Origin of the sequence: Streptomyces sp. S063 (assembly GCF_002832675.1) — a bacterium.
Classification (GTDB): Bacteria; Actinomycetota; Actinomycetes; order Streptomycetales; family Streptomycetaceae; genus Streptomyces; species Streptomyces sindenensis.
Map to the genome: position 1 here is coordinate 3,469,343 of NZ_CP021707.1, position 452,761 is coordinate 3,922,103.

General features: G+C 70.6%; 416 protein-coding genes, 12 tRNA genes, 1 other RNA gene, 17 pseudogenes and 1 riboswitch (2 of these 447 cut by a window edge). Of the genes and pseudogenes, 251 read left to right on the plus strand and 195 right to left on the minus strand.

All coding sequences use genetic code 11. From position 1 onward, the window contains the following. The 3 genes from hrpA to CCZ36_RS15810 all read left to right on the plus strand — a co-directional run. Positions 1–784, plus strand: partial view of an ATP-dependent RNA helicase HrpA gene (hrpA, locus tag CCZ36_RS15800; RefSeq protein ID WP_128817907.1) — the 3' end only. 3,149 nt of this gene lie to the left of the window's left edge; 784 of the gene's 3,933 nt are visible here — the last part of the coding sequence; its start codon lies off the left edge, out of view; it ends in the stop codon at positions 782–784. A gap of 127 nt (positions 785–911) precedes the next feature. Continuing rightward, positions 912–986 (plus strand) — tRNA-Asp (locus CCZ36_RS15805). A gap of 154 nt (positions 987–1,140) precedes the next feature. After that, positions 1,141–1,434 carry a DUF6274 family protein gene (locus tag CCZ36_RS15810; RefSeq protein ID WP_128817908.1) on the plus strand — a complete coding sequence of 98 codons (294 nt, stop codon included), beginning with the start codon at positions 1,141–1,143 and terminating at the stop codon, positions 1,432–1,434. Between the two features lie 582 nt (positions 1,435–2,016). Here the strand turns inward: CCZ36_RS15810 and bldC are convergent. Both bldC and CCZ36_RS15820 read right to left on the minus strand, forming a co-directional pair. Further along, the gene (gene bldC, locus CCZ36_RS15815; protein WP_003949541.1) at positions 2,017–2,223 is read right to left on the minus strand and encodes a developmental transcriptional regulator BldC; all 207 of its coding nucleotides are present in this window, start codon (positions 2,221–2,223) and stop codon (positions 2,017–2,019) included. Positions 2,224–2,879: 656 nt separating this feature from the next. Next, positions 2,880–3,725: a hypothetical protein gene (locus CCZ36_RS15820; protein WP_128817909.1), complete on the minus strand. Its 846-nt coding sequence runs from the start codon at positions 3,723–3,725 to the stop codon at positions 2,880–2,882. A gap of 176 nt (positions 3,726–3,901) precedes the next feature. On the opposite strand from CCZ36_RS15820, the gene CCZ36_RS15825 reads away from it, so the two are divergent. Together CCZ36_RS15825 and CCZ36_RS15830 are read left to right on the plus strand one after the other, a co-directional pair. Beyond that, entirely contained in the window at positions 3,902–4,993 is a 1,092-nt protein-coding gene (locus CCZ36_RS15825) for a Leu/Phe/Val dehydrogenase (protein WP_128817910.1), read from the plus strand. A 282-nt stretch (positions 4,994–5,275) separates the two neighbouring features. Then, complete coding sequence (locus CCZ36_RS15830) at positions 5,276–5,533, plus strand: DUF3073 domain-containing protein (protein WP_006125824.1); 258 nt, start codon at positions 5,276–5,278, stop codon at positions 5,531–5,533. Between the two features lie 149 nt (positions 5,534–5,682). On the opposite strand, the gene purM is transcribed toward CCZ36_RS15830, so the two are convergent. From purM to purS, 9 genes are all read right to left on the minus strand, one after another. Next, positions 5,683–6,756 carry a phosphoribosylformylglycinamidine cyclo-ligase gene (purM, locus tag CCZ36_RS15835; RefSeq protein ID WP_069740110.1) on the minus strand — a complete coding sequence of 358 codons (1,074 nt, stop codon included), beginning with the start codon at positions 6,754–6,756 and terminating at the stop codon, positions 5,683–5,685. A 60-nt stretch (positions 6,757–6,816) separates the two neighbouring features. Continuing rightward, positions 6,817–8,343 (minus strand): amidophosphoribosyltransferase, encoded by a 1,527-nt coding sequence (gene purF / locus CCZ36_RS15840; RefSeq protein ID WP_128817911.1) that lies wholly within the window; start codon positions 8,341–8,343, stop codon positions 6,817–6,819. A gap of 330 nt (positions 8,344–8,673) precedes the next feature. Beyond that, entirely contained in the window at positions 8,674–9,513 is an 840-nt protein-coding gene (locus CCZ36_RS15845; RefSeq protein WP_079149749.1) for an META domain-containing protein, read from the minus strand. 122 nt (positions 9,514–9,635) lie between these two features. Then, positions 9,636–10,433 (minus strand): maleylpyruvate isomerase family mycothiol-dependent enzyme, encoded by a 798-nt coding sequence (locus CCZ36_RS15850; protein ID WP_128817912.1) that lies wholly within the window; start codon positions 10,431–10,433, stop codon positions 9,636–9,638. Positions 10,434–10,442: 9 nt separating this feature from the next. Continuing rightward, complete coding sequence (locus tag CCZ36_RS15855; RefSeq protein ID WP_128817913.1) at positions 10,443–11,330, minus strand: M23 family metallopeptidase; 888 nt, start codon at positions 11,328–11,330, stop codon at positions 10,443–10,445. 28 nt (positions 11,331–11,358) lie between these two features. Beyond that, positions 11,359–11,865 (minus strand): ArsR/SmtB family transcription factor, encoded by a 507-nt coding sequence (locus CCZ36_RS15860; RefSeq protein ID WP_069740115.1) that lies wholly within the window; start codon positions 11,863–11,865, stop codon positions 11,359–11,361. A gap of 114 nt (positions 11,866–11,979) precedes the next feature. Next, on the minus strand, positions 11,980–14,229 hold the full coding sequence (gene purL, locus CCZ36_RS15865; RefSeq protein WP_128817914.1) for a phosphoribosylformylglycinamidine synthase subunit PurL: 2,250 nt from the start codon (positions 14,227–14,229) through the stop codon (positions 11,980–11,982). Further along, complete coding sequence (gene purQ, locus CCZ36_RS15870; RefSeq protein WP_069744403.1) at positions 14,226–14,906, minus strand: phosphoribosylformylglycinamidine synthase subunit PurQ; 681 nt, start codon at positions 14,904–14,906, stop codon at positions 14,226–14,228. Before purQ ends, purL begins: the two co-directional genes overlap by 4 nt. Continuing rightward, a complete protein-coding gene (gene purS, locus CCZ36_RS15875) occupies positions 14,903–15,151 on the minus strand; it encodes a phosphoribosylformylglycinamidine synthase subunit PurS (RefSeq protein WP_069744404.1) in 249 nt (82 codons plus the stop codon). The genes purQ and purS overlap by 4 nt, the downstream gene beginning before the upstream one ends. Positions 15,152–15,570: 419 nt before the next feature. Between purS and CCZ36_RS15880 the strand changes: the two genes are divergently transcribed. From CCZ36_RS15880 to CCZ36_RS15915, 8 genes are all read left to right on the plus strand, one after another. Then, positions 15,571–15,906, plus strand: a complete 336-nt coding sequence (locus CCZ36_RS15880) for a histone-like nucleoid-structuring protein Lsr2 (RefSeq protein WP_069740118.1) — start codon at positions 15,571–15,573, stop codon at positions 15,904–15,906. A gap of 183 nt (positions 15,907–16,089) precedes the next feature. Further along, positions 16,090–16,161 (plus strand) — tRNA-Gly (locus CCZ36_RS15885). 79 nt (positions 16,162–16,240) lie between these two features. After that, positions 16,241–16,313 (plus strand) — tRNA-Gly (locus CCZ36_RS15890). A gap of 129 nt (positions 16,314–16,442) precedes the next feature. Next, on the plus strand, positions 16,443–17,450 hold the full coding sequence (locus CCZ36_RS15895) for an ABC transporter ATP-binding protein (RefSeq protein ID WP_069740119.1): 1,008 nt from the start codon (positions 16,443–16,445) through the stop codon (positions 17,448–17,450). Continuing rightward, positions 17,447–18,268: an ABC transporter permease gene (locus CCZ36_RS15900; protein WP_069740120.1), complete on the plus strand. Its 822-nt coding sequence runs from the start codon at positions 17,447–17,449 to the stop codon at positions 18,266–18,268. The genes CCZ36_RS15895 and CCZ36_RS15900 overlap by 4 nt, the downstream gene beginning before the upstream one ends. 1 nt (position 18,269) lies before the next feature. Then, positions 18,270–19,748 (plus strand): sensor histidine kinase, encoded by a 1,479-nt coding sequence (locus CCZ36_RS15905; RefSeq protein WP_234427902.1) that lies wholly within the window; start codon positions 18,270–18,272, stop codon positions 19,746–19,748. Further along, positions 19,745–20,365 carry a response regulator transcription factor gene (locus CCZ36_RS15910; protein WP_069740121.1) on the plus strand — a complete coding sequence of 207 codons (621 nt, stop codon included), beginning with the start codon at positions 19,745–19,747 and terminating at the stop codon, positions 20,363–20,365. The genes CCZ36_RS15905 and CCZ36_RS15910 overlap by 4 nt, the downstream gene beginning before the upstream one ends. A gap of 23 nt (positions 20,366–20,388) precedes the next feature. Next, positions 20,389–20,461 (plus strand) — tRNA-Gly (locus CCZ36_RS15915). A 58-nt stretch (positions 20,462–20,519) separates the two neighbouring features. Here the strand turns inward: CCZ36_RS15915 and CCZ36_RS15920 are convergent. From CCZ36_RS15920 to ffs, 6 genes and pseudogenes are all read right to left on the minus strand, one after another. Next, positions 20,520–21,434 (minus strand): phosphoribosylaminoimidazolesuccinocarboxamide synthase, encoded by a 915-nt coding sequence (locus tag CCZ36_RS15920; RefSeq protein ID WP_069740122.1) that lies wholly within the window; start codon positions 21,432–21,434, stop codon positions 20,520–20,522. A 97-nt stretch (positions 21,435–21,531) separates the two neighbouring features. Then, positions 21,532–22,986, minus strand: a complete 1,455-nt coding sequence (locus CCZ36_RS15925) for a N,N-dimethylformamidase beta subunit family domain-containing protein (RefSeq protein ID WP_069740123.1) — start codon at positions 22,984–22,986, stop codon at positions 21,532–21,534. A 239-nt stretch (positions 22,987–23,225) separates the two neighbouring features. Beyond that, the gene (locus CCZ36_RS15930) at positions 23,226–24,953 is read right to left on the minus strand and encodes a hypothetical protein (protein WP_128817916.1); all 1,728 of its coding nucleotides are present in this window, start codon (positions 24,951–24,953) and stop codon (positions 23,226–23,228) included. 351 nt (positions 24,954–25,304) lie between these two features. Then, a complete protein-coding gene (purD, locus tag CCZ36_RS15935) occupies positions 25,305–26,555 on the minus strand; it encodes a phosphoribosylamine--glycine ligase (RefSeq protein ID WP_128817917.1) in 1,251 nt (416 codons plus the stop codon). A 113-nt stretch (positions 26,556–26,668) separates the two neighbouring features. Beyond that, a pseudogene (locus CCZ36_RS15940) lies at positions 26,669–28,959 on the minus strand (DNA polymerase III subunit gamma and tau). 57 nt (positions 28,960–29,016) lie between these two features. Then, positions 29,017–29,113: signal recognition particle sRNA small type (gene ffs, locus CCZ36_RS15945), an RNA gene on the minus strand. Positions 29,114–29,256: 143 nt separating this feature from the next. On the opposite strand from ffs, the gene CCZ36_RS15950 reads away from it, so the two are divergent. The 6 genes from CCZ36_RS15950 (at position 29,257) to CCZ36_RS15975 (ending at position 33,577) form a co-directional block, all read left to right on the plus strand. Then, positions 29,257–29,344, plus strand: a tRNA-Ser gene (locus tag CCZ36_RS15950). A 217-nt stretch (positions 29,345–29,561) separates the two neighbouring features. Continuing rightward, entirely contained in the window at positions 29,562–30,467 is a 906-nt protein-coding gene (locus CCZ36_RS15955; RefSeq protein ID WP_128817918.1) for a phosphorothioated DNA-binding restriction endonuclease, read from the plus strand. 66 nt (positions 30,468–30,533) lie between these two features. After that, a complete protein-coding gene (locus tag CCZ36_RS15960) occupies positions 30,534–30,812 on the plus strand; it encodes a CopG family transcriptional regulator (protein WP_069735808.1) in 279 nt (92 codons plus the stop codon). Continuing rightward, positions 30,809–31,234 (plus strand): type II toxin-antitoxin system VapC family toxin, encoded by a 426-nt coding sequence (locus CCZ36_RS15965; protein WP_128817919.1) that lies wholly within the window; start codon positions 30,809–30,811, stop codon positions 31,232–31,234. Before CCZ36_RS15960 ends, CCZ36_RS15965 begins: the two co-directional genes overlap by 4 nt. A 367-nt stretch (positions 31,235–31,601) precedes the next feature. Continuing rightward, positions 31,602–32,828 (plus strand): serine hydrolase domain-containing protein, encoded by a 1,227-nt coding sequence (locus CCZ36_RS15970; RefSeq protein WP_128817920.1) that lies wholly within the window; start codon positions 31,602–31,604, stop codon positions 32,826–32,828. Between the two features lie 41 nt (positions 32,829–32,869). After that, positions 32,870–33,577, plus strand: coding sequence for a TetR/AcrR family transcriptional regulator (locus CCZ36_RS15975; protein ID WP_069743668.1), 708 nt, complete (start codon positions 32,870–32,872; stop codon positions 33,575–33,577). Between the two features lie 132 nt (positions 33,578–33,709). Here CCZ36_RS15975 and CCZ36_RS15980 read toward each other — a convergent pair whose 3' ends face one another. Together CCZ36_RS15980 and CCZ36_RS15985 are read right to left on the minus strand one after the other, a co-directional pair. Next, positions 33,710–34,936 carry a damage-control phosphatase ARMT1 family protein gene (locus CCZ36_RS15980; protein WP_128819527.1) on the minus strand — a complete coding sequence of 409 codons (1,227 nt, stop codon included), beginning with the start codon at positions 34,934–34,936 and terminating at the stop codon, positions 33,710–33,712. A 23-nt stretch (positions 34,937–34,959) separates the two neighbouring features. Then, positions 34,960–35,226, minus strand: coding sequence for a hypothetical protein (locus CCZ36_RS15985; RefSeq protein WP_069735805.1), 267 nt, complete (start codon positions 35,224–35,226; stop codon positions 34,960–34,962). A 347-nt stretch (positions 35,227–35,573) separates the two neighbouring features. On the opposite strand from CCZ36_RS15985, the gene CCZ36_RS15990 reads away from it, so the two are divergent. Next, positions 35,574–37,379 (plus strand): lysyl oxidase family protein, encoded by a 1,806-nt coding sequence (locus tag CCZ36_RS15990; RefSeq protein ID WP_206515735.1) that lies wholly within the window; start codon positions 35,574–35,576, stop codon positions 37,377–37,379. A gap of 101 nt (positions 37,380–37,480) precedes the next feature. Here the strand turns inward: CCZ36_RS15990 and cobN are convergent, their stop codons facing one another. Then, on the minus strand, positions 37,481–41,086 hold the full coding sequence (gene cobN, locus CCZ36_RS15995) for a cobaltochelatase subunit CobN (RefSeq protein WP_128817921.1): 3,606 nt from the start codon (positions 41,084–41,086) through the stop codon (positions 37,481–37,483). A gap of 75 nt (positions 41,087–41,161) precedes the next feature. Next, positions 41,162–41,311, minus strand: a riboswitch (cobalamin riboswitch). A gap of 199 nt (positions 41,312–41,510) precedes the next feature. On the opposite strand from cobN, the gene CCZ36_RS16000 reads away from it, so the two are divergent. The 3 genes from CCZ36_RS16000 to CCZ36_RS16010 are packed head-to-tail and all read left to right on the plus strand — an operon-like array spanning position 41,511 to position 44,987. Then, entirely contained in the window at positions 41,511–42,791 is a 1,281-nt protein-coding gene (locus tag CCZ36_RS16000; protein WP_128819531.1) for a cobalamin biosynthesis protein CobG, read from the plus strand. A 58-nt stretch (positions 42,792–42,849) separates the two neighbouring features. Next, on the plus strand, positions 42,850–43,476 hold the full coding sequence (locus CCZ36_RS16005) for a precorrin-8X methylmutase (protein ID WP_069735802.1): 627 nt from the start codon (positions 42,850–42,852) through the stop codon (positions 43,474–43,476). After that, on the plus strand, positions 43,476–44,987 hold the full coding sequence (locus tag CCZ36_RS16010) for a precorrin-2 C(20)-methyltransferase (protein ID WP_256094637.1): 1,512 nt from the start codon (positions 43,476–43,478) through the stop codon (positions 44,985–44,987). The genes CCZ36_RS16005 and CCZ36_RS16010 overlap by 1 nt, the downstream gene beginning before the upstream one ends. A gap of 112 nt (positions 44,988–45,099) precedes the next feature. Here CCZ36_RS16010 and CCZ36_RS16015 read toward each other — a convergent pair whose 3' ends face one another. Further along, positions 45,100–45,870 carry a cobalt-precorrin-6A reductase gene (locus tag CCZ36_RS16015; protein WP_079149451.1) on the minus strand — a complete coding sequence of 257 codons (771 nt, stop codon included), beginning with the start codon at positions 45,868–45,870 and terminating at the stop codon, positions 45,100–45,102. Between the two features lie 17 nt (positions 45,871–45,887). Here CCZ36_RS16015 and CCZ36_RS16020 point away from each other — a divergent pair, with 17 nt between their 5' ends. Next, positions 45,888–46,997 (plus strand): cobalt-precorrin-5B (C(1))-methyltransferase, encoded by a 1,110-nt coding sequence (locus tag CCZ36_RS16020; protein ID WP_128817922.1) that lies wholly within the window; start codon positions 45,888–45,890, stop codon positions 46,995–46,997. Between the two features lie 67 nt (positions 46,998–47,064). Here CCZ36_RS16020 and CCZ36_RS16025 read toward each other — a convergent pair whose 3' ends face one another. After that, the gene (locus tag CCZ36_RS16025; protein ID WP_128819533.1) at positions 47,065–47,550 is read right to left on the minus strand and encodes a hypothetical protein; all 486 of its coding nucleotides are present in this window, start codon (positions 47,548–47,550) and stop codon (positions 47,065–47,067) included. Between the two features lie 416 nt (positions 47,551–47,966). On the opposite strand from CCZ36_RS16025, the gene CCZ36_RS16030 reads away from it, so the two are divergent. Continuing rightward, positions 47,967–48,344, plus strand: a complete 378-nt coding sequence (locus CCZ36_RS16030) for a peptidase inhibitor family I36 protein (protein ID WP_237302674.1) — start codon at positions 47,967–47,969, stop codon at positions 48,342–48,344. Between the two features lie 4 nt (positions 48,345–48,348). Continuing rightward, entirely contained in the window at positions 48,349–49,254 is a 906-nt protein-coding gene (locus CCZ36_RS16035; RefSeq protein ID WP_128817923.1) for a hypothetical protein, read from the plus strand. Between the two features lie 58 nt (positions 49,255–49,312). Here CCZ36_RS16035 and CCZ36_RS16040 read toward each other — a convergent pair whose 3' ends face one another. Further along, positions 49,313–49,957 carry a dihydrofolate reductase family protein gene (locus CCZ36_RS16040; protein ID WP_128817924.1) on the minus strand — a complete coding sequence of 215 codons (645 nt, stop codon included), beginning with the start codon at positions 49,955–49,957 and terminating at the stop codon, positions 49,313–49,315. A gap of 187 nt (positions 49,958–50,144) precedes the next feature. Between CCZ36_RS16040 and CCZ36_RS16045 the strand changes: the two genes are divergently transcribed. The 4 genes from CCZ36_RS16045 to CCZ36_RS16060 all read left to right on the plus strand — a co-directional run bounded on the left by CCZ36_RS16045 (position 50,145) and on the right by CCZ36_RS16060 (position 53,134). Beyond that, positions 50,145–50,702, plus strand: coding sequence for a flavoprotein (locus CCZ36_RS16045; protein WP_128817925.1), 558 nt, complete (start codon positions 50,145–50,147; stop codon positions 50,700–50,702). A gap of 61 nt (positions 50,703–50,763) precedes the next feature. Continuing rightward, complete coding sequence (locus CCZ36_RS16050) at positions 50,764–51,234, plus strand: cation:proton antiporter regulatory subunit (RefSeq protein WP_069735794.1); 471 nt, start codon at positions 50,764–50,766, stop codon at positions 51,232–51,234. A 2-nt stretch (positions 51,235–51,236) separates the two neighbouring features. Beyond that, positions 51,237–52,526, plus strand: a complete 1,290-nt coding sequence (locus tag CCZ36_RS16055) for a cation:proton antiporter (protein ID WP_069735793.1) — start codon at positions 51,237–51,239, stop codon at positions 52,524–52,526. A 152-nt stretch (positions 52,527–52,678) separates the two neighbouring features. Next, positions 52,679–53,134, plus strand: a complete 456-nt coding sequence (locus CCZ36_RS16060; RefSeq protein WP_128817926.1) for a tellurite resistance TerB family protein — start codon at positions 52,679–52,681, stop codon at positions 53,132–53,134. 35 nt (positions 53,135–53,169) lie between these two features. Here the strand turns inward: CCZ36_RS16060 and CCZ36_RS16065 are convergent, their stop codons facing one another. Next, positions 53,170–54,243, minus strand: a complete 1,074-nt coding sequence (locus CCZ36_RS16065) for a PucR family transcriptional regulator (RefSeq protein ID WP_069735791.1) — start codon at positions 54,241–54,243, stop codon at positions 53,170–53,172. 343 nt (positions 54,244–54,586) lie between these two features. Here CCZ36_RS16065 and CCZ36_RS16070 point away from each other — a divergent pair, with 343 nt between their 5' ends. The 4 genes from CCZ36_RS16070 (at position 54,587) to CCZ36_RS16085 (ending at position 64,862) form a co-directional block, all read left to right on the plus strand. Continuing rightward, complete coding sequence (locus CCZ36_RS16070; protein ID WP_069735790.1) at positions 54,587–55,246, plus strand: hypothetical protein; 660 nt, start codon at positions 54,587–54,589, stop codon at positions 55,244–55,246. 87 nt (positions 55,247–55,333) lie between these two features. Beyond that, the gene (locus CCZ36_RS16075; protein WP_069735789.1) at positions 55,334–57,448 is read left to right on the plus strand and encodes a hypothetical protein; all 2,115 of its coding nucleotides are present in this window, start codon (positions 55,334–55,336) and stop codon (positions 57,446–57,448) included. Positions 57,449–57,754: 306 nt separating this feature from the next. Then, positions 57,755–62,836 carry a DNA repair ATPase gene (locus CCZ36_RS16080; protein ID WP_128817927.1) on the plus strand — a complete coding sequence of 1,694 codons (5,082 nt, stop codon included), beginning with the start codon at positions 57,755–57,757 and terminating at the stop codon, positions 62,834–62,836. A gap of 40 nt (positions 62,837–62,876) precedes the next feature. Next, positions 62,877–64,862 carry an NAD-binding protein gene (locus CCZ36_RS16085; RefSeq protein WP_069735787.1) on the plus strand — a complete coding sequence of 662 codons (1,986 nt, stop codon included), beginning with the start codon at positions 62,877–62,879 and terminating at the stop codon, positions 64,860–64,862. 104 nt (positions 64,863–64,966) lie between these two features. Here CCZ36_RS16085 and trpS read toward each other — a convergent pair whose 3' ends face one another. Next, on the minus strand, positions 64,967–66,034 hold the full coding sequence (gene trpS / locus CCZ36_RS16090) for a tryptophan--tRNA ligase (RefSeq protein ID WP_128817928.1): 1,068 nt from the start codon (positions 66,032–66,034) through the stop codon (positions 64,967–64,969). Positions 66,035–66,307: 273 nt separating this feature from the next. Then, positions 66,308–66,448, minus strand: a complete 141-nt coding sequence (locus CCZ36_RS34775) for a DUF6126 family protein (protein WP_164873509.1) — start codon at positions 66,446–66,448, stop codon at positions 66,308–66,310. A gap of 167 nt (positions 66,449–66,615) precedes the next feature. Between CCZ36_RS34775 and CCZ36_RS16095 the strand changes: the two genes are divergently transcribed. The 4 genes from CCZ36_RS16095 (at position 66,616) to CCZ36_RS16110 (ending at position 72,620) form a co-directional block, all read left to right on the plus strand. Further along, positions 66,616–67,731 carry an LLM class flavin-dependent oxidoreductase gene (locus tag CCZ36_RS16095; RefSeq protein WP_069743655.1) on the plus strand — a complete coding sequence of 372 codons (1,116 nt, stop codon included), beginning with the start codon at positions 66,616–66,618 and terminating at the stop codon, positions 67,729–67,731. Between the two features lie 5 nt (positions 67,732–67,736). Continuing rightward, the gene (locus tag CCZ36_RS16100; RefSeq protein ID WP_128817929.1) at positions 67,737–68,396 is read left to right on the plus strand and encodes an FMN reductase; all 660 of its coding nucleotides are present in this window, start codon (positions 67,737–67,739) and stop codon (positions 68,394–68,396) included. A 126-nt stretch (positions 68,397–68,522) separates the two neighbouring features. Next, the gene (locus CCZ36_RS16105) at positions 68,523–68,945 is read left to right on the plus strand and encodes a universal stress protein (protein WP_069743653.1); all 423 of its coding nucleotides are present in this window, start codon (positions 68,523–68,525) and stop codon (positions 68,943–68,945) included. Positions 68,946–69,077: 132 nt separating this feature from the next. Next, a complete protein-coding gene (locus CCZ36_RS16110; protein WP_128817930.1) occupies positions 69,078–72,620 on the plus strand; it encodes an ATP-binding protein in 3,543 nt (1,180 codons plus the stop codon). Between the two features lie 150 nt (positions 72,621–72,770). Here CCZ36_RS16110 and CCZ36_RS16115 read toward each other — a convergent pair. The 5 genes and pseudogenes from CCZ36_RS16115 to CCZ36_RS16135 all read right to left on the minus strand — a co-directional run. Next, positions 72,771–73,007: pseudogene (locus tag CCZ36_RS16115) on the minus strand (MerR family DNA-binding transcriptional regulator); the annotation flags it as partial. Between the two features lie 105 nt (positions 73,008–73,112). Then, on the minus strand, positions 73,113–73,970 hold the full coding sequence (locus CCZ36_RS16120) for an ABC transporter permease (protein ID WP_069735782.1): 858 nt from the start codon (positions 73,968–73,970) through the stop codon (positions 73,113–73,115). Next, the gene (locus tag CCZ36_RS16125) at positions 73,967–74,938 is read right to left on the minus strand and encodes an ATP-binding cassette domain-containing protein (RefSeq protein ID WP_069735781.1); all 972 of its coding nucleotides are present in this window, start codon (positions 74,936–74,938) and stop codon (positions 73,967–73,969) included. The genes CCZ36_RS16120 and CCZ36_RS16125 overlap by 4 nt, the downstream gene beginning before the upstream one ends. A 133-nt stretch (positions 74,939–75,071) precedes the next feature. Continuing rightward, on the minus strand, positions 75,072–75,641 hold the full coding sequence (locus tag CCZ36_RS16130) for an NADPH-dependent FMN reductase (RefSeq protein ID WP_128817931.1): 570 nt from the start codon (positions 75,639–75,641) through the stop codon (positions 75,072–75,074). 134 nt (positions 75,642–75,775) lie between these two features. Next, on the minus strand, positions 75,776–76,183 hold the full coding sequence (locus tag CCZ36_RS16135) for a hypothetical protein (RefSeq protein WP_069735779.1): 408 nt from the start codon (positions 76,181–76,183) through the stop codon (positions 75,776–75,778). A gap of 216 nt (positions 76,184–76,399) precedes the next feature. Between CCZ36_RS16135 and CCZ36_RS16140 the strand changes: the two genes are divergently transcribed. Together CCZ36_RS16140 and CCZ36_RS16145 are read left to right on the plus strand one after the other, a co-directional pair. Beyond that, on the plus strand, positions 76,400–77,239 hold the full coding sequence (locus CCZ36_RS16140) for a hypothetical protein (RefSeq protein WP_128819535.1): 840 nt from the start codon (positions 76,400–76,402) through the stop codon (positions 77,237–77,239). A gap of 78 nt (positions 77,240–77,317) precedes the next feature. Continuing rightward, on the plus strand, positions 77,318–77,563 hold the full coding sequence (locus tag CCZ36_RS16145; RefSeq protein WP_069735778.1) for a DUF2630 family protein: 246 nt from the start codon (positions 77,318–77,320) through the stop codon (positions 77,561–77,563). A 112-nt stretch (positions 77,564–77,675) separates the two neighbouring features. Here CCZ36_RS16145 and CCZ36_RS16150 read toward each other — a convergent pair whose 3' ends face one another. Next, positions 77,676–78,077, minus strand: a complete 402-nt coding sequence (locus CCZ36_RS16150; protein WP_069743649.1) for an RNA-binding S4 domain-containing protein — start codon at positions 78,075–78,077, stop codon at positions 77,676–77,678. A gap of 128 nt (positions 78,078–78,205) precedes the next feature. Beyond that, positions 78,206–80,275 carry a PhoX family protein gene (locus tag CCZ36_RS16155; RefSeq protein WP_128817932.1) on the minus strand — a complete coding sequence of 690 codons (2,070 nt, stop codon included), beginning with the start codon at positions 80,273–80,275 and terminating at the stop codon, positions 78,206–78,208. Between the two features lie 306 nt (positions 80,276–80,581). On the opposite strand from CCZ36_RS16155, the gene CCZ36_RS16160 reads away from it, so the two are divergent. After that, entirely contained in the window at positions 80,582–82,210 is a 1,629-nt protein-coding gene (locus CCZ36_RS16160) for a VWA domain-containing protein (protein WP_128817933.1), read from the plus strand. Here the strand turns inward: CCZ36_RS16160 and CCZ36_RS16165 are convergent. Continuing rightward, entirely contained in the window at positions 82,144–83,415 is a 1,272-nt protein-coding gene (locus tag CCZ36_RS16165; protein ID WP_128817934.1) for a sensor histidine kinase, read from the minus strand. The two genes, CCZ36_RS16160 and CCZ36_RS16165, sit on opposite strands and share 67 nt — an antisense overlap. Next, positions 83,412–84,104 (minus strand): response regulator transcription factor, encoded by a 693-nt coding sequence (locus tag CCZ36_RS16170; protein ID WP_164873620.1) that lies wholly within the window; start codon positions 84,102–84,104, stop codon positions 83,412–83,414. Before CCZ36_RS16170 ends, CCZ36_RS16165 begins: the two co-directional genes overlap by 4 nt. Before the next feature lie 182 nt (positions 84,105–84,286). Between CCZ36_RS16170 and metG the strand changes: the two genes are divergently transcribed. Continuing rightward, entirely contained in the window at positions 84,287–85,900 is a 1,614-nt protein-coding gene (gene metG / locus CCZ36_RS16175) for a methionine--tRNA ligase (protein WP_069735773.1), read from the plus strand. 84 nt (positions 85,901–85,984) lie between these two features. Here the strand turns inward: metG and CCZ36_RS16180 are convergent, their stop codons facing one another. Both CCZ36_RS16180 and aspS read right to left on the minus strand, forming a co-directional pair. After that, positions 85,985–86,776 carry a L,D-transpeptidase family protein gene (locus CCZ36_RS16180; RefSeq protein WP_128817936.1) on the minus strand — a complete coding sequence of 264 codons (792 nt, stop codon included), beginning with the start codon at positions 86,774–86,776 and terminating at the stop codon, positions 85,985–85,987. A 237-nt stretch (positions 86,777–87,013) separates the two neighbouring features. Beyond that, positions 87,014–88,807, minus strand: coding sequence for an aspartate--tRNA ligase (gene aspS, locus CCZ36_RS16185; protein ID WP_065482488.1), 1,794 nt, complete (start codon positions 88,805–88,807; stop codon positions 87,014–87,016). A 165-nt stretch (positions 88,808–88,972) separates the two neighbouring features. On the opposite strand from aspS, the gene CCZ36_RS16190 reads away from it, so the two are divergent. Further along, on the plus strand, positions 88,973–91,090 hold the full coding sequence (locus CCZ36_RS16190; RefSeq protein ID WP_128817937.1) for an ATP-binding SpoIIE family protein phosphatase: 2,118 nt from the start codon (positions 88,973–88,975) through the stop codon (positions 91,088–91,090). A 56-nt stretch (positions 91,091–91,146) separates the two neighbouring features. Here the strand turns inward: CCZ36_RS16190 and CCZ36_RS16195 are convergent. The 3 genes and pseudogenes from CCZ36_RS16195 to CCZ36_RS16205 form a co-directional block, all read right to left on the minus strand. Beyond that, a pseudogene (locus CCZ36_RS16195) lies at positions 91,147–91,775 on the minus strand (AI-2E family transporter). Between the two features lie 65 nt (positions 91,776–91,840). Next, positions 91,841–92,797, minus strand: coding sequence for a pirin family protein (locus CCZ36_RS16200; protein ID WP_069735770.1), 957 nt, complete (start codon positions 92,795–92,797; stop codon positions 91,841–91,843). Between the two features lie 177 nt (positions 92,798–92,974). Next, entirely contained in the window at positions 92,975–93,442 is a 468-nt protein-coding gene (locus CCZ36_RS16205; RefSeq protein WP_006125898.1) for an SseB family protein, read from the minus strand. A 167-nt stretch (positions 93,443–93,609) separates the two neighbouring features. Here CCZ36_RS16205 and CCZ36_RS16210 point away from each other — a divergent pair, with 167 nt between their 5' ends. From CCZ36_RS16210 to CCZ36_RS16230, 5 genes are all read left to right on the plus strand, one after another. After that, positions 93,610–95,436 carry an acyl-CoA dehydrogenase gene (locus CCZ36_RS16210; RefSeq protein ID WP_065482470.1) on the plus strand — a complete coding sequence of 609 codons (1,827 nt, stop codon included), beginning with the start codon at positions 93,610–93,612 and terminating at the stop codon, positions 95,434–95,436. A 152-nt stretch (positions 95,437–95,588) separates the two neighbouring features. After that, positions 95,589–96,887: a M18 family aminopeptidase gene (locus tag CCZ36_RS16215; RefSeq protein ID WP_069735826.1), complete on the plus strand. Its 1,299-nt coding sequence runs from the start codon at positions 95,589–95,591 to the stop codon at positions 96,885–96,887. A gap of 103 nt (positions 96,888–96,990) precedes the next feature. Continuing rightward, positions 96,991–97,212 (plus strand): DUF6458 family protein, encoded by a 222-nt coding sequence (locus tag CCZ36_RS16220; protein WP_006125902.1) that lies wholly within the window; start codon positions 96,991–96,993, stop codon positions 97,210–97,212. A 133-nt stretch (positions 97,213–97,345) separates the two neighbouring features. After that, positions 97,346–100,216, plus strand: a complete 2,871-nt coding sequence (locus tag CCZ36_RS16225; RefSeq protein WP_128819537.1) for an AfsR/SARP family transcriptional regulator — start codon at positions 97,346–97,348, stop codon at positions 100,214–100,216. A gap of 178 nt (positions 100,217–100,394) precedes the next feature. After that, positions 100,395–101,129, plus strand: coding sequence for a DUF4232 domain-containing protein (locus tag CCZ36_RS16230; RefSeq protein WP_128817938.1), 735 nt, complete (start codon positions 100,395–100,397; stop codon positions 101,127–101,129). Between the two features lie 80 nt (positions 101,130–101,209). On the opposite strand, the gene CCZ36_RS16235 is transcribed toward CCZ36_RS16230, so the two are convergent. Further along, on the minus strand, positions 101,210–103,027 hold the full coding sequence (locus tag CCZ36_RS16235; protein ID WP_128817939.1) for an NHL domain-containing thioredoxin family protein: 1,818 nt from the start codon (positions 103,025–103,027) through the stop codon (positions 101,210–101,212). A 64-nt stretch (positions 103,028–103,091) separates the two neighbouring features. Between CCZ36_RS16235 and CCZ36_RS16240 the strand changes: the two genes are divergently transcribed. Beyond that, positions 103,092–103,583 (plus strand): LURP-one-related/scramblase family protein, encoded by a 492-nt coding sequence (locus CCZ36_RS16240; RefSeq protein WP_069743641.1) that lies wholly within the window; start codon positions 103,092–103,094, stop codon positions 103,581–103,583. Positions 103,584–103,645: 62 nt separating this feature from the next. Here the strand turns inward: CCZ36_RS16240 and CCZ36_RS16245 are convergent, their stop codons facing one another. Next, positions 103,646–104,452 carry a carbon-nitrogen family hydrolase gene (locus CCZ36_RS16245; RefSeq protein ID WP_128817940.1) on the minus strand — a complete coding sequence of 269 codons (807 nt, stop codon included), beginning with the start codon at positions 104,450–104,452 and terminating at the stop codon, positions 103,646–103,648. A 201-nt stretch (positions 104,453–104,653) separates the two neighbouring features. Here CCZ36_RS16245 and CCZ36_RS16250 point away from each other — a divergent pair, with 201 nt between their 5' ends. Next, positions 104,654–105,478 (plus strand): maleylpyruvate isomerase family mycothiol-dependent enzyme, encoded by an 825-nt coding sequence (locus tag CCZ36_RS16250; RefSeq protein WP_128817941.1) that lies wholly within the window; start codon positions 104,654–104,656, stop codon positions 105,476–105,478. Between the two features lie 54 nt (positions 105,479–105,532). Here the strand turns inward: CCZ36_RS16250 and CCZ36_RS16255 are convergent, their stop codons facing one another. Further along, the gene (locus tag CCZ36_RS16255; protein WP_069735764.1) at positions 105,533–106,840 is read right to left on the minus strand and encodes an MFS transporter; all 1,308 of its coding nucleotides are present in this window, start codon (positions 106,838–106,840) and stop codon (positions 105,533–105,535) included. After that, positions 106,837–107,523 carry a GntR family transcriptional regulator gene (locus CCZ36_RS16260; RefSeq protein WP_069735824.1) on the minus strand — a complete coding sequence of 229 codons (687 nt, stop codon included), beginning with the start codon at positions 107,521–107,523 and terminating at the stop codon, positions 106,837–106,839. Before CCZ36_RS16260 ends, CCZ36_RS16255 begins: the two co-directional genes overlap by 4 nt. A gap of 140 nt (positions 107,524–107,663) precedes the next feature. Here CCZ36_RS16260 and CCZ36_RS16265 point away from each other — a divergent pair, with 140 nt between their 5' ends. The 4 genes from CCZ36_RS16265 (at position 107,664) to CCZ36_RS16280 (ending at position 110,823) form a co-directional block, all read left to right on the plus strand. Beyond that, positions 107,664–107,999 (plus strand): ArsR/SmtB family transcription factor, encoded by a 336-nt coding sequence (locus tag CCZ36_RS16265; protein WP_069735763.1) that lies wholly within the window; start codon positions 107,664–107,666, stop codon positions 107,997–107,999. Continuing rightward, positions 107,999–108,673: a cation transporter gene (locus tag CCZ36_RS16270; protein WP_128817942.1), complete on the plus strand. Its 675-nt coding sequence runs from the start codon at positions 107,999–108,001 to the stop codon at positions 108,671–108,673. The genes CCZ36_RS16265 and CCZ36_RS16270 overlap by 1 nt, the downstream gene beginning before the upstream one ends. Positions 108,674–108,759: 86 nt before the next feature. Beyond that, positions 108,760–109,659 (plus strand): D-alanyl-D-alanine carboxypeptidase family protein, encoded by a 900-nt coding sequence (locus CCZ36_RS16275; protein ID WP_069735762.1) that lies wholly within the window; start codon positions 108,760–108,762, stop codon positions 109,657–109,659. 300 nt (positions 109,660–109,959) lie between these two features. Then, positions 109,960–110,823: a D-alanyl-D-alanine carboxypeptidase family protein gene (locus CCZ36_RS16280; RefSeq protein ID WP_237302675.1), complete on the plus strand. Its 864-nt coding sequence runs from the start codon at positions 109,960–109,962 to the stop codon at positions 110,821–110,823. A 79-nt stretch (positions 110,824–110,902) separates the two neighbouring features. Here the strand turns inward: CCZ36_RS16280 and CCZ36_RS16285 are convergent, their stop codons facing one another. Genes CCZ36_RS16285 through pdhA (CCZ36_RS16295) form a run of 3 tightly spaced genes read right to left on the minus strand, consistent with a single transcriptional unit; the run spans position 110,903 to position 114,509 of the window. Continuing rightward, on the minus strand, positions 110,903–112,354 hold the full coding sequence (locus CCZ36_RS16285) for a dihydrolipoamide acetyltransferase family protein (protein ID WP_128817943.1): 1,452 nt from the start codon (positions 112,352–112,354) through the stop codon (positions 110,903–110,905). A gap of 11 nt (positions 112,355–112,365) precedes the next feature. Beyond that, on the minus strand, positions 112,366–113,346 hold the full coding sequence (locus CCZ36_RS16290; RefSeq protein WP_069735760.1) for an alpha-ketoacid dehydrogenase subunit beta: 981 nt from the start codon (positions 113,344–113,346) through the stop codon (positions 112,366–112,368). A gap of 2 nt (positions 113,347–113,348) precedes the next feature. Next, entirely contained in the window at positions 113,349–114,509 is a 1,161-nt protein-coding gene (gene pdhA, locus CCZ36_RS16295) for a pyruvate dehydrogenase (acetyl-transferring) E1 component subunit alpha (RefSeq protein ID WP_069743635.1), read from the minus strand. A gap of 348 nt (positions 114,510–114,857) precedes the next feature. Here pdhA (CCZ36_RS16295) and CCZ36_RS16300 point away from each other — a divergent pair, with 348 nt between their 5' ends. The 3 genes from CCZ36_RS16300 to CCZ36_RS16310 all read left to right on the plus strand — a co-directional run bounded on the left by CCZ36_RS16300 (position 114,858) and on the right by CCZ36_RS16310 (position 117,238). Then, complete coding sequence (locus CCZ36_RS16300) at positions 114,858–115,517, plus strand: response regulator (RefSeq protein WP_069735758.1); 660 nt, start codon at positions 114,858–114,860, stop codon at positions 115,515–115,517. Between the two features lie 100 nt (positions 115,518–115,617). After that, positions 115,618–116,070: a pyridoxamine 5'-phosphate oxidase family protein gene (locus CCZ36_RS16305; RefSeq protein ID WP_128817944.1), complete on the plus strand. Its 453-nt coding sequence runs from the start codon at positions 115,618–115,620 to the stop codon at positions 116,068–116,070. A 136-nt stretch (positions 116,071–116,206) separates the two neighbouring features. Continuing rightward, entirely contained in the window at positions 116,207–117,238 is a 1,032-nt protein-coding gene (locus tag CCZ36_RS16310) for a phosphotransferase (RefSeq protein WP_128819541.1), read from the plus strand. 1 nt (position 117,239) lies between these two features. Here the strand turns inward: CCZ36_RS16310 and CCZ36_RS16315 are convergent, their stop codons facing one another. Then, a complete protein-coding gene (locus CCZ36_RS16315; RefSeq protein ID WP_128817945.1) occupies positions 117,240–118,832 on the minus strand; it encodes a protein kinase domain-containing protein in 1,593 nt (530 codons plus the stop codon). 354 nt (positions 118,833–119,186) lie between these two features. Between CCZ36_RS16315 and CCZ36_RS16320 the strand changes: the two genes are divergently transcribed. The 6 genes from CCZ36_RS16320 (at position 119,187) to CCZ36_RS16345 (ending at position 126,881) form a co-directional block, all read left to right on the plus strand. Further along, the gene (locus CCZ36_RS16320) at positions 119,187–120,827 is read left to right on the plus strand and encodes a protein kinase domain-containing protein (RefSeq protein ID WP_069735754.1); all 1,641 of its coding nucleotides are present in this window, start codon (positions 119,187–119,189) and stop codon (positions 120,825–120,827) included. Positions 120,828–121,015: 188 nt separating this feature from the next. Continuing rightward, the gene (locus tag CCZ36_RS16325) at positions 121,016–121,750 is read left to right on the plus strand and encodes a hypothetical protein (RefSeq protein ID WP_128817946.1); all 735 of its coding nucleotides are present in this window, start codon (positions 121,016–121,018) and stop codon (positions 121,748–121,750) included. A gap of 135 nt (positions 121,751–121,885) precedes the next feature. Beyond that, entirely contained in the window at positions 121,886–122,509 is a 624-nt protein-coding gene (locus CCZ36_RS16330) for a PadR family transcriptional regulator (protein WP_128817947.1), read from the plus strand. Positions 122,510–122,588: 79 nt separating this feature from the next. Continuing rightward, positions 122,589–123,371, plus strand: coding sequence for an ABC transporter ATP-binding protein (locus CCZ36_RS16335; protein WP_069735751.1), 783 nt, complete (start codon positions 122,589–122,591; stop codon positions 123,369–123,371). Further along, positions 123,368–126,223 carry an FtsX-like permease family protein gene (locus tag CCZ36_RS16340; protein ID WP_128817948.1) on the plus strand — a complete coding sequence of 952 codons (2,856 nt, stop codon included), beginning with the start codon at positions 123,368–123,370 and terminating at the stop codon, positions 126,221–126,223. Before CCZ36_RS16335 ends, CCZ36_RS16340 begins: the two co-directional genes overlap by 4 nt. A 109-nt stretch (positions 126,224–126,332) precedes the next feature. Then, the gene (locus CCZ36_RS16345) at positions 126,333–126,881 is read left to right on the plus strand and encodes a bacterial proteasome activator family protein (RefSeq protein WP_006125928.1); all 549 of its coding nucleotides are present in this window, start codon (positions 126,333–126,335) and stop codon (positions 126,879–126,881) included. Between the two features lie 51 nt (positions 126,882–126,932). Here CCZ36_RS16345 and CCZ36_RS16350 read toward each other — a convergent pair whose 3' ends face one another. The 7 genes from CCZ36_RS16350 to pdhA (CCZ36_RS16380) form a co-directional block, all read right to left on the minus strand. Continuing rightward, a complete protein-coding gene (locus tag CCZ36_RS16350; RefSeq protein WP_069735749.1) occupies positions 126,933–127,922 on the minus strand; it encodes an NAD(P)H-quinone oxidoreductase in 990 nt (329 codons plus the stop codon). A gap of 49 nt (positions 127,923–127,971) precedes the next feature. After that, positions 127,972–129,114: a potassium channel family protein gene (locus CCZ36_RS16355; RefSeq protein ID WP_069735748.1), complete on the minus strand. Its 1,143-nt coding sequence runs from the start codon at positions 129,112–129,114 to the stop codon at positions 127,972–127,974. After that, a complete protein-coding gene (locus CCZ36_RS16360) occupies positions 129,072–130,751 on the minus strand; it encodes a molybdopterin molybdotransferase MoeA (RefSeq protein ID WP_128817949.1) in 1,680 nt (559 codons plus the stop codon). Before CCZ36_RS16360 ends, CCZ36_RS16355 begins: the two co-directional genes overlap by 43 nt. After that, entirely contained in the window at positions 130,748–131,701 is a 954-nt protein-coding gene (locus tag CCZ36_RS16365; protein WP_128817950.1) for an NTP transferase domain-containing protein, read from the minus strand. Before CCZ36_RS16365 ends, CCZ36_RS16360 begins: the two co-directional genes overlap by 4 nt. Before the next feature lie 107 nt (positions 131,702–131,808). Further along, positions 131,809–133,281 (minus strand): dihydrolipoamide acetyltransferase family protein, encoded by a 1,473-nt coding sequence (locus tag CCZ36_RS36520; RefSeq protein ID WP_128817951.1) that lies wholly within the window; start codon positions 133,279–133,281, stop codon positions 131,809–131,811. Continuing rightward, positions 133,281–134,312 carry an alpha-ketoacid dehydrogenase subunit beta gene (locus tag CCZ36_RS16375; protein WP_069735745.1) on the minus strand — a complete coding sequence of 344 codons (1,032 nt, stop codon included), beginning with the start codon at positions 134,310–134,312 and terminating at the stop codon, positions 133,281–133,283. Before CCZ36_RS16375 ends, CCZ36_RS36520 begins: the two co-directional genes overlap by 1 nt. Next, positions 134,309–135,469, minus strand: a complete 1,161-nt coding sequence (gene pdhA / locus CCZ36_RS16380; protein ID WP_069743626.1) for a pyruvate dehydrogenase (acetyl-transferring) E1 component subunit alpha — start codon at positions 135,467–135,469, stop codon at positions 134,309–134,311. The genes CCZ36_RS16375 and pdhA (CCZ36_RS16380) overlap by 4 nt, the downstream gene beginning before the upstream one ends. 275 nt (positions 135,470–135,744) lie before the next feature. Here pdhA (CCZ36_RS16380) and CCZ36_RS16385 point away from each other — a divergent pair, with 275 nt between their 5' ends. Beyond that, positions 135,745–136,308: an Lrp/AsnC family transcriptional regulator gene (locus CCZ36_RS16385; RefSeq protein WP_176735192.1), complete on the plus strand. Its 564-nt coding sequence runs from the start codon at positions 135,745–135,747 to the stop codon at positions 136,306–136,308. A 122-nt stretch (positions 136,309–136,430) separates the two neighbouring features. Here CCZ36_RS16385 and CCZ36_RS16390 read toward each other — a convergent pair whose 3' ends face one another. Then, positions 136,431–137,030 (minus strand): TetR/AcrR family transcriptional regulator, encoded by a 600-nt coding sequence (locus CCZ36_RS16390; protein ID WP_069735743.1) that lies wholly within the window; start codon positions 137,028–137,030, stop codon positions 136,431–136,433. A 156-nt stretch (positions 137,031–137,186) separates the two neighbouring features. On the opposite strand from CCZ36_RS16390, the gene paaN reads away from it, so the two are divergent. Continuing rightward, the gene (paaN, locus tag CCZ36_RS16395) at positions 137,187–138,887 is read left to right on the plus strand and encodes a phenylacetic acid degradation protein PaaN (RefSeq protein WP_128817952.1); all 1,701 of its coding nucleotides are present in this window, start codon (positions 137,187–137,189) and stop codon (positions 138,885–138,887) included. Here the strand turns inward: paaN and CCZ36_RS16400 are convergent, their stop codons facing one another. Genes CCZ36_RS16400 through CCZ36_RS16410 form a run of 3 tightly spaced genes read right to left on the minus strand, consistent with a single transcriptional unit; the run spans position 138,888 to position 141,879 of the window. Next, a complete protein-coding gene (locus tag CCZ36_RS16400) occupies positions 138,888–139,577 on the minus strand; it encodes a TrmH family RNA methyltransferase (RefSeq protein ID WP_069735741.1) in 690 nt (229 codons plus the stop codon). After that, complete coding sequence (locus tag CCZ36_RS16405) at positions 139,574–141,031, minus strand: HTTM domain-containing protein (RefSeq protein ID WP_128817953.1); 1,458 nt, start codon at positions 141,029–141,031, stop codon at positions 139,574–139,576. The genes CCZ36_RS16400 and CCZ36_RS16405 overlap by 4 nt, the downstream gene beginning before the upstream one ends. Continuing rightward, positions 141,028–141,879 carry a DUF5819 family protein gene (locus tag CCZ36_RS16410; protein WP_164873510.1) on the minus strand — a complete coding sequence of 284 codons (852 nt, stop codon included), beginning with the start codon at positions 141,877–141,879 and terminating at the stop codon, positions 141,028–141,030. The genes CCZ36_RS16405 and CCZ36_RS16410 overlap by 4 nt, the downstream gene beginning before the upstream one ends. A 115-nt stretch (positions 141,880–141,994) precedes the next feature. On the opposite strand from CCZ36_RS16410, the gene paaA reads away from it, so the two are divergent. The 6 genes and pseudogenes from paaA to CCZ36_RS35750 form a co-directional block, all read left to right on the plus strand. After that, the gene (gene paaA, locus CCZ36_RS16415) at positions 141,995–143,110 is read left to right on the plus strand and encodes a 1,2-phenylacetyl-CoA epoxidase subunit PaaA (protein WP_069735738.1); all 1,116 of its coding nucleotides are present in this window, start codon (positions 141,995–141,997) and stop codon (positions 143,108–143,110) included. After that, entirely contained in the window at positions 143,107–143,397 is a 291-nt protein-coding gene (gene paaB / locus CCZ36_RS16420; protein ID WP_010071371.1) for a 1,2-phenylacetyl-CoA epoxidase subunit PaaB, read from the plus strand. Before paaA ends, paaB begins: the two co-directional genes overlap by 4 nt. Then, on the plus strand, positions 143,394–144,110 hold the full coding sequence (gene paaC, locus CCZ36_RS16425) for a 1,2-phenylacetyl-CoA epoxidase subunit PaaC (RefSeq protein WP_069743623.1): 717 nt from the start codon (positions 143,394–143,396) through the stop codon (positions 144,108–144,110). Before paaB ends, paaC begins: the two co-directional genes overlap by 4 nt. Further along, positions 144,104–144,601: a 1,2-phenylacetyl-CoA epoxidase subunit PaaD gene (gene paaD, locus CCZ36_RS16430; protein WP_128817955.1), complete on the plus strand. Its 498-nt coding sequence runs from the start codon at positions 144,104–144,106 to the stop codon at positions 144,599–144,601. The genes paaC and paaD overlap by 7 nt, the downstream gene beginning before the upstream one ends. After that, on the plus strand, positions 144,602–145,660 hold the full coding sequence (locus CCZ36_RS16435) for a 2Fe-2S iron-sulfur cluster-binding protein (protein WP_128817956.1): 1,059 nt from the start codon (positions 144,602–144,604) through the stop codon (positions 145,658–145,660). Between the two features lie 100 nt (positions 145,661–145,760). After that, positions 145,761–145,946: pseudogene (locus tag CCZ36_RS35750) on the plus strand (acyl-CoA dehydrogenase family protein); the annotation flags it as partial. 135 nt (positions 145,947–146,081) lie between these two features. Here the strand turns inward: CCZ36_RS35750 and CCZ36_RS16445 are convergent. The 4 genes from CCZ36_RS16445 to CCZ36_RS16460 form a co-directional block, all read right to left on the minus strand. Further along, positions 146,082–146,426 (minus strand): rhodanese-like domain-containing protein, encoded by a 345-nt coding sequence (locus CCZ36_RS16445; protein ID WP_069735733.1) that lies wholly within the window; start codon positions 146,424–146,426, stop codon positions 146,082–146,084. Positions 146,427–146,518: 92 nt separating this feature from the next. Beyond that, on the minus strand, positions 146,519–147,430 hold the full coding sequence (locus CCZ36_RS16450; protein ID WP_128817957.1) for a hypothetical protein: 912 nt from the start codon (positions 147,428–147,430) through the stop codon (positions 146,519–146,521). Positions 147,431–147,523: 93 nt separating this feature from the next. After that, a complete protein-coding gene (locus CCZ36_RS16455) occupies positions 147,524–148,957 on the minus strand; it encodes a DUF2252 domain-containing protein (RefSeq protein WP_443069810.1) in 1,434 nt (477 codons plus the stop codon). 119 nt (positions 148,958–149,076) lie between these two features. Beyond that, positions 149,077–149,427 carry a winged helix-turn-helix transcriptional regulator gene (locus CCZ36_RS16460; protein WP_069735731.1) on the minus strand — a complete coding sequence of 117 codons (351 nt, stop codon included), beginning with the start codon at positions 149,425–149,427 and terminating at the stop codon, positions 149,077–149,079. 148 nt (positions 149,428–149,575) lie between these two features. Between CCZ36_RS16460 and CCZ36_RS16465 the strand changes: the two genes are divergently transcribed. Next, the gene (locus CCZ36_RS16465) at positions 149,576–150,187 is read left to right on the plus strand and encodes an FMN-dependent NADH-azoreductase (protein ID WP_128817958.1); all 612 of its coding nucleotides are present in this window, start codon (positions 149,576–149,578) and stop codon (positions 150,185–150,187) included. Positions 150,188–150,393: 206 nt separating this feature from the next. On the opposite strand, the gene CCZ36_RS16470 is transcribed toward CCZ36_RS16465, so the two are convergent. Both CCZ36_RS16470 and CCZ36_RS16475 read right to left on the minus strand, forming a co-directional pair. Then, positions 150,394–151,224 (minus strand): ScbR family autoregulator-binding transcription factor, encoded by an 831-nt coding sequence (locus tag CCZ36_RS16470; RefSeq protein WP_069743620.1) that lies wholly within the window; start codon positions 151,222–151,224, stop codon positions 150,394–150,396. A gap of 284 nt (positions 151,225–151,508) precedes the next feature. Next, a tRNA-Leu gene (locus CCZ36_RS16475) sits at positions 151,509–151,591 on the minus strand. Between the two features lie 314 nt (positions 151,592–151,905). Here CCZ36_RS16475 and CCZ36_RS16480 point away from each other — a divergent pair. The 6 genes from CCZ36_RS16480 to pknB all read left to right on the plus strand — a co-directional run bounded on the left by CCZ36_RS16480 (position 151,906) and on the right by pknB (position 159,952). Further along, entirely contained in the window at positions 151,906–152,760 is an 855-nt protein-coding gene (locus CCZ36_RS16480; RefSeq protein ID WP_069735728.1) for an FhaA domain-containing protein, read from the plus strand. Between the two features lie 10 nt (positions 152,761–152,770). Next, positions 152,771–153,289 (plus strand): FHA domain-containing protein FhaB/FipA, encoded by a 519-nt coding sequence (locus tag CCZ36_RS16485; RefSeq protein ID WP_006125955.1) that lies wholly within the window; start codon positions 152,771–152,773, stop codon positions 153,287–153,289. 129 nt (positions 153,290–153,418) lie between these two features. Further along, positions 153,419–154,918, plus strand: coding sequence for a PP2C family protein-serine/threonine phosphatase (locus CCZ36_RS16490; RefSeq protein WP_069735727.1), 1,500 nt, complete (start codon positions 153,419–153,421; stop codon positions 154,916–154,918). Positions 154,919–154,940: 22 nt separating this feature from the next. After that, positions 154,941–156,350: an FtsW/RodA/SpoVE family cell cycle protein gene (locus CCZ36_RS16495; protein ID WP_128817959.1), complete on the plus strand. Its 1,410-nt coding sequence runs from the start codon at positions 154,941–154,943 to the stop codon at positions 156,348–156,350. After that, a complete protein-coding gene (locus CCZ36_RS16500) occupies positions 156,347–157,804 on the plus strand; it encodes a peptidoglycan D,D-transpeptidase FtsI family protein (RefSeq protein ID WP_069735725.1) in 1,458 nt (485 codons plus the stop codon). The genes CCZ36_RS16495 and CCZ36_RS16500 overlap by 4 nt, the downstream gene beginning before the upstream one ends. Before the next feature lie 171 nt (positions 157,805–157,975). Beyond that, positions 157,976–159,952: a Stk1 family PASTA domain-containing Ser/Thr kinase gene (gene pknB, locus CCZ36_RS16505; protein ID WP_069735724.1), complete on the plus strand. Its 1,977-nt coding sequence runs from the start codon at positions 157,976–157,978 to the stop codon at positions 159,950–159,952. Positions 159,953–160,046: 94 nt separating this feature from the next. Here pknB and CCZ36_RS16510 read toward each other — a convergent pair whose 3' ends face one another. The 6 genes and pseudogenes from CCZ36_RS16510 to CCZ36_RS16535 all read right to left on the minus strand — a co-directional run bounded on the left by CCZ36_RS16510 (position 160,047) and on the right by CCZ36_RS16535 (position 164,291). Continuing rightward, positions 160,047–160,787 (minus strand): class E sortase, encoded by a 741-nt coding sequence (locus tag CCZ36_RS16510; protein WP_069735723.1) that lies wholly within the window; start codon positions 160,785–160,787, stop codon positions 160,047–160,049. 25 nt (positions 160,788–160,812) lie between these two features. After that, positions 160,813–162,201, minus strand: a complete 1,389-nt coding sequence (locus tag CCZ36_RS16515; protein ID WP_128817960.1) for a class E sortase — start codon at positions 162,199–162,201, stop codon at positions 160,813–160,815. Continuing rightward, on the minus strand, positions 162,198–162,836 hold the full coding sequence (locus CCZ36_RS16520; RefSeq protein WP_069735721.1) for an aminodeoxychorismate/anthranilate synthase component II: 639 nt from the start codon (positions 162,834–162,836) through the stop codon (positions 162,198–162,200). The genes CCZ36_RS16515 and CCZ36_RS16520 overlap by 4 nt, the downstream gene beginning before the upstream one ends. After that, on the minus strand, positions 162,833–163,021 hold the full coding sequence (locus CCZ36_RS16525) for a hypothetical protein (RefSeq protein WP_069735720.1): 189 nt from the start codon (positions 163,019–163,021) through the stop codon (positions 162,833–162,835). The genes CCZ36_RS16520 and CCZ36_RS16525 overlap by 4 nt, the downstream gene beginning before the upstream one ends. 91 nt (positions 163,022–163,112) lie before the next feature. Continuing rightward, a pseudogene (locus tag CCZ36_RS16530) lies at positions 163,113–163,425 on the minus strand (sortase domain-containing protein); the annotation flags it as partial. A gap of 98 nt (positions 163,426–163,523) precedes the next feature. After that, positions 163,524–164,291, minus strand: coding sequence for a DUF881 domain-containing protein (locus tag CCZ36_RS16535; RefSeq protein ID WP_206515736.1), 768 nt, complete (start codon positions 164,289–164,291; stop codon positions 163,524–163,526). Positions 164,292–164,442: 151 nt separating this feature from the next. Between CCZ36_RS16535 and crgA the strand changes: the two genes are divergently transcribed. Further along, positions 164,443–164,697 carry a cell division protein CrgA gene (gene crgA / locus CCZ36_RS16540; RefSeq protein WP_032790282.1) on the plus strand — a complete coding sequence of 85 codons (255 nt, stop codon included), beginning with the start codon at positions 164,443–164,445 and terminating at the stop codon, positions 164,695–164,697. Positions 164,698–165,032: 335 nt separating this feature from the next. On the opposite strand, the gene CCZ36_RS16545 is transcribed toward crgA, so the two are convergent. Together CCZ36_RS16545 and CCZ36_RS16550 are read right to left on the minus strand one after the other, a co-directional pair. Beyond that, a complete protein-coding gene (locus CCZ36_RS16545) occupies positions 165,033–165,935 on the minus strand; it encodes a rhomboid family intramembrane serine protease (protein WP_128817961.1) in 903 nt (300 codons plus the stop codon). 165 nt (positions 165,936–166,100) lie between these two features. After that, a complete protein-coding gene (locus CCZ36_RS16550) occupies positions 166,101–166,628 on the minus strand; it encodes a peptidylprolyl isomerase (RefSeq protein WP_069735716.1) in 528 nt (175 codons plus the stop codon). A 280-nt stretch (positions 166,629–166,908) separates the two neighbouring features. On the opposite strand from CCZ36_RS16550, the gene CCZ36_RS16555 reads away from it, so the two are divergent. Beyond that, on the plus strand, positions 166,909–167,628 hold the full coding sequence (locus CCZ36_RS16555; protein WP_069743616.1) for a DUF5324 family protein: 720 nt from the start codon (positions 166,909–166,911) through the stop codon (positions 167,626–167,628). 175 nt (positions 167,629–167,803) lie between these two features. Here the strand turns inward: CCZ36_RS16555 and CCZ36_RS16560 are convergent, their stop codons facing one another. Beyond that, on the minus strand, positions 167,804–168,388 hold the full coding sequence (locus tag CCZ36_RS16560) for a TerD family protein (RefSeq protein WP_069735714.1): 585 nt from the start codon (positions 168,386–168,388) through the stop codon (positions 167,804–167,806). Between the two features lie 1,149 nt (positions 168,389–169,537). Here CCZ36_RS16560 and CCZ36_RS16565 point away from each other — a divergent pair. The 3 genes from CCZ36_RS16565 to CCZ36_RS16575 are packed head-to-tail and all read left to right on the plus strand — an operon-like array spanning position 169,538 to position 171,529. Next, complete coding sequence (locus CCZ36_RS16565) at positions 169,538–170,008, plus strand: cation:proton antiporter regulatory subunit (RefSeq protein WP_128819547.1); 471 nt, start codon at positions 169,538–169,540, stop codon at positions 170,006–170,008. Between the two features lie 4 nt (positions 170,009–170,012). After that, positions 170,013–171,263, plus strand: a complete 1,251-nt coding sequence (locus CCZ36_RS16570; protein WP_128817962.1) for a cation:proton antiporter — start codon at positions 170,013–170,015, stop codon at positions 171,261–171,263. Then, complete coding sequence (locus tag CCZ36_RS16575; protein WP_128817963.1) at positions 171,260–171,529, plus strand: hypothetical protein; 270 nt, start codon at positions 171,260–171,262, stop codon at positions 171,527–171,529. The genes CCZ36_RS16570 and CCZ36_RS16575 overlap by 4 nt, the downstream gene beginning before the upstream one ends. A gap of 58 nt (positions 171,530–171,587) precedes the next feature. Here CCZ36_RS16575 and CCZ36_RS16580 read toward each other — a convergent pair whose 3' ends face one another. Together CCZ36_RS16580 and CCZ36_RS16585 are read right to left on the minus strand one after the other, a co-directional pair. Next, a complete protein-coding gene (locus tag CCZ36_RS16580) occupies positions 171,588–173,111 on the minus strand; it encodes a potassium/proton antiporter (RefSeq protein WP_128817964.1) in 1,524 nt (507 codons plus the stop codon). A gap of 42 nt (positions 173,112–173,153) precedes the next feature. Continuing rightward, positions 173,154–173,423, minus strand: coding sequence for a DUF3040 domain-containing protein (locus CCZ36_RS16585; RefSeq protein ID WP_128817965.1), 270 nt, complete (start codon positions 173,421–173,423; stop codon positions 173,154–173,156). Positions 173,424–173,753: 330 nt separating this feature from the next. Here CCZ36_RS16585 and CCZ36_RS16590 point away from each other — a divergent pair, with 330 nt between their 5' ends. The 5 genes from CCZ36_RS16590 to CCZ36_RS16610 all read left to right on the plus strand — a co-directional run bounded on the left by CCZ36_RS16590 (position 173,754) and on the right by CCZ36_RS16610 (position 178,714). After that, complete coding sequence (locus CCZ36_RS16590; RefSeq protein ID WP_128817966.1) at positions 173,754–174,710, plus strand: sensor histidine kinase; 957 nt, start codon at positions 173,754–173,756, stop codon at positions 174,708–174,710. After that, positions 174,707–175,360, plus strand: a complete 654-nt coding sequence (locus tag CCZ36_RS16595) for a response regulator (protein ID WP_128817967.1) — start codon at positions 174,707–174,709, stop codon at positions 175,358–175,360. The genes CCZ36_RS16590 and CCZ36_RS16595 overlap by 4 nt, the downstream gene beginning before the upstream one ends. 342 nt (positions 175,361–175,702) lie before the next feature. Next, on the plus strand, positions 175,703–176,410 hold the full coding sequence (locus CCZ36_RS16600; protein ID WP_128817968.1) for a DedA family protein: 708 nt from the start codon (positions 175,703–175,705) through the stop codon (positions 176,408–176,410). 888 nt (positions 176,411–177,298) lie between these two features. Next, positions 177,299–177,721, plus strand: a complete 423-nt coding sequence (locus CCZ36_RS36410; protein ID WP_257791367.1) for a DUF6082 family protein — start codon at positions 177,299–177,301, stop codon at positions 177,719–177,721. An 87-nt stretch (positions 177,722–177,808) separates the two neighbouring features. Next, a complete protein-coding gene (locus CCZ36_RS16610; protein ID WP_237302677.1) occupies positions 177,809–178,714 on the plus strand; it encodes a TauD/TfdA family dioxygenase in 906 nt (301 codons plus the stop codon). Positions 178,715–178,853: 139 nt separating this feature from the next. On the opposite strand, the gene CCZ36_RS16615 is transcribed toward CCZ36_RS16610, so the two are convergent. Further along, positions 178,854–179,627 carry a glycosyltransferase family 2 protein gene (locus CCZ36_RS16615; protein ID WP_128817971.1) on the minus strand — a complete coding sequence of 258 codons (774 nt, stop codon included), beginning with the start codon at positions 179,625–179,627 and terminating at the stop codon, positions 178,854–178,856. Positions 179,628–179,693: 66 nt separating this feature from the next. On the opposite strand from CCZ36_RS16615, the gene CCZ36_RS16620 reads away from it, so the two are divergent. The 3 genes from CCZ36_RS16620 to CCZ36_RS16630 are packed head-to-tail and all read left to right on the plus strand — an operon-like array spanning position 179,694 to position 183,492. Continuing rightward, on the plus strand, positions 179,694–180,950 hold the full coding sequence (locus CCZ36_RS16620) for a nucleotide sugar dehydrogenase (protein WP_128817972.1): 1,257 nt from the start codon (positions 179,694–179,696) through the stop codon (positions 180,948–180,950). A gap of 50 nt (positions 180,951–181,000) precedes the next feature. Continuing rightward, entirely contained in the window at positions 181,001–182,389 is a 1,389-nt protein-coding gene (locus tag CCZ36_RS16625; protein ID WP_128817973.1) for a hypothetical protein, read from the plus strand. Further along, positions 182,386–183,492 (plus strand): glycosyltransferase family 4 protein, encoded by a 1,107-nt coding sequence (locus CCZ36_RS16630; RefSeq protein WP_128817974.1) that lies wholly within the window; start codon positions 182,386–182,388, stop codon positions 183,490–183,492. Before CCZ36_RS16625 ends, CCZ36_RS16630 begins: the two co-directional genes overlap by 4 nt. Before the next feature lie 60 nt (positions 183,493–183,552). Here CCZ36_RS16630 and CCZ36_RS35755 read toward each other — a convergent pair whose 3' ends face one another. The 3 genes from CCZ36_RS35755 to CCZ36_RS16640 all read right to left on the minus strand — a co-directional run bounded on the left by CCZ36_RS35755 (position 183,553) and on the right by CCZ36_RS16640 (position 185,938). Further along, on the minus strand, positions 183,553–184,809 hold the full coding sequence (locus CCZ36_RS35755; protein ID WP_335755845.1) for a tyrosine-type recombinase/integrase: 1,257 nt from the start codon (positions 184,807–184,809) through the stop codon (positions 183,553–183,555). Then, complete coding sequence (locus tag CCZ36_RS16635; protein WP_237302678.1) at positions 184,710–185,759, minus strand: site-specific integrase; 1,050 nt, start codon at positions 185,757–185,759, stop codon at positions 184,710–184,712. The genes CCZ36_RS35755 and CCZ36_RS16635 overlap by 100 nt, the downstream gene beginning before the upstream one ends. A gap of 106 nt (positions 185,760–185,865) precedes the next feature. Next, positions 185,866–185,938, minus strand: a tRNA-Ala gene (locus tag CCZ36_RS16640). Positions 185,939–186,074: 136 nt separating this feature from the next. On the opposite strand from CCZ36_RS16640, the gene CCZ36_RS16645 reads away from it, so the two are divergent. Next, positions 186,075–186,623, plus strand: coding sequence for a helix-turn-helix domain-containing protein (locus CCZ36_RS16645; protein ID WP_069735713.1), 549 nt, complete (start codon positions 186,075–186,077; stop codon positions 186,621–186,623). A gap of 120 nt (positions 186,624–186,743) precedes the next feature. Beyond that, a pseudogene (locus CCZ36_RS16650) lies at positions 186,744–188,101 on the plus strand (serine/threonine protein kinase). A gap of 3 nt (positions 188,102–188,104) precedes the next feature. On the opposite strand, the gene CCZ36_RS16655 reads toward CCZ36_RS16650, so the two are convergent. From CCZ36_RS16655 to CCZ36_RS16665, 3 genes are all read right to left on the minus strand, one after another. After that, positions 188,105–189,442: a hypothetical protein gene (locus CCZ36_RS16655; RefSeq protein ID WP_128819549.1), complete on the minus strand. Its 1,338-nt coding sequence runs from the start codon at positions 189,440–189,442 to the stop codon at positions 188,105–188,107. A gap of 19 nt (positions 189,443–189,461) precedes the next feature. Then, entirely contained in the window at positions 189,462–190,067 is a 606-nt protein-coding gene (locus CCZ36_RS16660) for a hypothetical protein (protein WP_128817975.1), read from the minus strand. A 248-nt stretch (positions 190,068–190,315) separates the two neighbouring features. Next, on the minus strand, positions 190,316–190,450 hold the full coding sequence (locus CCZ36_RS16665) for a DLW-39 family protein (RefSeq protein ID WP_003958712.1): 135 nt from the start codon (positions 190,448–190,450) through the stop codon (positions 190,316–190,318). Positions 190,451–190,741: 291 nt separating this feature from the next. On the opposite strand from CCZ36_RS16665, the gene CCZ36_RS16670 reads away from it, so the two are divergent. Then, positions 190,742–191,119, plus strand: a complete 378-nt coding sequence (locus tag CCZ36_RS16670) for a DUF6344 domain-containing protein (protein WP_069743614.1) — start codon at positions 190,742–190,744, stop codon at positions 191,117–191,119. 166 nt (positions 191,120–191,285) lie between these two features. Then, positions 191,286–191,984, plus strand: a complete 699-nt coding sequence (locus CCZ36_RS16675) for a hypothetical protein (RefSeq protein ID WP_128817976.1) — start codon at positions 191,286–191,288, stop codon at positions 191,982–191,984. A gap of 269 nt (positions 191,985–192,253) precedes the next feature. Here the strand turns inward: CCZ36_RS16675 and CCZ36_RS16680 are convergent, their stop codons facing one another. The 4 genes from CCZ36_RS16680 to CCZ36_RS16695 form a co-directional block, all read right to left on the minus strand. Next, positions 192,254–193,231, minus strand: coding sequence for a hypothetical protein (locus CCZ36_RS16680; RefSeq protein ID WP_206515737.1), 978 nt, complete (start codon positions 193,229–193,231; stop codon positions 192,254–192,256). 51 nt (positions 193,232–193,282) lie between these two features. Next, positions 193,283–194,656: a tyrosine-type recombinase/integrase gene (locus CCZ36_RS16685; protein ID WP_128817977.1), complete on the minus strand. Its 1,374-nt coding sequence runs from the start codon at positions 194,654–194,656 to the stop codon at positions 193,283–193,285. Between the two features lie 13 nt (positions 194,657–194,669). Beyond that, a complete protein-coding gene (locus CCZ36_RS16690; protein WP_237302679.1) occupies positions 194,670–194,903 on the minus strand; it encodes a hypothetical protein in 234 nt (77 codons plus the stop codon). Between the two features lie 150 nt (positions 194,904–195,053). Then, positions 195,054–195,482, minus strand: coding sequence for a helix-turn-helix domain-containing protein (locus CCZ36_RS16695; protein WP_128817978.1), 429 nt, complete (start codon positions 195,480–195,482; stop codon positions 195,054–195,056). Positions 195,483–195,712: 230 nt separating this feature from the next. Between CCZ36_RS16695 and CCZ36_RS35080 the strand changes: the two genes are divergently transcribed. The 25 genes from CCZ36_RS35080 to CCZ36_RS16815 all read left to right on the plus strand — a co-directional run bounded on the left by CCZ36_RS35080 (position 195,713) and on the right by CCZ36_RS16815 (position 211,785). Then, entirely contained in the window at positions 195,713–196,237 is a 525-nt protein-coding gene (locus tag CCZ36_RS35080) for a hypothetical protein (RefSeq protein WP_206515738.1), read from the plus strand. 80 nt (positions 196,238–196,317) lie between these two features. Beyond that, positions 196,318–196,911 carry a sigma-70 family RNA polymerase sigma factor gene (locus CCZ36_RS16705; RefSeq protein WP_237302680.1) on the plus strand — a complete coding sequence of 198 codons (594 nt, stop codon included), beginning with the start codon at positions 196,318–196,320 and terminating at the stop codon, positions 196,909–196,911. Beyond that, on the plus strand, positions 196,908–197,660 hold the full coding sequence (locus CCZ36_RS16710) for a BN159_2729 family protein (RefSeq protein ID WP_128817979.1): 753 nt from the start codon (positions 196,908–196,910) through the stop codon (positions 197,658–197,660). The genes CCZ36_RS16705 and CCZ36_RS16710 overlap by 4 nt, the downstream gene beginning before the upstream one ends. After that, positions 197,657–198,277, plus strand: coding sequence for a hypothetical protein (locus CCZ36_RS16715; protein WP_128817980.1), 621 nt, complete (start codon positions 197,657–197,659; stop codon positions 198,275–198,277). The genes CCZ36_RS16710 and CCZ36_RS16715 overlap by 4 nt, the downstream gene beginning before the upstream one ends. Next, the gene (locus tag CCZ36_RS16720; RefSeq protein WP_128817981.1) at positions 198,277–198,531 is read left to right on the plus strand and encodes a hypothetical protein; all 255 of its coding nucleotides are present in this window, start codon (positions 198,277–198,279) and stop codon (positions 198,529–198,531) included. Before CCZ36_RS16715 ends, CCZ36_RS16720 begins: the two co-directional genes overlap by 1 nt. Next, a complete protein-coding gene (locus CCZ36_RS16725; protein ID WP_128817982.1) occupies positions 198,528–198,779 on the plus strand; it encodes a hypothetical protein in 252 nt (83 codons plus the stop codon). Before CCZ36_RS16720 ends, CCZ36_RS16725 begins: the two co-directional genes overlap by 4 nt. Then, positions 198,776–199,075, plus strand: a complete 300-nt coding sequence (locus CCZ36_RS16730; protein ID WP_128817983.1) for a hypothetical protein — start codon at positions 198,776–198,778, stop codon at positions 199,073–199,075. Before CCZ36_RS16725 ends, CCZ36_RS16730 begins: the two co-directional genes overlap by 4 nt. Beyond that, complete coding sequence (locus CCZ36_RS16735; RefSeq protein ID WP_164873511.1) at positions 199,072–200,472, plus strand: AAA family ATPase; 1,401 nt, start codon at positions 199,072–199,074, stop codon at positions 200,470–200,472. Before CCZ36_RS16730 ends, CCZ36_RS16735 begins: the two co-directional genes overlap by 4 nt. Positions 200,473–200,545: 73 nt before the next feature. Next, a complete protein-coding gene (locus tag CCZ36_RS16740) occupies positions 200,546–202,021 on the plus strand; it encodes a UvrD-helicase domain-containing protein (RefSeq protein WP_335755804.1) in 1,476 nt (491 codons plus the stop codon). Further along, entirely contained in the window at positions 202,018–202,278 is a 261-nt protein-coding gene (locus CCZ36_RS16745) for a hypothetical protein (protein ID WP_128817985.1), read from the plus strand. The genes CCZ36_RS16740 and CCZ36_RS16745 overlap by 4 nt, the downstream gene beginning before the upstream one ends. Continuing rightward, positions 202,275–202,562: a WhiB family transcriptional regulator gene (locus CCZ36_RS16750; RefSeq protein ID WP_128817986.1), complete on the plus strand. Its 288-nt coding sequence runs from the start codon at positions 202,275–202,277 to the stop codon at positions 202,560–202,562. Before CCZ36_RS16745 ends, CCZ36_RS16750 begins: the two co-directional genes overlap by 4 nt. An 85-nt stretch (positions 202,563–202,647) precedes the next feature. After that, entirely contained in the window at positions 202,648–203,037 is a 390-nt protein-coding gene (locus CCZ36_RS16755) for a hypothetical protein (protein WP_128817987.1), read from the plus strand. Then, positions 203,034–203,888 (plus strand): DUF2303 family protein, encoded by an 855-nt coding sequence (locus tag CCZ36_RS16760; protein WP_237302681.1) that lies wholly within the window; start codon positions 203,034–203,036, stop codon positions 203,886–203,888. Before CCZ36_RS16755 ends, CCZ36_RS16760 begins: the two co-directional genes overlap by 4 nt. A gap of 63 nt (positions 203,889–203,951) precedes the next feature. After that, complete coding sequence (locus CCZ36_RS16765; RefSeq protein WP_128817988.1) at positions 203,952–204,938, plus strand: hypothetical protein; 987 nt, start codon at positions 203,952–203,954, stop codon at positions 204,936–204,938. Continuing rightward, the gene (locus CCZ36_RS16770) at positions 204,935–205,630 is read left to right on the plus strand and encodes a hypothetical protein (RefSeq protein WP_128817989.1); all 696 of its coding nucleotides are present in this window, start codon (positions 204,935–204,937) and stop codon (positions 205,628–205,630) included. Before CCZ36_RS16765 ends, CCZ36_RS16770 begins: the two co-directional genes overlap by 4 nt. 295 nt (positions 205,631–205,925) lie before the next feature. Next, positions 205,926–206,483 (plus strand): hypothetical protein, encoded by a 558-nt coding sequence (locus CCZ36_RS35760; RefSeq protein ID WP_128817990.1) that lies wholly within the window; start codon positions 205,926–205,928, stop codon positions 206,481–206,483. After that, entirely contained in the window at positions 206,480–206,935 is a 456-nt protein-coding gene (locus CCZ36_RS16780; protein WP_128817991.1) for a hypothetical protein, read from the plus strand. The genes CCZ36_RS35760 and CCZ36_RS16780 overlap by 4 nt, the downstream gene beginning before the upstream one ends. A 155-nt stretch (positions 206,936–207,090) precedes the next feature. Further along, positions 207,091–207,594 (plus strand): single-stranded DNA-binding protein, encoded by a 504-nt coding sequence (gene ssb / locus CCZ36_RS16785; RefSeq protein ID WP_128817992.1) that lies wholly within the window; start codon positions 207,091–207,093, stop codon positions 207,592–207,594. Beyond that, a complete protein-coding gene (locus CCZ36_RS16790; protein ID WP_128817993.1) occupies positions 207,594–207,785 on the plus strand; it encodes a hypothetical protein in 192 nt (63 codons plus the stop codon). Before ssb ends, CCZ36_RS16790 begins: the two co-directional genes overlap by 1 nt. Further along, positions 207,785–208,324 carry a 3'-5' exoribonuclease gene (locus CCZ36_RS16795; RefSeq protein WP_128817994.1) on the plus strand — a complete coding sequence of 180 codons (540 nt, stop codon included), beginning with the start codon at positions 207,785–207,787 and terminating at the stop codon, positions 208,322–208,324. The genes CCZ36_RS16790 and CCZ36_RS16795 overlap by 1 nt, the downstream gene beginning before the upstream one ends. A gap of 75 nt (positions 208,325–208,399) precedes the next feature. After that, the gene (locus CCZ36_RS16800) at positions 208,400–209,176 is read left to right on the plus strand and encodes a hypothetical protein (RefSeq protein WP_128817995.1); all 777 of its coding nucleotides are present in this window, start codon (positions 208,400–208,402) and stop codon (positions 209,174–209,176) included. Beyond that, positions 209,169–209,345, plus strand: a complete 177-nt coding sequence (locus CCZ36_RS34780; RefSeq protein ID WP_164873512.1) for a hypothetical protein — start codon at positions 209,169–209,171, stop codon at positions 209,343–209,345. Before CCZ36_RS16800 ends, CCZ36_RS34780 begins: the two co-directional genes overlap by 8 nt. Beyond that, positions 209,342–209,764, plus strand: coding sequence for a DUF6011 domain-containing protein (locus CCZ36_RS16805; RefSeq protein WP_128817996.1), 423 nt, complete (start codon positions 209,342–209,344; stop codon positions 209,762–209,764). Before CCZ36_RS34780 ends, CCZ36_RS16805 begins: the two co-directional genes overlap by 4 nt. 92 nt (positions 209,765–209,856) lie before the next feature. Then, positions 209,857–210,618, plus strand: coding sequence for a hypothetical protein (locus CCZ36_RS16810; protein WP_128817997.1), 762 nt, complete (start codon positions 209,857–209,859; stop codon positions 210,616–210,618). A gap of 414 nt (positions 210,619–211,032) precedes the next feature. Then, positions 211,033–211,785, plus strand: coding sequence for a phage antirepressor KilAC domain-containing protein (locus CCZ36_RS16815; protein ID WP_164873513.1), 753 nt, complete (start codon positions 211,033–211,035; stop codon positions 211,783–211,785). A 154-nt stretch (positions 211,786–211,939) separates the two neighbouring features. Here CCZ36_RS16815 and CCZ36_RS16820 read toward each other — a convergent pair whose 3' ends face one another. Next, positions 211,940–212,518 (minus strand): hypothetical protein, encoded by a 579-nt coding sequence (locus tag CCZ36_RS16820; protein WP_237302682.1) that lies wholly within the window; start codon positions 212,516–212,518, stop codon positions 211,940–211,942. Positions 212,519–212,618: 100 nt separating this feature from the next. On the opposite strand from CCZ36_RS16820, the gene CCZ36_RS16825 reads away from it, so the two are divergent. After that, positions 212,619–213,173, plus strand: a complete 555-nt coding sequence (locus CCZ36_RS16825; protein ID WP_128817999.1) for a hypothetical protein — start codon at positions 212,619–212,621, stop codon at positions 213,171–213,173. A gap of 11 nt (positions 213,174–213,184) precedes the next feature. Here CCZ36_RS16825 and CCZ36_RS16830 read toward each other — a convergent pair. From CCZ36_RS16830 to CCZ36_RS16840, 3 genes and pseudogenes are all read right to left on the minus strand, one after another. After that, a pseudogene (locus CCZ36_RS16830) lies at positions 213,185–213,395 on the minus strand (hypothetical protein). Between the two features lie 26 nt (positions 213,396–213,421). Beyond that, positions 213,422–213,742 (minus strand): DUF6233 domain-containing protein, encoded by a 321-nt coding sequence (locus tag CCZ36_RS16835; RefSeq protein ID WP_128818000.1) that lies wholly within the window; start codon positions 213,740–213,742, stop codon positions 213,422–213,424. Between the two features lie 17 nt (positions 213,743–213,759). Continuing rightward, positions 213,760–214,050: a hypothetical protein gene (locus CCZ36_RS16840; RefSeq protein ID WP_128818001.1), complete on the minus strand. Its 291-nt coding sequence runs from the start codon at positions 214,048–214,050 to the stop codon at positions 213,760–213,762. A gap of 162 nt (positions 214,051–214,212) precedes the next feature. Between CCZ36_RS16840 and CCZ36_RS16845 the strand changes: the two genes are divergently transcribed. From CCZ36_RS16845 to CCZ36_RS16895, 13 genes are all read left to right on the plus strand, one after another. Then, complete coding sequence (locus CCZ36_RS16845) at positions 214,213–214,656, plus strand: hypothetical protein (protein WP_128818002.1); 444 nt, start codon at positions 214,213–214,215, stop codon at positions 214,654–214,656. A 56-nt stretch (positions 214,657–214,712) separates the two neighbouring features. Continuing rightward, positions 214,713–215,579 (plus strand): protein transporter Sec31, encoded by an 867-nt coding sequence (locus tag CCZ36_RS16850; RefSeq protein WP_128818003.1) that lies wholly within the window; start codon positions 214,713–214,715, stop codon positions 215,577–215,579. Further along, positions 215,576–216,226, plus strand: a complete 651-nt coding sequence (locus CCZ36_RS16855) for a hypothetical protein (RefSeq protein ID WP_128818004.1) — start codon at positions 215,576–215,578, stop codon at positions 216,224–216,226. Before CCZ36_RS16850 ends, CCZ36_RS16855 begins: the two co-directional genes overlap by 4 nt. A gap of 12 nt (positions 216,227–216,238) precedes the next feature. Further along, positions 216,239–216,691, plus strand: a complete 453-nt coding sequence (locus CCZ36_RS16860; protein WP_128818005.1) for a hypothetical protein — start codon at positions 216,239–216,241, stop codon at positions 216,689–216,691. A 3-nt stretch (positions 216,692–216,694) separates the two neighbouring features. Next, positions 216,695–217,546: a hypothetical protein gene (locus CCZ36_RS16865; protein ID WP_128818006.1), complete on the plus strand. Its 852-nt coding sequence runs from the start codon at positions 216,695–216,697 to the stop codon at positions 217,544–217,546. Between the two features lie 3 nt (positions 217,547–217,549). Continuing rightward, positions 217,550–217,699: a hypothetical protein gene (locus CCZ36_RS34785; RefSeq protein WP_164873515.1), complete on the plus strand. Its 150-nt coding sequence runs from the start codon at positions 217,550–217,552 to the stop codon at positions 217,697–217,699. Positions 217,700–217,776: 77 nt separating this feature from the next. After that, complete coding sequence (locus CCZ36_RS36415) at positions 217,777–217,899, plus strand: hypothetical protein (protein ID WP_257791368.1); 123 nt, start codon at positions 217,777–217,779, stop codon at positions 217,897–217,899. A gap of 4 nt (positions 217,900–217,903) precedes the next feature. Next, positions 217,904–218,200 (plus strand): hypothetical protein, encoded by a 297-nt coding sequence (locus CCZ36_RS16870; protein WP_128818007.1) that lies wholly within the window; start codon positions 217,904–217,906, stop codon positions 218,198–218,200. A gap of 31 nt (positions 218,201–218,231) precedes the next feature. Then, positions 218,232–218,441 carry a hypothetical protein gene (locus tag CCZ36_RS16875; RefSeq protein ID WP_128818008.1) on the plus strand — a complete coding sequence of 70 codons (210 nt, stop codon included), beginning with the start codon at positions 218,232–218,234 and terminating at the stop codon, positions 218,439–218,441. Between the two features lie 149 nt (positions 218,442–218,590). Then, the gene (locus tag CCZ36_RS16880; protein ID WP_128818009.1) at positions 218,591–218,962 is read left to right on the plus strand and encodes a hypothetical protein; all 372 of its coding nucleotides are present in this window, start codon (positions 218,591–218,593) and stop codon (positions 218,960–218,962) included. Positions 218,963–219,109: 147 nt separating this feature from the next. Continuing rightward, positions 219,110–219,505 (plus strand): hypothetical protein, encoded by a 396-nt coding sequence (locus CCZ36_RS16885; protein ID WP_128818010.1) that lies wholly within the window; start codon positions 219,110–219,112, stop codon positions 219,503–219,505. A gap of 146 nt (positions 219,506–219,651) precedes the next feature. Then, on the plus strand, positions 219,652–220,044 hold the full coding sequence (locus CCZ36_RS16890; RefSeq protein WP_128818011.1) for a hypothetical protein: 393 nt from the start codon (positions 219,652–219,654) through the stop codon (positions 220,042–220,044). A gap of 151 nt (positions 220,045–220,195) precedes the next feature. Next, complete coding sequence (locus tag CCZ36_RS16895) at positions 220,196–220,588, plus strand: helix-turn-helix domain-containing protein (protein WP_128818012.1); 393 nt, start codon at positions 220,196–220,198, stop codon at positions 220,586–220,588. Positions 220,589–220,825: 237 nt separating this feature from the next. Here the strand turns inward: CCZ36_RS16895 and CCZ36_RS36420 are convergent, their stop codons facing one another. Then, positions 220,826–220,960, minus strand: a complete 135-nt coding sequence (locus tag CCZ36_RS36420; protein WP_257791369.1) for a hypothetical protein — start codon at positions 220,958–220,960, stop codon at positions 220,826–220,828. 454 nt (positions 220,961–221,414) lie between these two features. Between CCZ36_RS36420 and CCZ36_RS16900 the strand changes: the two genes are divergently transcribed. The 25 genes from CCZ36_RS16900 to CCZ36_RS17025 all read left to right on the plus strand — a co-directional run bounded on the left by CCZ36_RS16900 (position 221,415) and on the right by CCZ36_RS17025 (position 242,557). Next, positions 221,415–221,888: a hypothetical protein gene (locus CCZ36_RS16900; protein WP_128818013.1), complete on the plus strand. Its 474-nt coding sequence runs from the start codon at positions 221,415–221,417 to the stop codon at positions 221,886–221,888. Between the two features lie 63 nt (positions 221,889–221,951). Continuing rightward, positions 221,952–222,494 (plus strand): helix-turn-helix domain-containing protein, encoded by a 543-nt coding sequence (locus tag CCZ36_RS16905; RefSeq protein WP_128818014.1) that lies wholly within the window; start codon positions 221,952–221,954, stop codon positions 222,492–222,494. Beyond that, complete coding sequence (locus CCZ36_RS16910; protein WP_128818015.1) at positions 222,494–223,771, plus strand: PBSX family phage terminase large subunit; 1,278 nt, start codon at positions 222,494–222,496, stop codon at positions 223,769–223,771. The genes CCZ36_RS16905 and CCZ36_RS16910 overlap by 1 nt, the downstream gene beginning before the upstream one ends. Next, positions 223,768–223,974 (plus strand): hypothetical protein, encoded by a 207-nt coding sequence (locus CCZ36_RS16915; RefSeq protein ID WP_128818016.1) that lies wholly within the window; start codon positions 223,768–223,770, stop codon positions 223,972–223,974. Before CCZ36_RS16910 ends, CCZ36_RS16915 begins: the two co-directional genes overlap by 4 nt. Beyond that, the gene (locus tag CCZ36_RS16920; RefSeq protein WP_128818017.1) at positions 223,955–225,469 is read left to right on the plus strand and encodes a phage portal protein; all 1,515 of its coding nucleotides are present in this window, start codon (positions 223,955–223,957) and stop codon (positions 225,467–225,469) included. The genes CCZ36_RS16915 and CCZ36_RS16920 overlap by 20 nt, the downstream gene beginning before the upstream one ends. A 9-nt stretch (positions 225,470–225,478) precedes the next feature. Next, positions 225,479–226,594 carry a phage minor capsid protein gene (locus CCZ36_RS16925; protein WP_128818018.1) on the plus strand — a complete coding sequence of 372 codons (1,116 nt, stop codon included), beginning with the start codon at positions 225,479–225,481 and terminating at the stop codon, positions 226,592–226,594. Positions 226,595–226,908: 314 nt separating this feature from the next. After that, a complete protein-coding gene (locus CCZ36_RS16930) occupies positions 226,909–227,709 on the plus strand; it encodes a hypothetical protein (protein WP_128818019.1) in 801 nt (266 codons plus the stop codon). 15 nt (positions 227,710–227,724) lie between these two features. Next, the gene (locus CCZ36_RS16935; protein WP_128818020.1) at positions 227,725–228,675 is read left to right on the plus strand and encodes a P22 phage major capsid protein family protein; all 951 of its coding nucleotides are present in this window, start codon (positions 227,725–227,727) and stop codon (positions 228,673–228,675) included. A 77-nt stretch (positions 228,676–228,752) separates the two neighbouring features. Further along, positions 228,753–229,178 carry a hypothetical protein gene (locus tag CCZ36_RS16940; RefSeq protein WP_128818021.1) on the plus strand — a complete coding sequence of 142 codons (426 nt, stop codon included), beginning with the start codon at positions 228,753–228,755 and terminating at the stop codon, positions 229,176–229,178. Between the two features lie 17 nt (positions 229,179–229,195). Beyond that, positions 229,196–229,690, plus strand: a complete 495-nt coding sequence (locus CCZ36_RS16945; RefSeq protein ID WP_128818022.1) for a hypothetical protein — start codon at positions 229,196–229,198, stop codon at positions 229,688–229,690. Between the two features lie 137 nt (positions 229,691–229,827). Beyond that, on the plus strand, positions 229,828–230,493 hold the full coding sequence (locus CCZ36_RS16950; protein ID WP_128818023.1) for a hypothetical protein: 666 nt from the start codon (positions 229,828–229,830) through the stop codon (positions 230,491–230,493). Then, positions 230,493–230,810 carry a hypothetical protein gene (locus CCZ36_RS16955; protein ID WP_128818024.1) on the plus strand — a complete coding sequence of 106 codons (318 nt, stop codon included), beginning with the start codon at positions 230,493–230,495 and terminating at the stop codon, positions 230,808–230,810. Before CCZ36_RS16950 ends, CCZ36_RS16955 begins: the two co-directional genes overlap by 1 nt. Before the next feature lie 11 nt (positions 230,811–230,821). Then, positions 230,822–231,172: a hypothetical protein gene (locus CCZ36_RS16960; RefSeq protein ID WP_128818025.1), complete on the plus strand. Its 351-nt coding sequence runs from the start codon at positions 230,822–230,824 to the stop codon at positions 231,170–231,172. After that, complete coding sequence (locus CCZ36_RS16965; RefSeq protein ID WP_128818026.1) at positions 231,169–231,600, plus strand: minor capsid protein; 432 nt, start codon at positions 231,169–231,171, stop codon at positions 231,598–231,600. The genes CCZ36_RS16960 and CCZ36_RS16965 overlap by 4 nt, the downstream gene beginning before the upstream one ends. A 9-nt stretch (positions 231,601–231,609) precedes the next feature. Next, positions 231,610–232,083, plus strand: coding sequence for a phage tail tube protein (locus CCZ36_RS16970; RefSeq protein ID WP_128818027.1), 474 nt, complete (start codon positions 231,610–231,612; stop codon positions 232,081–232,083). Further along, the gene (locus CCZ36_RS16975) at positions 232,083–232,601 is read left to right on the plus strand and encodes a DUF7426 family protein (protein ID WP_128818028.1); all 519 of its coding nucleotides are present in this window, start codon (positions 232,083–232,085) and stop codon (positions 232,599–232,601) included. Before CCZ36_RS16970 ends, CCZ36_RS16975 begins: the two co-directional genes overlap by 1 nt. A gap of 202 nt (positions 232,602–232,803) precedes the next feature. Next, complete coding sequence (locus CCZ36_RS16985) at positions 232,804–236,001, plus strand: phage tail tape measure protein (RefSeq protein WP_128818029.1); 3,198 nt, start codon at positions 232,804–232,806, stop codon at positions 235,999–236,001. 3 nt (positions 236,002–236,004) lie between these two features. Continuing rightward, positions 236,005–238,737: a hypothetical protein gene (locus tag CCZ36_RS16990; RefSeq protein WP_128818030.1), complete on the plus strand. Its 2,733-nt coding sequence runs from the start codon at positions 236,005–236,007 to the stop codon at positions 238,735–238,737. 3 nt (positions 238,738–238,740) lie between these two features. After that, positions 238,741–239,967: a poly-gamma-glutamate hydrolase family protein gene (locus tag CCZ36_RS16995; RefSeq protein WP_128818031.1), complete on the plus strand. Its 1,227-nt coding sequence runs from the start codon at positions 238,741–238,743 to the stop codon at positions 239,965–239,967. A gap of 9 nt (positions 239,968–239,976) precedes the next feature. Then, complete coding sequence (locus tag CCZ36_RS17000; protein ID WP_128818032.1) at positions 239,977–240,312, plus strand: hypothetical protein; 336 nt, start codon at positions 239,977–239,979, stop codon at positions 240,310–240,312. A 68-nt stretch (positions 240,313–240,380) separates the two neighbouring features. Further along, positions 240,381–240,617: a hypothetical protein gene (locus CCZ36_RS17005; protein WP_128818033.1), complete on the plus strand. Its 237-nt coding sequence runs from the start codon at positions 240,381–240,383 to the stop codon at positions 240,615–240,617. Beyond that, the gene (locus tag CCZ36_RS17010; protein ID WP_128819561.1) at positions 240,617–241,507 is read left to right on the plus strand and encodes a peptidoglycan-binding protein; all 891 of its coding nucleotides are present in this window, start codon (positions 240,617–240,619) and stop codon (positions 241,505–241,507) included. The genes CCZ36_RS17005 and CCZ36_RS17010 overlap by 1 nt, the downstream gene beginning before the upstream one ends. Positions 241,508–241,519: 12 nt before the next feature. Next, positions 241,520–241,747, plus strand: coding sequence for a holin (locus tag CCZ36_RS17015; protein WP_128818034.1), 228 nt, complete (start codon positions 241,520–241,522; stop codon positions 241,745–241,747). Next, the gene (locus tag CCZ36_RS17020) at positions 241,747–242,184 is read left to right on the plus strand and encodes a hypothetical protein (protein WP_128818035.1); all 438 of its coding nucleotides are present in this window, start codon (positions 241,747–241,749) and stop codon (positions 242,182–242,184) included. Before CCZ36_RS17015 ends, CCZ36_RS17020 begins: the two co-directional genes overlap by 1 nt. Beyond that, positions 242,171–242,557, plus strand: a complete 387-nt coding sequence (locus CCZ36_RS17025; protein ID WP_128818036.1) for a hypothetical protein — start codon at positions 242,171–242,173, stop codon at positions 242,555–242,557. The genes CCZ36_RS17020 and CCZ36_RS17025 overlap by 14 nt, the downstream gene beginning before the upstream one ends. Positions 242,558–242,611: 54 nt before the next feature. Here the strand turns inward: CCZ36_RS17025 and CCZ36_RS17030 are convergent, their stop codons facing one another. Beyond that, entirely contained in the window at positions 242,612–242,821 is a 210-nt protein-coding gene (locus tag CCZ36_RS17030; RefSeq protein ID WP_128818037.1) for a hypothetical protein, read from the minus strand. Between the two features lie 123 nt (positions 242,822–242,944). Here CCZ36_RS17030 and CCZ36_RS17035 point away from each other — a divergent pair, with 123 nt between their 5' ends. The 4 genes from CCZ36_RS17035 (at position 242,945) to CCZ36_RS35765 (ending at position 245,437) form a co-directional block, all read left to right on the plus strand. Further along, entirely contained in the window at positions 242,945–243,187 is a 243-nt protein-coding gene (locus CCZ36_RS17035; RefSeq protein ID WP_128818038.1) for a hypothetical protein, read from the plus strand. Then, positions 243,159–243,686, plus strand: coding sequence for a DUF6879 family protein (locus tag CCZ36_RS17040; RefSeq protein WP_128818039.1), 528 nt, complete (start codon positions 243,159–243,161; stop codon positions 243,684–243,686). The genes CCZ36_RS17035 and CCZ36_RS17040 overlap by 29 nt, the downstream gene beginning before the upstream one ends. Continuing rightward, positions 243,686–244,531, plus strand: a complete 846-nt coding sequence (locus CCZ36_RS17045; protein WP_128818040.1) for a helix-turn-helix domain-containing protein — start codon at positions 243,686–243,688, stop codon at positions 244,529–244,531. Before CCZ36_RS17040 ends, CCZ36_RS17045 begins: the two co-directional genes overlap by 1 nt. Before the next feature lie 606 nt (positions 244,532–245,137). Continuing rightward, positions 245,138–245,437: a hypothetical protein gene (locus CCZ36_RS35765; RefSeq protein ID WP_128818041.1), complete on the plus strand. Its 300-nt coding sequence runs from the start codon at positions 245,138–245,140 to the stop codon at positions 245,435–245,437. On the opposite strand, the gene CCZ36_RS17055 is transcribed toward CCZ36_RS35765, so the two are convergent. Next, positions 245,434–245,667, minus strand: a complete 234-nt coding sequence (locus CCZ36_RS17055) for a helix-turn-helix domain-containing protein (RefSeq protein ID WP_128818042.1) — start codon at positions 245,665–245,667, stop codon at positions 245,434–245,436. The two genes, CCZ36_RS35765 and CCZ36_RS17055, sit on opposite strands and share 4 nt — an antisense overlap. A 390-nt stretch (positions 245,668–246,057) precedes the next feature. Beyond that, positions 246,058–247,029: a LuxR C-terminal-related transcriptional regulator gene (locus CCZ36_RS17060; RefSeq protein WP_164873516.1), complete on the minus strand. Its 972-nt coding sequence runs from the start codon at positions 247,027–247,029 to the stop codon at positions 246,058–246,060. 137 nt (positions 247,030–247,166) lie between these two features. Between CCZ36_RS17060 and CCZ36_RS34790 the strand changes: the two genes are divergently transcribed. Next, on the plus strand, positions 247,167–247,373 hold the full coding sequence (locus CCZ36_RS34790; RefSeq protein WP_164873517.1) for a hypothetical protein: 207 nt from the start codon (positions 247,167–247,169) through the stop codon (positions 247,371–247,373). A 244-nt stretch (positions 247,374–247,617) separates the two neighbouring features. On the opposite strand, the gene CCZ36_RS17065 is transcribed toward CCZ36_RS34790, so the two are convergent. The 9 genes from CCZ36_RS17065 to dnaA all read right to left on the minus strand — a co-directional run bounded on the left by CCZ36_RS17065 (position 247,618) and on the right by dnaA (position 260,677). Next, a tRNA-Ile gene (locus tag CCZ36_RS17065) sits at positions 247,618–247,691 on the minus strand. A 78-nt stretch (positions 247,692–247,769) separates the two neighbouring features. After that, on the minus strand, positions 247,770–248,390 hold the full coding sequence (locus tag CCZ36_RS17070) for a DUF3566 domain-containing protein (protein ID WP_069735709.1): 621 nt from the start codon (positions 248,388–248,390) through the stop codon (positions 247,770–247,772). Positions 248,391–248,484: 94 nt separating this feature from the next. Beyond that, the gene (gene gyrA, locus CCZ36_RS17075; RefSeq protein WP_128818044.1) at positions 248,485–251,127 is read right to left on the minus strand and encodes a DNA gyrase subunit A; all 2,643 of its coding nucleotides are present in this window, start codon (positions 251,125–251,127) and stop codon (positions 248,485–248,487) included. Positions 251,128–251,174: 47 nt separating this feature from the next. After that, entirely contained in the window at positions 251,175–253,256 is a 2,082-nt protein-coding gene (gyrB, locus tag CCZ36_RS17080) for a DNA topoisomerase (ATP-hydrolyzing) subunit B (protein WP_069735707.1), read from the minus strand. Between the two features lie 479 nt (positions 253,257–253,735). Beyond that, the gene (locus CCZ36_RS17085; protein ID WP_030707447.1) at positions 253,736–254,239 is read right to left on the minus strand and encodes a DUF721 domain-containing protein; all 504 of its coding nucleotides are present in this window, start codon (positions 254,237–254,239) and stop codon (positions 253,736–253,738) included. Between the two features lie 77 nt (positions 254,240–254,316). Further along, complete coding sequence (gene recF / locus CCZ36_RS17090) at positions 254,317–255,447, minus strand: DNA replication/repair protein RecF (RefSeq protein WP_069743613.1); 1,131 nt, start codon at positions 255,445–255,447, stop codon at positions 254,317–254,319. Positions 255,448–255,513: 66 nt separating this feature from the next. After that, positions 255,514–256,398, minus strand: coding sequence for a phosphogluconate dehydrogenase (NAD(+)-dependent, decarboxylating) (gene gnd / locus CCZ36_RS17095; RefSeq protein WP_069735705.1), 885 nt, complete (start codon positions 256,396–256,398; stop codon positions 255,514–255,516). A 161-nt stretch (positions 256,399–256,559) separates the two neighbouring features. After that, positions 256,560–257,690, minus strand: a complete 1,131-nt coding sequence (gene dnaN / locus CCZ36_RS17100; RefSeq protein ID WP_032764581.1) for a DNA polymerase III subunit beta — start codon at positions 257,688–257,690, stop codon at positions 256,560–256,562. Between the two features lie 968 nt (positions 257,691–258,658). Further along, positions 258,659–260,677, minus strand: coding sequence for a chromosomal replication initiator protein DnaA (gene dnaA / locus CCZ36_RS17110; protein ID WP_443069811.1), 2,019 nt, complete (start codon positions 260,675–260,677; stop codon positions 258,659–258,661). Positions 260,678–260,950: 273 nt separating this feature from the next. Here dnaA and rpmH point away from each other — a divergent pair, with 273 nt between their 5' ends. The 9 genes and pseudogenes from rpmH (at position 260,951) to CCZ36_RS17155 (ending at position 267,797) form a co-directional block, all read left to right on the plus strand. Further along, positions 260,951–261,088: a 50S ribosomal protein L34 gene (gene rpmH / locus CCZ36_RS17115; protein WP_003967884.1), complete on the plus strand. Its 138-nt coding sequence runs from the start codon at positions 260,951–260,953 to the stop codon at positions 261,086–261,088. Positions 261,089–261,107: 19 nt separating this feature from the next. Continuing rightward, positions 261,108–261,478: pseudogene (gene rnpA / locus CCZ36_RS17120) on the plus strand (ribonuclease P protein component). Next, on the plus strand, positions 261,475–261,834 hold the full coding sequence (gene yidD, locus CCZ36_RS17125) for a membrane protein insertion efficiency factor YidD (protein WP_079134237.1): 360 nt from the start codon (positions 261,475–261,477) through the stop codon (positions 261,832–261,834). The pseudogene rnpA and the gene yidD overlap by 4 nt, the downstream one beginning before the upstream one ends. A gap of 3 nt (positions 261,835–261,837) precedes the next feature. Beyond that, positions 261,838–263,100, plus strand: a complete 1,263-nt coding sequence (gene yidC, locus CCZ36_RS17130) for a membrane protein insertase YidC (RefSeq protein ID WP_069735703.1) — start codon at positions 261,838–261,840, stop codon at positions 263,098–263,100. A 14-nt stretch (positions 263,101–263,114) separates the two neighbouring features. Then, the gene (locus CCZ36_RS17135; protein WP_069735702.1) at positions 263,115–263,630 is read left to right on the plus strand and encodes a Jag family protein; all 516 of its coding nucleotides are present in this window, start codon (positions 263,115–263,117) and stop codon (positions 263,628–263,630) included. Positions 263,631–263,739: 109 nt separating this feature from the next. Then, on the plus strand, positions 263,740–264,456 hold the full coding sequence (rsmG, locus tag CCZ36_RS17140; protein ID WP_069735701.1) for a 16S rRNA (guanine(527)-N(7))-methyltransferase RsmG: 717 nt from the start codon (positions 263,740–263,742) through the stop codon (positions 264,454–264,456). A 256-nt stretch (positions 264,457–264,712) separates the two neighbouring features. Next, positions 264,713–265,789 (plus strand): ParA family protein, encoded by a 1,077-nt coding sequence (locus CCZ36_RS17145; RefSeq protein ID WP_079134236.1) that lies wholly within the window; start codon positions 264,713–264,715, stop codon positions 265,787–265,789. Beyond that, positions 265,786–266,877: a ParB/RepB/Spo0J family partition protein gene (locus CCZ36_RS17150; RefSeq protein ID WP_128818047.1), complete on the plus strand. Its 1,092-nt coding sequence runs from the start codon at positions 265,786–265,788 to the stop codon at positions 266,875–266,877. The genes CCZ36_RS17145 and CCZ36_RS17150 overlap by 4 nt, the downstream gene beginning before the upstream one ends. Positions 266,878–267,179: 302 nt before the next feature. After that, the gene (locus CCZ36_RS17155; protein WP_069743610.1) at positions 267,180–267,797 is read left to right on the plus strand and encodes a GNAT family N-acetyltransferase; all 618 of its coding nucleotides are present in this window, start codon (positions 267,180–267,182) and stop codon (positions 267,795–267,797) included. Between the two features lie 97 nt (positions 267,798–267,894). Here CCZ36_RS17155 and trxA read toward each other — a convergent pair whose 3' ends face one another. The 7 genes from trxA to CCZ36_RS17190 form a co-directional block, all read right to left on the minus strand. After that, on the minus strand, positions 267,895–268,227 hold the full coding sequence (trxA, locus tag CCZ36_RS17160; RefSeq protein ID WP_069735699.1) for a thioredoxin: 333 nt from the start codon (positions 268,225–268,227) through the stop codon (positions 267,895–267,897). A gap of 46 nt (positions 268,228–268,273) precedes the next feature. Next, a complete protein-coding gene (gene trxB / locus CCZ36_RS17165; RefSeq protein WP_069735698.1) occupies positions 268,274–269,245 on the minus strand; it encodes a thioredoxin-disulfide reductase in 972 nt (323 codons plus the stop codon). Between the two features lie 125 nt (positions 269,246–269,370). Further along, entirely contained in the window at positions 269,371–270,339 is a 969-nt protein-coding gene (locus tag CCZ36_RS17170) for an anti-sigma factor family protein (RefSeq protein WP_069743608.1), read from the minus strand. Next, positions 270,336–271,052 (minus strand): RNA polymerase sigma factor SigM, encoded by a 717-nt coding sequence (gene sigM / locus CCZ36_RS17175; RefSeq protein ID WP_069735696.1) that lies wholly within the window; start codon positions 271,050–271,052, stop codon positions 270,336–270,338. The genes CCZ36_RS17170 and sigM overlap by 4 nt, the downstream gene beginning before the upstream one ends. Positions 271,053–271,262: 210 nt before the next feature. Then, complete coding sequence (locus tag CCZ36_RS17180) at positions 271,263–272,993, minus strand: protein kinase family protein (protein ID WP_069735695.1); 1,731 nt, start codon at positions 272,991–272,993, stop codon at positions 271,263–271,265. 129 nt (positions 272,994–273,122) lie between these two features. Then, a complete protein-coding gene (murJ, locus tag CCZ36_RS17185; protein WP_069735694.1) occupies positions 273,123–275,279 on the minus strand; it encodes a murein biosynthesis integral membrane protein MurJ in 2,157 nt (718 codons plus the stop codon). Positions 275,280–275,329: 50 nt separating this feature from the next. Further along, a complete protein-coding gene (locus CCZ36_RS17190; protein WP_128818048.1) occupies positions 275,330–277,624 on the minus strand; it encodes a DUF6049 family protein in 2,295 nt (764 codons plus the stop codon). A 180-nt stretch (positions 277,625–277,804) separates the two neighbouring features. Here CCZ36_RS17190 and CCZ36_RS17195 point away from each other — a divergent pair, with 180 nt between their 5' ends. Next, positions 277,805–279,247, plus strand: coding sequence for a CCA tRNA nucleotidyltransferase (locus CCZ36_RS17195; protein WP_069743604.1), 1,443 nt, complete (start codon positions 277,805–277,807; stop codon positions 279,245–279,247). 99 nt (positions 279,248–279,346) lie between these two features. On the opposite strand, the gene CCZ36_RS17200 is transcribed toward CCZ36_RS17195, so the two are convergent. The 3 genes from CCZ36_RS17200 to CCZ36_RS17210 form a co-directional block, all read right to left on the minus strand. Beyond that, positions 279,347–280,615, minus strand: coding sequence for an MFS transporter (locus tag CCZ36_RS17200; RefSeq protein ID WP_128818049.1), 1,269 nt, complete (start codon positions 280,613–280,615; stop codon positions 279,347–279,349). Positions 280,616–280,760: 145 nt separating this feature from the next. After that, positions 280,761–281,843 (minus strand): inositol-3-phosphate synthase, encoded by a 1,083-nt coding sequence (locus CCZ36_RS17205; protein WP_010060441.1) that lies wholly within the window; start codon positions 281,841–281,843, stop codon positions 280,761–280,763. A gap of 59 nt (positions 281,844–281,902) precedes the next feature. Next, positions 281,903–282,610 carry a PadR family transcriptional regulator gene (locus CCZ36_RS17210; protein WP_069735690.1) on the minus strand — a complete coding sequence of 236 codons (708 nt, stop codon included), beginning with the start codon at positions 282,608–282,610 and terminating at the stop codon, positions 281,903–281,905. Between the two features lie 400 nt (positions 282,611–283,010). Between CCZ36_RS17210 and CCZ36_RS17215 the strand changes: the two genes are divergently transcribed. Both CCZ36_RS17215 and CCZ36_RS17220 read left to right on the plus strand, forming a co-directional pair. Beyond that, entirely contained in the window at positions 283,011–285,710 is a 2,700-nt protein-coding gene (locus tag CCZ36_RS17215) for a transglycosylase domain-containing protein (protein ID WP_237302683.1), read from the plus strand. Between the two features lie 171 nt (positions 285,711–285,881). Next, complete coding sequence (locus CCZ36_RS17220) at positions 285,882–287,393, plus strand: glycosyltransferase family 87 protein (RefSeq protein WP_164873518.1); 1,512 nt, start codon at positions 285,882–285,884, stop codon at positions 287,391–287,393. 33 nt (positions 287,394–287,426) lie between these two features. On the opposite strand, the gene CCZ36_RS17225 is transcribed toward CCZ36_RS17220, so the two are convergent. From CCZ36_RS17225 to CCZ36_RS17235, 3 genes are all read right to left on the minus strand, one after another. Further along, on the minus strand, positions 287,427–288,458 hold the full coding sequence (locus CCZ36_RS17225) for an alanine racemase (RefSeq protein WP_003967862.1): 1,032 nt from the start codon (positions 288,456–288,458) through the stop codon (positions 287,427–287,429). Positions 288,459–288,536: 78 nt separating this feature from the next. Continuing rightward, positions 288,537–289,655: a lipid II:glycine glycyltransferase FemX gene (locus CCZ36_RS17230; RefSeq protein ID WP_006126009.1), complete on the minus strand. Its 1,119-nt coding sequence runs from the start codon at positions 289,653–289,655 to the stop codon at positions 288,537–288,539. A gap of 171 nt (positions 289,656–289,826) precedes the next feature. After that, positions 289,827–290,138: a hypothetical protein gene (locus CCZ36_RS17235; protein ID WP_006126010.1), complete on the minus strand. Its 312-nt coding sequence runs from the start codon at positions 290,136–290,138 to the stop codon at positions 289,827–289,829. Positions 290,139–290,471: 333 nt separating this feature from the next. Between CCZ36_RS17235 and rpsF the strand changes: the two genes are divergently transcribed. From rpsF to rplI, 4 genes are all read left to right on the plus strand, one after another. Beyond that, positions 290,472–290,762, plus strand: a complete 291-nt coding sequence (gene rpsF / locus CCZ36_RS17240; RefSeq protein WP_006126011.1) for a 30S ribosomal protein S6 — start codon at positions 290,472–290,474, stop codon at positions 290,760–290,762. Between the two features lie 74 nt (positions 290,763–290,836). After that, a complete protein-coding gene (locus CCZ36_RS17245; RefSeq protein ID WP_006126012.1) occupies positions 290,837–291,451 on the plus strand; it encodes a single-stranded DNA-binding protein in 615 nt (204 codons plus the stop codon). Positions 291,452–291,494: 43 nt separating this feature from the next. Then, positions 291,495–291,731: a 30S ribosomal protein S18 gene (gene rpsR, locus CCZ36_RS17250; protein WP_003967857.1), complete on the plus strand. Its 237-nt coding sequence runs from the start codon at positions 291,495–291,497 to the stop codon at positions 291,729–291,731. An 18-nt stretch (positions 291,732–291,749) separates the two neighbouring features. Further along, positions 291,750–292,196: a 50S ribosomal protein L9 gene (rplI, locus tag CCZ36_RS17255; protein ID WP_030576021.1), complete on the plus strand. Its 447-nt coding sequence runs from the start codon at positions 291,750–291,752 to the stop codon at positions 292,194–292,196. A 199-nt stretch (positions 292,197–292,395) separates the two neighbouring features. Here rplI and CCZ36_RS17260 read toward each other — a convergent pair whose 3' ends face one another. Then, entirely contained in the window at positions 292,396–293,733 is a 1,338-nt protein-coding gene (locus CCZ36_RS17260; protein WP_069735687.1) for an MATE family efflux transporter, read from the minus strand. Positions 293,734–294,192: 459 nt separating this feature from the next. On the opposite strand from CCZ36_RS17260, the gene dnaB reads away from it, so the two are divergent. Then, a complete protein-coding gene (gene dnaB, locus CCZ36_RS17265) occupies positions 294,193–295,668 on the plus strand; it encodes a replicative DNA helicase (protein ID WP_006126016.1) in 1,476 nt (491 codons plus the stop codon). Positions 295,669–295,759: 91 nt separating this feature from the next. On the opposite strand, the pseudogene CCZ36_RS17270 reads toward dnaB, so the two are convergent. Next, positions 295,760–295,867, minus strand: a pseudogene (locus tag CCZ36_RS17270) (dienelactone hydrolase family protein); the annotation flags it as partial. A 129-nt stretch (positions 295,868–295,996) separates the two neighbouring features. On the opposite strand from CCZ36_RS17270, the gene CCZ36_RS17275 reads away from it, so the two are divergent. Next, the gene (locus CCZ36_RS17275) at positions 295,997–297,373 is read left to right on the plus strand and encodes a serine hydrolase domain-containing protein (protein WP_128818051.1); all 1,377 of its coding nucleotides are present in this window, start codon (positions 295,997–295,999) and stop codon (positions 297,371–297,373) included. A 58-nt stretch (positions 297,374–297,431) separates the two neighbouring features. On the opposite strand, the gene CCZ36_RS17280 is transcribed toward CCZ36_RS17275, so the two are convergent. After that, positions 297,432–297,884, minus strand: coding sequence for a GNAT family N-acetyltransferase (locus CCZ36_RS17280; RefSeq protein WP_128818052.1), 453 nt, complete (start codon positions 297,882–297,884; stop codon positions 297,432–297,434). Positions 297,885–297,914: 30 nt separating this feature from the next. Further along, the gene (locus tag CCZ36_RS17285) at positions 297,915–298,373 is read right to left on the minus strand and encodes a MarR family winged helix-turn-helix transcriptional regulator (RefSeq protein WP_069735685.1); all 459 of its coding nucleotides are present in this window, start codon (positions 298,371–298,373) and stop codon (positions 297,915–297,917) included. Between the two features lie 140 nt (positions 298,374–298,513). On the opposite strand from CCZ36_RS17285, the gene CCZ36_RS17290 reads away from it, so the two are divergent. Further along, positions 298,514–299,725, plus strand: a complete 1,212-nt coding sequence (locus CCZ36_RS17290; RefSeq protein ID WP_069735684.1) for an MFS transporter — start codon at positions 298,514–298,516, stop codon at positions 299,723–299,725. 116 nt (positions 299,726–299,841) lie between these two features. On the opposite strand, the gene CCZ36_RS17295 is transcribed toward CCZ36_RS17290, so the two are convergent. The 5 genes and pseudogenes from CCZ36_RS17295 to CCZ36_RS17315 all read right to left on the minus strand — a co-directional run bounded on the left by CCZ36_RS17295 (position 299,842) and on the right by CCZ36_RS17315 (position 303,392). After that, positions 299,842–300,756 carry a GNAT family N-acetyltransferase gene (locus tag CCZ36_RS17295; RefSeq protein ID WP_128818053.1) on the minus strand — a complete coding sequence of 305 codons (915 nt, stop codon included), beginning with the start codon at positions 300,754–300,756 and terminating at the stop codon, positions 299,842–299,844. 4 nt (positions 300,757–300,760) lie between these two features. Then, positions 300,761–301,039: pseudogene (locus tag CCZ36_RS17300) on the minus strand (DUF2269 domain-containing protein); the annotation flags it as partial. Positions 301,040–301,205: 166 nt separating this feature from the next. After that, positions 301,206–301,685, minus strand: coding sequence for an NUDIX domain-containing protein (locus tag CCZ36_RS17305; protein WP_069735682.1), 480 nt, complete (start codon positions 301,683–301,685; stop codon positions 301,206–301,208). Between the two features lie 57 nt (positions 301,686–301,742). After that, a complete protein-coding gene (locus tag CCZ36_RS17310; protein ID WP_128818055.1) occupies positions 301,743–302,876 on the minus strand; it encodes a cystathionine gamma-lyase in 1,134 nt (377 codons plus the stop codon). A gap of 138 nt (positions 302,877–303,014) precedes the next feature. Beyond that, positions 303,015–303,392 (minus strand): phage holin family protein, encoded by a 378-nt coding sequence (locus CCZ36_RS17315; protein ID WP_128818056.1) that lies wholly within the window; start codon positions 303,390–303,392, stop codon positions 303,015–303,017. Positions 303,393–303,479: 87 nt separating this feature from the next. Here CCZ36_RS17315 and CCZ36_RS17320 point away from each other — a divergent pair, with 87 nt between their 5' ends. The 4 genes from CCZ36_RS17320 to CCZ36_RS17335 all read left to right on the plus strand — a co-directional run bounded on the left by CCZ36_RS17320 (position 303,480) and on the right by CCZ36_RS17335 (position 305,834). Then, positions 303,480–303,797 carry a cupin domain-containing protein gene (locus CCZ36_RS17320; RefSeq protein ID WP_006126030.1) on the plus strand — a complete coding sequence of 106 codons (318 nt, stop codon included), beginning with the start codon at positions 303,480–303,482 and terminating at the stop codon, positions 303,795–303,797. A 156-nt stretch (positions 303,798–303,953) separates the two neighbouring features. Continuing rightward, on the plus strand, positions 303,954–304,166 hold the full coding sequence (locus CCZ36_RS17325; protein ID WP_006126031.1) for a DUF5326 family protein: 213 nt from the start codon (positions 303,954–303,956) through the stop codon (positions 304,164–304,166). Positions 304,167–304,518: 352 nt separating this feature from the next. After that, complete coding sequence (locus CCZ36_RS17330; protein ID WP_305144074.1) at positions 304,519–305,295, plus strand: IclR family transcriptional regulator; 777 nt, start codon at positions 304,519–304,521, stop codon at positions 305,293–305,295. 101 nt (positions 305,296–305,396) lie between these two features. Next, positions 305,397–305,834 carry an SsgA family sporulation/cell division regulator gene (locus CCZ36_RS17335; RefSeq protein ID WP_069735679.1) on the plus strand — a complete coding sequence of 146 codons (438 nt, stop codon included), beginning with the start codon at positions 305,397–305,399 and terminating at the stop codon, positions 305,832–305,834. A 66-nt stretch (positions 305,835–305,900) separates the two neighbouring features. On the opposite strand, the gene CCZ36_RS17340 is transcribed toward CCZ36_RS17335, so the two are convergent. Then, entirely contained in the window at positions 305,901–307,253 is a 1,353-nt protein-coding gene (locus tag CCZ36_RS17340) for a YibE/F family protein (RefSeq protein WP_069735678.1), read from the minus strand. Between the two features lie 198 nt (positions 307,254–307,451). Between CCZ36_RS17340 and thiC the strand changes: the two genes are divergently transcribed. Together thiC and CCZ36_RS17355 are read left to right on the plus strand one after the other, a co-directional pair. After that, complete coding sequence (thiC, locus tag CCZ36_RS17345) at positions 307,452–309,242, plus strand: phosphomethylpyrimidine synthase ThiC (RefSeq protein ID WP_069735677.1); 1,791 nt, start codon at positions 307,452–307,454, stop codon at positions 309,240–309,242. 443 nt (positions 309,243–309,685) lie between these two features. Continuing rightward, positions 309,686–310,042 carry a DUF805 domain-containing protein gene (locus CCZ36_RS17355; RefSeq protein ID WP_069735676.1) on the plus strand — a complete coding sequence of 119 codons (357 nt, stop codon included), beginning with the start codon at positions 309,686–309,688 and terminating at the stop codon, positions 310,040–310,042. A gap of 91 nt (positions 310,043–310,133) precedes the next feature. Here CCZ36_RS17355 and CCZ36_RS17360 read toward each other — a convergent pair whose 3' ends face one another. From CCZ36_RS17360 to CCZ36_RS17370, 3 genes are all read right to left on the minus strand, one after another. Further along, complete coding sequence (locus CCZ36_RS17360; RefSeq protein ID WP_069735675.1) at positions 310,134–310,964, minus strand: hypothetical protein; 831 nt, start codon at positions 310,962–310,964, stop codon at positions 310,134–310,136. A 204-nt stretch (positions 310,965–311,168) separates the two neighbouring features. After that, a complete protein-coding gene (locus tag CCZ36_RS17365) occupies positions 311,169–312,365 on the minus strand; it encodes a metallophosphoesterase (protein WP_249030715.1) in 1,197 nt (398 codons plus the stop codon). 159 nt (positions 312,366–312,524) lie between these two features. Next, entirely contained in the window at positions 312,525–313,637 is a 1,113-nt protein-coding gene (locus CCZ36_RS17370; RefSeq protein ID WP_006126041.1) for a LacI family DNA-binding transcriptional regulator, read from the minus strand. 405 nt (positions 313,638–314,042) lie between these two features. Here CCZ36_RS17370 and hisC point away from each other — a divergent pair, with 405 nt between their 5' ends. The 5 genes from hisC (at position 314,043) to CCZ36_RS17395 (ending at position 323,403) form a co-directional block, all read left to right on the plus strand. Then, positions 314,043–315,122 (plus strand): histidinol-phosphate transaminase, encoded by a 1,080-nt coding sequence (gene hisC, locus CCZ36_RS17375; protein WP_128818057.1) that lies wholly within the window; start codon positions 314,043–314,045, stop codon positions 315,120–315,122. A 283-nt stretch (positions 315,123–315,405) separates the two neighbouring features. Next, positions 315,406–316,917: a cytochrome ubiquinol oxidase subunit I gene (locus tag CCZ36_RS17380; protein ID WP_128818058.1), complete on the plus strand. Its 1,512-nt coding sequence runs from the start codon at positions 315,406–315,408 to the stop codon at positions 316,915–316,917. Positions 316,918–316,935: 18 nt separating this feature from the next. Continuing rightward, positions 316,936–317,937 carry a cytochrome d ubiquinol oxidase subunit II gene (cydB, locus tag CCZ36_RS17385; RefSeq protein ID WP_069735671.1) on the plus strand — a complete coding sequence of 334 codons (1,002 nt, stop codon included), beginning with the start codon at positions 316,936–316,938 and terminating at the stop codon, positions 317,935–317,937. 86 nt (positions 317,938–318,023) lie between these two features. Further along, positions 318,024–321,548, plus strand: coding sequence for a thiol reductant ABC exporter subunit CydD (gene cydD / locus CCZ36_RS17390; RefSeq protein ID WP_128818059.1), 3,525 nt, complete (start codon positions 318,024–318,026; stop codon positions 321,546–321,548). Between the two features lie 148 nt (positions 321,549–321,696). Next, entirely contained in the window at positions 321,697–323,403 is a 1,707-nt protein-coding gene (locus CCZ36_RS17395) for a sensor histidine kinase (RefSeq protein ID WP_128818060.1), read from the plus strand. A 30-nt stretch (positions 323,404–323,433) separates the two neighbouring features. Here the strand turns inward: CCZ36_RS17395 and CCZ36_RS17400 are convergent, their stop codons facing one another. Further along, positions 323,434–324,318, minus strand: coding sequence for a Cof-type HAD-IIB family hydrolase (locus tag CCZ36_RS17400; RefSeq protein WP_128818061.1), 885 nt, complete (start codon positions 324,316–324,318; stop codon positions 323,434–323,436). 149 nt (positions 324,319–324,467) lie between these two features. Here CCZ36_RS17400 and CCZ36_RS17405 point away from each other — a divergent pair, with 149 nt between their 5' ends. Further along, on the plus strand, positions 324,468–325,370 hold the full coding sequence (locus CCZ36_RS17405) for an LLM class flavin-dependent oxidoreductase (RefSeq protein WP_069735667.1): 903 nt from the start codon (positions 324,468–324,470) through the stop codon (positions 325,368–325,370). Between the two features lie 27 nt (positions 325,371–325,397). Here CCZ36_RS17405 and CCZ36_RS17410 read toward each other — a convergent pair whose 3' ends face one another. The 4 genes from CCZ36_RS17410 to CCZ36_RS17425 form a co-directional block, all read right to left on the minus strand. Beyond that, positions 325,398–325,940, minus strand: a complete 543-nt coding sequence (locus CCZ36_RS17410) for an RNA 2'-phosphotransferase (RefSeq protein ID WP_069735666.1) — start codon at positions 325,938–325,940, stop codon at positions 325,398–325,400. Positions 325,941–326,088: 148 nt separating this feature from the next. Further along, complete coding sequence (locus CCZ36_RS17415) at positions 326,089–327,048, minus strand: MerR family transcriptional regulator (protein ID WP_128818062.1); 960 nt, start codon at positions 327,046–327,048, stop codon at positions 326,089–326,091. Further along, positions 327,045–328,817 (minus strand): SDR family oxidoreductase, encoded by a 1,773-nt coding sequence (locus CCZ36_RS17420; RefSeq protein WP_128818063.1) that lies wholly within the window; start codon positions 328,815–328,817, stop codon positions 327,045–327,047. The genes CCZ36_RS17415 and CCZ36_RS17420 overlap by 4 nt, the downstream gene beginning before the upstream one ends. Beyond that, positions 328,814–329,674 carry a M24 family metallopeptidase gene (locus CCZ36_RS17425; RefSeq protein WP_069735663.1) on the minus strand — a complete coding sequence of 287 codons (861 nt, stop codon included), beginning with the start codon at positions 329,672–329,674 and terminating at the stop codon, positions 328,814–328,816. Before CCZ36_RS17425 ends, CCZ36_RS17420 begins: the two co-directional genes overlap by 4 nt. 259 nt (positions 329,675–329,933) lie before the next feature. Between CCZ36_RS17425 and CCZ36_RS17430 the strand changes: the two genes are divergently transcribed. From CCZ36_RS17430 to CCZ36_RS17450, 5 genes are all read left to right on the plus strand, one after another. Continuing rightward, positions 329,934–330,938 (plus strand): ABC transporter ATP-binding protein, encoded by a 1,005-nt coding sequence (locus CCZ36_RS17430; protein WP_079134251.1) that lies wholly within the window; start codon positions 329,934–329,936, stop codon positions 330,936–330,938. Beyond that, positions 330,928–331,836, plus strand: coding sequence for an ABC transporter permease (locus CCZ36_RS17435; RefSeq protein WP_128818064.1), 909 nt, complete (start codon positions 330,928–330,930; stop codon positions 331,834–331,836). The genes CCZ36_RS17430 and CCZ36_RS17435 overlap by 11 nt, the downstream gene beginning before the upstream one ends. After that, positions 331,833–332,744 carry an ABC transporter ATP-binding protein gene (locus tag CCZ36_RS17440; protein WP_128818065.1) on the plus strand — a complete coding sequence of 304 codons (912 nt, stop codon included), beginning with the start codon at positions 331,833–331,835 and terminating at the stop codon, positions 332,742–332,744. Before CCZ36_RS17435 ends, CCZ36_RS17440 begins: the two co-directional genes overlap by 4 nt. A 30-nt stretch (positions 332,745–332,774) precedes the next feature. Beyond that, positions 332,775–333,494: an ABC transporter permease gene (locus CCZ36_RS17445; protein ID WP_069735660.1), complete on the plus strand. Its 720-nt coding sequence runs from the start codon at positions 332,775–332,777 to the stop codon at positions 333,492–333,494. Between the two features lie 309 nt (positions 333,495–333,803). Beyond that, positions 333,804–334,496, plus strand: coding sequence for a hypothetical protein (locus CCZ36_RS17450; RefSeq protein ID WP_128818066.1), 693 nt, complete (start codon positions 333,804–333,806; stop codon positions 334,494–334,496). An 88-nt stretch (positions 334,497–334,584) separates the two neighbouring features. Here CCZ36_RS17450 and CCZ36_RS17455 read toward each other — a convergent pair whose 3' ends face one another. The 9 genes from CCZ36_RS17455 to CCZ36_RS17495 form a co-directional block, all read right to left on the minus strand. Next, positions 334,585–335,409: an HAD family hydrolase gene (locus CCZ36_RS17455; RefSeq protein ID WP_069735659.1), complete on the minus strand. Its 825-nt coding sequence runs from the start codon at positions 335,407–335,409 to the stop codon at positions 334,585–334,587. Further along, complete coding sequence (serS, locus tag CCZ36_RS17460; protein ID WP_010060511.1) at positions 335,406–336,683, minus strand: serine--tRNA ligase; 1,278 nt, start codon at positions 336,681–336,683, stop codon at positions 335,406–335,408. The genes CCZ36_RS17455 and serS overlap by 4 nt, the downstream gene beginning before the upstream one ends. 642 nt (positions 336,684–337,325) lie before the next feature. After that, positions 337,326–338,261 carry a prephenate dehydratase gene (gene pheA, locus CCZ36_RS17465; protein WP_069735657.1) on the minus strand — a complete coding sequence of 312 codons (936 nt, stop codon included), beginning with the start codon at positions 338,259–338,261 and terminating at the stop codon, positions 337,326–337,328. A gap of 81 nt (positions 338,262–338,342) precedes the next feature. Beyond that, complete coding sequence (gene efeB, locus CCZ36_RS17470) at positions 338,343–339,698, minus strand: iron uptake transporter deferrochelatase/peroxidase subunit (protein ID WP_069735656.1); 1,356 nt, start codon at positions 339,696–339,698, stop codon at positions 338,343–338,345. A 4-nt stretch (positions 339,699–339,702) separates the two neighbouring features. Further along, the gene (locus tag CCZ36_RS17475; protein ID WP_128818067.1) at positions 339,703–341,628 is read right to left on the minus strand and encodes a copper resistance CopC/CopD family protein; all 1,926 of its coding nucleotides are present in this window, start codon (positions 341,626–341,628) and stop codon (positions 339,703–339,705) included. 14 nt (positions 341,629–341,642) lie between these two features. After that, positions 341,643–342,104 carry a copper chaperone PCu(A)C gene (locus tag CCZ36_RS17480; RefSeq protein WP_069735654.1) on the minus strand — a complete coding sequence of 154 codons (462 nt, stop codon included), beginning with the start codon at positions 342,102–342,104 and terminating at the stop codon, positions 341,643–341,645. Beyond that, positions 342,101–342,760 (minus strand): SCO family protein, encoded by a 660-nt coding sequence (locus CCZ36_RS17485; RefSeq protein WP_069743718.1) that lies wholly within the window; start codon positions 342,758–342,760, stop codon positions 342,101–342,103. Before CCZ36_RS17485 ends, CCZ36_RS17480 begins: the two co-directional genes overlap by 4 nt. A 44-nt stretch (positions 342,761–342,804) precedes the next feature. After that, positions 342,805–343,572 carry a YcnI family copper-binding membrane protein gene (locus tag CCZ36_RS17490; protein ID WP_069743719.1) on the minus strand — a complete coding sequence of 256 codons (768 nt, stop codon included), beginning with the start codon at positions 343,570–343,572 and terminating at the stop codon, positions 342,805–342,807. A gap of 151 nt (positions 343,573–343,723) precedes the next feature. Next, positions 343,724–344,593 carry a hypothetical protein gene (locus tag CCZ36_RS17495; RefSeq protein ID WP_128818068.1) on the minus strand — a complete coding sequence of 290 codons (870 nt, stop codon included), beginning with the start codon at positions 344,591–344,593 and terminating at the stop codon, positions 343,724–343,726. 317 nt (positions 344,594–344,910) lie between these two features. Here CCZ36_RS17495 and CCZ36_RS17500 point away from each other — a divergent pair, with 317 nt between their 5' ends. After that, complete coding sequence (locus tag CCZ36_RS17500; RefSeq protein WP_128818069.1) at positions 344,911–345,423, plus strand: ATP-binding protein; 513 nt, start codon at positions 344,911–344,913, stop codon at positions 345,421–345,423. Between the two features lie 46 nt (positions 345,424–345,469). On the opposite strand, the gene CCZ36_RS17505 is transcribed toward CCZ36_RS17500, so the two are convergent. Beyond that, positions 345,470–346,951: an aminopeptidase P family protein gene (locus tag CCZ36_RS17505; protein ID WP_069735649.1), complete on the minus strand. Its 1,482-nt coding sequence runs from the start codon at positions 346,949–346,951 to the stop codon at positions 345,470–345,472. 115 nt (positions 346,952–347,066) lie between these two features. Beyond that, complete coding sequence (locus CCZ36_RS17510; RefSeq protein ID WP_176735190.1) at positions 347,067–348,554, minus strand: PP2C family protein-serine/threonine phosphatase; 1,488 nt, start codon at positions 348,552–348,554, stop codon at positions 347,067–347,069. Positions 348,555–349,147: 593 nt separating this feature from the next. Here CCZ36_RS17510 and CCZ36_RS17515 point away from each other — a divergent pair. Together CCZ36_RS17515 and CCZ36_RS17520 are read left to right on the plus strand one after the other, a co-directional pair. Further along, complete coding sequence (locus tag CCZ36_RS17515; RefSeq protein ID WP_128818070.1) at positions 349,148–349,900, plus strand: bifunctional DNA primase/polymerase; 753 nt, start codon at positions 349,148–349,150, stop codon at positions 349,898–349,900. 407 nt (positions 349,901–350,307) lie between these two features. Further along, on the plus strand, positions 350,308–350,757 hold the full coding sequence (locus tag CCZ36_RS17520) for a hypothetical protein (protein ID WP_079149442.1): 450 nt from the start codon (positions 350,308–350,310) through the stop codon (positions 350,755–350,757). Between the two features lie 213 nt (positions 350,758–350,970). On the opposite strand, the gene CCZ36_RS17525 is transcribed toward CCZ36_RS17520, so the two are convergent. From CCZ36_RS17525 to CCZ36_RS17535, 3 genes are all read right to left on the minus strand, one after another. Then, the gene (locus CCZ36_RS17525; RefSeq protein WP_030707304.1) at positions 350,971–351,936 is read right to left on the minus strand and encodes a DUF5926 family protein; all 966 of its coding nucleotides are present in this window, start codon (positions 351,934–351,936) and stop codon (positions 350,971–350,973) included. Between the two features lie 104 nt (positions 351,937–352,040). Then, positions 352,041–352,553: an ATP-binding protein gene (locus CCZ36_RS17530; RefSeq protein ID WP_069735645.1), complete on the minus strand. Its 513-nt coding sequence runs from the start codon at positions 352,551–352,553 to the stop codon at positions 352,041–352,043. Between the two features lie 270 nt (positions 352,554–352,823). Further along, positions 352,824–353,660, minus strand: coding sequence for a glycerophosphodiester phosphodiesterase (locus CCZ36_RS17535; RefSeq protein ID WP_128819565.1), 837 nt, complete (start codon positions 353,658–353,660; stop codon positions 352,824–352,826). 201 nt (positions 353,661–353,861) lie between these two features. Between CCZ36_RS17535 and CCZ36_RS17540 the strand changes: the two genes are divergently transcribed. Both CCZ36_RS17540 and CCZ36_RS17545 read left to right on the plus strand, forming a co-directional pair. Beyond that, the gene (locus CCZ36_RS17540) at positions 353,862–355,565 is read left to right on the plus strand and encodes a S1C family serine protease (RefSeq protein ID WP_128818071.1); all 1,704 of its coding nucleotides are present in this window, start codon (positions 353,862–353,864) and stop codon (positions 355,563–355,565) included. Between the two features lie 85 nt (positions 355,566–355,650). After that, positions 355,651–355,737 (plus strand) — tRNA-Ser (locus CCZ36_RS17545). A gap of 163 nt (positions 355,738–355,900) precedes the next feature. On the opposite strand, the gene CCZ36_RS17550 is transcribed toward CCZ36_RS17545, so the two are convergent. Further along, a complete protein-coding gene (locus tag CCZ36_RS17550; protein ID WP_128818072.1) occupies positions 355,901–356,656 on the minus strand; it encodes a GntR family transcriptional regulator in 756 nt (251 codons plus the stop codon). Positions 356,657–356,734: 78 nt separating this feature from the next. Between CCZ36_RS17550 and CCZ36_RS35770 the strand changes: the two are divergent. Both CCZ36_RS35770 and CCZ36_RS17560 read left to right on the plus strand, forming a co-directional pair. Then, positions 356,735–356,956 (plus strand): annotated as a pseudogene (locus CCZ36_RS35770) (hypothetical protein); the annotation flags it as partial. 416 nt (positions 356,957–357,372) lie between these two features. Further along, the gene (locus tag CCZ36_RS17560) at positions 357,373–358,263 is read left to right on the plus strand and encodes a hypothetical protein (protein WP_128818073.1); all 891 of its coding nucleotides are present in this window, start codon (positions 357,373–357,375) and stop codon (positions 358,261–358,263) included. 253 nt (positions 358,264–358,516) lie between these two features. Here the strand turns inward: CCZ36_RS17560 and CCZ36_RS17565 are convergent, their stop codons facing one another. The 4 genes from CCZ36_RS17565 to CCZ36_RS17580 all read right to left on the minus strand — a co-directional run bounded on the left by CCZ36_RS17565 (position 358,517) and on the right by CCZ36_RS17580 (position 367,906). After that, positions 358,517–365,752 (minus strand): LamG domain-containing protein, encoded by a 7,236-nt coding sequence (locus CCZ36_RS17565; protein WP_128818074.1) that lies wholly within the window; start codon positions 365,750–365,752, stop codon positions 358,517–358,519. Positions 365,753–366,540: 788 nt separating this feature from the next. Next, positions 366,541–366,828 carry a hypothetical protein gene (locus CCZ36_RS17570; RefSeq protein ID WP_128818075.1) on the minus strand — a complete coding sequence of 96 codons (288 nt, stop codon included), beginning with the start codon at positions 366,826–366,828 and terminating at the stop codon, positions 366,541–366,543. Positions 366,829–366,932: 104 nt separating this feature from the next. After that, complete coding sequence (locus CCZ36_RS17575; RefSeq protein ID WP_128818076.1) at positions 366,933–367,193, minus strand: hypothetical protein; 261 nt, start codon at positions 367,191–367,193, stop codon at positions 366,933–366,935. Next, complete coding sequence (locus tag CCZ36_RS17580; protein ID WP_128818077.1) at positions 367,193–367,906, minus strand: hypothetical protein; 714 nt, start codon at positions 367,904–367,906, stop codon at positions 367,193–367,195. The genes CCZ36_RS17575 and CCZ36_RS17580 overlap by 1 nt, the downstream gene beginning before the upstream one ends. A gap of 751 nt (positions 367,907–368,657) precedes the next feature. On the opposite strand from CCZ36_RS17580, the gene CCZ36_RS17590 reads away from it, so the two are divergent. Beyond that, entirely contained in the window at positions 368,658–369,005 is a 348-nt protein-coding gene (locus CCZ36_RS17590; RefSeq protein WP_069735639.1) for a hypothetical protein, read from the plus strand. Positions 369,006–369,078: 73 nt separating this feature from the next. On the opposite strand, the gene CCZ36_RS17595 is transcribed toward CCZ36_RS17590, so the two are convergent. Both CCZ36_RS17595 and CCZ36_RS17600 read right to left on the minus strand, forming a co-directional pair. After that, entirely contained in the window at positions 369,079–372,051 is a 2,973-nt protein-coding gene (locus tag CCZ36_RS17595) for a family 16 glycoside hydrolase (protein ID WP_128818078.1), read from the minus strand. Between the two features lie 266 nt (positions 372,052–372,317). Further along, positions 372,318–373,271, minus strand: coding sequence for a bifunctional DNA primase/polymerase (locus CCZ36_RS17600; protein ID WP_069735637.1), 954 nt, complete (start codon positions 373,269–373,271; stop codon positions 372,318–372,320). A gap of 334 nt (positions 373,272–373,605) precedes the next feature. Here CCZ36_RS17600 and CCZ36_RS17605 point away from each other — a divergent pair, with 334 nt between their 5' ends. The 5 genes and pseudogenes from CCZ36_RS17605 (at position 373,606) to CCZ36_RS17620 (ending at position 377,715) form a co-directional block, all read left to right on the plus strand. Next, on the plus strand, positions 373,606–373,920 hold the full coding sequence (locus tag CCZ36_RS17605; protein WP_006126089.1) for a hypothetical protein: 315 nt from the start codon (positions 373,606–373,608) through the stop codon (positions 373,918–373,920). A 249-nt stretch (positions 373,921–374,169) separates the two neighbouring features. After that, a pseudogene (locus tag CCZ36_RS35780) lies at positions 374,170–374,376 on the plus strand (hypothetical protein); the annotation flags it as partial. Continuing rightward, a pseudogene (locus CCZ36_RS17610) lies at positions 374,355–375,153 on the plus strand (thiolase C-terminal domain-containing protein); the annotation flags it as partial. The pseudogenes CCZ36_RS35780 and CCZ36_RS17610, both read left to right, overlap by 22 nt. A gap of 189 nt (positions 375,154–375,342) precedes the next feature. Next, on the plus strand, positions 375,343–375,906 hold the full coding sequence (locus CCZ36_RS17615) for a SigE family RNA polymerase sigma factor (protein ID WP_069735634.1): 564 nt from the start codon (positions 375,343–375,345) through the stop codon (positions 375,904–375,906). A 156-nt stretch (positions 375,907–376,062) separates the two neighbouring features. Next, positions 376,063–377,715, plus strand: coding sequence for a long-chain fatty acid--CoA ligase (locus CCZ36_RS17620; protein WP_069735633.1), 1,653 nt, complete (start codon positions 376,063–376,065; stop codon positions 377,713–377,715). 92 nt (positions 377,716–377,807) lie between these two features. Here the strand turns inward: CCZ36_RS17620 and CCZ36_RS17625 are convergent, their stop codons facing one another. Further along, positions 377,808–382,037, minus strand: a complete 4,230-nt coding sequence (locus CCZ36_RS17625) for a response regulator (RefSeq protein ID WP_128818079.1) — start codon at positions 382,035–382,037, stop codon at positions 377,808–377,810. Between the two features lie 331 nt (positions 382,038–382,368). Next, positions 382,369–382,944, minus strand: coding sequence for an SSI family serine proteinase inhibitor (locus CCZ36_RS17630; protein ID WP_128818080.1), 576 nt, complete (start codon positions 382,942–382,944; stop codon positions 382,369–382,371). 304 nt (positions 382,945–383,248) lie between these two features. Between CCZ36_RS17630 and CCZ36_RS17635 the strand changes: the two genes are divergently transcribed. Beyond that, positions 383,249–383,339 (plus strand) — tRNA-Ser (locus tag CCZ36_RS17635). Between the two features lie 218 nt (positions 383,340–383,557). Beyond that, positions 383,558–383,630: transfer RNA gene (locus CCZ36_RS17640), tRNA-Arg, on the plus strand. 107 nt (positions 383,631–383,737) lie between these two features. Here CCZ36_RS17640 and CCZ36_RS35785 read toward each other — a convergent pair. Further along, positions 383,738–384,048 (minus strand): annotated as a pseudogene (locus CCZ36_RS35785) (hypothetical protein); the annotation flags it as partial. Between the two features lie 133 nt (positions 384,049–384,181). Between CCZ36_RS35785 and CCZ36_RS17650 the strand changes: the two are divergent. Both CCZ36_RS17650 and CCZ36_RS17655 read left to right on the plus strand, forming a co-directional pair. Next, positions 384,182–384,802, plus strand: a complete 621-nt coding sequence (locus CCZ36_RS17650; protein ID WP_128818081.1) for a hypothetical protein — start codon at positions 384,182–384,184, stop codon at positions 384,800–384,802. 197 nt (positions 384,803–384,999) lie between these two features. Next, a complete protein-coding gene (locus CCZ36_RS17655) occupies positions 385,000–385,557 on the plus strand; it encodes a GNAT family N-acetyltransferase (RefSeq protein WP_069737707.1) in 558 nt (185 codons plus the stop codon). Between the two features lie 15 nt (positions 385,558–385,572). Here the strand turns inward: CCZ36_RS17655 and CCZ36_RS17660 are convergent, their stop codons facing one another. The 3 genes from CCZ36_RS17660 to sigJ all read right to left on the minus strand — a co-directional run bounded on the left by CCZ36_RS17660 (position 385,573) and on the right by sigJ (position 388,545). Next, positions 385,573–386,124, minus strand: coding sequence for a DUF4760 domain-containing protein (locus CCZ36_RS17660; protein WP_128818082.1), 552 nt, complete (start codon positions 386,122–386,124; stop codon positions 385,573–385,575). A gap of 174 nt (positions 386,125–386,298) precedes the next feature. Next, positions 386,299–387,498, minus strand: a complete 1,200-nt coding sequence (locus CCZ36_RS17665) for an NAD(P)/FAD-dependent oxidoreductase (protein WP_128819567.1) — start codon at positions 387,496–387,498, stop codon at positions 386,299–386,301. 93 nt (positions 387,499–387,591) lie between these two features. After that, positions 387,592–388,545, minus strand: a complete 954-nt coding sequence (sigJ, locus tag CCZ36_RS17670) for an RNA polymerase sigma factor SigJ (protein ID WP_069737705.1) — start codon at positions 388,543–388,545, stop codon at positions 387,592–387,594. A 185-nt stretch (positions 388,546–388,730) separates the two neighbouring features. Between sigJ and CCZ36_RS17675 the strand changes: the two genes are divergently transcribed. From CCZ36_RS17675 to CCZ36_RS17700, 6 genes are all read left to right on the plus strand, one after another. Beyond that, a complete protein-coding gene (locus CCZ36_RS17675; protein ID WP_237302684.1) occupies positions 388,731–389,255 on the plus strand; it encodes a hypothetical protein in 525 nt (174 codons plus the stop codon). Between the two features lie 9 nt (positions 389,256–389,264). Then, positions 389,265–390,302 carry a DUF2797 domain-containing protein gene (locus CCZ36_RS17680; protein WP_128818083.1) on the plus strand — a complete coding sequence of 346 codons (1,038 nt, stop codon included), beginning with the start codon at positions 389,265–389,267 and terminating at the stop codon, positions 390,300–390,302. A 44-nt stretch (positions 390,303–390,346) separates the two neighbouring features. Next, positions 390,347–391,231 (plus strand): amidohydrolase family protein, encoded by an 885-nt coding sequence (locus CCZ36_RS17685; RefSeq protein ID WP_128818084.1) that lies wholly within the window; start codon positions 390,347–390,349, stop codon positions 391,229–391,231. Between the two features lie 514 nt (positions 391,232–391,745). Then, a complete protein-coding gene (locus tag CCZ36_RS17690) occupies positions 391,746–392,402 on the plus strand; it encodes a fasciclin domain-containing protein (RefSeq protein WP_069744299.1) in 657 nt (218 codons plus the stop codon). Between the two features lie 149 nt (positions 392,403–392,551). Further along, a complete protein-coding gene (locus CCZ36_RS17695; RefSeq protein WP_128818085.1) occupies positions 392,552–393,298 on the plus strand; it encodes a response regulator transcription factor in 747 nt (248 codons plus the stop codon). 36 nt (positions 393,299–393,334) lie between these two features. Continuing rightward, positions 393,335–395,107 carry a sensor histidine kinase gene (locus tag CCZ36_RS17700; protein WP_237302839.1) on the plus strand — a complete coding sequence of 591 codons (1,773 nt, stop codon included), beginning with the start codon at positions 393,335–393,337 and terminating at the stop codon, positions 395,105–395,107. Here the strand turns inward: CCZ36_RS17700 and CCZ36_RS17705 are convergent. Continuing rightward, positions 395,031–396,233 carry a serine hydrolase domain-containing protein gene (locus CCZ36_RS17705; protein WP_128818086.1) on the minus strand — a complete coding sequence of 401 codons (1,203 nt, stop codon included), beginning with the start codon at positions 396,231–396,233 and terminating at the stop codon, positions 395,031–395,033. The two genes, CCZ36_RS17700 and CCZ36_RS17705, sit on opposite strands and share 77 nt — an antisense overlap. Before the next feature lie 136 nt (positions 396,234–396,369). Next, positions 396,370–397,257, minus strand: a complete 888-nt coding sequence (locus tag CCZ36_RS17710) for an endonuclease/exonuclease/phosphatase family protein (protein WP_069737700.1) — start codon at positions 397,255–397,257, stop codon at positions 396,370–396,372. Positions 397,258–397,541: 284 nt separating this feature from the next. Here CCZ36_RS17710 and CCZ36_RS17715 point away from each other — a divergent pair, with 284 nt between their 5' ends. Both CCZ36_RS17715 and CCZ36_RS17725 read left to right on the plus strand, forming a co-directional pair. Continuing rightward, positions 397,542–399,110 carry a DHA2 family efflux MFS transporter permease subunit gene (locus CCZ36_RS17715; protein WP_128818087.1) on the plus strand — a complete coding sequence of 523 codons (1,569 nt, stop codon included), beginning with the start codon at positions 397,542–397,544 and terminating at the stop codon, positions 399,108–399,110. Between the two features lie 318 nt (positions 399,111–399,428). Continuing rightward, positions 399,429–400,175 (plus strand): TetR/AcrR family transcriptional regulator, encoded by a 747-nt coding sequence (locus CCZ36_RS17725; protein ID WP_069737698.1) that lies wholly within the window; start codon positions 399,429–399,431, stop codon positions 400,173–400,175. Here the strand turns inward: CCZ36_RS17725 and CCZ36_RS17730 are convergent. From CCZ36_RS17730 to CCZ36_RS17750, 5 genes are all read right to left on the minus strand, one after another. Beyond that, complete coding sequence (locus tag CCZ36_RS17730) at positions 400,169–401,158, minus strand: NAD(P)-dependent oxidoreductase (RefSeq protein ID WP_128819571.1); 990 nt, start codon at positions 401,156–401,158, stop codon at positions 400,169–400,171. The two genes, CCZ36_RS17725 and CCZ36_RS17730, sit on opposite strands and share 7 nt — an antisense overlap. A 109-nt stretch (positions 401,159–401,267) precedes the next feature. Further along, positions 401,268–401,738 carry a PPOX class F420-dependent oxidoreductase gene (locus CCZ36_RS17735; protein WP_069737697.1) on the minus strand — a complete coding sequence of 157 codons (471 nt, stop codon included), beginning with the start codon at positions 401,736–401,738 and terminating at the stop codon, positions 401,268–401,270. A 126-nt stretch (positions 401,739–401,864) separates the two neighbouring features. After that, positions 401,865–402,683, minus strand: coding sequence for a YceI family protein (locus CCZ36_RS17740; RefSeq protein ID WP_069737696.1), 819 nt, complete (start codon positions 402,681–402,683; stop codon positions 401,865–401,867). 298 nt (positions 402,684–402,981) lie between these two features. Continuing rightward, positions 402,982–405,549: an MFS transporter gene (locus tag CCZ36_RS17745; protein WP_128818088.1), complete on the minus strand. Its 2,568-nt coding sequence runs from the start codon at positions 405,547–405,549 to the stop codon at positions 402,982–402,984. A gap of 31 nt (positions 405,550–405,580) precedes the next feature. Next, complete coding sequence (locus tag CCZ36_RS17750; RefSeq protein WP_069737694.1) at positions 405,581–406,093, minus strand: MarR family winged helix-turn-helix transcriptional regulator; 513 nt, start codon at positions 406,091–406,093, stop codon at positions 405,581–405,583. Positions 406,094–406,442: 349 nt separating this feature from the next. Between CCZ36_RS17750 and CCZ36_RS17755 the strand changes: the two genes are divergently transcribed. Further along, positions 406,443–406,658: a hypothetical protein gene (locus tag CCZ36_RS17755; RefSeq protein ID WP_069737693.1), complete on the plus strand. Its 216-nt coding sequence runs from the start codon at positions 406,443–406,445 to the stop codon at positions 406,656–406,658. Positions 406,659–406,747: 89 nt separating this feature from the next. After that, on the plus strand, positions 406,748–407,365 hold the full coding sequence (locus tag CCZ36_RS17760; protein ID WP_128818089.1) for a hypothetical protein: 618 nt from the start codon (positions 406,748–406,750) through the stop codon (positions 407,363–407,365). A gap of 211 nt (positions 407,366–407,576) precedes the next feature. Here the strand turns inward: CCZ36_RS17760 and CCZ36_RS17765 are convergent, their stop codons facing one another. From CCZ36_RS17765 to CCZ36_RS17785, 6 genes are all read right to left on the minus strand, one after another. After that, entirely contained in the window at positions 407,577–408,443 is an 867-nt protein-coding gene (locus tag CCZ36_RS17765; RefSeq protein WP_030579030.1) for an RNA polymerase sigma factor SigF, read from the minus strand. Positions 408,444–408,677: 234 nt separating this feature from the next. Next, a complete protein-coding gene (locus tag CCZ36_RS17770; protein ID WP_128818090.1) occupies positions 408,678–409,559 on the minus strand; it encodes an RNA polymerase sigma factor SigF in 882 nt (293 codons plus the stop codon). Positions 409,560–409,759: 200 nt separating this feature from the next. Continuing rightward, positions 409,760–410,053: a Dabb family protein gene (locus CCZ36_RS17775; RefSeq protein WP_006126122.1), complete on the minus strand. Its 294-nt coding sequence runs from the start codon at positions 410,051–410,053 to the stop codon at positions 409,760–409,762. Between the two features lie 10 nt (positions 410,054–410,063). Next, positions 410,064–410,228, minus strand: coding sequence for a hypothetical protein (locus CCZ36_RS34795; protein ID WP_164873519.1), 165 nt, complete (start codon positions 410,226–410,228; stop codon positions 410,064–410,066). A gap of 346 nt (positions 410,229–410,574) precedes the next feature. After that, the gene (locus CCZ36_RS17780) at positions 410,575–411,132 is read right to left on the minus strand and encodes a Uma2 family endonuclease (RefSeq protein WP_069737691.1); all 558 of its coding nucleotides are present in this window, start codon (positions 411,130–411,132) and stop codon (positions 410,575–410,577) included. A gap of 321 nt (positions 411,133–411,453) precedes the next feature. Continuing rightward, positions 411,454–412,518 (minus strand): MarR family transcriptional regulator, encoded by a 1,065-nt coding sequence (locus CCZ36_RS17785; RefSeq protein WP_237302685.1) that lies wholly within the window; start codon positions 412,516–412,518, stop codon positions 411,454–411,456. A gap of 654 nt (positions 412,519–413,172) precedes the next feature. Here CCZ36_RS17785 and CCZ36_RS36425 point away from each other — a divergent pair. Further along, positions 413,173–413,301: a hypothetical protein gene (locus CCZ36_RS36425; RefSeq protein WP_257791370.1), complete on the plus strand. Its 129-nt coding sequence runs from the start codon at positions 413,173–413,175 to the stop codon at positions 413,299–413,301. A gap of 337 nt (positions 413,302–413,638) precedes the next feature. Here CCZ36_RS36425 and CCZ36_RS36700 read toward each other — a convergent pair whose 3' ends face one another. The 3 genes from CCZ36_RS36700 to CCZ36_RS17805 form a co-directional block, all read right to left on the minus strand. After that, a complete protein-coding gene (locus CCZ36_RS36700) occupies positions 413,639–414,400 on the minus strand; it encodes a DUF6009 family protein (protein WP_335755805.1) in 762 nt (253 codons plus the stop codon). A gap of 223 nt (positions 414,401–414,623) precedes the next feature. Beyond that, complete coding sequence (locus tag CCZ36_RS17800) at positions 414,624–415,547, minus strand: hypothetical protein (RefSeq protein WP_128818092.1); 924 nt, start codon at positions 415,545–415,547, stop codon at positions 414,624–414,626. 569 nt (positions 415,548–416,116) lie between these two features. Next, positions 416,117–419,113 (minus strand): NACHT domain-containing protein, encoded by a 2,997-nt coding sequence (locus CCZ36_RS17805; RefSeq protein ID WP_128818093.1) that lies wholly within the window; start codon positions 419,111–419,113, stop codon positions 416,117–416,119. 440 nt (positions 419,114–419,553) lie between these two features. Between CCZ36_RS17805 and CCZ36_RS17810 the strand changes: the two genes are divergently transcribed. Both CCZ36_RS17810 and CCZ36_RS17815 read left to right on the plus strand, forming a co-directional pair. Next, on the plus strand, positions 419,554–419,910 hold the full coding sequence (locus CCZ36_RS17810; RefSeq protein WP_335755846.1) for a GntR family transcriptional regulator: 357 nt from the start codon (positions 419,554–419,556) through the stop codon (positions 419,908–419,910). Then, positions 419,910–420,479: an HD domain-containing protein gene (locus CCZ36_RS17815; protein ID WP_206515740.1), complete on the plus strand. Its 570-nt coding sequence runs from the start codon at positions 419,910–419,912 to the stop codon at positions 420,477–420,479. The genes CCZ36_RS17810 and CCZ36_RS17815 overlap by 1 nt, the downstream gene beginning before the upstream one ends. Here CCZ36_RS17815 and CCZ36_RS17820 read toward each other — a convergent pair. Both CCZ36_RS17820 and CCZ36_RS17825 read right to left on the minus strand, forming a co-directional pair. Next, the gene (locus CCZ36_RS17820) at positions 420,467–420,940 is read right to left on the minus strand and encodes an NUDIX domain-containing protein (RefSeq protein ID WP_128818095.1); all 474 of its coding nucleotides are present in this window, start codon (positions 420,938–420,940) and stop codon (positions 420,467–420,469) included. The genes CCZ36_RS17815 and CCZ36_RS17820 overlap by 13 nt on opposite strands. A gap of 2 nt (positions 420,941–420,942) precedes the next feature. Continuing rightward, positions 420,943–421,701: a helix-turn-helix domain-containing protein gene (locus CCZ36_RS17825; RefSeq protein WP_128818096.1), complete on the minus strand. Its 759-nt coding sequence runs from the start codon at positions 421,699–421,701 to the stop codon at positions 420,943–420,945. 550 nt (positions 421,702–422,251) lie between these two features. Between CCZ36_RS17825 and CCZ36_RS17830 the strand changes: the two genes are divergently transcribed. The 14 genes and pseudogenes from CCZ36_RS17830 (at position 422,252) to CCZ36_RS17895 (ending at position 434,156) form a co-directional block, all read left to right on the plus strand. Further along, positions 422,252–422,950, plus strand: a complete 699-nt coding sequence (locus CCZ36_RS17830) for a DUF4097 family beta strand repeat-containing protein (RefSeq protein WP_237302686.1) — start codon at positions 422,252–422,254, stop codon at positions 422,948–422,950. Between the two features lie 129 nt (positions 422,951–423,079). After that, entirely contained in the window at positions 423,080–423,397 is a 318-nt protein-coding gene (locus tag CCZ36_RS17835; protein WP_128818097.1) for a hypothetical protein, read from the plus strand. After that, positions 423,394–424,065 (plus strand): GGDEF domain-containing protein, encoded by a 672-nt coding sequence (locus tag CCZ36_RS17840; protein WP_206515741.1) that lies wholly within the window; start codon positions 423,394–423,396, stop codon positions 424,063–424,065. Before CCZ36_RS17835 ends, CCZ36_RS17840 begins: the two co-directional genes overlap by 4 nt. Further along, entirely contained in the window at positions 424,062–424,958 is an 897-nt protein-coding gene (locus tag CCZ36_RS17845) for a DUF2637 domain-containing protein (protein WP_128818098.1), read from the plus strand. Before CCZ36_RS17840 ends, CCZ36_RS17845 begins: the two co-directional genes overlap by 4 nt. After that, positions 424,958–425,347 (plus strand): RRQRL motif-containing zinc-binding protein, encoded by a 390-nt coding sequence (locus CCZ36_RS17850; RefSeq protein ID WP_128818099.1) that lies wholly within the window; start codon positions 424,958–424,960, stop codon positions 425,345–425,347. Before CCZ36_RS17845 ends, CCZ36_RS17850 begins: the two co-directional genes overlap by 1 nt. Before the next feature lie 85 nt (positions 425,348–425,432). After that, positions 425,433–427,604: a cell division protein FtsK gene (locus CCZ36_RS17855; protein ID WP_128818100.1), complete on the plus strand. Its 2,172-nt coding sequence runs from the start codon at positions 425,433–425,435 to the stop codon at positions 427,602–427,604. Positions 427,605–427,744: 140 nt separating this feature from the next. After that, complete coding sequence (locus CCZ36_RS17860; RefSeq protein WP_128818101.1) at positions 427,745–428,044, plus strand: hypothetical protein; 300 nt, start codon at positions 427,745–427,747, stop codon at positions 428,042–428,044. Next, positions 428,041–428,229: a hypothetical protein gene (locus CCZ36_RS17865; RefSeq protein WP_128818102.1), complete on the plus strand. Its 189-nt coding sequence runs from the start codon at positions 428,041–428,043 to the stop codon at positions 428,227–428,229. Before CCZ36_RS17860 ends, CCZ36_RS17865 begins: the two co-directional genes overlap by 4 nt. Before the next feature lie 11 nt (positions 428,230–428,240). After that, positions 428,241–428,846: a hypothetical protein gene (locus CCZ36_RS17870; RefSeq protein WP_128818103.1), complete on the plus strand. Its 606-nt coding sequence runs from the start codon at positions 428,241–428,243 to the stop codon at positions 428,844–428,846. A gap of 86 nt (positions 428,847–428,932) precedes the next feature. After that, positions 428,933–429,858, plus strand: a pseudogene (locus tag CCZ36_RS17875) (bifunctional DNA primase/polymerase). After that, positions 429,855–431,405: a YfjI family protein gene (locus CCZ36_RS17880; protein ID WP_206515742.1), complete on the plus strand. Its 1,551-nt coding sequence runs from the start codon at positions 429,855–429,857 to the stop codon at positions 431,403–431,405. The pseudogene CCZ36_RS17875 and the gene CCZ36_RS17880 overlap by 4 nt, the downstream one beginning before the upstream one ends. Before the next feature lie 272 nt (positions 431,406–431,677). Next, entirely contained in the window at positions 431,678–431,899 is a 222-nt protein-coding gene (locus CCZ36_RS17885; protein ID WP_128818104.1) for an excisionase family DNA-binding protein, read from the plus strand. 75 nt (positions 431,900–431,974) lie between these two features. Beyond that, positions 431,975–433,222 (plus strand): tyrosine-type recombinase/integrase, encoded by a 1,248-nt coding sequence (locus tag CCZ36_RS17890; RefSeq protein WP_128818105.1) that lies wholly within the window; start codon positions 431,975–431,977, stop codon positions 433,220–433,222. Positions 433,223–433,275: 53 nt separating this feature from the next. Further along, a protein-coding gene (locus CCZ36_RS17895) for an IS5 family transposase (protein ID WP_128818106.1) occupies positions 433,276–434,156 on the plus strand; the annotation gives its coding sequence in 2 pieces (ribosomal slippage) (positions 433,276–433,636 and positions 433,636–434,156; 882 coding nt in all). Between the two features lie 937 nt (positions 434,157–435,093). Here CCZ36_RS17895 and CCZ36_RS17900 read toward each other — a convergent pair. From CCZ36_RS17900 to CCZ36_RS17915, 4 genes are all read right to left on the minus strand, one after another. Continuing rightward, a tRNA-Ser gene (locus tag CCZ36_RS17900) sits at positions 435,094–435,181 on the minus strand. Positions 435,182–435,248: 67 nt separating this feature from the next. Then, positions 435,249–435,677 carry a tRNA adenosine(34) deaminase TadA gene (gene tadA / locus CCZ36_RS17905; protein ID WP_069737687.1) on the minus strand — a complete coding sequence of 143 codons (429 nt, stop codon included), beginning with the start codon at positions 435,675–435,677 and terminating at the stop codon, positions 435,249–435,251. Positions 435,678–435,861: 184 nt separating this feature from the next. Further along, entirely contained in the window at positions 435,862–436,413 is a 552-nt protein-coding gene (locus CCZ36_RS17910) for a tRNA adenosine deaminase-associated protein (RefSeq protein ID WP_069737686.1), read from the minus strand. Positions 436,414–436,722: 309 nt separating this feature from the next. Beyond that, entirely contained in the window at positions 436,723–436,974 is a 252-nt protein-coding gene (locus CCZ36_RS17915) for a hypothetical protein (RefSeq protein ID WP_128818107.1), read from the minus strand. A 102-nt stretch (positions 436,975–437,076) separates the two neighbouring features. Between CCZ36_RS17915 and upp the strand changes: the two genes are divergently transcribed. Beyond that, positions 437,077–437,712, plus strand: a complete 636-nt coding sequence (upp, locus tag CCZ36_RS17920; protein ID WP_010063062.1) for a uracil phosphoribosyltransferase — start codon at positions 437,077–437,079, stop codon at positions 437,710–437,712. Positions 437,713–437,832: 120 nt separating this feature from the next. Here the strand turns inward: upp and CCZ36_RS17925 are convergent, their stop codons facing one another. The 6 genes from CCZ36_RS17925 to CCZ36_RS17950 form a co-directional block, all read right to left on the minus strand. Then, positions 437,833–438,435 carry a LytR C-terminal domain-containing protein gene (locus tag CCZ36_RS17925; protein ID WP_079149578.1) on the minus strand — a complete coding sequence of 201 codons (603 nt, stop codon included), beginning with the start codon at positions 438,433–438,435 and terminating at the stop codon, positions 437,833–437,835. A 202-nt stretch (positions 438,436–438,637) separates the two neighbouring features. Beyond that, positions 438,638–438,934: a type II toxin-antitoxin system VapB family antitoxin gene (locus CCZ36_RS17930; RefSeq protein WP_003967677.1), complete on the minus strand. Its 297-nt coding sequence runs from the start codon at positions 438,932–438,934 to the stop codon at positions 438,638–438,640. 248 nt (positions 438,935–439,182) lie between these two features. Then, complete coding sequence (locus tag CCZ36_RS17935; protein WP_069737684.1) at positions 439,183–440,715, minus strand: M28 family metallopeptidase; 1,533 nt, start codon at positions 440,713–440,715, stop codon at positions 439,183–439,185. 310 nt (positions 440,716–441,025) lie between these two features. Next, positions 441,026–441,715 carry an HhH-GPD-type base excision DNA repair protein gene (locus tag CCZ36_RS17940; protein WP_069737683.1) on the minus strand — a complete coding sequence of 230 codons (690 nt, stop codon included), beginning with the start codon at positions 441,713–441,715 and terminating at the stop codon, positions 441,026–441,028. Between the two features lie 96 nt (positions 441,716–441,811). Further along, positions 441,812–443,104: an RNA polymerase sigma factor gene (locus CCZ36_RS17945; protein ID WP_069737682.1), complete on the minus strand. Its 1,293-nt coding sequence runs from the start codon at positions 443,102–443,104 to the stop codon at positions 441,812–441,814. A gap of 18 nt (positions 443,105–443,122) precedes the next feature. Continuing rightward, a complete protein-coding gene (locus tag CCZ36_RS17950) occupies positions 443,123–443,533 on the minus strand; it encodes a YciI family protein (RefSeq protein WP_069737726.1) in 411 nt (136 codons plus the stop codon). 209 nt (positions 443,534–443,742) lie between these two features. Between CCZ36_RS17950 and CCZ36_RS17955 the strand changes: the two genes are divergently transcribed. The 3 genes and pseudogenes from CCZ36_RS17955 (at position 443,743) to CCZ36_RS17965 (ending at position 446,055) form a co-directional block, all read left to right on the plus strand. Continuing rightward, positions 443,743–445,038 carry a bifunctional cobalt-precorrin-7 (C(5))-methyltransferase/cobalt-precorrin-6B (C(15))-methyltransferase gene (locus CCZ36_RS17955; protein WP_069737681.1) on the plus strand — a complete coding sequence of 432 codons (1,296 nt, stop codon included), beginning with the start codon at positions 443,743–443,745 and terminating at the stop codon, positions 445,036–445,038. Beyond that, a pseudogene (gene cobM / locus CCZ36_RS17960) lies at positions 445,035–445,783 on the plus strand (precorrin-4 C(11)-methyltransferase). The gene CCZ36_RS17955 and the pseudogene cobM overlap by 4 nt, the downstream one beginning before the upstream one ends. Before the next feature lie 20 nt (positions 445,784–445,803). Further along, positions 445,804–446,055 (plus strand): bacteriocin immunity protein, encoded by a 252-nt coding sequence (locus CCZ36_RS17965; protein WP_141746003.1) that lies wholly within the window; start codon positions 445,804–445,806, stop codon positions 446,053–446,055. A gap of 272 nt (positions 446,056–446,327) precedes the next feature. Here CCZ36_RS17965 and CCZ36_RS17975 read toward each other — a convergent pair whose 3' ends face one another. The 3 genes from CCZ36_RS17975 to CCZ36_RS17985 all read right to left on the minus strand — a co-directional run bounded on the left by CCZ36_RS17975 (position 446,328) and on the right by CCZ36_RS17985 (position 449,019). Further along, the gene (locus CCZ36_RS17975) at positions 446,328–447,773 is read right to left on the minus strand and encodes an SPFH domain-containing protein (RefSeq protein WP_069740733.1); all 1,446 of its coding nucleotides are present in this window, start codon (positions 447,771–447,773) and stop codon (positions 446,328–446,330) included. A gap of 139 nt (positions 447,774–447,912) precedes the next feature. Further along, positions 447,913–448,422, minus strand: a complete 510-nt coding sequence (locus CCZ36_RS17980; protein ID WP_128818108.1) for a hypothetical protein — start codon at positions 448,420–448,422, stop codon at positions 447,913–447,915. A 105-nt stretch (positions 448,423–448,527) separates the two neighbouring features. Beyond that, the gene (locus CCZ36_RS17985; protein WP_128818109.1) at positions 448,528–449,019 is read right to left on the minus strand and encodes a peroxiredoxin; all 492 of its coding nucleotides are present in this window, start codon (positions 449,017–449,019) and stop codon (positions 448,528–448,530) included. 162 nt (positions 449,020–449,181) lie between these two features. On the opposite strand from CCZ36_RS17985, the gene CCZ36_RS17990 reads away from it, so the two are divergent. Together CCZ36_RS17990 and CCZ36_RS17995 are read left to right on the plus strand one after the other, a co-directional pair. After that, positions 449,182–449,940, plus strand: coding sequence for an alpha/beta fold hydrolase (locus tag CCZ36_RS17990; protein WP_128818110.1), 759 nt, complete (start codon positions 449,182–449,184; stop codon positions 449,938–449,940). A gap of 90 nt (positions 449,941–450,030) precedes the next feature. Further along, complete coding sequence (locus tag CCZ36_RS17995; protein WP_206515743.1) at positions 450,031–451,761, plus strand: SpoIIE family protein phosphatase; 1,731 nt, start codon at positions 450,031–450,033, stop codon at positions 451,759–451,761. Between the two features lie 48 nt (positions 451,762–451,809). Here the strand turns inward: CCZ36_RS17995 and CCZ36_RS18000 are convergent. Continuing rightward, positions 451,810–452,106, minus strand: a pseudogene (locus tag CCZ36_RS18000) (GNAT family N-acetyltransferase); the annotation flags it as partial. Positions 452,107–452,219: 113 nt separating this feature from the next. Then, the gene (locus tag CCZ36_RS18005; RefSeq protein WP_069737675.1) at positions 452,220–452,468 is read right to left on the minus strand and encodes a hypothetical protein; all 249 of its coding nucleotides are present in this window, start codon (positions 452,466–452,468) and stop codon (positions 452,220–452,222) included. Positions 452,469–452,704: 236 nt separating this feature from the next. Between CCZ36_RS18005 and CCZ36_RS18010 the strand changes: the two genes are divergently transcribed. After that, positions 452,705–452,761, plus strand: partial view of a ParB/Srx family N-terminal domain-containing protein gene (locus tag CCZ36_RS18010; RefSeq protein ID WP_128818111.1) — the 5' portion only. Its footprint extends 1,296 nt past the window's final position; the window shows 57 of its 1,353 coding nt (coding positions 1–57); the start codon lies at positions 452,705–452,707; its stop codon lies beyond the right edge, outside the window.

The following is a 452,761-nucleotide window of genomic DNA, read 5'->3' on the forward strand; positions in this document are numbered from 1 at the left end:
CCCGGCCCTGGTCGACCAGGGCGACACCGTCGCCGTACGGCTCTTCGACACCGAGGCCGAGCAGCAGCAGGCGATGTGGCGCGGCACCCGGCGGCTGATCATGCTGAACATCCCGGTGAACCCGGCGAAGTTCGCGTCGGACCGGCTGAGCAACCAGCAGAAGCTGGCGCTGTCCCGTAATCCGCACGGTTCGGTGCAGGCCCTCTTCGAGGACTGCGCGACCGCCGCGGCCGACCGGCTGATCGCCGCGCACGGCGGGCCCGCGTGGGACGAGAAGGCGTTCCGGACGCTGTACGACAAGGTGCGCGCGGACCTGGTGGACCTGACCGTCCGCACGATCGACCAGGTGCAGCAGATCCTGGCCGCGTGGCAGGCCTGCGAGCGCCGGCTGAAGTCGACGAACAGCCTGGCGCTGGTGGCCAATGTCGCGGACGTGCGGGCGCAGCTGGCCCGTCTCGTACCGTCCGGTTTCGTTACGGCCACGGGGCTGCGCCGGCTGCCGGACCTGATGCGCTATCTCGTGGCGGCGGACCGGCGGCTCCAGCAGATGCCGACGGCCGTCCAGCGGGACACCACGCGGATGGAGAAGGTCCACGAGATGCAGGACGAGTACGCCTGGCTGCTCGAACAGTTCCCGCAGGGCAGGCCGGTGCCGCAGGAAGCGCTGGACGTCCGCTGGATGATCGAGGAGCTGCGGGTGAGCTACTTCGCCCACGCGCTGGGGACCGCGTTCCCCGTGTCGGACAAGCGGATCGTGAAGGCGATCGACGCGCTCGCGCCCTGACGCGGGGCGCCGGAGGGGCCCGGGAGGCGGGTGACGGAGTCACCACCAGGAGTGAAGTCGACCTGGGCCTCCCACCTCCTGTACAGTCTGGTTTCGCAGCAAGCCGCAAGGCAAGCGGCGAAAACCTGGTCCTGTGGAGCAGTTTGGAGTGCTCGCCACCCTGTCAAGGTGGAGGCCGCGGGTTCAAATCCCGTCAGGACCGCAGTAGAGGAAAGCCCGGATCGTTTCGATCCGGGCTTTCTCGCGTCTTGACGGCTCCGTCCGCCGCGGGTACCCCGGAGGAGCAGAGGCCGTATCCGTACCCCCGGCGCTGCTCGCGGGCGGGGGACGGCCGGGACCACCGGGAGGTGGCTCGTATGTCCGCGTCCACAGCACGACACGAGACCCGCGCGCTGTTGCGCGCCCATCTGGCGGCCGCTTCCGCCTACGGCCATCTCACCCGCCACTGCGCGGTCTGCCATCGCCTCCTGCGGCTCGCCATGGAGCCTGGGGCGGCCTCGGAGCCCGAAGGAGCGGCCGAGGCCGCCACGGCCCCCGCCGGCGCCCCCGCCGCTCCGGAGAACGCCCCCGGGCGGACGGTCGAGAACACCGGGCGTCCGGTCGGGAACGAGGACGAAAGACCCCCCGCGACACGACCATCGGCCGGGTGACTCCGCGTTCGCACAGTGGCACGCTCGTAGTTGGCAAGCATCAGGCGATGTGACGGTAGTCACCGAAAGAGTTTTCAGACCGGGGGATTTTACGCCTCCCCTACAACTGGTGAATTTAATATGTGCAATTGCACGGGGTTCGTGGAGTTGCGGAGACCGTTCCGTCCGGGGCTGTCCCACCGCGTCCGGGACGCTCACCCACACTCCCGCACAGACCCGCTCACAGACTCACGAACGCCCCCGTCGCCCCCCTGAAGCCGACCGACCGCCCGGTTCTGACCCCGGGTCGGTCCGGGCGCGGGAGCGGCCGGGAGAGCGCTGCCCAGGGGCCGTCCGGGCGGCCCGGGGGCCGGCCGGAGAGGCCTCGTCCGGGCACAAAAAGATCGCGCTGGACCCGGCGGAGTCCAGCGCGATCGATACGACGAAACCCGTGGAACACAGGTATGACGCCCGTTGGGGCAGGCGTCCGTCGAGTGGAGCTATGGGTGGGCGACTGGGGTTGGGGGACCTGGCAGCTGCCCGGATGTTGTGCTGTGCTGCGGTACTGCTGTGCTGCTGTTATTGCTGGTCGGCAGGGGTGTGTCAGGCCTCGCTGCGCTGCTGCGGAATACCCGCAAGCAGTGCGCGGACCTCTGCCTCGCGGTACCGGCGATGTCCACCGAGCGTGCGGATGGACGTGAGCTTGCCAGCCTTGGCCCAACGGGTGACCGTCTTCGGGTCCACGCGGAACATCGTGGCAACCTCAGCCGGGGTCAGCAGCGGCTCGGCATCAGGGGTGCGAGCGGTCATGAGCGGCCTCCTCGGGAGAACCGAACCTTCTCGGTTCTTTCCTCTAAATTCTGCACCTTGACCCGCGTTGCCCGAAATGGCGGACGCGGGCCGAGTCGGTTATAGGACGAACGGCTTGTCCTCGGCACTACAACTACACCATCCGTCCAGCCACGTCGGCCAAACCGATGGAATTGCCCTCCCAGGTGTTCATCAGCGACGGAAGCCGATGGACCATGCCATAGCGGACAGTCACGCACCAGTGACGATCAGTCACAGAGTGAGCAGGAGTCGTCAGACCCCCCATAGAGTGCAATGTCGAGCATCCTGCCCTTACTTGGACAGAAGGAGCCCTCCCCGGACTCCTTGTCCTATTTTGGCATGAGGGTTAGGGATAGACGCAAGGGCCCCGTTAGTGCTGTCCATCACGCTTGAGGCAAAGGCCCGGTTCGGGACGTAGGTCCCGAGCCCCGTGACGTGCACCTCTGCCTCACCCGTCCCATGAGACCTCACGTGTCACACGGAACACCGGTTCACAGAACACCGGTTCACGGATCACCCGTCGGTTCACGGTCCGTCCGTGCCGCCTCCTCCCTCCTTTTCGCGTCCCGGCCCTTCGTCCTGGATGAAGGATGCCCCGGTTCCGTCGCGTTGATGCCGCTGTGGGCCTTTTCACGTCAATTGGTGAATTGGCGGTCCCGGACCGCCCGCCAGCGCTCGGCGAGCCGCGCGTACGCCTCCCCCGCGCCCTCGCTGTCGCCGTCCCGCAGCGCGGCGAGCCCCTCCGCCACATCCGCCGCCGACCGGTCCCCGGCGAGCCGGTCCGCCGGCAGCGCGTGGACGAGCCCCCCGTAGTCCAGCTCGACCAGCGAGCGCGGATGGAACTCCTCCAGCCACCGCCCCACGTCCACCAGGCCTTCGGTGAGCGGCCCTTGCGGAGCGCTCTCCCGCAGCGTCCGCAGCGCCCGGGCCAGGCGGCGCCGTGCCTCGACCATCGGGGTCCGGTACCGCAGGACGGGTCCCGCTCCCGCACCGTCGGCCGCCGTGTACTCCCGCTCCTCGTCGTGGAAGAGGACGAACCAGCGCACCGGGACCTGCCACACCGTGGTCCGGATCCACGGCCGCGCGTCCGGGTGGAGCCGCCGCCAGCGCTCGTGGTCCGCCGCCGCCTGGCCGCGCACCACCGCGGGCAGCACGGCGTCGAGCACGTTGGCCGGAAACATGCCCCCCAGCTCCTCCAGGGCCAGCCAGCCCCGCAGCCGGGTCCGCCACGGGCAGACGCACACCACCCCGTCCAGCTCCGTCACGAACGCGTCGCCGCTCTCGTGCACGGGCACCGCGACCGGCGGCGTCGACGCCAGGTCGGCCAGCGAGCGGCGCAGTTCGTCCTGGGCCGTGGGGAGCTCCTCGCGCTGGGCGTACCGCGCCCAGTGGCTGCGCTCCGGCTCGGCGAAGGCGGCGAGCGGCTCGTAGATCCGGAGGTAGGACGTGTAAGGGACGCGCACCGAAGACACCACCGACATGGAGCGCATCGTGCCACGGCCGCGCAGGCCCTGGAGGGTGATCCTTCGCGCGGGGGCAGATACGCGGCGGCGGAGGACTTACGCTCTTGCCCATCGGACCGGCCGTGCCGGTCGGTCCGGGGCCCTCCCCACCCCTAGGAGGGCCTCCGCCGCTTCGTTCTTTGGGAGTCACCACAGTGACCGATGTGACTAGCGGGCACGTTGACGTACTGCAGACCCTGTTCCACTCGGATCAGGGGGGCCACGAGCAAGTCGTGATCTGCCAGGACCGTGCCAGCGGCCTCAAGGCCGTCATCGCCCTCCACTCCACCGCCCTGGGCCCCGCCCTCGGCGGCACCCGCTTCTACCCGTACGCCTCCGAGGCGGACGCCGTCGCCGACGCGCTGAACCTGTCGCGCGGGATGTCGTACAAGAACGCCCTCGCCGGCCTCGACCACGGGGGCGGCAAGGCCGTCATCATCGGCGACCCGGAGACGGTCAAGAGCGAGGAACTCCTCCTCGCCTACGGCCGGTTCGTCGCCTCGCTCGGCGGCCGCTACGTCACCGCCTGCGACGTCGGCACCTATGTCGCCGACATGGACGTCGTCGCGCGGGAGTGCCGCTGGACCACCGGCCGCTCCCCCGAGAACGGCGGCGCGGGCGACTCCTCGGTGCTCACCGCCTTCGGCGTCTTCCAGGGCATGCGGGCCTCGGCCCAGCACCTGTGGGGCGACCCGACGCTGCGCGGCCGCAAGGTCGGCGTCGCCGGCGTCGGCAAGGTCGGCCGCCACCTCGTCGAGCACCTGCTCTCCGACGGGGCCGAGGTCGTGATCACCGACGTCCGCGAGGAGTCGCTGCGCGCGATCACCGACCTGCACCCCGAGGTCACCGTGGCGGCGGACACCGACGCCCTGATCCGTACCGAGGGGCTGGACGTCTACGCGCCGTGCGCGCTCGGCGGCGCACTGAACGACGACACGGTCCCCGTGCTCACCGCGAAGGTGGTGTGCGGCGCGGCCAACAACCAGCTGGCACACCCGGGCGTGGAGAAGGACCTGGCCGACCGGTCGGTTCTCTACGCACCGGACTACGTGGTCAACGCCGGTGGCGTGATCCAGGTGGCCGACGAGCTGCACGGGTTCGACTTCGACCGGTGCAAGGCGAAGGCGACGAAGATCTTCGACACCACGCTGGAAATATTCGCACGTGCGAAGACGGACGGGATTCCGCCGGCCGCGGCGGCCGACCGGCTCGCCGAGCAGCGGATGGCGGAGGCGCGCTCGCGCTGACCCGGTGGCCGCCCACGACCGGCCGACCGGCGAGACAAGACTCACGCCGGTCGGCGGGTCGTACCTCCACAAGAGGTTAAAATCGCAGTTGACCAGCGAGGACGGGGCTCCTCACTGGCCCTGTGCCGGGGACCGGGATGCGGGCGGCGTACCGTATGGCCACGGAAGCAGGTACCGTTAAAGCCCTACGGGCGCGGTCTCTCTGCCGAGAGTCCGTCCTGAAACATGAACGCGTGTCAAGACTCTGGGGCCGTCGAGCCCCGTCACCGAGGGGGTCGAGCCATGGGGCGCGGCCGGGCAAAGGCCAAGCAGACCAAGGTCGCCCGCCAGCTGAAGTACAGCAGCGGCGGGACGGACCTGTCGCGTCTGGCCAATGAGCTGGGCGCATCGCCTTCGAGTCAGCCACCGAACGCTGAGCCGTTCGAGGACGACGACGAGGAAGATGACCCGTACGCACAGTACGCGGATCGCTACAATCAGGACGATGACGACGATCAGGACGACCAGTCCGGCCCGTCGTCACAGCGCCGCGGCGCTTGACCTCGCGCTGACACTTCAACCCGGCCCGGGCTTGCCCCGGGCCGGGTTCTGTGTGTCCCGGTCCGGGTTGCCCGGAGTGCGATCCGGTCTCCGTTCCGTGCCCGGTGCGCCGGGCACGGAACGCCCGGCGCACCACCGTGTGAGCGCGCTCAGCGTGCGTAGGTCCCGGTCAGCTCGGCGCCCGTCGCGTGGTCTCCGCGGCCGGTGATCTCACCGGCGACCCAGGAGTCGACCCCGCGGTCGGCCAGTGTCGTCAGGGCCGCGTCCACCGAATCGGCCGGGACGATCGCGATCATGCCGACGCCCATGTTGAGCGTCTTTTCCAGCTCCAGCTGCTCGACCTGACCTGCCTTGCCGACCAGGTCGAAGACCGCGCCGGGCGTCCACGTGGAGCGGTCCACGGTGGCGTGCAGCCCGTCCGGGATGACCCGGGCGAGGTTGTTGGCCAGGCCGCCGCCGGTGACGTGGCTGAAGCCGTGCACCTCGGTCGTACGGGTGAGGGCCAGGCAGTCCAGGGAGTAGATCCGGGTGGGCTCCAGGAGCTCCTCGCCCAGCGTGCGGCCGAACTCCTCGACCTCGCGGTCCAGGGACCAGCCGGCCCGGTCGAACACCACGTGGCGGACGAGCGAGTACCCGTTGGAGTGAAGACCGGAGGACGCCATGGCGATGACGGCGTCACCCTCGCGGATACGGTCCGGGCCGAGCAGGCGGTCGGCCTCGACCACGCCCGTACCGGCTCCGGCGACGTCGAAGTCGTCCGGGCCCAGCAGACCCGGGTGCTCGGCCGTCTCGCCGCCGACCAGGGCGCAGCCCGCCAGGACGCAGCCTTCGGCGATGCCCTTCACGATGGCCGCGACACGCTCGGGGTGCACCTTGCCGACGCAGATGTAGTCGGTCATGAACAGCGGCTCGGCGCCGCACACGACGAGGTCGTCCACGACCATGCCGACCAGGTCGTGGCCGATGGTGTCGTACACGCCCATCTGGCGGGCCAGGTCCACCTTGGTGCCCACACCGTCGGTGGCGGAGGCGAGGAGCGGACGCTCGTAGCGCTTCAGCGCCGAGGCGTCGAAGAGACCGGCGAAGCCGCCGAGCCCGCCGAGGCCGGCGACCTCGGGGCGCTGGGTCTTCTTCACCCACTCCTTCATCAGCTCGACGGCGCGGTCACCGGCTTCGATGTCGACGCCGGCCGCCGCGTAGGAAGCACCTGTTGTCTCAGACATGGCCTGGGATCTTTCGTGTGGAGATACGGGGCTGGTGGGGGATGCGGCGGCGCGTCCGGGTCACGGACGGCGCAGCGCGTCGGCCGCGGCGGTCGCCGCGGGGCCCGCCGCCAGCTCGGTCTCCAGCAGCTGCTTGCCGAGCAGCTCCGGGTCCGGGAGGTCCATGGGGTACTCACCGTCGAAGCAGGCACGGCAGAGGTTCGGCTTGTCGATCGTCGTCGCCTCGATCATCGAGTCGATCGAGATGTACGCCAGCGAGTCGGCGCCCATGGAGGTGCAGATCTCGTCGACGGTCATGCCGTTGGCGATCAGCTCGGCGCGGGTGGCGAAGTCGATCCCGAAGAAGCAGGGCCACTTCACCGGCGGCGAGGAGATCCGGATGTGGATCTCGGCGGCGCCGGCCTCGCGGAGCATCCGGACCAGGGCGCGCTGGGTGTTGCCGCGGACGATCGAGTCGTCGACGACCACCAGGCGCTTGCCCTTGATGACTTCCTTGAGCGGGTTGAGCTTGAGCCGGATGCCGAGCTGGCGGATGGTCTGCGAGGGCTGGATGAAGGTCCGGCCGACGTAGGCGTTCTTGACCAGTCCGGCGCCGAAGGGGATGCCGCTGGCTTCCGCGTACCCGATCGCGGCGGGGGTGCCGGATTCCGGGGTCGCTATGACGAGATCCGCCTCGACGGGGGATTCGGCGGCCAGTTTGCGGCCCATCTCCACGCGGGAGAGGTAGACGTTCCGCCCGGCGATGTCGGTGTCGGGGCGGGCCAGGTAGACGTATTCGAAGACACAGCCCTTGGGCTTCGCTTCTGCGAATCGAGAGGTGCGGAGACCGTTCTCGTCGATGGCGACGAGCTCGCCCGGCTCGATCTCGCGCACGTAGCTGGCGCCGCAGATGTCGAGCGCGGCGGACTCGGAGGCGACGACCCAGCCGCGCTCCAGGCGGCCCAGGACCAGCGGGCGGATGCCCTGCGGGTCACGGGCGGCGTAGAGCGTGTGCTCGTCCATGAAGACGAGCGAGAAAGCGCCCTTGACGTCGGGGAGCACCGTGGCGGCGGCCTCCTCGATGGTCAGCGGCTTGTCGTTCTCGTCGCGCTGTCCGGCGAGCAGCGCGGTCACCAGGTCGGTGTCGTTGGTCGCGGCGACCTGGGTCGCCCGGCCGTCCTTGCGCGGGAGGTCGGCGACCATCTCCGCGAGCTGGGCGGTGTTGACCAGGTTCCCGTTGTGGCCGAGGGCGATCGAGCCGTGCGCGGTGGCACGGAACGTCGGCTGCGCGTTCTCCCACACCGAGGCACCGGTGGTGGAGTAGCGGGCATGACCGACCGCGATATGGCCCTGGAGGGAACCCAGAGACGTTTCGTCGAAGACCTGCGAGACCAGTCCCATGTCCTTGAAGACCAGGATCTGGGACCCGTTGCTCACTGCGATGCCCGCGGATTCCTGTCCGCGGTGCTGCAGGGCATACAGTCCGAAATAGGTGAGCTTGGCGACCTCTTCACCCGGAGCCCAGACACCGAAGACGCCACAAGCGTCCTGGGGGCCTTTCTCTCCGGGGAGCAGGTCGTGGTTGAGTCGTCCATCACCACGGGGCACGGCACCGAGTGTAGGCGAGATCGACCACTGGTCCGAATTGGGGACCGGGGGGCAAACGCGCGGTGGAGCACGGGGAACGGGCCCGCCCGCCGCCCGGGGCGGGCGATTCGCGGGACTTCGCCCGGTGACCCTGTGTGACGCCCGCCCGGAGGGCGCGAAGCGTCCGGGACGGACGCGGCGCTCACTTCCGGGCCGAGCGGCTGGTTACCGACGGGTAGCCGGGGTGGGCGGTGGACGGCGGCCGTGGCGCTCGGTGAGCCCGGCCGATCTTCGCCCGGACTGCTGGCCGAACGCTCGTTTCGTGGTGAGCCTCACACCGAGGAGCCGGGTTCAGCCGTGCTGGGAGCTGTTTTCGGCCCCGGCGGGAGCGGCTGTGGCCCCGATCCCCTTGCCGTCGTCGGCGGCCAGGGTCAGTGTGCTGCCCTTGATCGTGTACGTCTTCGTGCCCTTGAGGGCGGCGAGCACGGCGCGCTCGGTCTCCATCTGGGCCTCCGGGCACATCTTGCGGGTGCTGACCGTGGGCCCGAAGACGATCGTGGAGCCCTTGACCGTGGCCTTGCCGCTGAAGGAGTTGCAGCCGGCGTTGCCGCGTACGGTGCCGTCCTCGGCGAAGGTCAGGTGCGGCGTGCGCTCCTTCGGCAGATCCGCGGGCACGGTGGTGGCGGTCTGCCCGTCGAGCAGCGTGTCGACCGTCCACCTGGTACCCACCAGGTCGGCCGGCTTCTCCTCGCTGAGCGCCATGGTGTCGCCGCTTTCCGTGGTGAGGGTCAGCTTGTCGCCGGAGAGCTTCGCGGTGTGCTCGCCGCCCATCGCGTCGATGGCGGCCTTCTCGAACCTCTCGATCTTCACGTCGCACGCCATCTGGGTGGTGACGGGCTTGCCCAGGGTGATCCGGTCGCCCTTGACCTGCGCGTCCACGCTGATGTGGTTGCAGCCGAAGTCCGCGGTGGCCCGCCCCTTCGGGTCGATCTCCAGGCGGGCCCCCTCCGGGGCCTCGGTCTTCTTCCCGCCGACGGTCACCGAGTCGACGCTCCACGCCACGCCGGTGACGGGGACATCGCTCCGCACGGTGTCACCGCCGTCGCCGGATCCCTTGCCGGAGCCGGAACCCGACTCCGTACCGCAGGCGGCGAGGGCGAGGAGGGCCAGGACGCTGACGCTGAGAGTCATCCGTTGTGTGTGCATGGCGATGGGACGGTACGAGGGTCCGATCCGGTTCCGCCCGCTCCGCTTGGGCGTACGGAACCGGGGTGCCGCCTCCTGGAAATGCCCTGGCCGCCGGGCGGCCCTGCTCAGCGCAGCAGCGGGAGCAGGGCGGCCAGATCGGCCCGCTCACCACTGGCGCTGACCTCGGCGTCCTCCAGGGCCCGCGCCCACTCCGTACGCCCGGTGGCGAGCCGGATCCAGGTCAGCGGGGAGGTCTCCACGACGTTGGGCGGGGTGCCCCGGGTGTGCTTGGGCCCGCCGATGCACTGGACCACCGCGAACGGCGGGACGCGCACCTCGACCGAGCCGCCCGGCGCCCGGTCCGCGAGGGTGTCCGCCAGCAGCCGGGTGCAGGCGGCCAGCGCCTGCCGGTCGTACGGGACCTCCAGCCCGAGCGCGTCGTTGAGGTCGTCCGTGTGGACGACCAGTTCGACGGTCCGGGTGACCAGGTAGTCGCTCAGCCGCATGGAGCCGACCCGGGTGGGCAGCAGCCGGTCCCCCGTGCCGGCGGCGGGGACGTCCGCGAGGAAGGCCGCCTCGACCTCCCCGTACAGCGCGAGGAGATCGGGGAGGCCGGCCGCCGGGGCCGGGGCCTCGGGGTCCCGGACGACCGCGGCGACGGCCGGCGGCCACTCCAGGAGGGTGGTCGCGGGCTTGGGTCCGGGCGGCTCCGGCAGGGCCAGGTCCCGGCTGACCGAGCCGAGCCCCTGCGCGATGTGCGCGACCAGATCACGCACCGCCCAGTCACCGAGCCGGGTCGGCCGGGCGAGCTGCTGCGGCGTCAGCGCGGCGACGGCGTCGCGCACATGGGCGTACTGGGCGAGGACCGCCGTCCGGGTCCTGCGGTGGTCGTAGACGCGCGGGCGCTTCTTGGCCGGGGGCATGGGCCGAGACTAACCGGCACCGCCGACATCGCCCGGCCGGGCTTCCGCGATCCGCGCCTCGGCTTCGTCGACCGTGAACGTCTCGCCGTTCGCCGGAACCCCGATGCCCCGCCAGGTGAACGGGATGCCCCGGGCGTCGTCGAGGTCCGGGCTGTCCATGAGGTGGAGGTGGAGGTGCGGTTCGGAGCTGTTGCCGGAGTTCCCGCACCGCGCGATCCACTGCCCGGCCCGGACCGTGTCCCCGGCCTTCACCCGGAGCGAGCCGCGCTGGGCGTGGGCGTAGACGGCGTACGTGCCGTCGCCGAGGTCGAGGACGACGTGGTTGCCGACGACCCGGTGCACTCCGAGGATCGAGCGGACGTTGCCCTCGACGAACATCAGGTAGAGGAGGCCCAGGAGTGAGTTCCGGCTCAGGTGGTCGCGCCGGCCGTCCCTCGCGGTCACGACCGTGGCATCGGCCACCGCGAGCAGCGGGGCGCCGAAGGCCGGGAAGGCGCTGTTGCGGCGGAAGAGCGGCCAGAGCCAGCGGAACGCCGGCCGGGCGGGGGCCTCGCCCTCCGCCGTCTCCGGGTCGGCCACGATGTCGATCGCGTACGTCTGCCCGTACACATGCGTCCCGTGGCTCGGCACCTTGTCCGCCGGGCTGTTCAGGGCGCTCCAGCGGCCGGTGACCGGCGGTTCGACCTCGACCGGGGGCCTCGGCTCGCCCCGGGGCGCGGCGGCCCGGGCCTGCAGGGTGGTCGTGGCCACCATGAGGGCGAGCACGACCATCGCGGGCAGGAAGGTGGTCGTCCAGCCCGGTCCGGGCAGATCCGTGACGAACTCACCGGCTATCAGCGCGAGCAGGACCAGCCAGGACAGCCGCATGGCGGCCGGAACGGCTTTGCGGACGGACATGATCGTTTCCCCCTGCTGTCTGCGGTTCTCAAGGCCGCGCCGCCGTCAGCACCACCAGGAGCGGTACGACCCGGGCGGGCGGTACCTCGTACCGGCCGCGCCCCGCCGCGTGCAGCCAGCCCGCGCCCGTCAGTTGGCGCAGGTGGTGGTAGATCTGGCCGGTGGTGCCGGCGCCGTCGAGCGCGGCCAGCTCGGCGGCCGTCCTGAGGCCGCCGAGGATCTCGCGGAGCAGGCGCAGCCGGACCGGGTGGCCCAGGGCGGCGAACGACTCGGCGGCGTCCGTCCAGTCCCCGTCGAACAGGGCCTCGGTGAAGGCGCCGTACTGCCATCCGTACTGCTCGCCGGTGGGCAGCCGGACCGAGCCCGTGTAGAGCACTCCCCCGTCGGCCCCGGCCTCCCCGACATCGGCGAGCTGCTGTTTCAGCCCTTCCAGCGCCCAGAAGTCGCCGTCGCCCAGGCGGGGGGACTCGGGGTCCCGTCGCTCCAGCGCCGTGAGCCGCCTCTCCAGCTCGGCGACCCGCTGCTCCAGCTCCATGACACCAACCTTACGTAATTACGTAATTTCCATCAAGAGGGTTCGGGGGAAGGCCGAAGCCCCTGCCCGGGCGGCCCGGGCAGGGGCTTCGTGAGACGCCGGTCGGCGCGCGGCTCAGGCGAGCAGCGCGGGGATCGTCGCCTCGTGCGCCGTACGGAGCTCGCTCAGCGGGAGGGAGAACTCGCCCTGGAGCTCGATCTCCTCGCCGTCCACGACACCGATGCGGGCGACGGGCAGACCGCGCGCCCCGCACATGTCGGTGAAGCGGAGCTCCTCGCTGCGCGGGACCGCGACGACCGCGCGGCCGGCCGACTCCGAGAAGAGGAACGTGAACGCGTCCAGGCCGTCCGGCACGACCAGCCGGGCGCCCTTCCCGCCGCGCAGGCAGGACTCGGTGACCGCCTGGATCAGGCCGCCGTCGGACAGGTCGTGCGCGGCGTCGATCATGCCGTCGCGCGAGGCCGAGATGAGGATCTCCGCGAGCAGCTTCTCGCGGCCGAGGTCCACCTTGGGCGGCAGGCCGCCGAGGTGGTTGTGGACGACCTCGGACCAGGCCGAGCCGCCGAACTCCTCGGCCGTGTCGCCCAGCAGGTAGAGGAGCTGGCCCTCTTCCGCGAAGGCGACGGGCGTACGCCGGTTCACGTCGTCGATCACACCGAGCACGGCCACGACCGGCGTCGGGTGGATCGCCGTCTCACCGGTCTGGTTGTAGAGCGAGACGTTGCCGCCGGTGACCGGGGTGCCCAGCTCCAGGCAGCCGTCCGCGAGACCGCGCGTGGCCTCGGCGAACTGCCACATGACGTCCGGGTCCTCGGGCGAACCGAAGTTCAGGCAGTCCGAGATGGCGAGCGGCTTGGCGCCGGAGGCGGCGACGTTGCGGTACGACTCCGCCAGCGCGAGCTGCGCGCCGGTGTACGGGTCGAGCTTGGCGTACCGGCCGTTGCCGTCGGTCGCCAGCGCCACACCCAGGTTCGACTCGGCGTCGATGCGGACCATGCCCGCGTCCTCCGGCATCGCGAGGACGGTGTTGCCCTGCACGAAGCGGTCGTACTGGTCGGTGATCCACGCCTTGGAGGCCTGGTTCGGGGAAGCGACCAGCTTCAGGACCTGGTCCTTCAGCTCGGCGCCTGTCCGCGGCCGGGGCAGCTTGCCCGCGTCGTCCGCCTGGAGCGCGTCCTGCCAGGACGGGCGGGCGAACGGGCGCTGGTAGACCGGGCCTTCGTGGGCGACCGTGCGCGGGGGCACGTCGACGATCTGCTCGCCGTGCCAGAAGATCTCCAGCTGGGAGCCGTCGGTCACCTCACCGATGACGGTGGCGATGACGTCCCACTTCTCGCAGATCTCCAGGAAGCGGTCCACGTGCTGCGGCTCGACGATCGCGCACATGCGCTCCTGCGACTCGCTCATGAGGATTTCCTCGGGCGAGAGGGAGGAGTCGCGCAGCGGCACGGTGTCCAGCTCGACGCGCATGCCGCCCGAGCCGGCGGAGGCCAGCTCGCTGGTGGCGCAGGAGAGCCCGGCGCCGCCGAGGTCCTGGATGCCCGCGACGAGCTTCTCCTTGAAGATCTCCAGGGTGCACTCGATGAGGAGCTTCTCCTGGAACGGGTCGCCGACCTGGACGGCGGGCCGCTTGGCCGGACCCGTCGACTCGAAGGTCTCCGAGGCCAGCACGGAGACGCCGCCGATGCCGTCGCCGCCGGTGCGGGCGCCGTACAGGATGACCTTGTTGCCGGGGCCCGACGCCTGCGCAAGGTGGATGTCCTCGTGCTTCATGACGCCGATGCAGCCGGCGTTGACCAGCGGGTTGCCCTGGTAGCAGGAGTCGAAGACGACCTCGCCGCCGATGTTGGGCAGGCCCAGGCAGTTGCCGTAGCCGCCGATGCCCGCGACGACGCCCGGCAGGACGCGCTTGGTGTCGGGGTGGTCGGCCGCGCCGAAGCGCAGCGGGTCCACGACCGCGACCGGGCGGGCGCCCATGGCGAGGATGTCGCGGACGATGCCGCCGATACCGGTGGCCGCGCCCTGGTAGGGCTCGATGTACGAGGGGTGGTTGTGCGACTCGACCTTGAAGGTGACCGCGTACCCCTGGCCGACGTCGACGACGCCCGCGTTCTCGCCGATGCCGACGAGCATCGCGTCGTTCTCGGGGACCTTCTCGCCGAACTGCTTGAGGTGGACCTTGCTGCTCTTGTACGAGCAGTGCTCGGACCACATCACGGAGTACATGGCGAGCTCGGCGCCGGTGGGACGGCGGCCCAGGATCTCGCGGATCCGGGCGTACTCGTCCTCCTTGAGGCCGAGCTCCTTCCAGGGCTGCGCGGCGTCCGGGGTCTCGGCCGCGTGCTTGACCGTATCCAGGCTCATGCGTTGACCAGCTTCTTGATGATCGAGGTGAAGAAACCCAGGCCGTCGGTGCGGCCGGTGCCGATCAGCGGCTCCACGGCGTGCTCCGGGTGCGGCATCAGGCCGACGATGTTGCCCGCGGCGTTGGTGATGCCCGCGATGTCACGGAGCGAGCCGTTGGGGTTGCCGTCCAGGTAGCGGAAGGCGACGCGGCCCTCGGCCTCCAGCTCGTCGAGCGTGCGCTCGTCGGCGGTGTACCGGCCGTCCATGTTCTTGAGCGGGACGCTGATCTCCTGGCCGGCGCTGTAGTCCGACGTCCAGGCGGTCCCCGCGTTCTCCACCCGCAGCTTCTGGTCGCGGCAGATGAAGTGGAGGTGGTTGTTGCGCAGCATCGCGCCGGGCAGCAGATGCGCCTCGGTCAGGATCTGGAAGCCGTTGCAGATGCCGAGGACCGGCATCCCGGCCTTCGCCTGCTCGATGAGGGGTTCCATCACCGGCGAGAAGCGGGAGATGGCACCGGCGCGGAGGTAGTCCCCGTAGGAGAAACCACCGGCCAGGACGACCGCGTCGACCTGGTGCAGGTCCTTGTCGCGGTGCCACAGGGACACGGGCTCGGCGCCCGCGATACGGACGGCGCGCAGGGCGTCCTGATCGTCGAGGGTGCCGGGAAAAGTGACGACGCCGATACGGGTGGTCACTTCTCCTCCACCTTCACGACGAAGTCCTCGATGACGGTGTTGGCGAGGAACGTCTCGGCCATCTCGTTAATACGGGCGAGGGCGGCGTCGTCGACCGGCCCCTCGACCTCCAGCTCGAAACGCTTTCCCTGACGAACGTCCGCGATTCCCTCGAAGCCGAGACGGGGCAGTGCGCGCTGCACCGCCTGTCCCTGCGGGTCGAGGATCTCGGGCTTGAGCATGACGTCGACTACGACGCGTGCCACTGGCACTCCCGGTGTGGTGGTGTGGTGCGGCTGTCTCTCCGGGGGGTTCCCCAGACCCCCGCGGGTCCACTCAGCGTACCTGGCCAAAATTTCTACGCGGGTAGATATCGGGCGGGGCCCGCCCGGCGAGGGCACCCCGTAGATCACGTCCGTATATCGGCCGCGACACCGCCCGGAAAAGGTCTGGAAAAAACCCACCCGGATTGCACACGGATTGCACACGGACACGCGCACCTAATTGGTGGGGCTTCACAATGCGGCACCCGCCGCTGTACAAATGATTACCGGGGAAAGCACCATTGCCCCGGGGACAACGGAACAGTCGACACCTCGTCGATCCGCTTCCGCCCGCCGGCAGCCGGAAGGCCGGCATCCGCGCACGCAGAACGCGCCGGTGCCGCAGGAAAGGACCGATATCCGTGGCTCAGCGCGTAGTGGTGACACTCTCCGACGACATCGACGGGGGAGCGGCGGCGGAAACGGTGACCTTCGCCCTGGACGGGAAGACGTACGAGATCGACCTCAATCCCGCCAACGCGAAGAAACTGCGGAAGACGCTCGCGCCTTACGTGGCCGCCGGCCGTAAGCAGACAAACGCCGGCAAGCACGGCAGGACGCCCACGGCCTACCGTCACACCTCCCTCGCCCCGGACCCGGCGGCCGTCCGCGCCTGGGCCCGCTCGCACCGGATGGACGTGCCGGCCCGCGGCCGCATCCCGAAGAAGGTCTACGAGGCGTTCGCCGCGGCGGGTTGATCCGACGGTCGCGCGACGCCCCGTCAGGCCGCCCCGGGCGGACCGCCGGAGGGCCGGCCGGCCCTCCGGCGGGTGCGCTCCGCGAGCCCGGCGGGGAGCCGACTTGCGCGACACCCCCGCAGGTCGGCTAGAGTCTGGAGCACGCCGAGGGGCGAGGCCGCAAAGCCGAATCCCACGCAGCGTGCGGGTGTAGTTCAGTAGTAGAACAGCCCCCTTCCAGGGGGAAGGCGCAGTGTGCAATTCCTGTCACCCGCTCTGCACGACTCTCCGGACCACTTCGATGGATCAGGTAGAGTAGTGCTCGCTCCACCGGTGAAAGCCGAGTGGCTGCACTGCGGACGTAGCTCAGTTGGTAGAGCGCAACCTTGCCAAGGTTGAGGTCGCCAGTTCGAACCTGGTCGTCCGCTCAGAGGCAAAGGCCCCGATCGTTTTCGATCGGGGCCTTTGGCGTTCTTCCGTCACCGTATGACGTTTGTCATGAGCGGTGATGACAGCGCGCACTGCTCTCGGGCCCGATCCGGCGGAAGCCTGGAGGCATGACCAGCGACGACATTCTCAGCGACCGCGCGAACGGTCCCGTGATCGAGGCGAACGGGGTCCGCCGCCGTTACGCCGACGGCTTCGAGGCCGTGTCCGGGATCTCCTTCTCCGTGGCCCGCGGCGAACTGTTCGCCCTGCTCGGGACGAACGGCGCGGGCAAGACCTCCACCGTGGAACTCCTGGAGGGCCTGGCGGCACCGTCCGACGGCACGGTCCGGGTCCTCGGCCACGACCCGTACCGCGAACGCGCCGCCGTCCGCCCCCGTACCGGCGTCATGCTCCAGGAAGGCGGCTTCCCCTCGGACCTCACGGTCCTGGAGACCGCACGCATGTGGTCGGCCTGCACCACCGGCGCCCGCCCCGCCGCCGAGGCCCTGGAGATGGTCGGCCTGACCGCCCGGTCGGGCGTCCGGGTCAAGCAGCTGTCCGGCGGCGAGAAGCGCCGCCTCGACCTGGCGCTCGCCCTGACCTCCCGGCCCGAGGTGCTCTTCCTCGACGAGCCGACGACCGGTCTGGACGCCGAGGGCCGGCAGGAGACCTGGGAGCTCGTACGGGCCCTGCGGGACAACGGTACGACCGTGCTGCTCACCACGCACTACCTGGAGGAGGCCGAGGCGCTCGCCGACCGCCTGGCGATCATGCATCAGGGGAGGGTCGTCACGACCGGGACGATCGCCGAAGTGACAGCGCGGCAGCCGGCCCGGATCCGGTTCGTCCTCCCCGACGCGGTCCCCGCGGCCCGGCTCCCGCTCTCGCTGCGGGCGGCGGCCGAGGGGCCCCGGGTCGAGATCCGTACCCCCTCCCTCCAGGAGTCGCTGCACGAACTCCTGGAATGGGCCCGGGAGTCCGGCGTACGGCTGCACGGCCTCGACGCCCGCTCCGCATCGCTGGAAGAGGCGTTCCTCGACATCGCGAAGACCCAGCACGCCCCCCGGGACCAGGACCCCCGCCAGGTCCCGGGCCGCCCCGCCCGCTCCGGCTCCACGACGAAGGTGACGGCATGACGACCACCACGACCCCCGTCCGCGACCGGACGCCCGCCGCCTCCCCCACGGGTGCGGCGGCCGTGGCCCGGCGGCTGACCGCTCTCGGCCGCGCCGAGATGCTCCTTCTGCTGCGCAACCGGACCGCGATCGCCGTGGCCCTGCTGCTGCCGCTGGTGATGATCTTCGCCATCCGGTCCTCGCTCGAACAGGTCGACCTCGGCGGCACCGGGATGACCGTCGCGGGCGCCACCCTGACCGGCGGCATCGGCATGGTGCTCGTCCAGGTCGTCTACATGAACCTCGTCTCCGCCTACGTGGCCCGGCGCGAGGAACTCGTCCTGAAGCGGCTGCGCACCGGCGAGATCTCCGACCGCGAGATCCTCATCGGCACCGCGCTGCCGTCCGTCGCCCTGGCGCTCGCCCAGTGCGTGCTGCTGGTGGCGGCCGGGGCCATCGCCTTCGACCTGAGCGCGCCGCACCGCCCCGACCTGCTGGTGGCCGGGCTGGTGCTGGGCTTCGTCCTGATGTCCGCGCTGGCGGCGGCGACCGCCGTGATCACCCGGACCGTGCAGACCTCGCAGCTCACCACCCTGCCGCTGTACTTCGTCTCGCTCTTCGGCTCCGGACTGTTCGTGCCGCTGGCGGTCTTCCCGGACAGGCTGGCCTCCGTACTGGAGCTGCTGCCGATGACGGGCGTGATGACCCTCGTCCGGCACGGCTGGCTCGGCGGCGTGGAGAGCGGCGATCTGTTCACGGCCGGGGCGACCGCTTTGGCCTGGACCGCTTTCGGCGTGTTTGCTGTGCGACGGTGGTTCCGCTGGGATCCGCGCGGCTGACATGAAGGGGCTGAAGGGCGTGATCGGTCGGGTACGGGGCTGGCGGCGCAGCTGGCACGAGCGCAGCAAACTCCAGCGCATCGACCTCTACACCCGGGTGACGCTCTCCTCGATCACCTGGCTCTTCGCGGTGTCCTGGGGTCTGCTGCCGCTCTCCGAGGCCCTGGACGAGGGAGCGGTGGCCATCGCCCTGGGAGCAGCGTTCCTCGTCGCCAACATCGCCCAGTCCGTGCTGAGCAGCCGCAACCTGACGCCCGCCTTCGACGCCTATCGGGGTCTGGCTCCGTTCCCTCCCGGGCGGCTGCGGCTGCCCGCCGCCCTCCAGGTGGCGATGACCGGCCTCGTGGTGGCCCTCGCGGCGGTGGGAGGCGTCCGGGACGAGGGGCTCGTCCTGCTGGTTCTGGACCTGCCGGTGGCGTTCTCCATCCCGTACGTCCTGATCGTCCCGGTCCGGACGTTCCTGCTCCACGCCGCCGCCTTCTCGGTGGCCGGCACGGCCCTCCTGGCGGCCGTGGGCGTACCGGGCGGGCAGTTGTTCGGCGCGGTCGTCTCCCTGGTCGTCGTCACCCTGCTGGTGCTCGTCTCGGCCCGTCCGAGCGCCTGGAGCCTGTCCGTGATGTGGCAGGCGGAGGAGGCGCGGGACATGCAGGCCCGCCTGGCGGTGGCGGAGGAGCGGCTGCGGTTCGGCCGGGACATGCACGACGTGCTGGGCCGGAACCTGTCGGTGATCGCCCTGAAGAGCGAGCTGGCCGTGGAGCTGGCCCAGCGCGGCAACCCGGCGGCGGTGGACCAGATGGTCGAGGTGCAGCGGATCGCCCGGGCCTCGCAGCAGGAGGTCCGCGATGTCGTACGCGGCTACCGGGAGGCCGATCTGCCCACCGAACTCATGGGGGCGCGGGGCGTGTTGCAGGCCGCCGGGATCTCGGTCACCGTCGAGGGCGCGGACGGCCCGGCCGGTATCGGTGCTCCGGCCGCCGTGCAGGCGGCGCTCGGCTGGGTGGTGCGCGAGACCGCGACGAACGTCCTGCGCCACGGCGACCCGCGCCACTGCTCGATCCGGCTCGCCCGGACGCGGGACGCGGTGGTCCTGGAGGTCGAGAACGACGGGGCCGGCGCCGCCGACCCGCTCGGCGGCGGGGGCGACGGCGGCGGTTCGGGCCTGGCGGGGCTGCGCGAACGGCTCGGGGCGCTCGGCGGAACCCTCACCGCGGGACCGGTCGGGGACGATCTGTTCCGGGTGACGGCAACGGTGCCACTGACGGCCTCCGGCCGGGGGGCGGGCGGGCGTACTGTTCCGGCCCGGGCCGGGCGCGCCCCCGGGGCCCCGGACGGGCTGCCGGGCTCGGGCGGGCCCCTGCCCTCGGAGGGACAGCCCGCCTCCTCGGGCTCGGGCGAACAGCCCGGCCCGGACGACGGCCCCCCGGCCCCCTCCACCCCCTCTCCCTCTCCCGCCCCTTCCGCCCTCCCGGAGGAACGATGACCACCGCGCGGCCCCTGCGCGTCCTGCTGGCCGACGACGAGCATCTGATCCGGGGCGCGCTGGCCGCGCTGCTCGCCCTGGAGGAGGACCTCGTCGTGGTCGCGGAGGCGGCGAGCGGGCCCGAGGCCCTGGCGATGGCTCTGGCGCACCGGCCCGACATCGCCGTCCTGGATCTTCAGATGCCGGGCGCGGACGGTGTGAAGGTCGCCACATCGCTGCGGGCCGAACTGCCCGACTGCCGCACCATGATCGTGACCAGTCACGGCCGTCCCGGGCACCTCAAGCGGGCCCTGGCCGCCGGCGTACGCGGCTTCGTGCCCAAGACCGTCAGCGCCCGGCGGCTGGCCGAGATCATCCGTACCGTCCACGCCGGAAACCGTTATGTGGATCCGGAGTTGGCCGCCGACGCGATCTCCGCGGGGGACTCCCCGCTGACCGCCCGGGAGGCCGAGGTGCTCGAACTGGCGGCGGACGGGGCGCCGGTCGCGGAGATCGCCGAGCGGGCCTCGCTGTCCCAGGGGACCGTACGCAACTACCTCTCCTCGGCCGCCTCCAAGATCGGTGCGGAGAACCGGCATACGGCAGTGCGTCTCGCACGCGAGCGAGGATGGGTATAGTAGGCATCGCGCTTCGGCGCACTGCGGACGTAGCTCAGTTGGTAGAGCGCAACCTTGCCAAGGTTGAGGTCGCCAGTTCGAACCTGGTCGTCCGCTCCGCAGGAAGAAGGCCCCGGACCTTTCGGTCCGGGGCCTTCTCCGTGTCCGCCGTTCGTTACGCCCAGCTGGTGCCGGTGAGCACCTCGAACGCCTCGATGTACTTGGCGCGGGTCGCGTCCACGATCTCCTGCGGCAGCGCCGGCGGCGGCTGCTCGCTCCCGCGGTCCCAGCCGGAGGCCGGCGAGGTCAGCCAGTCGCGCACGAACTGCTTGTCGTAGCTGGGCTGCGCGCGGCCGGGCTCCCAGGTGGCGGCGGGCCAGAAGCGGGAGGAGTCCGGGGTCAGCACCTCATCGGCGATGATCAGCCGCTCGGTTCCGTCCTCGGTGGTCTCGAAGCCGAACTCGAACTTCGTGTCGGCCAGGATGATCCCGCGCTCGTGCGCGATGTCCCGGGCCCGGGCGTAGACGTCGAGCGTGGTGCGCCGCAGCTCGGCGGCGGTCTCCACACCGACCTCGCGGGCGACGTCCTCGTAGCTGACGTTCTCGTCGTGATCGCCGACGGCCGCCTTGGTGGCCGGGGTGAAGATCGCGCCGGGCAGCTCGGACCCGTTGACCAGACCCTCGGGAAGGCCGATGCCGCACACCGTACGGGTGGCGTCGTACTCCACCAGACCGGAGCCGGTCAGATAGCCGCGCGCCACGCACTCGACCTCCACCATCCGCAGCGACTTGCAGATGAGGGTGCGGCCCGCCCAGTCGGCCGGGGCGCCCGGGGGCAGCTCGGTGGAGATGACGTGGTTGGGGACGAGGTCGGCGAGCTGGTCGAACCACCAGAGCGAGAGCCGGGTGAGGACGCGGCCCTTGTCGGGGATCTCGGTCGGCAGGACCCAGTCGTACGCGGAGATACGGTCGCTGGCGACCATCACGAGGTCGCCCGCCTCGTTCCGGTACAGGTCACGCACCTTGCCGGTGTGCAGGTGGGTGAGGCCCGGAACCTGTACGGGCTCGGGCTTTTCTACAAAACCGGACACGGTGCCTCCGCGTAGATTGATCCAGGAGCGGTTCCGATTGTCCCGTACGGAGGACGTGGAGCGCGCGCCGGGCCCGGTGCCGATGCGGTGGCGCCCGTCAGTCGCGCTTGCAGATCCGGTCGAGGAGGTTGGCGGTGGCCCGCTGGATCCGGGGGTCGGTGTGGCCGGGGCGGTCCAGGGCCGGGGACCAGGCGAAGGTGCCGGAGGCGAAGACGAGGGCGCCGGAGGGGGCCTGGTAGAGCGAGGTCTCCTGGTGGCGGGTGGCTCCCTCGGAGTCCTCGTACGGGGAGTGGGCGAGCAGGATCCGGTTGTCGTGCTCGGGCAGGCTGGTGCGCGGGAAGTAGCGGTCGGCCTCTCCGGCGACCAGTCCCGGGATCTCGTCGCCCTCGACCGCGCCCGTGGCGTCCCAGAGCCAGTGCTCGGCGTTGCGCACGACCATCGGGCGGGGATCGGGGACCCGGCCCGCGTACTGGATGCCCAGGAGCTGCTGCTCGGGGCGGTCCACCTCGCGCCACAGGGCGGACTTCCCCGGCCCCCGGCGTTTGCGGCAGGTGAGCAGCCGGTCGGGCTCGCCGGACGCGGAGGGGGCGAGGCCCACCTGCCAGTACATGGTGTTGGCGGAGAGGAAGACGAGCGAGGTGCCGGAGTCCCGGGCTCGCTCGGCGGCCCGGCGCATCGGCAGCGACCAGTACTCGTCGTGGCCGGGGAAGACCAGGCCCCGGTAGCGGCTGGGGTCGACGCGGCCCGCGTGCAGGTCGCGGGCGTCGGCGTAGGCGAGGTCGTAGCCGTACCGCTCGGCCCAGCGGATGAAGTCGTACGCGTGCCCCACGTGCAGCGGCAGGCCCGATCCGGCGTACGGGCGGTCGAAGGAGATCGTGACGGCGGCGTCCTCCTCGCCGAGCAGCCGGCCCCGCTCGTCCCACGCGTGGTAGAGGCTGGCGCCCGTGCGGCCGTCCTCCGGGTAGAGGTTGTACGCCTGCCAGGTGATGTCGGGCAGCAGGAGCAGCAGGTCGGCGGGGTGGTCGTGGCGCACGGTGAAGGGGATGTGCGAGCGGTAGCCGTCGGCGGTCGTCAGGACGGCCACATACGCGCCGACCGACCAGTAGCTCGGGATCTGGAGCCGCCAGGACATCCACCAGTGGTGGCAGGAGACGGTCCGGTCGGCGGCGAGCGGCGGGGGCTGGACGATGCCGGAGAGCCGCGGGCTCGTGGTGATCTTGGCCGCGCCGTCGCCGCCGTAGTGACCGATCCGGTAGACGTCGACCGAGAACTGCTGGGGCGGGTCCACGGTGATGTGGAAGTCGATGGCCTCGCCCGGGGCCGCCGCACCGGGCGAGACGAAGCCCTTGATCTGGCGGTGCACGTCGTCGGCGGTGCGGGTGCCACCGCCGGTGGAGCGGGCGAGGTCGGCGTACCAGGGGACGACCTGGCCGGTGTCGTCGAAGTAGTTCTCACTGCCGCGCAGCCAGGGCAGCGGGCCCTGGCCGAAGGGGTCGCTCACCGCGTGCGCGAGGGCACCCGACTCCCACCGGCGAATCTGCTCCGCCCCCATGCCGCGCCCCTCCCTCGGATCCCCCGGACAGCTCGGGCGATCCCCCGGACAACTCTGGTGCGCCGAATGTCAGCGCCGATCCCCAGCACATCACATAACGCACGCGGCCCGTCACCCTTCGTCGTGAATTGACGGGAACGGAACCATTCCTTCCGAACCTTCGGACCGTGGGCTCCGCACTCCGGACGGGGCGGCCCGCGGCACGGCTCCGGGTCGCCCCGGTCGGCCGGCATTCGCGGTCACACCAGCCGGACCGGCTTGTCGGAGCGCACCCCCACCTCGGCCAGCCAGTTCAGCAGCGGGTCCGGATCGCCGTCCTCCACCAGGCTGAGCACCGGAGCCGCGAGGTCCGCCCGCCGCTCACCGCCGACGAGCAGCGCGGGACCGTCCAGCCAGTCCAGGCCCGGGGCCGCGCCCGCCGTGTCCACGGCGGCACAGCAGACCATGGCCGCGACGTGGTCGGCGAGCAGCTCGGTGCCCGTACGCGGCGGCTGGAGCGGGAAGAGGGGCAGCGGGCCCGGCCCCCAGAGGTCGAGGGGATCGTCGGCCGCACCGCCGTATGCGGGACCGCCCTGCTCCGGACCGCCCGGGACCGGGGCCTCGACCTCCTCGCGGGCGACCGCGGCGCCGATGCCCGCCGCGAGCGCCTCGCCGGGTCCGCCGGGTCCGCCCGGTCCCGACAGGTGCTCCATCACCCGGGCCAGCGTGGGGACGGCCGGGTCGGCGGCGGAGGCCCGGGGGACGCCCAGGGTGTCCAGGACGCGGTGCAGCCGCGCCGCCTCGCTGCGCCACTTCCGGTCGACGACCTCGTCGGGATACTGCTGCCAGTCCACCGGTGCCCAGCCCGGACCGCTCTCGGCGGGCCCGCCGTGGAAGAGCCGGGCGGCGAGCAGCGACGCGGCCTCGTCGGCCACCCCGGGCTCCTCCAGCAGGTCGCACGCGGGCCGCTCGCCCAGCCGCAGGGCGAAACCGTCCGCCAGCCGGTCCCGGCGGGAGAGCTCGGTGAGCGCCGAGACGACCCCGGCGTCCAGTCGGGAGGGCCAGCGGCCCATCCGCCAGGCGGGCAGCGCCACCCGGGTCAGCAGCCGGTCCCAGCCGGCGTAGGCGAGGCCGACCTGCTCCTGGGCGGCGATGCGCAGCCCGTAGTCGACCGTCTGGGCCCGCATGGACGCGGCGGCCGCCACACAGCGCTCCATCTCGGCGGCATGGCTCCGGCAGGCCCGCAGCAGCAGCCGGGAGACCCGGCCGGCGAAGGCGAGCGGCGCCCCGCGCACCAGGCCCCGGCCGGGGGCGGCCGCGTCGGCGATCGCGGCGTCCAGCCCGCGGACGAAGCGGCGGGCGGCGGCTATGTCGGGATGCGCGGACGGGCCGGTGCCCGCCACGACGGGGGCGAGGACCGCGCGGAGCTCGGCGACCCGCATCCACCACAGGAACGGCGAGCCGATGACCAGGACGGGGGCGGTGTCCGCGGCCTCCACCGAGGCTTCCGGTCCCTTCCGGGGCGACGCTCCCGGGCCCTTCCGGAGTGCTGCTCCCGGGCCCCTCCGGAGCGCGCGGTGGGTGCGGTCCTCCAGCCAGCTGTCGCAGTCCGGGGTGAGCGCCACGGCCGAGGGCGCGGGCACGTCGAGCCGGTCCGCCAGCTCGCGCACCAGGCGGTAGAGATCGGGGGCGCCCTCCTCCGGCACGGGGACGGTCGGGCTCATGGCGGGCCGCGCGCGGGCCACCGAGACGGCGACCAGGACGGTCACCAGCAGCACGACGACCGCCACGCCGAGGACCGTCCAGCGCACGGCGTCCCAGGCCGGACCGGCCAGATGCCCCTGCGCGTCCGCCGCGAACAGCACGACGGCGACGGCCGCGGGCAGGATCGCCACGGCCAGGGCCCTGCTGCGGATCCGCAGCAGGGCGAGCGCCCGGGCCTGCGCGGCCCGCGCACCCAGCTCCTCACCCACGTCGGTACCGGACACGGCCGGACGTCACCCCCTCTGCCCTCATCGCGGACCTCTTGGCCCTCGCGGCGGTGTTGCTCACTCCCCCACTGTGGCACCCGTCACCGACATCGCAATGCCGGTGGGCCAAGTGCCGGAACGCTTGCGCCGCACCCTAGTTGGGGGTCCGGCGGCCGTCATCCGGATAGCCCAGTCGTCACCCGATGGAATGGCTTTGGGCAAAGCTGCTGACGTGTTCGCGCCCATGAGGCAGGCCCCCCGGGAGGAGAGGAGCGGTCCGGTGGCATGCGGCAGCCCCTCGCGCCCGCCGCGTACGCCGGTGGCGCACGGGGCGGGCGGAGGGGCTGCGAAACCCTCGTATGCCGGCGGTCAGCCCTGGGAGGCCTTCAGAGCGATGTCCGTACGGTGCTGGGAACCGTCCAGGCGGATCCGCCCGAGCGCGGTGTAGGCGCGCTCGCGGGCCGCCGTGAGGTCCTTGCCGGTCGCGGTCACCGAGAGCACCCGGCCGCCCGCGCTGAGCACCGTGCCGCCCTCGGCGCGGGTCCCGGCGTGCAGGACGTACGCGTCGGGCGCATCCTTGGCGGCGACGTCCGCGAGCCCGTCGATCGGGTCGCCGGTGCGCGGGGTGTCCGGGTAGTTGTGGGAGGCGATGACCACGGTGACGGCGGCGTCGTCGCGCCAGTTCAGCGGCGGGAGGACGTCCAGGGTGCCGTTGGCGGAGGCGAGCAGGACGCCGGCCAGCGGGGTCTTCAGCCGGGCCAGGACGACCTGGGTCTCCGGGTCACCGAAGCGGGCGTTGAACTCGATGACCCGGACGCCGCGCGAGGTGATCGCGAGGCCCGCGTAGAGCAGTCCGGAGAAGGGGGTGCCGCGGCGGCGCAGTTCGTCGACGGTGGGCTGGAGGACGGTGTCGAGGACCTCGTCGACCAGCTTGGGGTCGGCCCACGGGAGCGGGGAGTAGGCGCCCATGCCGCCGGTGTTCGGGCCCTCGTCGCCGTCCAGGGCGCGCTTGAAGTCCTGAGCGGGCTGGAGCGGCACGACGGTGGTGCCGTCGGTGATCGCGAAGAGGCTGACCTCGGGGCCGTCGAGGAACTCCTCGATGACCACGCGGTCGCAGGAGAGCGCGTGGGCGCGGGCCACGTCCACGTCCTCGGTGACGACGACGCCCTTGCCGGCCGCGAGGCCGTCGTCCTTGACGACGTACGGGGCGCCGAAGGCGTCGAGGGCCTCGTCGATCTCGGCGGGGGTGGTGCAGACGTAGCTGCGGGCGGTGGGAACTCCGGCGCCTGCCATGACGTCCTTGGCGAACGCCTTGGAGCCTTCCAGCCGGGCCGCTTCGCCGGAGGGACCGAAGCAGGGGATGCCGGCCGCCCGCACGGCGTCGGCGACCCCGGCGACGAGCGGCGCCTCCGGGCCGACGACCACCAGCCCGGCGCCCAGCTCGGTCGCGAGGCGCGCGACGGCGTCACCGTCGAGCGCGTCGACCGGGTGCAGTTCGGCCACCTCTGCGATGCCGGCGTTGCCGGGGGCGCAGTACAGAGCGGTGACATCGGGGTCGAGGGACAGAGAGCGGCACAGGGCGTGTTCGCGGGCGCCGCCGCCGATGACGAGGACCTTCACGGGGTGCAGCCTAGCCGCCGGACGCGCGGAGCCCCGACGGCCGCCGGTCCGCGGACGGGCGGGAGGCCCGCTCGACCGGGAAGCCTACGCGGGGTGGGCGTCGGGAGCCCGCCTCACTGCTCGTTGGCGAACTCGTCGATCACGGTGGCGCCGAGCTCGCGGACGATGAGGTCGTGGCCGGAGAGCGCGGAGTCGACGAGATCCGGATCGTCGTCCTCCGGGACGTCGTCCTCGGGGGCGACGGAGCGCGGCGGCTCCGCCCCGTACGAACCGTGGGAGGCCTGGGGGGCGGGCGCGGCATCCCGGCCCTGCGGCGGCGCGGCGGCAGGCGGCTGCTGCTGGACCGGCGGGGCGGACTGCCCCTGCGGCGCGGGCGCGGACTGCTGCGGGGGCGCGTGCTGGGGCCGGGGCTCGTACGCGACCGGGGCGGCGGGGGCCGGGGGGCGGGCTGGTACTGCGGGGCGGGACGTCCGCCGCCGCCGGACTGCGGGGGCATGCCGCCGCCACCGGAGGTGTCGATGACGGCTTCGATGCGCCACTGGGCGTTGAAGCGCTCGGCGAGGGCCTGCTTGAGGACCTCCTCGCTGCCGCTGCTGGCGAAGTTGTCGCGGGCGCCCGCGTTGAGGAAGCCGAGCTGGAGCGTCGTCCCGTCGAACCCGGCGACCTGGGCGTTCTGGCTGAGCAGGATCCAGGTGAAGCGGCGGCGGTTCTTGACCGCCTCCAGGATGTCGGGCCACATGTTCCGCACCTGGACGGCGCCCTGGGCCATGCTCTGCCCGCCCTCGGAGGCGGCCTGCGGCGCGGCGGGGGCCGCCGGGACGGCAGGGGTCGCGGCGGGCGGCGGGGTGGCGGCGGGGGCGGGCCCGCTGCCGGGGGCGGACGCGGTGGGCCAGCCACCGGGGCGACGGGCCTGCTCCCCGGCCCCGGAACCTGCCCCGGATCCGGCTCCCGCGGCGGCGGGCCAGGAACCGGGCCGCTGGCCGGGCTCGGGGGCGGGCGCCGGGGAAGCCTGCGGGGCGGGCTCGGCGGCGGGCGGGGCGTAAGCGGCCGGGGCGTGGGCGGCCGGAGCAGCGGGCGGGGCCTCGCCCCGTACGGCGGCACGAGCGGCGTCCGGACCGGCGGGCCCCCCGAGCACAGGGCCCTGAGCAGCATGGGCCTGGGAAGCATGGACGTCCGGCCCCGGTGCGTACCCCATGGGGGCGGCGCCGGCGGGCGGGGCGGCGAACGTGGCGCCGGCGGCGGCCGAGGCCCCGCGCTCCAGCCGGTCGAGCCGGGCCTGCAGCGACCGCTCGTCGTCGTAGGCGGCGGGCAGCAGGACCCGGGCGCAGATCAGCTCCACCTGGAGGCGCGGCGAAGTGGCACCGCGCATCTCGGTGAGCCCGTCGTTGACGAGGTCGGCGGCGCGGCTCAGCTCGGCGGCGCCGAAGACGGAGGCCTGGGCCTGCATGCGCTCGACGACGTCGGCGGGCGCGTCGATGAGCCCCTTCTCCCCCGCATCCGGCACGGCGGCGAGGATCACCAGGTCCCGCAGCCGCTCCAGGAGATCGGCCACGAACCGACGCGGATCGTTGCCGCCCTCGATGACCCGGTCCACGACCTCGAAGGCGGCGGCCCCGTCGCCGGCGGCGAAGGCGTCGACGATCGAGTCGAGCAGCGAGCCGTCGGTGTAGCCGAGAAGCGAGGTGGCCATGGCATACGTCACACCGTCGTCGCCCGCGCCGGCGAGCAGCTGGTCCATGACGGACATCGAGTCACGCACGGACCCGGCCCCGGCGCGCACGACGAGCGGAAGGACGCCGTCCTCGACCGGGCTGTTCTCCCGCCCGCACACCTCGGCGAGATAGCTGCGCAGGGTGCCGGGGGGCACGAGCCGGAACGGATAGTGGTGCGTACGCGACCGGATCGTCCCGATGACCTTCTCGGGCTCGGTCGTCGCGAAGATGAACTTGAGGTGCTCCGGCGGCTCCTCGACCACCTTCAGCAGGGCGTTGAAGCCCGCCGGGGTGACCATGTGAGCCTCGTCGATGATGTAGATCTTGTAACGACTCGAGGCGGGCCCGAAGAAGGCCTTCTCGCGCAGATCACGGGCGTCGTCCACACCACCGTGGGACGCGGCGTCGATCTCGATGACATCGATGGACCCCGGCCCGTTCCTCGCGAGGTCCCGACAGGACTGGCACTCCCCGCACGGGGTCGGCGTGGGCCCCTGCTCGCAGTTCAGGCAGCGGGCGAGGATGCGCGCGCTGGTCGTCTTTCCACAGCCGCGCGGCCCGCTGAACAGGTACGCGTGATTGACCCGGTTGTTCCGCAGGGCCTGCTGGAGCGGGTCAGTGACATGCTCCTGACCGATGACCTCGGCGAACGACTCGGGGCGGTAGCGGCGGTACAGCGCAAGGGACGACACATCTACGAGGTTATCGGGACCGACTGACACCCGGCCCCACAGCACCGCACGGCAAACGCAAAGGGCCCCCCACGCACCCGCCAGAGCCAACCTACCCTTGCTGCCTTCCGGCCCTGGGGGAGTTCAGTCAGATAGCGCCACGTGAGGGGCTGACGCCCACCTTAGCGGATCCCCACCCCCCGCGGTCCACCCGCCCTCCCCCGACGAACGGCCTGCGACGCCCCCGAACCCCGCTGGCGGACGATCTCCGGGGAACGTGTTCGCGAGCACCCTCAAACGTCTTGTATTGTTTGCGGCGGAGGATTCGCCTAGTGGCCTAGGGCGCACGCTTGGAAAGCGTGTTGGGGGCAACCCCTCACGAGTTCGAATCTCGTATCCTCCGCCATTGCTCTCACCGGGCAATACGTCGAAGGCCCCCGCAGTTCGCTGCGGGGGCCTTCGGCGTTGATGGTCTCAGTCCTGATCTCATTATATTTCCGTGGATGTGACCGGAACGGAGAGCGCTCGCGGGCTGGGCGCGGCCTTGGAGGCGCCGGCCGACCGCGCACTCGTCTGGCCGGACGGCGAAGGGCTGCTACGAGCCGCCACTACGATCGCCGACCATGGACTGGGTCGAGCGCACCGCGCAGTTGAGGCAGTGGACGAGGGGCGGGACGCGGGCTCCGCACAAGCCATTGCTGTTCCTGTACGCGCTCAGCCGGTTCCAGCAGGACGCCGATGACGAGCTGCGGTACAGCGCCGTGGAGGAGGACCTGCGGGGACTGCTCGCCGAATACGGTCCTGGTAACCGGACGACGCCCGCCTATCCCTTCCATCACTTGGTGAGTGACGGCGTGTGGGAGGTGCGCACCGAGCGCGGGCCGGGCAGCCCCGGGACCGGGGTCAGGGAACTGCGCGCAACCGGCGCCGCTGGGCGGCTGACGCCGGAGCTAAGGGCGGCGCTGCGGCGGGAGCCGTCTCTTCTCGGCCGGATGACACGGGTGCTGCTCGATCTGAACTTCCCGCCCTCCCTCCACGGCGAGCTGTGCGAAGCCGTCGGCCTGGAGCTGGAGGAGGCCGAGACCGCACCGCTCTCGGTCACACGCAGGCAGCGGGACCGGCGGATGCGGGAGATGGTCCTGACGGCGTACGAGTACCAGTGCGCCTTCTGCGGGTATGACGGCAGGATCGGCGCGGTGCCGGTCGGGCTTGAGGCCGCCCATGTGCGCTGGTGGGCGTTCGACGGACCGGACGACGTCGAGAACGGGCTGTGCCTGTGCTCGCTGCACCACAAGCTGTTCGACAAAGGCGTACTCGGTCTCGGCGAAGGCCATGGCAAGGGCCACCGCATCCTGGTCTCGCAGAGCTTCGTCGGCCACAGCACCGCCGCCCGCGAGCACGTCATCACGCTCGCCGGCCGTCCGCTCATCGGCCCTCAGCCGGGCGTCCGCCCCATCGCCGCCGCCCACCGTTCCTGGCACACCAGCCAGGTCTTCCATGGCAGCCCACGTCCCGCCACGACCGCATGACCGCCGACCTGGCGGCCACGAGACTGCGCTGGCAAGGGGCGTGACGCCACGAGTATGGTCTCTTGTATGGCGACGAAGAAGGTAACGGTGACGATTCCCGAGGATCTCCTGGACGAGATCCGTGCGGAGGCGGCAGAACGGGGGATGTCGGCGTACGTCGCCGAGGCGCTGCGCTTCAAGCGCGACCGGGACCGACTGGGGGAGCTGTCGGACTGGCTGCAGGAGGAGCACGGCCCTCTCACCGAGGAAGAGCGCACCACAGCGTTCGAGGAGTTGGAGGGCCTCGACGCCGAGCACGAGCGCCGGCGCGCCACCGGAACGCACGGCACCGGAGAAGCCGCGTGAGAAAGCGGTCCGGTGAACCCGGGCAGCGGCCGCTGCGCGTCTTCGTACTGGACCGCCAAGCTCTGTCCCAGGCCGTGCGCGGCGACCGGAAGATGATCGCGTGGCTCGACCTCGCAGCCCGGGGTGAAGCCGAGGTGGTCACGTCTCCTATAACGCTGGTCGAGGCGTACGACGGCAGAACCACCGAGCAGCGCTGGGACTGGGTACTCTCCCGGCTCAAAGTCGCCGACATCGGGAAGGACGAGGCCCGCCGGGCCCGCCGCCTACTGTCGGATGCAGGGCTGCACGGCCACAAGTACGCGATCGACGCGATACTCGCCGTCATCGCGCGCCAGCAGAAGGGGCAGGTCACCGTCTTCACCTCGGACGTGGACGACCTTGAGAGGCTGGTTCCGGAGTCGATCGTCGTCAAGAAGGTGTGACCCGGCGCTCCGGTCTCAGTCCTGCTCCCATTCGCCCCCGCCCAGTGCCGTTCACCATCCCTCCGACGCGCGGCTCCGTCCCAGGTCAGAACAGTCCCGCCTCTCTCCGAACCCTCGGACGAACATGTGGAAAGCGTGTGGGGGGCAGCCCCTCGCGAGTTCGCGTCTCGTGTCCTCCGCCATTGCTCTCACCGGCAATACGTCGAAGGCTCCCGCAGGAAGCTGCGGGAGCCTTCGACGTGTTCCGGCACAGGTCTCCGCCGTCACAGGGGAACAGCACCCCCTCACTCCGATCCTTGCCTCGACGAACCAACGGTGTCACCATTGGTTCAAAATAAGCGGGCGAGCCTTTGCGAGGTGCGGTGACATGGTGGGCGACCGGAAGTGGGCGGCCCGGGCGGGGATGATCGCGACGGCAACGGCTGTTGCGGCGGGTGCCGCGGGGGTGCGGTGGGTGTGGCGGCATCAGGACGAGCTGATGCTCCGCCCGCCGTTGAACGAGTGGACGTTCGCGCACATGTCGCTGCTGCTGCCGACGGAGACCGTCCCGCGCGCCGACCGGCTGAGCGTCCTGCCGCGGGCTCCCCGGCCGCTGGAGTTCACGTACGAGTGGGACGGGGCGACACGGACGCTGTCCGACCTGCACACCCGGACGCATACGACGGGGTTCGCGGTCGTGCACCGGGGGCGTCTGGTGCACGAGGCCTACCCGGGCCGGTTCGCCGGGCCGCACCGTCGGTTCCAGTTGTTCTCGCTGACGAAGTCGGTGACGTCGATGCTGGTGGGGATCGCCCTGGCGGAGGGCGCGATCGGGTCGACGGACGACAAGGCCGTCACGTACTGCCCGCAACTGGCCGGTTCGGCGTTCGACGGCCCGACGGTCGAGGACCTGCTGCAGATGAGCAGCGGGGCGGGCGGCGAGGAGGACTACGAGGATCCGGACGCCCCCGTCAACCGGCTGATGCGCGCGGTGGCCGGGCAGGGGGGCACCGTGCTGGAAGCCGTACGGTCGGTGCGGCCGCACAGCACTCCGGGCACCTGGTTCAACTACTCGACGCTCGACACCCAGGTGCTGGGCTGGGTCCTGGAGGCGGCGACCGGCCGGACGCTGGCGCAGTACGCCGCCGAGCGACTGTGGGGGCCGATCGGAGCGGAGTCCGACGCCTACTACGCGCTGTCGCGGAGAGCGCCGCGTACGGCCGTCGGCGGCGGTTCGTTCAACGCCACGGTGCGGGACATGGCCCGGCTCGGGTTGTTGATGGCCCGTGGCGGCCGGTGGGGCGGGGAGCAGATCGTCCCCCAGCAGTGGGTCGAGCGCAGCCGCGGGGCGGGCCTGCCGCACCTGGAGGGCGGTGCGCTCGGTGAGGGGTACCCGGCCCATTACGGGTACTCCAACCAGTGGTGGACCCTGGGCGGGGCGCACCGTGCATTCACCGGCCTCGGGATATACGGGCAGCATCTCTGGGTCGACCCGGAGGCCGACGTGGTGGTGGTGAAGACCAGTGCCTGGCCGGTGGCTGACGACCCCGCGCTGGACGGCGAGACCGTGACGGCGTTCACCGCGCTGGTGGCCCACCTCTCGGCGGACGGGTAGTCGTCCCCGGGGCCCGGTGGTCACGCGCCTAGGATGGGAGCATGACGGATCCTGACAGCACGGCCCCCAGATCCGTCGGCTCCAGGCGAGGGCGACCGCCCTCGAACGCGCTCAGCCGGGAACGCATTCTGGACGCGGCGCTGGCGGTGCTGGAGCAGGAGGGCCCGGAGGCCCTGACGCTGCGCAGGCTCGGGGCGGATCTGGGGTCCAACCACACGGCGGTGCTGCGCTACTTCTCCGGCAAGGACGACATCCTGCTCGGCCTCGCCGAACAGCTGATCGCCGAGGCCGTGGACGGCTTCGAGCCCGGTCCGACCTGGCGGACGACCCTGACCGAGCTGGCCCGCCGGGTGCGCCGGGCCTGCCAGGCGCACCCGGCCCTGGCCGTGCTGGTCGCCTCCCGGGTGTCCCGGCGGGACGCGGAGTTCCGGGGAGCGGACCTGGTGATCGGCGCGCTGCTGGAGGCGGGTTTCGGCGCGCGGGAGTCCGCCCGCTACTACCGGGCGCTGGTCGACGTCACGCTCGCGATGAGTTCTTTCGAGGCCGCGGCGGCGGTACCGGACGGGCCCGAGCGGGAGGGCGACCGGATGGCCTGGCAGCGCGAGTACCTGATGGCTTCGCCGCGGCGTTTCCCGCATCTCGCCTCCGTGGCACCGTATTTGGCGGAGGCCGACGAGGACGATCAGTTCGAGTTCGTGATGGGGCTGCTGCTGGACGCGGTGGAGGCACGCTCCGGTCGCCCCGCGTGACACGGTCCCACCGCCGCTTCCGCCGCCGGCGGACCAAGCCGCCACGAGGGCCCCTCGTAAGGCAATCCCACACGAGAAGGGGAGGTCCTCAACCCTGGGGGCCGACCCGGGGGCTTGGGAGGAAGGCCCTACCTACCCGCGGACCTGGATCAGGGCATGCGTACCGCTCGTTCGCCAAGCGGCACCGGACCGTTCCAGAGCGTCCAGCGTCTCCTGCTCCAACCCCACCATCACGTCGGACTTCAGTGTGCGCAGCGCCGCGACGGCCCCGGGGAAGTACGCCGTGCGGTCCGCGAACGACGTCGTCCCGGCCCACATCCGGTCGCCGACCAGCCGGCGGTAGTTGAGGTCACCCTTCAGGATCGTCAAGGTGGCCGCCGCGAACTCCGCCCGCAGGTCCCGCGGCATCTCCTCGTACGGCAGCGGCGCGCAGAAGAACGGATGGGCCCGGACCTCCAGGCGCCCCGTCGCCATGGCGTCCCAGAGGCGGCTTCCGGCGCGGCCCGCCTCACCGGGCGCCGCCACCAGCCGGCGCAGGCATTCGACGACGTCGGCCGTCATCGCGTCGGAGACGTAGTACGGGTAGGGCTTCACGTGGAGCACGATCCGCTCGGCATGACGGTGCAGGAGGAGGTGGTCGATGAGGATGAGGTCCGGGATCAGCTCCCGCCCCGCGTTGTCCGCCACCACGGCGACCGTGGAGCCGGTTTTGGCGGCCAGGAGCCGCCAGAGCTGGGCGCTGTCGTCAGCGACCAGGTCATCGGCCGCGGCACCGGGCGCGGCGGCCCCCTCCGTGACGCGGAAGCCCAGGTCCGCGCGGTTGCCCCAGACCGAGGCGCGGAGCAGGGCCGTGGCCCGCTCGTCGGCCGGTACGTCGGCGAGCGCGTCCAGGGCGCGGAGTTCCTCGTCCACCGCCGTGCCGCGAAGCTCGGCCTGCTTGAAGGGGGCGAAGGGGTCGACGCCCTGCCACGGGCCCGTACCGAAATATCCGACGGCGCCGAGGAGCCTGCGGTAGAAGTAGCTCTCCGCCCACAGGAACGGGGCATCGAACCACGATCGCCCGAAGAGCTCCCGCCCCCAGACCGACCACTGCTCGTGGCCGGGCTCCGAGGGGGCGAGGGGTTCGATCACCCCGTTGTTGTTCGCCTCCAGCAGGGCATCGAGAGCCTGGTGCCGGCGGGGACCGTACGGAAAGGCGCCCCGTACCTGCCGGATCAGGGCCGGATGGCGCTCGGCCAGGACGCTCCGGGCGAACGAGCCGGGCACGTTGCCGAGGATGACCCGTGCGTCCCGTCCGGGGGCCCGCCGGGGGCCGTGGTCAGTGCCGCCCTCCGGTCCGTGGGCCGTCCCCTCCGCCATGCTCCACGCCTTCCGCTTGCCGCTCACGCGCCTTCGGCCTTCAGGGCCATCAAACGGGTGGCCACCGCCTCGGGCTCCGACGGCGAGGGGGTGAGGCCGAAGTGCTCCACCAGTTCGGTCCGCAGGAAGGCTGCGATCTCCGCTTGGTCCGCGCCACGGCCGATCCTTCCCAGGAGGGGCGCGAGCATGCAGTCGTACTCGTCCGGCGCCTCGTCGGCGACGCCGATCGGATCCCACTCGTTGAGGAGCTGCCGCAGGTTCTTCTCGGTCAGGCCGGTCCCGGTTCGCATGGTTGCAGGATGCCATCCGGAGCGGGCAGCACGCCGCTCGCCGGCTTCCGGCCTCGCCGGGCGGGTCAGCAGGGGCTGCCGCCCGTGCTCATCGCCTCGCCCTCGTCAGCGGGTGAACCGGCTCGCCCTGAGGCGGTGTTCGCGCGCTACGCCCTCGGCGGGCGGGTGCCGGGGGCAACTACCACCCTTTTCGGACAACCCTGCGCCACTCGGGGGACACCAGACAACCCGACCCGCCTGATGCCGCATCTCATAGACCGGACACAGCGTCGCCACAGGTGAGTTGAGTGGGGGCCGTGCTGATCGTCCACGTTCCATCGCGCACTCGGAAGCCGGAAGTACGAGGAATGATGACCAGATCCCCGCAGGCCCGCACCAACCGCCTCACCCGCCCCTCGATCGCCGTTGCCGCGGCCGTCGCCGTGACGGCGGGCGTCGTCGCCGCCGCGCCCGACGCCAAGACGGCCGAGCCGACGCCGAAGCTCAGTCTGATCGCTGCCACCACCTCGGTGACGCTCGACTCGTGGAAGGAGGATCCCGGTGTCTATCTCGATCTCGGGACCTATCTGACCTCGGAGAACGGCGCCTTCGAGCTCAAGGTGACCCGTAAGTCGTACAAGGATCCGGTCGTCGCGACGCAGGTGTTGCGGAACGGGAAGAAGACCACCACCAAGGCGCTTCCCGCCGGTCTCGTGAAGGACTTCTCCGGGCTGCCGGACTTCGCGCAGATCTCCGTCACCGACGCGGCCGGCAAGACCGTGCTGAAGCAGACCGAGGCCTTCTGCCCCAACAACGCCTCGGGGCGGATCCGGCCCGACGCGCCCGCCAAATCGAAGTATCCGCAGAGCTGTCCGGTGAACCCCTTCACCCTCGGCTCGGTGTGGGGCGTGGAGAACGGCTGGGCGTCCAACACCTACGCCGGGTACTACGCCAAGCCGGTCCAGCTGGCCGCCGGGACCTACACCGCCAAGATCTCCGTGACGAAGAAGTACCGCGATCTCTTCGGCATCGCGAACAAGCCGCGGTCGGTCAAGGTGACCGTTCGTGAGCGCAGTTGGGAAGAGGAGGAGAGTCAGGGCGCAGACGCCTCAGCCCGCAGCGCGGCTCCCCAGTCCTCCAAGTCCGCCGCCGGACACCAGGGGCACCAGGGGCATGACGGGCACGGGCAGGGCGCCGACGCGCCCGCCGCCTCCGCCCATGCCGCGCACGGTGCTCCCGCCCGCCCCGAGGCCCCCGCCGCCCGGACGGCCGGCGCCACCCCCACGTTCAACGTCGGTCACGGGCCCTACCCGCCCGCGCCGCCCGCCCTGCCCTGGGCGCTGAAGAAGGAGTCCCTCCAGCGGCAGGCCTTCTCGGCCGCCACGGTCGGCGACCGGCCCGGGCAGACCGACGGGTCGCGGCAGGCGCCCGCGGCCAAGCCCAACGCCAAGCGGCCCACCGGCAAGGCGACCGTTCCCGACGTGCCCAAGCCGGACCTGCGCTCGCTGCCCGCGTACGGCATCACCGTCAGCGACGGTTACGAGAACGTCCCCGGCAAGGACTACCTCGCCTTCAGCGCCAACGTGTGGAACGCGGGCCCGGCCAAACTCGTCGTGGACGGCTTCCGCTCCCCGGGCAAGGAGCTGATGGACGCCTACCAGTACTTCTACGACGCCAAGGGCAAGCAGGTCGGCTACACCCCGACCGGCACCATGGAGTGGGACCCGCGCCCCGGCCACGAGCACTGGCACTTCACGGACTTCGCCAGCTACCGGCTGTTGAAGGCCGACAAGAAGGAGTCCGTGCGCAGCGGCAAGGAGGCGTTCTGCCTGGCCAACACCGACGCCGTCGACTACACGGTGAAGAACGCCAACTGGCACCCGGACAACACCGATCTGTCCACCGCGTGCGGCCAGGAGAACTCGATCTCCGTCCGCGAGGTGCTCGACGTCGGCTCCGGTGACACCTACACCCAGGACCTGCCGGGCCAGTCCTTCGACATCACGGGGCTGCCGAACGGCACCTACTACATCCAGGTCCTCGCCAACCCGGAGAACCGGCTCAAGGAGACCAACTACAAGAACAACAGCGCCCTGCGCAAGGTCGTCCTCGGCGGCAAGAAGGGCGCCCGGACCGTGAAGGTCCCGGCCCACCACCTGGTGAACGCCAACTAATCGCGCTCAGCGGGGCGTCGACACGCTCCGTGCCACACGATCCGTCGGCCCCGGGAGAGTTGACTCTCCCGGGGCCGACCGGTCTCCGCGGACCGGGCGCGTCAGTCCTCGCCCTCCAGGTTCCCTTCCGTCTCCAGGTACACCTGGCGCAGCGCTTCCAGCACCGCCGGGTCCGGCTCGGCCCACATGCCGCGGGACTCGGCCTCCAGCAGGCGTTCCGCGATGCCGTGCAGGGCCCAGGGGTTGGCCTCCTGGAGGAACTGCTTGTTCTCCGGGTCCAGGACGTACGTCTGGGTGAGCTTGTCGTACATCCAGTCCGCGACCACGCCGGTCGTGGCGTCGTAACCGAAGAGGTAGTCGACCGTGGCAGCCAGCTCGAACGCGCCCTTGTAGCCGTGGCGGCGCATCGCCTCGATCCACTTGGGGTTGACCACACGGGCGCGGAAGACGCGGGACGTCTCCTCGACGAGCGTGCGCGTGCGGACCGTTTCGGGGCGGGTGGAGTCCCCGATGTACGCCTCCGGGGCCGTGCCCTTCAGCGCCCGTACGGTGGCCACCATGCCGCCGTGGTACTGGAAGTAGTCGTCGGAGTCCGCGATGTCGTGCTCGCGGGTGTCGGTGTTCTTCGCGGCGACCTCGATGCGCTTGTAGGCGCTCTCCATCTCCTCGCGGGCCGGGCGGCCGTCGAGTTCGCGGCCGTAGGCGTAGCCGCCCCAGACCGTGTAGACCTCGGCGAGGTCGGCGTCGGTGCGCCAGTCGCGGGAGTCGATGAGCTGGAGGAGGCCCGCGCCGTACGTGCCGGGGCGGGAGCCGAAGATGCGGGTGGTGGCCCGGCGTTCGTCGCCGTGTTCGGCCAAATCGGCCTGGGTGTGCGCCCGTACGTAGTTGCGCTCGGCCGGCTCGTCCAGCGAGGCGGCCAGGCGTACGGCGTCGTCGAGGAGGCCCACCGTGTGCGGGAACGCGTCGCGGAAGAAGCCCGAGATGCGGAGCGTGACGTCGATGCGGGGGCGGCCCAACTCCTCGTACGGGATGGGCTCCAGGCCCGTCACCCGGCGCGAGGCGTCGTCCCAGACGGGGCGGATGCCGAGCAGCGCGAACGCCTCCGCGATGTCGTCGCCCGCGGTGCGCATCGCGCTGGTGCCCCAGAGGGAGAGACCGACCGAGGTGGGCCAGTCGCCGTTGTCGGTGCGGTAGCGGGTCAGGAGGGAGTCGGCCAGGGCCTGGCCCGTCTCCCAAGCGAGCTTGGAGGGGACCGCCTTGGGGTCGACCGAGTAGAAGTTGCGGCCCGTCGGGAGCACGTTGACCAGGCCGCGGAGCGGCGAGCCGGACGGGCCCGCCGGAACGAAGCCGCCGTTCAGCGCGTGGACGGCGTGGGTCAGCTCGTCGGTCGTCGCAGCCATGCGCGGGACCACCTCGGTGGCCGCGAAGGTCAGGATGTCGGCCACGGCGCCCGGCAGCCCCGCGGCGACCCCGGCCACTGCCTCCGGCTTCCAGTCCGCGTCGTCCATCGCCTGGACCAGGGCGCGCGCCTGCTCCTCGATCGCGTCCGCGTCGGTGCGGGTGGCCGCCGACTCGTCGAGGCCCAGCGCCTCGCGGAGGCCGGGGAGGGATGCCGTGCCGCCCCAGATCTGGCGGGCGCGGAGGACGGCGAGGACCAGGTTGACCCGGTCGTTCCCGGCGGGCGGGTTGCCCAGGACGTGCAGGCCGTCGCGGATCTGGACGTCCTTGATCTCGCAGAGCCAGCCGTCCAGATGCATGATGAAGTCGTCGAAGCCCTCGTCCTCCGGGCGGTCCTCCACCCCGAGGTCGTGGTCGAGCTTCGCCGCCTGGATCAGCGTCCAGATCTGGGCGCGGATCGCCGGAAGCTTCGCCGGGTCCATCGCCGCGATCTGGGCGTGCTCGTCGAGGAGTTGCTCCAGACGCGCGATGTCGCCGTAGCTGTCGGCGCGGGCCATCGGCGGTACGAGGTGGTCGATCAGGGTGGCGTGGACGCGGCGCTTCGCCTGCGTGCCCTCGCCCGGGTCGTTCACCAGGAACGGGTAGACCAGGGGAAGATCGCCCAGGGCCGCGTCGGGGCCGCAGGCGGCGGAGAGGCCCGCGTTCTTGCCGGGCAGCCACTCCAGGTTGCCGTGCTTGCCCAGATGGATCATCGCGTCCGCGCCGAAACCGTTGTCCTCGGCCGAGGCGGCGATCCAGCGGTACGCGGCCAAGTAGTGGTGGGACGGCGGGAGATCGGGGTCGTGGTAGATCGCGATCGGGTTCTCGCCGAAGCCGCGCGGCGGCTGGATGAGGATGAGGAGGTTCCCGCGCCGCAGGGCCGCGAGGACGATGTCGCCCTCCGGGTTGGCCGAGCGGTCCACGAACATCTCGCCGGGGGCCGGGCCCCAGTGCCGCTCGACCGCGAGCCGCAGCTCCTGCGGAAGTTCGGCGAACCAGCGGCGGTAGTCGGCGGCCGGGATGCGGACCGGGTTCTTCGCCAACTGCTCCTCGGTGAGCCACTCCTGGTCGTGACCGCCCGCTTCGATCAGCGCGTAGATCAGCTCGTCGCCGTCGCCGGAGACCAGGCCCGGGATCTCCTCCTCGGGGCCGAAGTCGTACCCCTCGGCGCGCAGGCGGCGCAGCAGGGCCACGGCGCTGGCGGGGGTGTCGAGGCCGACCGCGTTGCCGATGCGGGAGTGCTTCGTCGGGTAGGCCGACAGCACGAGTGCGATCTTCTTGTCGGCGTTCGGGATGGTGCGGAGCTTCGCGTGGCGTACGGCGATCCCGGCGACCCGGGCGGCGCGCTCGGCGTCGGGGACGTACGCCGGGAGCCCGTCCTCGTCGATCTCCTTGAAGGAGAAGGGGACCGTGATCAGGCGGCCGTCGAACTCCGGCACCGCGATCTGGGTGGCCGCGTCCAGCGGGGAGACGCCCTCGTCGTTCTCCTCCCAGGCGGTACGCGGGCTGGTGAGGCAGAGCGCCTGGAGGATCGGTACGTCGAGCTGGGTCACCGCGCCCGCGTCCCACGACTCGTCGTCGCCGCCGGCCGACGCCTCGGCGGGCTTGGTGCCGCCCGCCGCGAGGACCGTGGTCACGATGGCGTCGGCGGAGCGGAGCCGGTCGATGAGGTCGGCCTCCGGGGTGCGCAGAGACGCGACGTACAGCGGGAGCGGGCGGCCCCCGGCGTCCTCGACCGCCGTGCACAGCGCGTCCACGAACGCGGTGTTCCCGCTCATGTGGTGGGCGCGGTAGTAGAGGACGGCGACGGTCGGCGCACCCTCGGGCACCGCCCGGGCCTCCCGCTCCAGCGGGCCCCACGCGGGGGCCGGGGCGGGCGGCTCGAAGCCGTGGCCGGTCAGCAGCACGGTGTCGGAGAGGAACCGGGCCAGCTGCTCCAGGTTGGCGGGCCCGCCGTGCGCGAGGTAGGCGTGCGCCTCGGCCGCGATGCCGATCGGCACGGTGGAGGCGGCCATCAGCTGGGCGTCGGGGGCCTGCTCACCGGTCAGCACGACGACCGGGCGGCCGGTGGCCAGCACCGCGTCGAGCCCCTCCTGCCATGCCCGTACGCCACCGAGGAGCCGTACGACGACGAGGTCGACGCCGTCCAGCAGCTCCGGCAGTCCGTCGAGGTCCACGCGGGAGGGGTTGGCGTACCGGTAGCTGACGGGTCCCTCGGAAGCGCGGGCGCTCAGGAGGTCGGTGTCGGACGTCGACAGGAGCAGGATCATGCTGCGTCAGGCCTTCCTCGGGGTGTCCACGCCCCGGGCGGGTGTCGGAGGGTCTCCCCGGGCGGCCCGGTGGCTACCGGGTGCTCGGAGAAGGGAGTTCCTGACTCGTCCGGCAGCCGGTGGTGGCGGCGACCGGACTCACAGTGGCGGGACCGCGCCGGAATCTCACCGGGCTTCCTCCCCTGTCGCCGTCTGGCGATGGCGGCCTGAACGGACCACCGCCTGCATCCTAAGCGGCCGGGGTGGGGGCGGGGCAGGGGGCGGGGGTGCGGTGGTGATCACTGTTTGCGGGGACGGTGGCGCGGGGCGTGGCGGCCGCTGCCCGGTGTGCCGCGGTTCCCGGTGCGAGGCGGGCCGCTCCCCCGTGACCCGCTGTCCCGCAGGTCACAGCCGCGGGCCCATCGCCGGCACCGGCCCGGTCGGTATGCTCGCCGCCATGCCCGATTCCGCCCCCTCGCCCCTTTCCGCGGGCGGCCCAGCCCTCCGCGGCGGCGGCGACGCCTGCCCGGGGACGCTGCGGCTGCACCGGGCCGACGACGGTGCGCTGGCCCGGGTCCGGGTGCCCGGCGGGGTGCTGAGCGCGGACCGGGCGGACGCGCTGCTCGCGGCGGCCGAACGGTTCGGGGACGGTGAACTGCACCTCACCTCGCGGGGCAACGTCCAGCTGCGCGGCCTCGGCGCGGAGTGCGGGGGCGCCCTCGCCGAGCTGCTCACCGCCGCCGGGCTGCTGCCGTCCGCCGCGCACGAGCGGGCCCGCAACATCGTGGCCTCTCCGCTCGCCGGGCTGGACGGATCGACCCCGGTCAGCGGCTGGTTGTCCGAACTGGACCGTCTGGTCTGCGGATCGGCCGCCGCCGCCTCGCTCTCCGGCCGCTTCCTGTTCGCCCTGGACGACGGCCGCGGTGACGTGGACGCGCTGGGCGCCGACGTGACCCTGATCGCGGCGGGCGACAGCTGCCTCCTGCGGATCGGGACTGCGGACGAGGTGTTCCGGGTGCCGAGCGGGGAAGGCCCGCGCGCCGCGCTCCTGGCCGCCGAGGCGTTCCTCCGCGCCGCCCGGGACTCCGGCGCGTGGCGCGTGAAGGACCTGCCCGACGACGTACGGGCCGCACTGGTTCGCGCGGTCAAGGCGGCGGCCGGTCCGGCGGTGGACCGGCCCCGTCCGTCTACGGCGACTCCCCCCGCCCCGGGCCCGCACGGCTCCTCGAACGCGATCAGCGTCGACGTACCCCTCGGACGGCTCACCTCCGCGCAGTGGCGGCCGCTCACCGAAACGGCCCGCCGGCACGGCGGCGAGCTGCGGCTCACCCCGTGGCGCGGGATCGTCGTCCCCGGGCCGTTCGGGCGGCCGGAGGACGCGGCGGCGGCGCTCGACGCCCTGGCGGCGGCCGGGCTGATCACCGCCCCCGACTCCCCGTGGGCCGGCGTCGGCGCGTGCATCGGCCGCCCCGGCTGCGCGAAGTCCCTGTCCGACGTGCGGGCCGAAGCGGGGGCCGCCGTCGGGCCGGTCGGGCGGCTCCCTGTGTACTGGTCCGGGTGCGAACGCCGCTGCGGCCACCCCCACGGGGAGTGGATCGACGTGGTGGTCACCCCCGACGGGCACCGGATCTCGCACGTACGGGGAGAGCGGCGGGACCCCCCGCGGGCGGTCCGGGACGACCCGGCCGCGCTGGCGGCGGCGGTGGCCGCGGCCCGCGCCCTCTGACGCAACACCCGACACACCCGATGCCCCTGCCGTATCAGCGGAAGAAAGCGACAGCACTGTGCACCAGTACGAGAAGGACGGACCGGCGATCTACCGCCAGTCCTTCGCCACCATCCGCGCGGAGGCGGATCTCGCCGGGCTGCCCGCCGACGTCAGCCAGGTCGCCGTGCGGATGATCCACGCCTGCGGCATGGTCGACCTCGTCAAGGACCTCGCCTTCTCGCCGAACGCCGTGGCCGACGCCCGCGCCGCCCTGCGCGCCGGCGCACCGATCCTCTGCGACGTGGCGATGGTCGCCAGTGGGGTCACCCGCAAGCGGCTGCCCGCCGACAACGACGTGGTGTGCACGCTGTCCGACCCGTCCGTGCCCGAGCTGGCCGCCCGGATGGGGACCACGCGGAGCGCGGCGGCCCTGGAGCTGTGGCGGGACCGGATGGAGGGAGCGGTGGTCGCGGTCGGCAACGCCCCGACGGCCCTGTTCCGGCTGCTGGAGATGATCGAGGAGGGCGCCCCGCGCCCGGCCGCCGTGATCGGCGTCCCGGTCGGCTTCGTCGGCGCGATGGAGTCCAAGGAGGCCCTGGCCGAGCACCCGTCGGGCCTGGAGCACCTGATCATCCGCGGCCGGCGCGGCGGCAGCGCGATAGCGGCGGCGGCGCTCAACGCCATCGCGAGCGAGGAAGAATAGTGACTTCTCCCTTGAAGGACGCCGGCCGCCTCTACGGTGTCGGGCTCGGCCCCGGCGACCCGAACCTGATGACTCTGCGGGCCGTTCAGGCCATCGGCGAGGCCGACGTCGTCGCGTACCACAGCGCCCGGCACGGCCGCTCGATCGCGCGCTCGATCGCCGCCGCGCACCTGCGGCCGGACCACATCGAGGAGGCCCTGGTCTACCCCGTCACGACGGAGACCACGGACCATCCCGGCGGCTACCGGGGCGCGTTGGAGGAGTTCTACGAGGAGGCCGCGGCCCGTCTCGCGGCGCATCTGGACGCGGGGCGCACGGTCGCGGTGCTCGCCGAGGGCGACCCGATGTTCTACGGCTCGTACATGCACATGCACAAGCGCCTGGCGGACCGGTACGCCACCGAGGTCATCCCGGGGGTCACCTCCGTCAGCGCGGCGGCCGCCCGGCTCGGCACCCCCCTCGTCGAGGGCGAGGAGATCCTGACGATCCTGCCCGGCACGCTGCCGGAGGAGGAGCTGACGGCCCGCCTCGCCGCGACGGACACGGCGGTCGTGATGAAGCTGGGACGGACGTTCCCGGCGGTGCGCGGGGCGTTCGAGGCGTCGGGCCGGCTGCCGGAGGCACGGTACGTCGAGCGGGCCACGATGGCCGGGGAGCGTACGGGCGAACTGGCGGACGTCGACCCGGAGTCGGTCCCGTACTTCTCGGTGGCGGTGCTGCCGAGCCGCGTCGACGCGCCGCGTCCTTCCGGAAGAGCCGGCGGCGAGGTCGTGGTCGTCGGCACCGGCCCGGCGGGCCCGCTGTGGCTGACGCCCCAGACGCGGGGCGCGCTGGCGGCGGCGGACGACGTGGTCGGCTACACCACCTATCTGGACCGGGTGCCGGTACGGCCCGGCCAGGCGCGGCACGGCTCGGACAACAAGGTGGAGTCGGAGCGGGCGGAGTTCGCACTGGACCTGGCCCGGCGGGGCCACCGGGTCGCGGTGGTCTCGGGCGGCGACCCCGGGGTCTTCGCGATGGCGACGGCGGTGCTGGAGGTGGCCTCGCAGGACGCGTACGCGGACATTCCGGTCCGTGTGCTGCCCGGCGTCACCGCGGCGAACGCCGCCGCCGCCCGCGCGGGTGCGCCGCTCGGCCACGACTACGCCACGATCTCCCTCTCGGACCGGCTCAAGCCGTGGGAGGTCATCGCGGAGCGGCTCCGCGCGGCGGCCTCGGCGGACCTGGTGCTGGCTCTGTACAACCCGGGCTCCACGTCCCGTACGTGGCAGGTCGGCCGGGCCCGCGACCTGCTCCTGGAGCACCGGTCGCCGGACACCCCGGTGGTGCTGGCGCGGGATGTGGGCGGGCCGACGGAGTCCGTCCGTACGGTGCGGCTGGCCGATGTCGATCCGGCGGAGGTGGACATGCGGACGCTGCTGATCGTGGGCTCGTCGCAGACGCGGTGGGTGAAGCGGGGCGAGGACGGCCGGGGCATCGTCTGGACGCCGCGCCGTTACCCGGAGGCGTAGAACCGATGCCCGCCGGGCCGCTGCCGAGAGGCGTAAAGCCGATGCCCGGCGGACCGGTTCCCGGGAGAGGGGAGCCGGCCCCGGCGGGCCGGTTCCCGCGGGCCGGGGTCCGCTACCCGGAGGCGTGGAGCCGCGCCACCCAGCGGGCGGCCTCGTCGGGCGTACGGGCCACCGGCACCCCTTCCGGTACCGGTGGCCGCCGGACGACCACGACCGGAATCCCGGCCTCACGGGCGGCGGTGAGCTTGGGGGCGGTGGCGTCCCCACCGCTGTCCTTGGTGACGAGAACGTCGATGCGGTGGCGCCGGAGGAGTTCCCGCTCGCCGTCGAGGTCGAACGGCCCCCGGTCGAGGAGCACCTCCATCCGGGCCGGGCAGGGCGGCTCCGGCGCGTCGACGGACCGCACGAGGAACCACAGCGCGTCGAGGCCCGCCCCCGCGAAGGCGGCGAGCCCCATCCGTCCGGTGGTGAGGAAGACCCGCTCGCCGAGTGCGGGCAGCAGCCCGGCGGCCTCGGCCAGCGATCCGGCGGAGTGCCAGCGGTCACCGTCCTGGGCGACCCAGCCGGGCCGGCAGAGGGCGAGGAGGGGAACATGGGCCAGGGCGGCGGCCTCGGCGGCGTTCCGGCTCATGGCGGCGGCGAAGGGGTGGGTGGCGTCGATGAGGGCGTCCACGCCGTGCTCACGTACCCAGGCGGCGAGCCCCTCGGGTCCTCCGAACCCGCCGACGCGGACATCGCCCGGCGGCAGCCGGGGGGCGGCGACGCGACCGGCGAGCGAGGTGGTGACCCGGACGCCGCGGTCGCCGGCCAGGCTCTCGGCCAGCCGGCGCGCCTCGGTCGTACCCCCCAGGACAAGAACATGCACGGCAGCAGGCACAGGCATCGGAACGGACTCTTCTCGTGAACGCTGAGACGCAGGGCGGTCGCAGTGCCCAACTCAAGCACACCGGTCTGCGCCCGGGCTGGACGACCGGCGCCTGCGCGACGGCGGCGACCACGGCCGCGTACACGGCGCTGCTGACCGGCGACTTCCCGGACCCGGTGTCCATCACGCTGCCGAAGGGCCAGTCACCGTCGTTCGCGCTGGCGGTGGAGGAACTGACGCCGCAGGGGGCGTGCGCCGGGGTGGTGAAGGACGCGGGCGACGACCCGGACGTGACGCACGGCGCGCTGGTGCGGTCGACCGTACGGAAGCTGCCGCCCGGCTCCGGCGTGGTGTTCCGGGCGGGCCCGGGTGTGGGTACGGTGACGCTCCCCGGCCTGCCGCTGGAGGTGGGGGAGCCCGCGGTGAACCCGGTGCCGCGCCGGCTGATGCGGGAGCACGTGGAGCGGGTGGCGGCGGAGCACGGTGCGGCGGGCGACGTGGAGATCACGGTGTCGGTCGACCACGGCGAGGAGATCGCCCGCTCGACGTGGAACGGGCGCCTGGGCATCGTGGGCGGCCTGTCGATCCTCGGTACGACGGGCGTGGTCGTCCCCTACTCGTGCTCGGCCTGGATCGACTCGATCCGCCGGGGCGTGGACGTGGCGCGGGCGGCGGGCCTGACGCATGTGGCGGGCTGCACGGGCTCGACGTCGGAACGGACGGTGCGCGCGGAGTACGACCTGCCGGACATCGCGCTGCTGGACATGGGGGATTTCGCGGGGGCGGTGCTGAAGTACGTGCGCCGTCACCCGGTCGACCGCCTCACGATCTGCGGCGGCTTCGCCAAGCTCTCCAAGCTCGCGGCGGGCCACCTGGACCTCCACTCGGCCCGCTCCCAGGTGGACAAGGCCTTCCTGGCCGGACTGGCCCGCCTGGGCGGTGCGGACGAGGAGCTCGCTTCCCGGATCGCCACCGCCAACACGGGCCTGGAGGCGCTGCGCCTGTGCGAGGCGGCGGGCGTCCCCCTGGGCGACCTGGTGGCGGCCCGCGCCCGGGACGAGGCCCTGTCCGTGCTCCGGGGCGCGCCGGTCGCGGTGGACGTGCTCTGCGTCGACCGGGCGGGGGCGGTGGTGGGGCGGGGGTAGGGGCAGAACCCGTCGCTACGGCCCGTGGGCCAATCACGGGGGAGACGAGCGCCAGCCCGCTCCGCTCCTACTCCGCCCCCGCCTCCACCTGCGTCAGCGCCTCCGTGATCATGCGGGTCGCGAAGTCGTGGTCGTCCGTCATGCGGTTGATGTGTTCCGCGAGCAGGAACGCCGTCGCCTCCAGCGGGGCCAGTTCCGCTTCCGTCCAGTCGCCGTACTGGTTGCGCCACAGGGTGGGGCTCAGGCCGATGGCGGCCGCGATGGCCAGGCCGGCCATGGTGGGGACGACCTGGGGCGGGACGCTCCTCGGCATCATCTTCAGGGAGGTGACGAGGGTCGGCACCACGTATTCGACGACGTCCTTCTCGTGCGCCTCGTGGGCCTCCCGGAGCCACTTCATGTACAGGTAGATGAGCGTGCACGTTCCGTCCAGCACGTCGTCGACGCCCTCCGGGCCGAGCGACGAGAGGAGGTGCTGGACCAGCTGCTCCTGTTCGGGGTCGGTCCCGCTCTTTCCCGCGTGAACGGTCCTGATCCGGGAGTCGACCAGCATGAGCGCCGCGCCCACATCGCCGGCGGGAGCGTGTCGAGGTTCGAAGGGCGACAAGGCGAAGGTCCTTTTCGGGGTGGCTGCGGGTGGGCAGCGTGCGGTGCCCGAGCGCGCTTCGTACCTCTGCGCACTCGGACGACTACACAATCGACTCTCCACGATTGCCGGCGTCGTCGTCGGGCACTTCACGGATTTGCCCCCGAATCGCGCTTCGTGAGCCGGGCTCGCACCTTTGACACCGCGGTCACCTCGGCCTTTTCGGTCAGCTGCAACAGCGTGGCCGAGCGGGCCGGAAGAGCGCCACAGTGGCTCACACCGGAACACGGGGGCACGGGGACCCGAAGGCGCCTTCGAGCCCGACCGTGAACGATCCCGAGAACCCTGAAGGGGGAGGAAACCGCATGAGGAAATTCCAGGGCGTGAGAATCAAGGCGGCCATCGCGTCGGGGGCTGTACTGCTGGCAGGACTGGGGATGGCCGCGACGGCCTCACCGGCCCAGGCGGCGAAGTCGGACTGTTCTTCCGGGGCGCTGTGCGCCTGGCTCGCCACCTCCTACGCCGGGACCCCGGGCCAGGTGTGGGGCAACAACACGGACCTGCGGCAGTACAGCAAGTTCAACAGCGCCGCCTCGGTCTACAACAACGGCAACTCCTGCGACGTCCGGCTCTACACGCTGAAGGACTACGACGGCCGGACCTACCTCCTCAAGCGTGGTTCCAGCATCGCCGCGCTGAAGACCTACTTCGATGACGGCCGGTTCAAGCACGGCATCGCCTCGAACAAGTGGGTGTGCTGATCTGATGCGGCGGCTGTTGTGGCTTGCCGCCGCGGCATGCTTCCTCGTGGCCGGATGCACCGCGTCCGGCCACGAGGGCCGTGCCGGCGGAGAGCTCCCCCGGCCGTTGTCGGGCGCCGTCCACTTCTCGGCCGGCCAGGCCGACGCGTTGCGCGGGATGGAGGAGAAGGAGATCCGGTCCTGCATGCGGGAGCGGGGTCACGTCTACCGCACGGCCCCCGTCTCCGATCCGCGCAGGCTCGCCGCGGAGAACCCCTACGGACTGCTGGACGCCGACTGGGCCGAGGACGACGGCTACGGCATCACCGCCGGGCACCTGGCCGGTCGGCCGCAGGACCCGAACGCCTCGTACGTCTCCTCACTGCCGAAGGCCGAGCGCGCCGCCTGGGAGAAGGCGCTGCTGGGGGAGGAGGAGAACCACCGCACGCTCGCCCTCCCGGACGGCATGGAGATCGGATACGACCCCCGATCCTGTGTCGAGGTCGCGAGCAGCACGGTCTACGGGAAGCGCTGGACGGAGCTGCGCTACCTCATGGAGAGCCTCACCAACGACATCGTCACCGCCGTACGGGACACCCCCCGCTTCCGGGACGCGGAGCGGGCCTGGGCAGACTGCATGGCGGAGCGGGGACACGGGTACCGGAAGCTGTCGGAACCGCGGTCCGAGACAGAACGGCGGCTGGAGAAGACCGGCCAGGACCCGGTCGCGCAGCGGTCCGTCGGCCGCGACGAGCTGGCGCTCGCCCACGACGACCTGGCGTGCCAGCGTGACACGGACCTGGCTCGGGCGGTGGCCGAGGCCCAGGCGAAGGTGGAGGCGAAGAGCCGCGGGCCATGGCGGCGGGAGATCGAGGAGTACCGGACGCTGAAGGCTTCCGCACTCGTCACAGCGGAGCGCGCAGCGGCGTGAACCGCCCGCTCCCGCGCCTCCCGGGGCTCCGCCACGCTCTCCACCCCACCCGTGGACGTCACTTCCGCCAGAACAGGTGGTGTGTCATGCCGCTCGGGCTCGGAACGACGTCCACGTGGTAGCGGTCGCGCAGGTCGTCCGGTGAGTCCCACAGGCGCAGGCCGCTGCCCAGTTTCACCGGGGCGACCGCCACGTGCAGGGTGTCGACCAGGCCGGCGTCGAGGAACTCGCGGATCGTGGTGACTCCGCCGCCGAGCCGGACGTCCTTGCCGCCCGCCGCTTCCCGCGCCCGGTCCAGGACCGTCGCCGGGTCGGCGTCGACGAAGTGGAACGTGGTGTCGGAGAGCGTGAACGAGGGGCGCGTGTGGTGGGTCATCACGAACACCGGTGTGTGGAAGGGAGGTTCGTCGCCCCACCAGCCCTGCCACTCGTGGTTCTCCCACGGGCCCCGCTGCGGGCCGAACTTGTTGCGGCCCATGATCTCGGCCCCGATGTTGTGCGTGACGTCCCGTGTGAAGTAGTCGTCCAGGCCGCGACTCCCGCCGGGTTCCGAGCGGTTCGGCCAGCTCGCCGTGGCGCCCGCCCAGGAGAAGAGCTCCCCGGGGTCGACGTGGCCGAACGGCCGCTCCAGCGTCTGGTTCTCGCCGGCGGCGATGCCGTCGCTCGACACCGTGAAGTTCTGAACTCGCAGCAGCTGAGCCATGCCGTCCTCCTGTGCTCCGTGGTCCGGTGATCCCGGTGGTCCCGGTCGTCTGCGTGGGTAGACCGGGGGCGCCGCCTCAACTCATCGGTGCGGTCGCGTCCGCAGGCCTCTCCCCCACTATCGCTGTCCGCCCCCCGTACGCTGCTGAGCCGCACCGCCTCAGCCGTCAACAGGGGGACCCACACCCATGAGCGATCAGCCGGACCGGCCGGACCGGAAACCGTTCCTGTACGTCGTCGTCTGCGCGGCCGGCGTCGCCCGTGACGTCGACCGGCTCCTCGTCGCGGCGCGGGACGCCGGCTGGGACGTCGGCGTGGTCGCCACCCCGCAGGGGCTCGGCTTCCTCGACGCGGCGGCCGTCGAGGCGCGGACCGGGTACCCGATCCGCTCCGGCTGGCGCGCCCCCGGCGACCCCCGGCCGTTTCCGGACCCGGACGCCATCGTCGTCGCGCCCGCCACCTTCAACACCATCAACAAATGGGCGGCCGGGATCGCGGACACCCTGGCCCTCGGCATCCTCTGCGAGGCGTACGGACTCGGCGTCCCCACCGCCGTACTCCCGGCCGTGAACGCCTCCCTCGCCCAGCACCCCGCGTACGCCGAGAGCCTGGCCAGGCTGCGCAGCATGGGTGTCCGGGTCAGCGCCGGCGTACCGCACACCCCCAAGTCCGGTGAGACCGCGCAGTTCCCCTGGGGAGAGGCCCTGGAGCTGCTCGCCCATGGACCGGATTCGGCCGCCCGATAAGGTCATGGCCGGATAAAGAGATCATCAAGTGCGCGCACCGCCGCACGTTTCGGAGGAAGCCATGGGAACCCGCCGTACAGCGCTGCCCGGAGTGGGTGCCCAGTACGACTTCACGACCGAGACGGGACAGCACATCTCGGTCGTCGTCCACCATGACGGACGCCGGTTCATCGGGTTCTACGAACAGGACGATCCTGATGCGTGCCGACTCTCCGTCCCCCTGACGACGACCGAGGCCACCGCGCTCGCTCACCTCATCGATCCGGCGCCCATCGACGCCGTACGGACCGAGGGCATCGACCTCGTCACCGAGCACATCCCGCTCGGGTCCCGCTCCCCGTACGGCGGGCGGCTGCTGGGGGAGACGCGGGCGCGGACCCGGACCGGGGCGTCCATCGTGGCGGTGCTGCGCACCCACAGCGCGCACCCGTCGCCCGACCCGGGTTTCCGACTGGCCATCGGGGACACGCTCGTCGCCGTCGGCACGCGTGAGGGTGTCGACGCGCTCTCCGAGATCATCGCGGAGGGCTGACCGTGCACGACACGACTGCGTTGCTGGTGGAGCTGGGTGCCGTCATCCTCGGGCTGGGGCTCCTGGGGCGGTTCGCCGGGCGGATAGGGCTCTCCCCCATCCCGCTGTACCTGCTCGCCGGGCTGGCGTTCGGGCACGGCGGGCTGATTCCGCTCAAGGCCAGCGAAGAGTTCACCATGGTGGGCGCCGAGATCGGCGTCATCCTGCTGCTCCTGCTGCTGGGTCTGGAGTACAGCGCTTCCGAGCTGGTCACCAGTCTCAAGACGCAATATCCGTCCGGCGCGGTGGACTTCGTGCTCAACGCGACGCCCGGCGCCGTCGCGGCCCTGATCCTCGGCTGGGGGCCCGTGGGCGCCGTCGCACTCGCCGGTGTCACCTGGATCTCCTCGTCCGGGGTGATCGCCAAGATCATGACTGACCTCGGCCGGCTCGGTAACCGCGAGACCCCCGTCATCCTCGGCGTCCTCGTCATGGAGGACCTGGCGATGGCGGTGTACCTGCCGCTGCTCACCGCCATGCTCGCCGGGGTCGGCCTGGCGGGCGGCAGCCTCGCGCTCGTCATCGCGCTGGGGGCCGTCGGACTCGTCCTCTACCTGGCGCTCCGCCACGGCCGCCTGATCAGCCGTGCGGTCTCCTCCGACAACCCGGAGATGCTGCTCCTGGTCGTCCTCGGCCTCACCGTCCTGGTCGCCGGTGTCGCCCAGCAGCTCCAGGTGTCCGCCGCCGTCGGCGCGTTCCTCGTCGGCATCGCGCTCTCCGGTGAGGTCGCCGAGGGCGCCCGCAAGCTGCTCACCCCGCTGCGGGACCTCTTCGCCGCCGTGTTCTTCGTCTTCTTCGGACTCTCCACGAACCCGGCCGACATTCCGCCGGTGCTGCTGCCCGCGGCCCTGCTGGCCGTCGTCACTGCCTTCACCAAGATCGGCACCGGCTACTACGCGGCCCGCCGCGCGGGGATCGGCCCGCGCGGCCGCTGGCGCGCGGGCGGCACGCTCGTGGCGCGCGGTGAGTTCTCCATCGTCATCGCCGGTCTGGCCGTCGCCACCGAGCCGCGCATCGGCCCCATCGCCACCGCCTACGTCCTGATCCTCGTCATCGTCGGCCCGCTCACCGCCCGGTGGACGCAGCCCATCGCCGCGAAGATCGAGGCCCGTCGCGGCGGGGGCGGAGGCGGGAAGAGCACGGGCACGGGTGCGGTGGTCGAGAAGGAGCCCGTCGCGAAGGCCGCACCCGAGCGCCGGCTGCCCGCGCACGACGGCCTCGCCCCGGAACCGGTGGGCGAGAAGCACGAGTAGCCCGAGCCACAGGCACCGCGGCCGGAGCCCCCGGACGCCCTGACGGGCGCGCCGGGGGCTTCGGCGTACCCCGGCATACCCGGCACATCCGTCTCTACACTTCTGTAGAGTTGACCGCGTTCCGGCAGTGCACCGCAACGTAGGGAGATGTCATGGCTCTGTGGGATCGCATCAAGGAATCCGCATCATCGATGCAGGCTCAGCTGGAGGCGAAGAAGAACGAGCTCACGTCGGGGTCGTTCCGCGACGCGAGCATGGCCATGTGCGCCCTGGTGGCCGCCGCCGACGGTTCCGTCGACCCGTCCGAGCGCCAGCGCGTCGCGGCGCTCATCGCGTCCAACGACGTCCTGCGGAACTTCCCCGCCGACGACCTCCAGCGGCGCTTCAACACGTACGTCGACCAGCTCACCGCCGACTTCGCCCTCGGCAAGGTCGGTGTGGTCCAGGAGATCGCCAAGGCGAAGAAGAAGCCGGCGGAGGCCCGTGCCGTCATCCAGATCGGCATCGTCATCGGCGGCGCCGACGGGGACTTCGACGCGACCGAGCAGGCCGTGGTGCGTGAGGCGTGCTTCGCGCTCGACCTGCCGCCGCACGAATTCGACCTGTAGCGGTCCCTCGGCGCGGCATCGGCCGGCCGGGCGCGTCACAGCTCCTTGGCCGGCCAGTCCAGCAGCCGGGCGCCGATGACCGCCGTCTGCAGGCTGTAGCGGTGCATCGGATCCGAGGGGTCCGCGCCGGTCAACTGGTGGATCCGCTCCAGGCGGTACGTCAGCGCCCGCACGCTGAGCGCCAGCCGGCGGGCGGTCTCGGCGGCGACGCAGCCCGCGTCGAAGTAGACCGCCAGCGTGTTCAGCAGCGGCTCCGCGCCGCCCCTCGCCTTCTGGAGCGGTCCCAGCTCGCTGCGCACCAGGTCGGCCATCGCCTGCCGGTCCCGGGTCAGCACCGGGTAGACCAAGAGGTCCGAGGCGTACAGCACGGGGTCCTCCATCCCCATCCGGTTCGCCAGGTCGAGGGCTTCGAGCGCCTCGTCGTACGAGTGGACCACCCCGCCCGGGCCCTTGTGCGGGCGGCCGACCGCCACCTGCCCGCCGTCCGTCGCCGCGTGGGCCTGCTTGGCGAAGTAGCGCAGGACGTCCGGCTGGCTGCCCGGCGCGATGCAGACGATCCGGCCGTCCTTCGTCGTCAGCAGGATCTTGCGCCCGCTGAACCGCGTCAGCAGCGCCGCCTCCACACTGCGCGGCACCGCGTCCGTCTCCGTGTACGCCTCCGGGCCCGACGCCACCGCGACCGCGTGCGCCCGGGAAAGCCGCAGGCCGAAGCGGGTCGCCCGCTCCGCGAGCCGGACCAGGTCGCTGCGACCGTAGAGCAGGTCGTCGATGAACTCGCGGCGCGCCGCCTCCTCCCGCCGTACGGTGAGGCGCTGGGCCCGCTCGAAACCTTCGGCGAACGCGTCGACCGCCTGCTCCACGGCGGCCAGGACGGCATCGGTCACGGCAGGGGAGTTTCCGGCAGCCGCCCGGGGCCAGGCTTCACGGGTCCGCACCAGATGCATCGTCACCAGGGCACGCAACTGATGCCCCCCGTCCGCCGCCGCGCGACCCAACGCGCGGCGTTCCTCCAGTTCGTCACGTGTCAGGCGGCGGCCGGTGAGGGCGACTTCGCCCAGAATGCGGGTGTAATCGCCCAGCACCTCCTCGGGAATCCTCGGCTCGTCCACGCACTCTCCTTCAGCCTTGCAACGGTTCTGCCGTTTCCCCGACGCACACGGGGCGGTGCCGGTGTCCGGCATGAGCACAGCGTAAAGATTGCCGGGATCCGGCAATGCATCGGGCAGGCCCTGGATGACAGGATCAGGTCAGCAACAACACGGGGGAAGCACGGGGGAGCAGGGGGAACAACCCGGCCGCTGCGGCAGGTCACGACCACGCCGCAGCAGCCGGGCCCTGTCAGCCGCGGGCAGGCCGCCGGCCACCCGCCGGCCGCCCGATCGCCTTCCCCGTACCGGATGACGGAAGCGCGCGCCGCAGGGCAGCCGCGCCGGGCCACAGGGGGTGGGATCGATGGACGAGTTCCTGAGCGCGGCAATCGGATTCCCCGCCGTCATCTTCGGCGCCGCTCTGGTCGTCATCGTCTGCTTCTGGCTGCTGGTACTCGCCGGGGCCGTCGGCCACGACTCCTTCGACGCCGACGTCGACACCGCACCGGTCGGCCTCGGCGGTGTCCCGGTCTCCGTCTCCATCTCCCTGCTGATCGTCTTCGCCTGGTTCGGGAGCCTGACCGGTACGCTCCTGCTCCGCCACAGCGGCACCGACAGCGCCACCCGGGCCGTGCTCGCGGTCGCCGTGCTCGCCGGGTCGCTGCTGCTGGCCTGGGCGGCCGTCCGCCTCCTCGTCGACCGCTTCCGCCGGTTGTTCCCGGCCGAACCTCCGCCGTCCCGGCTGGACTTCGTCGGGAGCGTCTGCACGATCCGCACCGGCACCGTCACCACGACGTTCGGCCAGGCCGAGGTCGTGTCGCGCGACGGGTCGACGGCCGTCGTGCAGGTCCGCCGGGCCGAGTCCTTCCCGTCCGCCGCCCGCTCCCCGGTCTCCGGGCCGGAGGCCGAGGACGCGCCGCTCGTCATGGGCGGCTCCGGGCTCCTCTACGCGTACGACGACGACGGCGAGTTCTTCTGGGTCGCGCCCTACGACTCGGCGCTCGATCCGGGCCCCAACACCTGACGTCCGTCCGGCCGTCTCCCTGAACCGCTGGTCACCCGCTACCGCGCTGTGGCCCTTCCGCACCAACCTGCCGCCAAGGACTCTTCTATGGATGCCATCTCCCTGAGCATCGGCGTTCTCGTCGCCGTCGTCCTGCTCATCGTCATCGCCATCGCCTTCGTCGTCACCCGGCTGTTCCGCAAGGTCGAGCAGGGCAAGGCACTGATCATCTCCAAGACCAAGAAGGTCGACGTCACCTTCACCGGAGCCGTCGTCCTGCCCGTGCTCCACAAGGCCGAGACGATGGACATCTCGGTGAAGAAGATCGAGATCCACCGTGCCGGGCGCGAGGGGCTGATCTGCCAGGACAACATCCGCGCCGACATCCAGATCACCTTCTTCGTCCGCGTCAACAAGACCGTCGAGGACGTCATCAAGGTCGCTCAGGCCATCGGCACCGAGCGGGCCAGCGACCGGGTCGCCATCCAGGAGTTCTTCGCCGCGAAGTTCTCCGAGGCCCTCAAGACCGTCGGCAAGCAGCTCGACTTCGTCGACCTGTACACCAAGCGCGAGGAGTTCCGGGACCGGATCATCCGGGTCATCGGCACCGACCTGAACGGCTACCACCTCGACGACGCGGCGATCGACTTCCTCGAGCAGACCCCGATGGCCCAGCTCGACGGCTCCAACATCCTGGACGCGCAGGGCATCCGGAAGATCACCGAACTGACCGCGATCGAGCACGTGCGCACCAACGAGTTCCAGCGCACCGAGCAGAAGGAGATCACCCGGCAGGACGTCGACGCCCGCGAGACGATCCTGGAGCTGGAGCGCCGGCAGGCCGAGGCCGAGATCAAGCAGCGCCGCGAGGTCGACACCCTGCGGGCCCGCGAGGAGGCGGCCACCGCCCGGGTGCAGGAGGAGGAGCGGCTCGGCGCGCAGACCGCGTTCATCAAGACCGAGGAGCAGCTCGGCATCCAGCGCGAGAACCAGGCGCGGGAGATCGCCGTCGCACAGAAGAACCGCGAGCGGGTCATCGCCGTCGAGAGCGAGCGGATCGAGAAGGACCGGATGCTGGAGGTCATCGGGCGCGAGCGCGAGACCGAGCTCAACCGGATCGCCGCCACGAAGGAGGTCGAGGCCGAGCGGCGCGAGGTCGCCGACGTCATCCGGGAGCGGATCGCGGTGGACCGTACGGTCGCCGAGCAGGAGGAGTCGATCCTCACCCTGCGCGCCGTCGAGGACGCCGAGCGGGCCCGCAGGTCGGTCATCATCGCGGCCGAGGCGGAGGCGCAGGAGAAGCTGGTCAAGGACATCAAGGCGGCCGAGGCGGCGGAGGCGGCCTCCACGCACCTGGCGGCCGAGCAGCTCACCCTCGCCGAGGCGCGGCTGAAGACGGCCGACCTGGACGCGCAGGCCAAGCTGCGGCTGGCGGAAGGCATCCAGGCCGAGACGGCCGCGCCCGGGCTCGCCGCCGTACAGGTCCGTGACGCGGAGGCGGACGTCACCGAGAAGGCCGGCCTCGCGGAGGCCGAGGCGACGGCGGCCCGGCTCAAGGCCGAGGCGGAGGGCGCGCGGCTCAAGGCCCTCGCCGACGCCGAGGGCACCCAGGCGCAGGCGACCGCCGACGCGGCGGTCATCGGCGAGAAGCTGAAGGCGGAGGCCGCGGGGCTCACGGAGAAGGCGGCCGCGATGGCGGCGCTGGACGAGGCCTCGCGTACGCACGAGGAGTACCGCCTGCGGCTCGACGCGGAGAAGGAGATCCGGCTGGCCGGTCTCGAGGTGCAGCGGCAGGTCGCCGAGGCGCAGGCGACGGTGCTGGCGACGGGCCTGGAGAACGCCGACATCGACATCATCGGCGGGGAGTCCGTCTTCTTCGACCGGCTCGTCTCGTCGGTCTCGCTCGGCAAGGCGGTCGACGGGTTCGTCGACAACTCGCGGACCGCGCAGGCGCTGGCGGGGCCGTGGCTGGACGGTTCGTCCTCCTTCACGGACGACCTGAGCCGGGTGCTGGGGTCGGTCTCCACGGGTGATGTGCAAAACCTGACGGTGTCGGCGCTGCTGATGCGGCTGATGGGGTCGTCGGGTGCGGCATCGGGCCAGGTGGAGCAGTTGCTGGCGGCGGCGAAGGAGCTCGGGCTCGCGGATCTGCCGGTGTCCTCGGTGGCCGGTACGGAGGCGGCTCCCGCGGTGTCGTTGAACGGGGCCGGGGCGAAGGCGTAGGCCCGGGGCAGCGGGGCGGGCCGCCATTTCAAGCCCGTCCGGCGTTTGAGGACGGACCCTTGGCCCGGGGGCCGGAAGGTCGGGGTGTGCGTCCCACGGGGGTGGGCGCACCAGGGCCTGGTCTGCCGGGCAGGCGGGCCCTCCGGATCAGGGGTTCCGTCCTCAAACGCCGGACAGGCTGGATTACCGGGCCCGCGCCCGCACGCCGGCAGCGGGCCCAACAGCCTCGGGGTTCCGTCCTCAAACGCCGGACGGACTGGAGTTCGGGCCCACGGCACATGACGAAGCACAGAGGGAGCCGTACGCATGGACAGCGACATCACCGACACCGAGCCCCAGGGCCCCCGGGCCGGCCAGGGCGATGTGGACGCCGGTGCCTACGAGGTGCTGCGGCGACGGCTCTCGGCGCAGGCCGGGGAGCTCGTGCGGCGCGCCGAGGCGCTCAACGCCCGGCGGACCGAGGAGTTCGGCTCGACCGGACTGCGGCTCCTGGCCACCGAGCAGGTGCGCACCGAGCACCCCTCCGTGCCGCGTGACCTCGTCGCCGTCGGCGGCAAGCTCCTCTTCGGGTTCGAGCGGGGGCCGGGGGCCCGGGGCGAGGCGGGGGTCGACGACGTACTCCTCGTACGGGATGCCGAAGAGGACGACGGCACCGCCCCGCCGCCCCGCAACACCCTCCTCGACGACGACGGGTTCCGGCGCGAGTTCGCCTCCCTCCACCGCTACTTCCGCGACGCCCGCCTCCTCCGCCTGCGCCGAACCGGCGGCAAGCTCCTCGCCGTCTTCCGTACGGGCGAGAACGCCGAGGACATCCGCGTGCTGCGCTGGGCCCTGGGCGCGGACGGGTCGCCCGGGGCGTTCCTGGACGCGCAGGGCGAGCGTGACCACGTGTTCCCCGCGTCCCACGACTTCGACTGGACCGTCGCCGGGCGCGAGGCCCACCGCACCGGCCGCCACCCGCACATCGCCATCGGCAAGGGCGGCGGCCTCTTCGTCGACACGCTCGGCGGCACCCTCACGGTCAAGGTCACCGACGACACCGAGTCGCCGGACGGGATCTACGAGGAGCCCGTCGACGAGCTGTTGCAGTCGCTGGCCGACGCCGACGTCGAGTACGCGGAGGTCGGGCCGCTGACGCTGCTGCGCGTGCGGCCGTACAAGGAGACCGACTGGCGGTATCTGGTCTTCAACTCGCTGCTGGGAAGCGTCCAGCGGCTCGACTCCATCGGGCCCGCCTGCCACCGGCTCCCCGAGGACCAGGGGATCATCTTCCCCGGCGGCTACTACCTCACCACCGGCACCGCGAAGACCTTCGACACCGCCGAGGAACTGACCGAGCCGGTCTTCGAGGGCGCGGTCCGCTCGCCCAACGGGGAGGACGTGCTCTACGTCTTCCGCTCCCGCGACGGTCTGCGCAGTCTCCTCCTCCCCTACAACCTGATCCGCCAGGAGGTCGCCACCCCGCTCACCGGGCGCGGGCACGCGCTGCTGGACGACGGGACGCTGGTCCTGCTGCGGGACAACCCGGACGGGCCGGCCCGCGTGCACCCGTTGCAGCGCTGGCAGACGCCGTACGTCTCCGACACCTACGCCGCCGCCCGGCCCGCCGGGACCGGGCCGCTCGCCCGGACCGGCAACGCCGACCTGGTCCGCGGGATCTCGGACTGCCTCGCGCTCGCGCACGGCGTTCAGGACATGACGCCGACCACCGCCGTGTACGGGCAGCTCGCCTCCGACTGCGCCCGCGCCCAGGACCGCTACCACTGGCTGTCCGACCCGGAACTGGGCGCGCTCGGAGAGCCGTTGGCCGAACTGCGGGCGACCGCCCAGCAGGTGCTGGCCGAGTTCACGGCCGTACAGGACCTGACCCGGCGGGCCGCCGACGCGCTGGAGGAGACCGCCGGACGCATCACCGCGCTCGTGCGGCGGGTACGCGGCGAGGTGCCCGGGTCGGCGTCCGCGTGGGTCGAGCGGCTGACCGAACTGCGGCAGGCGCACGGCCACTTGGCGACGGTCGGCGAGATGCGGTACGCCGATGCCGAGCGGATCGCGGAGCTGTCGGCCCGGACCGAGGACGACATCGCGTCCGCCGCCCAGCGGGCCGTGTCCTTCCTCGCCCGGGAGGACGCGTTCGACGGGTACCACGCGGACATCGCGGGGCTCGTGGCCGACGCGGGGGCGCTGGAGACCGTCCGGGACGCCTCCGCCGTGACGGACCGGCTGGCGGCGATGACGGAGGGGCTGGCCACCGTCACGGACGTCGTCGCCGGTCTCGACATCGGCGACGCCACCGTGCGCACCTCGATCCTGGAGCGGATCGCGGAGGTCCTGGGCGGGGCGAACCGGGCCCGCGCCACCCTGGACGCGCGCCGCCGGGAGCTGCTGTCGAAGGAAGGCCGGGCCGAGTTCGCCGCCGAGTTCGCGCTGCTCGGGCAGGCGGTGACGGGCGCACTGGCCGCCGCGGACTCGCCGGAGTCCTGCGACGACCAACTGGCACGGCTGCTCCTCCAGCTGGAGAACCTGGAGTCGCGGTTCGCGGAGTTCGACGACTTCCTCGCGGAGCTGGCCGAGCGTCGCACCGAGGTGTACGAGGCGTTCTCGGCGCGCAAGCAGACCCTCCAGGACGAACGGGCGCGGCGTGCCGAGCGGCTGGCCGGGTCGGCCGACCGGGTGCTGGAGACCATCGCCCGGCGGGTGGCCGCGCTGGGCGACCTCGACGCCGTCCACACCTACTTCGCCTCCGACCCGATGGTCGCCAAGATCCGGCGGACCGCCGACGAGCTGCGCGAACTCGGCGACCCGGTACGGGCGGAGGAGCTGGACGGGCGGCTGAAGGCGGCCCGCCAGGAGGCGGGCCGCGCCCTGCGCGACCGCACCGAGCTGTACGCCGACGGCGGGTCCGTGATCAAGCTGGGCCGTCACCGCTTCGCGGTGAACACCCAGCCGTTCGACCTGACGCTCGTGCCCTCCGGGGAGAGCCTCGTCTTCGCGCTGACCGGGACGGACTACCGGGCCCCGGTCACCGACCCGGCGTTCTCGGCGGCCCGGCCGTACTGGGAGCAGCTGCTCCCCTCGGAGAACGCCGCCGTCTACCGCGCCGAGCACCTCGCCGCCCGGCTCCTCGACGAGCACGGGGCGAGCCGTCTGACCGCGTTGTCGGAGGCCGAACTGGCCGGGCTGGTGCGGGAGTCGGCGGCCGAGGCGTACGACGAGGGGTACGCCCGGGGGGTCCACGACGAGGACGCCACCGCGATCCTGACCGCCCTGCTGCGCCTGCACGCGGGCGCCGGACTGCTGCGCCACGAGCCGGGGGCCCGGGCGGCCGCCCAGCTGTTCTGGGCGTACGGCGTGGACGCGGCGCAGCGCACGGCCTGGGCCCGGCGGGCGGTGTCGCTGGCCCGCGCCCGCGACACCTTCGGCCTGGCCCCGGCCATCGCCGTGCTCCAGGAGGAGTGGGCGACGGCGATCGGGTGCGGTCCGGCGGCAGCGGACGGGGTGCGGCCCGAGGCCGTCGCCGCGTACCTCTTCGAGGAGCTGACGAGCGGGCCGGCCGGGTTCGTCCGGTCCGCCGCGGTCCGAACGTTCCTCGACGGGTTCCACCGGGCCGCCGGGCCCGATGCGTACGCGGAGGACCTGGCGGCCCTGGGCGACGACCTGGCCGCCCGCAAGCAGCTCGTGGAGGGCTGGCTCGTCCCGTACGCCGAGTCCACGGGGGCCGCCGGAGCCACGGGAGCCGCCGGAGCGACGGGCGCGGCCATCGGCGGTGGCGATCTGGCGGAGGCCGTCGCGGTGGAGCTCTGCCCGGAGCTGGAGCGGTACGCGTGCGACGCGCCGCTCACCGAGCGTCTTGAGGGCCTCCTCGGCGACCACCCGCGCATCGCGGGCGGCGGGGCCCTCACCGTACGGCTCGACGAACTCCTCGCCCGTACCGCCGAGTTCCGCAACGACATCGTGCCCGGGTTCCGCGCCTACCAGCGGCTGCGCACCTCCCTGGTGGACGCCGAGCGCGGCCGGCTGCGGCTGGAGGACCACCGGCCGCGCGTGATGTCGGCGTTCGTCCGCAACCGGCTGCTCGACGAGGTGTACCTGCCGCTGATCGGCGACAGCCTGGCCAAGCAGCTCGGCACCGCCGACGCGGACCGGCGCACCGACTCGCAGGGTCTGCTCCTGCTCGTCTCGCCGCCCGGCTACGGCAAGACGACGCTGATGGAGTACGTCGCGGACCGGCTCGGCATGGTCCTCGTCAAGATCAGCGGCCCGAACCTGGGCCACGACGTGACCTCCCTCGACCCGGACCAGGCCCCGAGCGCCACCGCCCGGCAGGAGATCGAGAAGATCAACTTCGCACTGGAGGCGGGCAACAACACGCTCCTCTACCTCGACGACATCCAGCACACCTCGCCCGAACTCCTCCAGAAGTTCATTCCGCTGTGCGATGCCACGCGCCGCATCGAGGGCGTGCGGGACGGCGAGCCGCGCAGCTACGACCTGCGGGGCAAGCGGTTCGCGGTGTGCATGGCGGGCAACCCGTACACCGAGTCCGGCGAGCAGTTCCGGATCCCCGACATGCTCGCCAACCGGGCAGACGTGTGGAACCTCGGCGAGGTGCTGAGCGGCCGCGAGGACGTCTTCGCGCTGAGCTTCGTGGAGAACGCGCTGACCGCGAACCCGGTCCTCGCCCCGCTCGCCGGGCGCTCGCGCGACGACCTGACGCTCTTGGTGCGGCTGGCGGGCGGCAGCGACCCGGCGGCCCGCGCCGAGCACCTGGAACACCCGTACAGCGCTGCCGAGTTGGACCGCATCCTGGCGGTGCTGCGCCATCTCCTCACGGCCCGGGACACCGTGCTCGCGGTGAACGCCGCGTACATCGCGTCGGCCGCGCAGACGGACGCCACCCGCACCGAACCGCCGTTCCGGCTCCAGGGCTCCTACCGCAACATGAACAAGATCGCCGAGCGGATCGTGCCGGTGATGAACGACGACGAACTGTCCGCCGTCATCGACGACCACTACGCGGGCGAGGCCCAGACGCTCACCACCGGGGCCGAGGCGAACCTGCTGAAGCTGGCCGCCCTGCGCGGCACGCTCACCGCCGAACAGGCGGAGCGGTGGGCGGCGATCAGCGGTTCCTACGTCCGTACGCAGGCGCTCGGCGGGCCGGAGGGCGACCCGATGACCCGGGCCGTGGCCGCGCTCGGGCTGCTCGCGGACCGGATCGCGGCGGTCGAGACGGCGATCCAGCGGGCGGCGGACCCCCGGCACCTGCTCGCGGGCGCCCAGGGAGGCGCCAACGGCGCGGCGGTCAACGGCGCGGCGGTCGACAGCGCGTCGGTCAACGACCGGCCCACCCCCGGCCGTCATGCGAAGATCACCAACGCTCCACACTGATCGGCACTGATCGGGAAGACCGAGCCGGAAGGATCACGGCATGCTGGGTTTCGTGCCTCCACTTCCTCAGCAGCCGGGACGGCCGCCGTCCTCCGGCCACATGATCGTCTGCGGTGACGACGCCCTGGCGCGCCGGCTCGCCGTGGAGCTGCGCTTCATCTACGGGGAACGGGTCACGCTGCTCCTGCCGCCGGGCCGGGACGCGAGCGGACCGCAGACCCCGATGACCCAACGGGGCCGGGCGGCCGCCCTGTTCGGCCGGATGTCGGCGGCGATGAACCGCGCGGGCAACGGCAGCGGCGACACCAACGCCGGGGTCGAGGCCGTCCGCATCATGGAGGCCCCCGAGCCCTCCGACGACGTCCTGGAGGAGGCGGGCATCGACCGGGCCGCCGCCCTCGCCCTCGTCTACGACGACGACGAGCGCAACATCCGCGCCGCCCTGACCGCCCGCCGCTTCAACCCCCGTCTGCGACTGGTGATCCGGCTCTACAACCGCAAGCTCGGCCAGCACCTGGAGGAGCTGCTCGACCAGGCGGCGGCCGTCGCCATGCCCGGGATCGACCCGGCGCTGCTGGACGCCTCCACCACCGTCCTGTCCGACGCCGACACCGCCGCCCCGGCCCTCGCCGCCACCGCCCTCACCGGCAGCAGCAAGGTCATCCAGGCCGAAGGGCTGCTCCTCCGTGCCGCCGAGCGCCCGCCACCCGGCCCCGGCGAGAGCGCCGACCCCGGCCTGTGCACCCTCGCCCTGCTCTCCTCCACCACCAACGACCCGGCGGGCGCCGAGGGTTCGGACAGCAGCGGCGACGAGGCCCCGCAGCTCCTGCCCGACGAACGCGCCGTCGCCGAGACGACCGGCCGGGGCACAGTGGTCCTCGAAGCGATCAGCCGGGCCGACCCGGACCGGCCGGCGACCCGCATGGGAGGCAGGGGCGCGCCGCTCTCGCAGGTCTTCTCCCGCAGGCTGCGCTGGTCGGCCCTCGGGATCGCGCTCGCGGCACTCGCCCTGGTGGCCGCCTCGCTCCTCACCACCCGGGACGGCCTGGTCCACTCCACCTATCTGACCCTGCTCGACCTGCTGGGCATGAACGACCCGTCGGAGGACGGCACGACCGCCCGGAAGATCATCCAGCTGCTCTCCGGCGTCGCCGGGCTGCTCCTGCTGCCGCTGCTGATCGCCGCCGTCCTCGAAGCGTTCGGCACCCTGCGCACCGCCTCCTCGCTGCGCCGCCCGCCCCGTGGCCTCTCGGGACACGTGGTGCTGCTGGGGCTCGGCAAGATCGGCACGCGCGTCCTCATGCGCCTGAGGGAACTCGACATCCCCGTGGTCGTCGTCGAGGAGGACCCCGAGGCGCGCGGCATCCCGCTGGCCCGCTCCCTGCACGTGCCGACCGTCATCGGCGACGTCACCCAGGAGGGCGTCCTCGAAGCGGCCAAGATCTATCGCGCCCGCGCCCTCCTCGCACTCACCAGCATCGACACGACGAACCTGGAAGCCACGCTGTACGCCCGCTCGGTGAAGCCGGACCTGAGGGTCGCGCTGCGGCTGTACGACGACGAGTTCGCGACCGCCGTCTACCGCACCCTGCGCACCGCGCACCCCCAGGCCCTGACCCGCTCGCGCTCGGTCTCCCATCTCGCCGCGCCGGCGTTCGCGGGCGCCATGATGGGCCGCCAGGTCCTCGGCGCGATCCCGGTCGAGCGCAAGGTGATGCTGTTCGCCGCCCTGGAGGTCGCGGGGCACCCGCAGTTGGAGGGCCGCACGGTCGAGCAGGCGTTCCGGGCGGGCGCCTGGCGGGTCCTGGCCATCGACGCCACCCCGCCCGGCGACCGCAACCCGGACCTCGCCGCCCCGCCCCCGTTCGACCCGGAGGGCGCCCCGCCCCCGCCGCCCTCCGGCCTGGTCTGGGACCTGCACCCCGGCTACGTCCTGCGCGCCCAGGACCGGGTGGTGATCGCCGCCACCCGCCGGGGCCTCGCGGAGCTGCTGCGCCGGCAGCGGTCGGCGGTGCCGGGGCGGTAAGCCGGTTCACGGGCAGGCGGATCGCGGGCGGGCGGTTTGCGCGGACGGGCGGCACAGCTCGGGCGGGCGGATCGCGCGGGCGGGCGGGCGGATCGCGCGGCGGGCTACCGGAACGCGCCCATCGCCTCCCGGACCTCGTCCAGCGTGGCCTCCGCCAGTGCGTTCGCCCGCTCGTTGCCCGTGCGGAGCACCGACCGTACGTACGTCAGGTCCTTCGCGTACTCCGCCCGCCGGGCCCGGAAGGGCGCCAGGTGGGTGTTGACCGCGTCGGTCACCGTCCGCTTCAGGGCGGCGGCTCCGCCGTCGCCGATCTCCGCCGCGACCTCGTGCGGGTCCCGGTCGAGGCAGAGGGCGGCCAGCAGGACCAGCGAGGAGACGTTGGGGCGGGCGTCGGGGTCGTACGTGATGTGCCGGTCGGTGTCCGTCGTCGCGCCCTTGATCAGACGGGCGGTCTCGTCGGCGGTGGCGGAGAGCGGGACGGAATTCGCCCGGCTCTTGCTCATCTTCGTACCGTCCGTGCCGAGCAGCAGGGGAGCGGCGGAGAGCAGGATGTCCGGTTCCGGGAAGACCTGGCCGTACCGCTCGTTGAAACGGCGGGCGATCGTCCGGGTGACTTCCAGGTGGGGCGCCTGGTCCCGGCCGACCGGAACCAGGTTTCCCTTGCAGGACAGGATGTCGGCGGCCTGGTGGACCGGGTAGGTGAGCATCAGCCCGCTGACCGTGGACTGCCGGGAGTGGGCGATCTCGTCCTTGACCGTGGGGTTCCGGTTCAGCTCCGCGACGGAGACCAGGCTGAGGAAGGGCAGCATGAGCTGGTTGAGCGCGGGGACGGCGCTGTGGCAGAAGACGGTGGACCGGGCGGGGTCGATGCCGAGGGCCAGGTAGTCCAGGAGCAGCCCGTCGGTGTACTCCCCCAGCCGCTCCGCGGTGTCCCGGTCGGTGATGACCTGGTAGTCGGGGATGAGGACGATGACGTCCACGCCGAGATCCTGGAGGCGGACCCGGTTGCGCAGGGAGCCGAAGTAATGGCCCAGGTGAAGGGAGCCGGTGGGGCGGTCCCCGGTGAGGACCCGGAAGCTTCCGGGGTCCCGGGCGATGCGGTGCTCCAGCTCGGCGGCACGGTTCTCGGGGCTGCGGGACTCGGCGGTGGTCGTGGTCGTGACCGTGGTCATGGTGGCTGTCTCTCCTCGCGTGAGTGCGGTGTGAGGGACGGCCCCGCCGGTGAGCGCCGCTGCGCTCCGTCTCCGTGTCCGCGCCGTACGAGGGCAGCAGAAAGGGCCGTCCATGTCGAACGGCCCTGGTTCCGTGCAGATGCTGTGGCCGCTCCTACGAGGAGCGCCACCAGCCGCGGCACGGGACGGAGGTCATGAGGGGAAGCATACCGACCCCCCGAGGAGGCCCTCGGGACGCCTGGAGGGCTTCGGGACGTCTGGGGGCCGCGGGCCCTACTTCGGGGCGTGCTCACCCACGTAGAAGAGGAGCCAGACGAACCCGGCGAAGAGGTGGGTCACGAAGACATAGACGAAGACGCGCAGGAACACTCCGCGCGCTTTCCACTCCTCGCCGTTGCTCTTCAGCTCGCCCACCGCTCCAGAGTACGCCCGCCCGGGAAGGCCGCCCGGCCGCGCGGAATAGGACGGGGAGGGGTCCCGTTGTAGGGTGTAGTTCAATGTTCAACTAAATTGTCAGGGCCTCCGGTCCCCGGTTCCCCGGATTCCAGGGCTCCCGGCCAGGTCTCAGGAAGGCGGACGCCATGCAGTTCGGGATCTTCACCGTCGGGGACGTCACGACCGACCCGACCACCGGCCGGACCCCCACCGAGAACGAGCGCATCAAGGCGACCCTGGCCATCGCGCAGAAGGCCGAGGAAGTCGGCCTGGACGTCTTCGCGACCGGCGAGCACCACAACCCGCCGTTCGTCCCGTCCTCCCCGACGACGACCCTCGGCTACATCGCCGCCCGCACCGAGAACCTGATCCTGTCCACGTCCACGACGCTGATCACCACCAACGACCCGGTGAAGATCGCTGAGGACTACGCCACCCTCCAGCACCTCGCGGACGGCCGCGTCGACCTGATGATGGGCCGGGGCAACACCGGGCCGGTCTACCCCTGGTTCGGCAAGGACATCCGCCAGGGCATCCCGATGGCCATCGAGAACTACGCCCTGCTGCACAAGCTGTGGCGCGAGGACGTCGTGGACTGGGAGGGCAAGTTCCGTACGCCGCTCCAGTCCTTCACCGCCACCCCGCGCCCGCTGGACGGCGTCCCGCCGTTCGTCTGGCACGGCTCCATCCGCTCCCCGGAGATCGCCGAGCAGGCCGCGTACTACGGCGACGGCTTCTTCCACAACAACATCTTCTGGCCCATGGAGCACACCAGGAAAATGGTGGACCTCTACCGGCGCCGCTACGCCCACTACGGGCACGGCACCGCCGAACAGGCCATCGTCGGGCTGGGCGGCCAGGTGTTCATGCGGAAGAACTCGCAGGACGCGGTACGGGAGTTCCGCCCGTACTTCGACAACGCGCCGGTCTACGGCCACGGCCCGTCCCTGGAGGACTTCACCCGCGAGACCCCGCTGACCGTGGGCTCCCCGCAGGAGGTCATCGAGCGGACGCTGACGTTCCGGGACGCGGTCGGCGACTACCAGCGCCAGCTGTTCCTGATGGACCACGCGGGGCTCCCCCTGAAGACGGTCCTGGAGCAGCTCGACATCCTCGGCGAGGAGGTCGTGCCCGTGCTGCGCAAGGAGTTCGCCAACCTGCGGCCGGCCGGCGTTCCGGAGTCCGCGCCCGTCCACCCCGCGGTGACCGCCGCCCGCAACGCCCGTACCGCCGACGCCCCTGAGCAGACGAAGGAGGCCTGACCTCGATGTTCGCCACCACACCGCTGCGCATCGTCGCCGTATCGGCCGGGCTGAGCCAGCCGTCCTCCACCCGGCTGCTGGCCGACCGGCTGGCCGCCGCCACCCGTGAGCGCCTCGCGGCGGAGCAGGACAGACACGTCGAGGTCCACGTCATCGAGCTGCGCGATCTCGCCGTGGACATCGCGAACCACCTGGTCAGCGGGTTCCCGTCGGCCGGGCTGCGCGAGGCGATCGACGCGGTGACGGAGGCCGACGGGCTGATCGCCGTGACGCCGGTCTTCACCGCCTCGTACAGCGGTCTGTTCAAGTCCTTCTTCGACCTGATCGACCACACCGCGCTGACCGGCAAGCCCGTCGTCATCGCCGCGACGGGCGGCACGGCCCGCCACTCACTGGTCCTGGAGCACGCCCTGCGCCCGCTCTTCGCCTATCTGCGGGCCGTCACCGTGCCCACCTCCGTCTACGCGGCCTCGGAGGACTGGGGTTCCTCGGGCGACGAGTACACCGAGGGCCTGCCCTCCCGGATCCGGCGCGCGGGCGGCGAGCTGGCCTCCGCGGTCCTGGGCCGTACGGTCTCCGGGGCCTCGCGGACCCCGGGCCCGGACGACGGGGAGGACGCGGTCGTCCCCTTCGAGCAGCAGCTCGCGGACCTGCGGCTGGACTGAGGCGGGACGCGGAGCGCGCAGCAGGGCGGGGCGGTCGGGGCGGATCACATCGACCCGCCCCGTTTGCCCTGCTTGATTACAGTGAGATCGGATGCTGTACCGAGCGCGACCGAGCTGGAGGCAGATATGGGCAGGATCGTTGTGGGCGTCGACGGCTCCGACTCCTCGATCAAGGCACTGCACTGGGCCGTACGCCAGGCCGAGCTGACCGGCGCGACGGTGGAGGCCGTGAACAGCTGGGAGTATCCCGCCACCAGCTGGGCGTCGATGATGCCGGGCATGCCGGAGGACTTCGACCCGCAGGCCGTGGCCACCGTCTCCCTCAACGAGGCGCTGGAGGAGGCCCTCGGCGCCGCGGGAGCCGCCGCGGTCAGCAAGGTCGTGGTCATCGGCAACCCGGCCCAGGCCCTGCTGGACCGTGCCCAGGGCGCCGAGCTGCTCGTCGTGGGAGCCCGCGGCCACACCGGTTTCAAGGCCACCCTGCTCGGCTCGGTCAGCCTCCACGTCACCCAGCACGCGCCGTGCCCGGTGACGGTGGTCCGCGACTGACGGAGGAGGGGGACGCCTGACGGAGGGGCCGGGCGGCTGACGGAGGAGTGGGCCGGCTGGCGGAGGAGTCGGGCGGTCCGCTCCGCGAAGAAACAAGGGGCCGTTGTCAGTGGGGGCTCCTATCGTGTGGTCATGACCCCTGCTCTCTTCGGGCGCGACCACCCCGCAGGCGTCCTCCGCTCGGAGATCGCCCGGGCCACGGACAGCCACGGCGGTCTCGTGCTGGTCACCGGCGAGGCGGGGATCGGCAAGAGCACCCTCGTCACGGACGCCGCACACGAGGCGCGGCGGCGCGGGGCGCTGGTGGTCGGGGGTTCCTGCTGGGACTCGGACAACACCCCGGGGTACTGGCCCTGGGTCCAGATCCTGCGCGGCCTGCGCCGCTCGGCCACGGCGGCGGAATGGGCGGCGGCCCAGGAGGCGTCGGACGGCCGGCTCGCCGTGCTCCTCGGCGACCCGGCCGGGGTCGCCACAGGTGGCGCTCACGGGGGCGAGCCCGGCGCGGAAGCCGGTGCGGTCGGTGTTCACGGCGGCGGGCCCAGGGCGGACGGGGGGCCGGGCGAGGGCTCGCCCAACCGGGGCACGTCGGAGGCCCCACCGGAGGGCCCGTCGGAGGGCGCCGAGGCCTTCGGGCTCTTCGACGCGGTGACCACGGCCCTCGTCGCGGTCTCCCAGAGCCGGCCGCTGGTGGTCGTCCTCGACGATCTGCACAGCTCCGACCCGGCCTCCCTGCGGCTGCTCGAATTCGCCGCCCAGCACGCCTGGTTCGAGCGGCTGCTGCTCATCGGCACCTATCGGGACGTCGAGGTGGAGGCCCCGGGGCATCCACTCCAGCAGCTGATCCTGCCGCTGGTCTCACGCGCCGCCGCGACCCTCACCCTGACCGGCCTCGGCCGGGACGAGGTGGGCGCGCTGATGACGGTGACGACGGGCCGCGAGCCCGCGCCGCGGCTGGTCGACGAGGTCCATCGGCGTACCGGCGGCAACCCCTTCTTCGTCGAGCAGACCGCCCGCCTCTGGCACAGCGGAGCCCCGGTCTCCACCATTCCGCCCGGTGTGCGGGAAGCGGTCCGGCAGCGGCTCGCCCTGCTGCCCGAGCCGGTCGTCTCGCTGCTGACCAGCGCCGCTCTGCTCGGCCGGGAGTTCCGCCGGCAGGTGCTGGCCGTCGTGCACGGCGCGCCGGTCCCCCTCGTGGACCGGCTGCTGGAGTCGGCCGTGGTCGCCCGGGTCGTCACTCCCCGCCCGTCCGGCCGGTACGCCTTCGCCCACGACCTCCTGCGCGAGACGCTGTACGCCTCGCTGGACGACGCCGAGGCCCGCGAACGCCATGCCTCGGCCGTACGCGCCCTGGACGCGCACGGCGGCCTCGCCGACGCGGTGCCACCCGGCGCCCTGGCCCGGCACGCCCATCTCGCCGGCGACGCGCTGGAGCGCGACCGCCGGATCGACCTGCTGCTGGCGGCCGCCCGGGACGCCTCGGGGCGCCTGGCCGACGAGGAGGCCACCGAACACTACCGGCGCGCCCTCGCGGTGGCCTGCGGCGAGGACCCCGACCTCCGGCGGGCCACGCTGATCGGTCTCGACCTCGCCGGACAGCTCCGGCACGCAGGGCAGGCCGCCGAGGCGCAGCGCCTGCTGGACGGGGCGGTCGCCCGGGCCCGGGAGCTGGACGACCCGGAGCTGCTGGGCCGGGTCGCGGTCACCCTTCACGGCGACGGGTTCCTGGGCAACCCCGGCGTGTCCACGAAGGGCCTGCTCGCCGAGGCGCACCGCAGGATCACCGGCAAGGAGGGCCAGGAGAGCCTCTCCGACGACCGGCTCGCCCAGGAGCTGGCCATCCACTTCATGGCACTGGCCCGGAGCGGCTCGGACGACGAGGCGCTCGCCTTCTCGCTCTGGGCACGCCACGACTCCGTGTGGGGACTCGGTTCGGCGGTGGAGCGGCTCGGGCTGACCGACGAGATGACCGTCGTCGGCCGGCGCTCAGGGCACCAGGACATGGAGCTGCACGCGGCGTCCATGCGCTGGGTGGCGCTGCTGGAGCTGGGCGACCCGGCCTTCCTCGACCAGTTCCGTACGTTCGTCCGGCTCGCGGAGGTGACCGCGCTGCCCCGGTTCGCCCTGGGGGTCGCCGTCGACAGCAGCCTGATCGCTTCCCTGCAAGGCCGGTTCGCCGAGGCGGCCACCGCGCTGGAGGACGACTCGCTCGACCCGAAGAACAACGACCACGCGGCCTTCCGATTCATGGGGCACCACCTGCGCTGGGCGATGCACCTGCTCCGGGGCCACTTCGCCGAGGCCGAGGAGGTCCTCGCCGAGCTTCCGGCCTCCGGGTATCCCTTTCCCGCGCTGCTGGAGGCGGTCACCGCGGTGGAGCAGGGCGACGCCACGCCCGCGCTGCGCCTGATCGCCGAGCACGCGGAACGCCCCGCCCCCTACCCCCGGACGTTCATGCCGCTCTGGCTCAGGCTGCTGGCCCAGGCGGCGGCGGTGACGGGCGACCGGCGTCTGATCGCCCGCGCGGAGGACGAGCTGACCCCGTACACGGGCCAGTGGGTCGTCTCGCTGTACGGGTGTGACATCGGCGGCCCCGTCGACCTCTGGCTCGGGATGCTCGCCGCCGCACGCGACGACCAGGACGCGGCTGTCGCGGCGCTCACCGAGGCCGCCGCCTCCTCGGACCGCCTCGGCGCCCGCCCCTGGGCCCTACGCGCCCGGCTCTGCCTGGCCCGTTCCCTGCTCGCCCGCTCCGGTGCGGGTGGTGCCGGAGTGGGCGGTGCCGACGTGACCCGGGCTCAGGGCTTCGGCGCGGACGACGTCGGGCAGGCGCGTCGGCTGCTCGGTGAAGTGGCCCGGGAGGCCGGCGAGTTGTCCCTGGACCACGTGCAGGCCGAGGCCGCCTCCCTCCGTACGGCCCCACCCATGGCGGCCTCCGGGACCACGGCCGCCGCCACTGCCGTCCTTGCGCCGACCGCCGCGGCTGCCGATGCCTCCGCAGCCACTTCCGTCTCACGGACCTCGACGCCGGGGCCGGGGCCCGGTCCGGGGCCGGGATCGAACGCGAACCCTGCGTCGAGCCGGAGCGCCGCCGGGGCAGGCCGCGGGGAGGCCTCCGCCTCGGCCGGGCCGTCCGCCGAGTTCCGGCGGAACGGGCCGGTGTGGCAGCTTCGGTGGGACGGGGTGACGGTGCACGTCCCGGACGCCAAGGGCCTGCGGGACCTGCACAGCCTGCTGGGGCTGCCCGGCGCCGACGTCCCGGCCGTCCGGCTCCTCGCCCCCGAGGGCGGGGACCTCGTCGTCGCGGCCGGACAGCTCGGCGGCGATCCGGTGCTCGACGAGGAGGCCAAGCGCCGCTACAAGGAACACCTGGACCGGCTGGACGCCGAGATAGACCGAGCGGCCGCCCGGGACGACACCCAGCAGGTGGAGAAGTACGACCGGGAGCGGCAGGCCCTCCTGGACGAACTGCGCACCGCGGCCGGGCTCGGCGGCCGGACCCGTCGGCTGGGCGACCAGACCGAGCGGGCCCGCAAGACAGTCACCGCCCGGATCCGTGACACCCTGCGCAAGCTGGAGAACCTGCACCCCGCGCTGGCCGCCCACCTCAAGGCCTCCGTGACGACCGGGACCACCTGCGCCTACCGCCCCGAGCACGCCCCCGACTGGCGCCTCTGACCCACGGGGCCGACGCCCTGGCCCACGGGGCCGGCACCGCTATTCCTCGACGACCACGTCGGCCACGGCACACGCCACGTTGTCGGGGGCGCCCGCCTCGCGGGCCAGGCCGACCAACCGGCGTACCGCCTCCTCCGGGTCGTCCGCCGCGAGCCGGTTCAGCGGCATGCCGATCCTGCGCAGCCACGCCACGAGCCGGGCCCCCTCCACCTGCGCCGGGTCGTAGTACCGGTAGCCGTTCACCGGGTCGACCAGCGCGGGCCGGAGCAGACCCAGTTCGTCGTAGCGCCGGAGCGCCTTGGCGGAGAGCCGGGACAACCGGGCGAACTCCCCGATCGTCACCAGCTCCCCGCCGGCGGCGCCCGTCGCACGGCCTTCGCGTTCCACCCCGTGCCTCCTCGTACCGGGCGCCTTCCGCCCGGCCCCACCGATGCTGGGCCTTCCCCCGCGGGGAAGGTCAAGGACGCCGGAGCGAACCCTGCCGGAGCCCGGTCACTTGCGGTTGTACAGCCGCATCGTCACCACGCCGAAGACCACCAAGAGCACCCCGGCCCACCCCAGCGACCAGGCGATGTCGGCGGCCGGCCAGTTGCCCGCCATCAGCTCACGCACCGCCGTGGCGAGGTGGGTGACCGGGCTGTTGTTCACGAAGGCCTGGAGCCAGCCCGGCATCGTCCTGGGGTCGACGAAGACGTTGCTGAGGAAGGTCAGCGGGAAGATCACCATCATGCTGACGCCCATCACCGACTTCTCGGAGCGCAGCAGCAGCCCGAACATGGTCCAGATCCAGGAGAACGCGAAGGAGAACACGATCAGCAGGGCGACACCCGCCAGCACGCCGAGCACCCCGCCCTCGGGACGGAACCCGATGAGCATGCCGATGGAGAGCATGACCGCCGACGCCAGCAGATAGCGCAGGACGTCGCCGAGCAGATAGCCGACCATCGGGGCGGGGCGCCAGATCGGCAGCGTACGGAACCGGTCGAAGACGCCCTTGGCGATGTCCGTGTTCACCGCGACACCCGTGTACATCGTGATCATCACGACGCTCATCACCATGATGCCGGGCAGCAGGAACTGGATGTACTCCTCCGTGGAGCCGGCCAGCGCCCCTCCGAAGAGGTACGTGTACATCAGGACCAGCATGATCGGGAAAGCCGTCACATCGAAGAGCTGATCCGGCACATGCTTGATCTTCAGCATGGCGCGCCAGCCGAACGCCAGCGATGCCGACAGGGCGCTGGGCCTCGGCGGGCGGTCCTGGCCCACCAGGAGCGCCGAGAGGCGTTCCTGGTCGGGCGCGGCGAGCGCGACGTCCTCGATATCCGTCTTGGCGGTCGCGGTGCTCATGCCGCCACTCCCTTCTTGTCCGTGAGTGCGAGGAAGACCTCGTCGAGGCTGGGCTGTCCCAGCGAGAAGTTGTCGACCGTGATGCCGCACCGGGCCAACTCGGCCAAGGCGCGCCCGGCGTGCTCCGCAGCGCCCTGCTCGGTGCTCTGCCCGTCGACCCGGGCGGTCAGCGCCACCGGGTCCGCGTCCAGCTGGACCTCCGCGTTCAGCGCGATCGCCAGCACCTTCTGCGCCTCGGCCCGCTGATCGGCGTCCCGCAGCCGCAGATGGACGGTGCCGGCGCCGACGGAGGCCTTGAGCTCGCCCTTGGTGCCCTCGGCGATGACCTTGCCCTGGTCGATCACCGCGATCCGGGAGGCCAACTGGTCGGCTTCGTCCAGATACTGCGTGGTCAGCAGGACCGTGGTGCCGTGGGCGACGACCGCCCGCACGATGTCCCACACCTGGTTGCGGCTGCGGGGGTCGAGTCCGGTGGTCGGCTCGTCCAGGAACAGCAGGTCCGGGGTGTTCAGGATGGACGCGGCGATGTCGATGCGCCGCCGCATGCCTCCCGAGTAGTTCTTCACCTGCTTGCCCGCCGCCTCGCTCAGCCCGAACCCGTCGAGCAGCTGTTCCGCCCGGTTCCGGGCGGAACGCTTGGAGTGGCCCAGCAGCCGGGCGAGCAGGATGAGGTTCTCCGTGCCGGTCAGGTCCTCGTCCACCGAGGCGTACTGGCCGGTCAGGCTGATCCGGCCGCGGACCGCGTCGGCGTCCTTCACGACGTCCTTGCCGAAGACCCGGGCCGAGCCGCCGTCGGGGCGCAGCAGCGTCGCGAGCATACGCACGGCGGTGGTCTTGCCGGCCCCGTTGGGTCCGAGGACGCCGTAGACGGTGCCCTTGGGGACCGCGAGGTCGATGCCGTCCACCGCGCGGTTGTCGCCGAAGACCTTCACCAGCCCCGTGGTCTCGATGGCCAGTTCAGTACTCATGATCCATTCCTTGGTGGTCGTCGGTGGAAGTCTGTGATCCGCGTCCGAGATCCGCGTCCTGACGCGTGCTGCTCCTGCTCCGGCTCCGGCTCCGGCTGCTCGTGAAACGTCATCGTTCAGGAGACGCAGCCGCTCATGAGACATAGGGGCGGACGGCGCGCGCCTCGCGCAGGGCCCAGCCCCACCAGCCGAGCTGGTCGAGCATGAGACCCACGGACCGGTCCCGCCCGGTGTCGCCGGGGTGCTCCTCCAGCGGCTGCTGGAGGACGTCGAGCGCGACCCCGTTCCGCAGGGTCACCGTGTGCAGCTCGGTGAAGACCGAGCGGAGCTGCTCCACGGCGTACAGCCCGGCGGAACCGTGACCGTAGCTCACGAAGGCGACCGGTTTGGTCTGCCACTCGTCGTAGGCGAAGTCGATGGCCTGCTTCAGGGAGGCGGGGAACGAGCGGTTGTACTCCGGGGTGACCACGACGAAGGCCTCGGCCCTGGCGATCTCCTCGGTGAACGCCGTCATCTGGTCGGTCGCCCGCCCCGGGTAGTGCACGGGGAAGTCGAAATCGGCGAGGTCGAGCACGGCGAGATCCAGCTCGCTCCGGTGCTGGGCCCGCTCCATGAACCAGCGGCCGACCGCATCGCCGATGCGGCCCTCGCGGGTACTGCCGATGATCACCGCTACCCGCAGCGGAGCGCTGTCCGTCGCCATCGCTCGTTCCTCCTCCCGGTCCGGCCGAGCCGTTCCGCTCCCTCACCTCATGGGCGCCAGACGCGGAGGCGCGGCCGCCAGATTCAATCTGGCGGCCGCGCACACGGTCGGAGAGCCCGTACACCCGACGGGCCTCAGGTCTCCCGCGAGTAGAGGTAGTAGTACGACACGACGAGGACGCCCGCCCCGACGGCCAGCCCCAGGCCGGTCGACCGCAGCACGCTGGTATCGGTGAGGCTCACCAGGAAGCCGATCGCACACGCGGTCAACGCACCGTACGCGGCGGCCCGCAGCTCGCGCGGCAGAGAGCGCTGGATCCGGCCCAGCGCGAAGCAGAGGGCCGCCAGTGCGACCCCGGAGACGAGACCGAGCAGAACCTGCCCGCCGGTGCTGGGACCGCCGTCGCGGCGGATGAACGCCGCGTAGAACCCGTAGATCACGCCGAGCACCAGAGGCAGTGCCCAGGCGAGGGGGGTGTGGTGACGGGGCCGCGCGTGGGCGCGGGCCCCCCTTCGGCCGGGCATGGCTGCGTGTGTGGCCATCGCGGACAGCTCCTTCCGTCGCCCCCGTCGCACGCCCCCGTTCCTCCAGAGCACACCCACCCGCGCCACCCGGCAACTCGAATGGCGTACCGTCCGGAGCGGCCCGGCCCCGGACGGGATTGTCTGGAAACGTGCGGACCTCTCCCCCGGCCACATCCCCGCCCCCCTCCCCCGGCCTCGGCGTTCTCGGCGACCTCGGCGGCTCTCTCGGCGGTTCTGCTTGTCCTGCTCACCGTCCTCGTGCCGCTGAGCGCGCTCTCCGCCTGGGTCGACCTGGAGATCGACGACACCGACCGGTACGTCGCCGCCGTGTCGCCGCTCTCCTCCGACCCGGCGGTCCAGGCCACCGTCGCGGACCTGGTCACCGAGGAGGCGATGCGGCAGATCGATCTCGGTCCGCTCCAGGACACGGTCCAGGAGTTCCTGCACGAGACCGTGCGGTCGTTCACCACCACCGAGGCCTACCGCAACGCCTGGGACAGCGCGAACCGCGCCGCCCACCGAGCGGTGAAGGCCGCCCTGGACGGCGACAGCGGACAGGCCGTCACGATCGATCTGGCCCCGGTGATCGACCAGGTCAAACAGGACCTGGTGCGCGACGGAGTGCCGTTCGCGGACCAGATCCCCGTCGAGCGTACGGAGATCACCCTGCTCGGCCCCGGTCAGGCCGACGAACTCCGGGACTCCTTCCGGTGGCTCCGCTACTGCAGCATCTGGCCGGCCGTCGCCACGCTGGTGCTCCTCGTCCTGGTCGTGGGCATCGCGAGCGTGCGGGGCGGGCTACGGGCCGGGCTGCGGGCCACTGCGGTCGTGGGTGCGGGGTTCGTGCTCGGAGCGGTCGTGCTCCGGGTACTGATTGCGATCGGCCGCAGCCGGGTGCTGGACGAAGTGCCGGGCAGCGACCGGGACGCGGCCGCCGCGGTGGTCGACGCCCTGACCTCCTCGCTGCGGACCACGGTGTGGTGGGTGCTGGCGGTCGGTGCGGCCCTGCTGGTTGGGGCGGTGCTGGCCCGGGTGCTCCTGGGGCGCGGGAAGGCCCCGGCCGACGTGCGATGAGGCGGTGGCCGGGTGAGAGTGGGATCCGCGGCCGCCACCGAGCGACGACCGCCCCCGAACGAACCCGAAAGAGGCGTCATGGCCGACAGCGACATCTTCGCGCACATCGACGAACTGGTCTCCGAGGAGCGCGTTCTGCGCGACCGCTCCGTGGCGAAGATGGGCCTGTCGACGGACGAGAAGGCCCGACTGCGCGCGGTGGAGGTCCAGCTCGACCAGTGCTGGGACCTGCTGCGTCGGCGGCGGGCGCTCAGCGAGTACGGCGAGGATCCCTCGACGGCGAAAGTCCGCCCTGCGAACGAAGTGGAGGGGTACCAGAGCTGACCCGGCGTTTCACGTGAAACACCGGGTCGGGTGAACCACCGGGTCCGTGAACCACCGAACACGAGAGACACCGAGCCCGGAGTCCGCCGTGGCCTCCGTTCTCGCCGCGGCCTCAGCTCTCCGGCGAACGGCCCTGAAGACGTTCCATCTCCCGGCGGTCGCGCTTGGTCGGGCGGCCCGCGCCCCGGTCCCGTACGGGCACCTGGATCGCGATCTCACGGGGCGGCGGGGGCGGGCTGTGGTCGACGAAGCACTCCACGGCCACCGGCGGGCCGACCCGCTTCTTCACGATCTTCGAGACGACCACCACCCGGTCCCGCCCCGCGTGCCGGAGCCGCACCTCGTCGCCGACGCGTAGGGCCTGTGCCGGCTTGGCCCGATCCCCGCCGACCTTCACATGTCCCGCCCGGCAGGCGGCGGCGGCCTGGGCACGGGTCTTCGTCAGCCGGACCGACCAGATCCACACGTCGACCCGGACGCTTCCCTCCGCCTGTGGCGCGTCACCGGAAACCATGACTTCGACTCTAATGCGGACCGGGCGGCGGGCGAGAGGCAATAAGCCCCCGCCCGCCGCCCGGCCCCCTGATTCCTGCCGGGCCTCACGTGATTCCTGCCGGGCCTCACGCGTACTCCCGGCCGGGCCTACACGCCGATGTCGCGCCCGTCCTTGCGCCAGACGGCGACGACCGAGGGGCGGACGATCCTGCCCGGTCCGTCGGGCCAGACGCTCGCCGGCTTCTCCACGGAGGCGCCGTCGATCTCGCCCGGGTGCTGGACCGCCACCAGGACCCGGCGGTCCTGGATGACCGGACCGCAGGTCTCGGCCCCGGTCGGGACGGTGAGGAACTGCTTCAGCTCGCCGCGCCGGTCACCGTGGGTCGCCACGCCGAACAGCCCGTCGTGCGAGCCGAGCTTGTTGCCGTCCGTGGAGATCCACAGGTTGCCGTGGGCGTCGAACGCCACGTTGTCCGGGCAGGAGATGGGGCTGACGCTCTCCTTGGGGAAGCCGGCGAAGTACGTCGCAGGGTCGTCCGGGTCGCCCGCCACGAGGAACAACCGCCAGGCGAAGCCGTCGCTCGTCGGGTCGTCCCAGTTCTCCGCGAGCTCCAGGATCTGACCGTGCTTGTTGGCGTTGCGCGGGTTCGCCTCGTCCGCGCCGGGCTTGCCCTCCTTGCCACGGTCCGAGTTGTTGGTGAGCGCCACGTAGACCCGGCCGGTGCGCGGCGAGGGCTCGACGTCCTCGGGGCGGTCCATCTTGGTCGCGCCGACCTTGTCACCGGCGAGCCGCGTGTAGACGTACACCTCTTCGGCGGTCATGCCCGGGACGTGCGAGGTGGTGCCGGTGGCCAGCGGGATCCAGACCCCGCTGCCGTCGAACTCCCCGTCGTTGGGAAGCTTTCCGGTGCCGTCGATCTCGTTGACCGGCGAGTCCCCGGTCAACTTGGCGACGTACAGCGTGCCCTCGTCGAGCAGCGTCAGGTTGTGCTCGCGGGCGGCACGCGAGTTCCCCTTCTTCATCCGCTTGCTGGAGACGAACTTGTACAGGTAGTCGAACTTCTCGTCGTCGCCCATGTAGACGACCGGGCGGCCGTCGGAGGTGAGCCGGGGCTCCGCCGCCTCGTGCTTGAACCGGCCCAGCGCGGTCCGCTTGCGCGGGGTGGAGTCCGGGTCGTACGGATCGAGTTCGACGACCCAGCCGAAGCGGTTGGCCTCGTTGGGCTCCTTCGCCAGGTCGAACCGCCGGTCGAACCGCTCCCACTTGCGCTCGGAGGCGCCCGTGCCGATCCCGTACCGCTTGTGCATGGCGGTGGTGCCGTTGGCGAAGTACTGGTTGAAGTTCTCCTCGCCGTGCAGCGTGGTGCCCCACGGAGTGGTGCCGCCCGCACAGTTGTTGAGGGTCCCGAGCACCTTGCGGCCGGTGCGGTCGGCCGACGTGCGCAGCAGGGCGCTCCCCGCTGCCGGACCCGTCATGCGGAACTCACTGGTCGCGGTCAGCCGGCGGTTCAGCGGGTGCCGGTTGACCGGGCCCAGCTTGCCGGTGCGGTGCTCCTCCTGGACGACGACCACGGAGAGTCCGTGTGCCGCCCAGGCGATCTCCACCTGCTCTCGGGTCGGGTTGGCCGGATCGTAGCCGCGGAACATGAGGATCTCGTCCGTGTACTCATGGTTCGCGACCATCACCTGCCGGCCGCGCTCGCCGCGCAGCGGGAGCAGGGAGAGGAAGTCGTTGTTGTAACCGAACTGGCCCGCCTGCGCCTTCGCCGTCTGCTTGTCCGGGTCGAAGGCGGGCGCGCCGCGCAGGATCGGCTCGCCCCAGCGGATCACCACGTTCTGGGCGTACCCGTCGGGGACCGTGACCTTGTCGTCCTTGTTGGGTGCGACCGGCGAGAACCGCAGGCCACGCGCGCCGGACGCCCCCGGTTGGTGGGGGCGGCCCGGTTTGTTGCCGTGTCCGGCGAGCGCGGCGGCCTCGGCCTGCGGGGCGCTCGGGCCGGCCAGCGCGGCGGTTCCGGCAGCGGTGGCGACGGTGACCACGGCGGCGGCGCGCATCATCGAACGGCGCGACACGGCACCGGCGATGATGTCGCCGGCGTACTCGTTGTCACTGTTGTTGGGCGTCTCCTTGAAGCAGGCGTCCCCACAGCGGAAACGGCAGGTCAGGGCGGAACGCCCACCGGGATGCGGGCTGATGAACGGCAGCAGATGACGCACGTGGATTCCCTCCGTCTGGTGTCGTGCGTGACGGTAGGTGTGCCTCCACCCGGTCCGAGGGACTCCCGGTGAACGGCGGGTGAAGTCCGGGCCACCGCTGTTCCTTCGGGGGGCGGTGGTGGACACCGTCATGGACACCACGGTGGACTCGGTCCGGGAACGGTTTCGGCTCGGTTGACGCAGGGGTGGGCCGCACCGGCGTACGGCCGGATCCGGCCGCTAACCTTACGTATCCGTCCTGGCCAGGGATGAATTCACCTCAGGTCGGACATTCACCGCACTCAACTCATGCGAAAGGCCTCGCCCATGGGCATTCGGAGCTTGCTGCGTAAGGTGTTCGGCCGCACGGAGCAGGACGAGCCGACCACGGCCACCGTCCCGCCCCAGGCCGAGCGCACTCAGTCCAAGGAGACGGATACGGAGACCACTTCGGCGGCCGAGCCCGCGGCGGAGCCGAAGGCGTCGATCCCGGCCCCGGCTTCGCCCTCTGTCTCACCCTCGCCCTCGTCCTCCGAGGCCGGGTCCACGGACCGTGACGGCTCACTGGCCGTCGACCTGGTGGCGGAGGCCTTCGACAAGGCGTCCGCCACGTCGGCGTCACCGACCGTCCCGGCACAGGGGCCGGCCCCGGAGGGCGCCCTGGACGACGCTCCGGCAGAGGTCCCGAAGGACACCCCGAAGGCTGAGCAGCCCGAGGAGCCGGTAGCCGCCGAGAAGGCCCAGGAGCCCGTACCGGCGGACGAGCCGGTGGTCGTCGAGGAGCCCGTCGCGACCGGGGCGGCCGAGCCGGCGCCGGCGCCGATCACGATCGACCTCGACCTCGACGAGCCCTCGAAGGACGCACCGGCTCAGGAGTCCACGCCCGAACCGACGTCGGCGGAGGCGGAAGCACCGGCGGAGGCCCCGAAGAGCACGCCGGAGACGCCCCGGGCCACCGAGGCCCCGGACGCCCCCAAGGCCACCGAGGCCCCCGAAGCCGCGACGGCACCGGCCACCGCAGAGTCCCCGGCCACCGCAGAGTCCCCGGCCACCGCGGAGACCACGGTAGTCCCGGAGACCCCGGCGGTCACCGACGTCCCGGCCGTCGCGGAGACCCCTGCGGCACCCGCCGCACCCGCGACTCCGGAGCCGACGGCGGTCGCAGAGACCCCGGTCGTCGCGGAAGCCCCGGAGGTCGTGGAGACCCCGGCGACACCCGTCGCAGCCGAGGAGCCGCCTCCGGCCGCATCGGAGCCCGCCCCCGGCAAGCCCGCCACCACGCTCGCGCGGGTCAAGTCGCGTGCTCCGCAGCTCGTCGCCCCGTACAAGGCGGCCCAGGCGGCGCTCAAGGCGCACGGGCTGACCGGGCTCCGCGCCCGCGTCTACCTGGTGCTCGACCGCTCCGGCTCGATGCGACCGTTCTACAAGGACGGCAGCGCCCAGCACCTGGGCGACCGGACGCTCGCGCTCGCCGCGCACCTGGACGAGGACGCCACCGTGCGGGTCGTCTTCTTCTCGACGGACATCGACGGCACCGGATCCCTCGAACTCTCCGGTCACGAGGGCCGCGTCGACGAACTGCACGCGGAGCTCGGCCGACTGGGCCGGACGCACTACGAGCGCGCGGTCGAGGAAGTCGTCGCGGACTACGAGAAGGCGGAGGCCACCGGCCCGGCTCTCGTGATCTTCCAGACGGACGGCCCGCCGGACGCCAAGCAGGCCGCTCGGCAGGCCCTCGCGGACGCGGCACGACTGCCGCTGTTCTTCCAGTTCGTCGCCTTCGGCGACCAGGACGCGAAGGGCTTCGACTTCCTGCGGAAGCTCGACGCCCCGAACGCCGGCTTCTTCCACGCGGGACCGGCTCCCCGCGAGGTCGCGGACGCCGAGCTCTACCGGGAGGTCCTCGCCGGGCTGCCGGAATGGACCACCACGCGTGAGGCCGGCTCCGGGGCCTGATCGACCGGCAGTCGTACGGTCACGGCGAGGCCGCCGCCCCCCGGGCCCGGCACCGCCGTGACCGTACCGCCGTGGGCCACCGCGATCGACCGGACGATCGACAGACCGAGGCCCGACCCCGGGCCCATCCGGTCCCGGCCCTCGCCCCGCCGGAACGGCTCGAAGAACCCCGCGACATCCGCCTCGGAGACCACCGGCCCGGTGTTGCGCACCAGCAGGGCCCCCTCTTCGCTCAGGCAGACCTCCACCGAGCCGCCCGGCACGTTGTACGTGACCGCGTTGGCCAGCAGATTCGCCACCAGCCGGGCGAGGAGCAGCCGGTTGCCGCGCACGGAACAGGCGGCCACCGCGACGTTCACCACCGGCCCGTCGCCGCCCCTGCCCCGTACCGTCGGATTCGGGTACCGGGCCGCTTCCTCCCTGACCACGTGATCGAGGCGGACCGCCTCGCGTTCGTCCGCGGCCAGGCCCCGTTCGCTGCGGGCCAGCACGAGCAGCCCCTCGATGAGCCGCTCGCTGCGCCGGTTGGTGTCCAGCAGGGTCTGCCGGGTGCGGACGAGGTCCTCGGGGGACGGGTCGTCCAGCCCGATCTGGATCGCGGCGCGCTGGGTGGCCAGCGGGGTCCGCAGCTCGTGCGAGGCGTTCGCGATGAATCTCCGCTGGCTGTCGAAGGCCTTCTCCAGCCGCCCCAACAGCGCGTCCAGCGTCTCGCCCAGCTCCTTCAGCTCGTCGTCCGGGCCGCTGGAGGCGATCCGCTCGTGCAGGGTCTTCTCGGAGAGCCGACGGGCCTTCGCGGTCATCGCGTGGACCGGCCGCAGCACCCGGCCCGCTATCCACCAGCCGACCCCGACCGCGCCCGCCGTCATCACCAGCAGCGCGGCGAACGACCAGTTCAGGAGCTGCTTGCCCGCCGCGTCGCTGACATGGTCGGTGAGCTCGTAGGCGGTGGACGATCCGATGGAGCTGCGGGCGATGAAGGGGCCGTCCACGGCGTAACCGGGCGGGACGACGACGACCGCCGTGGAGGCGATGGCCCGTGCCTCGGTCTCCGTACCGGCGCGGGAGGCCAGGTTGACCGTGGCCAGCAGGGCAGTGCCGAGCACCAGGAAGGCACCGCCGTACACGAGGGCGATGCGGGTGCGGATCGTCGAGTGCGGCAGCTTCGAGGCGTCCACCAGCCGCCGCAGCGGGGACGGCCGCCTCACAGGGCGTACCCGACGCCCTGCACGGTGCGGATCAGCGCGGGCTCACCGAGCTTGGCGCGGAGCTTGCTCATGCAGACGCGCACGGCCCCGGGATGGGGTCTCCCCTGCTCGAACGACAGCTGAGAGCCTGGGGAAGGGTCGGCGTTGGCGTCCCAGGCCCGCTCCAGCAGCTCTTCCGCGCTGACCGTGCCGCCGTCGGCCTCCAGGAGCAGTTGCAGCACGGTGAACTCCTTGGGGGAGAGGTCGAGGTCCCGGCCGTCGCGGAGCGCGGACCGCCGAACCGTGTCGAGCCGGATGCCGTGCCGTTCCAGCTGGGGCGGTACGGGCCGGGCGCTGCGCCGACGGAGGGCGCGTACCCGGGAGACCAGCTCGGGGAACTCGAACGGTTTGCTGACGTAGTCGTCGGCCCCCAGATCGAGCCCGGCGACCCGGTCCTCCATGGCTCCGGAGGCGGTGAGCATCAGGATCCGGGTGCGGGAGCCGGAGGCGACGAGCCGGCGGGCCACGTCGTCGCCGTGGACCCGGGGGAGGTCGCGGTCGAGGACGACGACGTCGTAGTCGTGGAGGCCGAGGTAGGCGAGGGCCGCGTCCCCGCTGTACACCGTGTCGACCGCGAATCCGGCCCGGCGCAGTCCGGTGGCGACCAGCTCCGCGAGGATCTCCTCGTCCTCGGCGACCAGTACCCGCATGGTGATGTCCCCTGCCTCGTGCACGCTTGTCCGCTCCCTCCCAGGATGCGACTTTGCTACGGGAACCATGACGTGAGGGGATGTTTCGCAAAGCTCTCCACCGGAGGGCCTTCCTCCGTCCGCGCACGGACCGCCGCTTATCGATGTGAGTGGATGTTGATCGGGCCGTTAGGATTTCGACCATGGCGGCCACTGGATCCGAGAAGCAGGGGGCGACGGCGTACTACGTCTCGACCCCCATTTACTACGTCAACGACGCTCCTCACCTGGGCCACGCCTACACGACCGTCGCGGGCGACGTGCTCACGCGCTGGCACCGCCAGCGCGGCGAGAAGGTGTGGTACCTCACCGGCACGGACGAGCACGGTCAGAAGATCATGCGCACGGCCGAGGCGAACAACGTGACTCCGCAGGCCTGGGCGGACAAGCTCGTCGAGGAGGCGTGGAAGCCCCTCTGGGAGCATCTGAACATCGCCAACGACGACTTCATCCGGACGACGGAGAAGCGGCACACCGACCGTGTGCAGGAGTTCGTGCAGGACCTGTACGACAAGGGCGAGATCTACAAGGGCGGGTACGAGGGCCCCTACTGCGTGGGCTGCGAGGAGTACAAGCTCCCCGGCGATCTGATCGACGGCGAGGGCGAGTTCGCCGGTCAGAAGCTCTGTCCGATCCACAAGAAGCCGGTGGAGCTCCTCAAGGAGGAGAACTACTTCTTCAAACTCAGCGCGTACGGCCCGAAGCTGCTGGAGTTCTACGCGGCGAACCCGGACTTCATCCAGCCCGAGTCGGCTCGCAACGAGGTCGTGAACTTCGTCGAGCAGGGTCTGCAGGACCTGTCGATCTCGCGCTCGACGTTCGACTGGGGCGTCCCGGTGCCGTGGGACGACAAGCACGTCATCTACGTGTGGGTCGACGCGCTGCTCAACTACGCGACGGCGGTCGGCTACGGCGCCAATCAGGAGAAGTTCGACGGGACGTTCCCGGCGAACGTGCACCTGATCGGCAAGGACATCCTGCGCTTCCACTCGGTGATCTGGCCCGCGATGCTGATGGCGCAGGGTCTGCCGCTGCCGGGCAAGGTCGTCGCCAACGGCTGGCTGATGGTCGGCGGCGAGAAGATGTCCAAGTCGAACCTGACCGGCATCAAGCCGCAGGACCTGACCTCGCACTTCGGCGTGGACGCGTACCGCTGGTACTTCCTGCGGGCCATCTCCTACGGCAGCGACGGGTCGTTCTCCTGGGAGGACTTCTCCGCCCGCTACACCTCCGAGCTGGCCAACGACTACGGCAACCTCGCCTCGCGCGTGGCGGCGATGGTCGGCAAGTACTTCGGCGGGGCGCTGCCTCAGGACACGGCCGCCGGTGACGCCGAGCAGGCCGTGCGGGACGGTCTGGCGAAGGCCGTGGCGACGGCCGACCGGAAGATCGGCGAGGAGCTGGACTTCCAGGGCGGCATCCTCGCGATCTTCGACTTCGTGAAGCAGGTCAACGGCTACATCACGGAGCAGGAGCCGTGGAAGGTGGCCAAAGACACCACCCCGGAGGGCCAGGCCCGCCTGGCGACCATCCTCTACACGGCCGCCGAGTCGCTGCGCGGGATCGCGGTGCTACTCAACGCGGTGATGCCGGAGACCTCGCAGAAGCTCTGGGAGTCCCTGGGCGCCGGAGAGTCCCTGGGCGCCCTGGCCGACCAGAAGGTCCAGGACGCGGGTGCGTGGGGTGTCCTGCCCGCGGGCGCGACGGTGACGAAGGGCGCGGTGCTGTTCCCGCGCCTGGAGGAGAAGTCGGCGTAACCCCTCCATACAGACGCCGGGAGCCCGGAACCGCGAACAGCGGTCCCGGGCTCCTCGCGTTTTCCCCCTGCTCCCCGGCTTCCCTCACCGCCTCAGCGACACCGCATCCCCCATCACGATCACCGGGTTCATCTCCGGGTCCAGGGTGCGCAGGAGTTCCTCCATGCGTTCCTCGGGAAGGGAGACGCAACCCTGGGTCGGGCCCTCGTGGTCGACGTGGATCCAGATGCCGCCGCCGCGTTCCAGGCCGAGCGGGCGGGTGCGGTTCAGGGGGCTGACGCCCTCCTTGCGGTTGTAGTTGATCGCCACGACGTAGTCGAAGGAGCCTTCCAGCGGCTCGCCGAAGAAGCCCTCGCCGTCGACCGCGAACCGGGGGTGCTCGTCGTACGGCAGCAGTGACCCGGGGTCGGGGAGCCGGCCGCCCGCGTCGGTGAGGGTGTAGACACCCGTGGGCGACCTGCGGTCGCCCGCCACATGGTGGTCCGTCCACCCGTCCATGCCGTTGTGGGCGGGCCAGGGTCCCGCGACCGGCTCCCAGCCCTGGGCCGGGTCCGCGCGGCTGTACAGGACCGCGCTGGAGCGGTAGGAGTCGGCCTCCTCGCCGGTCACCACGAAGGCCTGCCGGGCCTCGGCGGGGATCTGGGCCAGGGTCTCCGGTCCCAGGTCCGGGATCTCGGCGGGGCTCGGGACCGGCACCGGGCCGGGGGAGGTCCGGAGCGTGGACGCGGCGTCGGACTGCGGGCCCGCGGCACCCTGTCCCGGGACGCCGACCGGGGCCTTCTCCGGAGCGGTGCCGGAGGAGCAGCCGGCGAGCAGGAGGGCCAGGGCGAGGAAGAGCGCGGCGAGCAGAGCGGGTGGGCGGCGGGGGAGGGACACGTCGGTGGGCTCCTCGGATGGCGGCGGGCGGCGCGACACGGCAGGACGGGCTGTGAGAGGGGTGTCTCGGTGCCAGTCTTTGCCGGGCCCGCCCCGGCCGAACCCGAACCGGGGCCATCCGGCTGTACGGCGTCGCCCGGCCGTCACCGGCGCTCGCGGGTAGGCAACGAAACAGCCCCCGATCGGGTGATCGGGGGCTGTTTCACGTGAAACATCCGTAGGGCGGGCCCGTACGGACTACTTGTCGGCGGGCTTCTCCGACGCGCCCTTCGCGGCGACCGGCTTGCGCAGCTGGATGTTCAGCTCGCGCAGGCGGGTCTCGTCCAGCTCGGTCGGGGCGCCCATCATCAGGTCCTGGGCGTTGCCGTTGAGCGGGAAGGCGATGGTCTCACGGATGTTCGGCTCGTCCGCGAGCAGCATGACGATGCGGTCCACGCCGGGGGCGATGCCACCGTGCGGCGGAGCCCCGAGGCGGAACGCGCGGAGCATACCCGCGAACTCGTGCTCGACGGTCTCGCGGTCGTAACCGGCGATCTCGAAGGCCTTGAGCATCAGCTCGGGCTCGTGGTTACGGATGGCGCCCGAGGACAGCTCGATGCCGTTGCAGACGATGTCGTACTGCCAGGCGAGGATGTCCAGCGGGTCCTTCTCCTCCAGGTCGGCCAGGCCGCCCTGAGGCATCGAGAAGGGGTTGTGCGAAAAGTCGATCTTGCCGGTCTCCTCGTCCCGCTCGTACATCGGGAAGTCGACGATCCAGCAGAACCGGAAGACGCCCTCCTCGAAGTGGCCGGCGCGCTTGGCGGCCTCGACCCGGACCGCCGACATGATCTTGGAGACCTCGTCGAACTCGCCCGCGCCGAAGAAGACGGCGTGGCCCGGGACCAGCGAGAGGCGCTCGGTGAGCGTCTTGACGTCGGTCTCGGTGAGGAACTTGGCGATCGGTCCGGCCAGCGTGCCGTCCTCGCCCACACGCACCCAGGCCAGGCCCTTGGCGCCGTGCTCGACGGCGTACTCACCGAGGCCGTCGAAGAACTTCCGGGACTGACCCGCGGTGTCGGGGACCGGCAGAGCGCGGACGTGCTTGCCGGCGAACGCCTTGAAGCCGGAGTCGGCGAAGACGTCGGAGATGTCGACGAGCTCCAGCTTGGCGCGCAGGTCCGGCTTGTCGTTGCCGTACTTCAGCATCGACTCGCGGAACGGAATGCGCGGGAACGGCGAGGTGACCTCGCGGCCGTTACCGAACTCGGTGAAGAGCTCGGTCATCAGCTTCTCGATCGGCTGGAAGACATCCTCCTGCTCGACGAAGGACATCTCGACGTCGAGCTGGTAGAACTCGCCCGGCGAGCGGTCCGCGCGGGCGTCCTCGTCGCGGAAGCAGGGCGCGATCTGGAAGTAGCGGTCGAAGCCCGAGATCATCAGCAGCTGCTTGAACTGCTGCGGGGCCTGCGGCAGCGCGTAGAACTTGCCGGGGTTCAGCCGGGACGGGACGACGAAGTCACGGGCGCCCTCGGGGGAGGTCGCGGTGAGGATCGGGGTCGCCATCTCGTTGAAGCCGAGGGCCACCATCTTGGAGCGGATGGAGGCGATCACGGCCGAACGCAGCATGATGTTGCGGTGCATGCGCTCGCGCCGCAGGTCGAGGAAGCGGTACTCCAGGCGCCGCTCCTCGTTGACGCCGTCCTCGGTGTTGATCGTGAAGGGCAGCGGGGCGGCCTCGCCGAGCACCTCGACCTCGGAGACCTCGATCTCGATCTCGCCGGTCGGCAGCTCCGGGTTGACGTTGTCGGCGCCGCGCGCGGAGACCTTGCCGTCGATCCGGACGACGGTCTCCTTGGTCAGCTTCGCCAGGGCCTCGTTGCCGGGGGTGCCGGGGCGGGCGACGAGCTGCACCAGACCGTAGTGGTCGCGCAGATCGATGAAGAGGATGCCGCCCAGGTCTCGGCGATTGTGCAGCCAGCCGCTCAGCCGGACGTCGGTGCCGACGTCAGAGGCGCGGAGCTCGCCGCAGGTGTGGGACCTGTACCGATGCATCGTCGTTCATCCAGTCTTCGCGGTTAGGTGTGGATTGAGCCTCCCCAGGCTACCGCCCGGCGCCGGGAGGCTTCATTTCCCTTCGTGCCGCCGCACCCGTCCGCCCCTGGGCAGGTGGCGGCCTCTCGGTGGCGTCCACCGAGCACATCTTCCTAAAGTGGGGCAATGCGCACCGAGGAAGTCCTGGCCGCGATCGCGACGGGCCTGTGGCGCTGGGACAACGCAGCCGGCACGGTCACGCTCGACGCGGAAGCGGCCCGGCTGATCGGCCTGCCTCCCGAGCCCGGCAACTACCGGGAGTCCGCGGTGCGCTCCCGTTTCCACCCGGTCGACTGGAACGAGATCTACGGCGTCGTGAACCTCGCGGTCGCCGAGGGCAGTCTCGCCGAGGCGCGGCTGCGGATCGTGGACGAGCGCGGACAGGTCCTGCGTACCGTGCGCAGCCGCTCCAAGCCCGTCCACCGGACGGGCGAGGAGGCCGACAGCGAGGCCTACGTCCTCTACGGCACGCTCCAGGAGGTCGCCGAACCGCAGCCCGGCGCCACCGACGCCGCCCACACACCGATCACCGGGGACTGGCGGCGGTCCCGGGAGGCGTTCCTCCTGGACGCCGGACGCGCGCTGGCCGAGGCCCGGTCCACCGCGGAGGTGCTGCGGGTCGCCGGGTCCCTGTCCATGCCGGGCTTCTCCCCGGACGGCCTCGCGGTCTTCGGCGCCGCCGGGGAGCGGCTGACGATCATCGGGCATCACGGGCACAGCATGGGGGACGAGGAACCCTTCACCGACATGCCCCTGGACACCGACTACCCGGCTGCCGAGGTCGTCCGCACCGGCCGCGCGATCTACCTGCCCTCCCCCGACGAGTACCGCCGTCGCTACCCGGCCACCTGGCCGCTCGCCCGCCGCTTCGGACGGCAGTCCTGGGCCTTCCTGCCTCTGGTGTCGTCCGGCCGCACGATGGGGGCCTGGATGGCCGGGTTCCAGCACCCGGTGGCGTTCTCCCCGGACGAGCGCGCGGTGCTCTCGACGGTCGCGCGGATGCTCGCCCAGGCCCTGGCCCGCGCCGGGGTCGCCGAGACGGAACGCGAGCTGTCCCTGGGGCTCCAACGCTCGATGATGCCGACCCTGGGCCCGGAGATCCCCGGGATGACGGTGGCCGCGCGGTACGTGCCGACCGGTGGCGGGCTCCAGGTGGGCGGCGACTGGTACGACATGATCCCGCTGCCCAACGGCCGCATCGCCCTGGTCATCGGCGACGTCCAGGGTCATGACGTGCGGGCCGCCGGCCTGATGGGCCAGCTCCGCATCGCTCTGCGCGCCTACGCGTCCGAGGGGCACCGCCCGGACGCCGTGCTCGCCCGGGCCTCCCGCTTCCTGTCCGGGCTCACCGACGCGTACGAGAGCGTCGAGGGCGACGAGGAACCCGCGGCGCCGCGCTTCGCGACCTGCCTGTACGCCGAGGTCGACCCGGAGGCCGGGACCCTGGACATCGCCCGCGCGGGCCACCCCGACCCGGTGGTGATCAGCGCCGACGGGACCGCGGTGATCCGGCAGACCGCCGGCGGGCTCCCGCTCGGGATCGAGACGGACTCCGACTACCCCACCACCCGGGTGGTCCTGGAATCCGGCGAGACGATCATGCTGTGCACGGACGGCCTCATCGAGACGGGCGGGCACGACATGGCCACCGGCTGGTCCCGGCTGCGCCCGGTCCTGGAGAAGCCGGTCGAGGACCTGGAACAGCTCGCCGACTCGCTGGTCCAGGCCGTCCACGGGCCGACCTCGCACTACACGACAGGGCCGCTCGCGGACCGGCGGGAGGACGACATCGCGGTCCTGGTGCTGCGGCGCGAGAGTGCCCGGGCCCCGGAGACGCCGCCCCGCCGCAGCGTCCTGACCATCGCGCAGGCCGAGCCGGAGCGGATCTCGGTGGGGCGGCAGCTGGTGCGCGAGCTGCTGCACGACTGGAGCGATCCCGAGCAGGTCGACTCGGCGGTCCTGATGGTCTCCGAGATGGCCACCAATGTGCTCGTCCACACGGACGGGGACGCGCTGATGGTGGCGGAGGTCTCCGGCGAGCAGGGCGAGCGGCGGCTGCGGGTCGAGGTCGCGGACGCCAGTGACGAGCTGCCGCACAAGCGGAGACCGGGCGAGATGGCGTCCAGCGGGCGGGGGCTGGTGCTGATGGAGATGCTGGCGGACGCGTGGGGGGTGGACCCGCGGGGAGAGGGGAAGTCGATCTGGTTCGAGCTGTACGAGTCGGATGAGCCGGGGGTTTCCTGAGCGGGTGAGGGCCCCGGGCCCCCGGAGCGCGGGCCACCGCCCCAGGGGCTCCGCCCTCAAACGCCGGACGGACCGGGGTGAGCGCCCGGCGGGCCGGAATGGGCGCCCGGCGGGCCGGAATGGCCTCTCCCGCGCAGTTCACCCAGGACGCCGAACGCCGCCGCGCACAGCGGGACCGCCAGCAGCATGCCCAGCAGTCCGGCCACGCTTGCTCCCGCCGTCAGGGCGATCATGACCATCGCGGGATGCATCTGGACCGTACGACTCTGGATCATCGGCTGGAGCACACGGCCCTCCAGCACCTGGACCGCGAGCACCACCCCCAGCGCCCACAGCGCGATCACGAACCCCCGGTCGGCCAGTGCGACCAGCACCGCCACCGCGCCGGAGAGGAACGCCCCCAGGTACGGGATGTACGCGCCGACGAACACCAGCGCGCCGAGCCCCACCGCACCCGGAACGTCCAGGATCAGCAGGCCCACCGTGATGCACACGGCGTCGATGAGGGCGATGGTCCGAGCAGCGCGGTGCCGAGCAGCGCCAGCAGCACCGGGGTGACCGCGGTCTTGAGGACGACGACCAGCCAGATCGCGACGGCGGCGACGCCCACGACGAGCAGGACGACACCGCACCAGGCGGCGGCGCGGCGGGCGCTGTCGGGCAGGAGGGGCGTGGATGCGGGCACCCTCCCGGCCGATCACGGTGTGCGTCGGCGGGCTCTCCGACGCACACCGTACGGGTGACGCGTCGTCACATGCCGTGGACCGCGGGGACCGTACCCAGGCGGCCGGCCTGGAAGTCCTCGAAGGCCTGCTTCAGTTCGGCCTGACTGTTCATCACGAACGGTCCGTAGTGGGCCATCGGCTCCCGGATCGGGCGGCCGCCGAGGAGGACGACCTCCAGGTCCGGGGTGTGGCCGTCCTGCCGCTCGTCCGCGCGGACGGTCAGCGAGCCTCCGTTGCCGAACACGGCGGTCTGGCCCATCGCGATCGGACGGCGTTCCGCGCCGACCGTGCCGCGCCCGGCCAGGACGTACGCGAGGCCGTTGAAGTCCTCGCGCCACGGCAGGGTCACCTCGGCGCCGGGCCGGACGGTGGCGTGGATCATCGTGATCGGGGTGTGGGTGATGCCCGGGCCCTGGTGGCCGTCGAGTTCACCGGCGATGACCCGGAGCAGCGCGCCGCCGTCGGGGGAGGCGAGGAGCTGGACCTCGCCGCCGCGGATGTCCTGGTAGCGGGGGTCCATCATCTTGTGGGCCTTGGGCAGGTTCACCCAGAGCTGGAGGCCGTGGAAGAGTCCGCCGGACTGGACGAGCGACTCCGGCGGGGCCTCGATGTGCAGCAGGCCCGAGCCGGCGGTCATCCACTGGGTGTCGCCGTTCTCGATGGTGCCGCCGCCACCGTTGGAGTCCTGGTGGACGAAGGTCCCGTCGATCAGGTACGTGACCGTCTCGAAGCCGCGGTGCGGGTGCCAGGGGGTGCCCTTCGGCTCCCCCGCGGCGTACTCCACCTCACCCATCTGGTCCATCATGATGAACGGGTCGAGGTGCCGGTAGTTGATCCCCGCGAACGCACGGCGGACGGGGAAGCCCTCGCCCTCGAAGCCGCTGGGCGCGGTCGTGACGGCGAGCACGGGACGGGCCGCGGCGTCACCCGAGGCGGCCACCTTCGGCAGGGTCAGCGGGTTGTCGACAGTCACTGCGGGCATGGGAGCCACCTCCGGGCGAGTGTTCTGGAATCAATTTAGTTGAACAATGAACATCTTGCAAGGCATCGCGCATTCCCGGAGGGCGGCCACGAGAAGGGCGAGGGCCCGCGCCATCTCGGCGCGGGCCCTCGCCCGACAGGAGAATCCGCAGGTCAGCGACGCACGGACATCGAATCCCTACCCGTACATCCGGCGCATCGCGAAGTCGACCATCTGCTCGACAGCCTTGGCGTCGAAGACCATCCGGTGGTCGCCCTCCATGTCCAGGACGAAGCCGTACCCCGTCGGCAGCAGGTCGATCACCTCGGCCCCGGTGATCACGAAGTACTTGGACTCCTTGCCCGCGTACCGCCGCAACTCCTTGAGCGTGGTGAACATCGGGATCACCGGCTGCTGCGTGTTGTGCAGCGCCAGGAAGCCGGGGTTGTCGCCGCGCGGGCAGTAGACCTTCGACGTGGCGAAGATCTGCTGGAAGTCCTCGGCGGAGAGGGAGCCGGTGGTGAAGGCCCGGACCGCGTCGGCCAGGGAGGGCGGCGACGGTTCGGGATACAGCGGCTGCTCCCCGTAGCCGCCGCCCATCTGACCCATCTGGCCCATCTGACCCATCTGCTGCTGAGCACCAGGGTTCTGGTCGTAGCCGTACATGCTGCAAAGAGTAATCGGACACATCTACGGCTTGAGGGGTTGCGCCTTATTACTGACGGGTAGCATCATCGGAGAGGTCAGCTGATAGACCTACGCCTGCCTGTCACCCGACCGCATCACTCCCCGGGGCGCTGTGGCGCCACTGCTATTGATTACGGAGCCTTCCCATGGGGCACTACAAGTCGAATCTCCGCGACATCGAGTTCAACCTGTTCGAGGTCCTCGGGCGCGACAAGGTGTACGGCACCGGTCCGTTCGGTGAGATGGACGTCGACACCGCGAAGAGCATCCTGGAAGAGATCGCCCGCCTCGCGGAGAACGAGCTCGCCGACTCCTTCGCCGACGCCGACCGCAACCCGCCGGTCTTCGACCCGGAGACCAAGACCGCTCCGGTCCCGGCGAGCTTCAAGAAGTCGTACCAGGCCTTCATGGACTCCGAGTACTGGCGTCTGGGCCTGCCCGAGGAGATCGGCGGCACCACCTCGCCCCGCTCCCTGATCTGGGGCTACGCGGAGCTGCTGCTCGGCTCGAACCCGGCTGTGTGGATGTACTCCTCCGGCCCGGCGTTCGCCGGCATCCTCTTCGAGGAGGGCAACGAGGAGCAGAAGAAGATCGCGGAGATCGCCGTCGAGAAGCAGTGGGGCTCGACGATGGTGCTGACCGAGCCGGACGCCGGCTCGGACGTCGGTGCCGGCCGGACGAAGGCAGTGCAGCAGGAGGACGGCTCCTGGCACATCGAGGGTGTGAAGCGCTTCATCACCTCGGGCGAGCACGACATGTCCGAGAACATCATCCACTACGTGCTGGCCCGCCCCGAGGGCGCGGGCCCCGGCACCAAGGGCCTCTCGCTCTTCATGGTCCCGAAGTTCCACTTCGACTGGACGACCGGCGAGCTGGGCGAGCGCAACGGCGTGTACGCGACGAACGTCGAGCACAAGATGGGCCTCAAGGCGTCCAACACCTGCGAGATGACGTTCGGCGACCAGCACCCCGCCAAGGGCTGGCTGATCGGCGACAAGCACGACGGCATCCGCCAGATGTTCCGCATCATCGAGTTCGCCCGCATGATGGTCGGCACGAAGGCCATCGCCACCCTCTCCACGGGCTACCTGAACGCCCTGGAGTACGCCAAGGAGCGCGTCCAGGGTCCGGACCTGGCGAACTTCATGGACAAGACGGCGCCCAAGGTCACCATCACGCACCACCCCGACGTGCGCCGCTCGCTCATGACGCAGAAGGCGTACGCCGAGGGCATGCGCTCCCTCGTGCTGTACACCGCCTCCGTCCAGGACGCGATCCAGGAGCAGGAGGCCGCGGGCGAGGACGCCAAGGCGCTGAACGGCCTCAACGACCTGCTGCTGCCGATCGTGAAGGGCTACGGCTCCGAGAAGTCCTACGAGCAGCTCGCGCAGTCGCTCCAGACCTTCGGCGGCTCCGGTTACCTCCAGGAGTACCCGGTCGAGCAGTACATCCGGGACGCCAAGATCGACACCCTCTACGAGGGCACCACGGCGATCCAGGGCCAGGACTTCTTCTTCCGGAAGATCGTCCGTGACCAGGGCGCCTCGCTCAACACGCTCTCCGAGGAGATCAAGAAGTTCCTCGCGGGCGCCCAGGGCAACGAGGAGCTGGCCCCGGCGCTGGACTCGCTCGCCAAGGCCGCCGTGGACCTGGAGGCGATCGTCGGCACGATGATCACCGACCTGACCGCGACCGGCGAGGACGTCAAGAACATCTACAAGGTCGGCCTCAACACGACCCGCCTGCTGATGGCCTCCGGCGATGTCGTCGTCGGCTACCTGCTGCTCAAGGGCGCGGCCGTGGCGGCCGAGAAGCTGCCGACCGCCTCCGCGAAGGACGTGCCCTTCTACCAGGGCAAGATCGCCGCCGCGAAGTTCTTCGCCGCGAACGTCCTGCCGGGCGTCTCGACCGAGCGCGCGCTCGCCGAGTCGATCGACAACTCGCTGATGGAGCTGGACGAGGCCGCCTTCTAGGACCTCTCAGCCGCTCAGCACATCCGACAGCGCCGCCGCCCGGAGACCGTCCGGGCGGCGGCGCTGTCGCACGTTCGGCCGGCCGGGCGGCGGGGCCGCCGATCTCGCGGTCACCGGATACCGGACCGCGAGCCCTCGTTACAGTGAAGAACATGAGTTCCCCTCCCCGGTTCGACCGTGCGCACACCGATGACCTGATGACCTTCCTGGCGGCCAGCCCGTCGCCGTACCACGCCGTGGCCAACGCCGCCGCACGGCTGACGGAGGCCGGCTTCCGGCAGGTCGAGGAGACCGCCGCCTGGGACGGCTCGACAGGCGGGAAGTACGTGCTGCGCGGCGGGGCGATCGTCGCCTGGTACGTGCCGGAGGGCGCGCAGGCGCACACCCCGTTCCGGATCGCGGGGGCGCACACCGATTCCCCGAACCTCCGGGTGAAGCCGCTGCCCGACACCGGGGCGCACGGCTGGCGCCAGATCGCCGTCGAGGTCTACGGCGGCACCCTGCTCAACACCTGGCTCGACCGGGACCTCGGCCTGGCCGGGCGGATCTCGCTGCGCGACGGCACCCACCGCCTGGTCAACATCGACCGGGCGCTGCTGCGGGTGCCGCAGCTCGCCGTCCACCTGGACCGGTCGGCCAACACGGAGGGGCTCAAGCTCGACCGGCAGAAGCACATGCAGCCGATCTGGGGACTCGGCGATGTCGAGGAGGGCGACCTGATCCGCTTCGTCGCCGAGGAGGCGGGGGTCGACGCGGAGGACGTCACGGGCTGGGACCTGATGCCGCACGCCATCGAGCCGCCCTCCTACCTGGGCCGGGACCGGGAGCTGGTGGCCGGGCCCCGGATGGACAACCTCCTCTCGGTGCACGCGGCGACCGCCGCCCTGGCCGCCGTCGCCGCTCTGCCCGACGCCGACATCCCGTACATCCCGGTCCTCGCGGCGTTCGACCACGAGGAGAACGGCTCGCAGTCCGACACCGGGGCCGACGGTCCGCTGCTGGGTTCCGTGCTGGAGCGCTCGGTGTTCGCCCGCGGCGGTACGTACGAGGACCGCGCCCGCGCCTTCGCGGGGACCGTCTGCCTCTCCTCCGACACCGGCCACGCCGTGCACCCCAACTACGCGGAGCGGCACGACCCGACGCACCACCCGGTCGCCAACGGCGGGCCGATCCTCAAGGTCAACGTCAACATGCGGTACGCCACCGACGGCAGCGGCCGCGCGGTGTTCGCCGCGGCCTGCGAGAAGGCGGGCGTGCCGTGGCAGAGCTTCGTGTCCAACAACGCGATGCCCTGCGGCACGACCATCGGACCGATCACCGCCGCCCGGCACGGTATCCAGACCGTGGACATCGGCGTGGCGATCCTCTCGATGCACAGCGCTCGTGAGCTGTGCGGCGCGGACGACCCGTATCTGCTGGCGAACGCGCTGGTCGCGTTCCTGGCGGGCTGACCGAAGGCCACCCGACCGCCCGCGCGCACATGGTTGTTACCGGGCCGGGTACGCGAGTCGTACACCGGCCCGGACTCACCGGGCGGTCGAGGAGGCGGAATTCATGGGACTCGGAGGATGCATTCTTCTGATCGGTGCGGGCGCGATCCTGGCGTTCGCCACCGACTGGAAGATGGACACCGTCAACGTCGACCTGGTCGGCTGGATCATGATGCTCGTCGGTCTCGTCGGGGTCTTCGTCTACATGAGCATCGCGCGGCGCCGCCGGATGGTCGTGCCGCCCAGCACCACCGTCGTCCAGGACGACGAGCGGCGCTACCACTGACGGCCCGCGACGACGGCCGCATCGCCCGGCGGCTCCGCACCCGCGCCGCGTCCGCCCTGCGGAGACCCCGATATTCTGGGACGGATCCCGCGCCCCCACCGTGGGTGCGTACCGCCCGGAAGAGGAGCCGTTCGTGGAGTTCCGGCTGCTCGGCACGGTCTCCGTCGAAACGCTCACCGGGCCGCTGCCGCTGGGCCCCGCCAAGCGCCGCAGCCTGCTCGCCGCACTGCTGCTGTCGGCCAACACCCCGGTCTCCGTAGCCCGTCTGACGGACTCCCTCTGGGACGACGCCCCGCCGCTCCAGGCTCGCGGCGTCATCCAGGGACATGTGTCGCGGCTGCGCGCCCTGCTGGTGGGCGCGGACGCGGAGGCGTACGGGGTCGAACTGGCCACCCTCGGCGACGCGTACGTCCTGCGGGTCCCGGAGACGCTGATCGACGCGCAGCGGTTCGAGGAACTGCTGATGCTGGCGCGGGAACAGCGCGGCCCGGCGGACACCGTGCTGATGCTGAAGGAAGCCCTGTCGCTGTGGCAGGGCCCGGCTCTCAGCGGGGCGTTCACCGGGCCGCCGCTCCGGGCCGCCGCGCACTCCCTGGAGGAGTCGCGGCTGGCTACGGTCGAGCAGCTGGCCCGTACGTACGGAGTGCTCGGCGAGCACCACCGGGCCGCGGCCCTGCTGGCGGCGGAGACCGCGGCGCATCCGCTGCGCGAGTCGCTGGCCGCGGAGCTGATGCTGGCGCTGTACCGGGCGGGGCGCCAGTCGGAGGCCCTGGATTGTTTCCACCGGACGAGGCGGCTCCTCGCCGACGAGCTGGGCATCGATCCGGGGCACGAACTCGCCGACGCGTACGCGCTGATCCTTCGCGGTGACCCGGGAAGCGGCGAGCCGGGGCCGGTGCCGGGGCCCGTGACAGCTCCTGTCCCGGATCCGGCCCCCGCCCAGGCGTCGTCCCCGGGCCCGGACCGTACGGCTGATCCGGCCCGTGCCGCGGCCCAGGATTCTGCCGGGGTGACGGTCAGTGCGGTGGGCCCGACCGCCCCGACCGCCGCGTCGCCTGTCCCGCACCCCCCGCACCCCGGCGAGCCACTCCCCGTCGACCTGCTCCCCCGGGCGCCGCGCGGCTTCCACGGGCGGGCCGCCGAACTGGCCGCGCTCACCCGGGCGGCGGCGGGCGAGGCACCCGTCTGTCTGGTCACGGGTCCGGCCGGGGTCGGCAAGACCGCGCTGGCGCTCCAGTGGGCGCACCGCAGCGGCGCGCTCTTCCCGGACGGCCGGCTCTTCGCCGACCTGCGCGGGTTCAGCGACGCCGGCGAGCCCGCGCTCATCGACGTCCTGCGGGAGTTCCTGCTCGCGCTCGGCGTCGCACCGCGCCGGGTCCCGGAGTCCGCTCCGGCGGCCGCTGCGCTCTTCCGCTCGCTGACCGACCGGCGCAGGGTGCTGGTCGTCCTCGACAACGCCCGCGACTCCGCCACCGTCAGGGCTCTGCTGCCGGGCGGCAGCGACTGCGTCACGCTGGTCACCAGCCGGCACCGGCTGGAGGGGCTCATCGCCTCGGACGCCGCCCGTCCCGTCCCGCTCGACACACTGGAGGCCGACGACGGTACGGCGCTGCTCGCCGGGGTGCTGGGGGAGGAGCGGGTGCTCGCCGAACCGGTGGCGGCCCGCCGGCTCGCCGAACTCTGCGGCGGGCTGCCGCTCGCGCTGCGCGTCACCGCGGCCCGGCTGGCGGGGCGGCCGCGCTGGACGCTGGCCGCCCTCGCCGACGAACTCGCCGACGAGCAGGGCCGGCTGGCGTATCTCGACGTGGACGACACGGGCGTCGCGGCCGCGCTGCGGCTGACCGTCCAGCACCTGCCGCCGGACGCCGTCCACCAGCTCGCGCGGCTGGGGCACCATCCGGGCGGCCATTTCGATCCCTACGCGGCCGCCGCGCTCGCGGGGACGGACCCGGTCGCCGCGGCGGCAGCGCTGGAACGCCTCGCCGCCGCCCATCTCGTCGCCGAGACCGCCCCGGGCCGGTGGATCCTCCACGACCTGGTGCGCCTGTACGCCCGCGGCCTCGACCCGGAGTCCGCGCACGAGGCTCTCACCGGGGTGCTCGACCACTGCATCGCCACCGCGCTGGCCGCCGCCGACACGGCGGAGCCCGGCGGCGAGCCCTGCTTCGTGCTCCCGGACGGCTACCGCAGGCCCGCCGCCGTACGGGACTTCGCCGACCGTGCGGAGGCGATGCGCTGGCTGGCGGCGGAGCGCGAGAACCTGGCACTGGCCGCCGTAGCGGCGCGGGAGGCGGGTCTCGAGGACCGGACCTGGCGGATCATCCTGCTCCAGTGGCCGCAGGTGGTGTGGCGGGTCCGGGACAACTGGACGCCCCTGCTGGAACTGGCCCTGGATTCGGCCCGCGCCGGGAAGGACGCGTACGCCGAGTCGCGGGTGCTCACCCTGCTGGGCTGGGTGCTGACGGAGGAGGGCCGGACCGCCGAAGCAGCCGCCCTGCTGGAGCGCTCCCCGGTGCTGGCCCGGGAGGCCGGCGACCCGCTGGGCGAGGCGACCGCGCTGATCAACCTGGCCGTCGTCCAGGCCGAGCTGGGCGACCTGCCCGCCGCGTCGGAGAACTGCACCCGGGCCGTGGCGCTGTGCCGCGAGGAGGGGGACCGGCACACCGAGATGCTCGGCCTCCAGCACCTCGCCCGGATGCGGCTCACCGCGCACCGCCCGCAGGAGGCGCTGGACTGCGCGCTGACCGCGCTCGATCTGGGCCCCGAGCACGAGGAGGCGGTGCGCCGGTCGCTGCTGCTGGCGATCTGCGGAGAGGCGCGCCTGGCGCTGGGCGAGGAGGAGGACGGCATCCGGCTGCTGGACCGGGCCGCGCGGGAGGCGGAGCAGGCCGGTTACGACGACGGGGCCGTACGGGCGCTGGAGGCGCTGTCGCGAGTCTCGGCGCGGGCGGAGTACCGGCGGCGGTACGACGAGGCACTCCGGCGGCTCACCGCCCAGAGCTGACCCGCTGACCCGCTGACCCGCTGACCTGCGGTTCGTCGCTGCCGCCCGGGACATCAGCGGTACGTCAGCGATACGGCAGCGATACGTGAGCGGCGGCGGTCAGAGTCGTTCCTGTCAGCAGTTCGCGGCGGGCGCCTCGACCGGGCGTCCGCCTCACCGTCTCCCCGGGGGAATCTCCATGCGTACCTTCCGCAACCGCACCACCGTCCTGGCCGCCGCGACCACGGCCGCCCTCGCGCTCGCCCTCACCGCCTGCGGCGACAACGGCTCGGGTACCCGCTCGGAGGGGGCGGCGGCCGGCACGTCCGCGACCGTCGCCGCGTCACCCGCCGCGTCCGGAAAGGGCGCCGGGGCCGAGAAGGCCGCCGACGACACGGCCGGGACCGGCACCACGGGCTCCACCGGCGACTCCACCGGCACCGGCACCGCTCAGCCCGCGGGCGCGGCCAAGAGCTCCGGAAACACCGGCGGCACGTCCGCCAAGGCGACCGTCACCCTCTGCACGGCGCAGGGCTTGACGATCACCGCCGAGCGTCAGGACGGCCCGCCCTACACCCACCTGACGCTGTCCGCGAAGAACACCTCCGGCACGAGCTGCGAGATGAGGGAGTACCCGCACATCCACTTCCTGGACAACGCGCGGGGCGTCGTCCCGCCCGTCGCCAAGAGCAAGCCGCAGGCCCCGGTGGTCCTGGAGCCCGGCCAGTCCGCCTATGCCGCGGTCCGCATGTCCGAGGGCGGCCGCAAGGAGACCACCGAGACGGTGAAGGAGTTCACGGTCACGCTGAAGGCCAACGGCGGCGGCATGGCGGTCGTGAAGTCCCCCGCCGCCGAGGGCCTCGCCGTCAACCCGCAGAAGTGGGCGACCGGTTACTGGACCCCCGAGCTGCGCAACGGCGCCGACGAGTTCTGATCCGTCAGGCGGTCACGAAGCGACCGGCAAGTGCACCAGCAGGCGGTCACCAAGCGACCAGCATGGGCATCAGCAGGCGGTCACGAAGGGCTGTCCATTCCGGCGAGCACCAGTGCCAGCCGGGATTCGCCCTCCGCCGTGACGCGGACCGGCACCCCCCAGTCCTGCTGGTGCACATGGCAGGCCGGGTACTCGTTGGCCGGGTCGTCGTCGCAGGACGCCGCCATCGCGGAGACGTGCAGCACGCCCTCGGTGACGCCGTCCGCGAGGACCAGGTCGCGCCCGAGATCCGTCCCCGCGCCGGAGCCGTCCGCCAGTAGCTCGGGCGGAGTGGCGGAGACCAGGAGCCGGGTGGAGGGCCCGTAGCGGGTGTCCAGCTTCTGCCCGGCCGGCGCCTGGAAGACCACGTCGAGGCGGAGGGTGCCCGGGGCGATCTCGGTGGCGGCCCGCTGGGTGCGGTGCGCCTGGTCGGCGACCCGGACCGCCTCCTCGGGCAGCCGGAGACGGGTCAGCCGGTGGCGGGCCGATTCGACGACGACGAGATCGCCGTCGACCAGCACCGCGTCGCTGGGCTCGCGGACATCGGTGGCCAGCGTGGTGACCTCCCCGGAGTCCGGGTCGTACCGGCGCAGGGCGTGGTTGTAGGTGTCGCTGATCGCGACGGACCCGTCGGGCAGCGCGGTCACGCCGATCGGGTGCTGGAGGAGCGCCTGGTCGGCGGCCCCGTCCCGGTGGCCGAAGTCGAAGAGGCCGGTACCGACGGCGGTGTGCACGTGCTCGTCGCGGTCGACCCAGCGCAGCGCGGAGGTCTCCGAGTCGGCGACCCAGAGCCGCTCCCCGTCGGCGGACACGGCGAGCCCGGACGGCTGGGCGAACCAGGCCTCGGCGGCGGGCCCGTCGACCAGGCCCTCGTTGGTGGTCCCGGCGGCGACCCGGACGGTCGCGCTCTGCGGGTCGTACGTCCACAGCTGGTGCACGCCCGCCATGGCGATCCACAGCCGGTCGCCGAACCAGGCGAGGTCCCACGGCGAGGAGAGGTCCACCTCGCGCGCCGGGCCGCTGGTCGGGGCCCCCTGCCACCACTGGCGGCCGGTCCCGGCGAGGGTGCTGGTCACCCCGGTCGTCAGGTCCAGGGCGCGGAGGGCGTGGTTGACGGTGTCCGCGACGGCGACGCGGCCGTCCGGGAGCACGGCGAGCCCCTGCGGTTCGCTGAACCGGGCTTCGTCCGGGCCGCCGTCGTTCAACCCGCGTTCGCCGGTGCCGAAGTGACGTCGTACGGTCTCGCCATCGGCGTCCAGCTCGACCAGGCGGTGCCGGGTGGTGTCGGAGACCAGGAACCCGCCGTCCGGCAGGAGCAGCGCCTTGCCGGGGAAGCGCAGATGCGTGGCGACGGGCTCGGGCGCGACATAGGGGCCGTCGCCCCGGCGGAGCGTGCCCTTGGCCGCGTGCTCGGCCTCCAGCTCCTCGACGAGCTTCTCGATGGCGTGCGCGTGGCCCTCCCCGGCGTGCTGGGCGACGACATAGCCCTCGGGGTCGATGACGACGAGCGTCGGCCAGGCGCGGACGGCGTACTGCTTCCAGGTGGCCAGCTCGGGGTCGTCGAGGACGGGGTGGTGGACCTCGTAGCGTTCGACGGCGTCGACGACGGCCTGGTGCTCGGCCTCGTGGACGAACTTGGGCGAGTGGACGCCGATGATCACCACGGTGTCGCGGTGCTTCTCCTCCAGCTCGCGCAGCTCGTCCAGGACATGCAGACAGTTCACACAGCAGAACGTCCAGAAGTCGAGGATGACGATGCGTCCTCGCAGGTCAGCGAGGGTGTACTGCTGGTCGCCTGTATTGAGCCAGCCGCCCTTGCCGATGAGTTCGGGGGCGCGGACGCGTGCACGTGTAGCCATGTCACCAGTCAACACCGTCCCGGCCTGCGCGCATTCCGCCGGGCCCCGGGGCAACCTGTGCCCCATGAGACTTCTCGTACGTGAGCGGATGTTCGCCATCGGCGACGACTACTGGATCGAGGACGACGGAGGCCGGAAGGTCTTCCTGGTCGACGGCAAGGCGATGCGGCTGCGCGACACCTTCGAGCTGAAGGACGCCGACGGCCGGGTCTTGGTCGAGCTGCGGCAGAAGCTGATCAGTCTGCGCGACACGATGCTCATCGAGCGGGGCGGCGAAGAGCTGGCCAAGGTCAAGCGCAAGCGGCTGTCGCTGCTCCGCAACCACTACCGGGTGACGCTGGTGGACGGTACGGAGCTCGATGTCAGCGGCAAGATCCTGGACCGCGAGTTCGCCATCGAATACGACGGTGAACTGCTGGCCCAGATCTCGCGCCGGTGGCTGACCCTACGGGACACGTACGGCATCGACGTCGTCCGGGACGACGCCGACACCGCGCTGCTCATCGCCGTGGCGATGTGCGTGGTCGTGCTGGCGGAGAAGGAGAACGAAGGCTGAGCCCCGCCGGGCGCGGCGGCCTTGTTTCACGTGAAACGTGGTCGGAGGCCGCCGGACCATCCTCAGTGCGGGCGTCCTCGGAGCGGGGACGTGAGCCCCAGGCGGCGATCCTTCAGGGCCGGGAACTGCTCACGGGTCGCGCGTACCTTGTCCGCGTCCAGCTCCACGGTCAGGACCTCCTCGTCCGCGCCCGCCTGGGCCAGCACCTCGCCCCAGGGGTCGACGACGATGCTGTGGCCGGCCTGCTGGACGTCGCCATGGGTGCCCGCTGTGCCGACGGCGAGCACGTACGCCTGGTTCTCCACGGCGCGGGCCTGCGCCAGGAGCGTCCAGTGGGAGCGGCGGCGCTCGGGCCAGCCCGCCGCGACGACGAGCGTCTCGGCGCCCGCGTCGACCAGCCCCCGGAACTGCTCGGGGAAGCGGAGGTCGTAACAGGTGGCGAGGCCGAGGGTGGTGTCCGGCAGGGCGACGGTCACCAGCTCCTCGCCCGCGCCCATCATCACCGCCTCGCCCTGGTCGAAGCCGAAGCGGTGGATCTTGCGGTAGGCGGCGACGCGCTCACCCTCGGGCGAGAAGACCAGGCTGGTGTTGTAGAGGGTGCCGTCCTCCGCGCGTTCGACGAAGGAGCCCGCGTGCAGCCAGACTCCGGCCTCGGCCGCCGCCTTCGCCATCGCCTCGTGCGTGGGGCCCTCCAGCGGCTCGGCCTCCGCCGCGAAGGCGGTGTACGCGAACGCCCCGACCGGCCAGAGTTCGGGAAGAATCACCAGGTCAGCACCGCGCTGGGCGACCACCAGGGAGGCGGCTCGTACTCTGCGGGCCTCGACGGATTCGTCCGGGTCCACTGCGATCTGGATGAGGGAGGCGCGCACACTACCACCGTCCTGGCATTGAAGCCGTCAACACGGGCCTACGATCGTCACACGAAAGCACTGCCGGGGTGCCTGCTCGCAGCGTAACTTAGCCACCGAACCTCCCACGCAGCTCGCCGACAGTGCCGTCAGAGCCGGCCCACCCGCCAGCACTCCCTGCTCTCTTCAGCCCATGCACCGCAGAACCGCACGAGGGGTCCCGTGACCGTCCATCCCAGCCTCCAGCCCTACACCGACGCCGCGACCCACTCCATCGAGGCGATAGCCGAGCTGGTGAAGCCTCTCGCCGAGAGCGAGTGGAACCGACGTACGCCCTGCCCGGGGTGGTCGGTGCGCGACATCGTGTCGCACGTCATCGGCATGGAGTGCGAGATGCTCGGCGATCCCCGGCCGATCCACACCCTGCCGCGCGACCTGTACCACGTACAGAGCGACTTCGCCCGGTACATGGAGATGCAGGTCGACGTCCGGCGGCACCACACCTCCCCGGAGATCACCGCCGAGCTGGAGTACGTCCTCATCCGCCGGGCCCGCCAGATCCGCAACGAGTCGCGCAGCCCCGAGACCAAGGTCCGCGCGCCCCTGGGCACCGAGCAGACCCTCGAAATGGCACTGAATCTGCGGGCCTTCGACGTGTGGGTGCACGAGCAGGATCTGCGCACCACGCTCGGGCAGCCGGGCAACCTGGACTCCCCCGGCGCCCTGATCACCCGGGACATGCTGCTCGCCGGGCTGCCGAAGGTGGTCGCCAAGAGCGCGGGCGCGCCGGCCAACTCGGCGGTCGTCTTCGACGTGCACGGCCCGGTGGAGTTCCTGCGAACGGTCCGGGTCGACGCGGAGGGCCGCGGTTCGATAGACGGCGCACCGTCGCTGGGCCCCGCCGTGACGCTGTCGCTGGACTGGGAGACGTACGTCCGCCTCGCCTGCGGCCGGGTCCGTCCCGCGGCCGTCGCCGACCGGATCAAGATCGAGGGCGACCAGGAACTGGCCGCCGCGATCCTGGACAACTTCGCCGTGACCCCGTGACCCCGTTATCCCGTTCCCGCTTCACGGACACGTGCCCGCGCCCCCGGCCGAGGGTTACGCGGGCACGTGCACTGCCTCGACGCGGCTGACCACGTGGTGCTCGCGTTCCCGGCGGGCCGCCCGGCGGCGCAGCCGCAGGATCTGGGTGACGCCGAGCGCCTCCAGGACGAAGACCGAGGCGAACGCGACACGGTAGTTGTCGCCCGTGGCGTCCAGCAGGACCCCTACGGCCAGCAGGGTGGTCATCGAAGCGATGAACCCGCCCATGTTGACGATGCCGGAGGCGGTGCCTTGGCGCTCGGGCGGGTTGGCCGGGCGGGCGAAGTCGAAGCCGACCATCGAGGCCGGCCCGCAGGCGCCCAGCACCAGGCACAGGACGACGAGCAACCACATCGGCGTGTGGTCGGCCGGGTAGAAGATCGCGGACGCCCAGAGCAGGGCTGTCGTCACCACCGTGCCGAGCGCGATCGGGGTCCGCGCCTCGTGGTGGCGGGCGATGATCTGCCCGTAGACGAGACCCACCACCATGTTGGACAGCACCACCAGGGTGAGCAGCGTGCCCGCCGTCCCCCGGCTCAGCTCCTGCGCCTCGACCAGGAACGGCATCCCCCACAGCAGCAGGAACACCATCGCCGGGAACTGCGTGGTGAAGTGCACCCACATCCCGAGCCGGGTACCCGGCTCCCGCCAGGCGGCGGCGATCTGCCGGCGGACGTACGCGGCCCCGGCGTGCTCGGCGGGCGGCGGCTCATGGCCCTCGGGGTGGTCCTTCAGGAAGAGCAGCAGGAGCACGAGCACCACCACGCCCGCCAGCGAACTGCCGACGAACGTCGTGGTCCAGCCGTAGCTGTGCAGCGCCCGCGCGATGAACAGCGTCGAGACGAGGTTGCCCGCCATCCCGAACAGCGCCGCGACCTGGCCGATCAGCGGTCCGCGCCGGGCCGGGAACCAGCGGCTGCCGAGCCGCAGCACACTGATGAACGTCATCGCGTCCCCGCAGCCGAGCAGCGCACGGGCCGCCAGCGCCATCCCGTACGAGGGGGAGAGCGCGAAGCCGAGCTGCCCGACGGTGAACAGCACGACCCCGATGGTCAGGACCTTCTTGGTGCCGAGCCGGTCGACCATCAGCCCCACGGGTATCTGCATGCCCGCGTAGACCAGGAGCTGGAGTATGGAGAACGTGGAGAGCGCCGAGGCGTTGACGTCGAACCGGTCGGCGGCGTCGAGTCCGGCAACGCCCAGGCTCGTACGGAAGATGATGGCGACGAAGTAGACGGCGACGCCGATGCCCCAGACCCAGGCGGCGCGCCGGCCGCCGGGCGGGTCACCGGGCAGAGGGAGCGTGGGGGTGGCCGAACTCACCGTTCCTCACCCCGCACCAGCTCCCGCACCCGGCCGACATGGCGGCGCACGACCAGGGCCGCCGCTTCCGCGTCCCCGGCCCGGATCGCTTCCAGCAGCTCACCGTGCTCGGTGATGTTGGCCTCGATCCTCCCCGGGTGCGCCTCCATCACCGCGACACCCATGCGCAGCTGACGGTCGCGCAGCTGGTCGTAGAGGCGCGAGAGGATCTCGTTGCCCGCGTGCTTCACGATCTCGGCGTGGAAACAGCGGTCCGTGACGGCCACCGCCGCCAGATCGCCGGCCTCCGCCAGCTGCCGCTGCTCCTCAAGGAGCTGTTCCAGGCGCTCGATCAGTCTCGGGGAGGCGGGCACCGCCTTGCGCGCCGCGAACTCCTCGACCAGCAGCCGGGTCTCCACGACATCCTTGATCTCCTGTGCGGAGACGGCGAGGACGAGCGCGCCCTTCTTCGGGTAGAGCTTGATCAGCCCCTCGACCTCCAGCCGGAGCAGCGCCTCGCGCACGGGGGTCCGCGAGACCCCGACCGCGTCCGCCAGATCCCCCTCGGTGAGCAGCGTTCCGCCCTCGTAACGCCGGTCCAGCACGGCTTCCTTGATGTGCGTGTAGACCCGCTCGGCGGCGGGCGGGGGCTTGAGGGAGGAGGACGTGGACCGAACGGGGGCGGAGGAGGGTGCGGCAGGCATGCGCACAGCATAGATACAACATGCGTGCATGGAGGCCGACGTCCGGATTCTGGACCTCCGCATCGCCCGGAGAGCACCGGAAGTCACCGCCGTGACAGTTCAGGCTTCCCTGAATTCATGTATCGCTGTACTGTCGCGCCATGCTGACCGCCACTTCCGATATCGAGGTGCTCGCACGGTTCGGCCGCGCGCTCGCCGATCCGATCCGCTGCCGCCTCCTGCTCGCGCTCCGCGAGGCCCCGGCGTACCCCTCCGACCTCGCCGAAGCCCTGGGCATCTCACGCACCCGGCTCTCCAACCACCTGGCCTGCCTGCGCGACTGCGGCCTGGTCGTCACCTCGCCGGACGGCCGTCGCACGCGCTACGAGCTGGCCGACGAACGCCTCGGCACCGCCCTGGACGATCTGCGCTGCGCGGTGGTGGCCGTCGAGACCGACCGCACCTGCCCGGACGCCGGGACGGAAGGGTGCTGCTGATGACCGCGCTCCCCCTCGGCCTCTCGCCGGCCCGCCGGGACGCGCTCGCCCGCCGGATACGGCTGCTGGTCGCCGCCACCATCGTCTACAACGTCATCGAGGCGGTCGTCGCCCTCACCGCCGGAACGCTCGCCTCCTCCAGCGCGCTGATCGGCTTCGGCCTGGACTCCGTCATCGAGGTCTCCTCCGCCGCCGCGGTGGCCTGGCAGTTCTCCGCCCGCGAGCACGCGGTGCGCGAGGCCCGGGAGCGGACCGCCCTGCGGATCATCGCCGTGTCGTTCCTCGCCCTCGCCGCGTACGTCGCCGTCGACGCGGTCCGCGCACTGACCGGACCCGCCGAGGCCGAATCCTCCCCGCTCGGCATCGTCATCGCCACGCTCTCGCTGGCGATCATGCCGTTCCTGTCGGCCGCCCAGCGGCGCGCGGGGCGCGAGATCGGCTCCGCGTCCGCCGTCGCCGACTCGAAGCAGACCCTGCTGTGCACGTACCTCTCCGCCGTCCTGCTCATCGGCCTGATCCTCAACGCCTCGTTCGGCTGGTCCTGGGCGGACCCGGTGGCCGCGCTCGCCATCGCCGCCATCGCCGTCAAGGAGGGCCGCGAGGCATGGCGCGGCAAGGGCTGCTGCGCACCGACGACCCGGGGTCAAGCCTGCGGAAATTCACCCGTTCGATAACACATCCATTGCCCCTCCTCAGGAGTCTCATCCACCGAGCGGCACCCATATGTGGCCGCATATCAGGGGCATTTGGGAGCGTTCAGTTGAAAATCGGCATCAAGCGCATCAATCGCGTCTCCGTCACGGCCACCGTGACGCTCACCGCCGGTGCGGTGCTCGCGGGCGGCTCCTTCGCCTCCACGGCACACGCCGCCACGCCGCCGGCTCCGAAGATCGTCGCCAAGGGCGGCTTCCTGATGAACGACGGCACCGGCAAGACCCTCTTCACCAAGTCCGCTGACACCCGCCGGGCCACCGGTTCGACCACGAAGATCATGACGGCGCTGGTCGTCCTGTCCCAGAAGAACGTGAACCTGAAGTCCAAGGTCACGATCCAGAAGGCGTACAGCGACTACATCGTCTCGAAGAACGCCTCGTCGGCCCGGCTCATCGTCGGCGACAAGGTCACCGTGGGCCAGCTCCTCTACGGTCTGATGCTTCCCTCCGGCTGCGACGCCGCGTACGCCCTGGCCGACAAGTTCGGCACCGGCACGACCCGTGCCGCCCGGGTGAAGTCGTTCATCGGCAAGATGAACTCCACCGCGAAGAGCCTGAAGCTGAAGAACACCCGCTTCGACTCGTTCGACGGCATCGGGAACGGCAACAACTACTCGACGCCCCGCGATCTGACGAAGATCGCGAGCCAGGCGATGAAGAACTCCACGTTCCGCTCGGTCGTCAAGACCAAGTCGACGAAGCAGAAGGTGACCACCAAGAGCGGCGGCTACCGCTACATGTCGTGGACCAACACCAACAAGCTGCTCGGCAGTTACAGCGGTGCGACCGGCGTCAAGACCGGCTCCGGCCCGACCGCCAAGTACTGCCTGGTCTTCGCGGCGACCCGCAAGGGCAAGACGGTCATCGGCACGGTGCTCACCTCGACCTCCGAGGCGAACCGCACCGCCGACGCGAAGAAGATGATGGACTACGGCTTCAAGAAGTAGGGCCTCCGTCCCTGGGCGGACGAACGGGCCGGTGGGCCCGCGCGGTCGTCGCGCGGGCCCACGCATCACGGATCCAGCGACAGAATCTTTGCCATCTCCGCGTACATCCTTGCGGTCCGCTCGCGAGTCTCGTATCGGGGCCTCCCCATATCCCGGCCCCTCAATGCATTCGCGAACTCGGAGCGTTCATTGATATCGAGCCACACGACCCGCCCCCAGGCCGGTCACAAGGCCCGCAGCAAGCGCCTGCGCAACTCTGTCGTCGCAGCCGTCGTATCCGGTGGCGTGATGCTTGGGGTCATGCCTCTCGCGTCGCCCGCCCAGGCCGCCGCCGCCCTGCCGACGCTCAGCGCCAAGGGCGCGTTCCTGCAGGACAGGGCGACCGGCGCCAAGAAGTACGGCAAGGCCGCCGACATCAAGCGGCAGATGGCCAGCACCACCAAGGTCATGACGGCCGCCGTGGTCCTCTACACCCCAGGCGTCGATCTGTCGCGCAAGGTGACCATCTCGCAGACCTACCGCGACTACGTCACGGCCCAGGGCGCCAGCACGGCGGACCTGAGGACCGGCGACAAGGCCACGGTCCGTCAGCTGCTCCACGCCCTGATGCTTCCGTCCGGCTGCGATGCGGCGTACGCGCTCGCCGACACCTTCGGCGTGGGCTCCACCCGGGCCGCCCGGACCAAGCAGTTCATCGGCCAGATGAACGCCAAGGCCGCATCGCTCGGGATGACCAACACCAAGTTCGACTCGTTCGACGGCATTTCGGCGACCGGGAACAACTACTCGACCCCGCGCGACCTCGCGCAGCTCGCCAGCTACGCGATGCGGGGCTCGACCCTGCGCGGCATCATGAGCACCACCAAGTACGTGGCCCCCATACCGACCAGCACCGGCGCGGTGCGCACGTACACCTGGTACAACACCAACCAGCTGCTCGGCTCCTACAGCGGAGCCGTCGGCATCAAGACCGGCACCGGCACCGCGGCAGGCCCCTGCCTCCTCTTCGCCGCCACCCGGGGCGACAAGACGTTCGTCGGCGTCATCCTGAACGGCACCGACCGCTACAACGACGCCGCCAAGCTGCTCGACCACTACTACGGTTCCACCACCGCGGCGACCATGAAGCTGCGCACGCTGCCCCAGGGCGCACAGCGCGACTGATCCGGCACCGGACACGACAGAAGGGTGCGGCCACCGGCGGTGGCCGCACCCTTCGTGCCATCCGTTCCGGAGGAACGCGTCACGCCCAGGTGATCAGGCGCTTCGGCTGCTCCAGGATCGCCGCCACATCGGCCAGCACCTTGGAGCCCAACTCGCCGTCGACCAGGCGGTGGTCGAACGAGAGGGCCAGCGTGGTGACCTGACGTGGCTTCACCTTGCCCTTGTGGACCCACGGCTGGAGCTTGATCGCACCGACCGCCAGGATCGCGGACTCGCCCGGGTTGAGGATCGGCGTACCGGTGTCGACGCCGAAGACGCCGACGTTGGTGATGGTCACCGTGCCGCCGGCCATCGCCGCCGGGGACGTCTTGCCGTCCCGGGCCGTGGTGACCAGCTCGCCCAGCGCTTCCGCGAGCTGCGGCAGCGTCTTGTCGTGCGCGTCCTTGATGTTCGGCACGATCAGACCGCGCGGGGTGGCCGCCGCGATGCCCAGGTTCACGTAGTGCTTCTGCACGATCTCCTGGTTGGCCTCGTCCCAGGCGGCGTTGACCTCGGGGTTCCGCTTGATCGCGACGAGGAGGGCCTTGGCGATGATGAGGAGCGGGTTGACCCGCACCCCCGCCATGTCCTTGTCCTCCTTGAGCTCGGCCACGAGCTTCATCGTGCGCGTCACGTCGACCGTGACGAACTCGGTGACGTGCGGCGCGGTGAACGCGCTGCCCACCATCGCCTGCGCGATGGCCTTGCGGACGCCCTTGACCGGGATCCGGGTCTCGCGGGCGGAGTCGGAGGCGCCGGCGGGAACAGCGGCCGCCGGAGCCTCGGGGGCCACCGGGGACGCGACCGCCGCGGGAGCCTCGGGAGCGGCCGGGGCCGCCGCCGCGTGGACGTCCTCACGGGTGATGATGCCGTCCTTGCCGGTCGGCACCACCGTCGCCAGGTCGATGCCCAGGTCCTTGGCCAGCTTGCGGACCGGCGGCTTGGCGAGCGGCCGGCCGGCCTCCGGAACACCGGTCCGCGCCGGGACGGCGGCCGGTGCAGGCGCCCCGTGCCCGTTCAGCTCGGCCTGCACCGCCGCCGCGACGGCGGCGGCCTCGGGCGCGGCGGCCGCACCCTTGCGCGGGCGGCGCTTGGTGGAGCTCTCGGCGACGCCGTAGCCCACGAGGACCGGCGTACGGCCCTTCGGCTCGGCTTCCGCCTCGGGCTCGGACACCGGCTCCTGGGCCGGGGCGGCGGCGGCCGGCGCGGGCGCGTCACCGCTGCCCGGGGCCACGTCGATCGCGATGATCACCTGACCCACGTCGACGGTCGTGCCCTCGGGGAAGCGCAGCTCGTGCACCACCCCGTCGAACGGGATCGGCAGCTCGACGGCCGCCTTCGCGGTCTCGACCTCGCACACGACCTGGCCGTCGGTGACGGTGTCGCCGGGCTGGACGAACCACTTGAGGATTTCGGCCTCGGTCAGTCCTTCGCCCACGTCGGGCATCTTGAACTCACGGAAGCGAGCAGACGTTTCGGTCATCGTCGTCACGAACCCTCTCCTCAGAACGCCAGCGAGCGGTCGACGGCGTCGAGCACCCGGTCCAGGCCGGGCAGGTACTCGTCCTCCAGCCGGGCCGGCGGGTAGGGGACGTGGTAGCCGCCGACCCGCAGTACGGGGGCCTCGAGGTGGTAGAAGCAGCGCTCGGTGATCCGGGCGGCGATCTCCGCGCCGGAGCCGTAGAAGACGGGCGCCTCGTGGACGACCACGACCCGGCCGGTCTTCTCCGCCGACTTCTGGATGGCGTCGAAGTCGATCGGGGCCATCGAGCGCAGGTCCAGGACCTCGATCGACTTGCCCTCCTCCTGCGCGGCCGCGGCCGCCTCCAGACAGACCTTGACCATCGGCCCGTACGCGACGAGCGTGAGGTCGCTGCCCTCACGGGCGGTCACGGCCTTGTGCAGCGGGCCGGGGATGGACTCGGTGTCGACCTCGCCCTTGTCCCAGTAGCGCCGCTTGGGCTCGAAGAAGATCACCGGGTCGTCGCTCTGGACGGCCTGCTGCATCATCCAGTACGCGTCGCTCGCGTTGGACGGCGAGACCACCTTCAGGCCCGCGACGTGCGCGAAGAGCGCCTCGGGGGACTCGCTGTGGTGCTCGACGGCGCCGATGCCGCCGCCGTACGGAATGCGCACGACGACCGGCAGCTTGACCTTGCCGAGCGCGCGGGCGTGCATCTTGGCGAGCTGCGTGACGATCTGGTCGTACGCGGGGAAGACGAAACCGTCGAACTGGATCTCGACGATGGGCCGGTAACCGCGCAGGGCCAGGCCGATGGCGGTGCCGACGATGCCGGACTCGGCGAGCGGGGTGTCGATCACCCGGTCCTCGCCGAAGTCCTTCTGGAGCCCGTCGGTGATCCGGAAGACGCCGCCGAGCTTGCCGACGTCCTCACCCATGATGAGGACCTTGGGGTCGGAGTCGAGGGCGAGGCGGAGCGACTCGTTGAGCGCTTTCGCGATGGACATCTTTTCCACGGCCATGGCTACTTGCCCTCCTCGGCAGAGTCGGCGAACGATGCCTGGTAGGCCGCGAACTGGGCCCGCTCCTCGTCCACGAGGGAGTTCCCGTCGGCGTAGGCGTGGTCGAACAGGGACATCGGCTCCGGATCGGGCATCGCGCGTACCGCTTCCCGTACCCGCTTGCCGAGGGTCTCGCTCTCCTCGTCCAGGGCGGTGAAGAACGCCTCGTCGGCGTGGCCGGACTTCTCCAGGTACGTCCGCAGCCGCAGGATCGGGTCCTTGGCCTCCCACGCGGCCCGCTCCTCGTCGGCCCGGTACTTCGTCGGGTCGTCGGAGGTGGTGTGGGCGCCCATGCGGTACGTGAACGCCTCGACCAGGGTCGGGCCCTCGCCGCGACGAGCCCGCTCCAGGGCCCACTTGGTCACGGCCAGACACGCGAGCACGTCGTTGCCGTCGACACGGACACCGGGGAAGCCGAAGCCCTGCGCACGCTGGTAGAGCGGCACACGGGTCTGGCGCTCGGTGGGCTCGGAGATCGCCCACTGGTTGTTCTGACAGAAGAAGACGACCGGGGCGTTGTAGACCGCGGAGAAGGTGAACGACTCGGCGACGTCGCCCTGGCTGGAGGCGCCGTCACCGAAGTACGCGATCACCGCGGAGTCCGCGCCGTCCTTGGCGACGCCCATGGCGTAGCCGGTGGCGTGCAGCGTCTGGGAGCCGATGACGATCGTGTACAGGTGGAAGTTGTTGCTGTTCGGGTCCCAGCCGCCGTGGTTCACGCCGCGGAACATGCCGAGCAGGTTGGTCGGGTCGACGCCGCGGCACCAGGCGACCCCGTGCTCCCGGTAGGTCGGGAAGACGTAGTCGTCGTCGCGCAGGGCGCGGCCACTGCCGATCTGGGCGGCCTCCTGGCCGAGCAGCGAGGCCCACAGGCCCAGCTCGCCCTGACGCTGGAGGGCGGTCGCCTCGGCGTCGAAGCGGCGCGTGAGCACCATGTCCCGGTACAGTCCGCGCAGTTCCTCCGCGCTCAGGTCGATGCTGTAGTCCGGGTGCTCGACGCGCTCGCCCTCGGGCGTCAGCAGCTGTACGAGCTGGGGCTCGGCGCTCTGCGGCTTCTTCGCGGCGCTGGTCCGCTTACTGGCGCGTCGCGGTTTACGCGCGGCGGCAGTGCTCTCCACGGTCACGTGCGTGCTCCTCCGTCGGTCCGGCCCCCGGGGTCCGCCGGGAACCAGTGCGGCTCGCCTGAGTCCGGAGCCGTGCACGGGGTGGGTGCCGGTCGGGCCGGGATCAGGCGTGACAGGTGCCCCGGCGAGCGCCCTGTCATAGGCACGTTACCCAGTGCTTCGCATAACTGCGAAACCCTATCTGACCTGCGATTTTGCTTGGATTTCCAAGTAAATCGAAAAAAACGCGAAGCGCTGCTGGTCAGGGCACTGGAAACAGCCTTGCAGGCCGCCGGAACAACGGCACGTTATCCCGCGGATCAGCGTCAGGGAAGAGCGGAGGGGAAGCGAGTATGTGAGACTGCGATCGTGAGCGAAGATGGAAAAATCACGGTATTTCTGCTCGACGATCACGAGGTTGTCCGGCGCGGCGTCCATGAGCTGCTCGCCTCCGAACCGGATATCGAGGTGGTCGGCGAGGCCGGTACGGCTGCGGACGCCCTGGCGCGGATCCCGGCGACGCGGCCCGATGTGGCGGTGCTCGACGTGCGGCTGCCGGACGGCAGCGGGGTGGAGGTGTGCCGGGAAGTCCGTTCCCAGGACGAGAACATCAAATGCCTCATGCTCACCTCGTACGCCGATGACGAGGCACTTTTCGACGCGATCATGGCGGGCGCCTCGGGTTACGCACTGAAGGCGATCCGCGGCAGTGAGCTGCTGAATGCCGTACGGGACGTGGCGGCCGGAAAATCCCTGCTGGACCCGGTGGCGACCGCCCGGGTGCTGGAGCGGCTGCGCGACGGCGGGACCGCCAAGGGCGACGACCGGCTCGCGGGCCTCACCGAGCAGGAGCGCAAGATCCTGGACCTGATCGGGGAGGGGCTGACCAACCGGGTCATCGGGGAGCGGCTGCACCTCGCCGAGAAGACCATCAAGAACTACGTGTCCAGCCTGCTGTCCAAGCTGGGCATGGAGCGCCGCTCGCAGGCCGCCGCGTACGTCGCACGGCTCCAGGCCGAGCGACGCTGAACCGCCCCGGACGGCGGGGCCCGCGGCGGGACTTTGGTCCCGCGCCACCCGGGGCAGGCGACTCTTACGCGGCCCCTACGCCCGGGGGACAGTGGAAGCCATGTCCTTCGACTCCCTCGGATCCCCCCGCGAACGCCGCGCGGTCGGCACGGTCGAGCGGCCCGGGCCGGCCGAGCCGCTCGATCTGCTCGGCCGGGTCCCCTACGGCCGTCTCGCGACCAGCATGCGGGCCCTGCCGTTCCTGACGGTGGCCCGGCACATCGTGAGCGACGGCCACATCCTGCTGCGGATGCACCGGGGCTTCGGCCACCACGAGGCGTGCGACGGGAGCGTCGTCGCGTACGGGGCGGACAACTACAACGACGCGGCCTCGGGCGACGGCGGCAACCTGTGGTCGGTGCAGTTCACCGGGCCCGCCGAGATCGCGCAGCTCTGCCCCGAGCAGGAGGAGCTGTTCGGGGCGGCCCCCGTGAGCGTCAACGGGGAGCCCTACGCGCCCGCGTACCTCCGGGTCGATCCGCACTTCGTCACGGAACACCGGCTGGACTTCTGAGACGTCGGCTCCGTGGTGCCTTAGCGCACCGGTGGGCGTCACCGCAAGTCCGCGAACCGGCCACGCAGAGTGATCTAACATCTGGTAAGTGCCGCGCTCATATGTCACTCGTCCACCTGTTCCCCCGGTCGGCAAGGTGCTGCGCCGATATCCGGGCGTGGGCGAGCCGCTCGCCTGCGAGCCGATCACCAAGGGCCTGCTGAACCACGGATACCGCGTCTCCACCACGAGCGGTTCCTACTTCCTCAAGCATCATCTCGACAAGAAGCACCTGGACGACACCAGCGGCGAACGCGCCGCGATCGTGCGCCAGCACCGTGCCACCCAGCGCCTCCAGTCGCTCGGCGTCCCCGTCGTCCCGCCCCTGTCGGACACCCGGGGCGAGACCGTCACCGTGATCGGCGAACGCTGCTACGCCCTGCACCCCTGGGTCGACGGCCTCCACCGGGCCGGCGCCCAGCTGACCCTCGCCCAGTCGCGCCGGCTCGGCACGCTCCTCGGCACCGTGCACACCGGCCTGGAACAGGTGATGGCGCCGCGCGACGGCCCGCCGCGCGCGAGCCCGCCCGCCCGGCCGGGGCACCGCAGCCCGGACCCCGCCGACACCTTCGCCCTGATCGACGATCTGCTGGCCGCCGCGCGCGGCGAGGACGGCCGCTCCACCCCGCGCGACGCCTTCGACGAACTCGCCGAGCACCGGCTCGTGGAGCGCCGCGCCCTGCTCGAACAGCACGCCCACCGCCGCCCGCCCACACCGGAGGGGCCCGCCACCGGCTGGGTGCACGGGGACTTCCACCCGCTGAACCTGCTCTACCGGGGGGCCGACCCGGTCGCGATCGTGGACTGGGACCGGCTGGACGTACAGCCGCGCGCCGAGGAGGCGGTACGGGCGGCGGCGATCTTCTTCGTCCGGCCGGCCGGGGAGCTGGACCTCGCGAAGGTCCGCGCCTACGCCCGGGCGTACCGCCGGGCCACCGGGGCGGGGGCCGGGGAGCTGGCGGCCGCGGTGCACCGGGTGTGGTGGGAGCGGCTCAACGACTTCTGGATACTGCGCTGGCGCTACCGCCTGGACGACCGCAGGGCCGACCCGCAGTTTCCCGCGGTGTCGGCCCTGGCGGTGTGGTGGACGCGCGAGTACGAGGCGGTGTGCGCGGCCTTCACGGAGTGACTCAGCCCGTCGTGGCGCCCAGCGACGTGTCGCCGGGCGTCGTCCCCGTACCGCCGTCGTCCCCGCCGGCCCCGCCGTCGGCGGCTCCTCCGCCCGGGGTGCCGGGGTCGGTCGTCGGGTCCGTGGGCTCGCCCGTGGGCTCCCCGGTGCCGCCCTCGTTGGTGCTGCCGTCCGATGTGCCGCCGTCCGTGTCGCTCGGCGTCGGGGACGGGCTGAAGGTGGGCTCGCTCGGGGTCGGGTCCGGGGTGAAGGGCGGCGGGTTCGGCTGCGTCTGGCCGCCGTTGGAGGTGTCCGGCTCCTCCGGCTCCTCGCTCTCCTCCTCGGTCGGCTCGTCCGACGGCTCCTCCTCGGACTGGCTGACCGAGGTGGACGGGGTGACCGGCTTCTTCTTGTCGCCGTCGCCGTCCTGCGCCGCGCTGATGGCGAAGGCGACGCCCGCGCCGATCGCGACCAGCGCGAGCAGGACGAAGAGCCACATCTTGCCCCGCCCGCCGGGACGCCCCTGCCCGCCGTCGTACCCCCCGTCGTCCGGGTTGTACGGGGGCAGGATCGGGCCCTGCGAGGTGTCCCCGTGCATCGGGTGGCCCGCGCCCATCACCTGGGTGGAGCCGGCCATACCGTGCGGCGGGGTCCGGCCGCCCTCGTGCAGCGCGACCGGGCCGGTGTTCCAGGTGCCCGTGTGGCCGCCCTGGGCCTGGAGCATCTGCAGGCTGTACTGGACGAGCCCGCGCATCTCCTCGGCGCTCTGGAACCGGTCGTCCGGGTCCTTCGCCAGCGAGCGCATCACCATGCCGTCCAGCTCCGGCGGCACCACGTCCGAGACCTCGGAGGGCGGCACCGGGATGTCCTGGACGTGCTGGTAGACCACCGAGAGCGGGGTCTCCCCGGTGAACGGGGGCCGCAGCGCCAGCAGCTCGTAGAGCAGGCAGCCGGTGGCGTACAGGTCGGACCGGTGGTCGACGGCCTTGCCGAGCGCCTGCTCGGGGGAGAGGTACTGGGGCGTGCCCATGACCATGCCGGTCTGGGTCATCGTCGACTGCGCGCCGTGCAGCGCGCGGGCGATGCCGAAGTCCATCACCTTGACCGCACCGGAGTCCGTGATGATCACGTTGGCAGGCTTGATGTCACGGTGCACGATGCCGTGCTGGTGCGAGTACGCGAGGGCTTCCAGCACGCCGGAGACGATGATCAGCGCCTGCTCGGGCGGCGGGGCCTCGGCGGTCAGGAGCAGATCGCGGATGGTGTGGCCCTCGACCAGCTCCATCACGATGTACGGGACGGTCTGACCGCCCACGACGTCCTCGCCGGAGTCGTACACGGCGACGATCGCGTGGTGGTTGAGACCCGCGACGGACTGTGCCTCGCGGGTGAAGCGGGCCTTGGAGACCGGGTCCTCGGCCAGATCGGAACGGAGCAGCTTCACCGCGACCGTGCGTCCGAGCCGGACGTCCTCCGCCGCGTAGACCTCTGCCATGCCGCCCCGGCCGAGCCGGTGGGTCATCCGGTAACGGCCGTCACCGACGACGCCGCCGACGCCCCAGGAGTCGGTGCCATCCGAAACTCCGCCGCCGTTTGCTTCGGAATCGGGTGCCATCAGTCCTCGCCGTCGTATCTGTCCGCGCGTCCGCGGGTTCTCACGGTGCCTTGCTGCATTGCCACGTCACGCTACAGCCTCCGCCGGACACCCCGGTTCCGCTGCGGCAGGATCATCGGTCCGCCCGGCGCGTCCTCCCCACGCATGTGATGCGTTTCCTGTAACGCTTCCGAGACGCTTCTTGTGCGTAGGGTCACGGAACGGGCACCCGGCTTGACGTGTCGGACCCCTACGGCAGACTTGGCGCGTAATCGCGTTGTACGGGAACCGCGCCGCACGCAATCACGTCAGACAGAAAACACGTCGGGCAGAGAAACCGCGTGCGACCGCGCGCCGCCGAGGGGGATGCAAGTCATGAGCCAGGACGGCGCACAGGGCCGCTATGCGGGCGGGGCGGTCGCGGGAGGCCGCTACCAGCTGCGCGACCTGCTCGGCGAGGGCGGGATGGCTTCCGTCTACCTGGCCTACGACTCCGCCCTGGACCGGCAGGTCGCGATCAAGACCCTGCACACCGAGCTCGGCCGCGAGCAGTCCTTCCGCGAGCGCTTCCGGCGCGAGGCGCAGGCCGTCGCCAAACTCCAGCACACCAACATCGTCTCCGTCTTCGACACCGGCGAGGACGAGCTCGGCGGCGCGCTGATGCCGTACATCGTCATGGAGTACGTCGAGGGGCAGCCGCTCGGCTCGGTGCTGGCCGCCGACATCCGTCAGCACGGCGCGATGCCGGCCGACAAGGCCCTCAAGGTGACGGCGGACGTGCTCGCCGCGCTGGAGACCAGCCACGAGATGGGCCTGGTCCACCGGGACATCAAGCCGGGCAACGTGATGATGACCAAGCGCGGCGTCGTCAAGGTCATGGACTTCGGTATCGCCCGTGCCATGCAGTCCGGCGTCACCTCGATGACCCAGACCGGCATGGTCGTCGGCACCCCGCAGTACCTCTCCCCCGAGCAGGCCCTCGGCCGCGGCGTCGACGCCCGGTCCGACCTGTACTCGGTGGGCATCATGCTCTTCCAGCTGCTCACCGGCCGGATCCCGTTCGACGCGGACTCGCCGCTGGCCATCGCGTACGCGCATGTGCAGGAGGAGCCGGTCGCGCCCTCCAGCATCAACCGGTCGGTCACCCCGGCGATGGACGCCCTCGTGGCCCGCGCCCTCAAGAAGAACCCGAACGAGCGCTTCCCCAGCGCCGCCGCGATGCGCGACGAGATCGCCCGCGTGCTCAACGCCTCCGGCGGGCAGACCGGCGCCCCGATGATCGTGTCCGGCGGGGGGCCCGCCAACAGCGGCTCCGGCGTCGGCTCGGCGGTGTTCCCGCCGGTCGACCAGAGCGCTCCGGCACCCCAGAGCGTCCAGACGCCGTACCAGCCCCACCCGCACCAGCAGCCGGGGCCGTACAGCCAGCCCACCCCCGCGCCCGCCCCGAGCTACGGCTACCCGCAGTCCGGCCAGGTACAGGGCTACCCGACCCCGGGTCCGCTGTCGCACCAGACCCCGCCGCCGTACTCGATCAGCCCGCAGCACGCGACGGCCGTCGGCACCACCGACCGCGCCGGCTCCAAGCGGAACATGCCGGTCATCGTCGGCTCGATCGTCGTGGCCCTGCTGGCCGTCGGCGGTCTGATCACCGCGATCGCCCTCCAGGGCGGCGGCAAGGACGACGAGGCGGGCAAGGGCGGCGAGACGGGCACCGAGCAGGTGGAGGGCTACCGCCCGCCGGAGCGCAATCGGACGATGAAGGAAACGGAGTGCTCGAACGCCTCCGAGGACTCCAACGACCCGAAGAAGGTCCGCGCACCGAACTTCATCTACAAGGACATCCTGTCGGCGAAGTCGTGCGCGGCCGCGGCGGGCTGGACGATCAAGGTGATCGAGGAGCCGGGCAACACCTACGCCGAGGACCAGGTCGTCGGCCAGTTCCCGTCCTCCGGTGCTGCGGTCGACGAGCGTGGCGCCCACTTCGAGCTGAAGGTCTCCACCGGCAAGCCGTCCTGAACCACCGGCAGACCGTCCTGAACACCGGTAACCCGTCCTGAAACGTCGGTGTCCGAAGGTGATCGTTACGGTTCACGGATCTCGCCGGATCTTCGTCATGGACCGGTACGTGGACCGTTAACAGGCCCCTGCCTTCCGGATACCGCGTCCGGGATGCCGGATGCGGGGCCCCGTGTGACGCTGATCTCATGGGTCCAGGACTTCCGGCCGCATGGTCGTCGAGGTGTGCGGTCTGTCTGCTGGCGGCGGCCGGAGCGGCGCTGGGGCCGTCGGTCGGCCCCGCTCACGGTTCCTCGGCGCCCGACGGTCCGCCTTCCGTCACCGCCGCGGGACCGGGAACGTCGAGCCCCGCCGCCGCCGCGTCCTCGCCCCCCGGCCCGTCGGGCTCCGCCTCACCCTCGGCAGTCCCCTCCGCGCTGCCCCTGCCGTCCGGCGTTCCGGCTTCGGGAGCGTCGGGGACCGGGCCGGCCGCGTCCGCTTCGGTCTCCCCGGCGGCGACCGGTAGCGGGGCGCAGATCCCCGCCGGAGCCGGTTCCGGGCCCGAGGGCGACGCGCCGGAGCCCTCTTCCTCCCCTTCCGCCTCGCCCGAGGTGTCCGGTTCGACCGCACCCCTGGCCGGGCGTGAGGCCGGAGCGGGCAAGACGCGCCCCGGGCGGTCGCTGTCGCCGATGGAGCTGGCGCGGGCGGAGGACCCCGTCGCGGAGGAGCCGCCCGAGGAGGTCGGCGAAGGGCTCGCGGACCCGGTCGACCTGCCGGCTTCCACCCCGCCGGCCGACGCCTTCAGCGATCCGGGGCAACGGTCCGGGCAGGCGCTGGACGCCGCAGCCGTGCGGCGGGTGCAGGAGGTCTCGCTCGGTACGGGCATCGCCCTGGTCGGGCTGGGACTGGGCTTCCTCGCGTTCCGTATGCGCCGCGCGAACTGAGGCGGCCTACGCCACTGAGCGTCATGCATCGCGCGAACCGGGCGTTCATCGCCACGCGCATGCGGCGTCGCGCCCCCTTCCGTCCGGCTCCCGGGAGACTTGCCAAGGCGAACATACTCGGTATACATACTCAGTATGTCCATTCGTCACGGCCTGCTGGCCCTGCTGGAGCGGGGCCCTCGTTACGGGTCCCAGCTCCGCACCGAGTTCGAGTCGCGCACCGGCTCCACCTGGCCCCTGAACGTCGGCCAGGTCTACACGACGCTCAGCCGGCTGGAGCGCGACGGCCTGATCGTCCAGGACGGTTCGGACGACGCCGGGCACGACCTCTACACGATCACCGACGAGGGCCGCACCGAACTGCGCAGCTGGTTCGAGACGCCCGTGGACCGCACCAGTCCGCCCCGCGACGAACTGGCCATCAAGCTCGCCATGGCCGTGGGGGCCCCGGGCGTCGACATCCGGGACGTCATCCAGTCCCAGCGCCACCACACGCTCAAGGCGATGCAGGACTACACCCGGCTCAAGGCCCAGGCCCTCGCCGACGTCCCCGCCAACCGGGACGAGGTCGCCTGGCTCCTCGTCGTGGAGCAGCTGATCTTCCAGGCGGAGGCCGAGGCCCGCTGGCTCGACCACTGCGAGTCCCGGCTCGTCCGCCTCGCCGAGGCCGCCGCCACCGAGCCCTCCACCGAGCCCGGCCCCACGGCCACCCGCGGTCCGGCCCGGGCGCTGGCCGACCGGGCCCGCTCCAGGCGCTGACACACCGGCGCCGCCGCTCCTGCCCGACCCGGACCATCCCTGCTTCGTCACCAGCTGTTCCTAGGGGGAACCACCCGTCATGCCCGCGTCCGCCACCCAGCCGCCCCCGTCGTCCTCCGGGACGCCCGGCGGCAGCCCCGTACTCGAACTGCGGGCGCTGACCCGTACCCATGGCTCCGGCGTCGCCGAGGTGCACGCCCTGCGCGGGATCCACCTCTCGGTGCACCCCGGCGAACTGGTCGCCGTGATGGGGCCCTCCGGCTCCGGCAAGTCCACCCTGCTGACCCTGGCCGGCGGGCTCGACACCGCCACGAGCGGCCAGGTCGTCATCGAGGGCCAGGACCTCGCCGCCCTCGGCCCCAAGGGGATGGCCGCCCTGCGCCGCCGCAGCGTCGGCTACGTCTTCCAGGACTACAACCTCATCCCCGCCCTGACCGCCGCCGAGAACATCGCGCTGCCCCGCGAACTCGACGGCGTCTCCGTGCGCAAGGCCCGCCAGGAGGCCCTCGCCGCACTGGCCGAGATGAGACTCGAAGCGATCGCCGACCGCTTCCCCGACGAGATGTCCGGCGGCCAGCAGCAGCGCGTCGCCATCGCCCGCGCCCTCGTCGGCGACCGGCGCCTCGTACTCGCCGACGAGCCGACCGGAGCGCTCGACTCCGAGACCGGCGAGGCGGTCCTCGCCCTGCTGCGCACCCGTTGCGACCAGGGCGCGGCCGGCGTCATGGTGACCCATGAACCCCGGTACGCGGCCTGGGCCGACCGGGTCGTGTTCCTCCGGGACGGCTCGATCGTCGACCAGACGGCGACCGCGGGAGCCGACTCCCTGCTCGCCGCCGGAAGCTCCGAGGCCACCGCGTGAGCCCTCTCTCCGGTTGGCGCGCAGCCTTCCGCATAGCCCGGCGCGACGCGGCACGGGCCAAGGGCCGCAGCGCCCTGGTCGTCGCGATGATCGCCCTGCCGGTCCTCGGCGTGACCGCCGCCGACCTCACGTACCGCAGCGCCCTGCCCACCAAGGCCGAGGAGCTGACGGCGGAACTGGGGTCGGCCGACGCTCGGTTCATGTCCACGAGCATCGGCCCGGTGAAGCTTCAGCAGATGCCCGACGGCATCAACTGGAGCACCCCCGAGGGCGCCCCGGACCCGACCCCCGAGGAGCAGGCGAAGCCGGTCGACGTGCCGGCCGCCTTCCCGGAGGGCTCGCGGTATCTGACCGAGCGGAGCCTCCCGGCGTCGGTCACCACCCGGCACGGCATCACCGACACCGAGATCAGCGAGCTGCGCATCTCCGACGCGATGCTGCGCGGCCGGATCGAGCTGACCGACGGCGCCTACCCGCGCAAGCCGGACGAGATCGCCGCGACCTCGGACTTCGTCAAGGCCTCCGGGCTGTCCATCGGCGACTCCGTCACCGTGCGCGGACCCGAGCTGACCTACACCCTCACCGGCACGGTCGAACTCCCCGCCGACCTGCGGGCGGACGCCCTCTACGCGCTCCCCGGATCGGTCATCGCCCCGTGGCAGAAGACCGCCGACCGCGACAAGACGATCCTGCCGCCCCAGCCGAGCGACCCGAAGTGGCTGGTGAAGGGACCGGCCGGGGCGGGTGTGACCTGGCAGGACATCCTCGCGGCCAACGAGAGGGGCGTGGTGGTCAAGTCCCGCCAGGTCGCCCTGAACCCGCCGCCGGACTCCGAGGTCCCGATGTCCTTGATGAGCAGCGGGTACTCCACCGAGGCGGAGACGACCGCCGCGGTTCTCACGGTGTCCGCCATGGCCGTCCTGGAGATCGTGCTGCTGGCCGGTCCGGCGTTCGCCGTGGGCGCGCGGCGTTCGCGTCGCCAGCTGGGCCTGGTCGGCTCGTGCGGCGGCAGCCGGGCCCAGGTCCGGGCCGTGGTGCTCGCGGGCGGCGTGGTGCTCGGCGCGGTCGGCGCGGTGGCCGGGGTCGGCGCCGGGTTCGGCCTGACCGCCCTGTTCCGCCCGATGATCGAGGACTTCACCGGCAACCGCTTCGGCGAACTGACCGTACGGCCCTGGGAGATCCTCGCCATCGCCGCGCTCGGCCTGGTCACCGGTGTCCTCGCGGCGCTCGCCCCGGCGATCGTCGCGGGCCGCCAGTCGGTCCTGGAGTCGCTCACCGGCCGGCGCGGCACCCGTCGCGGCTCCCGCGTGCTGCCCGTGATCGGCGTCATCGCGCTCACGGCGGGTGTCGGCGTCGCGGTCTACGGCGGGGTCGCCGGCGACACCGCCTTCGTCGCCGGCGGTTCCGTCCTGGCCGAACTGGGCGTGCTCGGCTGCATCCCGGTGATCGTCGGCTTCCTCGGCCGGCTCGGCCGACGGCTCCCGCTGACGCCCAGGATCGCCCTGCGGGACGCGGCCCGCAACCGTGGCCGCACCGCCCCCGCCGTCGCCGCCGTGATGGCGGCCGTCGCGGGCAGCGTCGCCATCGCCACGTACACCAGCAGCAGCGCCGCGCAGCACGCGTACGACTTCGAGCCCAACCTGACCCCGGGCACCGTCGCGCTGGCGGCCGCCGACATCGGCGCGGACGCCGAACTCCCCCGCTCCCGGGCAGCCGTCGAGCAGAACTACCCGGTCAGCGGCAAGGCCGCCGACTTCGGGCGGGTCTGGGCCGGCAGCGACTGCTCGGTCTACTACGAGGAGGAGAACGGCTGCGGCACCCTCGAACTCGTCAAGCCCACCGGCAAGGGCCACAGCTGCCCGCTCAAGGGCAAGGGCGCCAAGGAACTCGCCCTGCGGCTCTCCGCCGACGAGCACAAACGGATGATGAAGTCCCCGGCCTGCACGGACGAGAACTACACGATGGTCGCGTTCGGCACCGGAGACCACAAGATCATCATTGGCGGGGCGGACGTCCTCGCCACCTATGTGAAGCTCGACGACCCGGCGGCGGCGAAGGCCCTGGCCGACGGCACCCCCGTCCTGCTGAACTCGGCGTACGCGAAGAACGGCGAGGTCACCCTCAAGGCAACCCACCTCTACAACGACCGGGACAAGGAGAACCGGGCCCAGCACCCCGGCAAGGCCCGCACCACCACCGACCGGCTGAAGGTGTACGTCGCGTCGGACCGCTTCGCGGCGACCCCCGGCATCCGCATGGTCATGCCGGAGAAGACCGCCGAACGGCTCGGACTGCACGTCGAGGACTACGGCAGCTTCTACGCGCTCGGCCGCGATGCCACGGACGCCGAGAGCCAGGCGGCCTACGCGGCGCTCGACCGGGCCGGAAACCGTGCCTACCTGATGAGCTCGAACGAGATGTTCCGGACCCAGGACGACACGATCCTGCTGATCCTCGCCCTCTTCGCCGGAGTGGTGACCCTGGGCGCGGCGGCCATCACCACCGGGCTGTCCAAGGCCGACGCGGAGGCCGATCTCACCACGCTCAGCGCGGTGGGCGCGCCCCCGGGCGTACGGCGTTCGCTGTCCGGCTTCCAGTGCCTGGTCGTCGCCCTGACCGGGGTCCTGCTGGGGACGGTGGCGGGGCTCGTCCCCGCGGTCGCCCTGCGCCTGACCGACCTGCGCGCGGCGCTGGAGGACATGCGGGCGGATCCGATGCAGTCGGCGTACACGCCGATTGTGATGCCGTGGGAGACCGTCGGGCTGCTGGCCCTGGTCGTCCCGGTGCTCGCCGGACTGCTGGCCGCCGGTCTCACCAGCTCCCGGCTGACCCTGGCCCGGCGCGCGGGCTGACCGCCGCGTCCGGGTCTCCCGGAAGGGTACGGTGCCCCCGAGGACGGTGGATCTTCCGTTCTCGGGGGCACCACCGTGGTGTACGGCATGTGTGCGAGACAATGGCGGCATGGAAATGCCGAGGAATGACCGGTCGCAGGAGCACCCGCAGGTCCTTGTCGTGGGCCAGGACGGAATGGCTATCGGCGGCGGTGCCAGTGACGACGAGTCGCGCGAGGTCCCGGTGACGGAAATGGTGGAACAGCCCGCGAAGGTCATGCGCATCGGCAGCATGATCAAGCAGCTTCTGGAGGAGGTCAGGGCGGCTCCTCTCGACGAGGCGAGCCGGGTCAGGCTCAAGGAGATTCATGCCAGCTCCGTGAAGGAGCTGGAGGACGGGCTGGCGCCCGAGCTGGTCGAGGAGCTGGAGCGGCTCTCCCTGCCGTTCACCGAGGAGTCGGTGCCCTCCGAGGCCGAACTGCGCATCGCTCAGGCCCAGCTGGTGGGCTGGCTGGAGGGCCTCTTCCACGGCATCCAGACGGCGCTGTTCGCCCAGCAGATGGCGGCCCGCGCCCAGCTGGAGCAGATGCGCCGCGCCCTGCCGCCCGGCATGGCCCACGAGGACGAGGAAGGCGGCGCGGACCCGCACGGACCGATCCGCTCGGGCCCGTACCTGTAAATCCGCGTCCGTTCCCGATCCGGGCCGCGCCCGGATCGGGAACGGTCCTGATCAACCGGCCGACGGCCCCACCAGCAGCACCTTGCCGATGTGCGCGCTGGACTCCAGCACCCGGTGCGCCTCGGCGGCGTCCGCCATCGGCAGCGCCCGGTCCACCACGGGCTTGACCACCCCGCCGCCGATCAGCGGCCACACGTGCTCGCGTACGGCTGCGACGATGGCGGCCTTCTCCTGGAGCGGGCGGCCCCGCAGCGAGGTCGCGGTGACGGCGGCCCGCTTGGTCAGCAGGGCGCCGAGGTTCAGCTCGCCCTTGGCGCCGCCCTGGAGACCGATGATCGCGAGGCGGCCGTTGACGGCGAGCGCCTGAACGTTCCGGTCCAGGTACTTCGCACCGATCAGGTCCAGGATGACGTCGGCCCCCGCCCCTGCGGTGTTCTCCCGGATCTCCTCGACGAAGTCCTGTTCGCGGTAGTTGATGAGGATGTCCGCCCCCAGCTCGGCGCACCGCGCGAGCTTCTCCGGGCTGCCCGCCGTGACCGCGACCCGGGCGCCGACCGCCTTCGCCAGCTGGATCGCCATCGTGCCGATGCCGCTGGAGCCGCCGTGCACCAGGAAGGTCTCGCCGGGGCGCAGATGGGACACCATGAAGACGTTGGACCACACCGTGGCGGTGACCTCGGGCAGCGCAGCAGCCTCCACCAGGCCGACGCCCTCCGGTACGGGGAGGAGCTGGCCGGCAGGCACGGCGACCTTCTCCGCGTAACCGCCGCCCGACAGCAGGGCGCACACCTCGTCGCCGACCGCCCACCCGGTCACCCCGGGACCGAGCGCGACGATACGGCCCGAGCACTCCAGTCCGGGGTAGGGGGACGCGCCGGGCGGCGGATCGTAGAAGCCCTGCCGCTGGAGCACGTCGGCACGGTTCACAGCGCCGGCGACGACCTCGACGAGGACCTCGCCGTCGCCGGGTACGGGATCGGGCACCTCGGCCCACACGAGCGCCTCGGGGCCGCCGGGTTCGGGAATCGTGATCGCATGCATGGCCGCGAGGCTACCCCCGCCGCGCTCGCCCGGGCGGACGCCTCGTCGATCAGGGTCGCTGGTGCGGAGGCATCGGGTTCTTCGGGGCCCCGGCCGAACTGGGGCTCGCCCGGACGATGGTGATGACCCGGTCCGTCAACTGCAGGGGGCTGGCCGCCGGATCGTCGTAACCGAGCAGCCGGTGTCCGCGCAGCACACTGACGACCAGGTCATCGGTCTCCCGTACGTTCTTGCCCACCTCGGCCTTTATGACCGGCCGTTCGACGAGATCGAGGCCGCTGCCCTGCTGGATCAGGTCCTCCATCACGGTGCCCGCGCTCGGACTGAGCACGGAGAGGCCGAGCAGCCGCCCGGCGGCACTGGCGCTGGTGATCACCGCGTCCGCGCCGGACTGCCGGAGCAGGGGCGCGTTCTCCTCCTCACGGACCGCGGCGACGATCTTCGCTCCGCGGTTCAACTGGCGCGCGGTCAGCGCGACCAGGACGGCGGTGTCGTCGCGCTGGGTCGCGATGATGATCTGACGCGCCTTCTGGAGCTCGGCGCGCAGCAGCACATCGCTGCGGGTGGCGTCACCGAGAACGCCGGTGTATCCCTCGGCGTTGGCGGCCTCGATCACCTTGGAGGCCGGGTCGACGACGACGATCTGTTCCTTCGACAGGCCGGTGGTACAGAGGGTGAGAATCGCCGAACGGCCTTTCGTGCCGAAGCCGACGACGACGGTGTGGTCTCGCAAGTTGGATCTCCAACGCTTCAGCCGGAAGTCCTCCCGAGTCCGTTCCGTGAGGACTTCGAGAGTGGTACCGACCAGGATGATCAGGAACATGACGCGCAGGGGTGTCACGAGCACCACGTTGATCAGTCGTGCCCCGTCGCTCTGCGGCGTGATATCGCCGTACCCGGTGGTGGAGAGGGTGACCGTCGCGTAGTAGATCGCGTCGAGCAGGTCGACCTCACCGTCGGCGTTGTCGTTGTAGCCGCTGCGGTCGAGCCAGACGATCAGCACGGTCGCGGCCAGCACGAGCAGCGCCATCAACAGGCGTTTGGCGACCTGGCGGGCCGGGCCCACGGTCACCCGGCGAGGCAGCATCACCCGCGTCGGCAGGACCAGTTCGTCGGCCTGCCTGGCCATCGCATCGTGGCCGGGAAGTTTCACGTGAAACACCCTTCCGTCCACGGCGTCGCCGGGGCCCATGGGAGATCCAGAATCTCCACCTCGGTGCCGGACCGTACCCCGCCCGGCGGCACGACGGCCAGCCCGTCCGCCCCTGCGACCCCCCGCAGCATCGCGGGCCCGTTGTAGCGCAGCGGCGCGACATGGTCCCGGCCGCCCGCCCGGCCCGGCCGGTGGACCACGGGGACGAGGCGGGTGTCGTGCGGATGGCCGTGCACCTCGGCATGGACGAGGGCCCGGTACGGATCCTGGGCGGGGCGGCCCGCGATGCCCGCGAGCAGCGGTTCCGCGAGCGTCAGCAGACCTGATACGGCCGCGAGCGGATTGCCCGGCAGCCCGACGACATACGGCCCGTCCGGCGACAGCCGGGCCAGCACCATGGGGTGGCCGGGACGGACCGCGACCCCGTCCACCAGTAGTTCGGCCCCGAGGGCGTCGAGGACCGGGTGCACATGGTCGACCGGACCGGCGGCGGTGCCCCCGGTAGTGACGATCAGGTCGGCGTCGGAGGAGGCGAGGGCATCGCGCAGGGCCCCGGCGTCGTCTCCGAGCCGGCGGGGGCCGGAGACCTCGGCGCCGAGGGCCCGCAGCCAGGGGCCCAGCATGGGACCGAGGGCGTCCCGGATCAGCCCGTCGTGCGGCAGACCGGCGTTGAGCAGTTCGTCGCCGAGGACGAGGATGTCGACGCGTGGACGAGGCACGACGGGCAGCGCGTCGTACCCGGCGGCCGCGGCGAGGCCGAGCACCGCCGGGGTCACGACCGTCCCGGCCGGGATGAGCTGCTCGCCCGAACGGCATTCCTGGCCCCGGGCCCTGATGTCCTGCCCGGTGACCACGGACCGCCGAGCGTGCAGCAGCCCCCTGGCCTCGTCGACATGGGCGTGCTCGCTGCGGATGACCGCCGTGGTGTCCGGCGGCACGCGGGCGCCGGTGGCGATCCGTACGGCGGTTCCGTCGGGCAGCGCGGCGGCCGGGGCGCGACCGGCGAGGAGCCCCGCCCCGGTCTCGAACGCCCAGGGCCCGGGCCCGGCGACCGCCCAGCCGTCCATCGCCGAGGTGTCGAAGGACGGCAGATCGGTGAGCGCGCCGAGCGCCTCGGCCAGCACGTGCCCCAGGGCGCGGTCGAGCGGCAACCGGATCGTCGGGGTCGGGCCGCCCCGCCCCGCCCGGGCCGCGATCGCCCGCGCCCGGTCCCAGGGGGGCGGTGGGGACGGGGGCTTTGCGGGGTCCTTTGGGGAGGACCGGTCGGGGAGGAGCGGCTGTTCGCTGCTGGGGGCCGGGGTGGTGGACGCGGCGTTGGTGGTGGTATTGGCGGTGGCGGCGGTGGTGCGACCGTCGCGCGGGGCGTCGTCGCGGTCGTTGTAGGGGGCGCCGTCGCTGCTCGGCCCGGGGTGCGGGTCCTCGTCCCGGGGGCCTTGGTGGCCCCGGGAGTCGTGGTGGCCCCGGGAGTCCTGGTGGCCCCGGGGGTCTTGGTCGCCGCGATGGTCCTGGCTGCGGTTGGGGCGCCCGCCCGACCCGCCGGTGCGGTCGGACCCGCCGACCAGGGCGAGGGCCTGCTCGACGGCCCGCTCCTCCTCCTCGCGTGCTCGTTCGCTCGCGGGCCCGGCGGGACGGAAGTCGCTGCCGGACTCGCGGTGCGGCCCGTCGGAGCCGGTCACGGTGTCCCGGTCCCCTCGCGGCCCCTGTCGGGCTTCGCCCCGCCCGCCGCGCCGCCGCCCTCACTCGCCGATGTCGCCGACTCATCCGCCTCCGCTGCTTCCGCCGTCTCCGCTTCCCAGCGCAGAGCGAGGGCGGCGGCCTTGCGCGAGGCCTCCGCGACCGCCGCGGCGGCCTCGTCCGGGCCGGCGCCGACGCTCGCCCTTGCCGCCGCGTACCCGACCAGGAAGGTCGTGAGCGGGGCGGCGGGCCGGGCGACTCCGTGCGCGGCGTCCCTGGCGAGGTCGAGCAGGACACCGGAGTCGACGTCGAGTTCGATTCCCAGTTCGTTCTTGACCGAGGTGATCCATTCGTCCAGCACGGCCCCATGCTCCCTGATCCGGGCTCGGGCGGCGGCGATGTCGTCCCAAGTGTCGCAGTCGAACGCGGCGTCAGCGCCCGCGTCGACCCGGGCGAGGTCCAGTTCGGCCGTCAGCATCCGGAGCGGAAGCCCGGCGAGGCTTCCGTGCTCGGTGGCGATCAGGGCCAGCTCACGGCGGAGCGGCTCGGCCCGGTACGCGGCCACGAGCGGCTGGTCGCGCCCGTCGGAATCGGTGCACAGGGCCCCTTCCCCGCCGGGCTGTACGGCGGCGGCGAGCAGCGCGTCGACGGTGCCCGGGCCGAGGAACGGAAGGTCGGCGGAGAGAACGAGAACGTGGTCCGCCGTCGTCAGCCGCAGCCCCGCACCCAGCGCCGCCAACGGTCCGCCGCCCGGGGGCACTTCCCGGGTCCAGACGACCGGCCGGACGGTCGCGCGACGGTCGCCCACCACGACGGTACGAGCCGCGCCGTCGCATGCTGCGAGGACCCGGTCGAGCAGCGCCCGGCCGCCCACCCGGACTCCTGGCTTGTCGGCGCCGCCGAGCCGCTTCGCGGCCCCTCCGGCAAGGACGATCACGTCGTAGGCGGTCATGCGTCGAGTATGGGCGGTGCCCTGCGGCGACGCCCCCGCCGGGGTGGCCGGAGAACCGGCCACCCCGGCGGGGGCGTCATGGGTAGCCGCAGGAAACGCAGGCGCGCCTAAACGGTGCGCAGCAGGATCGCCGGCTGCTCCACGCAGTCCGCCACGTACCGGAGGAAGCCACCCGCCGTTCCGCCGTCGCACACCCGGTGGTCGAAGGTGAGGGACAGCTGGACGACCTGACGTACGGCCAGTTCGCCCTGGTGCACCCAGGGTTTGGGCATGATCCGGCCCACGCCGAGCATCGCCGCCTCCGGGTGGTTGATGATCGGCGTCGAACCGTCGACCCCGAACACCCCGTAGTTGTTCAGCGTGAACGTGCCCCCGGTCAGTTGTGCCGGGCTGAGCTTCCCGGTGCGCGCCAGCTCGGTCAGCCGGGCGATCTCGGCCCCGATCGACTCGGCGTTACGGGTGTGCGCGTCCCGGACCACCGGGACGACGAGGCCCCGCTCGGTCTGGGCCGCGAACCCGAGGTGCACGCCGGGCAGCCGGACGATCTCCCGGGCCTCCGTGTCCACGGTGGCGTTGAGCTCGGGGAACCGGGCCAGCGCCGCCGTGCAGATCCGCGCCAGCAGGGCCAGGACCGACACCTTCGGCCCGGCGGACGGGCCCGTGGCCGCGTTCATCGCGGCCCTGACCGCCATCAGCTCGGTGGCGTCGGCGTCGACCCAGCAGGTGGCGTCGGGAATCTCGGTCCGGCTGCGCGACAGCTTGTCGGCGACCGCTCCGCGCACCCCGCGCAGCGGAATCCGCTCGGCGTCCGCAGCGGCGGCTACGCCGTTCGGGGCTGCGGCCGGGGATGCCGACGGGGTCGCGGACTTCGGCTGCGACCGGGCCGGTGCCTGGGCCGCGCGCGCCGTCGCCGCCGCGGTCTCCTCCGCCGCCCGGATCGCCCGGTCGACGTCGGCGCGCAGGATCAGCCCGTCGGGGCCCGAGCCCGCCAGCCTCCGCAGATCGATGTCGTGCTGCCGGGCCAGCCGGCGTACCAGCGGCGAGACCACCGGCACGGGCCCCTCATGCACCGGGGCATCGGCGACCAGGATCTCGGCCACCGGGGACTCGGCGACCGGGGCCCCGAGCCCCGTGGACTCGACCACCGCCCGGTCGAGCCGGCCCGGACGGATGCGCCGACGGCGTGCGGCCGGGGCGCCGGTCCCGTACCCCACGAGCACGTTCCCCGAGCCGCCCGAGGACGCCGTGTCGGAGCCGGAGCCCTTGTCGGAGCCGGAGGGGGAGGACGTGTCGGGTCCGGAGGACAAGGAGGGGGCGGAGACCGTCCCCTCCGGGGCTCCGACGGCGACCGTCAGCAGCGGTGCTCCGACCGGAAGTTCCGTGCCTTCCTCGCCGAAGCGCGCGGTCACCACGCCCCCGTAGGGGCAGGGCACCTCCACCATCGCCTTGGCCGTCTCGACCTCGACGACGGGCTGGTCGATGGCGACGACATCGCCGACCTCCACCAGCCAGCGGACGATCTCGGCCTCGGTCAGTCCCTCGCCGAGGTCCGGCAGCTTGAATTCGAGCACCTGGGCCATCAGCTGTCCGCCTCCCACTGCAACCGGGCCACCGCGTCGAGCACCCGGTCCACTCCAGGCAGATGGTGCCGCTCCAGCATGGGCGGCGGGTAGGGGATGTCGAACCCGGCCACCCGCAGCACCGGAGCCTCGAGATGGTGGAAGCACCGCTCGGTGATCCGGGCCGCGATCTCGCCGCCGGGACCGCCGAATCCGGGGGACTCGTGCACGACGACAGCCCGCCCGGTACGGCGCACCGACGCGGCCACCGTCTCGTCGTCGAACGGCACCAGCGAGCGCAGGTCGACCACTTCGAGGTCCCAGCCCTCGGCGAGGGCCGCCTCGGCGGCCTCCATGCAGACCGGCAGCGAGGGCCCGTACGTGATCAGGGTGGCGCTGCGCCCGGGCCGGCGCACCACGGCCTTGCCGATCGGCTCGACCGCGGCGGGGGCTTCGGGCGACCAGTCGGCCTTGGACCAGTAGAGCCGCTTCGGCTCCAGGAAGACCACCGGGTCGTCCGAGGCGATCGACTCCCGCAACAGCCCGTACGCATCGTCGACCGTGGCCGGTGTGACGACGTGCAGGCCGGGGGTGGCCATGTAGTACGCCTCGGAGGAGTCGCTGTGGTGCTCGACCCCGCCGATTCCGCCGCCGTACGGCACCCGCACGGTGATCGGCAGCGGCATGGCTCCGCCGGTGCGGTTGCGCATCTTGGCGACATGGCTCATCAGCTGCTCGAACGCCGGGTAGGCGAACGCGTCGAACTGCATCTCCACCACGGGCCGCAGCCCGTACATCGCCATGCCGACGGCCGCGCCGAGGATGCCGGCCTCGGCCAGCGGGGTGTCGGTGCAGCGGTCGTCGCCGAACTCCTTCGCCAGCCCGTCGGTGATCCGGAAGACCCCGCCGAGCGTGCCCACGTCCTCACCGAGCACATGGACGGTGGGGTCCTCGGCCATCGCGTCACGAAGCGCGCGCCCGAGGGCCTGCGCCATCGTGGCCGGTTTCGCCTTCGCGGGGCGCCCGTCGGCCGTCACTGCCGCCGTGGTCATCGTCCTGCCTCCGGGCCGTGCTCGTCGTGATCCTGCTCGGCGTCCAGTTCGGCGCGCAGGGCGGCGGCCTGCTCCCGGAGCTGGCTCGTCTGCTCGGCGTACACATGGGTGAAGAGGTCCATCGGGGTCAGCTCCGGATCCGCGTTCATCCGGTCGCGCAGGGCGGCGGCCATGCCTTCGGCGGCCTCCTTCGCCTGCTCGATGCCCGCGTCGTCCAGCAGCCCGCGCTCCGTCAGCTCACGCTCCAGCAGCCGCACCGGGTCGTGCGCCTTCCACGCCTCCACCTCGCTGTCGACCCGGTAGCGCGTGGCGTCGTCGGCGTTGGTGTGGGCCTCCATGCGGTAGGTGACCGCCTCGACCAGCGTCGGGCCCTCGCCACGCCGGGCCCGCGCCACGGCCTCACTCAGCACCTGGTGCACCGCCGCCGCGTCGTTGCCGTCGACCAGGCGGCCCGGCATCCCGTATCCGACGGCCTTGTGGGCGAGGGAGGGGGCGGCGGTCTGCTTGGCCAGCGGCACGGAGATCGCGAAGCCGTTGTTCTGGACGAAGAAGACGACCGGGGCCTTCCAGACGGCCGCGAAATTCAGCGCTTCATGGAAGTCGCCCTCGCTGGTGCCGCCGTCGCCGACCATGGCGAGCGCCACCACGTCGTCGCCCTTGAGCCGGGCGGCGTGCGCCAGCCCCACGGCGTGCGGGAGCTGGGTGGCGAGCGGGGTGCACAGCGGGGCGATGCGGTGCTCGCGCGGGTCGTAGCCGGTGTGCCGGTCGCCGCGCAGCAGGGTCAGCGCCTCGACCGGGTCCAAGCCGCGCGCGACGGCCGCGAGCGTGTCGCGGTAGCTGGGAAAGAGCCAGTCGCGCTCCTCCAGCACCAGGGCGGCGGCGATCTCGCACGCCTCCTGACCGGTGCTCGACGGGTAGACCGCCAGCCGGCCCTGCTTCGTCAGCGCGGTGGCCTGGGCGTTGTAGCGGCGCCCGCGCACCAGCTCCGCGTGGAGGCGGAGCAGCAGCTCGGGGTCGACATCGGCGACCGCGTCCGTACCGAGCACCCGATAGGGCTCCGGGTCCGGGAGCAGCGGGGCGGGGTCGGTGATCGGCTTCCAGGCCGGGGGCGGCGTGGGCCGGTAGGCGGCCGCGCCGGGCAGCTCTTGGACCGTCATGAGAAGCACCTCCTGGCATCGGGGGAGATCGAGGGGTGTCGATCGGCGGTGTCGAGTCGATCGGCGGTGTCGATGGGTGTCGAGGGTGTCGATCGGAGCGAGACATCGGGAGCTGGGCGAGGCACGGGTGTGGCGCGCCTCACCTACCGATTGTTCGGTCGCAGGCGCATTTTGGCTACAGGCACCGCCAGCCTGTGGACAAACGGTTCTCCACAGCCTGGGATGGGTACAGGTCGTCCACGACAGGGAGGCGCGGGCCGATGGCAGCTGAACAAATGGCCGACAGGGGCGAGGAGCAGGAGCGGACCCCGCCGGCCCCGGCACCGTCGGCCGCCGCCCCCGCGAGCCCGGAGCCGGTGCCGGTTCCGCCCGCGCGGCCGCTGGACGCCATCGACCGCGACATCCTGCGCATCCTCCAGACGGACGGCCGCGCCTCGATACGGTCCGTGGCCGAGCGGGTCCACGTCTCGCGCGCCAACGCCTACGCCCGGATCAACCGACTCGTCGAGGACGGCGTGATCCGCGGCTTCGGCGCCCGGCTCGACCACGAGCGGGCCGGCCAGGGCGCATCCGCGTACATCACGCTCAAGATCGTGCAGAACTCCTGGCGCACCGTGCGCGAGCAGCTCCAGGCGCTGCCGGGGGCCTCACACCTCGCCCTGGTCAGCGGCGACTTCGACGTACTGCTTCTGGTGCACACGCCGGACAACCGGGCACTGCGCGAGCTGGTCCTCACCCGGATCCAGTCCATCCCCGAGGTGCTCTCGACGCGCACGCTGCTGGTGTTCGAGGAGACGGACCTCGGACCGCTCCCGGACCGGCCGGCCGAACTCGCCTGACCGTGCCGTGCGCGGTCGCCGGACGGTGAAACGTACGGCCACCGGACCGTGCCGTGCGTGGTCGCCCGACGACGATACGTACGGTTACCGGACCGTGCGCGGGAGCCCGATGCCCGGCGGGCTCAGCGGGCGCCGCTCGCCCGCATGCCCTCGAAGGCCAGCTTGACGACCGTGTCCGCGAGCTGCTCCTCGCCGGGGAATCCGCCCGGCTGCGGCCGGTACCACTCGACCAGCGAGTTCACCATGCCGAACAGCAGCCGGGTCGCCAGCCGTATGTCAACGTCGGCCCGGAGGTCGCCCTCGGCGACCGCGCCCTGGAGCAGCTCCGCCACCCGCTGGTCGAACTCGCGGCGCCGCTCCAGCGCCCAGCGCTCCGTCTTCGTGTTGCCGCGCACCCGCAGCAGCAGGGTGACGTAGGGGACCTCCTCCATCAGCACGTCCACGGTCCGGCGCGTGACGTACTCGACCCGCTCCACCGCGCGCCCGCGCTGCGCCCCCGGCTCGTCGAGGATGGCGAAGAGCCCGTCGAGCGCCCGGCTCACGGCCAGGCGCAACAGCTCCTCCTTGCCCGCTACATGGTGGTAGATGGAGGATTTGGAGATACCCGCCGCCCGGGAGAGATGCTCCATGGACGTGCCGTCGTAGCCGCGCTCGTTGAAGACACGGACGGCGACGGTGAGCAGGGTCTCCGGTGTGTACGTGTCCCGCTTGGCCGTGGTCATGTCCGCGATCCTCCCCCATGAGGGATCAGCCCCGCACAGGCGGGGACCGTCGAAGTTGTCCACAGGTTGCCGAGGACCCCTTGTCCCGACCGATCGTTCGGTTACTCTAACTCCGTCCGTACGTCCCCGCCCGGCTCGATGAGGAGTTGGTCCGCCATGGCCTCCGCGCTCACCCCCCAGCAGCTGTCCGAGACCCACCGGCCCACGCTCGACCAGGCCCTCGACGTGATCAGTACCCGCGCGTACTGGTCGCCGCACCCCGAGCACCCGAAGGCGTACGGCGAGGGCGGCGCCCCGGGCAGCCTCGGGGCGGCCGAGGGCAAGGCCGCCTTCGACGCGCTGCTGGGCACCCGGCTCGACCTCGGGCAGCCGGGCACCGACGGCTGGGTCGGCGGTGAGACCTCGCCGTACGGTCCCGAGCTCGGCGTCGAGTATCCGCATGCCGACCCGGATGTCCTGCTGCCGGCGATGAAGGCCGGCACCGCCGCCTGGCGGGCGGCGGGACCGGAGATCCGGGCCCTGGTCTGTCTGGAGATCCTGTCGCGGATCAGCGCCCGCACCCATGAGCTGGCCCACGCCGTGATGCACACGAGCGGTCAGGCCTTCATGATGGCGTTCCAGGCGGGCGGCCCGCACGCCCAGGACCGCGGCCTGGAGGCCGTGGCGTACGCCTATCGCGAGCAGGTCCGCACCCCCGACACGGCCGACTGGTCGAAGCCGCAGGGCAAGCGCGACCCCCTCAAGCTGCACAAGTCGTTCATCACGTCCGGCCGCGGGATCGCGCTGGTCATCGGCTGCAACACGTTCCCCACGTGGAACGGCTATCCCGGCCTCTTCGCCTCCCTCGCCACGGGCAATCCGGTGCTGGTCAAGCCCCACCCGCGCGCCGTGCTCCCCCTGGCCCTCACGGTGTCCATCGCCCGCGAGGTCCTGGGCGAGGCGGGCTTCGACCCGAACCTGGTCGCGCTGGCCGCCGAGCGGCCCGGCGAGGGCATCGCCAAGACCCTGGCGGTCCGCCCCGAGATCCGGATCATCGACTACACCGGCTCCACCGCGTTCGGCGACTGGCTGGAGGAGAACGCCCGCCAGGCCCAGGTCTACACGGAGAAGGCCGGCGTCAACACGATCGTCGTCGACTCCACCGACGACTACCGGGGCATGCTGGCCAACCTGGCGTTCTCGCTCTCGCTGTACAGCGGCCAGATGTGCACCACCCCGCAGAACCTGCTGATCCCCCGGGACGGCATCGCCACCGACGACGGCGCCAAGTCCTACGACGACGTGGTCGCCGACCTCTCGGCCGCCGTCACCGGACTCCTCGGCGACGACGCCCGCGCCGCCGGCCTGCTCGGCGCGCTGGTCAACCCCGATGTCAGGGCCCGGGTGGAGGCGGCGGGAGAGCTGGGCGAGGTCGCGCTTCCCTCGCGTACGGTCGCCCATGCCGAGTTCCCCGACGCGGTCGTCCGTACACCGGTCGTCGTGAAGCTCGACGGCACCAAGCCCGACGACGGCGCCGCCTACCTCTCGGAGTGCTTCGGGCCGGTGTCCTTCGCCGTCGCCGTGGAGTCGACGTCCGCCGCCCTGGACCTGCTGCGCCGCACGATCCGGGAGAAGGGCGCCATGACGGTCGGCGCGTACACCAGTTCCCCCGAGGTGGAGCGCGCGATCGAGGACGTCTGCCTGGACGAGTCGGCCCAGCTCTCGCTGAACCTGACCGGCGGGGTGTTCGTCAACCAGACCGCCGCCTTCTCCGACTTCCACGGCTCCGGTGGCAACCCGGCCGCCAACGCGGCCCTGTGTGACGCGGCGTTCGTCGCCAACCGCTTCCGTGTGGTGGAGGTGCGCCGCCAGGCGTGACTAGCGGGTCCCCCGCGGGTCCGGGACGTCGGCGTACCGCTGGATCCACGCGTGCATCGCGATGGCCGCGGCGGCTCCGGCGTTGATGGACCGGGTCGAGCCGAACTGCGCGATCGAGCACACCGTCGTGGCGTGCTCACGCGCCTCCTCGGTGAGGCCCGGCCCCTCCTGTCCGAACAGCAGGACGCAGCGGCGCGGCAGTTCGGTGCGCTCCAGCGGTACGGCGCCGGGGAGGTTGTCGATTCCGATGATCGGCAGCCCCTCGGCCGTCGCCCAGGCGGTCAGGTCCGCCGTGTCGGAGTGGTGGCGCACGTGCTGGTAGCGGTCGGTGACCATGGCGCCGCGCCGGTTCCAGCGCCGTCGGCCCACGATGTGGATCTCCTTGGCCAGGAAGGCGTTGGCGGTCCGGACCACCGAGCCGATGTTGAAGTCGTGGGTCCAGTTCTCCACGGCCACATGGAAGTCGTGCCGCCGCAGGTCGAGATCGGCGACGATCGCCTCCCGCGTCCAGTAGCGGTAGGCATCACCGACGTTGCGCCGGTCGCCCTGGGCCAGCAGCTCGGGGTCGTAGCGCTCGTCGTCGGGCCAGGGCAGCGGGTGCGGCCCGACGCCGATCGGCTGGCCGTAGCCCTCGTCGTACTGGAGGGGTTCCGCCGGGGGTTCTTGGGTTCTGCCGGTCTCACTGCTCACCCGACGAGCGTATGGCCCCCGCCGCCGCCCTGGAGCCGGGGCTCCTCCGTACCGCCGTGGCCGCCCCGCGCCGGGCCGTCCGCCGGCCGTCCGTCCGTACCGTCCGCGCGGGCGGGCGTCCCGGTATTCCCCTGCGTACGGGACCGGCCGGGCAGCCGGGAGAGCAGTCGCCGCCTGCCGATCGTGGCCCGGGTGCCCAGCCACACGAGGAAGGCCGTCGGCAGGAACACCGCGTCGGCCGCGATCATCGCCATGGAGAAGAAGGGCAGCCCGAGCAGCAGGGCGATCCCCGCGTGCTCACCGATCATCACGATCAACAGGACGTTCTTGACCCGCCGGTTGAACAGCGTGAACGGGAAGGCGACCTGGACGATGACCGTGCCGTACGTCAGCACCATAACCATCAGCCCGCTGGCGCCCAGGATGTCCGAGAGGGCGGGCCACGGGGTGAAGTAGTCGAGGTTGAGCGGGTAGTAGAGCGCGGTGCCGTCCTGCCAACGCGAGCCCTGGATCTTGTACCAGCCGGCGGTCGCGTAGATCAGGCAGACCTCGGCCATGATCACGGCGAGCGTGGCGTTGTGCGTGAGATTGGCCAGCACGTCGAGCAGGGTGCGGGGCTCGCTCTGCGGCGCGTAGCGGTTCACGACCCACCACGCGGCAGCGGAGAGCCAGAGGATCCACAGCAGCGTCGGCAGCCACCAGGTGCCGCCGAGCCCGCCCATCACGGTGGCCGTCACGAGAACGTGGCCGAGGACCACCCAGAGCACCGGGCCCACGATGTCCCGGAGGGGCGGCAGGCCCTCGGCGGCCCGCCGCGCGTTGCGCGCCGCGCGGCGGGCGTCCAGCGACCAGACCTGGGCGCAGCGCGTCAGCACCAGGTAGATCGCCATGAGGTGGACGACGTTGTCGCCGCCGTCGCCCATGAAGATGCTGCGGTTCTGCACCGAGAGCACGCCGACCATGAAGAGGACGGACATGGTCCGGGTCCGCCAGCCGAGCATCAGCGCCGCGGCGGACAGCAGCGTGAGGACGTAGACCGCCTCGAACCACACCGTGCTGTCGGTCCACATCAGGACGGAGAAGGCCCGGTTGCCCTCCGTGAGCTGGCGGGCCAGATCCCAGTGCCACGGGCTGTCCGGACCGTACAGCTCATGGCGGTGCGGCAGCTCGCGCAGCAGGAAGAAGAGGTAGGTGGCGGCGAAACCGATCCGGACGACGGCGCTCTGGTACGGGCCGAGGGCCGAGGCGGTGACACGCTGAAGGCCACGGGCCAGACCACCACCGGGGCTGCCGGAACGTGGTGCCCGGGGCCCGGCGGACTGCGGGCCGGTCAGCCGCGGTCCGGCCGGCAGTGGGGCCGGCTTCCGCGGAGCCGCGTCCTGCGAGACCGGGTCCTGGGGGGCCGGACCCTGGGGGGCCGGATCCTGGGGGCTCTGGGGCGAGGGGATGGTCACTGGTTCGCCTCCGCACGTGCCGCGTCCCGGCGCTTCTCTGCCGCATGCTCGGGAAGATCGTCGGAGGTCACGGTCCACCAGGGGAGTACCCGGTAGACGGGCCGGGTGCTGATCTTCTCGGTGCTCCACGGGGGCGGTGCGATGGAGCTGGTGGCGGAGCGGAGCTGGATGCGTTCGATCGTGCCGCCGTAGTCACGCTCGCTCAGCCGCAGCATCGCGATGCGCCGTACGTAGCGCTCGGAGAGGTCCCCGCGCAGCCCGTTGGGGCGGTTCTCGCTGTCGTGGGAGTTGATGTAGAAGTCCCAGCCCCGGCGGAGCTCGTTCTGGTTCACGTGGCTGGGGAAGAAGTTGCCGCGTATCCCTTTGGCGTCCTCGTGGGTCAGGTTCATCCACCGGGTGGTGCGGCTCCCGCCGGCATCGACCACTTCGGCCCGCACGTGGACGGCGACGTTCTGCTGGAGCGGGTTGGGCGCGAACAGCTTCCAGTTCTGCTCGAACTCCGGGTAGATCCAGCGGTCGATCGTCTTCCCGTGCTCCTTGGTCAGCGTGTTGGACGGGGCGACGTGCAGGAACACCATGGCCACCTGCGTGCAGGCGAGCAGCCCGATCAGGGACAACGCCAGGGCCGCGACCACCTGGTACGGAGACGAGAGCCCGGCTATGCCCCGGCCGGTGGCAAAGGGCTCGGCCGGCGGCGTCGGGGGCGTGGTGAGCGCGTGGTTCGGCGGTACGGCTCCGTTCGGCGGCATGACGTCGGGGGTGTCCCGCGCCTCCGTCGGCCGGTTCAACGCCTGCGGCCAGGCGTCCTTCCCCCCGCCCGCAGAGCTCCCGTCGTGGTCCGAATCCATCCCGCCCCGCTCACCGTCGATCACCACTCAGTTATCCACAGGGTTGACACCCTACGGGCCTCCGACTCACCATTGAAGTCAAGGAACCGAACGATCGGTCGGTAGGGAGCCCGGGATGGCGGCAGTGACTGCGCACCAGACGACGCAGAAGACGCTCGGCACGGCGAATGCGGCGGGTGGAGCGGGTTCGACCGGTGCGGCGGACGCGACGGACGCGGCGGTTGCGGACCACCTCGCGGCCTTCGACGCGGCCGTGGCGGCGGACGAGCGGATCGAGCCGCGCGACTGGATGCCCGATGCCTACCGGGCGACGCTGATCCGCCAGATGGCCCAGCACGCGCACTCGGAGATCATCGGCATGCAGCCCGAGGCCAACTGGATCACCCGGGCGCCCTCGCTGCGCCGCAAGGCGATCCTCATGGCCAAGGTTCAGGACGAGGCGGGCCACGGCCTGTATCTCTACAGCGCCGCCGAGACCCTGGGCACCAGCCGCGAGGAGCTGCTCGACAAGCTCCACGCGGGCCGTCAGCGCTATTCGTCGATCTTCAACTACCCCACGCTGACCTGGGCCGACGTCGGCGCGATCGGCTGGCTGGTGGACGGCGCGGCGATCACCAACCAGGTGCCGCTCTGCCGCTGCTCCTACGGCCCCTACGCCCGCGCGATGGTCCGCATCTGCAAGGAGGAGTCCTTCCACCAGCGCCAGGGGTACGAGCTGCTGCTCGCCCTCAGCCGTGGCACCGAGGCCCAGCACGCCATGGCCCAGGACGCGGTGAACCGCTGGTGGTGGCCCTCCTTGATGATGTTCGGCCCGCCCGACGACGCCTCGTCGCACTCCGAGCAGTCGATGGCCTGGAAGATCAAGCGGCACTCCAACGACGAGCTGCGCCGGCGCTTCGTCGACATCTGCGTGCCCCAGGCCGAAGCGCTGGGCCTGGAGCTCCCGGACCCCGACATCCGGTGGAACGAGGAGTTGGGCAGCCACGACTTCGGCGCGATCGACTGGTCGGAGTTCCAGGAGGTCCTCAAGGGCAACGGCCCCTGCAACGAACAGCGGATCACCCAGCGGCGCAGGGCCCACGAGGAGGGCGCCTGGGTCCGGGACGCGGCAGCCGCGTACGCCGCGAAGCACGCCCCGGCACAGGCATCGCCCCGGGCACAGGCATCGGCATCGGCATCGGCATCGGCACAGACCAGCGCGCCCGCGCAGCATGTGGAGGAGACGGCATGAGCAGCTCGACCGACTGGCCTCTGTGGGAGGTGTTCGTCCGCTCGCGGCGCGGGCTGTCCCACACCCACGCGGGCAGCCTCCACGCGCCGGACGCCGAGATGGCCCTGCGCAACGCCCGCGACCTCTACACCCGCCGCTCGGAGGGCGTCTCGATCTGGGTGATCCCATCCACCGCGATCACCGCCTCCTCCCCCGACGAGAAGGACTCCTTCTTCGAGCCGGCCGGCGACAAGCCCTACCGCCACCCGACGTTCTACGAGATCCCGGACGGGGTGAAGCACCTGTGAGCGCCGCACTCGCCCTCGGCGACGACGCGCTGGTGCTCTCGCACCGGCTGGGGGAGTGGGCCGGTCACGCCCCCGTCCTGGAGGAGGAGGTGGCGCTCGCCAACATCGCGCTGGACCTGCTGGGGCAGGCACGGGTGCTGCTCTCGCTCGTCGGCGACGAGGACGAGCTGGCCTACCTCCGCGAGGAGCGCGCCTTCCGCAACCTCCAGCTGGTCGAGCAGCCGAACGGGGACTTCGCCCACACCATCGCCCGGCAGCTCTACTTCTCCGTGTATCAGCATCTGCTGTACGAGCGGCTGGCGGCCGGGGGCGGCGAGTTCGCCGGTCTGGCGGCCAAGGCCGTGAAGGAGGTGGCCTACCACCGTGACCACGCCGAGCAGTGGGTCCTGCGGCTCGGGGACGGCACGGAGGAGAGCCACGGCCGGATGCAGAGCGGACTGGACGCGCTGTGGCGGTTCACCGGTGAGATGTTCCAGCCGGTCGAAGGGATCGACTCCCCGGAGTCCGGGGTCGACCGGCAGGCGCTGGAGAGCAGTTGGCTCGCCGCCGTCACCGATGTCGTCGAGCGCGCCACGCTGACTCTCCCCGCGGGCCCGCGGTCCGGGGGCTGGGCCGCGGGCGCGGGCCGTCAGGGCCTGCACACCGAGCCGTTCGGCCGCATGCTCGCCGAGATGCAGCACCTGCACCGCAGTCACCCGGGGGCGTCATGGTGACCGACACGCTGCTGGAGGCGGAGCTGCGCGAGCTGGCCGGCTCCGTGCCCGACCCCGAGCTCCCGGTGTTGACCCTGGCGGAGCTGGGTGTCCTGCGGGATGTCCAGGTGGAGGGCCCGGGCCGGGTGACCGTGCGGCTCACCCCGACGTACACCGGCTGCCCGGCGATCGAGGCGATGTCCGCCGACATCGAGCGGGTGCTGCACGACCACGGCGTGCCCGAGGTATCCGTGGTCACGGTCCTCGCGCCGGCCTGGTCGACGGACGACATCAGTGCCGAAGGGCGCCGCAAGCTGGCGGAGTTCGGCATAGCACCGCCGCGCGCCCACCGCGCCGACGGCGGCCCCGTGCCGCTGACGCTCTCGGTGCGCTGCCCGCACTGCGGCTCCACGGACACGGAGTTGCTCAGCCGGTTCTCCTCCACGGCGTGCAAGGCGCTGCGTCGCTGCGTCGCCTGTCGTGAACCGTTCGACCACTTCAAGGAGTTGTAGATGTTCCATCCGCTCCGGGTCAGCGCGATCGAACGGATCACGGACGACGCGGTGGCCGTGACGCTCGCCGTGCCGGCCGAGCTGCGCGAGACCTTCCGCCACACCCCCGGCCAGCATCTGAACGTGCGCTACACCGTGGACGGCAAGGAGGTCCGCCGTTCCTACTCGATCTGCGCACCGGCCACCGAACAGCCCGGCGAACCCGTGCTGCGGGTGGGCATCCGCATGGTCGAGGGCGGAGCGTTCTCCACGTACGCCCTGAAGGAGCTGGCCGTCGGAGACCAGGTGGAGGCCATGCCTCCGATGGGCCGCTTCGTGCTGAAGCCGCGCCCGGGCCTGTTCGCGGCGGTGGTCGGCGGCAGCGGCATCACCCCGGTGCTGTCGATGGCGGCCACCCTGCTCGACCGGGAGCCGACGGCCCGGTTCTGTCTGATCCGCAGCGACCGCACGGCGGCCTCGACGATGTTCCTCGACGAGGTGGCCGACCTCAAGGACCGCTATCCGGACCGCTTCCAGCTGGTCACCGCGCTCTCCCGGGAGGAGCAGTCGGCCGGCCTCCCCTCCGGGCGGCTGGACACCGAACGGCTCACCGGTCTGCTGCCCGCCGTGCTCCCGGTGCCGGAGGTGGACGGCTGGTTCCTGTGCGGGCCACTGGGTCTCGTCCGGGGCACGGAGAAGGCCCTGAAGGCGCTCGGCGTCGACCGTTCCCGGGTCCATCAGGAGATCTTCCACGTCGACGAGGGCCCATCCGACGCGACGGTGGCCAAGGTCGCCGCCCCGTCCGACTCCGTGCTGACGGCCACCCTCCACGGCCGCTCGGGCAGCTGGCCCGTGGAGAACGCGGAATCCCTGCTGGAGACGGTGCTGCGAAGCCGCTCGGACGCTCCGTACGCGTGCAAGGGCGGGGTCTGCGGGACCTGCCGCGCGTTCCTCGTCTCGGGCGAGGTCCGGATGGACCGCAACTTCGCCCTCGAACCGGAGGAGACGGAGGCGGGCTTCGTGCTGGCCTGCCAGTCGCATCCGCTCACCCCTGAGGTGGAGCTGGACTTCGACCGCTGAGGCCCAAAGGAGCCACAGCACCGTTCCCTTCCCATCCCATAGAACCTGTTCTGTCTTGACGGTCCGTCAGCTAGCTCAGGGTCAACGGGAGGTTGGGACAGTGGACTTCACCTTCACCGAGGAACAGCGGGCGGCCGTCGAGGCGGCCAGGGCCGTCTTCTCGGATGTCGCACCCGACCGCGCCCCCAGCCCCGCCCTGGCCCCGGGGGCGGCGGCGGAGGACATCGACCGGCAGTTGTGGCACGAGCTGGCGCGCACGGACCTGCTGGGGCTCACACTGTCACCGGCAGATCGAGCTCTCCCTCGGCCCGGCGGCGGCCCACGAGGAGGCGCTGGGCGACCTGCTGGCCGCCCACCAGCTCGGCTGACACGCTCCGGCTCGGGCTGACACCGTCCGGGCCCGGAGGCCCGGAGGGCCGAGTCAGAGGACGAAGGCGGGCGTCCCGTTGTCCGTGACCATCGGGCGGCCGGCGCCGTCCCAGGCCTGCATGCCGCCTTCGATGTTCACCGCGTCGATGCCCTGCTGGACCAGGTACTGGGTGACCTGGGCCGACCGGCCGCCCACCCGGCACATCACATGCACGCGCCGGCCGTCCTCGGCCGCCTCGGTCAGCTCGCCGAACCGGCCCACGAAATCGCTCATCGGAATGTGCAGCGCACCCTCGACGTGACCGGCCGCCCACTCGTCGTTCTCACGGACGTCCAGGACGAAGCCGTCCGACGGCACCGCGGCGGCGTCAACCGAGGGCAGCGGGGCGAAATTCATGGGTCATGCCTTCTCTCGTACATACGCGGAAGAGTCATCCGGAACGCTACTGCACCCCGCCTCCCGCACCCTGCCCACTGCGCCCGCTCCGCCTACTGCGTCATCTCCGCGAGCTCGGCCTCGCGCCGGGACACCTCGCCCAGCAGCTGCTCCGCGATGTCCTCCAGCAGTTGGTCCGGGTCGTCGGGGGCCATCCGCAGCATCGAGCCGATCGCGCCGTCCTCCAGCTCCTTGGCGAGCACCGTCAGCAGCTCCTTGCGCCGGCTGAGCCACTCCAGCCGGGCGTAGAGTTCCTCGCTCTCGCTCAGCGGGGCCGGCGGCTGCACCGGACCGGCCTCCCACTCCGCCACGAGCTCCTTGAGCAGCTCGACGTCACCGCGGCCGTAGGCGGCGTTCACCCGGGCGATGAACTCGTCCCGGCGCTGCCGCTCCACCTCGTCCTGGGCGAGGTCCGGGTGCGCCTTGCGAGCCAGCTCCCGGTAGAGCCTGCGGGCTTCCTCGCTCGGCCTGACCCGCTTCGGAGGCCGGACCGGCTGCTCGGTGAGCATGGCCGCGGCCTCGGGGGAGAGCCCGTCGGTGTCCATCCAGTCGTGGAACAGCTCGTCGACCCCGGGCATCGGCATGACGACCGCCCGCGCCTCGCGCGCCTTGCGCTGGTCCTCCGGGTCCCCGGTCTTCGCCGCCCGCGCCTCCGCGATGAGCGCGTCCAGCTCGTCGAGACGCGTGTACATCGGACCGAGCTTCTGGTGGTGCAGCCGGGAGAAGTTCTCGACCTCCACCCGGAAGGTCTCCACCGCGATCTCGAACTCGATCAACGCCTGCTCGGCGACCTGCACCGCCCGGGCCAGCCGGGCCTCGGGCCGCTGCTCGGCGTCCTCGGGAGCGGCGGCCTCCCCGGCCTCGTCCTGCCGGACGTCCTGGACGTCGTCGCTGTCCTGCGGGACGTTGTCCTGCCGGTCTTCATCGTTCCGGGTGGTCGGCACCCCGGCGGCTTCGTGGGTCACCCGTCCAGCGTATGGCCACAGCCCGGCGGCACGGCACACGCGGTGGGCCCGAACCGGACCCACCGCTTCACGCGCGCGCCGGACCCGGACCGGTCACACACCGAACTCGGCGGCCAGCCTGCCCGCCTTGATCCCCCGCAGCAGCTCGGCGTGGTCCGCTTCCGTACGGTCGGCGTACGTCACCGCGAAGGCGGCCACCGCCTCGTCCAGCTCGTCGTTCTTGCCGCAGTAGCCCGCGAGCAGCCGGGGGTCGGCGCTGTGGGCGTGCGCCCGGGCCAGCAGCGCACCGGTCATCCGCCCGTAGTCGTCGACCTGGTCGGCGGCGAGCGCTGCGGGGTCCACGCTGCCCTTGCGGTTCCGGAACTGCCGGACCTGGAACTGCCGGCCGTCGACGTCCGCCCAGCCGAGCAGGATGTCGCTGACGACCTGCATCCGCTTCTGTCCGAGCACCACCCGGCGGCCCTCGTGCGCCACCTCCGGTACGTCGAACCCGACCACGGGCAGATAGGGGGTGAGCACCGAGGGGCGCGCCTCCTTCACCTGGAGGACCAGCGGCTCTCCCCGGTGGTCGAGCAGCAGCACCACATACGACCGGGTGCCCACGCTGCCGGTGCCGACCACCCGGAACGCCACGTCGTGGATCGTGTACCGGGCCAGCAGCGGCAGCCGGTCCTCGGAGACGGTGGAGAGATAGCCGCCGAGACCGGCCGCCACGACCGCGGCCTCGGCGTCCGGCACCCGGCGCAGCACGGGCCGCGCGTCGACGAAGCGACGGCCGCCGTCGGGGCACTCCTCGGTGGACCGGGCGGCGAACCGAGCGCTGGTGTTGTTGCGGGCCTTCTCCGAGACCCGCTCCAGGGTGCCGGCCAGGTCGCGCGCGTCCGTGTGCGAGACCAGTTCCTCGTCCGCGATCGCGTTCCAGGCGTCGAGAGCGGGCAGCCGGGCCAGCAGCCGCATCGTGCGACGGTAGGCGCCGACGGCGTCGTACGCGCCCCGGCGGCAGGTGTCCTCGTCGGCCCCGGTGGCCCGGCCCGCGAGCACCAGGGAGGTGGCGAGCCGCTTGAGGTCCCACTCCCACGGCCCGAAGACGGTCTCGTCGAAGTCGTTGAGATCGATGACCAGGCTGCCCCGGGCATCGCCGTAGAGGCCGAAGTTGGCCGCGTGCGCGTCACCGCAGAGCTGGGCGCCCACACCGGTGACCGGGCTGCCCGTCAGGTCGTGGGCCATCAGCCCGGCCGCACCCCGCAGGAAGGCGAAGGGCGTGGCCGCCATCCGGCCCACCCGTATCGGGGTCAGCCCCGGCACACGGCCCTGGTTCGACTCCTCGACGGCCCGCACCGCGTCCGGCCGTCCCGGCGGCAGGACCAGCGAGGCGTGCGAGGACCGCGGCACCCGGTCGCGCAGCGCCTTGCCCGCCGCCTTCGGCGAACTCGCGGCCCCGCGCCGGGCGAACCCGGGCACGACGGGAATACGCGGATCCGACTCCTCGGCACACTGTTCAGGCATCGTCGTCCCGGTCACGCCCATGGCGCGTCGCCTCCCCCACCCTCGTACACGCTCTTCGGCTGCCCGGCTGTCCCGCCCAGCAGACGGCCCCCGCCCAGCAGTGGCCGAGCACGACGGTACCGCCGATTCGTCAGCGTGTATCAGCAGCCGCCACGGGCCTCCGGGGACAGATAGGTGTCCGCCCACCGCCCCAGCTCCTTGAGCGCGGGTTCCATCGCGCTGCCTGCCTCGGTGAGCCGGTACGCGACGCGCAGCGGCGGCCCCTCGTCGACCTCGCGGATCACCAGGCCCGCGGCGCCGAGTTCGGTCAGCCGGTCCGAGAGCATCCGCTCGCTGATCCCGGGAATCGCCCTGCGCAACTCGGCGAAGTGCACCGGTCGCTGCATCAGCACCGAAACGATCGGGCCGGTCCAGCGCTTGCCGAACAACTCGAAGACCCGACTGATCCCCACATCGACCCGCCGACAGGCCTCTTCGTTGTGATCCGCCATACCCCCAGCGTACTGCGCCGACGTCGGCAGCTTACTAAAAATAAGTAGCTATGTTATTAGTAGTTACGTACGCAACGGCTAGCCACGGACGCCCCCGAGGTCTCGTCGGCCCGCCCGCACCCCTTTCCCCCTCTCTGTGGAGATCCCCATGGCCACGCTTCTGCACCTCGACTCCGCCGTCTTCCCCCAGGGCTCCGCCTCCCGCGACATCACCGCGGTGTTCGTCGAGGCCTGGCGCGAGCAGCACCCGGACGGCACCGTCGTCCACCGCGACCTCGCCGCCGATCCGCTGCCCCACCTGGACGCCGGCGCCACGGCCGCGGGCGCCGACGACCCGCTGCGCCGCGAGCTGGCCGACGAACTGGCCGCGGCGGACGCCGTCCTGATCGGCGCACCGATGTACAACTTCACGATCCCGTCCACCCTCAAGGCATGGCTGGACCAGGTGATCATCGTCGGGCACAACACGGGACCGGACTCCCCCGTCGCCGGGACCTCGGTGACCGTCGTCGCCAGCCGCGGCGGTTCCTACGCTCCGGGCACTCCTCGCGAGAGCTTCGAATTTGTCCAGAATTACTTGGAGAAGGTGTTCGCGGGCATGTTCTCCGCCGAGGTGGACTTCATCGTTCCGGAGCTGACCCTCGCCCACTCGCAGCCGTCGATGGCCGAACTGATTCCGCTCGCCGAGGCCTCCCGCACCCAGGCGCTCGAAGACGCCCGTAAGAAGGCGAAGGCCCTGGCCACCCGCCTCGCCGACTGAGGAACCGCGGACGGCAAAAGGCGGCGGGGCCGCGGAGTTTCTTCCATGAACTCCGCGGCCCCGCCGCATCACGATCAATCGGACGTTTCACGTGAAACATGGCACGTGCGCATGGCGCGTGGCCATGCCGCTTGTACGTGGCATGTGGACGTGGCACGTGGACGTGACAGGTGAAGGTGGCACGTGGACGTGGCGCGTCCCGCGGATCAGGCAGACCCTCCGGCCGCCGCCACCCCCGCGCCCGCGGGCTCCTCGTCGCTCTCGTCGCCGCCCTGCCCGGCCCGCGTACCACGACCGGGTCCACCGCCCCGCAGGCCCGCCCCGCCCGACCGGGAGCCCGTGTCCGTCGCGGGATCGGAACCGGCCTCCTTGGCCTCCGCGGCAATCCGGGCTTCCTGCTCCTCCCGCTCCGCCTTCTCCCGCGCCTGGGCCGCCAGATCCACCCGGCCCTCGGGCTTGATGTGGGCGATGACACCCGGGTGGGCGATCGACGGGAGGATGTGCCGCCACATCTCCGCGACCTGCTCCCGCAGATCGGCGCGCCCGGAATCGGCCTCCGAGACCAGCTGGATACCGGTGAACGAGGCGACGATGATTTTGGCCGACACCATCGGGTCGATCTGCGGGAACACCTCGCCCCGCTCCTGCCCCAGCTCCAGCATCCGGGCCGTCGCGTCGATCCACTCGCCCCACGGATGCGGTCCGCCGAGGAAGACGCCCTCGATGGAGAGCCTGGTGCCGGCCCGGGCCATCGCGTTGTGGCGCAGGGCGAAAGCGAACTGCTGGCCGCCGTCCACCAGGGACTGGAGCGGCGATCCCTCCTGCTCGAACTCGACCGTGGAGGTCTGCTCGTCCATGATCGCCTGTGCGATCGCCTCCTTGGAGGCGAAGTGGAAGTACAAGGCCCCCTTGGTGACCTTGGCGCGGCGGAGAATCTCCGAGATGGCGGCACGCTCGTAGCCGTAGTCGTCGAAGACACTCGCCGCGGCGTCCACGATCGACCGCCACGTCTGGACCGCGCGAGCCTGCTTCGCCATTTCCTGCCTCCGGGACGTTCTGTGCGCTCAGCCCTTCACCGCCGAGCCGCCGTCGATCCAACCTCTGCGGCCAGCGTATGCAAGTGCGCCGTTGCACCGGCCATCGGTCTGTCCGGAAACCGTGCCCACACCCGCTGTCCGTACCCCGCCCGTCCACCGAAAACACGGAATCGACACCGACGAGACTGTCGCGAACACGCAACGACGAAGAACCCCCGCTCCGGATCTCTCCGAAGCGGGGGTTCTCCCGATTCAAGCTCGGCAGTTGCAAGCACCTGCCGTTGTGCGCGAGGGGGGATTTGAACCCCCACGTCCCTAAGGACACTGGCACCTGAAGCCAGCGCGTCTGCCGTTCCGCCACTCGCGCATGAGTGGTGTTTTCAGACTCTCACCTTGGGGGGTGAGCGCCTGGCGACAAACGGAAGATTAGCACGCTGGACAGGGTGGATTCACATCCGTTGTTTTGTCGGCTCCGGGAGGGGAAGCGGGAACCCCGAACCGTCGCCCCCCACTCCTCCTGAGTGCGTCCCGGGTGCGGGACACTGTGAGGAGGCCACCTCTACGATCCGTGTGAGGGGTGACACTCATCCACAGGCCGGACAAGGGGAACCAGCCGATTTCCCGACGCGTGGATACGATCAGTAAGCAGTACAGGGACGATGACAACGGAGGAGGTGCCCCATGGGGGTCATGAAGCGTTTCGAGCAGCGCCTCGAGGGGCTGGTCAACGGCACCTTCGCCAAGGTCTTCAAGTCCGAGGTGCAGCCCGTCGAGATCGCCGGCGCCCTCCAGCGCGAGTGTGACAACAACGCGACGATCTGGAACCGCGAGCGGACCGTCGTCCCCAACGACTTCATCGTCGAGCTCTCCACCCCCGACTACGAGCGGCTCAGCCCGTACTCGGGTCAGCTGGGCGACGAGCTCTCCGGACTGGTGCGCGACTACGCCAAGCAGCAGCGCTACACGTTCATGGGCCCGATCAAGGTCCACCTGGAAAAGGCCGACGACCTCGACACCGGGCTCTACCGGGTCCGCAGCCGCACGCTGGCGTCGAGTACGTCACAGCAGGACCCGTCGGCCCTCCACCAGCCCCCGGCCGGCCGCCCCGGCGCCCCGCAGGCCCCCGGTGGCTACGGCTACCCCCCGAGCGCCGCTCCGCCGATGCCCGCGGCCCCGCCGCCCGGCACCGGACGGCCCTCGGCCCCCACGAGCGACCGGCGCCCGCCGGCCGCGCCCGGCCCCATGCCGGACGCCCGGACGCGGCGCTGGATCGAGATCAACGGCACCCGCCATCAGATTTCCCGCCCGACGTTGGTGATGGGACGATCCACCGACGCCGACGTGCGGATCGACGACCCCGGCGTATCGCGCCGGCACTGTGAGATCCGGACCGGAACGCCCTCGACGATCCAGGATCTCGGGTCCACCAACGGCATCGTGGTGGACGGGCAGCACACCACCCGCGCTACGCTCCGCGACGGCTCGCGGATCGTCGTGGGCAGCACCACCATCGTTTACCGGCAAGCCGAAGGGTGAAGCGGGGGCAATGTCAGAGCTGACCCTGACGGTCATGCGGCTAGGTTTCCTGGCTGTTCTGTGGCTGTTCGTCATCGTGGCCGTGCAGGTCATCCGCAGCGACCTGTTCGGAACGCGTGTCACGCAGCGCGGCTCACGCCGCACCGCCGCCGACACGCGCCCCCAGCAGGGCCGCCAACAACAACAAGCGGCGCCGCCCCAGCAGCGTCAGCAGTCCGGTCGGCAGCGCCGCGGGGCGCCCACCAAGCTGGTCGTGTCCGAAGGCACGCTCACGGGCACCACGGTCGCGCTCCAGGGCCAGACCATCACCCTGGGCCGGGCCCACGACTCAACGATCGTGCTGGACGACGACTACGCGTCCAGCAGGCATGCCAGGATCTACCCGGACCGTGACGGCCAGTGGATCGTCGAGGATCTCGGGTCCACCAACGGCACGTATCTGGAGCGGACCCGGCTCACCACCCCGACACCTGTTCCGCTGGGCGCGCCGATCCGTATCGGCAAGACCGTCATCGAGCTGCGGAAGTAGTACGACAATGAGCGAGCGGAGCGAGCGAGCCGCGGCGGTCCCGACCGTGGACGCTGCCCGGTTCCCGACCGGAGGGTGGGCAGTGTGGCTCGAGACAGGCTGTACCCCGAGCCGACGGGCGAGGTGCGCATGAGTCTGTCGCTGCGCTTCGCCGCCGGGTCGCACAAGGGCATGATCCGGGAGGGCAACGAGGACTCCGGCTACGCCGGTCCCCGGCTCCTCGCCATCGCCGACGGCATGGGCGGCCAGGCGGCCGGTGAGGTCGCCAGCTCCGAGGTGATCTCCACGCTCGTCCCGCTCGACGACGACGTGCCGGGATCCGATCTCCTGACCTCGCTCGGCTCCGCCGTGCAGCAGGCCAACGACCAACTGCGCGTCATGGTCGAGGAGGACCCCCAGCTGGAGGGCATGGGCACCACGCTCACCGCCCTGCTCTGGACGGGTCAGCGCCTCGGCCTGGTGCACGTCGGGGACTCCCGCGCGTATCTGCTGCGCGACGGCGTCCTGACGCAGATCACCCAGGACCACACCTGGGTGCAGCGCCTGGTCGACGAGGGCCGGATCACCGAGGAAGAGGCCACCACCCACCCGCAGCGCTCCCTGCTGATGCGGGCGCTGGGCAGCGGCGACCATGTCGAGCCGGACCTCTCCATCCGCGAGGTCCGGGCCGGCGACCGCTATCTGATCTGCTCGGACGGCCTCTCCGGCGTGGTCTCGCACCAGACGATGGAAGAGACCCTCGCCAGCTACCAGGGCCCGCAGGAGACCATCCAGGAGCTGATCCAGCTCGCCCTGCGCGGCGGCGGCCCCGACAACATCACCTGCATCGTCGCCGACGTCCTGGACGTCGACAACAACGACACCCTGGCCGGGCAGCTCAACGACACCCCGGTCGTCGTCGGCGCGGTCGCGGAGAACCAGGCCCAGCTGGGCGACGGCGGGGCCATGCAGACGCCCGCCGGACGCGCGGCGGGCCTCGGCCGCCCCGTGCCCCCGCCCTCCGGCGGCTTCGGCCCGCCCGGCAGCGGCGACACCGGCTACGACGGCATGCCGGACGGCTCGTACGACTCCTATGCGGACGACGACTTCGTCAAACCGCGCGGCGGCCGTACATGGCTGAAGCGTTCCGTCTACATCGTGCTGGCGCTGGCCGTGATCGGCGGCGGTCTCTACGGCGGCTACCGCTGGACGCAGACGCAGTACTACGTCGGCGCGAAGGACGAGAACGTCGCGCTGTTCCAGGGCATCAGCCAGGACCTCGCCTGGATCTCGCTCTCGAAGGTCGAGAAGAACCACCCCGAGATCGAGCTCAAGTACCTGCCGCCGTACCAGCGCAAGCAGGTCGAGTCGACGATCGCCGAGGGCAACATCGACGACGCCCGCGAGAAGATCGCCGAGCTGGCCGCCCAGGCCTCCGCCTGCAAGAAGGACGCACAGCGCCGCGCGGCCGAGGCCGAGACGCGGGCGCGTACGGGCGAGGGCGAGGCCGGCGGTACCGCCGGAGCCCCCGCCACCAGGACTTCCGCCACGTCCTCCGCCAAGGGGACCAAGCCGACCACCGCTCCCACACCCGGCCCCAGCCTCTCGGAGGAAGAGAAGAAGCTGGTCCCGCAGTGCGGTAAGCAGTAAGCCGTAGGGGGCCTTCAGCACCATGAGCGTTGTCACCAACACGACCACCATCGGCGCGATCGACGCGCCGAGCCGCCGCAACACCGAGCTGTTGATGCTGGTTTTCGCCATCGCCATCTCGGTGTTCGCCTACGCCAACGTCGGGCTGGCCCTGGACGGTTCTCTGCCGTCCGGCATGTTCGGCTACGGAGCCGGGCTGATCCTGCTCGGCGGCGTGGCCCACCTCGTGGTGCGCAAGTTCGCGCCGTACGCGGACCCGCTGCTGCTGCCGCTCGCCACTCTGCTCAACGGGCTGGGCCTGGTGCTGATCTGGCGGCTGGACCAGTCGCCCCGGCTGATCCAGCGGGCCGAGGCGGCCTACGGGGCGTACAGCCCCGACGCCCCCAAGCAGCTGCTGTACTCGGCGATCGGCGTCGCCTTCTTCGTGGCGGTGCTCATCGTCCTCAAGGACCACCGCATCCTGCAGCGCTACACCTACATCTCCATGGTGGTCGCGCTGATCCTGTTGATCCTGCCGATGTTCTTCCCCGCCGTGAACGGCGCGAAGATCTGGATCAGCCTCGGCCCCTTCTCGATCCAGCCGGGCGAGTTCGCCAAGATCCTCATCGCGGTCTTCTTCTCCGGCTATCTCATGGTGAAACGGGACGCCCTGGCACTGGCCAGCCGCCGCTTCATGGGCATGTATCTGCCGCGCGGACGCGACCTCGGGCCGATCATCACCATCTGGGGGCTGTCGATCCTGATCCTGGTCTTCGAGACCGACCTCGGCACCTCGCTGCTCTTCTTCGGCATGTTCGTCGTGATGCTCTACGTGGCGACCGAGCGGACCAGCTGGATCGTCTTCGGTCTGCTGATGTCGGCGGCCGGCGCGGTCGGTGTGGCCTCCTTCGAGATCCACGTACAGCAGCGTGTGAACGCATGGCTCGAACCCTTCTCCGAGACCACCTGGGCACAGAGCGAACAGCTCGGCCAGTCCCTGATGGCCTTCGCCTCGGGCGGGACGCTCGGCACCGGCCTCGGACAGGGCCACTCCGACCTGATCATGTTCGCCGCCAACGCCGACTTCATCCTCTCCACGGTCGGCGAGGAGCTGGGGCTGGCCGGGATGATGGCCGTCCTGATGGTCTACGGCCTGATCATCGAGCGCGGCGTCCGTACGTCGCTGGCCGCCCGCGACCCGTTCGGGAAGCTGCTCGCCATCGGCCTCTCCGGCGCGTTCGCGATCCAGATCTTCGTGGTCGCCGGCGGCGTGATGGGCCTCATCCCGCTCAGCGGTATGACGATGCCGTTCCTCGCGTACGGTGGTTCGTCCGTACTCGCCAACTGGGCGCTGATCGCCATCCTGATCCGGATCAGCGACACCGCCCGCAGGCCCGCCCCCGCCCCCGCGCCATCCACCGACGCCGAGATGACCCAGGTGGTCCGACCGTGAACAAGCCCCTGCGCCGGATCGCCATCTTCTGCGGCGTCCTCATGCTGGCGCTGATGGTGCGGACCAACTATCTCCAGTACGTCCGCGCCGACGATCTGAACACCCGCGACGAGAACCGCCGCATCCGCATCGAGCGGTACGCGCACGAGCGCGGCGACATCATCGTCGACGGCAAGGCGGTCACCGGGTCCGTCGAGACCAACGGCAGCGACTTCAAGTACAAGCGCGTCTGGAAGGACGGGCCCCTCTGGGCCCCGGTGACCGGCTACTCCTCGCAGGCCTTCGACTCCTCGCAGCTGGAGAGCCTGGAGGACGGCATCCTCACCGGCAACGACGACCAGCTGTTCTTCAACCGCACCCTCTCCATGTTCACCGGGGAGAAGAAACAGGGCGGCAACGTCGTCACCACCCTGAACGGCGACGCCCAGCGAGCCGCCTTCAAGGGGCTCGGCGACAAGAAGGGATCCGTCGTCGCTCTCGACCCGAAGAGCGGTGCCATCCTGGCGCTGGCGAGCACCCCCTCGTACGACCCCTCGGTCTTCGCGGGCAACTCCAACAAGGACTCCGAGGCGCGGCAGAAGCTCCTGAAGGACAAGGACAAGCCGATGCTCAACCGGGCATTGCGCGAGACCTACCCCCCGGGCTCCACCTTCAAGGTCGTCACCGCCGCCGCCGCCCTGGAGAACGGGCTGTACGACGACATCGACGCCAAGACGGATTCCCCGCTGCCCTGGACGCTGCCGCAGACCGACAGGCATCTCCAGAACGAGGGCAACATCCCCTGCGAGGACGCCTCACTGCGGGAGGCCCTGCGCTGGTCGTGCAACACCGTCTTCGGGAAGGTGAGCGACGACCTCGGCAACGAGAAGATGATCGAGCAGACGGACAAGTTCGGCTTCAACAAGGAAGTCTTCACGCCCGTCCGCGCCGACGCGAGCATCTACCCCGAGGACAACAGGCCGCAGAACGCGATGGCCGGCATCGGTCAGGCGTCGAACCGGGCCACCCCGCTCCAGATGGCCATGGTGGCCTCCGCGATCGCCAACGACGGCAAGCTGATGCAGCCGTACATGGTCGCCGAGCGCCAGGCCCCCAACCTGGACCCGGTCTACACCCACGAGCCCGAGGAACTGGGCCGCGCGGTCTCCGGGGAGAACGCACAGAAGCTCCAGCAGATGATGGAGACCGTCGTCAAGGACGGCACGGGAACCAACGCGCAGATCCCCGGCGTCACAGTGGGCGGCAAGACCGGTACCGCCCAGCACGGTCTGAACAACAGCGAGAAGCCGTACGCCTGGTTCATCTCGTACGCGAAGACCGACAACGGCTCCCCGGTCGCCGTCGCCGTCGTGGTCGAGGACGGCAACGCCAACCGGGACGACATCTCCGGTGGCGGCCTGGCCGCCCCCATCGCACGCGATGTGATGAAGGCGGTCATCGACAGCAAGAAGTGAGAGCTGTCACGGCCGTCGCCCGTCATACCGGACATCGCATACCGGTCGGATATCGGCTGACGGGTGCGGGCTGATCACTTCACCCGTGCCCGGTAGCGTATGCGCGAACAGCGCACCGCCGCGGACCACACACGGGTGCGGTCGGGACTGACGGAGAGGGCTGGAACAGTTATGGAAGAGCCGCGTCGCCTCGGCGGCCGGTACGAGCTGGGCTCGGTGCTCGGCCGTGGTGGCATGGCCGAGGTCTACCTCGCCCACGACACCCGGCTCGGCCGCACCGTAGCTGTGAAGACGCTCCGGGCCGATCTGGCCCGTGACCCGTCGTTCCAGGCCCGGTTCCGCCGAGAGGCCCAGTCGGCCGCCTCGCTCAACCACCCCGCGATCGTCGCCGTGTACGACACCGGCGAGGACTACGTCGACGGGGTCTCCATCCCGTACATCGTGATGGAGTACGTCGACGGGTCGACCCTGCGGGAACTGCTGCACTCCGGCCGCAGGCTGCTCCCCGAGCGCACGCTGGAGATGACGGTCGGGATCCTCCAGGCACTGGAGTACTCGCACCGCGCCCAGATCGTCCACCGCGACATCAAGCCGGCGAACGTCATGCTGACCCGCACCGGCCAGGTCAAGGTCATGGACTTCGGCATCGCCCGCGCCATGGGTGACTCCGGGATGACGATGACGCAGACCGCCGCGGTCATCGGCACCGCCCAGTACCTCTCCCCGGAGCAGGCCAAGGGTGAGCAGGTGGACGCCCGCTCCGACCTGTACTCCACCGGCTGCCTTCTCTACGAGCTGCTCGCCGTGCGGCCCCCGTTCGTCGGGGACTCGCCCGTAGCGGTGGCCTACCAGCACGTCCGCGAGGAGCCGCAGCCGCCGAGCAACTTCGACCCCGAGATCACGCCCGAGATGGACGCGATCGTGCTGAAGGCGCTCACCAAGGACCCGGACTACCGCTACCAGTCCGCCGACGAGATGCGCGCCGACATCGAGGCCTGCCTCGACGGCCAGCCGGTCGCGGCCACGGCGGCGATGGGCGCGGCCGGGTACGGGGGTTACGACGGCTACAACCCCGACCAGCCCACGACCGCCCTGCGCCCGGCCGACCCGAACAACGCGCAGACCTCGATGCTGCCGCCGGTCAACCCGGACGACGGCGGCTACGGCTACGACGACCGCCAGGGCCGCCGGGGCCGGCAGAAGAAGAGCAACACCTCGACGATCCTGTTGGTCGTCGCGGGCATCCTGGTGCTCATCGGCGCGATCCTGATCGGCCGGGTGATCTTCTCCGACAACGGGGGCGCCGACGAGGTCAAGGCCCCGAACCTGGTGGGCTCCACGCTCGAGGAAGCGCAGACGCTCGCGTCCAGATCCGGCGTCACTGTGCAGAAGGGCGCCGAAGAGCCGTGCGAGGAGCAGGAGAAGGGACAGATCTGCTCCCAGGATCCCAAGGCCGACGCGATGATGGACAAGGACGGCACCGTCACGGTCGTCGTCTCCTCCGGAGCGCCGAAGGTCGAGGTCCCCAACGTCCTGGAGAAGTCCGAGGACGGCGCCCGCGAGGTGCTGGAGAGCAAGGGCTTCTCGGTCAACGTCACCACGGCGGAGTCCGAGGCGGCCGAGGGGACGGTGATCAAGCAGGACCCCAAGGGCGGCGCGAAGGCCGACGAGGAGGCCGAGGTCACCATCACCGTGGCCAAGAAGACGACCGAACCGATGCCCGACGTGCTCACCCGGCAGTACGACGACGCCGTCGCCCAGCTCAGCAAGCTCGGGTTCACCAACGTCTCGCGGGCCGACGTCGACTCGGACAAGCCGGCCGGAGAGGTGATCGAACAGACCCCGGCGGGACCGAGCAACCAGGCCAAGGACGTGCAGATCGTCCTCAAGGTCTCCAAGGGGCCGGCCGAGCCGGAGAAGGTCCAGATCCCCGGTGACATCGCGGGCAAGTCGTACCAGGACGCGAAGGGCCAGCTCGAAGGGCTCGGCTTCGTGGTCCAGCTCGCCCCGGGTTCGGTCGACAAGCCGAACGCCAAGGTGATCACCAGCAACCCGGGGCCGAACACCGAGGCGGACAAGGGCAGCACCGTCATGCTGGTGACCATCGAGAACGGTGGGGGTGGCCTCTTCGGAGGCCCGGGCGGCTGAGCCCCCCGCGCACCCCGCGACGTACGACGGAGGGGCCCCGGTCACCACGATGGTGACCGGGGCCCCTCCGGTGTGCGGGGGCCCGGGCGAGGGCTCAGCCCAGCAGTTCCACCGGCTTCGTACGGTCCTTGTCGACCTTCTCCGTGCGCTCCAGCTCGCCCCACACGATGTACCGGTACTTCGAGGTGTAGACCGGGGTACAGGTCGTCAGCGTGATGTAGCGGCCGGGCTTCTTGACGCCCGACTCCTCCGGGACCGGCTGGATGACGTCGACGTTGAACTTCGAGGTCTCGGGGAGCGTCTTGTAGACCTTGTAGACGTACCAGGTGTCCTTGGTCTCGAAGACGACCGGATCACCGTTCTTGAGCTTGTGGATGTTGTGGAACTTCGCGCCGTGCCCGTCGCGGTGCGCGGCCAGCGTGAAGTTGCCCTCGTCGTCCCAGGGGAGGGCCGACTCGACGGGATCGGTGTAGTAGCCGGCGATGCCGTTGTTGAGGGTCTTGGGGTCGGTGCCCTTCTTGACCAGGATCTCGCCGTTCTCCATGGCGGGCACGTGCAGGAAGCCGATGCCGTCCTTGGTGTCCAGGGCACCGGGCCCGGCGTCCGCCCACTGGTCGCGCACGGTGTCGCCCTGCCGGTCGGCCTCGCGGTCGGCGAGCACGTTGGTCCACCACAGGGAGTAGACGACGAACAGCGCGAGCACCAGGCCCGCGGTGATGAGCAGTTCGCCGAAGACGCTGACGGCCGTCGCCACGGGATGGCGGACGCGGCGGCGTGCCGGGGGCGGCGACGCGGACGTGTCGGTCCGCTCGTCGTGCTCGGTCCTCGCTGCCACCGCACCGTCCCTGTCGTGAGGATGTTCAGCCGACGAGCGCGTCGGGCTTTCCCTCGCTGCGTGGCCGTTCGTCGACCATCTTGCCCCAGACGATCAGCCGGTACGTACTCGTGAACTCCGGCGTACACGTCGTCAGCGTGAGGTACCTGCCCGGCTTCGTGAACCCGGAACCGACCGGGATCGGCTCGATCACCGAGATGTTCGACGGCGAGGTCTGCGGAAGGATGCTGGCCATCTCGTACGTGTAGTACGCGTCCCGGGTCTCGACCACGATCGGGTCGCCGGGCTTGAGCTTGTTGATGTAGCGGAACGGTTCGCCGTGGGTGTTGCGGTGACCGGCCACGGAGAAGTTGCCCTGCTTGTCGGAGGGCATCGCCGTCTTGAGCTTGCCCTCGCCGTAGTGGCCGATCATCCCCCGGTCGAGCACCTTCTCCTTGTCGATGCCCTCGGCGATCGGGGCGACGACGTCCAGCTTGGGGATGTGCATGATCGCGAAGCCTTCGCCGGGTGCGAACACCCCTGGTTTCCGGTCCCCGTTGGCCCATGCGTCCTGGATCCGGCTCGTCTCCTTGCCGGCGATTTGGTCGGCCCGGATGTTGGTCCACCACAGCTGGTAGGTGACGAACAGCAGCATCAGGACGCCCAGCGTGATGAACACCTCGCCGACCGCCCGGCTGGCGATGACCGCCGGGCTGTCCTTCGCCGCCCGCGCCGCGCGCCGGGCCTCCACCCGGGACATCGGGGCGGCGGCCGGAGCGGACTGCCCCGCCGCGGGAGCCGGGCGCCGACGCCCGCGCCCCTTGGCCGCCCGCCGCCGCTCGGCCCGCCCGCCGGGTGCGGGGGCGGGGTGAGGAGACGGGGTGGGGTCGGGCTCCGACTGAGGCTCGGGCTCCGGCTCCGCCGGTATGCGGGCCATGACTTCGGTACGCGGTTCGGCGTGGAGGTCCGGTCTGCCCGAAGTGTCCGGGACCGGGGCCGCAGCCGGCCCCTCGGCCGGAGCCACGAAAGCCACCGGGGCCACCGGGCCGGCCGCATCCGCCGCAGCCATGCCCGTAGACGGCTCCTGAGGCCCGTACCAGTCGCGTCGGTACCCGGCGGGGTCGTACCACTCGTCCGGGGCTCCCTGGGGCTGCTGAGGCCCTGGAGGAGGCGCTTGGTGAAGTCCTTGGTGGGTCGCGTACCCGCCCTCGTACGAGGATGGCGCCGCGGACCGCACCGCGTGCGGCGCCGGGGGTTCCGCCGCCGGGACGTTCTCCGACCGGAACCACGGCGACGTGTGCCCGCCGGGCAGCGGATCGTTCAGCGGATCCGCGAGGCCGTCCACCGCCGCCACGAACGCGCCGTCGGAGCCGTACGCCCCGTGCGCGTCGGGGCCTTCCGGTCCGGCGGCGTGCCCGGGGCGGCCTGCGGTCACGCGGCGGCCTTGCCCACCACCGGCGCGAGCCCCGCCGAGCGCGCGACGGCCCCCTGGTCTCCGCACTGCTCCAGCCAGTTGGCGAGCATCAGGTGGCCGTGTTCCGTGAGCACCGACTCGGGGTGGAACTGCACGCCCTCCACCGCCCGGTCGCGGTGGCGCAGCCCCATGATGATGCCGTCCGCCGTGCGGGCGGTGACCTCCAGCTCGGGGGGCAGCTCACCGGGTGCGGCGGCGAGCGAGTGGTAGCGCGTCGCGGTGAAGGGGGAGGGCAGTCCGGCGAAGACGCCGTTGCCCTCGTGGGTCACGGGGGAGGTCTTGCCGTGCAGCAGCTCGGGGGCCCGGTCGACGACACCGCCGTACGCCACCGCCATCGACTGCATCCCCAGGCAGACGCCGAAGACCGGAACACCGGTGTCCGCGCAGTGGCGCACCATCTCGACGCAGACGCCCGCCTGCTCGGGTGTACCGGGGCCCGGCGAGAGCAGGACGCCGTCGAAGCCGTCCTGGGCGTGGGCGGGGGTCACCTCGTCGTTGCGCAGTACCTCGCACTCGGCTCCGAGCTGGTACAGATACTGGACGAGGTTGAAGACGAAGCTGTCGTAGTTGTCCACGACGAGGATGCGTGCGCTCACTGGCCGGCTCCTGCTCCACCGGCGCTCGCGCCGTCGACGGTCACATCACCGAACGGGAGCAGCGGCTCCGCCCACGGGAACACGTACTGGAACAGCGCGTAGACGACCGCCAGAACCAGCACGAGCGCGATGACGCTCCGCACCCATGCGTTGCCCGGCAGATGCCGCCAGATCCAGCCGTACATGCTGACCCCTCCATTCGGTACCCGCACCAGACTAGAGGGCCGCGACAGAAGCGGGGGTCCCCTGTGGAAAACCACGAGTCGGGGGGGCGGGTCAGCCGACGAGCTCCGGCGGCTCGCCCTCGCTCACCGGCCGCGTCGCGTCCAGATGGGCCCAGGCGATCAGCCGGTGGCTGCTGCCCCATTCCGGTTCGCACGTAGTGAGGGTCAGATAGCGGTCGGCGCCCTCGAAGCCGGAGCCGCGGGGCACCGGGTCGACGACGGCGGTGTCGGTGGGCACGGTCCGGTGGGGCCTCTTCGCGATGCGGTACGTGAACCAGGTCGTGCCGTCGTTGACGACGACCGCGTCCCCCGGGCTCAGCTCCGGGAAGTCCTATGAAGGGGTCGCCGTACGTCCGCCGGTGCCCGCGCCCACGGTGACGCAGAGTTCGCTGAAGGTCCTGACGACGAGTCGCACCGACACCGGACCGGCCTCCCCGGGGCTCAGCCGGCGCTCGGCCAGGGCTCACTGCACAGGCTGTGCGTGGTGCAGATCCACCGTGCCCGAGTACCCGGGAAGAGTCACCGCCTCGTCCTCGTCGACTTTCCAGCCCAGCCCGTACGCCTTCACGTACAGCAGATAGTTCTGGATCGCGGTGGAGCCGTCGAGCGCCCGCTTGAGCTTGCCCGGGTCGCCGACCGCGGTGACCTTGTACGGCGGGGAGTAGACGCGGCCCTGGAGGATCAGGGTGTTGCCCACGCAGCGGACCGCGCTGGTGGAGATCAGCCGCTGGTCCATCACCTGGATTCCGCGCGCCCCGCCCTGCCACAGCGCGTTCACCACGGCCTGCAGGTCCTGCTGGTGGATGACCAGGTCGTTGGGCTGGGGCTCGGGGTAGCCGGGGTTGGCGGTGGCGTCGGGAGGGGCGTCGTTGAGGGTCACGCTGACGGAGTCGCCGGTGATCTCCGTCGTGCCGGCCGCCTTCTCCAGGGCCTTCAGCCGGGCGTCCTCGGCCCGGGTGGAACCGTCGTCGCGCTGGGCGAGGGCATCGATCTCCGCGCGCACGGACGCGGCCGAGTCGTTCAGCTCGGCGTTCTTCTCGCTGCGCTCCCTGATCAGGTCGGAGAGCTTGAGGAGCGAGGAGTCACTGCGCAGATTGGTGCCCTTGGCCGTGTTGGCGCTGGTGACGAAGATGAGTCCGGCCAGGGCGAAAACCGCAGCGGTGAGCCCCCGGACCGCCCACACGGAGGTGCGCCGGGCCGGGCCTTCGGGGGAGTCGGCAGAATTGCTCAACGTACCCTTATCTCATCAGGCGCCAGGGAAGCACTACGCTAACGGACGCTCGGGGGAGGCAGCATTCCCCCTGGCATCCCCGGGCACCCGCCCCCGGCGCCCGCCACAGATCCCTGCGCGGTCACGCAGCGCATCGACAGGAGAGTCCCTCGTGCCGAAGTCACGTATCCGCAAGAAGGCCGACTTCACGCCGCCCCCGGCGAAGCAGGCAACGGCCATCAAGCTGACCAACCGCAGCTGGGTCGCTCCGGTGATGCTGGCCCTGTTCCTCATCGGGCTGGTCTGGATCGTGGTGTTCTACGTGACCGAAGGCGATCTGCCGGTCGACGCCCTGGGCAACTGGAACATCGTGGTCGGCTTCGGCTTCATCGCCGGCGGCTTCGCCGTGTCGACCCAGTGGAAGTAGCGGACCCCTTCCGCTCCGTCACCCCCGGGCCGGGTACGGGGTCCGTACCTGGTCGGCGCCCTTCCACGCAAGCCTTGCCCTGAGTTACCCACAGCGTTATCCACAGCTGGGGGAAAAGGTCAGACGATCTGTGGATAACTTCCACTCACGTTGACGCCGGTGTGACTGCAGCCTCCCTCGCCGAGGGGGGCTGCACCCCGTTGTCCGGGCGGAAAATCCCAGATCAGCGCCGATGGGCACACCTGTTCCTCTTGCCATGCACAAGAATCCGCGCATACTGTGGACAACTTCGGTCAGCCTGGGGGTGGAGAGCCCCTTCTCGCCGACACATCCGCTCAGGTGAGTGCGATCGTCCGGGCGATGATGATCCCGAGGGACGCCAGCAGGACGAGCGCACAGGTGCCGAGCTGCACGGCCGAACGCCGCCCGCGCGGGGCGTGGACCATGCCGACGGCGATGGCGACGCCCGCGATCAGACCGCCGACGTGGGCCTCCCAGGCGATGCCGCCCCAGGTGAAGGTGAAGACCAGGTTGAGCGCCAGCAGCACGAGCACCGGGCGCATGTCGTAGTTCATCCGCCGCATCAGGACGGCGGTCGCGCCGAAGAGGCCGTAGACCGCGCCGGAGGCACCCAGCGAGGGCTGGTTCTGCGCGGCGATCAGATAGGTCAGCGCGCTTCCCGCGAACCCGGACAGCAGATAGAGGGCGAGATAGCGGGAGCGGCCGAGCGCCGCCTCCAGCTGTCCGCCGAGCCACCAGAGACCGAGCATGTTGAACCCGATGTGCATCAGTTCCTGGTGGAGGAACATCGAGGTCACCAGGCGGTACCACTGGCCCTCGGCGACGCCCTCGATGGACCCCGGCGGCGGGCTCGGGTCCCAGGCCCGGCCGAGCAGCGTCAGATCGCCCACCAGCCCGGGGCGGACGGCGACCAGGAGGAAAACGGCCAGATTGATGCCGAGCAGGATCTTGGTGACCAGGCGCGGATCAGCGGCCACCGTGCCGCCCGCCAGCGTCCGCGGCCGACTGGCCGCCGGGTGGTGCCCGGTGCCCGAGCCCTGGCGTACGCAGTCGGGGCACTGGAAGCCGACCGACGCGCTGACCATGCACTCGGGGCAGACCGGCCGCTCGCAGCGCGTACAGCTGATGCCGGTCTCGCGGTCGGGGTGGCGGTAGCAGGTCGGCGTCGGCACACCGCTTCCCGCGGCGGCACGGTCTCCCGGCGGCTGCTGGTCCATCGGTCCTGGCCTGCCTCTCGGTCCTCGTCCCTCGTCGCTCGGGCGGCGGCACGGACAGGGCCGCCCCGCTCGTCCGCTCTGTATGACTACGGACGGGCAGGGCGGTTGGTTCCCGCGGGGCGTCCCACGACGGGCTCCCGCGAGGCCCCCGGCGCGCGGGGACCTTCAGCGGGTCTCGACGACCACGGACTCGATCACCACGTCCTGAAGCGGGCGGTCCGTGCGCGGATTGGTCGGGGTGGCCGCGATGGCGTCGACCACCTTGCGGCCCGCGTCGTCGGCGACCTCGCCGAAGATGGTGTGCTTGTTGGTCAGCCAGGCCGTCGGCGAGACGGTCAGGAAGAACTGCGAGCCGTTGGTGCCCGGCCCCGCGTTGGCCATGGCCAGCAGATACGGCTTGGTGAAGGCCAGATCCGGGTGGAACTCGTCGGCGAACTTGTAGCCCGGGCCGCCGGTGCCGTTGCCCAGCGGATCGCCGCCCTGGATCATGAACCCGCTGATCACGCGGTGGAAGACGGTGCCGTCGTACAGCGGGGTTGTGGTGGTCTCGCCGGTCTCCGGGTTGACCCACTCGCGCTGCCCGGTGGCCAGTTCCACGAAGTTCTTCACCGTCTTGGGGGCGTGGTTCGGCAGCAGCCGGATCTCGATGTCTCCCCGGTTGGTCTTCAAGGTGGCGTAAAGCTGCTCGGCCACGATCTGCCTTCCTCTTTCCTCGCCTGCCGTCAAATCCTTCGCTGACGTCCGGCGATCCTCCCACGGACCGGGAAATGTACGGCCGGATGCCTGGTGAACCGGCGCGTTCACCGCCGAACCATGGCATTGTCGTCGGCACACTTCACATGGACCGTTTTGACCGCAAATGACGATCATGACCCGGATGCCCGTCCCGCGTGCCGGGCATGGACCCAACAGGCATGATTTTGGACTGGGCGGACAGGCGGAGTACCTACCCGCCACCAAGGAGGAGGATCTCGTGACCCGCATCGACAGCGTGCGCGCCGCAACCGACTCGGCGAAGGACAGCGCGCAGCACGCCGCGGAAGTGGTGGCGCCCTACGCCGGCATGGCCAAGGAGCAGGCGGCCCACTACGCACACGAGGCGCGCGCACGCCTCGCGCCCAAGGTGACGAAGGCGGCCCAGCAGGCCCGTGTCCAGTACGCGTCCCAGCTCGCTCCGCGCATCGAGCAGGCCCGTACGCACGTGCCTCCCCGGATCGACGAGGCCGCGCAGCGCGCCGCGGTCTCCACCCGGAAGGCCGCGCGGAGCGCCGCCGACTACACCGCACCCCGCGTCGAGCACGCCCGGGCGGTGGCCGTGCCGGTCGCCGAGCAGGCGTCGGCCCGCAGCGCGGCCGCCCTGGCGGCGCTGCGCACCCAGGTGACGGCCAAGGAAATCCAGAAGCTGGCCCGGAAGCACCAGCGGCGGGCCAAGGCCGGCCGGGCCGCGAAGGGGTTCCTGGTACTGGGCGTCCTGGCGGGCGGCGCCTACGCCGCCTGGCGCTGGTGGGACAAGCAGGCCAACCCGGACTGGCTGGTCGAGCCGCCCGTCGCCACCGAGGTGGGCGACGAGCGCTCGCCGCTCAGCTCGGTCGACGGCAGCCCGCGCGCCGACCTCGACCCGGAGGTCGAGGCCAAGCAGGCCGAGGCCGAGTCCGGCGAGGGGGACACCCCGGGCCTCGACGACCGGCCCTGACAGACCGAAACCGAGCGCGGCTGCGGGAACCGCTCAGGCGGTTCCCGCAGCCGCGCTCGCGTGTGCCAACCGCCGCGTACGCCTACGAAGGCGATGCCCAGGGGACCCCCAGGGAGGGAACGCCGAACGGACCGACGGAAGGGACGCCTACGGAGGGGACCTGCGGAGGGGACGCCTACCGGCTGACGGCGAAGCGCATCAGGGCGTGCTCGTCGCCCTGCTTGATCTTCCCGGTCTCGTTGATCACCTGAAGCTTCCAGCCCGCGGCCTCACGGATCGCCTTGGCGACGGCGACGCCGTTGTCCTGGGTGAGCATGCTCGGCCAGATGTCGGCGACCTGCTGCGAGCTGCCGCCCGTCGCGTCGTACACCTTGAAGCTGATGTTGCGCGCGTTGCTGAACGAGCTGCGCTTCTTGTAGGCGGCCGCGATGAAGACGATCGACGTGATGTTCGAGGGGATCCTGGCGAACTCGACGGTCACCGTCTCGTCGTCGCCGTCGCCGTGCCCGGTCTGGTTGTCCCCGCTGTGCACCAGCGAGCCGTTGCCCAGCGGGTCCAGGGAGTCCAGTCCGGCCAGCCGCACCGGGTCGCCGCCCTGCATGGCGATGGCGATCAGGTCGAGGTCCGTACCGGCCTTCTGCCGGATCTTCCCCATCAGACCGCCGCTGCTCCCGACGGTCGGGTCCCAGGACGCCCCGATGGTCAGGTGAGTCACCCCGCCCAGGTCCGCCGGGCCGTCTTCCTTCGTCAACGTGATCATGCCTGAGTCCTTTGGTGGCTCGACTGTTCTGTGTATGAGTGTGGCTGGTGCCCCCGGTAGTCGGTGCCCGAAGACAGCCCGTCTGGAAACGACTCCTGACGCCGAGACGTTCCACGGCCCCGGCAATGTGACGCGGCCACCCCCAGCACTCCGGCGGTCAGGCACGGGGCAGCGCGGGGGATGCAGAGAAAAAAACACCCCCCTGACCGCGTTTTCGCAGGTCAGAGGGGTGTGAAGCAAGTGGAGCCTAGGAGATTCGAACCCGAAACGAGCGACGCTCTGACCTGCGACTTTACCAAGTCTTTGCGACCGAATCGGACTTTCCCACCTGTTTCCGTCCGGCTCCGTCTCGCTCGATCCCGCTGCCCCGACTCGATGTGCCCACTGATGGGCACACCCTCAGAACCCGTTGCGGCTGCAACTCGGACGTGAGCCTCGCCCCCAGAATCATAGGCTTTCAGCTCTCCATGTCTGGCAAACCCGCAAAGAGCGTGTGAAGGGCATGAACCTGGCGACCTCACGTAATCCTGAGTCGCGGATTCCCAGTGTGTGAGGGGCGCCCGGGAGGGAACCGTCGCCCATTCCTCCGGGTGTCCGGAGCATGACCTGGCGTCAGCTGGCCGACACGTACACCGCGTCAATGTCGCCGGTGTAGACGATCGCGTCCTCATCGGGGGCCGGGGGCTCGAAATGGGCTCGCCACCAGTTGTTCGACGCCCCTCGCCCTTCACGATCGATGCAGGGGCGACGGCGGCTGCCAGCCAGGTCACTGGTGTCTACTGGTTCCGGCACCGGCTTCGGCCCTGCACTCACCTCCACTTGATCACGACCGCTCCTTTGCGGGCTCCTTGCCGTTACGCGGCCACCGATATGACGCACCGCTGCGGAGCAGCCACCGCCTGCTCTCGACGGAAGTGCGCCAACTGCATATCGACGCGCGGGGCAGGCGTGCAGCACGGCGCTGCTTCGGGCGGATCCATGAACGGTCCTGTGCGACATCTCGCCCATACCCAAGCATCGTCAGGCCGGAAATCCCCCAAATTTGCCGTTTTCTTCCTGGGTAAAGTAATCGCCAAGTCGTCACCTATGTGGGCCTCCATTGCTGCCTGCATCCACACCGCAAGGAGATCCGTTGTGCCCGCTCCGCGTATGAGCAGTACGCCGTTGCCCGGGATCGGGGTCCGCTACGACCTCACCACCCGCGAGCACCGCCGCCTGTCGGTGGTCGCCCATCGCGACGGCAGCCGAAGCTTCAACGCCTACCGGCGGGACGATCCTGACGAGTGTGCACTGGCGTTGAAGCTCACCGCGGGTGAGACGGAGGCGCTGATCGACGCACTGATGCCGTCGCATCACAGCCCGAACCTCCTGTCGACCACGGATCTCGGTCTGGTGGCGGAGCGCGTCGAACTGACGTCGACCTCGCACTGGAACGGCCGGGTGCTGGGCGAGACGCGGATGCGGACGGAGACCGGGGTGTCGATCGTCGCGGTGCTGCGCCGGGCTGACGCGATCCCGTCGCCGGGACCCGAGTTCCGGCTGGCCGGCGGGGACACCCTCATCGTGATCGGCACCCGCGAGGGCGTGGACGCCGCCGCCGCGATACTGGGACGGGAGTGATCCGGTGCACTCGTCCGCTGTCTTTCTGATCGAGTTCGGCGCGATCATCCTCGGCCTGGGACTGCTGGGCCGATTCGCCGGACGCTTCCATTTCTCCCCCATCCCGCTCTACCTGCTCGCCGGGCTCGCCTTCGGCGAGGGCGGTCTGCTGCCGCTGGGCGCGAGCGAGGAATTCGTCGCCATCGGCGCCGAGATCGGCGTCATCCTGCTCTTGCTGATGCTGGGCCTGGAGTACACGGCCAGCGACCTGGTCTCCAACCTCAAGACCCAGTACCCGGCGGGACTGGTCGACGCCACTTTGAACGCGCTGCCCGGTGCGGCGATGGCTCTGTTGCTGGGCTGGGGCCCGGTCGCCGCCGTGGTACTTGCCGGGGTCACCTGGATCTCGTCCTCCGGCGTTATCGCCAAGGTGATGGGCGATCTCGGGCGGCTCGGCAACCGCGAGACACCGGTCATCCTGAGCATCCTGGTGCTGGAAGACCTGGCCATGGCCGTCTACCTGCCGATCGTCACCGCCCTGCTCGCCGGTGTGAGCCTGGCGGCCGGCAGCATCACCCTGGCGATCGCGTTGGGAGTCGCCGGCCTGGTGTTGTTCGTCGCCGTCCGGTACGGGCGGGTCCTCTCCCGCTTTGTCTCCAGCGACGACCCCGAGAAACTGCTCCTCGTCGTGCTGGGTCTGACCCTGCTGGTCGCCGGTATCGCCCAGCAGCTCCAGGTGTCGGCCGCCGTCGGCGCCTTCCTGGTGGGCATCGCCCTGTCGGGTGAGGTCGCCGAAGGCGCGCACAACCTGCTGAGCCCGCTGCGGGACCTGTTCGCGGCGGTGTTCTTCGTCTTCTTCGGGCTGCACACCGACCCCGCCAGCATTCCCCCGGTCATCCTGCCCGCGCTGGCCCTGGCCGTGGTCACCGCCGGTACGAAGATCGCCACCGGCTACTGGGCCGCCAAGCGCGCAGGCATCTCCGCGAAAGGCCGGTGGCGAGCCGGCGGCACTCTCGTCGCGCGAGGCGAGTTCTCCGTCGTCATCGCCGGCCTCGCCGTCACGGCCGGCATCGAGCCCGCGCTCGGCCCGCTGGCCACCGCCTACGTACTCGTCCTGGTCATCATCGGGCCGCTGACCGCCCGCTACACCGAGCCCATCGCCACCCGCCTGACCGCGCGGCGTGGCAAGTCCGTCTCGGTCGTGCCGACGGACGTGGAAGCCCCGCACGGGGAGACGCTGGAGCCGGTGGACGACGGCAGTGCAGGACGCGCGTGAGCGACGACGTGTGGACGGCGATCACCAGTCGGGAAACGGTGCTGGTGCTCGCCGCCCTGTCCGTCTACCTCGGCGGTACGGTCGGGCTGGCCCGGAGCCTGCCTCGGCTCCTGCGCCGTAACGCGGGATGGAGGCGCGGCACAGAACGCGACCCGGTTCCCAGCACGGTGGTACTGGCGCTGATCGTGGTGCTGTGGCCGGTGAGCGTCGTGTATCTGGGCTGGCGCGTAGCTCTCCGGCTCCACGCGAACCGTGCCCGGCGATGAGGCAGCACAGCACCATCGAGTGCTGTCGGCGCACACGCAGGGGCTGGTTCGCTGGGGTTTAGGCGTCAATGCGGGTGGTGCTGGGCTCCAGGTCTCCTTGTTCGCCCAACCAGCGGGCCAGCTTGCCGCGACGGCCGATGGCGCGCAGGCGTCGTTCTGCCTCTTCCCTTACTTCTGGGGTGGTGATGAGGAGCAGTTCGTCTCCCGTACGGAGCCCTGTGTCCTGGGTGGGGACGATGGTGGTGCCCTCCCGGACGATGAGGGTCAGGGCGGTGGGGCGTGGAAGGCGCAGCTCGCGGACCGTGACGCCCTTGAGGCGCGAGCCCTCCGGAACGGTGAGGGTGAGCAGGTCGGCGTCAAGTACGTCGAGCGGGGAGGTCTCGACCTGGATGTCACGCAGGGCGCCGGGGCGGGTCAGGCGGAGCAGTCGTGCGACGACGGGCAGGCTCGGCCCTTGGACGAGAGTGAACAGGACGACCAGGACGAACACGATGTTCAGCAGGTCGCGGGCGCCTTCCACCCCGGAGACGATGGGGAAGGTGGCGAGCACGATGGGGACGGCGCCGCGCAAGCCCGCCCAGGAGATGAACGCCTGCTCGCGCCACGGCAGCCGGAACGGCAGCAGGCACGCGAGTACGGAGACGGGCCGGGCCACGAGCAGCAGGACCAGGCCCACAGCGATGGCCGGAAGCACGGCGCCCGGCAGCTCGCTCGGGGTGACCAGTAGGCCGAGCATGACGAACAGGCCGATCTGGGCGAGCCAGCCGGTGCCTTCCGCGAAGGAGCGGGTGGCGGCCCGGTGCGGAAGCTTGGCGTTGCCGAGGACGAGTCCGGCCAGGTAGGCGGCGATGATGCCGCTGGCGTTGGCGGCGCCGGCCGCGGCGAAGGCGACGATGCCGAAGGCGACCGTCGCCAGCGGATACAGGCCGGTCGACGGCAGGGCGATGTGCCGCAGCGCCGCGGCTCCGAGGCGGCCGATGCTCAATCCGAGAAGGCCGCCCACGACGAGCTGGTAGAGGACGTTGCCCGCGATGTGGGCGGGGTCGGGCATGTCGGTGGCGGCGGTGCTGAAGACCAGAACGAGGATGATCGTCGGGGCGTCGTTGAAGCCGGATTCGGCTTCCAGCAGGCCCGTGACCTTCTGCGGCAGGGGCAGCGAGCGCAGAACCGCGAAGACGGCGGCGGCGTCCGTGGAGGACACGATCGCGCCCAGCAGGAGAGCCAGGTGCCAGTCCATTCCCAGCAGCCAGTGCGCCCCTGACGCGGTGACCAGGACGGACAGCGCGACGCCCATAGTGGCCAGGACGCCCGCGGGCAGCAGCAGCCGCTTGATGTCGCTCCATTGGGTGGTCAGACCGCCCTCGACCAGGATGACCGCGAGCGCCGCCGTGCCGAGCGACTGGGCCAGTGCCGCGTTGTCGAACTCCAGGCCGAGGACGTCCTCGCCGGTGATCACGCCGACGGCGAGGAACAGCAACAGGCTGGGTAGGCCGATCCGGTGGGCCGCTCGGGCGGCGGCGATACTGGCGAGCAGCACCGTGCCACCGACCAGGAGGGCGAGGTAGAGCTCCTGGAGCGTCACCCAGTTACCCCGCGCCCCGCGTGCCCGCTCTGCGTCGGGGCGTTATCGGGGAGGTTCGAAAAGGTCGCCGGCGATTCCGGCGGCCACAATCCCGGAGGCGAGCAGCAGACCATGGGGGAGGATGATCCCCGCCGCGAATGCCGCCAAGGCCAGGGCGAGCACGCACCACGCCGCTTTTCGCCCGTGTGGACGCCGCCGGTATTCGCGCGGCGCACGGGGGCGTCCGGTGGACAGTGCCCGTACGAAGGCAGGGTCGTCCCGGCGGGTCCTTGCCGCCAGTGATTCCAGCGGCCGATCGTCGAAGACAGCCATGGCTCCTCCTTCACTACCGCGCGGCGGCCATCCACGTTCGTTGTGTGGCCGACCGACCGCACTCCACGCCCCACCTGCTCCTCCTTCAGCACTCGCCCCACCGTGACTTCCATCATCGCGGGCATTCAGGCCGACCGGTATCGGGGCCAGCACCCATTCGGCCGCATGTACGCAGATCCACCACGGCGGGCGACGCCGGGGCGCTGATGGGTGGTGCCACGGATGGACGCGGACCTCGAACGCTGTGAGGCTGAGGGCATGGGTGAGGAACAGACGCGAAGTCCTGCGGACGCTGGATGTCCGGGAAGCCGTCCTCCCCGGACATCCGGCTTGTCCCTGTTCTGGCGCGTGTTCCTGCTCAACGCCGTCGTGCTGGTGGCGGCGGCCGTCGCGCTACTTCTCGGTCCGGTCACGGTGTCCACGCCCGTGCTCCTCACCGAGGCGGTCGTCCTCGCCGCGGGTCTGGCCGTACTGCTCGTCACCAACGCTCTCGTCCTGCGCGTCGGCCTCGCGCCCCTGGCTCGGTTGGGCCGCGCGATGAGTACCATCGACCTGCTCCGCCCGGGTCCTCGCCTCGCCTTCGCCGGCCACGGCGAGATCACCGCGCTGATCGCGGCGTTCAACGACATGCGCGACCGGCTCGAAGCCGAGCGCGCGGCCAGCACGGGCCGCGCGCTGTCCGCGCAGGAGGCCGAACGCCGGCGCATCTCCCAGGAACTCCACGACGAAGTCGGCCAGACCCTCACCGCCGTCCTGCTGGAACTCAAGGGTCTCGCCGACCGCGCCCCCGAGCCCCTGCGCGGCGAACTCCACGAGGTGCAGGAGACCACCCGTAACAGCCTCGACGAGATCCGCCGCATCGCCCGCCGCCTGCGCCCGGGCGTACTGGAGGAACTCGGCCTCGCCAAGGCTCTACGGGCGCTCGCCACCGAGTTCACCGGTCCGTCCCTCACAGTCCGGCACCGCATCGAACCCGACCTGCCGCCCCTCACCCACGAGACGGAACTCGTCCTCTACCGCGTCGCCCAGGAAAGTCTCACCAACACTGCCCGCCACGCCCACGCACGCCACGCGGAGATCCACCTCCGCCGCCTGCCCGGGGCCGTCGAGCTCCTCGTACGCGACGACGGCCGCGGCATCGGGCACGCATCCGAAGGCGCCGGCATCCGAGGCATGCGCGAGCGCGCCCTCCTCGTCAACGCCAACCTCGACCTTCGTCCCGTCCCCGGCGGCGGCACCGAAGTCCGCCTGACGGTCCCCGTACCCGAACGGAACACACCGGCATGACCGCACCCACCCGCGTCCTGCTCGCCGACGACCACGCCCTGGTACGCCGCGGAGTGCGCCTCATCCTCGACAGCCAGCCCGACCTCACCGTCGTCGCCGAAGCGGGGGACGGCGCCGAAGCCGTCGAGGCCGCCCGCACCCACGACCCCGACCTCGCCATCCTCGACATCGCCATGCCCCGGCTCACCGGCCTCCAGGCCGCCCGCGAACTTGCCCGGCAGCAGCCGGACCTGCGCATCCTCATGCTCACCATGTACGACAACGAGCAGTACTTCTTCGAAGCACTCGCCGCGGGCGCCTCCGGCTACGTCCTCAAGTCCGTCGCCGACCGCGACCTGGTCGAAGCCTGCCGCGCCGCCATGCGCGGCGAACCCTTCCTCTACCCCGGCACCGTCAACGCCCTCATCCGCAGCTACCTCGACCGCATCCGCGACGGCACGGACCTCCCCGCCAAGCCCATCACCGACCGCGAGGAGGAGATCCTCAAACTCGTCGCCGAAGGCCACACGTCCAAGCAGATCGCCGACCTCCTCTACATCAGTGTCAAGACCGTCGAACGTCACCGCGCCAACTTGCTCCAGAAACTTGGCCTCCGCGACCGCCTCGAACTCACCCGCTACGCCATCCGCGCGGGCCTCATCGAACCCTGACCACCCGCGCACCACGGGCAGTGCCGTGCACCGATCACCTGTGTCACCTGATAGCCGGGGATGTCATTGTTGGTGACGACCAAAACATCCGCCTGGGGCGCCTGACCGCCGCCGAAATCCTCAATGCCCATGTCTCCGGCGGCGAACGCCAGCGCATCGCCAGCGCCCGCGCTCTGCTGCGCCGCCCCCGCCTCTGTGGCACCCCCCAGTGCTCAGCCTCGCCCCGCTTCGCAGGATGCGCATCCCCGCTGAGCGCCACTGGAACTAAGGGCGTTCAGCGGGCGTTGATAGCTTGGGGCTGCCACACAGCCGCCCGTCGCACGCATCCTGGAGCCCGGACCCTTGAATACGCTTGCGCTCGGCCCGAGCTGGCTGGACCCGGACTATCTGCTCAACACGTTCGGCCTCCCCGGCCTTCTTCTCATCGTCTTCGCCGAGTCTGGACTCCTGATCGGCTTCTTCCTGCCTGGTGACTCCCTGTTGTTCACCACGGGACTGCTGGTGACCACGGGGCAGCTGAAGTACCCGCTCTGGCTCGTCTGTACCCTGATCGCCATCGCCGCCGTCCTCGGCGACCAGGTGGGCTATCTCTTCGGTCGCAAGGTCGGCCCGGCCCTCTTCAAGCGCCCGGACTCCCGCCTCTTCAAGCAGGAGAACGTGGAGAAGGCGCACGTGTTCTTCGAGAAGCACGGCCCGAAGTCGCTGGTCCTGGCGCGGTTCGTGCCCATCGTGCGCACGTTCACGCCCATCATCGCCGGCGTGAGCAGAATGAACTACCGCTCGTTCATCACGTACAACATCGTCGGCGCGCTCCTGTGGGGCGTCGGTGTCACGGTGCTCGGTGCGCTGCTCGGCAAGATCGCCTTCGTGCACCAGCACATCGAGAAGATCCTCATCCTGATCGTGCTTCTCTCCGTGCTGCCGATCGTGGTCGAGGTCTTGAGGGCCCGCAGCCAGTCGAAGAAGGCCGACGCTGATGCGCGGGACAACGCCGGTGGCCCCCCGGCGGGTCCGGCCTCCGGCCAGCGCGGCCGCCACGCCAAGCGCTGACCCCTCCCCGTACGCACGAAGGCGCCTCTCCCCGAGTCCTGGGGGAAAGGCGCCTCCCGTTTCGGCGCACCCGCACCCTGCGCACCGTCACCGGAAACCTCGGCACCCGGACGCCCCTGAACGAGACCGACATCCTCGCGCGCGCCGTCCTCCACCCCAACCTGCACGCACTCCGGCTCATCGGCTTCGCCGCCGCAGTCACCTGACCGAACTGCCACCCACAGACGTCTACCTCCGGCGAGCTGCGCCAGCGCCGACAGCCTGACCAGTCCTGCCTTCGTCCGCTCAGCACACATCTTCATCGGCGTCCTCCTCGGCCAGACACGCGTCTCCTTGTGGGGCGCGTATCACCGCTTCTTCAGCCGGCAGCAGCGCCAGCCGAAGCATGAATTTGCTACTGACAAGTAATCGGGCGGACGAGGAAGTCTGGCGTGGGCTGCAACCTGCGCCAGGCTCCTGACGCAGATCAAGCCCGCGAGCACCCAGTACCTACTGGTCACTCTTCGTAACGAAACGGGCCGGCGGTGCCCCATCCGCTCGCTACGGCAGATGCTCGGCACCGCTACAAGCGAGAGTTTCCACACGCGCAGATTCGATCACTTTTCCCAGCAAGTACCGACCTAGCGTCGGGTTTAGATCGCGAAATATCTCACACCAGCAACAATGCCATCCTTAGGGTGCAAATCTTGACATGTGCACTATCAGGGCAAATCTGCACGTCAAAGCTTGATCGACAATCGATGGAGGTAATATGTCCCTTTTGCGATGAACTTCTGACGCTGCGTTAATACCGACCGCAGGTCAGCTTTTGGACTGATCACGCCCACCCCTTCGCGTAATGTCCGGTACTGGTTCCCGGCACATGACCGAATCGATCAGGTCAACACGTTGCTGATTCGCTACAGCGATGCTCGTCGTAGGTGCGCACATTCCGCATATCGGCTCCCAGCGCTTCGCTGGTCAGGCGAATCAGGATCGCTCCGGCTGGCCGCAGGTCACCAGATCGAGTGGCTGTCCCGGGTGTCCACGAACTCCGACCTCGCGAAGGTGTGGGCGAAGGAGGGCATGGACGTCGAGGCATACCAAGAGCAGATGACCGCGAACCGGATGTTCTGCCAGCTCAGCCTGCGGCACCGCCTCGGGCTCGTCAGCGATCGGCAGCTTTCCTTCTACGCCCGCGTGCTCATGGAGAACGAGGCGTGCAAGAGGTACTGGGCCCAGTTCGGCCGCCTTCGAGAGGAGGAGGCCGAGGGCGACAAGACGGGCGCGAAATTCACGAAGGCCATGAGCCTCGCGGCTCACGCGGCTTAGGCAAGGCTCAAACTCGCCGAGGTTGAGAACCGCGCGGATAGCGTCATGTCAGCCCGGCCAATCCGAACGATGGGAAGGAAGCCTCACGTGTTCATCGACATCCCGAGAGAACTCGAATCCGCCCTGATCGATCTTCCCCTCCCGGCATGGAAGCTCGACGGCTCGTTCCTGGCGAAGTCCACCATGGAGCGGTACCAGGCCGAGCTGACGGCGGCCACTCCCCGGTTCGAGGAGACCGTCGCGACGCTGCGTCACGCGCTGGCAGGGGAGGGCGCCGGATACGCCGTGCTGCGCCTGGGGAACCTCGTCAAAGCGCTGGGGGCCGACGACGAACGGTTTCTGCGGCTGGCGACGGGTTTCGCGGCCACGGTGGGGGCCCCCTTCTCGCCCTTCCCCCGGTGGCCCCTGTGGAAGGACATCGGGGTCAAGGTCGACAAGGACCCCGGCAAGTCCAGCGGAATCGGGTACAACGCCTTCCACATGGACCTTGTGAACGCGAGCCGGCCCCCGGACTTCACCACTCTCCTGTGCGTTCGCCCCGACTCGCTCGGCGGCGGCCACAGCATCCTCTCCGACGCGCACGCGGCGGTGGCGCGGCTGTCGGAGGACACCCGCGCCCTGCTGGCCGAGTCGGCCTACCACTACGGGACCTTCTTCGACCTGTTCGGCGTGGGCGAGGAGTACAAGCCGTTCCCGGTCCTGGACGGCTCCGACCCGGGCGAAGGGTTCGTCCGGTTCACCGCCAAGATGCTGGAGCGGTCCCGGATCAGACAAGCTCACGCCAACGCCGCCAGGGAACTCGCCGAGGAACTCGTCTGCGGGCAGGTCTCCTTCATGCTCCAGGCCGGGGATTACCTCATCGTGAACCAGCGCCGCTACCTGCACGGCCGGGAGGCGCTCCACATCGGTCAGGAGACCGTCCCGATCGCCGACCGGCGACTGCTCCTCCAGATGTTCCTGCGCGCGGGGACCGGCGACGGCTCGGTCGCGTAGCCGGCCGACGGCACCGGTGATCCACCGAGTCCCACCTCCAGGTCCGGCCCCGGAGCCCGCGGCACGGCCACGGGGCGGGGCCCGGTCGGACGCCCGCGGAAACGGTCGCGCACCGGGCTCCCCGGGCCCGTGCCCGGAGTTAGATGCGCGAGTTGCGCAGCGACTGCCACACGGCGCCGGCCAGTGCCCGCGATGCCCGCGGGACCGACAGATGTTCGTGCTCGCGGTACAGGGCCCAGTTGTATTGCACGAGCGAGAGCTTGTTGGAGGACAGCGATCCCGCCTGTTGGGCCCGGTACACCGCCAGCGGCTCAGCCAGGCCCCGCGCGTCGGCGCCGTCCCGCATGATGCTCAGCCACAACGCGTAGTCCTGGCGCTTGCGCATCTCCGGCATCAGTCGCTTGCCCAGGACATTGCGGTCGTACATGGCGGTGAGAGCACCGACGTGGTCCCTGACCAGCATCGCGCGGTAGTCCACGTGCCCGCGCGCACGGACCACCCGTCCGTTCGGGACCCAGTCGGTGCTCTCGCCGTCGTAGTCGGCGTCCATCTTGTAGTAGCTGGTGAACGTCAGCGGCGCATCGCCCTGGGCGGCGAAGGCGAGCTGCTTCTCCGTCTTTCCCGGAAGCCACATGTCGTCGGAGTCGAGGAAGGCAATGTAGTCCCCGCGGGCCCGCTCGATCGCGAGGTTGCGGGCCCGGCCCGCACCGCCCTGTTCGGGTGCCGACTCGGGCAGGACGCGCTCGTCCTGCCCGGCGAACTCGCGGAGCAGATCCATGGAGCCGTCGGAGGACTGGTCATCGGTGACCAGCAGCTCCAGGTCGCTGTGGGTCTGCGTGAGCACCGACCGTACGGCCGCGCCGAGGGTGGCCGCCGAGTTGTACACGGGCATCACGACAGACACCAAGGGCACAGTGCTTCTCCTTGCCAGACCAGGAACGACGGTCCATTCAAACACTCCGATCGAGTAGGAGCTGCCATGCAGATAGTCATCGCTGGTCAGGGCTACGTAGGGCTTCCGCTGGCCGTACGCGCCGCCGAGGTGGGCCACCGTGTCATCGGCTACGACGTGGACGCTCACCGCGTCCAGCAGCTCGCCGCCGGTCAGTCCTACGTCGAGGACGTGGACTCATCGCGGCTGCGCGCAGTGCTGGACTCCGGGAACTACTCCGCGACCACCGACGCTGCCGCGCTGGCCGGCTTCGACATCGCGGTGATCACCGTGCCGACCCCGCTGCGAGACGGCGTGCCCGATCTGACCTACATCGAGTCCTGCGCCCGGACCCTGGGCGAGCACCTTCGCCCCGGCGCGACCGTGGTCCTGGAATCCACGACCTATCCCGGCACCACCGAGGAACTGCTGCTGCCGATCCTGGAGAAGGCGTCGGGTCTCAAAGGCGGGGACGACTTCTTGGCCGGATTCAGCCCCGAACGCATCGCTCCGGGAAACAAGCGCTGGTCGTTCGAGGGGACACCGAAAGTGGTGTCCGGAATCAACACCAAATCGCTCTCCGTGATCAAGGGTTTCTACGACGGCATCTTCCAGACCACGGTTCCGGTGTCCGGGACCAAGGTCGCCGAGCTGGCCAAGCTCATCGAGAACACCTTCCGGCTCGTCAACATCTCCATGATCAACGAGCTGGCGACGCTGACTGACCGCCTCGGCGTGAACGTCTGGGAGGCGATCGACGCCGCCGCGACCAAGCCCTTCGGATTCACGCGGTTTACTCCGGGGCCGGGAGTCGGCGGGCACTGCCTGCCCGTCGACCCGCTGTTCCTCGCGTGGAAGATCCGGGAAGACCTCGGCGTCCCGTTCCGGTTCGTGGAGCTGGCCGACGACGTGAACCGGCACATGCCCGACTACGTCGTCCGGCGGCTCGTGGAAGCACTCGACAAGCGCAGCGTCCCCGTAAACGGATCTCGAATCCTCCTGCTCGGCCTGACCTACAAGTACAACGCCACCGACCTTCGCAATTCACCTTCGGCACGTGTCGCCGAACTCCTCGTCAGCCTCGGCGCCGAGGTCCGCGGCTCCGACCCCAACATCCCGGACGGCCACGACACCAAGCTGAACGTGCCCCGGGTCGATGCGACCCCGGAGGAGATCGCGGCCTCCGATGCCGTGGTGCTCCTCATGGACCACACCCGATTCGACCTCGCCATGATCGAGGAGAACGCCCCCTACGTTCTCGACTGCCGAAACCGTCTGTCCGGAGCGAACGTCGAGGTCCTGTAGCACTCCGACTCCCCCCGGCCCGCTGCCGCTCTTCCACCCCAGGAGTTCCCTTGCGCGACGAATGGGAGCACGCCCACACGGACTACACCAGGCCCGCGCAGCGTCAGATCCCTGCCTCGCTGGCCGAAAGCGAAAGCGACTGGCGCCACCACCTGGAACGCTCAACCCCGAACGGCTGGCTGATACAGAACAACGCGATGACCGAAGCGCTCGTCAGCGGAAAGCCGATGTACCTGATGCACACCACCAAGGACATCGACGCCATCCGTACCAGCGGGGAGTTACACGTCTCCACCGGATGCCTGGTCGGGGCCCTGTACTGCTCGCCTCTCGTCAGTCAGCGCGAGGGGCTGCGCCCGCACAACCTCGGCGCCTACCTGCTGCGGACGAAGCCTTCCACCACGCCCATGGTCTTCGAGGTCGTCCCGGACGCCCCGACCCGCCCCAAGGGTGTCGACTACCTGCATCTCGGTGCCATCCACCTGCGTACCTACCTGCGCTACCAGAGCTTCCTCACCCCAGCAGAGAACGACCAGCTAAACCACGCCGTGCTGACTGGGCTGCGCGCCGCGGCCGTGTTCCTCGACGTCGCCCTTCGCAACGCCGCCGGCCGCGCCACCCCGGCACCCGAGTTCATCGACCGGTTAGCCACCGCCGTGCCCCACGTGCCGTTCCTCGGGTACCTGTACTTCGAAGTTCTGTCCGAGTACCTGATGCTCCACTCCGCCACTCCGGAGACCAAGACCTATGCCCTCGCGGGGGAGCTGAACAACTGGCTCTACAAACGTCTCGCCTTCGCCGCCGTGGCCGACATGGACCAGCTGTTCGACCTGGCCCGCTTCAATCCGCGCCATCACCGGCTCGTCCAGCTCGTCGAAGGCATGGAACCGGCTCTCGGCCCGGGAGTCGCCGAGTACGTCCGGCGACGTCTCTCCCACCTGTTCGCCCGGACGGCGCTGCACCCGTCCCAGGACGCGGCATCGTTCACCTTCCAGGGGGCTGATCTCAGCACGCTCCGACAAGCCGCGCCTGGGCTGATCGGCCAGATGATCTTCCGCGAGATCCGGTACATGTCGCGCTATCAGCAGCTCTACCACTGCTTCGAGAAAGCCAAGGCTCTTGAGGCGTGGGACTACTGGAACAACGAGGGCATACCCACACCCTTCAATGGAACCCTCCCCAAGGGCGAGATAGGGATACACCCCGTCTACCCCAGGTCGGCAGTCAGAGTGTGGACGGCGGAACAGGACAGCAAGGGCTACTTGCATCCGGCCAAGGAGGTCAAGGCCGTCTTCACTCCGCACCTGGCGTCGTGGTGGGCGCCACCTCGTCAGCGCGAGAGACAGATTGCCACCGCTGACTCACGAGTCGAGGTGGCACGGGGAACCCGGCCTCCGCTCCCCACCCACCGGTCGTCCATCAAGGGGATCTCCGCATGACCACCAAAGTCGTGAACATCGTGACTGGCATCAACCGCAGCGCCGCGCCTTCGTCTGGCAGCCTGATCCTCGTCAACGATCTCTACGACGCGATGCCCGACGTCCATACGACCTTCCTGGGCAGGGCACCGGTCGATCAGGCGTGGAAGGCCGCGTTCGATCATCTGATCACCCTCTCCACCACGAAGCGCCCTCAAGGTCCCGGCTTTGACCGCTACGTGGACGAGTTGACGCGAGAGGTCGGGGCACTCATCGAGCAGATCCAGCCGGACGCCATTCACGCCCAGTACCTCGGCCTCGCACTCAGCCTCGCCTTCGCCCGAACCGCCGGCACCATCCCGATCATCGCCATCGCCCACGGCCCCGACGTGATGGTGGCTGAACGCAGCTCGGCAGAACGCGAGGCCATGAACGAAGTCGCTGCCGCAAGCGCCACGATCGTCACCCCGACCCCTGTCCTCGCCAACCGCATCGACCGTCTCACCGGACGCCGATTCACTGATCGTCTCGCCGTCATCCCGTGGGGGATCCGTCTGGCCGACACCCAGGTACGCGATCAACCGCCCACTGCCGGGCCCCTGTCTCTGGTGCACGCCGGTCGCCTGGACGACAACAAATCCACGATCACCGCCGTGGAAGCTCTCGCTCTAACCGATCAACCGCACAACTTGACCGTGATCGGCACAGGACCCCTGCGGGAGCATCTGGAGAAGCGGACTATCGAACTCGGGCTACGGGACCGGGTCCGCTTTGAACCGTTCCTGCCCCGCGCCCACCTGTGGCGCCGTCTGCCAGACTTCGACGCCTTCGTGTTCACGACCAGAGGTCTGGAGGCTTTCGGGCTCGTCCTCATCGAGGCCCAAGCCCACGGGCTTCCGGTCGCCTACTCCGATCTTCCCGGTGTGAAGGAAATCCTCGGGAACGCGGGCGTTCCCTTCACTCCTGGGGACCCGCGCTCGCTGGCCGCAGCCCTGGACGAGATGGGCCGAGACGTGAATCGGCGTAAGTCCCTGACCAAGGCAGCTCTCTATAACGCGCACCGATACGACATCTCTACCACCGGCCGCCAGCTTCGCGAATTGACGCTCCGCGTTACCTCCTAGCGCAAGAACGGGTGGGGTCGACCGGGACGACCGGCGGGAGCGAAAAGCGGCGGGCTTCGGTTACACAAGTGGTCCAACGGGTGGCTCATTCGGTCCATCGTGCGGCTGATACACATGCACGTCGGCTTGCCCGAAGTAGGGAGAGACAGGTGCCCGATCTCGCCCATGCTGGTGACGGGGCTCGTCACCAGACGTCGGCGGCTTCCCTTCGGCCCGCGCTGACAACTCATTCCGAAGACCGGCGACTCGGTAGGCCGCACCGTTAGACGTGTTGCGCGCCTTGGCTGCCTCGGCCCGGTTTTGCCTAGCTGCCTGGTTGTCCTTCTCCTGGGCTCGCCGAAGGAGCAGGGCCTTCTTCTCCTGCGGCATGTCCACTTCAGTGAGCACGGCTTCCTGCTCACTGAGCGGCCCGGCCTGCTGGGTGACCTCGTAGAGCCGCATGCTCATCTGCTCCAGCTCTCGCGTGCCCTCCTCGCGCGTACGGAGCAAACCGTCACGGGCGGCCTCGACCGCAGCCCGATCCTCCCCACGCAGCACCGGCCGCCCGAAGCGGCCCTTCTCGGCCAGCCGCTGTTCAAGTTCTTGGATATGAGCCTGCGCGTGGAGGAGTCGGTCAGTGCACTCCGCGATCGTGCCGCCCAGTGCTTGGACTTCGCGGATCGCCACGGCACGCTGGGCAACTGCGTAGTGCACGAACTGTCGCTCCGGCATCCGGGTCCAAACGGGTCCTGGGCCAGTCCACCGCTCGCGCTCCTCAGGGCCGACGCCCCCATGGCGGGCGATCTTCTCCTCGGGCCAGCCGTCTGACCGCATAGTCTCGATCTCATCCGCGTGGTCGTCATTCCACTGGTCGGCTACGTCCTGTGCGTGCTCGCGGTCCGCGAACGGCACTTCCCGGCCGCCCAGCGTGACAACGAAGACTAGGTCGCTCCTGTGCTCCGCATCGTCCTGCGTCATGTCGCTGGCGTCCTTCCAGGTCTCTTGGGCCAGCCCGGAAAGCTGACGGGGAACATGGGGGAGCCCGTCCGTCGCGGCTGCCAAGCCGGAGTGTTCCAGGAAGCCGGGCAGCGGGGCTGTCGGGTCCATGGCCCATTCGACGGCGGCCATGACCTCGTCGTCCAGCGCGTCCAGGAGGTGGCCGTAGCGGTCCACGGTGGTGGTGATGGACTCGTGCCCCAGCCGCCCCTGGATGGCCGGCAGGGGAACCTTCGCGGCGATCAGCCACGAAGCATGAGAGTGGCGGAGGTCGTGGATGCGCGGTCGCTTGAGGAGTCCGTACTTCTCAGCCGCCAGTTCGATCGCGGGCAGCCAGCGCAGACGGCGGAATGTGCCGGGGTCCCACTTGCCCCCTTCAGGGCCGGTGAAGCCAAGCCCTTGGCACGGCGTCGCAGCATCCGGTCAAGCTTGTGAGTGATGACGACGGTCCGCCGCGCCTTCCGGGTCTTCGGGGCGCCGAGGATGGACTTACCGTCCTCATCCTTCTTCCAGGCCCTCTGGACACGGATGGCGGGTCGGCCGTTACGCCGCCGAAGGTCACGGGGCTGGAGTGCCGTTGCCTCGCCCCACCGAAAGCCGGTCTCCGCGATGGCCTCGCCGAGATCCTTGGCATCGTCGCTGAGGCACTCGTAGATCCAGGCCCATTCCTCGCGTTCGAGGAAGACCATCTCTTCTTCGTCCTCAGCGCCGTCGAGCCGCGGGAGACGAGTCTTCCCGCACGGATTCGAGGCCCGCAGCGACGGCTCCGCGTCCACCGCTGACTGAAGGATCGAGAAGAGCAAGCCGTGCTCGTTCTGAATGGTTTTCGGCCGGTACTTCGTTCGAGGCTTCCGGTCTGAAGGATCGAGCGGGGCGGGCCGTCCGGCCTCCAGGTCGTTGACCCAGTCCTGCACCATCTCTCGGAGGATGGTGCCCTCGCCGTCCTCCACGGAGTAGGGACCGAACCAGGGCGTCATGTTGGCACGTATTCGCGTCTTGTACTTACTGCGTGTGTCGCCCTGGATACCGGTGAGGCGGTCGACGTAGGCGAGCGCGAAGGGCTCGAACATCGTCTCCTTGCGGCGGCGGTCTGCAACGAAACCGTGCCCGCGGGTCCACCCGGGCGGCCAGTGTTCCCCGTGCGCCTTCACGAGGTCGCGGAACTTCTCAGCGGACGGGAGATCGTCGAACGACTCCGACTCCCGCTTGCCGTTCCGGGCGCCAGCTGAGCGCCAGCGGACGACGAAGGTGGTGTCTCCGCCCCTTCGCTCCTTGGTTTCGATGTAGGCCATGAAACGACCGTAAACGACTCGATGTGCCCACCATGTGCCCACCGGCGGAGACAAAAAACACCCCCCCCTGACCGCGTTTCCGCAGGTCAGAGGGGTGCGAAGTGAGTGGAGCCTAGGAGATTCGAACTCCTGACATCTGCCTTGCAAAGGCAGCGCTCTACCAACTGAGCTAAGGCCCCGGGTCACCGTCGGGGACCAGAGTACCGGGTACCCCCCGGGTTCTTCCAAAAGGATAGGGACTCCCCCGGAACGACCACGCTCCGTAAGATGCTCGCAAGGTTCGCAGCAGCGAAGCCGCAGCGATGGGGAGACGCCATGGACGCAGCGCAACAAGAGGCGACGGCAAGAGCCAGAGAGCTTCAACGCAGTTGGTATGGAGAGCCGTTGGGGGCGCTCTTCCGTCGGCTGATCGATGATCTCGGCCTGAACCAGGCCCGGTTGGCCGCTGTTCTCGGGCTCTCCGCCCCCATGCTCTCGCAGCTGATGAGCGGCCAGCGGGCCAAGATCGGGAACCCCGCGGTGGTCCAGCGCGTACAGGCGCTCCAGGAGCTGTCGGGCCAGGTCGCGGACGGCAGTGTCAGCGCGGGCGAGGCCACCGACCGGATGGAGGAGATCAAGAAGTCGCAGGGCGGGTCCGTCCTGACCGGCACCGGCCAGACCACCTCGACCGGCGGTGCTCCCACCGTCCGCCGCGTGGTCCGCGAGATCCAGTCCCTGCTGCGGTCGGTCGCGGCGGCCGGCGACATCATCGATGCCGCCGACGCCCTCGCCCCGACCCACCCGGAGCTGGCAGAGTTCCTCCGGGTGTACGGAGCGGGCCGTACCGCGGACGCGGTCGCGCACTACGAAGGACACCAGAGCTAGCCGATCGCAAGCACGACGGCACAGCCGCAGGACGACGGACCAGGGCCTCGCGCACAGCCGGGGCCCCTGGTCCCCGCAGAAGCCGCGGCGACAACGGAAACGGGGAGCGGGCGCAGCGCAATGGGTGAGGTTTTCGCCGGTCGGTACGAGCTGATCGATCCGATCGGGCGGGGTGGGGTCGGCGCCGTCTGGCGGGCCTGGGACCACCGGCGCCGCAGGTACGTCGCGGCCAAGGTGCTCCAGCAGAGCGACGCGCACACGCTGCTGCGCTTCGTCCGCGAGCAGGCGCTGCGCATCGAGCACCCGCACGTGCTGGCCCCGGCCAGCTGGGCCGCCGACGACGACAAGGTCCTGTTCACCATGGACCTGGTGAGCGGCGGCTCGCTCGCCCATGTCATCGGCGACTACGGCCCGTTGCCCCCGCGCTTCGTCTGCCTGCTGCTGGACCAGCTGCTCTCCGGACTCTCCACGGTGCACGCCGAAGGGGTGGTGCACCGCGACATCAAACCCGCCAACATCCTGATGGAGGCGACCGGTACGGGCCGGCCGCATCTGCGCCTGTCCGACTTCGGCATCTCGATGCGCAAGGGCGAACCCCGGCTGACCGAGACCAACTACGTGGTCGGTACGCCCGGTTACTTCGCCCCCGAGCAGATGATGGGCGCCGAACCCGACTTCCCCGCGGACCTGTTCGCGGTCGGCCTGGTCGCGCTCTACCTCCTCCAGGGCCAGAAGCCGGACGCGCAGGCTCTGGTGGAGCACTTCGCCGCGCACGGCACCCCGGGCGCTCCCGAGGGCATTCCCGAGCCGCTGTGGCAGGTTCTCGCCGGTCTCCTCCAGCCCGACCCGCACGCCCGCTTCCGTACCGCGACGGGCGCGCGCAAGGCCCTCACCGCGGCCGTCGAGATGCTGCCCGAACCCGGCCCGGACGACGAGCCGGTGGAGGTGTTCGACCAGATCGGGCCCCTGCCCGAGGGATTCGGCCCCGACGGGCCCGTCACCACCCCGCAGGAGGCCCCACAGCCTCGGTCCGGGCAGACCCCGTCCGGACAGACCCCGTCCGGTCAGCAGGCCTCCGCCCCGCCCCCCGTATCGATGTCGGAGACGGGCAGCTTCCACCTCGCACCCCCGCCCGCGGCCCCCAGCAACAGCCCTACCCGCAGCCGGGGTTCCAGGAGCAGCCGGCCGCACCCTCCGCCGTCGACGCGCCGCCCGCGTACGCCGCCGACGCGCCGGACCCCTCCCGGGCGCCGACCTCCGGCGTACCGCACGATCCCTCCGCCACCCGCCCCTACACCGCCCAACACCAACAGCACCAGCAGCTCCCGCCGGTGCCGGCCCCTCCGGTGCAGCACGCGGCACCCCACCCGCCCGTACGGCGAACGCGCCCGGGACCGCCCCCGAAGGTGGCGGTCCCGGTGCTGGTGGTGGCGCTGATCTGCTTCGCGGTCGGCATCTGGGCCCTCACCCAGGTCTGACGGCTACCAGCCCCGCGGCGGCGGCTGATAGCCCCCACCAGCCGCGGGCCCGGCGGCCGGACCGGCCGCCGCGCGGCGGCGGGCCAGCAGCGTCCAGACACCCAGACCGAGCACCAGCACCGACCCCGTGCCGATCCCGGCCGCCGCGACCACGGTCATCGGACCGCTCTTCGCGGCCTGCTCGGCGTTCTGCCCCTTCCGGGCCACTTCCCGGTCCTGGTCGGTGACGCCGAAGACCCCGGCGTCACCGTCGTACGGGGATTCCTCGGCCCGGTTCTTCACCTGGACCGACAGTTCGAACGGGATCGGCTCGGCGCCGTAGGAGTCCTTCAGCTTCGGGCTGAGGGAGACCGAGAGGTAGTACCAGCCCGCGAAGCGCATGGCGCTGACCTGGGACGAGGAGTCGAACCGGTTGCGGTAGGCCACCGGCGGCAGCGGCCGCAGGGACGCGGACGCGGGGCCTCCGGAGTACGAGAGGGTGGCGTCGGAGACCGGCCCCTGGGCGGGGTTGGCCAGCGCCAGGGTGAGCGCGCTGCCCACGAACTCCGTGGTGGCGCTCGTGCTGTTGGAGAGCCCGGCGGTGGCGTGGATCTGCTGGCCCCAGTCCACCGGCACCCGGAAGAAGCGGGTCTGCCCCGGGGCGACCGTGTCCTGCCAGCGGCCGTTCTCCAGGCTGGTGGCCTCGGAGAACCCGGACCCGCCGGACCGCTTCTGCTGCTTCCCGGTCAGTGGCTTCGCCGAGGCCGAGGGCCAGCTCTCCGGGGCTTCGGTCGGCATGGACGTACCGCTCCTGAGCCTCGGCTCCTGGAGGAAGCGCAGTTCCAGGTCCCAGGCCTCCGGGCTGGAGCCCGCCTTGCTCTCCCGCTCGACGAGGACGTCGTACGGACCGCCCTCCTGGCAGCTACTGCCGCCCTCCTTGACGGCCCGGGAGGCGTACGCGGTGATGGGACGGGCGTACGCGCCCGGGCCGAAGTTCGCCCGCCCCGCGTCGCACTGGGTGTTGTCGGTCTCCCGGAGGCTGATGCTGATGCCGTCGCCGTAGGCGACCGCGCCGCTGTCACCGGGCACCGCGACCGCCGAGACGTAGGCGGCGGAGACATCGTCCAGCGTGACCCGGTAGTAGAGCTTCTCGCCCGGCTTGATCGTGCTGCGGTACGGAACGCCCTCGTCCAGCGTGGACGCCTCGACGTTGGTCACCGCGCCCTGCACGTTCTTCGCGTCGGGGTCGAACGCGTACACCCCGGGGCCCGCCGCGTGCGCCTGCCCCGGCAGGACCACCGCCGCGCACATCGCCGCGAGTGCCGCGGCCGTCACCCGGCCCCTGTTGCGCTGCCTGTTCACGCGCTTCCCCTCGTCGTCCTCACTCACCGGTACCCCTCGGCCGCCCAGCTGCCCGACGCCCCGACCGCTCAGCCGCAGCGGCCCCTGCGGCCACGACTGCCGCGACCGCGACGGCGGACGAGGAGGGAACCTCCGGCCGTGGCGACCAGGGCGCCCGCCCCGGCAGCGGCCGCGATGCCGGTCCATCCTGCCCCGCCCGCACCGCCGCTGTCTCCGGCCACAGCCGCATTGCCCCTCTTGCCCCTGTTCCTCCCCTCGCCCTCCCGACCCGGACCGGCGCACCGCGCTCGGGGCCCGCCAACTCGCCGCCGAGGACGGCGACCCGCAGCACCACACCGGACCGCGGCTTCTCCGCGATCTCGGCGGCCCGCGCGCGCAGCGCCGGGGCATGCCCCCCGCTGCCCACGCTGCCGCCACCGGCCCCGGGCTGCCCCGCGAACCGGTAGCTGTCGGCGGTCAGTTGAGCGGCGCGCTGGAGTTGGCGGGCCGGCGCGTCGGCTTCGTGGGCGTCGCTGTGACGGCCGTTGCCCGCCGCGGCGACGCACTCCCACTGCCGGCTGCCCACCGGTGCGAGCGTCACGGCCGCGACAGGAAGCGCGCCCGCCGCCAGGGGGAGAAGCGACACGCCGCCCCCTGCCTCCCTGGCGCGGCTCGACGCTGATGACGCGTCATCACCTGGTGCGCCCTCAGTCATGAAGCCGGACCTCCCGCCAGGCCCTTTGCTTCAGCAAGTCAACAATTCGCTCCGGTGAATTCAGGGGTGGTGCGTCACGGGCCCGCCATAGCGAAAGAGGCCGACGCGTCAGCGCCGGCCCCGGACAGCACGAAGCCCCGGCCGCTCAGCGACCGGGGCCCGTAACAGACTGTGTCGTCTCACACACCCGAACCTGCGGGCACGGAGTCGGTCGCCTCCGTCCACAGATCCTGCTCGGCGCGATCCGCCTGGATCTGGCGGTACACGAGGAGCCCGCCGATGGCGGCCAGTGCGACCAGGAGAAGCTTCTTCACCGCGCGACCTCGTCTTTCCTTGGCGTAAGGGCCTTATGTCGCCGACTATACACACCGGCCGATACCGATCGGTGACCTGCCCGGACCCCCGTGACACCCCCTCCACGGTGTCGGAAACCACCTCCCGACGCCCCCTTCACGCCGCCCGGGAGGGCCTGTCCAGCCCGGTTGCACCATACGAGTGGTGTTAATCCGAAGATCGGCGCAGAGCGGGCGTCGCTCCTCGGAATCGCGGCCGGGATCCACATGATCGGAGGAGTCAGCAACCGGACCGTCCGAAAGCGAGGGGCCATGAGCACCTTCAAGCCCAAGAACCTCTGGACCGCCTTCATCACCGCCTTCTTCGCCCTCCTGGCGTCGCTGGGCCTCGCCACCGCCGCGGCGAGCACCGCGAACGCCACGAACGCCGCCGCGCAGCCGGGCCCCACGACCCACGAGCACACGAGTGCCACCGCGGCAACCCCGATCGCTCCCTCGGTCCGATGGACCCTTCCGCGTGACCGGGCCCTTCCGCCCACGATGAAGCAGCGCATCCGGGCCGAGGCGCACGGCTCCTCCCCGGCCACCCGCCACCTGTCGCTCGACCCCGCGCAGACCGCCCGCACGACCGCACAGAGCGGCTCCCACCACACAGCCCCGGAAGGCGACTCCCCGGCTCCGCCCCCCTGACCTCGGCGGTCCACCGCACTCCGGGGCCCCTGGTCCGGTTCACACCGGCCGGGGGCCTTTTCGTGTGCCCCGGGGCCTCTCCCGTACGTCCAGAACGCCGACGAGCGGCACACCACAGACCGGACGACCATGGAAGGAGCCGGCGCCCCGCCGAAAGGACCCTTCGATGAGCTCTCGTGGCAGTACCCTCGCGGCCCTCGGCGCCGCCTCCGTGCTCCTCATGGTCACCGCCTGCGCGGCGGCCACCTCGCCCGATACGACGTCGAGCCCCGGCAGCGCCGTACCCGCGGCGGCGACGACCACCGACCCGGACGTGGGGGCCCCGCCGGGCGCGGAGATTCTGGGCCGGGCCGCCCTCGGAGAGCCGTTCGAGCTGACCATCGGTTCCTCGGACGAGGCGCGGCCCGAGGAGTTCGAGATCACCGTCGAGGACGTCACCTGCGGCGAACCGCTGGACCCCAAGGTCCTGGCGCACGACTCCCTGAGCGCACCGACAGAGCCCCCGACACCGGAGGACGGGAAGCAGTTCTGCGTGGCCCGCATGGAAGTGCTCAACGTGGGCAAGGGCGAGGCCAGATGGACCGCCGAGGACACGGTCACCCTCAACGTGGGCGACATCGCCTACAGCCAGACCCGGAACGACGTCCAGCTCACGAGCGCCTACGAGGAGTACTGGTACGACCAGGGGAAGCCCCGGCCCTCGTTCGGTCTCAACCCGGCGAGCAAGGGCCCGGTGAACGCCGTCTTCCAGATCCCCACCGCCGACGAGCCCACCAGCCTCTGGTTCGCGGCCGCCAGATGGCTGGAGCTCACCGGCCCCGAGCCCGGCTACCTCGTCCAGCTCCGCGACACCACCCAGAGCTGACCCCGCCCATGCGAAAGGCCCCCCACCGTCTCCGGTGAGGGGCCTTCAGTCTGGTGGGGCTAACAGGATTTGAACCTGTGGCCTCATCCTTATCAGGACCCGGCCCTATATAGGGGACAAGCCCAGGTCAGGCGCATGGCCTCCTGACCTGGCCCTACCTCGATCTACATCGACAAGCATTCGTAGAACCCTGCCCGGCTTGCCTCGGTGCCGGGGTACCTCTGGGGTAGCTATGGGGCACAGGGAGAGCCACGCTGGCCAGCTCCCGATCACCGAAGCCTGTAGGCATCCAGAATCACTTCCTCGTCCGGCACCGGACCTCCAGAGAACACGCTGTACGGGCCCTCGTCCCCCACCGGGAAAGCGCCGCGATACTCCGAATAGAAGTCGGCGGGAGAGACCTCCAAGTCGATCTCCTTCGGGAACGGCTTCTTCAGCATCCCCAGTTCCCCCGCCTCAAGGTGAAGGTCGCACGCGGGGCATTCGAAGACGAAGGGGGTCATCAGCACTGTGTCAGCCGTCTCAGAGCTGCTCGTCTCGCCACTGAGCCAGCCCTGTGAGTCGCAGGCGGGGCAGGCCGCCGACTCATCGTGCTCGATGTATCCAGGTGAGGTCACGTTCGCAATTGCCGCCAGCACGAGGGCGCGGTCCTGCATGCTGAAGTGTCCATAGCGCTCGGAGAAGATCTGCCGGGCTCTCGCGAGCTTGCCCTCCAGGTGAACACGCGCCTCCTCGACCTGTATGTCCAGCAACTTGTCGTGCAGCCCCTGATATTGGCCCCAGAAATCGCCGAGAGGTGGAAGCACCGGAAGCAGGCTGTCAGCCATTCGCAGACAGGTAGTGAAGACGGCATTGACCTGCTCTTCGTCGTGAAAGGCCGCGTGCGCAACGCCGTTACGAGCCTCAGCAAGCGGCAGGAGCTCCTGGCGGGAGACGGGCATGCCACCCTTCAAGATCCCCGCAACTCGGACATAGGCCTCGACGAGTCCGATCGTCTTGGCCTGGCTGCGGGGTCCGGAGGCGTGGGCCCCGTGTCCCGTCGCGTGAAGCAGCGAGCTGAAGTCTCTGCCTTCCACGATCAGCGCAGGGTGGAGGTGGGCCAGATACGCCTTGAGGAGGTGCTCAGCCGCCACACCAGCGTGGTGGACCGCCATGTCCTTCGTCATGGGTCCGTCGGAGAACGCCGTGAACGCGGCGGTCATCCACTTCTTCGAGGAGTACCAAAGTCGCTGAGCGTCCTTATTCATGACCTGGAGAGTAGAGTCCCAACTGCGTGGTGAGGGCTCCATTTTCGGAACTTACGCCACCAGGCGAAGCGGCTTCTTCGCACCTGACCTCCCCGGCTTCTTTTGCTCCAGGGCGGCTAGCACCTGACCGGCGAAGTCGGCAGCGGCGTGGGTGTAGAGCCAGGTGACCTTGCCGGCGCGCTCATGCCCAAGGACCTCCTGCACGATCACCTCCGGCACGCCGCGGTCGTGGAGCCGCGACGCATACGCATCGCGCTGGTCGTGGAAGTCCGGCCAGTAGTCGGTTCGTTCCTTCTCCACCTTCCGCATCCGGCCAGTCTCCGGGTGCGGCTCCTCGGCCCAGTACTTCTTGACCTTCATCCGCGCAACCCCGGCCGCCTTGATCGCCTTGATCCACAGCCGCCGGAACGCAGACCGGCGGATCGGTGCCCGATACGGCTGCCCCTGACGACTCTTCTTGTTGCGGCCGTGGAATACGAGCTCGTTCTCGCGGAGGCCGTCGACCGGCTCGGAGACGGCGGTACTCGCGTCCGGCTCCTCCGCGAAGAGTTCGCGCAGGACCCTGCACGCCAGCCCGGTAAGCGGCACGGTGCGCAGGCCAGCGTCAGACTTCGGGTACGCCTTGCGCTTGATCTTCCCGCGCACCTCCGTGAGCACCTCCCTTACATGCAGGCGCCGGGCCTTGAAATCGACCCAGCACCAGCGCAGACCGGCCAACTCACCCCACCGGAGTCCAGTCTCCTGGGCAACGATCTGGAGTGCGTGCATGTAGTCGGGCAGGTTCGCGCGGATCAGCCAGAGCTGCGCGTACGTGGGCGGCCGCCGGTCCTCGGGGTGCTTCTTCTTCACCCGGGGGAGCTTCACGCCCTCCGCCGGGTTGAAGGGGAGGCGCCGGTCGAGCTTGGCGGCCTCCAACATCCGGTCGAGGATCTGGAACGCTTTCACGACTGAGGACGCGGCGAGCGGCCCCCCGTTGGCGTCGTGCAGGCCGTTGACCCAGGTCTGGATGCCGAGCCAGCTGAACTCGTACAGCTTCGTTTTGCCCCAGTGCGGCTCGATGTGGTTCCGGTAGCTCCGACTGTCTCGGTCGAGAGTGGTTTCCTCGCCGGTTTGCGTCGGCCACCACAGGCGGTGCCAGGCGCACAGGGTGATCTCGGAACGGGCAGGGTCGACCCATGTCCGCTGACGCATCTCGGTGCGGACTTGCTCCAGGAACTCGATGCCCGCGGTCTCTGTGGGCCAGTTCTTGCTGCGGCCCTTGCCGGTCGGGTCTGTGTACCGGGCCTCCCACGATCCGGCGTGCTCCTCGATCGGAACCGGGGTGCGCGGATTGCGGGGGTACTTCTTGAGGCACGGCGGGCACCCGCACTTCATCGACGGGTTGGGGCGCGGGTTTCGTGGTGCGGTCGTCGTCTTGGTGGGCACGGCGTACTCCTGATCAGAGCGGGCCGGCGGCGATGGCGTTCTGCGGGATGGTGATGGGGTCACCGCAGAAGCAGGTGAGTCCGCCGCCGGGTGTGGTGGGTGCGCCGAGGTCCGCCAGGAGCGCCGCGAGTTCTCTGATCAGGGTGTGACGGTGGGTGCCCCCTTGGACAGTGATGGTGATCTCGTCCGGGTCCCAAGTTGCGGTGTCCGACTGGGCGTTGTCGGCTACGGCGATGAGAGTGCACACAGATATCCCCAGGGCTCGCATAGGTGCGGTAGCCGCTACGGGAGGACAGCGGAGGTTGAAGATTACATCTGTGTGCGGATGTGGTGTAGGTGTTTCGTCATATGCATTCGGAAGAGCGAATTCCCCCTTGGATTAGGCAACCCTCATTTACTACGTTGAGGCACGAGCCGCCCCGAGCATGACCTCGGCAGTCTCAATGAGCGTGCGCTGAGCCCTCCGAGGGAGCTGACGGTAGATCTCCAGGAGGCGCTGCTCCCGTTCCTCATCGGTCGGGCCCGGGATCGGGCGCCCGGAGGCCTGGAAGAGCTGGCGCGGTGTCACCTCGACACCCCACTCACGCATCACGTTTCCGATCGCGCGGAGGTCGTCCGGGTTGATCCGACTGGTCCCCCTGGTGCGATTCATCCAGGCGTTGAGAGTGGGGTACTTGATGCCGGCGGATTCCGCCAGTTCCTTCTGCGACCGGTCGCCCGCCTCTTCGAGGAGGCGGGTGAGGAGTGCTGCCAGGTCCTCGCCGGTGGGGGCGGGGTCCTCGGCGGCGCGCACATGGTCGCCGGGGTGGTTCGGGCCTGTAGTCACACAGCGCAGAATCCCGCATCTGCATCTACATCCGCAAGTAGATCCCAGCACGTTGACCCGTATTTGACCGCGCACCGGCGCACCTACATGACCCCCGTGCGCCCCCCTTGAGCTTGCCCTCGCCCTCGGTGAGCCCCTTGACGAAATCTACATCTACATTGCAGACTGTAGATAGCGCAGGTCAGCAAGGTCTGCGGGACCCCTATTCGGCCATGCGCCGGAGGATCACCATGCGACGACTGGACAAGGGAGCCCCGCTCCGCGCCGCCATAAGGGCGGCCGGGCTGGACATCCCGCACCTCGCCGCCCGAACGAAGGAGCTGGACCCGACGGGCCGCGGACTGAGCCCCGCGTACGTCGGCTTCATCGCCGGGACCGGCAAGAGCGCCCGCGAGGACTGCTCCCAGCGGGCCGCCGAGCTCATCGCCCAAGCCCTCGACCAGGAGGTCACCGCGCTCTTCGAGCCGGTCTTCTTCACGGTCGTGGAATCTACATCTACAAGCAGATCGACCGTCGAGGTTTCCGGAAAGTCGGCGGCGCGGAAGGCCGCACCGCTGCCGGAGCAGCTGCTCGACCAGCGCGAACTGTCGCACTTCCTGCGGAAGTCGCCGAGCTGGATCGACGCACAGATCAAGGCCGCGCGGGACGCGGGCCGGCAGTGGCCGGGCCTGCACTACGTCGGCCGTAGTCGGCGCTTCGACGCCCACGCGGTCCTGGCGGGGCTGCGCGAGCAGCGCACCCAGGTCTCCGCCTGACACACCGCGGGGTCGCCCGCACCGCCAAGTACCGGACGACCCCCAGACCCACCACCACACCAGAGAACGGGAGGCAGGCCGTGAAACCACAGGCTAGCCCCAAGATCAGCACCCTGCCGGGAGCGGGACGGGAGCCGGAGCTCCTCGCCCTCGCCCGCAGCGGCGACCGGGAGGCATTCGCCACCCTCTACAACGAGCACCACGCCGAAGTGTCCCGGTACATCCGGGGGCACATCGTCGATGCGTACCTCGCCGAGGACCTGGTGCAGGAGACCTTCCTCCGAGCGCTCCGCCGTATCTCCACCTTCACCTGGCAGGGCCGCGAGTTCGTGGCCTGGCTCGTGACCATCGCTCGCAACCTGATCGTCGACCACTTCAAGGCCCTGCGGACGCGCCTGGAGACGCCCGTTGGCGATCTGGTCGACACAGACGCGCTCGTCGACAGTGCCGAGGACACCGGGCTGCGCAAGCTGGCCGCAGTCGAAGCCGCCGACACCGTGCACGGCGCGCTCCTGGCGCTCACGCCCGACCAGCACGCAGCGATCCAGCTTCGGTACCTCAACGAGTTGTCGATCTCGGCAACCGCGAAGGCGATGCGCCGAACCGAGGGCAGCGTCAAGCAGCTCACGTACCGGGGCCTGACCGCGATGCGTCACCTGGCGGTGGCGGCATGAACAAGAACCTCCCCGCCGCGATCACGATGGTCCGCGAGCTGCTCGCCGGTGACGGCGACGTCGCGACCACCATCGGTCACGCCCTCGACGGGGCCGGCCTCCTGGTCGACCCCGAGCGCACCTTCGGCGCGGTGCTGCGCCGGACCCCGCAGGGCTGGGCTCCGGTCGCTCCGGCCACGCAGCCCGCGCCGCCGGAGCCGACGGAGTTGGAGCAGCAGGCGTCGGACTGGGACGCTGCGTGCCAGCGCGCCGCGCAGCTCGTCGAAGCCATCCGCTCCACCTACGCCGCCGAGCCCGACTTCGTGGGTGTCCGCGCCGACCGCGACACCGTCGTCATCAGCCTCCAGATCACCGACCTGTCCCGGTGGGCCGGGTGGATGTCGACGCTCGGCATCGTCGAGCACCAGCTGACCGGCCTCGACTATGTGGTCTGCGGCCGCACGACGATCGGCGACGTGCCGGTCAGCGTGCTGGCGTACGACGTGCCGGAGGTACAGGCCGTCGCCCAGGCGAAAGCTCGCCGCCCGTACCGGCACGCCGGGCTCATCTACGACCTGGCCGTCGGACACAAGGACATCACCGGCGACACCTGGTACTTCCACGGGGACTACTCGGCGGAGGGGATGCCGCTGCTGTCGCAGGACGGGCGCCCCGAGCGCTGCACCCTGGCCGCCGTGGTCGACCTGCTCGGCCCGATCCTTCCCGTCCGTGAGCCGGTTGCGGCCGCGCAGGGCGGTGAGCGCGGATGAGCGACGTCATCACCACGCCCGCGACGGTCGAGCTGTTCGACGGCACGGTCACCCTGACCGACTGGTCGCTGACCGAGCTCTCGCCCGATCACTACGGGCACAGCTACATGCAGATCGGCGGCTGGCTGCCCGAGGGCTACCAGCCGGGCCCGATCTCGCAGGGCACCAACCACATGGTCCGCGCGGACCTGCCGGGCATCACCGACGTCGCCCAGGCCGTGAACGTGACGGTCGAGACGATCAGCTACGGGGGACCGCAGCGGTTCATGAAGATCCAGTGGCGGCACCTGTCCTACCCGGCCAACTGGCTGGAGGTGCTGCACGAGACGGGGAACTTGCCCGCCCCTCTCGCCCCGAAGTCGGAGGAGCCGTCGCGTGTCGACGGACTCAGCTACCGGGCTCAGCAGCTGCTCGCCCACATCCACGCCGACCCCGGCACCCGGTGGAAGACCGGACGCGCGGAGCAGGTGTACGCGGACCTCGGCTACCCGACGCGCGGCCGACGCCACAACGCCCGGACCGACCTGAACAACCTCGCCACCCGCGGCCTCCTCACGGCCCACGGCCCCGACGACGGCCGGTACTTCCTCCTCGCCCAGCCCAAGGACGGTGCCTGATGGCAGCCAAGACGACCGCGAAGGCCTGGAACGGTGGCCTGGTCGGCGAGCCCACGCCGCCGCGCGACGTGCAGACGACCGCCCGGTGCACGACCACCGGGTGCGGTGCCCAGCCCGGCGGGGTGCGCCGCATCCCCGGCTGGGTCGTGATCGACGTGGTCGGGAGCAGCGAGCCGAAGCGCCAGTTCTGCTCCTGGGACTGTGCCGCGTACGGGTCCGCCCTCGCCGAACTCCGCGTCGGAGGTGTCCGGTGAACGGTCCCCAGCACTACCGCGAGGCCGAGCGTCTCGCCGAGCGCGCCCACCACTTCACCTACGGCGACGGGGCAAATCCGGTCGTCGGTGCCGCTCTCGCCGCCGAGGCGCAGGTACATGCCACCCTCGCGCTCGTCGCTGCGACCGCCATGCAGGCCGCCGTGGACGGCTCCGAGCCGGGCATGAGCGGCCCCGAGTTCGCCGCCTGGCACAAGGCCGCAGGTGTGAAGCCGGGTGAGTGCGGATGAGCGCCTACTCCCGGGCCTACCAGGGCCTCGTCAAGGGCGGCATGCCCGCCACTCAGGCCGCGAACCTCCTCGGTGAGCTGCGGAGCGAGACGGGGGCGGAGCTGTCCGCCGGCCTCCTCGCCCGGGCCGCCGAGATGTACGGCCAGAAGCAGCCGCACGACAGCAAGGCCATCGCCCGGCGCCGTACCGCCCGGTTCGGCGCGGTCCGCGACGCCGCCCAGTGGCTCGTCGCCGCCACCGCGACCGGCCGCCTCACCACCACCCCGCAGCAGCGCGCCCCCCGGAGCAACACGTGACGACCTTCACCTTCACCGATGCCACCCGCGAGACCGCGAAGGCCCGGATCGCCATCCAGGGCCCGGCCGGGTGCGGCAAGACCAAGACCGCGCTCCGCATGGCCGAGGGCCTGGCGAAGAACGGCGTGATCGCCCTCGCCGACACCGAGCGCGGCTCCGCCAAGAAGTACGCCCCCGTCCCCGGACGGCCGGACCTCGGCGGCCACCGCTTCAAGCACGTCGAGATGGACACCCACGACCCCCGGCACCTGATCGACCTCGTCCGCCAGGCCGAGGAGATCGGCGTCGAGGTCCTCATCATCGACTCCTACAGCCACTTCTGGAACGGCAAGGGCGGCCTCCTGGAGATCGTCGAGACCGCCGGAGCCAAGGCGGGCAGCGGCGGCACCTTCGGCGGCTGGCGCACCGGCAACCCCATCGAGCAGCAGATGCTCGACGCGATCCTGAACTTCCGGGGTCACCTCATCGTCACGATGCGCACCAAGGGCGACTACGTGATCGAGGGCAAGAAGGTCACCAAGGTTGGAGTCAAGGCCGTCCAGCGCGAAGGCGCTGAGTACGAATTCGACGTCGTGATGGACATGATCGAGGGCACCGCCACGGTCACCAAGACCCGGTACACGCCCCTCGACGGCCTCTGCATCCACCACCCCGGCGAGGAGATCGGGGAGACGATCCTCGACCAGCTCGGCCAGGGCGTCGACCCCGTCGCGGCGATCGTAGACGCGGCGGCCGCCGACGAGCTCACCCTCGACGCCGTCCTCCAGCTCTCGGCCGACGCCGCCCGCCGCAACCTGCGCCAGGCCGGTGTCCTCCACCCCACCGGGGGTCAGCCGACCACGGTCGATGCCCTGCTCCGTGAGCGCCTGGGCGACGTCGTCACCGCCCTCCTCGCCGACGATTCGATGACGTACGACCGCGCGATCGAGCTGCACCGCCGAGCCGAGGCCGGCGGATGGATCGCGGTTGAGCGGATGGTCGAGGAGGACGGCGACCTGGTCATGTTCACCCTCGGCGACCTGATCAAGGCCCGTGGTACGGCGCTCAGGCCCACGCCGCAGAAGGCACCGGAGAACTCGGCCCCGAGCACCGGCAACGCCACTGCGGGGGCAACCGGCGGCCGGCCGGGCAGCGAGGCGGTGACGGCCCCGCAGTCGCGGAAGATCTTCGCCACCCTCGCCGGGCTCGGCCTCGACAACTCCGACCGCGAGCGCCGCCTCCGCGCCATCAGCCTCATCGTCGGCCGCCAGGTCCCCACCCAGAACGACCTGACGTTCGGGGAGGCCGCCGTCGTCATCGAGACGCTCGACGGCTTCACCGGCGACGACGCGGCCGACCGGTTCCGGGAGCACCTGAACAAGCTCCTGGACGCCGCCCGCGAGCCCGTTTCCGCCTGATCCACCACTGGCTGCGGGCCCGGCCGCCGACTCCCGGCCGGGCCCGCACCACCCCAGAGAGGAGGAACACCCAGTGGTGGACCCCACCCCCGAGCAGCGCGACGCCATCGACACCTACGGCGACGGCATCGACCTCGTACTCCAGGCCGGCGCAGGCTGCGGGAAGAGCTCGACGCTGAAGATGATCGCGAAGTCGGACCCACGCCGTCGGATGGTCTACGTCGCGTACAACAAGGCCATCGCCGCCGAGGCCTCGCGCTCCTTCCCCGCGACCGTGCTGTGCAAGACCGGCCACGGCCTGGCCTACGACCCCCGGTACAACGAGCGGCTCTTCGGCCCTCGCCAGACCGCGCACCAGGCCGCTCAGGCCCTCGGTGTGAAGGAAATCCTCGGCATCATCGGCGCGACTCCGTCCATCGCGACGGACCTCGGCCCTCGGAAGCCGATGACCGGCAAGATCATCATGCGGGCGGCGCTCGACACGATTACCCGCTGGTGCCACAGCCCCGACCCTGAGATCCGGAAGTGGCACGTCCCGCAGTACGACGGCCTCACCGGCGAGCAGCCCCGCACCGAACTCCTCGCCCTGGTCCTCCCCGTGGCGCTCGCCGCGTGGGCCGACCTCACCGACGAGGACGGCGTGCTCAAGCTGTCCCACGACCACTACCTGAAGATGTGGGCGCTCAGCGGCCCGAAGCTCCAGACGGACGTGGTGCTCCTCGATGAGGCACAGGACACCAACGACGTCCTCAGCGCGGTGCTCCTGGAACAGGACCACGCCCAGCGGATCGCGGTCGGCGACTCCGCCCAGCAGATCTACAGCTGGCGCGGCGCGAACGACGCCCTCCAGAAGTTCGTCCGGACGCTCGGCGCACCCGAGCTGACGCTCTCCCAGTCCTTCCGATTCGGCCCGGCCATCGCCGCCGAGGCGAACCGCTGGCTCCGCGTCATCGACGCACCCCTCCGCCTCACCGGCTACGACCAGGCCGACTCCACCGTCGGCCCCGTCGGCAACCCGGACGCGATCCTCTGCCGCAGCAACTCCGGCGCCATGGGCATCGTGATGGAGGGCCTGGCCGCCGGCCGTAAGGTCGCGCTCGTCGGCGGAGGCGGGGACATCAAGTCGTTGGCCTGGGCCGCCGAGGCGCTCCAGTCCGGGCAGCCGACCGACCACCCCGAGCTGATGGGTTTCCCGTCCTGGGACGCGGTGTGCGAGTACGCCGAGGAGGAGGACGGCTCGCTCAAGACGCTCGTACGGCTGATCAACGACCACGGCACCGGCCCCATCCTCGCGGCGGCCGACGCGCTGGTCTCCGAGAACCGCGCGGAGCTCGTGGTCTCGACGGCGCACAAGGCGAAGGGCCGGGAGTGGCCCGCCGTCCGGATCCACAGCGACTTCCGGGCCCCGAAGTCGGACCCCACCAGCGGGCACATCCTCCTCCCGCGTGAGGAGGGCCGCCTCGCGTACGTCGCGGTGACCCGGGCCCGCCAGCAGCTCGACGCCGAGGCCCTCGCCTGGGTCGACACCATCACGGCGGTGAGCTCATGAGCATCGTCGAGTGGGTTGTCATCGGCCTCGTCGCCGCCTGGGCCGCCGTGATCGCGGGCGCCGCCGTCCTGTTCCGCATCGCGTACGTCTCCCTGGCCGACGAGGACGACTTCGCCGCCGGCCTTGACCGCCTCCGCGCCGCCATCGCCACCGCAGACATCGAGACCGAGCCCGGCGGTCCGTCCGCCGACCTCATCGACTGCTGGGGCATCTGGCCCGACGCCCCCATCCACACCGGAGAGGACGACCTCCGATGACCCCGATCGACGTCCCGTGGGGACTCGCCGCCTGCCTGGGCTGCGACACGGACACCTGGTTCCCCGAGGGCCGTACCAGCGCGGCGAACACCACCCGCGTGGAAGCCAAGACCACCTGTCTCCGCTGTCCGATCCGCGACGCGTGCCTGGAGTCCGCCCTCATCGAGGAGCGCGGGCTGGGGGCATCGAGCCGCCACGGGATCCGGGGCGGGAAGTCCGGCAAGCAGCGCTTCGAGCTGGCGACCCGGACCGGCGCGCCGCCGAAGCAGCAGCGCGCCTGCTGAGCACCGGGTGCGCGGACGTTGACCCGCTCCGTCCGCGCACCCGGCCACCACCCACCAAGCAGTGCCCGAAAGGAAGCCAGAAGTCATGAGCACCACGAAGCCCGCCGCGGAGGAGACCGAGGAGCGCACGGTCCGCCCGTTCGCCGCGTTCCTCCAGGAGCAGTCCGGCGGCCAGCTGCACGACGAGCTGTCCACCCGCCTGCACGAGCTCATCGAGGCCGTCCGCGAGACCGGCAAGGCCGGGGCCATCGCGCTGAAGATCGACGTCAAGCCGATCGCGGGCACCGACGGCCGGACCGTCACCGTCACGGACACCGTCACCTCGAAGGTCCCGAAGACCGAGCGCCCGAAGTCGATCTTCTTCGTCGACGACACCGGCAACCTCTCCCGCACCGACCCGCGCCAGCCCGTCATCACCGGGCTCCGCGAGGTCGAGCCCACCCCCGCCCCCACCCAACTCAGGAGCGCCAAGTGACGCTGAACCGCTACGACGCCGCCATGCCGTCCGACCTGAACGGCACCCAGGCCGTCATCGACGTCGCCATGCGCGCCGCCCAGCCCCACCAGCTCGAACCCGGCTTCATCTACACCCTCGTTACCCCGGGCGGCGGGGTCCAGAAGGTTGACCTCACCGGCCCCGAGCACACCGGGGTCCCGGCACGGAAGAGCGGCACCACCGTGGTCCGCGACGTCGAGTCCTTCCTCGCCTACTTCGACAAGCACGGCAACGACGACAGCGAGGTCTACGCGGACGTCGAGCGCCGCACTATCACCGCGGTCCTCGACGCCCACACCGCCGAGGACGCCCGCTGGGGCGGTCACCGCGTCGAGCTCCACCTCCGCGAGACGTCCGCCTGGCGGGCCTGGACCTCCATGGACGGCCAGCTGATCCCGCAGGGTCAGTTCGCCGAGTTCGTCGAGGACAACCTCGTCGACCTGGTCGAGCCGACGGCCGCCACGATGCTGGAGCTCGCCGAGTCCTTCGAGGTGACCACCTCCGCCGAGTTCCAGTCTTCTCAGCGGCTCGACTCCGGTGCCCGGAAGTTCTCGTACGTCGAGGAGCAGACCGGGAAGGCCGGCCACAAGGGCGACATCACCATCCCGGCGACGCTGACCCTGGCCCTGCGGCCCTTCGAGGGCACCGAGCCCTACAAGGTGATCGCCCGCTTCAAGTACCGCCTGGACAAGGCGAAGGGCGAACTGCGCCTCGGCTTCAAGATCGAGCGCCCCGGCGATGTCCTCGCCGCGGCCTTCGCCGACATCCGGACGCTCATCGATTCCGACGTCCCGATGGCCGTGCTGAACGGCGCACCGGCTCGTATCTGATCCCCGCTCATGGTGCGGCCGGGTCACCCCCGGCCGCACCCCGCACCACCCCGAAGGAGCCCTGTGGGCGGCCGCCTGTACGTCGAGGTGCTGGACTACGCGCCGACGACGCTGACACACCGCGAGAAGCTCGCCCTCGCGGTGCTGGCCGACGACGCTCGGGACTCGACTCGGATCACTTGGTCCAGCGTCGAGTCGGAGAAGATCCTCCGCCGCGCCCAGGTCTCCCGCGCCCAGATCTACGCCCTGATCAAGGCGCTGATCGCGAAGGACTGCCTCAAGCGGGTCTCCGCCGGCCAGAAGAACGGCACGGCGAAGTACATGATCCTCCCCCTTCAGCGTCCGCAACTTCCGGACCCTGAGAACGACGATCAGCGTCCGGATTCCCCCGACACTGACAGGGGCTCTCAGGGTCCGGAGAACCCGGACACTGACGCTCAGAGTCCGGAAATCCCTGACACTGACGACTCTCAGCGTCCGGACTCTGCGGACACTGACCAGTGTCAGGAAAACCCGGACACTGACGAGCCTCAGTGTCCGCAAATCCCTGACGTCAGTGTCAGGGAATCCCGGACGCCTACTCTCTCTCCTCTCTCTACAAGACCTCTCTCTTCTCGCGAACCGTCCGTCTCGGCTGACGCACAAGCCGCGCCAGAAGACGACGTCGTCGATGCCGAGGTCCTCGACGAACCCGCGGACGAGCACCCGGGCAAGGTCACCACCCAGACGATCGTCGGCGAATGGCTGGACCGCTGCGCCACCCGCCCGCCGTCCCGCGTCGTAGGCCAGATGGGCAAGGAGATCCGCGTCCTCCTCGAGGAGGACCGCATCCACCCCGACACCATCCGGCGCGGCATCGCCACCTGGATGACCAAGGGACTCCACCCCTCGACGCTCCCCTCCGTCGTCAACGAGGTCATGAACGCCTCTCGTGCCGCTGCCCCCCGTCAGACCGGCGGCCAACACGGCTACGACCCCGACACCGGCATGGACCTTTTCGACCGCGCCCTCGCCCGCGCCCAGGCCCGACAGCCCCAGGAGGATCAGTGACCCCCGAGGAAGCAATCCTCATCGCGAAGTACGTCGCCAGCGTCTGCCCCCAGCAGCGCTTCAACGAGCACACCCCCGACGTCTGGGGCGACATCCTCGCCCCGTACACCGTGGACGACGCCCGCGCCGCAGTCATCGCCGTCGCCGCCCGCCAGGCCTTCGTAGCCCCCGCCGAGATCGTCACCGAGATCAAGGCACGCAGGGAGGAGCGCATCGAGCTGGCGCACGTCGTCTACGACGGCAACCCCGACGAGACCGGCGCCCAGTCCGCCGCCGCCCGCCGCGCCCTCATCACCGCCGCCGCCGACGGCCTCCTCCCTGCCCGCACCCCAGCCGCCGCCCTCGGCACCGCCGACCGCCTCGCCCTCCCGCCCGGCGAACCCGGCCCCTACACCAACCGCGTCGCCGCCATCCGGGCCGCCGTCGGCCAAGCCACCCCCACCGCCCGCGAAGGCGTCGTCAACCCGCGCGCCATCGGCTGCCGCGTCTGCCAGGCCCTCCCCGGCGTCAGCTGCGACGCCGGCGGCCGCCGCATGCGCGACGTCCACCCCGGCCGCCTCGAAGACGCGAAGCGCCAGGCCGCCGGCCTCCCCCCGATCGACCCCGACGAAGCCCGCGCCGCCGAAGACCGCATCCGCGCCGCCTCGGCCGCAGCCCTCGCCCAGCACGACACCACCGAGGAGCCCTCCTGATGCGCACCGCCCGCTTCCCCCAGCTCGCCGTCCGCTGCCCCTGGCCCCCATGCACCGCCCCCGTCGGAGAGCTCTGCTCCAACGCCGCCCTCGGCACCACCTGGCGCAACAAAACCCACGACGTCCGCCGCATCGCCTGGGTCATCCACACCACCACCTGCCCCGTCTGCGCCGCCGCCCCCGACAGCCCCTGCATGACCCAGCCCCCCGCGCTCCGCACCGCCCTGCCCGCCCCGCACCCCGAGCGCATCGCCGAGGCCGACACCAACCACACCGCCACCCACAGGACCCCGCCATGGCCCCACAGTGCCCCGACTGCCACAAACCGATCCGCTGGACCCGCACCGAAGCCGGCCGCCGACTCGCCGTCGATCCCGACCCAGACCCGACCGGCAACGCCGCCGTCTGGCGCGACGGCAACGGCACCCTCCGCTCCCGCCGCCCGACCGCCGACCTCCCCCTGACCGGCTGGGAACGCCTCCACCTCCCCCACATCGCCACCTGCCCCGCCCGCCAGGAACAGACCGCCCTCCCTCCCGGCCGGAGTCACCCGACTCTCCGACCACCGCAGAAAGAAGAACCGGTGACATCAACCCCCGTACCTCAAAGCAAGATCAACGCCACGCTGGCCGACCCCGGCAAAGGCGAACACCTCTGGATCATCCTCGCCATGTACAAGGTCGGCGACGACACGATCCGCCGAATGAACAACGGAGAAGACCCGGGGCCCACCCTCCTCGACCACGAGAACCTGCTGACCACCGAAGGGGTCGGCTGCTTCAAGTGCGAGCAGCCCTACAGCAAGTTCATCGCGCACCGGAAGTGCACCGGATCGATGGGAGACCCCTCGTGACCAAGCCCGAGACCACCCACGAGGGCCCCGACCCGTTCTACGGCGGCCTTAGCACCCACGTCGGCACCCGCGAGAAGTGCACCGCCCCCGACTGCGGCCCCCTCGACCCCGAAGACGAAATCCGCGACGCCGTCCTCGACCTCGAAGCCCTCCACGAAGCCGCGCACGGCACGAGCTGGCGCGTGGCCCGCGAAGACGAGGACGTCTACGACACCTCGTGCCGCGCCATCGGTATCGAGCCCACCGACCACGACGACCTCGTCTTCCAGGCCGAGAGCATCACCGACGAGGACGCCGCCTACATCGCCGCCATGGGGCCCAACGTCGGCCGCCTCCTCGCCAACCTCCTCCACGAGATCGCCGAGGACCACGGCCCCGGACTCGACAACCGCCAGGCGATCCACCAGGCCGCCCACAAGCTCGCCACCACCATCAACAACCGCCCCCAGTGATCATCGTCGCCTTCGTCGCCCTCGTCACGATCACCACCGGCCTCATCACCGGCACCTGGACCAACCTCCCCAACCTCAAGATCACCAAGCGATAGATACCCACCGCGTGAACCGGTTCCGATCTGGTTCGCGCGCAGGGAGAACAGGAAGATCACATGGCACTGCCCACCCTCACCGGCGTCGGCCGCCTCACGAACGACCCCGAGCTCCGCTTCACCCCGTCCTCGAAGGCCGTCGCCTCGATCCCGCTCGCCTTCAACTCGCGCCGGCTGAACCGCCAGACCCAGGAGTGGGAGGACGGCGACGTCCTGTACGTGCGGGGGACGGCGTGGGAGCGCCTGGCGGAGAACGCCGCCGAGACCCTGGCGAAGGGGATGGAGGTGATGGTCTCCGGCGAGCTGCGTACGGAGAGCTGGGAGAAGGACGGTCAGAAGCACGAGCGGACCGCGCTGCTGATCCGCTCGATCGCCCCCAACCTGGCGTTCGCGACCGCCGTGGTCTCCAAGGTCACGTCCGGTCAGAACGGCGGGCAGGGAGGCGCACAGCCGGGCGGGCAGGCCCAGCAGGGCCGACCCCAGCAGTCCCGCCCGACCCAGCCCCCGGCCGACGACCCCTGGGCCATCGACAACGCCAAGGGCTACAGCGAACCCCCGTTCTGATGGCCGCGCTCCTCCGCCTCCCCGGCGGCGCGGGCGAGGCCTCGGAGATCGTCGAGGCGCTCCTCGTCGCCGCCGGGGCCCGCGACACCACCGCCCCCAAGCTCGCCGCCCGCTGGCGCCAGATCGCCGACGACATCGGCGACGCCCTCGACCTCTTGCCCGTACCGAAGACCACCCAGGAGCAGAACTGATGCGCATCTTCTACGACACCGAGTTCCTCGACGACGGCCGGACCATCGACCTGATCAGCATCGGCATGGTCGCCGAGGACGGCCGCGAGCTCTACGCCGTGTCCTCCCAGTTCGACCAGGGCGCCGTCCGCCGGCACGGCTGGCTCATGGCCAACGTCTGGCCGTCCCTGCCGATCCTGAAGAACCCGCCCGGGCAGCGCGGCATCGACCGCATCGACGTCACCGACCCCGACGTCCACCCCCGCGCCCAGATCGCCCGCATGGTCGAGCGCTTCATCCTGGAGACCCCGGACCCGCAGCTCTGGGCCTACTACTCCGCGTACGACCACGTCGCCCTGGCCCAGCTCTGGGGTCCGATGTCCAACCTGCCGCACGGCATCCCGATGCAGACCGACGACCTGGTCACCGAAGCGAAGCGCCTCGGCCTCACCCCGGGCGAGCTCCCGACGCAGGTCGACGGCCACCACAACGCCATCGAGGACGCCCGCCACAACCTCGTCATGGCCAGGTACATGGACTCCATCACCCGCAAGGCCTGACCCACCCCTCCGTACGACCGGACTTGGGGCCCTACGCGAGGGCCCGCCCCCGGCACACCGCCAGGAGCACGCACCATGTTCGGACTCACCACCACCCGACGCCTCCGCGCCGAGATCGACGCGCACGTCGTCACCAGCCGCCGCATGACAACCGCCTGGGACGATCGCGACACCGCCCAGAAGGCTCTCAACGACGAGATCGACGCACACCTCGCCACCATCCGGAACGCCCTCGCCGCCGAGCAGGCCGCCGCCGAGCCGCACCCCGTCCAGCACCCCGACGAACTTTGGTCTCTCATCGACTGGACCCTCTGGGGCTCCGGCATGGGCGACACCTTCCGCGAGCGCCTGGCCGACACCTTCCTCCAGGCCATCACCTCCGACGACCACGCCCAGGCCCTCGAACTCATCCGGTGGTGGACCGAGGACCGCGGCCGCGAACCGCTCGGCCGCCGCCGATACGAGGACCTGAAGCGCCGCCTGCACCGGGCCCTGGCGAACGTGGTCCGGTGGCGCACCGAGGCCCATCGCGCCCGAGGGGAGGCCCGGCTCCTCGCCGAGCAGCTGCTCAACGCGACCAGCAGCCAGTCCACCGCCGCTCGCAAGGTGCTCGGCCTCCCCGACGAGGGCCCGTGGCAACGCGCAGTCGACGGGCTCAACGCCCTGGTCGACGCGGAGATCCCGTTCCACATCGAGCCCGACGGGCACATCAGCAACCCCTGCGGCGACGAGCACATCGAATGGGACCGCAAGGCCGGCCGCTGGCGCCTCGTCCACGACGACGACACCGACGTCACCACCACGGTCGACGAAGTGCTCACGGCCAACGTCAAGGCCGACACCGATGGCTGAGCTCACCCCCGAGCGGCTCTCCGAGATTCGGAGCCTTGCCCCGACGTCCGACCCGATCGACTGCTGGGCCGCCGTCCAGGACCTGCTGCGCGACCGCGAGCAGCTGCTCAAGGCGAACGGCGCGGCGGCCGAGGAGCTCGCGACCTGGACCGGGTCGCTGGCCCTGTGACCGACACCTGCGGGGTGTGCAACCGGCCGCTCCACGACCCCGAGTCGAGGGCGGCCGGCATCGGCCCCACCTGCGCCAAGAAGTTCCACGTCAGCACCGCGACCGCGAGCTCCCACCAACTCACCTTCGAGGAACCCATGACCGACCCGAAGCCCACCGGCCGCTGCGGCAACGACCCGCGGACCGTGCTCAGCCCCGGCGACCAGGCCGCCGTCGCCGAGTTCAAGGAGTACCTCGCTGAGAGGGCCCGCGCGGACCGGGCCGAGGCCGCGATCAAGCGCACCGTCGACCAGATGCGCGCGTACGTCGCCGCCTCCGGCAGCGCCGGGGTGAACCCCCAGCGGGTGATCGACCTGCTCTCTGCGACCTGGCCCAACGGTCCGACCGAGCCGATCACTCCACCTCACATGAACGGTTGAGCATGCAGCAGGGGCGCATCCACCGTCCGCCAAGACCGGATGCGCCCCCAGGTGATCATCACGATAGCCCCACCGCACACCCGGAGCGCCCGATGACCACCACCGCCACCCACACCAGCGAGCGCCACCTCTTCACCATCGCCCACCACTGGCGCGACCTCCGCGAACACCTCGCCACCCGCGGCACCACCTGGCCCCCCACCATGGGCATCGCCACAATCAGCAACCGCGACCAGGACGACGAGCAGGCCGAGGCCGCCACCTGGCGGGCCGAAGCCCTCCGTGCCCTGGAGCGCGACCCCGCCCAGCCCGGCTGGACCGCCGCCCCACTGCGCCTCGACGTCCTCGACACCATGGTCACCGTCGAGGCCGGCCTCCTGGAGCTCGCCGACCAGACCGCGGCCGCCGTCCAGCACGCCCCGATCACCCCCGCTCCAGCACGCCGTTCGTGGCCGGACGACCCGCGCGCCCGCCGTACCGCCGAGGCGGACGACCGGCGCCGCAACCAGCTGGCGCTCCGCGAGTCGAAGAACCCGCGCCGCTGGCGGTACACCGGGGAGCAGCGCACCGCACCCCTTGCCGCGCTCTGGCTCCTCGCCCGCATCCAGGGCGTACGGGGCCCGTGGCGACCGCTCACCGACGCCGAGCAGCAGCGCATCGACGTCGTCGCCCGTACGTCAGCCGACCTCGTCGAGCGGGCCCTCGACGTCGGCGAAGGCCTCGTGCGCCTCGCCGCGCTCTGTCCGGTCTGCTCCGGCTGCCTTGATATGCAAGGCGGCTCGGGAGCGGTACCCGTGGTCCGATGCGGGTCCTGCGGACGCATGTGGAGTGGCAGCGGTGAACAGGGGCTTTGACCGTTCTATGCGGCTAAGTTACTGGTCCGCCGCGTAGCACAGAGGACCGACATCTTCAGCTCAATGCCCCACGACACGACGGCATTCGAGACATGGCTCACGTCGCGGGACTAAAAAGGAACAAGGGTGACACTCTGTGCCAGGGCTGATTGCCCGTCACCTTGGATTCTTAAGTAACTCATCGGTACGCGGCACCCAGTGTCGAACGCGATACCGGTTTCGTGTCAACCCGATGGCGTAACCTGAACGTCACAAGGCCGCCTTCGATCCGAAGGCGGCCTGGGAACAGCTATGTGCGGGGTGCCTCCCGCCGAAGCTACGACAGCAAGGATGGAACCCTTGACTGACTCTTATGACACTACAGTGTCGCCCCTCTCTGGCAACAGTGGGGGGTCTAGTCCATTCGACCGGATCATGCAGCTCGACCACTATGGCGAGGAGTGCTGGTCCGCCCGCGATCTCCAGCAGCTCATGGGTTACGAGCGCTGGGAGCGCTTCGACGACGTGGCCAACCGGGCCAAGGAGACGATCAGCGCCTCCGGCCTCGACCCTCTTGATCACTTTCGCGGTGCCGCGAAATCGATGCCGGGCGGCCGCTGGGGCAAGCAGACGGTGACCGACTACCGCCTGACTCGCTTCGGTGCGTACCACGTCGCCCTCGCAGGTGACGGCCGCAAGCCTGAGGTCGCGGCGGCGAAGACGTACTTCGCCGTCAAGACCCGCGAGGCCGAGCTCGCCCAGCCCCCCGCGCCCGACGTGACGAGCCCCGAGGGCGTTCTCGCTCTCGCCCAGCGTTACGTCGTCGCGGCGCAGGAGCTCGTCACCACGAAGAAGGAACTCGCGATCGCTGCGCCGAAGGCTGGCAAGTGGGACGCCTTCTGCGACAGTGACGGACTGATCGACATGGGGACGGCCGCGAAGGCGCTCACCGACGTCACCGGGGGGCTGGGGCGGACGAAGTTCATGAACCGGCTCAGGGAGAGCGATCTGCGCTTTCTCCAGGTGCAGAACCCTCGGATCCCCTATGAGGTGCACATCCAGGCCGGGAGAGCCCAGGTCAAGATGGTCCAGGCTGGCTACCAGTGGGTGGAGCAGACCTTCCTGACGCCCAAGGGGCTCGACTGGCTGGTGGACCGCCTGGGCGGAACGGCCCTGCCGGCCGCCTGACGTACCTGGGGTCCCTACTGCCGCGGCAGTAGGGACCCTTCGCGTTGTCGGCTGGTCTGCGCGGAGACCAGCTGGCACGGAGGAGCCGGAGCCATCCCTGTCGTACGGTGCGCCAGCTGCGGGCGGGCATGGAGCCACCGACCGACCTGACCGCTCACCCTGGGACGGCCACAGCGACCTCCTCGGTCTGGCCGTCCCAGGTGACGTACAGAGTGCCAGGAATCGGCGCCCCTGCGGCGCCCACCATGGTGAACGGAAACGCTTCCCTGGGTACCAATGCCACATCGTGGATCCGGCCCATGATGTAAGGCTCGTCTCGGGCGGCGACCGTGATTCCAGTTGCGGGCCCCGTTCCCACATTGCGCAAACGGTATTGATTCCGTCCAATGATCTCGATCAGAAAGCGAGGGCGGGGCCTGTTGGCTTCCTCCTCGGCTGCGCGGCGTTCAGCCGCCTCCCGGCGCTGGTCGGCGAGTGTCTCCTCGGCCACGGTTGCCGATCGCTCCGATGCGAGACGAGAGAGACGCGCCTCCTCGACGGACGCTTGCGCGGCAGTTACGGACGCCTGCGCGGCGGTTGCCGACGTCTCCGAGGCGTTCGCTGAACGTCGCCCGTCCTTCTGTGCCCTGATGCTGATCCACAGAGCGATCGCCGCGAACAGGCAGGCCAACCAGGCGGGCCAGTCTCCCCACTCCAACGATGCGGCCCATGACCGCGCGTATCCCCAGTTCATGGCGGGACCGTACTCCGGTGGTCGACCTGGCACACCCCGATCGCCAAACGGAAGCTTCCGTTCACGCCACAACGTCGAGCGACTCCGGCAAACTCGCCTTATGGACGCAGGACTTGCCGCAGTGATCGCGGGAGCAACTGGGGCGGGAGGAGCAGCGCTGGCAGCTTTCGCCACCAGCCTGGGGCTCCTGAAACAGGCGAAGACCCAGGGTGAGCAGGCCCATAAGCAGTGGCTGCGTACTCACCAGCAGGAGGCTTACGGCGAAATGCTGAGCGTTCTGGAAGCGGTTCAGCTAGCCAACCAGGATGCCCTTTTTGCCGCGCGGGGTGAGCTCCGCCAGCAGGTCGCCGCTAACGCCCCTGGGCGCGGTCTGGATGTTGCGCCATCACAGAGAATCCAGGCCCAGGCGCGTCTCCTGAAGGCCACGGCTCAAAAGGTTCAACTTCTCAGCGACAACGAATCAGGACAGGCTGCCGTAGACGGAGCGAAAGCCATGATCACGCTGGGTCAACACACCGTGGGTTTGATCGGGGAGATGAATAGCTCCCGGGAAGAACCTGCTTCGCTCGAGACCTGGGATCAGTTAAATCTCGAAGCGACCATGGCTTATGGCAGGTTCATCGGCGCTGCGCGTGCTTCTCTGCGCGCCAGTTGAAGGGCTGATGTTTAGACCGCGTCCCACTCTTGGGCCCGGCCGCCCCGCCACTCGACCCACGTCGGATCGTCCAGCAGAAGGTCCGGGCCGAGGAGGCCCGCGTCGGCGAGGAACACGACCAGGTCGTGGTCGGAGTAGGCCAGCCCCAGGATCTGCCCGCGCAATGACGCGCCGGCCGCCCGTAGGCGACGGCCGGTGCACGACGATCGGCGCGTGCTCCATCCCTCCAGCGTGCCGCGAGTCGCTGATCACAACAGCCCGAGGGCAGTGTCGGGGCGGCAGACCTGGCAGGCGAAGGTGACGTCTGCGTGCAGTAGGCGTCGGGCGTCGTCCGCTGTGACGGCGTGAACGTCGGCACCGAGTGGCCTGCATGTGCCTTTGTGGATCATGCCCATCGCGGGCCCTGAGCCGTTCTGAGCAACGTACTCCGGAACCGCTGCCCCCTGGGCGAGGCGCTCCTCTTCCCTCTTGATCCATTCGCGGGTGCGGGCGAGGTCCATCTCCTGGACGCGCTCCAGGAAGAGCAGCATGTCCAGGCGGGATGGCCCCCCGGGTTGCCATTCGCTCATATGTTCGAGTCTACGCGCTACTCTCCATCGGACACCTTCGGGCGATCCCCCCACGACCCCGAATGACCCCGAAGAATGTCCTGGACCGTACCCAGCGACGTCCCCACCCGCACCGCGATCTTCCGTAGCGACACCCCCTCCTCGCGCAACGCGTGGACCAGATCGTGACGCTCCTTCTTCCACTTCGCGTTCCGCCTGACCTGCGCCGCCATGACTCGACTCATGGCCTGGACGCGCGCCTCCGGGTCCGCGATCTGCTCCACGGCATCGAGAGCATCAGCCACCTGCCGCACCTCCTCCTCGTCCACGCCCGCACCTTCCTCCCGGGCGGGTACTTGCATCGAGTGTATGGGACCCATACAGTCGACGGAAGTAGCCCCGCGCTGCCTACGCACAAATCCCCCGGCCCGGCGCTGCGAACGCCATATGGGCCGGGGGTGCCCACCCTCAACCACGACGAAGGGGCAGGCATGCCCGACCCTACCGATCTCTCCCAGCCGGACGAAGCCCTCCGCCAGACTCGCGCCATCGAGGAGGCTGGCGACCTCCGCCAGCTCCTCAACCGCATCGCCGACCGGCTCGTCGAGAACCTGCCGGACGCCGCGATGCGCGACGTGAACCGCCTCGCCTACGCCCGCGACTACGCCGAGAACGAGCACGGGCGAAGCACCGACATGGCGCGCGCCGTCGAGCGGGCCCTCCTCCGGCAGATGCCCCGCATCGACGACCGGACCATCACCCGCGGCGAGTACGCGCTCCTCCTCCGCGCCCGCGCCGGGCGCACCACCCGGGCCGAGCGCGTCGCCGCGCTTCAGCGCGAGGCCGCCGAGGCGTACACCGGCGCCCGCCCGCGCGAGGACCAGGCGCTCGCCGCGGTCGTCTGCGCGCGCATCGATGGCAACGCCTCCGCCTGATCACCCCGGCCGAACGCGCCACCGCGTTCGGCCGCACCACGCTCCCGGAGATCCCCATGCCCCGCACTCGCACCGTCGAGCGCAGCCGCCTCGTCCCGCACACCATCGACGGCACCACCCACCTCGTCCTCGACCGGTACAAGGTCGACGTCCCGCAGCCCCCGCGCGACTGGGACCGCGTCGTGCTGACCGGGGTCACCGCGGCGGCCGCCGTGATCGGCGTCGCCTCGATCGTCTGGTCGACCGCGAGCATCGGCAGCCTCCTCGCTCTCGTCGTCCCACTCACCGCCGCCGCGTACGCCGCCGCCCTCGTCTTCGACCTCGCATGGCTGTCCTGCATGGCCCTGGAGTGGCTCGCCCGCTACGACCAGGAACGTGCCGTCCTCCCGCGCCGCGCCGGGTATGTGGCTCTCGGCATCGCGATGGTCGCAGTCGGCACCCACGGCTGGATCTCCGGTGAGTTCGCAATCGGCGGCGTCGCCGCGACCGTGTCCGGCCTCGCCAAGATCCTGTGGACCGTCGTGCTGCGCCACCACGCCAAGCCCCTCGACAGCCACACCCAGCAGTGGGTCGACGCCGAGCGCGCGAAGGCCGGCGGCCGCCTCGCGATGGTGTCCGTCCGCCGCGAGTTGACCCGCGCCGAGCAGGCCGTCGCCGCCGAGCGTGCCGCGCTCTCCGGAGCCTCCGGAGAGAATCCGGAGGCCGGTCCGGATCATCCGGAGGATCGAGCGGAGCGTCCGGACGACGAGGACGCGCCTGCCGCCACCGGGCCGATGACCATTGCGGATGCCGTCCGGACGGCCGTCTCCAGCGGCATCACCGATCCGGACGCCGTCCTCCGCTACGTCCGGAAGGTCGCGGACGCCAACGCCAAGGAGAGCAGCGTCGAGCGGTACCTCCGGACCGTCCGGAAGCCCGCATGAGCGCCCCGGAGAAGGACACCGAGAGCAAGCTCCGCGGCTGGCTCCGGGACCGGATCGACGGCCCCCTCATGAAGCCCGAGCCGGAGCCCGAGCCGCTCGTCAAGGTCCGCTACGTGCCCCCGGCCGGTCCGCCAGCCCCGGCCGAGCCGGACGACCAGGAGCCCGAGGACGACGAGCCGGAGGAGGAGCCCGAGAGCCCGTGGTGGTCCCTGCCGCCCAGCCCGTTCGGCCACCGCACCCCGGAGCCCGAACCGGCCCCCGCCGAGCAGGAGCTCGCCCCTGGGTTCTACGTCACCGTGAACCAGCCGCAGCAGGCTGCGCCCCCGTGGCTGGCACCGGACCCGGCCGCCGAGCGCGCCGCCGAGCGCCTGCACCGGCGCCGGATCTGGCTCGCCTACCACGGTGGCGCGGCCGGAGCCGGGTGGGCGTTCGGCCTCGTCGGCATGATGCGCGACCTCCTGACCGACGCGGGCCCGGCCGCCGCCGGCGTCGGGGTCGCCATGGGCCTCGTCTCCTGGATCTTCGCGAGCTACCTCCCCGGCCTGCCGTACATGCCCCCCGCGCTGCGCCCCGTCCTCGTCTGGGCCGCCCGCATCCCCGTCTGCTCCGCCGCCCTCGCCCTCGCCCTGCACGCGCCTGGCCTCTAAGGACTCCTGACCATGTACTCCATCGCAGCACCCGGCAGCGCCAGCAGCGTGTTCGGCTTCCTCGGCTCCGGCGGCCTCGCGGTCTGCCTGACCCTCTGGCTGATCTTCGGCGTCATCGGCAAGGGCAAAGTCCAACTCACCACCTTCAAGGCCGGCCTGAGCGCGTTCGCCACCGGCGCCTCCTACAACGCCGCCGGGAAAATCTGGTCCAGCCCACAGCAGGTCGTCGAGCAGGGATGGACCGGCCTCGGGGTCGGCGGTGGCCCCGGCGCCTTCGGAGAGATCGGCATCGGCGCCGCCTGCCTGGCCCTCTTCATCCTCATGCTCGTGGCACCGCTCAACCCCGTACGGGCCGCCATCCTCTACGCCACCGCCTCATTCACCTGGCCGTCCGCCGGAGTCGGCTCCATCTGGGACGTCCCGAGCCAGTTCACCGCCGCCCTCTTCCTGATCTTCGGGGCCTGACCCATGGAGACCTGGATCCGCTTCTGGACCGCCCTCTGGCTCGGCTCCGAGAAACTCACCCGCCGCACCGTCGACTGGCTCTGCAACGCCCGCCCCAAGCCCTCGAGCGCGCCAAAGAAGCCCGCGAAGGAGAAGCCCGAGGGCACCCCGAACAGCACAGAGGGGGAACCCGAGAAGGCCCCGGGGGAGCAGGCCGCGAAAGAGCCGGCGGACGCCGAAGGGTCCGCGCTGCTGCGCTGGTTCGGGCTCGGCATCGCCCTCAGCGTCACGAAAGCCACCCCGTGCACCACCGTCGCCGCCATCATCGCGGCCGCGGCCTGGGTGGTCACCGCGCTCGCCCTCGGCTACCTCGCACTCCCGCCCGCGCCAGGCGCCGAGCCGGAGCAGCCTGCCGACGGCGACCAGGAGCAGCCCGAAGAGGAGGCCCCGGAGCCCGAGCAGCACCCCTCTGAGCTGCTCCCGCTGTCGTACGTCGCCGTCCTGCTGAACGACGCCTACACCAAGGGCTCCGGGGTACACCTGGCGACCCTCGCCGAGCGCCTCACCCGCACACCCCTGATGGGCCTCCCCGCCACCCCCTGGAGGACGGCCCATGTCCGCGCCCTCCTCACCCGCCACGGGGTGCGCGTACGGCCCGGCGTACGGGTGCCCCCGCTGGGCGGCAGGGAGGGGGTGCACCGGAAGGACTTCCCTCCCCTCCCCCCAACCTCTCCCAGGCCCCCCGTTGTTGCCGGTGTTGTCGCAGGTCAGCCCAACAACAACAACAACCCGGACAACACCCCCTCGCCCCCCTTCCGGATCACCCCCGACCCCCACAACCCCGTCCGCCACCACGTCCACCACGAAAGGGCCTGACCCATGGAATTTGTCCGCTATCGCGTTGAGGACGCCGACGGGACGTTCCTCGATGAGTTCGCCACGAACGCCCCGGACTTCGCGAAGGAGCGCATCGATCGCATCCGGAAGTACCGCCCCAACTTGACGGTCACCGAGACCGACGACAACTGATCCCGGGGCGGCCGGTCGCCTGGCAGTGAGTCGGCCGCCCCGGACCCCATCCCCAACCACGAGACAGGACGCACAGCATGGCACTCCAGACCTCCATGAGCATCGGCGAGCTGAAGAAGCGCAACGAGGCGAGCAAGGCCGCCCGCGCGGCTGAAAGGAGCGGCTCCGCTCCCACTGGCCAGCAGCAGAAGGGACGATGACCCCATGACCGACCTTCACCCCACATTCGCGGCAATCATCAAGCGCGACCGCAGCGAGGAATGCCGGGCCCTCCCCGGCCAGACGCTCACCGCAAGCCACTGCCTCACGTTCGAAACCCCCGACGGCACGCATCTGGTCCAGCTCGACACCACGGGCACCATGCCGATCCCCGCCACCGGAGAGACGACCGTGCTCCACGACCAACCCGTCACCGTCCTGTCCGCCGAGACCGCCTACACCCGTACCGAGGACGGGCGCCCGACCCTCTACACGCAGGTCGTCGTCGATGTCGTTGCCTGACCACCCCACCCGGCCCGAGAAGGAAAAGCCCATGAGCGAGCGCGTGAACGTCAAGGTCCTGCTGCTGGTCGGTGGGGAGGCGGAGGTCGTGGCGGATGCGCCGGATGCGGATGTGCCGGCCCGGTACGCGGCGTCGCTGATCGCGGAGGAGGTCGGTGTGCCGACTTCGGAGCTTCCGGGGATGCGGCTGTCGGCGGTGGTCGGTGCTGATGACCGGCTGTCGGGGTGGCGGCGCAGGTAGCTGACGGGGAACGGCCCCAGCCTGTGGTCGGGTTGGGGCCGTTTCTTCACCCATGAGCGTTGCAAAACAATGCCGTTCAGTGTCATACTGAAGCCACAAGGGAACGGGCCGCGAACCCGAACCCACCACCCAACCGAAAGGTGAAGAAGATGTCCGACCACGAAGACCAGATGATGGGCACGGCGACACACCGCCTGGCCACCACCTACGGCGGCCTCGTCGCCTGCTGCGCGCAGCTCCCGCTGCCGATCGCCCTGCCCACCGGCCTGGTGACGAACCTGGAGATGGTCCCGGCCGTCCGGCGGATCGAGCAGCTGGCGGAGGAGCAGCCGATGCCGGAGGCGCAGCAGTCCGCGCTGTACACCGGTGCGGTCCTGTGGCTGGCTGCGGCCGACCTCTACCGCCTCCTGATCGAGGAGGACTACGTCGAGGCCCGGGCGGCCGGGCTCCTCGGGGTCCTGATGATCGCGCGTGACGCGATCCACGACCTGGGAACGTGGCTGCTGGACCAGTCCAGCTAGCGACACTCCGAAGGCCCCCGGCAGCCAGCCGGGGGCCTTCCCCTTTCTCGCCCAATAATGTTGCAAAACAATGGAGTTAAGTGTCATACTAGAGACACAAGGAAGGGGCCGCGAACCCCGACCACCACCCAACCGAAAGGACGGACAATGTCCGATTTCGAAGACGAGACCAAGAGCCACCTCTCCGGCCTCATCGCCCACGCGTACAGCGACCTCATCGTCATCTGCGCGGGCCTCCCGATCTCCATCACTCTCCCCGCCCCCAGCGGCAAGGAAATCGTCCTCTCCGACGCGATCCCCGCCGTCCGCCGGGCGATGATCCTGATCGAGGAGCAGCCGCTCCCCGAGGCCCCGAAGGACGTGTTCGTCGCTGCCTGCTGCTACTGGCTCGCGGCGGTCGACATCTTCACCCTGCTGGTGGTGAACGGCTTCCACACCGCCCGGGCGCTCAGCGCCGCGACCGTCCTCAACGACGCGGACGAGAAGCTGAAGGAGATCAGCATCTGGCTGGCTGACCGTTGGCTGGAGGAGAACGACAGCTAGTCACCCCAAGGCCCCCGGCAACCAGCCGGGGGCCTTCCCGTTTCCCCACTCGCAAGTGTTGCAAAACAGTGGCGTTGATGCCATACTGGAGACACAAGGGAGGGGCCGCGAACCCCAACCAACACCCACACAGGAAGGCGGACCACATGTCCGACCACCAGGAAGCCCGCACCGAAGACCTGATGCGGCGACTCTCCAACTTCGCCCACGGCATCAACCTCGCGATGGCAGCCCTGCCCATCCCGATCACCCTCCCGTCGACCGGCGAGGTCAGCCTCATCGGCGACTACCTCCCCGCCATCATCCGGGCGTACGAAATCGTCGACGAGCAGCCGCTCCCCGAGCTCCAGCTCGCCCAGGCGACCACCGCCCTGCTCCACTGGATCACGGCCGCCGAACTCACCGTCGGGTACACCCTCTCCGGGGCCGGGCACCGCGCCGACGGAGCGGTCCTCCTCTGCATGGCAGGCGAGCAGCACCTCGCCGACCTGATCGAGTTCCTGGTCGACCCCGAGGGCACCGAACCCCCGCAGGACTGACCATCCCGCCGCCTCGGCACCCAGCCGGGGCGGCACCCCGAACCACCCCCGGAAACGACAAAGACCGGCAGCGCCAGGCCGAAGCCCAGACACCCCGAAGGGCGCTCGCGAAACACTGCCGGTCGCACCCAGCCAGAAAGGCCGGACCACCATGGTAGCCACCCCGCCCGCCGAGGGAGAGACCCTCCGCGAGATCGCCGCCCGCTACGGCCGCTCCCACGCCACCATCGCGAACGTGTGGTCGCAGCACCCGGACTGGCCCGCCCACACGGGCAAGCGCGGGCGCGCGTACGTCTACGACCCGGTTGAGGTTGATCATGTTGTCGAGAAGCACTTCGCTCGGCCCCTGCCGTTCGAGCCGCGCCGTCTCTACACCGCTCGCGAGATCGCCGAGCTGGCGGGCATCACGGCCGGGACGATCCGTGCCGACGTGTCCAAGGGGCGGTGGCCGGCCCCTGACGACACCGACGGGCCGGCCAACCGGTGGCGCGGGGCCACCGTCACCGCCGCCCTCGCAGGCCGCCAGGTCTACCGGCGGGGGTGACAGCGGTGCGAGAACGTACCACCATCCCCGAAAACGTATTGCTATGCCATACGGCCTAGGCCAGGTACCCTCGCTGTCAGTGGGGGTGACATATTCTCACTCCCGACAAAATGCAGAGGCCCCAACCCTGGCAGGGGTTGGGACCTCCGTTGCAGTTCACGAGCCCGGTCGCGCTTCCGTAGACCGGGCTCGCTGCATGTGCAAGCGACCGGTTGCGCCGGGATCGTGCGTGAACACTCAGCTGGACTGAGCGACTGCCACCACAAGAGCGATGATCGCCACCAGAACCCCCACCGCGGCGAGCCAGATCTGCGCCTGTTCGGCGCTCGTCCACTTCGTGCGGGGTTTCTCCAGGTCGGAGCTCACTCCCACCTCCCATTCATCCGACCAGCACCTTGCAGCGCCGGACCGGCACCCTTGCGGTACCGGAATCTACGAACCCGGGCCCGTACGGAACGAGTTCAAGGATTCCTGGGAGACATGAGGGAGTTTACGCGGTTCGCGTGACACGTAGTAGTCCCTGCCATGCTGAGAGCAGCCCACGTCGCTGAACAGGCAATATGTGTCCGCTCTGTTCAGCCCCCGCTTCGAACCGCCAGACGAACCAGGGAACCACCCCCCGAGCTTCCTGGCGTCTGCGGAAAGTTCTGCGCAGGGTGTTGGGGCATCCCTGCTTGCGCATCCGCGACGAATGTCGCATCCTGTCCCCAAGTCCGGCGTGCCCGGACATAAGGGCCCGCCACTGTGCGGGCCTTCGCGTTTCCTCCACACGGTGGCCACCGGTCCGCCATGCTGGTCCCTCGATCGCACCTGTCCTGGGGGGACCATGCTCACCCGCACCACCACCGCCGTCACCGGCGCCGCTCTCCTGCTCGCCCTCGTCGCCTGCGACCCGGCCGACGAACCGACCACCGAGTCGAAGCCGTCCGCCCCGAGCAGCAGCCAGCCCGCCGGCCTCACCGCGAAGACCGCGACCGCCGGCCTCGCCGAAGCCACCGGGGTCAAGACCCTCGGCGACCCGAAGGACAACACGGCCGGCTGCTCGCAGGAGGCCGCAGGCGAGAAGCCGCACGCCAACGACTGCACGGCGCTGATCACCACCGACACGGTGTCCATCTACGAGTTCGGGACGCCGACGGTCGCCGCGCACTGGGTGAAGGAGATGCCGAAAGACGCGGACTGGCGGCAGGTTGACCGGTTCGCCCTGGCCTTCGGCGCGCGGGACCAGGCGCTCACCTCCGACGAGCGGCGCGATGAGCTGACGAAGGCGCTCGAAGCGCTGGTCGCGAAGGCCAAGTAGCCGCCCCAGACCGGCCCGGCTGCGCCCGTGCGCGGCCGGGCCTCCGCACGCCCGGGGGTGACCATGGCCAAGGGCGACCCGATCACCGACGAAAAGCGCGAGGAGATCCGGAAGCAGATCCGTGAGCTGCACGCCGAGGGCAAGAGCCGCAACGCCATCGCGAAGATCCTCGGGCGCTCGGGCCGGACGATCAGCGAAGAGGCCGGGCACATCGGCATCAGCTTCGCCGCCCGCGCCGGACAGGTCGCCGCCGCCACCGAAGTACGCCAGGCCGACCTTGCCGACCGCCGCGCCGCCTTCGCCATCAAGCTCCAGGACATCGCCGAGCGCGAGGCCGCGAAGATCAGCCAACCGCTCCTGTACTGGGACTGGGGCGGCAAGGAACACGACTTCGACACCCACCTCGCGCCGGAGCCGACGCCCGCCGATAAGCGGGCTCTGATGGGCACCGTGGCCACGGCGCTGGACCGCTCGCTCAAGCTCGTGCCCCCGAAGGACGAGTCCGGCGTCGAAGAGGGCCTGGCCCTCATCACCCAGCTGATGTCCGGACTGACGGCGGTCTACAAGGCCCAGCAGCAGGACCAGGAGGCCGACGAGGGGGCGTGATGCTCCGTAACGTCGACCTGCCCCTCTCCCGGAAGCAGATCGCTTCGATCGTCGAGTGCACGGCGCGCATCAACATCTGGCACGGGGCGATCCGCTCGGGGAAGACGATCGCTTCGTTGATCGCGCTGCTCGCCGCGGTCGCCGCCGCCCCGCGCGCCGGCCTCATCCTGATCACCGGCCGAACGCTCGACACGATCGGCCGGAACATCATGGAGCCGCTCGTCGACCCAGGCCTGTTCGGCGAGCTGTCGAAGCTGATCGTCTGGACCCCGGGCGCGAAGACCGCGGTCATCCTCGGCCGTACCGTGCACCTGATCGGCGCGAACGACCGTCGCTCCGAGGCCAAGATCCGAGGGGCCACCGTCAGCCTCGTCTACTGCGACGAGGTGTCGCTCCTCCCGAAGGACTTCTTCCGCCAGCTCCTCGGCCGACTGTCCGTCAAGGGCGCGAAGCTCATGGGCACCACCAACCCGGACAACCCCGGGCACTGGCTGAAGAAGGAGTACCTCGATCGCGCGGGCGAACTGAACCTGCGGTCGTGGCACTTCAACCTCGACGACAACCCGTCGCTGGACGCGGACTACGTCGCCTCGCTGAAGAAGGAGTACGTCGGCCTCTGGTACCGGCGATTCATCCTCGGCGCCTGGGTGCAGTCCGAGGGCGCCGTCTACGAGATGTTCGACCCGACCCGGCACGTCGTCTCGGAGCTCCCGAGGATCGACCGGTGGCTCGCGGACGGCATCGACTACGGCACCGTGAACCCCTTCGCCGATGTCCTCCTCGGGCTCGGTACGGACCGGCGGCTGTACGTGGTCGGCGAGTACCGGCACGACTCCCGGCTTTCCCGCCGGCAGATGACCGACGCCGAGTACAGCCGGGCCCGCCGCACATGGTTGGCGAGCGTTCGGCACCCGCACTCGACCGCCGTGGGGGTCACCCCGGAGTGGACGGTCGTCGACCCGTCCGCGAGCTCGTTCATCGAGCAGCTGCACCGCGACGGGGTCACCGGCGTGACGTACGCCGACAACGCGGTCCTCGACGGCATCCGCACGGTCAGCTCGCTCCTCGGCACCGGTGAACTCCTGATCCACGAGTCCGCGACCGGCCTGGTCGAGGAGCTGCCCGGCTACTCGTGGGACGACACCGCGGCCGAGGCGGGCGAGGACAAGCCGATCAAGGAGAACGACCACAGCTGCGACGCGCTCCGGTACGGCGTCCGTACAACCGAGGTCCTGTGGCGCCCGTACATCCCGACCCGCCTGGAGGTGGCCGCGTGACCGCGTCGCTGAACCTGCCCGTCTACCTGCGGGTGGGTTCCACCCCCGAGGTCCGCCTCGGCGACTTCACCGTGGACCTCGACGGCGAGGGGACGCTCAAGTACGGACGGCCCGAGCTCGCCCAGCTGCTCCGCGCCGCTGCCGACGAGATCGAGAACCCCAGCCGGGACGAAGGGGGCGACGATGCCGCTGCCGACGGGTAACGTTCCCTGGCCGCCACCGAAGTTGTCGCCCGCTCTCACCGCGATGAACACCTGGGACACCTGGTGGGCCGGGGACCCGGACCGCCTGGAGTCCCTGTACGGAGGCGGCTCCGGGGCCGGTACGCCGGACCCGAAGCGTCTCCAGTACGCCTCCGGGGCTATCGGCCGGATCGCCCGCTGGTGGTGGGGAACCCCGACCGCGCAGGGCGAACGGCGCACGAAGATCCACGTGCCGATCGCGGGCGACATCTGCGCCGGCTCAGCGGACCTTCTGTTCTCCGAGCCGCCCCAGTTCACCGTCGAGAACGAGGCGGCACAGCAACGCCTGGACGCCCTGACCGATGACGGGATGCTGGCCACGCTCCAGACTGCGGCCGAGGTCGGAGCCGCGCTCGGCGGTGTCTACCTCCGCCCGGTCTACGACAAGAAGCTCGCGGATCAGGCCTGGCTCGACGCCGTCCACGCCGACGCTGCGGTCCCCGAGTTCCGCTGGGGCCGACTCTCCGCTGTCACCTTCTGGAAGGTCGTACGGGAGCAGGACGGACAGGTGTGGCGGCACCTGGAGCGCCACGAGCCCGAGGGCATCCAACACGGCCTGTACCAGGGCACGTCCGGCAGGCTTGGCCATCCGGTCCCGCTGGAGGAGAGCGAGGCGACCCAGGGCTTCGCGGCCGCCGTGAACGCGGAGGGAGTCATCGAGACCGGCTTCAAGGGCCTCGACGTCTCCTACCTCCCGAACCAGGCATCACGCCGGTGGCGGAAGGACGGGTACCTCCGGGACTTCGGCCGATCGGACCTCGACGGCGTCGAGTCCCTCATGGACCAGCTCGACGAGACGTACGCCAGCTGGATGCGGGACATCCGCATCGGCAAGGGCCGCCTCGTCGTACCCGACTCCTACCTCCAGTCCAACGGCCCCGGCCGGGGCGCGAGCTGGAACCCGGACCAAGAGGCGTTCGCCGGAGTCAACGCGCTCGCGCGAGGCGACGGCATGGCCCTCACAGTCTCCCAGTTCGCGATCCGCGTCCAGGAGCACCGGGACACCTCGGAGGACCTGATCAACCAGATCCTCCGGTCGTGCGGCTACTCGGCACAGACCTTCGGAATCGGCGCTGACGTCGCCGTAACGGCCACCGAGGTCGTCTCGAAGGAGCGCAGGAGCATGACCACGCGGGGGAAGAAGATCCTTCGCGTCCGCCCCGGGCTCGCCAACGCGGTGCACGCGCTCCTCGCAGTCGACCAGTACGTTTTCGGCACCAAGGGGGAGCCGCAGCGGCCGAACATCGAGTTCCAGGACGGCGTCCAGGAGGACCCGCTGGCCCTCGCCACCACGGCGGAGATGCTGAGCCGGGCGAACGCGGCCTCGACCGACACCCTCGTCCGCATGACTCACCCCGAGTGGGACGAACCGATGGTGGCCGCCGAGGTCGAGCGCATCCACCAGGAGGGCGGCATGGCCGTGCCGGACCCGATGCAGTCCGGCGCCCTGCCGTAGGAGGCTCCGATGCCCGTGTCCCCCGCGCTCGCCGAGGACCTCGCGGCGGCCATCGCCGACCTGTACGAGGCAGCGCAAGGCACGATCATCGAGCGCATCCGCGACGCCCTGGCCGCCGACATCGAGTCGCCCCTGTGGCTGGAGCTCAAGGCACGCTCCCTCGGCGACCTCCAGGCGGCGATTCAGGCCGTCATCGACGCACTCCAGCTCGACGCGTCCGGAACGATCCAGCAGGCCGTCGCGGAGGCATACGAGCGCGGGCAGCAGGCGGCAGTGGCGGAGCTCGGCGCGCTCGCCGTCGGCCAAGCCGCAGCAGCCGCCTCCGCAGTACCGGCGGTCGCCGCAGTCGACCGGCTGGCCAACGCGCTCATCGCCGACACCGGGCCCGTACACCTGCGGATCCTCCGGCAGACCATGGACGTCTACCGGGAGGTCGTCGCCCACGCTTCATCGGCCCCGCTGCTGGGCGCGCAGACCCGCCGCCAGGCCGCGCAGACCGCCCTCGACCGCTTCACCGCGCGCGGAGTCACCGGATTCATCGACCGAGCCGGCCGCTCGTGGGACATGCGGTCGTACGTCGAGATGGCCACCCGCAGCGTCGTCGGCCGGGCTGCGGTCGACGCGCACACCGACCGCCTCGGCGCGGCCGGGGTCGAACTGGTGATGATCTCGGAGGCCCCGGAGGAGTGCCCGCTGTGCCGCCGCTGGGAGGGGAAGATCCTCGTTCGCGATGGTCCCCCGGGTGAGCGCGACGTCGAGCTGGAGCACGCGACGGAGGACGGGCGGATGGTCACCGTGTCGGTCGCCGGGTCGCTGCCCGAGGCGCGGGCAGCCGGGCTGTTCCATCCGAACTGTCGTCACGACGTGCGCGCGTACCTGCCGGGCTTGACGAAGCAGCGGCCGAAGCCCGAGGCACGCGGGACGTACAAGGACACGCAACGGCAGCGCTACTACGAGCGGCAGACCCGCCGGTGGAAGCGCGAGGCCGCGGGCGCGATGGACGAGCAGAAGGCAACGGCCGCGCGCGCGAAGGTCCGCGCCTACCAGGCCCGCATCCGGGACCTGGTCGACGAGACCGGCCTCCCGCGCAAGCGCCGCCGCGAACAGCTGGAGAGCGCCCGTTAGATGGGCTCGATCACCGACTCGAACTTCTCGCACTCCTCGTTCTTGCAGAAGTAGACGGCGCGCTGAAACTCCCGGCCTTTGTGCCCCACTGCCGAGGTCTCGATCGGCCCCTCGGTATAGGCCCGCGAACCACACTCGGGACAACGGCGCACATCATCCCGTCCTGTCATGTTCATACATCGACGGTACGCCCGCCCCTCTCTCAGCGCCTGTCAGGCCGATGTCATAAAGCTTCCGCCCGCCGGGTGCGGGCCGGATTGCAGTACAGCCTCGCCGGGTGCGGGGCCTCCACCTACGCGCACCAGGAGTGCACGATGCAGCAGCGAACCCTTGCCCGTCACCGGCCCGGATGGTCCCACCCCTACGGTGCCGGCCCTTTCGACCCGTTCCTCTACGCCGACGGCGGGGACGGAGACGACTCCGGCTCCGGCAACGACGACACCGGCGATGAGGGCGACGGCGCGGGCGACCAGGACGACGAGGACACTGGCGGGGCCGGTGACGGCGACGGCCAGGACGACGACGCGGCGAAGGGCGAGAAGCCGAAGCCGAAGGCACCCGCGAAGAAGCCCGGTGACGAGAGTCCCGAGGCGACGATCGCGCGGCTCCAGAAGGAGCTGAAGGCGGCCAACGGCGAGTCGGCGAAGGCCCGTACGACGGCGAAGAAGGCGGCCGCTGACGAGGCCCGCGCGGAGATCGTGCAGGAGCTCGGCAAGGCTCTCGGCCTGATCAAGGACGAGAAGGACACTCCGCCGGACCCTGCCGCCCTGACGGCCAAGATCGAGCAGGCCACCGCCGCGCACCGTGAGACCGCGGTCGAGCTGGCGGTGTACCGGGGCGCGGGCAAGCACGGGGCGGACCCCGACGCGCTCACTGACTCCCGGGCGTTCCTCAACTCGATCAAGGGCCTTGACCCGGCCGACGACGGGTTCGGCAAGGCCGTGTCCGCGGCCATCAAGAAGGCCGTCGAGGACAACCCGAAGCTCAAGGTCGGCACCCAGGCACCCGACAGCTCCGCCGGTGACTTCGGCGGCGGCACCGGGGACGGCGACGGCTCCGACCCCACCGATATCGACGAGATCCGGAAGGCGCGCCGTAAGCGCCGCACCGGCTAAGAAGGGACACACCCCATGGCCAACACCTTCCTGACCGCGCAGGTCATCGCGCGCCAGGCCCTCGCCAACCTGTACGAGACCACCGTCATGGCGTCGCTCGTGCACCGGGACTACGAGCCGGAGTTCGCGCGCAAGCAGGGCGACGCGATCACCATCCGGAAGCCCGCCGTGTTCGAGGCCCACGAGTACAACCGGGCGACGGGCATCATCGTCCAGGAGGCGACGGAGACCAGCGTCAACATGACGCTGAACCATTTCGCCGACGTCTCCTTCGCCGTCACGTCGGAGGACATGACGCTGAAGATCGAGGACTTCGACGAGCAGCTCCTCACCCCGGCCATGGAGGCGATCTCCCAGAAGATCGACAACGACCTGCTCCTCCTGCGGGACGACATCGTCCAGGAGGTCGGCGGCGTCGCCGAGAACGTCGCGGGCGAGGACTACAACTACCCGGGCGGCCTCTACCCGTACAGCGACTCCCGTGTCCTGGTCGAGGCTGGAGCGCTGCTGAGCCGCAAGAACGTGCCGCTGTCCCAGCGCAGCGTCGTCGTCGGCCCGACCACGCAGGCCCGCTGGACCGCCGAGAAGACGTGGCGGCAGGCGGACAAGCGCGGGTCCACGGAGGGTCTGCTGGAGGCGTCCATGGGCGGCCGGGTGTCGGGCTTCGACCCGTACATGACGCAGAACGTCGGCCAGCCCGCCGCCTCTCCGGCCCCCGGCGAACCGACCTCCGAGGTCAACCTCGCTTTCCACAGGACGGCTTTCGCCCTCGCATTCCGCCCGCTGGAGCTCCCCAAGGGCGCACAGAACGCCGCGATCATGAACTACAAGGGCTTCGCCCTGCGCGTGATCTACGGATACGACCAGGACAAGAAGCAGGACGTCGTCAGCATCGACACCCTGTACGGCGCCAAGACCCTCGACGCCAACCGCGCTGTGCTCATCAAGGGTGCCGACGCCGCCTGATCCCCGGCGCATCGCGCGCCACCCGACCCAGCAGGGCCCGCCACGGCGGGCCCCTTCGCATTCCCGGAGGGGAGATCATGACGACCTACTTCAACGAACGCACCGGCGACCGAGTCGAGATGAACGGCCGGTCCGCCCGGCTGGACTCGCTGGACAACTGGAAGCGGCTCAGCGACGACGAGGCGAACCCGCCCGTGGTCGACGACGGCATCCTGTCCCGCCTCTCCCTGGCTGGCCCCCGGGCCGCGCAGGGCCCCGGCCAGGACCTGGTGGAGACGACGCCCTCGACGCCCGGCGAGGTAGCGACGCAGGACACGTCGCCGGTCGAGCTGACCCCGGTCACCCAGGCCGCGACGGACGAGCCTCGCCAGCCTGCCAAGTCCGGTTCCAAGGCGGACTGGCTGGCGTACGCCCGCACGCGCGCCCAGGACTCCGCCGAGGAGGCCGAGCTTGAAGGCCTCACCCGCGACGAGCTCGCGGCCCGGTACGGGGGCGACAGCTGATGCCGCTGTCTGGAGCCATGCTTGCCGTGTCCGCGTTCGCCGAGCAGGTCAACGCCATCGAACTCGGGACCAGCAGGGCGCCCCAGGCACTATCCAGGTCCGTGTCCCTGGGGAGCGGCACGGGGGCGGGCAAGGCGGACCGCGTGTTCTCCGACCGGCGCACGCTGGCCGCGTCGGGGACCGAGGACCTCGACCTGGCGGGCGTCCTCGTCGATGCGTTCGGCGCGACGATCAGCTTCGCCCGAATCAAGGGCCTGGTGATCGCGGCGGCGGCCGGGAACACGAACAACGTGGTCGTCGGGGCGGCAGCATCGAACCCGTGGTCCACCCTGCTCGGTGCCACGCACACGCTGACCCTGCGCCCGGGAGCCTTCGTGGCCGTGGGCACGGGGGCGGCCGATGCGACCAGCTACGCGGTCACCGCGTCGACCGGCGATCTGTTGAAGGTCGCCAACTCCGGTGCGGGGTCGGCGGTCACCTACGACATCCACATCATCGGCGCCAGCGCGTAGCCGACCTGGACCATCCCGTAGGTGCGGTGGTGGAGGCGGGGGCGGTCGGAGCCTGGGCGTACGCGGAGTGCTGTGGTGGGCGCTCTCGTACGGCCGGCAGGGCTCCGGCCGCCCGCGCCACTGAACAGGAGGATTCGATGCCCGATGTGGGAGACCTAGTCACGGCCCGGCTGGAGGTCGGCGAACACGACGAGACGACCGCGGTGACGCTGGTCCTGGCCGCCCCGGACGGCACGGTATCCACACCTGTGGTTACGCCTGTGGACGACGGCGCAGCGTGGACTGCTCCGGTGGTCTACACGGCGGCCGGGGTGTGGCGTCTGTCGTGGTCAGTCACCGGTACCGGCGCGGGCATTGAGCAAGAGCTCGTGTCCGTCGCTCCGGCCCCGGGCGCGCGCGGGGACGGCCGGGTGTACGCCACGACGACCGACCTCGCCAACGCCCTCAAGGAAGCGCCCCCGCTGAACGCCCAAAAGCTGCTGGAGCGGGCCTCCGAACTCCTGGACTCAGACTTCCTGCTCACCGCGATCTACGACGTGGACGAGGACGGGATGCCCACCCACCCCTTGGTGGCCGCCGGATTCCGCGACGCGGTGTGCAGCCAGGTCGAATTCTGGGGCGAGGTTGGCGAGGAGACCGACATCTCCGGCCCTCTCAAGGCAGCCCAGATCGGCAGCGTGAATCTCCAGTTCGGGAGCGGAATCGACGGGTCTGGTCCGTCGTACTACGCGCCCAAGCTCCTCCGCGCACTACGACTCATCCCGGAGGACCACATCCGCTTCACGGCTCTGGCGAGCTGCTGATGGTGGCCGTCCCGCGCCGCTTCCTGCGGCATCGGATCACTGTCGAGCCGTACGCCGGCCGGTCCAGCACGGGCCCGCTGTACGGGCCGCCCGTCGAGGTCCGGTGCCTCCTGGACCAGAAGACACGAAACGTACGGACCCCGACCGGCGACACGGTCGTCTCCTCGTCGACCGCGTACGCCTCCCCGGGCACCACGGCCCCGCCCCTGTCCCGGGTAACCCTCCCGGGCGGCCGCCAGACCCGGGTCATCCAGGACGCGCCCCGGGACAGCGGCGGCCTCGGAGCACCCGACCACGTGGAAATCCAGCTCGAATAGGGGGCCGCCGCATGCCCGCGCGCTACAGACTCCGCTTCAACGGCGACCAAGTGGTGCGCGCGCTCCGGCCCGCCGCCGCTCGTGGCGCGTTCCTCGCCGCGGAGTACGTCCTCGGCGAGACCCAGGCCGTCGTCCCGCTCGACGAGGCCGCCCTGTCCCGGTCCGGGACCGCTTCGGTCGACGAGGCGATGCTGACCTCCGCCGTCAGCTACGACACCCCGTACGCGATCCGGCAACACGAGGAGTTGGACTTCCAGCACGCGCCCGGCCGGCAGGCGAAGTACGTCGAGGAGCCGCTGAACCAGGCCCGGCAGCAGGTGGCCGCGATCGTCGCGGCCGAGCTCCGGCGGGCGATGCGATGACGTACACCGTCAACCTCCTGGAGGGCCTGGCCGAGCTGATGGACGGCGCGGGCCTGGGCGTCTACCGGCCCGACAGCCCGATCGGCCCGGGTGAGACCCCGATCGTCCTGGGGGCGATGCCCGAGGAGCCCGCCCGGGTGTACGTGCTGACGCCGTACCCGGTCGAGGACACGGACACCACGGACGCGATCACGGCCGTGCAGATCCGATACCGGGCCGGTCCCGACCTCCGGGAGGTCTGGGGCCTCGCGGACGGCGCCTTCCGGCTGCTGCACGAGCGGCGGAGATACCGGCTCCGCGACGTCTACGTGGCCCTGTCCTGGCGCGAGTCCGCCGGACTCATGGGCCAGGACACTGCTGGCCGCAACGAGCTGACCAGCAATTTCTACTTCCGGACCACCAGGCCGGGCCCCTTCCTGAACGAGTAGGAGCAGCACATGTCGACACCCACCCCGGAGACCGCGCTCGCCCGCCGGTGGCGCTGGCAGCTCAACATGGGCACCGCCGAGGCCCCGGAATGGACGACGGTGATGGGCGTCACCGACTTCAAGCCGCCGATGCCCGACCCCAACATCGAGGACTCCTCGGACTACGAGTCGGAGGGCTGGAACGGCAACACCAAGACCGCGCAGTCCTGGGAGTTGACCACGACCCTGAACCGCAAGGTCAACGACCAGGTGAAGGTGTACCACCCGACGCACGAGAAGCTGAGGCTGGCCGCTTTCGAGTTCGGTTCCGGCTCGAAGGTGCACTCGCGCTGGTTCGATCGCGAGGGCTACCCCGAGGCGTACGAGGGGACCGGCATCGTGAAGTGGGAGGAGTCCGGCGGGGAGCACACCGCGCTCGGCCAGGTGGAGATCACCATCACCGGTGACGGCAAGATCACCCCGATCACGAACCCGATCGCCTGATGGCCGGCGACTTCGAGGCGCTCGACGCCTTCCTCGATGACGTCCTGGAGCTCCCGGTCACGGGCAAGGACGGGGTCGAGCGGGTCTACCGGATCGAGGACCCGGCAGCCGAGGACGGCGTCAAGATCGAGAAGATCACGACGCTGGCCGCCCGAATGGTCGCGGGCGGGGCCCCAGTCGACTCCCAGGCCCTTGACGACCAGGAGGAGCTGGACCTCTACAAGATGTGCCTCGGCGACCAGTACGACGTCCTCCTGAAGGACCTCCGCTGGAGCCGCTTCAAGCACGTCGCGATCACCACGATGATGTGGATCACGGTGGACCGCGAGACCGCCGCCCAGTACTGGTCGACCGGGGCGCAGCCGGGAAAACCGAATCGCGCGGCACGGCGGAAGTCGGGCGCGCGCGCCTCCTCGGCAAAGGGTGCGGCGACTACGACCCGGAAACGGGCCTCTACGAGTGGTACGAAGACGGCGTCCCAGCCCAAAAAGCCCAAAAAGGCGGCGGCCCGCAGCTGACCTGGGCTGGCCTGCTGGAGCAGTGGGCGCTGATCGAGGCCGACTTCCAGCAGACGTACGGGATCGACCTCGACACCCCGGGCTCATGCGGGCGCGCAGCTGGCGCTGGCTGAAGACCCGCATCTACGGGCTCCTCTCTGCGGAGACCCGGATCAACCGGCACTTCGCGCCTCCTGAGCGCCGCAGCAAATAGGGGGCCATCGTGGCGTTGACCGTCGGCGAGCTGGTGGGATTCATCCGGCTCGACGACGAGGAAGTGCGCCCTGCCCTCCGGCGGGTGGAGGGCGACCTCAACGCGTCCGGCCGGCGGATGGCGGACGATGCCGAGCAGGTCGGGCAGCAGGCGGGCCAGGCCCTCGGTGACGGCTTTATCCAGGCCGCCGACGGCAGCATCCGGGATGCCCGGGGCCGTTTCGTCGCGGCTGCCCGCCGGTCCGGTGACGCCGCCGGGGACGCCCTCGGCGACGCGCTCCGCGACGGGGCCCGGGACGGGGCTGACGACGCGGTCCAGGCGGCCGAGGGGGGCCTGTCCCGGCTCCAGACCATCGCGGCCGGCGCGGGCATCGCCGCCGGCGCTGCCCTCATGGTCGGGATCACCGACTACCTGGACCAGTCCCAGATCCTGGGGACGCTGGAGGGGCGGATCGGCGGAGCTCCGGCGGTCGCCCAGAAGTACGGCAAGGCGGCTGGCAGGTTGTTCGCCAGCGCGATGGTCGAGGACTTCCAGACCGCCGCCGACACCATGGCCGCGATCAGCCAGAACGGGCTGATCCCGACCGATGCGACCGAGAAGCAGCTCGACGCACTCGGTGTCCGCATCGCGACCACCGGCAAGATCCTCGGCGAGGAAGTCGCCCACGTCTCGACGACCGTCGGGAAGATGATCAAGACAGGGATGGCCCGCGACGCCGAAGAGGCGATGGACATCCTCGTTAAGGCCCAGCAGAAGGGCCTGAACGCGTCGGAGGATCTCCTCGACACGTTCGACGAATACAGCACGCAATTCCGTAAGGTCGGAATTGATGGCCCGACGGCAATGGGCCTTGTGTCGCAGGCTCTTGCCGGGGGTGCGCGCGACACTGATATTGCGGCTGACGCGATCAAGGAATTCTCGCTTCTGTCTATCGACGGCAGCGAGGCGGCGGCCGATGCGTACAAGGCACTTGGGCTTGACGCCGACAAGATGATCAAGGTTCTCGCCGGTGGCGGCCCCAAGGCCACCAAGGCGATGGACACGATCTTCGACAAGATCCGTGGACTCGACGACCCCGTCAAGAAGAACACGGTCGCGCTGGGCCTTTTTGGGACCAAATTCGAGGATCTCGGTGGGGCCTTCGACACCATGGACCCGTCGAAGGCGGCCGCTAAATTCGGCACCTTCTCCGGCGCGGTCGACAAGGCCGGGAACTCCATCCAGGAGTCCGCCGGTGTCAAGGTCGAGGCTTTCAAACGTGGCGTGACACAAGGCATCGTGAATGTCCTGGGCACCCAGGTCATTCCGGCGCTGGCGCGGTTCGGGCAGTGGGCGCAGAGGAACGGCGTCACCCTGCGCGTCGTGGCCGGTGTCGTCGCGGGTGTGCTCGTGCCGGCGCTCGTCCTGATGGGCGTTGCGGCCACGGTCCGGGGCGCGCAGGTGGTGGCCGGGTGGGTCATGTCCGGTGTCGCCGCGCTGCGGTCGGCTGGGACACAGGTGGCGGCCGGCAGTCGCGTCGTCGGCGTGTGGCTGCTGATGGCGGGCCGCGCACTGCTCAATGGGGCCAGGGTGGCGGCCGGGTGGCTGATGGCTGGGGCGGGGGCTGCGGCCTCGGCGGCTGGCCAGGTGGCCGCAGGTGCGCGCGTAGTCGGCGCCTGGCTGCTGATGGGGGCGCAGTCCCTACTCCAGGGCGCACGCATGGCGGCGGCCTGGGTCCTCGCGATGGGCCCGGTGGGCTGGGTCATCGCCGCGGTCGTCGCACTCGGCATCCTGATCTGGAAGAACTGGGACAAGATCGTCAAGTGGACCACCCAGGCGTGGGGTTGGGTCTGGTCCAAGATCAAGTCCATCGGCGGGCAGATCCTCTCCTTCTTCGTGAAGTGGTCGCTCGTCGGAATCTTCCTGCGGCACTGGGACGCCATCAAGACCGGTGTCGTCACCAAGGGCGGCCAGCTCGTCAACTGGGTCTCGGGGCTCCCCGGCCGCATCACCCGCGGCATCGGCTCCCTCCACAGCCTCCTGCTGGAGAAGGGCCGCAACGTCGTCCAGGGCCTCTGGTCGGGCATTCAGTCCATGGGCGGCTGGATCAAGTCGCAGATCATGGGCTGGGCTCGGAGCGTCATCCCGGGGCCGATCGCGAAGGCCTTGGGCATCGCGTCGCCGTCGAAGGTGACGAAGGCCCAGGGGCGTTGGATCGCCCGCGGCCTCGTCGACGGGCTCACCGGCAGCACGAAGCAGGTGAAGTCGGCGGCCGCGAAGTTGGCGGACATCGTCACCGACAGCCTCCGCCCGGGGAAGACCCGGTCGAAGGCGCTCGGCCGTATCAGCTCCGACAGCAAGAAGCTGATCAAGCTGGCGACCCGGGAAGCCGTCGTCGCGGCGCGGCTGAAGACCGCGCAGAAGAAGCTGGCCGACCAGATCAAGGCCCGCGACACCCTCGCGGCCGACGTCAAGAAGGGCATCCTCGAAGCCGGGAACATCACGGCCGACGGCGGGCCGACCTCCGCCGACCAGATCATCCAGACGCTCGACGCCCAGGTCTCCCGGGCGCAGACCTTCGAGGCGCACCTGGCGGCGCTCCGCAAGAAGGGCCTCAGGGCCGACCTGATCTCTCAGATCGCGCAGGCCGGGGTCGAGCAGGGCGCGTCGGCGGCCGCCGCACTGGCTACGGCGTCGAAGGCCCAGATCAAGCAGGCCAACAGCTCTCAGGCGGCGCTCGTCAAGGCCGCGGGGAACGCCGGGACGACCGCGGGCAATGCGATGTACGGCGCGGGCATCCAGGCCGGCCAGGGGCTCGTCCGTGGGCTCCAGCGGGAGCAGGCGGCGATCGAGCGCCAGATGCTCAAGATCGCCACCGGCATGCAAAAGGCCATCAAGAAGGCGCTCGGGATCAAGTCGCCCAGCCGCGTCATGGCGCTGATCGGCCGGTTCATCCCGCAGGGCCTGGCCGAGGGCATCGACGGCGACCGCGGCCTCGTCGACCGGTCGATGGCCGGCCTTGTCGACCCGGACGCGGTGCTCACGCCGCCGGGCGCGAGCTCGTACAGCGGAGGCTCCGGCTCCGGCCCCCGGGGCGCGGCGGCACCGACCGTGATCGAGATCCGCTCCGACGGATCCCGCCGGTCCGACTGGCTCATCGAGGAGCTCCGCAGCTCCGTGCAGGCGAAGGGCGGGGACGTGCAGCTCGTCCTCGGCGGAAGGAGGTAGGCCATGGCCTTCCCCGAGGATCCGCTCGGGCTCCGCGCGGAGCTGCGGATCGGTACCACCTGGGTGGACGTGACGAAGCGCGCGTACACGCGGGACCCGATCCGGACGGTGGCGGGGATGAGCGCGCAGGGCACCGGTGTGGACCCGGCAGCCCTGTCGCTCACCCTCAACAACAAGGACGGGGTGTTCAGCCCCAGGAATCCCCTGTCGCCGCACTACGGGCGGCTTGGGCGAAACACGCCGGCCCGGGTCTCCGTCCCCGGAACCGAGACCTACCTCGGGCTACGCGGGTCGGGGGCACGGGCAACCGCGTCTGCCACGGGGCTGCCGAGCGGCACCACGGACCTGGACGTGCGTATCGAGCTCACCCCGGATACGTGGTCTCCGGCGGTCGGCGGGGACGCTGAGTTGATCAGCCGGTGGGGTCTCGCCCCGAACCGGGGGTGGGTTCTCGCGCTGGTGTCCGGCGGTCGGCTCCAGTTCAGCTGGTCGGCGGACGGGTCCATTTCGCACAACGTCATCTCTACGGCGCTGGGCCTGACTCCTGGGGAGCGGGCAGCCTTGCGGGTCACCCTTGACACGGACAACGGGGCCAGCGGCCGTACGGTCACCTTCTACAAGGGGCCTTCCTTGGCCGGCCCGTGGAGCATGGTGGGGTCTCCGTGGGTCCAGGCCGGGACCACTTCGACCCACCCTGCGTCGGCGCCGCTTGGGGTCGGTGACCTCGGGTTCATCGGCTGGGTGGGCGTGCCGGATCGCATGCACGGGGCGGAGGTTCGGGCGGGCATTGGCGGCACGGTGGCGGCCCGGGTCGATTGGTCGACAGCGACGGTCGGTGCGACGTCGCATACGGACACCACGGGCCGCGTGTGGACCCTGGAAGGGGCTGCGGGGTTCACCCGGCTCGTCTCCATCTTCATGGGGGAGGTGGCTTCCTGGCCTTCCCGATGGGCACCGTCCGGTCAGGACGCCTGGGTGCCCGTCGAGGGTGCTGGGATCCTGCGGCGTATGCAGCAGGGCCGGAAAGCTCTGAACTCGACGCTTCGCAGGAGGATCCCGAGCGCGGCTCCTGTGGCGTACTGGCCGATGGAGGAGGGCGACAGCGCCACCCAGGCGTACAGCCCCGTCCCCGGCTGCCGGCCGCTGATCGCGCCAGGGCTGGACTGGGCGTCGGCCGATACCCTGCCGGGCTCGTCGCCGCTGCCGACCATTACGACGGGGTCCACGCTCAAGGCCGCGGTGCCCACGTATCCGGCATCGACCAGCTGGCAGCTGGAGTTCGTGTACTACCGGGCCACGGAGCCGACCCTGCTGATGCCCATCCTGGAGCTCACGACAGGGGTCTCTCCGTGGCCTCGGCTGTCCGTGCGGATGGGCCCGGGCGGCGGCGTGACGATCATGGGGATCAGCGCTGACGGCGAGAGCTCGTCGGCCGTACTGACCGGCGGATCGGGTCCGATCGCCGGTCAGTGGAACCGATTCCGGCTGACTCTGACCCAGGACGGATCACTGGTCCGGATCGCCGTGCTGATCATCCCAATCGGCGGTACTGGAGCAGTCTGGGAGCAGTCCTTCACCGGCACCGTGGGCCCGCTGCGCAGTATCAGCGGCACCTACACCTCCGTCCTGGACGGGACCGCAATCGGGCACGTCGTCGTCTTCAACCGGCCTGGTGTGCAGGTGATGGACTACGCGGACCACGGGTACAACCGCGAAACCGCGGGTGCCCGAGCGCTCCGGCTTGCAGGTGAGGAGGGCATTCAGCTCGGCCTCCTGGGTGCTGCGGCCGACACTGCCCTGATGGGTCCGCAGCGTCCGCAGACCCTCGTCGAGCTGCTGCACGAGTGCGCGGAGGCCGACGGCGGGATCCTCATGGAGCGGCCGGACGCCCTGGGCCTCATCTACCGCACGCGGACCTCGCTATACAACCAGGATCCGGTGCTCGTGCTGCCGTACGGATCGATCGCGCCGGCGCTGGAGCCGGTCGAAGACGATCAGGCCGTACGGAATGATGTCACGGCCAGTCGGCGCGGTGGCGGGTCCGGGCGTGCGGTCGTCGAGACCGGTCCGCTGTCCGTTCTGCCGTCCGAGCAGGGCGGCGTGGGCATCTACGACGAGTCCGTCGAGCTGAACCTCGCAGACGACTCGCAGGCCCAGCCGATGGCGTCCTGGCTCGCGCACCTCGGCACCGTGGACGAGGCCCGCTACCCCGGCATCCGAATCGACCTGCACCGCCACCCCGAGCTGATCGCGGCTGTACTTCGCCTCCGAATCGGCGATCTGATCCGGCTGACCGGTCTGCCGCTCTGGGTGGGTGAGTCGACGACAGACCTGCACGTGATGCAGATCCAGCACGATCCGCGCCCGCGCGCCTGGACAGTCACCCTCGTCTGCACGCCGGCGAGCCCGTACAGGGTGGGGGTGGTGGGTGATCGAGTGCGCGGCAGGGTAGACACCAGCGGGTCCCAGTTGGGTGCTGGCGTGACCTCGGACGCCACGGTCCTGCCGGTCACCGTGACGGCCGGGCAGCCCTGGGTGAGTAGCCTCGTGCATCCGACCGACTTCCCGTTCGACGTCGTCGTGGGCGGTGAGCTCGTCACCGTCACCGACATCGTCGGCGCGAGGGGTGACCGCTTCGACCGCAGCGTCACGGGCGGCTGGGGTACCGCCACATCGGGGCAGACGTGGACGACCACGGGGGGGCCGGACTCCCAGTTCTCAGTGCAGGGAGGGTGACCCGTGGCTGATCTGTACGCGAACTACGCCGCGCTGGCGGCGGCCGAGACGGAAGGCGTCGCCTACTCCCGCACCGCCGTGGCCCCGGCGGGGGCGACGTGGGCGGCGATCGCGATCCACGGCGGCGGCATCGAAGGCGGCTCCGGAGAGATCGCCCGCGAGGTCTCTGGAGCTGGGGCGCGCATGGCGTACTACGAGTTCGCCGGGCTGAAGAGTAGCGGCAACAGCGACCTGCACATCACCAGCACCAACTTCGACGAGCCGCAGGCCATCAGCTTGGTCGGTGCCGTTCGTCGGTGCCTCAGCTTCCACGGGTACGTGGGGACGGCCGGGGTGCCGGTCACGGCGATCGGCGGACTCGACACCGAGCTCGTCGCCCGAATCACGGCCTCGCTGACCACCGCTGGGTTCACGGTGACAGACGCCCCTTCGGAGATCGCGGGCACCAACCCGAACAACATTTGCAATAAGACGGCGACGGCTGCGGGCGTGCAGCTGGAGCTGTCCCGCGCCCAGCGGGACCGGTTCTTCCCGGACGGGCAGAACACGCGCGCGGTCCGGGACTCCGGCGCGAGAACGGAGGAGTTCTACCGGTATGCCGCGGCGATCCGCGCCGCCTACACCGGCCGCGGGCTGATCGCGGTGAGTGCCATCAACGCTTCCCGGTACTGCCTGCTGCCCGCCCCGGCCGCCGACGTCGACCTGTACGCGACCGTCGCAACCGACGTCCTGGCTGCTGGAGGCGGGCATTTCCTCGCCCTTGTCGCCCGGTACACCGACGGCAACAACATGTACCTCGCCCGGGTCGAATTCACGACGGCGCAGGCCGTGGTCCTGACCCTCCGCAAGCGGGTCGGCGGCAGCGAGACGTTCCTCGTGCAGCACACCACCGGGCTCACGCACACAGCTGGGGGGCGGGTCGCCGTCCGCTTCCAGCTGGCGGGGTCAGCGCTCCGGGCGAAAGCCTGGCAGGCCGGTACCGCCGAGCCTGCCGGGTGGCAGCTGGAGACGACGGACACCGATCTCACCGCGGCCGGAGAGATCGGCTTGCGCACGATTCTCTCTAGCGCGAATACCAACGTGCTGCCGGTCACGGCGAGCTGGGGAGAGTTCACGACGCTGGGTGGCCCGCAGTCGATGACGGTCACCCGCTCCGTCAACGGCATCGTGAAACCTCACCTCACGGGCGCGGACGTGCGTCTCGCCGAGCCCACCATCGTCGCCCTGTAGGAGGACTTTATGCCCGTTCCCGCGACGCTGTGGCAGCCGGGCATGCGTATTACGGACAGCAGGCTCAACGCGAAGGACTACCAGGCCGGGGTCATCTCGGTGTCCTTCACCAACCAGAGCAGCTACACCCAGGTCGTCACGTTCCCGGAGCCGTTCCCCGTCGCGCCGATTATGAGCGCCGAAATCGCCTCGGGCGCGGGAGTCACCGGCCGGTTCGAGGCTCGGGCGATCTCCGTGAACGCCACCGGCTTCACGCTGTTCATCCTCCTCACGGACGCCGCCGAAGGTCCCGACACCTGGTCGGGCCAGCCGGTGCACTGGACCGCACGCATGCCCACCGCCTGACCTCTCGCTCAGCCGCCAACGCCCCGTGCCACCAGGCCGGGGCTTAGTCATGCCCTGGAGGCACCCGTATGGACACCACCGGCAGGCACCCCAGCACCGCCCAGGCGGTTCGGGGCTTCGCCTACGACCACCTGCCCAAGCATCTCCAGGAGGTGAGTAAGCCCTTCCACGACCTCGCGGAGACCATGCTCAACCGGTTGCCCGACGATCCCGAGCTGAGCGCGGCTCTGCGGAAGTTGCGGGAGGCGAAGGACTGCGCGGTCCTCCTGGCCGCGGTCGTCCGGTCCGATGAGCGGAGCGGATGATGGCGACGCCGCTGTCCGCCGACAAGCTGCTCAAGGCCCTCCGCGACGAAGGCCTCCACGTCGTCGAACACCGGAGCTGGCGTACCAACAACCGGAACCACAAGGGCTCCTGGGGCCCGATGCACGGGGTGATGATCCATCACTCCGTCACCTCGGGCACCGCGTCCTCCGTCGAGCTCTGCTACAACGGCCACTCCGCCCTGCCGGGACCGCTCTGCCACGGTGTCATCGCCAAGGACGGGACCGTCCACCTGGTGGGGAGCGGGCGGGCGAACCACGCCGGGCTGGGCGACGACGACGTCCTGCGCGCCGTCATCGCGGAGAAGGCGCTGCCCCCGGACAACGAGGCCAACACTGACGGCAACCGGCATTTCTACGGCTTTGAGGCCGTGAACCTCGGTGACGGCAAGGACCCGTGGCCCGAGGAGCAGCTGCTCGCGATCGAGCGTGCGGCCGCCGCGGTGTGCCGGGCGCACGGCTGGTCCGAGCGGTCGGTGATCGGGCATCTGGAGTGGCAGCCGGGCAAGGTCGATCCGCGCGGGTTCGGGATGGACTGGATGCGGGGCCGGATCGGCACCCGGCTGGGTGGGGCCCCGAATTGTCCGCCGTCCGAACCGTCGAAGCCTCCGGCCTCGAAGCCGACGTACGAGCCGTTCCCGGGGGCCGCGTTCTTCAAGGTCGGCCGCAGCAGCAAGGTCATCACGGCGATGGGCAAGCGGCTCGTCGCGGAAGGCTGCGGCCGGTACGCGGTCGGCCCCGGGCCGCGCTGGTCGGAGGCGGACCGCAAGTCGTACGCCGCCTGGCAGCGGAAGTGCGGATACAGCGGGGACGCCGCCGACGGCATCCCCGGCAAGGCCAGCTGGGACCGGCTCAAGGTCCCGAACGTCTAGGAAGGACGCACCATGGCACGTTCCACGGACCCGATCGAGAAGAAGGTCAAGGCCAGCTCCGCCGTCACCTACCTGGCGAGCCTCGCGGGCCTGGCGATCCTCGGCGCGGTGACGGACGACCCGTCGCTGATCTCCGGCATGCCGGACACCCTGGAGCCGTTCGTCCTCGCCCTGGTCCCGGCCGCCGCGGCCGCGATCGCCGGGTGGGCGGCACCGCACACCCCCCGTACGGGCGCCTGATGCGCGCCGCGCTGGCCTGGTGCTGGGCGCGGCTGGGCTGGCGCGGCCTCACCCTCCTCATCACCGGCATCTCCTGGGTGACGTACGGGGCGAGCCTGACCGTGCAGCCCCGGTACGGCACCGTTCGGGGCATCAGCGTGCTGCTCGGCTGGGTTCCGATGCCGGTCTGGGGGTGGGGCTGGATCGTGTGCGGTGTCATCGCCCTCGTCTACGCGGTGGCCCGCCCCGGGCGGGACCTGCCGGGGGTCGCCGCGAGCATGGCCCCGCCGCTGCTGTGGAGCCTGGCGTACGCGCTCGGCGGCGCGTCCGGGGCGTCCGGCACCGCGTGGGGCGCGGTGATGCCCTGGGGATCACACGCCGTCCTGATCGCGATCGTCGCGTACCTGACCCGACCGCGATTGATCGTCCCGAGGGTGGTGAGACATGGAACCGAGTAGCTGGCTGGGCCTCCTGGCCGTGCTGATCACGACGCTGGGCACTGTCTGGGGAACGTGGCTGGGCCGGACCCGCACCACGGTGCAGGAGATCCCGGCCGAGGGAATGGCGCCCGCGCCCGCGCAGCCCGAGGGCACATGGACGGTCAGCCCGGAGATGTATCGCTGGTTCCAGGACCAGATGGCCGGGCTGCACAGCCGACTCCGGGCGCTGGAGGACGCCGAGCGGGAAGCCCGGACCCGCGCGGACCGTACGGACCGGCTGCTCGGCCTGGCGCTCGACCACATCAGCCAGCAGGACGCCCGCCTGACCGCAGCCGGCATGCCCCTCGTCCCGATGGACCCCGAGCTCGTCGCCGCCCGCGACGCCCGATGAAACGCCCCCGCCCCGGCTTCGGCCGGAGGCGGGGGCGTCTTCGTGTGTTCCAGGTCAGGCGGCTTCGTCCGGGTCGGGGTGCCGAACGATCTTCTTCACCGTGCTCTCCAGGTCGTATCGGGACTGCCCGGTGGCGGCGGCGTGCTTGGTGTAGGCCGCCTGTACGGCCGCAGCAGTCTCGACGGTGAGTGCGCCGGCCTCCTGCTCGGCCCAGGCTTTCCGTTCCAGCTCGATCAGGGACTCAGGGATGTCGGTATCGGCCACGGCCGAAATCGTATGGCCCGCCCGCTCCTTCTTCCGTTCCGCCCCACCGGGGCCCTTCATGGCTGCACGATGGAGCGGTACAGCCGTAGAAACTCGCGCAATTCCCGACCAGCGGAGGCGGCCATGACCCTACATTTCATCGCAAAGGACCCGGAGACAAACGGCGATCACTGCCCGACGATCTGGTTCGACGACGAGGCGCAGGAGTTCGTGATCCAGGGGTGGAAGGCGGACGCGGCGCTCCAGGCGAAGTGCTTGGAGGCCGGGCCGATTCCAGAGAACGAGGCCGTTGTGCGGCTGCCGGCCCGCATGAGCGAGGTCATGAAGGAGGCGCTCGGTGTCGCAGCAGCTGCCCCCGTTCGCTGAGCTCCTGGCGCAGTGCTCTACGTCCGCCGTGCACCTGGAGACGCGGGACGTCTACGCGACCGACGTGGAGGACCAGGACCTCAAGGCCTGGCGCACGGGCGTGCTGGCGGGCCTCGACGACCGGTCGTCGTGGTGGGGCTGGTTCCACGACGCTGTGGCCGATGCCGTCGCGCGCGGGGTGACCGTCCAGCGGGCTCGCGTCGTCAGCCTGCCCGCCACGGAGTACATCCGCTTCGAGCACGCGTGCACGCCCCGGAACCTCGCCGCGGGCGAGGATGTCCGCTGGCTCCCGCGCGACCAGGCGCTCGGGCTGCTCCTCCCGGCTCACGACTACTGGCTCTTCGACGGCCAGCTGGTCCGCTGGCATCACTTCGCCGGGGACGGTACGCACCTCCGGGACGAGCTGGACGAGCGCCCGGTGTCGGCGGACCGTGCCGGGCAGGCCTTCGCGGCGGTCTGGGACCGGGCCGTACCGCACGCGGAGTTCGTGCTCGACTGATGCCGGCCTCCTCGTCAGCCCGCGTCCAGGAGGCGCGCGACCGGATCGCGTTCCGGTTGCGCGGCCTCCGCTCCGACGCGGGTCTGACGGGGAAGCAGCTGGCGAAGCTCACCGGCTGGCAGGGCTCGAAGGTCAGCCGGTTGCAGAGCGGCCGGTCCCAGCCCAGCGACGAGGACATCCGGGCCTGGTGCCGGGCGTGCGGCGCGGAGGACGAGGCTGCGGACCTCATCGCGTCGGCTCGCCAGGCACAGCAGATGTACACGGAGTGGAGGCGTGTCCAGGGGCGCGGCCTCAAGGGCGTGCAGCAGGCGCGTACGCCGCTGTACGAGCGCACCAAGACGATGCGGGTGTACAGCTCCAGCGTCATCCCGGGGATGCTCCAGACGCGCGCGTACGCCGCCGCGCTGTTGGCCGAGATCTCGCGATTCAACCGGACCCCCGACGACTCCGCCGCGGCGGCCGACGCCCGGGTGGAGCGGTCTCGGATCATTCGGCGCGCGGGCCGGCGCTTCCCGATCCTGATCGAGGAATCCGTCCTCCGGCGCCAGGTCGGCAACACGGAGACGATGGCCGAGCAGCTCGGGTACCTGCTCCAGGTGGCCGCTCTGCCGACGGTGACTCTCGGCATAGTGCCGTCGCGCGCGATGCCCCTGTGGCCTCTGGAGACCTTCACGATCTTCGACGAGGAGCAGGTAGGGGTGGAGCTGCTGACGGCAGCAATCACGATCACGACGCCGTCGGAGGTCGCGCAGTACCTGGCGGCGCACGAGGAGCTCAGCTCCGGTGCGGCGCACGGGCCAGCGGCATTGCGACTGATTGCTCGGGCCGTCTCGGAGCTCGCGTAGAAACCGATAGAAACTTTCCACCGGGCTCGTCTCGCCAGCCCTACGGTCGGCGTATTCCTCACCGACTGCGACGGGGGGCTTACCCGTGATGACGATCAAGGTGTACGAGGTGAACCGCGACGGGCTCACCCGGGTTGTGCGCGAGGAGGCCGAGGTTGTGCCCCTCGAACAGCCGGAGGCCTCTCACCAGTTCCCGGCCTGCACGTGCCCGCAGTGTCAGGAGACGGCGCGGTGAGGCCGGTTGCCGAGCGCGCCCAGCCGGACCAGGCGTACCGCACGCTCCTCGGGCACACCACGACCTGCGTTGCTTGCCGGGCCGCCGGGGGCCCCTGCCCGACCGCCGCCCGGTTGACGCGAGCCTGGCGGAGGGACCGCCGGTGAGCTCCCCGGAGAAGCCGGATCCCGAGCTGGACGACCTGATGTGGCTTCAGAGGACCCGCGAGAGGCGGCTCGCCGACGCGAGGCGCGAGACCTGAGATTCCCGCCCCCGCCGCTGTCCTTGCAGGGAGTGAGCGGCCGGGGCGGGTCACCACCCATCCAGCAGGACGGAGGCACCTCCATGCGTACCACCGACATCCGCCCCAGCGCACCCCCCGGGCGGCACCCATGACGACCACCACGGTGTCGCCGACCGCCGTCACCACCTGCGAGGCCTGCTGGGTGAACCCGGTAGAAGGCGTTCGTGTCACCACCGACGGAGCGGATCTCCTCTGCCGGCCGTGCGCAGTGGGCGGCTACCCGCGGCGCGTAGACCTGTTCCCGCCGTACGGAATCTACGGGCTGACGGAGCGGCGTGTTGAGCAGGGCCGGCACGGGAGCGGGCCGCCCCAGACTCCGCCGAACCCGGGGCCGCCGCTGCCGCACCCCCCGCCGACCCCGTCACCGCCGGGCACCCCGCCGGTTTAGGCGACGAGCTCGGCGAGCTCGACGTCGAGGGCGGCCGCCAAGCGGAGCAGCATGCTGAGGCTGGGGTCGCTGGTCGCGTACTCGATGCGGTGGACGGTCTTGTGGTCCATTCCTGCGCGCTCGCCGAGCTGGATCTGCGTCAGTCCGCTTTCCTCGCGGAGTTCGCGGACACGGCGACCGATCCTCTGCCGCCTGGGGAGCACCCAGTCCGGGGGCGGTTCGGTCGTCACCGATCCACCGTCAGACGATCATGATCGAATGTCTTTACCTGGCCAGGTAAATTCGACGATCATGGACAGCGTGCGGTCGGGTTGTGATGGGCATCCGACACCGACCGCACCTCCCCGGCCAGATTTGGCCGGGGTACGCCGCCCCACCCCTCTCGCGGGGTGGGGCGGTTTACTGTGTGCAGCACGACGCCCCCCTGCCGATTTCACCGGCAGGGGGCGCGCTCTCCGACCCGGAGCCTCCCGAGCATCCGGGCCGGGCCTGTCTGGGGAAGGGCATCAGACGGGGGCCGGGGGTGCCCGCCGTCTCCCCACCGGGCACTCTACGCACGGCAACTCCCGATCTACAGGGGGTAGACCGGGTGCACACAGAGTCGTGACACCGTGTGCGAATTACGGAAGCGCTCGCTCCGGTGACCGGCCCCACCAGGCCATGACCTGGTACAGCGTGCGGACACCGAGTCGATCTCGCAGCGCGGCGAGCTCCTTCGTCACGGTGCGTTCCGCGAGCCCGAGTCGAGGGCCGGCCTGCTGCTGGGAGTACCCGGCCTCCAGCTCGTGCAGGATGGCCCGCTGACGGGCCGTCGTCACCGCTCCTTCCGTGGCCTTGCCGAGGGCTTGCCACGGGGTGGCACGGTCCCACATCAGCTCGTAGATCATCCGCGCCCACATTACGGCGGCCCGGTCGGAGACGTGCCAGCCCGAGTGCGCTTCGGCTCCCTCGACGACGAGGTTGTCGATGAACAGGTGCTGACGATCGAGGAGGACGAGCCGGGGGAAAGGCCCGCCGATCACTCGGACGTCGACGCCGGCCTGGACCAGGACGTCGATGTGTTCCCGGGTCTGGGGGTGCTCGTGGGCGCGGGCGTTGTAGAGCGAACGGACGCGGACCCCTCGTCGGCAGGCGGCGGCGGTGCGCTCGGCGCCTTCGCGGAGGATTTCGGGGTCACGGTCGGCTGGCTCTCCGGGCTGGGAGCTGTAGACCTCGGTGGTGGCGGCGTCGGTGAGCGGCAGGATCCTGGCGTTCATGAGGCCGGGTGTGCCGAGGTACTCCGATCCGGGGCCGCCGTACCAGCGGTGCGGGTCGTAGTCGGCGGCGAGGGCCTCGACGGTGGGGATCTGTCCGATGCGGTGGACGGTGGCGGCGAGGTCAGCGAGGGCGGCCGTCATGAGGTTCTGGGCGACGGCGCGCGGGTCGTGGGCGATGTACTGGCCGGGCGCGTACGGATCGGGGGCGACGAGGCCGAGGTCGACGAGGTGGGCAACCCCGGTTTCGTCGGGCGGAGTCCCTGCAGAGACCGCCCGGTAGGTTTCTGTGGCCGTCTCCGCGAGTAGAGGCGGGTATTTTTGCCCATGTTTCGTCACGTTTCCCCCGTTTGGCGCGACACAGAAATCCGTACGTGCGGATTTCAGCACGGCGCGCCCCTTGGTGTCACCAGGTCGGCATGGGAGCCTACGTAGAGCAACGGGGAAGCGAACATGCTTTCGATTAAGGGGTACCCATGGCCACATCCAGGATCGGTCTGCTCGCCGCGTCGCTGCTCGTGGCCGCCTCCGCCGCCGTCGGAGTGGCTGCCACCGCAGCCGCCGACGAGGCGTACCCTCCCCCACCAGCGAGCGGGACGGGCCAGGGACCGGCCCCCGCGCCCGCCCCCACATCACTCCCCTCGTCGACCGCCTCACCCGCTGGCGACGTCGGCTGGGGCTGAGGCCCCCACAGGACGTCCGGCCAGGATCGGGAGGCCCCGGCCGGACAGCAGCAGGCCCCCGCCGCGGAAACCGGCGGGGGCCTGCTGTGTTCTGGCCACAGAGTAGCGGCGAACCGGCCAGACGGATACAGACCGGACCGAGCAGGAAGTTACGGGGTAGTAGTGGGGTATCAAGATCGTCAAATGTAGAAGGCCGGTAGATCCTGGGGATCTACCGGCCTTCTGACCTGGCGTTACGCCTCGGTGGGGCTAACAGGATTTGAACCTGTGGCCTCATCCTTATCAGGGATGCGCTCTAACCAACTGAGCTATAGCCCCGCCGCGCTGTACTGCTCCGCGCTGACCTCTGAAGATTAGCGCACGTCGGGGCCAGTCCCAAAATCGATACCCGCGGCCCTACTCGTCCTCGGCCAGCGTGAGCTCGACGCCGCCCACGAAGCCCGCCGACAGGTTGTAGATGAAGGCGCCCAGCGTCGCCAGCGCGGTTGCCAGGACCACGTCGATCACCGCGATGACCGAGGTGAAGATGAGCACGCGCGGCAGCGACAGGAACGACTGCAGATCGAAGCCGTTGCTCTCGTTCGAGCCGGTGGCCTCGCTGATCGTGCCGCCGACGGTCTCGAAGACGCCCATCGCGTCCATGACCATCCACAGCACCGCCGAAGCCACCACCGTGCAGATGCCCAGCGCGATCGACAGCAGGAAGCTGACCTTCATCACCGACCACGGGTCGGCCTTGGCCACCCGCAGACGGGCCTTGCGGGTACGGGGCGTGGTACGCGCCCCCGTGCGCGGCTTGCGCGTCGCCTGGGCGCCGCCCACGCCCTGCGCACCGCCCAGCGTGCCGTCGCCCTGTCCGGGGCGCTGCCGGCCGCCCTGGGTGCCGCCGCCGGGCGCCTCGTACGCCTGGGGCGGGTGGTACGGCCCCGACGGCCCCGGTGCGGGCTCACGCTCGCCGGGCAGGGGCCCGGTCGCGTAACCCTCGTACTGGGGCTGAGGCCCTCGTGTGTCCGTCACAGTGCCCCCTTGGGAGTCCGTGGCAGGGCCACGGGCACCGTTCGCTCCAGCTCCGGAAGCGGCCGAACCGGCGCCCGTGGCTCCACTCACGCTCTTACTCCTCGTGCTCCCCGGTCGAGGGCTCCGTGCCCTCGACAGTGCCCTCTGCCGTGGTTACGGCGAGGGCCTCGGCCGTCTCGCCCTCGGCATCATCGGTCCCTTCGACCTCTTCCGCCTCACGGCCGGCCTCGGCGTTGCGCGCGATGCCGACGACGGCGTCACGCTTGCCCAGATTGATCAGTTGAACGCCCATGGTGTCACGGCCCGTCTCCCTGACTTCATTGACTCGCGTACGAATCACACCACCGCCGAGCGTGATGGCGAGGATCTCGTCGGTCTCCTCGACCACCAGCGCACCGACGAGCGATCCGCGGTCCTCCACGATCTTGGCGGCCTTGATACCGAGGCCGCCGCGGCCCTGGACGCGGTACTCGTCGACGGGGGTGCGCTTGGCGTACCCGCCGTCGGTAGCGGTGAACACGAACGTACCGGGCCGGACGACATTCATCGAGAGGAGTTCGTCGCCCTCGCGGAAACTCATCCCCTTCACGCCCGAGGTGGCGCGGCCCATCGGGCGCAGCGCGTCGTCCGTCGCGGTGAACCGGATGGACTGGGCCTTCTTGCTGATGAGCAGCAGATCGTCCTCGGCCGAGACCAGCTCGGCGCCGATCAGCTCGTCGTCGCCGCCGTCCGGCATCTCGCGGAGGTTGATCGCGATGACACCGCCCGAACGCGGGGAGTCGTAGTCCTTGAGCGCGGTCTTCTTCACGAGACCGCCCTTCGTCGCCAGGATCAGGTACGGCACGGCCTCGTAGTCACGGATCGCGAGGATCTGGGCGATCTTCTCGTCCGGCTGGAAGGCCAGCAGGTTGGCGACGTGCTGGCCGCGCGCGTCCCGCCCGGCGTCCGGGAGCTCGTACGCCTTGGCCCGGTAGACCCGGCCCTTGTTCGTGAAGAACAGCAGCCAGTGGTGGGTCGTCGAGACGAAGAAGTGGTCGACGATGTCGTCTTCCCTGAGCTTCGTCCCGCGCACGCCCTTGCCGCCGCGCTTCTGCGAGCGGTAGTCGTCCGTCTTCGTGCGCTTCACATAACCGCTGCGGGAGATCGTGACGACGATGTCCTCCTCGGCGATCAGGTCCTCGATGGACATGTCGCCCTCGAAGGGCACCAGCTTGGAACGCCGGTCGTCGCCGAACTTCTCGACGATCGCCGCCAGCTCCTCGCTCACGATCGATCGCTGCTTGGCCGGCGAGGCCAGGATCTCGTTGTACTCGTTGATCTTCGCCTGGAGCTCGTCGTGCTCGGCGGTGATCTTCTGGTGCTCCAGTGCGGCCAGTCGGCGCAGCTGCATCTCCAGGATCGCGTTGGCCTGGAGCTCGTCGATCTCCAGCAGGCCCATCAGGCCCTCACGCGCGATCTCCACCGTGTTGGAGCGGCGGATGAGGGCGATGACCTCGTCGATGGCGTTCAGGGCCTTGAGGAGGCCGCGCAGGATGTGCGCCCGCTCCTCGGCCTTGCGCAGCCGGAACTTCGTCCGCCGGACGATGACCTCGATCTGGTGCGTCACCCAGTGCCGGATGAACGCGTCGATCGACAACGTGCGCGGCACCCCGTCGACGAGCGCCAGCATGTTGGCGCCGAAGTTCGTCTGGAGGTCGGTGTGCTTGTACAGGTTGTTCAGGACGACCTTGGCGACCGCGTCCCGCTTCAGGACGACGACCAGGCGCTGCCCCGTACGCGAGGAGGTCTCGTCGCGGACGTCCGCGATGCCGCCGACCTTGCCGTCCTTGACCAGGTCGGCGATCTTCTGCGCGAGGTTGTCGGGGTTGGTCTGGTACGGCAGCTCCGTGACGACCAGGCACTGACGGCCCTGGATCTCCTCGACCGCGACGACCGCGCGCATCGTGATCGAGCCACGGCCGGTGCGGTACGCCTCCTCGATGCCCTTGCGGCCCACGACCAGCGCGCCGGTGGGGAAGTCGGGGCCCTTGATGCGCTCGATCAGCGCGTCCTGCAGCTCCTCGTGCGAGGCCTCCGGGTTCTCCAGGTACCACTGGGCGCCGGCGGCGACCTCACGGAGGTTGTGCGGCGGGATGTTGGTCGCCATACCGACCGCGATCCCGGCGGAGCCGTTGACCAGCAAGTTCGGGAAGCGCGCCGGCAGGACCGTCGGCTCCTGGTTGCGGCCGTCGTAGTTGTCCTGGAAGTCGACGGTCTCCTCGTCGATGTCCCGGACCATCTCCATGGACAGCGGCATCATCTTGCACTCGGTGTACCGCATGGCGGCGGCCGGGTCGTTGCCCGGGGAACCGAAGTTGCCGTTGGAGTCCACCAGCGGCATCCGCATCGACCACGACTGGGCGAGGCGCACCAGGGCGTCGTAGATGGAGGAGTCACCGTGCGGGTGGTACGTACCCATGACGTCGCCGACGACGCGGGCGCACTTGTAGAAGCCCTTCTCGGGGCGGTACCCGCCGTCGTACATCGCGTACAGCACCCGGCGGTGGACGGGCTTGAGACCGTCCCGGACATCGGGCAGCGCACGCGAGACGATGACGGACATCGCGTAGTCGAGATAGGAGCGCTGCATCTCCGTCTCGAGCTGGACGGGCTCGACACGCATCCCCACGCCGGGGATGGTGCCCTCCTCCTCGGGCGTCACGGATTCAGGTGTCACAGGGGTGTTCTCGTCGGCCATTGCTGGTCAAAGTCCTTTCGAGCTGCGGCGGGGCTGGTGCGGCCGACTCAGATGTCGAGGAAGCGGACGTCCTTGGCGTTGCGCTGGATGAACGAGCGCCGCGCCTCGACGTCCTCACCCATGAGCACCGAGAACAGGTCGTCGGCCTGCGCCGCGTCGTCCAGCGTGACCTGGCCGAGGACCCGGTGGTCGACGTCCATGGTCGTGACGCGCAGCTCCTCGGCGTTCATCTCGCCGAGGCCCTTGAAGCGCTGGATCGAGTCTTCCTTGATCCGCTTGCCGTTCTGCTTGCCGAGCGCCACCAGGGCGTCGCGCTCCCGGTCCGAGTACGCGTACTCGAAGTCGTCCCGGCCCCACTTGATCTTGTAGAGCGGCGGGCGCGAGAGGTAGACGTGCCCGGCCTCGACCAGCGGCTTCATGAAGCGGAAGAGGAAAGTCAGCAACAGGGTGTTGATGTGCTGGCCGTCGACGTCGGCGTCCGCCATCAGGATGATCTTGTGATAGCGGAGCTTCTCGATGTCGAAGTCCTCGTGGACCCCGGTGCCGAACGCCGAGATCAGCGCCTGGACCTCGGTGTTCTGGAGGATCTTGTCGATCCGGGCCTTCTCGACGTTCAGGATCTTGCCCCGGATGGGCAGGATCGCCTGGTACATCGGGTTGCGGCCGGACTTGGCCGAGCCACCGGCGGAGTCACCCTCGACGATGAAGATCTCGCACTTGGTGGGGTCGTTCGACTGGCAGTCGCTGAGCTTGCCCGGCAGCGAGGCGCTTTCCAGCAGGCCCTTGCGCCGGGTCAGGTCACGCGCCTTGCGGGCCGCCACGCGGGCGGTCGAGGCGGCGATGCCCTTGCGAATGATGTCGGCGGCCTCGTTGGGATTCCGGTCGAACCAGTCCGTCAGCTGCTCGTGGACGACCTTCTGCACGAAGGTCTTGGCCTCCGTGTTGCCCAGCTTGGTCTTGGTCTGGCCCTCGAACTGCGGCTCGCCCAGCTTCACCGAGATGATCGCGGTCAGACCCTCGCGGACGTCCTCGCCCGTGAGGTTGTCGTCCTTCTCGCGCAGCAGCTTCTTGTCGCGCGCGTACCGGTTGACCAGGGAGGTCAGCGCGGCGCGGAAACCCTCCTCGTGCGTACCGCCCTCGTGCGTGTGGATCGCGTTGGCGAAGGAGTAGACGCCCTCGGTGTACTGCGTGTTCCACTGCATGGCGATCTCGGCCGAGAGGAGCCGGTCCCTGTCCTCGGCCTCGATGTCGATCACCGACTGGTGAATGACTTCGCCCTTGCGGGAGTTGAGGTACTTGACGAAGTCGACGATGCCGTTCTCGTAGTGGTACGTGACGGACCGCGTCGCCTCCTCCTCGGGGACCTCGGTCGCCTCGGCGCTGTCCGCGCCCGCCGTCGCCTTCGCCGACTCGCGCTCGTCGGTCAGCTTCAGGGTGAGGCCCTTGTTGAGGAACGCCATCTCCTGGAAGCGGCGCGAGAGGGTCTCGAAGCTGTACTCGGTGGTCTCGAAGATGTCCCCGTCGGCCCAGAACGTGACCGTCGTACCGGTCTCGTCCGTGGCCTCCTGCTGGGCCAGCGGGGCGGTCGGGACGCCGAGCTTGTAGTCCTGGGTCCAGCGGTAGCCGTCACGCTTGACCTCGACGGCGACCCGGGTGGACAGGGCGTTGACGACGGAGACGCCGACGCCGTGCAGACCGCCGGAGACGGCGTAGCCGCCACCGCCGAACTTGCCGCCCGCGTGCAGCACGGTCAGCACGACCTCGACGGCCGGCTTCCCTTCGGACGGCACGATGTCGACCGGGATACCGCGGCCGTTGTCGATCACGCGCACCCCGCCGTCGGGGAGGATCGTGACGTCGATGGTGTCCGCGTGACCCGCCATCGCCTCGTCGACGGAGTTGTCGACGACCTCCTGCACGAGGTGGTGCAGGCCGCGCTCACCGGTCGAGCCGATGTACATGCCAGGTCGCTTGCGGACCGCGTCCAGCCCTTCCAGCACGGTGATCGCGCTGGCGTCGTACGAGGCGTCGACGGCGGCGGCGACTGCTCCCGCCTCAGCGGCTGTGGACGGAATGTTCTCGTTGGGGTTGCCGGAATCGGCCACGAAGCGCCCTTTCTGGCACAGCACAGGCCGTTCTCCGGACAGGCGGGAGCGGCTGCGTCGTTCGGCTTGTATCGACGACTCCCGCCTCGGCGGCGGGATTACTCACCAGTCTACCGGTAGCGCTGACATGAGTGGGGGTTTGCCGGTACCTGAGTACGCATGTGCCGCCCTGAATGAGCGGCTGACGACTCCCCATATTCGGGAAGGGGCTTCAAGAGGCCCTGAAGGGCTTTGAGCGCTTCGGCCTGTCAACCCACCGCTACGGTGAGGGACGCTCCGGCCGTACCGTCCGGTTTCCTGCCGCGCGAACCCTGACGAACCCACCCACAAGCTCGCCCGGTACACGACAATTCTACGCCGAAAGTGCAGCTCAGCCTTGCCGAGCGATGATCCGTACGGGAGGAGAGGGGGAGCGGGGAATCCGACCGCGGCGCGCATCGGGGCCTGAGCGCGCCCCGGCCCCGATGCGCCGGCCCGGCCGCCCTCGGCCGACGCCCCGAGGCTCAGCCGTAGGTGTCGCCCGGGCCCTTGCTGCCGGGGGCTCGCAACGGTCCGTACCGGCGCTCCGGGCCCCCCGGCCCGACCACCTTGATCATCCGTACGGTGCCCTGCCCCAGATCCGCGTTCAGCCGGGCCACCAGCTGAGGGGCCAGCAGCCGCAGCTGCGTCGCCCACGCCGTCGAGTCACAGCTCACCGTCAGCACCCGGGCGGCCGGATCGTCGTCGTACCGCAGGGGTACGCAGTGCTTCGCCAGATCGTCGCCGACGATCTGCGGCCACCGGCCCATCACCCCGCCGACCGCCGCGGGCGTCTCCCAGCCCCGCTCGGTGATCAGCCGGCTGATCGCGGAGCCCAGCGCCTGCGGATCCCGGCCGTCCGACCGGGCCCCCGAACGCAGCCCGCCACCCCGCCGGGCCTGCTTCTTCTGCTGCGCCGCCGCACCCCGCGCCCTGGCCTGCTCCTTCGCCGCCCGCAACGCGACCCGGGCCAGATCGACCCCGGACACCTCCGGCGGCTTCGGGCTCCCGGCCTCCGGCGTACCGCCGACCGCGCCCGCCTCGCCCGACCGCTCGTCCCGGCCGGTCATACGCGCTCCACCTCGCCCGCGGTCACCGCGTACCGCGTCCCCGCCAGCACACCCGGCACGTCCTCCGCCACCGCGGCCGTCACCAGCACCTGCTCGCCGGGGGCGACCAGCTCCGCCAGCCGCTCCCGGCGGCGGGCGTCCAGCTCGGCGAAGACATCGTCCAGCACCAGCACCGGCTCGTTGCCCTCGGAGCGCAGCAGCTCGTAACTGGCGAGCCGCAGCGCCAGCGCGTAACTCCAGGACTCGCCATGGCTCGCGTACCCCTTGGCCGGCATCCCGCGCAGGCCCAGCAGCAGATCGTCGCGGTGCGGGCCGACCAGGGTCACGCCCCGCTCGATCTCCTGCTTCCGAACGCCCGCGAGCGCCGCGATCAGCTGCTCGTACAGCTCGTCGCGGGTGCGCTCGGAACCCACGCCCTCGCCGACCGAGCTGCGGTACTCCAGCGCGACCGGACCACCGCCCGGCGCCACGTCCCCGTACGCCTTGTCGGCCAGCGGCTGGAGCGTGGCGATCAGATCGAGGCGCTGGGCGAGCAGCTCGGCGCCCACCCGGCCCAGGTGCTGGTCCCAGACGTCCAGGGTGGACAGATCCATCGAGCGGCCGCCGTGCCGACGCGCCATCGCCGCGGACTTCAGCAGGGTGTTGCGCTGCTTGAGCACCCGGTCGTAGTCGGAACGGACCCCGGCCATCCGGGGCGAGCGCGCGGTGACCAGCTCGTCCAGGAACCGCCGCCGCTCGCCGGGATCGCCCTTGACCAGCGCCAGATCCTCCGGGGCGAACAGCACGGTCCGTACGATGCCGAGCACGTCACGTGGTCTGACCTGCGAGGACCTGTTGATACGGGCCCGGTTCGCGCGGCCCGGGTTCAGCTCCAGCTCGACCAGCTGCGAGCGCTCGCCCTGGGTCACCGCCGCCCGGATCACCGCCCGCTCCGCGCCCATCCGCACGAGCGGGGCGTCCGAGGAGACGCGGTGGCTGCCGAGGGTGGCGAGATAGCCGACGGCCTCGACGAGATTGGTCTTGCCCTGCCCGTTGGGCCCCACGAACGCGGTGACGCCCGGGTCGAGAGGGACCTCGACCCGGGCGTACGAGCGGAAGTCGGCCAGCGAGAGATGCGTGACGTGCATGGTGGCCGACCTCTCCCGACGGTGCTTCGCAGGTTGTTGTGTGCCGGCGCGTGACCGGCGGGCCGATCAGTTCTCGGACTTGGACTCGACCGCGTGGCCGCCGAACTGGTTGCGCAGTGCGGCGATCATCTTCATCTGCGGCGAGTCGTCCTGGCGCGAGGCGAACCGCGCGAACAGCGACGCCGTGATCGCGGGCAGCGGCACCGCGTTGTCGATCGCGGCCTCCACCGTCCAGCGGCCCTCGCCCGAGTCGGCGGCGTAGCCCCGGAGCTTGTCCAGGTGCTCGTCGTCGTCCAGCGCGTTGACCGCGAGGTCGAGCAGCCAGGAACGGATGACCGTGCCCTCCTGCCAGGAGCGGAAGACCTCGCGCACATCGGTGACGGAGTCGACCTTCTCCAGCAGCTCCCAGCCTTCGGCGTAGGCCTGCATCATGGCGTACTCGATGCCGTTGTGGACCATCTTCGCGAAGTGGCCGGCGCCGATCTTGCCCGCGTGCACGGACCCGAAGTCGCCCTCGGGCTTGAGCGCGTCGAAGATCGGCTGGACCTTCGCCACGTTCTCGTCGGTGCCGCCGTACATCAGGGCGTAGCCGTTCTTCAGGCCCCAGACGCCACCGGAGACGCCGCAGTCGACGAACCCGATGTCCTTCCGGCCCAGCTCGGCGCCGTGCTTCTCGTCGTCGGTCCAGCGCGAGTTGCCGCCGTCGACGACGACGTCGCCGGGCGAGAGCAGCTCGGCCAGCTCGTCGATCGTGGACTGGGTGGCGGCACCGGCCGGGACCATGACCCAGACGACCCGCGGGCCCTTCAGCTTGCCCACAAGCTCTTCGAGACTGTGGACATCGGCGACATCCGGGTTGCGGTCGTATCCGATGACGGTGTGGCCTGCGCGGCGGATGCGCTCGCGCATGTTGCCGCCCATCTTGCCGAGGCCGACGAGACCGAGCTCCATCAGAGATTCCTTAAGCGTCGTGGCGATAAGCGTCGGGGCGTTTGCACCCACGACCGAGCCTACGCCCGGCGGGGGACAGCGCGGCGGGCCCGCTCCGCGCCGAGCGGGCCCGCCGGAAACTGCCGCGGAAAACGTCCCCCGATCGGGCGGGGGACGCGGGATCAGCCGGAGAGGCGCACCGGCATGATCAGGTACTTGTACGTGTCGTCCGCCTCGGCGTCGACGGCCGGGCGGCCGCTGAGCAGGGCGGGCTTGGTGGACGTGGTGAACGAGAGCTGGGCGACCGGGGAGTCGATCGCGCTCAGCCCGTCCAGCAGGAACGTCGGGTTGAAGGCGATCGAGATGTCGTCGCCCTCCAGCACCGCGTCGACCCGCTCCACAGCCTGTGCGTCGTCGCTGGAACCGGCCTCCAGGATGAGGACACCCTGCTCGAAGCTGAGCCGTACGGGAGTGTTGCGCTCGGCGACCAGGGCCACGCGCTTGACGGCCTCGACGAAGGGGGCGGTCTCGATCACCGCGACGGAGTTGAACTCGGTCGGGAACAGCGTGCGGTACTTCGGCAGGTCGCCTTCGAGCAGCCGCGTCGTCGTGCGGCGCCCGGCGCCCTCGAAACCGATCAGGCCCTCGCCCGCACCGGAGCCGGAGAGCGCCAGGGTGACCGTGTCACCGCTGGTGAGTGCCTTGGCGGTGTCCAGGAGCGTCTTGGCGGGCACCAGGGCGACCGCGGAGGCGTCGGCGTTCTCCGGCTTCCACAGGAACTCGCGGACCGCGAAGCGGTAGCGGTCGGTGGAGGCGAGGGTGACCGTGTCGCCCTCGATCTCGATCCGCACACCGGTGAGCACGGGCAGCGTGTCGTCGCGGCCGGCGGCGATGGCGACCTGGGCGGCGGCCGAGGCGAAGACCTCACCGGGGACGGTGCCCGTGGCGGTCGGCATCTGCGGCAGCGCGGGGTACTCCTCCACAGGCAGTGTGTGGAGGGTGAAGCGGGAGGAGCCGCAGACGACCGTGGCCCGCACACCGTCGGTGGAGATCTCCACCGGGCGGTTGGGGAGGGCGCGGCAGATGTCGGCGAGCAGCCGGCCGGAGACGAGCACCGTGCCGTCCTCGTCGATCTCCGCGTCGACGGAGACCCGCGCGGAGACCTCGTAGTCGAAGCTGGAGAAGCTGAGAGCCCCGTCCTCGGCCTTCAGCAGAAGGCCCGCGAGAACGGGCGCCGGCGGACGGGCCGGGAGGCTGCGGGCCACCCAGGCCACCGCCTCCGCGAGTACATCGCGCTCCACCCGGATCTTCACCGGAACCGCCTCCTGCTGTTGCTCGCTCGCCCTGCTGGCCTTCGTCGTCTGGACCGGAGCCCGCTGCCGAGACGGCGGAGGCTCCGGGGTCCAGTCTGACGTACGGCACCGACAGCCGTTGCTGCTCGGGGTCAAGTCGGGCCAAGAGGTTCGCGGCGGTCGACGGTCGAGTTGTACACAGGCCCCACTTCGAAGCGGATTCCTGGCTAACTCTGGGTGGTAGTAGTAGTAGGCCTTGTGGATACCGTGGATAACGTCGTTTGCGCAGGTCAGCGACTGTTTTTTGTCCACCGGTCCTGTGGGTGGGGCCCGTGGACAACCTGGGCCTTCTGTGGACGGACGGAAGTTCTGCACACCCGATGCACAGGAGGGGTCCACTTCTCCCCAGACCTGTCCCCAGCTTTACCCCTGTTCCCCACAGCCCAACCCAGCCCCTTGGTGTGACGCCTTTCACTCCGGGCGGTGAGAGCGGGTGTTGCGTTGCCGAACAGTGGACAGGGGTGTGGAGAAACGGGGCCAAGCTGGGGACAACACCGCCCAGCCTGTGGGCCGCCGGTGGACAACGTCGACGACCCCTTGTGGACGAAGATTCTGTCCACAGCCTGTGGATCATCGTTGGCCACAAATCCCCAACCACGTGACCTGGCCTGATGGAGTATCGACAGCGGGCCCTGTGGACGCAATATGGACAACTTCCCGGTCCCCAGGCTGTGGACGGAAGATTGTTCGCACATCTGTGGAGAAGGGCCTCTGAGCTGCCCGTATTCGAACAGCGGGGGTGCGGAGGGGCGCTCGTCGCGGGCTCCGGAAACGCGAAAAGCGGCTGCCGCGGACCGTGGGAGGTCCGCGGCAGCCGCCTCGGAGGAACGCTTCAGGAGAAGCAGGCGGAGCCGGGTCCGACCGGGTGAGAGCCGGCGTGAGGGCTTGCAGGAGGGCTTGTGTGAGGGGCGGCGGGGCGGGAGCCGGGGTCAGCCGTTCTTGATGCGGTTGGTCAGCTCGGTGACCTGGTTGTAGATGGAGCGGCGCTCCGCCATCAGCGCCCGGATCTTCCGGTCCGCGTGCATCACCGTCGTGTGGTCGCGACCGCCGAACTGCGCGCCGATCTTCGGCAGCGAGAGATCGGTGAGTTCACGGCACAGATACATGGCGATCTGGCGCGCCGTCACCAGGACCCGGCTGCGCGAGGATCCGCAGAGGTCGTCCACGGTGAGCCCGAAGTAGTCCGCGGTGGCCGCCATGATGGCCGGGGCCGTGATCTCCGGGGCCGACTCCTCGCCTCCCGGGATCAGGTCTTTGAGGACGATCTCGGTCAGCCCGAGGTCCACCGGCTGCCGGTTCAGCGAGGCGAAGGCGGTCACCCGGATCAGGGCGCCCTCCAGCTCACGGATGTTGCGCGAGATCCGCGAGGCGATGAACTCCAGTACCTCCGGCGGGGCGTTGAGCTGCTCCTGCACCGCCTTCTTACGGAGGATCGCGATCCGGGTCTCCAGCTCGGGCGGCTGGACATCGGTCGTCAGACCCCACTCGAAGCGGTTGCGCAGCCGGTCCTCCAGCGTCACCAGCTGCTTGGGCGGCCGGTCGGAGGAGAGCACGATCTGCTTGTTCGCGTTGTGCAGCGTATTGAAGGTGTGGAAGAACTCCTCCTGCGTCGACTCCTTGCTCGCCAGGAACTGGATGTCGTCGACCAGCAGGATGTCCACGTCGCGGTAGCGCTTGCGGAAGGTGTCGCCCTTCCCGTCGCGGATCGAGTTGATGAACTCGTTGGTGAACTCCTCCGAGCTCACGTACCGCACCCGGGTTCCCGGGTAGAGGCTCCGCGCGTAGTGCCCGATCGCGTGCAGCAGGTGGGTCTTCCCGAGCCCCGACTCCCCGTAGATGAACAGGGGGTTGTACGCCTTCGCGGGCGCCTCGGCCACGGCGACGGCCGCGGCGTGCGCGAACCGGTTGGACGCCCCGATGACGAAGGTGTCGAAGAGGTACTTCGGATTCAGCCGGGCATGCGGTTCGCCGGGACCCGGCGCGGGGGCCGGCTGAGCGCCCATCGGGCCGGGGACCGAGCCGCCGGTGCGCCCGGGGCCGTGGCCCGGACCCGTCTGGCGGTGCTGCGGCTGCTGCTGGTCCTGCCGGTCGGGGCGCTGCTGCTCGTACCCCTGGTGCTCGGGCGGCTGCGACCGGTAGTCGTGGCTCGGCTGCTGCGGACGCCCGGTGCCGTAGGGCTCGCGCCACTGCTCGGCGGACTGGTCCCGGTACTGCTCGGCGGGCTGCTCCCGGTACTGCTCGCTCTCCCGGTACGCGTCACTCTCGCGGTACGGCTCACCGGCGGGCTGCTCGCGGTCCTGGTAGCCGCTGTGCCGTGGCTGCTGCCAGGAGAGGTCCTCCTGGGTACGCGGCCAGGCGCCGGGCTCCGGGCGCTGCTGCTGGTAGTCGGGGTAGGCCGGACGGGCCGTCGGCATCCCGTCGTCGGAGGGCCGGTGGCCGTATCCGTCGTACGCGTCGCCCCGAGGAGCGTCGTCGCGCGGCTGCGCCGGGTAGCGGTGGTCCTGCTGGCTCCCGTGCGGCTGATGCGACTGGTGCATCGGAGGCGCCGGCGGAGCGGGGGGTTCGCCCGCCGAGTCGTCGACGGTGATCGCGATCCGGATGGGGCGGCCGCACTCCCGGGTCAGCGATTCGCTGATGAGCGGCGCGAGCCGGCCCTCCAGGACGCGCTTGCCCCATTCGTTGGGGACGGCCAGCAGTGCGGTGTCGGCGACGAGTGCCAGCGGCTGGCAGCGCTCGATCCACTGCTTGTCCTTCGGCTCGATGCCCTGCTGGCCCTCCCCGAGGAGTTGTTCCAGCACTCGCGGCCACACTGCGGCAAGATCGGCAGGTACGTCAGCCACAAGGCACGCTCTCTCGCATGTCCCACGAATGTGTGGTTCTCGGGACGGGATGGGTCGGGTGGGGTGAGGCCCGGCAGTCGGGAAGGAAAAGAACCGGAGTTCAGCCACGGTAGTCAGGCCGACCCGCGCGGTTCAAGTTGTTGTCCACAGGCTGTGCACAATGGGGGGTCGCGCGGAGCTGGTTTGACCGGATGGCGTAGCCGCGCGTACCGTGACCAGGTCGAGTTGTCGATGGCTGCTGCCGCCTGCCTCCGATGGGCAAAGATCACGATCTGTGATTGTGAAGCGGTGCACTAAGGCGTTTACGCGAGTTCCTCGTGGGCGCACGGTGACAGCCAGGCGATGTCCCGCCAAGACACGAATCATTTCTGGAGCCCCCGAGTGAGCAAGCGCACCTTCCAGCCGAACAACCGCCGCCGCGCCAAGACCCACGGTTTCCGTCTGCGCATGCGTACCCGTGCCGGCCGTGCGATCCTCGCGAACCGCCGCGGCAAGGGCCGCAGCAGCCTGTCCGCCTGATCGCTAACAGGTCCATGACGTGCTGCCTACCGAGAATCGGCTGAGGCGGCGCGAGGACTTCGCGACCGCGGTACGACGAGGACGTCGAGCCGGACGTCCGCTGCTCGTCGTCCATCTACGCAGCGGTGAAACGGACCCGCACGTGACAGGGGAGACTGTTCCCCGCCGCGTGCGGGTTTCGTTGTCAGCAAGGCCGTGGGAGGCGCCGTCGTCCGCACCGCGGTGAAACGGAGGCTTCGCCACCTGGTCCGAGACCGGCTGGCTCAGCTGCCCCCCGGTAGCCTTGTTGTCGTACGGGCGCTGCCCGGTGCGGGCGACGCCGACCATGCACAGCTGGCCCGAGACCTGGATGCCGCTCTTCAGCGGCTGCTGGGAGGGGGCGCGCGATGAAGTACCCGCTGCTTGCTCTCATCAAGCTGTACCAGTGGACGATCAGTCCACTCCTCGGGCCTGTCTGCCGTTATTACCCGTCGTGTTCCCACTATGGATATACGTCGATCGACAGGCACGGTGCCATCAAGGGAACAGCGCTGACCGCCTGGCGCATCCTGCGGTGCAATCCGTGGTCACCCGGTGGTGTGGATCATGTTCCGCCTCGTAAGCGTCCGCGGTGGCACGAGCTGCTGCGCAACGCCCTGCGCGGCGAAAAGGGCGGGGAGTCCGCCGCTGAAGTGCCGTCCGGGGGGTCGGTCTCCGAACCTCCGAGCCCGGCCGCAGAGACCTCGCCCAATGCTCAAGGAGCCTGATTAGTGGACACGATTGCCAGTCTGTTCAGCTTTATCACCACACCTGTCTCATGGATCATCGTCCAGTTCCACAAGGTCTACGGAGCGCTCTTCGGCGATGACTCCGGATGGGCCTGGGGCCTGTCGATCGTGTCCCTGGTGGTGCTGATCCGGATCTGCCTGATCCCGCTCTTCGTCAAGCAGATCAAGTCGACCCGCAATATGCAGGTGCTCCAGCCGAAGATGAAGGCGATCCAGGAGCGCTACAAGAACGACAAGCAGCGTCAGTCCGAAGAGATGATGAAGCTGTACAAGGAGACGGGCACCAACCCGCTCTCCTCGTGCCTTCCCATCCTGGCGCAGTCCCCGTTCTTCTTCGCCCTGTACCACGTGCTGTCGTCCATCGCCTCGGGCAAGAAGATCGGCGCGATCAACCAGGACCTGCTGGACAGCGCGCGTCAGGCCCACATCTTCGGCGCCCCGCTGGCCGCGAAGTTCACGGACAGCGTCGAGAAGGTCACCTCGCTCGACGCGTCCCTCACCGACGTCCGGATCGTCACCGCGATCATGATCGTGCTGATGTCGGCCTCGCAGTTCTTCACCCAGCGCCAGCTGATGACGAAGAACGTCGACCTGACGGTCAAGACCCCGTACATGCAGCAGCAGAAGATGCTGATGTACATCTTCCCGGTCATCTTCGCCGTGATGGGCATCAACTTCCCCGTCGGTGTCCTCGTCTACTGGCTGACCACCAACGTCTGGACCATGGGTCAGCAGATGTACGTGATCAACCAGAACCCGACGCCGGGCAGCAAGGCGCAGGACGCCTACCTTCAGCGGGTGCTCAAGAGCGTGACCTCCCACGGCGAGGTGCGGGGCCGTACCCGGCGCAAGATGGTCAAGGCGATCGTCGCCAAGGGCTCCGACCGCAACGACATCGAGCGCAAGTTCATCACCGGTCTCGGCAAGCTGGGTCTCGCGGCCCAGGAGGACGGCACGGTGGCGAAGAGCGAGGCCGCCGTGGCCGACGCCGAGGGAAGCCAGGCGCACAGGCGCCAGCAGCCCAAGCGCCAGACCAAGGCGAAGCGCCAGACGGCCGGTCCCGCGACGGCGGGAGCCAAGGCCACGGAGTCCGAGGCCGCCGGCTCCAAGACCTCGCTCGAGAAGGACGCACCGCAGGACAGCAAGCCGAAGTCGGCGGGCAAGTCCGCCTCCGGCTCCTCACGCCAAGCCAAGTCCGGACAGCGCAAGGGTCCGCAGCGGCCCAAGCACCCGTCCAAGAAGTAAGAAGGAGTCCATCCGTGACGGAAGGCACCACCTCCACGGCCCCCGCTGAGGCGGGCAGCGACACCCTGACCCGCCTGGAGCAGGAGGGCGAGATCGCGGCCGACTACCTCGAGGGACTGCTCGACATCGCCGACCTCGACGGCGACATCGACATGGACGTCGAGGCGGACCGGGCCGCGGTGTCGATCATCAGCGAATCGGCACGCGACCTCCAGAAGCTCGTGGGCCGCGATGGTGAGGTCCTGGAGGCGCTCCAGGAGCTGACGCGGCTGGCCGTGCACCGGGAGACCGGTGACCGCAGCCGTCTGATGCTGGACATCGGCGGCTTCCGGGCCAAGAAGCGCGCGGTCCTCGCGGAACTGGGTGCCAAGGCCGCGAACGAGGTCAAGAGCACGGGCGAGCCCGTGAAGCTGGACCCGATGACGCCGTTCGAGCGCAAGGTCGTGCACGACGCGATCGCCGCGGCCGGTCTCCGGAGCGAGTCGGAGGGCGAGGAGCCGCAGCGCTTCGTCGTCGTTCTCCCGGCCTGACCGGATCCTTGTACTGTCGGCCCCGTCTGTACGCAGGCGGGGCCGATCTTTGTCAGCCTGATAGTCAGCCACCCACAGTGCGCTAGTGCGGTATGGAAGGACGGTCCCCGTGACGGAGGCAGCAGAGCTCCCCCAGGCACCTGCGGAGGCGCGGGAGGTGTTCGGAGAGCTCTTCCCGGAGGCTGTCCGGTACGCGGAGCTTCTGGCGGATGCCGGGGTCAAGCGCGGTCTGATCGGCCCGCGTGAGGTCCCCCGGCTGTGGGAGCGGCACTTGTTGAACTGTGCGGTGCTCTCCGAGGTCGTGCCCGAGGGCGTCACCGTCTGCGATGTGGGCTCGGGCGCGGGCCTGCCCGGCATCCCGCTGGCCCTGGTGCGTCCCGATCTCAAGATCACCCTGCTGGAGCCGCTGCTCCGGCGGACGAACTTTCTCCAGGAGGTCGTCGAGCTGCTCGGCCTGGACCATGTGACGGTCGTGCGCGGCCGGGCCGAAGAGGTTCTCGGGACGTTGCAGCCCGTTCAGGTGGTGACCGCGCGTGCGGTGGCGCCGTTGGACCGGCTGGCGGGCTGGGGCGTTCCCCTGCTGAAGCCGTACGGGGAGATGCTCGCGCTCAAGGGCGACACCGCGGAGGAGGAGCTCGCCGGCGCCAGGGCCGCGCTCAGCAAGCTGGGTGTCGTGGAGACCGAAGTGCTTCACGTCGGTGAGGGTGTGGTCGATCCGCTCTCCACGGTGGTCCGTGTCGTGGTGGGCGAGAGCCCGGGCGGTGTGAGGTTCGCCGCAAAGAGGGCCAAGGCCGCTCGCACGGGGCGCACCCGCCGACGTCGCTGAGACGCGCCGCGCAGCGGCGTCGCCATCCGGTCGAGCGCTCCGGACGGTCGACGTGCGGAGTGTCGTGGCCTGGTAGTTGCTCCGCAGGGGCATCGTGTTTCACGTGAAACGTCGCTCTCTGCTGCAGGGAATCATCAGCCGCGGTCGTGCGGCTGCCACGCCGCGCGACCGCAAGCCCGGACGGGTGGCCGAGTTGTCCACACGCACGGATTCATCCACAGAACAGCGGGCCTCGCTGGTTCACGACCCCGAAAGCATGGCAGGCTCTGTTCATTGCGAGCCTGAAGTCGAGGAGAGTGAATCCTTGCGGTCCGACGCCAACATCGCGGGACCGATGACCGACCCGGTCCCCGGTCCCCGAACCGAGTCCGTGGGTGAGGGTGTTTCACGTGAAACACCGCCGCCGATGGACGACACACCCATCGGCCGTGCCGCTCAGCTGGCGGTCGAGGCCCTTGGCCGCGCCGGCGAAGGGCTGCCCCGGCCAGACCGCACCCGCGTCATGGTGGTGGCCAACCAGAAGGGCGGGGTCGGTAAGACGACTACGACGGTCAACCTTGCCGCGTCCCTGGCCCTGCACGGTGCGCGCGTTCTGGTGGTCGACCTCGACCCGCAGGGGAACGCCTCCACGGCTCTGGGCATCGATCACCACGCCGATGTCCCCTCGATCTACGACGTTCTGGTGGACAGCCGCCCCCTCTCCGAGGTGGTCCAGCCCGTACCGGACGTCGAGGGTCTCTTCTGTGCCCCCGCGACCATCGATCTCGCCGGTGCGGAGATCGAGCTGGTCTCGCTGGTGGCACGGGAGAGCCGCCTTCAGCGAGCCATCCAGGCGTACGAGCAGCCGCTGGACTACATCCTCATCGACTGCCCGCCCTCCCTGGGACTGCTGACGGTGAACGCACTGGTGGCCGGGGCCGAGGTGCTGATCCCCATCCAGTGCGAGTACTACGCGCTGGAAGGCCTGGGACAGCTCCTGCGCAACGTCGATCTGGTGCGGGGCCATCTCAACCCGGAGCTGCATGTCTCGACGATCCTGCTGACGATGTACGACGGCCGGACGCGGCTCGCCTCCCAGGTCGCCGAGGAGGTGCGTACCCACTTCGGCAAGGAAGTGCTGCGGACGAGCATCCCGCGGTCGGTGCGTATCTCGGAGGCGCCGAGCTACGGGCAGACCGTGCTCACCTACGACCCGGGATCCAGCGGCTCGCTTTCGTACCTCGAAGCCGCCCGGGAGATCGCCCTGCGGGGCGTCGGCGTGCACTACGAGGCTCAGCACGCCCACACGAGCAGTCAGAACAACCAGCAACACGTTGCGGAGGGCCTTCAATGAGTGAGCGTCGTAGAGGACTGGGGCGTGGGCTCGGTGCGCTGATCCCCGCCGCTCCTCAGGAGAAGCAGGTGCAGACGCCCGGAAACGGCGCGGCGTCCGGCACGGGCCCGGTGCTGACGGCGGAGCGCGGGGTGGCGGCCGCGAAGGTGACCGCGCTGCCGTCCTCCCCGGTGGTGCCGGAGCCGGCGTCGGCCCTGGAGGACCGGTCCGAACAGGGCGTCGGGACGTCGGGGGCGTACTTCGCCGAGCTGCCGATCGGGGCGATCACCCCGAACCCGCGTCAGCCCCGTGAGGTGTTCGACGAGGACGCGCTGGCCGAGCTGGTTGTCTCCATCAAGGAGGTAGGTCTTCTCCAGCCGGTCGTCGTCCGCAAAGTGGGCGCGGACAGCTATGAGCTCATCATGGGTGAGCGTCGGTGGAGGGCCTGCCGTGAAGCGGGCCTGGAGCGGATTCCCACGATCGTTCGCGCCACGGACGACGAGAAGCTGCTGCTGGACGCGCTGCTGGAGAACCTTCACCGGGCTCAGCTGAACCCGCTGGAGGAGGCCGCTGCGTATGACCAGCTGCTCAAGGACTTTCAGTGCACCCATGACCAGCTGGCCGACCGTATCGGTCGCTCCCGGCCGCAGGTGTCGAACACGCTGAGGCTCCTGCGGCTGTCCCCGCCGGTGCAGCGCCGGGTGGCCGCAGGGGTTCTCTCCGCCGGTCATGCCCGGGCCCTGCTGTCCGTGGACGACTCAGAGGAGCAGGACCGGCTGGCCCACCGGATCGTGGCCGAGGGGCTGTCGGTGCGGGCGGTCGAGGAGATCGTGACACTGATGGGCTCGCGGCCCACGAGCTCCCCGAAGTCCAAGGGGCCGAGGGCCGGCGGGCGTCTGTCCCCCGCCCTGACCGACCTGGCGACGCGTCTGTCCGACCGCTTCGAGACCCGGGTGAAGGTCGACCTGGGGCAGAAGAAGGGCAAGATCGTCGTCGAGTTCGCCTCGATGGAGGATCTGGACCGCATTCTCGGCAGCCTTGCTCCCGGCGAGGGTCGGGTGCTGGAGCGCCGACTCACCGAGGCGTCCGAGGAGGGCGCCGAGGACTGAGCCTCAGGGATTCATCGAAGGGCGGGCCGTGTGCCGGTGCATACCGGAACACGGCCCGCCCTTTGCTCTCTCGGTATCCGCATCACCTCTGGGTGGATACGATGCGGTCTGGGACGGTGCATCCACGGTGATCGATCTCAGAGGAGGGCGGAGGCCTTGCGAAGAGTGAGCCGCAGTCGGCTCGTCACAGTCGGACTCGGCCTGGGCGCCGTCGGGGGGTTCGTCGGCAGCCTGTTCCACGAACGGAGCGCGCTGGCAGCCGCACGTGGTGCGGCGGGCGAAGGAAGTGAGGAATCGCCGTCATGGGGCGTCGGCTCGTACCACTCACCCTGGACAACCTTCCGGATCTCCCCGAGCGTTGCCGCTCGTGCGTCTTCTGGGAGCTTGACCCGGTCAGTGGGGAAGCCGCAGTAAAGGCGGGCAAGCCCGAGCTGGAGAAGGAAGCCTGGATTTCCGCGGTTCTCCTGGAGTGGGGCTCCTGCGGCCGGGTGGTCTATGTGGACGACGTGCCGGCCGGGTTCGTGCTCTACGCTCCGCCCGCGTACGTGCCCCGCTCGACCGCGTTCCCGACCAGCCCGGTCTCCCCCGATGCCGTTCAGCTCATCACCGGCCTGATCGTTCCCGAGTACCAGGGCCAAGGGCTCGGCCGTGTCATGGTCCAGACGGTGGCCAAGGACGTTCTGCGCCGGGGCTTCAAGGCGATCGAGGCGTTCGGAGACGCACGGTCGGAGCGGGGAACGTGCGTCCTTCCTGCGGATCACCTGCTGGCCGTCGGCTTCAAGACCGTGCGGCCGCATCCCGTGCACCCACGGCTGAGGCTGGAGCTGCGGACGACGCTCTCCTGGAAGGAAGACGTGGAGATGGCGCTCGACCGGCTTCTGGGAGCGGTTCAGAAGGAGCCGGTGTTGCGGCCGTTGTGAGTCGCCGCGCTTCCTGTTGCTATGCGAAACGGGCCCGCCCCCTTCAAGGGGTGGGCCCGTTTCACGTGAAACATCGCGCCGGGGCGCCGCTGGGCGGTCAGGCGCTGATGAAGCCTTCGAGGTCGCGGAGGATCGCGGCCTTCGGCTTGGCGCCGACGATGGTCTTGGCGACCTCGCCGCCCTGGTACACGTTCAGGGTGGGGATGGACATCACGCCGTACTTGGCGGCGGTGGCCGGGTTCTCGTCGATGTTGAGCTTGACGATCTCGATCTGGTCGCCGTGCTCGGCCGCGATCGCCTCCAGCGAGGGGGCGATCTGGCGGCACGGGCCGCACCAGGCGGCCCAGAAGTCCACCAGAACCGGCTTGTCGCTCTTGAGAACGACGTCGTCGAAGTTGGCATCCGTAACGTGCTTCAGGTCGCCGGCCACGGCGGCCTCCTTAGTCTCTCGGGGTGGTGGGGTGTGGTGCGGGCGTTCAGACGACCGGGGTCTTCTCCGGCTCGGCGGGCTCGGCGTCGGCCAGGGCCGCGAGGAAGCGCTCGGCGTCCAGGGCGGCGGAGCAGCCGGTGCCCGCAGCCGTGATGGCCTGACGGTAGGTGTGGTCGACCACGTCACCGGCACCGAAGACACCGGTGAGGTTAGTCCGCGTGGAGGGTGCCTCGACCTTCAGGTAGCCCTCGTCGTCGAGCTCCAGCTGGCCCTTGAAAAGCTCGGTACGCGGGTCGTGGCCGACGGCGATGAAGAGTCCGGTCACGGGAAGGTCGGAGGTCTCGCCGGTCTTGGTGTTGCGCAGGGTCAGACCGGAGAGCTTCTGGTCGCCCTTGATCTCGGCGACCTCGCTGTCCCAGGCGAACTTGATCTTCGGGTCGGCGAAGGCACGGTCCTGCATGGCCTTGGAGGCACGCAGGGTGTCACGGCGGTGGACGATCGTGACGGACTTGGCGAAGCGGGAGAGGAAGGTCGCCTCCTCCATCGCGGTGTCGCCGCCGCCGATCACGGCGATGTCGTGGTCCTTGAAGAAGAAGCCGTCGCAGGTGGCGCACCAGGAGACGCCGCGTCCGGAGAGGGCGTCCTCGTTGGGCAGTCCGAGCTTGCGGTGCTGGGAACCGGTGGTGACGATGACCGCCTTGGCACGGTGGACCGTACCCGCGGTGTCGGTGACGGTCTTGATGTCACCGGTGAGGTCGACCGCGACGACGTCGTCGGGAACCAGCTCGGCGCCGAAGCGCTCGGCCTGGGCCCGCATGTTGTCCATGAGCTCGGGGCCCATGATGCCGTCCTGGAAGCCGGGGAAGTTCTCCACGTCGGTGGTGTTCATCAGCGCTCCACCGGCCGTGACGGCGCCCTCGAAGACCAACGGGTTCAGCGAGGCACGGGCGGTGTACAGCGCGGCGGTGTACCCGGCCGGTCCGGAGCCGATGATGATCACATTACGGACGTCGCTCACGGGTTTCTTCCTCGTTTCTGCAGACTGCCTAACTGCCTACGGGGTTGGTCAACGACTCACACCCCACCCAACGGATCCTACGGCTGATGCATTCCCGAACATGCCGCAGCGGTCGTGGGCGGCCTTCAGGGGCGGCTGTAGGACCGTGTGAGCAGTAGCCGGCCGGAGGACTCCGGGGCGGTGTCCACGCAGGCAGAGGCGACGAGGTAGGCCTGTACGCGTGAGGAGTCGCTCGTGTGCGGAAGGACGACGAGATAGGTGTCCGTTCCCCGGTACGTTCCCTCCTCCAGGGCGAGGGCCGGCGTGGTGCGGCCGGTTGCCTTCTGGACGCAGGGGGGCACAGCGACGACGGGAGCCTTCATGGGGCTCCTGGACGGCTCGGCTTCGGGAGTGAGGGCTTCGCTCGACGACTTGGTGTCGGCCTCCGGCTCTACCTTCTTGGCACCCGGGCTCTTCCGGCTCGCCTCGTCGCCGAGGAGGTTTCGGACCTGGGCTTCGAGTGTGCCCTCCGCGTAGGCGGGCGCGCTGCTGTCGGCAGCACTGACCCCGCCGTCGGTGACCGACTTGGCCGCGTCGCCGGAGGGCGCGAGGGATTGGAGGAAGAAGACGCTCATCCCGATGACTGCGGCGCCGAAGGCGGTGCCGAGAACCACGGTGCGCCGACGACGGCGGGCGGGACGGCGGCCCGGCCCTGTCGCGGCTGAGGACCGGCCCGCAGGGCGGTCCGGGGCGGTGGTGTTGCCGGGGACGGAAGCGGGCCCGGTCGTAGCCCTGCCGGTCGGCGCATCTTCAGCGGTCGTTGTTTCACGTGAAACAACGACCGGCTCGTCCTCGGGGGAAAGGGTGGGGTGGGCTTCCGCCGCGAGAGCCGCGTCGATGCGGGCGGCGATGTCCTCGGGCATGGGCTCGGGGTCGGGCATCGTCCCGAGCAGTCCGCGAATCTCCTCCAGAGAGTTCCGGACCTCTGCGCAGAGATCGCACTCCGCGAGGTGCTGCTGGACTTCCGCCGCTCGGGAAGGGGCGAGCAGTCCCTCGGTGAGATCGGAGATCTCGGAGACCTCCGGGTGCTGAGCCGTGTCGGCCGTGGGTGTCACGGGCGCCCACCTCCTCCCTTCGTGGCGGCAGGATCGCTTGCTCCTGCGTCTCTGGGGCCTGACGCAGGTGGGACGGATGCTTCGCGCGTCCGGTTCCTTCCCTCCGCGCCGTTCTCCTCGTCGGGGCTCTGGCCCTCGGTTTCCGCGCGCAGATGGCGGACCAGAGGGGCCAGTCTCGCCCGGCCCCGGGCGCACCGGCTCTTCACGGTGCCGACCGGAACCTCCAGGATGACGGCGGCCTCCGCCACGGGGTAGCCCTGCATATCGACGAGGACCAGGGCGGCCCGCTGCTCGGGGGGCAGCGTGTCCAGGGCCTTCTGGAGCTGACGGTGGAGGTCCTGCCGCACGGCGGGTGCCTCGGCGGATTCGTGGGGCTCCAGGAGCTGATCGAGCCGTTCGGCATCGTCCACGGGGGATGTCTTGCGGGAGGCGGCCTTGCGTACCCGGTCGAGGCAGGCGTTGACGGTGATGCGGTGGAGCCAGGTGGTGACGGCGGACTGGCCGCGGAAGGTGTGGGCGGCGCGGAACGCCTTGACGAGGGCGTCCTGGACGGCGTCGGCCGCTTCTTCCCTGTCCCCGAGGGTCCGTAGCGCCACGGCCCAGAGCCGGTCGCGGTGACGGCGTACGAGCTCACCGAAGGCGTCGGGGTCGCCCGCCACATGCTGGGCGAGCAGGTCCGAGTCGCTCGGTGCCTCTGGTGGAACGGAATCCACCGTGCTCCCCCTCCGAACCGGATCCGATGTCGCATATGGTCCCGCCCGGTGAAGCGGTGCGACGGGAGAAGCCTGCCGTCACGGGCGCGACGGCCGCAACCCTTGTCGCCGCGGGTGCTCGGCGGGGAGGGACGGTCCGCCCCACAGTAGCGGGCGGGCGGGGGCGGTGATCACGGGCCGGTACGCGAGATCCCGCGTACCGGCCCGTGATCAGCCGAGGACAGAGATGTCGGTGATGCCGCCGCGGTATCCGCCCGTGCCGTCCGACGGGAGTTCCGTGATGTGAATGAGGACGTAGCGCGTGCGGACGGGTTTGTCGAGCGTCTCCTTGAGCGTCGACCCAGCGACCGTCCGCTTGACGATCTGCTGGTCGAAGTCGGCTGTCGTGGAGGGGGACGTGGCGTCCGGGGGCGCGGCGGAGACGGTTGTCGTCTGCCCGCTGCGGTACATGGACACATCGACTCCGGAGACGTCCCGTACCTTGCCGAGGTCGACGATGATGCCGCTGCCCTGCTTGCGCTGGGGGAGGTTGCCGAAGTTGGCGAAGCCCTTGTACCGCGGGGTGACCCAGCGGGTCCCCCGGTCACCGTCCACGGTGTTCGCCGCGTCTCGCTGCTTGATTCCGGAGCCGTCGGGCATGAACTCCGTGGCCCCCGCGATGTCCAGGGGTTCGGCGGACGGGGCGGGCTTGTCGTCCTTGTTCTTGTCGTCCTCGTTCGGCTCGGTGACGCCGGTGTCGTCGGGGCCCTTGGCCCGGTCGAGCAGCGCTTCCGCGAGCTGCCAGCTGCCGAGGCCCAGGGCGGCGATGAGGAGAGCGGACACGGTCCACTTGAGCACGCGGCCGGTGCGGCTCTGCAGGGGCGCCGGTGGGGCCGCCATCACCGGCTGCGCGGCGGGGGACGGGTGGGAGGACGGACGCCCGTACGTGCCCTGCTGATAGGTCGTGCGCTGATAGGCCGGCGGCGCGGTGAACGTGGGCTCGGGCGGAAGGATGCGCGGCATGGCCGCGACGGCCTTGGCCAGCTCGTCCGGCGTCGTGCAGGGCGGTTCCTGGCGGGAGGCGGTGGCACCGTCGTTGGCGAGCGCCCGCATCGCGATCTCGGAGAGGCCGCGGTGGACGCCGGCCCGGACCTGGTCGGGGGCGATGAGCCCCAGGCCCTTGGGCAGCCCGGCGAGCCCGTGGGCATCGTCCCCGTAAGGCCAGCGGTGGGTCAGGGCTGCGTACAGGAGGGCCCCGATGGCCTCGGTGTCCGTACGGAGGGGATGCTCGGCGGTGATGCCCCGCAGGGCGGCGTTCACGGCGAGGCCCCGAATGCGGTACTGCCCGGTGGAGCTGCGCAGAACCGCGCCCGGGGTGAGGCGCAGATGGGAGAGGCCCTCGCGGTGGGCGGCGGCCATTGCCTGGGAGAGCTGACTGACGAGCTGGTAGGCGTCGTGGGCCTCCATCGGCCCGGCGGCCAGCACAGCGGTGAGCTCGGTGGCGTCCGGCAGCCATTCGTGGACCACGTAGACGAGGTCGTTCTCCTCGACGGCGTCCAGGACCTGGACGAAGCGGGGGTCGCCGAGCAGGGCCGAGGAGCGGGCGGCGGCCAGCACCGAGCGGGCCCGCGGATGGTCGGCCGGAAGCAGATGGACACCCACGGCCCGGCGGAGCTTCTCGTCGACCGCGCGCCAGCTGCTGAAGCCGTCCAGACGGGTGACGCACTCCTCCAGGCGGTAGCGCCCGGCGAGTTTGTCACCGCTGTGCAGGTCGGGTGACGCCGGAACGGTCTCGGAACGCTTCTGCCCACCGTCCGTGTTCTCGGTGTTCTTGGGGCTCGCGCCCTTGGTGTCCTCGGCTTCCGCCGTCCCGTCGGTCGTGGCCTCGTCCGCCTTGGCGGCCAGCGGCTTGTCACCGCTGTTGTCGGCCACGTCGACGGCAGCCGTGCTACGTTCCGCCACCGTCGTTCCTGCCTCCCCATCCGTTGCGCGATGCCAGCCAGCTCTGCACAGTCACGCCAATTGTGCCCACACTCCAGCGCTATGCACGACACGCGGAGTGCGGCGATGGTTGTGCGGGCGGGTGCTCATTCAGCGTCCGAGCCGTCCACGGACCATGCCGACCAGGCCGTTGACCTCTTCGATGCGCATCTTCTTCGCCGCGACGAAGAAGATGCCCAGGAGGAGGACACCGCCGCAGATCAGTGCGGCCAGGGAGCCGAGGGCGCCGGTGCCGATCAGTTCAAGGATCCCGAAACCGACGGCGCCGCCGGCCAGCGCGGCGGGCACCGCGGCCATGCACAGACGGGCGTAGGTCCGCACGATGTGCGCGCCGTCCAGGTCACCGCCCAGCCGGTTGCGCAGCCGGCGCCAGGCGACGCCGACGCCGACCGCGTAGGCCAGACCGTAGGAGAAGGCCATACCGACGACCGCCCAGCGGGCGGGCAGGACGACGTAACAGAGGGCGGAGGCAGCGGCGTTCACGGCGGCCACGATGACCGTGTTGTAGAAGGGGGTGCGGGTGTCCTCGTAGGCGTAGAAACCGCGCAGCACGACGTACTGCACGGAGTACGGGATCAGTCCGAGCGCGAAGGCCATGAGGATGAAGCCCATGGACCGGGCGGCCTCGATGCCGCTGGAGGCGTACAGCAGGGTGGCCATCGGGAGGCCGAGCGCGAGGAAGGTGAAGGCCACCGGCACGATGGCGACGGCCGAGTTGCGCAGTCCCTGCGAGATGTCGTCGCGGACCGCACCCGGGTCGTTGTCGTGGGCCGCCCGGGAGATGCGGGGCAGCAGGGCGGCCATGACCGAGACGGTGATGATGGCCTGCGGCATGCCCCAGATCAGCTGGGCGTTGGAGTAGGCCAGGAATCCGGTGCCGTCGTGGCCCGAGGCGGTGCCGGCCGCCGTGGCGAGCTGAGTGACGACCAGAACGCCTGCCTGGTTGGCCAGGACGAAGAGCACGGTCCATTTGGCCAGCTTGACGGTCTTGCCGAGGCCGTGGCCCTTCCAGTCGAAGCGGGGGCGGAAGCGGAATCCCGTCTCGCGCAGGTAGGGGATCATCGCCAGGGACTGGACGACGAGTCCGAGCAGGGTGCCGATGCCGAGCAGTCGGACACCTTCCGGCGGGATGGTGTCGACGCCCATCCGCGATTCGGCGGAGGTGCCGTAGACCCAGATGAACAGCCCGAACGTGATGATCATGACGATGTTGTTGAGGACCGGGGTCCACATCATCGCGCCGAACTTGCCGCGGGCGTTGAGGATCTGACCCATCACCACGTGCACGCCCATGAAGAAGATCGTGGGCAGGCAGTACCGGGCGAAGGTGACGGCCACGCTGTTGGCGGCCACGTCGTCGGCGATCGTGCTGGACATCAGCTGGATCAGCACCGGCGCGACGAGGACCGCGGCGGCGACGATCAGGCCGAGCGCGACCATCACCAGGGTCAGCAGCCGGTTGGCGAAGGCCTCGCCGCCGTCCTCGTCGTCCTTCATGGCGCGGACGAGCTGGGGGACGAAGACCGAGTTCAGACCGCCGCCGACGGTGAGGATGTAGATCATCGTCGGCAGGGTGTAGGCGATGGTGAAGCTGTCGCCGAGCATTGCCGCGCCGAGCGCGGCGGTGATCACCAGGGAGCGGACGAATCCGGTGAGCCGGGAGACCAGGGTGCCGGCTGCCATGAGCGCGCTGGACTTGAGGAGTCCGGAGACCTTGCCGCCGCCGCTCTTGGCGGGTGCGGGGGCCGGTTCGGGCTGGGGCGGTACCGGAGGCTTCCCCGATCCCTCCTGGTCCCGGAAGAGGTGGGCGAAGGCGTCCGGTTCCTGCCGGTCGTCCGAGGCCTGGGTCACGAGGTCGTCGACGCCGACGAACTGCGTGGTCGCCGGGCGGTCCCCGTACGGCAGGTGCCGGGAGGGACCCGCCGGCTCGGGGGGCGGGGTCTGGGCCCAGATGCGCGGGTCCGGGGCGTACGGGGCGGGGGGCGGTTGCTGGTAGAGGGGCGCCGGCTCCTGGTAGGTGCCGGGCGGCGGCGGCGGGTGGGCGGCGCGGTCGTAGAGCGCCTCGCCCACCGGGTCCTGGGCGGTCAGGTCCTGCGCCCGGTAGGGGTCGTCGTCGTAGGCGTGCTGGAGGTACGGGTCGGGCGGCACGGAGCCGTCCTGGCCCGCGCTCGGAGGAACCGGAGGCCCGCCCGGAGACGCTGCTCCGCCCGCGCCCTGCCCGCGGTCACCGTCGTACGGCGCGTTCATCGAAACCCCTACCTCATCGTCCCCGGCCGACCGGCCACGACAGACATCGCTCAACGGTCCACTTTCTCACCCGTTCCCGACGGGGCCCCGCTTTCCGGTCCGGTGTCCGGAGCCGGGTCACTCGGCTGCTCGGGTTCGTCCCCGTTGCCGTCCGCCGTGTCGCTTGCCACGGCGCGCTTGCGGTGGGTGTACATCCTGATGCCCGCCAGCACCAGGAGCAGCAGTCCGCCGGCGATCACGAGCAGCACGGTGGGCGTCACCTCGGAGACCTTCACGGTGAAGGTCATCTCCTTGCCGTACGGCGTGCCGTCCTCGGTGAACAGCCGGGCGGTGACCTGGGCCCGGCCGTTGGCGCTGGTCGCCGTGTCGAACTTCACGGACTGGCTGTGCCCGCCCGCGATGCTGACCGGCAGTCTGGCCGTGGTCCCGTCGTCGTTGAACTTGAGTCGGAGGTTGTCCGAGGTCAGCTGGAGAACCAGCCGGTCCACGCCCTGCACCAGCTTGTTCTGCACGGTGACCGGGATGGTCGCGCTGCGCCCGGAGAGGGTGACGTCGGACTTCTCGATGAGCTGCACCTCGGAGGTGAGGCTCTGCAGGTAGTCGCGGACCGCGTCCCGGTACTGCTGCGCCTCCAGGGACCGCCCTCGCCAGGACGTCGACATCGAGCGGTTGACGGCGTTGCCGAAGGGCGTCACCACGCGCTCGGGCTGCGTCAGGATCGTCTCGAAGCTGTCGAGGGACCCCTGGGTGGTGCGGATGTCCTGAAACGCCTGTATGGGCAGTTCCTGGGCGCGGAGCTTCTTCGGGTACGCGGAGGCCGGGGGAACCTTGGTGGTGGCCCGTGGGTCGGGCTTCACCTCGGCGGCATCGACGAGGTCGAGGGGCTGCGTCCACCGGTTGCCGGACAGCCCCTCCAGGGCGCGGGCCATCGTCTGGGCCTGCGCGGCGGTGGGCATCCGCGGCGGGGCCACGACGATGCTGCGCTCGTTGTCCGGTGCCTGCTCGGTCAGCGCGAGGGTCTGGGCCAGGAACCTCTGGACCGCGAGGGTGGAGGCGCCCGCTCTCGACATGTCGCCGTCGAACAGGGTCGACAGCCGGGCGTCCGCGACGACCGCGGTGGTGCCGCCGCCGATCGGCCGCGCCGCGCTCGGCGTGTACGGAAGCGCCGCGGTCTCCCGGAAGCTGTCGCTGCGGGCGATCACGTTGTGAGCGCCCGCCGACGTCGCCACATCGACGATGGAGGAGTCCACGGCGCCGTTCACGGGCCAGGCGAAGTCGGTGGAGGGTTTCACATGGAGGATGGTCTCCACGGTGGTCGCAGCCACCGTGGAGGCTTTCTGCAGATGGCTGAGCGTCCCGGAGACGGCTTTGCCGCGGTGGGCGATGGAGGCCAGGTCCGGGTCGGCGAACGGCAGCGCGATCACCTTGCCGTCCTCGGCCACCTTCTCCAGAGCGGTGAGCCACTGCTTGGCGACGGTCTGGTTCCTGCCCGGGACGGTCGTGTCACCCGACTCGACCTCGTACTTCCCTGCCATCGCGGCGACGCTCGCCAGGAGGTCCGGGTCGATGACCCAGGTCACGGGGAGCCTGCTGCCCAGGGCCACCATCTGCTCCAGGCGGCCGCCGGGCGCCAGCTCCTTGGCGAGGTCGTCATCGGTGAACACCGGGGTCTGCTGTTCGTCCGAGCGGGTCTCAGCCGTGACATGGGGAGACGCGATGAGCGGCCAGAGGAAGGTGAGCTTCGTCCTCTTGTCACTCGCCTCGGGCTGCCAGGGCAGGAACGAGCGCTCGATGCCCAGCACCTGCTCGTAGGGGACGCTGGGCGTCCGGCCGGAGACCGATACGCCGAGCTGGTAGACGCCCGGGTCGTCGAGGCCCAGCTTGTCGACGGGGACGGTGAGCGTGAAGTCCTGGCTGATACCCCTGGCGAGCTTGGGGAACTTCACCGTGTACTTGCCCCCGACGGCGGCCGGGTCGACGCCGGGGACGTACGCGGAGCGCTTCGCGGCGTCGTCGACCTCTCCGCGCCCGGTGAGCTGTGGCCCGACCCGGAGATCGACCTCGGCGCTGCTGATCGTCTCCTTGCCCCTGTTGGTGACCGTCCCGGAGACGGTCAGGGTGTCGTCCTCCGAGGGCACACTCGGGGCGAGCGTGTTCAGGGACACATCGACCGTGCGGGAGCCCGTGGGGGCCTTGGAGGGCTCGGTGGTCGGGGCGGCACCCGTGGCCGGGACGGCCAGGAGGCCGGCCAGGAGCGGCGCTCCGAGCACCGCCGAGGCCGTGCGCCGGAGCCACCGGCGGGCAGGAGAGGGACGAGTCCCCTGGAAATCTGCCGCCTCGGCCACGCGCCTACCCGTCCCTCGTCGTCGTCAGCTGCTGTCGATCGTTCGGTTCTGCGTCCCCGCATGGTAACGAGACGCGGCGGGCCGAAGTGCTGGGGTCCATCGCACATGATCGCGGGTATCCCGCAGGGCCGCCGTAAACGATGACGCCGCGACGGGCCCGTGCACGTACCCTTTTCTGTTGTGCCGAACGCCAACGAAGAGAACGCCAGTGCACTGAGCCAGGTGCAGCACCGCGCGGTGAATGAGCTGCTGCGGGTGTCCCCGGTCGCCGACGACCTCGCCCGCCGATTCCAGGAGGCCGGATTCGGCCTCGCGCTGGTCGGCGGATCGGTCCGCGACGCTCTGCTGGGCAGGCTCGGGAACGACCTGGACTTCACCACCGATGCCCGCCCCGAGGACGTGCTCAAGATCGTCCGCCCCTGGGCCGACTCGGTGTGGGAGGTCGGGATCGCCTTCGGCACCGTCGGCTCCCAGAAGGACGGCTACCAGATCGAGGTCACGACCTACCGGTCCGAGGCCTACGACCGGACCTCGCGCAAGCCGGAGGTCTCCTACGGCGACTCCATCGAGGACGACCTCGTCCGCCGCGACTTCACGGTCAACGCGATGGCCGTCGCGCTGCCGGAGAAGGAGTTCGTCGATCCGTACGGAGGGCTGAAGGATCTGGCCAACCGGGTGCTGCGCACTCCGGGCACGCCCGAGGCGTCCTTCTCCGACGATCCCCTGCGCATGCTGCGTGCGGCCCGCTTCGCCGCGCAGCTCGACTTCGAGGTCGCCCCCGACGTCGTCACCGCCATGACAGAGATGGCCGCGCGAATCGACATCGTCTCCGCCGAGCGGGTCCGCGACGAGCTCAACAAGCTCCTGCTCTCCCAGCACCCGCGGAAGGGTCTGGGGCTCCTGGTCGACACCGGGCTGGCCGCCCATGTGCTGCCCGAGCTTCCCGCTCTGCGGCTGGAGAGTGACGAGCATCACCGCCACAAGGACGTCTACGAGCACTCGCTGACCGTTCTGGAGCAGGCCATGGATCTGGAGGAGGACGGCCCCGACCTCGTCCTGCGCCTCGCCGCGCTCCTTCATGACATCGGCAAGCCGCGGACCCGCCGCTTCGAGAAGGACGGCCGCGTCTCCTTCCACCACCACGAGGTGGTGGGCGCGAAGATGACGAAGAAGCGCATGACCGCGCTCAAGTACTCCAACGAGCTGGTCAAGGACGTGTCGAGACTGGTGGAGCTGCACCTGCGCTTCCACGGGTACGGCGATGGCGAGTGGACCGACTCCGCGGTGCGCCGGTACGTGCGCGACGCCGGTCCGCTGCTGGAGCGGCTCCACAAGCTGACCCGGTCGGACTGCACGACCCGGAACAAGCGGAAGGCCAACGCCCTCTCCCGCACCTACGACGGACTGGAGGAGCGCATCGCTCTGTTGCAGGAGCAGGAGGAGCTGGACTCGATCCGCCCCGATCTGGACGGCAACGAGATCATGCAGATTCTCGGCGTCGGGCCGGGGCCGGTGATCGGCAAGGCGTATGGCTTCCTGCTGGAGCAGCGCCTGGAGCACGGGCCCATGGAGCGGGACGCCGCGGTGGCGGCGCTCAAGGAGTGGTGGGCGCGGCAGGACTGAGCCGGACCGGGCGATGTTTCACGTGAAACATCGCCGACTGAATGTGCCGAGGGGCGTTGTTTCACGTGAAACAACGCCCCTCGGCACATTCATGACCGGCTACCGGTGGGCATCGGTGCGCCGCCAGCGGAACATGGCCCCCGCGACCGTCGCGTACAGCACCGCAACGACCACCACGACGGTGACCGATCTGCCGTCCGGCGGGAGCATCAGCGCCGCCACCCCTGCGGCGCTCACGAACGCGACGTTGAAGAGCACGTCGTAGAGCGAGAAGACCCTGCCGCGGAAGGAGTCGTCGACCGAGGTCTGTACGACGGTGTCGGTCGCGATCTTCGACCCCTGCGTCACGACGCCGAGCACGAACGCGGCGATCAGCATCGGGGCGGGAGCGAAGGAGAGGCCCAGGGCGGGCACCAGGGCCGCCGCCGCCCCGGCGCAGCCCACGATCCATCCGTACCGGCCTAGTCGGCCCACGGCCCAGGGGGTGAGAACGGCGGCGATGAAGAACCCGGCGCCGGACACCGCGACCGCCAGGCCGAGCAGGGCCAGCCCGTCGGACTCGGTGTCGGACCAGGAGTAGCGGCACAGCATGAGCACCATGACGGTGAGCGCGCCGTAGCAGAAGCGGATCACGGTCATGGCGGCCAGGGCCTTGGCGGCATGGCTCCGCTGCGCCAGATGGCGCAGACCGGCGGCGAGCCCACGGGCGGTGACGGCGAGAGCTGCGCGCAGCCGCATCGGGCTCCCGTCGATGTCCGGACCCAGCAGCGTGCGGGGGAGGCTCAGAGAAGCCAGCGCGGAGAGCAGATAGAGCATCGCCCCCACCAGGACGACCGCAGCGTCGGACTCGTCGGCTACCAGCCGTACGACGAAGGCGAGGCCTCCTCCCGCGGTGGCCGCCAGGGTGCCGGCGGTCGGGGAGAGGGAGTTGGCCACGACGAGGCGGTCGGTGTCGACCACGCGGGGCAGGGCGGCGGAGAGGCCCGCCAGCACGAAGCGGTTGACGGCGGTGACGCAGAGAGCCGAGGCGTAGAAGAGCCAGTCAGGCACCGAAGCGAGAATCAGCAGGGCCGTGGAGCAGGCCAGGGCGGCCCGCAGGAGGTTCCCGTAGAGGAAGACCTGGCGCCGGGGCCAGCGGTCAAGCAGCACCCCCGTGAAGGGCCCGATCAGGGAGTAGGGCAGCAGGAGCACGGCCATGGCGGAGGCGATGGCGGCGGCCGACGTCTGCTTCTCCGGGGAGAAGACGACATAAGCGGCGAGGGCGACCTGGTAGACGCCGTCGGCGGACTGGGACAGCAGCCGCACGGTGAGCAGGCGGCGGAAGTTCCGCAGGCGCAGCAGGGTGCGCAGATCACGCGCGACAGACATGGGAGCAAGCGTCACACACGTCGGGGGTCCGCGGGCGGATTGCCCGGGGACCCCCGACGTGCGGCAGGAAGAGATGAGCGTCTCCGCTCAGCGCTTCGGTGAAGCAGTCAGTGCTTCGGTGGAGTTGTCAGCCGAGAGGGCTGGTTCAGCGCTCCGTCTCGCCCTTGATGAACTTCTCGACGTTCTCGCGGGCCTCGTCGTCGAAGTACTGGACGGGCGGCGACTTCATGAAGTAGCTGCTGGCCGAGAGGATGGGGCCGCCGATGCCGCGGTCCTTGGCGATCTTCGCCGCACGGACGGCGTCGATGATGACACCGGCCGAGTTCGGGGAGTCCCACACCTCGAGCTTGTACTCCAGGTTCAGCGGAACGTCGCCGAAGGCGCGGCCCTCGAGGCGCACGTACGCCCACTTGCGGTCGTCCAGCCAGGCCACGTAGTCCGAGGGGCCGATGTGGACGTTGCCCTCGCCGAGCTCGCGGTCACGGATCTGCGAGGTGACGGCCTGCGTCTTCGAGATCTTCTTGGACTCCAGGCGCTCACGCTCGAGCATGTTCTTGAAGTCCATGTTGCCGCCGACGTTCAGCTGCATGGTGCGGTCCAGGATGACACCGCGGTCCTCGAAGAGCTTCGCCATCACGCGGTGCGTGATGGTGGCGCCCACCTGGGACTTGATGTCGTCGCCGACGATCGGGACACCGGCCTCGGTGAACTTGTCCGCCCACTCCTTGGTGCCGGCGATGAAGACCGGGAGGGCGTTGACGAAGGCGACCTTGGCGTCGATGGCGCACTGCGCGTAGAACTTCGCGGCGACCTCGGAACCGACGGGCAGGTAGCAGACGAGAACGTCGACCTGCTTGTCCTTCAGGACCTGGACGACGTCGACCGGGGCGTCCGTGGACTCCTCGATCGTCTCGCGGTAGTACTTGCCGAGACCGTCGTGGGTGTGGCCGCGCTGGACGGTCACGCCCGTGTTCGGCACGTCCGCGATCTTGATGGTGTTGTTCTCGCTGGCGCCGATGGCGTCCGCGAGGTCGAGACCGACCTTCTTCGCGTCGACGTCGAAAGCGGCGACGAACTCGACGTCGCTGACGTGGTAATCGCCGAACTGGACGTGCATCAGGCCGGGCACCTTGCCGGCCGGATCGGCGTCCTTGTAGTACTCGACGCCCTGCACCAGCGAGGCGGCGCAGTTGCCCACGCCTACGATGGCTACGCGAACCGAACCCATTCCGGTTGCTCCCTGTGTAATCGGTGTTTCCGATGAAGTCGTCGCGGAGTGCGATGACTTCACTTGGCGGTGTCGTCGGACGGATCCGGCGGGGTGTTGTCCCGGTGCCGGGGCAGGCCGCCCGTCTCTCCAGGTTTGTCCTGTTGAGCAGAGCCCTCGGGCGAGGATCGTCGCCGATCCCGTCCCGACCGCTCGCTCTCGATGAGCTCGTTCAGCCAGCGCACTTCGCGCTCCACGGACTCCATGCCGTGCCGCTGCAGCTCAAGTGTGTAGTCGTCGAGTCGTTCACGGGTGCGGGCGAGAGAGGCACGCATCTTCTCCAGGCGCTCCTCCAGCCGGCTGCGCCGGCCTTCGAGCACCCGCATCCGCACATCGCGTTCGGTCTGGCCGAAGAAGGCGAAGCGCGCTGCGAAGTGCTCGTCCTCCCAGGCGTCCGGACCGGTGTGCGACAGCAGCTCCTCGAAGTGCTCCTTACCTTCTGCCGTCAACCGGTAGACGATCTTCGCCCGGCGTCCCGTCAGTGAGGAGGAGGAAGCGGCCGTGCGTCCGGTGACCGGCACGGTGTCCGCCGAGTCCCCTGCGGGCTCCTCGATCAACCAGCCGCTGGCAACCAGCGTCTTGAGGCAGGGGTAAAGGGTCCCGTAACTGAACGCACGGAAGATCCCCAGCGAGGTGTTGAGGCGTTTGCGCAGCTCATAGCCGTGCATCGGCGATTCGCGGAGCAGGCCGAGCACGGCGAACTCGAGGATGCCGGAGCGTCGGCTCACCGGTGCCTCCTCCTTCTCCCGCTGCTTCGGTCGGCAGGGTCCACCGGAAACACCGGCGTACTTATGCCGTGCTGATGTATCGACTCGATACATCAGCACGATAGATCGGTCAGCCTTGTTCGACAAGGGTGACCTTCGTGAGCGGCGTCACATCAGCAATTCCGAGGGTTCGACTTGCGTTGTTTGGGGTGAAGTTCGGCCCTAGGCGGGTTTTGACCGTGCGTAGTCTGTGCGGCATGCAGACCACCGGGAACCGCGAGACGCTGACGCGCGTCAGTCATCGCGGACTGCCGGATGTACTGCGGATGAGCCTTCCGCAGTGGCTTGTCCGTAATTCGGGGGGACCGGATCTCAACTGCCGCTTCCAGGCGCTCTCGCCTGCCCGAGGAGTAGTCGTTCCATGAGCGAGCACCGTCGCAAAACGCCGCAGCCACAAGGTGGCGGGCGTGCCGCGGCCAGACGAGCCGCCCAGCAGTCGACCGGACGCCGAGCGGCTCCGTCACGCAGAGCCACTTCCGTATCACCTTCCGAATCACCGTCCGAGGCGTACGGCGAGGAGCGCCCGTACGGCAGCCGCGCCGAGGCCCGCCGCGCGGCGCAGCGCGGCGGCCGCCGACGTGGAGGCGACGGCCCCGGGGGCCGGGGGCGCGACAACGGTGGCCCCGGCAAGAAGCGGATGATCGACTACCCGCGCTACGGGAAGTACGGGTTCCGTCGCTGGGTGCCCTCGTGGAAGCTGGTCTCGGGACTCTGTCTGGGGTTCCTCGGGGTGCTGATGGGCGTGGCGGGCATCGCCTACGCGCTGGTGGTCCCCCCGGAGTTCAACAAGACCGCCAAGGCGCAGAACAACGTCTACTACTGGGCCGACGGTACCCAGATGGTGGCGACCGGTGGTGCGGTGAACCGCCAGGAGCTCAAGTACGAGCAGATCCCGGAGGCGATGCGCAATGCCGTGATCTCTGCCGAGAACAAGAGTTTCGAGACGGACCGCGGTATCGACCCGATGGGCATCGGCCGTGCGGTGCTCAACATGGCCACGGGCGGCGAGACCCAGGGCGGGTCGACCATCACTCAGCAGTACGTGAAGAACTCGATGCTCTCCCAGGACCAGACCCTCAAGCGGAAGGTCCAGGAGCTCTTCATCACGCTCAAGGTCGCCGGCCAGCAGCCGAAGGAAGAGGTGATGGCCGGCTACCTCAACGTCTCGTACTACGGACGAGGAGCTTCCGGTCTGCAGGCGGCCGCCCGGACCTACTACAACAAGGACGCCGACGAGCTGGACGCGAGCGAGTGCGCCTTCCTGGCCACTCTGCTCAAGGGCGCGAGTTACTACGACCCCGCCGGCGCCACGCACATCGACAAGGTCAACGCGACCAAGAAGAAGAACACCAAGCGCGCCAAGGAACGGTGGGCGTGGATCCTTGACGAGCAGGTCAAGGACGGGCGGATGACGGCGGCTGAGCGCGCCAAGTACACCGAGTTCCCGGACCCGCTGCCGCCGAAGCAGGACGCCAAGCTGGGCGGCCAGACCGGCTACCTGGTGGAGCTCGCCAAGAATTACTTCGTCGCCAACAACGACAAGGGCATCACCGCAAAGGACCTCGATCTGGGCGGCTTCGAGATCCACACCACCTTCCAGAAGAAGCGGGTGGAGCAGCTCGAAGCAGCGGTGAAGAAGGTCTACAAGGCGAAGATCCGGCCCGAGGAGCGTCCGGAGACGGACACGCACGTCGAGTTCGGCGGGGCGTCCGTGGACGCGAGGACCGGCGCCATCATCGCCACGTACGGTGGCCAGGACGCCACCACGCACTTCACGAACAACGCCGACGCCACCGGCGCCCAGGTCGGTTCGACGTGGAAGCCCTTCGTGCTGGCGGCGGCCATGCAGTACGGGGTGAGGGACCCTGCCGGCCCCAAGGAGCAGAGCGAGTCCCAGCGCACCCAGATCTCGCCGAAGAGCATCTACAACGGTGACGACGGCCTGCGGATCAGGGACTACACGGGCAAGATCTGGCTCAACGAGGACGACGAGGAATGGCGTCAGACCAACGACGGCAACTACGACTACGGTGAGATCGACCTGCGGACGGCCATGGAGAAGTCCGCCAACTCTCCGTTCGTGCAGCTCGGCATGGATGTCGGTACGGACAAGGTCAAGGACGTCGCTGTCGCCGCCGGTCTGAAGGACGACAAGTTCATGGCGGACGCGACCGTTCCCTCGTTCTCCATCGGTACTTCGTCGCCCAGCGCCATCCGTATGGCCGGGGCCTACGCGACCTTCGCCACGAGTGGTCAGCAGAACGACACCTACTCGGTGACCGAGGTGAAGCAGGGAGGCGTGGTCGTCTTCCAGCACAAGAAGAAGCCCAAGCGCGCCTTCAGCCCGATGATCGCCGACAACGTCACGGACGTCCTGAAGAACGTCGTGGAGAACGGGACGGGCGAGCCCGCCCGTCTGGAGGGCCGTGAGGCCGCGGGCAAGACCGGTACGACGGACGGCAACCGGTCCGCCTGGTTCGTCGGGTACACCCCGCAGATCTCGACCGCCATCAGCATGTTCCGGCTCGACGACGACGAGACGAACAAGGCGCGCGAGTTCGAGAAGATGTTCGGAACGGGTGGCGAGGAGAAGATCCACGGAAACTCGTTCCCGGCCTCCATCTGGCACGACTACATGACCGGGGCGATGAAGGGCAAGAAGGTCATCTCTTTCCCGGAGCCGCAGGACCCGGGCGAGGTCGTGTGGGGCGGCGGCGCGGTCAGCCCCAGCCCGACCCCCAGTCCCACGCCCTCGAAGGAGCCCTCCGAGGAACCGACGCCGACGCCGACGCCCACCCAGACCACCCCGAGCCCGACCCCGACGCCGACCAGGACCTGCGGCATCTTCGACCCGAACTGCCAGGCGGCCGACGGCGGGGCGAACGCGGGGGCTGACGGCGGAGGCCAGAACGGCGGCGCGGACGGTGGCGGCGACAGTGGCGGAGCCGACGGCGGTGGCGACACCACCGGAACGACCGACGGCGGTGACAACGGCGGATCCCAGGGAGCCAACGGCAACCCGGGCGGTGGAACCGGCTCGATCTGGGGCAACTCCGGATAGCCGGACCGTCGGCCGTGCCTCTCAGGGAACGGCTCGGCGCAGCGGCGAGGGCCGCCGTACCCACCCGGGTACGGCGGCCCTCGCCGCGTTTCCGGCGGCACACGGCCCCCCGCGTGCTCCTCCCGTGTCCCCCGGGCGGTCCTTGCCCCGGACACAGCCCCGTACGGCAGGATGTGCGGCATGCCAAGCCCCAGCGCAGAAGACACGAGCGTGCACCAGGAACCGCCCGTCGTGCGGCCCACCGATCAGGACGAGGTCGCGGCGGCCGGCAGCGAGCTCTTCGGCGGCCGGGTGGGGCGCTGGGCGCGGCTGGGCGACGGTCCGCTCACGCCCGTACGCGTCGTCGCGCTGGTCATGATCGGGATGTTCGCCCTCGGCATGGTGCAGAAGATTCCCTGCTACGAATGGGCCTGGTTCCGCGGCGCCACCTCGCAGTACACGCACGCCTGCTACTCCGACATTCCCCACCTCTTTCTGGGACGCGGCTTCGCCGACGGCCTCGTGCCGTACTTCGACCGCCTGAGCGGCGATATGCAGTACCTGGAGTACCCCGTGCTGACCGGGGTGTTCATGCAGGTGGCGGCCTGGCTGACGCTGACGCCCGACAGCGACCCCATCCAGCAGCGCGAGCAGATGTACTGGATGGTCAACGCGGGCATGCTGATGATCTGCGCGGTGGTCATCGCCGTGTGCACCGTCCGTACGCACCGGCGTCGCCCCTGGGACGGTCTGCTGGTCGCGCTGGCACCCGCGTTCGTTCTCACCGCGACCATCAACTGGGATCTGCTGGCCGTCGCGCTGACGGCCGCGGCGATGCTCATGTGGTCCCGGGGCCGGGTGCTCGCCTTCGGGATCCTCATCGGCCTGGCCACGGCCGCCAAGCTCTACCCCGTCCTGCTGCTCGGCCCGCTCCTGGTGCTCTGCTGGCGGGCGGGCCGGTGGCGCGCGTTCGGGACGGCGCTGCTGGGCGCGGGCGGGGCCTGGCTGGTGGTGAACCTGCCGGTGATGATCTTCGCCCCCGAGGGGTGGCGGAAGTTCTACACCTTCAGCCAGGAGCGGCCGATCGACTTCGGCTCGTTCTGGCTGATCATCACGCAGCGCACCGGCAAGCCCATCGACGTGGAGACGGTCAACACCGCCTCGGTCGTCCTCATGGTCGTCTTCTGCGCGGGCATCGCCGGTCTGGCGCTCTCCGCGGCCCGCAGGCCGCGCTTCGCCCAGCTGGCGTTCCTGGTGGTGGCCGCGTTCATCCTGACGAACAAGGTCTACTCACCGCAGTACGTGCTCTGGCTGATTCCCCTGGCGGTCCTGGCCCGGCCGCGCTGGCGCGACTTCCTCGTCTGGCAGGCCTGCGAGGTCATGTACTTCCTCGGGATCTGGTTCTACCTCGCCTACACCAGCGGAGGGGACAAGCACCAGGGGCTGCCGCAGGAGGGCTATCAGGTCGCGATCGCCCTGCACCTGCTGGGCACGCTGTACCTGTGCGCGCTGGTCGTCCGGGACATCCTGCTGCCGGAGAAGGACCCGGTGCGCGCGGACGGGTCGGACGACCCGTCGGGCGGTGTGCTCGACGGGGCTCCGGACGCGTTCGTGCTCGCGCCCGATGCCCGTCCGTCCGGGCACGCGGCTCGGACGGACGGGCATCGGGCGGAGTGGGGTGCGACGCCCACCCGGAACGGCTGAGCCGGGGGGCTTGTCGGAAGGGCCGGTTCAGGCTCAGCGGTCGACGAGCCGGTCGTACTGGGTGGTCGTGTGGCGGAGATGGGCGACCAACTCGTCGCCGACTCGCGGCTCCTGGGCGTCCGAGGGGACGAACAGGATCGACACCTGCATGTGCGGCGGCTCGGCGAACCACCGCTGCTTGCCCGCCCAGACGAACGGCGACAGGTTGCGGTTGACCGTGGCCAGGCCCGCGCGGGCGACGCCCTTGGCCCTCGGCATCACGCCGTGCAGCGCTTTGGGCGCCTCCAGACCGACCCCGTGGGACGTACCGCCGGCGACGACGACCAGCCAGCCGTCGGACGCGGCCTTCTGCTGGCGGTAGCCGAAGCGGTCGCCCTTGACGACCGGCGTGACGTCCAGGACGGCCCCCCGGTACTCGGTGGCCTCGTGGTCGCCGAGCCAGAGCCGGGTGCCGATACGGGCGCGGAAGCGGGTCTGCGGGAACTGCTGCTGGAGCCGGGCCAGCTCCTCGGCGCGCAGATGGCTGACGAACATGGTGTGCAGCGGCAGCCGGGCCGCGCGCAGCCGGTCCATCCAGCCGATGACCTCCTCGACGGCGTCGGAGCCGTCGGTGCGGTCCAGCGGCAGGTGCAGCGCGAAGCCTTCGAGCCGTACGTCCTCGATCGCCGCGTGCAGCTGCCCCAGCTCCTCCTCCTTGACGCCGTGGCGCTTCATCGAGCTCATGCACTCGATGACGACCCGGGCGCCCACCAGGGCGTGCACCCCGTCGACGGAGGAGACGGACCGGATGACACGGTCCGGCAGCGGTACGGGCTCCTCGCCCCGCCGGAACGGGGTCAGGACGAGCAGGTCCCCGCTGAACCAGTCCTTGATGCGGGCTGCTTCGTAGGTCGTCCCGACGGCGAGGGTGTCGGATCCGAAGCGGATGGTCTCGTCGGCGAGGCGCTCGTGGCCGAAGCCGTAGCCGTTGCCCTTGCAGACGGGGACGAGACCGGGGAACTGGTCGATCACGGACTTCTGGTGCGCCCGCCAGCGCGCGGTGTCGACGTAGAGGGAGAGCGCCATGGCCGGCCCGGAACCTTTCTGGTGGCTGCGGTGGATCAGGGAACGAACGGGTGGTGCCGCGAGGGATATTGAAGCCGGTCAGCGGCGGGACATATAGATGTCGAGCGCCTTGTGGAGCAGCTTGTTGAGCGGGAAGTCCCACTCGCCGACGTACTCGACGGCCTCGCCGCCGGTGCCGACCTTGAACTGGATCAGGCCGAAGAGGTGGTCGGTCTCGTCCAGCGAGTCGCTGATGCCGCGCAGGTCGTAGACGGTCGCGCCCATCGCGTAGCTGTCGCGCAGCATGCGCCACTGCATCGCGTTCGACGGCCGGACCTCGCGCCCGATGTTGTCGGAGGCGCCGTAGGAGTACCAGACGTGTCCGCCGACGACGAGCATCGTGGCCGCGGAGAGGTTCACGCCGTTGTGGCGGGCGAAGTAGAGCCGCATCCGGTTGGGGTCCTCGGAGTTGAGGACGGTCCACATGCGCTGGAAGTACGAGAGCGGGCGCGGCCGGAAGTGGTCGCGCACGGCGGTGATCTCGTAGAGCCGCTGCCACTCGGCCAGGTCCTCGTAGCCGCCCTGGACGACCTCGACGCCGGCCTTGTCGGCCTTCTTGATGTTGCGGCGCCACAGCTGGTTGAAGCCCTTGAGGACGTCCTCCAGGGAGCGGTTCGCCAGCGGCACCTGGAAGACGTAGCGGGGCTGTACGTCGCCGAACCCGGCGCCGCCGTCCTCGCCCTGCTGCCAGCCCATCTTCCGCAGCCGGTCCGCGACCTCGAAGGCGCGCGGCTCGATGTGGGTGGCCTCGACGTCGCGCAGGCGCTTCACGTCCGGGTCCTGGATGCCGGACTTGATGGCCGCGGAGTCCCAGCGGCGGATGACCACCGGCGGGCCCATCTTCACGGAGAAGGCACCCTGCTGCTTGAGGTGGGCGAGCATCGGCTGGAGCCAGTCGTCCAGGTTCGGCGCGTACCAGTTGATCACCGGGCCCTCGGGGAGGTACGCCAGGTAGCGCTTGATCTTGGGCAGCTGGCGGTACAGGACGAGGCCCGCACCGACGATCTGGCCGTCCCGGTCGAACCAGCCCAGGTTCTCCGAGCGCCATTCGGTCTTCACGTCAGCCCACGCCGGGACCTGGCAGTGACTGGCCGAAGGCAGGCTCTGGATGTACGCCAGATGCTGCTCTCGGCTGATGGTCCTCAGGGTCAGGCTCATGCGGGGCGCTCCTCGGCAGGTGTGTCCCCATCGGTCAGGGGCTCCGGCTCTCGCGCCGAAGCCTACTGTGACCGAGGGGCGCCCGGCCTGGCCCCGGGGGGACCGGACGCGGCACCGGCCGGTGCGGACGCCCGGGCACCCGCACCGGCCGGTGCCGCGCCGGTGCTCCGGTCAGGTGATCACGCCGCCGAAGAGACCGCCGTGGGCCATGCCGAGGAAGAAGCCGACGGCGGACGCGCCGAGCCCGATGATCAGGCCGAACCGTTCGCCGGTGGTCCTGGAGACGTACATCCCGTATCCACCGGTCAGGATGCCGACCAGCCCGGCCCACGAGCTGATCAGGTGGAGGTGGTGGAACATCGCGGTCACGAAGGCGAGGGCACCCAGGACCAGGGTCACGGCGAGCAGGGTGTCCTGGAGCGGGTGCGGCTTGCCGTCGGTCGCGAAGAGCGAACCGGTTGCGGGGCGGATGGTCTGTGCCATGGAGTACCTCCTGGCCGGACAGGTGGGGCGGGTGGATCCAGCGCCTCAGCCGCTGCGGCGGGTGTAGCGCCTCTCACACCGCATCTGTCTCGATTGTGCCCTCTGAGCTCCTGATTTCAACCGGAAGCCGGTCTACGGGTACTCTGTACGGTCTGCACCGGTGTCTGCCCAGGCCACCACGGCGAGCCTCTCCCCGAACCTCCTCCACGGGATCGTTTCGGGAGTGGATTCCCGTGCCGGGTGTTCTCCTCGGAGACGCCGTTGCATCACGCATCACGACCCTCCTGCCACGGAACGACCGTGGCCGCTGAGTCCAAAGGAGGTGGGTTCCACATGCGTCACTACGAGGTGATGGTCATCCTCGACCCCGATCTCGAGGAGCGAGCAGTCTCCCCGCTGATCGAGAACTTCCTCTCCGTCGTCCGTGAGGGCAACGGAAAGGTGGAGAAGGTCGACACCTGGGGCCGTCGTCGGCTCGCCTACGAGATCAAGAAGAAGCCCGAGGGCATCTACTCGGTCATCGACCTGCAGGCCGAGCCTGCGGTCGTCAAGGAGCTCGACCGCCAGATGAACCTGAACGAGTCGGTCCTCCGGACCAAGGTCCTCCGTCCCGAAGTCCACTGAGCATCTAGCTCAGCGGTTTTCGGGTCCGAGTAGCAGCAAGCAGCCAGAAGCAATCCCCGCCGAGAGGTTCACCCATGGCAGGCGAGACCGTCATCACGGTCGTCGGCAATCTCGTCGACGACCCCGAGCTGCGCTTCACCCCGTCCGGTGCGGCGGTCGCGAAGTTCCGTGTCGCGTCCACTCCCCGCATCTTCGACCGGCAGACCAATGAGTGGAAGGACGGCGAAGGCCTGTTCCTCACCTGCTCGGTCTGGCGTCAGGCGGCGGAGAACGTCGCGGAATCGCTCCAGCGAGGCATGCGCGTCGTCGTGCAGGGCCGGCTGAAGCAGCGGTCCTACGAGGACCGCGAGGGCGTCAAGCGCACGGTCTACGAGCTGGACGTCGAGGAAGTCGGCCCCAGTCTCAAGAACGCCACGGCCAAGGTCACCAAGACCACCGGTCGCGGTGGTCAGGGCGGCCAGGGTGGATACGGCGGCGGCCAGCAGGGCGGCGGCAACTGGGGCGGCGGTCCCGGTGGCGGTGGCCAGCAGGGCGGCGGCGGTGCACCCGCCGACGACCCGTGGGCGACCGGCTCGCCGGCCGGCGGCCAGGGCGGGGGACAGCAGGGCGGCGGGGGCGGCTGGGGCGGAAGCTCCGGCGGTTCCGGCGGCTCCTCCGGCGGCGGCTACTCGGACGAGCCTCCCTTCTAGGGCAGCTCGTACCCCCACTTCTTGATCACACAGGAGAAACACCATGGCGAAGCCGCCTGTGCGCAAGCCTAAGAAGAAGGTCTGCGCGTTCTGCAAGGACAAGACCCAGTACGTGGACTACAAGGACACGAACATGCTGCGGAAGTTCATTTCCGACCGCGGCAAGATCCGTGCCCGCCGCGTCACCGGCAACTGCACGCAGCACCAGCGTGACGTCGCCACGGCAGTCAAGAACAGCCGTGAGATGGCGCTGCTGCCCTACACGTCCACCGCGCGATAAGGGAAGGGTGACAACAGCATGAAGATCATCCTCACCCACGAGGTCTCCGGCCTCGGTGCCGCCGGCGACGTCGTCGACGTCAAGGACGGGTACGCCCGCAACTACCTGGTTCCGCGTGGCTTCGCCATTCGCTGGACCAAGGGCGGCGAGAAGGACGTGGCGCAGATCCGCCGCGCCCGCAAGATCCACGAGATCGCGACGATCGAGCAGGCCAACGAGATCAAGGCCAAGCTCGAGGGCGTGAAGGTCCGTCTGGCCGTTCGCTCCGGCGACGCCGGCCGTCTCTTCGGCTCCGTGACCCCGGCCGACATCGCCTCGGCGATCAAGGCTGCCGGTGGTCCCGACGTCGACAAGCGTCGCGTCGAGCTCGGCTCGCCGATCAAGACGCTCGGCGGGCACCAGGTGTCCGTCCGTCTGCACCCCGAGGTCGCAGCGAAGCTCGGCGTCGAGGTCGTTGCTGCCTAAGGGCAGAGCTCAGCAGAGCCACTGAAGGGCCGCACCCCCTGGGTGCGGCCCTTCGCTGTGTCTGGACGCCTCGGATTCGGACGTGCTGCGGCCGGACGTGCGGTGTTTCACGTGAAACGGGGGGCGGTTGACCCAGGGGCTGTTTCACGTGAAACACCCTCCTGGGAAAGACGACGGAACAGTCGGCGGATCGAGCGGATCAGCGCGTGGCTCCGGTCACGATCCACCGGCCCGACCGGGTGCGCAGCCAGAGCGTGATCAGACGGACGGCCATCATCAGCGTCATCGCCCACCAGAGCGCGGTGAGCCCGCCGCCGAGTGAGGGAACCAGGAGTGCGACGGGAGCGAAGACGGCGAGCGTCACCAGCATCGCCCAGGCGAGATAGCGCCCGTCACCGGCTCCCATCAGGACGCCGTCCAGGACGAAGACCACGCCGGCGATCGGCTGTGAGACCGCCACGACCAGGAGCGCGGGGAGCAAGGCGTTCTTCACCGAGGGGTCGCTCGTGAAGAGCGGGATGAACAGAGGCCGCGCGAGCACGATGAGGACGCCGAGCACGATGCCGCAGCCGATACCCCACTCGACCATGCGGCGGCAGGCCTCGCGCGCGCCCTTCTCGTCGTCCGCCCCGAGATACCGGCCGATGATCGCCTGACCCGCGATGGCGATGGCGTCGAGCGCGAAAGCGGTCAGGCTCCAGAGGGAAAGGATGATCTGGTGCGCGGCGATGTCGACGTCCCCGAGCCGGGCGGCTACGGCGGTGGCGATCATCAGGACGGCGCGTAGGGAGAGGGTCCGGATCAACAGGGGTACGCCCGCCCGTGCGCTGGCCCGGATCCCGGACGCGTCGGGGCGCAGTGACGCACCGTGCTTCCGGGCGCCGCGGATCACCACGACCAGATAGGCGGCGGCCATACCCGCCTGGGCGATCACCGTTCCCCAGGCGGATCCGGCGATGCCGAGCCCGGCGCCGTAGACGAGGGTCACGTTGAGGATGGCGTTCGCCGTGAAACCGGCGATGGCGACGTACAGCGGGGTGCGGGTGTCCTGGAGGCCGCGCAGTATGCCGGTGGCGGCGAGCACGACGAGCATGGCCGGGATGCCGAGGATGGAGATCCTCAGGTACGTGATGGCGTACGGAGCCGCGGTGTCGGAGGCGCCGAAGACGTCGACGAGCCAGGGCGCCGTCGGCATCGCGAGGGCGACCACGACGGCTCCGAGCAGCAGGGCGAGCCAGATGCCGTCCATGCCCTGGCGGATGGCGGCGGGCAGATCCCCCGCCCCCACGCGCCGGGCGACGGCCGCCGTGGTCGCGTAGGCGAGGAAGACGAAGATGCTCACGGCCGTCATCAGGAGGGCTGCGGCGATGCCGAGGCCGGCCAACTGTGGGGTGCCGAGATGGCCGACGACGGCGCTGTCGACCATCACGAACAGGGGCTCGGCGACGAGTGCGCCGAACGCCGGGACGGCGAGGGCGATGATCTCGCGGTCGTGTCGTCGGCGGCCGTTCTTCGGGGTCGCGGAGGCCTGGGTCATGGGGGCCAATCTAATCTTCCACAGGTAAGAGATGCAATTGCATGTTGGCCCTTACTTGGGTGCGGCCGTGACCCGCTGTCGCGGGCCGTTTTCGGTGATCTTGAAATGAGGGCGAAAGTTTTTCTCCCCCACAGTCAGTGGACGGAGAACGTGCAGGTCAGGGTGGGTAAGGTGCTGCTGCTATGAGTTTGTCCACAGTGCTGTCCCCCGGTCCGTGCACAGGTTCGGCAAGGTTCTCCACAGCATCTGGTCCGTCGTCCACACGCCCTGTGGATAACCAGATTGGCTGACGGTGCGGAGGGGCCTACCGTGGTGCGGCGCCCGCACTCCGTTCCGGCACCGGAATCCTCCGAAACCAGACGCGCCGGAAGTGGAGTCGGGCGACCTGTTTGTCGGTGCCGTGCCGTAAGAAAGAGTGGCACGGCTAGGTCCGCGACGCGGACGGGAGGAGGCGGCCCGGTGAGCATTCCCGAGCCTTTGGACGACCCCTGGACCGAGACCGGTCCCGGGGACCGTCTGCCTGTCTCCCGCCAGCGTCGCGGGGACCGCAAGGGGCGCGAGGACCGCCATGACCGCGGTTCGGACGAGGCCTGGGACAGCGGCGCCCCCAGCTTCGAACGGGTACCGCCCCAGGATGTCGACGCCGAGCAGTCGGTACTCGGCGGCATGCTGCTGTCCAAGGACGCGATCGCCGAGGTCGTCGAGGTCATCAAGGGCCACGACTTCTACCGCCCCGCCCACGAGACCGTCTTCACAGCGATCCTCGACCTCTACGCCAAGGGTGAGCCGGCCGACCCGATCACGGTCGCCGCCGAGCTGGTGAAGCGCGGAGAGATCACCAAGGTCGGCGGAGCGCCGTATCTGCACACCCTTGTGCAGTCCGTGCCCACCGCGGCCAACGCGTCGTACTACGCGGAGATCGTCCACGAGCGTGCGGTGCTGCGGCGGCTGGTCGAGGCGGGCACGAAGATCACGCAGATGGGATACGCGGCGGACGGGGACGTCGACGAGATCGTCAACTCCGCCCAGGCCGAGATCTACGCGGTCACCGAGCAGCGCACCAGCGAGGACTACCTCCCCCTGGGCGACATCATGGAGGGCGCGCTCGACGAGATCGAGGCCATCGGCTCGCGCAGCGGCGAGATGACCGGTGTGCCGACGGGCTTCACCGACCTCGACGCCCTGACGAACGGCATGCATCCCGGCCAGATGATCGTCATCGCGGCCCGCCCCGCGATGGGCAAGTCCACGCTCGCGCTGGACTTCGCGCGCGCCGCGTCGATCAAGAACAACCTGCCCAGTGTCATCTTCTCCCTCGAGATGGGGCGCAACGAGATCGCGATGCGTCTGCTGTCGGCCGAGGCGAGGGTGGCCCTGCACCACATGCGGTCCGGCACGATGACGGACGAGGACTGGACGCGGCTCGCGCGCCGGATGCCCGAGGTCTCGGCCGCACCGCTCTACATCGACGACTCCCCCAACCTGTCGATGATGGAGATCCGCGCGAAGTGCCGTCGGCTGAAGCAGCGCAACGACATCAAGCTCGTGATCATCGACTATCTGCAGCTGATGCAGGCCGGTGGGTCGAAGCGGTCCGAGAGCCGTCAGCAGGAGGTTTCGGACATGTCCCGAAACCTGAAGCTGCTGGCCAAGGAGCTGGAGGTCCCGGTGATCGCGCTCTCGCAGCTGAACCGTGGCCCCGAGCAGCGTACGGACAAGAAGCCGATGGTGTCCGACCTGCGTGAGTCCGGCTCCATCGAGCAGGACGCCGACATGGTCATCCTGCTCCACCGCGAGGACGCGTACGAGAAGGAGTCACCGCGCGCGGGCGAGGCCGACATCATCGTCGGCAAGCACCGTAACGGCCCGACGGCCACCATCACCGTGGCGTTCCAGGGCCACTACTCCCGCTTCGTGGACATGGCACAGACCTAGGGTCCGCGAGCCCGACCTGATCCAAACGAAAGGCCCTTACTCAGCCCTTCGCCAGGGAGAGGGTGAGGAGCGGGAGCAGGCGGTCCCAGTGGGGCCGCAGGGCGGCGTCCGGGTACATGAGCACCCCGGGATACCGCTCGCCGTGGTCGGGACAGGCGACGAAGGCGTCCGCCAGGCCGTCGGTGGTGGGGATCTGCACGGTCTTGGTGGGGATGGCGGCTCTCCTTTCTCGACTGCTGTCAGGGGTCCCTCGACTCGATGGGAGCAGGTCGGGGCTTTTCCGGAAAAGGGTTCGTCAAGGGGCGGCCGGTCGGATAAGGGTTGGACCATGACTTCTCTCGGCGAAGACCTGCTTCCCAGTACCCGGCGCGCTCTGCTGCACCGCATCGCCGTCGCCCAGCGGGACGGGCGTGCGCCGTCCCTCGTGGCTGCGGTGGGGCGGCAGGGACAGAAGGTGTGGAGCGGGGCGCGTACGTGTGTCGACGGGCATGCTCCGGACGCCGATACGCAGTACCGGATCGGCTCGATCACCAAGACGTTCACGGCCGTTCTGGTGCTGCGGCTGCGGGACGAGGGGCTGATCGACCTGGACGACCCCCTGGAGAAGCACCTTCCCGGCACCGGCGTGGGCGGGGTGACCATCCATCAGCTGCTCTGCCACAGTGCGGGGCTGGGAGCCGAGACGCCGGCCCCCTGGTGGGAGCGGACGCCCGGCAGCCTGCGGCCGGAGATCGCCGATGTGCTGGGCGACCGGCCGCAGATGCATCCGGCCGGGCATCGGCATCACTACTCCAACCCCGGTTACACCCTGCTCGGTTCGCTGGTGGAGGCGGTTCGCGGCATCTCCTGGGATGAGGCGTTGCGCCGCGAGATCCTGGAACCGTTGGCCATGCACCGTACGACGAGCGGCCCCGTGGCACCGCACGCGGGCGGCTGGGCCGTCCACCCCTGGGCGGACGTCATGCTGAGCGAGCCCGCCGAGGACCTCGGGATCATGGCGCCCGCCGGCCAGCTCTGGTCCACCGCGGAGGACTTGCTGCGGTTCGCCGCCTTCCTGGCCGAGGGTGACGACCGGGTCCTGTCGGCCTCCTCCGTGCGGGAGATGCGGACGCCCGCCGTGCCGGTCGAGACGGGCGGGAGCGGTTACGGTCTGGGGCTCCAACTCGTCGGCGGTGAGGGGCGCGTGCTCTTCGGGCACTCGGGCTCTCTGCCCGGATTCGTCGCCGGCCTCTGGGTGTGCGCGGAGGAGGGCGTGGCGGCGGTCGCCCTCGCCAATGTCACCTCCGGGCTGCCCGCTGCGACGGTGGCCGCGGAGCTCCTGGGCATCGTCGTCGAGGCCGAGCCACGGATTCCGGAGCCCTGGCGACCGCTGCCCGAGGTGGACGACGAACTGCTCGCGCTGACCGGCGTCTGGCACTGGGGTACGAGTACGTTCACCCTGAGCCTGATGGGGGACCGGGGCCTCCAGCTCACGCCACTCGGCGGCAAGGGGCGCGGTGCGGCCTTCACCTATCGGTCGGACGGCACCTGGACGGGCCAGAACGACTACTACGCGGGGGAGACCCTGCGTGTCGTGCGCAAGGACGACGGTTCGGTGGATCACCTCGACCTCGGCTCCTTCGTCTTCACACGTGAGCCGTACGAGGTGGGGGCAGCCGTGCCCGGCGGCGTGGACGCGGAGGGTTGGCGGGGGCTCGGCGGCTGAGTTCAGGGCCGGTGAACGGGGGGGTGTTTCACGTGAAACACCCACCCGGCTTTGTCTGTCAGAGCGCCAGCTTGAAGCCCACATGGCTCGCTGTGAAGCCGAGCCGCTCGTAGAAGCGGTGCGCGTCCTCGCGGGTGACATCCGAGGTCAGCTGCACCAACTGGCAGTTCTGGCGGCGGGATTCGTCCACCGCCCACTGGATGAGCTGGGTACCGAGGCCGCTGCCGCGCTCGTCACCGTGAATGCGGACGCCCTCGACGATCGAGCGTGTCGAACCCCGGCGGGACAGCCCCGGGATGATGGTGAGCTGAAGGGTGCCGACGACGCGGTCCCGGCGGACAGCGACGACCACGTGCTGGTTCGGGTCGTCGGCCAGTCGCCGGAACGCCTCCTGGTACGGGGTGAGGTCGTCCGGTGACTCGCGCTGGGCGCCCAGAGGGTCGTCGGCGAGCATCGCGACCACCGCGGGCAGGTCGTCCGGCGTGGCGGGGCGTATTTCGAGATCGCTCATGATCGGCAGCATAAGGCGATCCCGGGTGGGTCAGACCGGAGCCTTCAGCTCTTCGACCGCCCTGACCAGAGGGGCGAGCTCCGGGTTCTCCGCCGCCTCGTCCAGGGCCGCCCGCAGCGCACTGTCGTTCGTCGGCCGGGCGTCCTTCAGCAGTGTGAGCCCGGCCTCCGTGACGTCGGTGTAAATGCCCCGACGGTCGGTGTCGCACAGATACCGGGTCAGCAGCCCACGGTCCTCGAGCCGGGTAACGAGACGCGTGGTGGCGCTCTGGCTGAGGACGACGGCGTCGGCGACCTGCTTCATCTGGAGATGCCCGCCGACGCCATTGTGCTGTCGGCTCAACACGTCGAGCAAGGAGTACTCGCGTGCGCTGAGCCCGTGGCCGGCCTGGAGGGCCCGCTCGATGCGGGCCTCGATCTTCCCGTGGAGCAGCGAGAGCGTGCACCAGCTCTGGGCAATGGCGGTCAGGGCGGGGTCGGTCGCCGTCATGTCTCTCTCCTCCGTACGGGAGCCGCGTGACTCCAGGATAGGGGACATCTGCAATAGCCCGCGTTTGCAATTAACCAGCGTCTGCAATTATTGTGGACGCCCGTAAGGCGCAGACGCAATCTTCAAGGAAGGTCACACCCATGCCGCTGGCGCTCCTCGCTCTCACCATCGGGGCATTCGGGATCGGAACGACCGAGTTCGTGATCATGGGGCTGCTCCCCGAGGTCGCCGGTGATTTCCAGGTCTCGATCCCGACTGCGGGCTTCCTGGTGACCGGCTACGCGCTCGGTGTGGTCCTCGGAGCCCCGCTGATGACGCTGCTGGGCACCCGTGTCTCCCGTAAGCGCATGCTGATGTTGCTCATGGGGCTGTTCGTCGTGGGCAACGTGGTGTCCGCGCTCGCCCCGGTCTTCGGCGTCATGCTCGCCGGCCGTGTGATCGCTTCCCTCGCGCACGGTGCCTTCTTCGGCATCGGCTCGGTGGTCGCTGCCGACCTGGTCGCCCCGCAGAAGAAGGCCGGGGCCATCGCCATGATGTTCACCGGACTCACCGTCGCCAACGTCGTCGGCGTTCCCCTCGGCACGTATCTCGGACAGACCGCGGGCTGGCGGACCACGTTCCTCGTCGTCGCCGCCCTGGGCGTCGTGGGACTGCTCGGCGTCGCCAGGCTCGTACCGGAGCAGCCCAGGGCGGAAGGCGTACGCATCCGCCACGAGCTGGCCGCCTTCCGCAACGTCCAGGTCCTGCTGGCGATGGCCATGACCGTCCTGGGCTTCGGCGGAGTCTTCGCCGCCATCACCTACATCACCCCGATGATGACCGAGGTCGCCGGCTACTCGGCGTCGTCCGTCACCTGGCTGCTGGTTCTCTTCGGCCTCGGCATGGTGGGCGGCAACCTGATCGGCGGAAAGCTCGCCGACCGCCGTCTGATGCCCCTGCTGTACGTGTCACTCGGCGCGCTCGCCGTGGTTCTCGGCCTGTTCACGGTCACCGCGCACAACAAGGTCGCCGCGGCCGTCACCATCGTCCTGATCGGCGCCTTGGGCTTCGCGACCGTGCCGCCGCTGCAGAAGCGGGTCCTGGACCAGGCGGCGGGCGCGCCGACGCTGGCCTCCGCGGTCAACATCGGGGCCTTCAACCTCGGCAACGCCCTGTCCGCGTGGCTCGGCGGTCTCGTCATCGCGGCCGGTCTCGGCTACACGGCCCCGAACTGGGTCGGCGCCGTGCTCGCTGCATCGGCGCTGCTCCTGGCGGTGCTCTCCGGCCTGCTGGAGCGCCGGGACACCGGGAAGGGCCGGATCGTCGCCGGGAACAGCCCCGAGCCGACCCCCGTGGCAGCTGCCCGGCACTGACCTCGGCGCTTCCGGGTCCGCGTGACGTGACCGGTCGTACCGCGCATCGGCCACACCGCGACAGCCCGACCGCGCTCCAGCCGCACCGCCCTCGCGACGGTGCGGCTGTTTCCGTGTCAGCCCGTCGCGACGGTGAGCGGGGCGAACCTGCGGGCGGCGTCACCGGGCAGATCCGGGATGCCGTACGTCATCACCGTGGTCCGGGAGAGGGGCTCAAGGCCGCGCTCCATGAGCCAGCCGAGCAGCTCCTTGTGCCGGGCGTCCACATCGGCCCGGAGCGGCCGGTCCGTCGTGGCGGCCAGGGCCGCGACCAGGGCCTGCGCGGTGGCCCAGTCCCGGGCGATCAGCGGCCCCACCACCTCGGCCTGCCCGCTCGGCCAGAGCGCCGCGTAGCCGACCAGCTCGCCGTGGTCCTCGGCGACCTGCAGCCGGTCGGCGAAGGCGGGCAGCCGGGCGAGGAGATGGGTCCGGTCGGTGCCGAACGCGGGGAGGTCGAGCCGGACCATCGCCTGCAGATCGTCCGCCGCGGCCGGCCGGGTGGTCACGGAAGAGGAAGCCGATGGGATCAGCGACGATGCGTGGGCGGCCGAACCCGAGCCGCCGGGGCCGACGGCTTCGAAACGGCCGCCGACGCGTTCGGCCCGGCCCACGGGGGAGAAGCCAAGGTTCTCGTAGAGCGGCTGCCCCTGTTCCGTGGCGTACAGGGCGAGCGGGGTGTCCTCCGCCGTCTCCATGACGTGCTGCATGAGTCGGCGGGCGATCCCCTGACGTGCGTAGCGTCCGGCGACGAGCATCATGCCCACGGCGGTGAAGTCGGATCCGTAGGGCATGGTGAGGCAGGTCGCCGCCAGACCCTTGCCGTCCGGGGCGTCGATCCCGTACCCGGTGCCGGCCGAAAGCAGCAGCCCCCACCGGTGTTCGTCGCGCGGCCAGCCGCGGTCCTCGCAGAGGTCGGCGCAGGGGACCAGGTCTCCCCGGTTCAGGCGTCGGATCGGCAGGTCGACGAGGGAACGGGGTGAAGGGCTGTGCATGGGGTCAGGCTGTCTGACGGGATGATCGCGCGTCCACCGATTTCGCGGAACTGGCCGAGAACCGCAGCCGCCTGCCTCGCCGGGTGAGCCCCCAGGGCTTGAGGATCGAGATCGCGGTGATGAAGAGAAAGGTGGTGATGGCCACCGACGGCGCGATCACGAGGTTGACGTCCACGGCTCCGTCGGCGGCCGCCGCGTCGATACCGGGGCGCAGGGAGAAGATCGACAGGCCGGTCGTGATCAGAGTCAGCCAGAACTTGGTCCACACCCAGTGATGCCGGGCAGGGGCGACGAGGAGCCCTCGGTGTACGGGGCGCTTGAGTGGTTTCACGTGAAACACGATGCCGAGCCCGACCGCCCGGGGCGTCCGACAGCGGGAGTATCCACGGATACCGGCCGAGGAGTAGGAGCCCTGGCCGGTACGGGGACGTGTACGCGCCGCGGGGGTGTCAGCCCAGGTCGGGGGCGTGCATCGCGCGTACGCCTTCGATGTTGCCGTCCAGGTAGTGCCGTAGGGACAACGGAACGAGGTGCACTGCCGCGATCCCGACCCGGCTGAACGGGACCCGGACGATCTCGTACTCCCCGGTGGGCTCGTCGATTTCCGGGCCGTGCCGCAGGGAGGCGTCCATCGACGCCAGCCGGCAGACGAAGAAGTGCTGGACCTTCACACCCGTCACGCCGCCGTCCGCGATGTGCTCCACGGTGTCGACGAAGCACGGGACCACGTCGACGATCTTGGCGCCGAGTTCCTCGTCGACCTCGCGGTGCAGTGCGTCGACAACGGTGGCGTCCTCCGGCTCGACCCCACCGCCGGGCGTGAGCCAGTACGGATCGACTCCCGGCTTCGTGCGCTTGATGAGGATGAGATCGTCGCCGTCGAGCAGGACGGCGCGTGCGGTGCGCTTGACCACAGGACGTTCGGTCATGGCAAGAGAGTGGCCCGCGGAGAGCCGTCTGAAACTCCCCCAGGTCCAGTACCTGTCCTACCGGCCCGACCGGACCGCCGCGTCCAGCGCCTGTCCGACATCGGCGAGCAGGTCCTCGGGGTCCTCCGCGCCGACCGAGAAACGGATGAAGCCCTCCGCGACGGCGTCACCGCCCCAGCGGCCGCGGCGCTCCGCGGTGGACCGGACGCCCCCGAAGCTCGTCGCGTCGTCGACCAGCCGCAGCGCGGTCAGGAACTGTTCCGCGGTGTCCCGGTCGGCCAGCTCGAAGGAGACCACGGACCCGAAGCGCCGCATCTGGCGGGTGGCAACGGCGTACGAGGGGTCGGTGGGCAGCCCCGGATACCGCAGGCCTGTCACCTCGGTCCGCTCGGCCAGTGCCTCGGCGAGGGCGAGGGCAGTGGTGCACTGCCGGTCGATGCGCAGCTGAAGGGTGGACAGCGAACGGTGGGCGAGCCAGGCCTCCATCGGTCCGGGGATCGCCCCGACGACCTTGCGCCAGCGCCGTACGTCCGCCGTCAGGCGGGGGTCGCGGCAGGTCACATGGCCGAGCAGGATGTCGCCGTGGCCGGTCATGCCCTTGGTGTCACTGGCGACCGAGAAGTCGGCGCCCAGCTCCAGCGGGCGCTGGCCGATCGGGGTGGCCAGGGTGTTGTCGACGGCGACGAGGGTGCCCGCCGCGTGCGCGGCCTCCACCAGCCGCCGGATGTCGCAGACGTCCAGGCCCGGGTTGGACGGGCTCTCGATCCACAGGAGCTTCGCCCCGGTCAGCAGGGCCAGCTGGGCATCGCCGCCGGTCGGCGCGGTCCGGACCTCCACCCCGTACGCCGTCAGTTGTTCCCGTACGAGGGGGAGCGCCTGGTAGCCGTCGTCGGGCAGGACCACGGCGTCGCCCGAGCGGACCTGGGAGAGCAGTACCGCGGTGATCGCCGCCATGCCCGAGGCGAACACCGTCGTGCCCACCTCCTCGCCGGGAGCCTCCAGCTCACCGATGGCCCGCTCCAGGTGGGTCCAGGTCGGGTTGGTCTCCCGGCCGTAGGTGTACGGGCCCACCGGTTCGCCGGAGAGGTGGAAGTGCGCGGCGAAGACGGGGCCGGGCAGTGTGGGCTCGAACTGCTCCGGTTCCGGGAGCCCGGCGCGTACCGCACGTGTTCCGTCGCCCATGGTGCTCATGCCCTGCTCCTTCGCTCTTCTCCCCGGGTGGAGACCGGTGTCCCCTGCACTCTTCCAGAGAGGTCAAGGGCAGGCTTCCGCCGCGTACCGAAATCCCGAATGCTGGGATCCGCGGGTGCCGGGCCTCGGGTTCCCGGATCAGTTCTCGTCGGGCAGGACGACATTGAGCGCCCAGGACACCACCGAGATGATCAGTCCGCCGAGCACCGCCGCCCAGAACCCCTCGACGTGGAAGCTGAGATCGACCACGCCGGCCAGCCAGGAGGTCAGCAACAGCATCAGGGCGTTGACCACCAGGGTGATCAACCCCAGCGTCAGGATGAACAACGGGATGGTCAGGAGCTGGACCACCGGCTTCACCACGGAGTTCACCAGGCCGAAGATCAGCGCCACCAGGACCAGGGTGAGGGCCTTGCGGCCCGTGCTGCCACCCTCCAGTGTGATGTTGTCGATCAGCCAGATGGCAACGGCCAGCGCACCCGCGTTGGCGATCGTCTTGACTACGAAATTCTTCATGTGTCTGATCGTGGCAGACATGATCGGTGGTGGACACCGGCAGCGCAGGTACAGCCGACAGCACGGGCACAAGGGGCGGGACGGGCCATGAAGGCATTCAGACTGGACGAGCTGGAGGCGGAGCGGGCCGCCAACGACGGCGCCTATCTGCAGTTCGTGCGGGAGCGCAATATGTCGGTCGGTCTGTACGCCCTGGACGCGGGGGAGCTCGATCCGCAGCAGCCCCATCAGCAGGATGAGGTCTACTTCGTCGTCAGCGGGCGGGCGTCGATCACGGTGGGGATGGAGACGACCCAGGTCGGCAGAGGGAGCGTCGTCTATGTGCCCGCGGGCGTGGCCCACAAGTTCCACCACATCACCGAGGACCTCAGAGTGATGGTCGTCTTCTCGCCGCCGGAGGGCTGAGCCGCCTGCTCGGACCCTGCCGGGGGAGGGCGTTCCTGTCGGGTATCCCTAGGGGCTCGATCAGGGGTCTTCAAGGGCTGCGCGGCGCCCACCGGACGCCTTCGCGCCTTTAGCATCGAGGCAAGGACTCACAGAGACGAGGTAGAGGCGATGGCCGTGCGGGAGATATTCGCGGGAATGCCCTGGTGGGTGAAGTGGATCGCGGTGCCCGTCATTGCGATCTTCGTGTTCGGCGGTCTGATCGCCAGCGTGGTCGGCTTTGTGATCAGCCTGCTCTTCAAGGCGCTGATCTTCGTCGTGCTGGTCGGCGGACTGATCTTCGTCGTCCGCAAGTTCATGTCGTCGTCGTCCTCGCGCGGTGACTGGTAGCCCACGGACCGCGGGCCGGCACGGGGGCCGGCCTGTCCCGTCCGATCCGGGCGGGATTAGCCCAGCAGAGCTAAGTCCCGGAGGAAACCACTCGTCTGCCGCAGACGGCCGATACAGTGGCGAATCGCTGCCGCCATCCGGAATGTGACCTTCCGTCACCTTGTCGATCGCCTGATCGCTCCTGGGTACGACAGTCCGGTCGTTGGCCTCCGATCGCCGGCGCCCGGATCGGTCCTCGCCGGTCACGGTCACCGGATCTCCGGTCCCCTCCGGTCCTCGGGATCGCGGCAGGCCCGTGGGGGCGGCCCCCACGGGAGGGCCGACGGCCCGTCACCATGCCTGGGGGTGACCTTTGACCACGGCATCGAGTACCGCTGTCCCGACGTTGATCGGTTCGGTTCAGCGGGCGTTGAGGCTGCTGGAGGCTGTGGGCGCTCATCGGGACGGGGCTCCCGCCAAGCAACTGGCGCGAGAGGCGGGGCTTCCGCTCCCGACCGCCTACCACTTGCTGCGCACCCTCACCCATGAGGGCTATCTCCGCCGTGAGAACGGCGTCTTCCTCTTCGGCGCTGCCGCCGAGAACCTGACCGCGGCGCCCGCGGTCAGGAGCCGCCCGCGCCCCATCTCCGTGGCCGACTCCCTCGACCGCTGGCGGGACATCATCGGAGCGCCGGTGTACTGCGCCGTCTACTGCGACGGCGAGATCGACCTCATCGCGGTCGCGGACGCCCCCGACACCCCCGCGGTGGAGGAGTGGGCCTCGTTCCGGGAAACCGCCCATGCGCACGCCATCGGGCAGTGTCTGCTCGCCCAGCTCGACGAGAGGGCCCGCGAGGACCACCTCGACCGGCATCCCGTTCGGCCCCTCACCCGTTACTCAGTGCGAGATCGCGCCACACTTCTGGAACGGTTGCGCACCCTCCGACGAGGTGAACCGGTCATCGAACGCCAGGAGTACGCACTGGGCACCGTCTGCGCCGCGATTCCGGTCACGGCCGGTGCCACCATTGCGGCGATGGCCATTTCCGTACCCCTGGATCGGGAAGATCGGTTGCTGCCCGCAGTCGAACAGCTACGTGGCGAAGTCGCCAGCCTCTTGCGTTCGTTCGTGTTCTCTATCAGTATCTGAAAAATCACTCCTTGTGATCTGCTATCGCGTGCACCACGATGGCGTCAATAGGGCCATGGGGGATCATTCCTGGCCAGATTCATCTACTGCGGGGTTGAACGATGCGCGAGTCGGTTCAAGCAGAGGTCATGATGAGCTTCCTCGTCTCCGAGGAGCTCTCGTTCCGTATTCCGGTGGAGCTCCGGTACGAGGTCGGTGATCCGTATGCCATCCGGATGACGTTCCACCTGCCCGGCGATGCCCCTGTGACCTGGGCGTTCGGACGCGAGCTGCTGCTGGACGGGATCAACAGCCCGAGCGGCGACGGAGATGTGCACATCGGCCCGACCGAGCCCGAGGGGCTCGGCGATGTGCACATCCGGCTTCAGGTCGGCGCGGATCGCGCGTTGTTCCGGGCGGGGACGGCGCCGCTGGTGGCGTTCCTCGACCGGACGGACAAGCTCGTGCCGCTCGGCCAGGAGCACACGCTGGGTGACTTCGACGGGAACCTGGAGGACGCGCTCGGCCGCATCCTCGCCGAGGAGCAGAACGCCGGCTGACCGGGCGCACTCTGCCGTTCGTCGCCCGCCCGTCCCCGGGGCCTGCCCTCGCGTCCCGGCGGCCCGTCACCCCGTCTTGCGGCGGCGGCCCCTGCCGGTCCGCGCGGGTGCGGCCGTAGCCGCCTGTGCGCCGTCCGACCCCGCGCGGTCCGCGGAGACGACCAGCGCGGCGAGCACCGTGGTCACCGGCACCGAGGCGACCAGTCCGATCGAGCCGACCAGCGTGCGGACGATCTCCTCCGCGACCAGCTCGCTGTTGGCCACCGTGCCCACACTGCTCTGGGCGATGGAGAAGAGGAGGAGTAGGGGCAGCGCAGCGCCCGCGTACGCCAGCACCAGGGTGTTGACCACCGAGGCGATGTGGTCTCTCCCGATTCTGATACCTGCCCGGTAGAGCCTCTTCCAACCCATCTCCGGGTCGGCCTGGTGCAGTTCCCAGACGGCGGAGGTCTGGGTGACCGTCACATCGTCGAGCACGCCGAGCGAACCGATGATGACGCCCGCCAGCAGCAGACCGCTCATGTCGATGTCCGGGTAGAGACCGTGGATCAGGCCGGTGTTGTCGTCGGTGTTGCCGCTCAGGCTGGCCCAGCCGATGAACAGGGAGCCCAGCAGCCCGATCAGCAGCAGCGAGATCAGCGTGCCGATGACCGCGACCGAGGTACGGGCCGTCACCCCGTGGCACAGATAGAGGGCCGCCAGCATGATCGCGCTGGCCCCGATCACCGCCACGACCAGCGGATTCGAGCCCTGCAGGATCGCCGGCAGGATGAACAGCGTCAGCACGGTGAACGACACGGCCAGCGCCACCAGCGCCATCACCCCGCGCATGCGGCCCACCAGGACCACCGCCAGGGCGAAGATCCCGGCCAGCAGCGCCATCGGGACCTTCCGGTTCACATCGGTCACCGAGTACTGGAGGTCACGCGGCGCGTCGGGGGCGTACGCGACGACCACGCCCTGACCCTCCTTCAGCTGGCGGGGCGCGTCCGGCTGGACCACCTCGACGAACCGGCGGCCCTTGTCCTCGCCGCTGGTCACCTCGATGGTGGCCTTCGCGCACTCCCCCTCCTGCTCGTTGACGGCCTCCCGCCCCGAGGGCGTGGAGGTGTCACCGGTCGGGGGCACCTGCGCGGCGTTGACGTCCGCGCAGTCGACCTTGACGACCTGGACGACCTTGCCGTCCTGGGTCTGCCGGTCGAATCCGACACCGGTGCGCTCGTGGTCGGGCACGCCGCCGGGCCAGAACGCGATCAGACCGACGACGACGGCCGTCGCGAACGGGATCAGCACGGCGGCGATGACCTTGCGCAGATGGCGGGAGACCGGGGCGGCCGGGCCATGGCTGTGTGTGTGGGCGTGGGTGTGGGTGTGGCCCTGGGGCGGCTGGGGTGCGGGGTCGCTTTGAGGGGAGGTCACGGGGCGATCATCGCAAGAACGGGAGGGCCCTCTGGTCAGCTCGCCGGAAAGGACGCTAGCGTGGAGGCACCTTTGCACACGCGGGAGCTCGGAGCACCGGGCTGAGAGGGCGCTGGGATCGCCGTACATCCGTACGGGACACGCTGCGCCGACCGCCGAACCTGTTACCGGGTAATGCCGGCGTAGGGAGTAGGTCTCATGACCACATCGGACGCACGCACGCCTGCCTCGAAACAGAGCGCCGAGAACCAGGGCGACGAGGCCGGGAAGTCCATCGGCTGGCACAAGGGGTACGTCCAGGGCTCGCGCCCGGACCTCCGGGTGCCGGTCCGACAGGTGCACCTCACCAACGGCAAGGATGTGACGCTGTACGACACGTCGGGGCCGTACACGGATCCCGCCATCGACACCGATGTCCGCCGGGGCCTCGCGCCGCTGCGGGAGAACTGGATCGTCGCCCGCGGCGACACCGAGGAGTACGCGGGCCGCCCGGTCCGCCCGGAGGACGACGGGGTCAAGCACACCTCGCCGCGCGGCGGACTGCGCAACCTCGACGCCGTCTTCCCCGGCCGCCCGCGCCAGCCGCGCCGCAGCCGCGACGGACGGCCCGTCACCCAGCTCGCGTACGCCCGGCGGGGGGAGATCACCCCGGAGATGGAGTACGTGGCGATCCGGGAGAACGTCGAGGCCGAGGTCGTACGGGAGGAGATCGCGGCGGGCCGGGCGGTGCTGCCGGCCAACGTCAACCACCCCGAGATCGAGCCGATGATCATCGGCAAGCGGTTCCTGGTGAAGGTCAACGCCAACATCGGCAACTCGGCCGTCACCTCCTCCATCGAGGAGGAGGTGGACAAGATGACCTGGGCGACCCAGTGGGGCGCCGACACGGTCATGGACCTGTCCACCGGCCGCAACATCCACACCACCCGTGAATGGGTGCTGCGCAACTCCCCCGTGCCGATCGGCACCGTCCCGCTCTACCAGGCCCTGGAGAAGGTCGACGGCCGGGCCGAGGAGCTGACCTGGGAGATCTACAAGGACACCGTCATCGAGCAGGCCGAACAGGGCGTGGACTACATGACGGTGCACGCCGGAGTGCGCCTGCCGTACGTTCCGCTGACGGCCCGTCGCAAGACCGGGATCGTCTCGCGCGGCGGCTCGATCATGGCGGCCTGGTGCCTGGCGCACCACAAGGAGTCGTTCCTCTACGAGCACTTCGAGGAGCTCTGCGAGATCCTCGCGACGTACGACGTCACCTACTCGCTCGGTGACGGGCTGCGTCCCGGTTCGATCGCGGACGCCAACGACGAGGCGCAGTTCGCGGAGCTGCGCACGCTGGGCGAGCTGAACACGATCGCCAAGCGGTTCGGTGTACAGACGATGATCGAGGGCCCCGGGCATGTCCCGATGCACAAGATCAAGGAGAACATCGACCTCCAGCAGGAGATCTGCGAGGAGGCGCCGTTCTACACGCTCGGCCCGCTGACCACGGACGTCGCGCCCGCCTACGACCACATCACCTCGGGCATCGGCGCCGCGATGATCGCCTGGTGGGGCACGGCGATGCTCTGTTACGTCACGCCCAAGGAGCACCTGGGGCTGCCGAACCGGGACGACGTGAAGACAGGCGTGATCACCTACAAGATCGCCGCCCACGCGGCCGACCTGGCCAAGGGGCACCCGGGTGCGCAGGAGTGGGACGACGCGCTCTCCGACGCGCGGTTCGAGTTCCGGTGGGAGGACCAGTTCAATCTGGCTCTCGACCCGGACACGGCCCGGGAGTTCCACGATGAGACGCTGCCCGCCGAACCGGCGAAGACGGCGCACTTCTGCTCGATGTGCGGGCCGAAGTTCTGCTCGATGAAGATCTCCCAGGACATCCGCCGTCAGCACGGCGGTTCGCAGGAGGAGATCGAGGAGGGCATGGCCGCGAAGTCGAAGGAGTTCGCGGCCGCCGGGAACCGGGTCTACCTGCCGATCGCGGACTGACCCGTCCTGTCGCGTGAGGTGGGCCCGGCGGCCGAGTCCGTCGGGCCCACCCTCGTCGGCCGGCCCGCTCCGGGTCGTCCGCCGCGGTGCCGGACGGGTTGTCGGCGACGTACCGCCAGAACCCATGGGGTCCCCGGCGGGCGACGTCGGTCGCCCGTGCCCGCGATCCGGACCTGCCCGCCGTGCGGGCGGGGCCCTGCTCGCCGGGGGGCCGGAGTTGGGGCTTTCCGTGCCTTACGAGTAACTCCATCTGTTGCGGGGCGGTTTGGCATGGTTGATTACCTTGTTAAGCGACAGTATGGACACAGTCGTGCGGCAGCTCTGTGTACGTTCAGGTAACGGGTCAACCTGACTTGACCCGTTCCTTATCTGTGGCTTACTTTCCGGCTTGCTTGGCTGAAAGTTGGCGGCCCTGGAACAAGGGCCCGGGGAGGGGAATCACAATGAACTGGTACCTGGCCGTACTCAAGAACTACGCAGGCTTCAGCGGACGTGCGCGCCGCAAGGAGTACTGGATGTTCACGCTCATCAACTTCGTCATCAGCCTGGTGCTCACGATCATCGGCAGTGCGATCGGCGCGGAGTTCATCTCGTACATCTACTCCGTCGCGGTCATCATCCCCGCGCTCGCGGTCGCCGTCCGCCGTCTGCACGACACCGGCCGGTCCGGCTGGTGGCTGCTGATCGCGCTCGTCCCGCTGGTCGGTGCCATCGTCCTGATCGTCTTCCTCGCCTCGGAGGGCAAGCCGGAGACGAACGAGCACGGCGTCAACCCGAAGCTGTCTCCGCAGGCCATCTGATCCACCGCTCCGGTCCGTCCGGAGCGTCCCCCGGGCCGGGCGCGGCACTTGCCGCCCCGGCCCGCGGTGTGTCCGGGGCAGCGCGTCGGTCTCAGTCCGGCTGGTGCTCCGGGCCGCCGAAGTCCGGGCTGGTGAAGTCGGGGCTGGTGAAGGTCGGCCGGGGGCCGGCCGCCGGGCCGTCGTCCGGACCCGAGAAGTCCGGCCTGCTGTACCCGATCTTCGGGATGCGGTGGGGCGAGCGGTGCGGGGTCCGCGCGGCGGGCCCCGCGGTGGGGTCGGCCAGGGCGTCCCGGAAGAACGGGAGGATGCCACGTTCCAGCAGGGCGTGGCGCCACGCCTCCCTGGCCCGCGCGACCTCCTCCGGAAGCTCCTGTTCCTCCTCCTCGGCGGCGAGGGACGTCGCGCCGTTGCGGAGGGCGGTGACGAGCAGTCCGACGGCGGCGACGAGGATCGCCGCGGCGGCGACGCAGGCGAAGAACCATCCGGCCGTGACCATGGAGCGGCCGAACGTCAGCGACGGGCTGACCGCCTTCAGCAGATAGCCGACGAGCAGGAAGATGAGCGCCGCGGTGCCGGCCAGCAGCGGGGTCAGGACCGTGATGACCGCGCCGATGCCCGCGCCCGGTCCGGCCGAGGTGCTCTGTGGTCCGTCCAGACCCGGGAGCCCGTCGGCCCCTTCGGCGGCCGCCGCCCGGCGCAGTTCGCCGCGGGCCTTGGTGTAGTGCTCGTACTCGGTGGCCGCGGCGGCGGTGATCAGCGCCGTGGCGCCGAGCGCCATGGTGCGCAGCTGTTCGGTGTTGAGCCGGTCCCCGACGCCCTCCAGGTCCGGGCGTTCGTGAGCGTGGCGCAGTGCGTCGCCCAGGATCCGCTCGTACTCGGGTCCGTCCTCGGCCAGCAGGTGCGGAGCGCTTGTCATCTGCATCCCCCGATGCTCCGTCGGTGCCCGGCTGCCCGCGTTGGACCGGGCGATCGGGTGGAAACGGAGGAGAGCCTGCCACTGATAGGCCGATGGTAGAGCGCTCACGGCAAGGGGTGACAGGGTGTTTCCAGAATTGGGCCCGCTGACGGGCCCGGCGATCGGCGAGGTCGGCGCGGACTGAACCTGAAGCGCCTTCCCCGCCGACGGTCAGTCATGCAGGGGGAGTTGGACCACCAGCAGTTTTCCGGCCATGGTCACTCCGCCGTCCATGGCGATGGCGAGGCCGTCCGCGTACACATGGGGACCGTTGATCACGGGCCCCGCGCCGTCCTCGCCCTCCTCCGTTCCGACCTCGCCCAGAAGGTAGGGAATGGGGCTGTGACCATGGACGACGCGCTGTCCGCCGTATGTCGTCAGCAGGTCGCGCACCGCCTGGGAGCCGCCCTCGTCACGGAAGGCGAACCGCTTGGTGAGCTTGCGGAAGAGGTCCCAGCACTCGTCGGCGTCGTTACGCGTGAGAATGGCCGTGATCGTGTCGTTGACGTCCTCGATGGTGGACCCGTAGTCGAGGTAGGCCGTCGTGTCGGAGTGCATCAGCAGATGCCCGTCCTCCTCGACGACCGCGTCGAGCCGGGACATCCACTGGAGGTGGACGTCCTGGAGGCGTTCCATGTCGGTCTTCTGCCCGCCGTTGAGCAGCCAGGCCGCCTGGAAGGTGGCGGTGCCCGCCCCGGAGTTGACGGGGGTGTCGGCGAACCGCTTGGCACCGATCAGCAGCAGTTCGTGGTTGCCCATCAGGGCCTTGCAGTAGCCGCCGGCCGCCGCCGCCTCGGCGGAGAGCCGCATGACGAGGTCGATGACCCCGATGCCGTCGGGGCCGCGGTCGGTGAAGTCGCCGAGGAACCAGAGCCGGGCGTTGCCCGCGGCCCAGTTCCCGTCGGCGTCGATGAGGCCCTGCTCGCCGAGGGCGGCCAGCAGCTCGTCCAGATAGCCGTGGACGTCGCCGACGACGAAGAGCGGGCCGCGGCCGTCGTCGGACGCGGGGTGCGGCTCGGTGACCGTCCGGACCTGGACCGTGTCGCCGCGGCGGATGACCGGGAGGTCCCGCTCGGTCGGGGTGTAGCCCTCCGGCTGCTCATCGCCCACGACGGCGTTTCCGGGGTGCGGCGGGTGCGGCGGCGCGGGGGTGTGCGGCGGGGCGGCCGCGGCGGGCGGCGGCACGGGCGCGCCCGCTGCCGGGGGATGCTGATCCGGCGCCTGCGGCGGCACCGAGGATGGGGGCGCCCCCTGAGCCTGCGGTGGCACGGGCGTCTGCGCGTACGGCGGAACCCGGAAGTCACGCAACGTCGCCGTCCGCACCACGGGTTCCTGACCGGCCCCCTGAGTCATCGACCCCTCCACCACCGTCGCGCCGCCGTACACCTGACGGGCCCTGCCTGGTAGAGGTGGTCCGCGGTGTCGTGCGCCCATCATAGGAATGCGGATCGATCTGTGTGACGCACCAGGGGTGGTGAATCCGGGCGCACGCACGGTTCACCGGCCGATTGGTCCGAAAAGAGATGATCAATCCCCGCTGGGGGAGCGTGGCGCGCTGACCGTGGTGCGGGGTGGGCGGCGTTGCGAGGAGGTCCGGACGATGAGCTCTGTCGGTATGACCTGCTCCACCGGCCCGTCGTGCTCGACCCCTTCGATGGCGTCGATGAGGAGCTGGACGACGGCCGTGCCGATCCGGCGGGGCTTCAGCGAGAGCGTCGTGATGGGCGGCTCGGTGGCCGCGTACACGGTGGACTCGCTGCAGCAGACCAGCAGCAGGTCCTCGGGGACGCGCAGCCCGTAGCGGCGGGCCGCCGCGAGGAGGTCGGTCCCGTTGGGGTCGAAGAGCCCGTAGACCGCGTCGGGGCGGTCCGGGCGGGCGAGCAGCCGGTCGGCGGCGACGGCCCCCGCGCAGGGGTCGTGGGCCGGGTAGGACTCGTAGACGGGATCCTGGCCGACCCGCTCGCACCAGTGGAGGTAGGCGGTGGTGGACAGCCGGGTGTACGTGTCGGTGGTGTTGCCGGTCAGCAGGCCGATGCGGCGGGCCCCGGCGGCGGCGAGATGGTCGAGGAGGTCGAGCACGGCGGCCCGGTGGTCGTTGTCGACCCAGGCGGTGACGGGGAGCGTGCCGGCCGGGCGGCCGTCGGAGACGACGGGCAGCCCCTGGCGGACGAGTTCGGTGACGACCGGGTCCTGGTCGGAGGGGTCGATGACGACGGTTCCGTCGAGCGCGACGTTCGACCAGACGTCGTGCCGGGAGGTGGCGGGGAGGATGACGAGGGCGTAGCCGCGGGCCAGCGCCGCGGAGGTCGCGGCTCTCGCCATCTCCGCGAAGTACGCGAATTCGGTGAAGGTGAAAGGTTCATTCCCGTACGTGGTCACGGTCAGGCCGATCAGTCCCGACTTGCCCGTACGGAGGGTTCGGGCCGCGGCGGACGGGCGGTAGCCCAGGCGCTCGGCGACCTCGCGGACATGGCGGCGGGTGGCGTCCGGGAGCCTGCCCTTGCCGTTGAGCGCGTCGGAGACGGTCGTGATCGAGACCCCGGCCGCGGCGGCCACGTCCCGGATCCCCGCCCGTCCTGGCCGACCGCTGCGCCGGGGGGTCTCCGTCCGGCTCACCTGGTGCTTCCCTGCTGCTGTCATGGCGAGCCGATAGTAGGGCTCCGAGGGGTGGTCGGTCCGGTCGCATATGTGCACGTTGACAGGCACGTTTCTGCAAGGTCACTGCCCATCAAATTCCTTTCAATGCAAGGCAGTTGAAGAATATTGCATGCATGTGTCAGGTTTCGAAGGGCGGGGGCCTGCTGAATGTGCGATGTCTCGAAGAGGTCTCAACTCACCACTTCGGGGGACGCGCGCCACGGCGTGAGCCACCGGCGCGCGCCGAAACCGGAAACGCTCCCCCGGGCGGAGTCCTCGGACCGGCCCCGGGCGAGGTCCCATTCCCGGGCACTGCGGTCGATTTCCCGCTCGGGCCATTCGCAGCGGGGCTCAATCCTCATAAGGTGTGGAGTATTGCTGTGAACGGACGGTCGAGGAGGACCTGCGGTGAGCGAGACGAGCCCCAAGCTGCGCGCCGAGCTGGACGGCGTTCCCGCCTATGTGCCGGGCAAGCCTGCGGCGGCCGGCGGACCGGTCGCGTACAAGCTGTCCTCCAACGAGAACCCCTATCCCCCGCTGCCGGGCGTGCTGGAGTCGGCGCTCGCCGCCGCGGAGAACTTCAACCGCTACCCGGACATGGCGTGCACCGGCCTGATGAACGAGCTGGCCGAGCGTTTCGGCGTGCCCCTCTCGCACCTCGCCACCGGAACGGGGTCGGTAGGGGTGGCCCAGCAGCTGCTCCAGGCCACCTCGGGCCCCGGCGACGAGGTCATCTACGCCTGGCGGTCCTTCGAGGCGTACCCGATCATCACCCAGGTCAGCGGCGCGACCTCGGTCAAGGTGCCGTTGACCGCGGGGGATGTGCACGACCTCGACGCGATGGCGGAGGCGATCACCGACCGGACCCGGCTGATCTTCGTCTGCAACCCCAACAACCCCACCGGCACGGTGGTGCGCCGGGCCGAGCTGGAACGGTTCCTCGACCGGGTGCCGAGCGATGTGCTGGTGGTGCTGGACGAGGCGTACAAGGAGTTCATCCGCGACGCCGACGTGCCCGACGGCATCGAGATCTACCGTGACCGGCCCAATGTGGCCGTGCTGCGGACCTTCTCCAAGGCGTACGGCCTGGCCGGGCTGCGGGTCGGGTTCGCCGTGGCGCACGAGCCGGTGGCCGCGGCGCTGCGCAAGACCGCCGTCCCCTTCGGCGTGAGCCAGCTCGCCCAGGACGCGGCGGTGGCCTCGCTCCGCGCGGAGGACGAGCTGCTGGGCCGGGTCGGCTCGCTGGTCGCCGAGCGCGCCCGGGTGAGCGCGGAGCTGGCGCGCCAGGGCTGGACGGTGCCGGAGTCGCACGCGAACTTCGTCTGGCTGCGGCTCGGTCAGCGGACCGTCGACTTCGCGGGGGCCTGTGAGCGGGCCGGTGTGGTCGTCCGCCCGTTCGCGGGCGAGGGCGTACGGGTCACGATCGGCGAGACCGAGGGGAACGACCTGTTCCTCAAGGCGGCGGAGGCGTTCCGCGCGGAGCTGTAGGGCTTCCCGGCGCGCCGCCGGTACGGCCGGGTGGGGCCCCGGACCTCGATCGACGAGGTCCGGGGCCCCTTTCTTGTCGGGCCGGGTGCCGGCGGCAAAGGCCGGTAGCACGGGGTGGGTGGCCGAAAAGGGGTACCCCCGGCGAAGGCTCCGAAAGTGTGTGCGCCATAATTGCTTGTGAATGTGAACGCGTTCACAAGCGTGCCCTGTTTCCTCCCGTAATCAGGGGGATCAAAGGGGCACAGTGCCGGGATGACCACGGCGATGTAAGGAGACTGACGACGTGGACCTAGCTCTGGCGCCGGAGACCCTGGCGCGATGGCAGTTCGGCATCACCACCGTCTACCACTTCCTCTTCGTCCCCCTGACGATCTCGCTCGCCGCGCTCACCGCCGGCCTGCAGACCGCCTGGGTGCGGACGGAGAAGGAGAAGTACCTCAGGGCGACCAAGTTCTGGGGCAAGCTGTTCCTGATCAACATCGCCATGGGCGTCGTCACGGGCATCGTCCAGGAGTTCCAGTTCGGGATGAACTGGTCCGACTACTCGCGCTTCGTCGGCGACATCTTCGGCGCTCCCCTCGCCTTCGAGGCACTGATCGCCTTCTTCTTCGAGTCCACCTTCATCGGGCTGTGGATCTTCGGCTGGGACAAGCTGCCGAAGAAGATCCACCTGGCCTGCATGTGGATGGTCTCGATCGGCACGATCCTCTCCGCCTACTTCATCCTGGCCGCCAACTCCTGGATGCAGCACCCGGTGGGCTACCGGATCAACGAGGAGCGCGGCCGCGCCGAGCTCACCGACTTCTGGCGGGTGCTCACCCAGGACACCGCGGTCACCCAGTTCTTCCACACCATCACAGCGGCGTTCCTGGTCGGCGGGGCCTTCATGGTCGGTATCGCCGCGTTCCACCTGGCGCGCAAGAAGCACATTCCGGTGATGCGGACCTCGCTGCGGCTGGGGCTGATCACCGTGGTGGTCGCCGGACTGCTCACCGCCGTCAGCGGCGACAGCCTCGCCAAGGTCATGTTCCGGCAGCAGCCGATGAAGATGGCCGCCGCCGAGGCCCTGTGGGACGGTCAGGAACGGGCGCCGTTCTCGATCTTCGCGTACGGGGACGTCAGCAAGGGCCACAACTCCGTGGAGATCTCGCTCCCCGGGGTACTGTCCTTCCTCGCCAACAACGACCCGAACTCCTATGTCCCGGGCATCAACGACCTCAACAAGGACTCGCAGGAGAAGTACGGGCCCGGTGACTACCGGCCCAACATCCCGGTCGCGTTCTGGAGCTTCCGGTGGATGATCGGCTTCGGGATGGCCTCCTTCGGCCTCGGCCTCCTGGGGCTCTGGCTGACCCGGAAGAAGTTCCTGCTGCCACCGGCGCTGCGGACCGGTGAGGACGAGGTGCCGCATCTGGTCCTGTTCCGGAACACGGCGCTGAGCCCCAGGCTCACCAAGCTCTACTGGCTCGTCGCGCTCTGGACGCTGCTCTTCCCCCTGATCGCCAACTCCTGGGGTTGGATCTTCACCGAGATGGGCCGCCAGCCGTGGGTGGTCTACGGAGTGCTGGAAACCCGTGCCGGGGTCTCCCCCGGTGTCTCGCAGGGCGAGGTCCTCACCTCGATGATCGTCTTCACCCTGCTGTACGCGGTGCTCGCCGTGATCGAGGTGAAGCTGCTCGTGAAGTACATCAAGGCCGGGCCGCCGGAGCTCACCGAGGACGACCTCAACCCGCCCACGAAGATCGGCGGTCACGACGACGAAGACGCCGACCGGCCGATGGCCTTCTCGTACTGAGCACACAGGAGCTGAGAGATGGAACTCCACGACGTCTGGTTCGTGCTCATCGCCGTCCTCTGGACCGGCTACTTCTTCCTGGAGGGCTTCGACTTCGGCATCGGGGTCCTCACCAAACTGCTGGCTCGCGACCGCAAGGAGAAGAGGGTCCTGATCAACACGATCGGGCCCGTCTGGGACGGCAACGAGGTCTGGCTGCTCACCGCGGGCGGCGCGACCTTCGCCGCCTTCCCCGAGTGGTACGCCACCCTCTTCTCCGGCTTCTACCTGCCGCTGCTGATCATCCTGTTCTGCCTGATCGTCCGGGGCGTCGCCTTCGAGTACCGCGCCAAGCGGCCCGAGGAGCGGTGGCAGACGAACTGGGAGACCGCGATCTTCTGGACCTCCCTGATCCCCGCCGTGCTGTGGGGGGTGGCGTTCGGGAACATCGTCCGGGGCGTGAAGATCGACGCCGACATGGAGTACGTCGGCAACTTCTGGGATCTCCTCAACCCGTACGCGATCCTCGGCGGCCTCGTCACGCTCACCCTCTTCACCTTCCACGGAGCGGTGTTCGCCGGCCTCAAGACAGCGGGCGACATCCGGGCCCGGGCCCGCGCCCTGGCGCTGAAGCTGGGACCCGTCACCGCGCTCCTCGCGCTGGGCTTCCTGCTCTGGACCCAGGCCGACAACGGGGACGGTTGGAGCCTGGGAGCCCTGATTGTGGCGGTGGTGTCGCTGCTGGCCGCGATCGGAGCCATCGCCAAGGGACGTGAGGGCTGGTCGTTCGCGTTCTCGGGCGTGACGATCGCGGCGGCGGTCGCGATGCTCTTCCTGACGCTCTTCCCGAACGTCATGCCCTCCTCGCTGAACGACGCCTGGAACCTCACGGTCACCAACGCCTCGTCCAGCCCGTACACGCTCACGATCATGACCTGGTGCGCGGGCATCGCCACGCCCATCGTGCTGCTCTACCAGAGCTGGACCTACTGGGTCTTCCGCAAGCGCATCGGCACCCAGCACATCGCCGACGCGCACTGACTCCGGCGAGCTGCTGCGGGCCTCGCGAGATCCGCAGCAGCTCCCGATCCCGCAGAGCTCACCGACCCCGCCGGGGGATGTTTCACGTGAAACCGATCGATCCGCGTCTGCTCCACCACGCACGGGCCACCCGCCTCTTCCTGGCGGCCGTGGTGGCTCTCGGCCTGGTCGGTGCCCTGCTGGTGATCGCCCAGGCGATGCTCATCGCCGAGATCGTGGTGGGCGGTTTCGAGGACGGGCTCACGGTCACCGAACTGCGCACCCCTCTTCTGCTGCTCGCGGCGGTCGCGCTCGGCCGGGCCCTGGTCGCCTGGCTCACCGAGCTGGCCGCCCATCGCGCCAGCGCGGCCGTCAAGTCCGAACTGCGCGGTCGTCTCCTGGAGCGGGCCACACACCTGGGCCCGGACTGGCTGGGCGAACAGCGCACCGGTTCGCTGGTCGCGCTGGCGACCCGGGGGGTCGACGCGCTCGACGACTACTTCGCCCGCTATCTCCCGCAGCTCGGCCTCGCGGTCGTCGTGCCGGTGGCGGTGCTGGCCCGGATCATCACGGAGGACTGGGTCTCGGCGGCGATCATCGTCGTCACCCTGCCGCTCATCCCGCTGTTCATGATCCTGATCGGCTGGGCCACCCAGTCCCGGATGGACCGTCAGTGGCAGCTGCTGTCCCGGCTCTCCGGGCACTTCCTGGACGTCGTCGCCGGGCTGCCGACCCTGAAGGTCTTCGGGCGGGCCAAGGCCCAGGCCGAATCGATCCGTACGATCACCTCCGACTACCGCCGGGCCACCCTGCGCACCCTGCGGATCGCCTTCCTCTCCTCCTTCGCGCTGGAGCTGCTGGCGACCCTGTCGGTGGCCCTCGTCGCGGTCACCATCGGCATGCGGCTCGTCCACGGCGAACTCGATCTCTACACCGGCCTGGTGGTCCTGATCCTGGCCCCGGAGGCGTATCTGCCGATCCGCCAGGTCGGGGCGCAGTACCACGCGGCCGCCGAGGGGCTCGCGGCCGCCGAGGAGATCTTCGCGGTCCTGGAGACCGAACCCCGGTCCTCGGGCTCCGAGGACGTCCCCGACACGCTGGGCCTGGAGCTGGCGGACGTGACCGTACGCCACGAGGGCCGCGCCGGACCGTCACTGGACGCCGCGTCGCTCTCCGTGGAGCCGGGGGAGACCGTCGCCCTGGTCGGCCCGAGCGGCGTCGGCAAGTCCACCCTGCTGAACGTGATCCTGGGCTTCGCCCGGCCCGACGAGGGGCACGTACGGGTCGGTGGCCGGGACCTCGCGGACCTGGACCTCGAACGCTGGCGGAGCCGTATCGCCTGGGTCCCTCAGCGCCCCCACCTCTTCGCGGGCACGATCGCCGAGAACGTCCGCCTGGCCCGGCCCGACGCCCGCGACGAGGCGGTCGTCGCGGCGCTGCGGGACGCGGGCGCGTACGACTTCGTCGCCGCGCTCCCGGACGGGATACTGACCGTGCTCGGCGAGGACGGGGCCGGGCTCTCGGCGGGCCAGCGCCAGCGCATCGCCCTCGCCCGGGCGTTCCTCGCCGACCGGCCGCTCCTGCTCCTGGACGAGCCGACCGCGAGCCTGGACGGCGAGAGCGAGGCGGGCATCGTCGACGCCGTACGGCGGCTGGCAGCCGGGCGGACCGTGCTGCTGGTCGTCCACCGCCCGGCGCTGCTGGCGGTCGCCGACCGTGTGGTGGCTCTGGAGCCGAGCACCGACGCCCGGACTGAGGCGTACGGGGAGCCCCTCGCGGGCCTCGCGGCCCCCGGGCCGGCCGTACCGGAGCCGCTCGCCGGCGGCGAACCGCCGACCGCCCGCCCCATGGAGTCCCTGGGCTCCCCCGCCCCGGCCGGGGCCCGCCCGGGGCGGGTGCTCGCCCGGGTCCGCGCGTCGGCCGGGGACCGGCGCGGACAACTGGCCCTGGCCCTGCTGCTGGGCAGTCTGGCGGTCGGGTCGGCCGTGGGGCTCATGGCGGTCTCCGGCTGGCTGATCTCCCGCGCCTCCGAAGAGCCGCCGGTCATGTACTTGATGATGGCGGTCACCGCGACCCGGGCCTTCGGTATCGGGCGAGCCGTCTTCCGCTACGCCGAGCGGCTCGTCTCGCACGACGCCGTGCTGAGGCTTCTCGCCCAACTGCGCGTCGCCGTCTACCGGGGCCTCGAACGCATCGCCCCCGCCGGTCTGCGCACCACCCGGCGCGGCGATCTGCTGTCCCGCCTGGTCGCGGACGTGGACGCGCTCCAGGACTACTGGCTGCGCTGGCTGCTGCCCGCCGCCACCGCCGTCGTGGTGGGGGCCGCCGCCGCCGGGTTCACCGGCTGGCTGCTCCCGGAAGCGGGCGTGATCCTGGCCGTCGGCCTGCTGCTCGCCGGGGTCGGCGTCCCGCTCGTCAGCGGCGCCTGCGCCCGCCGTACGGAGCGTCAGCTCGCACCCGCCCGCGCCGCCCTGGCCACCCGGGTCACCGACCTGCTCGGCGGTACCGCCGAACTGACCGTCGCGGGCGCCCTGCCCGCCCGGCAGGAGCAGCTGCGCGCGGCCGACACCCTCCTGACCCGGATCGCCTCCAGCGCGGCCGCCGCGACGGCGCTGGGCGGCGGTCTCTCCGCCCTGGTCTGCGGGCTCACCGTGGTGGCCGCCGCGGCCGTCGGCGTTCCCGCCGTCGACGACGGACGGCTGTCCGGGGTCGCGCTCGCCGTGGTGGTGCTGACGCCGCTCGCCGCCTTCGAGGCCGTCGCCGGGCTGCCGCTCGCCGTGCAGTACCGCCAACGGGTCGCCCGGAGCGCGGAGCGGGTGTTCGAGGTGCTGGACGCCCCCGTACCCGTACAGGAGCCGCAGACTTCGGCCGAGGAGCCCGGCTCGCCCTTCCCGCTGGAGGTACGAGGGCTGAGCGCCCGCTACCCGGGGGCGGGGCAGGACGCGCTGGCCTCGCTCGACCTGACGCTGACACCCGGACGGCGCATCGCGGTCGTGGGGCCTTCCGGCTCCGGCAAGACGACGCTCGCCCAGGTCCTCCTGCGCTTCCTGGACGCCTCGTCGGGGACGTACCGGCTCGGCGGCGTCGCGGCGTCCGCGCTCGACTCGGACACGGTCCGGCGCTCGGTCGGGCTGTGCGCCCAGGACGCCCATGTCTTCGACAGCACGATCCGCGAGAACCTGCGGCTGGCCCGGCCCGGGGCGACCGACGCCGAACTGCGCGACGCGCTCTCCCGGGCCCGGCTCCTCGACTGGGTGGGCGCCCTGCCGAAGGGCCTCGACACGGCCGTCGGCGAGCACGGCGACCGGCTCTCCGGCGGCCAGCGCCAGCGCCTCGCCCTGGCCCGCGCGCTCCTCGCCGACTTCCCCGTCCTCGTCCTGGACGAGCCCGCCGAGCACCTCGACCTGCCGACCGCCGACGCCCTCACCGCCGATCTGCTGGCCGCGACCCGGGGGCGCGCAACGGTCCTGATCACCCACCGGCTGACCGGCCTGGAGGCGGTCGACGAGGTGCTGGTGCTGGACGCGGGCCGGGTCGTCCAGCGTGGACCGTACGCCGAACTCGCCGCAGAGGACGGGCCGTTGCGCCGCATGCTGGAGCGCGAACGCGAGACGGTGGGGGCGGGGGTGTAGGGAGACGGTGGACGCAGGCAGGCGTCGGGCGGTCTCCGCCCTTCCGGTCGTGGGGCACGCGGCACGAGTGTCGCGCGGCCACCGCGCTTCCGGCCATCAGGCGCATTCTCGACTTTCGCCTCATATCGGCACTTACTAGGCTCGGGTCATGGCAGAGCCCGACCCGAAGGACTCCCTCGACGCCGCCACCCGGGCCACCCGCAGCCTTCAGGGGCTGTCCACCGAACTGACCGCGCGGGTGCCGCAGCTCCTGGAGGCGATGCGGTCTGTCGGCGCGGGGCTGGAACTGCACTCCACCCTGGACCGGATCTGCGAGACGGCCGCCGAGCTGGCCCACGCCCGGTACGCGGCCATCGGCGTCGTCGACGAGCTGGGCGAGGGTCTTTCGGACTTCGTCACCCACGGCGTTCCGCAGGACGTGGCCGAGGAGATCGGGCGACGGCCCGACGGCCACCGGGGCCTGCTCGGCGCGCTGATCCACGACCCCGCCCCGGTCCGGCTGGCCGATCTGTCCACCGACCCGCGCTCCGCCGGGTTCCCTCCGGGCCACCCTCGGATGCGGTCCTTCCTCGGGGTGCCCATCCGGGTCCAGGGGGAGATCTTCGGCAACCTCTATCTCACCGAGAAGCACGGCGGCGCGGAGTTCAGCGACTACGACCTCCATATGGTCCGGGTGCTCGCCACGGAGGCCGGGATCGCCATCGGCAACGCCCGGCTGTACGAGGCGGCGCGGCAGCGGGAGCACTGGATCGACGGTTCGGTGGCGGTCACGACGGCGCTCCTGTCGGGCGGCGACGCCGACGAGGCCCTGTCCGTGGTCGCCGAACAGGCCCGTCGGCTCGCGGACGCCGCCGCCGGGATCGTGCTGCTGCCGGCCGAGGAGGGCGGTCTGGAGATCGTTGCCGTGTCGGCCGACGACCCCTCGTCCTCGCTCGGGGTGATCATCCCGGGCCGGAGCGCGGTGGCCGCGAAACTCCTCGCGGGCGAGGCGGTGTTCATCGACGACTCCGCCTCCGACAGCCGGATGGTGACCCGGCTGGCCGACCGGTTCGGCCCCAGCATGCTGCTGCCGCTCCAGAGCGGCGGCCGGGTGCTCGGCGCGCTGGCCACTCCGCGCTCCCGGGGGGCGCGCCCGTTCACCGAGCCCGAGCGGACGCTCGCAGCGCAGTTCGCCTCCCAGGCGGCACTCGCGCTGATGATGGCCGAGGCACAGCGGGACCGGGAGCGGCTCGCGGTGTACGAGGACCGCGACCGGATCGCTCGTGACCTCCACGACCTGGTCATCCAGCGGCTGTTCGCCACCGGGATGATGCTGGAGAGCGCCCAGCGCAGATCGGTGGTGCCCGAGGTACGGACCGGTGTCGGCCGGGCGGTCGACGAGCTGGACGTGACGATCCAGGAGATCCGTACGGCGATCTTCGCCCTGCAGCAGGAGCCGGCCGAGGCCCCCTCGGGGCTGCGCACCCGCGTTCTGCGGGAGATCAACATGGCGGCCGTCCCGCTCGGCTTCAAGCCCGCGCACCGCTTCCTGGGGCCGGTGGACTCGCTCGTCGGCGAGCTGACCGGCAAGAACCTGGTCGCCGCGTTGCGCGAGGCGCTCTCCAACGCCTTCCGGCACGCGGAGGCGTCGCTGATCGATGTGGTCGTCGACGCGACGGTGACGCTGCCGGACGGGCGGGCCGCGGTACGGCTCTCGGTCGCCGACGACGGGGTGGGCATCCCGGAGGGCGGCCGCCGCAGCGGACTGCGCAATCTGGCCCGCCGGGCCGAGTCCCTGGGCGGGTCGAGCCGGATCGAGCCGGGCATCGGGGAGGGCGGCGCCGGTACGACGGTGGTGTGGGAGGCGCCGCTGTGAGCGGTCGCCTCCCCGTTGTGCCGAAAGGTTTCAGCGGGCTTGGGTGCGGCCGGCCTGGGTGCGGTCCTCCGCGCGGGCGGCGAGGATCCGCTCGATGACGAGGGCCACCCCGTCCTCCTCGTTGGTGGCGGTTCGGCCCGTGGCGGCGGCCAGCGCGTCCGGGTGGGCGTTGCCCATGGCGAAGGAGGCGCCGGCCCAGTTGAGCATCTCGATGTCGTTGGGCATGTCGCCGAAGGCGACCACCTCGGCGGACGAGATACCACGCTCGGCACAACAGGCGGCCAGGGTCGTGGCCTTGGAGACGCCGAGCCCGCTGACCTCCAGCAGCGCGGACGGGCTGGAGCGGGTGATGGCCGCCCGGTCGCCGGCCGTCGCACGGGCCAGGTCGAGGAAGGCGTCGGGCGCCAGCTCGGTGTGGTGGGCCAGCAGCTTGAGCACGGGCGCGCCGGCCCCGGGGGTGTCCTCGTGCAGCAGCTTCTCCGCGACGGCGACCGAGGCCCCCGGGTCCAGGTGGAACGGCGGGTAGGCCGGTTCGTAGTTGATGCCGGTGGTCATCTCGACGGCGAACGAGGTGCCGGGGGCCGCCTCGCGCAGGGTGCGCACGACGTGGAGGGCGGCGTCGCGCTCCAGCGCCCGTACGGCGAGGAGGTCGCCGTCCGTCCGCAGATCGGTGACCACGGCGCCGTTGGCGCAGATCGCCGTGCCATGGCTCTGTACGTGATTCCGTACGACGTCCATCCAGCGGGCGGGCCTGCCGGTGACGAAGAAGACCTCGATCCCGGCCTCCTCGGCCGCCGCGAGGGCCGTGACGGTGCGCGCGGACAGTGTTTTGTCGTCGCGGAGCAGGGTGCCGTCGAGATCGGTGGCGATCAGCCGGGTCACGGCGGGAAGAGGCGTAGCGGTCACTGAGGTCACCGGGCCATTCTCGCCCACGAGGGTGCACGGGCGTGCGAAGGGGCGCACATGTGAGTAGGTGGAGGCGCTGATCTGCGGAAAGGTCCAGAGGCATATGCCAACGCCATCGGGTGGTCGCGGAGCGTGCGCACGGTCGTAGGCTCAGGGGCATGAGCCCCCGCCTGAGCACCGTGATCCTTCCCGTCCACCGCTGGAACGAGGGCGGTCGTGACCGCTGGCAGCGCGCGGAGGAGCTGGGCTTCCACACCGCTTACACCTACGACCACCTGTCCTGGCGGACCTTCCGGGACGGCCCGTGGTTCGGGGCCCTGCCCACGCTCACCGCCGCGGCGACGGCCACCGAACGCCTGCGGCTCGGCACCCTCGTGACCTCGCCGAACTTCCGCCACCCGGTCACGCTGGCCAAGGAGCTCATCTCCCTGGACGACATCTCGGGCGGCCGGATCACGCTCGGCATCGGCGCCGGAGGCAGCGGGTTCGACGCCACCGCGCTGGGCCAGGAAGCCTGGACCCCGCGCGAACGTGCCGACCGGTTCGCCGAGTTCGTACCGCTCCTGGACCGTCTGCTCACCGAGGACGCGGTGACCGAGCGCGGGACCCACTACACCGCGGACGAGGCCCGCAACATTCCCGGCTGTGTCCAGCGGCCTCGGCTGCCCTTCGCGGTCGCCGCGACCGGGCCGCGCGGGCTGAAGCTCGCCGCCCGCCACGGGCAGGCGTGGGTCACCACCGGCGACCCGAAGCTGTACGAGAACGGCACCCCGGAGGAGTCGCGGGCCGCGCTGCGGGCGCAGAACGAGAAGTTCACGGCGGCGTGCGCGGAGATCGGGCGAGACGCCTTGGAGCCGGACCGGATCCTGCTGACCGGCTTCACCCCGGACCGCACCGCCCCGCTGGAGTCCGTGGACGCCTTCGTCGACTTCGCGGGCCGCCATGCGGAGCTGGGCTTCACCGAGATCGTCGTCCACGCCCCGATCCCGGACTCGGTCTTCGACGTCGACCCGAAGGTCTTCGAGCGCATCGCCACCGAGGCGCCCGCGCAGCTGGCGTGACCCCCGAGGCTCCCGCTGCCGAAGTCCTCAGTCGCGCAGGAGCAGGAACTCGGGGGGTACGGCATCGGCGAGCCAGACACCGTTGGCGCTGACCCGGAAGACATGCCCGGCGCGGTGCATCGCGCCCGCGTCCACGGTGAGGACGAGGGGGCGGCCGCGGCGGGCGCCGACCCGGGTGGCCGTCTCCCGGTCGGGCGACAGGTGCACATGGTGGCGGGTCATGGGGCGCAGACCCTCGGCCCGGATCGCGCCCATCACCCGGGCGACCGTGCCGTGGTAGAGGTACGCGGGCGGTTCGGCCGGCGGCAGGTCCAGGTCCACGGCGACGGTGTGGCCCTGGTTGGCGCGGATGCGGTCGCCGTCGACCGCGAAGCGGCGTTTGTCGTTGACGGTGACCACGTGGTCGAGCTCGGCGCGGCTGATGACGAAGCCGTGGGAGGCCGCCGCGCTCAGCAGCGTCTCGATAGCCACCCAGCCGTTCTCGTCGAGGGTGATGCCGATGCGCTCCGGCTGGTGCCGCAGATGTTTCGAGAGGTACTTGGACACCCTGACGGTGCGACGTTCGTCCATGGCGTCAGAGTGCCCCTGCGCGGTTCATCGGTGCATCCGGATTTCTTACAGGCTTCTTTTCGTCTTTCTCCGTACCGATGTTTGATCCACAGCCAACTCGGCTTATCCACAGGCAATGTGACGGATCTGTGGACAACTGGCAGGCGATTTAGCCGTTTTGGTCAACTTTATTGCCTTCTGTATGAGATGCGGTGAGCGCGTCCAAGGTGCGGGCCTGCACCTCGCGTTCGGCGGCCGCCGCGACGAACTCCGCCACCCGCTCCGCGCCGACCAGCTGCTGCACGGCCTGTGTTGTCCGCGCCGGCAGCAGCACGGGGCGGGTGGTGTTCTCGGTGATCGCCGTCTCCTCGGCGCCGAGGTGGTGATGCAGGTGGCGGGTGGCGAACGTCCTCATGGCCCGGGCCAGTTCGGCGTCGACCGTCTGCTGGGCGAGCGGCCGCAGCCGCCGCACCAGCGACGCCGCCTCGGCCGCGTCGGCGTCGGTGGGCGGCCGGTGGCCGAGATAGCGGGCGAAGACGTGCTCGGTGGTGAACTCCAGGAAACGGGAGGCTATGTGCTCGACCTGGCCGCGAAGCTCCCGCAAATGGCCGGAGATTGCCGTCAGCGGCACTCCGGCTGCGTACAACTCGGCCGCCACCGACAACTCTTGTGGACTGGGCACGAGGAACTCGTCGTCCCGGCCGGGCACGCGCTCCAGCACGCCGAGCGCCACGGCCTCCGCGATCGCCTCGTCGTCCTGCGCGCCGCCGAACTTCGCGTCCAGCTCCGTTCGGGTGATCCGGTCCGCCTCCTCGTCCGTCCACGGCCCCTGCACCTCCGCGACGAGCCCGAGCACTCCGCCGAGCCCCCGCCCCGCGTCCCACGCCTCCAGCAACTCCTTGATGCTGGCCAGGGTGTACCCCCGGTCGAGCAGGTCCGCGATCTGCAGCAGCCGGGTCAGGTGGGCCTCCCGGTACACATTGGCCCGTCCGCGCCGCTCGGGCGTCGGGAGCAGCCCCCGGTCCTGATAGGCACGGATCGTGCGCACCGTGGCCCCGCTGGCGTGAGCCAGGTCCTCGATCCGGTACTCGGCGGCTCCGGCCCCCGCGCCCGCCCCGGTCCCGGTCACAGCGGCGGCTTCAGCCGGGCCACGGAGCGCAGCGCCCCCGGGCTCAGCCGGGACAGCAGCCGGGCGCCGCGCGCCTCCGGGGTCACCGGGACCACGGCCTGGTTGCGCACGACCGCCCGCAGGATGGCGTCGGCGACCTTCTCCGGGGGGTAGTTGCGCCGTCCGTAGAGCCGGCTCGTCCGTTTCTGCAGCCGCTCCTCCTCCGCCGCGTCAGCCCCGGCGAACCGCGTGGTGGCGGTGATGTTGGTGTTGACGATGCCGGGGCATATCGCGCTCACCCCGATCGACTTCCCCGCCAGCTCGGCCCGCAGACACTCGCTGAGCATCAGCACGGCCGCCTTCGACGTGCTGTACGCGGGCAGCGCCCGGGAGGGCTGGAAGGCCGCGGCCGACGCGGTGTTGACGATGTGGCCGCCCTGGCCGCGGTCCGCCATCTGCTTGCCGAAGAGCCGGCAGCCGTGGATGACTCCCCACAGATTGACGTCGAGGACCTTCCTCCACTCCTCGCTCGTGGTCTCCAGGAAGGACCCGGAGAGGCCGATCCCGGCGTTGTTGACCAGGACGTCGACGATTCCGTACGCGGCGGCGACCCGGGCGGCGAGCTTCTCCATCTCGGCCTCGTCGCCGACGTCGACGGCCTCGCCCCAGGCCGCGGGCGCCCCGATCAGCCGCGCCATCTCCGCGGTGCGGGCGGCGCCCTCCGCGTCGCGGTCCACGGCCACGATCCGGGCGCCCGCCTCGGCGAACGCGAACGCCGTGGCCCGCCCGATGCCGGAGGCCGCGCCCGTCACCAGGACCAGCTGACCGCCGAACCGCTCTGCGTAGGGTCCCCGCGCCACGGTCTGCTGCACGGGCGCGCCGTCCCGCGCGTCGGACTCGTTCGCGGTGACGAACTCGTCGATCCAGGAGGCGAGCTGGTCGGGCCGGGTCCGGGGCACCCAGTGCTTGGCCGGCAGCGAGCGGCGTACCAGCGTGGGGACCCAGTCCTCAAGACCGTCGTAGAGCCGCTCGGAGAGGAAGGAGTCCCCGGTCGGGGTGATCAGCTGGACCGGTGCGTGGGCGTAGGCGTCCGGGCGGGGCCTGCGCAGCCGGGCACGGACGTTGTCGCGGTACAGCCAGGCGCCGTGCGCCGCGTCGTTCGGGAGGGAGGCGGTGGGGTAGTCGCCGGCGGGCACCTTCTCCAGCCGCTCCAGGATCCCCGGCCAGCGCTTGCCGAGCGGCCCGCGCCAGGCGAGCTCCGGCACGACGGGGGTGTGGAGCATGTACACGTACCAGGATTTCGCTCCCTGGCCGAGCAGTTGGCCCACCTTGCGCGGAGTGGGGCGGGTCATCCGGTGCTTGATCCAGTGGCCGAAGTGGTCGAGGGACGGCCCGGACATCGAGGTGAAGGAGGCGATCCGGCCCTCGGTCCGGCCGACCGTGACGAACTCCCAGGACTGGACGGATCCCCAGTCGTGACCGACCACGTGCACCGGCCGGTCCGGGCTGACCGTGTCGATCACGGCGAGGAAGTCGTCGGTCAGCTTCTCCAGGGTGAAGCCGCCGCGAAGCGGCTTCGGGGCGGTGGACCTGCCGTGCCCCCGCACGTCGTACAGCACCACGTGCCAGTGCTCGGCCAGCCGTGCGGCGACCTCCGACCAGACCTCCTTGCTGTCCGGGTAGCCATGGACCAGCACCACGGTCGGCCGGCCCGCGTCGCCCAGCTCGGCGACGCACAGCTCGACGCCTCCCGTACGCACGGTCCGCTCACGTGCCTGAGACAGATTCACGCCGCCACCTTCTCCTCGGCCCAGCGCCGCACATGCGGCAGATCGTCGTCCAGCCAGAAAGCGCTCTGCTCGGGATCCCTGGAGTCGGTGACGACCAGAATCTCCTCGAACTTCGCGCCCGTACCCCGGAATCCGAGGTGGGGTTCGACCGCCCACAGGCCCGGCTGCGGCGGGTGGTCGGAAAAGCGGTAAGGGCTCCACAGCGGCGACCAGCCCTCCCGGTGGCCGTGCAGCGCGTCGCTCACGAGCCCCTTGAGAGCCTGGGTGCCGAAGCCGAACACCTGCGGGGACCAACGGCGTTCGGCGACACGGTCGACCTTGTGGGCGATCACGCCGAAGGGGTAGGCCCGGTGCCGGTTCGCGTATCCCTGCGCGTTCATGAGGCGTTCGACGTCCTCGTAGATCTCGCGCAGCGAACGGCGCTCGCGCACCTCGCGCAGGATCAGCTCGCGGTGGGCCTCCAGATCGGCCAGCAGCCTGTCGTGCAGCGGATTGAGGCCGAGGCATCCCGCATACCCGACGTCGGCGGTGAACCCCCTGTACACCGGGGCCATGTCGAGGATGAACGGCATCCCCGGCTCCAGCTTCCGGTCGGTCGGGAAGAACTGCAGCGGCACCTTGAACCCCGCGAACGCCGTACGGTCCCCGAACCAGGCGAACGGGAGGTGGAACCAGTCGCGCACACCGCGCTCGCGCAGCCACACCCGCTGCATCCGGGCCGCCTCGCGCTCGGTCACGCCCGAGCGCAACTGGCCGGCGACCGCCTCCGCGCAGGCGTAGGCCAGGCGCTGAACCTCTCTGAACCCCCGCAGCTCCGGGGTGTTGGTGTCCTGCACTGCCTTGGCCAAGCCGGTCATGCCACCGTCCGTTCCCTGCCGTGTGCGGTACGTGTCCGTAACGTGACACTGATGAATGTGACAATGTCCGGCGGCTGCGTCAAGAGGTGCGCACGGCCTGGGGAAAACCCGGGCTTCGCGGCGGATCGAGGCGTATCCCCCTACGGGCGTGTACGCCTGGAGTCTGACGCGGATCCAACCGTCAGGGCTGACGACCTCTGTGGTACGCGCCACTAACGTCATTTCCGTGACAGCCGTAATCGCTACCGAAGCCCTGAGCATGCGGTTCCCCCGGGTGACCGCGCTTGACCGGCTCACGTTGGACATCGGACCGGGTGTGACCGGTCTGGTGGGTTCCAACGGAGCCGGCAAGTCCACACTGATCAAGATCCTGCTGGGTCTTTCCCCCGCCACCGAAGGCCGGGCCGCGGTGCTCGGGCTCGACGTCGCGACCAGCGGCGCAGCCATCCGGGAACGGGTGGGATACATGCCCGAGCACGACTGCCTGCCGCCCGACGTCTCGGCGACCGAGTTCGTCGTGCACATGGCGCGCATGTCGGGGCTGCCGCCCACCGCGGCCCGCGAACGCACGGCCGACACCCTGCGTCACGTCGGCCTCTACGAGGAGCGCTACCGCCCCATCGGCGGCTACTCGACCGGCATGAAGCAGCGGGTCAAGCTGGCCCAGGCCCTCGTCCACGACCCCCAGCTGGTCCTGCTCGACGAGCCGACCAACGGCCTCGACCCGGTCGGCCGGGACGAGATGCTCGGTCTGATCCGCCGGATCCACACCGACTTCGGCATCTCCGTCCTGGTGACCTCGCACCTCCTGGGCGAGCTGGAACGCACCTGCGACCACGTCGTCGTCATCGACGGCGGAACGCTCCTGCGCTCCAGCTCCACCAGCGACTTCACCCAGACCACCGCGACCCTCGCGGTCGAGGTGACCGACAGCGACACCCACCCCGACGGCACCGGCGCGCTGCGCAAGGTCCTCACCGACGCCGGGGTCACGCTCATCGGCCACGACGGGATCGACACGGAGGGGCTGCCGGGCGCGGGCCACATCCTCCTGATCGAGGCGACGGGCGAGGAGACGTACGACGTGGTCCGCGACAGCGTCGCCGGGCTCGGGCTCGGCCTGGTCCGCATGGAACAGCGCCGCCACCAGATCGCCGAGGTCTTCCGTACCGAACAGGGCGCGGCGCAGGCAGCCGCCGTCCCGGCCGCGGCCACCACCGCCGGGGCCGTCCAGCAGAAGGGAAGCGGTCGCGATGAGCACTGAGACCAAGGCCGCGGCCGGGCGCGACGCCTCCCGGATCCACAACATCGGCTACCGCTCCTACGACGGACCGCGGCTCGGCCGGGCCTACGCCCGCCGCTCGCTGTTCTCGCAGACCCTGCGGGGCTCCTTCGGACTGGGCCGTTCCGCCAAGTCCAAGGTGCTGCCCATGCTGCTGTTCGGCGTGATGGCGCTGGTCGCCGCGATCCTGGTGGCGGTCTCCATGGCCGCTCCGGACGCCACCAAACTGGTGGTCAAGTACACCTCGTACGCGATCTACCTGCAGGCCGTCATCGGTCTCTTCATCGCCGCCCAGGCCCCGCAGGCGGTCTCCCGGGACCTCCGTTTCAAGAGCGTCCCCCTGTACTTCTCGCGGCCGATCGAGCACGCCGACTACGTGGTCGCGAAGTTCGCCGCCACCGCCTCGGCGCTCTTCATCCTCACCGGTGCGCCGCTGCTCATCCTCTACGTGGGCTCTCTGCTCGCGAAGTTCGACTTCGCCGATCAGACCAAGTGGTTCGGCCAGGGGCTGGTGTCGGTGGCGCTGCTGTCCGTGCTGTTCGCCGGGCTCGGCCTGGTGATGGCCGCCCTGACCCCGCGGCGCGGCTTCGGCGTCGCCGCGGTGATCGCCCTCCTGACCATCACCTACGGCGCCGTCTCCACGGTCCAGGCCATCGCCTGGGAGACCGGTTCGGAAGGGGCCGTGCAGTGGCTCGGCCTCTTCTCGCCGATCACCCTGATCGACGGCGTCCAGACCGCGTTCCTCGGCGCGACCTCCGCCTTCCCCGGAGGGGAAGGCCCCGGCGCCGGAGTCGGCGTGGTCTACCTGATCGTTGTTCTCGCGCTCGTCGTCGGCTCGTACGCCGTCCTGATGCGCCGCTACCGGAGGGTCGGGCTGTGACCACCATCGAGATCGACCACACTTCGCGCTGGTTCGGCAACGTGGTCGCCGTCAACGACGTCTCCATGACCGTGGGCCCCGGCGTCACCGGACTCCTCGGACCGAACGGCGCCGGGAAGTCCACCCTCATCAACATGATGGGCGGCTTCCTCGCCCCCTCCACGGGAAAGGTCACGCTCGACGGCCGGACGATCTGGCGCAACGAGGCCGTCTACAAGGAGATCGGCATCGTCCCGGAGCGGGAAGGGATGTACGACTTCCTCACCGGCAGGGAATTCGTCGTCGCCAACGCCGAACTCCAGGGTTTGGGCGGTGCCGAGGCACAGAAGGCGCTCGCCACGGTCCAGATGGAGTACGCGCAGGACCGCAAGATCGCCACGTACAGCAAGGGCATGCGCCAGCGCGTGAAGATGGCCTCCGCGCTGGTTCACGAGCCCTCCGTGCTGCTCCTGGACGAACCGTTCAACGGAATGGACCCGCGCCAGCGGATGCAGCTGATGGAGCTGCTGCGGCGGATGGGCGCCGAGGGCCGTACGGTCCTGTTCTCCTCGCACATCCTCGAGGAGGTCGAGCAACTGGCCTCGCACATCGAGGTGATCGTGGCGGGCCGGCACGCCGCCTCCGGCGACTTCCGCAAGATCCGCCGGCTGATGAAGGACCGGCCGCACCGCTATCTGGTGCGCTCCAGCGACGACCGGGCCCTCGCGGCCGCGCTCATCGCCGACCCTTCCACGGCGGGCATCGAGGTCGACCTGAGCGAGAAGGCGCTGCGCATCCAGGCCGTCGACTTCGGGCGGTTCACCGAACTGCTGCCGAAGGTCGCCCGGGAGCAGGGCATCCGGCTGCTCACCGTCTCGCCGTCCGACGAGTCCCTCGAATCGGTCTTTTCCTATCTCGTAGCGGCCTGAGTAGTGGCCTGAAAGGAGCTGTGCACCGTCATGTACGACCCCACAGTCGCCCGGCTCACCTACCGGGCCCTGCTCGGCCGGCGCCGGGCCGCCATCCTGTTCGTCCTGCCCGCCCTGCTGCTGCTCATCGCCGCGGCCGTGCGCATGTTCGCCGGGGCCGACGACCAGATCGCCTCGAACGTCCTCGGCGGCTTCGCCATCGCCACGATGGTGCCGCTGATCGGCGTGATCGCGGGCACCGGGGCGATCGGCCCGGAGATCGACGACGGCTCGATCGTCTATCTGCTCGCCAAGCCGGTGAAACGGCCCACGATCATCTTCACCAAGCTGATCGTGGCCATCGCGGTGACCATGGTGTTCTCGGCCCTGCCGACACTGCTCGCGGGACTGATCCTCAACGGAAACGGCCAGCAGATCGCCGTCGCCTACACGGTCGCGGCGCTGGTCGCCTCGATCGCCTACAGCGCCCTGTTCCTGCTGCTCGGCACGGTCAGCCGGCACGCGGTCGTCCTCGGCCTGGTCTACGCGCTGGTCTGGGAGGCCCTCTTCGGCAGCCTGGTGGCCGGTGCGCGGACGCTCAGCGTCCAGCAGTGGTCCCTGGCGGTCGCCCAGAAGGTCGCGGGCGACGGCGCGGTGACCTCGGAGGTCGGGCTGCCGCTCGCCACGGTCCTGCTGGTCGTGGTCACGGCGGCCGCCACCTGGTACGCGGGCCAGAAGCTGCGGGCGCTGAAGCTGGCGGGCGAGGAGTGAGGCCACCGGCCTGAGCCCCCTGCCGCGCCCCGACGACCCCCGCCCTTGTTCCGGAGCAAGGGCGGGGGTCGTCGTATGACCGGACAGGCGTCCGCGTGACGTTGTGTTTATCGGGTCGTTGGGCAGGGTGCGTGGAGGCAACTGGAATCCGTGGCGTCGTAGCGATCGTGAAATCGGGGAATGCCGGCACCGGGTGAGGCTCGGCCCACCGGACCGGTCATCGAGTGAGTGGCAACCGTGAGCGTCCTCCACCCCTGAAGCCCGGGGTGTGGGCCGCCCTCGTCATTCCCTCGTACGAAAGGCACATCCATGCCCACGGAAGTCGCCCTGCTCGAATCGCGCGCGCTGCGCGGGGAGCAGATGGGGCGCGTCGATGTCCTCGACAAGGTGAAGAGCCTTGTCATGCTCCCGGACGGAATTCACGTTCGCACAGAGGATGTGGCTCATTACTTCGAGGTATCCACAGAGGCCGTGAAGAAGGTGACGCAGCGGCACCGGGCGGAGGTTGAAGAGAATGGCCTCATCCTGCTGCGCGGCGCTGAGCTGCGCGTCTTCCATAGGGACATGTTGTCCCTATGGGAGGAGAGGCGAGAAAGTTATCCACAGGCTGCGACGCAGTTGACCCTCTACACCCGCCGCACCGTCCTCAACATCGCGATGCTTCTTCGCGACAGCGACATCGCCCGCTGCGTGCGTACGTACCTCCTCGACGCCGAGGAGTCGCTCCGTACGCAGTACGCCTCCCTCGACCAGCGCGTCACGCGCATCGAGAGCTGCCTCACCGGAGTCGGCAGTGCGCTGCAGGAGCTCGGGCCGGTGCTGGTGCGCATGTCGGAGCGGCTCGACAGCCTGGACCGGAAGGTGGAGATGACCCATCAGGTGGTCGGCGCGATGAGTCTGCGGCTGACGGATGTGCAGCAGGATGTCGTGCGGCTCGACGGGCGGATGGACGCCTTCGCGGGGCAGCTGAAGGATCTGCGTCGCCGTGACGGGCAGCGCTGAGTGAAGCGGCCCGGCACCGTGGGAAACGGTGCCGGGCCGCTGTCGCGCTTTCCGGGGTGCAGGTGGGGCGGCCTACCGCAGGCTCGTCCTACCGTGCGGGCTGTACGGGCGCCGAGCGGAGCAGCTCCTCCAGCACCACCGCGATGCCGTCGTCCTCGTTGGACGCCGTGATCTCGTGGGCGACGGCCTTCAGGTCGTCGTGGGCGTTGGCCATGGCCACGCCGTGCTGGGCCCAGCCGAACATCGGGATGTCGTTCGGCATGTCACCGAAGGCGATCGTGTCGGCCGCCTTCACCCCGAGCCGACGGGCGGCCAGCGAGAGGCCGGTCGCCTTGCTCAGTCCCAGCGGCAGGATCTCGACCACACCGGCCCCGGCCATGACCACGTCGACCAGGCTGCCGACGGCCGCCCGCGCGGCGAAGGCCAGGGCGTCGTCGTCCAGCTCCGGGTGCTGTATGTAGACCTTGTTGAGCGGGGCCGTCCACATCTCGGTGGCGTCATCCACGAAGAGATACGGAAGCGGCCCCTCCTGTACCTGGTAGCCGGGGCCGACCAGGACTTCGCCCTCAAGACCGTCGCGGCTGGCCGCCAGGTGCAGCGGGCCGACCTCCGCCTCGATCTTGGACAGCGCGAGACCGGCGAGCTGCCGGTCCAGGGTCAGCGACGTCAGCAGCTTGTGCTCGCCCGCGTGGTAGACCTGCGCGCCCTGACCGCAGACGGCGAGCCCCTCGTAACCGAGGTCGTCCAGGATGTGCCGGGTCCAGGGGACGGCGCGTCCGGTGACGATGATGTGCGCGGCACCGGCCGCCGTGGCGGCGGCCAGCGCCTCGCGGGTGCGCTCGGAGACCGTGTCGTCCCCGCGCAGCAGCGTGCCGTCGAGGTCGGTCGCGACGAGCTTGTACGGGAAGGTCACTTGGCGACCGGTTCCAGGACCTCGCGCCCGCCCAGGTACGGACGGAGCACCTCGGGAACCCGGACCGAGCCGTCGGGGAGCTGGTGGTTCTCCAGGAGCGCCACGATCGTGCGGGGTACGGCGCAGAGCGTGCCGTTCAGCGTGGCCAGCGGCTGGACCTTCTTGCCGTCGCGCATCCGGACGGACAGGCGTCGGGCCTGGAAACCGTCGCAGTTCGACGCGGAGGTCAGCTCGCGGTACTTGCCCTGGGTCGGGATCCACGCCTCGCAGTCGAACTTCCGCGAGGCCGAGGCACCGAGGTCACCGGTGGCGACGTCGATGACCTGGAAGGGCAGTTCGAGACCGGTGAGCCACTGCTTCTCCCACTCCAGGAGCCTGCGGTGCTCGGCCTCGGCGTCCGCCGGGTCGACGTACGAGAACATCTCGACCTTGTCGAACTGGTGGACGCGGAAGATGCCGCGGGTGTCCTTGCCGTACGTGCCGGCCTCGCGGCGGAAGCACGGGGAGAACCCGGCGTACCGCAGGGGCAGCTTGTCGGCGTCGATGATCTCGTCCATATGGTACGCGGCGAGCGGGACCTCGGAGGTGCCGACCAGGTAGTAGTCGTCCTTCTCCAGGTGGTACACGTTCTCCGCGGCCTGGCCCAGGAAGCCGGTTCCCTCCATGGCGCGGGGACGGACCAGCGCCGGGGTCAGCATCGGGGTGAAGCCGGCCTCGGTGGCCTGGGCGATCGCCGCGTTGACGAGGGCGAGCTCCAGGAGCGCGCCGACGCCCGTGAGGTAGTAGAACCGCGAGCCGGAGACCTTCGCCCCGCGTTCCATGTCGATGGCGCCGAGCGCCTCGCCGAGCTCCAGGTGGTCCTTGGGCTCGAAGCCCTCGGCGCCGAAGTCGCGGATGGTGCCGTGCGTCTCCAGGACGACGAAGTCCTCCTCGCCGCCGACCGGCACGTCCTCGTGGACGATGTTGCCGAGCTGGAGCAGCAGCCGCTTGGCGTCGGCGTCGGCCTCGTCCTGGGCGGCGTCGGCCGCCTTGACGTCGGCCTTGAGCTGCTCGGCCTTCTTGAGGAGCTCGGTGCGCTCCTCGGGAGTGGCCTTGGGGATCAGCTTGCCGAGCGACTTCTGTTCGTTGCGGAGTTCGTCGAAGCGGACGCCGGACGACCTGCGCAGCTCGTCGGCGGAGAGCAGGGCGTCGACGAGGTCGACGTCCTCTCCACGGGCGCGCTGGGAGGCGCGAACACGGTCGGGGTCCTCACGGAGCAGGCGAAGGTCAATCACCCCTCCAGGCTACCGGTGCGCGGTTCTGGCACTCGAACCGATATTGCCGAGCGTGTCTCTATGACCGAATTGCCTGAATTGATATTTCTGTGGGGGAATCGCGGACGGTCGTGGCGTCGGAGCGGGAGGGGGGCGTCGATAACGGCGGTTAACTCCCCTGAACAGGGCAGAAGGTGCGGCTCCCGTTGACGTACCGACCGTGGGCGGGGCGGGAGTTGGGGGCGTTCCGGCCGCCGTTGTCCACAGGAGGGTGGATGTCGGAATAGTTATCCACAGGCTGTGTGGAAGTTCTGTGGATGCCGGAGGGCATTGTTCCGGAAGCTGGACGAAGCCCCCTGGAATCTCCGTTCAAACCTGGCTCGCGTGCTCATTCGGATGGGATTCCGTCGCCCCAAAGAGTTGATCAAGGGAATTGAGGTGACACGCGATGACTCGTGCCGCCTCAAGCGTCTGTGGACTGCCCTGAGGGGACTGGATCGATTTGTCGACGATGCCGCATTGAGGTGTCGACTTGTCCCCAGGTCGAGCCGCCTTCCTGTGGATAACTCTCCGGAGTGCGTGACTATCTGTAGATCGCACCGCTGCGGAGCGCGCGAGAAGGCTGTCGGCAGCGCTTGTGCCGGGCTTCTCCCCGCCCTTCCGTCAGATCCGGCCGTCCTGGCTGCGCGCCAGCCAGTCGGAGGCTTCCGTGAACGCCGCGTCCGACGTGCCCGCCCGCAGGGGCCGCACCTCGTCCGGCGAGACACCCGCCCGCGGGTACGAGCCGAGGAATCGGACCTTCGGGCTGATCCGCTTCAGCCCCATCAGGGCCTCCCCGACCCGCCGGTCCGCGATGTGCCCCTCCGCGTCCACGGCGAAGCAGTAGTTGCCGATGCCCTCGCCGGTCGGGCGGGACTGGATCAGCATCAGGTTGACGCCACGCACCGCGAACTCCTGGAGGAGCTCCAGCAGGGCGCCGGGATGGTCGTCGGTCAGCCAGATCACCACGGAGGTCTTGTCCGCGCCGGTCGGTGCGGAGGGCCGGGCGGGCCGGCCCACCAGGACGAAGCGGGTCTGGGCGTTCTCCGCGTCGTGGATCTCCGTCACCAGCGGCTCCAGGCCGTAGGTGGCGGCGGCGAACTCCCCGGCGAACGCGGCGTCGTACCGCCCCTCCTGGACCAGCCGGGCCCCGTCCGCGTTGGACGCCGCCGACTCCCACAGGGCGCCCGGGAGGTGCTCCGCCATCCACTTGCGCACCTGCGGCTGGGCGGCCGGGTGTGCGGTGACCGTCTTGATGTCCGACAGCTTGGTCCCGGGCCGGACCAGCAGCGCGAAGGTGATGGAGAGCAGCACCTCGCGGTAGATCATCAGCGGTTCCCCGCCGGCCAGCTCGTCCAGGGTCGCGGTGATACCGCCCTCGACGGAGTTCTCGATCGGTACGAGCGCTGCCGCCGCCTCTCCGATACGTACGGCGTCCAGGGCGGCCGGTACGGACAGCATCGGGACGAGTTCCCGGGTGGCGGCCTCGGGGAGCGTACGGAGGGCGACCTCGGTGAAGGTGCCTTCGGGGCCGAGATAGGCGTAGCGCGTGGCTGACATACGGTCACCCTAATGCGCCCCGAGCGGCCCGCCGCGCTGTCTCAGAATGCGGTCGAGTGCCCTACCCGGCCGTACGCGGGCCTACGACTCCAGGAGCCGCTGTCCCACGTACTCGCCCTCCGCCGCCCCGCCCGGGACCGCGAACACCCCGCTCGCCTCGTGCCTCAGGAACGGCGACAGCGCGTCGCCCCGGTCGAGCTTGCGCTGCACCGGAACGAAGCCCCGGAACGGGTCCGCCTGCCAGCAGATGAACAGGAGCCCGGCGTCCGGAGTGCCGTCCTCCGCGATGCCGTCGTGGTACGAGAACGGACGGCGCAGCATGGCCGCCCCGCCGTTCTCCCCGGGCGAGGAGATCCGGGCGTGGGCGTTGTCGGGGATCACGAGCCGGCCGTCCGGGCCCGCCTTGTCGAGGTCCATCTCCGTGGTCTCGGTCCCCCCGCTCAGGGGCGCCCCGTCCGCCTTCCGCCGCCCGATGACCCGCTCCTGGCGCTCCACCGGAAGCTTCTCCCAGTCGTCCAGGAGCATCCGGATCCGGCGGACGACGGCGTACGAACCGCCCTCCATCCACTCCTGCGGCTTCCCCGGGGACGCGGGCACGAAGACGCGCCGGTCGAAGTCCCCGTCGGACGCTTTCGGGTTGCCGGTCCCGTCGATCTGGCCCATCAGGTTGCGGGCGGTCATCGGCCGGGCGGTCGCGCCGGGGGTGCGGTTGAAGCCGTTCATCTGCCACCGCACCCGTGCCGTGCCGGCGGCCTCCTTCTGGAGGGCCCGCAGTGCGTGGAAGGCGACCAGCGCGTCGTCCGCGCCGATCTGCACCCACAGGTCGCCGTTGGACCGCTTGGCGTCGAGGGCGTCGGCGGAGAACGCGGGCAGCGGGTCGAGCGCGGCGGGCAGGCGGTCGTTCAGCCCCGTACGCCCGAAGAACGTCCGGCCGAAGCCGAAGGTGACGGTCAGGGACGACGGACCCGCGTCCAGGGCGATCCCGGTGTCGTGCCCGGGGCCGTCCGCCGCACCGGCCGCCGGGCGGCCCGCCATCAGCTCCTTCGCCACCGCGGACCAGCGCCGCAGCAGGGCCGCGGCCTCCTTGCGCCCCGCGCCCGCCACCAGGTCGAAGGCGGTGAGATGGCCCCGGGCCTGAAGCGGAGTGGTGATTCCCGGTTGATGTTTCCCGTGAAACATCGCCTCGGTCGCCCCCACGGTCGTCAGCGCGACCGGCTCATCGGGTCGGGTGGCGGCATACCCGGCGGCCCCGCCCCCGGCGCCCAGCACCAGCCCGGTGGCGCCCGCGGCGCCCGCCGTCCCCAGCAGCCGCCGCCGCGAGACGCCGACGGGGGCGGCACCGTCACCAGCGGCGCGGTCAACAGCGGCACCGTCGCCGCCGTCCGGGCCGACGGCCGTGGCGGCCCGGGCCGGGGTCTGCTTCTTGGTCTTGCTCACGTACTCAGCCGATCTTCGCGTTCTTGTCGATGGTGACCTGGTCGATGTCCGACGTCCGTACTGTCACGTCGATCCTCCAGTCCCCGGCCATCGGAATCTGTACGGCGCTCGCCGACCAGTGCCCCTCGGCCAGCCGGTCCGGGACGACCGGCAGCGGGCCGATGTCCTTCGACTCCAGGGTGAGGGCGAGCTTCACCTCGGGGACGTCCATGGGCCTGCCGTCGCTGCCGTCGATCCACACATGCAGATCGTTGGAGCCGGTCCGCCCGGGTTCGATGTCGATGCGGACGGTGCCCTTGCCGTTCTGGCCGCCGGTGTCGAACGGCATCTTCAGGTTGACCGGGCCGCCCGCCGCGGGAGCGCTCGCGGCCGGGGTGCCGTTCGCGGCCTCCTCCTCCGTACGGCCCGGCTCGGTGGACGTCAGCATGGTGGTGACGGCCAGCAGGACGACGGCGACGGCGGTCTCGGCCAGGACCGAGCGGCGCAGTCCGGAGCGCTCCGCGTCGGCGTCCCGTATCCGCTTCTTCTTCGTGGCGGTCAGGGCGGCCCGCTGCCGGGCCAGTTGTGCGGCGCGCTCGGGGTCGGTGTCGGCCGGGATGTCCTCGACGTCCTCGGGAGCCTCCGCGGCCTCCTCGTCGGTGTCCCCGGAGGCCACCGCCGGGTCCGTCAGCCGTCCCGTCCAGCGCCGGGAGAACCAGGCGACCGCGAGCAGGACGGCGATCAGCGCCACCTTGAGGACGAGCAGTTGCCCGTACCGCGTACCGGTCAGCGCCGACCAGGAGCCGACCTGCCGCCAGGACTGGTAGATCCCGGTCGCCGCCAGGACCACGACACTGCCGAACGCGACCGTCGAGAACCGCCGTACCGCCGCGCTCCCGATGTCCGGCGTCCGGTACAGCGCCACCAGCAGCGAGGCGAGTCCGCCGAGCCAGGCGGCGACGGCCAGCAGGTGGAGGACGTCCACCGGCATGGCGATGTTCGCCTGGATGCCGGTCGAGGCGTGCTCGGACATGGCCCAGGTGGCGGCGATGCCCGTCGCGACCACGCCGCCGCCGACGGCGAGGCCGAAGGTGAGGTCCTTCTTCTCGCGTTCGTCCTCGCGCCGCGCGTACGTACCGAACAGCACGGCGATGAACAGGGCGGCGGCCCCGAGCAGCAGGAGGCGGGAGACGAGGGCGGCGCCGGGCTTGGTGTCCAGGACGGCCTGGAGTCCGGCGAGGTCGAAGGCGTCGGCGAACTTCCCGCTGCCGGTGTACGGGTTGCGCAGCAGCAGCATGACCAGGGTCGCCGCGGTCAGGGCGAGCCAGCCGCGGACCACGAGCCGCTGCATCGGCAGGGCGGTCGCCCCGCCCCGCCAGCAGACCAGGACGAACGCGCTGCCGCCGACGAGCAGGACGAATCCGCCGTACGCCGTGTAGCGCGCGATGTCGTAGACGACGCCGACCGGGCCGCCGCCCGCCTCCTGGGAGGGCAGGGCCACCGTGGTGTCGGACGGGGCGCCGATGGAGAACGTGAACGCGCCGGAGATCGGGTGGCTGTCGGCGGAGATCGCCTGCCAGGCCACCGTGTAGGTACCGTCCGGCAGTCCGGAGTGGAGCGATACGCCGTAGCGGACGGTGCCGCCCTCGGACAGATCGCGCGGCTCGGCCTCGGTGTCGGCGCGCTTGCCGCTCGGGTCGAGGACCCGGATGGAGTCGTCGCCCACGGCGATCGCCTCGGAGAAGCTGAGGGTGACCTCCTTGGGCGCGGTGTCCACCACCGCCCCGTCACTCGGGTCGCTCCCGGTGAGGGCGGCGTGCGCGGACGCCGGGCCCGCGCCGGCCAGCAGCAGCCCGAAGACCAGGCCGGCCAGCGCGGCGAGGAGCGCGGCGGCGGCGAGCGGCCGTCGTCGTATCGGGGAGGGCCCGGCGTACGGGGCGGTGGCAGACATCTGGATTCAGTCCCTCACTGCTTCTTCGGGTTGTGGGTGGTTTCCTTCACCGGCAGGTCGACCGTGATGGGGTCGGCCTTCTCGAAGTGCAGCTCGACGGAGACCTTCTCGCCCTGCTTGGGCTTCTGCTTCAGCTTCATGAACATGATGTGGTTGCCACCGCGTTCGAGATCCAGCGAGCCGTTCGCGGGCACCTCGAACGAGGAGACCTCGCGCATCTTCTGGTTCTGCGTCTCGTGGATCGTGACGTCGTCGGAGAGCGGGCTGGTCACCGAGGTGAGCCGGTCCGCGGTCCCGCCGCTGTTCTGTACGACGAGGAATCCGGCGGCCATGTCGCTGACCGGCTGCGGCATGAAGGCACCGACGACCTTGAGCTCCGGCTCGCTGCCCGACCCGCCGTCCGACGAGCATCCGGCCAGCGTCAGCCCGGTGGTGAGGGCGAGGACGCCGGCGAGAGCCGTGCGGCGGCGGTTCACGGGGCCTCCCCCTTGATCAGCTTCGGGAGGTCCTTCGTGTACTCCTCGGCGGAGGTGTCCTCGCCGTAGAGCACATACCCCTTGTCCGTCTTCGGGGAGAAGGCGATGACCTGGGCGCCGTGCATGGAGACGACGGTCCCGTCCTTCTCCTTCTTCGGCGCGTCGATGCCGATGCCGATCTGCCGCGCCCCGGCCTGGATGGTCGGGAAGTCGCCGGTGAGACCGGTGAAGGTGGGGTCCTGGGCGGAGAGCCACTTGCCGAGCGAGGCGGGGGTGTCGCGCTCGGGGTCGGTGGTGACGAAGACGACCTGGAGCTTGTCCTGGTCGGCCTTGGGCAGCTCCCGCTTCGCGAGGGAGATGTTGCTCATGGTCAGCGGGCAGACGTCCGGGCAGTTGGTGTAGCCGAAGTAGATGAGCGTCGGCTTGCCCTTGGTCGCCTCGCGGAGGTCGTACTCCTTGCCGTGGGTGTCGGTGAGGACGAGGTTCGGCTTGGTGAACGGCTGGTCGAGGACGGTGGCGGCCTTGTCCTTCGGCGGGGCGCTGACGTCGGCGACGGCCGAGGAGCCCGCCTTGTCGTCACCGGTGCCGCAGGCGGAGAGGGCCAGTGCGGCCGCGGCGGCGAACGCCACGGCCGTCACTGCTTTTCTGTTGCGCATGAAAGAGATGTCCTGAACGTGGTGCGGGTGGGGGAACCGGCCGGTCAGGCCGAGCGGCGGCGTCCGGCGAGCACGCCGAACGCGACACCGGCGACACCGATGACGATGCCGATGATGCCCAGGGTGCGGGCGGTGGTGTCGCTGGAGGAGGAGGACGCGGCGGCGTGGGTCTCCTTGGCCGGCGCGGCGGTGTCGGCGGCCTTGTGGTCGTCGCCCTCCTTCGCGTCGTCGGCCTTCTTGGCGTCGTCGGCCGCGCCGCCACCGTGGTGGTCGTCGGTGGCGGCGGTGAGCTTCAGGACCGGGGCGGGGCTGTCGGGCTCCTCGCCGCCCTCGGTGGGCTCCTCGATCCAGCGGACGACTTCCTTGTTGTCGTACGTCTGGATCGCCTTGAAGACGAGCTGGTCGGCGTCCTCGGGGAGCGCGCCGACGGAGACCGGGAACTGCTGGAAGTAGCCGGGGGCGATCTCGCTGTCGTCCGCCGTCCACGTCACCTTGGAAACGGCCTCGGTGATCTTCCGGCCGTGCACCTCGAGAGGCTTGTCGAGCTTGCTCTTGTCGATCTTGATCTTCCAGCCGGGGACGGCCTGCGGGGTGACGGAGGAGAGCGGGTGGTCGGCCGGGAAGTTCACTTCGAGCTTCACCGTCGAGGCCTGGTCGCGCTCGTTGGGGACCTTGAAGTTGAGCGTGGCGTATCCGCCCTTGGCGGCCTCGCCCACCGGCTGGACGCTGACATGCGCGGCGGCCGGGCCGGCGATCAGCAGGACGGTGGACGCGGCGACGCCGCCGGCGAGGGCGATACGGGAAAGCTTCATGGCAGGAATCTCCACAGGTAAACGGAACACGGTGGTCCGGCGCGCGGATGCGCGGCGGCATCACGACACCTCGGGGTGCGGTTCCGTGCGGGGAGCGCGCGTGCACAGGGATGTGCGTGAGCGGTCCGCGGGGCCCGGTGGAGGCGTCGCGTCAGGCTGCGAGGGCGTACGGGGCCGACGGAGGCCCGCGCCTGATCACCAGGTGCTGCAGAGGATCCCCGGCGGTCGGCAGGGGGATGTCGTCGCCGTGGCGCGGAGCGCGCGGTCCGGCCACGAGCTGCTCACGCTCCCCGGCCCGCAGCGCGCGGACGAGGGCGAGCGCGGCGCGCAGGGACCGGAGCCGGGCCCCGGCGGCCAGCGCCTGGGCGGTGTGGGCGGAGAGCCGGGCCAGCGCGAAGAGGGCGATCTCGCCGCGGCGCAGCAGCCAGCCGGTGGCGAGCGCGACGAGGACGTGGGCCAGGAACATCGGCAGGCTCGGCAGCATCGCGGTGACCGCGGCGCAGACCTGGGCGATGCCCGAGGCCCCGTCCGGTCCCGCCGAAGCCGCGGCCTGGGCCGCGCCGGACGCGCCGCCCGTCCCGGGATGGGCGTGCGCCCCCGGAAGCGTCGACGGGTCGATGCCGGCCGAGGAGACGATGCGGTGGGCCTCGGCCGCGTTCAGCCGGACCGGTCCTTCGCCGCACACGAGCCCGGACGCGAACCGGATGAGCGGGTTGTCGCCGCCCGTGGTTCCGGCGGCGGACGGGCCGCCGTCGTGGCTGCCGTACGCGAAGAGCACATGCAGGAGGATCTGTCCGCCGGCCAGCGCGCCCACGATGCCCGGAAGGGAGCGTTCCCGTCCGGCGAGGAGGGCGGCGACGGTGAGGACGCCGAGGAATCCGGCGAGCAGCGTCCACGCGGGGACGGCCGTACCGGCGGCGAGCGTGTGTCCGGCCGCGGACAGCACGACGCAGACCGCGGTGAACACCGCGGCCCTCATGAGCCGCAGACCGGCTCCGGCGCGTGCGCGAGGCGTGGACATGGCCGGGACATCATCGCACTGCGCCCCCGGGTGCCGTACGGCAGGTCCGGAAGATCAGGTTCCGTCCCCAACCGTGCTTGTTGCGCCTGTTCGCGGGGGATGTACGGACCGGGGGCACGCAGGTCAGGTGACCAGGAGGGCGCACCCCCGGCCACCGGGGTGGGACTCCGGTGACCTGCGACGCGGCCGATCCATACACCGGGCGGCCGAATATCCGCATCCGCCGAACGAGGGCTCTCCCACCCGATCCGTGCTTACGAAGTGCCGAGGGCGGCAATACGTACCGATACGTCGAGCCGCAGCCAGGAGGCTGAAAGATGAGCATCTGGTGGTCTCTCCATTTGCGGCGCGAAGCTGCGAGCGTTCCGCTCGCCCGTCGTTTCCTGCTCGGCACGATGGAAACCGCGGGGGTGGATCCGGACATCTCCTTCGACCTGTCGGTCGCGCTCAGCGAGGCCTGTGCGAACGCCGTCGAGCACGGCGGCGACCGGACGGTGCCCGGGGAGCCCGGGGATTCCGTGGAGTTCGGGGGTCCCGGGACCGGACGTCCCTACGCGGACTCCGGGCAGTACCGGGTCACGGCCTATCTGGACGGCGAGAAATGCCGTATCGAGGTCAGCGACTCGGGGCCCGGATTTCCGTCCCGCCGCGCGCTTCGCCCAGCCGCGCATTCCCAACGGGTCGAGGCCGATGCCGAGAGCGGCCGGGGCCTCGACCTGATCCAGCAGCTCTCCGACCACGTCCAGTTCGGCAACCGGCCGGGCCGCGGCGCGGTGGTGAGCTTCGACAAGGTACTGAAATGGCGCGAGGGCGCGCTGCTCACGGTGTAGTGAGCGGCGCGCCCCGGCGCGTGCCGTACGGCAGTACGGGAGGGGCTCAGCCCTTCAGCCGTGCCATCCAGCTCTCGACCTCGTCCGCCTGACGCGGCAGCGAGTCGGAGAGGTTCCGGTTGCCGTCCTCGGTGACGAGGATGTCGTCCTCGATCCGGACGCCGATGCCCCGGTACTCCTCGGGCACGGTCAGGTCGTCGGCCTGGAAGTACAGGCCGGGCTCGACCGTCAGGCAGACGCCCGGCTCCAGCGTCCCGTCGACGTACGTCTCGGTCCGCGCGGCGGCGCAGTCGTGGACGTCCATGCCGAGCATGTGGCCGGTGCCGTGCAGGGTCCAGCGGCGCTGGAGGCCCAGCTCCAGGACCTTGTCCACGGACAGGTCGCCGAGCAGACCCCACTCGACGAGCTTCTCGGCGAGCACGCGCTGCGCGGCGTCGTGGAAGTCGCGGTAGGCGGCGCCGGGCTTCACGGCGGCGATGCCCGCCTCCTGGGCCTCGTACACCGCGTCGTAGATCTTGCGCTGGAGCGGCGAGAACGTGCCGTTGATCGGCAGGGTCCGCGTCACATCGGCGGTGTAGAGGTCGTTGGTCTCGACCCCGGCGTCCAGGAGCAGCAGCTCGCCGGCGCGGACCGCGCCGTCGTTGCGGACCCAGTGCAGGGTGGTGGCGTGCGGACCGGCGGCGCAGATCGAGCCGTAGCCGATGTCGTTGCCCTCGATACGGGCGCGCAGGAAGAACGTGCCCTCGATGAAGCGCTCGCTGGTCGCCTCGGCCTTGTCGAGGCTCTTGACGACGTCCTCGAAGCCGCGCGCGGTGGCGTCGCAGGCCTTCTGCAGCTCGGCGATCTCGAAGGCGTCCTTCACGAGGCGGGCCTCGGAGAGGTAGACGCGCAGTTCCTCGTCGCGCTCGGCGGTCACCTTGTCGGTGAGGGCGGCCTCGATGGCGGCGTCGTGGCCGCGCACGTTACGGACCGGGCCGGTGGCCTCGGCCAGCGCGGCGGGCAGCTCGCGGACGTCCTTCGCGGGGATGCCGAGCAGCTGCTCGGCCTCGGTGAGGGAGTTGCGGCGGCCGACCCACAGCTCGCCCTGGCCGTCGAGCCAGAACTCGCCGTTCTCCCGGTTGGAGCGCGGCAGCAGGTAGAGGGTGGCCTCGTGTCCGGTGGCGCCGGTCGGCTCCAGGACGAGGACGCCGTCCTGGGTCTGGTCACCGGTGAGGTACGCGTACTCGGTGGAGGCGCGGAAGGCGTACTCGGTGTCGTTGGAGCGGGTCTTCAGGTTGCCCGCGGGGATGACCAGGCGCTCGCCGGGGAAGCGGGCGGAGAGCGCGGCGCGGCGGTTCGCGGTGTGCTCGGCCTGGGGGATCGGCTGGAGGTCGTGCAGCTCCGTGTCGGCCCAGCCCGACTTCATGTTCTCGGCGAGCTCGTCGGAGACGGCCGGGTAGAGGCCGTTCTTCCGCTGCTTGATCGCCTCCGCTGCTTCGTTCTCTTCGGTCTCCTGCTCCGGGGTCTCCGGGATGAGCTCCTCAGACACGATTTGTCTCTCCTTGATACGACACTGGACCATCACCCATCGTACGGGCGTACGGAAGGGGGCCCAGGGCCGAAGGACCTGTTACCGGAAAGGGCCGCCGGACGTCGGCCGGTGGTCAGTCGAAACGGGCGGCGAGGATCACGACGTCCTCGGTGGCATCGCTCCGGTCGAGGCCGTCGGGGAGCACCGTGCGCAGGACGTGGTCGGCCACGGCCGCCGGATCGTGCCGGTCCGGCTTCGGTACGGAGGCGGCGGCGGAGTGCAGCCGGGCGAAGGCGCGGTCCATCGCGTCCCCGGTGCGGCGCAGCAGCCCGTCCGTGTAGAGCAGCACCGTTTCGCCTGGCGCGGGGCTGAACTCCACGCTCGGCGCCTCCCAGCAGGCGAGCATCCCGAGCGGGGCGGAGAGCGTCGTCTCGACGTACTCGCAGCGCCGCTCGCCGAGGATCAGCGGCGGGGTGTGCCCGGCCCCGGCCAGCACGACCTTGCGGGCGGCGGGCTCGCAGTAGGCGAACAGGGCGGTCGCGGTCCGCGCGGGTTCGGTGAGCCGCAGCAGCAGTTCCAGGTCGGAGAGTACGGCGACGGGGTCCTCGCCCTCCATCACCGCGTACGCCCGCAGGCTGGCGCGGAGCCGGCCCATCGCGGCCATCGCGCTCGGCCCGGACCCGCCCACGGAACCGACGGCGAGGCCGAGCGCGCGGTCCGGCAGAGGCAGCGCGTCGTACCAGTCGCCGCCGCCGCGGGGGCCGGTGCGGTGCCGGGCGGCGAGCTGGACGCCGGGGATCCGGGGGAGCCGGCTGGGCAGCAACTCCTCGGCGACGGCGGCGACGTCCGCCCGGGCGCGCTCCAGCTCGATCAGGCGGGCCAGGTGCTCGGTGGCGTAGCGCGCGTAGAGGCCGGCGAGGTGGCGCTGCTTCTGTGCGGGCTCGGCCGGTTCGTCGTAGAGCCAGAGCGCCGCGCCGATGCGGCCGGTCGACTCGGAGGCGAGGGGGAGGGCGTAGCTCGCGGCGTAGCCGAGCCGGGTCGCGACCTCGCGGTGCCGGGGGTCGAGGCCTTGTTCACCGAGCAGATCGGGGCTGGCGATCCCCTCGGCCGTCTCCGGCAGCCCGTCGAGGACGCGGCCCAGCGCGGTGGCCGCGCGCGGCACGGTCTCGATGTGCCCGAGTTCGGCGTGGGTGAGGCCGAGACCGCGCGTGGCGGAGGGGCCTTCGCCGTTCGCCGGTTCCAGAACGAGAAGTCCGCGGCGGGCCCCGACGAGGGCGGCTCCGGCCTGCAACAGCTCGTGCAGGGCGGTTTCGAGGGCGCTCGTCCCGGCCAGCCGCTCGGTGAGTTCGTGCAGGGTCGTGAGGTCCGAGACCCAGCCCGCCAGGCGGTCCTGGATGAAGGCTCCGGGCGGTCCCGGGACCTCTGTCAGGGGTGCGGGAGTGTGCGTTGAAACCGGAACCTCTGGATCGATTCCAGCCACTTTCGGCAGGTGTGGGGCGCTCATGGCAGCCAGCTTTCCGACCGGTGCGATTCGTCGAATAGCATCGCAAACCCCCATGTGATTCTGCGCCACTATCAGTGCATCCACATGTACACGCACAAGTAACCCGATGTCCAGCATTGTCCCTTCGGGATCCGGGCGATTCGTGCTCTCTCAGTGTCGGTTAACTTGGCCAAAAAATGCACCCTATGGACGCTATTTGCGATCGACTGGGGCCGCTCGACAGGGGTACCTCCGGGGTCAGGTCGCCGGAGGAGCGTCATCCCGGGCATGCTGGGTACGTAAACGGTGATGCGCGGGTGCGGTTGTGATCGCCCGGGAACCCGGCAGCGGGTTCGGGCGTCCTCACCCGTGAACGTGACGCCCCCGCCCCGGACGGTGGGGTTCGCACCAGGGACGGCAGGCGAGGCGCAGGCCACCCTCGCCCGGCGACCGCCGGCCCGGCTCGACCCGCTCGGTTCGACCCGCACGACTCCGCCGGAGCAGCACGACTCCGCTCGACTCTGCTCAGTTCGGCTCGGCTCTGTTCCACCCCAGATCGGTTCTATTCGGATCGGTTCCACTCGGCTCGGCTCGGCTCACGCTCGGTATCGACGGCACGCCCGTACCGCAGAACTGATGAGCACGTACGCACAGCGAAGAGATACGCACGTGGTGTCACACACGCGTGGTGTCATGTGGACTCGGCGTTCAACGGAAAGGAACGAGCGCTCATGCGCGAGATCCTCGGAAGGCGACGCAGGCTCCGGCTCCGGCGCAAGGAGGCGACCGCCCGGCTCGACGCGGCCCTGACCTGCGCCACCGTATGGCAATGGCCCGTGCTTCCCGGAGTGGGGACGGCGCAGGCTGCCGCCCCGTACGGCGAGAGCACCGGCCTCGGCTGCGCCTGCCCCGAACCCGACTGCGCCGTACCGGGCGCACACCCCTTCGACCCCGGCCTGCTGGCGGCCACCACGGACGAGCGCATGGTGCGCTGGTGGTGGACCAACCGCCCGACCGCCCCCGTGCTGCTGGCGACCGGCGGCCGCGCGCCCTGCGCGGTCAGCCTGCCCGCCGTGGCCGGCGCCCGAGCGCTGAGCGCCCTCGACGCGCTGGGCATGCGGCTCGGCCCCGTCGTGGCGACGCCCACCCGGTGGTCGCTCCTGGTGGCCCCGTACACCCTGGAACGGCTCGGCGAACTGCTGTACGCGAAGGACTGGGTGCCCAGCTCGCTCCGGTTCCACGGCGAGGGCGGTTATCTCGTCCTGCCACCCTCCCGGACCGGCGCGGGCCAGGTCCGCTGGGAGCGGCCCCCGGCACCGCACGGAACCTCCGCCTCCACGGCCACCCCGGTGTCGCGAGGGCGGGCGGAGGGCGGCGCTCCGGCGGCCGGGGCCCCTTGGCTCCCGGATGTCGAAGCGGTCCTGGACGCCCTGGTCGAGGCGAGCACCGGTGCGCCGGGCGGGGGCAGCCGGCTCGCCCACTGACCTCCTGGGGCTTTGGGAGGGGGCAGCCCGGCGTCCGGCTCACTCGAACGGGTGTGAGCCGGACAGGATCCGAGGTAATCGGGTGCCGGGCGCCCCGGCGGCACGCGTTCCGTCGATATCGTCGGTCTGTCGCCAGTCCGTCGTCAGTAATTCCGCGCAGGTGCCAGGTGGGGCCCACCATGAATCTCCGCATGATCGGTCTCACAGCGGCCGTGGGGTGCGGAAGTCTTGTTCCGCTCGTTGCTTCCGCGCACCCCGCCGTTGCTCCGAATGCCGTATCGGCTGACCCGGTCGCCGGAAAATCATCTGGCGGTCCGCCAGAAAGTCTTAGGGCAAAGGTTTCTGATCGGCTCTCCGGAGATGATTCCGCCTCCCTTTCTTCGGCATTGCCGAAATCGCCATCGGGAATGAACACGGAAGCCGGTTCCCTGCCGGAGTTTGATCGTCCGGGCGCGGCGGCGGCGTTGGAGGGGGCGGGCGCGGCGGCGTTCGGCCGGTCGGGCGCGGCGGCGGCCCGATGCGGGCCCGAGGTCGTCGCACCGGAGGGTGTCGAAGCGCAGACCTGTGTCATGGCCCGGGGGAACACGGTGTGGGCGCGCGTCTACTACCGGAACGCGACCGGTCAGGAACTCCGTTCCGTGCTCACGCTGATGGGCCCGGGCGGGCGGACCGTGGAGCTGCACTGCGCGCCGACCGCGCACGACGAGCCGGGCACCTGCGAGACGCCGGGCGTCCCCACCTCGGGTGCGCCAGGATCCGCCACGGCGATCGCGGAGTTCGTGGGCGCGGGGCCGGTGGAGGAGGCGCCGCTGCTGCTGCGCGCCGGATCGGAACGGGCCCCGGCCGCCGGGGGTTGAGGGCCGCGCCGGGGGTGTCACAGGGTGGGCCGCAGCCGGAAACGAGGACGCCCGGTCGCTGGCGACGGGGGATGCACCAGCGACCGGGCTTCTAGAACCGTAACAAGAGATCTGCTGTTCGCAAATTCGATCTCGCCTGTAGGGACGCGTATTTACTTACGAGTACGGTGAGTTGTGACGCGGGTCACCCTCTGTGTCGCCTCGTCGTCACCGTCAGCTGAGCGTGACCTGACGGTTGGTGAGACCGCCCCGGGCGCGGCGTTCCTCGGCGGTGAGCGGGGCGTCGGACGCGAGCGCCGTGGCCAGTCGCTCGGCGAATTCGACGGCGGGCTTCTCGCACGCCTCGGCCCCCATCGAGCTCGGCAGGTCCCAGACGGGCACCACCAGCCCGTGCGCCCGGAACGACCCGACCAGCCGGGTGTCGTCGCCGAGCGAGGAGGTGCCCGCGGCGTGCAGCCGGGCGAGCGCGTCGAGGAGCTGCTCCTCGGGGTGCGGCATGACCCAGCGCAGGTGGTTCTTCTCCGGGGTCTCGCACCAGTACGCGGCGTCGACGCCGGAGAGCAGCGTCGTCGGGATGGCGGCGGCGTTCGCGCGCTCCAGCGACGCGGACACCTCGGCGGTGGCGTTCTCCGCGTCCGGCACCCAGAACTCGAAACCCGAGTGCACCTCCGGCTCGAAGGCGGCGTCCGGGGCGAGGAGGTCCTGGAGGCGAGGACCGTCGGCCGGTACGCGGCGGGCGGCGACCGGGGAGCCGGGCTCGGCCTCCAGGGCGCGCTGGAGGGTGTCCGCGAGGTCGCGGCTGAGGTCACCGGAGGAGGTGTCGTTCTGCAGGGCGAGCAGGACGGAACCGTCGTCGCGGCGCAGCGCCGGCCAGGCCATCGGCAGGACCGTCGCGAGCTTCACCGACGGAACCCCTTCGGGCAGCCCGTCCTTGAGGGTCAGTTCGACTGTGGCGGCGGGCACCAGCTCGCGCAGCGCGACCCAGTCGCACTCGCCCGCCAGTCCCTCGAAGGGGCGATGCACGAGCTCGGTCACGGCCTGGGCGGCGGCGCGTCCGTGACACGCCTTGTAGCGGCGGCCCGATCCGCACGGGCAGGGCTCACGGGCCCCGACGACCGGAATCTCACCGTCCTTGAGCTGCTGCTTCCCGGCCTTGGACTGAGGGCGCTTCTTGGCCATGGTGGGCATTCTCCCGATTGCGACAGTGCGGACTCGGCGCGAGCCTAGCCGCCCGGGGAGCCGTGTCCCGCCCCCGTACGCGATCGGACCCTGGGGGCTCGCTCTCAGCCCACGTCGTCGAGGACGTCGGAGAAGTCCAGGCCCTCGAACCCGGTGAGCCCGCCGACCCCGTTCGCGGAGACACCGTCCGTACCGCGGCCGTTCCTGACGGCGCCGTTCGCCGCGGAGCCGTTGGTGGCGGAGCCGCTGCCCGAGATGCCGGGCGGCTTCTTCGAGGAGACCAGGGCCCAGACGGTGACCTCGCCGGGGGCGTCGTCCCGTACGCCCCACTCCTGGGCCAGGGCGCTGATGATGTTGAGGCCCCGGCCGCCGCGTGCCGTCACCGAAGGGGTGGCCGGAACCGGTCGGGTCGGGCCGCCGCCGTCCGTGACCTCCACGGTGAGCCCTCCGCCGGTGTCCACCCGCCAGGCGGCGCGGATGTCCCCGTCGCCGACGTCGGCGTGCCGACCGAGCGGCCTGCCGTGCCGGCAGGCGTTGCTGAGAAGTTCGGAAAGGATCAGAACAGCGTCGTCGACGACCGCGTCCGACACCCCGTTGCCGCGCAACTGCTCACGCATCCGGTGTCGTGCCTGCCCCACGCCGGCAGGGCCATGAGGAATGGCCATGCTCGACGACGCGGGCACCTCTTGTGCCACCACCAACGCCACCCCCGAGACCTCCTTTGCCCCACGCCAGGGTTGGATGCCCCACTGGGCTGGACCGGAAACCGGCCAATGCGCTACGGGTGACGCACTCGTGACGATCGAACGCGCAGCGAATGCGCCGGAGCACACCCCGTAACGGTCGACGCCGGGGCGCGGACTGTCACCTTCCGCGCCGATTGCCGTCTACATGCGACCCAGTTGGGACAGCACCTGCTTGGGGCGATTGGTGATGATCGCCTCGACGCCGAGTTCGGCACACAGCTCGACATCGGCGGGTTCGTTCACGGTCCACACGTGTACCCGGTGCCCCGCGCGGTGCAGCCGTTCGATGTATCCGGGGTGGCTGCGCACGATCCGCATGCCGGGCCCCGCGATCCGGGCCCCGGCGGGCAGCCGTCCGTCACGCATGCGGGGGGAGACGAACTGCATCAGGTAGACCGTGGGCAGGGTGGGGGCGGCTGCCTGGACGCGGTGGAGGGAGCGGGCGGAGAAGCTCATGATGCGGAGGGGCGAGGGCCCACCGGCGGGCGGCTCGGCCAGCCCGAAGCGCTTCAGCAGCTGCAGCAGCCGCTCCTCGACCTGTCCGGCCCAGCGGGTGGGGTGCTTCGTCTCGATGGCCAGCTGCAGATCCCGCTCGGTGGCCCGCACCTCGGTGAAGAGCTCCAGGAGCCGCTCCAGGGTGAGTACGGAGGTGAGCTCGCCCGGCACCGGATCCCAGTCGGGCGACTCCTCCCGGTCCTTCCAGGAGCCGAAGTCGAGAGCGGCGAGGTCGGCGAGCTCCAGGGCGGACACGGCGCCGCGCCCGTTGGACGTGCGGTTCACCCGCCGGTCGTGGACACAGACGAGATGGCCGTCGGCGGTGAGCCGGACATCGCATTCCAAGGCGTCGGCACCGTCCTCGATCGCCTTGCGGTAGGCGGCGAGGGTGTGCTCGGGGGCGTCGTCGGAGGCCCCGCGGTGGGCGATGACCTGGATGGAGGTGTGCGCGCTGCGCTGCCGTGCGTGGGTCACCCGCGCCATGGTGTCACCGCTGCGGGGGCGGCTGAGCACATGTCACCCTGGAGGTCTGTTTTGTCGGATGTAAAGATTGGTGTGCGGATGCACAGGTCCTGCTTACAGTGGCCCGACGTGTTGTGGGAAAAGCTGACCGCAGACACGTGCACAGCGGATTTCTTGCCGAATGCCGACTGGATGCCGAGTGGAACCGAGGAGTAAAGAGCTGTGAGCACCGAGAACGAGGGCAACGAGGACCGCGCGGTACCGGCCGTGCCGTCCGTTCCGTCCGCACCTCCCGTGCCGGCCGACGCTCCCGAACCGGCCACCGGCGACGCGACGGAGGGCGCTGAGGGCGGTGACGGCGCGTCTGCCGAGTCCGGGGCGGGGGGCACGGTCCCCACCGCTCCGGCGCACGCGGAGGCGCCGCGTCACAACCCCACGCACCAGGGCGCTCCGGCGCACCAGGGATCCTCGGGCGCGCCCGCGTACGGCCGGGGCGCCGCACACCCGACCTCGAACCATCCGCCTCAGCCGTCGCAGCCGCCGCAGCCCTCCCCGTACGGAGTGGCCCCCGGCGGCGGCCACGGCGCGGGCCCCGGATACGGAGCGGAGCCCGACCTCCCCGCGGGCGCCGCTTCCTGGCCGCCGCCCCCGCCCGCCGTCCCGTCCTACGCCGGCGATGCCGGTCACGCGCCTGGCTACGCGTCCGGTCACGCGTCCGGAGGTATCGGCAACGGCGGTGACCACAGCCCGGTCTGGGGCGCCCCTGTCCCGCCCGGCACCCATCCCGCGGGCGGCAAGAACGGCAAGGGCAGGGCCGGCGGGCTGGTGGCGGCGGTAGCCGTGGCGGCGCTCGTCGCGGGCGGTATCGGCGGAGCCCTCGGCTACTGGGCGGCCGACCGCAACGACAACGGCTCGTCAGGCAGCTCGACCACGGTGTCGGCCTCGGACACCCCGAGGGACCTGAAGCGCCCGGCGGGCACGGTGGCCGGGGTCGCGGCGAAGGCGCTCCCCAGCGTGGTCACGATCGACGCACAGGGCGGCGAGGGCGAGGGCGGCACGGGCACCGGCTTCGTGTACGACAAGGAAGGCCACATCCTCACCAACAACCACGTGGTGGCTTCCGCCGCGGAGTCCGGCGAACTGTCGGCGACGTTCTCCGACGGCAAGAAGTACGCCGCCGAGGTGGTCGGCCGCGCGCAGGGCTACGACGTGGCCGTGCTGAAGCTGAAGAACCCGCCGCAGGGCCTGACGCCCCTCCCCCTGGGCAACTCGGAGAGCGTGGCGGTGGGCGACTCGACGATCGCGATCGGCGCGCCCTTCGGCCTCTCGAACACGGTCACCACGGGCATCATCAGCGCGAAGAACCGCCCGGTGGCGTCGGGGGACGGCCAGAGCAACAAGAACTCGTACATGAGCGCGCTCCAGACCGACGCCTCGATCAACCCGGGCAACTCCGGCGGCCCGCTGTTGGACGCGACGGGCGCGGTCATCGGCATCAACTCGGCGATCCAGTCGACCGGCGGCGGCCTCGGCCAGTCGCAGGCCGGCTCCATCGGTCTCGGCTTCGCGATCCCGATCAACCAGGCCAAGAACGTCGCCGAGCAGCTGATCAAGACCGGGAAGCCGGTCTACCCGGTGATCGGCGCGACGGTGACGATGGAGGAGAAGACCGGCGGCGCCGCGATCTCCGCCGAGGGCGCGGGCGGCACCCCCGCCGTCACCCCGAACGGCCCGGCGGCCAAGGCGGGCCTGAAGGCGGGCGACGTGATCACGAAGTTCAACGACACCGTGATCGACAGCGGCCCGACCCTGATCGGCGAGATCTGGACCCGCAAGCCGGGCGAGAAGGTGACCCTGACGTACGAGCGCGACGGCAAGGAGGCCACGGCCGAAGTCACCCTGGGCCAGCGCGAGGGCGACAGCTGACCGGTTAGGCTGTCCCACGCGTCGAACCGGCCCTCGCGGGCCTGACGGCCCATCGGCTTGCACAGCGACCGGGCGGCCGACGCGGGGTGGGTTGCCCGAGCGGCCTAAGGGAACGGTCTTGAAAACCGTCGTGGCAGCGATGTCACCGTGGGTTCAAATCCCACACCCACCGCAGGCGAGAGGCCCCCGACCAGTACGTATGGTCGGGGGCCTCTGCCATGCCTGCTCCCTGCCGGGAACCGCTGTTCCCCCTGGTTTCCCGCTCTGTCGGGCACGGAAGGGGCACGCGGGGGGCACGGCTGGGCCATGGCTTTGGAGCTGCCGGGGACAGCTCGTCAGCGGTTGATCGGGATCTCGTAGACGATCTCGCAGTGCGCTGCGGGCACCACGATGTCCGCTGTCTCCACGGGACGGCCCTCGTCGCTGTAGTACGTCCGTCGGATGTGCGTCACGAGTGCGGCTTTCTGGATGCCGAGTAGCGATGCTTCCTCGGCGGTCGCGTGCCGGGGTTCGGGCTGTTCCACCGCGTGGCTGATGGTGACTCCGATCGCGGCCATCCGGTTCACGACCCCGGCCCCCGCGTGAGGCCCTCCCTCGGGAAGAACGACGAGGGTTCCGCCGGTGACGGCGTACGGCTCCCAACTCGTCGACAGCTGAACCGGCTTCCCGTCCGCAAGGAACTCGTACGTCGTCCGCACGCACGGCTCGCCTTCGGCGATCCCGAGCCGCGTCGCGATCTCCGCCGGGGCCGGCACCTTGGCGTCGGTCCGGCTCTCCCAGTCGCTCTGTAGGCGAAGGGCGTTCATGTCCTGGCGGAACGGGGATCCGCTGGGCTGCTCACGTGCCGACGACCGGACGACTCTCACGCGCTCCCGGGGCTCGGCGACGTAGGTGCCCGATCCGGCCCGGCCTTCCAGCACGCCTTGGGAGATCAGCAACTCCTGTGCCCTGCGCACCACGTTCTCACCCACGCCGCACTCCTGGCCGATCTGGGCGCGGGATGGGAGGCGGTCGCCCGGTTCCCAGACGTGCTCCGCGATGCGTTGCCGGAGTTCGTCGGCGATGCGGAGGTACGGCGGTTGCTCAGACATATGGAAAATCTAGTCCACTAGCTCTAATCAAGTTAACTAACTTCACTGAAAGTAATCACTGGCAACGGAGGGTGCGCTGTGTCCGCTTCGCAAGTGACCGCGGCGGCTATCGCCGCCCGCTTGTCCGCCGCTGGCCTCCGCCCGCGTGTGGAGGAGGACGCCCAGTTCACGACGGTCGAGGCAGAGGTACCGGACACGCTCTCCGCCGACTCATGGCGGGAGATCCTGGACGCGGTGGCCGATGCCGATCGGTTTGGGCTCGTGGCCACCAGCTTGAACGGCCGCACCTTCGGCCCGGTACGCGGGATCCGCCACCGGGTCACCCGAAGGTGCGCGTCGTTGCGGCACAGTTCTCACGAAGGCTGTCCCGCCCCGGGACTACGCGGACGGGGCGGGACAGGGTGCCGAGTTCTGGGCAGGGCGACCCGCCCCCCTCGGCGGGTTACCCGATGCAGATGAGGCCGGCGTTCGCGATGCAGGGGCGAGGGCGGGGGCCACCCGGCGAGACTGCCACGCCGCGCGGTGCGGGCAGGCCGGTACCCCGGCCTGACTCCTCCCGGGGGCGGGCCGGTGCCCCGGCCCGCCCAGCGGCCCAACTGCAATGACAAGCCGTCCAGGTTCACTCTCACCGGGCTGCCTTGAACGGCGGAAGAGCACAATGCGCTGTGGAACAATCACGCTCTGTCATGTGTTTGTGTAAGCGTGAAGGATGTCCCATGCGCATCTTGAAGAGGATGAGGTCGGCCGTCACGGCGATGGCGGTCGTGACCGGCACGCTGGCGGGGATGGTCACCGGTGCCCCTGCCTCGCACGCGGTGACGGTGGCGGACGGTACACCGCCGGCGTCGGGTCCCTTCCGCGGCATGGTGATGGCGAAGAAGACCGCCTCGGTGGGTGACGACCAGGCGGTGACAGTCAGCTGCCCCCCGGGGCAGGTCCCCATCTCCGGTGGCGCCTATGCGACGGTCGGCCAGCCGCTGTACTCCAACATGGTGGCCCTCGTCGAGAGCATGCCCGCCCAGAACACCCAGGGGGCGTACGGCTGGACCGCTTCGGCCCGCAGCGGGCCGAAGCCGCTGACCGTGACGGTCCACGCGGTGTGCGTCTACGCCCCGGCCGGCTACGAGGTGGCCGAGCAGTACCATTTCACCATCGACCGCAACGCCCCGCTTGTCACCACCTGCCCCGCTGGCAAGGTTGCTTTCGGCGGCGGCGGAACGGTCTACGGCGGGACCCGGAACCTGAACCAGTCGTACCCCGGCCCGGCCGGGAGCGCCAATCCCAACCAGTGGATCGTCTCCGGCTACGACGTCCATGCGGAGCAGTTGCGGGTCGACGGCTACGCGATCTGCGCCGATCCCATCGCCGGTCTGACGACGACCCGCTACACCCACACGACCTCCGACGACGTCGCCGGAGGCGTCTTGCAGTGCGCCACCGACAAGAAGGTCGTCGGCGGCGGAGCGGCTGTCACCGGGTACGACGACACACTGGTGACCAGCAGGCCCCTGACCGCTGCGGAGAGCGGCGGCCGTGACGGCTGGCAGGTCCAGGCGACCGGTAACAACACGCCGCACGGCGTCGACCTGTACGTCACCTGCTACTGACCGCAGACCGAGCACGGCCGGGGTCCGGCAGCACTTCGCTGCCGGACCCCGGCCGTTTCGCGACGACCTGCTCGCTTGGCCCGATCCGACTTCGTCGGGAGCGCCAGTGCAACACGCCTATCAGCGGCAACTACAACCTGCGAAGCGCTGATTGTTGGTCAGGCGGCGCCCTGGTGGGGCTTGTTGACGAACGTGACGTCACCCCCGGCGGGATCGCTGGTGAAGCAGGCGCGGGCACGCGGGTCCCGCCCGGTCAGGCGATGGTGAGGTCGTACGGGCCGGCGAGTGGGGTGTAGCCGTCGTTGGCCAGCAGCCAGAGCTGGTAACGGCCGGCGCCGAGTCCCTCGGAGTCGGGGATGCCGACGGCACCACGGGCGTCCGGGGTGTACTGCCAGTGCAGGGAGCCGGAGTTGATGGCGGCGCCCGCGGGGAAGATGCCGACCCAGTTCTTTGGCATGACCAGTTCCGGCGGGACGGTGTAGCCGACGCTCACCTGGGTGCCCCGGGGGGAGCTGGCGGGCACGGTGAGTGCGGCGCGCGCGGGCGCGGGCTGCGCGGGCGTGGTCGGGGTGGCGGGTGGTGCGGTCGGGATGGTGGTGGGGGCGGGCAGGACCAGTGGGTCGGTGGTGTCGGGGAGCTGGTGGTAGGCGGCGAGGCGGTCGATGATCGTGGCGGTGTGCGGGACGAGGGTGGGGAAGTGAGCCTTGAGGGCGGTCGTGGCTGCTGAGGTCAGGTCGGCGAGGGAGCCGGTGGCGCCGGTCAGGTAGGGCTGGAGCTTGGTGAACAGCTGGTGGTCGCTGGCGAGGCCGAGCGCGCCGAGTGCCTGGGCGTAGCCGGTGGCGCCGCCGGACGTGGTGTCCAGGACGCGGCTGACGTAGGTGACGCGGTGCAGGACGCGCCAGCATGGGGGCTTGCGGTCGCCCTGCCGGGCGCGGGCCAGTTCGCGGGCGTGCGCGCTGGTGCCGGTCTCCAGCCATTCGGGGTCGACGACCTTGCCGTAGAAGTCCTCGAAGTTGTCGCTGGAGGTGTCGAGGTAGAAGGTCATGAACCGGTAGGCGTCGACCCGGCCGGGCACCAGCACGGGCCGGTTCTTCGCGTCGTAGACCGGGTTGCCGGCGTCCTGCTTCTGCAGGTTGCTGCCGGGCTTGGCGGTGACTTCGAGGCTGAAGGTGCGGGTGGCGTCTTTGCTCTTGCGTCGGGTGGAGCTGTACCCGGCGCCGAGGGTGATCTCGTATCCTCCGCTGACGCCGATGCCCTTGAACTCCATGGAGCCATCCACGCTGAGGGTGGCGCTGCTGGAGACGCTGTACTCGCCGGTGGTGGTCTGCGTGACTTGGTCGGTGGTGTTGGTGACTTCGGAGAACAGGCCGCCGGCGGCGGTCCACACGTAGGTGTTGGCGATGTTGCGTTTGGCCGCCGACCTGCTGGCTGTGCGGGCCTCGGCGGTGTTCCCGCCTCCTGTGGTGTTCAGGCCGGTGGTGCCGGTGCCGCCCATCATGCCCTTGAGTACCCTGTCGGCGGCCGCGGCGATCGGATCGGGCGTCATCGGGTTGGCGCTGATGGAGTCGTAAAAGCCCTGGAGCTGCCGCTCCTCGCGCTGGATGCGTCGCTTGAGGGCGTACGCCTCGCGGGGCCGGTAGTAACTGAACGCGTCGCCGCCCCCGGCCTTCGGAAAGTCGGGGTCGGGGAAGGGATTCAGGGCGCCGGTGGCCGGGTCGGCGAAGTAGCCGACCAGGCCGTCGAGGGTGCCCTGCTTGGTGTACTGCGGGTTGATCGGAAACGGGATGATGTTCCAGTCGGTGGGGATGTCGGGATTGGGGACCATCCGGTAGGCGACCAGGGCGCCGTTGTGCGTCAGGCGCAGCGCGTACTGGTCGGCGGTGTCGGACTGGACGAACGCGAAGCCGGTGTTGGCGGGCACCCACCGTCGGCCGACGGTCGGATTGACCTGCTTCTTGGCGTCGTCCGGCTCCCAGTACCCGGACAGGGTCACCTCGCTGGTGCGGGTGGTGGTGGCGCCCTGGACGACCTGGACTTCGTCGTTCCAGCCGCCGCTGGACTTGAACTCGGCGCTGACGCCAACGTTCAGCGACATGGAACTGGCGGGCGTTGCGACGCCGGCGCCGAGGGGGGCCGCGACGAGGTAGGTGTCGTCGCTGAACGTCGCCTTGATGAATGCCTTCGCAGAGGCGTCGAAGCTGGTCTTGTTGTCGGAGGCGAGGGTGTTGGTGACGGCGTTGGCCTGGACGAACTTGACCGACGAGGCGTCCTTGAAGTCGTCTCCAGCGCCCTTGACCAGGTTCTCCGAGGGGACGGGAGGCGCGCCTTCGAGGTAGCCGACCAGCTGCGGGGCGAACTGGGCCTGGCCGACCCAGGTGGTGGCGAGGTCGCCCACCTTGTAACCGGTGGTCAGCGTCCAGGCGCCGTCCCGGATCGCGGAGTAGGCGCGCTTCATCACGCCGAAGCGCAGCCCCTCGCTGTCGGTCTGCAGGTCGGCGTACTCGCCGGCCTGCGGGGTGGCGCTGATCAGGCTCTGGAAGACGGTTCGGGCACCGGTCAGCGCGGAGCGGACCTGGGCGCTGTCGTCGCTGATCGGGGCGTGCGAGATCGCCACGCCGGGAGCGGAGTTGGACGGGTACAGGTGGCAGCCGGCCGGTCCGGCGTCGGTGACGGTCGCGCCGGGCTTCGCGGAATCCGGGTCGATCGGATAGTAGGCGAGCAGGTCCTGCTGTTCGCCGCGCAGGCGGGTGAACATGTTGTCGAGGATCTGCTCCTGGGTACGGCAGGTGCGCCAGATCCGCAGCTCGTCCAGGCCGCCGCCCAGCAGGTTGGTCCAGCTGCCGTCGTCGCGCTGCATCGCGCCGACGGTGACCTGCGGCTTGCCGAGCAGTCGGAGCACGCCGTTCGGGGGGGCAGGATCGGAAGCGGAGGGCACGCCGTTGTGGTAGAGGGTGATGCGGTTGCCCGCGGGGTCGGGGGTGCGGACCCGGTTGGCGCCGCGGACCTGCGCAGGATAGGCGCCGCAGGCGTCGGCGGTGACGGCGCCGGAGCGCTCGGGGAAGCGCCACCAGGCGACCAGCCCCTTGGTGTCGGCGGCGATCGGTACGCCGATCTGCTCCTCGGGGCGGGCGATGTTCCAGATTCGTACCTGTGCCAGGGTGCCGCGCAGGCCGTAGGCGCTGCTGCGGACCCGGAAGCGGCCGATCTCGCAGTTGGCGTCGTTGCCGACCGGCTTGGCGCCCTTGTATGTGAACGGGTTGCTGCCGACGAGTTTGCCGTCGATGTAGAAGCGGATCCCGGTGGCGCCGAGCACGGTGTCGCCGGGGCGGCGGGTGACGGCGACCTTGGTGAACGCGCCGAGGGGGACGGCGGTCCCCGACTTGTACGTCTGCTGGGAGCCGGAGAGGCCGTCGCCGCCCTCGAAGGTGAATGCCAACTGACCGTCGGAGTCGATGAAGAACGCGTACGGCACCGCGTCGCCCGTCCCGGTCCCCAGCGCGCCCTTGGCGACCAGGCCCTGGGGGGTACCGAACGAGTTGACCTTGATGAACGCTTCGATGGTCAGCTCGTCGGTTAGATCGAGGCCCTCGGGCCCGCCGGCGTCCAGGTATCCGGTGCCGTCCAGGGCCAGCGCCCAGTCCTGGTGGAACGTCGCCGCCACGTGCGACCAGTCCGCGAGCGGGAACGCCGCCCGGCTGGCCACGACCTGGGAGCCCACCCCGGCCACCACGCGGAAGCTCCACGGCGCGGAAAGATCAGTGCTCCACCACTTCTGCCCGGTCGGTGTTCCGTCGTGTCCGTGTCCCGACCGGTCAGTGATGTCGCTGTCGGTGAACGTCCAGTAGGCCGCCAGGTCCCTCTCGCGTCCGGTGATACGCCGCTTGGCCATCACCTTGATCTCGTCCGCACTGCGGGCCTTCCCCCAGACCCGGATCTCGTCGAACTTGCCCGTCCCGGAGCACACAACGGCCCTGCCTGCGCCCTGGTAGGGCGTTGCGGCGTTGTCTTGGGCGACCTGCACGCCGTCGCGGTACAGCGTGCGGCGGCGGGTGGCGGCCTCGTACACCGCCGACCAGGAGTGCCAGCCGTTGTCGTCGGTACCGCCGATCAGCAGGTCCGATCCCCATCCGAAGTACGCCCGGTTGTCGGGGCGGATGCCCATCACCAGGGCGGGCGACCCATCAGAGTTGTGCCGAAGCGGTACGGATTCTTCGCCCGGGTCTCGGTGCACCCAGGCTTCGATGGTGAAGTCCCTCCCCGCAAGAGCGAGCCGGCTGCCGACGTCGAACCCTCCGTTGGAGGACCAGACCGCGCTCTTCTCCGTGGCTTCCTCAATCGCCAGCGAGTACGGGAGCTGCCCGGCGTTGGCGTGCCAGATGCGGCTGTGGTCGTTGACGGAGACGGGGCTGATCCACGCCTCCACCGACACGTCCCCTTCCGGCGAGACCTTTGGCCACTGGGCCTGCGGCAGCGTCAGGTGCTGGTCGTTGCTGCCGAAGGTCAGCGCCCGGCCAGGGGCGTCGCCGCGCCAGCGCGGCAGCAGCGGCTGAGCGCCGTCGCTGGCGCTCCCGTCGGCGACCTTCTCGTCGGGGGCGACCCCGGCGGTGGTGACGCCCACGATCCGCGAGCCCGCGGACAGCGAGGCGCCCGGCACGCTGCAGGTCGCCCGGCCGTAGTCGTACAGCGCCCCGTACACGTCGGTGCCGCTGGTGTCGCCGAGTCCGCCCGCGGTCAGCGTGATCCTCTTGCCGCCGGCCGTGACCGTGGCCTTCACCGTCCGCAGCCGCCCGCCGACCGTGACGGCCGTACCCTCCGGCAGGTTGCGCACCAGCGGCTCGGCGAGCTCCACTGCGGTGTCCTGGGCGGTGGCGACCTTGCCCAGGAGCGCGCCCTGGACCCGGCGCCCGCCGAGCACCCGGGCGAAGTCCGCGGCCGCGCGCGGCACGTCGGGGAAGCGCTCGGTGCCCGCCGCCGCCGACACCACCTCGACCGTACACAAGGAGGCCGAGGTGCTGGGCGAGACGGTGAGCGAGAAGTCTCCCGTCCTGGCGCCGGGGTCGCGCGACACCAAGCTGAGGGCCCCGGAGCCTGCGGTCAGCCGGCGGGTGGCCCGGGAGACGGTGGTGGGGTAGTAGACGGAGAAGAACTGCCCGTCGACGCCTGCGTAGTAGAGCACCACGTCGCCGTTGGCGCTGTCCAGCAGGGACGGCGCACGGTTCGTCCAGGCGAAGGTCAGCAGCGCCCCGTAGGCGCTCAGTCCGGCCCGGTCGACGGCGATCCTCGGCATCGGGAGCACCACGTCCGCGCCGCCGCGCATGCCTCCCGACAGCCTCGCCAGGTCTGCCTCGGCCGCCGTCACCTCCGCCCGGTCCTGGCCCAGGCGAGCCTGCGCCAGGACCATCTCCGGCAGCGTCCGGACCAGCCGGTCGCGCTCGGCCCGGCGAAAGCCCATGTTCCAGATCGAGGTGAGGTAGTTCAGGAAGGCCGGCAGGTCGTCGGCGAGCTTCCAGTCCGCCCCCAGCTGGGCGCGGGCGGCGGTGACCTTGGCCTCGGCGGCGGCCAGCAGGTCGAGGTCCTTGGTCGGCTCCGGCACACCGATCGGATCCAGCACCACCTCCCTGGGCAGGGCGGCCAGCCGCCCGCCGCGGCCGAGCGCGAGGTCGAGCGTGCACAGGTGGTTGCGGCCGGCGGCGCTGTTCTGCGGGGGCGGCCCGGAGGTGGCGCAGGCGAGCAGCACCCGGGCCTGACGTTTCTCGGTGGCGACGGTGCCGTAGCCGGAGGACTGCTGCTCCTGCTGGTAGTAGAGGGTGGCGGTCAGGCCGCCGACCACTTCGCGGTCCTTGATGGCGAACAGGTCACGGGACAGGCCGGGCCCGTCGCCGACGGGGGCCTCGGAGGTCGTCCAGGCGGCGCCGTTGACGGCGGCGTCGCGGCGGCGGTCGACCAGGTTGGCGGCGACCAGGCCCGCCCCCTCGTCCAGGCGCAGGTAGGTGACCAGGCCGGGCTCGGTGCCCAGCAGGCGGCGGCCTCTGTCGACGAGGTCGGCGGCGGTGCGGGCCCGGTTCCAGATCCGCACCTCGTCGATGTCGCCGACGAGTCCGGTGGCGGGGTCCCAGGTACCCTGCCGACCCAGAAGCTGTGCGGACGCGGGGACCGGGGCGGTGGGAACGGTGGTGCGGGCGGTCTCGACGCCGTCGACGTACAGCACCGCCTCCGTGCCGTTGGCGACCAGCGCAAGGTGCGCGAACGCGCCCGGGGTGAGGACGAGGCGGCTGGTCAGCTGCCAGCCCTGGGAGGCGCCCGCGGCGTAGGGCTGGTACTGGCCGTTGATGCCGAAGCGGAAGCCGGTGGGGGCGCTCTCGTCGAGGGAGGCCAGCACCGTGCCGCCCGGCGCGGTGGGCCTCACCCATGCCTCGAAGGTGGCCCCTCCGCTCGGCGCGGGCAGGGCGTCGACGGCGATGCGCACCTCGGGGCAGACGTTCGGGTAGAACTGCAGCGCGGTGCCGGCCCGGTCGGTGGTGGCGGGGACGGGGACCAGCGGGCGGCCTGTGTTGGGGTCGGTGCCGGGCTCGCGTTCCAGCACCGACCTGCGGAACTTCGGGTCGGGGCTGGTCCACAGCTGGGTGCCGGCGACATCGAACAAGCCGTCGGCACCGCGCTCGCAGTTGAACGACTCGATCCGCTTCTCCGCCGCGTTGTTGACGAACAGCTGCCAGCGCGAGACGCCCTCGACCTCGGTCGGCAACAGCAGCACCGCGAAACCGCCGCCGGTCAGCCGGGGCAGGAACGACAGCTTGGCGGTGGGCTCGTAGAACTGCTTGCCGTCCATGTCACGGGTTCCGAGCGTGTCGGTGCCGCCCGCCGCCGGCGTGTACTTGCTGCGCGAACGCTGATAGCGGGCCTCCACCACCGGCTTCAGCTTCGAGCCGACCAGCACGAACCGGTCGCACAGCAGCGAGGCGTCCGCGGCCGCCACCTTCGCCCCGCCCGCCAGCGCGTAGTCGCTCCGAGCGGCGTCGCCCGACAGCGCGTTCCCGGTGGTGCGGTACACCGCGTCACCGTGCCCGGCGGCGATCGACTGCCGGAACACCAACAGGTACCGACCGTCGGAGACCACCTGGATCGGCGCCGCCTCGGTCAGCCGCGCCGTCGTGGACAGGAACGGGTCCCTCTCCGCCCCGAACAGCTCCTGCGGCCGCACCTCGGCCGACCCGCCAGCTTTCACCACCGGCATCCCGTAAACGACGGGCACGTCCGTGAACGAGTCGACGAACTCGGACGGGAACGGCAGCAGCGCCGGCTCCGCGTTCCAGTACGCCGCGTCCAGCTCACCCTTCGCAGCCGACGCCTGCTCCAGGTCGAGCACGCTGTAGTAGATCCGGCGCCTGTCGTCCATGGCGAACGCCACAGTCGTCCCGTTGTGCCGCACCATCGCCGTCGACACGTACGTCCGGTCCCGGTACGACCTCACCAGTGCCTTGTCCCGCAACGTCCCCACCCCCACATACGGCGGTCCGGCACGACGCCGGGACCGGTCTTCCGTCAAACAGCACGTACACGCCCCGCGCGGGGCACTTGAACCCGCGGCACCCGACCCCACACGGCGCCGCGACAGCGCTGATCATCAGACCCGTCCGGCTCCCCCCAGTGAGGCCGGCCCAAGACGACTGCCCGAGACTCCGCGCAGCCCGGCCGTAACAACCGGCCACTTCGCGCATCCTATGCAGCAACTGCCCACGCAGATAAGGAGTTTCAGCTTTTCAACTGCTGCCGGGCATCAGACCGAGACTGCTCCTTACCCATTGATCAGCACGGCCCTCTTCCGGCCCCGATGACTCCACCGGGCGCTGGCGCACCACTGGCCGAAGCACCATGTGTGGCCAGCCTGCCAACGGTAGGCAAATCCCCAGTGCATGCTCAGCCCACCCGGGTGGTGGTACAGCGCTTCAGAAGGGTCGGGTCTTCTCAGGTATCGGGCCCTGGCAGGGTGCGGCACGGCGCGAACATGGGGATCGCGCCCGGCCTTCATCCACTCAGGCACGCTGGTCGTGAACGGCGGTATTGGCAGTGCTGCGTGTCCGCCATCGACCGGCGCCGAGCCATGGCATCAGGTTGGCGGCAGTGACCTGCTCGGTGCCTGACCGCGATCGAGGGCGGCGCTAGTGAAGGCACCCACTGGGACCACCTGAGCGTCGGGCCAGCGAGACGATCCGCCCCTTGCCGAAGTCGACCTCGGTGTTCAGTGCGAAGCGCGACAGGGAGGACGGCGCCGCGCATTCAAATACGTTCCTGTGGCTGAACTGCGTCCCCGATCAGCCGGGTGTTCTCGGCAATCAGGCGCTGGACGACGTTGCGCTGCGCAAGAAGATCCGCCTCCCCGCGCCGCACCGCGGCCAGGGCCTCGTCCCGTTCGCGACGCAGCGCCTCGATCTCGGTGTCGCGCGTCGGGTGCGGGACGAGGTCGCCGCGGGCGTTCGCGGCGAGGTCTCGAACACGGATGGCACGCAGCTCCGCTCGCACGGCCTCCAGGTCACGGCGCAGGTCCGCGTTCTGGGCGAGCAGCATGCGGTTCTCCACCGTCAGCGCCGCCTCCCGGTCGGCGGTGGCGGCGGCCTGCGCGCGCGGGCGGTCGGCGGCGAGGTGGGCGCGAACGGCCTCCGCTTCCGCCTTCAGGTCGCGGTGTCGTTGCAGGTACTGCGGGTTGACCCGAGGAGGTCCTGGACGCGCCGGGCACCGAGGGCCTGGCCGCCCGGCTCACCGGTGGGCCCGGGGAACGAGACGAAGGCCCAGATACCACTCTGCGCGTGGGGGATGGTGGCCCGCTCGCGCATCCAGTCCGCATAGAGCATCGTCACCGGGTCGGGCACGGGCACGATGACGGTGCTGCGATTCTTGTTCGCCGCGCCCCGTGGGTGGCCGTCGCGCTTCATCAGGTGAAGGTGGGGACCAAGCACGTACGGGCAGTCGGGCATGACGGTCCCCGGCGACACGAGGTGGACCTCCTCCCGGCACAGAGAGACGAGCTGACCCACCCGCAGGGCGCACGCCCCGAGCAGCGCGACCTACAGCGGTCCCGGGCCGTCGTGGCGGCCCGGAGGAGCGCGGCGAACTCGTCGGCGGTGGCCGCCAGCGGCCGGCCCGAACCATGGCTGGGCCGGGCGTCCACGCGCAGACGCGGCTTAAGGACGAGCCTCCCATCGCCCCGCGGCTGCGGCACGGTGACGAACAGGGCGTCGACCACGGTCTCGTCCACCTGCCCGATGTCGGCGAGGTGCAGATACAGGCCGTGCACGGCCGCCAGCGCCGGGGCGAGGGAGGAGTCCTGTGGCGTCTTCCCCTGATTGCGGCCGCTGGTCCGCCGAGGCGTGGTTCGCAACTGCATCAGGTAGTGGGGCAGTTCGAGGGCCGCGGTTGACCGTGTGAGCGTGTTCTCCTCGCACCAGGCGTGAAAGCGCCTGAGGTGGCCGGCGTACGTCTTCGTCGTCGATTCCTCGCGGGCCCGGCCGAACCGCAAGTGGCGCAGGAAGTCGTCCACGTCCTCGACGACATCAAGGGTCGGCCCCGAGAGGACCCTCCAGTAGGCCAGCGTGTCGGCGACTTCCACCCTCAGGAGCTCGCTGACAGGCCCTCTAGCAAGGATCATGTACGGAATGTACCAATGAGACTACTTAGGGTGGCCACCTTGTGAGCATAAGTCGATCAATGCTGGATGTCGTCCTTTGTCTCACAGGAGAGATTTCGTGGAACGGTACGAGTGAGTCGATCAGTGAGAGTGGTGCGCAGAAGGAGCCTGATTGAGGATTCACTTGGCGAGCGCGCTTGCTGGTTACGTGGACAGCCCACCTGACCAGACACGGCGCGATCACATGTTGAGGGGCACGCTGCGGGCACGATGACGACGGCAACGGTGCGATCGGGGCGGGGCCTACCCGTCTGACCTGCGGGGGAGTCCAGAAGCCGCCTGACCACCAAAAGGTCTTGAAAACCGTCGTGGCAGCGATGTCACCGTGGGTTCAAATCCCACACCCACCGCAGGCGAGAGGCCCCCGACCAGAAGTTTCGGTCGGGGGCCCTTCGCGTCTACGCGCGGGAGGGGGCGTGGCTATCGGCTCATCCGGTGTGTACGCCAGGCCTCAGCGGCCGTAGCGAGGCGCAGCGTCCATGGGCCGGGGTCGGCGGCGCTGATCTCGGCCCACACGTTCGCGTTGGCGGCGGGGAAGGCTGTGATGCCTTCGGCGGGGGCGGTGTGCCAGGCCTCGGAGGTCTGCCCCTTCGAGGCGGACCCTACGTGCTTGACGCGGCCGTACCGGGGCATCAGGCCGGTGACGCGATCGGTAAAGCGTCGTGAGGTATCCGGGGTGTGCGTAGCCGGGTGGCAGTGAGGAGACGTGGCTGTGGGCGATGTGTGGGCGTTCGGGCGGGACAGTGGCTTCGTCGCGGGGCAGGCGCTGGTGGGCTTCGACGTGGAGTCCACCGACGGGGTCATCGGGCATGTGGAGCGCCTGGAGGACGAGCCCGGTCGGCAGCACCTGGTGGTCGACACCGGGGTGTGGAAGTTCGGCAGGAGCGTGTTGATTCCGGCCGGGGCGGTGACCGTCGTGGACGGTGAGGAGCGGAAGGTGAAGGTCGCGGCGTCCCGGGAGGAGATCAAGTCGGCTCCCCGGTTCACCACCGACAGTGAGACGACCGACCACGGTTACCTGGCCGAGGTCGGGGCGTACTACCTCTCCCTGCGCACCTGAGACCGCCCAACGGTGCTGCCGCCTCCGGTGTCGGAGGCGGCAGCACCGCTTGGTCCCGCGAACGACCCGCGTATCAGAGCCGTTCGATCCAGATGTTGCGGAACCTCGGGTTCTCACCCGGGTCCCCGTGGTCCTGCAACTTGATGTGGCCCGGTGTGGGGCCCTCGGGGCGGCCCGCTCCCGTCGGGCCGGCTATGGCTGCGTTCCTGTGGACCGTCTTGCCGTTCCAACGGAGGGTCACCCGCGCGTCCTCCATCTTCTTGCCGTCGCTGTCGAAGCGTGCCGCCCGGAACTCGATGTCGTAACTCTGCCAGGTGCCGGGCGGCGTCGCCGCGTTGGTGTCCGGGGCCTTGCGCAGGTAGATCGAACCGGCGTCATTCGTGGCGGGTGTGTCGATCCCGAAGGACTCCAGGATCTGGAGCTCGTACCGCTCCTGGATGTAGACCCCGCTGTTGCCCCGGGCCTGTCCGGTGACGTCCGGCGGGTAGGGGGGCTGGTACCACTCGGCGTGCATCCGGAAGTCGCCGTACCTCTCCTTCGTGCGGATGTCACCGCCCAGGGACTCCATGGAGCCGTCTTCCGCCACCGGCCACTTCGCCGGGCCGCCGTCGTTCGATTCCCAGGCGTCCAGGTTCGTGCCGTTGAAGAGCGTGGTGCGCTTCGTCGGGGTGACGGTGAGGTTGTCGAGGTTCACATGGCCGTCGTCCTCGGGTTCGTAGGCGTACGTGATCGTGTTCGCGCCCTTCCGCAGGGGCACCGATTCGGTGTGGGTCGCCCACGTGTTCCAGGCGATGGTGGAGTTCAGCCAGATCTGTTTCCGGCGCTCGCCGTTGACGTACAGGGTCATCGAGCGGGGAGTCGGTTGCGGGTCGGCGTTCTGGCCGTTGGCGTACCGCAGGGTGAGGTCGTGCTTGCCCCGCTTGTCCGCGCGTACGGCGAAGGTGGTGCGGGAGCCCGGCTCCCAGTTGTTGTCGATGAAGCCGGTACCGGAGTAGCCGGAGTGGTTGTCGTTGAACTTGGTGCCGCCGGACAGTGAGGCGGACTCCGCCTCGTAGACCGGCGGCGGTTTCGACCCGTCGGGCAGCGTGTTCAGGCTGTACCAGGCCTCGGTGCTCCACAGCTCCGCCCCGGACTCCGCCGCGAAGGGGCGCGGGGACTGCACGTGCACCACCCTGCCCGGGCGTAGGCCGTCCAGCTTGAGCGTCACCTTTGTGCGGTCCTTGGAGAGCGTCGCGGAGGTGACGTCGAGGGCCTCCTCGTCGGCCTTCGGGCCGCCGTAGCGCGGGCTCGCCACGTAACGCCACTGCTGGGCCTCGTACTTGGAGGCCAGGTTTTCGGCGGTCCCAGCGGAGACCGGCTGCGTGTACTCGATCTCGAAGCCGCCGTCGACCGCCCGCATGGCGCGCATGTCGAAGGCCTCGTCGCCGGTGAGCGTGAGCTTCTGAAGGCCGAACTTGAGCTTGCCCTCCTGGCCCCAGTTCCCCGCGTCGCCGATGCCGCCGGCGTAGATCGCCCCGTCCGGGCCGAGGCTGATCCGGTTGACCCCGGCCTCCAGGCCCTGCGTCATCCGGAACACCGCGCCCTGGTACTCGCCGCCGACCTTCTCCAGGTAGGCCCGCTGAAGGCCGCCGTAAGTCACGTCGCCGAAGACCATCTGCCCGGCGAAGGGCCCTTCGGGCAGGAGGAGGGGGTTGCTCGGCGAGTTGGAGATCTCGCCGTGCGGTAGCCAGAGCACGGGCTCGGTCACCGGCTGGTCGTCGTACACGCCGTCCGGGTTGGTGTGGTGGTTGTAGAAGGCGCCCTGCTTGATCCGGACCAGCTTCGACGTCGGCACGTACGCGCCCTGGTTGTCGGTGGCGAAGATCTCCCCCTTCGGGCCCCGGCCGAGGCCGTTCGGCGTCCGCAAGCCCCCGGCCACGTACGACACCTTGCCGGTCTTCTTGTCGATCTTGAGGGTGGAGCCTCGGTTGGGCACGTTCTGCGGGTCCTGGGTCGCGCCACCCGGCACCATCGCGATGCCCGTGCTGACGTAGAAGTGCCCCTTCTCGTACAGCAGCCCGAACGCGAACTCGTGGTAGTTGCCGCCGAACGGCCAGGTCGCGATCCGGCGGTACTCGTCGGTGACCTCGTCACCGTCCTGGTCGACCAGCGCGGTCAGGCCGTCCTTCTCGGAGACGTAGATCGTGCCGTCGACGTACTTGAGCCCCATCGGCTCCAGCAGGTTCTCGGCGACCAGCTTCCTGGTCACCTTCGACGGGTCGGTGTTCCCGGTGACGTTGTCGAGCAGATACACCTGCCCGAGCTCGCTCTCCCTGCTGCCGCCCCAGGTGCTCACGGCCAGCCGGCCGTCCGGCAGCCAGTCCATGCCGGTGACCTGCGGTTCGAAGCCGTCCGGGCGCAGATCGGTCAGCGTGTAGTCGGGGTGCACCCCGGCCAGCGGCAGTCCGTCGCCCGGTGACTCGTCGATGCCCTCGCACAGCTTGCGTCCCGGGGAGGTGACCCGGGTGACGTCGGCGTCGGTGCTCAGTACGGAGGTGGGGACGACGGAGAACGCGTCCGACCCGGGCGGCCGCCATTCCAGCAGGAGACGCTGGTCGTACTCGCCGTCCCAGTGGTCGATGCGCAGCGCGTGGTGGCCCTCGCTCAGCTCGGCCGACCCTTCCTTGGGCCGGGCGCCGTGCTTGCCGCCGTTGTCGATGATCTGCGTGCCGTCGATGATCAGCCGGGATCCGTCGTCGCTGGTGATGCGGAAGTCGTACGTCCCGGCCGACTCGACGTTGAGGTACGCGGTGACCTCGGTGACGAACTTGCCGCTCAGCCCGAAGTCCTCGGCGGTGGTCCAGTCGATCGTCTGCTTCAACTCGTCGACGTTGGGCGTCTGTCCCGGCTTGAGCGTGCAGAAGTCCTCCAGGGCCATCTGTACGTCGAAGACCCGCATGGTCACGCCCGGTTCCTGGGGCGGTAGGCCGGGAGGCTGGGCGGCGGCCTGTCCCTGGACGAGGGTGGAGAGGAACACGGCTGAGACGAGTACGGCCAAGCGCCGCATGGGCCTGCCTCCTTGGGGGCCGAGGCAGCCGGCGGTCGGTGGCTGACGGGCTGCCGCACACCAGTGAAGGGCTGCCTCCGGAGGAAAGGCAACAGACCTGCAAGCGCTTTCTGTTTTATCGTTGCAGAGGGGATGCGTGTTCGATCATCGCGGCCTCTTGTCTCAGTCTTCGTTTACTTGCCAGTTCGGAGCTTGTGACGTGGCCGACCAGTTGTAGAAAGCGCTGTCTGTATCGGCTCTTGCCCCTGCTCTTCTCCTTGCTTTCGTCAGGCCGCGCCGTTCGTCTCCTCGCCCCGCCTCGATGTCAGCCGTGCCGCCGAGGCGATCGCGGCGCGGGCCTCGTGTTCCGGCAGGCCCGTGCGGACGGCGGCTGCGGTGAGCCCGTCCGCCAGGGTGTCGCCGAAGCCGTGTTCGTACGCGCGGCAGGCCGCCCAGAACAGTCGGGTGTTGCGCTGGCCCTCGTGGGCAGCCAGCACGAACTGGATCAGGCCCTCGCCCCGCCGGTCCGGGGTGGGGGTGAGGCCCGCAGCCCCGGTGCCCGCGTTTCCGGTGCCCGCGTTCCCGGAGTCCGCGTCTTTGGTGGCCGAGGGCGGGCGGCGGGGCTGGGTGAGGAGGCGGAGCAGGGCGCGGGGGCACGGGGCCGGCGTGAGGTGGGCCGTACCGGGGGCCAGGCGGTAGCGGCCGTGGGCGGTGACCGAGCCAGGACCGACCAGGTAGCCGCCGGTGCCGCGGATGTCGATGCCCGGGGCGAGGCGGCCGGCGGAGTTGGGGACCGTCGCGTCGGCGGGGCCGGTCAGCCAGAGGTGGCGGCCGCCGCTCGGGGTGAGCACCGTGACCGTCGGCGGGATGGTGAACAGGTGCTGGAGGGCCAGCTGCCGCAGCGCTCCCGTCGCGTCGCTGCCGTACGCCGGGTCGACGTCCAGGTCGATGCCGATGAGGCGGTGCGGGGCGCGCCCGCAGGCGATGCCGTAGCCGGTGGCCCGGGGCGCGGCGGCGAAGAGGGCGCGGACGGCCGCGGGGTCGGTGGTCGCGTCGTGCACCCCGTGTCCCGGCAGCCCGCACTCGCCCCGGCAGTGCGTCGGCGGCTGCTCGCCGCGGTGGGGGGAGCGCAGGGCGGGGAGCTTGGTCGCGGAGAGGGGGAAGACGGGGAGGCCGCGCCCGGCGGCGGCGAGGGCATGGGCGAGGGCCAGGGTGGGGGTCTGCCGGTCGATGGTGGCCATGGAATTAGTTTCGTACATATGTTCGAAGAAAGGAAGAGGGGGTGCGGGGAGGCGGCTGGGGGGTGTCTGGTACGGGTCGGTGGCGGAACGCTTCTTCTCCGGCGCGCCATCGGGTCGCCGCGCCGGTCTCGCTGACCTGCACTTCCCGTGGCTCAGGAGGTTTATCAGCCCTTCGTCATACGTGAGAGGGAATCGGGCGATGGTGAGGGGTTCGCCGGGGATGCGCTGGGCAACTCTGGTCTCGCGACGTTGTGAACAGCGCCGGGGTGGTCGGCCGACTCCCCCGGGATCAGCCGAATATGAAGCCGCAATTCCGTTTTATGGAGGACATGACATGGCAAGTATCCGTACCGCTCGCGCTCTCGCCGCCGTCGCCGCTCTGCCCCTGGCCGTCGCGCTCTGCGGCGGGGTCGCCGTGGCGGACAACGGCTCCTTCGCGAACGACGGATCGAACGCGGCCGTGGCGACCATCGGCGGCAGCGGTGTCGGCGGCAACAACTCCGGCAACTCGTCCACGACCCAGCAGCAGGCCGTCGGTGCGGGTGCGTCGAACCAGAACACCTCCGCCCAGGTCAGCAACTCGGCCTTTGTGCCGATCGATCAGTCCGACCACAGTGTCGCGGTGAACTTCACGCCCTTCTTCTGGTGATCGTTCCCCGGTGAACCGGCCGTCGGGACCTCCCGGGGGGTGGGTCCCGGCGGACTGAACGGCAGCCCGCGCGAAGGCACTTCGGTGCCCTCGTGCGGGCTGTCCGTGTCTTGACAGCCGCTGGTGTCTGACGGTCAGTCAGAAAACTGATCGGGTGCTGTGTGCCGGGGAGTCGGCCGGTGGCGCTCCGGTGTCTGATCTGTCCGCAGCCCGCGTCACGGCGTACGAGGCGGCCGGGCGGCCCGACGAACAACTAGCTTACGGAGCGCAGGCGTGGCCATCGCCTCGCGCGACTACCAGGACGTCCACCACGACGCGGAGCTGGCCCGGGAGAAGGGCTCCCCCGACATCTTCATGAACATTTTCACCACCAACGGGCTCGTCGGCCGCTACATCACCGACCACTTCGGCCCCGCTGCCGTCCTCCGCAAGGTCGCGATCCGGCTCGGTGCCCCCAAACCATGGCCGTCGAGGCCGTCCGTGCCGCCCTCGACGACGCCGGCCTCACCCCCGCCGACGTGGACGGGCTCGTCACCTTCACCATGGGCACCAGCCCCGAGATCACCGTCGCCCAGGCGGCCGGGATCGGTGAGCTGTCGTTCTTCTCCCGGATCCACTACCGCGGTGGTGCGGCCTGCGCGACCGTGCAGCAGGCCGCCCTGGCGGTGGCGAGCGGCGTCGCGGACGTCGTCGTCTGCTACTGGGCCTTCAACGAACGTTCCGGCCGCCGCTTCGGCTCCGGCGTCCAGCGGCGCGAGCCCACGGCCGAGGGCGCGGCGCTCGGCTGGAAGCCGCCGTCGTCGTCGCGGCGGCGCAGGGGGCGGGCCGGTCGCAGGAGCAGATGACGAGCTTCTACCGGGACGGGCTGACCGGCCTGCCGGAGACCGCCGTCGTCGCCCGCCGGCTCTGGCGCACCTCCGGGCTGTCCCCGGCCGATATCGACCGGTGCATCCTCTACGGCCATTTCACCCCATCGTCCTGATGCGGTTGGAGGAGTTCGGCTTCTGCGGGCCGGGGGAGGCGGGCGACTGCGTCGCGGCGGACGCTCTGCCCCTGAACACCCATGGGGGTCAGCTGCGGGAGGCGTACCTCCACGGGATGAACGGCATCGCGGAGGCCGCCCGGCGGATCCGGGGAACCTCGGTGAACCAGGTGGCGGGCGGGGCGAGGGCCCTGGTCACGGCCGGTACGGGCGTCCCGACGTCGGGCCTGGTCCTCGGTGCGGACGGCTGAGCGGCACCGCGTGGCCCCGGGATCCCCCGGCGGCCCCCGGAGACTCTCGGGGGTGGACCCTGACGGAGGTGCGCAGGCCCGTCCACCTTCAGGAGGTTCAGGGTGGACGCCCCCTACAACCTGAGGCGGACAGCGCTTCGGGACCTGGGGCCGATCCCCTCGGCGGCGCTCGCTCCTAGCGTTGGGTACATGACCACGCCAGTCTGCACGGGCGCCTCCAGGGCGGCCTCCGCCACCGCCGGACACCACCCCCATACGCCCTACGCGTCGTTCTCCTCGTACGTACGGGCCCGGGGACCGGTCCTGCTGCGTACCGCGCGCTCGCTCACCGCGAACCCGTGCGACGCGGAGGACCTGTTGCAGACCGCGCTCGCGAAGACGTACGTGGCGTGGGAGCGGATCGAGGACCACCGGGCGCTGGACGGTTATGTCCGCCGGGCCCTGCTGAACACGCGGACCTCGCAGTGGCGCAAGCGCAAGGTCGACGAGTTCGCCTGCGAGGAGCTGCCCGAGCGGGAGACCCTTCCGACGCCGGACCCGGCCGAGCAGCAGTCGCTGCACGACGCGATGTGGCGCGCGGTGCTCAAGCTCCCGGACCGCCAGCGTGCGATGGTCGTCCTGCGCTACTACGAGGACCTGAGCGAGGCCCAGACGGCGGAGGTCCTCGGCGTGTCGATCGGTACGGTCAAGAGCGCCGTCTCCCGCGCCCTCGGCAAGCTCCGAGAGGACCCTGAGCTGACGCCGGTCCGCTGACCGGCACCACCACCGGGGGTATCCGTACGGCCCCCGGGGGGATGTCCCACAAGGCCCCGGTCAGGAATTTTCTCCCGCGAGTAGTGACATACCGCGTGGTATGTGCGCAGAATCAGCGGAACCTTACTGCCGCGTAGCGCCCACCGGGAGGACGCCGTGCTGAGCACCATGCAGGACGTACCGCTGACTGTCACCCGCATCCTGCACCACGGGATGACGATTCACGGGAAGTCGCAGGTCACGACCTGGACCGGCGAACCCGAGCCGCACCGCCGTACCTTCGCCGAGATCGGCGCCCGCGCCACCCGGCTGGCCAACGCGCTCCGCGACGAGCTGGGCGTCGACGGCGACCAGCGGATCGCCACGCTCATGTGGAACAACGCGGAGCATGTCGAGGCCTACCTCGCCATCCCCTCCATGGGCGCCGTGCTCCACACCCTCAACCTCCGGCTGCCGCCCGAGCAGCTCGCCTGGATCGTCAACCACGCGGACGACAAGGCGGTGATCGTCAACGGTTCGCTGCTGCCGCTCCTCGTGCCGCTGCTGCCCCACCTGCCGAGCATCGAGCACATCGTCGTGGCCGGCCCCGGCGACCGCTCCGCCCTCGCCGGGGTGACGCCCCGCGTGCACGAGTACGAGGAGCTGATCGCGGGCCGGCCCACCACGTTCGACTGGCCCGAGCTGGACGAACGCCAGGCCGCCGCCATGTGCTACACCTCCGGCACGACGGGCGACCCCAAGGGCGTCGTCTACTCGCACCGTTCGATCTACCTGCACTCGATGCAGGTCAACATGACCGAGTCGATGGGGCTGACCGACAAGGACACCACCCTCGTCGTCGTGCCTCAGTTCCATGTGAACGCCTGGGGTCTGCCGCACGCCACGTTCATGAGCGGCGTCAACATGCTCATGCCGGACCGCTTCCTCCAGCCCGCCCCGCTCGCCGACATGATCGAGCGCGAGCGCCCGACGCACGCGGCGGCGGTCCCCACCATCTGGCAGGGCCTGCTCGCCGAGGTCACCGCCAACCCGCGCGACCTCACCTCCATGGCCAACGTCACCATCGGCGGCGCGGCCTGCCCGCCCTCGCTGATGGAGGCGTACGACAAGCTCGGCGTCCGGCTCTGCCACGCCTGGGGCATGACGGAGACCTCGCCGCTGGGCACCATGGCCCACCCGCCCGCCGGGCTGAGCGACGAGGAGCAGTGGCCCTACCGGGTCACCCAGGGCCGCTTCCCCGCTGGGGTCGAGGCGCGGCTGGTCGGCCCGGGCGGCGAACACCTCCCGTGGGACGGTGAGTCGGCCGGTGAGCTGGAGGTCCGGGGCTCCTGGATCGCCGGTGCCTACTACGGCGGGTCCGACGGCGAGCACCTGCGCCCCGAGGACAAGTTCAGCGAGGACGGCTGGCTGAAGACCGGCGACGTCGGCGTGATCAGCGCCGACGGCTTCCTCACCCTCACCGACCGGGCCAAGGACGTCATCAAGTCCGGCGGCGAGTGGATCTCCAGTGTCGAGCTGGAGAACGCGCTGATGGCCCACCCGGACGTCGCGGAGGCGGCCGTCGTCGCCGTACCGGACGAGAAGTGGGGCGAGCGGCCGCTTGCGACCGTCGTCCTCAAGGAGGGCTCCGCCGACGTCGACTACGAGGCGCTCAAGGCGTTCCTCGCCGAGTCGGGCATCGCCAAGTGGCAGCTGCCGGAGCGCTGGTCGGTGATCCCCGCCGTACCGAAGACGAGCGTCGGCAAGTTCGACAAGAAGGTGATCCGCAAGCAGTACGCGGAGGGCGAGCTGGACGTCACCCAGCTCTGAGCTCCGGTTCCGCCTCGGGTTTCACGTGAAACAGGGCGGGGGCGGTACGGAATCCCGTACCGCCCCCGCCCTGTTCTGCTTCTCGCGCGCGGTCAGTTGGTGCCGATCTTCGCCAGCAGGTCGACGATCCGGGACTGCACCTCGTCGCTGGTTGACCGTTCCGCCAGGAAGAGAACGGTCTCGCCCGACCCGAGCCGCGGCAGCTCCGCGGGGTCCATCCCGGCCGAGGTGTAGACGACCAGCGGGGTGCGGTTGAGCTGCCCGTTGGCTCGCAGCCAGTCGACGATCCCGGCGCGCCGACGGCGTACCTGCATCAGGTCCATCACCACGAGGTTCGGCCGCATCCGGCCCGCCAGGTCGACGGCCTCGCTGTCCGTCGCGGCGCGCGCCACCTGCATGCCGCGCCGCTCCAGGGTCTGCGTCAGCGCCACCGCGATTTCCTCGTGCTCCTCGATCAGGAGCACCCGCGAAGGGTGCTGCTCGCTGTCGCGCGGGGCCAGCGCCTTGAGGAGGACGGCCGGGTCCGCGCCGTACGCCGCCTCCCGGGTCGCCTGCCCGAGACCGGCGGTGACCAGCACCGGGACCTCGGCCGCGACGGCCGCCTGGCGCAGCGACTGCAACGCGGTACGGGTGATGGGGCCGGTCAGCGGGTCGACGAAGAGCGCGGCGGGGAACGCGGCGATCTGGGCGTCGACCTCCTCGCGGGAGTTCACGATCACGGGACGGTAGCCCCGGTCGCTCAGCGCCTGCTGGGTCGGCACGTCGGGGGCGGGCCAGACCAGCAGTCGGCGCGGGTTGTCCAGTGGCTCGGGCGGCAGCTCGTCGTCGACCGGGTGCGGGTGCGGCCGGTTGGCGACCTCGACCGCGCCCCCGGGCCCGTCCAACGGCTCGGGGCCCTCGGCGCCCTCGTCGGGCGCCCCTATGGCGTACGCACGCCCCTCCGCGACGGGCGGCGCGAGCAACTGCCCCTCGCCGTAGGCGGCGCCGGGGCCGGCACCTGTGTGACCGGGCTGACCCGGCTGGGGAAGCTGGCCCGGCGCGGGGAGCTCGTGCGCCGGACCGTGAGGCGCCGGCGGGGACGGGGGCTGGTTCTGCTGCGCTCCGGGCGTCGTCGTGGGCGTGGGCGCGTTGGTGGTCGCGGGGGCGGGCGTCGGCCCCGGACCCGTGGGCTGCGCGGCCCGGCGGTCCTGCTGCGGCGCGGCCTGCTGGCTGCCGGTGGCCCGGGCCGGGGTGCGGTCGCCCTCCGGCGGAGCGGCGAGTTTGCGACGCCGGCCGGCCCCGCCGAGACTCTGGTGCGGCTGGTTCTGCTGATGCGCGAGGTGCTGGGCGAACGGCACGCCCTGGCCCAGCGTGCGCACGCTGAAGGCCCTTCCCTGCGTCGAGTCGGGGTTGGTGCCCTCCGGCATCGGCTCCTCGGCGGGCAGCGGCTGCCGCCGCGCGTCCGGGGCGGGAACGCCGGGGTCACCGTCGGCCGGGTGCGCCCCGGGACCGGTGACGGCGGCGACGCCGGTGGTGTGCGCGGTCTGCCCGGTCTGCCCGGTGTCGCTCCAGGAGTCGGCAGTCTCCGGGCCCTGCGGGAGGAAGCCGTTCCCGGACGTTTCCGGCCCGGGGGCTGCCTGCCCGGGGGCACCCTGCCCAGGGGCGCCCTGTCCAGGGATGCCAGGCCCGGAGGTTGCGTCCGTCTGCTGGAGGTTGTGCGCCGGGGCGACGGGGTGCGCCTGCGGAGAGGTGTGGCCGGCCTCCGGTGCGGTACGCGCGTGATGGGCGCTCGCGTCGCCGCCGGGGCCCACCGGGGCGTCGGGGACCACGGGCGCCCGGTCCGCGTCGGCGGGAGGCAGGGCGAAGGCGGTACGCGGACCGGCGTCCGCCGCCATGCGCTCCTGGGCGGCGGCCAGCGCGCGCCGGGCCCGCCGGCCACCCGGCTGCTGGGCCGGTTCGGGGAGCCCGCTCGTGCCGCCGGTGCCGGACGCCAGGGCGGGGAGGGCGGCGGCGGGCTCGCCCTCCCGACGGGCTCGCCGTCCGGTGGGCGGGACGGGCTGCTGCGGATCCACCGGGACGCCCTGGGGCGGCACGGTCGGCCCGAGCTGCGGACGGCCGCCGCCCTGGGCGTTCTCGGCCGCGGTGACGACTGACCCCTCCGAGAGGGCGGCGGGGGCCCCGGACGGGGCGGAGGCCAGGGCCAGGGCCTGGCGTTGCGGCTGCTGCTCCCGCACGGTGTTCCCGGCGTCCGCCGCGTTCCCCGCGTTCCCCGTATTACCGGGAACGGTGTTCAGGGCCGCCTCGGCAGGGCTGGGCCGGCCGCGCCGCCGCCCGGAACCCTCGCCCTGCTGGGCCGGGATCAGCTCGGGGGCCTGCTGCTCCTCGGGCGCGGCCGGTCCACGGCGCGCCCGCCGCCGCCCGGTCGGCTCGGCGACGGGCCGGTCGTCGGCGACGGGAACGGAAGCGGCAGGAGCCCCGGGGGCCACGCCCTCGGCCGAGGTGCCGTCGCCCGCGCTCTCCGGCGTACCGACCGGGCTGTCCAGGAACGCGTCGGTGGAGGACCTGCGCGCCCGGCGCCGGCCGCCGCTCGTGACACCCGGCGCTCCGACGCCTTCCGGCGACGACGAGGACATCGGGGCGGCGGTCTCCGGCGACAGGCCGCTCGCGTCCGGCTCCGGCGGCGCGATCGTGCCGGACGCCGCGCCGATGGGCACGTCGAGGACGTACGCGCTGCCGCTCATCCCCGGCATCTCGTGCGTCTGGAGGACCCCGCCGTGGGCCTGGACGATGCCGCGCACGATCGGCTCGTGCACGGGGTCGCCCCCGGCGAACGGTCCGCGCACCTCGATGCGGACGACGTCACCGCGCTGGGCGGCGGCCACGACCACGGTGGAGTCGACGTAGCCGCCCCCGGGGACGGCCCGGGTCTTGCCGGTCGAGTCGACACCGCAGACGTCCGCGACGAGGTGGGCGATGGCGGTCGCCAGCTGCCGAGCGTCGACCTCGGCCTCGATCGGCGGGGCGTGCACGGCGAACTGGGCGCGCCCGGGACCGATCAGCTCGACCGCCCCGTCGATGCCGCCCTTCACGATCCCCTCGACCAGGGCGGGGGCCTTGCGCAGTCCCTCCACCCCCGCGTCGAGGCGCTGGTAGCCCAGGACGTTGTCCACGAGCGTGGTCATCCGGGCGTACCCGGCGGCGAGATGGTGCAGGATCTGGTTGGCCTCGGGCCACAGCTGACCGGCCGGGTCGGAGGCGAGCGTGGACAGCTCGCCGCGCAGCTCCTCCAGGGGCCCGCGCAGCGAACCGCCGAGGACGGCGGTGAGCTGGGCGTGCTGGGCGCTCAGGGACGCCAGCAGCTCGGCCTGCCCCTCGATCTCGGCGGCGTACCGCTCGCTGCGGTCGGCGAGCTCGGCGGCGTGCGCCTCCTTGAGCGCCTCCAGCTCCTTGGCGTGCGCCTCCTTGAGCGCGGTGACCTCGGCGGAGTGGCTCGTGGTCAGCTCGGCGACGACGTTCTTGTGCTGGGCGGACAGCTCCTCGTACGGGCGGCGGTCGGTGAACGTCATCACCGCGCCGACGAGCTGGTCTCCGTCGCGGACCGGCGCGGTCGTCAGGTCCACCGGCACCCGGTCGCCGCTCTTGGACCACAGCACCTGCCCGCGCACCCGGTGCTTGCGCCCGGACTTGAGGGTGTCGGCGAGCGGGGAGTCCTCGTACGGGAATGGCTCGCCCTCCGCCCGCGAGTGCAGGATCAGGGGGTGCAGCTCCTGGCCGCCGAGATCGCTGGCCCGGAAGCCGAGGATCTGTGCGGCGGCGGGGTTGACGAGGACGACGCGCCCGTCGGTGTCCGTACCGACGACGCCTTCGGACGCGGCCCGCAGGATCATCTCGGTCTGCCGCTGCGAACGGGCCAGCTCGGCCTCGGTGTCGACGGTGCCGGAGAGATCCCGCACGACGATCATGAGGAGCTCGTCGCCGGTGTAGCTGGAGTGGATGTCGTTGTACGCCGCCTGTCCGCTGTCCAGGCTCGCGCTGGTGACCTCGACCGGGTACTCGTGGCCGTCGGTGCGCCGCGCGGTCATCCGCGTGGGCTTGGTCCGGCCCTGCTCGTCCGCAGCCTCGGGCCGTCGCATCGACCCCGGGATCAGCTTGGAGTCGAACTCCGGCAGCAGATCGAGCAGTCCGCGACCGACGAGCGCGGTGCCCGGGGTCTCGAACATCTCGAGGGCGATGGCGTTGGCGTTGACGACCGTGCCATTGCAATTGACGAGCAGAAGCCCGTCAGGAAGGGCATCAAGTATGGCTGCGAGGCGAGCAGTGCCTCGGGATGGCCTGCTGCTCACGACGACGCTTCCTCCCTGATTACCGCACCTTGCCGACAGCGGGCCCCATCTTGCCCCTCGGGCCGCAGACTGTCACTGGAGGAGTCTAAGGCCAGGGGAGGCCCCTGGGGCGGCGGATGAGGGGGAGCTCTCACCAAGGTTCTGTGCGCGCGGTGTACGCCACGAGCCCATGCCGTCAGCGTCCGCACACCCTGTGACGTGCGCGGACGCGGGGCCCGGCGGTTCCTCCCGGAGCCTGGGAACGCCCGGTTCCCCTTCGCCGGTGCGAACGTCTTTACGCCGCCGAGGGGCCGCATGGGGACCGCCTGAGGACGGTCCGGCCGCCGACGGGCTACCGGACGTCGGGGAGCACCGGCACGAGGCTGTTCCAGCGCGCGATCTCGCATCCGTCGCGGCGGGTGGCGGTGGTGTCCACGGCCCGGCCCTCCCAGGTGCCGACGATGCGGGCGAAGGCGTCACCCCCGTGGATCATCGTGCACATCGTGCCCTCGGGGGTCTCCCGGAACAGCTCCTGCCGCCCGGCCCGGGTGGCGCCGGCCTCCGCCAGCCGGTCACAGGCGGCCCGCCCCTCCGGGTGGGTGCCCCCGGTGGGCCCGCACTCCAGCTCGAACGTGCCGTCGGCCCCGGGGACCCCGGTGTTCTCCACCCGCACGGTGAGCCGCGTCCGTGCCTCGTCCGCCTCACCGGACCCCGCCCCCTCCCCGCCGTCCAGGAACCCGGGCAGCGGAAGGGGCATGGGCAGCGGGCCGAGGGCGGGCCGGGCGGCGGCGAACGGCCCGGAGGTGGGCACGGCGGAGGGCACCGGCCCGGAGGCGGCGGGCCCGGAGGCGGTGGCGGTGGACGCCGGCACGGCGGTGGCGAGGACGGCCAGCGGGACGACGGCGGTGAGGGCGAGACGGCGCAGCATGCGAAAGCTCCAGGATCTCTGCGGCGGGGCCGGCCGCGGGCGACGGTCCCGGACGATCACGGACCCGCCCCGGCACCCCGCCGACGGACGACGAACGGGCGACGACTGGACGACTGGACGACGGACGGAGACCCGAGGCCCCCACCCCTCTCTAACGCGCACCGCGCCCGGACGTTGCGCCACCACGCCGAACTGCTTTGCCCTGGCCCCCGGAGGCCTAGTAACGTGGTCGGCGATTGGTGGCACGACGCTCGACTGTGTCATCATCTGCACGCACCACTCGCGTCCGCGCGAGGCGTGTGGAGGAGGCGTCGCCTAGTCCGGTCTATGGCGCCGCACTGCTAATGCGGTTTGGGTCTTAAAGCCCATCGAGGGTTCAAATCCCTCCGCCTCCGCTCCATCCCGAAGCCCCGTGCCCCAGGCACGGGGCTTCGGTCGTTCCGGGGCGGGGGAGTGCGCGGAGAGGGGGGTGTCGCAGCCGCGCCCGGACGGGGCACCAGAGGTTGTTTCTGCAGCTCAGCGCTGGTGCGGCTAATGGATTTCGCGTCACGGCGCAGGTCATGTAATGTTGTTCTCGCAACGCCGACCGGGAAGAAAAAGCCCGGAACGCCAAGCACTCGTAGCTTAACGGATAGAGCATCTGACTACGGATCAGAAGGTTGCAGGTTCGAATCCTGCCGAGTGCACAGCAGGCCAGAGGCCCCGGAGAAATCCGGGGCCTCTGGCGTTTCGGGGGCGGGCAGCAGCGACGTACAGCACCTGTGGAGGCGTCGTGTTCTCCATCCTTCAGAGGCTAGGCGTGTGTCGTGTGGCTGAATCCGAGGGAGGCCAGCCCCTCTGAGCGACACAGCCCATCCGAAGGGCCGCCGACCTCGGTCTGGAGAATCTGGTAGGCGGTGCCATGGGATTGCCCCAGTGCATGGCCGCCCGCCACAGGACGCGTCCCAGGCCCTGGCCTCGGGCTCTGCACGGCGGCCGGCCAGGCGGCGATCGGGGGCCGGCGGTGAAGTCCTTCAGCTGGATGCGGGTGCCGCGCGGGTGTGCGGTCCCGGGCCCGAGGGAGCGTACGACCCGGGCGTCGGCCACGTCGTGCGCAGCGGCGAGTGTAAGGGGTCTGTGGTCACTCATCCCGGCGCAGTTCCAGCCCGGAGCCGATCCGCCGACTGTGTCGCGCAGCGCCCTCTCATGGCCGCAGAAATGAATCTGCGACCGCTGAGCGCTGTGGAAGGGTGCATGCATGTCCGTTGACGTCGCGTATCCCGTCTTCCACACCCCCGACCCCGCCCTCGCCCTCCGCGTGGCACGTCAGTTGCTCAGCGTCGGTGATCAGGATGATGCGAAGGTGGACGTGGACGTTGAGCTCCCCCGAGCCGAAGACGTCCTGCTCATCCTGCGGGCGATGCCCGACGCCTGGTTCAGGAAGGAGGACGTCGACGACTGGGTCCGGGATACGAGCGATCCGACTGGCCTGCACGCAGGCGTTCACGGACCGCAGCTCTCCACGGACACCGCCTTCCTGTCCAGGCACCTCCCGCTGTGGGCTTCGATGCTGGATCAACCCGTGGGGAGCATCGAGGACACCTTCACAGCAGTCGCCAGCAAGTACGTGGCAGAGATCCGGTGGAACTTTCTCGGGTGGCCGGAAGTCGCGGAGCACGATCTGTACGCGGACTCCAAGCATGCCGAAGTCAGCGTGCTGTTCAACGCCGCGACCCGTGAGATGGACGAGTGGTCCAACGGGCACACCGTCCTGGTCCACGTTCGCCGGAGGAGCGGTGAGGGGTACGAAGAACGGCATGCGTCCTGGCTTGCCGGGCAGATCGGCCGGACCGTCATCGGCCCGCCCCAGTTCTCCTAGGCGCTGGGGCACTGCGGTACGGCCCCGGGCAGCAACTGTGTCGGTCCCGTCGAGCCCTCATCACGGTAGACGTGGTGAAAGCACGCTTGGAGGGGGCTGACGCACCGGTCACGACCGCGTGGACAGCCCTGTCTCAGCGGTGGGACCCTCGATAGTCTCTTCCGGTACGTGTCCGCTCGGCCGGAGGATGAATCGCGTTGTTCCTCGAGCGCGCCACCGCGGAGGACCTGGACGTACTGCTGGCGTTCCGCCGGGAAGCGGCGATGTGGCTTTCTGCTCGTGGTACGGATCAGTGGCAGCGCCCGTACCCCGCCGCCCTGCTGTTGAGCACGATCGAAGCCGGGTCTGTGTTCATGGTCCGCGACGGCTCGACCACGGCGGCGACCATCACGCTGACTCCGGAGGCGGGAGAGGGGCTCTGGAGCGAGGAGGAGCTTCGGGAGAAGTCCCTGTTCGTGAACAAGCTGACGGTGGCGCGGACGCACGCCGGTCGAGGCCTGGGCGGGCGGCTGCTCGACTGGGCCGGCGGCCAGGCGCATCGCTCGGGCGCTGTGTGGCTCCGGCTCGATGCGTGGAGCACGAACAGGCAGCTTCAGAACTACTACCTTCGGCACGGGTTCCAGCACGTTCGCACGGTCATGGACGGTGAGGCGGTGAACGGTGGGCCACGCGTCTCCGGCTGGCTTGCCCAGCGGCCGGCACATCCTGTACGTGACGACTCTGCGGACGCGTTGCGTGGCCCCCAACCGCCCTGAGCCGGCGCCCCCGGCCTATGCGGTCGCGGATTGACCCTGCGGAGGCAGGACACCATCTGCACGTGTCGGAGACCGCCGTGGTGTCATTGCGTCAGCCAGCCAGTGAAGGTCCTCATACAGACGCGGTTCGCTGTGAGCCTGGCGCTGTGCCTCCAGCCATGGGCCGTAGTTGGAGCGAACAGCGATGATCAGGCCGCCCCACGCCTGATCGATGACCGCTCGATCGAAGGCATCCGTACGCGCTCCGACACCCAGGTAGTTGAACGCCGTCAGGTAGGACGTGATCAACTTGGTCGCTGAGACGTCACCTGCCAGAGAACGGCTGATCAGCGCTGAAACGGCGGCGTGATTCCGTTCATCGGGTATCCCTTCCTCGTAGAGCTGCCTCCGTCGGTCGATGATGGCCGTGAGGTACTCCATGGTCGCTTGTTTGCGGCGCCTGTCGTGATCTCGGGTCGTGCTGCGAGCCAGCATGAGAAGTTGCCACGCCAGTGCGCCGAAGGCCACGACACTGACGAGCAGGGTGCCGAAGGATGCGGCGAGAGACCATCGCTCATAGGACGTCACGGCCCGATACCTTACGGACGACGGCCGCTCGGCGACGGGGTTTTCGGCATCCATGTCTGACATTCACCGCCACGGATCCTGGCGGACGCCCGAGACGAAACACGGCTCGGGCGGCGCTCGGGCTTTCCGGCGGGCCAGCAGTCCGGGGGCCGTGTGGGGCTTTCGGCCCCGGGCTCAAGCGGACGTGACGCTGGTGCGCGTCCCGTCCGCCGTCACCCTGCGGCGGCGGGTCGGCAGGCCCATGGTCGGGTTCGCCACACCCCAGGCGGCGCCCTTGCAGACCAACTCCTTGTAGAGGGCGGCCAGGCGGCCGGTCAGGGCGGCGCTGACGGCTCGGTCGTCGGCGGTGACGTACTGGATCAGGCCTTCCTTGCGGCCCAGGGAAATGCACTGGTTGAAGTAGCGGGCCGAGATGGTCGGGAGCTTGGTGCCGGTCAGGCGGGCCGCGATGGCGTCGGCGGCCTGCCAGGCGGTGGGGACGCCCGAGGCGCACGACATGCGCAGCGGCTTGTCGCCGGGGCCGGCCACCAGGGCCGCGTCGCCGATGGCGTACACGTCCGGGTGGGAGAGCGAACGCATCGTGGCGTCGACCACGATCTGGCCGGTGTCGCCGGTTTCCAGGGTCGTGGCCCGGGCGATCGGGTGGACCGCGAAGCCCGTCGTCCAGATGGTGACCGCTGCCGGGATGTCGCCCTCGGTGGTGGTGACGCGGTCGGCGTGCACGGCGGTGACGGTGGTGTGTTCGTGGGTCGTGATCCGCAGGGTGGTGAACACCTTTCGCAGGTGTCGCGCGCCCTTGGGGGAGAGCCAGTCGCCCAGTCCGGCCCGGGCGATCAGGGAGACATCGAGGTCCGGGCGGGTCTCGGCCAGTTCCGTCGCCGCCTCCACGCCGGTGAGGCCGCCGCCGACGACGGTCACGGGGCTGCCGGGGGCGAGGGCGGCCAGGCGGTCCCGCAGGCGCAGGGCCCCTTCGCGGCCGGCGATCTCGTGGGCGTGCTCCGTGACGCCGGGGACGCCCCGGGTGCTCCAGGCGCTGCCGAGGGCGTAGACGAGGGTGTCGTACTCCAGGTCCGAAGGCCCGTCCGAGCCGGTGACGGTCACCGTCTTGCGGTCGGCATCGATACCCGTCACCCGTCCGAGGCGCAGCTCGACGCCCGTACCGGCGAACATCTCGTCGAAGGGGCGGGGGCGGAGGGTCTGGCCCACCGCCAGCTGGTGCATCCGGACGCGCTCGACGAAGTCCGGTTCGGCGTTGACGAGGGTGATGGAGACGTCCTCGCCGCGCAGTCGCCTGGCGAGGCGTCCGGCGGCCGTCGCCCCGGTGTATCCGGCTCCGATGACGACGACGCGGTGCTGCTGGATGGTCTGCCGCATGTTCTGCATGTCCCTGCACTCCTGTCTCGCGCGGTTTCGCCCCTTGAACCGGGCAGGCCGTCGATTCCTGACAGGAGGTGACTGTGATGTGGGTCACATGTTCTGGTGGATGCGGAAGAGCGGGTCCCCGTGGTCCGTCGCCGCCCACTGCCGCGTCGCGCGTTCGAGCTTGTCCGGGTTGACCTGGCTGCGGAACGCGGCGATGCCGTCCGGCGTGAACTCCAGACAGATCACGCCGATGACCCGGTCGTCGACCAGGACCACCAGGGCGGGCAGCCCGTTGGCGGACGAGACATGGATCTCCGCGGTGCCGCCGATGAGCCGGCGGGCGGCCTGGTTCGGGGTGAACAGGCTCCGCATGAACGTCGCGACGGCCGCGGCCCCCTCGAACGCCTTCGCGCGGGCCGGTACCTTTCCGCCGCCGTCGCCGATCGCGATGGCGTCCGACGTGAGCAGCCGCACCAGCGGTTCGGTCCGGCCGCTGGTGGCCGCCGTCAGGAACTCCTCGACGATCCGCCGGGCCGCCGCCTCGTCGATCCCGGTACGGGCCCGGCCCGCCGCGATGTGCTTCTTGGCGCGGTGGAACAGCTGCTGGCTCGCGGACTCCGTGATGTCGAGGATCTCGGCGATCTTCCCGTGCGGGTACGCGAACGCCTCCCGCAGCACGTACACCACCCGCTCGTCGGGGGTCAGCCGCTCCATCAGAGTGAGGACCGCGAACGAGACCGATTCGCGCTGCTCGGCGGTGTCGGCCGGGCCGAGCATCGGGTCCCCGGGGAGCAGCGGCTCGGGCAGCCACTGGCCCACGTACGTCTCGCGGCGGGCGCGCGCCGAGGTGAGTTCGTTGAGGCAGACGTTGGTGAGGACCTTCGTCAGCCAGGCCTCGGGGACCTCGATGCGGTCGATGTCGGCGGCCTGCCAGCGCAGGAACGTGTCCTGTACGGCGTCCTCGGCGTCGCTCGCCGAGCCGAGGAGGCGGTAGGCGATGGCCTTGAGGCGGGGCATGGCAGCCTCGAACTGGTCCATCTGGTTCCCGGTCAGCGCCATGGTCCGGATCCTAACGGGGACGGCAGCGGGGACGGGAGCGGAAGCGGGCGTCGGCCGTTCGTCGTGGCAGGGGCGGGGTAGCCGACGCATTACGGGGCGTGCTGGGCGCCCCTCCGTTCGGAGGTGGGCACGATGGGAGCGAAGGGGCAGACGGGGCGGGGCGGTGGCGCGACCAGTGGTGGGCCGTGGGGCTGCTGGTCCTGGTGATCGGGGTCGCCGTCCGGCTGGCGTTCCGGGGCTGGTCGGCGTGGCCGGAGGCGTTGGCCGGCGGTGTCTTCTACGCCGGTTTCCTGACGTGGTTCCTGATGTGGCGCAGGCGGCGGGATGCGAAGGCCGTGGGCACCGACCCCGACAGGGTGCCGGAGCTGGAGCGCCGCATCGCGAAGAACGGTGAGCTGCCCGACGACCCGGCCGAGCAGGAGGCCATGATCCGGCTGATCCGGCGGCGGGAGGAGAAGCTGCGGCGCAGTCGGCGGTGGGCCTTCCCCCTGCTCGGGGTGATCTTCCTGGGGGTGCCGTTGCTCTGGTTCGCCTCCGGCGATGAGCCGGCGGGGCTGTGGACGCTCTGCTTCGGCGTGGCGTTCATGAGCTGGATGATCTGGTTCAACCGGCGCTTCGTGCGGCGCATGGTCGCGATGCGGCAGCGGATCGAAGGTGTCGGCGGCGTCGGCGGTGTCGGTGGGATCGAGGGTGCCGGAGGGCGCGCGTAGCATCCCCGGATGACGTGCGAGGTCCGGGAATCCGGTGGCGGGTGGTGGTGTGCCGGGGTGCGGTGGCCCCGGGAAGTGCCCGAGCTGGGGTGGAGCAGGGGCGGGCGGCGGCGGGTGAGTGTGCTCGCGTACGGGGCCGGCCTCGGGTTCCGGGCCGTCGGGGAGCGGCACTGTGTGGGGGCCCGGGGGAACGTGTGCCCATTGGGGGCCGTGGTGCCGGGGCGCTCGACCGGGGGGCGGTGCGCGGAGTGTGCGCGGCTGGACCGGGCGCATTCGGTGGCCGCCGACACGATGGCGGACGACCCTCGGACGTACCGCGTGTATCTCGCCTGGTTCGGGCCCGGCATGGTCAAGGTCGGGATCACCGGGGAGGAGCGCGGGGCCGCCCGGCTGCGGGAGCAGGGGGCCGTGGTCTTCAGCTGGCTGGGGCGCGGGCCCCTCATGGCGGCCCGGCGGACCGAGGAGGTGCTGCGGGCGGCCCTCGGGGTGCCCGACCGGATCCCGTACGCCAAGAAGCGGGCCGTGCGGGGGCGGTTGCCGGGGCCGGAGGAGCGGGCCCGGGCGGTGGCGGAGCTGTACGCGCGGGCGGCGGCGCTCGAAGGGCGTGGCTGGCCGGAGTCGTTGGAGCGGCTGCCTCTCGAAGTCGTCGATCAGATGGGCATTTTCGGGCTCGACCGTGCGCCCGAGTCCACGTCCGCACCCGAGTCCGCGTCAGTGTCCGAGTCCGCGTCCGGGCCCGTCCGGGCGGTGCGGGAGCTGGTCGACGGGGGAGTCGTCGCGGGGCGGCTCGTCGCGGCGGCCGGGCCCGATCTGCACCTCGCGGTGGCGGGCGGGGGCGTGGTCGTGCTGGACACGCGGTTGATCACCGGATGGGATCTGACGGCGGTGCCCCAGGTGGGGCAGGTGGGGCAGGTGGGCCAGGTGCCCCAGGTGGGCCAGGGGACCCAGGGGTCCCATATGTCCCTGGTGCCCCACGCGATCGGGAGCGATGTACGTGTCCCCCTCATCGACATCGGCGGCGGTGGTGTGCAGGGTGGGTTGTTCTGAACGACCGGGTGGGTTGTTCCGGACGACCGGCGAAAGGGCTGCGCATGGAGACGGGAAGCGATGACGTGGTGCGGTTCCGGGAGCGGCTCGGGCTGCCCGGGATCATCGACGTGCACACCCACTTCATGCCCGAGCAGGTCCTGCGCAAGGTGTGGGCCTACTTCGACGCGGCCGGCCCGCTCACCGGGCTGGAGTGGCCGATCACCTACCGGTACGAGGAGGAGCGCCGGCTCGCCCTGCTGCGGGCGTTCGGGGTGGTCCGCTTCACCGCCATGCTCTACCCGCACAAGCCCGGCATGGCCCGCTGGCTGAACGGCTGGGCCGCCGGCTTCGCCGCCCGGACCCCGGACTGTCTGCACACCGCGACCCTCTTCCCGGAGGAAGGCGTCGAGGTGTACGTGAAGGAGGCCGTCGAGGCGGGGGCGCGGGTGTTCAAGTCGCACCTTCAGGTGGGTGCCTACGACGCCAATGATCCGTTGCTGGACGCCGTGTGGGGGCTGCTCGCCGAGGCCGGGATTCCGGTGGTCATGCACTGCGGGTCGGGGCCCGCGCCGGGGAAGTTCACCGGGCCCGGGCCGGTGGGGCGGCTGCTGGCGCGGCACCCCCGGCTGCGGCTGATCGTCGCGCACATGGGGATGCCGGAGTACGCGGAGTTCCTGGCGCTGGCGGAGGCGTATCCGGAGGTCCGGCTCGACACGACCATGGCGTTCACCGACTTCAGCGAGCGGCTCAGCCCCTTCCCGGCGGCCGAGCACGGGCGGCTCGCCGACCTCGGGGACCGCATCCTGCTGGGCACGGACTTCCCGAACATCCCCTACCCGTACGTCCATCAGCTGGAGGCGCTGGAACGGCTCGGGCTCGGCGACGCGTGGTTGCGGGCGGTCTGTTACGGGAACGCCGCCGCGTTGTTCGAGCTGCGGGACGCCTGAGGCAGCGGTCGACCTGTTGTGGGGCGCCCCAGGAGAGTGGCGCCCCACAACGGCCCGCCCTCCACGGATCTTTCACCTTGGGGGGCGAGACGAGGTTCCCCCGCAGCCAACGGGGCGACCTCGTCGTGTGCGGGGCCTCCTCCTGACGCCCGCTCACATCCGGTATTCGCCGCGGCAGGGGCGTCGGATTGGTCGGTCCCGGCATGACACCCGTACGGGCTAACCGAGGCAGGGTGCCCGACGGCCGGGGCGCGACGGACGAAGTTTTCTCGTCTTACGACCAATCCGTCTGCGCGACGGCTCCGGATAGCTGACATGAGGATCAGAGACGCACAACCGATCCGCAGCACAGCGGACGTCGCCCCCCACCCGCTTCACGGACGAGCGCTCTGAACCGAGCCGCCCCGCGCCCGGGGCGGCACCCGACCTGACGTCAGCACTGCGGGACACGGAGCCGATCCCCACCTGTCGGCCACCACGCAGCGCTACCGATAGAACACGCAGGAGATATCTCATGACTGCCTTCCGTTACCGCCGCGCCGCCCTCGCCCTCACCGCCGCCGCGGTCCTCCCGCTCACGCTGACCGCCTGCGGCGGGGACGACAGCTCCTCCGACGCCGCCGCAGACAAGGCATCGAGCTCCGCCCCCGCGGAGGACAAGTCGAGCGCGCCGGAAGAAGGCGCCACCCCGGCCGACGGCCCGTTCGGCCCGGCCTGCGCCACCGTCCCGAAGGACGGCGCGGGTTCCTTCGACGGCATGGCCCAGGACCCGGTGGCCACCGCCGCCTCGAACAATCCGGCCCTGTCCACCCTGGTCACGGCGGTGAAGAAGGCCGGTCTCGTCGACACCCTCAACAACGCCGAGAACATCACCGTGTTCGCCCCGACCAACGACGCCTTCGCCAAGATCCCGAAGGCCGACCTGGACAAGGTGCTGGCCGACAAGGAGATGCTCACCAGCATCCTCACCTACCACGTCGTCGGCGAGAAGCTCTCCCCCACGCAGCTGGAGAGCGGCACCTACGACACCCTCCAGAAGTCCTCCCTCACCACCAAGGGCTCCGGCGAGAACTACACCGTCAACGACACCTCCAAGGTCGTCTGCGGCAACGTTCCCACCGCCAACGCCACCGTCCACATCGTCGACACCGTTCTCATGCCCAAGAGCTGAGGCCTCCCGCCTCGTACGGGACCGGCCCCGAGTCAGCCTCGCCGACTCCGGGCCGGCTCCTGGGCGATGCCCTCAGCCGTGACGATTTCTCAGGGAATTCACAGGAACGGGTCAGGCTTCTCTCACGGGCGCCTCACAGGGTGGGTCCCATGACGACGACGACCTCGCCCCAGCGGCGTACCGAACTGCTCAGGCCGGACCGCACCCCCGTCCGGGTCCTGGTCGTGGACGACGAGGCTCCGCTCACCGAGCTGCTCTCGATGGCCCTGCGCTACGAGGGGTGGGAGGTGCGCAGCGCCGGGGACGGGGCCGCGGCGCTCCGGGCGGCACGCGACTTCCGCCCGGACGCGGTGGTCCTGGACGTGATGCTCCCGGACATGGACGGGCTGGCCGTGCTGGGCCGGCTGCGCCGTGAGTACGCCGATGTGCCCGTCCTCTTCCTGACCGCCCGGGACGCCGTCGAGGACCGGATCGCCGGGCTCACCGCGGGCGGCGACGACTACGTCACCAAGCCGTTCAGCCTGGAGGAGGTCGTGGCCCGGCTGCGCGGGCTCATCCGCCGCTCGGGTTCGGCCGTCGCCGCGGGGCGCGGCGAGTCCACGCTGACCGTCGGGGACCTGGTGCTCGACGAGGACAGCCACGAGGTGTGGCGGGGCGGCGAGGCGATTCACGTCACCGCCACCGAGTTCGAGCTGCTGCGCTTCCTGATGCGCAACCCGCGCCGCGTGCTCAGCAAGGCCCAGATCCTCGACCGGGTCTGGAACTACGACTTCGGCGGCCAGGCCAACGTCGTCGAGCTCTACATCTCCTACCTCCGCAAGAAGATCGACGCCGGGCGCACGCCGATGATCCACACCCGGCGCGGCGCGGGGTATCTGATCAAGCCCGGTGAGTAGGGGCCCGTCATGAAGGCGATGAGGGCCGTGCAGGCCATGAAGGTGCTGCGCAGGCCCTGGACGCTGCGGACCCGGCTCGTCGTCTCCGCCGTGTCCCTGATCGCCGTCGTCGCGGCCGTCATCGCGTCCGTCACCGCGACCGCCTTCCACAGCTACATGTACGGCAAACTCGACGATCAGCTGCACTCCGTCGTCGAGCGGGCCGAACGGCCACCGGGCCCCCTTCCACTGCCCGACGCGACGCGCGAGGCGGGCCCGCTCGGCTTCGTCGGCGGGGGCGGGCAGCCGCTCGGCACGTTCGGGGCGCTCGTCGACGGCGACGGGGACATCACCGCGTCGAAGGTCGTCGAGGACAGCGGGCTCCGCGCCCAGGAGAGCGCCGAGCCGCTGACAGCGGAGCAGCGGAGCGCGCTGGAGGCTGCCGGTCCGGGGAGCGGCGAAGGGGCCCGGAGCGTCGAACTGCCCGGGCTCGGCGGCTACCGGGTCGAGGCCACGACCACCGCCGAGGGGCACACCGTCCTCGTCGGCATTCCCAGCGCCGAGGTGAGCGGGGCGCTGACCACCCTGATCGTCGTCGAGATCTGCGTCACCGCCGCCGGGCTGATCGCCGCCTCGATCGCCGGCACCGCGCTCGTCGGGGTGGCCCTGCGGCCGTTGCGCAGGGTCGCCGCCACGGCCACCCGGGTTTCCGAACTCCCCCTGCACAGCGGTGAGGTGACGCTCCTCGAACGCGTCCCGGACGCCGAGGCCGATCCCCGTACCGAGGTCGGACAGGTGGGCGCGGCGCTGAACCGGATGCTGGGGCACGTCGGTTCGGCCCTGGCCGCCCGCCAGGAGAGCGAGACGCGGGTCCGGCAGTTCGTCGCCGACGCCGGCCACGAGCTGCGTACGCCGCTGGCCTCGATCCGGGGATACGCCGAGCTGACCCGCCGCGCGGGCGGGGGAGGGCCGGGCCCGGGCGGGGGAGGGCCGGGCCCGGGCCCGGAGCCGGTCACCCGGCACGTGTGGACGCGCCCGGAACCCGACCCCGTCACCCGGCACGCGCTGGGGCGGATCGAGTCGGAGGCGGACCGGATGACGGGGCTGGTGGAGGATCTGCTGTTGTTGGCCCGGCTGGACGCCGGACGCCCGCTCTCGTACGGCACGACCGATCTGCTGCCGCTGGTCGTGGACGCGCTGAGCGACGCCCGGGCGGCGGACCAACGGGGAACGGACGCGAACGCCCGGCACCGCTGGCGGCTCGAACTGCCCGGGCCCGCCGAGCCCGTGACCGTACGCGCCGATCCCGACCGGCTCCGGCAGGTGCTGGTCAACCTGCTCGCCAACGCCCGGACGCACACCCCGCCGGGGACCACCGTCACGGTCTCCGTGCAACCGCCCGTACGCGCCGGGGGACCGGTCACGCTGGAAGTGCGCGACGACGGGCCCGGGATCCCGGCCGGGCTGCTGCCGCACGTCTTCGAACGGTTCGCCCGCGGGGACGCCTCCCGGGCACGGGGCGCCGACGACGGCGGAGCGACCGGTTCCACCGGGCTCGGCCTCGCCATCGTGCAGGCCGTCGTCTCCGCGCACGGCGGCCGCGTACGGGTGGAGTCCACCCCGGGCCGGACGGTCTTCGCGGTCGAGCTGCCCGCGGACCGCGTCCCGACGGACCGTGTCCCGGCGGGCGACGACGTGATCGGCGCGGACTCACAGGTCCGGAACAGGATGGCCGTGACGTACGCGGCCGGGATCAGAACCCGGCCGCGTACGTCCAGAAGTCCCGCATCACCCCGGGCGCGGCCGGTCCGCTCATCTCCATCTGGGTGAGCAGGACGGCGACCGTGCCCGTGGCCGGGATGACATGGGCCGTGGTGCCGGTGCCGCCGACCCAGCCGTAGCGGCCGAGTACGTTCCAGGGGGCGGCGATCTCGACGTCCACCGCGCCGCCGAACCCCCAGCCCTGGCCCTCCGTGAACAGCCCGCCGGCGGTGCGCTGTTCCGCGGTCAGGTGGTCGGTGATCATCTGCCGGACGGACTCGCCGGCCAGTACCCGGTCACCGGCGTCGTTCAGACCCTCGGCGAGCAGCATCCGGCCGAAGGCCCACCAGTCGTCGACGGTCGAGACGAGGCCTCCGGCGCCGGACGGGAACGGGGGCGGGCTGCTCCACTGCCCGTCCGGGGCGTCGATCAGCTCGGGCCCGCCTCCGCCCCCGCCCCCGCCCCCGGCATCGTTCCCGCCGCCGTCCCCGCCCGCCCCGGCCCGGTAGTAGCCGGTGAACCGGTCCAGCGCGGCGGGCCCGACCCAGAACCCGGTGTCCTTCATGCCGAGGGGCTCGAAGATCCGCTCGGCCAGGTACGCGGGCAGCGGCCGGTCGGCGACCCGGGCGACGAGGACGCCGAGGATGTCGGAGCACGTGTTGTAGAGCCAGCCGTCGCCCGGCTGGTGCAGCAGAGGGACACGGGAGAGCGTGGCCATCCAGGCGTCCGGCGCGGGCACCGCCAGCGGCTGTGGCGGGCCCTGTTTCAGCTCGGCGAAGAGCGGGGCCACGGCCGGGAGCGAGAAGTCGGACGGGAAGCCGTAGCCGGCCCGGAAGGTCAGCAGGTCCAGGAGGGTGATCGGGCGGACGGCCGACACCACGTCGTCGACCGGGCTCTCCGGCGTCCGGACGACCAGGGGCGAGGCCAGCTCGGGCAGCCAGGCCGCGACCGGGTCGGCGGGGGCGATCAGGCCGTCGTCGACGAGCGTCATGGCGGCCGCCGCCACGATCGGTTTGGTGATCGAGGCGAGGCGGAACAGCGAGTCCCGCCGCATCGGCGCGGACCCTGCGAGGCCGGTCGTACCGGCGGACACGACCTCGACCCGCTCGCCCCGGGCGACCAGTGCCACCGCGCCCGGCATCGACCCTTCGGCGATGTGGGTGCTCAGCAGTTCGTGCAGGGTGGTGGTGGTCATGACCGTCCTTCGTCCGTCCGGTACCGCGAGGTCTTCCACGGCGGCCTCGGTGAGGAGGACGCGCCCCAGCCGCAAAAGGAAGCATTCGAGCCGAAAAAGGAGACTCCGGGAGCGCCCTGAACTCATCGCCCCGTCGTCACCGCCTGCGGAGCAGCAGGTCCGCCACCACCGCCCGGTGGTCGGACGCAAGGCTCTGAGGCACCCAGGCCTTCCGCACGCCGATCCTGTCCTTCGACACCGCCACGAAGTCGATCCGCTTGACCGGGTCCTGGGCCGGGAACGTGGGAGCGCCCGGGTCCGCGTCCGCCAGCTCCCGCCACAGCGGGGCCAGTTCGGGGGCGGCGGGCTCGGCGTTGAAGTCGCCGAGCAGGACCTGGGGGCCCCGGTCCTCGGCCATGATCCGCCGGGTGTCGGCGACCTGGGCGACGCGGACGGCGGGGTCCGGGCGGTAGTCGAGGTGGGTCACGTACACGTGCACCGGCAGCCCCCGTACCCGTACGACGACCTCGCCGAACCCCGGGGCGGGCGCGGGCACCGGGTCCGGGTCCTGGGTCGAGAGGCGGGTGATCTCGTGGTTCTCGGCGCTCACGATCCGGTGCCGCGACAGCACGGCCACCCCGTACTCGGCCCGGGGCCCGCCCGGTTCGGCCGGGTCGAGGCTGTAGATCGGCGCGAAGGAGACGTGCATCCGCAGCCGCCGGGCCAGTTCACCCGCGAGATCCCGCCATTCGCTGCGGGAGCCCCAGTGCCGGTCGACCTCCTGAAGCCCGATCACATCGGCTTGTAGTGACCGGAGATCGGCTGTCTGGCGGTCCAGGTCGAAGACGCCGTCCATGCCCGCACCGGCATGGATGTTGTACGTGGCGACCCGCAGCGGCAGGCCCCGGCCGCCGGCCCCGACCGCTTCACCGGAAGGGGAGCGGTGGGCCGACGCGGCAGCGGCGGGCGGTGCGAGGAGCGCCCCCAGGAGGGAGGCGGCGAGGAGGAGTTGAGGGACACGAGACGAACGGCGACGCAGCGACATGGCTCTCCCGAGGGCCGGAAATCGCGCACTTTGTCAGAAAACTTGTCAGGTAAGCGTCGAGAACCGTACCGCCGGGTCGCCGGTCGGGTCCCGGCGGCGCGGCCGGTCCGGCTCCGGAAAATCGACTTGTACGTCGTACAGGAACTGCCTTACGGTGTACGAGACAGGGTCCTGTACGCCGTACAACAACTGCTGTGCGGCCACCGCCGTGCGGCAACCGCCGGCCGGGCCGCCACCGGCCGCACCAGCACGGGCCACCACCCCATGGAGAGCGAGGAGCCCGCATGACGGCGCCCGCCGCAGAGCGACCCGACACCTCCCACCAGGGATATCCGCAACGCTGGCTGATCCTCGGCGTCATCTGCCTGGCCCAGCTCACGGTGCTGCTCGACAACACCGTCCTCAACGTCGCGATCCCCTCCCTCACCTCGGAGCTGCACGCGTCCACCGCCGACGTGCAGTGGATGATCAACGCCTACTCGCTCGTCCAGGCGGGTCTTCTGCTCACCGCGGGCAGCTCGGCGGACCGCTACGGGCGGAAGAAGATGCTGATGGTGGGCCTCGCCCTGTTCGGCGTCGGCTCGCTCGCGGCCGGGCTCGCCCAGTCCTCCGGTCAGCTCATCGCGGCCCGTGCCGGGATGGGCTTCGGCGGTGCGCTGCTGCTCACCACGACGCTCGCGGTCGTGGTCCAGATCTTCGACGAGACCGAGCGCGTCAAGGCGATCGGCATCTGGTCGACCGTCTCCTCCCTGGGGTTCGCGGCGGGCCCGCTGTTCGGCGGGTTCGTCCTCGACCACTTCTGGTGGGGCGCGATCTTCCTCATCAACATCCCGGTCGCCCTGATCGCCCTCGTGGCCGTCGTCCGGCTCGTACCGGAGTCCAAGTCCGGCCAGGGGCAGCGGCCCGACCTGCTGGGCGCGCTGCTCTCCACGATCGGTATGACCGCCGCCGTCTTCGCGATCATCTCCGGGCCCGAGCACGGCTGGGGCTCCGGCCGGGTGCTGCTGACGGCGTTCCTCGGCGTGGCCGTGCTGGCCGGGTTCGTGCTGTGGGAGCTGCACATCCCGAACCCGATGCTGGACATGCACTTCTTCCGGAACCAGAAGTTCACCGGCGCGGTGGCGGGCGTGATCCTGGTCGCCTTCGGGATGACCGGCTCGCTCTTCCTGCTCACCCAGCACCTTCAGTTCGTCCTCGGGTACGGGCCGTTGGAGGCGGGTCTGCGGACGGCCCCGATGGCGCTCACCGTGGTCGCCCTCAACCTCACGGGACTGGGCGCGCGGATGGTCCAGAAGGTCGGCACTCCCCTCGTCATCGGGGCGGGGATGAGCTGCCTGGCGGCCGGCCTCGTCGCCATCGCGGTGCTCGGCGGGGGCGACGGCGGGTACGGCGGCATGCTGTTCGGCCTGATCGTGATGGGCGCGGGCGTCGCCCTCGCCATGCCCGCGATGGCCAACGCGATCATGAGCGCCATCCCGCCGGAGAAGGCCGGGGTCGGCGCGGCGGTCAACGGCACGCTCGCGGAGTTCGGCAACGGGCTCGGGGTCGCGGTGCTCGGCGCGGTCCTCAACGCCCGGTTCGCCGCGCTCGTACCGGCCGCCGTCGGCGCCGCCTCGCTGCCCGCGGCCCTGGCCGCCGCCGACGGGCCCGCCGCCCGGGAGCAGATCAAGGACGCGTTCGCGGCGGGCCTGGAGACCAGCCAGCTCGTCGGCGCGGTGGCGGTGCTGGCGGGCGGCCTGCTCGCCGCGCTGCTGCTGCGCCGGGCCGAGCGGGTGCAAGCGACAGCGGAGGAGCGGGCGGTCGACGCTTCGCAGGCGGGGGACCGGGCAGAATCGACGGGACCGGCGGCATAGCATCGGATACGAGGCGCGTACCGGACCGTCAGCGTCCGGTAGGCCGTTTTCCGGCGGGGCCCCCACGGCCCGGCGTTCGGCAGGACCGCTCGGTGGCCGATCCGAGCACGACGAGGAGAGTGCGCCATGGTGTCCGGGCCCGGTTCCGAACCCGATTCCGCGTCTGAGCCGACGTCAGGCGCTGGTTGCCCGACCGGATCAGCGGCTTCCGCTTCCGCTTCCGCTTCCGAGCCCCCTCCCTCTACTGCTTCCGCTGCCTCCTCCGCTTCCGCTCCCCCTTCCGCTTCCGCCTCGTCCGGCGGTTCGAAAGGCGCCGCCGTGCAGACCAGCGTGTGGCTGGGCCGCACGGCCCCCTCGCGCTCGCGTCGGACCGAGTCCCCGGCAGGCCTGGACCGCAACCGGATCACCGAGGCGTCGGTGCGGCTGCTGGACGCCGATGGACTCGCCAAGTTCTCGATGCGCCGGCTCGCCGCCGAGCTGGACGTCACCGCGATGTCCCTCTACTGGTACGTCGACACCAAGGACGACCTCCTGGAGCTGGCCCTCGACTCGGTGTACGCCGAGATCGACCGGCCCCGCGAGGACGCCGACTGGCGGGACCGGCTGCGGGAGCTGGCCCGCAGCTACCGCGAACTCCTCGTCCGCCACATCTGGATCTCGCCGCTGGCCGGGACGTTCCTCAACATCGGCCCGAACTCCATGCTGTTCTCGTACGCCGTCCAGGACGTGATCCGGGACACCGGTCTGCCCCTGGAGCGGCAGACGGGCGCGCTCTCGGCGGTCTTCCAGTTCGTGTACGGATTCGGCACCGTCGAGGGCAACTTCAAGGCGCGGTGCGACGCGACCGGGCTCACCCAGGACGCGTACCACCAGCGGGCGATGGGCACGATCCGCGCGGAGCCGCGCCTGCGGGAGATCTCCGACTACTCCGACGAGATCATGTCGGCCCGGGGCGGCGAGACGGTCGAGGAGATGCGCGAGCGGGACTTCGTCTTCGCGCTGGACCTGGTGATCGCGGGCATCGAGGCGGTCCGCGACCGGTCGGGCTCCCCGGCTTCTCAGTAGCCGCGTCCCGTGTCCACCGTCAGCCCGGGGCGGCGGCCCGCCGTCACGTCCTCCCAGCAGGCGGCGAAGTCCACGGCGATGTCCTCGTCGGTGGTGATTCCCGCGGAGTGCGAGGTGATGACCGTACGGGGAAGCTTCCACACGGGGTCCTGGGGCGCGGCCGGTTCCGCGGGCAGCACGTCCAGTACCGCCCGCCGCACCCGGCCGTCCCGCAGCGCCGCCTCCAGCGCCCCCATGTCCACGGTCGCGCCCCGCCCCACGTTGACGAACGTCGCCCCGCGCAGCGCCGCGAACCGCCCGGCCCCGAAGAAGCCCTCCGTGGCCGCCGTCAACGGCAGGGTGGAGATCACCCAGCGGGCCTCACCCAGCGCCCCGGTGTCCTCGGCGGCCCCGATCACCCGGTCGAAGCCCGGCGGCACCACGCGGGCGGTGCCCGGAGCCGGCCCGTACCGCGCGGTGCGGGCGACGCCCACGGTCCGCACCCCGCAGGCCGCGAGGAGCCGCCCGACCGCCGCGCCGATGCGGCCGGTGCCGTAGACCAGGGCGGTCTGCCCGGCGACGAGCTCGGAGGGGAGGCGCTCCCAGTGCGCGCGGGCGTGCCGGTCGGTGAACTCCGGTACGGACTGGCATTCGGCGAGCATCCAGCCCAGGACGTACTGGGCGATCCGCTCGCCCATCCGGCCCACGGTCCGGGTCAGGAGCGCCGGGGCGGGCCAGGGGCCCCCGGCGAGCAGCGGGTCCGTCCCCGCGTTGACGCTGTGGAACCAGAGCAGCCGGTCCGTCCGCAGGGTGTCGGGCAGCGCGTCGCCCACGCAGAGGAGGGGCGCGTCGGACGGGGGCGGAACATCCGTCAGGGGCTCCGCGCGCCGCCCGGTGATCCGCTCCAACTCCCCCACGAGGCCGGCGTCCAGCGAGGGCGCGACCAGCAACCGGGCCAGAGCCAGGGCACCGGCGGCGGGCAGCGACGGGGGCGGCACGGGCAGCCCGCACGCGAGAGGCGAGTAAGGCTGCCCGGCGACGGGGTTCTCCGGAACGGGCCCGCTGCTCCCGCTCACCGCGTTCGCCGCTCCGCTGCTCTCGCTCATGGTCGGCTCAGCTCCCCGGGGCCAGGTGGGCCGGAAAGCCGCCGGTGGCGACGGGGCCCCAGCGCTCCGGGGTGACCCGGATGATCGACTTGCCCTGCTTCAGCATCGCCGCCCGGTACTCGTCCCAGTCCGGATGCTCCCCCGAGATGTTCCGGAAGTACTCCACCAGCGGCTCGACCGAGTCCGGGGCGTCGATGACCTCCGCCGCGCCGTCGACCTGCACCCACGGCCCGTCCCACGCGTCCGACAGCACGATCACGCTGACCCGCTCGTCGCGCCGGGCGTTGCGGGTCTTGGCGCGCTCGGGGTACGTCGACATGACGATCCGCCCCGCGTCGTCCACGCCACACGTCAGCGGGGACCCCTGAGGGCGGCCGTCGGCCCGGGTGGTGAGCAGGACCGCCCGGTGCCGGGGGCGTACGAACGCCAGCAACTCATCGAGGTCCACGGCGGTGTTGGTCGCGATGTTCGGTGCCATGCCCACCACCCTACGACCGGGCCGTGCGGCCACTCGGGAAGCGCCTCGCCCACGCCAGGCACGACGCGGGCCGGCCCACGCCAGGCACAAGGCGGGCCGGCCCACGACCGGGGCGAGGCGGGCGGGTCACGCCATGGGCAGTGCCTCGCCCTGCACCGCCTGGATGTCCAGCTCCACGCGCAGGGTCGTGCCGATCGCGGAGATGCCCGCCTGGACGACCTGGTTGTAGTTCATCGCGAAGTCGTCGCGGCGCAGTTCGGCGGTGGCGTGGAAGGCCGCGCGCACCCCGCCCCACGGGTCGGGCCCGGTGCCGAGGTAGGTCAGGTCCAGGTCGACGGGGCGCGAGACGCCGTGCATGGTCAGCTCACCGTGCACGGTCCAGCGGTCGGGGCCTGCCGGATCCAGCGCGGTGGAGCTGTAGGCGATCTCCGGGTATCGGTCCACGTCCAGGAAGTCCGGTGAGCGCAGGTGCTTGTCCCGCATGCCGTTGCCGGTGTCGATGCTGGCCGCCCTGATGACGGCGTCGACCCGGGAGCCGCCGATCTCCTCGGCGATCTCGATCCGGCCGCCGAAGTCGGTGAACCGGCCGCGCACGCTGGAGATCCCCAGGTGCTGGGCGACCGCGCCCACCGAGGAGTGCGCGGGGTCCAGGGACCAGGCGCCCGGCGGCGGCAGCTCCACCCCGCCCTGCCGGGCCAGCACGATCTGACCGGCCTCGATCCGGCCGCTCGCGGTGACGAGGGCGGTGGAGGCGGCGGGGGCGTACCCGACCGCCGTGACGATCACCGTGTACGCGCCGGCCGTCAGGGCACCGTCCGTGCGGACGGCCCCGTCCTCGTCGGCCGCGGCCCGCAGCACCTGGGCGCCGGTCATGTCGGTGACCGTCACGACGGCGTGCTGGACCGCCCAGCCGTCCCGCGTCCGTACCTGTGCGCGAAGTCCCATCCGTATCTCTCCCAGAAGCCCTAGCCCGATGACCCGACGGAACGTGGGGGTCACATGAGTCGGGCCCCGGGGCGGTCACGGTCGGCCGTCCCCTGCCTGCCGTACCCGCCCCCGGGGCCCCTATCCACCCGGTCGTGACAGCCTCTCCGCTGGAAGTGCCGCCCGACCAGGGGTCTTCGCGATCCCTTCACGTGCTCACGCGCTTTTCACGCGCACATCAGCCCGTGCGTACGTGAGCCCGTGAGCCCGTCCGTACGTGAGCCGTGAGCCCGTGCGTACGTGAGCACGTGAGGGGCCGTCACTCGCCCGGGTGGGCGAGCTCGATGTCGTGGCCGTCGACTCCCGTACCGCTGACGGTGAGGGAGCCCGCCACCGGCGGGTAGCCGGTCGCGATGACCGAGTACTCGCCCGCGTCCAGGTCGGTGAAGGCGTACGCCCCGTCCTCGCCGGTCGTCGCGGTGGCGACCACGTTGCCCGCCGCGTCGATCAGGGTGACCCGGGCGTCGGCCAGCGGGCCCCGGGCGGACCCGGCCCGCACGACGCCCCGGACCAGCGCACCGGACCGCAGCGCGGCCTCGACGCGGGTGACGCCCTGGCCGCCGATCTCCACGGGCAGTGCCAGCGGACGGAAACCGGCCGCGTTGACCGCGACGGTCACAGAGCCCGGGATCAGCTCGCCGAAGGCGAACTCACCGGCCGGGCCGGACGCGCCGGTGGCCAGTACGTCGCCCCGGACGTCGGTCACGATGACCATCGCGCCGTCGACGGGTGCGCCGGACTCGGCGGCCCTGACGGTTCCGGCCAGTCCGCTCGTACCGGACAGCAGGATGTCGAAGGCCAGCGGTTCCTCGCCCACGACCACCGTGGACGCCTGCGGCTGGAAACCGTCGGCGGAGGCGATCAGGACGTAGCTGCCTGAGCCGGGGGCGTCCAGGGTGTAGCCGCCGTCGGACCGGGCCACGGAGCGGCCGAGCTGCCGGCCGCCCAGCGAGATCAGGGTGACGGCCGCGCGGGCGACCGGGGCGCCCTCCGCACCGCGCACCACACCGTGGACGGGGGTGCCCTGGACGATGTCCTGAGGGGCTTCCGCCGTGTCGACCGAGGTGACCCCGGCCGCGCCCTCGGAGACCGGACCGGCCGCGCCGACGGCGGCGGGCACGGGGACCTCGGCGGTCTCGACGGCGGCCGGAGCCGGAGCCGAAGTCGCAGCCTGAGCCGATGCCGGGTCCGACGCCTGATCAGACGTCTCGGTGGGGGCGTCGTTCGCCGCGCTGGTCTTCAGGGCGACCTCCTTGATGAAGATCGTCACGATGAAGGCGACGAGCGCGGCCGGAGCGGCGTACAGGAAGACGTCGCCGACGCCGTGCCCGTACGCGGCCTCCATGACCAGCCGGAACGGCTCGGGCAGCTTGTCCAGGTCGGGGATGCCCCCGCCGCCGGTGCCGCCGTGGCCGAGCTTGGCGCCCTCGGGGCCGAGCGCGGCGAGGCCGTCCTCGACGTAGTGCGTGACCCGGTTGCCGAGGACCGCGCCCAGCGCCGAGACACCGATCGCACCGCCGAGGGAGCGGAAGAAGGTGACGACGGAGCTGGCGGAACCGAGGTCCGCGGGAGCGACCTGGTTCTGCGTGGCGAGGACCAGGTTCTGCATCATCATGCCGATGCCGAGGCCCATGACGAACATGAACACCGCGACGTGCCAGTACGGGGTGTCGTACCGGATCGTGCCCAGCAGCCCGAGCCCGGCCGTGACCAGGAAACCGCCGGTGACCAGCCACGCCTTCCACCGCCCGGTCTTGGTGATGACCTGGCCGGAGATCGTCGAGGAGAGGAAGAGCCCCGCGATCATCGGGATGGTCATGACGCCGGACATCGTCGGCGACTTGCCGCGCGCCAGCTGGAAGTACTGGCTGAAGAAGACGGTGCCGGCGAACATCGCGATGCCGACGAACAGCGAGGCGATCGAGGCCAGCGTGATGGTGCGGTTACGGAAGAGGCGCAGCGGGATGATGGGTTCCTTGGCCCGCGACTCGATGAACACGAAGATCAGGCAGAGCAGGACCGAGCCCGCGACCATGACGTACGTCTGCCACGACAGCCAGTCGTACTTGTCGCCCGCGAAGGTCACCCAGACCAGCAGCAGGGAGACGGCGGCGCTGATGAAGAACGCGCCGGCCCAGTCGACCTTGACGCCCTCGCGCTTCACGACGGGGAGCTTCAGGGTCTTCTGGAGCACGATCAGCGCGATGATCGCGAAGGGCACGCCGACGTAGAAGCACCAGCGCCAGCCCATCCAGCTGGTGTCGGTGATGACGCCGCCGAGCAGCGGGCCGCCGACGGTGGCGACGGCGAAGACCGCGCCCAGGTAGCCGCTGTAGCGGCCGCGCTCGCGCGGGGCGATCATCGCGGCCATCACGATCTGCGCCAGGGCGGAGAGACCGCCGACGCCGATGCCCTGGACGACGCGGCAGGCGATGAGCATGCCGCTGCTGGTGGACAGACCGGCGACGACCGAGCCCAGGACGTAGATGACCAGGGCTATCTGGACCAGCAGCTTCTTGCTGAAGAGGTCGGCGAGCTTGCCCCAGAGCGGGGTGGTGGCGGTCATGGCCAGCAGCGAGGCCGTCACGACCCAGGTGTAGGCGCTCTGGCCGCCGCCGAGGTCGGAGATGATCTCGGGCAGGGCGTTGGAGACGACCGTCGACGACAGGATCGCGACGAACATGCCGAGCAGCAGCCCGGCCAGCGCCTCCATGATCTGCCGGTGTGTCATCGGCGTGCCGTCGGAGACGCCGGAGGCGTTGCCGCCGCCGTGCCCTCCGTGCTTGGCGTGGCCGCCCCGCACACCGGTGGGTGTGGTCGTAGCCATTGAGTTCCTTATCCGTGCGTATTTGCTTCTGTTACACAGGTGTACGGGCGTGAGCCTCGTCGCCGAGGCCGGTCCTGCACTCGCCGGTGTGACGTCCGGGGACGCAGCCACCGGATCCGCGACAGGCGAAGCTGTCGCGCAGCCGGGACAGCAGCGCGATGAGCCGGCCGACGTCGTCGTCGGACCAGTCCTGCAGGTTGTGGGCGAACACCTCGGTGGTCCGCCGGGTCAGTTCGTCCAGCTGTGCGTGCCCGCCGGGGGTCAGCCGCAGGATGCGGGACCGCTTGTCCGCCGGGTCCGCGGACCGTTCGATCCAGCCGCGGTCAGCCACATGGGCCACGTGGCGACTGGTCACCGACATGTCCACGGACAGCAGCTCGGCGAGCCGGCTGATCCGCATCTCGCCGTGCCGGTCCAGGAGGGTCAGTACGGCGGCGGATCCCGCGGGGCACTCGGGGGGCAGCGCGCGGGCGAGCCCCCTCTTGACGGCCCCGACGGCGCTGAGCTGTCGGGCCAGTTCCTCGTAACTACTCCGTGCGGCCACGGGAACCCCCAGCACGCTCACGACTATGTTGTTGCTTAGGGCAACGATAGAAGCTGTTGGTTGCTACAGGCAAACGAAAATGGCCTTGCAGAAGTAAAGGAACGCAAAAGCCTCCGTAGGGTCGAGGTCAAGCGCGTGCGCCCCCGGCCCGCCACTGGCCCGCCTCCGGTCTGCTGCCGCTCTGCCGCCGGCCTCCCGCCCTGTCATCCGCCCCGTCGTCCGTCCGTGGACTGCGCGTCGTCCCTGCGATTTTCGGACGATCTTCAGGTGCGCCGCCGCAGGTAGGGCGGGGTGTCCGGGTGCCCCCGGGGGTTGGGTCGGGGGCCCGAGTTCGCTAGGGTCCTGCCCCATGGCACACAACCCCCACGCCCCTCAGCCGGGCCCCGAGGGCAACCACGACCCGGCGGGCAGCACGCAGATGTTCCGCGCCTTCGTCGACGAGGGCGAGCCGCAGCGCCGGCAGCAGCCCGCGGCGACCTCGTCCGGGCCGAGGGCCGGGGTGATCGCGGCCGTGATCGCGGTCGTCGTCGTCCTCGGCGCGGTGGCCTGGCTCGCACTGAGCTGACGAGCGGCCGTACGACGGTGCTGCCGAGCGGCGGCACCGTCGGCGCGCTGACACGACACACGCCGCGGGGTCACACCCCCCCCCACGCCGTGGGGGCCACTCCCCCCGCCGCACGCCGTGGGGGAGCCCCGGCCGGCCTCGGCGTCGACTGGACGACCATCACCTCGTCCCAGCCCCTGCCCGCCCCGATCGGCGCGGTCACCTTCTCGCACAACCGCTTGTCCGCCGCCGCGCGCTGCGGGGCGCTCAGCGTGAGCGCGGCCGGGGTGGCCGGCGGAGCGGGAGGTTTCGGGCTGCCGGGCGCGCCGGGGCTGCCGGGGCCGGGAGGCGACGGGGTGCCGGGGCTGTCGCCCGGCGGGGACCCGGTTCCGCCGCCGCTGCCGCCCGACTTCGAGGGCGCGGAGGGGTCTGCGGGCTGGGAGGGGGTCTTCTCCGGCCCGCCGGACGAACCGGCCGCCCGACGCCCGCTCGGAGCCCCGCCGGGCCCCTCCTGGGTTTTGTCGGACCCGCCGGGGTACCCGGGGAACCGGCTCGGAGACGTACCGGGGCTCGGCGACGTACCACCGCCACCACGCCCCCTGTCCCCAGCGCCCCCACTTCCGCTCCCGCTCTCGCTCCCGTCCAGGGGCGTGAGCGTCACGTCGCCCGAGGGCGATCCGTCCGGGGGAGCCTTCGAGCTTCCGGCGGCCGCGCCCACGGCCGTGTAACCGTCGCCCGGCCCGCTGCCGCAGCCGGACAGCAGACCGGCGCCAGGCAGAGCGCGGCCGCCGAGGCGGCGATGGCGGTGCCTCGGCGGCCGGTGGAGCCGCATGTCTGACGTCGCATCGCGTCAGCGCATCTGACGCACCGTCACATAAGAACCCCGGTGAACCGGTTCTTCCGTTCTCGGGCTCCCGGTTCTCCTCTTTCGCCGGCTCCTCAGTCGGCGATGAGCCCTTCCCTGAGCTGGGCGAGTGTGCGGGTCAGCAGCCGGGAGACGTGCATCTGGGAGATGCCGACCTCCTCGCCGATCTGCGACTGGGTCATGTTCGCGAAGAAGCGGAGCATGATGATCTGGCGCTCGCGCGGGGCGAGTTTGGCCAGCAGCGGCTTGAGCGACTCGCGGTATTCGACGCCCTCCAGCGCCGTGTCCTCGTACCCGAGGCGGTCGGCGAGCGAGCCCTCGCCGCCGTCGTCCTCGGGGGAGGGGGAGTCGAGCGAGGAGGCGGTGTAGGCGTTGCCGACGGCGAGACCGTCGACCACGTCCTCCTCGGAGACTCCGAGCGCGCGGGCCAGCTCCGGGACGGTGGGCGAGCGGTCGAGCTTCTGGGCGAGCTCGTCGCTGGTCTTGGTCAGGGCGAGCCGCAGCTCCTGGAGGCGGCGGGGGACCCGCACGGACCAGGAGGTGTCGCGGAAGAAGCGCTTGATCTCGCCGACGACGGTGGGCATGGCGAACGTCGGGAACTCGACGCCGCGTTCGCAGTCGAACCGGTCGATCGCCTTGATCAGGCCGATCGTGCCGACCTGGACGATGTCCTCCATCGGTTCGTTGCGGCTGCGGAACCGCGCCGCGGCGTACCGCACCAGCGGGAGGTTCAGTTCGATCAGTGTGTCCCGCACATAGGTCCGCTCCGGACTGTCCGTTCCCTCGGGGCCCGAGGCCGGGCCGAGCGCGGCGAGCCGCAGGAACAGGGAGCGGGACAGCGTGCGGGTGTCGATGGCTTCCGGTGAGCTGGTGAGCACGGCGGGTGCCGGCACGCTCTTCGTGAGCGTGAGCACCTTCGAGCTGCCCTGTTCTTCGGACATGCCACCCCCTTGAGGTCGCGGACGGTCGCGGTGGCCGCGACCATCGGAGGAACGCAGCCTCCACCTGAATACCGGAGGCGGGGCTGCGGCAAACGCGCTTCGAGCAGAATGTCACATGTCGGCAACACGCTGTAGTGACATGTCGACAAGTCAGCGACGAATCCGCCCTGGAAACAGGGGGTGTAGCCCTTTTATGCCGTCAGAACTGCTCTGTGGACGGTCTACCCGTTCCGGTTACGCCTCGATCCTGTTTGCGGATCTCAGTCGGGCGAAACTTCTGGCGAGGAGCCTTGACACATGCATCTGGGAGACGCCCAGTTCCGCGCTGATCTGAGACTGGGTCAAGTTGCTGTAGTAGCGCAGCAGGAGGATGCGCTGTTCGCGCTCGGGAAGCTGGACGAGGAGGTGCCGGACGAGGTCGCGGTGCTCGACACCGGCGAGCGCCGGGTCTTCGTAGCCGAGCCGGTCCAGCAGTCCCGGCAGCCCGTCGCCCTCCTGGGCGGCCTCCAGTGAGGTGGCGTGGTACGAGCGCCCCGCTTCGATGCAGGCCAGCACCTCGTCCTCGGAGATCTTCAGCCGCTCGGCGATCTCGGCGGTGGTCGGGGACCGGCCGTGAGCGGTCGTCAGGTCCTCGGTGGCGCCGGTGACCTGGACCCAGAGTTCGTGCAGCCGGCGGGGGACATGGACCGTGCGCACGTTGTCGCGAAAGTAACGTTTGATCTCGCCGACGACGGTGGGCATCGCGAACGTGGGGAACTGGACGCCGCGCTCGGGGTCGAACCGGTCGATGGCGTTGATCAGCCCGATGGTGCCGACCTGGACGACGTCCTCCATCGGCTCGTTGCGGCTGCGGAAGCGCGCGGCGGCGTACCGCACCAGCGGCAGGTTCGCCTCGATGAGGGCGGCCCGGACCCGGCGGTGTTCCGGAGTGCCCGGATCCAGGTTCTTGAGCTGGCCGAAGAGGACCTGCGTGAGCGCTCTGGTGTCGGCGCCGCGAGCCCTGGCGGGCCGCGCCGAGGAGTCCGGGGTCTCGGTCTGGATGTCGTCCTCGGCCTGGACGGTCGGGACGGCTTGGACGGCCTGGGGAGGCACTTGAGGCGCTGTACTGGCCGGCACGGTGACGCCACCCCTTTGCGGTCAACTACGGTCAACTCATCCGTCAAAAGCGGTCATAGCATCACAAGACATGTCCACTGTGTGCAAGCACCGCATAGTGCCGTGTTGACGGCATAAGGGTTTAAACGCAACAGAGAAACCCCCCGCCTGGACGGCGAGGGGCCGACGGAACCGGGACGGGCCGGTCTCCGCGAGTGAGATCAGAAGGGGTAGTCCGCGATCACCCAAGTGGCGAATTCGCGCCACTGTCCGGCGGCGGCCTGGTGGGCCGGGTGCTCGATGTACCGCTTGAGGGCGTCCTCGTCGGCGACGGCGGAGTTGATGGCGTAGTCGTACGCGATCGGCCGGTCGGTGATGTTCCAGGCGCACTCCCAGAACTCCAGCTCCGGAACCTGTCCGGCCAGCTCCCTGAAGGCCCGGTCCCCGGCGACGACCCGCGGGTCGTCCCGCTCGACGCCGTCGTTCAGCTTGAAGAGGACCAGGTGGCGGATCATCGCGAGGCTCCTACTTCACCAGTTCTGACATGAATTCACCCACGCTGCGGGCTGCGGTGGAGACGCCTTCGAACCCTACCCCTACCAGCTCGGCGGACCGCCTGGGATCGGTGATGATCGTGTACAGCACGAAGACCACCAGCATGTAGATGATGATCGTCTTTGCCTTGGCCACAACCATGCCTCCCCGTCGACCTGACGTGTGATTCTATCCGCACGAATGGCCGTATCCAGTGGTTGTTTTTGATCACTGATGCGCCTTTTAAGGACCTACGACCCAGCCATCGAGGTCTTTCGCCGGGCCTCGGGAGCCTCGCCGCCCGGCACGATGGAAAGCGAGCCCGACGGGACCAGGCAGGACCCGGAAGGCCGGAACAGGGCCTCTCTGTGGGGTCGGCCGCCGCGCGATTCCCCCCCTGACCGCGACGGACGACCAGCAGGCCCTGTTCCCACCGGGGGAAGCGGCTTGTCCCCCCGATGCCGCTTCCCCCGACCTGACCTTCCCGGCAGACACGCGCCGGTCAGGCGAGCCCGCTCGTGTCGATGTCGAGTTCGAACGGCGCCGGAAGACGCACGGCGGCCCCGAACGGGTAGGGTCCGTCCACGCGGGTATATCCCAGTTTTCCCGGCTCCGAGAACAACGTCACGCAGTGGTCGATGCGGTCCACGAGCAGATACAGCGGTGCCCCGTACTCGGCGTACCTGCGCCGCTTGACGATCCGGTCCGTCTCCGCGTTCGACTCGGACGTCACTTCCACGATCAGCAGTGTCTGGTCGGGGAGAAGCGCGCTGCCTCCCTTCGCCAGTTCCTCCGGTACGACAGCGATATCGGGGATGTACCAGTTCGACGAGCCGGGCAGATCCAGATTCCCGGACCCTTCGACGCAGCCGAGTTCGTCCACCCGCTTCTCGATCTGACGGCGTACGAGCTTCGCGGCGCGCTCGTGGTCCCACGTCGGTGACACCGGTTCGATGATCCCCTCGATGATCTGTACGCGATCCCCACGGATCCGCTGCACGGCGAACTTCAGGGCGCGCTCGGCGTCGATGCCTTGGCTGTAGTCCGGTGCGCTGGTCATGACACCCTGCTTCCCTCTGTGGGCCCCGCACCCGCGGGGGCGTTCCTGGTTTATCTGACCAGATAACCCGAGCGCCCCCGGCGGTCCCCGCGCCGCGCCTACGGGGGTGTTCCCGGCGTTTGTGAGACAGCGCGGCAGTACCCCTCATGCTCCCCGCCTCGACAGTGATTCTGCCTTTGGTGGCGGTACTGCACGGCTTCCTCGTAAGAGAGACATCCGTCATCGTCACGAATCGGCCAGGAGTGTTGGTCTTGCCGGGGTAGTTTCGCTCGGCAATTCCGCCAACCGGACAGTGGTGGGCGGGGCATCTGGGCCGGGACCTCAGACGGGTTTGAGGAGGTTGCGGAGGTTGGCCATGTGGGCTTTGACGGCGGCGATCTGGGTGGGGTCGGGGGGTGTGGTGTTGTCGTGGGCGGTGTGGGTTTGGTGGCAGGGGTGGCAGAGGCCGTCGGGGAGGGCTTCGGGCTGTCCGGGGCGGCCGCAGTCGGTGCATTCGACGAGGAGGCGGCGGGTGGGGGTGGGGGCGTCGGGTGGGGTGCTTGTGGTGGTCGGCAGGTGTGGGGGCAGTTTGTCGGTGAGGCGGCGGCGGAGGAGTCCCACGGGGGAGTCGACCTGTGCGGGGAGTCCTGCGGTGAGGGTGCTGGTGAGGTAGTCGGTGGTGACGCCTCGGTCGAGCCATTGCGCTGCGAGGGGTTCGAGGGCGGTGCAGTCGTGGGCGGAGAGGGCCAGGCGGTGGTCGTCGCGGCCGAGGCGGGCGAGGGCGAGGTAGGCGGGGGTGGGGGCGGCTTCCCGGGTCGGCTGCGCGGGCGGCGCGGACTCGGCGGCCGGGGCCTGGTGCGGGGTGCGTTGGGGCGGTACGGGGGCGGGGGCCGGGGGCTGCTCGGCAGACGGCGGGGCCTCCGGCCGCGTGGGCAGCGCTTCCTCGGCCGGGGCCCACGGGGGTGGTGGGGCCGTGGTGGCAACGGGCGCTGCGGTCTGGGCGGCGGTTTCGGTGGCGAGGTAGGTGGTCCACCACTCGTTGTCGCGGGCGGTGCGGGACCAGAAGGTCCGGAAGACCCAGCGGGTTTCGTCGCCCGCGCCGACAGGGCACCGTACGCGCCGCAGGTGCCCGGCGACGGAGAGGGCGTTGAGGGCGGTGGAGATGGCCTGCTGCCCGTAGAGCGGGAGCTGCTTGGCCAGTTGCTTCACGCTCATCGCGGCACCGTCGGGGAGGTGGTCGACGAATCCGGCGACGTACCGCTCACGGGTCGGCAGCAAGGCGAAGTTGTCACGCGTTCGCGGCTGTTGGTCGGGCGCGGAGCGTTTGCCGTAACCGGGCTTGGCCATCGGGTACGCGGGCGAGACTGCGGGGACAGGCAGGCCGGAGCTAAAGTGCTGGGTAGCCACGGGATCGTCCTTCTAGGTGCTGGATCTTGTGGTGAGACCCCGGCCTGGTGCTTCCAACACCGCGTCGGGGTCGTTCAGTTCTCGCACCGTAAGCGGCCGTCACGCTGCGCCGCAAGCTGTCACGATTAGTCATACCGGCTGGCCGTGACGGGGTGGGGAGGGAGGGAAGGTTTTCCCAACCACCCTCTTCTACCCCCAGGTTAAAGAAGGCGCTCGTGTCACGGGTCTCGCATCTCGATGCCCGAATCCCGGGCCCCTAGCTTCGGGCCGGAGTCCCATTCACGTACCCCCGGAAGAGTGACCCGACCGACCCCGAAGCCCGAGTCCAGTGGCTCGGAGCCCGAGCTTCGGGGGACAGCGGTCCCGCCCCGGACCCTGCTCAGGATCCGTCCCACAGGCCCAGACGCTTGAGCCTGCGCTGCCGGAGTCGTTCCGCGACTGCGGTGAGACCGAAGACCACGTGCATGGACAACCCGGCCGCCGCAGCGAACAGGAAGGTCAGGCCTGCGAGGCCCCAGGGGCCGCCGGCAGCAGGATTGATACGGTCCGCTGCCGTGAGCGGGGCAGTTCGGTCACCGCGGCTTGCTGGGCGGTCAGGGGCCTGAGGTACGCCGTGAGCACGTTCCTCCGCCATCGCCCTCTGCTGTCAGGCTGATGGCCATCGGCTTCGGCTCCCGGCAGTGGGGGACCCTGGCCGGCAGCGTGCTCATGGTGACGGGCGTCCTCGTGATCGCGATGAGCCAGCGCTCGGCCGGTCGTCGGCAGCGTCGTACCGCGCAGTGATCAGGGCAGTCCCAGGTGGCGGCTGTCCTGCCCGAGCGGCTCCGACAGGCGGCAAAGCGAAGGGCCCGGCTCACTGAGTCGGGCCCTTCGTCCACAAGCGGTAGCGGTGGGATTTGAACCCACGGTGACGGGTTACGCCACACTCGCTTTCGAGGTCTGTTCATGCTGCTCAGAGCGTGATCCGAGTCCGTACGAACCCGTTCACAGCCGTCTGCCCACGCTGCGCGCGGACACCTCCGGCCGCCCCTGAACGGGACTGAATGAGACGGAAACTGAGACGGCCCGGTGCCCGCGTCCGCCAGTAGGCAGGAGGGCGGCCGCGCTGAGCGTGACGGCGCTACTTCTGTTCGCGGGGCACTTCGGCAGCTGCGGGGGATGGCGTCTCCGTAAGCGAGACTCGCTTAGCGATGGCCGCAGCGATCGCCTCCGTCAGTTCTTCAGAGTTCCCCCAGAGCCAACGAGAGAAGGCTTCCTCAGCAGCCGCGCCGAGTGTCTCGGGGACGCTCACATCGCGGAAGCGTAGCCAGTCGGCAAAGGCTTCCTTGACGCCCTGCTCTACGGCAGCCGGCGCCTCGGGCGAACTTGCCTCTGCCGCCACCCGTGAGGGGCGAGCACTCTGTGATTGCTTCGCGGCGGCTCGCTCCTTGGGGGGAGGGGCGTCTAGAGGTCCACCCCATGCCCGCTCTGTTAGCTCCCCACAGACCCGTGGGGCCACCGTTCGAGGGTCGACCGCTTCCGATGGTGCGCCGGAGCTATAAGCCCCGTCAGGTTGTTCGGATCGATCGTGCTCCTTCACCCAGAACACGCGCCGCGTGAACATGCCCGGCCCATCGCGGTCACTAGGCGCGTTGGACTTGAGAAGTGCGTAGCCGACTCGGCGTCCTGCCTGGCCACGCCATGAGACGGGACGCCGCCGAGTGCCGACACCGTCGACTAAGGTCTCGCGGACGTAGTCGAATGAGCTGACGTCCTCTGTCCATACGATCTCGTCCTCGTGCTTGATGTCCTCAGGTCGACTTCGCACGCTCCGCCCCTCCCACAGGTCTTTGAAAACGCAGCCTCCCCAGGCCGGCTCCGCTTCAACCAGACAGCCGGACACCTGAGAGACCCACTCGCGAGTTCAGTGCCCCGAGCCCGGCCCGTCTGTCTGGGCTTCTACCTGTTCCATCCCTCACGCTTTCCAACTGTGCGAGTACCTGTTCACCAGAGTCCGTGTGCGGTCGTTTGGCAGCTCAGCGAGGGTCGGCGTACGACGATGAACCACTGCAGGCACGAGCGAACTGGACAAAGAACAGGACAACGAGCACCGGCAGCCTGAACCTCTACTGGACGATGTTGTTTCGGTGCCAGGCGAAGTACGGGGCCCGGTGTTCGCTGTACCCACCGACCGAGTTGCCCGCGAGCTGGGCGGCGGCTTCCTTGAGCGCGGGATGCTCCCCAACCTTGTCGCTGACAGCTACGTGGCCGGTGTCGGTGACGTAGATGTAGCCGTGCTCGAAGAGTTCGTCGCAGCCCAGGAGGCAGGCAGGCATGATGTTCGACATCTGGAGGCGCTCTTCACGACTGGCCTGGCTGCGGCGCTTGATGTGAGCGGCTCGGATGAAGCGGACCGGGAAGTCACGTCCGCACAGGGCACAGGTGAAGGTGTCAGCGCCGCTCAGCATCCTCTTGCGTAGCTTGCTCTGCTCACGGCGAACCAGGACTTCAACCAGCGCGCTGTCGGTGCCGGAATGTGTCACGGTCTCGGGTCCGTTGGGGAGCTGCGGCTGCTGCGCACCTTCGTCTGCGGTCGGCAACTCGGTGACGAACTGAGCGAGTGCGGCGGTGCCGGGATAGACGAGTGCCGAGCCCTGCTTGTTGGCGGACAGCCGGAGTGCTTCGGCGGCCTGATCCCCGAGGACCAGGCCGGTGACATTGGCTTCATCCGCGAGAATGTCGATGCCGATGCGCTCGGGGTAGGTGTCGTCGGGCCAGACCTCCGTGGTGTCCTGGAAGTACGGCTGGGTGATCTGGGTGACGATGACGCGCTTCAGAGTGGCGTTCGCCCAGCCGCCGGCCGGGACGCGGGCCTGCGGGCCGATGTGGGCGAGGACGAGGTAGTCGCCCGCCTCAAGGCTCTGAACGTCGGGACGGCCGGTTGCCCGGTCGAGGGTCGGGCTCTTCCACCCCCAGAGTCCACGGTTGAGGCCGATCTCGAGGTTCTTCTTCGAGGGCGCGGGGACGTAGATGTACGCGGTCTTCGACATGCTGCTCCTGCACTCGGCCTCCTCGATGGGAGGGTTCAGTGGCGGTCGGCGCTTCTGGTCCGGTCTCCGGCACGTGCCGGCGGAGAGGAAGTTCCGTCCATAGCCCGGTAGTCGGGTTGGCTGTGATCGTACATGGCCCGTGAGCGCTGGGAACTGAGATGGGGCAGTTGCCGTTATCTCGCAAAGCATCCTGCGCTTGGACTCGCGGCCGCCCGCAGCACGACGGGTTTCAAGACCGGGCAGCGAAGCCAACTGACACCGCACCGACCTGCGCTTATTTCCGATGTGGCTCTCCAGGCTTATGGCCTGGCCCATATATGGCCCACGCCAGGCGACGCGGCTGGTCCTCGGCACTACATCACCAACACGCTTTCCAGCTCTGCATGGCCGAGTACGTCCTGGTTCGTAGTCGTTCATTCGCCAGGCCACGAGCAGCCATGCCGGGAGGGTGAACGACCGTGTACGGCTACGAACGAGACTACGGATGAGACTGTGCGGAGAGGTAGAAGCGCCAATCCCGATTGCCAGCTCTGGTAGAACATGTGCCGTTCAGCTTTGGCGTCCTACTCCTAGATGGGCGCATCGTCTGAGGCCTTCTCAGGATCGGAGCCGAGGCTTGAGGACCGAGCTGTGTCGATGTCACCTTTGATCCACCGGGTGATGAACTCGGAGACATCTGGGCTGAAGTTGAGCCCGCGCAAAGTAGCGAGGGCGCTCGGACGCTCTTCGGGGTGTACTCGCGCTCTAGCCCACTTGAGAACGACCCGCCTCATCCTTCCGCCGGTGCGAGTAGGCGCAGAGATCCGGTTACTTTGCTGACGACGAACGACGCCCGGTCGGGCCATAACTAGTTCTGCGATCGGGAGGAACATCAGAATAGACCCCTCCTTCAGTCGACCGGACTTTCCAGCGACTGGGCCGTCACAGACCCGGAGTAGCGGCATCAGAATGTGATCTGGCAGCTCGGTACCGCTTACCCAGGGGCACGGAGCTGCAGGAAGCAGCTCCGCCAGGGCCCTGACACATTCGTCAGACGCGGCAAGTCCAAAGAAGTCCGTAGGATCAATAAAACCGTTACCCTCGTTGAACGAGGCGTGAAGCAGGAATGCGGGAATCGCCGCGGCCCAGTAGGAGGTGTGGAAGGCCCACAGTTGAGATGTTCCAAACCTTTCAAATAGGGCAGCCATTGAGACGTCGCCACTTACGGCGCCCAGTCGGGCCGCCCAAAATGCTGATTCATAGTGTTGGGATATTAGTGGTGCCAAATCTCCTCGGAGATTACTCTTTACTTCGGCCCATACCTCCATGCTGCTAGCTGATAGCGGGCTGGCGTAGGCGATCTTATAACTAGCAAGCTCATGGAAGAAGAGCGCCATAAGAAGTGCTTTATCATTTTCTGGATCCCTTGCCACAGAAAGCCGTAGCACTTCCTTTAGATTCTTGGAAACCAACTCGAGATTCTCTGGGCTGCATTCCATCAGTAAGGCGATAGGTTCAAAGTTGAAGGCCGAATCGCTGATGGAATCCAAGGACAGGAAGACGGCTTGCTCGCAGATATTCTGAATGATTTTCGGGCGCGGTACCATGAATCCCAGCGACCGTGCCGCAAACGAAGTTAGATTGATCTTCTGGCTAAGGGAGTCGGTGTCCTGGATTGCAGATAGAACGAGGTCAAGAAAGTCGTCCCCGCCGTCATCGACGTTCTGACTCAAAATCTGCAGGGAAAGCTGTGCAACAACCTCCCATTCCTGGGAAGAAATGCGCCCATGGAGTACGTCGAACAGCTTCTCTGGCGTGTAATGCTTACGTACTAGCTGGGTGGCGGTAAAATACTCTAGGAATGTTCTATGGGTGAACGCGTAAAGGTTCTGCTGTGTGTCCGATCCCATGTCGGTGAGCACCCAAGCTCGCCCCGTGCAAAAATCTACAAACTGGTTTGCGGCATCCTCTGCCACCGCCTCGTCATCGAAGCGCTTTTCAACGAGGAACTCGGTCATAAACGCCACGAGACGCGCACGCGTGAGCCCATTCTGGGCCTTGGGGTCAGAGTACATGCGGAGTGCGAGCGCGTTGAGGGCCTGTCGCACATGGGCGTTAAAAGGCAATGGAATACTAATCCCTCTTTGCTTGTCCCACCTTTCGAAGAGAAGTTGTGCGCATTTCTGGTAGAGGTCCGGACGATTAGATGGAATGTAGTGCTCGCTGGCGTAGATCCCGCACATCAAAGAAAGCATGAGCGGATTCTTGCGCAGATCGGCCACAAACTGGCTTTCGCGCACAAAAGCGGCAGCGAGTTCAGCCCGCCGTTTTCTCTCTACCGACTGATCAAGAGAGAACCATTTTTCTGCGTACGTAGCTACCTGACTGTCGCTGAGTTCTGCCAGCGTGACTGCTGTAAAAAGGCTGTCGTCAAGCGGTGCTTCGTTGTACCCTACGCGTCTTGAGGTGACGAGTACGGGCACGGAGGGGTAGCGGTAGACGAAGGATTCGACAAATTCCGTTACCTTCCGACGCAGAGATGTGTCGGTGAGTTCGTCGAGGCCGTCGAAAATTACCAACGCTCGCCCACTACTGAGAAGATACTCAATGGCACCCTCGGGTGGTTCCACATTGTAAGGGTTGCGGCAGATTGATTCTAGAAATGTGACCATTGAGTCTTTGCTCGCCCTAAAAGCCTCAACATAATCACGGAGGACGAACAGTAGTGGGATTCGCGCTGTAGATGCAGGAAAAGAGGATCGAGCGATATCGTATGCAAGTTTGAGTGAAAGTGTCGACTTTCCCCCTCCTGGATCACCCAGAATTACCACTCGGTGGTTATTTGCGATTACCTCGTCGAGATCGCTTACATGGGCATTATGTGATTCGTTCTTCTTTGTGGCGCTCCTTAGCTTAGGTTCAACGAAGAGTTTGCTGTATGGGACCTTTCGGGTTGTTCCGGCATGTGGAAGTCGCATAGTGGAGTGAAGGTTCTTGATCTGATCGGCTAGCTGAACCTCAAAGTCGTGGTAGCTGACGAGGCTATCAAGAGTTGACAGCTGGTCTGCAGATTTCGCGTCGGCTGCGGCATAACAGGCCGCAATCTTCAGCATCGAGGCGCGCGATTCGGGGCTGAAGGTATCTGAAGCCTTGACTGTCTCTACATGAGAAATGACTTTTTCAAGCAGAGCATTCCAAATTGCCTGGGCGACCTCGGCTGTGATGTCTGCGTCTAGGACGCGAAGTGTCACGAGTTGACGAAGCCGCTCTAGAGTGGAGTCAAGTTCCTTTTTCTCGTTCTTTGCTCCTGCATTAGCATAAACTTGTGTAGCGACAGAAAGAGCAATCGACTGAAAGTCGGGAGATTCTAGCAACTCGGCGATCTGCTTTGCAGACTCCGGAGTGAGGTGGGGGCAGAGTGCGTCATAGGTGATCCCTGCCAGCGCTTGGCGCGTCTTGCGGTTCTTCCAACGCGTTGCCACTCCCGCCATAGGGGCGGCCGCCAGTTTCGCCGCTGCGCCGCCGGCCGCACGACCAGCAGCCGGTCCGCATGCGCCTGCCAGTACAACGCCCAGTCCGGTCAGCACCTGATGCCTCCAAGCTGTCAGTCCGCAAGTAAGCGGATTTGGCGGCACGTTAGCAGGCCAGTGGGGTCAGCGGAGGGAACATCATGGACATCCAGCCCGTCGTGGCTAGACGATGCGTTGGGGGACGAGCAGGTGCCTCTTCTCCCGCGCCCCCCTTCGGCGGATGACTGGGAGGCCAGGCCAGTGCTTCAGCTGGGCAAGGCGGCCAGTGTCGAGTCAGTTGAAGTTCGAGCTGTCGTCGGAAGGATCGTCTGTAAGGATCTGGGGCACCACACCAGAATGGTCCACGTGGCAGGCTTGATGGATGGCGACGTAGGAGGGGTTTGATGGTGCCGCGGCAGGCTAACCCACGGGGGACCTACCTGAAGATTGCCGATGTTCTCCGGGAACGGATTGAGGCAGATGAGGAGATGACCGAGCTGCCGTCCGCTGTAGAGGTGATGCGGGATCATGGAGTGTCTCGAGGTGTCGCCCTGCGGGTCTTCGCGGTCTTGCAGAGGGAAGGAGTGGCTGAGCCAGTGCCTGGAGGCCGATGGAGGGCCGTCAGACAGGGACAAGCGGATCTTCGTCGGCCACTGGCTGAGCGTCTAGCTGAGGTCATCACAGATGAAGACCTTTCGGTCGGGGCACCCTTTCCGAGTACCACTGAGCTCAGCACTCGGTTCAGGGTCTCGCGACCAACGGTGAGCAAGGCGCTCGACAAGCTGGAATCTGCCGGCCTGCTGTCGGAGGCTCGGCAAGGCAAGCAGCGCACTGTTCGGGCGCTGCCGAAGCGAACGGAGTCTCCAGAATCTTGATGGCCACAGGATTGACCGAGTGGGCGTACCCCCTTGCGGAGAAGCTGCTTGCCGAGCCGTTGCCGCGTCGATGGGCGCATTGCCAGGGTGTGGCTGAGCGAGCCCGCGCCCTTGCCCCTATCCTTGGGGATGATGCCGAACTGCTCGAGGCCGCAGCCGTTCTGCATGACATCGGGTACGCGCCGGACCTGGCTAAGACCGGCTTTCACCCGCTGGACGGCGCCCGGTACCTCCGGGACCTCGCGCACGCGGACGAGCGCATTGTGCGCCTGGTCGCTCACCACTCCTGCGCGTGGATGGAAGCCGAGGCGCGCGGGATGCGCGACGAGCTGGAGGCCGAGTTCCCGCGCGAGCACCCAGACCTTGCCGACGCGCTCTGCTACTGCGACATGAACACCACGCCAGACGGAACCTCGACGAACCCCGTGGACCGGGTGAACGAGATCACCGGCCGGTATGGGCTAGACAGCCTCATCGGTACGTTCATCCGTCGGGCGGAACCGGAGATCCTCGCCTGCACGGCGCGGGTCGTGCTGCGGCTCGCAGACGTCAAGCGTCAGCCGATGTAGGGCGCCGACCGTGCCTCGTCTATGGCGTGCTCGATTCGGAGGCGCATGGTCGAGTGGATGTCGTACGTGGGCAGGTCCGCTGGAGAAACCCAGCGGACCTGAGTCGTTTCATCGCTCGCTCGGACGTCACCACCGACGGGGCGAGCGCGGAAGCAGATGCTGAACTGCTGCCGTGCTTCTCCGTCGTCGTAGAGCATCACGTGCCCGGGGTCGGTGTAGATCCCAGAGATGTCTATGACTTCGGCCTTGATACCGGTCTCTTCCCAGACCTCGCGGACAACCGTGTCACTGATGGACTCACCGACGTCGTGGCCGCCACCGGGCAGCGCCCAACGGCCGTTGTCTGAGCGCTGAATGAGTAGGACGGCGCCTTCGTCGTTCCGCACGAACGCCACGACGGACGGCACCACCGAGTTGGCCGGCGGGGCGTCTGGGTCGTGAAGGTAGTCGATGCGTCCCATGTTCAGGCTCCCACCATGTCGTCGTCGGTGACCGGGCGTGCGCTGCCCCAGGTCTGTTCGATGCTATGGGCGTAGGTGTCGAAGAGCCCGCCGCCCGGCAGTCGGCGCAGGTGCAGGACAGGGGCCATGTAGGCACCGATTCCGTAGACGTGCGTGTTCACGAGCATCTCGTCGTCGGATCGGAAGAGCGAGTTGTAGAGCGTGGCGTCATGGAGCCGGAAGCCGATGTCTGGGTGGCTCGTGAAGAGCGGCTGGTAGTTCACCAGGGCATTGCGGATCTTGCCGTCCATGATGCGGTGCCCCTCGTCTATGCCGCGCTGCCGCACCGCGTCGCAGCCGGGGTCTCCCAACATGATCCGCACCTGCGCGTTGCCCTCAACCTTGGCTTTCAGTAGGCCGTGGAAGAGAGGGTCCTCCGAGAGCCAGAGTCCGGAGTAGACCAGGACGTCGAGGTGGGTGCGGGCCCGTGCGTACAGCTCCCGCCATAGCCCGTTCGGGACCATGTGGCGGTGCGGGTAGACCGTGACGATCTCCGCCTTGCTCAAGTCGGTAGCGCTGTCGACAGCCCTGCCATCGTCCCACAGAGTCGTGATGTCCACGGCGAGCACAGAGGCCGTCGCGTACTGGTGCCGGCGGTACGGCACCTTCCCCTGTGTGATCCAGCGCTCAACCGTCTTGGCGTTCACGTCGATGGCTTCGGCCAGGTCGCGGACGGTCATGCCCTGAGCGAGCAGGGCCGAACGTAAGCGCTCGTTGGTCATCTCTACCCCCGGTGGGACGTCTTGGGACTTCTCGACGGTAGCCAGATCGACCCAAGGTGTCCACGGAAGGGGTAACCAACGCCCCTGAGCTGCACCGATGCTGATGGTGCGCCAGGAAGTCCCGGCGCAAAGTCCAGAGGTCCCGCCGATGGGCTTGACGGTGATTAATGCAGTACCTGTAATAGAGGTACTGCATCTCCTCGAAGAGGGATCGCGGTGAACTGCTCTACCTGCGCCCGGAGGGCCCCGTGAAACGGGTTCGAAGGAAGCGCCTGTTCCTTGACAACTGAATGGGGATCACGCCGCTTCTCCTCGGCCAAGTAGGCGGCCACGCGGGTCTCCGCGTGCTGTACAGCGCAACCCCTTCCTGTTCGCAGCGCCTCATGCTGCGCCGGTTGCCTCCCCTGCCCGTCCGGCCGTTTCGGCTGTACGGGCAGGGCCGAGGGGAGCCGGAAGTTACGGGTTCCACCCCGGGGCGGGTCGTCTCTCACCACAGGACCACGACCGCCCTGGACTCCTCCTTCCCTTCGCTCGCATAGGAGCTCCAGCAATGACTGTTCGTACCTTCGTTTCCGAATCGGTCGGCCCCGTCGTTCTCGGGCTGGGCCTTCCGGCGGGCAGCGTCCACGTGGATGTGGTCGACGGCCTGTCCCGTGCCGAGGTCAGGCTCTGGACCGCTGACAGTTCGGGCCCGGCCGCCGACGCGGTCCACGCGGCGCGCTTCACCGAGAGGGGCCAGACCATCGCGGTCGAGGTCCCCGAGATGCCCGGCAGCGTGATGACGCAGAGCGTCCGAGGCAACCGGATCACGCAGACCATCGGCACCGTTCACGGGTCGGTCACCGGAGCAGTCATCATCAACGGCCGCGTAGTGAGCGGCGGTTCCGGTGGCATGGCCACGGTCAGCCCGATCGAGGCCCGGATTTCCCTGCCGGACCGCTCTTCGCTCGCCGTGGTCTCCACCTCCGCCGACGCGGTCGTTGACGGTGAGGTGGACCGGATGGAGTTCCGCTCCACCTCCGGCAGCCTGCGGGCCTCGGGAGCCCGGACCGTGTTCGCCTCCACCACCTCCGGCGACGTGGCCTTGCGGCGCGTCGAGGAGCGGATCACCGCTCACTCGGTCTCCGGCGATCTGGCCATCGACCTCTACGGCGGCCAGCAAGCGGAGCTGAGCACCACGTCCGGTGACGTACAGAGGTGCGCCTCACTCATCGCCTCCGGCCCCCTGCGCCACCAGCGTCTCCGGTGACGTACATGTCAGCGGCGACGTCCGTACCCGCTGAACTCCTCGCTCCACCTTCTGCCGGGGCGGTCGCCTCTCACCACAAGATCGCGACCGCCTCGGCTCTCCGTCCCTTCGCCTCTCAGGAGATCCACCATGCGTTCGTACATCGGCACCCACCAGGTGCTCAGCCCCGCCGAGTTCGAGGAACTGGCCCTGGGATTCGATGAGTTGCCCGGCGGCCTGGACCGTGACCTGTTCCGGGGCCCGCTTACCCACGAGTCCCCCGAGGAGCGCGCGGCCCGTCTGGACGTGGCCCGCGAGGTCATCAAGGAGCTGGCCGCCGAGGGGGAGGGCGGCGACGAGATCGCCGCGTGGGACGCGCTCTACGCCGACGTGCTGACCCGCACCGTCCCCTTCCTGCGCGCCGCCCAGTCCGCCGGCCGTTTCTCTGGGGCGGGGGAAGCGGCATGAGTCACGCCCTGACCGCGCTGTCGGCCGCTCTGCCGCTCGCCTCCGGGTGGGCCGTGCACGGCCTGCGGATGCACCGCCGGTTCGAGAACGCCCGCCGCGACCCGCTGTCGAACCTGTGGACGCGGGACGCGTTCGAGGAGCAGGCCTCACGCCTCCTCACTCGACACCCGCACGTCGCCGTGGTCCTGGTGGACCTGGACGGCTTCAAGGCGGTCAACGACACCCACGGCCACGCGGCGGGAGACGCCGTGATCCGGGCCACCGGGGCGAGTTTCGCTGACGCGCTCAGCGGCCACCGGCGCTCGGTTGCGGGGCGGATTGGGGGCGATGAGTTCGCTGCCGCTGTCGCCCTGCCCGACCCGGCCGCCCTGCCGTGGCTGCTGGGAGGTCTCCACGGCGAGATCACCGCACCCCTCCACCACGACGGACGCAACCTCAACGTCGGTGCCTCCATCGGTGCCGCGCTCTCCAGCGACGCCCCCGAGGGGCCTGCCCGGGAGCTGTCAGCGCTGCTGCGCCGGGCGGATGAGCGGATGTACCGGACCAAGCAGGAAGGCGGGGGTTGGAGCATCGCTCCGGCGCCCGGTTCGGCCCCCGAGCTGCGGACGGTCAACGGCCGCCGCGAGGGCCGCTCCGGCACCACCAGCGGGACGGGGGCAGCAGCATGAACCGCTCCGCCAAAGGGCTGCTGGTCGCCGCTCTGGTCGCCGTGGTCGGCATGGCCTTCCGCGTCTCGTGGAACGCACAGCACGACGTGGCCCGCACGGTCGGAGCCGACGACACCGCAGCCTTCCTCTACCCATTCGTGGTGGACGGCCTGATGGCCCTGGCCCTCGTCGCCACCCTCGTCCTCACCGGCAAGGACCGCACCTTCGCCCTGCGGGTGCTGGCCGGATACACCGCCGCGTCTCTCGTCCTCAACTACGTGCACGGCCTGGTGCCCGCACTACGAGGCGGCGAGGCCCGGATGCAGTTGGCCGACTGGGCTCCCGCCAACTGGGCCCTCGTCCTGCTGGCGACCTCTCTTCCGGTCGGGGCCATCTTCTTCGGCTCCGACCTCGTCGCCAAGGTCCTGCACCACCGAACCACCCCCACCGCAGATCAGGACGAAACCGATCAGTCGCCAACAAATCGGTTGGGTTCTGACCTGCAAGAGTCGGCCCCCGAGCCCCCTCCCGCCGTGGCCGAGTCACCGGCCCCCGAGTCGGCTGACCCGGCCCCGGTGGTCGCCTCGGAGCCGGTGGGCGGACCGGTCGCGGAAGTCGAGCCGGTGAAGTCGGCTGAACCGGTCGTGTTGCGGCCGGTGGCGGCTGTCGAGTCGGGTCCGCGCCGGGCGACCGGTCGGGTACCGCAGGCGGCCCGTACGCCCCGGCCGACCCGCACCCCGGATGAGCTGCTGGCCGAGGCGCGGTTGGCAACGGCCGACTGGCCCGACGAGAAGCTGACGGCCGAAGCGATCCGCAAGGTGGTCCGTACCTCGTCGGCCAACGGCCGCCTCTTGCGGGACGCGCTGAAGGCTGAGCGGGCCGAACGGGCGGTGTCTGAGGCACAGGCCGCCTGATGGGCAGCCACCGCTTCTACGACCCGACCGGTTCCCGCTACGGGGTGCCCACGTTCCCGTGGCGCATGGCCCCGGACGGCTATGCCACGCGCCGCCAGCTCAGGGCCGTGGGGCTCCGGCCCGGTGGGCAGGACATCGCCGCACAGGTCCTGTGGCACTCGCGCCGCTACTGGGCCAAGGGCACCAGCCCCGTCCGCGTCGCCTACCTCTACCGGATCGACTTGGCCAAGACGGTCCGGCCGATGACGCCGGCCAAGTGGGCGGCCCTCGCCAAGGCGAACACCGCACGGCAGGTCTGCCCCGAGTGCCGCACCGATGCCGGATACCGCATCCCCACCTCGCTCGGCATGTGCGTGACCTGCGCGGACTCCCCGCAGCTCGCCGCCTGACCCGACGCGATCCCCGCCCCTCGGGCCCGGACGGCTCCCCGCCCCGTCGTCCGGGCCCACACCCACCCTGGAGAACGGACTCACCGTGTCTGACACGCATGTCACCGAACCGGTTGAAGCGCCCGAGCGTCCCGACGCCGAGGTCTTCGACATCACCACCAAACGCCCCACCACCCCCGCCCCGGAACCGGCCGAAGCAGCCGTTCCCGCCCCGCCGACCGAGGCGGACGACGAGGAGGAGTCCCCGCGGCTTCGCCCGGTCGACTCGCCCGCCCTGCCCGGCCCGGGTATCACCACCTACAAGCGGCTGCCGATCCTGCCGAGTTGGCTGACCTCGAAGCCGGGGTTCGTGTCGACCACCCAGCGCGCCACGTCGAACGCGTTCTACGCCACCGCCTTCCACGGCATCCGCACCCCCTGGTACGCACTCCAGTTGGGGTTGCGTGCCCCGCAGGGTGCGGCCCGGCTGGTGAAGGAGACCAACCAGTGGATGTGGGACGCCGAGGCCGCGCCCCTGCGGGCGTACGAGGTCTACAAGGAGAACACCGCCGAGTACCTGAAGCTGTCGCGGCAGCGGGACCGGCGGGTGAGGCTGCGGTCGTTCGTGACGCTGGTCTCCATCGTCTTCGGTACCGGCCTGGCCCTGACCCTGTACGTCATGGCCCCGGCGCTGCTGGTGGTGCTGGGGTCGGCTGCGGTGCTGGTCGCCGGGTACTGGGGCTCACCGCAGGATCAGCCGGTCATCGGCCCGGCCGTGCTGAAGACCGAGTTGCAGAAGCTCACCGGGCCGATCGTGCTGCGCGCCCTGGACAACATCGGCAACGTGAAGCTGTCGGCCGCCATCAAGAAGGGCGGCGACATGAACGGGATGCGCTTCACCTCCGAGATCACCAGGGACGGGCCCGGATACCGCGCTGACCTGGACCTTCCGTGGGGTGTCACCCCGGAGGACATCATGGAGGCCCGCAAGCCGCTGGCCTCCGGCCTGCGCCGCAAGGTCGGCTGCGTGTGGCCCTCCTCCGACCCGACCGAGCACGAGGGCAGGCTGATCCTGTGGGTGGGCGACAAGCCCATGAACGAGACCACCAAACCGGCCTGGCCGCTGCTGAAGTCCGGCAGCGTGGACCTGTTCAAGCCGGTCGTGTTCGGCAACGACCAGCGCATGGGCGACGTGGCCGTGACCCTGATGTTCGCCTCGGTCATCGTCGGGTCCATCCCGCGCATGGGCAAGACGTTCCTGATGCGCCTGTTCCTGCTCATCGCCGCTCTGGACCCGCGTGCGGAGCTGTACGCGTTCGACTTCAAGGGCACCGGCGACTTCGGCGCCCTGGAACCGGTCTGCCACCGCTACCGGGCCGGAGACGAAGACGAAGACATCCTCTACGTCCTGGAATCCCTGAGGGAGCTGCGCGCCGAACTCCGCAGGCGCGCGAAGGTCATCAAGTCCCTTCCGCGCTCGCGCTGTCCGGAGTCCAAGGTCACCCCGGCCCTGGCCAACGACAAGACGTTGGGGCTGCACCCGATCGTCGCCGGGTTCGATGAGTGCCAGGTCCCCTTCGAGCACGACAAGTACGGGCCGGAGATCGAGGAGATCTGCACTGACCTGGGCAAGCGTGGTCCTGCGCTGGGGATGACGATGCTGTTCGGCACCCAGCGGCCCGACGCGAAGTCGCTGCCCACCGGCATCAGCGCCAACGCCGTACTGCGGTTCTGCCTCAAGGTCATGGGCCAGCCCGCCAACGACATGGTGCTGGGCACCTCGATGTACAAGGCCGGATACCGGGCCACGATGTTCTCCCGCACCGACCGGGGCATCTGCTGGATGGCCGGTGAGGGCGACGACCCGCGCATCGTCGCGTCCGCGTTCGTGGACGCGGTCGGCGCGGAGAAGGTCGTGGCCAGGGCCCGGAAGATGCGCGAGGAGTACGGCAACCTCACCGGCCACGCCATCGGTCAGCAGCCGGAGAACGGGGAAGCTTCCTTCGATCTCCTGGCGGACATCCTCAAGGTTGTGCCGGCCGATGAGGACAAGGTGTGGAACGAGAAGATCGCCGCTCGCCTCACCGCCCTGCGGCCCGAGGTCTACACCGGGTGGAAGGCCGAGACGGTCACCTCGAACCTCAAGCCCCACGGCGTCACCGCACAGGACGTCTGGGGCACCAGCGACAAGGGCAAGGGCACCACCCGCCGGGGCATCGCCCGCGCCGACATCACCAAAGTAGTCACCCGGCGTGACGGAAGCCGGTCCGGGAGCTGACTCGGGGCGCTGCTAGACCTAGCAGCCACCGCTGCTAGGTCTAGCACCCCCGCTAGCACCCCGAACCGGCCCCCATCAGCGATCTCGCACCTAGCACCCCACCTGCGCAAACACCCGGAACCCCGCCTGGAAGGCACCCCGTGACCCCCGTTCTCCTTGCTAGCGCCTGCCTGCTCATAGTCACCCTCAGTTACGCCAGTCTGTGCGCAGCCAGCCCGTTCGGGGACTGCCGCAAGTGCAAGGGCTTCGGCTACGCCCTCAAGACCAACCGGCGCGGCAACCTCCGGCCCGGCAAGACCTGCCGCCGCTGCCGAGGCGAGCGCAAGCGCATCCGCGTCGGCCGCCACCTCTACAACCTCTGGCTGCGCCTCTACCGCGACGGCACCGACACCCCCAACAAGCCCGCCTTCAAGACCACCCAGAAGGGACAGTCCCGATGACCCTCACCGTCTCCCTCGTCGCCCTGTTCGGCCTCGTCCTGTTCTTCCTCCTGCGCTCCAAGACCCTCGGATGGGGCTCCGCCTTCATCGCCGCCATGTTCGGGTTCTTCCTCGCCTCCACCGGAGCCTCCGGCCCCATCAACGAACTCACCACCGCAGTCGTCGCCGCCATCCCGGACCTGTAGGAGGCAACGCCATGAACGAACCCCTCACCCAACGCCACTGGCTCACCCACGCCGCCCCCAAGGTCGCCCCGGCCGTGGCCACCTCAACCGTGCTGATCCTCGGGCGCATCTGGAACGCCAACGGAGCCGAACACAGCCTCGGCAACGCCGCGTTGATGGTCGTCCTGACGGCCGGAGCGGCAACGGCCGGCGCTTTCGCCGCCACGGGTCGCGGGGGCGGTGACGGGGTCCTCGCGGGGACCGCGTTCGCCACCTCCGGAGCCCTCGCCCTCGCCGGGGTCTCCGGATACGCCGACGGGTGGTCGCTGCCGATCCTGCTGTGGGCGGTGGCCACCGCCGTGGCGTACGGGATCGCCTCCCGGTACTGGCGCACCGACCGCCGTGACCGCGCCGCCCACGAACGGCACACCACCGTGCGGCGTGAGGAACAGGCACACGTCGAACGCGTCGAAGCCCTCCGGGCCGGAGCGCAGATCGAGGTGGCGCACGCCGAGGCCGCGTATGCCGAGCAGCTCGCCACCGCGCTCATCACCCGCGCCACCCTGCCCGGCTACGACCCCGCCGCACTCACCCGCGCCGGGTTGCCGGAGCTGCCCGCTCCCACCGAGCACCAGTAGCTATGCCCGGGGCGGTCGCCTCTCACCACAAGACCGCGACCGCCCCGGCTCCCTTGTCCCTTCGCAGAAACAGGAGAACCCCCATCATGGCAGCACTCCACAACCCCGCGCTGCTGGGCGCGGCCCTGGCCGCCGCTGAGCGCGGCTGGCCCGTCTTCCCCGTCCGCCCTGGCGACAAGCGCCCTGCCGGGCACCCGGAACGCACCTGCCCCGGCACCGGTCGGTGCTCAGACGGTCACCGCACCCCGGAGCAGCGCGCCACCCTGGACGCGGACAGCATCCGCGCGTGCTGGGGGTCGGCCCCGTACAACGTGGGGATCGCCACCGGTCCCGCTGGTCTCGTCGTGGTGGACCTGGACCTGCCCAAGAACGCCGACGACATCGCACCGTCGGAGTGGGCGGGCATGGCCGATGGTCTGGACGTGTTCGCCGCCCTGTGTGAGCGGGCGGGGGTGAGGCTGCCGACCGAGACGTACACCGTGCGCACCCGCCGTGGCGGACAGCACCTGTACTTCACCGCCCCCAAGGGAAAGACGCTACGCAGCACGGGCGGCACCCTGGGGTGGAAGGTCGACACCCGAGCCTGGGGCGGGTACGTGGTCGCGGCCGGCAGTACGGTCGGGGGCGCCTCGTACGAGATCATTTACGACGCGCCCCCGGCCCCCTCCCTGCGTGGCTCGGTGACCTGCTCACCACCCCGCCCGCACCGGCCCCGATGCCGCTCTCCGAGCTGTCGGCCCGGATGCGCAACGCCACCGCCTACAGCACCACCGCCCTGCGCGGGGAACTGGAAAAGGTGCTGTCCGCCCGCGAGGGCGGTCGTAATCGGTCGGTGTACTTCGCCGCCTACGCCCTGGCCCGCCTCATCCGGACCGAGGACCTGACCGAGGCCACCGTCACCAGTGAGCTGATGAGCGCCGGACAGTCGGCGGGCCTGTCCGCTTCCGAGTGCCGTACCGCGATCCGCTCCGGCCTCGTCCGTGGCGGCACACGGGAGGCGAGTGCGGCATGAGCACACAGCCTGTGGACAGTACGGACCTGTGGGCCGGATTCGCCGCCCTGGACGCACAGCAGGAAGCCGCGGCCGTGTGGGACGACCCGATCCCGCTGACCGCCCGCCGGGAGCTCCCGGCGTTCCCCACCGAGGTCTTCCCGCCCTGGCTCGGTGACTTCGTGCGCGGGGTCGCGGAGGAGACACAGACGGCCGTTGATGCTGCGGGATCGCTCGCTCTCGCGGTCCTGGCGACCGCTGCCGGAGGCCGCGCCACCGTCCACGTCCGGGGCCGGTGGCGCGAGCCGCTGAACCTGTTCGTCGTCATGGCCCTGCCTCCGGGCAGCCGCAAGAGCGCCGTGTTCGGGTTGATGACGGACCCGCTCTACACGTGCGAGAAGCTGATGGCGTCAGCGGCGGCCGGGGCCATCATCGAGGCCGAACTCACCGCACGCCTCGCCAAGGAAGTCGCGGACAACGCGGCGGCCAAGGCAGCCCGCGCGGACGCCGACAAGCGCGACCAGCTCATGGCCGAAGCCATCAGCCTCGGACAAGCCGCCGAGGCCATCACCGTGCCCAACAAGCCCCGGCTGCTGGCCGACGACGCCACCCCGGAAGTCATCTCCTCACTGCTCGCGGAACAGGGTGGGCGGTTGTCGGTGATGTCGGCCGAGGGCGGGATCTTCGACATCATCGCCGGACGCTACTCCGGCACCCCCAACATGGAACCCTTCCTCAAGGGCCATGCAGGGGACCGCCTGCGGGTGGACCGCCGTGGGCGTGAGGAGTTCATTGACTCCCCCGCACTCACCATGGGCCAGACCGTTCAGCCCTCCGTCCTGGAAGACATCAGCCGCATCAAGGGAGCGGGGGACAGGGGCCTGTTGGGCAGGTTCCTGTACTCCCTCCCCGAAGACCTCGTGGGCTATCGGGAAGTCACCCCCGAGCCCCTGGCCGAGGACGTGGCCGACCTCTACGAGGAGCGCGTGACCTCCCTGGTGATGTCCCTGGCGGGCTGGACCGACCCGGCCGTACTCCAGCTCGCCCCCGACGCCAACGAGGCCCTGGCCGCTTACGAGCGCAGGCAGGAACCCCGGCTGCGGAAGCGGGGCGGGGACCTGGGGCACATTAGGAACTGGGCCGCGAAGCTGGGCGGTGCGACCGCCCGATTGGCCGGGCTGCTCCACCTGGCCGCGCACACCGAGAACGGGCACACCCAGCCCGTCACCGCCGACACCATGCGCGACGCCATCAAGCTCGCTGACTACTTCACCGGCCACGCCCTCGCGGTTTTCGACCTCATGGGAGCCGACCACACCGCCAACCGCGCCCGCACCGTCCTGGACCTGCTCCGGGCCAACCAGCGGGCCGAGGTCAGCAAACGCGAGGTCATGACCAAGCTGTCGCGCGCCGAGTTCCCCACCGTCGCGGACCTCGATCCCGCCCTGGACCTGTTGGAGGACCACGGGTACGTCCGGGCCCTACCCGTCGCCAAGACCGGCGGGCGCGGCCGGCCGCCCTCCCCGCGCTACCTCACCCACCCCCAGCTCAGCGAACCCACCGCCTGAACCCCGCCACAGAAACCACAGAATCACAGAAATAACCCCGCACCACCCCTGACCTGCGACAACACCGCCCCAAGCGGTCCCGGGGCGGCTGCCACAGAAACCCGCAGAAGAACCACACAAATACGCGCCGCCCACCGGCCTCTTATTTCTGTGGAACTTCCCGCGCTTTCTGTGGCAGCCCACCCCCACCACCAAACCCCCAGGTCAGACCACCCAACCAGGGTTTCTGTGTATTACGTGGTTTCTGTGGCGGCCCGCCAAGGAGCGAGCCCATGCAGAACAGTCCCGCACCCGCGACGGCACACGACCCCACCCTCGTTCTCCTCACCGTCGAAGAAGCCGCACGTCGACTCAGCGTTGGCCGGACCACCTGCTTCGCGCTGATCGGCTCGGGCGCCCTGGAGTCGCTGATGGTCGGCGGCCTGCGCCGCGTACCCGCCGACGCCCCGGCCGCGTACCTCGCACGCCGCCGCGCTGAACAGCGCGCCGCCTGAACCACCCCGCACGCACGGGACGCCACCTCACCTGGTGGCGTCCCGTGATCACACCCACCCCGAAGGAGTCCGCCCGTGGCGGAAGAGAAGAAGCGCACCCGGCAGCCCAACGGGCGCTCATCCATCTATCAGGGCAAGGACGGCAAGTGGCACGGCCGCGTCACGGTAGGGACTCGTGACGACGGCAAGCCGGACCGGCGCCACGTCGAGCGCAAGACGCGGGCCGCAGTGACGGCTGCCGTGCGCGAGCTGGAGAAGCAGCGCGATAGCGGAGCCGTACGCAAGGCCGGGCGTGCCTGGACAGTAGAGGCTTGGCTGACCCATTGGGTCGAGACCATCGCGCCGCTCGCGGTAAACGAGAACACGATGGTCGGGTACGGCGTCGCGGTCCGCAAGCACCTCATTCCCGCGCTGGGAGCGCACCGCCTGGACAAGCTCGGACCTGAGCACATCGAGCGGTTCTACGGCCGCATGCAGACCGACGGCCGGCGCGCCGGGACGATCCACCAGATCCACCGCACCTTTCGGACGGCCCTGAACGAGGCGGTCCGCCGGGGGCACCTCACCCGGAACCCTGCCCAGCTCGCCAAGGCTCCGCGACTGAGTGACGAGGAGATCGAGCCGTACACCGTCGATGAGGTGAAGCGCCTCCTGGTGGCCGCCGACAAGCGGCGGAACTCGGCACGGTGGGCTGTGGCGCTCGCGCTGGGTCTTAGGCAAGGGGAAGCGCTGGGACTGAAGTGGGCAGACGTGGACGTAGATCGGGGCGTCCTGATGGTCCGCCGAAGCCGTCGGCGTCCGCGCTACGCCCACGGATGCGGCGACCCATGCGGGCGGAAGGCTGGGTTCTGCCCTCAGCGCAAGCGAACCAATCCGGAGACCGCCGACACGAAGTCACGCGCCGGGCGCCGGGTGGTCGGTCTGCCGGCACAGCTTGCGGACCTGCTGACTGCCCATCAGGTGAAGCAGGAAGCTGAGCGCCTGGAGGCGGGCATCAAGTGGGCGGATGAGGGATGGCTGTTCGCCACGCCGGACGGACGCGGTACCTCGACGCGCACCGACTACGACGACTGGAAGGAACTACTGGCCGACGCCGGAGTCAGGGACGGCCGCTTGCACGACGCCCGCCACACCGCCGCAACCGTCCTGCTGATCCTCGGTGTCTCCGAGAGGGCCGTTATGGGGCTCATGGGATGGTCCACCACCGCTATGGCGGCGCGGTATCAGCACATGGTCGACACCGTGCGGACGGACGTGGCTCGGCAGGTCGACGGACTTATCTGGGACCGTGCCGTGCGGAACGAGGGAGACCTGCTGGACTAGGCAGTGTCCGGCGGATCATGTGACTGTCGGATTGCTGGCTCGTTGTTCCCGGCATGGGGCGGGGTGATCTGACGAATGCCGAGTGGGTCCGGCTGGAGCCGTACTTGCCGGCGTCGGGGCAGCGTGGCGGCCGGTGGAGCGATCACCGCAGGGTGATCAACGGGATCTTGTTCCGGGTGCGGACGGGCATACCCTGGCGGGATCTTCCGGAGCGTTTCGGCAGTTGGAAGACCGTCTATGAACGGCACCGACGTTGGTCGGCGGACGGTACGTGGGACCGGATCCTGCGTGCTGTCCAGGCGGACACTGACCTCGCGGGCCGGATCGACTGGAGCATGGTCAGCGTCGATTCGACGTCCTGCCGTGCCCATCAGCACGCGGCAGGGGCCCGAAAGAAGACGCCGCGTGTCCCGAAAAAAGGACAACGCCCCGGCACCACCGCCCCGATGAAGGACTCGGACGGTCCCGGGGCGGTCTGACCTGCAAGATCCATCTCGCCGGTGAGGGTGGGTGCCGACCGATGGCCTTCCTGGTCACGCCCGGCCAGTGGGGCGACGCTCCGCAGATGATCGAGGTCCTCGAACGCATCCGCGTTCCCCGTCCGCAGGGCGGTCGCCCCCGCACGCGGCCGGACCACCTGGGCGGCGACAAGGCATACAGCTCACGTCGGAACCGGCGCTACCTGCGTAGACGCCAGATCAAGCACACCATTCCCGAACCGAAGGACCAGCGGGGCAACCGCAAACGGCGCGGCAGCAAGGGCGGCCGGCCCACCGGCTTCGACAGCGAGATCTACAAACGCCGCAACGAGGTCGAGCGGACGATCAACCGGCTCAAGAACTCCCGGGCCGTCGCCACCCGCTACGACAAGAGGGCCTACGTCTTCCACGGCACAGTCACCACCGCGGCGATCCGCTTATGGCTCCGGCCATGATCCGCCGGACACCCCCTAGTCGACTCACGTAGGTCAGCCTCGACACCAAATAACGGGACCACCGCTGGGCGCTGGCGCTGGCAAGACGAGCTTGCGTATGGACGGGGCTGCGTGAGTCGACTCACGCGGCTCCATCCATGCTGGTCACAGCAGCATTGAGGTTCACATAGAGGTCCCCGCAACGCGTATCACATAGCAACTTTGTGGGTCCTTCCTCCCTCGCAAGGGAGGCGAGACCGCTACTCTGACCGTGAAGGCCTTGTGTCGCTTACTAACGCACGGGCTCACCAGTTCCCTGGAGAGCAACCAGGGAGACCCGAACAAAGGACACCGCGAACGGGCATCACGCCCGCCCCATGCCGTTAGGTCACCCTCGCTTAACGCCGTCCTCCAAAGACGGAGGCCGCAGCACCATTCGGCGTGCGGCCTCCGAACGCGTCGGGCCTGACGCGTTCAGCCTGCCTCGCAGCAGGCGGACTGCTTACGCAGTCACCTTGGATGGGCCTGAGCTGAGGCCTCGGTTACTCACCTGCGTTCAACGCGTCGCGCAGTGTGCGCCACGCGGTGAGCACGAATGAGCCCGCAGCCCAGTTCAGGCCCTTCTTCTCCTCCTTGGGCGTCTCTGTCTTCCGAGACGGCTCGGAGGGGGGAGGTGCGCACTTCTTGCCTTCCATGTATCTCCTTCAGATCGAAGCCCGTGAGTCGGGCATGGACGCGATCTGGGGAACTTGATGGCGTGGCGTGCGGCCACCCAGATGGCAGCCTATGGCGGTCTCCTGGGTATAGGAGGGCGGATCGCCAAATGCGGCGCATCGGTGACATCAGATGATGGCGGCGGAGTCCTGCGGGGGTCGCTAGCGGATCAACTGAGACGGAAACTGAGACGAACACCAGAAGGGGCGACCGACTGAGATCAGTCGGTCGCCCCTTCTACCAGCGGTAGCGGTGGGATTTGAACCCACGGTGACGGGTTACGCCACACTCGCTTTCGAGGCGAGCTCCTTCGGCCGCTCGGACACGCTACCGAGAGAGAGCTTAGACCATCCCGGGCCGTGGACAGAAATCGGTTCTCCGGAGCCCCGTTCCACCTGGTCAGAGGGAGCGGAAGAACGTCGTCAGCTGTTCCGCGCACTCCCGCTCCAGGACGCCCGCGACGACCTCCGGGCGGTGGTTCAGACGGCGGTCGCGGATCACGTCCCAGAGGGAGCCCGCCGCGCCGGCCTTCTCGTCCCGGGCGCCGTAGACGACGCGGGCGACGCGGGACTGGACCAAGGCGCCCGCGCACATCGTGCAGGGTTCCAGGGTGACCACCAGGGTGCAGTCGGTCAGGCGCCATTCGCCGTGGGCCCGGGCCGCCCGGCGCAGGGCCAGGACCTCGGCGTGGGCCGTCGGGTCGCCGGTGGCCTCGCGTTCGTTGTGGCCGGTCGCCAGCTCCGTACCGTCGGGGCCGAGCACGACGGCGCCGACCGGCACATCGCCGGCCGACGCCGCCCGCGCGGCCTCGGCCAGCGCGCGGCGCATCGGGGCCCGCCAGGGATCGCGTACGGGATCGGGATCCGGGGCGGGCACGGAGGTGGGGTCGGGTGAGGGGTCCGGCGGTCGTGCGGTCACTCGCGGACCCTAGCGGACGGGGTGGGGTGGGGCGGGTGGTGGGAGAGGTGGACGGTGGGTGGGGGTGCGGGGCCTCAGCGGCCCGTGTGCCCCCTCAGCGGACCGACTCCAGGACCTCCGCCGCTCCCACGGCCTCGGCGATCTCGGAGAGTGCGTCGGTCTGCAGGGTCAGCAGCTCCTTCTCGGACATCCCGAGGTCGGCCAGGACCCCGAGTTCGCCGATCGGGCCCGCCGGGACGGCGTCCGGGTCGGGGGCGTCGTCGTCCGCGTCGGCCGCGGGGGCGGTCCGCTGCGGTTCGCCGTCCTCCGTGCCGTCGAGGTCGACGAGCTCCTCCAGAGCGGCGATCTCGTCCTCGGCCCCTGGTTCGCGGCCGAGCATTTCGTCGGTGAGCAGGATCTCCCCGTAGGAGGAGCGGGCGGCGGCGGACGCGTCCGATACGTAGATTCGGGGGTCCTCCTCACCGTCCACCCGGACGACGCCGAACCAGGCGTCCTCCTGCTCGATGTAGACCAGGACCGTGTCCTCGTCCACCGAGGCCTCCCGGGCCAGGTCCGTCAGATCGGACAGGGTCTCCACATCGTCGAGCTCCGTATCGCTCGCTTCCCACCCGTCTTCGGTGCGCGCGAGCAGTGCGGCGAAGTACACCGTGACTCTCCCACTGGTCATAGGCGAATCGGTCCGACGGGAGGGCGAACGGTGATCCGTCCGTCCTGGGCCCCGCCCAATCGGCATCGTGGCAGAAACAAGCGCTGCGCGAGACCTCTTCGACCGTTGCGTCGGCCATCAGTTCCAGGAGTGCCTGGTCGGCCCTCACCCTGACGCGCCGATCGGGAGGGGAGTGCGCCGGTGGTACTCGGAGGGCTCGCCCGGAGATCGCCCGGCTTTCACCAGCGATTTCGCGAGCAACTTCGCCAGGGGAGTCGGTGGATGATCTGTCCGTCGCCGTTCCGCCGATCACCAGCGGAACGTGCGCATCCGCATTTGTTGGCGCATTCGGGCGGCCCGTGCCCGGCGTGGCTGCACGCGGTCCCGCAGCTGTTTGGCCTCATGGAGCTCGCGGAGGAACTGGGCGCGCCGGCGGCGGCGGGCCGCGTCACTCTCCTGCGCGTCCTCGACATCACCCGTCCCGCCCGTCACGCCCTCGGCGTCGCGCCCCTCGCGCGGTCCGCGCGGGGCCGGGTTGTCCCGCAGATCCCCGTCAGCCATCGACACACCACCCCAGTGCTGGGTCCGTATGCCCCCACCTTCCCCCCGAACAGGTGGTTGATGCCAGCGCAGAGTGCCGGGCGGCGCGGTTACTGTTGACGCATGCGGATCCACGTCGTCGACCACCCGCTGGTGGCGCACAAACTCACCACGCTGCGCGACAAGCGCACCGACTCCCCGACCTTCCGGCGGCTCGCCGACGAGCTGGTCACCCTCCTCGCCTACGAGGCCACTCGGGATGTGCGTACCGAGCAGGTCGACATCGAGACCCCGGTGACGCCCACGACCGGCGTGAAGCTCTCGCACCCCCGGCCCCTGGTCGTCCCGATCCTGCGGGCCGGTCTGGGCATGCTCGACGGCATGGTCCGGCTGCTGCCGACCGCCGAAGTGGGCTTCCTCGGCATGATCCGCAACGAGGAGACCCTCCAGGCGGAGACGTACGCGACCCGGATGCCCGAGGACCTCTCCGGCCGCCAGGTCTACGTCCTCGACCCGATGCTGGCCACCGGCGGCACCCTCGTCGCGGCCATCCAGGAGCTGATCAAGCGCGGCGCCGACGATGTCACCGCCGTCGTCCTCCTCGCGGCGCCCGAGGGCGTCGAGGTGATGGAGCGCGAGCTGGCCGGGACCCCGGTCACCGTCGTCACCGCCTCCGTCGACGAGCGGCTCAACGAACACGGCTACATCGTGCCGGGCCTCGGCGACGCGGGCGACCGGATGTACGGGACGGCCGAGTAGGACTCGGACGCCCTTTCCTTTGACGACTCTGCGCCCCGCTCCGGCGCGTACGTACGGCCTCGCGGCCTCGTACGTACGCGCCGGAGCGGGGCGCTTGCGTGTGCGCCGGGATGCGCCCCGTCAGCAGGAGGGGGACGGTGCCGGGGCCGGTTTCGTCAGGGCCGTCATCGCCGCCGTGGCCTCCTTCGGCGTGCTGAAGGCCTTGAACTTCGCCCCGAGGATCAGGTCGACCTCGCCCGTCTTCCGGGTGTCCGTCTTCTGCACCGTGCCCGCCAGCTGGGTGCCGAGCACCGTGAAGCTGCCGTTCTTCGCGGTCGGTGCACCGAGCAGCACGCCCGCGCCCGGCACCTTCTTGTCGTACTCCTTCGACGCGTTGCCCACCTCGCCGATGGTGAAACCGCGCTTCTTGAGCTCCTCGGCGGCGGCCTTGGCCAGTCCGGTGCGCGTCGTCGCGTTGTAGACGTTCACCTTGATCGAGGCCGGTTTCGGCAGCGCCTTGACGGGGGCCACGGACGGCTTCGCGGTGGGGCAGTCCCGCTTGCGGTCGGCCGCGCTGGCGCTCTTGTCGCCGCCGGTGAACACCTCGATGAGCTGCAGAGTGCCCCAGCCGACGAGGCCGAGGACGACGACGGCTCCGATGCCCGCGAGGACCAGCCTGCGGCGGTGCCGGGGGCGGCGCATTCGGGGATAGGTGTCGCCCGTGATGCGGTACTTTCCGCCCATGCCGGGGGGAGTGAGCATGCTCATGGAGGCAGCGTAGTGCGACCCGGTGATGATGCGTACTAAATGATCAACGTATGGCACCCGGATGAGCGTGAATGCACCCGAAAGCCCGAATCAGGGTTTCGGGGGGGGCGCCTCGGAGTGCGTGAACCCCAGGGGGTGCGTGGTGCCCGCGGCGGAGGGCCGTCGGCCTCGGAGCGTGTCAGCCCAGGTCGAGGACGCGCGCGTGCAGGACCTGGCGCTGCTGGAGCGCGGCGCGGACCGCCCGGTGCAGACCGTCCTCCAGGTAGAGGTCGCCCTGCCATTTCACGACGTGCGCGAACAGGTCCCCGTAGAACGTGGAGTCCTCGGCGAGGAGGGTCTCCAGGTCCAGCTGGCCCTTGGTGGTGACGAGCTGGTCCAGGCGAACCGGACGCGGCGCGACATCCGCCCACTGGCGGGTGGATTCCCGGCCGTGGTCGGGGTACGGCTTCCCATTTCCGATGCGCTTGAAGATCACACGGAAAGCCTACCGGTCAAGAGCCACCGGGCGCAGCCACGGAAGCTCACCGCTGGGCCGGTGCAAAGGGCGTATAGGGCTGGATAGGGCGGGATACCGGGGCAGGAGCCTCCCCGTACCGCTTCCGATCGCCTGGTTCCGTCGGTGCCGCTTCGGCCCGCGCTGCTGAGGGATCCGCGCTGAGGGGCTCCGCGCTCAAGGGCTCCGGCTCCGGTGTCGGAGCCCTTGAGCCGGTCGTCAGTCGGCCGCTACTCCGTCACGCGGCCGTGGCCCTCGCGCAGGCCGCCCCCGCTGCCTCCGCTGCCGGGCGTCCCGGTGCCGGTGTCGGGGTCGACCGGGCGGGTCAGCGAGCGCAGGTCGTGCGCGTACGTCCCGACGGCGTTGGCGATCACGTCGATGTTGGTGTCGAAGTGACCCATGTCGATGTTGTCCAGGTCGTCGCAGGCCGAGTGGTAGCAGGGGTCGTACGCGATCCCCTCCTCGCCGCCGAACACCTCGGCCTGGGCCGCCGTCTTGATGCCCTCCGCGCCGGTGTCCGTACCACCGGAGGGGATGCCGACCTCGATGAACGGGCCGTAGTCAGAGCGGCCGGTGAAGTCCGTGCCCTCGTGCGGCTTGCCCTTGCCGTCCAGGAACTCGTTGATGTCCCGCTCCAGTTGGGCCGAGCCCTCCGGGCCCGGGCCCTCGCCGACCCCGTCCGAGTCGTCGCCGTCGAAGACGAACTGGACGCCGTTCGGCGAGGCGATCATGTCGAAGTTCAGGTAGAGCCTGATCTGCTCGCGCTGCTTCTCGGTGAGCGCCGCGACGTACTTCTCCGAGCCGATCAGGCCGTTCTCCTCGGCCGACCACCAGGCGAACCGCACCTTGTTGGCCGGCTTGCTCTTCGACTTCGCCAGCTTCAGCGCCACGTCGAGCAGGCCGGCGGAGCCCGAGCCGTTGTCGTTGATGCCGGGGCCCTCGGTGACCGAGTCGAGGTGGGCGCCGAGCATCACGGTCTTTGCCGCGTTGCCGCCGGGCGTCTCGGCGATGACGTTGCGGGTGGGGCGGTCCTCCTGGAGCTCACGGATCTCGAAGGAGACCGTGACCTCGCCGGCCGCGAGGTCGGCGACGAGCTTCTCGCCCTCCTCCTGGGTGAGCCCGCCGGTCGGGATCCTCCCGGGGGCGACCTCGCCGAGCGTGCCGGACAGCGCGCCCTCGACGTTGTTGTAGACGGCCGCTCCGGCCGCTCCCGCGGTGGCCGCGGCCGCGGACTTCTCGGCGAAGGAGCAGCCGCCGCGCTTGATCAGCGCGATCGCGCCGGTGAAGTCCGCGGCGGCGTAGTCGGCGGCCTCGCAGCCGGTCGTCCCGTCGACGGGTACGGCGACGAGCCGTGCCGTCAGGCCGCCTTCCTTCGTCGACGGCGTGTACGTCATGGCCTTGATCGTCACGTCGCGGGGCGTCGGCGACACCACGGCGAGCTTTTCGGCCAGCGTCTCCGTGTAGGTGAAGCGGAAGTTCTCGTACGAGACCTTGTACCCGGCGCGCTGGAGCTGCCGGTAGACGTACGCGGCCGAGGCGTCGTGACCGAGCGAGCCGGCGGCCCGGTGGCCGTCGGCGGAGTCGGCTATCGCCTGGAACTGCTGGAGGTGTTTGTAGGCGTCGCGTGCGGACGCGGTCCTCACCAACTCCCGCGACAGCTTGGCCGCTTCCTTCCCGGGGTCGTGCGGCGCGGGGCGTCCGGGGTGCGGGGACGCGGCCAGGAGGAGCGGTGTGGCCAGGGCGGTGGCGGCCACGACAGCCATGGCTCTGCGACGTGTTGCGTGCACAGGAGTCCTTCCGGTCTGAACGGTTGGTGCCCCGAGCCGCCGGTACGTCGAACGGCTCGGTGACTGAACGGCTGAACGGCTGAACGAATGTGCTGCGAAAGCTAGCGAGTGAGGTGACGCCTGTGAACCGGTGTGGCTGATTCCGATCGGTGGGGTGGGGGTGTCGGCCTGTTCCAGTGCATGGGCATGTCACTTCCGCCCCGGCCCCGGGGAGACGTCTGCTGCCGTGTTCCTTCTCCCGTGACGACCTGCTTCGCTCGTGACGACCTGCTTCGCTCGTGACGACCTACTTCTTCCGTGACGTCCCGGGCTTCTTCGCCGCCTTGGCGGCCTTGACCGCCGCCTTGGCCTCCTGTTTGTACGCGCGCACCTCGACCAGCGACTCCGGGCCCGTGATGTCGGCGACCGACCGATGCGATCCGGCCTCTCCGTACGGGCCCGCCGCCTCCCGCCAGCCCGGTGGACGTACGCCCAACTGCTTGCCGAGCAGCGCCAGGAAGATCTGGGCCTTCTGGGCGCCGAAGCCGGGCAGGGCCTTGAGGCGTTCCAGCAGGTCGTCGCCGGTCGCGGCGTCCCGCCACACCGCGCTCGCGTCGCCGTCGTACTCCGCGACCAGGTACTGGCACAGCTGTTGCACTCGCTTCGCCATCGAGCCGGGGTAGCGGTGCAGGGCGGGTTTGGTGGTGAACAGTTCGGTGAAGGCGTCCGGGTCGTAGGCGGCGATCCGTCCCGCGTCCAGGTCGTCGGAGCCCATGCGGTCCGCGAGGGTGTACGGACCCGTGAACGCCCACTCCATCGGGACCTGCTGGTCCAGCAGCATGCCGACCAGGGCGGCCAGCGGGCTGCGGCCCAGGAGCTCGTCCGCCTCCGGGTTCTGGGCGATGTGCAGGGTGACGGCCGGGCCCGCGCCCGTCTCCGTCCCCTTGGTCCTGCCCTTGCCCTTGCCGCCGGTGCTGCCGTTGCCGCTCGTGGTCATGCTGCCGATCATCGCGAGCGCGGCGGGCGGCGGCGACCGGGGCTGCGCCGATGGCCTCTTCCCTGTCGGCCGAAGGGAGTACCCCCGTCCCTCCCCTTATCCCTCCAGCCGGTCCGCGCGTCGGCGCAGGTAGCGGGCCTCGGGTTCGCTGAGGGTGGCATCGGCGGCCGCGCGGTAGGCGGTACGGGCGGCGTCGGGCTCCCCGGCCCGTTCCAGGAGGTGGCCGCGTACGGCGTCGAGCCGGTAACTCCGCTGCCCGGCCGTACCTGCCGCACCTGCTGTCCCCGCCGCCTCCGCGAGCGCGTCGACCTCGGCCAGCCCCGCCCGGGGGCCGTGCACCATGGCCACGGCGACCGCCCGGCCCAGTGCGGCGGCGGGGTCGGGGGTGCGCCGCACGAGGAGGTCGTACAGGGCGAGGATCTGCGGCCAGTCGGTGTCCTCGGCGCCCGCCGCCTCGTCGTGCAGGGCGGCGATCGCGGCCTGGAGCTGGTAGTCGCCGGCCGGCCCCTGGGCGAGCGCCTCCTCGGTCAGGGCGGTGCCTTCGGCGATGGCCGTACGGTCCCAGAGGGCCCGGTCCTGTTCGTCGAGGGGGATGAGCTCGCCGTCCGGGCCGGTGCGCGCCGGGGTGCGTGCCTCGGTGAGGAGCATCAGCGCGAGCAGCCCGGTGACCCGCCCCTCGTGGGGGAGCAGCCGGCGGACGGCGCGGGTCAGGCGGATCGCCTCGCGGGCCAGGTCCGTGCGGTGGAGGTCGGGGCCCGCGGTGGCGGTGTAGCCCTCGTTGAAGATCAGGTAGAGGACCTGGAGCACGGCGGCGAGGCGTTGGTCGCGGTCCTGCGCGTCCGGCTGCCGGAACTGCGTACCGCGCACCGCCCGCTTGGCCCGGCTGATCCGCTGCGCCATCGTCGCCTCGGGCACCAGGTGGGCGCGGGCGATCTCCGCGGTGGTGAGGCCGCCGACCGCGCGGAGCGTCAGCGCGATCTGGGCGGCGGGGGAGAGCGCGGGGTGGCAGCAGAGGAAGAGCAGGGTGAGCGTGTCGTCCTCGGAGGGGGCCCGGCCCAGGGCGGAGGGTCCCGCTCCGGAGGGGTCTTCCCCGGGCGGCGGGGCGACGAACGCGTCGGCCGGGGTGAGGGCCGCCGCCGTCTCCTCGCGCCGCCGGGCCTCGTTGCTGCGCAGCCGGTCGGTGAGGCGGCGCGAGGCGACCCGGATGAGCCAGCCGCGCGGGTTGTCGGGGATCCCGTCGCGGGGCCACTGTTCGGCGGCCGCGATCAGGGCCTCCTGGACGGAGTCCTCGGCCGGGTCGAAGTGCCCGTACCGGCGTACCAGCGCGCCGAGGACCTGCGGCGCGTGGCGGCGCAGCAGGTCCTCGATGTCGTCCGTCGCTCGGCCCACCTGGACCTTTCGGTTCGGTCAGTCGTCGATCCCGCCGCCCACCGGCCGGATCAGTACCGGGTATTCGGGCGCCCCGGCCGGCTGCGGACAGCGTGCCACGCGGGCGGCGATCTCGGTCACCCTCTCCAGGCTCTCGCAGTCGAGGATCCAGAACCCGGCGAGCAGCTCCTTGGTCTCGCTGTACGGCCCGTCCGAGATCACCGGCCGGCCCTCGGCGTCGACGCTGACGGCCCGCCCCTGCGCGGGCTCCGTGAGCCCGTACGCGGTCACCAGCTCGCCCGACTCGGCGAGGTCGTCGTTGATGCTGCCCATGTAGGCGAACATCTCCTGCATGGCCTTCTCGTCCCAGGCCGGGCTGTCGGCGCTTCCCGTGCCGCTCTGCGCGTTGTAGTCCGCCTGGCTGCCCTGGACCATCACCAGATACTTCATGACCGTCGCCTCCTGGTCGCTCGTCATCGTTCGTGGTTGCTCTGTGGTCGTTCTTCCTCTTGCACAGGGGACGTCGGGGCCGATGGCGGCTTCTCGACACCACGCGCGAAGTTTTCTCGGATTCACCCGGCGGGGCGGGTGGAAAGGGGCGTTCAGTAAAGTTCGGCTGCGCTTCGTTTCCACTCGTTGCCCTTCGTTTCCCCTCCCACATGACGAGGTCCCGGCCCGTGCCCCCATCGCCCTCCCCGGCCCCGCTTCCGTACCCCGTCGCCGTCGTGGGGATCGGCGCGGACGGCTGGGCCGGGCTGTCCGGCACGGCGCGGGAGGCGCTGCGCGGGGCGGAGGTGCTGATCGGAGGGGCGCGCCAGCTGGATCTGCTGCCGCCGGAGTGCGCCGGGGCGCGGGTGGCCTGGCCGTCCCCGCTGCGGCCGGCCGTACCCCGGCTGCTCGCCGAGCACGGGGAGCGCCGGATCGCGGTGCTGGCGAGCGGAGACCCGATGTTCTACGGGATCGGGCGGGCGCTCGCGGAGGAGCGGGGGCCGGAGGGGCTGCGCGTGCTGCCGCACCCGTCCTCGGTCTCGTACGCCTGCGCGCGCCTGGGCTGGCCGCTGGAGGACACGGAGGTCGTGACGCTGGTGGGCCGCCCGGCGGCGCGCCTGGCCGCCTCCCTGTACGAGGGCCGGCGGCTGCTCGTGCTGAGCGCGGACGCGAGCACTCCGGCCACGGTGGCGGCGCTGCTGACGGACCGGGGCTTCGGCCCGAGCAGGCTGCGGGTGCTGGAGCAGCTGGGCGGTGAGGACGAGGAGCACGTCGAGGGCGTCGCGGAGGCCTGGGCGCACGAGCCCGGGGACCGGCTGAACGTCATCGCGGTCGAGTGCCGGGCATCGGCGGAGGCGCCACGGCTCGGCACGGTGCCCGGTCTGCCGGACGAGGCGTACGAGCACGACGGCCAGCTCACCAAGCGGCACATCCGGGCCGCCACCCTGGGCACACTGGCGCCCGCGCCGGGGGAGTCGCTGTGGGACGTGGGCGGCGGATCGGGCTCGATCGCGATCGAGTGGCTGCGGGCCCACCGGACCTGCCGGGCGGTGAGCGTGGAGCGGGACCCGGTGCGGGCCGAGCGGATCACCCGTAACGCGGAACGCCTGGGCGTCCCCGGCCTGCGGGTCGTCACCGGACCGGCGCCTGCGGCCCTGGCCGGACTCGACGCGCCCGACGCGGTGTTCATCGGCGGCGGGCTGACCGCGCCGGGCGTGCTGGACGCGTGCTGGGAGGCGCTGCGGCCGGGGGGCCGGCTGGTCGCGAACACGGTGACGCTGGAGTCGGAGGCGCTGCTGGCCGAACGGCACAAGGCGTACGGCGGCGAGCTGGTGCGGCTGTCGGTCGCGCACGCCGTACCGGTCGGCGGGTTCACGGGGTGGCGGCAGGCGATGCCGGTGACGCAGTGGTCGGTGACCAAACCCTCATCTTCAGACGTAAGTTCGCACATGGGAGACAGACGATGACCGTGTACTTCATCGGCGCGGGCCCCGGCGCCGCCGACCTGATCACGGTGCGCGGCGCCCGGATCCTGGCCGCCAGCCCGGTCTGCCTGTACGCGGGCAGCCTGGTCCCGGTGGAGCTGCTGGCCGAGTGCCCGAAGGACGCCCGCCTGATCGACACGGCGAACCTCGACATCGACCGGATCACGGAGGAGCTGGTCCGGGCCCATGCGGAGGGCCACGACGTGGCGCGGCTGCATTCGGGGACCCGTCGGTGTTCAGCGCGGTGAACGAACAGATGAAGCGCCTGGACGAGGCGGGTGTGCCGTACGAGGTCGTCCCCGGCGTCCCCGCGTTCGCCGCTGCCGCCGCCGCCCTGAACCGCGAGCTGACGGTCCCGACGGTCGGCCAGACGGTGATCCTGACCCGCGTCGCCCAGCGCGCCACGGCGATGCCGGAGGGCGAGGACCTGGCGACCCTGGGCCGCAGCGGCGCGCTGATCGTGCTGCACCTGGCGGCGCGGTACGTGGACCGCGTGGTCGACGAACTGCTCCCGCACTACGGGGGGGACTGCCCGACGGCGGTGGTGGCGATGGCGTCCCGCCCGGACGAGATCATCCTGCGCGGCACCCTGGACTCGATCGCCGGCCAGGTGAAGGCGGCCGGAGTGATCCGGACGGCGGTCATCATGGTGGGCCGCACGCTGGGCGCGGAGCAGTTCCGGGACAGCCATCTGTACTCCCCGGAGCGGGACCGCCACGTGTGCTGACGGAGGCAGGGGAGGGCGGCATGCGAGGCGACGCGAGCGCGGGGACGAACGGCAGGATGAGCCGCGGCGAGGCGCTGTCGTTGGTGCGGCGCCTGCTGAACGACCCCGGCGACACCAGCGAGGCAGAGGCGGACGAGATCCTCGACGCCCTGGAACGCGGCCTCGCCTGCCCGCACATCAGCGACTACATCTACTGGCCCCCTCCGAGCTTCGAGCCCACCCCGGAAGAGATCGTCGAGCGAGCACTGGCCTATCGGCCGACAGCGCTCTGAGTCGGACCGTGCGCTGACCGTTGCCGAGGCTCAGGCCCCGGGGAGATCCGACGCGGAGACGCTGGGCGTCGAGGGGTGGGGCGACGTGGTGGCCGTGGCCGGGCGGTTGGCGCAGGTCATGGTCGCCCATGACCTGCGCGAGAACCCTGCGCTGCATGAGGCCTGCCGCCGAGGCGTGAGCCGGCGGCGGCAGTGGAGAGTTCCGGCGGACACGGGTGTGCCCGGGGGCCACAGTGTGGCTCCCGGGCACCGGTGCGCGCTTCGTGCTCGCGTCAGCCCTTGATCTCGATCTCGCCGTTCGCCGCGGAAGCGGACGCGTCCGGGGTGGTGGTCGGGGCCGGGACCGTCGTCGTGCGGTTCTTCAGGTTCTCCAGGAGGGACGCGAGGTCCACGCCCGTCGTCGAGCTGAGCAGTTCCATGCCCTGCGAGACGTTGTCGGTGACCGTGCGGGCCAGCTGGCTCGCGCCGTCCGTGGAGATGACCGTCATCTTGTCGATGGCGCTCAGCGGCTCCGAGGCCTTCGCCACGACGCTCGGGAGGACCTCCACCAGCATCTGGAGGACGGCCGCGTCGCCGTACTGCGCGAACGCGTCGGCCTTCTTCTGCATGGCCTCGGCCTCGGCCGCACCCTTGGCGGCGATGGACGCGGCCTCCGCCTCACCCTCGATGCGGACCGCGTCGGCCAGGGCCGAACGGTGCAGCTTCTCGCCCTCACCGGTCAGGCGCGAGCGCTCCGCGTCGGCCTCGGCCTCCTTGACCAGGGCGATGCGGCGCGCCTCCGCCTCCTGCTCGGCCTGGTAGCGGGCGGCGTCGGCGGGCTTACGGACCTTCGTGTCCAGCTCGCGGTCGGTCAGGGCCGCCTGGCGCTCGGCGACCTTCTCCTGCTCGCTGAGGACTTCCTGCTGGCGGGCCGCTTCGGCGAGCGGGCCGGCCGCGTTGGCCTTGGCGGCCGCGGCTTCCGTCTCGGCCTTGATCTCGGCCTGCTTCAGGTAGTACGTCCGCTCGGCGATGGCGATCTCCTCGGCCGCCTTCAGCCGGGCCTGCTCCGAGGCCCGCTTCGCGATGGCCTCGGCGATGTCCGCCTCCTGCTTGGCGCGGGCGGCCTCCGGGCGGCCGAGGTCCTCCAGGTAGGAGCCCTCGGTGGTGATGTCCTGGATCTGGAAGGCGTCCAGGATCAGGCCCTGGCCGGAGAGGCTGGCCTCGGCCTCCTCCGCGACCTGGCCGGCGAACGCGGCCCGGTCCCGGATGATGTCCTCGACCGACATGCGGCCGACGATCGCGCGCAGCGCGCCGGAGAGCACTTCCTGGGTGAAGCCGACGATGCCGTCCTGCTGCTGGAGGAAGCGCTGGGCCGCGGCCCGGATCGCGTCCTCGCTGCCGCCGACCTTGACGATCGCGACGCCTTCGAGGTTCGACTTGACGCCGCGCAGTGTCACCGCGCCGCGCACGGCGACCGGGATGTGCCGGCTGGACAGGTCCAGGGTGAACTTCTGCTGGACGAACGGCACGACGAAGACGCCGCCACCGACGACGACCTTCTGGCCGCTGTTGTCGATGCTGATACGTCCGGTGACCGGGTCCGTCGACTTCTTGCCGCGGCGGCCGGTGATGATGAACGCCTCGCTGGGGCCGGCCACCTTGTAGCGCGTGATGACGACGAGGCCGAGCAGAACGAGGAGTACGACGATGCCGATGACGGCGATGACTACTGGACTCATGAGGTTTGTCCCCCCTGCCTCCCTTGGGGGACGGCAGATCGTTGTGGAGCGGGCCGTGCTGTGGAGTTGATCGCGGTGCGGGGCGGTGGAGTCGGACGGACAGGCGGACGGGTGGGACAGGTTTGCCTGTGGGGCGTGGTCAGCGCTCCACGGGGCGTACCGCGACCGATGTGGTCGACAGCGCCTCTTCCACCCAGATCTCGGTCCCGCGCGCGACGGGGGTGGCCGATCTGGCCGCGTACTTCACCGGCTGGCCGCCCAGGCGCAGCAGCACCTCGCCGTAGCCTTCGGCCGGAATGGCCGTGACCACGGAACCCGAGGTGCCGACCAGGTCGGAGTCGCGCGGTGTGGCGTGCGTCTGGTCGCGCATCAGGGCCTTGCTGAGTTTCCAGGTCAGCCAGCCCGCCACCAGGCCGGCGGCGACGCCGACCACGGTGGCCACGAGCGTTCCGGCGCTGGTCGCGCCGAGCACGATCGCTCCGCCGAAGCCGAGCATCGAGATGAAGCCGGCGATCACCGGAAGCGAGAGCAGCCCGTCGAAGAGGCCGTCCACCACACCGTCGAAGAGTCCTTCGAGGACCCCGTCGAAGATCAGGGAGAGGGCCAGCAGGACGACTCCCGCAATGCCGAGACCGAGAAAGAAGGTCACGCGATCACTCCCCTGATGGTCGACTTCCCCCGAGCGTTTTTCGTCGATCTGGCTGGATGATCCCATACACGACCTGCATCGGTCACTGCCGGGTTCCGGCAATCTTTACGCGCCTTTGATGCCGGAAAGACGGTTCGTGAGGGTGTCGAGTGACTGGAAGGTCGCTCCGAGCAACGCCACGTGCTTCCAGCGCAGGACCCCGTCCGGGCCGATGAGGAAGACCGCGCGTCGCACTCCGATGCCCGGCGCGGAGACTCCGTACGCCTTGGCGATCTCGCGGCCCTCGTCGGCCAGCAACGGCATCCGCAGACCGAAGGCCCGGGCGAACGACTCGTGGCTGTCCACACCCTGTGGACTGATTCCCCAGACGTCGGCGTCGAGGTCCTCAAGGGCCTCCATGCCCGAGGAGTACGAGCACAGCTGTTTCGTGCAGACCGTGGTGTTGTCCCCCGGGTAGAACGCCAGGACCACGGACCGGCCGCGGGCGGACGACAGCCGGTACTCGGAGCGTTCGAAGGTGTCGCCCGAGGCGGACAGGACTCCGCCCGGGAGGGCGAAGTCCGGTGCTGCGCTGTCGAGTTGAGGGCCAGATGCCATGGGAGGCTCCTTCGATGTCGGATACGGGGACGGCGCGGGCGGCACGGATGGTTCCGTGGCCGTGACCGTACAGTGGACGGCACTTCACCCATCCGGAGCGGCCGCGGCGCCGAATACGGGGAGAGGGGCCACCGCGCCCCGGACCCGGACCTGGAGGTACGCGTGGCCCCACGACCGCCGTCGGCAGCGGTTCTCGTACTGCACGGAGGGCGCGAGACCGGCACGGAGCCCCCGCCGCCCGGGCTCCTCAATCTGCCCGGCACCCGGATGCGCCCCTTCGTCCGGGCCGTCGACCGGGCCGCCCGCGCCGCCGGCGGGAACGTGCGCGTGACGCCGGTGCGGTACGCCCACCGGGGCTGGAACGGCGACCGCGCGGACCCGCTCCACGACGCCGTGACCGCCCTCGACGCGCTGCGGGAGGAAGCGGGCGACGACCTGCCGGTGGTGCTCCTTGGCCACTCCATGGGGGCGCGCGCCGCCCTTCGCGCCGCCGGGCACCCCCTCGTGCGCGCCGTCGTCGGGCTCGCTCCCTGGTGTCCGCCCCAGGACCCGGTCGCCCAGCTCGCGGGCCGTGACGTCGTCCTCGTGCACAGCGACCGGGATCGGCTGACCAGCCCCCGGGCCACCCGGTCCCTCACCGCCCGGGCCCGTCGCGCCGGAGCCCGTACGTGCATGGTCACCGTCCGGGGCGGCGACCACGCCATGCTCCGCCGGGCCACCGCCTGGCACCGGCTCACCACCGGGCTGGTCATCGGACTGCTGGGTTCCGGCAGTCTGCCGGGCCCCGTCGGCGCGGCCCTCGCCCTGCCGCGCACCGCCGCGGCCGACGAGGGCACCCTCGATCTGGACATCGATCTGGGCCCCGGCCCGGGGCCGGACCCCGGGCGGTCCCGGGCCCGGGCGCGCTCCCGGGCGAACTGACCCGGATGCGCCCGCCTGCCGTCCTGCGGATGCGGTACGGGAGCGGGCAACCGACGATGGAGGCTCGGGAGCCGACGAGCGGCGGGAGGCATGGTCTTGCAGGCCGAGACGTGCGACGACGGCATGCCCTCGTTCTTCGACCCCAGGACGGTCGCGGCCCTGTTCGACGGCAATCCGGCCGCCGTCGCGGTGCTCGACCACGAGCTCCGCTACACCTACGTCAACCCCGCCCTCGAACGGCTCAACGGCCTCCCGGCCCGCTCCCACATCGGGCGGACCTTCTCCCAGGTGCTGCCCGGGCTGCACGGCCAGGCCACCGCCCTGCGCGAGGTGCTGACCGACGGCATGCCCCGAGAGGTGACGATCAGCGGTCGGACCTGGGCGCCGACCGAGGAGGAGCAGCAGCTCTGGCGGGCCTCGTACCACCGGCTCGACGCGGAGGGGGAGGGCTGCGGGCTGATGGCGATCGTCGTCGAGATCACCGACATCGCCCGGCAGCGCGAGGAGCTGGAGCGGGCCCGCGGCCATGTCGCCCTGCTCTCCACCGCCGCCGTCAGGATCGGCACCACGCTCGACATGGACACCACCTGCCGGGAGCTGGCCGACTTCGTGGTGCCCGACTTCGCCGACGTCGCGGTGGTCGACGTCTTCCCGGCCGATGTGGGGCACACCGTACGCCGCCCGGAGCCCGGTGTCGTACGGCTGCGGCGGGCCGCGCTGCGGGGCGACGGCGACCTCAACGAGCAGGTGCAACGTTTCGGCCACCCCGGCGAGTACATCGACTTCGCCGCCGACGCGGCGGTGACCCGCTGCCTGACCCAGAACGAGCCGGTCATCGACGACTGGGACGACCGAGCCGGGGAGCGCAGCGCCCATACGGCCGACCGGATCGCCGCCTCCCGGGCCCTCGGGCTGCGCCAGGCGCTCGTCGTCCCGCTCACCGCCCGGAGCCGGCCGCTCGGCACGCTCAGCCTGGTCCGGGCCGAGGGTTCCCCCGCCTTCGGCGACCAGGACGTGGCCGTCGCCCGCGAACTGGCCGTCCGGGCGGGCGTCGACATCGACCACGCCCGCCGCTACGACCACGAGCACAGCATCGCCCGCGAACTCCAGCGCTCCCTGCTCTCCGAGCCCTGGGGGCCCCGCCCGCACGTCGAGATCGCCACCCGCTACCTTCCCGCCGACGAGGACGTCCTGGTGGGCGGGGACTGGTTCGACGTCGTACCGCTCCAGGACGGCCGGCACCTGAAGGCGATGGGCGACGTGATGGGGCACGGGGTGGAGGCGGCCGTCGCCATGAGCCAGTACCGCTCGCTCCTGCGGCTGCTGGCGCAGGAGGATCTCCCGCCGCACGAGATCCTGGAGCAGCTCGACACCATGGTGGAGCGGTCGGGTCTGGACCGGGCGGCGACCTGTCTGCTCGCCGTCGTCGACCGGTTCGGCGGGGTGTGCGAGGTGGCCAGCGCGGGTCATCTGCCCCCGGTCTTCATCGACCCGGGCGCCGCCGGGGCCCGGGTGGTTCCGGTGCCGGTGGGGCCGCCGCTCGGCACCGGGTTCGGCGGCTACCGGACCGCGTCCGTGCCCTGTGGCCCGGGGACCGTGCTGTTCATGTACACCGACGGTCTGGTGGAGCGCCGGGGCGAGGACATCGACGTCTCCGTGCAGCGGCTCGCCTCGCTGACCATGCCGCCGGGCGGACGCCTGGAGGACCTGCTGGACCAGGTTCTGGACCGGTTCGGCGAGGACGCGGAGGACGACATCGCCGTCCTCGCGTCCCGGATCCGCGAGGGGCCGCCGGTGGTGCGGCCGACACCGGCGGAGTGACGGCCGCCGTTTCCCTCTCCCCGGGCCCCGGGTTCAGCCCAGTTCCGCGCGTCCGGCGAGGCGCGCCGTGCCGGCCTGCCAGGTCCGCAGCCCGTACCCCTGTCCGCGCAGGTGGGGGCGGGTCAGACAGAAGCCGAGGAAGCCGTACGCGCTGCCGTAGCGGACGACGGAGACGGCGGTGACCGGCTCGCCGTCCAGCCGGCCGAACAGGGAACCGCCGGGGTCGGTCGCGAAGAAGACCCCGCCGTCATGCAGGCCGGGGTTCCCGCCCTCCTCGTGGGCCCACGCGCCCAGCGTCACGATGTCCTCGGCGCGGGCGGCGGTGATCTCGAATGGGTTCGGCACGGCACCTTCGTACCCCGGCCCGGCACCGTTCAGTGGCCGGGAGCAGGGCGATTTCCGGTCTTTCGGGCGAGCTGCCCAGGCCTTTCGGGGCGGGTCACCGAGGAAGGGCTCGCTCAGGCCGCCTCCGGGGTCTCCCGCTTCCGGCCGCGCAGCTGCCGCAGGACGAGGGCGGCCGAGGTGATCAGCGGCAGCATCCCCGCCACCGCGTCGGCGGTGTTGAGCTTGTCGTGCGTGCCCTTGGCCCGGCGGACCTGCTTGGACGCCCTGATGACCGCGAGCGCGCTGCTGCCCAGGCTCAGGGCGAGCCCGGCCTTGCTGCCGCGCAGGCCCTTGGCGGGCCTCGCGGAACGGTTCTTCGCCATCGGGGACACCTCCAGCCGGTGGGGCCCGCCCGTTCGCGGGCGCCCTCCCCGTCCACGTAACCGGGTCTCCGCCGCCCCCGCAAACGCGGGGCCGGTCCCGGAGCGCCGCCCCGCGAGCGCGGCGGGTCCCGGCGTGGCACCCCGGCGCCGCCCCGCGTTCACATCACGTCCGCACGGGGGTCGCCGGGCCTTGCGATGGTCCCCCGCGGAAGACCATTTCGCGGGAGGGGACGTTCATGAACAGAGCGCAAGCGCTGCTGCTGGCCGGGGTGCTGGCCGCGGGCACGGTCGTT

Coding starts and splice junctions, on each gene's coding strand:
- CCZ36_RS15810 (WP_128817908.1), top strand. CDS start 1,141: ATGTCCGCGTCCACAGCACGACACGAGACCCGCGCGCTGTTGCGCGCC.
- bldC (WP_003949541.1), bottom strand. CDS start 2,223: ATGACCGCTCGCACCCCTGATGCCGAGCCGCTGCTGACCCCGGCTGAG.
- CCZ36_RS15820 (WP_128817909.1), bottom strand. CDS start 3,725: ATGTCGGTGGTGTCTTCGGTGCGCGTCCCTTACACGTCCTACCTCCGG.
- CCZ36_RS15830 (WP_006125824.1), top strand. CDS start 5,276: ATGGGGCGCGGCCGGGCAAAGGCCAAGCAGACCAAGGTCGCCCGCCAG.
- purM (WP_069740110.1), bottom strand. CDS start 6,756: ATGTCTGAGACAACAGGTGCTTCCTACGCGGCGGCCGGCGTCGACATC.
- CCZ36_RS15845 (WP_079149749.1), bottom strand. CDS start 9,513: ATGACTCTCAGCGTCAGCGTCCTGGCCCTCCTCGCCCTCGCCGCCTGC.
- CCZ36_RS15850 (WP_128817912.1), bottom strand. CDS start 10,433: ATGCCCCCGGCCAAGAAGCGCCCGCGCGTCTACGACCACCGCAGGACC.
- CCZ36_RS15855 (WP_128817913.1), bottom strand. CDS start 11,330: ATGTCCGTCCGCAAAGCCGTTCCGGCCGCCATGCGGCTGTCCTGGCTG.
- CCZ36_RS15860 (WP_069740115.1), bottom strand. CDS start 11,865: ATGGAGCTGGAGCAGCGGGTCGCCGAGCTGGAGAGGCGGCTCACGGCG.
- purL (WP_128817914.1), bottom strand. CDS start 14,229: ATGAGCCTGGATACGGTCAAGCACGCGGCCGAGACCCCGGACGCCGCG.
- CCZ36_RS15895 (WP_069740119.1), top strand. CDS start 16,443: ATGACCAGCGACGACATTCTCAGCGACCGCGCGAACGGTCCCGTGATC.
- CCZ36_RS15900 (WP_069740120.1), top strand. CDS start 17,447: ATGACGACCACCACGACCCCCGTCCGCGACCGGACGCCCGCCGCCTCC.
- CCZ36_RS15905 (WP_234427902.1), top strand. CDS start 18,270: ATGAAGGGGCTGAAGGGCGTGATCGGTCGGGTACGGGGCTGGCGGCGC.
- CCZ36_RS15910 (WP_069740121.1), top strand. CDS start 19,745: ATGACCACCGCGCGGCCCCTGCGCGTCCTGCTGGCCGACGACGAGCAT.
- CCZ36_RS15925 (WP_069740123.1), bottom strand. CDS start 22,986: ATGGGGGCGGAGCAGATTCGCCGGTGGGAGTCGGGTGCCCTCGCGCAC.
- CCZ36_RS15955 (WP_128817918.1), top strand. CDS start 29,562: ATGGACTGGGTCGAGCGCACCGCGCAGTTGAGGCAGTGGACGAGGGGC.
- CCZ36_RS15960 (WP_069735808.1), top strand. CDS start 30,534: ATGGCGACGAAGAAGGTAACGGTGACGATTCCCGAGGATCTCCTGGAC.
- CCZ36_RS15970 (WP_128817920.1), top strand. CDS start 31,602: ATGGTGGGCGACCGGAAGTGGGCGGCCCGGGCGGGGATGATCGCGACG.
- CCZ36_RS15975 (WP_069743668.1), top strand. CDS start 32,870: ATGACGGATCCTGACAGCACGGCCCCCAGATCCGTCGGCTCCAGGCGA.
- CCZ36_RS15980 (WP_128819527.1), bottom strand. CDS start 34,936: ATGGCGGAGGGGACGGCCCACGGACCGGAGGGCGGCACTGACCACGGC.
- CCZ36_RS15985 (WP_069735805.1), bottom strand. CDS start 35,226: ATGCGAACCGGGACCGGCCTGACCGAGAAGAACCTGCGGCAGCTCCTC.
- CCZ36_RS15990 (WP_206515735.1), top strand. CDS start 35,574: ATGATGACCAGATCCCCGCAGGCCCGCACCAACCGCCTCACCCGCCCC.
- cobN (WP_128817921.1), bottom strand. CDS start 41,086: ATGATCCTGCTCCTGTCGACGTCCGACACCGACCTCCTGAGCGCCCGC.
- CCZ36_RS16000 (WP_128819531.1), top strand. CDS start 41,511: ATGCTCGCCGCCATGCCCGATTCCGCCCCCTCGCCCCTTTCCGCGGGC.
- CCZ36_RS16015 (WP_079149451.1), bottom strand. CDS start 45,870: ATGCCTGTGCCTGCTGCCGTGCATGTTCTTGTCCTGGGGGGTACGACC.
- CCZ36_RS16025 (WP_128819533.1), bottom strand. CDS start 47,550: ATGCTGGTCGACTCCCGGATCAGGACCGTTCACGCGGGAAAGAGCGGG.
- CCZ36_RS16035 (WP_128817923.1), top strand. CDS start 48,349: ATGCGGCGGCTGTTGTGGCTTGCCGCCGCGGCATGCTTCCTCGTGGCC.
- CCZ36_RS16040 (WP_128817924.1), bottom strand. CDS start 49,957: ATGGCTCAGCTGCTGCGAGTTCAGAACTTCACGGTGTCGAGCGACGGC.
- CCZ36_RS16045 (WP_128817925.1), top strand. CDS start 50,145: ATGAGCGATCAGCCGGACCGGCCGGACCGGAAACCGTTCCTGTACGTC.
- CCZ36_RS16050 (WP_069735794.1), top strand. CDS start 50,764: ATGGGAACCCGCCGTACAGCGCTGCCCGGAGTGGGTGCCCAGTACGAC.
- CCZ36_RS16060 (WP_128817926.1), top strand. CDS start 52,679: ATGGCTCTGTGGGATCGCATCAAGGAATCCGCATCATCGATGCAGGCT.
- CCZ36_RS16070 (WP_069735790.1), top strand. CDS start 54,587: ATGGACGAGTTCCTGAGCGCGGCAATCGGATTCCCCGCCGTCATCTTC.
- CCZ36_RS16075 (WP_069735789.1), top strand. CDS start 55,334: ATGGATGCCATCTCCCTGAGCATCGGCGTTCTCGTCGCCGTCGTCCTG.
- CCZ36_RS16080 (WP_128817927.1), top strand. CDS start 57,755: ATGGACAGCGACATCACCGACACCGAGCCCCAGGGCCCCCGGGCCGGC.
- CCZ36_RS16085 (WP_069735787.1), top strand. CDS start 62,877: ATGCTGGGTTTCGTGCCTCCACTTCCTCAGCAGCCGGGACGGCCGCCG.
- trpS (WP_128817928.1), bottom strand. CDS start 66,034: ATGACCACGGTCACGACCACGACCACCGCCGAGTCCCGCAGCCCCGAG.
- CCZ36_RS16095 (WP_069743655.1), top strand. CDS start 66,616: ATGCAGTTCGGGATCTTCACCGTCGGGGACGTCACGACCGACCCGACC.
- CCZ36_RS16100 (WP_128817929.1), top strand. CDS start 67,737: ATGTTCGCCACCACACCGCTGCGCATCGTCGCCGTATCGGCCGGGCTG.
- CCZ36_RS16105 (WP_069743653.1), top strand. CDS start 68,523: ATGGGCAGGATCGTTGTGGGCGTCGACGGCTCCGACTCCTCGATCAAG.
- CCZ36_RS16110 (WP_128817930.1), top strand. CDS start 69,078: ATGACCCCTGCTCTCTTCGGGCGCGACCACCCCGCAGGCGTCCTCCGC.
- CCZ36_RS16120 (WP_069735782.1), bottom strand. CDS start 73,970: ATGAGCACCGCGACCGCCAAGACGGATATCGAGGACGTCGCGCTCGCC.
- CCZ36_RS16125 (WP_069735781.1), bottom strand. CDS start 74,938: ATGAGTACTGAACTGGCCATCGAGACCACGGGGCTGGTGAAGGTCTTC.
- CCZ36_RS16130 (WP_128817931.1), bottom strand. CDS start 75,641: ATGGCGACGGACAGCGCTCCGCTGCGGGTAGCGGTGATCATCGGCAGT.
- CCZ36_RS16135 (WP_069735779.1), bottom strand. CDS start 76,183: ATGGCCACACACGCAGCCATGCCCGGCCGAAGGGGGGCCCGCGCCCAC.
- CCZ36_RS16145 (WP_069735778.1), top strand. CDS start 77,318: ATGGCCGACAGCGACATCTTCGCGCACATCGACGAACTGGTCTCCGAG.
- CCZ36_RS16150 (WP_069743649.1), bottom strand. CDS start 78,077: ATGGTTTCCGGTGACGCGCCACAGGCGGAGGGAAGCGTCCGGGTCGAC.
- CCZ36_RS16160 (WP_128817933.1), top strand. CDS start 80,582: ATGGGCATTCGGAGCTTGCTGCGTAAGGTGTTCGGCCGCACGGAGCAG.
- CCZ36_RS16170 (WP_164873620.1), bottom strand. CDS start 84,104: ATGCGGGTACTGGTCGCCGAGGACGAGGAGATCCTCGCGGAGCTGGTC.
- metG (WP_069735773.1), top strand. CDS start 84,287: ATGGCGGCCACTGGATCCGAGAAGCAGGGGGCGACGGCGTACTACGTC.
- aspS (WP_065482488.1), bottom strand. CDS start 88,807: ATGCATCGGTACAGGTCCCACACCTGCGGCGAGCTCCGCGCCTCTGAC.
- CCZ36_RS16190 (WP_128817937.1), top strand. CDS start 88,973: ATGCGCACCGAGGAAGTCCTGGCCGCGATCGCGACGGGCCTGTGGCGC.
- CCZ36_RS16200 (WP_069735770.1), bottom strand. CDS start 92,797: ATGCCCGCAGTGACTGTCGACAACCCGCTGACCCTGCCGAAGGTGGCC.
- CCZ36_RS16205 (WP_006125898.1), bottom strand. CDS start 93,442: ATGTACGGCTACGACCAGAACCCTGGTGCTCAGCAGCAGATGGGTCAG.
- CCZ36_RS16210 (WP_065482470.1), top strand. CDS start 93,610: ATGGGGCACTACAAGTCGAATCTCCGCGACATCGAGTTCAACCTGTTC.
- CCZ36_RS16215 (WP_069735826.1), top strand. CDS start 95,589: ATGAGTTCCCCTCCCCGGTTCGACCGTGCGCACACCGATGACCTGATG.
- CCZ36_RS16220 (WP_006125902.1), top strand. CDS start 96,991: ATGGGACTCGGAGGATGCATTCTTCTGATCGGTGCGGGCGCGATCCTG.
- CCZ36_RS16230 (WP_128817938.1), top strand. CDS start 100,395: ATGCGTACCTTCCGCAACCGCACCACCGTCCTGGCCGCCGCGACCACG.
- CCZ36_RS16235 (WP_128817939.1), bottom strand. CDS start 103,027: ATGGCTACACGTGCACGCGTCCGCGCCCCCGAACTCATCGGCAAGGGC.
- CCZ36_RS16240 (WP_069743641.1), top strand. CDS start 103,092: ATGAGACTTCTCGTACGTGAGCGGATGTTCGCCATCGGCGACGACTAC.
- CCZ36_RS16260 (WP_069735824.1), bottom strand. CDS start 107,523: ATGCCTGCCGCACCCTCCTCCGCCCCCGTTCGGTCCACGTCCTCCTCC.
- CCZ36_RS16265 (WP_069735763.1), top strand. CDS start 107,664: ATGCTGACCGCCACTTCCGATATCGAGGTGCTCGCACGGTTCGGCCGC.
- CCZ36_RS16270 (WP_128817942.1), top strand. CDS start 107,999: ATGACCGCGCTCCCCCTCGGCCTCTCGCCGGCCCGCCGGGACGCGCTC.
- CCZ36_RS16280 (WP_237302675.1), top strand. CDS start 109,960: ATGCCTCTCGCGTCGCCCGCCCAGGCCGCCGCCGCCCTGCCGACGCTC.
- CCZ36_RS16290 (WP_069735760.1), bottom strand. CDS start 113,346: ATGGCCGTGGAAAAGATGTCCATCGCGAAAGCGCTCAACGAGTCGCTC.
- CCZ36_RS16305 (WP_128817944.1), top strand. CDS start 115,618: ATGTCCTTCGACTCCCTCGGATCCCCCCGCGAACGCCGCGCGGTCGGC.
- CCZ36_RS16315 (WP_128817945.1), bottom strand. CDS start 118,832: ATGGCACCCGATTCCGAAGCAAACGGCGGCGGAGTTTCGGATGGCACC.
- CCZ36_RS16320 (WP_069735754.1), top strand. CDS start 119,187: ATGAGCCAGGACGGCGCACAGGGCCGCTATGCGGGCGGGGCGGTCGCG.
- CCZ36_RS16325 (WP_128817946.1), top strand. CDS start 121,016: ATGGGTCCAGGACTTCCGGCCGCATGGTCGTCGAGGTGTGCGGTCTGT.
- CCZ36_RS16330 (WP_128817947.1), top strand. CDS start 121,886: ATGTCCATTCGTCACGGCCTGCTGGCCCTGCTGGAGCGGGGCCCTCGT.
- CCZ36_RS16335 (WP_069735751.1), top strand. CDS start 122,589: ATGCCCGCGTCCGCCACCCAGCCGCCCCCGTCGTCCTCCGGGACGCCC.
- CCZ36_RS16345 (WP_006125928.1), top strand. CDS start 126,333: ATGGAAATGCCGAGGAATGACCGGTCGCAGGAGCACCCGCAGGTCCTT.
- CCZ36_RS16350 (WP_069735749.1), bottom strand. CDS start 127,922: ATGCATGCGATCACGATTCCCGAACCCGGCGGCCCCGAGGCGCTCGTG.
- CCZ36_RS16355 (WP_069735748.1), bottom strand. CDS start 129,114: ATGGGCCCCGGCGACGCCGTGGACGGAAGGGTGTTTCACGTGAAACTT.
- CCZ36_RS16365 (WP_128817950.1), bottom strand. CDS start 131,701: ATGACCGCCTACGACGTGATCGTCCTTGCCGGAGGGGCCGCGAAGCGG.
- CCZ36_RS36520 (WP_128817951.1), bottom strand. CDS start 133,281: ATGGCCCAGGTGCTCGAATTCAAGCTGCCGGACCTCGGCGAGGGACTG.
- CCZ36_RS16375 (WP_069735745.1), bottom strand. CDS start 134,312: ATGACCACGGCGGCAGTGACGGCCGACGGGCGCCCCGCGAAGGCGAAA.
- pdhA (WP_069743626.1), bottom strand. CDS start 135,469: ATGACGGTCCAAGAGCTGCCCGGCGCGGCCGCCTACCGGCCCACGCCG.
- CCZ36_RS16385 (WP_176735192.1), top strand. CDS start 135,745: ATGGCCGACAGGGGCGAGGAGCAGGAGCGGACCCCGCCGGCCCCGGCA.
- CCZ36_RS16390 (WP_069735743.1), bottom strand. CDS start 137,030: ATGACCACGGCCAAGCGGGACACGTACACACCGGAGACCCTGCTCACC.
- paaN (WP_128817952.1), top strand. CDS start 137,187: ATGGCCTCCGCGCTCACCCCCCAGCAGCTGTCCGAGACCCACCGGCCC.
- CCZ36_RS16410 (WP_164873510.1), bottom strand. CDS start 141,879: ATGGATTCGGACCACGACGGGAGCTCTGCGGGCGGGGGGAAGGACGCC.
- paaA (WP_069735738.1), top strand. CDS start 141,995: ATGGCGGCAGTGACTGCGCACCAGACGACGCAGAAGACGCTCGGCACG.
- paaB (WP_010071371.1), top strand. CDS start 143,107: ATGAGCAGCTCGACCGACTGGCCTCTGTGGGAGGTGTTCGTCCGCTCG.
- paaD (WP_128817955.1), top strand. CDS start 144,104: ATGGTGACCGACACGCTGCTGGAGGCGGAGCTGCGCGAGCTGGCCGGC.
- CCZ36_RS16435 (WP_128817956.1), top strand. CDS start 144,602: ATGTTCCATCCGCTCCGGGTCAGCGCGATCGAACGGATCACGGACGAC.
- CCZ36_RS16445 (WP_069735733.1), bottom strand. CDS start 146,426: ATGAATTTCGCCCCGCTGCCCTCGGTTGACGCCGCCGCGGTGCCGTCG.
- CCZ36_RS16455 (WP_443069810.1), bottom strand. CDS start 148,957: ATGGGCGTGACCGGGACGACGATGCCTGAACAGTGTGCCGAGGAGTCG.
- CCZ36_RS16460 (WP_069735731.1), bottom strand. CDS start 149,427: ATGGCGGATCACAACGAAGAGGCCTGTCGGCGGGTCGATGTGGGGATC.
- CCZ36_RS16465 (WP_128817958.1), top strand. CDS start 149,576: ATGGCCACGCTTCTGCACCTCGACTCCGCCGTCTTCCCCCAGGGCTCC.
- CCZ36_RS16470 (WP_069743620.1), bottom strand. CDS start 151,224: ATGGCGAAGCAGGCTCGCGCGGTCCAGACGTGGCGGTCGATCGTGGAC.
- CCZ36_RS16480 (WP_069735728.1), top strand. CDS start 151,906: ATGGGGGTCATGAAGCGTTTCGAGCAGCGCCTCGAGGGGCTGGTCAAC.
- CCZ36_RS16485 (WP_006125955.1), top strand. CDS start 152,771: ATGTCAGAGCTGACCCTGACGGTCATGCGGCTAGGTTTCCTGGCTGTT.
- CCZ36_RS16490 (WP_069735727.1), top strand. CDS start 153,419: ATGAGTCTGTCGCTGCGCTTCGCCGCCGGGTCGCACAAGGGCATGATC.
- CCZ36_RS16495 (WP_128817959.1), top strand. CDS start 154,941: ATGAGCGTTGTCACCAACACGACCACCATCGGCGCGATCGACGCGCCG.
- pknB (WP_069735724.1), top strand. CDS start 157,976: ATGGAAGAGCCGCGTCGCCTCGGCGGCCGGTACGAGCTGGGCTCGGTG.
- CCZ36_RS16525 (WP_069735720.1), bottom strand. CDS start 163,021: ATGTACGGCTGGATCTGGCGGCATCTGCCGGGCAACGCATGGGTGCGG.
- CCZ36_RS16545 (WP_128817961.1), bottom strand. CDS start 165,935: ATGGACCAGCAGCCGCCGGGAGACCGTGCCGCCGCGGGAAGCGGTGTG.
- CCZ36_RS16560 (WP_069735714.1), bottom strand. CDS start 168,388: ATGATCACGTTGACGAAGGAAGACGGCCCGGCGGACCTGGGCGGGGTG.
- CCZ36_RS16565 (WP_128819547.1), top strand. CDS start 169,538: ATGAGCAGTACGCCGTTGCCCGGGATCGGGGTCCGCTACGACCTCACC.
- CCZ36_RS16585 (WP_128817965.1), bottom strand. CDS start 173,423: ATGGCTGTCTTCGACGATCGGCCGCTGGAATCACTGGCGGCAAGGACC.
- CCZ36_RS16595 (WP_128817967.1), top strand. CDS start 174,707: ATGACCGCACCCACCCGCGTCCTGCTCGCCGACGACCACGCCCTGGTA.
- CCZ36_RS16620 (WP_128817972.1), top strand. CDS start 179,694: ATGCAGATAGTCATCGCTGGTCAGGGCTACGTAGGGCTTCCGCTGGCC.
- CCZ36_RS16630 (WP_128817974.1), top strand. CDS start 182,386: ATGACCACCAAAGTCGTGAACATCGTGACTGGCATCAACCGCAGCGCC.
- CCZ36_RS16635 (WP_237302678.1), bottom strand. CDS start 185,759: ATGGCCTACATCGAAACCAAGGAGCGAAGGGGCGGAGACACCACCTTC.
- CCZ36_RS16645 (WP_069735713.1), top strand. CDS start 186,075: ATGGACGCAGCGCAACAAGAGGCGACGGCAAGAGCCAGAGAGCTTCAA.
- CCZ36_RS16670 (WP_069743614.1), top strand. CDS start 190,742: ATGAGCACCTTCAAGCCCAAGAACCTCTGGACCGCCTTCATCACCGCC.
- CCZ36_RS16675 (WP_128817976.1), top strand. CDS start 191,286: ATGAGCTCTCGTGGCAGTACCCTCGCGGCCCTCGGCGCCGCCTCCGTG.
- CCZ36_RS16680 (WP_206515737.1), bottom strand. CDS start 193,231: ATGAATAAGGACGCTCAGCGACTTTGGTACTCCTCGAAGAAGTGGATG.
- CCZ36_RS35080 (WP_206515738.1), top strand. CDS start 195,713: ATGCGACGACTGGACAAGGGAGCCCCGCTCCGCGCCGCCATAAGGGCG.
- CCZ36_RS16710 (WP_128817979.1), top strand. CDS start 196,908: ATGAACAAGAACCTCCCCGCCGCGATCACGATGGTCCGCGAGCTGCTC.
- CCZ36_RS16715 (WP_128817980.1), top strand. CDS start 197,657: ATGAGCGACGTCATCACCACGCCCGCGACGGTCGAGCTGTTCGACGGC.
- CCZ36_RS16720 (WP_128817981.1), top strand. CDS start 198,277: ATGGCAGCCAAGACGACCGCGAAGGCCTGGAACGGTGGCCTGGTCGGC.
- CCZ36_RS16730 (WP_128817983.1), top strand. CDS start 198,776: ATGAGCGCCTACTCCCGGGCCTACCAGGGCCTCGTCAAGGGCGGCATG.
- CCZ36_RS16745 (WP_128817985.1), top strand. CDS start 202,018: ATGAGCATCGTCGAGTGGGTTGTCATCGGCCTCGTCGCCGCCTGGGCC.
- CCZ36_RS16750 (WP_128817986.1), top strand. CDS start 202,275: ATGACCCCGATCGACGTCCCGTGGGGACTCGCCGCCTGCCTGGGCTGC.
- CCZ36_RS16755 (WP_128817987.1), top strand. CDS start 202,648: ATGAGCACCACGAAGCCCGCCGCGGAGGAGACCGAGGAGCGCACGGTC.
- CCZ36_RS35760 (WP_128817990.1), top strand. CDS start 205,926: ATGGCCCCACAGTGCCCCGACTGCCACAAACCGATCCGCTGGACCCGC.
- ssb (WP_128817992.1), top strand. CDS start 207,091: ATGGCACTGCCCACCCTCACCGGCGTCGGCCGCCTCACGAACGACCCC.
- CCZ36_RS16790 (WP_128817993.1), top strand. CDS start 207,594: ATGGCCGCGCTCCTCCGCCTCCCCGGCGGCGCGGGCGAGGCCTCGGAG.
- CCZ36_RS16795 (WP_128817994.1), top strand. CDS start 207,785: ATGCGCATCTTCTACGACACCGAGTTCCTCGACGACGGCCGGACCATC.
- CCZ36_RS16800 (WP_128817995.1), top strand. CDS start 208,400: ATGTTCGGACTCACCACCACCCGACGCCTCCGCGCCGAGATCGACGCG.
- CCZ36_RS34780 (WP_164873512.1), top strand. CDS start 209,169: ATGGCTGAGCTCACCCCCGAGCGGCTCTCCGAGATTCGGAGCCTTGCC.
- CCZ36_RS16810 (WP_128817997.1), top strand. CDS start 209,857: ATGACCACCACCGCCACCCACACCAGCGAGCGCCACCTCTTCACCATC.
- CCZ36_RS16815 (WP_164873513.1), top strand. CDS start 211,033: ATGCAGCTCGACCACTATGGCGAGGAGTGCTGGTCCGCCCGCGATCTC.
- CCZ36_RS16820 (WP_237302682.1), bottom strand. CDS start 212,518: ATGAACTGGGGATACGCGCGGTCATGGGCCGCATCGTTGGAGTGGGGA.
- CCZ36_RS16825 (WP_128817999.1), top strand. CDS start 212,619: ATGGACGCAGGACTTGCCGCAGTGATCGCGGGAGCAACTGGGGCGGGA.
- CCZ36_RS16835 (WP_128818000.1), bottom strand. CDS start 213,742: ATGAGCGAATGGCAACCCGGGGGGCCATCCCGCCTGGACATGCTGCTC.
- CCZ36_RS16845 (WP_128818002.1), top strand. CDS start 214,213: ATGCCCGACCCTACCGATCTCTCCCAGCCGGACGAAGCCCTCCGCCAG.
- CCZ36_RS16850 (WP_128818003.1), top strand. CDS start 214,713: ATGCCCCGCACTCGCACCGTCGAGCGCAGCCGCCTCGTCCCGCACACC.
- CCZ36_RS16855 (WP_128818004.1), top strand. CDS start 215,576: ATGAGCGCCCCGGAGAAGGACACCGAGAGCAAGCTCCGCGGCTGGCTC.
- CCZ36_RS16860 (WP_128818005.1), top strand. CDS start 216,239: ATGTACTCCATCGCAGCACCCGGCAGCGCCAGCAGCGTGTTCGGCTTC.
- CCZ36_RS16865 (WP_128818006.1), top strand. CDS start 216,695: ATGGAGACCTGGATCCGCTTCTGGACCGCCCTCTGGCTCGGCTCCGAG.
- CCZ36_RS34785 (WP_164873515.1), top strand. CDS start 217,550: ATGGAATTTGTCCGCTATCGCGTTGAGGACGCCGACGGGACGTTCCTC.
- CCZ36_RS36415 (WP_257791368.1), top strand. CDS start 217,777: ATGGCACTCCAGACCTCCATGAGCATCGGCGAGCTGAAGAAGCGCAAC.
- CCZ36_RS16870 (WP_128818007.1), top strand. CDS start 217,904: ATGACCGACCTTCACCCCACATTCGCGGCAATCATCAAGCGCGACCGC.
- CCZ36_RS16875 (WP_128818008.1), top strand. CDS start 218,232: ATGAGCGAGCGCGTGAACGTCAAGGTCCTGCTGCTGGTCGGTGGGGAG.
- CCZ36_RS16880 (WP_128818009.1), top strand. CDS start 218,591: ATGTCCGACCACGAAGACCAGATGATGGGCACGGCGACACACCGCCTG.
- CCZ36_RS16885 (WP_128818010.1), top strand. CDS start 219,110: ATGTCCGATTTCGAAGACGAGACCAAGAGCCACCTCTCCGGCCTCATC.
- CCZ36_RS16890 (WP_128818011.1), top strand. CDS start 219,652: ATGTCCGACCACCAGGAAGCCCGCACCGAAGACCTGATGCGGCGACTC.
- CCZ36_RS16895 (WP_128818012.1), top strand. CDS start 220,196: ATGGTAGCCACCCCGCCCGCCGAGGGAGAGACCCTCCGCGAGATCGCC.
- CCZ36_RS16900 (WP_128818013.1), top strand. CDS start 221,415: ATGCTCACCCGCACCACCACCGCCGTCACCGGCGCCGCTCTCCTGCTC.
- CCZ36_RS16905 (WP_128818014.1), top strand. CDS start 221,952: ATGGCCAAGGGCGACCCGATCACCGACGAAAAGCGCGAGGAGATCCGG.
- CCZ36_RS16910 (WP_128818015.1), top strand. CDS start 222,494: ATGCTCCGTAACGTCGACCTGCCCCTCTCCCGGAAGCAGATCGCTTCG.
- CCZ36_RS16920 (WP_128818017.1), top strand. CDS start 223,955: ATGCCGCTGCCGACGGGTAACGTTCCCTGGCCGCCACCGAAGTTGTCG.
- CCZ36_RS16925 (WP_128818018.1), top strand. CDS start 225,479: ATGCCCGTGTCCCCCGCGCTCGCCGAGGACCTCGCGGCGGCCATCGCC.
- CCZ36_RS16930 (WP_128818019.1), top strand. CDS start 226,909: ATGCAGCAGCGAACCCTTGCCCGTCACCGGCCCGGATGGTCCCACCCC.
- CCZ36_RS16935 (WP_128818020.1), top strand. CDS start 227,725: ATGGCCAACACCTTCCTGACCGCGCAGGTCATCGCGCGCCAGGCCCTC.
- CCZ36_RS16940 (WP_128818021.1), top strand. CDS start 228,753: ATGACGACCTACTTCAACGAACGCACCGGCGACCGAGTCGAGATGAAC.
- CCZ36_RS16945 (WP_128818022.1), top strand. CDS start 229,196: ATGCTTGCCGTGTCCGCGTTCGCCGAGCAGGTCAACGCCATCGAACTC.
- CCZ36_RS16950 (WP_128818023.1), top strand. CDS start 229,828: ATGCCCGATGTGGGAGACCTAGTCACGGCCCGGCTGGAGGTCGGCGAA.
- CCZ36_RS16955 (WP_128818024.1), top strand. CDS start 230,493: ATGGTGGCCGTCCCGCGCCGCTTCCTGCGGCATCGGATCACTGTCGAG.
- CCZ36_RS16960 (WP_128818025.1), top strand. CDS start 230,822: ATGCCCGCGCGCTACAGACTCCGCTTCAACGGCGACCAAGTGGTGCGC.
- CCZ36_RS16965 (WP_128818026.1), top strand. CDS start 231,169: ATGACGTACACCGTCAACCTCCTGGAGGGCCTGGCCGAGCTGATGGAC.
- CCZ36_RS16970 (WP_128818027.1), top strand. CDS start 231,610: ATGTCGACACCCACCCCGGAGACCGCGCTCGCCCGCCGGTGGCGCTGG.
- CCZ36_RS16975 (WP_128818028.1), top strand. CDS start 232,083: ATGGCCGGCGACTTCGAGGCGCTCGACGCCTTCCTCGATGACGTCCTG.
- CCZ36_RS16990 (WP_128818030.1), top strand. CDS start 236,005: ATGGCCTTCCCCGAGGATCCGCTCGGGCTCCGCGCGGAGCTGCGGATC.
- CCZ36_RS17000 (WP_128818032.1), top strand. CDS start 239,977: ATGCCCGTTCCCGCGACGCTGTGGCAGCCGGGCATGCGTATTACGGAC.
- CCZ36_RS17005 (WP_128818033.1), top strand. CDS start 240,381: ATGGACACCACCGGCAGGCACCCCAGCACCGCCCAGGCGGTTCGGGGC.
- CCZ36_RS17010 (WP_128819561.1), top strand. CDS start 240,617: ATGGCGACGCCGCTGTCCGCCGACAAGCTGCTCAAGGCCCTCCGCGAC.
- CCZ36_RS17015 (WP_128818034.1), top strand. CDS start 241,520: ATGGCACGTTCCACGGACCCGATCGAGAAGAAGGTCAAGGCCAGCTCC.
- CCZ36_RS17020 (WP_128818035.1), top strand. CDS start 241,747: ATGCGCGCCGCGCTGGCCTGGTGCTGGGCGCGGCTGGGCTGGCGCGGC.
- CCZ36_RS17025 (WP_128818036.1), top strand. CDS start 242,171: ATGGAACCGAGTAGCTGGCTGGGCCTCCTGGCCGTGCTGATCACGACG.
- CCZ36_RS17035 (WP_128818038.1), top strand. CDS start 242,945: ATGACCCTACATTTCATCGCAAAGGACCCGGAGACAAACGGCGATCAC.
- CCZ36_RS17045 (WP_128818040.1), top strand. CDS start 243,686: ATGCCGGCCTCCTCGTCAGCCCGCGTCCAGGAGGCGCGCGACCGGATC.
- CCZ36_RS35765 (WP_128818041.1), top strand. CDS start 245,138: ATGACGACCACCACGGTGTCGCCGACCGCCGTCACCACCTGCGAGGCC.
- CCZ36_RS34790 (WP_164873517.1), top strand. CDS start 247,167: ATGGCCACATCCAGGATCGGTCTGCTCGCCGCGTCGCTGCTCGTGGCC.
- gyrA (WP_128818044.1), bottom strand. CDS start 251,127: ATGGCCGACGAGAACACCCCTGTGACACCTGAATCCGTGACGCCCGAG.
- recF (WP_069743613.1), bottom strand. CDS start 255,447: ATGCACGTCACGCATCTCTCGCTGGCCGACTTCCGCTCGTACGCCCGG.
- gnd (WP_069735705.1), bottom strand. CDS start 256,398: ATGGAGCTCGGTCTCGTCGGCCTCGGCAAGATGGGCGGCAACATGCGC.
- yidD (WP_079134237.1), top strand. CDS start 261,475: ATGAAGTACCCGCTGCTTGCTCTCATCAAGCTGTACCAGTGGACGATC.
- CCZ36_RS17145 (WP_079134236.1), top strand. CDS start 264,713: ATGGCAGGCTCTGTTCATTGCGAGCCTGAAGTCGAGGAGAGTGAATCC.
- CCZ36_RS17150 (WP_128818047.1), top strand. CDS start 265,786: ATGAGTGAGCGTCGTAGAGGACTGGGGCGTGGGCTCGGTGCGCTGATC.
- CCZ36_RS17155 (WP_069743610.1), top strand. CDS start 267,180: ATGGGGCGTCGGCTCGTACCACTCACCCTGGACAACCTTCCGGATCTC.
- murJ (WP_069735694.1), bottom strand. CDS start 275,279: ATGAACGCGCCGTACGACGGTGACCGCGGGCAGGGCGCGGGCGGAGCA.
- CCZ36_RS17200 (WP_128818049.1), bottom strand. CDS start 280,615: ATGTCTGTCGCGCGTGATCTGCGCACCCTGCTGCGCCTGCGGAACTTC.
- CCZ36_RS17205 (WP_010060441.1), bottom strand. CDS start 281,843: ATGGGTTCGGTTCGCGTAGCCATCGTAGGCGTGGGCAACTGCGCCGCC.
- CCZ36_RS17215 (WP_237302683.1), top strand. CDS start 283,011: ATGAGCGAGCACCGTCGCAAAACGCCGCAGCCACAAGGTGGCGGGCGT.
- CCZ36_RS17220 (WP_164873518.1), top strand. CDS start 285,882: ATGTGCGGCATGCCAAGCCCCAGCGCAGAAGACACGAGCGTGCACCAG.
- CCZ36_RS17225 (WP_003967862.1), bottom strand. CDS start 288,458: ATGGCGCTCTCCCTCTACGTCGACACCGCGCGCTGGCGGGCGCACCAG.
- CCZ36_RS17230 (WP_006126009.1), bottom strand. CDS start 289,655: ATGAGCCTGACCCTGAGGACCATCAGCCGAGAGCAGCATCTGGCGTAC.
- CCZ36_RS17235 (WP_006126010.1), bottom strand. CDS start 290,138: ATGGCACAGACCATCCGCCCCGCAACCGGTTCGCTCTTCGCGACCGAC.
- rpsF (WP_006126011.1), top strand. CDS start 290,472: ATGCGTCACTACGAGGTGATGGTCATCCTCGACCCCGATCTCGAGGAG.
- CCZ36_RS17245 (WP_006126012.1), top strand. CDS start 290,837: ATGGCAGGCGAGACCGTCATCACGGTCGTCGGCAATCTCGTCGACGAC.
- rpsR (WP_003967857.1), top strand. CDS start 291,495: ATGGCGAAGCCGCCTGTGCGCAAGCCTAAGAAGAAGGTCTGCGCGTTC.
- rplI (WP_030576021.1), top strand. CDS start 291,750: ATGAAGATCATCCTCACCCACGAGGTCTCCGGCCTCGGTGCCGCCGGC.
- CCZ36_RS17260 (WP_069735687.1), bottom strand. CDS start 293,733: ATGACCCAGGCCTCCGCGACCCCGAAGAACGGCCGCCGACGACACGAC.
- CCZ36_RS17275 (WP_128818051.1), top strand. CDS start 295,997: ATGACTTCTCTCGGCGAAGACCTGCTTCCCAGTACCCGGCGCGCTCTG.
- CCZ36_RS17280 (WP_128818052.1), bottom strand. CDS start 297,884: ATGAGCGATCTCGAAATACGCCCCGCCACGCCGGACGACCTGCCCGCG.
- CCZ36_RS17285 (WP_069735685.1), bottom strand. CDS start 298,373: ATGACGGCGACCGACCCCGCCCTGACCGCCATTGCCCAGAGCTGGTGC.
- CCZ36_RS17290 (WP_069735684.1), top strand. CDS start 298,514: ATGCCGCTGGCGCTCCTCGCTCTCACCATCGGGGCATTCGGGATCGGA.
- CCZ36_RS17295 (WP_128818053.1), bottom strand. CDS start 300,756: ATGCACAGCCCTTCACCCCGTTCCCTCGTCGACCTGCCGATCCGACGC.
- CCZ36_RS17305 (WP_069735682.1), bottom strand. CDS start 301,685: ATGACCGAACGTCCTGTGGTCAAGCGCACCGCACGCGCCGTCCTGCTC.
- CCZ36_RS17310 (WP_128818055.1), bottom strand. CDS start 302,876: ATGAGCACCATGGGCGACGGAACACGTGCGGTACGCGCCGGGCTCCCG.
- CCZ36_RS17315 (WP_128818056.1), bottom strand. CDS start 303,392: ATGAAGAATTTCGTAGTCAAGACGATCGCCAACGCGGGTGCGCTGGCC.
- CCZ36_RS17320 (WP_006126030.1), top strand. CDS start 303,480: ATGAAGGCATTCAGACTGGACGAGCTGGAGGCGGAGCGGGCCGCCAAC.
- CCZ36_RS17335 (WP_069735679.1), top strand. CDS start 305,397: ATGCGCGAGTCGGTTCAAGCAGAGGTCATGATGAGCTTCCTCGTCTCC.
- thiC (WP_069735677.1), top strand. CDS start 307,452: ATGACCACATCGGACGCACGCACGCCTGCCTCGAAACAGAGCGCCGAG.
- CCZ36_RS17355 (WP_069735676.1), top strand. CDS start 309,686: ATGAACTGGTACCTGGCCGTACTCAAGAACTACGCAGGCTTCAGCGGA.
- CCZ36_RS17360 (WP_069735675.1), bottom strand. CDS start 310,964: ATGCAGATGACAAGCGCTCCGCACCTGCTGGCCGAGGACGGACCCGAG.
- CCZ36_RS17370 (WP_006126041.1), bottom strand. CDS start 313,637: ATGACAGCAGCAGGGAAGCACCAGGTGAGCCGGACGGAGACCCCCCGG.
- cydB (WP_069735671.1), top strand. CDS start 316,936: ATGGAACTCCACGACGTCTGGTTCGTGCTCATCGCCGTCCTCTGGACC.
- CCZ36_RS17395 (WP_128818060.1), top strand. CDS start 321,697: ATGGCAGAGCCCGACCCGAAGGACTCCCTCGACGCCGCCACCCGGGCC.
- CCZ36_RS17405 (WP_069735667.1), top strand. CDS start 324,468: ATGAGCCCCCGCCTGAGCACCGTGATCCTTCCCGTCCACCGCTGGAAC.
- CCZ36_RS17410 (WP_069735666.1), bottom strand. CDS start 325,940: ATGGACGAACGTCGCACCGTCAGGGTGTCCAAGTACCTCTCGAAACAT.
- CCZ36_RS17425 (WP_069735663.1), bottom strand. CDS start 329,674: ATGACCGGCTTGGCCAAGGCAGTGCAGGACACCAACACCCCGGAGCTG.
- CCZ36_RS17430 (WP_079134251.1), top strand. CDS start 329,934: ATGCGGTTCCCCCGGGTGACCGCGCTTGACCGGCTCACGTTGGACATC.
- CCZ36_RS17435 (WP_128818064.1), top strand. CDS start 330,928: ATGAGCACTGAGACCAAGGCCGCGGCCGGGCGCGACGCCTCCCGGATC.
- CCZ36_RS17445 (WP_069735660.1), top strand. CDS start 332,775: ATGTACGACCCCACAGTCGCCCGGCTCACCTACCGGGCCCTGCTCGGC.
- CCZ36_RS17450 (WP_128818066.1), top strand. CDS start 333,804: ATGCCCACGGAAGTCGCCCTGCTCGAATCGCGCGCGCTGCGCGGGGAG.
- pheA (WP_069735657.1), bottom strand. CDS start 338,261: ATGTCAGCCACGCGCTACGCCTATCTCGGCCCCGAAGGCACCTTCACC.
- CCZ36_RS17475 (WP_128818067.1), bottom strand. CDS start 341,628: ATGTCTGCCACCGCCCCGTACGCCGGGCCCTCCCCGATACGACGACGG.
- CCZ36_RS17485 (WP_069743718.1), bottom strand. CDS start 342,760: ATGCGCAACAGAAAAGCAGTGACGGCCGTGGCGTTCGCCGCCGCGGCC.
- CCZ36_RS17490 (WP_069743719.1), bottom strand. CDS start 343,572: ATGAAGCTTTCCCGTATCGCCCTCGCCGGCGGCGTCGCCGCGTCCACC.
- CCZ36_RS17495 (WP_128818068.1), bottom strand. CDS start 344,593: ATGTCCACGCCTCGCGCACGCGCCGGAGCCGGTCTGCGGCTCATGAGG.
- CCZ36_RS17500 (WP_128818069.1), top strand. CDS start 344,911: ATGAGCATCTGGTGGTCTCTCCATTTGCGGCGCGAAGCTGCGAGCGTT.
- CCZ36_RS17510 (WP_176735190.1), bottom strand. CDS start 348,554: ATGCTGGACATCGGGTTACTTGTGCGTGTACATGTGGATGCACTGATA.
- CCZ36_RS17515 (WP_128818070.1), top strand. CDS start 349,148: ATGCGCGAGATCCTCGGAAGGCGACGCAGGCTCCGGCTCCGGCGCAAG.
- CCZ36_RS17520 (WP_079149442.1), top strand. CDS start 350,308: ATGAACACGGAAGCCGGTTCCCTGCCGGAGTTTGATCGTCCGGGCGCG.
- CCZ36_RS17525 (WP_030707304.1), bottom strand. CDS start 351,936: ATGGCCAAGAAGCGCCCTCAGTCCAAGGCCGGGAAGCAGCAGCTCAAG.
- CCZ36_RS17530 (WP_069735645.1), bottom strand. CDS start 352,553: ATGCGTGAGCAGTTGCGCGGCAACGGGGTGTCGGACGCGGTCGTCGAC.
- CCZ36_RS17535 (WP_128819565.1), bottom strand. CDS start 353,660: ATGGCGCGGGTGACCCACGCACGGCAGCGCAGCGCGCACACCTCCATC.
- CCZ36_RS17550 (WP_128818072.1), bottom strand. CDS start 356,656: ATGTCTGAGCAACCGCCGTACCTCCGCATCGCCGACGAACTCCGGCAA.
- CCZ36_RS17560 (WP_128818073.1), top strand. CDS start 357,373: ATGCGCATCTTGAAGAGGATGAGGTCGGCCGTCACGGCGATGGCGGTC.
- CCZ36_RS17570 (WP_128818075.1), bottom strand. CDS start 366,828: ATGCTGCTCGCCCAGAACGCGGACCTGCGCCGTGACCTGGAGGCCGTG.
- CCZ36_RS17575 (WP_128818076.1), bottom strand. CDS start 367,193: ATGAAGCGCGACGGCCACCCACGGGGCGCGGCGAACAAGAATCGCAGC.
- CCZ36_RS17580 (WP_128818077.1), bottom strand. CDS start 367,906: ATGATCCTTGCTAGAGGGCCTGTCAGCGAGCTCCTGAGGGTGGAAGTC.
- CCZ36_RS17595 (WP_128818078.1), bottom strand. CDS start 372,051: ATGCGGCGCTTGGCCGTACTCGTCTCAGCCGTGTTCCTCTCCACCCTC.
- CCZ36_RS17600 (WP_069735637.1), bottom strand. CDS start 373,271: ATGGCCACCATCGACCGGCAGACCCCCACCCTGGCCCTCGCCCATGCC.
- CCZ36_RS17605 (WP_006126089.1), top strand. CDS start 373,606: ATGGCAAGTATCCGTACCGCTCGCGCTCTCGCCGCCGTCGCCGCTCTG.
- CCZ36_RS17615 (WP_069735634.1), top strand. CDS start 375,343: ATGACCACGCCAGTCTGCACGGGCGCCTCCAGGGCGGCCTCCGCCACC.
- CCZ36_RS17630 (WP_128818080.1), bottom strand. CDS start 382,944: ATGCTGCGCCGTCTCGCCCTCACCGCCGTCGTCCCGCTGGCCGTCCTC.
- CCZ36_RS17650 (WP_128818081.1), top strand. CDS start 384,182: ATGTCCGTTGACGTCGCGTATCCCGTCTTCCACACCCCCGACCCCGCC.
- CCZ36_RS17665 (WP_128819567.1), bottom strand. CDS start 387,498: ATGCGGCAGACCATCCAGCAGCACCGCGTCGTCGTCATCGGAGCCGGA.
- sigJ (WP_069737705.1), bottom strand. CDS start 388,545: ATGGCGCTGACCGGGAACCAGATGGACCAGTTCGAGGCTGCCATGCCC.
- CCZ36_RS17680 (WP_128818083.1), top strand. CDS start 389,265: ATGACGTGCGAGGTCCGGGAATCCGGTGGCGGGTGGTGGTGTGCCGGG.
- CCZ36_RS17685 (WP_128818084.1), top strand. CDS start 390,347: ATGGAGACGGGAAGCGATGACGTGGTGCGGTTCCGGGAGCGGCTCGGG.
- CCZ36_RS17690 (WP_069744299.1), top strand. CDS start 391,746: ATGACTGCCTTCCGTTACCGCCGCGCCGCCCTCGCCCTCACCGCCGCC.
- CCZ36_RS17695 (WP_128818085.1), top strand. CDS start 392,552: ATGACGACGACGACCTCGCCCCAGCGGCGTACCGAACTGCTCAGGCCG.
- CCZ36_RS17700 (WP_237302839.1), top strand. CDS start 393,335: ATGAAGGTGCTGCGCAGGCCCTGGACGCTGCGGACCCGGCTCGTCGTC.
- CCZ36_RS17705 (WP_128818086.1), bottom strand. CDS start 396,233: ATGACCACCACCACCCTGCACGAACTGCTGAGCACCCACATCGCCGAA.
- CCZ36_RS17710 (WP_069737700.1), bottom strand. CDS start 397,257: ATGTCGCTGCGTCGCCGTTCGTCTCGTGTCCCTCAACTCCTCCTCGCC.
- CCZ36_RS17715 (WP_128818087.1), top strand. CDS start 397,542: ATGACGGCGCCCGCCGCAGAGCGACCCGACACCTCCCACCAGGGATAT.
- CCZ36_RS17735 (WP_069737697.1), bottom strand. CDS start 401,738: ATGGCACCGAACATCGCGACCAACACCGCCGTGGACCTCGATGAGTTG.
- CCZ36_RS17740 (WP_069737696.1), bottom strand. CDS start 402,683: ATGGGACTTCGCGCACAGGTACGGACGCGGGACGGCTGGGCGGTCCAG.
- CCZ36_RS17745 (WP_128818088.1), bottom strand. CDS start 405,549: ATGGCTACGACCACACCCACCGGTGTGCGGGGCGGCCACGCCAAGCAC.
- CCZ36_RS17755 (WP_069737693.1), top strand. CDS start 406,443: ATGGCACACAACCCCCACGCCCCTCAGCCGGGCCCCGAGGGCAACCAC.
- CCZ36_RS17765 (WP_030579030.1), bottom strand. CDS start 408,443: ATGTCCGAAGAACAGGGCAGCTCGAAGGTGCTCACGCTCACGAAGAGC.
- CCZ36_RS17775 (WP_006126122.1), bottom strand. CDS start 410,053: ATGATCCGCCACCTGGTCCTCTTCAAGCTGAACGACGGCGTCGAGCGG.
- CCZ36_RS17780 (WP_069737691.1), bottom strand. CDS start 411,132: ATGACCAGCGCACCGGACTACAGCCAAGGCATCGACGCCGAGCGCGCC.
- CCZ36_RS36425 (WP_257791370.1), top strand. CDS start 413,173: ATGGCCATCGGCTTCGGCTCCCGGCAGTGGGGGACCCTGGCCGGCAGC.
- CCZ36_RS17800 (WP_128818092.1), bottom strand. CDS start 415,547: ATGTCGAAGACCGCGTACATCTACGTCCCCGCGCCCTCGAAGAAGAAC.
- CCZ36_RS17810 (WP_335755846.1), top strand. CDS start 419,554: ATGCGGGATCATGGAGTGTCTCGAGGTGTCGCCCTGCGGGTCTTCGCG.
- CCZ36_RS17815 (WP_206515740.1), top strand. CDS start 419,910: ATGGCCACAGGATTGACCGAGTGGGCGTACCCCCTTGCGGAGAAGCTG.
- CCZ36_RS17820 (WP_128818095.1), bottom strand. CDS start 420,940: ATGGGACGCATCGACTACCTTCACGACCCAGACGCCCCGCCGGCCAAC.
- CCZ36_RS17825 (WP_128818096.1), bottom strand. CDS start 421,701: ATGACCAACGAGCGCTTACGTTCGGCCCTGCTCGCTCAGGGCATGACC.
- CCZ36_RS17830 (WP_237302686.1), top strand. CDS start 422,252: ATGACTGTTCGTACCTTCGTTTCCGAATCGGTCGGCCCCGTCGTTCTC.
- CCZ36_RS17835 (WP_128818097.1), top strand. CDS start 423,080: ATGCGTTCGTACATCGGCACCCACCAGGTGCTCAGCCCCGCCGAGTTC.
- CCZ36_RS17840 (WP_206515741.1), top strand. CDS start 423,394: ATGAGTCACGCCCTGACCGCGCTGTCGGCCGCTCTGCCGCTCGCCTCC.
- CCZ36_RS17845 (WP_128818098.1), top strand. CDS start 424,062: ATGAACCGCTCCGCCAAAGGGCTGCTGGTCGCCGCTCTGGTCGCCGTG.
- CCZ36_RS17850 (WP_128818099.1), top strand. CDS start 424,958: ATGGGCAGCCACCGCTTCTACGACCCGACCGGTTCCCGCTACGGGGTG.
- CCZ36_RS17865 (WP_128818102.1), top strand. CDS start 428,041: ATGACCCTCACCGTCTCCCTCGTCGCCCTGTTCGGCCTCGTCCTGTTC.
- CCZ36_RS17870 (WP_128818103.1), top strand. CDS start 428,241: ATGAACGAACCCCTCACCCAACGCCACTGGCTCACCCACGCCGCCCCC.
- CCZ36_RS17880 (WP_206515742.1), top strand. CDS start 429,855: ATGAGCACACAGCCTGTGGACAGTACGGACCTGTGGGCCGGATTCGCC.
- CCZ36_RS17885 (WP_128818104.1), top strand. CDS start 431,678: ATGCAGAACAGTCCCGCACCCGCGACGGCACACGACCCCACCCTCGTT.
- tadA (WP_069737687.1), bottom strand. CDS start 435,677: ATGCGCCGCGCGCTGGCCGAGGCCGCGCGGGCGGCGTCGGCCGGCGAT.
- CCZ36_RS17915 (WP_128818107.1), bottom strand. CDS start 436,974: ATGGCTGACGGGGATCTGCGGGACAACCCGGCCCCGCGCGGACCGCGC.
- upp (WP_010063062.1), top strand. CDS start 437,077: ATGCGGATCCACGTCGTCGACCACCCGCTGGTGGCGCACAAACTCACC.
- CCZ36_RS17925 (WP_079149578.1), bottom strand. CDS start 438,435: ATGGGCGGAAAGTACCGCATCACGGGCGACACCTATCCCCGAATGCGC.
- CCZ36_RS17935 (WP_069737684.1), bottom strand. CDS start 440,715: ATGGCTGTCGTGGCCGCCACCGCCCTGGCCACACCGCTCCTCCTGGCC.
- CCZ36_RS17940 (WP_069737683.1), bottom strand. CDS start 441,715: ATGACCACGAGCGGCAACGGCAGCACCGGCGGCAAGGGCAAGGGCAGG.
- CCZ36_RS17950 (WP_069737726.1), bottom strand. CDS start 443,533: ATGAAGTATCTGGTGATGGTCCAGGGCAGCCAGGCGGACTACAACGCG.
- CCZ36_RS17955 (WP_069737681.1), top strand. CDS start 443,743: ATGACGAGGTCCCGGCCCGTGCCCCCATCGCCCTCCCCGGCCCCGCTT.
- CCZ36_RS17965 (WP_141746003.1), top strand. CDS start 445,804: ATGCGAGGCGACGCGAGCGCGGGGACGAACGGCAGGATGAGCCGCGGC.
- CCZ36_RS17975 (WP_069740733.1), bottom strand. CDS start 447,773: ATGAGTCCAGTAGTCATCGCCGTCATCGGCATCGTCGTACTCCTCGTT.
- CCZ36_RS17985 (WP_128818109.1), bottom strand. CDS start 449,019: ATGGCATCTGGCCCTCAACTCGACAGCGCAGCACCGGACTTCGCCCTC.
- CCZ36_RS17995 (WP_206515743.1), top strand. CDS start 450,031: ATGGTCTTGCAGGCCGAGACGTGCGACGACGGCATGCCCTCGTTCTTC.
- CCZ36_RS18005 (WP_069737675.1), bottom strand. CDS start 452,468: ATGGCGAAGAACCGTTCCGCGAGGCCCGCCAAGGGCCTGCGCGGCAGC.